The sequence below is a fragment of the Pseudomonas sp. C9D1 genome (assembly GCF_056491235.1).
The window spans coordinates 392,119-842,916 of record NZ_JBSZIE010000001.1 but is presented as its reverse complement, the minus strand read 5'-3'; the positions used below and the strand labels follow the sequence as shown (position 1 = coordinate 842,916).

Annotated in this window: 408 protein-coding genes, 5 tRNA genes, 1 other RNA gene and 8 pseudogenes (2 of these 422 cut by a window edge); 168 read left to right on the top strand and 254 right to left on the bottom strand. The window is 65.8% G+C overall.

The genetic code is table 11. From position 1 onward, the window contains the following. Positions 1–356: the final stretch of an IS110 family RNA-guided transposase gene (locus ACXI0U_RS03925; RefSeq protein WP_350446189.1), read on the top strand. It extends 616 nt beyond the left edge of the window; the window shows 356 of its 972 coding nt (coding positions 617–972); the start codon falls outside the window, past its left edge; it ends in the stop codon at positions 354–356. A 186-nt stretch (positions 357–542) separates the two neighbouring features. Here the strand turns inward: ACXI0U_RS03925 and ACXI0U_RS03920 are convergent, their stop codons facing one another. The 4 genes from ACXI0U_RS03920 to pcsA all read right to left on the bottom strand — a co-directional run bounded on the left by ACXI0U_RS03920 (position 543) and on the right by pcsA (position 5,308). Next, entirely contained in the window at positions 543–1,853 is a 1,311-nt protein-coding gene (locus ACXI0U_RS03920; RefSeq protein ID WP_265167848.1) for an NAD(P)/FAD-dependent oxidoreductase, read from the bottom strand. 110 nt (positions 1,854–1,963) lie between these two features. Next, complete coding sequence (locus ACXI0U_RS03915) at positions 1,964–3,328, bottom strand: glutamine synthetase family protein (protein ID WP_431483735.1); 1,365 nt, start codon at positions 3,326–3,328, stop codon at positions 1,964–1,966. A gap of 588 nt (positions 3,329–3,916) precedes the next feature. Then, complete coding sequence (locus tag ACXI0U_RS03910; RefSeq protein WP_043246146.1) at positions 3,917–4,453, bottom strand: hypothetical protein; 537 nt, start codon at positions 4,451–4,453, stop codon at positions 3,917–3,919. A gap of 132 nt (positions 4,454–4,585) precedes the next feature. Next, on the bottom strand, positions 4,586–5,308 hold the full coding sequence (pcsA, locus tag ACXI0U_RS03905; RefSeq protein WP_021216986.1) for a phosphatidylcholine synthase: 723 nt from the start codon (positions 5,306–5,308) through the stop codon (positions 4,586–4,588). Positions 5,309–5,625: 317 nt separating this feature from the next. On the opposite strand from pcsA, the gene ACXI0U_RS03900 reads away from it, so the two are divergent. The 4 genes from ACXI0U_RS03900 to ACXI0U_RS03885 all read left to right on the top strand — a co-directional run bounded on the left by ACXI0U_RS03900 (position 5,626) and on the right by ACXI0U_RS03885 (position 8,089). Then, a complete protein-coding gene (locus ACXI0U_RS03900) occupies positions 5,626–5,832 on the top strand; it encodes a cysteine-rich CWC family protein (protein ID WP_184491969.1) in 207 nt (68 codons plus the stop codon). Next, the gene (locus ACXI0U_RS03895) at positions 5,832–6,524 is read left to right on the top strand and encodes a pseudouridine synthase (RefSeq protein WP_431483734.1); all 693 of its coding nucleotides are present in this window, start codon (positions 5,832–5,834) and stop codon (positions 6,522–6,524) included. The genes ACXI0U_RS03900 and ACXI0U_RS03895 overlap by 1 nt, the downstream gene beginning before the upstream one ends. Before the next feature lie 483 nt (positions 6,525–7,007). Next, on the top strand, positions 7,008–7,892 hold the full coding sequence (locus ACXI0U_RS03890) for an alpha/beta fold hydrolase (RefSeq protein ID WP_431483733.1): 885 nt from the start codon (positions 7,008–7,010) through the stop codon (positions 7,890–7,892). A 123-nt stretch (positions 7,893–8,015) separates the two neighbouring features. Further along, a tRNA-Gly gene (locus ACXI0U_RS03885) sits at positions 8,016–8,089 on the top strand. 266 nt (positions 8,090–8,355) lie between these two features. Here ACXI0U_RS03885 and ACXI0U_RS03880 read toward each other — a convergent pair. The 4 genes from ACXI0U_RS03880 to ACXI0U_RS03865 form a co-directional block, all read right to left on the bottom strand. Beyond that, positions 8,356–10,548 (bottom strand): L-tyrosine/L-tryptophan isonitrile synthase family protein, encoded by a 2,193-nt coding sequence (locus ACXI0U_RS03880; protein ID WP_431483690.1) that lies wholly within the window; start codon positions 10,546–10,548, stop codon positions 8,356–8,358. A 137-nt stretch (positions 10,549–10,685) separates the two neighbouring features. Next, positions 10,686–11,681, bottom strand: coding sequence for an L-tyrosine/L-tryptophan isonitrile synthase family protein (locus tag ACXI0U_RS03875; RefSeq protein ID WP_431483689.1), 996 nt, complete (start codon positions 11,679–11,681; stop codon positions 10,686–10,688). A gap of 470 nt (positions 11,682–12,151) precedes the next feature. Continuing rightward, positions 12,152–15,229, bottom strand: coding sequence for an efflux RND transporter permease subunit (locus tag ACXI0U_RS03870; protein ID WP_431483688.1), 3,078 nt, complete (start codon positions 15,227–15,229; stop codon positions 12,152–12,154). Then, on the bottom strand, positions 15,226–16,275 hold the full coding sequence (locus ACXI0U_RS03865; RefSeq protein ID WP_431483687.1) for an efflux RND transporter periplasmic adaptor subunit: 1,050 nt from the start codon (positions 16,273–16,275) through the stop codon (positions 15,226–15,228). The genes ACXI0U_RS03870 and ACXI0U_RS03865 overlap by 4 nt, the downstream gene beginning before the upstream one ends. Positions 16,276–16,432: 157 nt before the next feature. Here ACXI0U_RS03865 and ACXI0U_RS03860 point away from each other — a divergent pair, with 157 nt between their 5' ends. Then, complete coding sequence (locus tag ACXI0U_RS03860) at positions 16,433–17,089, top strand: TetR/AcrR family transcriptional regulator (RefSeq protein WP_431483686.1); 657 nt, start codon at positions 16,433–16,435, stop codon at positions 17,087–17,089. A gap of 111 nt (positions 17,090–17,200) precedes the next feature. Here ACXI0U_RS03860 and ACXI0U_RS03855 read toward each other — a convergent pair whose 3' ends face one another. Together ACXI0U_RS03855 and ACXI0U_RS03850 are read right to left on the bottom strand one after the other, a co-directional pair. Beyond that, entirely contained in the window at positions 17,201–18,916 is a 1,716-nt protein-coding gene (locus ACXI0U_RS03855; RefSeq protein ID WP_431483685.1) for a diguanylate cyclase domain-containing protein, read from the bottom strand. 2 nt (positions 18,917–18,918) lie between these two features. Continuing rightward, a complete protein-coding gene (locus ACXI0U_RS03850) occupies positions 18,919–19,953 on the bottom strand; it encodes an ABC transporter substrate-binding protein (protein WP_031287473.1) in 1,035 nt (344 codons plus the stop codon). Between the two features lie 574 nt (positions 19,954–20,527). Between ACXI0U_RS03850 and ACXI0U_RS03845 the strand changes: the two genes are divergently transcribed. Both ACXI0U_RS03845 and ACXI0U_RS03840 read left to right on the top strand, forming a co-directional pair. Beyond that, complete coding sequence (locus ACXI0U_RS03845; RefSeq protein ID WP_431483683.1) at positions 20,528–22,237, top strand: amidase; 1,710 nt, start codon at positions 20,528–20,530, stop codon at positions 22,235–22,237. A gap of 111 nt (positions 22,238–22,348) precedes the next feature. Then, positions 22,349–23,257 carry an ADP-ribosylglycohydrolase family protein gene (locus ACXI0U_RS03840; protein WP_431483682.1) on the top strand — a complete coding sequence of 303 codons (909 nt, stop codon included), beginning with the start codon at positions 22,349–22,351 and terminating at the stop codon, positions 23,255–23,257. Here ACXI0U_RS03840 and ACXI0U_RS03835 read toward each other — a convergent pair. After that, positions 23,244–23,678, bottom strand: coding sequence for a hypothetical protein (locus ACXI0U_RS03835; protein WP_431483681.1), 435 nt, complete (start codon positions 23,676–23,678; stop codon positions 23,244–23,246). The genes ACXI0U_RS03840 and ACXI0U_RS03835 overlap by 14 nt on opposite strands. Before the next feature lie 35 nt (positions 23,679–23,713). Beyond that, positions 23,714–24,139, bottom strand: a complete 426-nt coding sequence (locus tag ACXI0U_RS03830; protein WP_431483680.1) for a hypothetical protein — start codon at positions 24,137–24,139, stop codon at positions 23,714–23,716. Between the two features lie 75 nt (positions 24,140–24,214). On the opposite strand from ACXI0U_RS03830, the gene ACXI0U_RS03825 reads away from it, so the two are divergent. Continuing rightward, positions 24,215–24,628, top strand: coding sequence for a hypothetical protein (locus ACXI0U_RS03825; protein WP_431483679.1), 414 nt, complete (start codon positions 24,215–24,217; stop codon positions 24,626–24,628). Between the two features lie 220 nt (positions 24,629–24,848). Here the strand turns inward: ACXI0U_RS03825 and ACXI0U_RS03820 are convergent, their stop codons facing one another. Further along, positions 24,849–25,286 (bottom strand): hypothetical protein, encoded by a 438-nt coding sequence (locus tag ACXI0U_RS03820; protein WP_431483678.1) that lies wholly within the window; start codon positions 25,284–25,286, stop codon positions 24,849–24,851. Positions 25,287–25,331: 45 nt separating this feature from the next. Continuing rightward, positions 25,332–25,712, bottom strand: a complete 381-nt coding sequence (locus ACXI0U_RS03815) for an MAPEG family protein (RefSeq protein WP_431483677.1) — start codon at positions 25,710–25,712, stop codon at positions 25,332–25,334. Between the two features lie 94 nt (positions 25,713–25,806). On the opposite strand from ACXI0U_RS03815, the gene ACXI0U_RS03810 reads away from it, so the two are divergent. After that, positions 25,807–26,466, top strand: a complete 660-nt coding sequence (locus ACXI0U_RS03810; protein ID WP_431483676.1) for a TetR/AcrR family transcriptional regulator — start codon at positions 25,807–25,809, stop codon at positions 26,464–26,466. Positions 26,467–26,511: 45 nt separating this feature from the next. Here ACXI0U_RS03810 and ACXI0U_RS03805 read toward each other — a convergent pair whose 3' ends face one another. Further along, complete coding sequence (locus ACXI0U_RS03805) at positions 26,512–26,880, bottom strand: hypothetical protein (RefSeq protein WP_431483675.1); 369 nt, start codon at positions 26,878–26,880, stop codon at positions 26,512–26,514. A 35-nt stretch (positions 26,881–26,915) separates the two neighbouring features. Next, positions 26,916–27,350, bottom strand: coding sequence for a MerR family transcriptional regulator (locus ACXI0U_RS03800; RefSeq protein ID WP_021218749.1), 435 nt, complete (start codon positions 27,348–27,350; stop codon positions 26,916–26,918). 121 nt (positions 27,351–27,471) lie between these two features. Here ACXI0U_RS03800 and ACXI0U_RS03795 point away from each other — a divergent pair, with 121 nt between their 5' ends. After that, positions 27,472–28,704 carry an NADH:flavin oxidoreductase/NADH oxidase family protein gene (locus tag ACXI0U_RS03795; protein ID WP_021218750.1) on the top strand — a complete coding sequence of 411 codons (1,233 nt, stop codon included), beginning with the start codon at positions 27,472–27,474 and terminating at the stop codon, positions 28,702–28,704. Between the two features lie 547 nt (positions 28,705–29,251). On the opposite strand, the gene ACXI0U_RS03790 is transcribed toward ACXI0U_RS03795, so the two are convergent. The 7 genes from ACXI0U_RS03790 to gstA all read right to left on the bottom strand — a co-directional run bounded on the left by ACXI0U_RS03790 (position 29,252) and on the right by gstA (position 37,556). Further along, on the bottom strand, positions 29,252–29,812 hold the full coding sequence (locus ACXI0U_RS03790) for a biliverdin-producing heme oxygenase (protein ID WP_431483674.1): 561 nt from the start codon (positions 29,810–29,812) through the stop codon (positions 29,252–29,254). After that, entirely contained in the window at positions 29,809–32,196 is a 2,388-nt protein-coding gene (locus tag ACXI0U_RS03785; RefSeq protein WP_479549787.1) for a response regulator, read from the bottom strand. The genes ACXI0U_RS03790 and ACXI0U_RS03785 overlap by 4 nt, the downstream gene beginning before the upstream one ends. A gap of 61 nt (positions 32,197–32,257) precedes the next feature. Continuing rightward, entirely contained in the window at positions 32,258–32,719 is a 462-nt protein-coding gene (locus ACXI0U_RS03780; RefSeq protein ID WP_021218753.1) for a response regulator, read from the bottom strand. Positions 32,720–32,728: 9 nt separating this feature from the next. Then, positions 32,729–34,993, bottom strand: coding sequence for an ATP-binding protein (locus ACXI0U_RS03775; protein WP_479549786.1), 2,265 nt, complete (start codon positions 34,991–34,993; stop codon positions 32,729–32,731). A gap of 236 nt (positions 34,994–35,229) precedes the next feature. Beyond that, on the bottom strand, positions 35,230–35,589 hold the full coding sequence (locus tag ACXI0U_RS03770; protein WP_021218755.1) for a DUF3509 domain-containing protein: 360 nt from the start codon (positions 35,587–35,589) through the stop codon (positions 35,230–35,232). A 264-nt stretch (positions 35,590–35,853) separates the two neighbouring features. Then, positions 35,854–36,882 (bottom strand): AraC family transcriptional regulator, encoded by a 1,029-nt coding sequence (locus ACXI0U_RS03765; protein ID WP_479549785.1) that lies wholly within the window; start codon positions 36,880–36,882, stop codon positions 35,854–35,856. A gap of 71 nt (positions 36,883–36,953) precedes the next feature. Then, positions 36,954–37,556 carry a glutathione transferase GstA gene (gstA, locus tag ACXI0U_RS03760; RefSeq protein ID WP_479549784.1) on the bottom strand — a complete coding sequence of 201 codons (603 nt, stop codon included), beginning with the start codon at positions 37,554–37,556 and terminating at the stop codon, positions 36,954–36,956. 123 nt (positions 37,557–37,679) lie between these two features. Between gstA and ACXI0U_RS03755 the strand changes: the two genes are divergently transcribed. Next, positions 37,680–38,042, top strand: coding sequence for a winged helix-turn-helix transcriptional regulator (locus ACXI0U_RS03755; protein ID WP_184491949.1), 363 nt, complete (start codon positions 37,680–37,682; stop codon positions 38,040–38,042). 332 nt (positions 38,043–38,374) lie between these two features. Here ACXI0U_RS03755 and ACXI0U_RS03750 read toward each other — a convergent pair whose 3' ends face one another. After that, positions 38,375–39,406 (bottom strand): ABC transporter substrate-binding protein, encoded by a 1,032-nt coding sequence (locus ACXI0U_RS03750; protein WP_479549783.1) that lies wholly within the window; start codon positions 39,404–39,406, stop codon positions 38,375–38,377. Between the two features lie 366 nt (positions 39,407–39,772). Between ACXI0U_RS03750 and ACXI0U_RS03745 the strand changes: the two genes are divergently transcribed. Then, positions 39,773–40,804 carry a pyridoxamine 5'-phosphate oxidase family protein gene (locus ACXI0U_RS03745; RefSeq protein ID WP_265167836.1) on the top strand — a complete coding sequence of 344 codons (1,032 nt, stop codon included), beginning with the start codon at positions 39,773–39,775 and terminating at the stop codon, positions 40,802–40,804. Between the two features lie 246 nt (positions 40,805–41,050). Then, a complete protein-coding gene (locus ACXI0U_RS03740; protein WP_479550023.1) occupies positions 41,051–41,923 on the top strand; it encodes a helix-turn-helix transcriptional regulator in 873 nt (290 codons plus the stop codon). Between the two features lie 55 nt (positions 41,924–41,978). Here the strand turns inward: ACXI0U_RS03740 and ACXI0U_RS03735 are convergent, their stop codons facing one another. The 3 genes from ACXI0U_RS03735 to ACXI0U_RS03725 all read right to left on the bottom strand — a co-directional run bounded on the left by ACXI0U_RS03735 (position 41,979) and on the right by ACXI0U_RS03725 (position 46,660). Then, positions 41,979–42,839 carry a nitrilase family protein gene (locus ACXI0U_RS03735; RefSeq protein WP_479549782.1) on the bottom strand — a complete coding sequence of 287 codons (861 nt, stop codon included), beginning with the start codon at positions 42,837–42,839 and terminating at the stop codon, positions 41,979–41,981. After that, on the bottom strand, positions 42,836–44,275 hold the full coding sequence (locus ACXI0U_RS03730) for a purine-cytosine permease family protein (RefSeq protein WP_479549781.1): 1,440 nt from the start codon (positions 44,273–44,275) through the stop codon (positions 42,836–42,838). Before ACXI0U_RS03730 ends, ACXI0U_RS03735 begins: the two co-directional genes overlap by 4 nt. A gap of 273 nt (positions 44,276–44,548) precedes the next feature. Then, a complete protein-coding gene (locus tag ACXI0U_RS03725; RefSeq protein ID WP_479549780.1) occupies positions 44,549–46,660 on the bottom strand; it encodes a hypothetical protein in 2,112 nt (703 codons plus the stop codon). A 269-nt stretch (positions 46,661–46,929) separates the two neighbouring features. Between ACXI0U_RS03725 and ACXI0U_RS03720 the strand changes: the two genes are divergently transcribed. Together ACXI0U_RS03720 and ACXI0U_RS03715 are read left to right on the top strand one after the other, a co-directional pair. Beyond that, the gene (locus tag ACXI0U_RS03720) at positions 46,930–47,520 is read left to right on the top strand and encodes a hypothetical protein (protein WP_374980068.1); all 591 of its coding nucleotides are present in this window, start codon (positions 46,930–46,932) and stop codon (positions 47,518–47,520) included. Positions 47,521–47,624: 104 nt separating this feature from the next. Next, complete coding sequence (locus tag ACXI0U_RS03715; RefSeq protein ID WP_021220703.1) at positions 47,625–47,927, top strand: DUF1883 domain-containing protein; 303 nt, start codon at positions 47,625–47,627, stop codon at positions 47,925–47,927. A gap of 480 nt (positions 47,928–48,407) precedes the next feature. Here the strand turns inward: ACXI0U_RS03715 and ACXI0U_RS03710 are convergent, their stop codons facing one another. Genes ACXI0U_RS03710 through ACXI0U_RS03695 form a run of 4 tightly spaced genes read right to left on the bottom strand, consistent with a single transcriptional unit; the run spans position 48,408 to position 52,638 of the window. Further along, positions 48,408–49,535 (bottom strand): agmatine deiminase family protein, encoded by a 1,128-nt coding sequence (locus tag ACXI0U_RS03710; protein ID WP_021220701.1) that lies wholly within the window; start codon positions 49,533–49,535, stop codon positions 48,408–48,410. 37 nt (positions 49,536–49,572) lie between these two features. Further along, entirely contained in the window at positions 49,573–50,667 is a 1,095-nt protein-coding gene (locus ACXI0U_RS03705; RefSeq protein WP_374980067.1) for an extracellular solute-binding protein, read from the bottom strand. A gap of 2 nt (positions 50,668–50,669) precedes the next feature. Next, a complete protein-coding gene (gene aguB, locus ACXI0U_RS03700) occupies positions 50,670–51,581 on the bottom strand; it encodes an N-carbamoylputrescine amidase (protein WP_374980066.1) in 912 nt (303 codons plus the stop codon). A 1-nt stretch (position 51,582) separates the two neighbouring features. Next, positions 51,583–52,638 carry an agmatine deiminase family protein gene (locus tag ACXI0U_RS03695; protein WP_479549779.1) on the bottom strand — a complete coding sequence of 352 codons (1,056 nt, stop codon included), beginning with the start codon at positions 52,636–52,638 and terminating at the stop codon, positions 51,583–51,585. A 134-nt stretch (positions 52,639–52,772) separates the two neighbouring features. Here ACXI0U_RS03695 and ACXI0U_RS03690 point away from each other — a divergent pair, with 134 nt between their 5' ends. From ACXI0U_RS03690 to ACXI0U_RS03675, 4 genes are all read left to right on the top strand, one after another. Further along, complete coding sequence (locus ACXI0U_RS03690) at positions 52,773–53,648, top strand: LysR substrate-binding domain-containing protein (protein WP_479549778.1); 876 nt, start codon at positions 52,773–52,775, stop codon at positions 53,646–53,648. A gap of 225 nt (positions 53,649–53,873) precedes the next feature. After that, on the top strand, positions 53,874–55,052 hold the full coding sequence (locus ACXI0U_RS03685; protein WP_479549777.1) for a PepSY-associated TM helix domain-containing protein: 1,179 nt from the start codon (positions 53,874–53,876) through the stop codon (positions 55,050–55,052). Beyond that, positions 55,049–55,588 carry a thiamine pyrophosphate-binding protein gene (locus ACXI0U_RS03680; RefSeq protein WP_265167827.1) on the top strand — a complete coding sequence of 180 codons (540 nt, stop codon included), beginning with the start codon at positions 55,049–55,051 and terminating at the stop codon, positions 55,586–55,588. The genes ACXI0U_RS03685 and ACXI0U_RS03680 overlap by 4 nt, the downstream gene beginning before the upstream one ends. Then, positions 55,585–55,905 (top strand): hypothetical protein, encoded by a 321-nt coding sequence (locus tag ACXI0U_RS03675; RefSeq protein WP_435634377.1) that lies wholly within the window; start codon positions 55,585–55,587, stop codon positions 55,903–55,905. The genes ACXI0U_RS03680 and ACXI0U_RS03675 overlap by 4 nt, the downstream gene beginning before the upstream one ends. Positions 55,906–56,293: 388 nt before the next feature. On the opposite strand, the gene ACXI0U_RS03670 is transcribed toward ACXI0U_RS03675, so the two are convergent. The 3 genes from ACXI0U_RS03670 to ACXI0U_RS03660 form a co-directional block, all read right to left on the bottom strand. Further along, entirely contained in the window at positions 56,294–58,738 is a 2,445-nt protein-coding gene (locus ACXI0U_RS03670) for a TonB-dependent siderophore receptor (protein WP_479549776.1), read from the bottom strand. A 300-nt stretch (positions 58,739–59,038) separates the two neighbouring features. Further along, positions 59,039–60,013, bottom strand: coding sequence for a FecR family protein (locus ACXI0U_RS03665; protein WP_265167825.1), 975 nt, complete (start codon positions 60,011–60,013; stop codon positions 59,039–59,041). After that, complete coding sequence (locus tag ACXI0U_RS03660) at positions 60,010–60,522, bottom strand: sigma-70 family RNA polymerase sigma factor (RefSeq protein WP_479549775.1); 513 nt, start codon at positions 60,520–60,522, stop codon at positions 60,010–60,012. Before ACXI0U_RS03660 ends, ACXI0U_RS03665 begins: the two co-directional genes overlap by 4 nt. 205 nt (positions 60,523–60,727) lie before the next feature. Between ACXI0U_RS03660 and ACXI0U_RS03655 the strand changes: the two genes are divergently transcribed. The 10 genes from ACXI0U_RS03655 to ACXI0U_RS03610 all read left to right on the top strand — a co-directional run bounded on the left by ACXI0U_RS03655 (position 60,728) and on the right by ACXI0U_RS03610 (position 70,186). Further along, complete coding sequence (locus ACXI0U_RS03655) at positions 60,728–61,477, top strand: tetratricopeptide repeat protein (protein ID WP_263401277.1); 750 nt, start codon at positions 60,728–60,730, stop codon at positions 61,475–61,477. 276 nt (positions 61,478–61,753) lie between these two features. Next, a complete protein-coding gene (locus tag ACXI0U_RS03650; protein WP_479549774.1) occupies positions 61,754–62,716 on the top strand; it encodes a LysR substrate-binding domain-containing protein in 963 nt (320 codons plus the stop codon). Between the two features lie 390 nt (positions 62,717–63,106). Then, a complete protein-coding gene (locus ACXI0U_RS03645; protein WP_479549773.1) occupies positions 63,107–64,573 on the top strand; it encodes a 2-hydroxymuconic semialdehyde dehydrogenase in 1,467 nt (488 codons plus the stop codon). A gap of 14 nt (positions 64,574–64,587) precedes the next feature. Continuing rightward, on the top strand, positions 64,588–65,400 hold the full coding sequence (locus ACXI0U_RS03640; protein WP_021218019.1) for a 2-keto-4-pentenoate hydratase: 813 nt from the start codon (positions 64,588–64,590) through the stop codon (positions 65,398–65,400). Positions 65,401–65,411: 11 nt separating this feature from the next. Further along, positions 65,412–66,353: an acetaldehyde dehydrogenase (acetylating) gene (locus ACXI0U_RS03635; RefSeq protein ID WP_021218020.1), complete on the top strand. Its 942-nt coding sequence runs from the start codon at positions 65,412–65,414 to the stop codon at positions 66,351–66,353. 10 nt (positions 66,354–66,363) lie between these two features. Then, positions 66,364–67,401, top strand: coding sequence for a 4-hydroxy-2-oxovalerate aldolase (gene dmpG, locus ACXI0U_RS03630; protein WP_431483661.1), 1,038 nt, complete (start codon positions 66,364–66,366; stop codon positions 67,399–67,401). Further along, a complete protein-coding gene (locus ACXI0U_RS03625; protein WP_021218022.1) occupies positions 67,398–68,198 on the top strand; it encodes a 2-keto-4-pentenoate hydratase in 801 nt (266 codons plus the stop codon). Before dmpG (ACXI0U_RS03630) ends, ACXI0U_RS03625 begins: the two co-directional genes overlap by 4 nt. Beyond that, complete coding sequence (locus ACXI0U_RS03620; protein ID WP_021218023.1) at positions 68,195–68,620, top strand: RidA family protein; 426 nt, start codon at positions 68,195–68,197, stop codon at positions 68,618–68,620. The genes ACXI0U_RS03625 and ACXI0U_RS03620 overlap by 4 nt, the downstream gene beginning before the upstream one ends. 10 nt (positions 68,621–68,630) lie before the next feature. Continuing rightward, complete coding sequence (locus tag ACXI0U_RS03615; RefSeq protein ID WP_265167817.1) at positions 68,631–69,203, top strand: 3-hydroxyanthranilate 3,4-dioxygenase; 573 nt, start codon at positions 68,631–68,633, stop codon at positions 69,201–69,203. After that, positions 69,200–70,186: an amidohydrolase family protein gene (locus ACXI0U_RS03610; protein WP_184491926.1), complete on the top strand. Its 987-nt coding sequence runs from the start codon at positions 69,200–69,202 to the stop codon at positions 70,184–70,186. Before ACXI0U_RS03615 ends, ACXI0U_RS03610 begins: the two co-directional genes overlap by 4 nt. 1,087 nt (positions 70,187–71,273) lie before the next feature. Here the strand turns inward: ACXI0U_RS03610 and ACXI0U_RS03605 are convergent. The 5 genes from ACXI0U_RS03605 to kynU all read right to left on the bottom strand — a co-directional run bounded on the left by ACXI0U_RS03605 (position 71,274) and on the right by kynU (position 78,388). After that, a complete protein-coding gene (locus ACXI0U_RS03605) occupies positions 71,274–72,299 on the bottom strand; it encodes a porin (RefSeq protein WP_236207560.1) in 1,026 nt (341 codons plus the stop codon). A 100-nt stretch (positions 72,300–72,399) separates the two neighbouring features. Further along, positions 72,400–74,160: an LVIVD repeat-containing protein gene (locus ACXI0U_RS03600; RefSeq protein ID WP_479549772.1), complete on the bottom strand. Its 1,761-nt coding sequence runs from the start codon at positions 74,158–74,160 to the stop codon at positions 72,400–72,402. 90 nt (positions 74,161–74,250) lie between these two features. Continuing rightward, positions 74,251–75,570, bottom strand: coding sequence for an OprD family porin (locus tag ACXI0U_RS03595; protein ID WP_479549771.1), 1,320 nt, complete (start codon positions 75,568–75,570; stop codon positions 74,251–74,253). Positions 75,571–75,697: 127 nt separating this feature from the next. Further along, a complete protein-coding gene (locus ACXI0U_RS03590) occupies positions 75,698–77,113 on the bottom strand; it encodes an amino acid permease (protein ID WP_031287232.1) in 1,416 nt (471 codons plus the stop codon). Positions 77,114–77,143: 30 nt separating this feature from the next. Next, positions 77,144–78,388: a kynureninase gene (gene kynU / locus ACXI0U_RS03585; protein ID WP_316926386.1), complete on the bottom strand. Its 1,245-nt coding sequence runs from the start codon at positions 78,386–78,388 to the stop codon at positions 77,144–77,146. A 259-nt stretch (positions 78,389–78,647) separates the two neighbouring features. On the opposite strand from kynU, the gene ACXI0U_RS03580 reads away from it, so the two are divergent. The 5 genes from ACXI0U_RS03580 to ACXI0U_RS03560 all read left to right on the top strand — a co-directional run bounded on the left by ACXI0U_RS03580 (position 78,648) and on the right by ACXI0U_RS03560 (position 80,570). After that, positions 78,648–78,782 (top strand): hypothetical protein, encoded by a 135-nt coding sequence (locus ACXI0U_RS03580; protein ID WP_021218031.1) that lies wholly within the window; start codon positions 78,648–78,650, stop codon positions 78,780–78,782. 106 nt (positions 78,783–78,888) lie between these two features. Continuing rightward, entirely contained in the window at positions 78,889–79,245 is a 357-nt protein-coding gene (locus tag ACXI0U_RS03575; protein WP_431484850.1) for a CidA/LrgA family protein, read from the top strand. Beyond that, entirely contained in the window at positions 79,242–79,940 is a 699-nt protein-coding gene (locus ACXI0U_RS03570) for an LrgB family protein (RefSeq protein WP_479549770.1), read from the top strand. Before ACXI0U_RS03575 ends, ACXI0U_RS03570 begins: the two co-directional genes overlap by 4 nt. 53 nt (positions 79,941–79,993) lie before the next feature. Then, positions 79,994–80,272, top strand: coding sequence for a type II toxin-antitoxin system RelE/ParE family toxin (locus tag ACXI0U_RS03565; RefSeq protein ID WP_043242561.1), 279 nt, complete (start codon positions 79,994–79,996; stop codon positions 80,270–80,272). Positions 80,273–80,282: 10 nt separating this feature from the next. After that, the gene (locus tag ACXI0U_RS03560) at positions 80,283–80,570 is read left to right on the top strand and encodes a HigA family addiction module antitoxin (protein WP_043242556.1); all 288 of its coding nucleotides are present in this window, start codon (positions 80,283–80,285) and stop codon (positions 80,568–80,570) included. A 69-nt stretch (positions 80,571–80,639) separates the two neighbouring features. Here the strand turns inward: ACXI0U_RS03560 and pbpG are convergent, their stop codons facing one another. From pbpG to ACXI0U_RS03530, 6 genes are all read right to left on the bottom strand, one after another. Further along, positions 80,640–81,572 carry a D-alanyl-D-alanine endopeptidase gene (gene pbpG, locus ACXI0U_RS03555; protein ID WP_263401281.1) on the bottom strand — a complete coding sequence of 311 codons (933 nt, stop codon included), beginning with the start codon at positions 81,570–81,572 and terminating at the stop codon, positions 80,640–80,642. A 409-nt stretch (positions 81,573–81,981) separates the two neighbouring features. After that, a complete protein-coding gene (locus ACXI0U_RS03550; RefSeq protein ID WP_479549769.1) occupies positions 81,982–82,326 on the bottom strand; it encodes a hypothetical protein in 345 nt (114 codons plus the stop codon). Between the two features lie 148 nt (positions 82,327–82,474). Beyond that, a complete protein-coding gene (gene dmpG / locus ACXI0U_RS03545; RefSeq protein WP_479549768.1) occupies positions 82,475–83,509 on the bottom strand; it encodes a 4-hydroxy-2-oxovalerate aldolase in 1,035 nt (344 codons plus the stop codon). 12 nt (positions 83,510–83,521) lie between these two features. Then, positions 83,522–84,430 carry an acetaldehyde dehydrogenase (acetylating) gene (locus tag ACXI0U_RS03540; protein ID WP_479549767.1) on the bottom strand — a complete coding sequence of 303 codons (909 nt, stop codon included), beginning with the start codon at positions 84,428–84,430 and terminating at the stop codon, positions 83,522–83,524. A 13-nt stretch (positions 84,431–84,443) separates the two neighbouring features. Beyond that, positions 84,444–85,235 carry a fumarylacetoacetate hydrolase family protein gene (locus tag ACXI0U_RS03535; protein ID WP_479549766.1) on the bottom strand — a complete coding sequence of 264 codons (792 nt, stop codon included), beginning with the start codon at positions 85,233–85,235 and terminating at the stop codon, positions 84,444–84,446. Then, positions 85,232–86,059 (bottom strand): alpha/beta fold hydrolase, encoded by an 828-nt coding sequence (locus tag ACXI0U_RS03530; protein ID WP_479549765.1) that lies wholly within the window; start codon positions 86,057–86,059, stop codon positions 85,232–85,234. The genes ACXI0U_RS03535 and ACXI0U_RS03530 overlap by 4 nt, the downstream gene beginning before the upstream one ends. Before the next feature lie 294 nt (positions 86,060–86,353). On the opposite strand from ACXI0U_RS03530, the gene ACXI0U_RS03525 reads away from it, so the two are divergent. Further along, positions 86,354–87,130 carry an SDR family oxidoreductase gene (locus ACXI0U_RS03525; RefSeq protein WP_479549764.1) on the top strand — a complete coding sequence of 259 codons (777 nt, stop codon included), beginning with the start codon at positions 86,354–86,356 and terminating at the stop codon, positions 87,128–87,130. Between the two features lie 138 nt (positions 87,131–87,268). Here the strand turns inward: ACXI0U_RS03525 and ACXI0U_RS03520 are convergent, their stop codons facing one another. The 6 genes from ACXI0U_RS03520 to ACXI0U_RS03495 all read right to left on the bottom strand — a co-directional run bounded on the left by ACXI0U_RS03520 (position 87,269) and on the right by ACXI0U_RS03495 (position 92,619). Then, on the bottom strand, positions 87,269–87,658 hold the full coding sequence (locus ACXI0U_RS03520) for a steroid Delta-isomerase (protein WP_479549763.1): 390 nt from the start codon (positions 87,656–87,658) through the stop codon (positions 87,269–87,271). A gap of 10 nt (positions 87,659–87,668) precedes the next feature. After that, the gene (locus tag ACXI0U_RS03515; RefSeq protein ID WP_479549762.1) at positions 87,669–88,871 is read right to left on the bottom strand and encodes an acetyl-CoA C-acyltransferase; all 1,203 of its coding nucleotides are present in this window, start codon (positions 88,869–88,871) and stop codon (positions 87,669–87,671) included. 151 nt (positions 88,872–89,022) lie between these two features. After that, on the bottom strand, positions 89,023–89,481 hold the full coding sequence (locus ACXI0U_RS03510) for a MaoC family dehydratase (protein ID WP_479549761.1): 459 nt from the start codon (positions 89,479–89,481) through the stop codon (positions 89,023–89,025). 2 nt (positions 89,482–89,483) lie between these two features. Further along, entirely contained in the window at positions 89,484–90,266 is a 783-nt protein-coding gene (locus tag ACXI0U_RS03505) for an SDR family oxidoreductase (protein WP_479549760.1), read from the bottom strand. Positions 90,267–90,277: 11 nt separating this feature from the next. After that, positions 90,278–91,465, bottom strand: coding sequence for an acyl-CoA dehydrogenase family protein (locus ACXI0U_RS03500; protein WP_479549759.1), 1,188 nt, complete (start codon positions 91,463–91,465; stop codon positions 90,278–90,280). Next, positions 91,462–92,619, bottom strand: coding sequence for an acyl-CoA dehydrogenase family protein (locus ACXI0U_RS03495; protein WP_479549758.1), 1,158 nt, complete (start codon positions 92,617–92,619; stop codon positions 91,462–91,464). Before ACXI0U_RS03495 ends, ACXI0U_RS03500 begins: the two co-directional genes overlap by 4 nt. Positions 92,620–92,970: 351 nt before the next feature. Here ACXI0U_RS03495 and ACXI0U_RS03490 point away from each other — a divergent pair, with 351 nt between their 5' ends. Further along, positions 92,971–94,581 carry an RNA-directed DNA polymerase gene (locus tag ACXI0U_RS03490; protein ID WP_479549757.1) on the top strand — a complete coding sequence of 537 codons (1,611 nt, stop codon included), beginning with the start codon at positions 92,971–92,973 and terminating at the stop codon, positions 94,579–94,581. Continuing rightward, on the top strand, positions 94,582–95,334 hold the full coding sequence (locus ACXI0U_RS03485; RefSeq protein ID WP_479549756.1) for a PDDEXK family nuclease: 753 nt from the start codon (positions 94,582–94,584) through the stop codon (positions 95,332–95,334). It begins immediately after the preceding gene. A gap of 97 nt (positions 95,335–95,431) precedes the next feature. Here ACXI0U_RS03485 and ACXI0U_RS03480 read toward each other — a convergent pair whose 3' ends face one another. Next, entirely contained in the window at positions 95,432–96,091 is a 660-nt protein-coding gene (locus tag ACXI0U_RS03480) for a DUF4145 domain-containing protein (RefSeq protein WP_479549755.1), read from the bottom strand. 615 nt (positions 96,092–96,706) lie between these two features. Here ACXI0U_RS03480 and ACXI0U_RS03475 point away from each other — a divergent pair. From ACXI0U_RS03475 to ACXI0U_RS03465, 3 genes are all read left to right on the top strand, one after another. Further along, on the top strand, positions 96,707–97,174 hold the full coding sequence (locus tag ACXI0U_RS03475; protein WP_479549754.1) for a BRO-N domain-containing protein: 468 nt from the start codon (positions 96,707–96,709) through the stop codon (positions 97,172–97,174). Beyond that, a complete protein-coding gene (locus ACXI0U_RS03470; protein WP_479549753.1) occupies positions 97,171–97,422 on the top strand; it encodes a hypothetical protein in 252 nt (83 codons plus the stop codon). The genes ACXI0U_RS03475 and ACXI0U_RS03470 overlap by 4 nt, the downstream gene beginning before the upstream one ends. A 517-nt stretch (positions 97,423–97,939) precedes the next feature. Further along, complete coding sequence (locus ACXI0U_RS03465; RefSeq protein ID WP_479549752.1) at positions 97,940–98,758, top strand: hypothetical protein; 819 nt, start codon at positions 97,940–97,942, stop codon at positions 98,756–98,758. Between the two features lie 322 nt (positions 98,759–99,080). Here the strand turns inward: ACXI0U_RS03465 and ACXI0U_RS03460 are convergent, their stop codons facing one another. The 17 genes from ACXI0U_RS03460 to ACXI0U_RS03380 form a co-directional block, all read right to left on the bottom strand. Then, entirely contained in the window at positions 99,081–99,572 is a 492-nt protein-coding gene (locus ACXI0U_RS03460; protein ID WP_479549751.1) for a thioesterase family protein, read from the bottom strand. 37 nt (positions 99,573–99,609) lie between these two features. Next, a complete protein-coding gene (locus tag ACXI0U_RS03455) occupies positions 99,610–100,485 on the bottom strand; it encodes an SDR family oxidoreductase (protein ID WP_479549750.1) in 876 nt (291 codons plus the stop codon). A 194-nt stretch (positions 100,486–100,679) separates the two neighbouring features. Beyond that, positions 100,680–101,828, bottom strand: coding sequence for an acetyl-CoA C-acetyltransferase (locus ACXI0U_RS03450; RefSeq protein ID WP_479549749.1), 1,149 nt, complete (start codon positions 101,826–101,828; stop codon positions 100,680–100,682). A 53-nt stretch (positions 101,829–101,881) separates the two neighbouring features. Beyond that, the gene (locus tag ACXI0U_RS03445; RefSeq protein ID WP_479549748.1) at positions 101,882–102,937 is read right to left on the bottom strand and encodes an acyl-CoA dehydrogenase family protein; all 1,056 of its coding nucleotides are present in this window, start codon (positions 102,935–102,937) and stop codon (positions 101,882–101,884) included. A 10-nt stretch (positions 102,938–102,947) separates the two neighbouring features. After that, the gene (locus ACXI0U_RS03440; protein WP_479549747.1) at positions 102,948–104,114 is read right to left on the bottom strand and encodes an acyl-CoA dehydrogenase family protein; all 1,167 of its coding nucleotides are present in this window, start codon (positions 104,112–104,114) and stop codon (positions 102,948–102,950) included. A 5-nt stretch (positions 104,115–104,119) separates the two neighbouring features. Beyond that, positions 104,120–104,878, bottom strand: coding sequence for an enoyl-CoA hydratase family protein (locus ACXI0U_RS03435; protein ID WP_479549746.1), 759 nt, complete (start codon positions 104,876–104,878; stop codon positions 104,120–104,122). A gap of 13 nt (positions 104,879–104,891) precedes the next feature. Then, positions 104,892–105,959 (bottom strand): NAD(P)H-dependent flavin oxidoreductase, encoded by a 1,068-nt coding sequence (locus ACXI0U_RS03430; RefSeq protein WP_479549745.1) that lies wholly within the window; start codon positions 105,957–105,959, stop codon positions 104,892–104,894. After that, positions 105,959–106,825, bottom strand: a complete 867-nt coding sequence (locus tag ACXI0U_RS03425; RefSeq protein WP_479549744.1) for an enoyl-CoA hydratase — start codon at positions 106,823–106,825, stop codon at positions 105,959–105,961. Before ACXI0U_RS03425 ends, ACXI0U_RS03430 begins: the two co-directional genes overlap by 1 nt. Positions 106,826–106,837: 12 nt before the next feature. Further along, on the bottom strand, positions 106,838–107,650 hold the full coding sequence (locus tag ACXI0U_RS03420) for a CoA-transferase subunit beta (protein ID WP_479549743.1): 813 nt from the start codon (positions 107,648–107,650) through the stop codon (positions 106,838–106,840). A 22-nt stretch (positions 107,651–107,672) separates the two neighbouring features. Continuing rightward, positions 107,673–108,554: a CoA transferase subunit A gene (locus ACXI0U_RS03415; protein ID WP_479549742.1), complete on the bottom strand. Its 882-nt coding sequence runs from the start codon at positions 108,552–108,554 to the stop codon at positions 107,673–107,675. Between the two features lie 10 nt (positions 108,555–108,564). Then, entirely contained in the window at positions 108,565–109,455 is an 891-nt protein-coding gene (locus tag ACXI0U_RS03410) for a VOC family protein (protein WP_479549741.1), read from the bottom strand. Positions 109,456–110,321: 866 nt separating this feature from the next. Next, positions 110,322–111,887 (bottom strand): FadD3 family acyl-CoA ligase, encoded by a 1,566-nt coding sequence (locus ACXI0U_RS03405; RefSeq protein ID WP_479549740.1) that lies wholly within the window; start codon positions 111,885–111,887, stop codon positions 110,322–110,324. A 68-nt stretch (positions 111,888–111,955) separates the two neighbouring features. Further along, positions 111,956–112,729, bottom strand: coding sequence for an SDR family NAD(P)-dependent oxidoreductase (locus ACXI0U_RS03400; RefSeq protein ID WP_479549739.1), 774 nt, complete (start codon positions 112,727–112,729; stop codon positions 111,956–111,958). A gap of 181 nt (positions 112,730–112,910) precedes the next feature. After that, a complete protein-coding gene (locus ACXI0U_RS03395) occupies positions 112,911–113,969 on the bottom strand; it encodes a 2Fe-2S iron-sulfur cluster-binding protein (protein ID WP_479549738.1) in 1,059 nt (352 codons plus the stop codon). A 12-nt stretch (positions 113,970–113,981) separates the two neighbouring features. Beyond that, positions 113,982–114,740, bottom strand: a complete 759-nt coding sequence (locus ACXI0U_RS03390; protein ID WP_479549737.1) for a glucose 1-dehydrogenase — start codon at positions 114,738–114,740, stop codon at positions 113,982–113,984. Continuing rightward, a complete protein-coding gene (locus ACXI0U_RS03385; protein ID WP_479549736.1) occupies positions 114,737–116,413 on the bottom strand; it encodes an FAD-binding protein in 1,677 nt (558 codons plus the stop codon). The genes ACXI0U_RS03390 and ACXI0U_RS03385 overlap by 4 nt, the downstream gene beginning before the upstream one ends. Before the next feature lie 7 nt (positions 116,414–116,420). Next, complete coding sequence (locus ACXI0U_RS03380) at positions 116,421–116,927, bottom strand: flavin reductase family protein (protein ID WP_271660189.1); 507 nt, start codon at positions 116,925–116,927, stop codon at positions 116,421–116,423. 357 nt (positions 116,928–117,284) lie between these two features. Between ACXI0U_RS03380 and ACXI0U_RS03375 the strand changes: the two genes are divergently transcribed. The 3 genes from ACXI0U_RS03375 (at position 117,285) to ACXI0U_RS03365 (ending at position 121,395) form a co-directional block, all read left to right on the top strand. Beyond that, entirely contained in the window at positions 117,285–118,469 is a 1,185-nt protein-coding gene (locus ACXI0U_RS03375; RefSeq protein WP_479549735.1) for an acyl-CoA dehydrogenase family protein, read from the top strand. Between the two features lie 307 nt (positions 118,470–118,776). Continuing rightward, entirely contained in the window at positions 118,777–119,910 is a 1,134-nt protein-coding gene (locus ACXI0U_RS03370) for an LLM class flavin-dependent oxidoreductase (protein WP_271660187.1), read from the top strand. 531 nt (positions 119,911–120,441) lie between these two features. Then, positions 120,442–121,395 (top strand): IS1595 family transposase, encoded by a 954-nt coding sequence (locus ACXI0U_RS03365; protein ID WP_271660814.1) that lies wholly within the window; start codon positions 120,442–120,444, stop codon positions 121,393–121,395. A 122-nt stretch (positions 121,396–121,517) separates the two neighbouring features. On the opposite strand, the gene ACXI0U_RS03360 is transcribed toward ACXI0U_RS03365, so the two are convergent. Together ACXI0U_RS03360 and ACXI0U_RS03355 are read right to left on the bottom strand one after the other, a co-directional pair. Beyond that, positions 121,518–122,396: an SDR family NAD(P)-dependent oxidoreductase gene (locus ACXI0U_RS03360; protein WP_479549734.1), complete on the bottom strand. Its 879-nt coding sequence runs from the start codon at positions 122,394–122,396 to the stop codon at positions 121,518–121,520. 67 nt (positions 122,397–122,463) lie between these two features. Continuing rightward, positions 122,464–124,221 (bottom strand): FAD-dependent oxidoreductase, encoded by a 1,758-nt coding sequence (locus ACXI0U_RS03355; RefSeq protein ID WP_479549733.1) that lies wholly within the window; start codon positions 124,219–124,221, stop codon positions 122,464–122,466. Positions 124,222–124,442: 221 nt separating this feature from the next. On the opposite strand from ACXI0U_RS03355, the gene ACXI0U_RS03350 reads away from it, so the two are divergent. From ACXI0U_RS03350 to surE, 4 genes are all read left to right on the top strand, one after another. Then, positions 124,443–126,080 carry a DUF1302 domain-containing protein gene (locus tag ACXI0U_RS03350; RefSeq protein WP_479549732.1) on the top strand — a complete coding sequence of 546 codons (1,638 nt, stop codon included), beginning with the start codon at positions 124,443–124,445 and terminating at the stop codon, positions 126,078–126,080. A 20-nt stretch (positions 126,081–126,100) separates the two neighbouring features. Next, positions 126,101–127,477, top strand: coding sequence for a DUF1329 domain-containing protein (locus ACXI0U_RS03345; RefSeq protein ID WP_479549731.1), 1,377 nt, complete (start codon positions 126,101–126,103; stop codon positions 127,475–127,477). A 63-nt stretch (positions 127,478–127,540) separates the two neighbouring features. Then, positions 127,541–128,917: a DUF1329 domain-containing protein gene (locus tag ACXI0U_RS03340; protein WP_479549730.1), complete on the top strand. Its 1,377-nt coding sequence runs from the start codon at positions 127,541–127,543 to the stop codon at positions 128,915–128,917. A 126-nt stretch (positions 128,918–129,043) separates the two neighbouring features. Next, entirely contained in the window at positions 129,044–130,033 is a 990-nt protein-coding gene (surE, locus tag ACXI0U_RS03335) for a 5'/3'-nucleotidase SurE (protein WP_184492143.1), read from the top strand. 757 nt (positions 130,034–130,790) lie between these two features. On the opposite strand, the gene ribB is transcribed toward surE, so the two are convergent. Genes ribB through ACXI0U_RS03320 form a run of 3 tightly spaced genes read right to left on the bottom strand, consistent with a single transcriptional unit; the run spans position 130,791 to position 133,635 of the window. Further along, positions 130,791–131,882 carry a 3,4-dihydroxy-2-butanone-4-phosphate synthase gene (gene ribB, locus ACXI0U_RS03330; protein ID WP_479549729.1) on the bottom strand — a complete coding sequence of 364 codons (1,092 nt, stop codon included), beginning with the start codon at positions 131,880–131,882 and terminating at the stop codon, positions 130,791–130,793. Continuing rightward, positions 131,882–132,808 carry an alpha/beta hydrolase gene (locus ACXI0U_RS03325; protein WP_479549728.1) on the bottom strand — a complete coding sequence of 309 codons (927 nt, stop codon included), beginning with the start codon at positions 132,806–132,808 and terminating at the stop codon, positions 131,882–131,884. Before ACXI0U_RS03325 ends, ribB begins: the two co-directional genes overlap by 1 nt. An 11-nt stretch (positions 132,809–132,819) precedes the next feature. Then, on the bottom strand, positions 132,820–133,635 hold the full coding sequence (locus ACXI0U_RS03320; RefSeq protein WP_479549727.1) for an SDR family NAD(P)-dependent oxidoreductase: 816 nt from the start codon (positions 133,633–133,635) through the stop codon (positions 132,820–132,822). A 183-nt stretch (positions 133,636–133,818) separates the two neighbouring features. Between ACXI0U_RS03320 and ACXI0U_RS03315 the strand changes: the two genes are divergently transcribed. The 8 genes from ACXI0U_RS03315 to ACXI0U_RS03280 all read left to right on the top strand — a co-directional run bounded on the left by ACXI0U_RS03315 (position 133,819) and on the right by ACXI0U_RS03280 (position 142,323). After that, positions 133,819–134,865, top strand: a complete 1,047-nt coding sequence (locus ACXI0U_RS03315) for a 3-ketosteroid-9-alpha-monooxygenase, oxygenase component (protein ID WP_479549726.1) — start codon at positions 133,819–133,821, stop codon at positions 134,863–134,865. 114 nt (positions 134,866–134,979) lie between these two features. Continuing rightward, a complete protein-coding gene (locus ACXI0U_RS03310) occupies positions 134,980–136,110 on the top strand; it encodes a helix-turn-helix transcriptional regulator (RefSeq protein WP_374980004.1) in 1,131 nt (376 codons plus the stop codon). A gap of 199 nt (positions 136,111–136,309) precedes the next feature. Continuing rightward, complete coding sequence (nudE, locus tag ACXI0U_RS03305) at positions 136,310–136,846, top strand: ADP compounds hydrolase NudE (RefSeq protein WP_479549725.1); 537 nt, start codon at positions 136,310–136,312, stop codon at positions 136,844–136,846. Between the two features lie 86 nt (positions 136,847–136,932). Continuing rightward, the gene (locus tag ACXI0U_RS03300) at positions 136,933–137,091 is read left to right on the top strand and encodes a hypothetical protein (protein ID WP_431483620.1); all 159 of its coding nucleotides are present in this window, start codon (positions 136,933–136,935) and stop codon (positions 137,089–137,091) included. A gap of 185 nt (positions 137,092–137,276) precedes the next feature. Next, on the top strand, positions 137,277–138,695 hold the full coding sequence (gene ccoG, locus ACXI0U_RS03295) for a cytochrome c oxidase accessory protein CcoG (protein WP_479549724.1): 1,419 nt from the start codon (positions 137,277–137,279) through the stop codon (positions 138,693–138,695). A 77-nt stretch (positions 138,696–138,772) separates the two neighbouring features. After that, positions 138,773–140,182: a GntR family transcriptional regulator MpaR gene (gene mapR / locus ACXI0U_RS03290; RefSeq protein WP_031287236.1), complete on the top strand. Its 1,410-nt coding sequence runs from the start codon at positions 138,773–138,775 to the stop codon at positions 140,180–140,182. 313 nt (positions 140,183–140,495) lie between these two features. After that, on the top strand, positions 140,496–140,693 hold the full coding sequence (locus ACXI0U_RS03285; RefSeq protein WP_021218042.1) for a hypothetical protein: 198 nt from the start codon (positions 140,496–140,498) through the stop codon (positions 140,691–140,693). A 154-nt stretch (positions 140,694–140,847) separates the two neighbouring features. Next, positions 140,848–142,323, top strand: a complete 1,476-nt coding sequence (locus ACXI0U_RS03280) for an inorganic phosphate transporter (RefSeq protein ID WP_263400446.1) — start codon at positions 140,848–140,850, stop codon at positions 142,321–142,323. 61 nt (positions 142,324–142,384) lie between these two features. On the opposite strand, the gene ACXI0U_RS03275 is transcribed toward ACXI0U_RS03280, so the two are convergent. Then, complete coding sequence (locus tag ACXI0U_RS03275) at positions 142,385–143,875, bottom strand: helicase HerA-like domain-containing protein (protein WP_479549723.1); 1,491 nt, start codon at positions 143,873–143,875, stop codon at positions 142,385–142,387. A gap of 117 nt (positions 143,876–143,992) precedes the next feature. Between ACXI0U_RS03275 and ACXI0U_RS03270 the strand changes: the two are divergent. Both ACXI0U_RS03270 and ACXI0U_RS03265 read left to right on the top strand, forming a co-directional pair. Continuing rightward, positions 143,993–145,015 (top strand): annotated as a pseudogene (locus ACXI0U_RS03270) (HAMP domain-containing protein); the annotation flags it as partial. A 90-nt stretch (positions 145,016–145,105) separates the two neighbouring features. Continuing rightward, positions 145,106–145,870 carry a methyl-accepting chemotaxis protein gene (locus ACXI0U_RS03265; RefSeq protein WP_371877133.1) on the top strand — a complete coding sequence of 255 codons (765 nt, stop codon included), beginning with the start codon at positions 145,106–145,108 and terminating at the stop codon, positions 145,868–145,870. Between the two features lie 25 nt (positions 145,871–145,895). Here the strand turns inward: ACXI0U_RS03265 and ACXI0U_RS03260 are convergent, their stop codons facing one another. Genes ACXI0U_RS03260 through purU form a run of 3 tightly spaced genes read right to left on the bottom strand, consistent with a single transcriptional unit; the run spans position 145,896 to position 147,382 of the window. Further along, the gene (locus ACXI0U_RS03260; RefSeq protein ID WP_021218046.1) at positions 145,896–146,072 is read right to left on the bottom strand and encodes a hypothetical protein; all 177 of its coding nucleotides are present in this window, start codon (positions 146,070–146,072) and stop codon (positions 145,896–145,898) included. A gap of 10 nt (positions 146,073–146,082) precedes the next feature. Further along, positions 146,083–146,502 (bottom strand): CBS domain-containing protein, encoded by a 420-nt coding sequence (locus tag ACXI0U_RS03255; protein ID WP_021218047.1) that lies wholly within the window; start codon positions 146,500–146,502, stop codon positions 146,083–146,085. A 28-nt stretch (positions 146,503–146,530) separates the two neighbouring features. After that, positions 146,531–147,382, bottom strand: coding sequence for a formyltetrahydrofolate deformylase (gene purU / locus ACXI0U_RS03250; RefSeq protein WP_021218048.1), 852 nt, complete (start codon positions 147,380–147,382; stop codon positions 146,531–146,533). Between the two features lie 309 nt (positions 147,383–147,691). On the opposite strand from purU, the gene mvaT reads away from it, so the two are divergent. Then, positions 147,692–148,069, top strand: a complete 378-nt coding sequence (gene mvaT / locus ACXI0U_RS03245; protein WP_184492153.1) for a histone-like nucleoid-structuring protein MvaT — start codon at positions 147,692–147,694, stop codon at positions 148,067–148,069. 58 nt (positions 148,070–148,127) lie between these two features. Here the strand turns inward: mvaT and sbcB are convergent, their stop codons facing one another. Continuing rightward, positions 148,128–149,558 (bottom strand): exodeoxyribonuclease I, encoded by a 1,431-nt coding sequence (sbcB, locus tag ACXI0U_RS03240; RefSeq protein WP_374979998.1) that lies wholly within the window; start codon positions 149,556–149,558, stop codon positions 148,128–148,130. 181 nt (positions 149,559–149,739) lie between these two features. Between sbcB and ACXI0U_RS03235 the strand changes: the two genes are divergently transcribed. The 7 genes from ACXI0U_RS03235 (at position 149,740) to ACXI0U_RS03205 (ending at position 157,629) form a co-directional block, all read left to right on the top strand. Beyond that, positions 149,740–150,492 (top strand): integral membrane protein, encoded by a 753-nt coding sequence (locus ACXI0U_RS03235; RefSeq protein WP_043242520.1) that lies wholly within the window; start codon positions 149,740–149,742, stop codon positions 150,490–150,492. Positions 150,493–150,582: 90 nt separating this feature from the next. Beyond that, positions 150,583–151,320 (top strand): RDD family protein, encoded by a 738-nt coding sequence (locus tag ACXI0U_RS03230; RefSeq protein WP_021218052.1) that lies wholly within the window; start codon positions 150,583–150,585, stop codon positions 151,318–151,320. Further along, positions 151,317–152,294 carry a stage II sporulation protein M gene (locus tag ACXI0U_RS03225; protein ID WP_479549722.1) on the top strand — a complete coding sequence of 326 codons (978 nt, stop codon included), beginning with the start codon at positions 151,317–151,319 and terminating at the stop codon, positions 152,292–152,294. The genes ACXI0U_RS03230 and ACXI0U_RS03225 overlap by 4 nt, the downstream gene beginning before the upstream one ends. Beyond that, positions 152,281–153,882, top strand: coding sequence for a DUF4129 domain-containing protein (locus ACXI0U_RS03220; protein WP_479549721.1), 1,602 nt, complete (start codon positions 152,281–152,283; stop codon positions 153,880–153,882). The genes ACXI0U_RS03225 and ACXI0U_RS03220 overlap by 14 nt, the downstream gene beginning before the upstream one ends. Continuing rightward, complete coding sequence (locus ACXI0U_RS03215) at positions 153,879–155,180, top strand: DUF4350 domain-containing protein (RefSeq protein ID WP_431483615.1); 1,302 nt, start codon at positions 153,879–153,881, stop codon at positions 155,178–155,180. The genes ACXI0U_RS03220 and ACXI0U_RS03215 overlap by 4 nt, the downstream gene beginning before the upstream one ends. Continuing rightward, positions 155,177–156,301 carry an AAA family ATPase gene (locus ACXI0U_RS03210; protein WP_021218056.1) on the top strand — a complete coding sequence of 375 codons (1,125 nt, stop codon included), beginning with the start codon at positions 155,177–155,179 and terminating at the stop codon, positions 156,299–156,301. Before ACXI0U_RS03215 ends, ACXI0U_RS03210 begins: the two co-directional genes overlap by 4 nt. Then, positions 156,298–157,629: a DUF58 domain-containing protein gene (locus ACXI0U_RS03205; RefSeq protein WP_479549720.1), complete on the top strand. Its 1,332-nt coding sequence runs from the start codon at positions 156,298–156,300 to the stop codon at positions 157,627–157,629. The genes ACXI0U_RS03210 and ACXI0U_RS03205 overlap by 4 nt, the downstream gene beginning before the upstream one ends. Positions 157,630–157,909: 280 nt before the next feature. On the opposite strand, the gene ACXI0U_RS03200 is transcribed toward ACXI0U_RS03205, so the two are convergent. From ACXI0U_RS03200 to ACXI0U_RS03190, 3 genes are all read right to left on the bottom strand, one after another. Then, positions 157,910–158,269: a PilZ domain-containing protein gene (locus tag ACXI0U_RS03200; RefSeq protein WP_021218058.1), complete on the bottom strand. Its 360-nt coding sequence runs from the start codon at positions 158,267–158,269 to the stop codon at positions 157,910–157,912. 62 nt (positions 158,270–158,331) lie between these two features. After that, positions 158,332–158,754 (bottom strand): DUF4124 domain-containing protein, encoded by a 423-nt coding sequence (locus tag ACXI0U_RS03195; protein WP_021218059.1) that lies wholly within the window; start codon positions 158,752–158,754, stop codon positions 158,332–158,334. Positions 158,755–158,838: 84 nt separating this feature from the next. Beyond that, entirely contained in the window at positions 158,839–159,213 is a 375-nt protein-coding gene (locus tag ACXI0U_RS03190; RefSeq protein ID WP_021218060.1) for a tetratricopeptide repeat protein, read from the bottom strand. Between the two features lie 160 nt (positions 159,214–159,373). On the opposite strand from ACXI0U_RS03190, the gene ACXI0U_RS03185 reads away from it, so the two are divergent. Then, a complete protein-coding gene (locus ACXI0U_RS03185) occupies positions 159,374–160,177 on the top strand; it encodes an outer membrane assembly lipoprotein YfiO (RefSeq protein ID WP_423498375.1) in 804 nt (267 codons plus the stop codon). A gap of 87 nt (positions 160,178–160,264) precedes the next feature. After that, positions 160,265–161,716: a pyruvate kinase gene (pyk, locus tag ACXI0U_RS03180; protein WP_043242507.1), complete on the top strand. Its 1,452-nt coding sequence runs from the start codon at positions 160,265–160,267 to the stop codon at positions 161,714–161,716. Positions 161,717–162,022: 306 nt separating this feature from the next. On the opposite strand, the gene ACXI0U_RS03175 is transcribed toward pyk, so the two are convergent. From ACXI0U_RS03175 to ACXI0U_RS03165, 3 genes are read right to left on the bottom strand one after another with little or no spacing between them, the layout of a single operon-like run. Continuing rightward, a complete protein-coding gene (locus tag ACXI0U_RS03175; protein WP_043242505.1) occupies positions 162,023–162,796 on the bottom strand; it encodes an enoyl-CoA hydratase in 774 nt (257 codons plus the stop codon). A gap of 24 nt (positions 162,797–162,820) precedes the next feature. After that, positions 162,821–163,759, bottom strand: a complete 939-nt coding sequence (locus tag ACXI0U_RS03170; RefSeq protein ID WP_374979992.1) for an iron-sulfur-binding ferredoxin reductase — start codon at positions 163,757–163,759, stop codon at positions 162,821–162,823. Further along, complete coding sequence (locus ACXI0U_RS03165) at positions 163,752–164,879, bottom strand: GGDEF domain-containing protein (protein ID WP_031287450.1); 1,128 nt, start codon at positions 164,877–164,879, stop codon at positions 163,752–163,754. Before ACXI0U_RS03165 ends, ACXI0U_RS03170 begins: the two co-directional genes overlap by 8 nt. A gap of 224 nt (positions 164,880–165,103) precedes the next feature. Between ACXI0U_RS03165 and ACXI0U_RS03160 the strand changes: the two genes are divergently transcribed. From ACXI0U_RS03160 to ACXI0U_RS03145, 4 genes are all read left to right on the top strand, one after another. Beyond that, complete coding sequence (locus ACXI0U_RS03160) at positions 165,104–166,627, top strand: fumarate hydratase (RefSeq protein WP_021218686.1); 1,524 nt, start codon at positions 165,104–165,106, stop codon at positions 166,625–166,627. Between the two features lie 330 nt (positions 166,628–166,957). Continuing rightward, entirely contained in the window at positions 166,958–169,327 is a 2,370-nt protein-coding gene (gene gspD / locus ACXI0U_RS03155; protein WP_479549719.1) for a type II secretion system secretin GspD, read from the top strand. Positions 169,328–169,378: 51 nt separating this feature from the next. After that, positions 169,379–172,186, top strand: coding sequence for a M66 family metalloprotease (locus ACXI0U_RS03150; protein WP_479549718.1), 2,808 nt, complete (start codon positions 169,379–169,381; stop codon positions 172,184–172,186). A 43-nt stretch (positions 172,187–172,229) separates the two neighbouring features. Continuing rightward, positions 172,230–172,694, top strand: a complete 465-nt coding sequence (locus ACXI0U_RS03145; RefSeq protein ID WP_479549717.1) for a hypothetical protein — start codon at positions 172,230–172,232, stop codon at positions 172,692–172,694. A gap of 13 nt (positions 172,695–172,707) precedes the next feature. Here ACXI0U_RS03145 and ACXI0U_RS03140 read toward each other — a convergent pair whose 3' ends face one another. The 16 genes from ACXI0U_RS03140 to ACXI0U_RS03065 form a co-directional block, all read right to left on the bottom strand. Next, positions 172,708–174,024 carry an Nramp family divalent metal transporter gene (locus ACXI0U_RS03140; protein WP_479549716.1) on the bottom strand — a complete coding sequence of 439 codons (1,317 nt, stop codon included), beginning with the start codon at positions 174,022–174,024 and terminating at the stop codon, positions 172,708–172,710. A 111-nt stretch (positions 174,025–174,135) separates the two neighbouring features. Beyond that, positions 174,136–174,636 carry a hypothetical protein gene (locus ACXI0U_RS03135; protein ID WP_479549715.1) on the bottom strand — a complete coding sequence of 167 codons (501 nt, stop codon included), beginning with the start codon at positions 174,634–174,636 and terminating at the stop codon, positions 174,136–174,138. A gap of 129 nt (positions 174,637–174,765) precedes the next feature. Next, positions 174,766–175,068, bottom strand: a complete 303-nt coding sequence (locus ACXI0U_RS03130) for a ribbon-helix-helix domain-containing protein (RefSeq protein ID WP_021218680.1) — start codon at positions 175,066–175,068, stop codon at positions 174,766–174,768. A 549-nt stretch (positions 175,069–175,617) separates the two neighbouring features. Beyond that, on the bottom strand, positions 175,618–176,046 hold the full coding sequence (locus ACXI0U_RS03125) for a DJ-1/PfpI family protein (RefSeq protein WP_479550022.1): 429 nt from the start codon (positions 176,044–176,046) through the stop codon (positions 175,618–175,620). A 242-nt stretch (positions 176,047–176,288) separates the two neighbouring features. Then, the gene (locus ACXI0U_RS03120; protein ID WP_263400467.1) at positions 176,289–176,852 is read right to left on the bottom strand and encodes a DUF2846 domain-containing protein; all 564 of its coding nucleotides are present in this window, start codon (positions 176,850–176,852) and stop codon (positions 176,289–176,291) included. Between the two features lie 77 nt (positions 176,853–176,929). Beyond that, a complete protein-coding gene (locus ACXI0U_RS03115) occupies positions 176,930–178,087 on the bottom strand; it encodes a phospholipase D-like domain-containing protein (RefSeq protein ID WP_479550021.1) in 1,158 nt (385 codons plus the stop codon). Beyond that, positions 178,084–178,665, bottom strand: coding sequence for a YceI family protein (locus ACXI0U_RS03110; RefSeq protein WP_184488749.1), 582 nt, complete (start codon positions 178,663–178,665; stop codon positions 178,084–178,086). The genes ACXI0U_RS03115 and ACXI0U_RS03110 overlap by 4 nt, the downstream gene beginning before the upstream one ends. Before the next feature lie 120 nt (positions 178,666–178,785). After that, the gene (locus ACXI0U_RS03105; protein WP_316926670.1) at positions 178,786–180,093 is read right to left on the bottom strand and encodes an OprD family outer membrane porin; all 1,308 of its coding nucleotides are present in this window, start codon (positions 180,091–180,093) and stop codon (positions 178,786–178,788) included. A gap of 137 nt (positions 180,094–180,230) precedes the next feature. Then, positions 180,231–181,001, bottom strand: a complete 771-nt coding sequence (locus ACXI0U_RS03100) for an IclR family transcriptional regulator (protein ID WP_021217695.1) — start codon at positions 180,999–181,001, stop codon at positions 180,231–180,233. 75 nt (positions 181,002–181,076) lie between these two features. Continuing rightward, positions 181,077–182,564 (bottom strand): amidase, encoded by a 1,488-nt coding sequence (locus ACXI0U_RS03095; protein WP_479549714.1) that lies wholly within the window; start codon positions 182,562–182,564, stop codon positions 181,077–181,079. Then, positions 182,561–183,895, bottom strand: a complete 1,335-nt coding sequence (locus tag ACXI0U_RS03090; protein ID WP_479549713.1) for a citrate-proton symporter — start codon at positions 183,893–183,895, stop codon at positions 182,561–182,563. The genes ACXI0U_RS03095 and ACXI0U_RS03090 overlap by 4 nt, the downstream gene beginning before the upstream one ends. A gap of 16 nt (positions 183,896–183,911) precedes the next feature. Continuing rightward, a complete protein-coding gene (locus ACXI0U_RS03085; RefSeq protein WP_479549712.1) occupies positions 183,912–185,120 on the bottom strand; it encodes a M20 aminoacylase family protein in 1,209 nt (402 codons plus the stop codon). Positions 185,121–185,265: 145 nt separating this feature from the next. After that, a complete protein-coding gene (locus ACXI0U_RS03080; RefSeq protein WP_479549711.1) occupies positions 185,266–185,598 on the bottom strand; it encodes an amidase in 333 nt (110 codons plus the stop codon). Then, the gene (locus tag ACXI0U_RS03075) at positions 185,595–186,707 is read right to left on the bottom strand and encodes a serine hydrolase domain-containing protein (protein WP_431483603.1); all 1,113 of its coding nucleotides are present in this window, start codon (positions 186,705–186,707) and stop codon (positions 185,595–185,597) included. Before ACXI0U_RS03075 ends, ACXI0U_RS03080 begins: the two co-directional genes overlap by 4 nt. Positions 186,708–186,816: 109 nt before the next feature. After that, the gene (locus ACXI0U_RS03070; protein WP_021217701.1) at positions 186,817–187,602 is read right to left on the bottom strand and encodes an oxygen-binding di-iron domain-containing protein; all 786 of its coding nucleotides are present in this window, start codon (positions 187,600–187,602) and stop codon (positions 186,817–186,819) included. A 475-nt stretch (positions 187,603–188,077) separates the two neighbouring features. Continuing rightward, on the bottom strand, positions 188,078–188,962 hold the full coding sequence (locus ACXI0U_RS03065; protein ID WP_374979980.1) for an acyl-CoA dehydrogenase family protein: 885 nt from the start codon (positions 188,960–188,962) through the stop codon (positions 188,078–188,080). A gap of 138 nt (positions 188,963–189,100) precedes the next feature. Between ACXI0U_RS03065 and olsB the strand changes: the two genes are divergently transcribed. Continuing rightward, entirely contained in the window at positions 189,101–189,871 is a 771-nt protein-coding gene (gene olsB, locus ACXI0U_RS03060; protein ID WP_021217564.1) for an L-ornithine N(alpha)-acyltransferase, read from the top strand. A gap of 14 nt (positions 189,872–189,885) precedes the next feature. After that, complete coding sequence (locus tag ACXI0U_RS03055) at positions 189,886–190,659, top strand: lysophospholipid acyltransferase family protein (protein ID WP_271660155.1); 774 nt, start codon at positions 189,886–189,888, stop codon at positions 190,657–190,659. Between the two features lie 3 nt (positions 190,660–190,662). Here ACXI0U_RS03055 and ACXI0U_RS03050 read toward each other — a convergent pair whose 3' ends face one another. Beyond that, entirely contained in the window at positions 190,663–191,523 is an 861-nt protein-coding gene (locus ACXI0U_RS03050; RefSeq protein ID WP_271660154.1) for a universal stress protein, read from the bottom strand. Between the two features lie 70 nt (positions 191,524–191,593). Next, on the bottom strand, positions 191,594–192,175 hold the full coding sequence (locus tag ACXI0U_RS03045) for an acyl carrier protein phosphodiesterase (protein ID WP_479549710.1): 582 nt from the start codon (positions 192,173–192,175) through the stop codon (positions 191,594–191,596). Positions 192,176–192,316: 141 nt separating this feature from the next. On the opposite strand from ACXI0U_RS03045, the gene ACXI0U_RS03040 reads away from it, so the two are divergent. From ACXI0U_RS03040 to ACXI0U_RS03030, 3 genes are read left to right on the top strand one after another with little or no spacing between them, the layout of a single operon-like run. Next, the gene (locus ACXI0U_RS03040; protein WP_021217560.1) at positions 192,317–192,625 is read left to right on the top strand and encodes an ArsR/SmtB family transcription factor; all 309 of its coding nucleotides are present in this window, start codon (positions 192,317–192,319) and stop codon (positions 192,623–192,625) included. 46 nt (positions 192,626–192,671) lie between these two features. Next, complete coding sequence (locus ACXI0U_RS03035) at positions 192,672–193,835, top strand: MFS transporter (RefSeq protein ID WP_184488740.1); 1,164 nt, start codon at positions 192,672–192,674, stop codon at positions 193,833–193,835. 15 nt (positions 193,836–193,850) lie between these two features. Further along, entirely contained in the window at positions 193,851–194,900 is a 1,050-nt protein-coding gene (locus ACXI0U_RS03030) for an alkene reductase (protein ID WP_431483600.1), read from the top strand. Positions 194,901–195,228: 328 nt separating this feature from the next. Here the strand turns inward: ACXI0U_RS03030 and ACXI0U_RS03025 are convergent, their stop codons facing one another. Then, complete coding sequence (locus ACXI0U_RS03025) at positions 195,229–196,071, bottom strand: ATPase (protein ID WP_479549709.1); 843 nt, start codon at positions 196,069–196,071, stop codon at positions 195,229–195,231. 314 nt (positions 196,072–196,385) lie between these two features. Here ACXI0U_RS03025 and ACXI0U_RS03020 point away from each other — a divergent pair, with 314 nt between their 5' ends. Continuing rightward, the gene (locus ACXI0U_RS03020) at positions 196,386–196,646 is read left to right on the top strand and encodes a hypothetical protein (protein ID WP_021217930.1); all 261 of its coding nucleotides are present in this window, start codon (positions 196,386–196,388) and stop codon (positions 196,644–196,646) included. A gap of 8 nt (positions 196,647–196,654) precedes the next feature. On the opposite strand, the gene ACXI0U_RS03015 is transcribed toward ACXI0U_RS03020, so the two are convergent. Then, positions 196,655–197,644 (bottom strand): NAD-dependent epimerase/dehydratase family protein, encoded by a 990-nt coding sequence (locus ACXI0U_RS03015; RefSeq protein ID WP_479549708.1) that lies wholly within the window; start codon positions 197,642–197,644, stop codon positions 196,655–196,657. Positions 197,645–197,818: 174 nt separating this feature from the next. On the opposite strand from ACXI0U_RS03015, the gene ACXI0U_RS03010 reads away from it, so the two are divergent. After that, entirely contained in the window at positions 197,819–198,877 is a 1,059-nt protein-coding gene (locus tag ACXI0U_RS03010) for a saccharopine dehydrogenase family protein (protein WP_479549707.1), read from the top strand. Between the two features lies 1 nt (position 198,878). On the opposite strand, the gene ACXI0U_RS03005 is transcribed toward ACXI0U_RS03010, so the two are convergent. Next, positions 198,879–199,775, bottom strand: coding sequence for a LysR family transcriptional regulator ArgP (locus ACXI0U_RS03005; protein ID WP_162164710.1), 897 nt, complete (start codon positions 199,773–199,775; stop codon positions 198,879–198,881). 91 nt (positions 199,776–199,866) lie between these two features. Between ACXI0U_RS03005 and ACXI0U_RS03000 the strand changes: the two genes are divergently transcribed. The 4 genes from ACXI0U_RS03000 (at position 199,867) to ACXI0U_RS02985 (ending at position 204,124) form a co-directional block, all read left to right on the top strand. Then, complete coding sequence (locus ACXI0U_RS03000) at positions 199,867–200,274, top strand: ACT domain-containing protein (protein WP_043241214.1); 408 nt, start codon at positions 199,867–199,869, stop codon at positions 200,272–200,274. 3 nt (positions 200,275–200,277) lie between these two features. After that, the gene (locus tag ACXI0U_RS02995) at positions 200,278–200,880 is read left to right on the top strand and encodes a LysE/ArgO family amino acid transporter (RefSeq protein ID WP_043241216.1); all 603 of its coding nucleotides are present in this window, start codon (positions 200,278–200,280) and stop codon (positions 200,878–200,880) included. A gap of 206 nt (positions 200,881–201,086) precedes the next feature. Beyond that, positions 201,087–201,668 carry a superoxide dismutase [Fe] gene (gene sodB, locus ACXI0U_RS02990; protein ID WP_111263062.1) on the top strand — a complete coding sequence of 194 codons (582 nt, stop codon included), beginning with the start codon at positions 201,087–201,089 and terminating at the stop codon, positions 201,666–201,668. A 389-nt stretch (positions 201,669–202,057) separates the two neighbouring features. Further along, positions 202,058–204,124, top strand: a complete 2,067-nt coding sequence (locus ACXI0U_RS02985; protein WP_043241223.1) for a putative bifunctional diguanylate cyclase/phosphodiesterase — start codon at positions 202,058–202,060, stop codon at positions 204,122–204,124. A 149-nt stretch (positions 204,125–204,273) separates the two neighbouring features. Here the strand turns inward: ACXI0U_RS02985 and ACXI0U_RS02980 are convergent, their stop codons facing one another. Together ACXI0U_RS02980 and ACXI0U_RS02975 are read right to left on the bottom strand one after the other, a co-directional pair. Beyond that, positions 204,274–205,185 carry an E3 ubiquitin ligase family protein gene (locus ACXI0U_RS02980; RefSeq protein ID WP_265167775.1) on the bottom strand — a complete coding sequence of 304 codons (912 nt, stop codon included), beginning with the start codon at positions 205,183–205,185 and terminating at the stop codon, positions 204,274–204,276. Continuing rightward, positions 205,185–205,757, bottom strand: coding sequence for a LemA family protein (locus tag ACXI0U_RS02975; protein ID WP_043241229.1), 573 nt, complete (start codon positions 205,755–205,757; stop codon positions 205,185–205,187). Before ACXI0U_RS02975 ends, ACXI0U_RS02980 begins: the two co-directional genes overlap by 1 nt. Positions 205,758–205,958: 201 nt before the next feature. On the opposite strand from ACXI0U_RS02975, the gene ACXI0U_RS02970 reads away from it, so the two are divergent. The 8 genes and pseudogenes from ACXI0U_RS02970 (at position 205,959) to ACXI0U_RS02935 (ending at position 217,458) form a co-directional block, all read left to right on the top strand. Continuing rightward, positions 205,959–207,296, top strand: coding sequence for an imelysin family protein (locus ACXI0U_RS02970; protein WP_265167774.1), 1,338 nt, complete (start codon positions 205,959–205,961; stop codon positions 207,294–207,296). Positions 207,297–207,542: 246 nt separating this feature from the next. Continuing rightward, a complete protein-coding gene (locus tag ACXI0U_RS02965; RefSeq protein WP_479549706.1) occupies positions 207,543–208,970 on the top strand; it encodes a di-heme oxidoreductase family protein in 1,428 nt (475 codons plus the stop codon). Between the two features lie 10 nt (positions 208,971–208,980). Further along, a complete protein-coding gene (locus ACXI0U_RS02960) occupies positions 208,981–210,045 on the top strand; it encodes an imelysin family protein (RefSeq protein WP_043241239.1) in 1,065 nt (354 codons plus the stop codon). Between the two features lies 1 nt (position 210,046). Then, the gene (locus tag ACXI0U_RS02955) at positions 210,047–211,141 is read left to right on the top strand and encodes a DUF1513 domain-containing protein (RefSeq protein ID WP_350447933.1); all 1,095 of its coding nucleotides are present in this window, start codon (positions 210,047–210,049) and stop codon (positions 211,139–211,141) included. A gap of 99 nt (positions 211,142–211,240) precedes the next feature. Beyond that, positions 211,241–211,939 (top strand): annotated as a pseudogene (locus ACXI0U_RS02950) (methyl-accepting chemotaxis protein); the annotation flags it as partial. A gap of 165 nt (positions 211,940–212,104) precedes the next feature. Then, positions 212,105–212,872, top strand: coding sequence for a methyl-accepting chemotaxis protein (locus ACXI0U_RS02945; protein ID WP_423498470.1), 768 nt, complete (start codon positions 212,105–212,107; stop codon positions 212,870–212,872). 342 nt (positions 212,873–213,214) lie between these two features. Next, positions 213,215–214,369: an efflux RND transporter periplasmic adaptor subunit gene (locus tag ACXI0U_RS02940; protein ID WP_431483593.1), complete on the top strand. Its 1,155-nt coding sequence runs from the start codon at positions 213,215–213,217 to the stop codon at positions 214,367–214,369. Positions 214,370–214,393: 24 nt separating this feature from the next. Further along, positions 214,394–217,458 (top strand): annotated as a pseudogene (locus ACXI0U_RS02935) (multidrug efflux RND transporter permease subunit). Positions 217,459–217,514: 56 nt separating this feature from the next. Here ACXI0U_RS02935 and ACXI0U_RS02930 read toward each other — a convergent pair. From ACXI0U_RS02930 to ACXI0U_RS02915, 4 genes are all read right to left on the bottom strand, one after another. After that, positions 217,515–218,219: a lipopolysaccharide kinase InaA family protein gene (locus ACXI0U_RS02930; protein WP_431484847.1), complete on the bottom strand. Its 705-nt coding sequence runs from the start codon at positions 218,217–218,219 to the stop codon at positions 217,515–217,517. Positions 218,220–218,607: 388 nt separating this feature from the next. Beyond that, positions 218,608–218,832 carry a hypothetical protein gene (locus ACXI0U_RS02925; protein WP_043241251.1) on the bottom strand — a complete coding sequence of 75 codons (225 nt, stop codon included), beginning with the start codon at positions 218,830–218,832 and terminating at the stop codon, positions 218,608–218,610. Between the two features lie 564 nt (positions 218,833–219,396). After that, positions 219,397–220,677 (bottom strand): sensor histidine kinase, encoded by a 1,281-nt coding sequence (locus ACXI0U_RS02920; protein WP_271660142.1) that lies wholly within the window; start codon positions 220,675–220,677, stop codon positions 219,397–219,399. Continuing rightward, positions 220,667–221,350 (bottom strand): response regulator transcription factor, encoded by a 684-nt coding sequence (locus ACXI0U_RS02915; protein WP_184488727.1) that lies wholly within the window; start codon positions 221,348–221,350, stop codon positions 220,667–220,669. The genes ACXI0U_RS02920 and ACXI0U_RS02915 overlap by 11 nt, the downstream gene beginning before the upstream one ends. A 161-nt stretch (positions 221,351–221,511) precedes the next feature. On the opposite strand from ACXI0U_RS02915, the gene ACXI0U_RS02910 reads away from it, so the two are divergent. Then, on the top strand, positions 221,512–222,240 hold the full coding sequence (locus tag ACXI0U_RS02910; RefSeq protein ID WP_479549705.1) for a phosphatase PAP2 family protein: 729 nt from the start codon (positions 221,512–221,514) through the stop codon (positions 222,238–222,240). Positions 222,241–222,344: 104 nt separating this feature from the next. On the opposite strand, the gene groL is transcribed toward ACXI0U_RS02910, so the two are convergent. The 4 genes from groL to ACXI0U_RS02890 all read right to left on the bottom strand — a co-directional run bounded on the left by groL (position 222,345) and on the right by ACXI0U_RS02890 (position 225,789). Continuing rightward, on the bottom strand, positions 222,345–223,985 hold the full coding sequence (groL, locus tag ACXI0U_RS02905; RefSeq protein WP_043241261.1) for a chaperonin GroEL: 1,641 nt from the start codon (positions 223,983–223,985) through the stop codon (positions 222,345–222,347). A gap of 39 nt (positions 223,986–224,024) precedes the next feature. Continuing rightward, complete coding sequence (locus tag ACXI0U_RS02900) at positions 224,025–224,318, bottom strand: co-chaperone GroES (RefSeq protein WP_111263046.1); 294 nt, start codon at positions 224,316–224,318, stop codon at positions 224,025–224,027. Between the two features lie 224 nt (positions 224,319–224,542). After that, positions 224,543–224,995, bottom strand: coding sequence for an FxsA family protein (locus ACXI0U_RS02895; RefSeq protein WP_271660140.1), 453 nt, complete (start codon positions 224,993–224,995; stop codon positions 224,543–224,545). A 65-nt stretch (positions 224,996–225,060) separates the two neighbouring features. Then, positions 225,061–225,789, bottom strand: coding sequence for a HugZ family pyridoxamine 5'-phosphate oxidase (locus tag ACXI0U_RS02890; RefSeq protein ID WP_271660139.1), 729 nt, complete (start codon positions 225,787–225,789; stop codon positions 225,061–225,063). 110 nt (positions 225,790–225,899) lie between these two features. Here ACXI0U_RS02890 and ACXI0U_RS02885 point away from each other — a divergent pair, with 110 nt between their 5' ends. Next, on the top strand, positions 225,900–226,658 hold the full coding sequence (locus tag ACXI0U_RS02885) for an SDR family oxidoreductase (protein ID WP_021217409.1): 759 nt from the start codon (positions 225,900–225,902) through the stop codon (positions 226,656–226,658). Positions 226,659–226,758: 100 nt separating this feature from the next. Here ACXI0U_RS02885 and ACXI0U_RS02880 read toward each other — a convergent pair whose 3' ends face one another. Then, positions 226,759–227,763, bottom strand: a complete 1,005-nt coding sequence (locus tag ACXI0U_RS02880; protein ID WP_265167771.1) for a DUF481 domain-containing protein — start codon at positions 227,761–227,763, stop codon at positions 226,759–226,761. Positions 227,764–227,959: 196 nt separating this feature from the next. Here ACXI0U_RS02880 and ACXI0U_RS02875 point away from each other — a divergent pair, with 196 nt between their 5' ends. Then, positions 227,960–228,340, top strand: a complete 381-nt coding sequence (locus tag ACXI0U_RS02875) for an MGMT family protein (RefSeq protein WP_479549704.1) — start codon at positions 227,960–227,962, stop codon at positions 228,338–228,340. Between the two features lie 75 nt (positions 228,341–228,415). Next, positions 228,416–230,185, top strand: coding sequence for an AmpG family muropeptide MFS transporter (locus tag ACXI0U_RS02870; protein ID WP_479549703.1), 1,770 nt, complete (start codon positions 228,416–228,418; stop codon positions 230,183–230,185). Positions 230,186–230,227: 42 nt separating this feature from the next. On the opposite strand, the gene ACXI0U_RS02865 is transcribed toward ACXI0U_RS02870, so the two are convergent. Together ACXI0U_RS02865 and ACXI0U_RS02860 are read right to left on the bottom strand one after the other, a co-directional pair. Continuing rightward, positions 230,228–231,064, bottom strand: a complete 837-nt coding sequence (locus tag ACXI0U_RS02865) for a mechanosensitive ion channel family protein (RefSeq protein WP_263400504.1) — start codon at positions 231,062–231,064, stop codon at positions 230,228–230,230. A gap of 114 nt (positions 231,065–231,178) precedes the next feature. After that, positions 231,179–231,658 (bottom strand): YajQ family cyclic di-GMP-binding protein, encoded by a 480-nt coding sequence (locus ACXI0U_RS02860; RefSeq protein ID WP_021217414.1) that lies wholly within the window; start codon positions 231,656–231,658, stop codon positions 231,179–231,181. Between the two features lie 218 nt (positions 231,659–231,876). Here ACXI0U_RS02860 and ACXI0U_RS02855 point away from each other — a divergent pair. From ACXI0U_RS02855 to ACXI0U_RS02840, 4 genes and pseudogenes are all read left to right on the top strand, one after another. Beyond that, positions 231,877–232,848: pseudogene (locus ACXI0U_RS02855) on the top strand (GGDEF domain-containing response regulator); the annotation flags it as partial. Further along, on the top strand, positions 232,845–233,756 hold the full coding sequence (locus ACXI0U_RS02850; RefSeq protein WP_479549702.1) for a putative 2-dehydropantoate 2-reductase: 912 nt from the start codon (positions 232,845–232,847) through the stop codon (positions 233,754–233,756). The pseudogene ACXI0U_RS02855 and the gene ACXI0U_RS02850, both read left to right, overlap by 4 nt. A gap of 45 nt (positions 233,757–233,801) precedes the next feature. Further along, positions 233,802–235,814 carry a sensor histidine kinase gene (locus ACXI0U_RS02845; protein WP_265167770.1) on the top strand — a complete coding sequence of 671 codons (2,013 nt, stop codon included), beginning with the start codon at positions 233,802–233,804 and terminating at the stop codon, positions 235,812–235,814. 1 nt (position 235,815) lies between these two features. Beyond that, positions 235,816–236,391, top strand: coding sequence for a cob(I)yrinic acid a,c-diamide adenosyltransferase (locus tag ACXI0U_RS02840; protein WP_479549701.1), 576 nt, complete (start codon positions 235,816–235,818; stop codon positions 236,389–236,391). 252 nt (positions 236,392–236,643) lie between these two features. On the opposite strand, the gene ACXI0U_RS02835 is transcribed toward ACXI0U_RS02840, so the two are convergent. The 5 genes from ACXI0U_RS02835 to ACXI0U_RS02815 all read right to left on the bottom strand — a co-directional run bounded on the left by ACXI0U_RS02835 (position 236,644) and on the right by ACXI0U_RS02815 (position 243,514). Beyond that, complete coding sequence (locus ACXI0U_RS02835; protein WP_479549700.1) at positions 236,644–237,591, bottom strand: Nudix family hydrolase; 948 nt, start codon at positions 237,589–237,591, stop codon at positions 236,644–236,646. Continuing rightward, on the bottom strand, positions 237,588–238,229 hold the full coding sequence (locus tag ACXI0U_RS02830; protein WP_263400510.1) for a glutathione S-transferase family protein: 642 nt from the start codon (positions 238,227–238,229) through the stop codon (positions 237,588–237,590). The genes ACXI0U_RS02835 and ACXI0U_RS02830 overlap by 4 nt, the downstream gene beginning before the upstream one ends. A gap of 161 nt (positions 238,230–238,390) precedes the next feature. Then, entirely contained in the window at positions 238,391–239,608 is a 1,218-nt protein-coding gene (argJ, locus tag ACXI0U_RS02825; protein WP_043241403.1) for a bifunctional glutamate N-acetyltransferase/amino-acid acetyltransferase ArgJ, read from the bottom strand. Positions 239,609–239,734: 126 nt separating this feature from the next. Continuing rightward, the gene (gene secA, locus ACXI0U_RS02820; RefSeq protein ID WP_316923930.1) at positions 239,735–242,470 is read right to left on the bottom strand and encodes a preprotein translocase subunit SecA; all 2,736 of its coding nucleotides are present in this window, start codon (positions 242,468–242,470) and stop codon (positions 239,735–239,737) included. A gap of 117 nt (positions 242,471–242,587) precedes the next feature. Continuing rightward, positions 242,588–243,514, bottom strand: a complete 927-nt coding sequence (locus ACXI0U_RS02815) for a M23 family metallopeptidase (protein WP_021218765.1) — start codon at positions 243,512–243,514, stop codon at positions 242,588–242,590. Positions 243,515–243,593: 79 nt separating this feature from the next. On the opposite strand from ACXI0U_RS02815, the gene ACXI0U_RS02810 reads away from it, so the two are divergent. After that, entirely contained in the window at positions 243,594–244,055 is a 462-nt protein-coding gene (locus tag ACXI0U_RS02810) for a DciA family protein (RefSeq protein ID WP_021218766.1), read from the top strand. A 98-nt stretch (positions 244,056–244,153) separates the two neighbouring features. On the opposite strand, the gene lpxC is transcribed toward ACXI0U_RS02810, so the two are convergent. From lpxC to rsmI, 18 genes are all read right to left on the bottom strand, one after another. Next, the gene (lpxC, locus tag ACXI0U_RS02805; RefSeq protein ID WP_021218767.1) at positions 244,154–245,065 is read right to left on the bottom strand and encodes a UDP-3-O-acyl-N-acetylglucosamine deacetylase; all 912 of its coding nucleotides are present in this window, start codon (positions 245,063–245,065) and stop codon (positions 244,154–244,156) included. A 112-nt stretch (positions 245,066–245,177) separates the two neighbouring features. Then, the gene (gene ftsZ, locus ACXI0U_RS02800; RefSeq protein WP_021218768.1) at positions 245,178–246,365 is read right to left on the bottom strand and encodes a cell division protein FtsZ; all 1,188 of its coding nucleotides are present in this window, start codon (positions 246,363–246,365) and stop codon (positions 245,178–245,180) included. Positions 246,366–246,412: 47 nt separating this feature from the next. Continuing rightward, entirely contained in the window at positions 246,413–247,663 is a 1,251-nt protein-coding gene (ftsA, locus tag ACXI0U_RS02795) for a cell division protein FtsA (protein ID WP_021218769.1), read from the bottom strand. Positions 247,664–247,679: 16 nt separating this feature from the next. Continuing rightward, a complete protein-coding gene (locus ACXI0U_RS02790) occupies positions 247,680–248,543 on the bottom strand; it encodes a cell division protein FtsQ/DivIB (RefSeq protein ID WP_021218770.1) in 864 nt (287 codons plus the stop codon). A gap of 4 nt (positions 248,544–248,547) precedes the next feature. Further along, positions 248,548–249,495, bottom strand: a complete 948-nt coding sequence (locus tag ACXI0U_RS02785) for a D-alanine--D-alanine ligase (protein WP_479549699.1) — start codon at positions 249,493–249,495, stop codon at positions 248,548–248,550. Continuing rightward, entirely contained in the window at positions 249,492–250,949 is a 1,458-nt protein-coding gene (gene murC / locus ACXI0U_RS02780; RefSeq protein WP_479549698.1) for a UDP-N-acetylmuramate--L-alanine ligase, read from the bottom strand. The genes ACXI0U_RS02785 and murC overlap by 4 nt, the downstream gene beginning before the upstream one ends. Then, positions 250,942–252,012, bottom strand: a complete 1,071-nt coding sequence (murG, locus tag ACXI0U_RS02775) for an undecaprenyldiphospho-muramoylpentapeptide beta-N-acetylglucosaminyltransferase (RefSeq protein ID WP_043241417.1) — start codon at positions 252,010–252,012, stop codon at positions 250,942–250,944. The genes murC and murG overlap by 8 nt, the downstream gene beginning before the upstream one ends. Then, a complete protein-coding gene (gene ftsW, locus ACXI0U_RS02770; RefSeq protein WP_021218774.1) occupies positions 252,009–253,217 on the bottom strand; it encodes a putative lipid II flippase FtsW in 1,209 nt (402 codons plus the stop codon). Before ftsW ends, murG begins: the two co-directional genes overlap by 4 nt. After that, positions 253,217–254,563: a UDP-N-acetylmuramoyl-L-alanine--D-glutamate ligase gene (murD, locus tag ACXI0U_RS02765; protein ID WP_479549697.1), complete on the bottom strand. Its 1,347-nt coding sequence runs from the start codon at positions 254,561–254,563 to the stop codon at positions 253,217–253,219. Before murD ends, ftsW begins: the two co-directional genes overlap by 1 nt. A 7-nt stretch (positions 254,564–254,570) precedes the next feature. Next, the gene (mraY, locus tag ACXI0U_RS02760) at positions 254,571–255,653 is read right to left on the bottom strand and encodes a phospho-N-acetylmuramoyl-pentapeptide-transferase (RefSeq protein ID WP_021218776.1); all 1,083 of its coding nucleotides are present in this window, start codon (positions 255,651–255,653) and stop codon (positions 254,571–254,573) included. Between the two features lie 2 nt (positions 255,654–255,655). Further along, the gene (locus tag ACXI0U_RS02755; protein WP_479549696.1) at positions 255,656–257,020 is read right to left on the bottom strand and encodes a UDP-N-acetylmuramoyl-tripeptide--D-alanyl-D-alanine ligase; all 1,365 of its coding nucleotides are present in this window, start codon (positions 257,018–257,020) and stop codon (positions 255,656–255,658) included. Continuing rightward, positions 257,013–258,476 (bottom strand): UDP-N-acetylmuramoyl-L-alanyl-D-glutamate--2,6-diaminopimelate ligase, encoded by a 1,464-nt coding sequence (locus ACXI0U_RS02750; RefSeq protein WP_374979958.1) that lies wholly within the window; start codon positions 258,474–258,476, stop codon positions 257,013–257,015. Before ACXI0U_RS02750 ends, ACXI0U_RS02755 begins: the two co-directional genes overlap by 8 nt. Further along, positions 258,476–260,209 carry a peptidoglycan D,D-transpeptidase FtsI family protein gene (locus ACXI0U_RS02745; protein ID WP_021218779.1) on the bottom strand — a complete coding sequence of 578 codons (1,734 nt, stop codon included), beginning with the start codon at positions 260,207–260,209 and terminating at the stop codon, positions 258,476–258,478. The genes ACXI0U_RS02750 and ACXI0U_RS02745 overlap by 1 nt, the downstream gene beginning before the upstream one ends. Continuing rightward, positions 260,206–260,499, bottom strand: a complete 294-nt coding sequence (gene ftsL / locus ACXI0U_RS02740; RefSeq protein WP_021218780.1) for a cell division protein FtsL — start codon at positions 260,497–260,499, stop codon at positions 260,206–260,208. The genes ACXI0U_RS02745 and ftsL overlap by 4 nt, the downstream gene beginning before the upstream one ends. Further along, the gene (gene rsmH / locus ACXI0U_RS02735) at positions 260,496–261,443 is read right to left on the bottom strand and encodes a 16S rRNA (cytosine(1402)-N(4))-methyltransferase RsmH (protein ID WP_431483575.1); all 948 of its coding nucleotides are present in this window, start codon (positions 261,441–261,443) and stop codon (positions 260,496–260,498) included. The genes ftsL and rsmH overlap by 4 nt, the downstream gene beginning before the upstream one ends. Then, positions 261,440–261,895 carry a division/cell wall cluster transcriptional repressor MraZ gene (mraZ, locus tag ACXI0U_RS02730; protein WP_031287485.1) on the bottom strand — a complete coding sequence of 152 codons (456 nt, stop codon included), beginning with the start codon at positions 261,893–261,895 and terminating at the stop codon, positions 261,440–261,442. The genes rsmH and mraZ overlap by 4 nt, the downstream gene beginning before the upstream one ends. A gap of 338 nt (positions 261,896–262,233) precedes the next feature. Then, an RNA gene (gene rnpB, locus ACXI0U_RS02725) (RNase P RNA component class A) lies at positions 262,234–262,591 on the bottom strand. Positions 262,592–262,631: 40 nt separating this feature from the next. Continuing rightward, a complete protein-coding gene (gene rsmI / locus ACXI0U_RS02720) occupies positions 262,632–263,537 on the bottom strand; it encodes a 16S rRNA (cytidine(1402)-2'-O)-methyltransferase (RefSeq protein ID WP_431483574.1) in 906 nt (301 codons plus the stop codon). A gap of 89 nt (positions 263,538–263,626) precedes the next feature. Here rsmI and ACXI0U_RS02715 point away from each other — a divergent pair, with 89 nt between their 5' ends. Genes ACXI0U_RS02715 through ACXI0U_RS02700 form a run of 4 tightly spaced genes read left to right on the top strand, consistent with a single transcriptional unit; the run spans position 263,627 to position 266,952 of the window. Continuing rightward, the gene (locus ACXI0U_RS02715; protein ID WP_479549695.1) at positions 263,627–265,438 is read left to right on the top strand and encodes a penicillin-binding protein activator; all 1,812 of its coding nucleotides are present in this window, start codon (positions 263,627–263,629) and stop codon (positions 265,436–265,438) included. Beyond that, a complete protein-coding gene (locus tag ACXI0U_RS02710) occupies positions 265,435–265,803 on the top strand; it encodes a YraN family protein (protein WP_263400524.1) in 369 nt (122 codons plus the stop codon). Before ACXI0U_RS02715 ends, ACXI0U_RS02710 begins: the two co-directional genes overlap by 4 nt. 28 nt (positions 265,804–265,831) lie before the next feature. Then, a complete protein-coding gene (locus ACXI0U_RS02705) occupies positions 265,832–266,425 on the top strand; it encodes a phosphoheptose isomerase (protein WP_021217872.1) in 594 nt (197 codons plus the stop codon). Next, entirely contained in the window at positions 266,422–266,952 is a 531-nt protein-coding gene (locus tag ACXI0U_RS02700) for a BON domain-containing protein (protein WP_021217871.1), read from the top strand. Before ACXI0U_RS02705 ends, ACXI0U_RS02700 begins: the two co-directional genes overlap by 4 nt. 49 nt (positions 266,953–267,001) lie before the next feature. Here the strand turns inward: ACXI0U_RS02700 and ACXI0U_RS02695 are convergent, their stop codons facing one another. The 7 genes from ACXI0U_RS02695 to rplM all read right to left on the bottom strand — a co-directional run bounded on the left by ACXI0U_RS02695 (position 267,002) and on the right by rplM (position 271,817). Beyond that, positions 267,002–267,424 (bottom strand): ClpXP protease specificity-enhancing factor, encoded by a 423-nt coding sequence (locus tag ACXI0U_RS02695; protein WP_479549694.1) that lies wholly within the window; start codon positions 267,422–267,424, stop codon positions 267,002–267,004. Positions 267,425–267,437: 13 nt separating this feature from the next. Next, on the bottom strand, positions 267,438–268,055 hold the full coding sequence (locus tag ACXI0U_RS02690) for a glutathione S-transferase N-terminal domain-containing protein (protein WP_263400526.1): 618 nt from the start codon (positions 268,053–268,055) through the stop codon (positions 267,438–267,440). Between the two features lie 88 nt (positions 268,056–268,143). Next, on the bottom strand, positions 268,144–268,926 hold the full coding sequence (locus ACXI0U_RS02685) for a cytochrome c1 (protein ID WP_021217868.1): 783 nt from the start codon (positions 268,924–268,926) through the stop codon (positions 268,144–268,146). Next, positions 268,926–270,137, bottom strand: a complete 1,212-nt coding sequence (locus ACXI0U_RS02680; RefSeq protein ID WP_021217867.1) for a cytochrome b — start codon at positions 270,135–270,137, stop codon at positions 268,926–268,928. The genes ACXI0U_RS02685 and ACXI0U_RS02680 overlap by 1 nt, the downstream gene beginning before the upstream one ends. Continuing rightward, entirely contained in the window at positions 270,137–270,730 is a 594-nt protein-coding gene (gene petA, locus ACXI0U_RS02675) for a ubiquinol-cytochrome c reductase iron-sulfur subunit (protein WP_031287170.1), read from the bottom strand. Before petA ends, ACXI0U_RS02680 begins: the two co-directional genes overlap by 1 nt. 251 nt (positions 270,731–270,981) lie before the next feature. Then, positions 270,982–271,374, bottom strand: coding sequence for a 30S ribosomal protein S9 (gene rpsI, locus ACXI0U_RS02670; RefSeq protein WP_021217865.1), 393 nt, complete (start codon positions 271,372–271,374; stop codon positions 270,982–270,984). A 14-nt stretch (positions 271,375–271,388) separates the two neighbouring features. Continuing rightward, positions 271,389–271,817, bottom strand: coding sequence for a 50S ribosomal protein L13 (gene rplM / locus ACXI0U_RS02665; protein ID WP_021217864.1), 429 nt, complete (start codon positions 271,815–271,817; stop codon positions 271,389–271,391). A 272-nt stretch (positions 271,818–272,089) separates the two neighbouring features. On the opposite strand from rplM, the gene ACXI0U_RS02660 reads away from it, so the two are divergent. Continuing rightward, positions 272,090–273,127 carry an NADP(H)-dependent aldo-keto reductase gene (locus ACXI0U_RS02660; protein WP_479549693.1) on the top strand — a complete coding sequence of 346 codons (1,038 nt, stop codon included), beginning with the start codon at positions 272,090–272,092 and terminating at the stop codon, positions 273,125–273,127. A 45-nt stretch (positions 273,128–273,172) separates the two neighbouring features. On the opposite strand, the gene ACXI0U_RS02655 is transcribed toward ACXI0U_RS02660, so the two are convergent. Beyond that, positions 273,173–274,309 carry an acyl-CoA dehydrogenase family protein gene (locus ACXI0U_RS02655; protein ID WP_021217862.1) on the bottom strand — a complete coding sequence of 379 codons (1,137 nt, stop codon included), beginning with the start codon at positions 274,307–274,309 and terminating at the stop codon, positions 273,173–273,175. A gap of 247 nt (positions 274,310–274,556) precedes the next feature. Between ACXI0U_RS02655 and ACXI0U_RS02650 the strand changes: the two genes are divergently transcribed. Together ACXI0U_RS02650 and ACXI0U_RS02645 are read left to right on the top strand one after the other, a co-directional pair. Further along, positions 274,557–275,456 carry a GlxA family transcriptional regulator gene (locus tag ACXI0U_RS02650; RefSeq protein ID WP_169708358.1) on the top strand — a complete coding sequence of 300 codons (900 nt, stop codon included), beginning with the start codon at positions 274,557–274,559 and terminating at the stop codon, positions 275,454–275,456. 133 nt (positions 275,457–275,589) lie between these two features. Then, entirely contained in the window at positions 275,590–276,552 is a 963-nt protein-coding gene (locus tag ACXI0U_RS02645; RefSeq protein WP_021217860.1) for a hypothetical protein, read from the top strand. A gap of 126 nt (positions 276,553–276,678) precedes the next feature. On the opposite strand, the gene zapE is transcribed toward ACXI0U_RS02645, so the two are convergent. From zapE to ACXI0U_RS02630, 3 genes are all read right to left on the bottom strand, one after another. Next, the gene (zapE, locus tag ACXI0U_RS02640) at positions 276,679–277,773 is read right to left on the bottom strand and encodes a cell division protein ZapE (protein ID WP_021217859.1); all 1,095 of its coding nucleotides are present in this window, start codon (positions 277,771–277,773) and stop codon (positions 276,679–276,681) included. Between the two features lie 95 nt (positions 277,774–277,868). After that, positions 277,869–279,215 (bottom strand): tryptophan--tRNA ligase, encoded by a 1,347-nt coding sequence (locus ACXI0U_RS02635; RefSeq protein ID WP_479549692.1) that lies wholly within the window; start codon positions 279,213–279,215, stop codon positions 277,869–277,871. 30 nt (positions 279,216–279,245) lie between these two features. Continuing rightward, positions 279,246–279,875: an alpha/beta hydrolase gene (locus ACXI0U_RS02630; protein WP_479550020.1), complete on the bottom strand. Its 630-nt coding sequence runs from the start codon at positions 279,873–279,875 to the stop codon at positions 279,246–279,248. 126 nt (positions 279,876–280,001) lie between these two features. Here ACXI0U_RS02630 and ACXI0U_RS02625 point away from each other — a divergent pair, with 126 nt between their 5' ends. Further along, the gene (locus ACXI0U_RS02625; RefSeq protein ID WP_021217856.1) at positions 280,002–280,442 is read left to right on the top strand and encodes a Z-ring associated ZapG family protein; all 441 of its coding nucleotides are present in this window, start codon (positions 280,002–280,004) and stop codon (positions 280,440–280,442) included. A 136-nt stretch (positions 280,443–280,578) separates the two neighbouring features. On the opposite strand, the gene cysN is transcribed toward ACXI0U_RS02625, so the two are convergent. The 4 genes from cysN to ACXI0U_RS02605 form a co-directional block, all read right to left on the bottom strand. Beyond that, complete coding sequence (cysN, locus tag ACXI0U_RS02620; protein WP_271660122.1) at positions 280,579–282,477, bottom strand: sulfate adenylyltransferase subunit CysN; 1,899 nt, start codon at positions 282,475–282,477, stop codon at positions 280,579–280,581. A gap of 59 nt (positions 282,478–282,536) precedes the next feature. After that, a complete protein-coding gene (locus ACXI0U_RS02615; protein WP_043241457.1) occupies positions 282,537–282,881 on the bottom strand; it encodes a four helix bundle protein in 345 nt (114 codons plus the stop codon). Positions 282,882–282,931: 50 nt separating this feature from the next. After that, a complete protein-coding gene (cysD, locus tag ACXI0U_RS02610) occupies positions 282,932–283,849 on the bottom strand; it encodes a sulfate adenylyltransferase subunit CysD (protein WP_271660121.1) in 918 nt (305 codons plus the stop codon). Positions 283,850–284,001: 152 nt separating this feature from the next. Beyond that, positions 284,002–284,760: a Nif3-like dinuclear metal center hexameric protein gene (locus ACXI0U_RS02605; protein WP_374979948.1), complete on the bottom strand. Its 759-nt coding sequence runs from the start codon at positions 284,758–284,760 to the stop codon at positions 284,002–284,004. Positions 284,761–284,872: 112 nt separating this feature from the next. Between ACXI0U_RS02605 and algW the strand changes: the two genes are divergently transcribed. From algW to ACXI0U_RS02590, 3 genes are all read left to right on the top strand, one after another. Next, positions 284,873–286,030, top strand: coding sequence for a Do family serine endopeptidase AlgW (gene algW / locus ACXI0U_RS02600; protein WP_021217851.1), 1,158 nt, complete (start codon positions 284,873–284,875; stop codon positions 286,028–286,030). A 128-nt stretch (positions 286,031–286,158) separates the two neighbouring features. After that, positions 286,159–288,246 carry a TonB-dependent siderophore receptor gene (locus tag ACXI0U_RS02595; RefSeq protein ID WP_479549691.1) on the top strand — a complete coding sequence of 696 codons (2,088 nt, stop codon included), beginning with the start codon at positions 286,159–286,161 and terminating at the stop codon, positions 288,244–288,246. 12 nt (positions 288,247–288,258) lie between these two features. Next, on the top strand, positions 288,259–288,987 hold the full coding sequence (locus tag ACXI0U_RS02590; protein WP_479549690.1) for a DUF4198 domain-containing protein: 729 nt from the start codon (positions 288,259–288,261) through the stop codon (positions 288,985–288,987). Positions 288,988–289,058: 71 nt separating this feature from the next. On the opposite strand, the gene hisC is transcribed toward ACXI0U_RS02590, so the two are convergent. The 10 genes from hisC to ACXI0U_RS02540 all read right to left on the bottom strand — a co-directional run bounded on the left by hisC (position 289,059) and on the right by ACXI0U_RS02540 (position 296,939). Continuing rightward, the gene (gene hisC, locus ACXI0U_RS02585) at positions 289,059–290,111 is read right to left on the bottom strand and encodes a histidinol-phosphate transaminase (protein ID WP_479549689.1); all 1,053 of its coding nucleotides are present in this window, start codon (positions 290,109–290,111) and stop codon (positions 289,059–289,061) included. A gap of 2 nt (positions 290,112–290,113) precedes the next feature. Continuing rightward, complete coding sequence (gene hisD / locus ACXI0U_RS02580; protein WP_479549688.1) at positions 290,114–291,427, bottom strand: histidinol dehydrogenase; 1,314 nt, start codon at positions 291,425–291,427, stop codon at positions 290,114–290,116. A 119-nt stretch (positions 291,428–291,546) separates the two neighbouring features. Further along, entirely contained in the window at positions 291,547–292,182 is a 636-nt protein-coding gene (hisG, locus tag ACXI0U_RS02575; protein ID WP_021217846.1) for an ATP phosphoribosyltransferase, read from the bottom strand. A gap of 85 nt (positions 292,183–292,267) precedes the next feature. Then, complete coding sequence (murA, locus tag ACXI0U_RS02570; protein ID WP_479549687.1) at positions 292,268–293,533, bottom strand: UDP-N-acetylglucosamine 1-carboxyvinyltransferase; 1,266 nt, start codon at positions 293,531–293,533, stop codon at positions 292,268–292,270. A 23-nt stretch (positions 293,534–293,556) separates the two neighbouring features. After that, the gene (locus tag ACXI0U_RS02565; RefSeq protein WP_021217844.1) at positions 293,557–293,796 is read right to left on the bottom strand and encodes a BolA family protein; all 240 of its coding nucleotides are present in this window, start codon (positions 293,794–293,796) and stop codon (positions 293,557–293,559) included. 109 nt (positions 293,797–293,905) lie between these two features. After that, complete coding sequence (locus ACXI0U_RS02560; protein ID WP_021217843.1) at positions 293,906–294,214, bottom strand: STAS domain-containing protein; 309 nt, start codon at positions 294,212–294,214, stop codon at positions 293,906–293,908. Continuing rightward, a complete protein-coding gene (locus ACXI0U_RS02555; protein WP_043241520.1) occupies positions 294,207–294,854 on the bottom strand; it encodes an MlaC/ttg2D family ABC transporter substrate-binding protein in 648 nt (215 codons plus the stop codon). The genes ACXI0U_RS02560 and ACXI0U_RS02555 overlap by 8 nt, the downstream gene beginning before the upstream one ends. An 11-nt stretch (positions 294,855–294,865) precedes the next feature. Further along, positions 294,866–295,333, bottom strand: coding sequence for an outer membrane lipid asymmetry maintenance protein MlaD (mlaD, locus tag ACXI0U_RS02550; protein ID WP_021217841.1), 468 nt, complete (start codon positions 295,331–295,333; stop codon positions 294,866–294,868). Further along, positions 295,333–296,130: a lipid asymmetry maintenance ABC transporter permease subunit MlaE gene (gene mlaE, locus ACXI0U_RS02545; protein WP_021217840.1), complete on the bottom strand. Its 798-nt coding sequence runs from the start codon at positions 296,128–296,130 to the stop codon at positions 295,333–295,335. Before mlaE ends, mlaD begins: the two co-directional genes overlap by 1 nt. After that, a complete protein-coding gene (locus tag ACXI0U_RS02540) occupies positions 296,130–296,939 on the bottom strand; it encodes an ATP-binding cassette domain-containing protein (protein ID WP_021217839.1) in 810 nt (269 codons plus the stop codon). The genes mlaE and ACXI0U_RS02540 overlap by 1 nt, the downstream gene beginning before the upstream one ends. 244 nt (positions 296,940–297,183) lie before the next feature. Between ACXI0U_RS02540 and ACXI0U_RS02535 the strand changes: the two genes are divergently transcribed. The 10 genes from ACXI0U_RS02535 to ACXI0U_RS02490 all read left to right on the top strand — a co-directional run bounded on the left by ACXI0U_RS02535 (position 297,184) and on the right by ACXI0U_RS02490 (position 304,188). Then, positions 297,184–298,158, top strand: coding sequence for a KpsF/GutQ family sugar-phosphate isomerase (locus ACXI0U_RS02535; protein WP_021217838.1), 975 nt, complete (start codon positions 297,184–297,186; stop codon positions 298,156–298,158). Further along, complete coding sequence (locus ACXI0U_RS02530; RefSeq protein WP_021217837.1) at positions 298,159–298,683, top strand: KdsC family phosphatase; 525 nt, start codon at positions 298,159–298,161, stop codon at positions 298,681–298,683. 8 nt (positions 298,684–298,691) lie between these two features. Further along, entirely contained in the window at positions 298,692–299,264 is a 573-nt protein-coding gene (lptC, locus tag ACXI0U_RS02525; protein ID WP_043241479.1) for an LPS export ABC transporter periplasmic protein LptC, read from the top strand. Further along, entirely contained in the window at positions 299,251–299,796 is a 546-nt protein-coding gene (gene lptA, locus ACXI0U_RS02520) for a lipopolysaccharide transport periplasmic protein LptA (RefSeq protein WP_021217835.1), read from the top strand. The genes lptC and lptA overlap by 14 nt, the downstream gene beginning before the upstream one ends. Next, on the top strand, positions 299,796–300,521 hold the full coding sequence (gene lptB / locus ACXI0U_RS02515) for an LPS export ABC transporter ATP-binding protein (RefSeq protein ID WP_021217834.1): 726 nt from the start codon (positions 299,796–299,798) through the stop codon (positions 300,519–300,521). The genes lptA and lptB overlap by 1 nt, the downstream gene beginning before the upstream one ends. A gap of 143 nt (positions 300,522–300,664) precedes the next feature. Next, entirely contained in the window at positions 300,665–302,164 is a 1,500-nt protein-coding gene (locus tag ACXI0U_RS02510) for an RNA polymerase factor sigma-54 (protein ID WP_031287164.1), read from the top strand. Between the two features lie 82 nt (positions 302,165–302,246). Then, positions 302,247–302,555 (top strand): ribosome hibernation-promoting factor, HPF/YfiA family, encoded by a 309-nt coding sequence (hpf, locus tag ACXI0U_RS02505; RefSeq protein WP_263400541.1) that lies wholly within the window; start codon positions 302,247–302,249, stop codon positions 302,553–302,555. 13 nt (positions 302,556–302,568) lie between these two features. Next, on the top strand, positions 302,569–303,033 hold the full coding sequence (gene ptsN / locus ACXI0U_RS02500) for a PTS IIA-like nitrogen regulatory protein PtsN (protein WP_021217831.1): 465 nt from the start codon (positions 302,569–302,571) through the stop codon (positions 303,031–303,033). A 9-nt stretch (positions 303,034–303,042) separates the two neighbouring features. After that, a complete protein-coding gene (gene rapZ, locus ACXI0U_RS02495) occupies positions 303,043–303,900 on the top strand; it encodes an RNase adapter RapZ (protein ID WP_021217830.1) in 858 nt (285 codons plus the stop codon). 15 nt (positions 303,901–303,915) lie between these two features. Next, a complete protein-coding gene (locus tag ACXI0U_RS02490; protein WP_263400543.1) occupies positions 303,916–304,188 on the top strand; it encodes an HPr family phosphocarrier protein in 273 nt (90 codons plus the stop codon). A 94-nt stretch (positions 304,189–304,282) separates the two neighbouring features. Here ACXI0U_RS02490 and ACXI0U_RS02485 read toward each other — a convergent pair whose 3' ends face one another. From ACXI0U_RS02485 to pmbA, 6 genes are all read right to left on the bottom strand, one after another. Next, positions 304,283–305,170 (bottom strand): ZIP family metal transporter, encoded by an 888-nt coding sequence (locus tag ACXI0U_RS02485; RefSeq protein WP_031287154.1) that lies wholly within the window; start codon positions 305,168–305,170, stop codon positions 304,283–304,285. Positions 305,171–305,235: 65 nt separating this feature from the next. Beyond that, on the bottom strand, positions 305,236–305,847 hold the full coding sequence (locus tag ACXI0U_RS02480; RefSeq protein ID WP_479549686.1) for a superoxide dismutase: 612 nt from the start codon (positions 305,845–305,847) through the stop codon (positions 305,236–305,238). A 14-nt stretch (positions 305,848–305,861) separates the two neighbouring features. Further along, positions 305,862–306,308 carry a tetratricopeptide repeat protein gene (locus tag ACXI0U_RS02475; protein ID WP_021217777.1) on the bottom strand — a complete coding sequence of 149 codons (447 nt, stop codon included), beginning with the start codon at positions 306,306–306,308 and terminating at the stop codon, positions 305,862–305,864. Positions 306,309–306,362: 54 nt separating this feature from the next. Continuing rightward, complete coding sequence (gene fumC / locus ACXI0U_RS02470) at positions 306,363–307,739, bottom strand: class II fumarate hydratase FumC (protein WP_479549685.1); 1,377 nt, start codon at positions 307,737–307,739, stop codon at positions 306,363–306,365. Next, a complete protein-coding gene (locus tag ACXI0U_RS02465; protein ID WP_479549684.1) occupies positions 307,736–308,128 on the bottom strand; it encodes a FagA protein in 393 nt (130 codons plus the stop codon). The genes fumC and ACXI0U_RS02465 overlap by 4 nt, the downstream gene beginning before the upstream one ends. A gap of 279 nt (positions 308,129–308,407) precedes the next feature. Then, positions 308,408–309,754 (bottom strand): metalloprotease PmbA, encoded by a 1,347-nt coding sequence (gene pmbA / locus ACXI0U_RS02460; RefSeq protein WP_479549683.1) that lies wholly within the window; start codon positions 309,752–309,754, stop codon positions 308,408–308,410. Between the two features lie 145 nt (positions 309,755–309,899). On the opposite strand from pmbA, the gene yjgA reads away from it, so the two are divergent. Further along, a complete protein-coding gene (gene yjgA / locus ACXI0U_RS02455) occupies positions 309,900–310,421 on the top strand; it encodes a ribosome biogenesis factor YjgA (RefSeq protein ID WP_043246893.1) in 522 nt (173 codons plus the stop codon). 58 nt (positions 310,422–310,479) lie between these two features. Here the strand turns inward: yjgA and tldD are convergent, their stop codons facing one another. From tldD to mreB, 8 genes are all read right to left on the bottom strand, one after another. Further along, positions 310,480–311,922 carry a metalloprotease TldD gene (gene tldD / locus ACXI0U_RS02450; RefSeq protein ID WP_021217772.1) on the bottom strand — a complete coding sequence of 481 codons (1,443 nt, stop codon included), beginning with the start codon at positions 311,920–311,922 and terminating at the stop codon, positions 310,480–310,482. Beyond that, entirely contained in the window at positions 311,919–312,773 is an 855-nt protein-coding gene (locus ACXI0U_RS02445) for a carbon-nitrogen hydrolase family protein (protein ID WP_043246891.1), read from the bottom strand. The genes tldD and ACXI0U_RS02445 overlap by 4 nt, the downstream gene beginning before the upstream one ends. Before the next feature lie 55 nt (positions 312,774–312,828). Beyond that, positions 312,829–316,659 (bottom strand): YhdP family protein, encoded by a 3,831-nt coding sequence (locus tag ACXI0U_RS02440; protein ID WP_479549682.1) that lies wholly within the window; start codon positions 316,657–316,659, stop codon positions 312,829–312,831. Between the two features lie 14 nt (positions 316,660–316,673). Further along, a complete protein-coding gene (gene rng / locus ACXI0U_RS02435; RefSeq protein WP_021217769.1) occupies positions 316,674–318,131 on the bottom strand; it encodes a ribonuclease G in 1,458 nt (485 codons plus the stop codon). A 9-nt stretch (positions 318,132–318,140) separates the two neighbouring features. Further along, complete coding sequence (locus ACXI0U_RS02430; protein ID WP_479549681.1) at positions 318,141–318,734, bottom strand: Maf family protein; 594 nt, start codon at positions 318,732–318,734, stop codon at positions 318,141–318,143. Between the two features lie 49 nt (positions 318,735–318,783). Next, on the bottom strand, positions 318,784–319,272 hold the full coding sequence (mreD, locus tag ACXI0U_RS02425; protein ID WP_021217767.1) for a rod shape-determining protein MreD: 489 nt from the start codon (positions 319,270–319,272) through the stop codon (positions 318,784–318,786). After that, a complete protein-coding gene (mreC, locus tag ACXI0U_RS02420; RefSeq protein WP_479550019.1) occupies positions 319,272–320,234 on the bottom strand; it encodes a rod shape-determining protein MreC in 963 nt (320 codons plus the stop codon). The genes mreD and mreC overlap by 1 nt, the downstream gene beginning before the upstream one ends. Before the next feature lie 78 nt (positions 320,235–320,312). Next, positions 320,313–321,350 (bottom strand): rod shape-determining protein MreB, encoded by a 1,038-nt coding sequence (mreB, locus tag ACXI0U_RS02415; protein WP_021217765.1) that lies wholly within the window; start codon positions 321,348–321,350, stop codon positions 320,313–320,315. Between the two features lie 218 nt (positions 321,351–321,568). Here mreB and gatC point away from each other — a divergent pair, with 218 nt between their 5' ends. The 5 genes from gatC (at position 321,569) to ACXI0U_RS02390 (ending at position 325,654) form a co-directional block, all read left to right on the top strand. After that, complete coding sequence (gatC, locus tag ACXI0U_RS02410) at positions 321,569–321,856, top strand: Asp-tRNA(Asn)/Glu-tRNA(Gln) amidotransferase subunit GatC (protein ID WP_021217764.1); 288 nt, start codon at positions 321,569–321,571, stop codon at positions 321,854–321,856. Positions 321,857–321,872: 16 nt separating this feature from the next. Beyond that, positions 321,873–323,324, top strand: coding sequence for an Asp-tRNA(Asn)/Glu-tRNA(Gln) amidotransferase subunit GatA (gene gatA, locus ACXI0U_RS02405; RefSeq protein ID WP_263400552.1), 1,452 nt, complete (start codon positions 321,873–321,875; stop codon positions 323,322–323,324). Positions 323,325–323,335: 11 nt separating this feature from the next. After that, complete coding sequence (gatB, locus tag ACXI0U_RS02400; protein ID WP_021217762.1) at positions 323,336–324,781, top strand: Asp-tRNA(Asn)/Glu-tRNA(Gln) amidotransferase subunit GatB; 1,446 nt, start codon at positions 323,336–323,338, stop codon at positions 324,779–324,781. A gap of 83 nt (positions 324,782–324,864) precedes the next feature. Further along, positions 324,865–325,248 carry a septal ring lytic transglycosylase RlpA family protein gene (locus ACXI0U_RS02395; RefSeq protein WP_021217761.1) on the top strand — a complete coding sequence of 128 codons (384 nt, stop codon included), beginning with the start codon at positions 324,865–324,867 and terminating at the stop codon, positions 325,246–325,248. A 19-nt stretch (positions 325,249–325,267) separates the two neighbouring features. Continuing rightward, positions 325,268–325,654 (top strand): carboxymuconolactone decarboxylase family protein, encoded by a 387-nt coding sequence (locus tag ACXI0U_RS02390; protein ID WP_479549680.1) that lies wholly within the window; start codon positions 325,268–325,270, stop codon positions 325,652–325,654. A gap of 549 nt (positions 325,655–326,203) precedes the next feature. Here ACXI0U_RS02390 and ACXI0U_RS02385 read toward each other — a convergent pair. From ACXI0U_RS02385 to ACXI0U_RS02345, 9 genes are all read right to left on the bottom strand, one after another. Beyond that, positions 326,204–327,004 (bottom strand): YfaP family protein, encoded by an 801-nt coding sequence (locus ACXI0U_RS02385; protein WP_021217758.1) that lies wholly within the window; start codon positions 327,002–327,004, stop codon positions 326,204–326,206. Between the two features lie 5 nt (positions 327,005–327,009). After that, a complete protein-coding gene (locus ACXI0U_RS02380; protein ID WP_021217757.1) occupies positions 327,010–328,629 on the bottom strand; it encodes a DUF2300 domain-containing protein in 1,620 nt (539 codons plus the stop codon). Between the two features lie 28 nt (positions 328,630–328,657). Continuing rightward, a complete protein-coding gene (locus ACXI0U_RS02375) occupies positions 328,658–333,226 on the bottom strand; it encodes an alpha-2-macroglobulin family protein (protein ID WP_479549679.1) in 4,569 nt (1,522 codons plus the stop codon). Beyond that, complete coding sequence (locus ACXI0U_RS02370; RefSeq protein WP_169708348.1) at positions 333,223–333,885, bottom strand: DUF1175 domain-containing protein; 663 nt, start codon at positions 333,883–333,885, stop codon at positions 333,223–333,225. The genes ACXI0U_RS02375 and ACXI0U_RS02370 overlap by 4 nt, the downstream gene beginning before the upstream one ends. Continuing rightward, the gene (locus ACXI0U_RS02365) at positions 333,870–335,561 is read right to left on the bottom strand and encodes a DUF2138 domain-containing protein (RefSeq protein ID WP_479549678.1); all 1,692 of its coding nucleotides are present in this window, start codon (positions 335,559–335,561) and stop codon (positions 333,870–333,872) included. The genes ACXI0U_RS02370 and ACXI0U_RS02365 overlap by 16 nt, the downstream gene beginning before the upstream one ends. A 35-nt stretch (positions 335,562–335,596) precedes the next feature. Then, on the bottom strand, positions 335,597–336,388 hold the full coding sequence (locus tag ACXI0U_RS02360; RefSeq protein WP_021217753.1) for a YfaP family protein: 792 nt from the start codon (positions 336,386–336,388) through the stop codon (positions 335,597–335,599). Between the two features lie 117 nt (positions 336,389–336,505). Continuing rightward, the gene (locus ACXI0U_RS02355; RefSeq protein ID WP_479549677.1) at positions 336,506–337,447 is read right to left on the bottom strand and encodes an AEC family transporter; all 942 of its coding nucleotides are present in this window, start codon (positions 337,445–337,447) and stop codon (positions 336,506–336,508) included. A gap of 382 nt (positions 337,448–337,829) precedes the next feature. Next, positions 337,830–338,390: a response regulator transcription factor gene (locus tag ACXI0U_RS02350; protein ID WP_021217751.1), complete on the bottom strand. Its 561-nt coding sequence runs from the start codon at positions 338,388–338,390 to the stop codon at positions 337,830–337,832. A gap of 22 nt (positions 338,391–338,412) precedes the next feature. After that, a complete protein-coding gene (locus tag ACXI0U_RS02345) occupies positions 338,413–339,669 on the bottom strand; it encodes an ATP-binding protein (RefSeq protein ID WP_263400557.1) in 1,257 nt (418 codons plus the stop codon). A 236-nt stretch (positions 339,670–339,905) separates the two neighbouring features. Here ACXI0U_RS02345 and ACXI0U_RS02340 point away from each other — a divergent pair, with 236 nt between their 5' ends. The 3 genes from ACXI0U_RS02340 (at position 339,906) to ACXI0U_RS02330 (ending at position 344,103) form a co-directional block, all read left to right on the top strand. After that, positions 339,906–340,619 (top strand): SIMPL domain-containing protein, encoded by a 714-nt coding sequence (locus ACXI0U_RS02340; protein WP_479549676.1) that lies wholly within the window; start codon positions 339,906–339,908, stop codon positions 340,617–340,619. 226 nt (positions 340,620–340,845) lie between these two features. Continuing rightward, a complete protein-coding gene (locus ACXI0U_RS02335; RefSeq protein ID WP_263400558.1) occupies positions 340,846–342,447 on the top strand; it encodes an ABC transporter substrate-binding protein in 1,602 nt (533 codons plus the stop codon). Between the two features lie 54 nt (positions 342,448–342,501). Continuing rightward, entirely contained in the window at positions 342,502–344,103 is a 1,602-nt protein-coding gene (locus ACXI0U_RS02330; RefSeq protein ID WP_479549675.1) for an ABC transporter substrate-binding protein, read from the top strand. A 171-nt stretch (positions 344,104–344,274) separates the two neighbouring features. Here the strand turns inward: ACXI0U_RS02330 and ACXI0U_RS02325 are convergent, their stop codons facing one another. After that, positions 344,275–345,489: a M24 family metallopeptidase gene (locus ACXI0U_RS02325; protein ID WP_479549674.1), complete on the bottom strand. Its 1,215-nt coding sequence runs from the start codon at positions 345,487–345,489 to the stop codon at positions 344,275–344,277. 163 nt (positions 345,490–345,652) lie between these two features. On the opposite strand from ACXI0U_RS02325, the gene ACXI0U_RS02320 reads away from it, so the two are divergent. The 8 genes from ACXI0U_RS02320 (at position 345,653) to ACXI0U_RS02285 (ending at position 355,401) form a co-directional block, all read left to right on the top strand. After that, complete coding sequence (locus ACXI0U_RS02320; RefSeq protein ID WP_479549673.1) at positions 345,653–346,216, top strand: helix-turn-helix domain-containing protein; 564 nt, start codon at positions 345,653–345,655, stop codon at positions 346,214–346,216. A gap of 277 nt (positions 346,217–346,493) precedes the next feature. After that, entirely contained in the window at positions 346,494–348,095 is a 1,602-nt protein-coding gene (locus ACXI0U_RS02315) for an ABC transporter substrate-binding protein (protein WP_316925343.1), read from the top strand. A 244-nt stretch (positions 348,096–348,339) separates the two neighbouring features. Next, the gene (locus tag ACXI0U_RS02310; RefSeq protein ID WP_479549672.1) at positions 348,340–349,785 is read left to right on the top strand and encodes an OprD family outer membrane porin; all 1,446 of its coding nucleotides are present in this window, start codon (positions 348,340–348,342) and stop codon (positions 349,783–349,785) included. Positions 349,786–349,830: 45 nt separating this feature from the next. Then, positions 349,831–351,411 carry an ABC transporter substrate-binding protein gene (locus ACXI0U_RS02305; RefSeq protein ID WP_479549671.1) on the top strand — a complete coding sequence of 527 codons (1,581 nt, stop codon included), beginning with the start codon at positions 349,831–349,833 and terminating at the stop codon, positions 351,409–351,411. A gap of 114 nt (positions 351,412–351,525) precedes the next feature. After that, positions 351,526–352,536 carry an ABC transporter permease subunit gene (locus ACXI0U_RS02300; protein ID WP_021217741.1) on the top strand — a complete coding sequence of 337 codons (1,011 nt, stop codon included), beginning with the start codon at positions 351,526–351,528 and terminating at the stop codon, positions 352,534–352,536. Positions 352,537–352,545: 9 nt separating this feature from the next. After that, positions 352,546–353,448 (top strand): ABC transporter permease subunit, encoded by a 903-nt coding sequence (locus ACXI0U_RS02295; RefSeq protein WP_184488642.1) that lies wholly within the window; start codon positions 352,546–352,548, stop codon positions 353,446–353,448. A gap of 10 nt (positions 353,449–353,458) precedes the next feature. Continuing rightward, entirely contained in the window at positions 353,459–354,430 is a 972-nt protein-coding gene (locus ACXI0U_RS02290; RefSeq protein ID WP_184488641.1) for an ABC transporter ATP-binding protein, read from the top strand. Continuing rightward, positions 354,430–355,401 carry a peptide ABC transporter ATP-binding protein gene (locus tag ACXI0U_RS02285; protein ID WP_479549670.1) on the top strand — a complete coding sequence of 324 codons (972 nt, stop codon included), beginning with the start codon at positions 354,430–354,432 and terminating at the stop codon, positions 355,399–355,401. Before ACXI0U_RS02290 ends, ACXI0U_RS02285 begins: the two co-directional genes overlap by 1 nt. Positions 355,402–355,502: 101 nt before the next feature. Here the strand turns inward: ACXI0U_RS02285 and ACXI0U_RS02280 are convergent, their stop codons facing one another. Continuing rightward, positions 355,503–356,138, bottom strand: a complete 636-nt coding sequence (locus ACXI0U_RS02280) for a LysE family translocator (RefSeq protein ID WP_374979925.1) — start codon at positions 356,136–356,138, stop codon at positions 355,503–355,505. A gap of 134 nt (positions 356,139–356,272) precedes the next feature. Here ACXI0U_RS02280 and ACXI0U_RS02275 point away from each other — a divergent pair, with 134 nt between their 5' ends. Continuing rightward, entirely contained in the window at positions 356,273–356,755 is a 483-nt protein-coding gene (locus ACXI0U_RS02275) for an Lrp/AsnC family transcriptional regulator (protein WP_263400565.1), read from the top strand. A gap of 49 nt (positions 356,756–356,804) precedes the next feature. Here the strand turns inward: ACXI0U_RS02275 and ACXI0U_RS02270 are convergent, their stop codons facing one another. From ACXI0U_RS02270 to ACXI0U_RS02245, 6 genes and pseudogenes are all read right to left on the bottom strand, one after another. Then, on the bottom strand, positions 356,805–357,731 hold the full coding sequence (locus ACXI0U_RS02270; RefSeq protein WP_479549669.1) for a 5-oxoprolinase subunit C family protein: 927 nt from the start codon (positions 357,729–357,731) through the stop codon (positions 356,805–356,807). After that, complete coding sequence (pxpB, locus tag ACXI0U_RS02265; RefSeq protein WP_479549668.1) at positions 357,728–358,405, bottom strand: 5-oxoprolinase subunit PxpB; 678 nt, start codon at positions 358,403–358,405, stop codon at positions 357,728–357,730. Before pxpB ends, ACXI0U_RS02270 begins: the two co-directional genes overlap by 4 nt. Then, positions 358,402–359,148: a 5-oxoprolinase subunit PxpA gene (locus ACXI0U_RS02260; protein WP_435634443.1), complete on the bottom strand. Its 747-nt coding sequence runs from the start codon at positions 359,146–359,148 to the stop codon at positions 358,402–358,404. Before ACXI0U_RS02260 ends, pxpB begins: the two co-directional genes overlap by 4 nt. A 104-nt stretch (positions 359,149–359,252) precedes the next feature. Further along, on the bottom strand, positions 359,253–361,847 hold the full coding sequence (locus ACXI0U_RS02255) for a PepSY domain-containing protein (RefSeq protein WP_479549667.1): 2,595 nt from the start codon (positions 361,845–361,847) through the stop codon (positions 359,253–359,255). A gap of 163 nt (positions 361,848–362,010) precedes the next feature. Continuing rightward, the gene (locus ACXI0U_RS02250; protein WP_479549666.1) at positions 362,011–363,129 is read right to left on the bottom strand and encodes an alpha-hydroxy acid oxidase; all 1,119 of its coding nucleotides are present in this window, start codon (positions 363,127–363,129) and stop codon (positions 362,011–362,013) included. Positions 363,130–363,265: 136 nt separating this feature from the next. After that, positions 363,266–364,430: pseudogene (locus tag ACXI0U_RS02245) on the bottom strand (type III PLP-dependent enzyme). A 563-nt stretch (positions 364,431–364,993) separates the two neighbouring features. Between ACXI0U_RS02245 and ACXI0U_RS02240 the strand changes: the two are divergent. Beyond that, complete coding sequence (locus tag ACXI0U_RS02240; RefSeq protein ID WP_431483481.1) at positions 364,994–366,577, top strand: peptide chain release factor 3; 1,584 nt, start codon at positions 364,994–364,996, stop codon at positions 366,575–366,577. A gap of 80 nt (positions 366,578–366,657) precedes the next feature. After that, positions 366,658–367,464: a TatD family hydrolase gene (locus tag ACXI0U_RS02235; RefSeq protein ID WP_316925352.1), complete on the top strand. Its 807-nt coding sequence runs from the start codon at positions 366,658–366,660 to the stop codon at positions 367,462–367,464. Between the two features lie 115 nt (positions 367,465–367,579). Here the strand turns inward: ACXI0U_RS02235 and ACXI0U_RS02230 are convergent, their stop codons facing one another. The 5 genes and pseudogenes from ACXI0U_RS02230 to ACXI0U_RS02210 form a co-directional block, all read right to left on the bottom strand. Continuing rightward, positions 367,580–368,284, bottom strand: a complete 705-nt coding sequence (locus tag ACXI0U_RS02230) for a methyl-accepting chemotaxis protein (protein WP_479550018.1) — start codon at positions 368,282–368,284, stop codon at positions 367,580–367,582. A 153-nt stretch (positions 368,285–368,437) separates the two neighbouring features. Continuing rightward, positions 368,438–368,728: pseudogene (locus ACXI0U_RS02225) on the bottom strand (HAMP domain-containing protein); the annotation flags it as partial. A 1,166-nt stretch (positions 368,729–369,894) separates the two neighbouring features. Next, positions 369,895–370,731 (bottom strand): regulatory signaling modulator protein AmpE, encoded by an 837-nt coding sequence (gene ampE / locus ACXI0U_RS02220; RefSeq protein WP_316925354.1) that lies wholly within the window; start codon positions 370,729–370,731, stop codon positions 369,895–369,897. Beyond that, positions 370,728–371,291 (bottom strand): 1,6-anhydro-N-acetylmuramyl-L-alanine amidase AmpD, encoded by a 564-nt coding sequence (gene ampD, locus ACXI0U_RS02215; protein WP_350447885.1) that lies wholly within the window; start codon positions 371,289–371,291, stop codon positions 370,728–370,730. The genes ampE and ampD overlap by 4 nt, the downstream gene beginning before the upstream one ends. Before the next feature lie 105 nt (positions 371,292–371,396). Further along, a complete protein-coding gene (locus ACXI0U_RS02210) occupies positions 371,397–373,736 on the bottom strand; it encodes a DUF1631 domain-containing protein (RefSeq protein WP_021221841.1) in 2,340 nt (779 codons plus the stop codon). A gap of 321 nt (positions 373,737–374,057) precedes the next feature. Between ACXI0U_RS02210 and nadC the strand changes: the two genes are divergently transcribed. Then, positions 374,058–374,906 (top strand): carboxylating nicotinate-nucleotide diphosphorylase, encoded by an 849-nt coding sequence (nadC, locus tag ACXI0U_RS02205; protein WP_374979917.1) that lies wholly within the window; start codon positions 374,058–374,060, stop codon positions 374,904–374,906. Between the two features lie 61 nt (positions 374,907–374,967). Here the strand turns inward: nadC and ACXI0U_RS02200 are convergent. Together ACXI0U_RS02200 and ACXI0U_RS02195 are read right to left on the bottom strand one after the other, a co-directional pair. Further along, positions 374,968–375,043: transfer RNA gene (locus ACXI0U_RS02200), tRNA-Thr, on the bottom strand. Positions 375,044–375,082: 39 nt separating this feature from the next. Beyond that, positions 375,083–376,684 (bottom strand): PglL family O-oligosaccharyltransferase, encoded by a 1,602-nt coding sequence (locus ACXI0U_RS02195; protein ID WP_431483478.1) that lies wholly within the window; start codon positions 376,682–376,684, stop codon positions 375,083–375,085. 261 nt (positions 376,685–376,945) lie between these two features. Here ACXI0U_RS02195 and ACXI0U_RS02190 point away from each other — a divergent pair, with 261 nt between their 5' ends. The 6 genes from ACXI0U_RS02190 (at position 376,946) to yacG (ending at position 382,060) form a co-directional block, all read left to right on the top strand. Continuing rightward, positions 376,946–377,359, top strand: coding sequence for a pilin (locus ACXI0U_RS02190; RefSeq protein ID WP_431483477.1), 414 nt, complete (start codon positions 376,946–376,948; stop codon positions 377,357–377,359). A gap of 95 nt (positions 377,360–377,454) precedes the next feature. After that, entirely contained in the window at positions 377,455–379,158 is a 1,704-nt protein-coding gene (pilB, locus tag ACXI0U_RS02185; RefSeq protein WP_431483476.1) for a type IV-A pilus assembly ATPase PilB, read from the top strand. A gap of 3 nt (positions 379,159–379,161) precedes the next feature. Continuing rightward, on the top strand, positions 379,162–380,382 hold the full coding sequence (locus tag ACXI0U_RS02180; RefSeq protein ID WP_431483475.1) for a type II secretion system F family protein: 1,221 nt from the start codon (positions 379,162–379,164) through the stop codon (positions 380,380–380,382). Further along, entirely contained in the window at positions 380,383–381,252 is an 870-nt protein-coding gene (locus ACXI0U_RS02175) for a prepilin peptidase (RefSeq protein ID WP_431483474.1), read from the top strand. It abuts the gene before it with no gap. Continuing rightward, positions 381,252–381,863, top strand: coding sequence for a dephospho-CoA kinase (gene coaE / locus ACXI0U_RS02170; RefSeq protein ID WP_265167707.1), 612 nt, complete (start codon positions 381,252–381,254; stop codon positions 381,861–381,863). Before ACXI0U_RS02175 ends, coaE begins: the two co-directional genes overlap by 1 nt. Next, positions 381,860–382,060: a DNA gyrase inhibitor YacG gene (gene yacG / locus ACXI0U_RS02165; protein WP_431483473.1), complete on the top strand. Its 201-nt coding sequence runs from the start codon at positions 381,860–381,862 to the stop codon at positions 382,058–382,060. The genes coaE and yacG overlap by 4 nt, the downstream gene beginning before the upstream one ends. A 3-nt stretch (positions 382,061–382,063) precedes the next feature. On the opposite strand, the gene ACXI0U_RS02160 is transcribed toward yacG, so the two are convergent. From ACXI0U_RS02160 to ACXI0U_RS02145, 4 genes are all read right to left on the bottom strand, one after another. Beyond that, a complete protein-coding gene (locus ACXI0U_RS02160; RefSeq protein ID WP_043244210.1) occupies positions 382,064–382,279 on the bottom strand; it encodes a hypothetical protein in 216 nt (71 codons plus the stop codon). 107 nt (positions 382,280–382,386) lie between these two features. Further along, positions 382,387–383,073 carry an energy-coupling factor ABC transporter permease gene (locus ACXI0U_RS02155; RefSeq protein ID WP_043244211.1) on the bottom strand — a complete coding sequence of 229 codons (687 nt, stop codon included), beginning with the start codon at positions 383,071–383,073 and terminating at the stop codon, positions 382,387–382,389. After that, positions 383,070–383,537 carry a hypothetical protein gene (locus ACXI0U_RS02150; RefSeq protein ID WP_021221829.1) on the bottom strand — a complete coding sequence of 156 codons (468 nt, stop codon included), beginning with the start codon at positions 383,535–383,537 and terminating at the stop codon, positions 383,070–383,072. Before ACXI0U_RS02150 ends, ACXI0U_RS02155 begins: the two co-directional genes overlap by 4 nt. After that, positions 383,534–383,959 (bottom strand): GNAT family N-acetyltransferase, encoded by a 426-nt coding sequence (locus ACXI0U_RS02145; protein WP_479549665.1) that lies wholly within the window; start codon positions 383,957–383,959, stop codon positions 383,534–383,536. Before ACXI0U_RS02145 ends, ACXI0U_RS02150 begins: the two co-directional genes overlap by 4 nt. Before the next feature lie 113 nt (positions 383,960–384,072). Here ACXI0U_RS02145 and ACXI0U_RS02140 point away from each other — a divergent pair, with 113 nt between their 5' ends. The 10 genes from ACXI0U_RS02140 (at position 384,073) to ACXI0U_RS02095 (ending at position 391,444) form a co-directional block, all read left to right on the top strand. Beyond that, the gene (locus ACXI0U_RS02140) at positions 384,073–384,699 is read left to right on the top strand and encodes a DUF1780 domain-containing protein (protein ID WP_021221827.1); all 627 of its coding nucleotides are present in this window, start codon (positions 384,073–384,075) and stop codon (positions 384,697–384,699) included. 86 nt (positions 384,700–384,785) lie between these two features. Continuing rightward, positions 384,786–384,959 (top strand): DUF3094 family protein, encoded by a 174-nt coding sequence (locus tag ACXI0U_RS02135; RefSeq protein WP_021221826.1) that lies wholly within the window; start codon positions 384,786–384,788, stop codon positions 384,957–384,959. A gap of 63 nt (positions 384,960–385,022) precedes the next feature. Beyond that, the gene (locus tag ACXI0U_RS02130) at positions 385,023–386,324 is read left to right on the top strand and encodes an NAD(P)/FAD-dependent oxidoreductase (RefSeq protein ID WP_043244214.1); all 1,302 of its coding nucleotides are present in this window, start codon (positions 385,023–385,025) and stop codon (positions 386,322–386,324) included. Positions 386,325–386,636: 312 nt separating this feature from the next. Beyond that, the gene (locus ACXI0U_RS02125) at positions 386,637–387,647 is read left to right on the top strand and encodes a LysR family transcriptional regulator (RefSeq protein ID WP_271660074.1); all 1,011 of its coding nucleotides are present in this window, start codon (positions 386,637–386,639) and stop codon (positions 387,645–387,647) included. A gap of 26 nt (positions 387,648–387,673) precedes the next feature. Continuing rightward, positions 387,674–388,387, top strand: coding sequence for a 2OG-Fe(II) oxygenase (locus tag ACXI0U_RS02120; RefSeq protein WP_031288648.1), 714 nt, complete (start codon positions 387,674–387,676; stop codon positions 388,385–388,387). A gap of 57 nt (positions 388,388–388,444) precedes the next feature. After that, complete coding sequence (locus ACXI0U_RS02115; protein ID WP_021221822.1) at positions 388,445–388,681, top strand: hypothetical protein; 237 nt, start codon at positions 388,445–388,447, stop codon at positions 388,679–388,681. Positions 388,682–388,691: 10 nt separating this feature from the next. Further along, entirely contained in the window at positions 388,692–389,237 is a 546-nt protein-coding gene (locus ACXI0U_RS02110) for a methylated-DNA--[protein]-cysteine S-methyltransferase (protein WP_184488617.1), read from the top strand. A 177-nt stretch (positions 389,238–389,414) separates the two neighbouring features. Then, complete coding sequence (gene ada / locus ACXI0U_RS02105) at positions 389,415–390,548, top strand: bifunctional DNA-binding transcriptional regulator/O6-methylguanine-DNA methyltransferase Ada (RefSeq protein WP_184488616.1); 1,134 nt, start codon at positions 389,415–389,417, stop codon at positions 390,546–390,548. After that, a complete protein-coding gene (locus ACXI0U_RS02100) occupies positions 390,545–391,159 on the top strand; it encodes a 2OG-Fe(II) oxygenase (protein ID WP_479549664.1) in 615 nt (204 codons plus the stop codon). The genes ada and ACXI0U_RS02100 overlap by 4 nt, the downstream gene beginning before the upstream one ends. A gap of 3 nt (positions 391,160–391,162) precedes the next feature. Next, a complete protein-coding gene (locus ACXI0U_RS02095; protein ID WP_479549663.1) occupies positions 391,163–391,444 on the top strand; it encodes an Ada metal-binding domain-containing protein in 282 nt (93 codons plus the stop codon). Between the two features lie 806 nt (positions 391,445–392,250). On the opposite strand, the gene ACXI0U_RS02090 is transcribed toward ACXI0U_RS02095, so the two are convergent. The 14 genes from ACXI0U_RS02090 to ACXI0U_RS02025 all read right to left on the bottom strand — a co-directional run bounded on the left by ACXI0U_RS02090 (position 392,251) and on the right by ACXI0U_RS02025 (position 406,440). Beyond that, on the bottom strand, positions 392,251–393,501 hold the full coding sequence (locus tag ACXI0U_RS02090) for an acyltransferase family protein (RefSeq protein WP_479549662.1): 1,251 nt from the start codon (positions 393,499–393,501) through the stop codon (positions 392,251–392,253). 25 nt (positions 393,502–393,526) lie between these two features. Further along, complete coding sequence (locus tag ACXI0U_RS02085; RefSeq protein ID WP_479549661.1) at positions 393,527–394,273, bottom strand: SDR family NAD(P)-dependent oxidoreductase; 747 nt, start codon at positions 394,271–394,273, stop codon at positions 393,527–393,529. A gap of 29 nt (positions 394,274–394,302) precedes the next feature. Next, positions 394,303–395,073, bottom strand: coding sequence for an aldolase (locus tag ACXI0U_RS02080; protein WP_263400596.1), 771 nt, complete (start codon positions 395,071–395,073; stop codon positions 394,303–394,305). A 58-nt stretch (positions 395,074–395,131) separates the two neighbouring features. Then, positions 395,132–396,850: a GMC family oxidoreductase gene (locus tag ACXI0U_RS02075; RefSeq protein WP_479549660.1), complete on the bottom strand. Its 1,719-nt coding sequence runs from the start codon at positions 396,848–396,850 to the stop codon at positions 395,132–395,134. 56 nt (positions 396,851–396,906) lie between these two features. Then, on the bottom strand, positions 396,907–397,671 hold the full coding sequence (locus ACXI0U_RS02070; RefSeq protein ID WP_479549659.1) for an SDR family oxidoreductase: 765 nt from the start codon (positions 397,669–397,671) through the stop codon (positions 396,907–396,909). Between the two features lie 35 nt (positions 397,672–397,706). Continuing rightward, on the bottom strand, positions 397,707–398,432 hold the full coding sequence (locus ACXI0U_RS02065; protein ID WP_021221812.1) for a cupin domain-containing protein: 726 nt from the start codon (positions 398,430–398,432) through the stop codon (positions 397,707–397,709). Between the two features lie 36 nt (positions 398,433–398,468). Continuing rightward, positions 398,469–400,199, bottom strand: a complete 1,731-nt coding sequence (locus tag ACXI0U_RS02060; protein ID WP_479549658.1) for an FAD-dependent monooxygenase — start codon at positions 400,197–400,199, stop codon at positions 398,469–398,471. A 22-nt stretch (positions 400,200–400,221) separates the two neighbouring features. Continuing rightward, positions 400,222–400,935, bottom strand: a complete 714-nt coding sequence (locus ACXI0U_RS02055; protein WP_479549657.1) for a methyltransferase — start codon at positions 400,933–400,935, stop codon at positions 400,222–400,224. Between the two features lie 35 nt (positions 400,936–400,970). Next, the gene (locus ACXI0U_RS02050) at positions 400,971–403,418 is read right to left on the bottom strand and encodes an AMP-binding protein (RefSeq protein ID WP_479549656.1); all 2,448 of its coding nucleotides are present in this window, start codon (positions 403,416–403,418) and stop codon (positions 400,971–400,973) included. 55 nt (positions 403,419–403,473) lie between these two features. Beyond that, entirely contained in the window at positions 403,474–404,271 is a 798-nt protein-coding gene (locus tag ACXI0U_RS02045; protein ID WP_037022255.1) for a class I fructose-bisphosphate aldolase, read from the bottom strand. Positions 404,272–404,280: 9 nt separating this feature from the next. Further along, a complete protein-coding gene (locus tag ACXI0U_RS02040) occupies positions 404,281–405,606 on the bottom strand; it encodes a 3-dehydroquinate synthase II domain-containing protein (RefSeq protein WP_479549655.1) in 1,326 nt (441 codons plus the stop codon). Positions 405,607–406,191: 585 nt separating this feature from the next. Continuing rightward, a tRNA-Lys gene (locus ACXI0U_RS02035) sits at positions 406,192–406,267 on the bottom strand. 11 nt (positions 406,268–406,278) lie between these two features. Further along, positions 406,279–406,355 (bottom strand) — tRNA-Pro (locus tag ACXI0U_RS02030). Positions 406,356–406,364: 9 nt separating this feature from the next. Beyond that, positions 406,365–406,440, bottom strand: a tRNA-Asn gene (locus tag ACXI0U_RS02025). A 204-nt stretch (positions 406,441–406,644) separates the two neighbouring features. On the opposite strand from ACXI0U_RS02025, the gene ACXI0U_RS02020 reads away from it, so the two are divergent. After that, complete coding sequence (locus tag ACXI0U_RS02020) at positions 406,645–408,957, top strand: DUF1631 domain-containing protein (RefSeq protein ID WP_479549654.1); 2,313 nt, start codon at positions 406,645–406,647, stop codon at positions 408,955–408,957. Between the two features lie 9 nt (positions 408,958–408,966). Continuing rightward, positions 408,967–409,296 (top strand): annotated as a pseudogene (locus ACXI0U_RS02015) (PilZ domain-containing protein); the annotation flags it as partial. An 87-nt stretch (positions 409,297–409,383) separates the two neighbouring features. Here the strand turns inward: ACXI0U_RS02015 and ACXI0U_RS02010 are convergent. From ACXI0U_RS02010 to ACXI0U_RS01975, 8 genes are all read right to left on the bottom strand, one after another. Further along, a complete protein-coding gene (locus ACXI0U_RS02010; RefSeq protein WP_431483467.1) occupies positions 409,384–409,836 on the bottom strand; it encodes a type IV pilin protein in 453 nt (150 codons plus the stop codon). Beyond that, entirely contained in the window at positions 409,836–414,104 is a 4,269-nt protein-coding gene (locus tag ACXI0U_RS02005) for a PilC/PilY family type IV pilus protein (RefSeq protein ID WP_431483466.1), read from the bottom strand. The genes ACXI0U_RS02010 and ACXI0U_RS02005 overlap by 1 nt, the downstream gene beginning before the upstream one ends. A 16-nt stretch (positions 414,105–414,120) precedes the next feature. Continuing rightward, complete coding sequence (locus ACXI0U_RS02000) at positions 414,121–414,462, bottom strand: hypothetical protein (protein WP_431483465.1); 342 nt, start codon at positions 414,460–414,462, stop codon at positions 414,121–414,123. A 12-nt stretch (positions 414,463–414,474) separates the two neighbouring features. Continuing rightward, positions 414,475–415,020, bottom strand: a complete 546-nt coding sequence (locus ACXI0U_RS01995; protein WP_431483464.1) for a pilus assembly PilX family protein — start codon at positions 415,018–415,020, stop codon at positions 414,475–414,477. 11 nt (positions 415,021–415,031) lie between these two features. Further along, a complete protein-coding gene (locus ACXI0U_RS01990) occupies positions 415,032–415,835 on the bottom strand; it encodes a PilW family protein (RefSeq protein WP_431483463.1) in 804 nt (267 codons plus the stop codon). Then, a complete protein-coding gene (gene pilV / locus ACXI0U_RS01985) occupies positions 415,832–416,407 on the bottom strand; it encodes a type IV pilus modification protein PilV (RefSeq protein WP_431483462.1) in 576 nt (191 codons plus the stop codon). The genes ACXI0U_RS01990 and pilV overlap by 4 nt, the downstream gene beginning before the upstream one ends. Next, complete coding sequence (locus tag ACXI0U_RS01980; RefSeq protein ID WP_431483461.1) at positions 416,394–416,909, bottom strand: GspH/FimT family pseudopilin; 516 nt, start codon at positions 416,907–416,909, stop codon at positions 416,394–416,396. Before ACXI0U_RS01980 ends, pilV begins: the two co-directional genes overlap by 14 nt. Before the next feature lie 113 nt (positions 416,910–417,022). Beyond that, on the bottom strand, positions 417,023–417,532 hold the full coding sequence (locus ACXI0U_RS01975) for a GspH/FimT family protein (RefSeq protein ID WP_431483460.1): 510 nt from the start codon (positions 417,530–417,532) through the stop codon (positions 417,023–417,025). 39 nt (positions 417,533–417,571) lie between these two features. Here ACXI0U_RS01975 and thiO point away from each other — a divergent pair, with 39 nt between their 5' ends. Beyond that, complete coding sequence (gene thiO / locus ACXI0U_RS01970; protein WP_431483459.1) at positions 417,572–418,672, top strand: glycine oxidase ThiO; 1,101 nt, start codon at positions 417,572–417,574, stop codon at positions 418,670–418,672. Positions 418,673–418,684: 12 nt separating this feature from the next. Here the strand turns inward: thiO and ACXI0U_RS01965 are convergent, their stop codons facing one another. The 4 genes and pseudogenes from ACXI0U_RS01965 to ACXI0U_RS01950 form a co-directional block, all read right to left on the bottom strand. Then, positions 418,685–420,019: a sigma-54-dependent transcriptional regulator gene (locus ACXI0U_RS01965; RefSeq protein ID WP_021219360.1), complete on the bottom strand. Its 1,335-nt coding sequence runs from the start codon at positions 420,017–420,019 to the stop codon at positions 418,685–418,687. 2 nt (positions 420,020–420,021) lie between these two features. Further along, positions 420,022–421,614, bottom strand: coding sequence for a sensor histidine kinase (locus ACXI0U_RS01960; protein ID WP_021219359.1), 1,593 nt, complete (start codon positions 421,612–421,614; stop codon positions 420,022–420,024). Next, positions 421,604–421,840, bottom strand: a complete 237-nt coding sequence (locus tag ACXI0U_RS01955; protein ID WP_021219358.1) for a PP0621 family protein — start codon at positions 421,838–421,840, stop codon at positions 421,604–421,606. Before ACXI0U_RS01955 ends, ACXI0U_RS01960 begins: the two co-directional genes overlap by 11 nt. Positions 421,841–422,004: 164 nt before the next feature. Continuing rightward, positions 422,005–423,041, bottom strand: a pseudogene (locus ACXI0U_RS01950) (outer membrane protein assembly factor BamD). Positions 423,042–423,189: 148 nt separating this feature from the next. On the opposite strand from ACXI0U_RS01950, the gene rluD reads away from it, so the two are divergent. The 3 genes from rluD to clpB all read left to right on the top strand — a co-directional run bounded on the left by rluD (position 423,190) and on the right by clpB (position 427,617). After that, the gene (rluD, locus tag ACXI0U_RS01945) at positions 423,190–424,161 is read left to right on the top strand and encodes a 23S rRNA pseudouridine(1911/1915/1917) synthase RluD (RefSeq protein WP_021219356.1); all 972 of its coding nucleotides are present in this window, start codon (positions 423,190–423,192) and stop codon (positions 424,159–424,161) included. Then, on the top strand, positions 424,161–424,886 hold the full coding sequence (pgeF, locus tag ACXI0U_RS01940; RefSeq protein WP_431483457.1) for a peptidoglycan editing factor PgeF: 726 nt from the start codon (positions 424,161–424,163) through the stop codon (positions 424,884–424,886). The genes rluD and pgeF overlap by 1 nt, the downstream gene beginning before the upstream one ends. 166 nt (positions 424,887–425,052) lie before the next feature. Then, complete coding sequence (gene clpB, locus ACXI0U_RS01935) at positions 425,053–427,617, top strand: ATP-dependent chaperone ClpB (protein WP_021219354.1); 2,565 nt, start codon at positions 425,053–425,055, stop codon at positions 427,615–427,617. 63 nt (positions 427,618–427,680) lie between these two features. Here clpB and ispH read toward each other — a convergent pair whose 3' ends face one another. The 6 genes from ispH to murJ all read right to left on the bottom strand — a co-directional run bounded on the left by ispH (position 427,681) and on the right by murJ (position 435,051). Continuing rightward, entirely contained in the window at positions 427,681–428,628 is a 948-nt protein-coding gene (gene ispH / locus ACXI0U_RS01930; RefSeq protein ID WP_431483456.1) for a 4-hydroxy-3-methylbut-2-enyl diphosphate reductase, read from the bottom strand. Positions 428,629–428,677: 49 nt separating this feature from the next. Further along, positions 428,678–429,130, bottom strand: coding sequence for an FKBP-type peptidyl-prolyl cis-trans isomerase (locus ACXI0U_RS01925; RefSeq protein WP_043243724.1), 453 nt, complete (start codon positions 429,128–429,130; stop codon positions 428,678–428,680). Beyond that, the gene (gene lspA, locus ACXI0U_RS01920) at positions 429,123–429,629 is read right to left on the bottom strand and encodes a signal peptidase II (RefSeq protein WP_263400619.1); all 507 of its coding nucleotides are present in this window, start codon (positions 429,627–429,629) and stop codon (positions 429,123–429,125) included. Before lspA ends, ACXI0U_RS01925 begins: the two co-directional genes overlap by 8 nt. Continuing rightward, entirely contained in the window at positions 429,622–432,453 is a 2,832-nt protein-coding gene (ileS, locus tag ACXI0U_RS01915; RefSeq protein WP_431483455.1) for an isoleucine--tRNA ligase, read from the bottom strand. Before ileS ends, lspA begins: the two co-directional genes overlap by 8 nt. A gap of 15 nt (positions 432,454–432,468) precedes the next feature. Next, on the bottom strand, positions 432,469–433,407 hold the full coding sequence (ribF, locus tag ACXI0U_RS01910; protein WP_021219373.1) for a bifunctional riboflavin kinase/FAD synthetase: 939 nt from the start codon (positions 433,405–433,407) through the stop codon (positions 432,469–432,471). Between the two features lie 108 nt (positions 433,408–433,515). Further along, positions 433,516–435,051 carry a murein biosynthesis integral membrane protein MurJ gene (murJ, locus tag ACXI0U_RS01905; protein ID WP_021219374.1) on the bottom strand — a complete coding sequence of 512 codons (1,536 nt, stop codon included), beginning with the start codon at positions 435,049–435,051 and terminating at the stop codon, positions 433,516–433,518. Between the two features lie 261 nt (positions 435,052–435,312). On the opposite strand from murJ, the gene rpsT reads away from it, so the two are divergent. Then, positions 435,313–435,588, top strand: coding sequence for a 30S ribosomal protein S20 (rpsT, locus tag ACXI0U_RS01900; protein WP_031287647.1), 276 nt, complete (start codon positions 435,313–435,315; stop codon positions 435,586–435,588). A gap of 108 nt (positions 435,589–435,696) precedes the next feature. On the opposite strand, the gene ACXI0U_RS01895 is transcribed toward rpsT, so the two are convergent. From ACXI0U_RS01895 to rplU, 5 genes are all read right to left on the bottom strand, one after another. Further along, the gene (locus ACXI0U_RS01895; RefSeq protein ID WP_431483454.1) at positions 435,697–436,161 is read right to left on the bottom strand and encodes a CreA family protein; all 465 of its coding nucleotides are present in this window, start codon (positions 436,159–436,161) and stop codon (positions 435,697–435,699) included. Positions 436,162–436,173: 12 nt separating this feature from the next. Next, positions 436,174–437,292: a glutamate 5-kinase gene (proB, locus tag ACXI0U_RS01890; protein WP_263400623.1), complete on the bottom strand. Its 1,119-nt coding sequence runs from the start codon at positions 437,290–437,292 to the stop codon at positions 436,174–436,176. An 80-nt stretch (positions 437,293–437,372) separates the two neighbouring features. Then, positions 437,373–438,593 carry an Obg family GTPase CgtA gene (gene cgtA, locus ACXI0U_RS01885; RefSeq protein WP_431483453.1) on the bottom strand — a complete coding sequence of 407 codons (1,221 nt, stop codon included), beginning with the start codon at positions 438,591–438,593 and terminating at the stop codon, positions 437,373–437,375. Between the two features lie 141 nt (positions 438,594–438,734). Further along, complete coding sequence (rpmA, locus tag ACXI0U_RS01880) at positions 438,735–438,992, bottom strand: 50S ribosomal protein L27 (RefSeq protein ID WP_031287649.1); 258 nt, start codon at positions 438,990–438,992, stop codon at positions 438,735–438,737. A 25-nt stretch (positions 438,993–439,017) separates the two neighbouring features. Continuing rightward, positions 439,018–439,329, bottom strand: a complete 312-nt coding sequence (gene rplU, locus ACXI0U_RS01875) for a 50S ribosomal protein L21 (protein ID WP_021219380.1) — start codon at positions 439,327–439,329, stop codon at positions 439,018–439,020. A 244-nt stretch (positions 439,330–439,573) separates the two neighbouring features. Here rplU and ACXI0U_RS01870 point away from each other — a divergent pair, with 244 nt between their 5' ends. Both ACXI0U_RS01870 and ACXI0U_RS01865 read left to right on the top strand, forming a co-directional pair. Next, entirely contained in the window at positions 439,574–440,542 is a 969-nt protein-coding gene (locus ACXI0U_RS01870; RefSeq protein WP_184488591.1) for a polyprenyl synthetase family protein, read from the top strand. Between the two features lie 227 nt (positions 440,543–440,769). Continuing rightward, positions 440,770–441,018: a PA4570 family protein gene (locus tag ACXI0U_RS01865; RefSeq protein WP_021219382.1), complete on the top strand. Its 249-nt coding sequence runs from the start codon at positions 440,770–440,772 to the stop codon at positions 441,016–441,018. A 139-nt stretch (positions 441,019–441,157) separates the two neighbouring features. On the opposite strand, the gene ACXI0U_RS01860 is transcribed toward ACXI0U_RS01865, so the two are convergent. From ACXI0U_RS01860 to ACXI0U_RS01840, 5 genes are all read right to left on the bottom strand, one after another. After that, complete coding sequence (locus ACXI0U_RS01860; RefSeq protein ID WP_021219383.1) at positions 441,158–441,775, bottom strand: BamJ family beta-barrel-assembly machinery protein; 618 nt, start codon at positions 441,773–441,775, stop codon at positions 441,158–441,160. 85 nt (positions 441,776–441,860) lie between these two features. Next, positions 441,861–442,166: a DUF6482 family protein gene (locus tag ACXI0U_RS01855; RefSeq protein ID WP_021219384.1), complete on the bottom strand. Its 306-nt coding sequence runs from the start codon at positions 442,164–442,166 to the stop codon at positions 441,861–441,863. Positions 442,167–442,296: 130 nt separating this feature from the next. Then, positions 442,297–442,791 carry a TIGR00645 family protein gene (locus tag ACXI0U_RS01850; RefSeq protein WP_031287650.1) on the bottom strand — a complete coding sequence of 165 codons (495 nt, stop codon included), beginning with the start codon at positions 442,789–442,791 and terminating at the stop codon, positions 442,297–442,299. Between the two features lie 195 nt (positions 442,792–442,986). Then, entirely contained in the window at positions 442,987–443,328 is a 342-nt protein-coding gene (locus tag ACXI0U_RS01845) for a PA4575 family protein (RefSeq protein ID WP_021219386.1), read from the bottom strand. Between the two features lie 210 nt (positions 443,329–443,538). Further along, complete coding sequence (locus ACXI0U_RS01840) at positions 443,539–446,052, bottom strand: Lon protease family protein (RefSeq protein WP_479549653.1); 2,514 nt, start codon at positions 446,050–446,052, stop codon at positions 443,539–443,541. A gap of 266 nt (positions 446,053–446,318) precedes the next feature. Between ACXI0U_RS01840 and ACXI0U_RS01835 the strand changes: the two genes are divergently transcribed. Then, complete coding sequence (locus ACXI0U_RS01835; protein WP_479550017.1) at positions 446,319–448,124, top strand: Lnb N-terminal periplasmic domain-containing protein; 1,806 nt, start codon at positions 446,319–446,321, stop codon at positions 448,122–448,124. On the opposite strand, the gene ACXI0U_RS01830 is transcribed toward ACXI0U_RS01835, so the two are convergent. The 3 genes from ACXI0U_RS01830 to rtcR all read right to left on the bottom strand — a co-directional run. Beyond that, on the bottom strand, positions 448,118–449,041 hold the full coding sequence (locus tag ACXI0U_RS01830; RefSeq protein ID WP_479549652.1) for an SMI1/KNR4 family protein: 924 nt from the start codon (positions 449,039–449,041) through the stop codon (positions 448,118–448,120). The two genes, ACXI0U_RS01835 and ACXI0U_RS01830, sit on opposite strands and share 7 nt — an antisense overlap. Beyond that, positions 449,041–449,601: an NADAR family protein gene (locus tag ACXI0U_RS01825; protein ID WP_479549651.1), complete on the bottom strand. Its 561-nt coding sequence runs from the start codon at positions 449,599–449,601 to the stop codon at positions 449,041–449,043. Before ACXI0U_RS01825 ends, ACXI0U_RS01830 begins: the two co-directional genes overlap by 1 nt. Positions 449,602–449,688: 87 nt before the next feature. Further along, on the bottom strand, positions 449,689–450,798 hold the 3' portion of the coding sequence (gene rtcR, locus ACXI0U_RS01820) for an RNA repair transcriptional activator RtcR (protein ID WP_263400632.1). It continues 495 nt past the right edge of the window; 1,110 of the gene's 1,605 nt are visible here — the last part of the coding sequence; its start codon lies beyond the right edge, outside the window — the gene reads right to left on this strand; its stop codon occupies positions 449,689–449,691.

Sequence of the window (450,798 nt, the reverse complement as noted above, 5' to 3'; positions counted from 1 at the left end):
ACAAGACAGCCGCCCTGATCCTGGCGGAGCTGGGCGACCCTCATCGCTTCACCAGCAGTCGCGCGATTACCGCCTTTGCCGGGCTCAACCCGCGTTTGCAGGAGTCTGGTAAGTACCGGGGGCAGACCCGCATTTCCAAGATGGGCTCATCGCGGCTGCGTGCTGGGCTGTACATGCCTGCCGTTTGCGCCCTGCAGCACAACGGGGCGATCAAAGCGATGAGAGAACGCCTCAGAGCCAAGGGCAAGACCGGCATGCAGATCATCTGCGCAGCGATGCGTAAGCTGCTGAACATCGCTTATGGCGTCTTGAAATCGGGCCAGCCGTACGACGTAAAACTGGCCCTTGCTCACTAGGGATCAAGACGGTATCTACTCGGCTACCGACATCGTGCCGTGTGAGAGTGAGTTCATTCGCGGAGCGCTTTGCGATTGGAGCCGCTCCCAAAGGGAGCGGGCAAGGCCCCCGTAGGATGGGATGAGCTCGGCGAATCCCATGCGGTTGGCACGGGCCACCCGGGCTGAAGCCCGGGCTACGGGCCTTTAGCGGAGTTTTTCCAGCATCTGGTAGTACCACATGCCCACGGCGAGCATGGGGTTGCCGAACACGTCGCCCATGGGAACCTTGATGTGCGAGCAGTCGGCGAAGGTGTCGTAGTGGCCGAGGCTGCCGGTCATGGCCTGGGCCATGATCTCGCCCATGATGTGGGTGGTGGCGATGCCGTGGCCGGAGTAGCCCTGGCAGTACCAGACGTTGGGCGAGAGCTTGCCCAGCTGCGGGATGCGGTTGATGACGATGCCCATGGCGCAGCTCCACTGGTAGTCGATCTCGATGCCCTTGAGCGCCGGGAAGGTGCGTTCGATGGCCGGGCGCAGCTCGCCGGCGATGTCCCGCGAGTCACGCCCCGAGTAGTTGGCGCCGCCGCCCAGCAGCAGGCGCTTGTCGGCGGTGAGGCGGTAGTAGTCGAGCACGAAGCGGCAGTCGTAGACGGCCAGGTCCTGGGGGTTGATGCGCTCCGCCAGCTCGCCCAGCGGGCGGGTGGTGACGATGCCGCCCATGGCCGGGAAGATCATGCCCTTGAGTTTCTTCGGCTCCAGCTTGTGGTACACGTCGCCGGCCAGCAGCACCTGGCGGGCGTTGATGCGGCCCTGGGCGGTGACCACCGCCGGGCGCTCGCCGTGGACGATCTCCAGCACCTCGGAATGCTCGAAGATCATCGCCCCCAGGCTCTCTGCCGCACGGGCTTCGCCGATGCACAGGTTGAGCGGGTGCAGGTGCATGTTGCGGGTGTTCTTCAGCGCGCCCAGGTACAGGTCGCTTTCCAGGTGCTGGCGCACGCCGGCGGCGTCGAGCAGGGTCACGTCGTCGCCCATGCCGCGGCGCTGGGCCTCCTCGAAGGATTCGCGCAGCTCGTCGATATGGGCCGGCTTCATCGCCGCGTGCAGGTGGCCGTGCTTGAGGTCGCAGGCGATGCCGTACTTCTCCACCCGGTTCTTGATGATCGCGTGGCCGCGCCAGCGCAGGTGCCAGATGAAGTCATCCACCTCCTCGCCCAGGCGCTTGCGCATCTGCTTGCGCATGGCGGCGTCGCCCGAGAGGCTGCCGGTGACCTGGCCGCCGTTGCGCCCGGTGGCGCCCCAGCCGATCTTCTTCGCTTCCACCAGGGCGACCTTGAGGCCGCGCTCGGCCAACTCGACGGCGGTGGCGACGCCGGTGAAGCCGCCGCCGATGATCACCACGTCAGCCTCCACCGTACCCTGCAGGGTGGGGTAGTCGGTCTCGGAATTGAGGGTGGCGGTGTAGTAGGAGGCGCAGCGCTCGGCGCTGGGCGTGGTCTTCAATGCGACATTCATTTCGGTTCCTGCGAGGCCCTCGGGGGCCTTCTCTGTACGAATTCGGTTTTCCTGCTCGAGGCAGCACAACAGCCATCGCCCCGCACACGCAGGGGCGGCTTGGCCGGGCATCAGGCCTGGTTGAGGTACCAGCGCCAGTCCTGCTCGCCCACTTCGGCCATGAACTGGCGGTACTCGGCGCGCTTCACCGCGAGGTAGACGCCGAGGAACTCCGGCCCTAGGGCCTCGCGCGCCCAGCTGGAGTTCTCCAGGGCCTGCAACGCGGTGAGCCAATCGGTGGGCAGCAACTCCTTGGCCTGTGCATAACCGTTGCCTTCCACCGGCTCGCCCGGGTCGATCTCGTCGCGGATGCCGCGGTGGATGGCGGCGAGGATGGCGGCCGCCGCCAGGTAGGGGTTGGCGTCGGCGCCGCAGATGCGGTGTTCGATGTGGCGGGTGTAGGCCGGGCCGCCGGGCACGCGCAGGCTGACGGTGCGGTTATCCACACCCCAGGTGGGCGCCAGGGGCGCGTAGCTGTTGGCCTGGAAGCGGCGGTAGGAGTTGGCGTTGGGGCAAAACAGCAGCAGCGAATCCAGCAGGGAGGCGAGCATGCCACCCACGGCCAGTCGCAGTTGCGGGGTGCCGGCCGGGTCTTCGCTGGCGAACAGGTTGCGGCCTTGCGCATCGGCCAGGCTGACGTGCATGTGCATGCCGGTGCCGGCCAGGTGATCGAAGGGCTTGGCCATGAAGCAGGCCTGCATGCCGTGGGCGTTGGCCACGCCCTTGACCAGGCGCTTGTAGCGCACGGCCTGGTCCATGGCCTCCAGCGCGTCGCCGTGTTCCAGGGTGATTTCAACCTGGCCCGGCGCGTATTCGGAAATGGCGGTACGGGCGGGAATGCCCTGGGCCTTGCAGGCCGCATAGAGGTCGGCGAGGAAGGGCTCGATCTGCTCCAGCTCGCGCAGGCCATAGACCTGGGTGGTGCGCGGGCGGCGGCCGTCACCATCCAGTGCCGGTTGCGGGCGGCCCTGGGCATCGGGCTTCTGGTCCAGCAGGTAGAACTCCAGCTCGCAGGCCATCACCGGGTGGAAGCCATCGGCCTTGAGCCGCTCGATCACCTCGATCAACACATGGCGCGGGTCGGCGATGGCGGCGGGAATGCCTTCGCTCGGGTGCATGCTGACCTGCACGGCGGCGGTGGGCATGCGGCGCCAGGGCATGCGCACCAGGCTGCCGGCCAGCGGGTAGGCGCGGCAGTCGATGTCGCCCACGTCCCAGACCAGGCCGGAGTTCTCCACATCGTCGCCATTGAGGGTGAGGCCGAGGATGGTGCTCGGCAGCGGCCGGCCGCTCTGGTACACGGCGAGCAACTCATCGCGGTGCAGCAGCTTGCCCCGTGGTACGCCGTTGGCGTCGAGGATGAACAGCTCGAAGGCGTCGATATCGGGGTTCTGGTCGAGAAAGTCTCGGGCTTCCTGCTCTGTGGCGAATTTCATCTGGCTCTCTTCAGCGCCGCGACGGGCGCAGGTGATGATCCCGGGCAAGGCCATGCAAACACTGTGCAGCCGTGCGTTCGGGAACGGATCGTCATCAAGGTAGGCCAGTTTCCGCAGCGGGAACCGGCCGGCGATCAGAAGGGAGCAGCGTCCGGCGGGCGCGCGTGGCGGCAGTGCCAGAGGGCCCAGAAGGCCAGTTCGAGGGGAAGGGAGACGCTGGGTTGCCCCGGCCACCGGCGCTCGCACCGCCGCCCGCGCCCCGCCGGTGCGGCGAGGGGCTCGGGTGGTGCAATCAGTGACGGGGGAAAACCCATTGTGGGGCGCCTGGATATGGAATGGCACGAGCCTCGCACGCCGCCAAGGGTGCTTAAAATCCAGTTTTTCCTATCTATTGTTCAGCCGGCGCTAAACAAAGAGCGAAGAGGGTGCGCACGACCTGTAGGGGCGAATTCATTCGCCCGGGGCCGCAGAGCGGCCCTTTCCACAGTCTGGGCTCGCTCTGCTCTTGTGGGAGCGGTTTCAACCGCGATGGCACTAGGCACAGGCCCGATCGCGAATGAATTCGCTCCTACAGACAAGCATCCAGCCTCAATCGTCGTCCTGCGCGCCCTTCATGGATTCATAGACTTCCACGGCATCGATCTGCAGCTCATCGGCCAGTTCCAGCACGCGGGCCACATCCTGCTTGTAGACCAGCACGGCCTGGAGGATGTCGTCTTCCATCGGGTCGCTGAAGCCCACCAGCACATAACCACCCTTCTCCGGGTAGAGGGCGCTGAGCTGCACCTGGATGCGGTGCATGGCGCGCAGCGGGTCGACCTTCTTCAGCTGCTTGGGCTGGATATTGAAGGTCACCTCCGGGCCGAAGGAATCGATGATCTGCTGCAGCAGGTCCGGGTAGTCGTCGGCGTGGAAGAGCACGGTTTCCGGCAGGCTGCCGACCACCACCCACTCGCCCAGGGGAATGGTGAAGCTGTCGTCGTAGTTGATGTCCGGGTTGGCGGCGAGGAAGGCTTCGGGATCGGCGAAGGCTTGGCTGGCTTCGTCGGCGATCGTGTCGATTTCTTCTGCCGACATGCAGCCCGAGCTGATTTTGGTGATGAGTTCGATCAGCTGCGTTTTCATCTGGAAAGGGTCCTGCGGGTGGGAAAGGCGTGAAGGATATAGGCAAGTCGCCCAGCCGGCCATGCGCCCCCGGCTCGTCGCGCCCACAAAAAAGCCCGTCGCGGGGACGGGCTCTTGTGCAACAGGCACGGATCAGGCGCGCAGCTTGCCGCTCCAGTCCATCAGGCTGCGCCACAGGCACACGCCGACGAAGTAGGCCGAGGACAGGCCCCAGAGCGCGACCATCATGGATTTCAGGTCGGGGTACTGGATGATCAGGAACATGCTGCTGAGCATCCACACGAAGGTCACGGTGATGTTCAGCGGCATCAGCTTGCGCACGCGGAAGGGGTGCAGGAACTTCAGCTTGGTCAGGGTCAGCGCAGCCAGCACGCAGATGATCGCGAAGCTCGCCACCGGCGGCAGGTCGATGAGGTAGAGGTACAGCGCTACCACGTTCCAGGCGGCGGGGAAGCCGACGAAGTAGTTGTCGCTGCTCTTCATGTTCAGGTTGCAGAAGCAGAACAGCGACGACACCAGGATCAGGCTCACGGTGGGCAGCACGGTGTAGTCCGGCAGCGGCACGTAGCGGTAGATGAAGAGCGCGGGGATGAACACGTAGGTCAGGTAGTCGATGACCAGGTCGAGGGTCGAGCCATCGAAGTTCGGCAGCATGGTGCTGGTCTGGACCTTGCGCGCGAAGCTGCCGTCCAGGCCGTCTACCAGCAGGGCCGCGCCGAGCCAAAGCAGGCAGTCGCGGGGCTGGTTGTCGAAGAGGGCGAGGATGGCCATCAGCGCCAGCACCACTCCGGTGGCGGTGACGCCATGTGCAGACCAGGCCTTGGCTTTGTTGACCGTATTGATTTGTGTGGACACGTGGGTCTCTGTTCCGCTGAGTAGGTGGCGATAGTCCGTAGACAACTGGAATTTCTTACGCGTTCATCGGGCGATGCCGACGAAGATGCGCACAATGCCGAAAATCTTACTCTCTGCGCTACTAATTCGCTGCTAGGTCATTCACAGGGACCCACAAATTCTTCCGACCGGCGCCCTGCTCCGCCCACTCGGGAGGCTCTGCGACGGGCGCTGCACCGGGCGCCGCCGCTTATCGGTCAACGGCCATCCTGCGCGGCTTGCATCGGCTGCCAGCACGCTGCACCCTAGCGACCTTTTCCACGGCTCCCGCTACCGGCATGAACCAGCCCCCCGATCCTTCGCGCTGCCCGCTCTGCGGCCAGGCCAACGACTGTGCCGAGGAAGCCGCCAGCGGCCAGCCCTGCTGGTGCTTCAGCACGCCGATCGCCCCCGAAGCCCTGCGTCGCATCCCGCTGGACGCCCAGGGCAAGGCCTGCCTCTGCCCCCGCTGCGCCCGCCTGCTGCCCCCCGAAGAACCCACCTGATGCGCCTCGACCGCCTGCTCGGCAACCTCCCCGACCTCAACCGCCAGGCCGCGCGCCTGCAACTGGCCACGGGGCGCGTGCGGGTCAACGGTGCCGTGGTCACCAACGGCAGCCTCGAAGTGCGGGTGTTCGACCGCGTTACCCTCGACGAGCGCGAAGTACAGCCCGGCAAGCCGGCGCGCTACTTCATGCTGCACAAGCCGGCCGGCTGGGTCAGCGCCACCGAGCACCCCGAACACCCCACGGTGCTCGACCTGCTGGACGAGCCCGACAAGCATGAGCTGCACCTGGCCGGGCGCCTCGACCTCACCACCACCGGCCTGTTGCTGATCACCAACGACGGCCTCTGGTCACGCCGCCTCACCCTGCCACAGACCAAGCAGCCCAAGGTCTACACCGTGGAAACCGAACAGGTGATCAACCCGGCCTGCATCGAGACCTTCGCCCGTGGTCTCTACTTCGCCTACGAGGACCTCACCACCCTCCCCGCGCAGTTGGAGATCCTCGCCCCTCGCACCGCCCGGCTGACCCTGCACGAAGGCCGCTACCACCAGGTCAAGCGCATGTTCGGCCACTTTCAGAACAAGGTGCTGCGCCTGCACCGCGAAAGCATGGGCGAGCTGCACCTCGACCCGGCCCTGCAGCCCGGCCAGTACCGCGCCCTGAGCGCGGACGAGATCGAGCTCTTCTAAGGGACCGACGGCCGGCGCCTAATCGACTGCAACTTCTCCCCTTCCCTCTCCTCTGAGGAACATCGGAGATGACCATCCGGTGGCAAGGCGCGAAACAGAGCGGCAGCCTTTTCTTCATCACCCGACGGGCTGCACGGAAAAAGTGCTGATTCGCGCTTGCGGGGGTAACTGACCTCTGCTTGAATCCAAACCGAAGGTCAGAGTGTGACCCATGAGTCACCACAACCTTCCAAGCGATCCGCAACACCCCGGCGCTCACCCGCCGACATAGGTTTCCTGCCTGGTCAAAGCGCAGCTCCGGCCCCTCCAAGGGCGCTGGATGCCCTGCTCTTTTTCGACCTAAGTTACTGAAAAATAAATAAATTCCAATAAAAACCGCCTGACATTCTCTTGTCATCTCCAGGCGTTTATCTGACTGCCCGAATGCTCCGCGAACGAGGCCTGCCTCGTCCGCACGACCCACTTGCGCCAGGAGGAAACGACATGAGGCCACAGACCCAGGTCGTCACGATCGACAGGAAGTACAAGGTACACACGGAGTTCTACGGCAACCCTCAAGCCAGCCGCACCATCATTCTGGTCAACGGCTCGCTGGCTACCACGGCCTCGTTCGCGCAGACGGTGAAATACCTGCAACCGCAGTTCAACGTGGTGCTCTACGACCAGCCCTACGCCGGCCGGTCCAAGCCCCACAACGACCACAGCCGGCCGATCACCAAGGAAACCGAGGCGGAAATCCTCCTCGAGCTCATCGAGCACTACCAGGCGGACTACCTTTCGTCCTTCTCCTGGGGGGGCGTCGCCGCCCTGCTCGCCCTCGGCCAGAGCCCGGCGCGCATCAGGAAGGCGGTGATCAACTCCTTCTCGCCGATCCTCAACGAGCCGATGCTCGATTACATGAAAAACGGCATGAACTACCTGCAGGCAGTGGACCGCGAGAACGTCGGCACGCTGGTCAACGACACCATCGGCCGCTACCTGCCGACGCTGTTCAAGCGCTTCAACCACAAGCACGTCGCCAACCTCGACGAGCACGAATACCGGCAGATGCACTTCCACATCCGCCAGGTGCTGTCCCTGGACGCCAACTGCTACGTGGACTGCCTCAAGGCCGTGGACATCCCGCTGCTGTTCGTCAACGGCGAGCACGACGTCTACACATCTCCCAAGGATGCCCAATTGTTCGCCGAGCACGTGCGCGACTGCCAGTTCGCCACCATCCGCAACGCAGGCCACTTCATCGACATCGAACACAAGGCCGGCTGGCTGCAGACCCAGCAAGTGATGCTCGGCTTCCTCGACACGCCCGCCAGCACCCAGCAACCGCGCCACCTGCAGCCACTGCCGACCCAGGCGATGGCCGTCTGACCACCCGACGCAGGCCCCCGCAACGGGGGCGTCCATACCACGCCGCCAGGTAGCAGGCGTGCATTAAGTGCATGATCGGGCTTCATTTTGGCCAAGGCTTCTGGTAAAAAGGCGGCCTTGAAAGCGGGCGTCGTATAATGGCATTACCTGAGCTTCCCAAGCTCATGACGAGGGTTCGATTCCCTTCGCCCGCTCCAGACATAGAAAGGCCCGCAGTCTCGTCGAGAAGCGGGCCTTTTCATTTGGTGACAGTTTTGGTGACAGCTACCACGTCGGTAAACCGCAGCATCAGGTTGCCCTTACCGGACAGGTGTTCCCCCAACTTCAGAAGGGAAGTGGGAGTTAACAGCTCGCGGCGTATTTAAACAGCCGAGAAATAGCCTAGCCACGGGGCCCCGATATGACATGCGAAACGAGGGCAAAAGCGCCGTTGGCTATTCCTTCCGCCCTCAAACCCGGCTAGTCAGTACACCTGCACACGCCACAGCTCCCGCGAACGTGATTGTTCGGACATGGGCAGCCGCCCATGCAAGGTTCTCCAGTTATCAATGATCAGCAGATCACCTGCCTGCCATTCGTGAGCCAGGATGCAGCGGGGGTCGTAGACGAGGCCGTTGAGCGAGGCGATGATTTTTTCACTGTCCTCTGTCGGCAATGTGCCGATGGAGGCGGTAAATCGCTGCAAAATCGACTCGCTGCCTTCTTGATACCGGAAGATGTCCTCTCCTGTATGCGGATGCGGCATCACCAACGGGTAAGTGCGTGGAGCCCCACCAAAGTAGGTCATGGGAGTGTTGTAGGTGACGTAGGTAGACCGCCAGCGCTTGACTGCCTGCGGGCCGGCGATCTCCATGACTGTCCGTCCATCAACAACTGTGGTGTGCCCTTCGCCAGGTTGTGGCGGTATTTTGCAATACAACATGAAATGCGAAGCCGCAAACCATTCGTTTTCCCTCACCTGCTCATGGTCCAATGGGAGCATGCTCAAATCCCAATGGAGCGGCGTCTTTTCCAACGAATGAACGAAGCCATCAGGCTTCTCGGCGGGCTTGACTATATGAACAGCCCCGAACTTCCAATAGTAGATCTGCCCAAAACCCGCGCAGTAGCTGGTAAGTTCGCTCTGCTGCGGAAAATCGACATCACGTATGCACACAAAACCGAACTGGCTCATCAGGATTTGCAGCAGCTGAGTTGGTAGGTACTCCAGCCCGTCTTTTCCCACCCCTGATATCTCCATGCCAAAACCAGGGTATTTCAGTACCCGGTACTGAAAGCCGAGGCACTGCTCATTCTCCACCTCCAAGTAGAGCCAGGGCTGCTCGTCCAAAGTGACAAGGGCATGGCGAGCCTTGTCCACGCTAGCGTGGCCGATAAGTTCGAGTTTCCCAACGAGAGACAGGACAGGGACGGCATGCCAAGGTTGCGTGACCCGGGTGGCACCCGGGACGAAGCCAAAGGTGAATTTCGGCCCGGCATTGTCGTACTGATGGACCGAAAGCCGGATGTGATCAGGGAAATGCCGATCGATAAGAGTGTTGAGTCCCATCCCCCGCCGCATCATCCGAGCAGCGCGCTCGGCGACATCCGATAGATAATCGTCTTCGCTCTGGTCTGGGCGGCGGCATAAGCGAATGTCGTTGTACAGGTAGCTGCATAGCTTGTCGTGTGTATTGGCCAAAACAGCAGAACGGTAGATCGGCTCGGTGGCACCGCCAGCCCGCTCCAGCGCTGCACGCACATCACCGTCGGATCGAGCATTGGGCAACAAGGCTTGCAGCTCCTGCCAGGCGATGGATGGCGAAGGGCACAGAGATCGCAGGCGCTTGTTATAACGCTGGCGGACATCGTCCGGCACCTCGACGATGTCGTTGAAGCTGATGCCATCACTGAGAATGGTAACCCTGCAACCCGGCGCATATTGGTCCGTTACGGCCTTGGCGAGAGAGTCGAGTTGCCGTAGAGCCATTACTTCACCGAAGTCGGGTTCCGTCCCAAAGCACTTGTCTATGTGGTTGGGAGACTTGCATGGAAAGCCCGGCAACAGGAATTGCAAGGGCTCCGAAGCAGCGATCAGTCGGGCGATTTGCCGCCTCAGATGATCACGGCCTTGAGTATCGAAAAGGTCCCCGTCGGCTTTAACCAAAAAGAGCTCTACTGCATCGATGATGGCATCGATGTCATAGGGGGAGTTAAGTGCCGTAAGTCCTCCCGCCAGTTGTGACAGTTCGCTAGCAAATTTCTCCCATACTGGAAAGTCCTCCAGTCTCCACACACTTGCGATCAAGGCATCGCTTTTCTCAGGAGCCCAGCACAACTCATCTACCCCGTAACGCCCCAAGAGTACGGTGACACGGTAGTTGGCTGCGCAGTGCACAAATACATGTTCATCGACATGAGCCCTCAATGCCGCACGCATCAATTGGTATTCGTCCACCATCGGCTTGTTGAAATCCATGGGATAGTGGTGATAGGTCATTCCCAGAGAGGAGACCAACCCCGGCTCGTCTTCGATGGAATAGCGCGGGTCGTAGGGCGCCATATTGATAATGACCTTCACGCCCGCCGAGTGCAGCCACTTGATCTGCTCAGCATTGGGCTGGCCGCCACTCCAAAGGCGCGAGTTTATTTTTCGGAAGTTCATGATATTGGACATGCTTCAATTCCCTGAAGATCGATTGTTATAGCGAGGGGTTTAATCAGACTGAGCTGTACCAGAAAGTAAGCCCTGCAAATCACATAGGCGTTAAATGCGCCGAATCAGTGTTTCTGATGTCATGAGCCCGAATGGGGTCAGTGGCTGATGTAATGCGATGGCCGTCCTGCGGAAAAAACCAATCGGTTGGTACGTTCGTCAACGTTACTGCGGCTTTCAAGAAAGTAGGCACCATCTCGATGTACCGCGACCGAGTGCCAAGGTGTCCTCCATATGTCGCGTCCAGGGATCAGTCGAATGCCGATCTTGCTGGAGCAACGGAATTGGGGATGGATGGATAACCGAACCGCATGGGGAAATTTGGCATTGAGCAGGTCACCCCAGGCTTCACTTCGCTGAATCACGCGATACGCCGCACTCCGGGCCATACGCTGAATCTGATTTTTGCTCAGATGCTCCATTGATGGCAGCCCGGAATAGTCTTCGGACAGGAATCGGGTTATGCCGCGGTACAGGGAGGCAAACTCGTCCTCCTCTTTGACGCGCTGTTTCAGCACGAAGAAGGATGCACCATATTGCATGATCAGCTCTTCACGCATGATGCTGAGACACTTCAGGTTTGGATAGGTATCGGTCAGATCGTACATTGAAAAGATGCTGGGATAACGTGACTGACAATACTCGTTGACGGCTTGGGTGTAGTCTTTAACGTGCTCATCTGGAATCTTGACCACATCGGAGAATACATAGCCGTCTGAGCAGATGTGCACTTTCGCGCCTTTTGGATGAATTGCGCGAATTTCTTCGCAGAGTTGATGTAGCTGGTCGATAAAATGCTGCTCTGCCAAATCAGGCAGATGGCTTAATGTCTTCTTGCGGTTCGGAGACTTGCCAGGAAAGGCCGGCAAGACCATTTCAACTGGAATATCCGACTGTAGCGAATGCAAGACTCTGGCGAGGTGAGGCTTCACCTCAGAGATTGATGTGCTGCTGTCGTCATTGACGATATCGGAACGATCAATCACGCAACGCCTCTCGAAAATTGTGCCGAGAACTGCCAATGCCATATCCCATTGTGCGGACGTAGCTTGATTGGCGATCTGTTCATTTGCCTGCTCCTGCATAGCACTCATGGTTTCCTCCAGTTACTGGCGTATTGCATCACCCCGGTATGGGAAATGGACAACCGTCCGCTTGTGCGGCCAGAGCCTCTATTGGGCTGCAGTGCTTATCGGGGTGAGGAACAACTGCAAGCCCCAAAAGGGAAAAAAGAGCCTTACCGTTCAATTGGCGTAGGCATGCACCAACTCCCGTAGCGCGGTATCCGAAGCGCGATAGGCAAGGGTCAAAGCACGAAAGTGCTGACTCAGCAGGCCGCTGTTCTGCTGCCAAACCGTCATTCGTAGCGGTCCCGCGCAGCTCCTGCATGCGATCCCAGGCCGGGCAATAGTGTCCTGGTTGGAGGCTAGGGCCTGGGCGAACAGTGCATTGGGGACTTCACCACCGACGGCGCTCCACCAATGCTGCGCGAGTGCCTCACGTGTCACATACACATCGCGAAAGGCGCGGGCCGACAAAAGAGGTGGCTGCCGGGTAACGTTCCTCATGCTTCTGTTCCTACGATAGGCCGCCCCTCTGGGATGGTCCGTTCGACACGGAACCAGGCAGCATAAAGTGCGGGAACAAAGAACAGCGTCAGGACCGTCGCCACAGTCAGCCCTCCCATGATGGCAATGGCCATCGGCCCCCACAGAGTAGAAAAGGTCAGCGGGATCATGGCGAGGATGGCGGCCAGTGCAGTCAGCACGACAGGCCGAGTACGACGCACCGTGGCATCGACAATTGCTTGAGCTGGCGCCTCCCCGGCGACGATGTCACGGTCGATCTGGTCAACCAGGATTACCGAGTTACGCATGATCATGCCAGCCAGGGCGATAACGCCTAGCGTGGCCACGAAACCAAACGGCGCACCGGTAAGCAGCAGCGCCAGAGTGACGCCAATCATGCCCAGTGGTGCGGTCAGAACGACCATGAACATGCGACTGAAGCTTTGCAGCTGCAGCATCAGAAGAATGGCCCAGAGCAGCAGCATCAATGGCATCACGGCCTGAATTGCGGTATCGGCCTTCCTACTCTCTTCGATGGCGCCACCAACCTCGATGCTATAGCCGGTTGGCAATGCCTGGCGGATTTTCGTCAGCATGGGCAAGAGTTGCTCGGATACATCAGGAGCCTGTGCACCGTCCTTCACGTCTGCGCGAACGCTCAACGTGGGCATGCGATTACGAATCCACAACCCGCCCTCCTCCAGTATTGGGGTGATAGTGGCGACCTGGCTCAACGGAATACTGCGCCCGCTTGAGGCGCGCACGGTGAAGTTGCCGACCTGAGAGGCGTCCAGACGTTCCTGATCAATGGCGCGTGCCACGACATCGATCAGTTCGGTTCCTTCACGCACCTGCGTCACGGTATAGCCGCTGAGCAGGGTTTGAAGAGTGCGGGCCAGATCCTGGCTGTTCAGTCCCAGCGCCCGAGCTCGGTCTTGATCGATCGAGAAATGAAGGGCTTTGGTTCGCTCACTCCATTGCAGATTTACGTCCCGCACCTGGGGATGTTCGCGCATCCGGTCGCGTACATGTTCCGCGATGTCTCGCACCCTGTCCGGATCGTCACCACGGACACGGAACTGAACCGGATATCCAACCGTAGGACCTAACTCCAAACGGTAGACCCGGGTCCGAATGTGCGCGAAAGCACCGGACAACTTGATGCGCAAGTCAGCGGCCAAGGCGGGCGCCTGCTTGATATCGTTGGGATACACGATCAGCTGTGCATAGTTCAGCTTCGGCGTCTCCGGATCGAGCGCCAGGTAAAAGCGTGGCGAGCCGGTACCGACATAGGCAGTTACGTTCTTGATCCGGTCATCCCGTTTCAGCAACTGTTCTACCTGCCGGGTCTGGGCCAGGGTCGCCGCATAGCTGGCCCCCTCCTCCAGATGAACGTCGATCAGGATTTCCTCGCGCGGGGAGTCGGGGAAGAACTGCTGAGGCACCAGTTGAAAAGCGACCAGGGAAACAATGAAGGCTGCCAGGGTGGCGAGGATGACGTACCCACGATGCGCTACACACCAGGCGATCCTGACGCTGAACCAACTATGGAAACGCTGATGGGCACTAGGGGTATGTCCCGAAGGATGAGCGACCTCGGGCAGAAGCTGGGCACCAAGAAAAGGAGTGAATATGACAGCAACCACCCAGGAGACTAGCAGGCTGATACCAACCACCCAGAATATTGATCCGGTGAACTCGCTGGTCGACGAGTGAGCGAAACCGACCGGGACGAATCCGGCCACTGTGATCAACGTTCCAGTCAGCATCGGAAAGGCAGTAGAGGTCCAGGCGAAAGATGCGGCCCGGAACCGATCCCAACCTTCCTCCAGCTTCACCTGCATCATCTCTACTGCAATGATGGCATCGTCCACCAGCAGACCTAAGGCAATGATAAGTGCGCCCAGAGAAATCCGCTGAAGGTTGATACCCAGGCACCACATGATGAAGAAGGAAATTCCCAGCACCAGAGGTACTGAGGCAGCCACCACGATACCTGTGCGCAAACCCAGCATTAGCAAGCTGACGGCCAGCACAATCACCAGCGCCAGCAGGAAATGACTTAGGAACTCGTTGACCGAGTTGCGCACCAAGGTTGGCTGATCCACGATTTTTTCAATGGTGACACCGGCGGGCAACTGGCTCTGCAGTTGAGCAATGCGGGCATCTAGTCGTCGCCCCAACTGAAGAATGTCGCCTTGCTCGACCATCGATATGGCCAACCCGGTCACACGCTCGCGATTGCGACGCATGGAAAGCGAGGGGGGGTCGATAAAGCCGCGACGGACTAGAGCAATATCACCAAGGCGAAAGATGCGCCCCCCAGCAGTGATGGCAACGCTTTCCAGATCGCCAACCGACTGTATGGCACCGGATATACGGGCATAAATCCGGCTTTGCCCCTCGACGGTCCCGGCCGGCTCTACCGCATTCTGCCGGTGCAAGGCATCGAACAATTCTTGAGGCGTGATATCCAGTTGAGCCAATCGAACATGGCTGAACTCGATATAGAAGCGTTCGTCTTGTAGGCCCAGCAACAGCACCTTTGAGATATCGGGTAGTTCCAGCAGGCGCTCACGTGCCGCCAGCAGTACTTGCTTCATCTCCCCATCATCGAAGCCATCAGCGTGAAAGGCATAGATCGACCCGAACGTATCGCCGAAGTCGTCATTGAAGAAAGGCCCTTGGACACCCTCCGGCAACGTATGGCGGATGTCGCCGATCCGCTTGCGGGCCTGATACCAGCTTTCCTCGATCTGTGCTTTACGTGTCCAATCCTTGAGTACCAGAAAAATAGTGGCCTGGCCGGGGCGCACGTAGCCATTCGAGTAATCGTAGTTGGGTACTTCTTGCAGCGTTCGCTGAATCCTCTCGACCACCTGCTGTTCTATCTCGCGGGTGGATGCTCCGGGCCACGCCACATCGATGGTCATCACCTTGATGGTCAGGCTGGGATCTTCGGCACGGCCCAACTGGATGTAGGCAACTCCGCCCATGATCAGGGATAACAGCATGCAAAAAACCACCAACGAGCCATGGCGCAGGCTCCATGCGGAGAGGTTGAAGCGGGTCATGGCAGCCTCTCATCCCAGACTTTCACCTTTTGTTTTTCGTCTAGCCGATGCACTCCGGCCACTACCACCCGCTCACCCGGAGACAGTCCAGCGGACACACGGATAGATACAGTGTCCAGGCTCGCTAGTTGCACCGGTCGCAACTGAAGTTGGCCGGCCTGCTGGGGCAGAACCCAAACCGCCGGTTGCGCGCCTTGCTGGAACAACGCAGTGATCGGTAGTTCATACACAGGCTGAGTCATCGCGGGCTGTATCCGAACCTGAGCGGTCATGCCCAGTCGGGCCTCACTGGGAAACTCAGCCAAGTCCACCCGGACGCGGAAGGTACGCGTTGCCGGATCGGCCATCGGGGACACTTCGCGCACAGTACCTTGCAGCACGTTCGCAGGCGAAACGAGTAAGGTCACACTCACCGGCATGCCGACAGTGATCGAGGAAACCTGCGCTTCGGGCACATTGATCTCCACCTCACGCTGGCCGGCATAGGCCACTGCCAGTACCGGTCGACCCGATTCGATCACTTGGCCAATCTCGGCACGTACAGCCACGACGACAGCCTCGGCTGGCGCCGAGAGGGAGCTGTAGGCGAGATGGTTGCGGGCCTGTTCCAACCTGCTGCGTGCAGCCTGCACGCGAGCTTGTGCTTGAGCTTGATCGGTCACCATGACATCAAAGTCAGCGCTGCTGATGGCACCGGATTTAGCCAGACTGCGGTTGCGCTTGACGTCCCGCTCCAGCAGAGCCGCGAAATGCTGCGCCTGCGTCAGCTGGGCCTGGGCCTCTGCTAGCGCGAGCTGAAACGGCGTTGGGTCCAAGCGCATCAACCCTTGCCGAGCCTTGACCTGTGCCCCTGCATCAACCGGGCGCTCGATGACTTTGCCACTGACCCGAAAGGCAAGCTCGCTTTCAAGGCGAGGCACGATGACCCCAGAAAGAACAGTGCCGAGCGAGTCGGAAGTGGCTTGCACCGTAGTAACTCGAACTGCCAACACCTCGTCCAGCCCACTTGGGCTTTTGTCGCAAGCTGCGCTCAGCAGAGCGAACACCAGCAGGGGACCGCGGTATCGGAGCGTACCGAGACGCTGCGTAGTCGTGCTTCTAGAGGTAGCATTCATTTTTTGTACTTGTTCGCATAAAAACCGAATTATGTACTGACTCGCACAAAATCAGTCAATTCGGAACATTCTGATTTGGAGTGGAGAAATGAGCCCCAAAACTCAACGACCGCGCGGCCGCCCGAGGACCTACGATCCAGATGCAGTGCTGGATCAGGTTCTCAACATATTCTGGACACAGGGCTATTCCGGAACGTCCCTGGATGACCTGTCCGCTGCCAGCGGCATGAACCGCCCGAGTCTGTACGCCGGGTTCGGTGACAAGCGCTCGCTGTACATAAAGGCAATGGGGCGATTCCGTGATCGAGCCCGTGTACATTTCGAGCAGGCCCTGCGCCCTCAGCCAGACGACAGCTCTTTCGCTGATGTCATCGAGCGCTATCTGCACGCGGCAATCGAGTTGGAAGGAGGCAATGCGGATACCGGGGTATGCGGTTGTGCGGTGATATCGACCGCATCAGCGGAAGCACTGGCAGATCCGGAAATCCGTAACGTGCTGGATGAAGTGTTGTGTGAAATGGACAACCAGCTGCAAGCCCGCTTGCGCGATGCACTGGCTGTTGGAGACCTGCCCGCGGGAACCGATATAGATACGATGGGGTTCTTGTTGACCTCAACGGCTCACAGCATCGGCATCCGCGCCCGCGCGGGCCATTTACGACGATCGGCCGAGCGCCTCGCCCGGCCGATCGCGATTGCCCTGTTCCAACAGGCCAAATGCCTGGACGAAAGAGGCATCGGCTGAAGCATCAGAGGCTATAAGCCAAGGTTGAGCGCCTCAAATTTCATGACTGATGAGGCGCCTCAAGTTGCTGCCATCGAGCTCGTTTGTCCACAGCCCCCCATAACTCCGCCGTCACTCCGGCGCCGCCCCCGCCCGGACCTTCCGCCCCTCCAGCTTGGTCCGGTACATCGCGTTGTCCGCATGCAGCATCAGCGCCTCGGCGGTGGTGCCGTCCTGGGGGTAGATGCTCAGGCCGATGCTGGCGCCGATGTCGAGGGGGTGGCCCTTCACTGTGATGGGGTCGGCCAGGGCCGTGAGGATCTTGTTCACGACGGCCTTGGCAGCGGCGGCAATGTCCTCGCCCTGGATCAGCACCACGAATTCGTCGCCGCCGAGCCGGGCCACCAGGTCGCCGCTGCGCACTGCGCCGCGCAGGCGCCGGGCGACGACGATGAGCACCTCGTCGCCCACCGAGTGGCCCATGTCGTCGTTGATCTTCTTGAAGTCGTCGAGGTCGAGGAACAGCACCGCCAGTTGCTCGCCGCTGTCGGCCACGCCGCTGATGGAGCGCTGCATCTGGCGGAAGAACTGCCGCCGGTTGGGCAGGTCGGTCAGCGAGTCGTGGTCGGCCAGGTGGCGCAATTCCTGCTGGTTGCGGCTCATCATTTCCATGTGCGACTTGAGTTCGCGGCGCATCAGGTCGAAGCCACGGGCCAGCACGCCGATCTCGTCCTTGCGGGCGATGGGCAGCGCGACGTCGTGCATGTGCTCGGTCTGGAAGCTGCGCGCGGCGTGGCTGAGCATCTGCAGCGGCCGGGTCAGGGCGCGGGAGAAGAGCACCGCCAGCACCACCGCCAGCACGCTGAACACCAGCACCATCTGGATGATGCTGCGCCCCAGGGAGCGGCCACTGCCGAGCACGTCTTCCAACGGTCGCGAGAGGCCGAGCACGACGAACTGGTCATCCCCCTTGAGGCCGAAGGGCTTGCGCACGAAGGCCATGATCTTGCCCTCGGCCCGGGTCGGTGCGTCCAGGCCGTTGATCAGGATGCTCGGCTCCTGGCGGCTGAGCAGGCGCTGGGTGTCGGCGAAGCTGTCCTGGATGAGGATGCGCCGCCCCTTGTCGAAGCCGAAGGCCATCGCCGGCTCCGGGTGCACCAGGAAGTCGCCCCACTGGTTGGCCAGGTACAACTGGTGCCCCTGCGGCAGGTCCGCCTCCAGTTGTTCGAGGAAGCGCTTGAGGTCGACGTTGATGACCACCACCCCCTGCACCACCCCGTCCTTTCCCGCCACGGGCGTAGCCACGCGCAGGGTCGGGGTGCCGTCGGCCGAGTGAGCGCCGCGCTCGTGGTTGACCGTGATGGGCGCGAGGTACACCTGCCCCGGCTTGAGCTGCAGCGTTTCGAACACGTAGGGGAAATGGCCTTTCTCCTGCAGCAGCAGGCCGTCCACCTCGACCATGCGCTGGCCGTCGCGATCGAAGCGGATCACCTCGATGCCGTGGTGCTGGCGGCTGATCAGGCGCACCTGGGAGTACTGCGGGTGCAGGCGCATCACCGTGGCGAAGACACCGGCCAGGTGCGGCTTGGCGCCCGGCAGCGAAGCGAGGCTGGAGACCTGCGCGCTGGAAGGCATCTCGGCCAGGGTCAGGGCGTCGGCGTCGATGTCGCTCAGCAACGACGACAGGCGCTGGCTCAGCAGCTCGGTGGAGGTGAGCAGGTTGCCTTCGGCCTCCTTCACCAGCAGCGCCTGGTTGGCCGAATAGGAGAAGTAGCCGGTGATCCCCGACGAGAGGATGCCGATGCAGGCGAGCAGGATCGACAGCTTGACGGTCAGGCCCATGCGCATGGCTAGAACCTCTCCTCCCGGTCACCGGAGACGATGCGGCTCCACAGCGTCTCGCGCCGGCCGACGTCCTCCACCGGTTGCAGCCAGATGAGCCGCGCATCCCCCGCCGGCTCCAGCGGGGCCTCCAGGGTATTGGCCAGGCCCTGGCGCTCGCTCAGCAGCTTGCCAATGCGGGGTTCGAGCATGTAGTCGATCCACGCGAGCGCCAGCTCGGGGTTGGACGCGGTGCGCGTCATGGCCCAGCAGTCCAGCCAGGCGATGGCCCCTTCATCGGGAATGACATAACCCACATCGGCGCCGGCCTGGCGTAGTTGCGTCACCTGCTGCATGCCGTAATTGGCGAACAGCAGCGCCGCCTTGTGCCGCAGGAACAGATCGGTCGCCTCCTCCGGCAGGCTGTAGTAGGCCAGCAGGTTGCGCCGCAGGGCCACCAGCTGCCGGGTCACCTGGCGCATCTCGGCGTCGCGCAGGTGGAAGGGATCGGGCAGTCCCAGGGTCAGCGCGGTGAAGGAGAAGTTGTGTTGCGCGCTGTTGAAGGCCAGCACCTTGCCTTGATAGGCCGGGTTCCACATCTCGGCCATGGAGCGCGGCGGCACCGGCACCTGCTGGCGGTCGTAGATGAGCCCCATGGCCGCGTAGGTGAAGGGAATGGCATACACCTGGCCGTCCCGCGTCAGCCCCTCGATCGACTCGCGATCCTGGAAGCGCGGCAACTGGAAGCGGGTGTTGGGCAGGCGCGAGACATCCAGCGGCTGCAGCATGCCGTTGTGGTAGTAGCGCTGGATCTCGGCGGTGTTGGCGGCGAGCACGTCGAACAGCTCGCCGTCCTGGGCGTGCAGCTTGTCCCAGAGGGACTCGTCGGAATCCACCAGGGTCACCACCACCTTGACCTGGTGCTGCTGCTCGAACGCCTTCACCACATCGGCGTCGGCGTAGCCGGGCCAGGCCAGTACATGCAGCACATCGCCGTCAGCCGCCAGGGCCGGCACGGAGATGCACCAGGCAACCAAAGCCCAGATCGAACACAGTCTGCGCATATCCCCGCCCTGGACGGAATTAGGCTGATTGAACGATTCCGAAGCATGAACCAACCGCCCCCGCCCAGGCCTCCAAGCACTGACCGGGAATGCACCTCGAACCTGAAATAACCGGGCGACCAGCCTGCTTGCCCTGGCCGGAATGGAGCGGTCGCGACGGATTCCCCACAGCATAGCGATGACGCAACCCGTTTTGCTCGTCGATATGGCCAAAAGCCGCCATCCGCGTGGAGGATCGGACAAACGGAGCGCCACGGCAGCCCATCGCCCCCTCGCCGGCGGCCCTTCACCCGGGCGCACAGCGGAATGGGCACGAGAATCGGGCAAGAGTGGGACGCCCGTACCGCCGCAGACGAGCGGGCGCACGGGCGATTCCTCTGCCTGGCACTTGGTGGCTAAATAGGCCCCCTGGGAACGCCAGCGGCCTGGCCGCGCGTCCGCGCCTCCGCCCCACCGCACACGCACAAGAAACGAGGACCGTCATGAACACCGGTTTTGCCAGCATCACCTCCCCCCACGTCCGGGTACCGCGCCCTGTCGCCGGCCAGCCCCAGCAACGCCAGGCGGTGAACCCATGATCGAAGTCACCGAAGCCTCCATCGCCGAGCTGCGCGCCGCGCTCGAATCCGGCCGCACCACCGCCGTCGAACTGGTCGAGGCCTACCTCGCCCGCATCGACGCCTATGACGGCAAGGACACCGCCACCGCCCTCAACGCCGTGGTCGTGCGCAACCCCGAGGCCCTCGAAGAAGCCCGCGCCGCCGATGCCCGCCGCGCCCGGGGCGAAACCCTCGGCCCGCTCGACGGCATCCCCTACACCGCCAAGGACAGCTACCTGGTCAAGGGCCTCACCGCCGCCTCCGGCAGCCCGGCCTTCGCCGAACTGGTGGCCCAGCGCGACGCCTTCACCATCGAGCGGCTGCGCGCCGCCGGCGCCATTTGCCTGGGCAAGACCAACATGCCGCCCATGGCCAACGGCGGCATGCAGCGTGGCGTCTACGGCCGTGCGGAAAGCCCCTACAACGCCGCGTACCTCACCGCGCCCTTCGCCTCCGGCTCCTCCAACGGTGCCGGCACCGCCACCGCGGCCAGCTTCTCGGCCTTCGGCCTGGCCGAGGAAACCTGGTCCAGCGGCCGTGGCCCCGCTTCCAACAACGGCCTGTGCGCCTACACGCCCTCGCGTGGGGTGATCTCGGTGCGCGGCAACTGGCCGCTCACGCCGACCATGGACGTGGTCGTGCCCTACGCCCGCACCATGGCGGACCTGCTCGAAGTGCTCGACGTGGTGGTCGCCGATGACCCGGACACCCGTGGCGACCTGTGGCGCCTGCAGCCCTGGGTGCCGATTCCGGCCGCCTCCAGCGTGCGCCCCGCCTCCTACCTGGAGCTGGCAGTGACGGCCGAGGCCCTGGCCGGCAAGCGCCTCGGCGTGCCGCGCATGTTCATCAACGCCGACCCGCAAGCCGGTACCAGCGAAGCCCCCGGCATCGGCGGCCCCACCGGCCAGCGCATCAACACCCGCGCCTCGGTGATCGACCTGTGGCAGGAGGCCCGCAAGGCCCTCGAAGCCGCCGGCGCCGAAGTGGTCGAGGTCGATTTCCCGCTGGTGTCCAACTGCGAGGGCGACCGCCCCGGCGCCCCCACCGTGTTCAACCGCGGGCTGGTGTCCAAGGAATTCCTCCACCACGAGCTCTGGGACCTCTCCGCCTGGGCCTTCGACGACTTCCTCCGCGCCAATGGCGACCCCAGGCTCAACCGCCTGGTGGACGTCGACGGGCCGAAGATCTTCCCCCACGACCCGGGCACCCTGCCCAACCGCGAGGGCGACCTGGCGGCGGGCATGGACGAGTACGTGCGGATGGCCGAGCGCGGCATCACGCCCTGGGACCAGATCCCCACCCTGCCCGACGGCCTGCGCGGCCTGGAGCAGACCCGCCGCATCGACCTCGAAGAATGGATGGACCGCCTGGGCCTCGACGCCGTGCTCTTCCCCACCGTCGCCGACGTGGGCCCGGCCGACGCCGACGTCAACCCCGAGTCCGCCGACATCGCCTGGAGCAATGGCATCTGGGTCGCCAACGGCAACCTCGCCATCCGCCACCTGGGCGTGCCCACGGTCACCGTGCCCATGGGCGTGATGGCCGATATCGGCATGCCCGTCGGCCTCACCTTCGCCGGCCGCGCCTACGACGACTCCACGCTGCTGCGCCTCGCCTCGGCCTACGAGGCCACCGGCAGCAAACGCCAGGTGCCGCCGCGCACCCCGCCGTTGGCACGCAGTTGATGGAACGGCAGGATCGGGGCTGCACGCACCGATCCTGCCCGCTCATCGCGCAGACACTTGCCCCAGGCCCGGCCCTGGAGTACCCATCAGGTCCACCCTGGGGATACGCACATGGAACTACTGGATCGCTACAAGGGATGCCTGCTCGGCCTGGCCAGCGGTGACGCCGTCGGCACCACCCTCGAATTCTTCCCGCCCGGCACCTTCAAGCCCATCGACGACATGAACGGCGGCGGCCCCTTCGCCCTCGCGCCGGGCCAATGGACCGACGACACCTCCATGGCCCTGTGCCTCGCCGAAAGCCTGCTGGAGAAACACGGCTTCGACGCCGCCGACCAGATGACGCGCTACCTCAACTGGTGGCAATGGGGCTACTGGAGCTCCACCGGGCAATGCTTCGACATCGGCACCACCATCCGCGAGGCGCTGACCCGCTACCAGGAATCCGGCCAGCCCTTCGCCGGCTCCAGCGAACCGGATACCGCCGGCAACGGCTCGCTGATGCGCCTCGCCCCGGTGGTCATGTACTACTTCCCCCACCAGGAAGACGTCACCCGCTTCGCCCAGCAGAGCTCGCGCACCACCCACGGCGCCGCCGAAGCGGTCGAGGCCTGCAAGCTGCTGGCCGAGGTCATCGCCAACGCCCTGGCCGGCAAATCCCGCGACCAGCTGCTCGACGCCTCCCCCGCCCTCTACCTGCAACCCGCCATCCGCGAACTGGCCGGCGGCAGCTTCATCGGCAAGCCCCGCGCGCAGATACGCGGCACGGGCTACTGCGTCGCCTCCCTCGAAGCCGCGCTCTGGTGCTTCTGGGCCACCGACTCCTTCGAAGCCGCCGTGCTCGAAGCCGCCAATCTGGGCGACGACGCCGACACCACCGCCGCCATCGTCGGCCAGGTCGCCGGCGCCTATTACGGCAAGCCCGGCATCCCGGCCAAATGGCTCGGCAAGCTGCACCAGGGGGATGAGATCGAGAAGATTGCAGAAGGGTTGTATCAGGCGGCGATCAGTCGGGCTTAGGCGCACGGAAAGCACCGGCGCTCGGAGACTCTTCGCGCAGAGCCCGGGAGCGCTCAGCGTCAAGCCGCCCCCTGCTGTGGTAATTGATGAAGTCATGCATGGTCGGATCGAGCTCCTCCTGCGCAACGACGCGCCAGAACCGCTTCTCTCCCAGTACCGGCTCGAGCCGCTTGATGAGCTCCTGGGCTCCGTTGTGGTTACCGTTGTGTAACCAGTGCACGAGCAGGCTTTCGCTTTCCTGCCTGGACAGCCTCGCCCCCTGAACGAGCAGGAGCGTAAAGCGGAAATTCAGCGGCCAAAGCTGTTTGAGGAATTCGAGTTTTTCCGTACTGGGCAGCTCCGCCAACCAGCGCCGGACATGCTTATCCGTCGCGGCATTTCTTTTCGCCACCTGTTCCGGTGTGTAAAGCGGCTCGTTCACATGCATCTCCTTGGGCACAACGGCGTGAAGCGGTCCTATTTCCTGGGCTCAGGGCAAGCCGAGGAAACCCCCGGCTTGAGCACGAACGTCGGATAGGCCTCGAAATCATCGCCATTGCTGAAGGTGGTGGTCTGGGTCGCGTAGCCCCGGCTCTTCACGCACCAGTTCCAGAAGAACTGCTGCGCCCCGTGGATCACGAAGAACTCGAGGCGCAGATCCTTCACCTTGTAGAAGGTCGCGAGGCCCGCCGGGTCGGTCATCGCCGTCGCCCTGAACTGCTCCCAGCCATAGGGATAGGCACTGCTGATCAACACCACCTCGGCCGACTCCAGCGGCTGGCCCTGCTCGTTGCGCACCTGTGCCTCGGCATAGGGCTGGAGGGTCTTGTAGACGGGGACGCAGGCGCAGAGGGTGGTGAAGGTGGCGAGTGTCAGCAGGCCATTTATCAACTTAAGATCCATTCGAAACCCTTCCTTTGCAGCTGACACGGCATTCTCGAGTAGCCCCACTCATCCGACGATAAAAATGAGCGAGCGATGTACCTAGTCGAAATCAACCAGAACCGCCCTGACTTCAGAGCCTTCATCGACCTGCTCTACGGCGCAGGCCGTAATGTCGATACGGATGGCGACGCCAACCCCGTCTACAGCCGAACCTGGACCTACCTCTACATCGCCGATCGCGAGAGCGACGACCCTGCAGTGGATATCTACGAGCTGGAAGAGCAGCCGGGCGTCTATGCGGTGGAGTCGGAGTCCGAGCGCCTTATACAGCTATCCGCGCTTTACCTGTTCATGACATGCGGGAGCTCGCTGATACACAACTCATGCGCGCTTACGGCGGATGCCATCGCGGTGCTCAAGGCCCGGTACAGCCTGGAGTTGTCCCGGGCGGAGGCCGCAGTGTGGCATGGCTCATCTGCTGATCTTCCATACCCGAACAGCAGATGACCGTGCGCGGGTTCAAGTCTCCAGCTTCGCTACTGGTTATCCACAAAGATGAGTCCTTCCACCGGGCGGCGGTGGGCTGAAGCCCACCCTACTCAGTTCCGCACCTTGAATCGGCAATACGGCTATCCCAGATAAGTCATCACGCGGTTGAGTTCAGGCGAACACTCTATGGCCAACCACGAGCTACGCAACAACCGACAATACCCCCGTAGCCTGGGCTTCAGCCCAGGGAGCCGTTGCCCACCGGCCGCTCACCCCGCTCACCATTACGCCGCCGCTCGATCAGCAGAGCCACCCCCGCCAGGAACAGCGCAAGCAGGTAGGCGAACAGCCCCAGATTGATGCCGAGGATCATTTTCTCCGAGCCATCGCTGAGCACCATCGAGCCACCGTAGGTATGGCGCAGCCAATAGCTGAGCAGGAAGCCGCCGGTGACGAACAGCGTCAGCAGGCTGGAGAGGCGCAGGTCGTTCCTGAACCACACCAACCACAGGCTGAAGAGCCCCAGCGCCGTGTTGGTGAAGAGTTGCCACACCTCGTGCAGCCGCGCGTGGGCCTCCCAGGCCTGGTTGAACACATGGGTGTCGTTGATCTCCAGCACCGGCACCACGGCGGCGTAGAAGACGATCCCGACGGTTACGAGCAGTTTCGACAGCATGAGCGACTCCTTGTTGATTGCAGTGACCCTGGCGGTACCTCCGCCTCACAACCCCGTCAGCAACACGACGACCAGCGCCACCTGGGCCAGCAACGTGAGGGCATGGCCGCCCTGCCGCAGCTTCAGGACCCCGGCCAGCATGCCGATGGCATGGGCCCCACGCGCCAGCAGGAAAGCACCTGCCACAGCGGCCAGCGGCGCAAACGAATGAGCCTGGGCCTCCGCGATCAGCAGCAAGAGAAAGAACAGGAGCGATTGCTCCAGGGCGTTGCCGTGGGCACGCACGGCCAGCTGCAGGGCTTTGTGGCCGCCACTGCCGAGGCTGACGCGGTGGCGCATGCGCAGCCTGGAAACATTCAGGGAAAGCCCCGTCAGCAAGACAGCGGCCAGCGCCGCCGAGCAGGAGGTTATCGGGAGTTCGAGCATGTTTTTCTCCAATACTTACACTGTAAGAAAACTTACAGCGTAAGCTGGCAGAAGCTGATTTACACTGCAAGCCTTTTCATTGGAGGGGCGCACCGTGCCACGCAAGAAATCACTGTCCGACGCCACCACCACGCAGCCATCGGTACGCGAGCCACTGACGCGGGAACGGATCGAAACCGAGGCCCTGCGGCTGATCGAGTTGGATGGGCTGGAGGCCTTCAGCACACGCCGCCTGGGCACCGCCCTGGGGTGCGAGGCGATGAGCATCTACAACTACTTCCCCAGCAAGGCCCATATCCTCGACGCCCTGGTGGACCGGGTGCTTGCGACCGTGGAATTCCCCCCGCGGGGGGAAGCACCGGCCCACCGCCTGCGAGCACTCGCGGTGCAATGGCGCCAGTTGGCCAGGCGGCATGCGCGCCTCTACGCCTGGCTGGCCCTGCACCGCTGGAACTCAAGGACGGGCGTCACCTTCCTGGGGGAGATACTGGATTGCTTCAAAGCCGCGGGGCTGGACGACGAGGCCGCCGCCCGGGGCTTCCGCGCGCTGGGCTACTACCTGCTCGGCGCAACCCTGGACGAGATCAGCGGCTACGCCGAAGGCACCTCGTCGCTACGCCCCATCGGTGACGAAGAGTTGGCACAGGACTTCCCCCTCGTTGCCCAGGCGGGCGAATACTTCAAGCCGGAACACTTCGACCGCACCTTCGAACTGGGCCTGGACGTGCTGCTGGTGGGGTTGGGGATCGAGTAGGCAGAGGGCTTGAGGGCATCGCCGTCCCTACTGCCTGGCAGTTTTTCAGAGACCAGAATCGTCCTCATCCCAGAACGCCCCTGGCTCCGCATACTCGCCATCCCTGATCACGGCGCACCAGCCAAAACGGGTGTAGAACATCTCCAGGTCGACGATCCGGTATGTTCTCTCCCCGATCATCTCCAGCGTGATCAGCCCTTGGCTGTAGTGGGTGTACTCGCCTCCCGCCCCTGCAACCGCTCTCAACTCCAGCTCACGGCGATCCCACCCGGAAACGAGCCCTTCCGAGGGAGGGACGGTTACCGCAAACGCAATGGCAAAGTCCGCTGCCACCTTGCACAGGCACGGAATCCGCACGTGCTGGAGCATCGCTTCGGTTCGCAGGTCCTGAGGAAAGTCGATAGTCAGAATCATGGTCAACGCCCTTCAGTGCCCGCGTCGCTCATCCATCACGACGCCACGTCCTTGGTGCCCTTCGCATTGCGCTCCCGCCATTGATCCATCACGCGCTTGGCATTTTCCGCGCAGTCCATGCCCTCGGGCTTGCCTTCGATGCTGGCGATGGTCTGCAGCAGGCGCTCGCGGCTTTGCGCCAGGCGCTGCTGGACGATCTCGATCTCGGCGACCTTGGCGTGCAGGCCAGCCAGCAGGCGATCGTGATCGCCGATGCGCAGGTCGGCACCGGGCATCAGGCTGCGCATTTCCTCCAGGCTGAAGCCGGCCTGTTGCCCGCAGCCGATGATTTCCAGCACATGCAGGGTTTCCTCGGGGTAGTCGCGGTAGCCGTTGCCCAGGCGCTGGGCGCGGATCAGGCCGCTGGCTTCGTAGAAACGGATGCGCGAGGCGGCCAGGCCGCTGCGCTTGGCGAGTTCGCCGATCTTCATTTATTTGCTGCTCCCCTATTGACCTTGAAGTTGACTTTAACCTTAGCCTTTGCGACGTCACAGCCCCGCCGCGTTGCGCTCTCCCTCGAGCCGACGACCGGCAACTACCCCGGAGAGCTCCATGTCGCCTTTCCAGCCCCTGTTACTGCCCAACGGCGCCGTCATCCCCAACCGCATCGCCAAGGCGGCGATGGAGGAGAACCTCGCCAACCCGGACCAGACCCCCTCCGACGAGCTGTTGCGCCTCTACCGCGCCTGGGCAGAGGGCGGCGCCGGCCTGCTGCTGACCGGCAACGTGATGGTGGACGCCCGCGCCATGACCGGCCCCGGCGGTGTGGTGCTGGAGGAAGGCCAGAAGCTGGAGCGCTTTCGCGAATGGGCGCGCATCGGCCGTGCCCAGGGCGCGCAGTTCTGGATGCAGATCAACCACCCCGGCCGGCAGATGCAGGCCAACCTCGGCCAGCCCACCGTGGCGCCGTCCGCCGTGGCCCTGGACCTGGGTGGCCTGTCGAAGATGTTCCCGGTGCCCAAGCCCCTGGACGAGGCCGAGATCACCGCGCTGATCCAGCGCTTCGCCCGCACCGCAGCCCTGGCCGAGCAGGCCGGCTTCACCGGGGTGCAGGTGCACGCTGCCCACGGCTACCTGCTGAGCCAGTTCCTCTCGCCCCTGAGCAACCGTCGCGACGACCGCTGGGGCGGCTCGCTGGAGAATCGTGCACGCTTCCTGCTGGAAGCGGTAAAGGCGGTGCGCGCCCAGGTCTCGCCCGGCTTCTGCGTGGCGGTGAAACTCAACTCGGCCGACTTCCAGCGCGGCGGCTTCGAAACCAGCGACGCGCGCCAGGTGGTGCTCTGGCTCAACGAACTGGACGTGGACCTGGTGGAGCTTTCCGGCGGCAGCTACGAAGCGCCGGCCATGCAGGGCGACGCCCGTGACGGCCGCACCCTGGCCCGCGAAGCCTACTTCCTGGAGTTCGCCCAGGAGATCGCCGCCATCGCACGCATGCCGGTGATGGTCACCGGTGGCATCCGCCGCCTGCCCGTGGTGGAGCAGGTACTCGCCGGCGGCGTGGCCATGGCCGGCATCGCCACCGCCCTGGCCGTGGACCCCGCCCTGCCACGCCGCTGGCGCAACGGCGAAGCGAAGGCCAGCGCCGAGCTGCCGCCGATCCGCTGGAAGCGCAAGGCCCTGGCCGCGCTGGCCTACATGGCCCTGGTGAAATTCCAGATGCGCCGCCTGGCCACCGGCAACCAGCCGGACCCCAGCGCCTCGCCGCTGAAAGCGCTGCTGAACGAACAGTGGAAGACCCTGGGCCGCACGCGGCAGTACAAGAAGCAGATGAGCAGCCGGGGCTGATTGCGACCAGCCTGCTTCCCGGGCTGAAGCCCAGGCTACGGGGTTGATCCGTGTGGGTGGAGGTCGCTTTTTACCTCCACCGGCGGTGCCACAGCGAGCCGCGAATGGTGGACCGATGGAGCGGGGTCCACCCTACATAAGCCTGCTACTGCGGTGTGGAGGCTCCCGGGCTGAAGCCCAGGCTACGGGGTTGATCCGTGTGGGTGGAGGTCGCTGTTTACCTCCACCGGCGGCGTCGCAGCGGGCCGCGAATGGTGGACCGATGGAGCGGGGTCCACCCTACATAAGCCTGCTACTGCGGTGTGGAGGCTCCCGGGCTGAAGCCCGGGCTACGGGGTTGGCTCGTGTGTAGGGTGGAGGTCGCTGTTTACCTCCACCAGCGTTGCCACAGCGGGCCGCGAATGGTGGACCGATGGAGCGGGGTCCACCCTACATAAGCCTGCTACTGCGGTGTGGAGGCTCCCGGGCTGAAGCCCAGGCTACGGATTGATCCGTGTGTAGGGTGGAGGTCGCTGTTTACCTCCACCGGCGGTGTCGCGATGGGCGGCTACGCGTGAGCCACTGTGCCGGCGTGCTCGGTGGCGGCAAGAAAGGTACGGAAGCCGAGCTCGACGCCTGCACGCAGGGCGGCGGGGTCGAGCCGCCCGTCTTGCTCTTCCAGGCGCTTCAGGAAGCCGGGCCAGAGCGGCTGGCCTTCGCCGTGGCCGAGGTAGCCGAGGGCGCTGTCGGCGCCGGGCCAGTTGGCCTGGCGTACGCGGCCGGCGAGCAGGCGGGAGCCGAGGCGCGAGCCTTCCAGCACATAGGCGAGGCCCCAGAGGGAGCCGGTGTCGATGGGGAGTGCCGTGGCGAGCGCATCGGGGATGGGCAGTTGCAGGGTTTGCAGGTCGCGGCACAGGGCTTCGCGGCGGCGGCGTTGCGGCCAGTCGTCCAGCAGCCGTTCGATGCCGGCGATTTCCAGGGCCGGCTCCAGCGCCAGCAGCGCGCGGGCGTGGGTCTGGAGGAAGGCACCGTAGCCGGCGCGGCTTTCCAGCGAATAGGTCGAGTAGGCCTGGTCAACCCGCGCGTGCCAGTGCTCCCCCGATTCGCGCAGGAACTGGCGCAGGCTCATGCCGCCGCCCCTTTCAGTGCGGCGCTGAGCTTGGTGGCCAGTTCTTCATCGCGGAAGGGCTTCTGCACGATCACGCTGTCGCCCACATCCAGCTCATCGAGCTCGGCATAGCCAGTGATGAACAGCACCGGCAACTGTGGGTAGCGTTGCCGCGCCGCGCGTGCGAACTCCGCGCCGTTCATGGCGGGCATGGCGAAATCGGTGAGCAACAGGTCGACGCCGTCATCGAGCTCTTCCAGGCCCCGTGCCGCACTCTCGGCCTCACGCACCCGGTAGCCCAGGGCGTGCAGCAGCGCCGCAGTCACCTCACGCACGTTGTCGTCGTCGTCCACCAGCAGGATGGTACGCTTCGGCCCATCCAGCGGGGGGTCGGCGGGCAGGTGCAATTCCGGTTGTTCTTCGCCGGCATCGGCCTGGATGCAGGGCAGGAAAACCTTCACCGTGGTGCCCCGCCCTTCCTGTGTCTCGATGCTGACGCCACCGCCGGACTGCTTGGCGAAACCGAACACCTGGGCCAGCCCCAGGCCGGAGCCCTTGCCCACCTCCTTGGTGGTGAAGAAGGGTTCGAAGGCCTTGGCCAGCACCTCGTCGCTCATGCCGCTGCCCGAGTCGGTGATCGCCAGCACCACGTAGGGGCCGGGCTCCGGGTCTTCGGGGCGCTGCGCGGGCTCGCTGATGACCTGGTTGGAGGTGCTCAGGCGCAGGGAGCCGCCGGTGGGCATGGCATCGCGGGCGTTGATGGCCAGGTTGAGGATGATCATCTCCGTCTGGGTCGGGTCCACCAGTGCGCCCCACAGGCCGGGAGCGGTGTCGGTCTCGATCCAGATGGCGCCGCCCAGGGTGCGCTGGAGCATGTCCAGCAGCCCCTGCACCGTGTCGTTGAGGTTGACCGCCACCGGCTCCAGGCGCTGGCGCCGGGCGAAGGCGAGCAACTGGCCGGTGAGCTTGGCACCACGCTCGCCGGCTTCCTTGATGTTCTGCAGGCGGCCCTGAGTGCGCTCGAAGGTGCCCCGGGCCAGGTCGCGCTCGATGAAGGTGGTGCTGGCGAGGATCACCGTCAGCAGGTTGTTGAAATCGTGCGCCACGCCCGCCGTGAGCTGGCCCACCGCCTCCAGGCGCTGCATCTGATGCAGGGCCGCTTCGGCGCGCTGGCGCTCGTGGATCTCTTCGCGCAGTTGCTGGTTGGTGGCAGCCAGTTCGTCCATCACCGCACGCTCGTAGCTGATGTCGCGCACGGCGGCATACATCAGCCCCTCGTCGGGGACCACCGTCCAGGACAGCCAGCGGTACTCGCCGTTCTTGTGGCGCATGCGGTTGACGAAGCGGGTGGAGACGTTGCCGTTGGCGATGTTCTCGGCCTCTTGCAAGGTGGCGTCGATGTCGTCCGGGTGGATCAGTTGCCAGAGCTGCACACGGGTCAGCTGCTGGCGGGTGAGGCCGAGGGTCTCTTCCCAGGCAGGGTTGAGGGCGATGGGCGTCATGTCGAAACGCAGCACCGCCAGCAGCTCGCGGGAGAGTTCCCAGGTGCGGTCGCGCTCGCGGGTGCGGCGCTCCACGCGCTCGCCCAGCATCTCGTTGAGGCGCTGCAGGGCCTCGGTGGCGTACTTCTGCTCGCTGATGTCCTGCAACACGCCGATGAAGCGCACGCAGCGGCCGTCTTCGAAAAAGGCCCGGCCACTGGTCTGCACCCAGCGCTCGCGGCCACCGGGCAGTTGCAGGCGGTACTCGACCTGGTATTCGTTGCCGCTGTCCTGGGACAGCGCCTCGTTCATCTTGCGCTCGAGGTAGGGGCGGTCCTTCGGGTGGCAGCGGTCGAGGAAGGTACGCAGGTTGATCTCGGCGTCCTGGGGCAGCTCGTAGAGCGCCTTGCAGCGCTCATCCCAGATGACCCGGTCGCCCTCGGGCTGGTAGTCCCACATGCCCATGCGCGCCGAGTCAATGGCCAGGCGTGCGCGCACCTCCACTTCCATCAGCGCTTCTTCGGCCATCCGCCGGCGACGACGCTCGTGCACCTCGGAGAGCGCGCGGGTCACCGCCTTGGGCAGCAGGCTGAGGTTCTGCTTGAGCACGTAGTCGATGGCGCCCTGGCGCATCATCTCCACCGCGTGCTCCTCGCCGAACACGCCGGAGAGGAAGATGAACGGGGTCTTGGGTGCGAGGCGTCGCGCCACTTCCAGGGCCTGGGCCCCGGAGGAGCCGGGCAGGATGAAGTCGCAGAGGATCAGGTCGTACTGCCCGCGCAGCAAGGCTTCTTCCACGGCCCGGTGGTGGTAGACCAGGGTGGACTCCACCGACAGGCCGCTGCGTTCGAGCGTCAGCAGGGCCAGCTCGGCATCACGGGAGCTGTCTTCGACTAACAGCAGGTTCAAAGGCTTCGGCGGCATGGACGGTCGTCGTGGCTTCCTGTTTCCCGGCGCGGGGCCGAGGTGTGGCGGGTGTCGCGGTTCAGGTGACCGGGCGGCGCTGGAGGCGCAGCGAGCCGGGCGGCGGCTCGTTGAGCACGGCCCAGAAGATGCCCAGGTCGGAGATGGCCGCGACGAATTCCTTGAATTCGACCGGTTTCACCACGTAGGCGTTCACCCCCAGCGCGTAGGCGCGCTCCAGGTCGGGCTCCTCCCGCGAGGAGGTGAGCATGACCACGGGGATGCTGCGCAGCTCGGCGCTTTCGCGCACGGTCTTGAGCACCTCGAGGCCGTCGATCTTGGGCAGCTTGAGGTCCAGCAGCATCACCGCCGGATTGCCGTCGTCGCGCCCGGCGTAGGCGTTGCGGCGGAACAGGTAGTCGAGCGCCTCGGCGCCATCACGCAGGACGATCACATCGTTGGCGAGCTGGCTGCGCTCCAGGGCCACGAGTGTCAGTTCGAGGTCGTGCGGGTTGTCTTCAATCAGAAGGATGGGTTTGAGCATCGTCGATCCTCATGGTTGCTGTTGCGGTGTTTCCTGCCCACGCAGGGGCAGTGCGAAATAGAAGGTCGCGCCTTCGTCCAACCGGCCTTCGGCCCAGACCCGGCCATCATGGCGTTCGATGATGCGGCGCACGCTGGCCAGACCGATGCCGGTGCCTTCGAACTCTTCCATGCGGTGCAGGCGCTGGAACACGCCGAACAGCTTGCCGGCGTACTCCATGTCGAACCCCACGCCGTTGTCGCTCACCGCCACCACCACCTCGTTGCCTTCGACACGGGCGCTGACCTCGATGATCGACGGGCTGCGATCGCGGCTGTACTTGATGGCGTTGGACAGCAGGTTGCGCATCGCCAGGTGGAGGAAGGCGGCATCGGCGATGACCACCGGCAGCCCCTCGATGCGCCATTCGACGCGACGCCCTTCGAAGTCCGGCGCCATCTCGGTGCGGATGGCCTCCACCTGCGCCTGCAGGTCGACATCGGAGAGGCGCAGGGCGGCACGGCCCATCTGCGAGAAACTCAGCAGGTTGTCCACCAGGGTGCCGGCGAAACGCGCCGACTCGCCGATATGGTCGAGGAAGCGCAGGCCCCGCTCGGACAGGCGCTCGCCCTCGAACTCACCCAGCAGCTCGGCGTAGCCGGCGATGTGCCGCAGGGGCGCGCGTAGGTCATGGGAAACGCTGTAGGAGAAGGCTTCCAGCTCCTTGTTGGATCGTTTCAGTTCGCCGGCCAGCTGGGCCAGCTCCTCGGCCTTGCGCAACACGATGCCGAGCACCGCCGTGCGCAATTCGGCAACCCCTTCCACCTCCAGCGGGTCCCAGGGTGTGCAGTAGCCCTTCACCGTCTCCTGCCAGCTCTCGAAGCTGCTGCGCGGGTTGAGCGCGCCACCTGGGCCGATGCTCTTCTCCGGCCTGCCGGCCCACTCGACGGTGCGCACTTGCTCCGGGCGGAACCACAGCAGGTAATGGGAGTGGATCTGCGAGATGGCCACCGCCAGCACGCCGCCAATGTGGCGGGCCAACTCGGGCAGCTCGGTGATGTCACGGCCGATGTTGTCGGTGTGGAAAACCTCGCCGTCGCGCCGCGCCAGCCAATGCACCAGGGCGTTGACCTGGGCTTCGGGCGGGGTCTGCCCCACCAGGTCGCAACGGGCGGCGGAAATGATCGCGGCGCCACTGGCGCGAGCGAACCCCAGGAAGGTGTCCGGCAAGGCCAGCAGGCCGGCGGCGACGCTGTCGCGGTCGGCCATGGACGAGAGCATGTGCACGATGTGCTGGCGCAGGCCGAGCAGGCGCTGGGTCTGGCCGTGGGCTTCGCGGCTTTCGATCTGCAGCGACAACACACTGCCCATCAGTTCGCAGGCGATGCGGGTCTGGAAGCCCACCGTGCGGGGCTGCTCGTCATGGCAGGAGATAAGCCCCCAGAGCCGGCCACGGACGACGATGGAAATGGACATCGAGGCCATCGTGCCCATGTTGCGCATGTACTGCAGGTGCACCGGGGAAACGCTGCGCAGGGCGGCGAAACTCAGGTCCAGCGGCTGCCCGGTGAGCGGGTTGTCCACCGGCTGCAGGGGCGAAGGCTGGTAGTTGGCGTCCTCGATCACGCGGATGCGGTTGGCGCAGTAGAGCGCGCGGGCCTGCTGGGGAATATCGGAGGCCGGGAAGCACAGGCCCAGGTAGCGCGGGTAGCCGGCGTCGGCCTCCTCGGCCAGCACCAGGCCGTTGCCTTCGGCGTCGAAGCTGTAGGCCTTGACCCGACCGAAGCCGGTGACGCGCTTGAGCTCGGCCACTGCAAAACGGCAGAGCGCCTCGATGCTCTCGGCCTCCTGCAGGCGGCCGATGAAACCGCGCAACAGGGGGTAGATACCGCCATCCGCAGCGCCCCCCTCGGCGGCAGGCTCGAACTCGGCGATCAGCACCTGGTCGTGGCGGTGCACCATCATCGCGGTCGGCTGCCCGGCGCGGGTGCCCCAGGTGAACAGCACATCGCCGATGTGGAAGGGCTTGTGCTCGCCGTCATCCAGCTGCGCCAGGTGCTTGTGCAGCACCTCGCTGTCCTGCAGGAGTTCGTCGAAACGGCGGCCGAGCAGTTCCTCGACGGGCAGGCCGAGCCAATCGATGACGTTGGCGCTGGCCTGCACCACGCGCCCATCGGCCTCGTCGAACACCAGCATGAAGCCGTGTGGCTGGATGCTGCCGGGTATGCGAATGGCTTCCCGCGCGCAGTTCTCGCTTGCGGTGGCCAGTGCCGCGACACTGTCGCTGGGTGTCAAAACGCGATCTCCTTCGATGCCCCACTGCCGTCCCGCCGGTTCACCGAAGGGGTCAGCGACCGTTGCCGGCCGTTCTGGAGCCGCGCATTCCATTGATTCAAGGGCGACAAACTAACAGAAAGCGGCGCCACAATCGTGACGAACGACCCGGTTTATCGCCGTGGATTTCATGATGGATTGAGCGCAAGGATCGCGAAAAATTCCCTAACGGTTGCTGCGCACGTTGCCCGAGGAACTCAGCTCACCAGTGCGCGGCGGTTGCTCTGGCGCTCCAGTTTGCGGCGCTCCACCAGGGTCTTGGCGGCGGTCATCTGGATCGGCCCGCCGGTGAAGGTGGGCAGCTCGCGGGTAAGCCAGATATTGCCCTCGCCTTTCCAGGTGACCTCGCCGGAGGCCAGCTTCATCTCGCGCATCACGTCACGGATCAGGCCACGCACACGTTCCTTGCAGAACACCGCATCGCTCTGGATGGCCTTGCTCATGGCGGCCTCGCCCTGCTTGCCCAGGGTAAGCAGCAGCATGCCGTCGGGACGGGGCTTGATGGACACCTCGAAGCCGGGGAATGCGTCGAAAAATTCTTTGATGGCGATCTGCATTGTCATTGCTCCCTTATTTTTTTCTTTGAGCTCAAACCATTGCACCCGCTGTGCCAGTTGAGCCGAATTAAAAAAACCAGAAAATTCAATGACCTATATATATTTGACATCAATGTGCCAGTTGCAATTTGCACGATCCCCCCGGGTGGGCCATGCAAACTGCACTGAACTTTCGGACGGGTCGTCACGCTGCGCTCGAACCCGATGGAGAAAAAACGGTCGTCCGATGCGCCAGCCGTTTCGCCACCGCGGATGAGCGCCTCGCTAGGGCGCCGACCCGCCCTGCCGTGCCGCCCCCGGCGAATGGCCGAACCAGCGACGGAACGCGCGGTGGAAGGTGCTCACATCCTTGAACCCCAGCGCCTCGCTGATCGCCTGCAGCGGGTCACCCTGGCGCACCCGCTGCAAGGCCAGCTGGCTGCGCTCCTGCTCCAGCAGCTCGGTGAAGCTGGTGCCCTGCTCACGCAGGCGGCGGTAGAGGGTCGGCCGGCTGAGGTGCAGGGCCTCGCAGAGGGACTCGATGCCCGGCCCGCCGGCGAGATCGGCGCGGATCATCAGGCGCACCCGCTCGGCCAGGTCCGTCTCGGCCTTCACCTGCTCCAGGGCCGTTCGCGCGCGCTCCGCGAGCAGGGTCTTGAGGTAGGGGTTGGAACTGCGGATGGGGCGGGCGAGCTGCCAATGGGCGAGGTACAGGCGGTTGGCGGCGCAGCCGAACTGCACCTCGGCGCCAAACGCCTCGGCAAAATATTCCGCATAGGCGGGGCGCGGGCCGGCGAACTCGACCCGCTCCGGCGCGAAGCCCTCCCCCGCCAGTTCCCGCCCCCAACGCACCAGCGCCACCAGGCTGCGCTCCACCGCCGCCTGTGGATAACCCCGTCCGGCGGCGAACGCCAACTCGAGGCACAGGCAGCCATCGGTGTCACGGGAGGTCCAGTGTTCGGAGGGGTTCATCAGCGCGCCGTGCTGCAGGAAGGTCGACAGCGCCTCCCCCACCGACGCGCACTGGAACAACAGGCTGGCCAGCAGGCCGCGCTTCTCCGGGTTGAACGCCTGGCCGATCAGCACGCCGATATGCGGCAACGCCGGGTTGCCCGACGCCAGTTGCCAGAGCCCCAGCAACTGGCGCTCGTCCAGGCGCTGCTCCTGCAACGGCAGCGCCGGGTCGCACGACGCCAGCAGCCGATCACGGGACAGCCCCGCCGCCTGCAACTGCGCCATCTCGACGGCACCCAGTTGCAGCAGCAGGTCATGCAGGTCGAGCACCGCGAGGGCGGAGACACGGGTAGGGCTCATGGCAGGCATTCCTTGTTCCTGCGCGGACAGTACCGCCTGGCGGGCATCGCCGCCAGCGGGTGCGGGCTCCTTCAGGCCGCCTCGGCGCGTATAGCCTGCTGCACCCGAGGCCGCGCCCCGATGCGTGCCCGGAACGCCGCCAACGCCGGCCAGGGCGCCAGCTCGATGGCGAAGAAATCCACCCAGCCGAGCACGGTGAACAGGTAGGCATCGGCCACGCCGAAGCGCCCGTCCAGCAGGTAGTCGGCCTGGCCCAGCACGCTTTCCAGGTAATCGAAGCGCTTGAACAGCCGCGCCCGGAAGATCGCCTTCACCTCCTCCGGGATCGCCGCGTTGAACTGCGGGCTCATGCCGGCGTGGATCTCCCCGGAGATGAAGTTCAGCCACTCCTGCAGGCGCACCCGCTGCAGGGTGCCGTTGGCCGGCGCGAGCCCGCTTTCCGGCCGCAGGTCGGCCAGGTACTGGACGATGGCCGTGCCCTCGGTGAGCACCTCGCCATTGTCCAGCTCCAGCGCGGCGACGTAGCCCTTGGGGTTGATGGCGAGGAAATCGTCGCCGTGTTCGGTGAGCTTGCTGCGGTTATCCACACGGACCGCCTCGAACGGCAGGCCCAGCTCCAGCAGCACGATATGCGGCGACAGCGAACAGGTACGGGGGGCGTAGTACAGCTTCATGGCGACTCCTTGCACGGGCCACCCCCGGAATGGGGGCGCGGCGGGAGTATCGACGCAGCGGTTCTCTTTTTGAAGAAGGGAGAAATCTGTAGCTTAGGTACAAAATATATACCTGGAACCCCCATGAAAAAGAACGTATCCGGCTGCTCGGTGGAGGAAGCCATGCACCTGCTCGGCGGCCGCTGGCGCCTGCTGCTGGTGTCCTACCTGCTCGACGGCACCAAGCGCTTCAACGACCTGCGCCGCGACATCCCGCACATCTCCCAGCGCATGCTCACCCTCGATCTGCGCGCCCTGGAAGAGGCCGGCATGGTGCAGCGCACCGTCTACCCGGAAGTGCCGGTGCGGGTGGAATACCAGCTCACCGAAGACGGCCAGCGCCTGCGCAAGGTGGTGGAAGTGGTCAAGGAATTCGGCCTCTGGCTCAAGGCAAGACCGCCGCGTGAGGACACCGAAGCCCCCACGCCGGAGCATGAGCAACCGTAGGGTGTACGACGCTTCCCCCGTCCACCATTCGTACCCACATGCAACACCGCTGGTGGATGGAAAGAGCGCCATCCACCCTACGCACCGACCAACTTCGTGCACGCCGACCGTAGGGTGGACGACGCCCCACCCGTCCACCATTTCGTGCTCACAGGCAGCACTGCTGGTGGATGAAAAAAGCGTCATCCACCCTACGCACAGGCCAACTTCATGCACGCCGGCCGTAGGGTGGACGACGCATCACCCGTCCACCATCCGTACCCACATGCAGCACCGCCGGTGGAGGTGAAGAGCGACCTCCACCCTCCACGCAGACCAGCTCCGTGCGGGGATCAGTTCTTCACCCAGTTCTCGAAGCGCTGCTCCAGCTCGCCGTGGGCGGTCCAGAACTTCACGCTCATCGGCAGGGCGCCGCTGATGTTCTGCGGGGCGGTAGGCAGGGTGGCGGCGATCGCGGGGTCGATCATGGCGATCGCCTTGTTGTTCACCGGGGCGTAGGAGATGCCTTCGGCGAAGGCCTTCTGGCGTTCCGGTTGGCTGGTGAAGGCGACGAAGGTCTTGGCCAGGTCGCCCTTCCACGAGCCCTTGGGCAGGGCCCAGTAGTCGAAGTCGTAGATGCTGCCGGTCCAGACCATGGCCAGGGAACGGGTTTCCTTCTGCGCGGTGGCGATGCGGCCGTTGTAGGCGGCGCTCATGGCCACCTTGCCCTCCTGCAGGGCGCGTACCGGTTCGGCGCCGGCCTTCCACCAGACGACGCTGGACTTGATCTCGTCGAGCTTGCGGAAGGCGCGCTCGACGCCGGCCGGGGTGTCCAGCACCTGGTAGACGTCCTTCGCCGCGACGCCGTCGGCCATCAGGGCGAACTCCAGGTTGTACTTGGCGCCATGGCGCAGGCCGCGCTTGCCGGGGTACTTGCGCAGGTCCCAGAAATCGCTCCAGCCGCTGGGGGCGTTCTTGATCTTCGCCGAGTCATAGGCGAGCACCGTGGACCAGACGAAGATGCCGATGCCGCAGGGCTGGATGGTGCCGGGCACGAAATCGCCGGGGTTGCCGAGCAGGGCCGGATCGAGCTTCTCGAACAGCCCCTCCTCGCAACCGCGCGCCAGTTCCGGCGCCTCCATCTCCACCACGTCCCAGGTCACGTGGCTGAGTTCGACCATGTGCTTGAGCTTGTCCAGGTCGCCGTTGTACGAGCCGTGCACCACGGCGTTGCCGGTGCTCGCCTTGAAGGGCTTGAAGAAGGCTTCCTTCTGCACGTCCTTGTTGGCGCCACCGAAGGTGATCACCGTGACGAACTCCGCCGAGGCGGGCAGGCTGGCGCAGGCCAGGAGGAAACCGAGGGCACGTCGTACAGCAACATCCATGGAGCATTCCTTATTGTCGATTGGCGGTGTGGCCACGGGTCGACCGCGGCGCTGCCCGGATTCTCACAGTGCCCCTTGGTTGCCAGGTGCGCGACAGCGACATGCCGCTGCCTCCCACCGCCCCTGGCGGGCACCGGGTCCGGATCTGCCGCACAGTCTGAACGCAACGCCCGTCACACATATTGCTTTCCGTCACAGTGGCGAGTGCTGCACAAGCTCTGGCACGGGCGTTTCAGGTTGCCATGTGCAGCTAGACAGCCCTGCGAGGCGATTGCAACCGAACGCCATGTGGATTGAAACCGCGCGCCATGCCGCTGCGGGCGGCGCGGCCCTAGCATCGGGGCATCCGCCATCAGGAGCCGCGCCATGCCCAACCACCGCATCCAATCCCTCAGCGCCCTGCGCCAGCTGATCAGCGAGCCACCCGCGCTGATGAAGAAACGCCTGCAACCGGTGATCGACGCCCATTGCCTGACCATCATCCGCAACGCCAGCGTCTGCACCGTCGGCCTGGCTGGCGCCGACAGCGACATCGCCTTCCTCGACCTGCACGCCACGCCGGTGATCCTCGCCGAAGGCAACCGCATCCGCCTTGCCTGGCCATCCGGCCTGCACCTGCCCAGGATCGACGGCCAAACGCCCAGGCCCTGCAGCCTGCTCTTCATCATGCCGGGCATCGGTTTCGCCCTGCGCGCCAATGGCCGCTGCCATCCACGGGGTGTGGAGGCAGGCGTGGTGCTGGAGTTCCAGGCCGACGCGCTGTTCCTGCACTGCTCGCGGGCCATGGTGCGGGCGGATTTCTGGACGCCACGCGAACACCTCGACGGGTGGCCGGCCGAACGGGGCGAAGGCGCGCTCTCCGACGCCGCGCAGGCTTTCATCGCCCGTTCGCCCTACCTGCTGATGCTGACGCGCAACGCCGAGGGCGCCACCGAGATTTCGCCACGCGGCGACCCGGAAGGCTTCATCGGCGTCATCGATGGACAACGGCTGCTGATCCCCGAGCGGCCGGGCAACAAGGTGGCGGTGTCGCTGAGCAATATCCTCGCCTGCGACGAACTGAAGCTGGCCTTCCTGCTGCCGGGCTCGGCGACCGTGCTCAGTGTCACCGGCCGCGCCCAGGTGAGCGCCGACCCGCAGCTGCTGGGCCCGCTCTCGGTGAACGGCAAGGCCCCGGTGCTGGGCACCCTGGTGGAAGTGGAGCGCTTCGCCTTCGTCGAGGCACCCGAGCTGGTCGAAGCAGGCCTGTGGCGCCCGGAAACCCACCTGGCACCGAGCGACATCCCCTCCTTCCCGAAAATGCTGGCCGAACACATGAACGGCACCGGCCTGCTGGGCAAGGCCACCACCCTGGTGGTGGACGCGGTGGTGCGGCACGACCTCAAGCATCTGTATTGAGGGGCAACGTCGATAAGCACTACACCCGCCCGCAGGGCACCTCTAAAAACGTAGGCGAGGCCGTCAGTGCAAGGCAAAAACAGGCGAAAAAGCGCAGTTTACGCAGTGTAAATGAGCATTTTTAGCCTGTTTTTAACGCAGCAATGGCAACGCAGGTAGTTTTTAGAGATGCCCGCAGCGACATGTCGCCTTCATGGACATATCCACAAACCTGGCCTATACCCAAGGCTCCGTCCCGCCAGGTGCATCGCCATGAAGCGCTCCATCGACCACGTCCGCTGGGACCTCGCCCAGCGCTACCGGCTCATCGAAACCGTGGCCTGGTGGGAAGGCCGGCTGACCACCAACCACCTGATGCAGAGCTTCGGCATCAGCCGTCAGCAAGCCTCCAAGGACATCAACGCCTACCTCAACGAGCACGCGCCGAAGAACCTCGTCTACGACAAGCACCTCAAGGGCTACAAACCCGGCAAGGGCTTCAAGCCGCTGTTCATCGACGGCAGCGCCAGCGCCTACCTGCACCTGCTGGACCAGAACCGCGAACGCTCGCCGCACATCGAGGGCCTGGCCCTGGCCTATGCCCACACCGAGGTGCTGCAGGTGCCGGACCGCAGCATCCGCCCCGAGGTGCTGCGCCCCCTCCTCCAGGCCTGCCGCGAAGGCCTGCGCCTGGAAACCGAGTACGTGTCCCTGGCCCACCCGGAATCGGAAACCCGCGTCATCGCCCCGCACACGCTGATCTTCACCGGCATGCGCTGGCACGTGCGCGCTTACTGCGAGAAGAACCGCGACTACCGCGACTTCGTGCTCAGCCGCTTCCGTGGCGAGCCGGACCTGATGGACGAATCCGAGCAGGGCCGCGACGGCGACGAAGGCTGGATGACGGCGGTGGAGGTGATCCTCAGCCCCGATGCGCGGCTCAAGCCGGCGCAGCAGGCGATCATCGAGGCGGACTACGGCATGCAGGGCGGCCAGCTGGTTATCCACAGCCGCGGCGCCCTGGTGCAGTACGTGCTGCAGCGCTACCAGATCGACCCGAACAAGGTGCAGGCCAAACCGGCGGCGCAACAGATCGTGGTCGCCAACCTGGAAGAGCTCGGGCGCTGGCTCTACAGCTGAGCAGCCGTTCCCGGGCTGAAGCCTGGGCTACGCCGGTCACCTTGTAGCCTGGGCTTCAGCCCAGGGCCTTCCCCTGCACAGCCAGCACCCCGGCATAAAGCTCCGGCCGCCGATCACCCTGCACATCGTTATGCCCACTGATGCGCTTGTCCCGCGCCGCACCCAGGTCCAGCGATGCCAGCAGCAACTGCTCGCCGCCCTCGTCCGCCGGCCCGGCCAGGGGATAACCGTCGGCGTCCACCAGCACCGAGCCCTCGACCCAATCCACGCCACGCTCGTGGCCGTGGCGGTCACAGGCGGCGATGGTCATCCGGTTCACCGCCGCATTGGCCTGTACCCGCACCACTTCGGCGGGGCGCTCGCCCGCCGGGCGCGGGCCACGGGGCCAGTTGACCGGGGCACAGAGCAGCTCGGCGCCGGCCAGGGCAGGCAAGCGCACCCACTCGGGGAACTCCAGGTCGTAGCAGATCATCACCGCGATGCGCCCGAAGGCCGTGTTCACCACCGGCGGCGCGGTGTCACCAGGAGTGAAGATCGCCTTCTCGCCATCCCACAGGTGCGCCTTGCGGTACAGGGCGCGCAAGCCGCCGGCATCCACCAGGGCCGCGCTGTTGGCCAGCGTGCCGTCGTCGCGCAGCTCACAGAAGCCCGCCACCAGCACGATATCCAGCTCAGCGGCCAGGCTTATCCACAGGCGCAGGCTGGGGCCGTCCGGCGTCTCGGCCAAGGCCTGCGCCTCAGCGCGGTCGCGGAACAGGTAGCCGCTCTGCACCAGCTCCGGCAGCACCACCACCCGGGCACCGCGCTGCGCCGCCTGGCGCACCACGCGCTCGACCAGGGCGCGGTTGTAGTCCAGCTCGCCGATGCGCGGGGCGACCTGGCAGCAGGCCACCGTGACTGTCTTCTGCGTGCTCATGGCTGTTCTCCCTGTGGCTCCAGGCGCTGTTTATCCGCCTCGGCCAGTTGGCGCTCGGCGGCGAGGTCGAGGCGCCGGCTCAGCAGCCAGTAGCTGACGCCGGCCACCGGCAGGCCCACGGCGAAGGCGATATCCGCGCCACCCAGGGCTGCCGTGAAGGGACCGGTCCAGAAGCTCAGCGCCATGAAGGGCACCATCGCCAGCAAGCCGAGCCCGTAGGCGGTGAGGCCGGCAACCGACCAGCCGCGATAGAGGCCATCGCGGTTGAAGATCTCGCCGATGGCATAGTGCCCGCGTCGCACCAGGTAGAAGTCCACCAGGTTGACCGCCGTCCAGGGCACCAGGAAATACAGCATCAGCAGCACGAAGGTGTTGAAGCTGCCCAGGTAGCTCTCGGGGATCAGCCGCGCCACGGCGAGGATGATCGCCGCGATCACCAGGATGCCGGTCACCCGCAGGCGCAGCGTCGGCTTCACCTTGGTGAAGGCATCGATGGCGCTGACGCTGGTGAGCATGGCGCCGTAGCAGTTCACCGCCATGATGCCCACCAGCGAGGGCACGGCGATCAGCACGACGAAGGTGCCGAAGCCGTCTAACAGGCGGTTGCCCACCTCGCGGATGCTGCCGATGGCGTCCGGCGCCGGCAGCGCCGAGGCGAGGAAGGCCCCGAGGGACATCAGCCACAGCGCCGAGCCGCCGGCGCCCAGGTAGGTCCAGAAGATCACCTTGCCGGGCGGCGTGTTCTCCGGCAGGTAGCGCGAGTAATCGGAGACATACACCGAGTAGCTGATCTGGTAACCCGCCGCCGCCGACAGCTGGACCAGGAAGGCGCTCCAGGAAAACGGCCCGGCGGCCAGCGCGGCATCGGCTCGCAGCTCGCGGATGGCGAGCAAGGTCAGCACGCCGAACACCGCGATCATCAGCCAGGTCAGCCAGCGCTGCACCCGGTGCAGCAGGTCGTGCCCGACGATCGCCAGCAGCACCGCCAGGCCCACCAGCAGCAGGTACCAGGGCGTACGCGCGCCGGGCAGCACGGTGTTGATGGCATCGGTGGCGAGGATGACGTTGAACACGTTGAAGCCGATGTACACCCCCACCACCGCGATGAAGGGCACCACCGCGCCCCGGAAGCCGAACTGCGCCCGCGACTGGATCATCTGCGGCAGGCCCATGCGCGGCCCCTGGTTGGCGTGGAAGGCCATGAAGAAGGTGCCGATGGCCACGCCAATCAGAATCGCCAGCATCGAGGGCAGCGCCCCCAACCCCAGGGCCGGCCCGGTGAAACCGGTGACCAGGGTGGTGAGCACGAAGTTGCCAGTGAACCAGAACGGCCCCTGGTGCCAGACCTTGCCGTGGCGCTCGCTGCGCGGCACGTAGTCGATGGAGCGCACCTCGATCTTCGGGCGCGGGGCTTGGGTAGTCGGGGTTTGATGCATGGAAATTCCTCATCCAGAACGTGAAGGCGCAGCCAGGGTTGGCGCGGGGTGACGGTCACGGGGCTGGATCAGGCAGGCGGGGTGTCGCAGCAGGCAGGCAGCAGGTCGTCCATAGGTGTCTCGGCTTGTTCTGGTCGTTATGCGGCCGACTCTAGCCAAGGGGGACGCGGGGAAACATCGGATAAATCAAATACTTGGTTCAGGGATATGGCAACTGATCCGGCAACGCCGGCAAGCCCCGGAGCGCCTGGCATCGGCGCCCCGGACCGCGGTTCAGCCCTGCTGGCTTTCCATGTAGCGGATCAGCAGCGCCTCCAGCGCCTCGTCCATCTGCTGCCTGTACGCGTCGAAGCCTTCACGGGCGAAGTCGTCCAGCTTGCGGTTCAGCCCGATGGCTTCCTCCTGGCTGGGGAACTGCGACTCCACGGCCCGGTAGATGGCGAAGGTGAAGTTGCCGGCGAGGTCTTCCAGGTCGCCGTTGGCGATGTTCATGCCCATGCGCCGGCAGTTGAGCTGGAAGTCCTTCATCAGCTCGGATTCGGCGATCTGCTCCATGGGTTTGGCCACGCTGCGCAGCGTCTTGCGGCCACCGTCCACGTTCTGCTGGGCGTAAGGGACGATCAGTGCGCTGAGCAGCGGGTAGAACAGCTCGGCGATCTGGTCCTCGTCGAAGCCGGCCTGCTCGCGCAGCATGTGGCCCATGGAGGCGATGGCGTAACCCAGCCCCAACAGGGTGGTTTCATCGCTGGCCAGGGCCGCCTGCTCGTTGGCGCTCAGCGGTGCCTGCTGGGCGCGGGCCACGAAGCGCGGCACCTGCATCGCACCGGTCAATACACCCATGCCGAACTGGATGGTGTGGAACTGCTCCAGCCCCTGCTGGAACTCCTCGGTATCGCGCTGCCGGGCGCTGGCGCCACGGGCATGGGCCTCGAACTGCTCAAGGTATTGCTGCCCCTCCTCCAGCTTGCGGCGGAACAGCGACGGGCGATGCGCCACGGCCGGCTCGGCGCGCTTGGCGAAGCTGGCCAGGCCCTTGCTCGGTGCAGGGCTCACCGGCTCCGGCGCCTCCAGCAGCTCGCCTTCCAGCTCCGGACCGATGACACGGTCGATGATCTTGTCGCGGTTGCTGATCATGAACTGCACGAACACCTGCTCCCTCAGCGCCAGGCGCACCACGCTCGGCAGGAAGGCATAGAGGTACACCGCGAACTTCTCGATGTTCTCGTCGTTGCGTAGGGCCGCGAGGGAGGCTTCGCCGGTCTTCTCCTTGAGCAGCGGGATGATCTTCGACTTGTTCTGCTCGATGGCGTTAGCGATGAAGCCGAACAGCTTCTCGCTGGCCTTGGAATCCTTGCCCTTGGCGTCCACCGCCACGACCTCCGGCTGCGCCTCGGCCAGGGCCTGCACTGCCGGCACCGACATGCTCTGCTCCACCTCGCTGGACAGCTGCACCTGCTGCTCGGCGACGGGCGCGGCCACGCTCACCGGTGCCGCAACCGCCTGGGCCACCGGCGCGGGCTGATCGGCAAGCTGGCCCTGCAGGTCCTGCAGGCAGTCGTTGATGGTGTCGAAGAAGTCCCCCAGTTCGGCCTCGCCGAGCTGGGTCAACTGGGCGATCTCGCGCTGGTTGACGAAGACCTTGCGCTTGCTGATGGCGATGCCGGTGAGGAACTTCCAGAAGAACAGGCGGGGCGAATCCATCATCATCTTCATGGCGATCCGCGTGTCGCCGATCAGCATCCCCTCCTTGGCGCCGCCGAACAGGGTGTCGTCGACCAGTACGATCACCTCGTCCGCCGTCATGCTGTTGCCATAGGACGCCAGGGCCGCCTGCAGCTTCTTCGGCGGAATGTTCGGCGCCACGAAGACCTTGTCGGACTCGATGCGCAAGGCGCACTCGCGCACGTAGCCGATCAGCACCGCCAACTGCTCGGCCGGCAGCTCCCCGGTGGCCTTCGGCGCGGCCTCCACCGGCGCGGCAACCGGCTTGCCAGGCGCATCGGCCTGGCCGCCCAGCCACTCGGCCAGCACCTCGAAGCAAGCGGTCAGGTCACGCTTGTCGGGCATGTTGAATTTCATCACGTCGCGGCCATTGATGAAGGCGCGCTGGTCATGGGACTGGATCTGCCTGATCTCGATGAACAGGTATTCGGTGGGCTCCGCGAAGGGCTCGCGGAAGAGAATGCGGTCGCTGCAGATCAGGCAGCCATCCTTGCCGCTGCCGAACATGGTGTTGTCGATCAGGGCCACGATCTCACGCGCATCCCCCTTGAACTTGAACGCCTCCATGGCGTTGCTCAGCAGCTTGGGGGGAATTCCCGGGGCCAGGTGGATGCGGCTGCAGCTGCTGAAATTCTTCTGCCGGTAAAACTCGACCAACGACATACAACGTCTCCTTCAGGTCCTTGAAGCCCACGTTTCCCGTGGGCATCGACAACGCCCGCCAGGCACTCGCCACCCCGTAAAGCCCGGAGATAGAGCGCCCACTGACGTCGCTCACGAATGCAAAGGAGCGTCAGACTGCCTGGAGAGCCATCATTGCGACATTATCCGTTAGTCCGGTTACCGGTAAAGTAACGCCGCCAGCAGTGATGCCCCGTCATAGCCCGGCACCACCTCCAGCGTCGCCATCACCAGGAACAAAGGGAATTGTCATGAGCGTGATCATCGAAAGCCTGCCGCTGCAGCCCCTGGAGCCGGTACTCCGTACCTGGACCGAATGCGTAAGGCAGTACGTCGGGGTCTGGGGCGGCGAGGACCTGCCCTACTGGTACAACGAGCAATCCAACGTCAGCGTGCTGTGCGGTGCGGCCTGGCGCGCGGGCTGGACCGCCCTGGAGGAATACCAGGTGGGCAGGATCGGTGACGAAGCCGAGTACGGCGCGGGGCGCAACGACCTCTACATCGCCAACGACGAGCACGGCTTCTGCATCGAAGCCAAGGTGGCCTACTTGGAGATCACCGACCTGGCCGCTGCGGGCACAGTGCTGGCGGACCGTTGCGCACGGGCGACAGCCGATGCGCGCTCGGCGGATATCGAGGGTCACAAGGTCGGTGCGGTTTTCGCCATCCCCTATCGCCAGGGCGCGCAGGCGTCGGCAGAAGAACAACTGGCCTTCATCGACTGGTTGCAGGGTAAGCACTTCGGTGCCCTGGCCTGGGTGGCGCCGGCCACCGCTCCGAACCTGCGCAGCCATGACGACAGGCACTACCCACTGGCGGCCCTGGTGCTGTTGAACGCCTGACGCAGCCCGTCGGCACGCACGCCACCCGGCCTTGCGGTCCGAGCGGGCCAGGGGGGTGGCGTGATATCGTTGCGCCTTTCGCTTTACCAGCTCCGGAGCGGTACATGAAGTTCATCCACCAGCGCGAACACCTCAACGAAGGCGACATCGTGGTCATCGAGTGTTCGCAGGTCTGCAACATCCGCCTGATGAACGATGCGAACTTTCGCAGCTTCAAGAACGGTGGCCGCCACACCTACCACGGTGGGGCCTTCGACAAGTTCCCGGCACGCATCACCGTGCCCAGCACCGGCTACTGGAACATCACCCTCGACGCGGTGACCCGCCGGGCCATCAGCGTGACGCGCAAGCCGACCTTCACCCACAAGATCAAGTTCGTCCGCCGCTCGCCTTCCGACCTGGCCTGACGCACGCCTCAGCCGCGCAAGCCTCGCTCAGCCGGGCCGTAGGCCAACCAGGCGAGGCCCAGCATGCAGCCCAGCACCAGGGCGCTGCTGGCGAGGTTTTCCACAATCAGTTCGATCGACAACATGTCCGGGCTCCCCAGAAGTTGATTCAGCATCTGGGGCGTCACGCTATGTCGTGTTTGTTTACATGTCCATGTGTCAACTTTTCGCACGTAAACAAATGGAGCGGGTGTGACGCGAACCGGGTGGAAAAGCGGGCGCATGCATTCGCCCCAACAGGCCCCGCATACGAACCGTAGGATGGCGTAGAGCGCAGCGAAACCCATCACCGGCCTTGCACCCGCCCCGTAGGGGCGACTTCAGTCGCCAAGCAGCCCGCAGGGCTGCCCCTGCCCGGTGCCACAAGTAGCACCGCTGGTGGATGAGAAGAGCGTCATCCACCCTACAAACCGGGCCCCCTTCAAGACCGGGACCGCCGATCTACACCTTCGGCTGATGGCAGGTGACGCAGTGGATGCCGCCACCGCCGGCGGCAACCGCGTCGATGTTGATCTGCACCACCTTGCGCCCGGGGTAGAGCCGGGTGAGCAGGTCGCGGCAGAAGGCGTCGGCGCTGGCGTCGCCGAACTGCGGGGCGATCACCGCGCCGTTGACCGGGAAGTAGTTGATGTAGCCGGGGGCGAAGTCCGGGTTGTTGCGGGTGAAGCGGTTGTTGCGCAGGGTGCGGGGCGGCGGCAGCGTGTGCACCTGCAGCTTGCGGCCGTCGGCGTCGGTGGCCTTGTTGAGGATTTCCAGGTGCTTGCGGGTCACCGCGTAGTCGTAGGACTGCGGATCGTTGTCGAGGTTGGCGACCACCACGCCGGGCTTGACGAAACGCGCATAGAAGTCGACGTGGGCATCGGTGATGTCCTTGTTCTTGATACCTGGCAGCCAGATGATCTTGCGCAGGCCGAGGTTGCTCATCAGTTCGGCTTCTACTTGGGCCTTGCTCATGCCGGGGTTGCGGTTGCTGTTGATCCAGCAGCTCTCGGTCATGATGCCGGTGCCGGCGCCGTCCACCTCGATGCCACCGCCTTCGCCGGTGAGCTGGCTGGCGATGTAGCTGGCGTCGGCGTCGTAGCTGACCTCCCCGGCCACCTCGCCATCCTTGCTGTGCTGCTGCTTGTTGCCCCAGCCGTTGAAGTTGAAGTCCACCAGGCCGAGGCCGCCCTGCCCGTCCACCACGAAGGTGCCGCCGATGTCGCGCATCCACACGTCGTCCAGGGGCATCTCGACGAAGCGGGTGTTGCGCGTGCCGCACTTCTGCTTGGCCAGGCTCAGCTGGCCGGGGCGATGCAGCACCACCACCGGCTCGTAGGTGGCGATGGTGCGGGCGATCAGGCCGATGCAGTCCTGCACGTCGGCGGTGAAGTCCTCCCAGATCGCCGCCTGGGCGCCGAAGCTGACGTAGCTGCAGGCGTGCACGCCGTTCTCGTCCGGCATGCGCCAGGCGCCGCCACGCAAGGCGGCCTGGGCCCGGGCGGGCGAGATGCCGAGCCCGAGGCTGGCGACCGCGCCGAGGCCGGCGACGGCGGTGAGGTGCTTGATGAAGTCACGACGCGAAGGCATGGCAGTTCTCCAGGGCGCAGGGGCGCCGGCGGTCATTTCAGTGGGTGGAGGTCTTGAACTTGGTCCAGGCACGCATGCGGGCACGCATGTCGCGCTGGGGGATGTCGCGCCCGGGGATCAGCCGGGCATAGGTGGCATCGTCGACGTAGATGTCCGGGTTGCCGCGCATGTCGGCGTCCACCATTGGCCGCGCCTTGGCGCTGGAAGTGGGGTAGCCGGTGAAGTTGCTGATGGCGGCCATGTTCTCCGGGCGCATCACGAAGTTGATGAAGGCATAGGCGTATTCCGGGTTCCGCGCATCGACGGGGATGGCCATGGTGTCCATCCACACCGTGGTGCCCTCACGGGGGATGCGGTACTGGAAGTCCACCGGTTTGCCCGCTGCCGCCGCCGCGCGTTGCGACTGGGTGACGTCGCCGCTGTAGCCCAGGGACAGGCAGAGGTTGCCGTTGACCAGGTCGGTGACCGGCTGCGACTGGAACTTGCGGATGTAGGGCTTGATCGCGCTGAGCAGCGCGGTGGCCGCCGCCAGGTCCTCGGCCTTGGCGCTACGCGGGTCGCGGCCCAGGTAGTTGAGCACCACCGCGAGCACCTCGTCGGGCGAGTCGATCACCGAGATGCCGCAGTCGGCGAAGCGCGCGGCCAGCTCCGGCTTGAACAGCAGGTCGAGGCTGTTCACCGGCGCGTCGGCCTGGCGCTGGGCGATCATCGCGGCGTTGTAGGTGATGCCGATGGTGCCCCAGGTGTAGGGCACCACGGCGTGGCGCGAGTAGGGGTAGCGGGTCTGCAGGCGCTTGAGGCCGGGCTCGATGTCATCCAGGCCGGTGAGCTTGCTCGCGTCGAGCTTCTGCAGGGCGCCGGCACGCATCAGCCGCTCGGCCACGGTGTCGCCGGGGAAGACCAGGTCGTAGCCGCTGTTGCCGGCCATCAGCTTGGCTTCCAGGGTTTCGCTGCCATCCATCACGTCATAGACGACCTGGATGCCGGTCTCGGCGGTGAAGCGGCTGAGGGTGTCCTCGGCGAAGTAATCCGCCCAGTTGTACAGGCGCAGGATCTTCTCCTCCGCCTGGGCGCTGCCGGCCAGGCAGGCCAGGGCGGCGACGGTGACCAACAGCGATCGGAAGGCACGCATGCTTAGGCTCCTCGGGTGTTCTGCCAGGTGACGTGAGTGCGCTGGCCGTCGAGGCCGAGCATCGGGCCGTACATCTCCGGGCGGCGGTCGCGGTAGATGCCCCAGGCCAGGCGTTCCTCGGCCATGGCGTCGAGGTCCAGCTCCTGCAGCAGCACCGTGGTGCCCTCGCGGTCGGCCTCGGCCAGCAACTTGCCCTTGTGGTCGCAGATGAAGGAGGAGCCGTAGAAGCTCATCTGCAGCTCCGGGTCGGTGGTCGCCACCTCGCGGCCGACGCGGTTGGCCGCCACCACCGGGAGGATGTTGGCGGCGGCGTGGCCGCGCATGGTCATCTGCCAGTGGTCGCGGGAATCCAGGCCCTGGGCGCCGGGCTCGGAGCCGATGGCAGTGGGGAACAACAGCACCTCGGCACCCTGCAAGGCCAGGCAGCGCGCGGTCTCGGGGAACCACTGATCCCAGCATATACCCACGCCGAGGCGGCCGCGGGCGGTGTCCCAGACGCGGAAGCCGGTGTCGCCCGGGCTGAAGTAGTCCTTCTCCTGGTAGCCGATGGCGTTGGGGATGTGGGTCTTGCGGTACACGCCCAGCAGGCGGCCATCGGCGTCGGCCATGGCCAGGGAGTTGAAGAAGGCGTTGCCGGCGCGCTCGAACCAGCTCAGCGGCAACACCACGCCCAGCTCCCCGGCGAGGTCGGCGAAGCGCGCCAGCACCTGGCTCTGGGCGTATTCCTCGGCCAGCGCCAGGTGGCGGTGGTTCTGCTCGATGCAGAAATAGGGGGTGGCGAACAGCTCCTGCAGCAGGATCACCTGGGCACCCCGGGCAGCCGCCTCACGGACCAGGCGCTCGGCCTGGTCGAGGTTGCGTGCGAGGTTCCAACTGCAGGCCATCTGGGTGGTGGCGACGGTCAGCTTGGCCATCTCACACCCCCTTCAGCGGCCAGGCCGGCTGCTGCTGGGTGATGCAGTGCACCCCGCCGCCGCCGTGGGCCAGCTGGTTGATGCGCACCGGCACCACTTCGCGGCCGGGGAAGGCCAGGCGCAGGGTGGCGGCGGCCTCGTCGTCGGCGTCGATGCCATAGGCCGGCATGATGATGGCGCCGTTGGCGATGTAGAAGTTGGTGTAGGAGGCGCAGAACACCTCGGCCTCGGTGTCCACCGCGTCGCTGGCCTCGAACAGTTCGAGCATCTCGAAATGGCGGCCACGGGCGTCGGTGGCCAGCTCCAGGGCACGGCGGTTCTCCCGCGCCACCTGGGCGTAGACCGAGGAGACGTCACGGGTCGCATCCACCAGCAGCGCACCGGGGCGGGCGAAGGCGCAGACGCCGTCGACGTGGCCGTCGGTCATGTCGCCGGTGACGTGGTCCGGGTCGCCCGGCAGCCAGATGGTCTTCTTCACCCCCAGCAGGCGGGCGAAGATCTCCTCCACCTCGGCCTTGCTGATGCCTGCGTTGCGGTTGGCATTGAGCAGCACCGACTCGGTGGTGATCAGGGTGCCGTCGCCGTCGACATGGATGGCGCCGCCCTCGTTGCTCAGTGCGGTGCCGAAGCAGTCCAGCCCCAGGCCATTGAGCACGCGGCGGGCCAGGCCCTCGTCGAGGTCATGGGCCGATTTTCCGCCCCAGGCATTGAAGCGCCAGCTGACGCCGGCCACGCCCAGTTGCGGGTGGCAGACGAAGCTGGGGCCGGAGTCACGGCACCAGCTGTCGTTGACCGCCAGGGGCAGCAGCTCGATGCCCGGGCCGCAGAGGGCGCGGGCACGCTCCACGGCGCTCGGGTCCACCACCATCTTCACCGGCTCGAAGCGGGCGATGGCATTGGCGACACGGGCGAAGTCCTCCTGCACCGCAGCCAGGGTCACGCCCCAGCCCGCTTCCCACAACGGCTGGTTGTGCGGCCAGACCATCCAGGTGGCGGCGTGGTGGGACCATTCGGCGGGCATGACCCAGCCGCTCTGCTGCGCGTGTTGCTGCTGCATGACGATTGCCTTCAGTTAAGTTTTAGTTATCACTGAAAACCGCGATTGCGGTAATAGATGCCATGCTAGGCCTGTGAATTCGGCGCAACAAACGATAGATTTTCCACATTTATGATCAGACAGGCTTATCAGAGATGCTCAAGCACTGGCCCCCGCTGAACGCCCTGCGCGGCTTCGAAGCCGCCGCCCGCCTCGGCAGCTTCCACAAGGCCGCCGAGGAGCTGCACCTCACCCAATCGGCCATCAGCCAGCAGATCCGCAGCCTCGAAGGCTTCCTCGAACAGCCGCTGTTCCACCGCAACGGCCGCAGCGTCGCCCTCACCGATGCCGGGCACGACCTGCTCGGCACCACCCAGGCGCTGCTGCAGCAACTGGCCGTGGGCATCCGCCGGCTGGAGCAGTACCGCAAGCCCAACCAGCTGGTGGTCAACACCAGCCCGGCCTTCGCCCGCCACTGGCTGGTGCCGCGCCTGGGCGGCTTCCGCCAGCAGCACCCGGAAGTGGACCTGTGGCTGTTCACCACCGACGAGCCGCCAGAGATGGCCACCCAGACCATCGACATCGCCGTGCGCGACGACATCACCGCCCAGGCCGAATGCAGCTTCCGCGTGCTCCACGCCGACCGCCTCTACCCCGCCTGCCACCCGTCCCTGCTGGCCACGCCGCCGGCGCAGCGCACCACCCTGCACGGCGAACGGGAAATGGACTGGAGCCACTGGGCGCTGGAAGCCGGTATCGATGTCGGCCAGCAGAGCAGCGGCCTCAACTTCTCCGACCCCGGCCTGCTGCTGGACGCCGCCTGCGACGGCCTCGGCATCGCCCTGGTCAGCCAGTTGCTGGCGCAGAAGGCCCGCGCCGAGAATCGCCTGCAACCGCTGGTGGAACAGACCATCCGTGGCCCCAAGTGGGCCTGGCTGATCCACCGCGACAGCGAGCTCAGCCCGCTGACGCGCAGCTTCAGCGCGTGGTTGCTGGAGCAACTGGAGGCAAGCGAGAGTTCGGCCGCCTAACCCACCGCCAGTCGGACGGAAACATTTTCTTGCATCTGCAGTTGCGGGTTTTGCCCCTCTCGTCCGTCCTGAATGTAACGCCCCCTCGACTTCGAGATGTCGTTCCTTTGGTTTTCACCCGCCAGCTCACTGGGGCCGGCGGGTGCTTTTCCATTGGTCGGGCGTAACCGAACCCGTGACCGGCCGAGGCCGGTGGCCCTGATTCCGCTACCAAGATCGTTGCCCATGTCGAAGAAGTCCCGTTCGAAAACCTGGTTCCTGGTCCACAGCTGGCTGGCATTGCCCATCTGGTTCTTCGTGTTCCTGGTGTGCATCACCGGCACCCTGGCAGTGCTCAGCGAGGAGATCATCTGGCTCGCCAACCCCGACGTGCGCGCCACCGCGCCCTCGGATGACGCCGAGCTGATGAGCTTCGACCAGATACTCGCCGCCATCGAGAAGCAGGACCCCACCGCCGATGTGGAGTGGCTGGCCAAGCCCGAGGAAAGCCACTTCGCCCTGACCGCATCGGTGACCTACCCCGACACGCGCTCCGCGACCCTGTACGTGAACCCCTACACCGGACAGATCCAGGGCAGCAGCCCGCTGTTCGACTTCCGTCAGTTCACCCGTGCCCTGCACGGCTGGTGGCTGGTGCCCTTCACCAACGGCTACAGCTGGGGCTGGTACCTGGTGTCGCTGCTGGGCCTGCCGATGCTGGCCTCGCTGATCACCGGGCTGGTGGTGTACAAGCGCTTCTGGCGCGGCTTCCTGCGGCCGACCCTGCGCTTCAACCAGGGCGCGCGCATCTTCTGGGGCGACTTCCACCGCCTCTCGGGCATCTGGTCGATCTGGTTCATCGCGGTGATTTCCATCACCGGCGTGTGGTTCCTGATCCGCGCCATCCTCGCCGACGCGCACATTTCCATCTCCAGCGAGGGCCTGCCGACCCTGATCCCGCGTGACCAGATCCCCCTGGTGCAACCCGGCCAGCCGGTGCCGCGCGTGACCATGGACCAGGCGGTCGCCACCGCCACCGAGACCATTCCCGGCTTCGACGTGAGCTTCGTGATGTTCGCCCCCGACGCCTACACGCCGATGGAAGTGGGCGGCCGTGGCTGGTACCCGCTGATGTTCCAGACTGCCGAGCTCAACCCCTACACGGGCGAGCTGGTGGGGTCGCGCCTGCTCGCCGACCGCACGCCCCTGGAGTTCGTCACCGAGTCCATGCGCCCGCTGCACACCGGCGACTTCGGCGGCATCTGGGTGAAGATGATCTGGTTCTTCTTCGGCCTGCTGCTGAGCATGATGGTGCTCAGCGGCCTGCTCATCTGGAGCAAGCGCACGGTGATCGCCACCGCCAAGGCGCTCAAGCGCAAGCCCCGCCCGACACCCGCCGCCACCGCCGTGGAGGCGACCGAATGAGCAACGCAGCCCTGATTCCCGAATCCCGCTTCAAACGCCTGTGGCTCAAGTGGCGCTTCCACCTCAGCGCGCTGCTGGTGCTGATCCCGCTGGGCTTCATGCCCGCCTACTTCCATGACGTCAGCCTCGACCGTGGCCTGCAGGGCCTGGGCGAGCGGGTGATCGGCGAATACCCGGTCGGCCCCTGGAGCGCACGCATCGCCGAATGGGAGCTGCACGAGCCGCAACGCGACGGCAAGGCCGGCTACATGAAAGAGATCACCCTGGCCTTCTGCGCCGAGTGCATCGGCCAGGTGAAGGCCGCCTACCTGCGCATCGGCAAGCCACGCAGCCTGCGCGCCGCCGGCTCGCTGCTGTCCGGCAGCCCCTACCGGCTGTTCGCCGAAGTGCGCATCCCGCCGGGCACCACCGCCGACGACGCCCTGTGGCTGACCGTGGAAGGCTGGGACGGCAGCGTGCACCAGGCGTCCATCCCCCTGAAGGAAGTCTCGCCGTCGATGATCGAATGGCTGGCCCGCAATGGAGACACGCTGTGAAGCCCCTTTTCCCCACCCTGCTGGCGAGCGCCCTGCTGCTCGCCACCCCCGCCGCCTTCGCCCACAACGCCTTCGTCGAGTGCGAAGCCATCGCCGAAGGGCAGATCCGCTGCACCGGCGGCCTCTCCAACGGCAGCGCCGCCCCGGACGTGACCCTGGACGTGATCGGCTACGACGAAAAGGTCCTGGTTGCCGGCAAGCTCGGCGCGGACTCGCGCTTCACCTTCCCCCGCCCGGATGGCGAGTTCTACGTGCTGCTCGACCTCGGCGCCGGCCACACGGCCGAGCTGGACTACAAGCAGATCAAGGGGCTCTGAGGACGCGCCATCGGCAATCGGTGGGCTGAAGCGGAGCGCCGCCCGGCCCACCCTACCGGTGCGCGCCGGCAGCACCGCTGGTGGATGAAAAAAGCGTCATCCACCCTACCCACCGACCAACTCCGCGCGCGCCAGCAGTAGGGTGAACGACGCTTCACCCGTCCACCATTTCGTGCTCGTAGGCAACACCGATGGTGGATGAAAAGAGCGTCATCCACCCTACACACCGACCAACTCCGCGCGCGCCAGCAGTAGGGTGGACGACGCTTCACCCGTCCACCAAGCGTACTCACAGGTAACACCGCTGGTGAAGGTAAGGAGCGACCTCCCCCTACACACAGCGTCACGCCGTAGCCCGGGCTTCAGCCCGGGACCCGGTCGGCTGCGATCAATATTCCCAGCGCAACGAAGCGGTCAGGCTGCGCGGCTCGCCGTAGAGGTCGCTGTAGACGCTGGTGCTGGCGTAGTACTCCTTGTCGAACAGGTTGTTGACGTTGAGCGTGCCGGTGAAATGCTCGTCGAAGCGGTAGCGCGCCAGCAGGTCCACCAGGGCGTAGCTGCCCTGCTTGGCTTGCAGGGTGGTGCCGGGGATCACCTGGGTATTGCCGTAGCGGGTCGCGCTTTCCCAACGCACGCCGCCGCCGAGGGTGAGACGGTTCAGGTCCCCCGTCAGGTCGTAGGTGGTGAAGAGCTTGACGTTGTTCCGTGGGAAACCGACGTTCACATCGACGCCTTGCGGGTAGTAGGTGTTCACGTGGCTGTAGGCCGCCTGCACTTGCCAGCCCGGCATGAGTTCACCGGCGACTTCGAGCTCCAGGCCTTTGATCTTGATGTTCGCGGGGCGCACCAGCTCGTTGTCGAAGGCGTCGTACAGCCCGGTGCCGACCGCGTAGTTGCTCAGCTTGGACTCGAACAGCGCAGCGGTGAGGTTGAGCCGGCCGTCGTAGTACTCGCCCTTCGCCCCCACTTCGTAGCTGTCGCCTTCGGTGGGATCCATGAATTTCCCTTCGACGGTCCTGCTCGACTGCGGTTTGTAGATGCTGGTGTAGCTGGCGTAGACCGAGTGGTTGTCGTCCAGGTCGTAGACGATACCGGCGTATGGCGTGAGCTCGCCGTTCTCGCGCTTCTTCAGGGAGGTCGGGTCGTAGCCGTAATAGGCGGACGTCTGGTCGACCTTGAAGTAGCTCAGGCGGCTGCCGAGGATCAGCGACAGGTCATCGGTGAGCTTGAAGCGGGCCGTGCTGTAGGCCGCGTACTGGCGCTGGCTGTACTCCAGGTCGCCGATGCGGTTGAACGGCGGCTTGGAGATGTCGCCGCGCCACTCGAAGACGTTGGGAATGGTCGGGTCCCAGCCGCTGCCGCTGCGATCCACCCACAGCGGGTAGGCACCGGTGTTGCTGCGGTAACGCATGGCGCTGGCGCCCACCACCAGCTCGTGCTCGCGGCCGAACAGGTTGAAGGGACCGGAGGCATAGGCATCCACCGAGTTCTGCTCGGGCTTGCTCGGCCACTTGGCGAAATACAGGCTGGTGCCCGCACCGGTCTGCTGATTGGGGTAGCCGTTGCTGCTGAACCAGCCGTACTCGACGTCGTTGTCGTCACGCACGTTGGTGACGGCGACCTTGGCCATCCACTCGTTATCGAAGCGGTGCTCGTAGGTACCGAAGATCGAGGTGCGCTGGCGATCCGCGTAGCTCCAGTCGGCAGCCGAGTTGAAGGAGCGCTTGAAGTCGGTGCGCTGGCCATTGCTGTAGAAGGCCGGGAAGCCGAAATAGCCGCAGGCGTCGCAGTTGCGCACCTGGTAGTCGATGCCGAAGCTGACGGTGTCGCGCTCGCTCAGGTCCGCCTCGATCACGCCATAGGCCACCTGGCGCTCGGTGCTGAGGCGGTCGGTGAAGGAGTTGGCGGTCTGGTAGGCGCCCACCAGGCGGCCGCGCAGGGTGCCTTGCTCGTTCATGGGGCCGGAGACATCCACCTCGGTGCGGTAGTTGTCCCAGGAGCCGGCGCTGCCCTGGACCGACGCGGCGAACTCGCGGGTCGGGCGCTTGCGCACCATGTTGATGGTGGCGGAAGGCTGGCCGATGCCACTGAGCAGGCCGGTGGCGCCGCGCACGATCTCGACCCGGTCATACACCGCCATGTCGTTGGACTGGCTGCTCATGGAGGGTTCGAAGACCGTGGGGATGCCGTCGACCTGGAAGTTCTCGATCTTCATGCCGCGGGAAAAGATGCCCACTTCCTCGTCCGAGGAGTTGCTCTTCTTCTTGTAGAGCACGCCGGGGGCCTGGGTCAGCACGTCTTCCAGGCTGACCATTTCCTGATCGCGGATGCGCTGGCTGGTGATCACGCTGACCGATTGCGGCGTCTCGCGGATGGACAGCGGCAACTTGGTGGCGGTGCGGGTCGAGCCGGTGGTGTAGGAACCGGTGCCCTCGGTGGTATCGCCCAGCAGCGAGCTGGTGATGGTCGTTGCACCCAGCTCCAGCCCCTCACCCTTTGCCATGGGCACCAGCGACAGCGTGCCGCCGCCCGTGACGATCAGTGCCAGCCCGCTGCCTGCCAACGCCTGCTGCATCGCCTGCTCGGCCGAGAACTGCCCGCGCACCGCCGGTGCCCGCTTGCCGTGGACCAGCGCCGGGTCGGCAGAGAGGGTGCGACCGCTCTCGCGGGAGATGCGTGCCAGGGTCTCGCCCAGCGGGCCGGCGGGGATGTCATAGCTGCGCACGGCAGCCTGGCTGGTGCTGGACTCGGCCAGGGCCACGAGCGGCTGGCCGGCGCTGGCGAAGGCGATCGCCAGGGCCAGCAGGCCAGGGCGCAGAAGGGGGGACGACATGAAGGGCTCCTTGTTCTGTATGTCGGGTTTGCCCTATCCATGTCCAACGAGGCGAATAAACCCCTCATCGTTTTTGCGAATTTTTTGCATTTGTTCGATGGCCGCGCCTTCGAGCCCGTCTTTGGCGCCCTTTGGTGGATGAAAAAAGCGCCATCCACCCTACACACCGACCAACTCCGCGCGCGCCGGCCGTAGGGTGGACGACGCTTCACCCGTCCACCATTTCGTGCTCGCAGGCAACACCGCTGGTGGATGAAAAGAGCGTCATCCACCCTACGCACGGAGCCACTCCATGGGCGATCAGGCGCGATCGACCAGGGTCAGCCAGGGGCCGTAGCGGCGCACGCGCACCGGCATGGTTTCGGCCAGGGATTGCAGGGCGGCGCCGCTGTCGTCCAGGGGGAACACGCCGAACACCCGCACCTGCGCGGCTTCCGGGCTGATGCGCAGCAGGCCGCGATGGTAGGGGCGCAGGGCCTCGACCAGGTAGCCCAGGGGCTCGTCGTTGACCTCCACGCGCCCATCCACCCAGGCCGCGCGGGTCAGCAGGCTGGCAGGGGCCGGCTGGATGCCCGAGGCGCCGAACCAGGCCGCCTGGCCTTCGCCCAGCTCGCCGTGCTGCCCGCCATGGCAGTCGATGCGCACGCGGTGTTCCTGCACGCAGACCAGGCTGCGCGATTCCTCCTGGCGCACCAGGAAGCGCGTGCCCAGCGCGCGGACTTCGCCCTGGGCGGTGGCGATGATGAAGGGCCGGGTAGCATCGGCCGCCACGCTGGCCAGCAGCTCGCCCTCGCGCAGGCGCACCAGGCGGCGCGCACCGTCGAAGCGGATATCCACAGAACTGCGGGCGTTGAGCACCAGCCGGCTGCCGTCCTCCAACTGCAGGGTGCGGCGCTCGCCGGTGGCGGTGTGCACATCGGCGGTGAGGCCCGCCAAGGGGGTCACACGGTTGACCAGCGCACCGCTGCCGGCGCCCAGCACCAGCAAGGCCAGGCCGCCGCGCAGCAGCTTGCGCCGCTGTGGCGAATCGGGGGCAGAGAGCGCCCGGCTGGCGGCACGCAGTTGCCCGGGGCTGCGCACTTCGGCGCCCTGCAGGTCGGCCAGGGGTTGTTGCAGCAGGCCGCTGACCCGTTGCCAGGCCACCAGGTGGGCCGGGTCGTCGGCCAGCCAGCGCTTGAAGTCCTGGCGGTCGTGGTTGGTCACCCGGCCCGGGTCCAAGCGCAGCATCCAGTCGATGGCGGTGCGGGTGTGCAGGTCGAGTTCGGCGTGGCTCATGGCAGCTCCGGGTGGGCGCAGAGGCAGTGCACGAAGGCACGGCGCAGGTCGCGCTCGACGGTGGCCAGGGAAACCCCCAGGTGATCGGCGATGGCCTGCTGCGGCATGCCATCGAGGCGGTTGAGCAGGAAGGCGCGGCGCACCCGTTGCGGCAGGCCGTCGAGCAGCCGGTCGATGGCGTCGATGGCCTCACTCACCAGGGCGATGTCCTCTTCGGAAGGCGCGAACTGCTCGGGCAGCTCGGTCAGCGCCTGCAGATAGGCCTGCTCCACCTTGCGGCGGCGCCAGAAGCTGCACAGCAGGCGCCGGGCCAGGGTATTGAGGAACGCCTTCGGCTCGTCCAGCTGCCCCAGCTGACGCGAGGTCAGGGCGCGCATGAAGGTGTCCTGGGTCAAGTCGGCGGCATCCTGCGGGCAGCGCAACTGGCGATAGAGCCAGGCGCGCAACCAGCGATGGTTCTCGTGATAGAGCGTCGCCAGGGCAGCATTGAGATCAGGAGAGGTGGCCACGTGGGGTAGACCCAGGAGTCAAATAAGAATAAGTCGCATTATTGTTGATTCCCGTTCCCGCTGGCAATGCCCGCGTTCGATGCTTTCGCCCTCTTTCGAGTGATGAGAATCAGGTCACCTGACAGGTATCGAGCACCGTGTTCTCATAGGCATCCCGCCCTTTCCGGGCGGCGCCCATCGACTCTCCAAGGGACTGGAAACCGCCATGCCACTGCTCGCCCTGCTCGTCATCGCCTGCCAGGTCACCTGCGGCCTTCACGTCGTCCGCAGCGGGCAGGAACGCTACTGGCTGTACCTGATCATCGCGCTGCCGGGCCTCGGCTGCCTGATCTACTTCCTCGGTATCATGCTCCCCGACCTGCTCGGCAGCCGCACTGGCCGGCGCACCGTCAACCGCCTGCACGACACCCTCGACCCCGAGCGCCATCTGCGTGCCCTGCGTGACGAGCTGGACCTGCGCGACACCCGCGAAACCCGTGTGCAGCTGGCCGAAGAGCTGCTGCGCCTGGGCCGGGCCGACGAAGCCGCCAGCCACTACCAGGCCGCCCTGCGCGGCATCCACGCACAAGCGCCGGACATCCTCCTCGGCCTCGCCCAGGCGCAGTTCGCCAAGGGCGACGCACAAGGCTGCCGCGACACCCTCGACCGGCTGATCCAGCACAACCCCGACTACCGCTCCGCCGACGGCCACCTGCTCTACGCCCGCGCCCTGGAAAGCCTCGGCGACACCACCAAAGCGGAAGAGGAATACCGCGCCCTCTCGGGCTACTACACCGGCCCCGAAGCCAACTACCGCTACGCCCTGATGCTCCGCCAGCTGGGCCGCCAGCGCGAAGCCCGCGAGCTGCTGGAACAGATCCAGCACTACGCCCGCCGCTCCCCCAAGCACTACCGCAACCTGCACGGCGAGTGGATCAGCCTCAGCCGCGACGCCCTGCGCGAGATGCAGCCCTGAGGCCATAGCCAAAGGGCGCAACCGGGCCTGTGGGCGTGCAGCCGCCGCTCACCTCGAACGTAGGGTGTGCTGCGCGCACCTGGAGCTCGCCGGAAGCACCGTGCGGCGGTGCGCACGGCACACCCTACGGCACAACCACCATCAAAACTCGGCAACCCGCTGGACTCAAAAACTCTCCAGCAGGCACCACCATCCACATCCCCCGCTCGTCCCCGCTTTTGATTACCATGCGGTGCTTTGCGCACCCCACCGCCCTTTGACCCGTCGAGGCACCGCATGAAATTCACCCCCATGTCCGTGGCGCGGAAGCTCAAGTTCTACCAACTGGTGGTGTTCGACCAGGTGCTGCAAAGCGGCTCGCTGCTGCGCGCGGCCCAGGCGCTGAACCTGACCCAGCCGGCGGTGACCAAGATCATCCACGAGCTGGAATCCTACTTCGACGCCCCGCTGCTGATCCGTGGCAACCGCGGGGTCACCGCCACCGAGCTGGGCGAGCTGGTGGTGCGCCGGGCCAAGTCGCTGCTGGCCGAACTGCGCTCGCTGACCGACGAGGTCAACGCCTTCCAGGAAGGCACCTCCGGCCACGTCATGGTCGGCACCCTGATCTCCGCCTCCAGCTCGCTGCTGCCGCGCGCCATGCAACTGCTCAAGCAACGCGCGCCCAGCGTGCTGGTGTCCCTGCGGGTGGGGCAGATGGACCAGCTGTTCCCGGCCCTGGCCGTGGGCGAGGTGGACCTGGTGGTGGGCCGCGTGCCGGACGACTGGGGCTGGCGCAACGAATCGCCGATGCTGGAAGTGGAAGTGCTCTATGGCGAGGCCCTGTGCGTGGTGGCCGGCGCCCAGCACCCGCTGCAGGGCCGCTCGCCGGTGAGCCTGGCGGAACTGCACGGCTACCCCTGGGTGCTGCCGACCCGCGACTCGCTGCTGCGCCGCACCGCCGACCGCCTGTTCGCCGAGGCCGACCTGGGCACCCCGGCCAACGTGGTCGAATCCCTGTCGATCCTCACCAATATCAGCCTCATGCAGGACCAGCAAACCGTGGCCCTGATGCCCTACGAAGCCACCCGCCAGTTCGCCGACGCCGGCATGCTGCACGCCCTCGACCTGGGCACCCCGCTGCAGTTCGGCAATATCGGCTACTTCCACGCCGCCAACCGCGACCTCGGCCCCGCCGCCCGGCTGTTCCGCGAATGCCTGGAACAGGCCAGCCAGGAGCATGACCAGGGCACGCCGGCCTGACCGATGCGGCGGCTTTCGTAGGATGGCGTAGAGCGAAGCGAAACCCATGCGGTAGGGCGCACCGGACTCCATTTATGGCACCGAGCCAGGGCAGCCCTGCGGGCTGCTGGGCCAATGAATTCGCCCCTACGGTCCTACCGCACCGGGCGTGTCGTGTGCTGGGTGGCCGGCCCGTAGGTCGGGTGCAACCCGACGGCTTCTGATGCCCGGGGCTCGCGGGTTTCACCCGCCCTACATCGATGATTGCGTTCCCAGAGGGCGCCGAGCCGGGGGTGGGGTGACCGAGCCATCCAGCTATTCCAAAGCAGAATAGTCAACCTCAAGGCTTTCATTATTCCCTTATAGGCGCCTTCCCTAGACTTCTCCGAAATCCAAGAATCGGAGGTTGTCGTGTCCACTCCCCTGCCCTTGCTGCGCCATTTCATCGCGGGCGAATTCGTCGCCAGTGACAAGACCTTCCCCAATGTTTCGCCCATCGACGGGCGCGTCCTGAGCCAGGTCTGCGAAGCCGACGCCAGCCAGGTGGAGCGCGCCGTCGCCGCCGCCAAGGCCGCGCAGGAAGGGCCCTGGGCCGACTTCAGCCCGAGCCAGCGCGCCGACATGCTGATGCGCATCGCCGATGGCATCGAGCGCCGCTTCGAGGAGTTCGTCGCCGCCGAGGTGGCCGACACCGGGCGCCCGGTGCAGCAGGCGCGCACCCTGGATATCGCTCGGGGCGTGCATAACTTCCGCACCTTCGCCGAGCTGGTACGCCAGGCCGGCAGCGAGTTCTTCGAGATGCGCGCCGCCGATGGCAGCGAGGTGTTCAGCTACACCGTGCGCAAGCCCCACGGCGTGGTGGCGATCATCTCGCCATGGAACCTGCCGATGCTGCTGCTCACCTGGAAGGTCGCCCCGGCCCTGGCCTGCGGCAACTCGGTGGTGGTCAAGCCGTCGGAGGATTCGCCCTCCAGCGCCACCCTGCTGGCCGAGGTGATGCAGGAAGCCGGGCTGCCCGCCGGCGTGTTCAACCTGGTGCACGGCTTCGGCCCCAACTCCGCCGGGGAATTCCTCACCCGCAACCCGGACGTCGACGCCATCACCTTCACCGGTGAATCGCGCACCGGCGCCACCATCATGAAGGCCGCCGCCGAGGGCGTGCGTGACGTCTCCTTCGAGCTGGGCGGCAAGAACGCGGCGGTGGTCTTCGCCGATTGCGACTTCGACGCGGCGGTGGCCGGCGTGCTGCGCTCCAGCTTCACCAACTCCGGCCAGGTGTGCCTGTGCTCGGAGCGCGTCTATGTCGAGCGGCCGATCTACGAGCGCTTCGTCGCCGCCATGAAGTCCGGCGCCGAGAAGCTGAAGATCGGCTACCCCGACGAAGACGGCGTGAACATGGGCTCGCTGATCTCCCACAAGCACCGCGACAAGGTGCTCGGCTACTTCGAACTGGCCCGTAGCGAAGGCGCCGTCGAAGTCACCGGTGGCGGCGTGCCGGTGTTCGGCGACGAGCGCGACAACGGCGCCTACGTGCAGCCGACCATCTGGACCGGCCTCGGCGACGACGCCCGCTGCGTGCGCGAAGAAGTGTTCGGCCCGGTCTGCCACATCGCCCCCTTCGACAGCGAGGACGAGGTGGTGCGCCGCGTCAACGACTCCGCCTACGGCCTGGCCACGGCCCTGTGGACCCGCGACCTGAAGCGCGCGCACAAGGTCTCGCGGCGCTTCCACGTGGGCATGGTCTGGGTCAACACCTGGTTCCTCCGTGACCTGCGCACGCCCTTCGGCGGCGCGCGCCTGTCCGGCCTCGGCCGCGAGGGCGGCCGCCATTCCCTGGATTTCTACTCCGAGATCACCACCATCTGCGTCAACGCCTGAGCGGGAGCCCCACCATGCATGCAGCACTCATCGAAGCGGCCAGCCGCCTGCGCCAGGCGGAACGCAGCGGCCAGCCCTGCGCCCCGGTGCGCGACCTGATCGCCACCGCCCTGGCCGAAGACCCGACCCAGGACCCGGTCGCCCTGGCCTATGCCGTCCAGCGCTACAACACCCTGGCCGCCATCGACGCCGGCCTGCGCCCGGTGGGCCACAAGATCGGCCTCACCTCCCGCGCCGTGCAGAAGCAGCTGGGCGTCGACCAGCCGGACTTCGGCCTGCTGTTCGCCGAGCGGGCCCGTGGCGACGGCCAGCCCATCGCCTGGGACGACACCCTGCAACCCAAGGTGGAAGCGGAGATCGCCCTGGTGCTGGAACACGACCTGTGCTTCGAGCGCCACACCGTGGCCGACCTGATCCGCGCCACCGCCTTCGCCCTGCCGGCCATCGAAGTGGTCGGCAGCCGCATCGCCAACTGGGACATCCGCCTGGTGGACACCATCGCCGACAACGCCTCCTCCGGCCTGTTCGTGCTCGGCAGCCGCCCGGTGACCCTGGACAAGCTGGACCTGGTGCGTTGCGGCATGAGCATGACCCTGCGCGGCGAGCCGGTGTCGGTCGGCGCCGGTGCCGCGTGCATGGACAACCCGCTGAACGCCGCGCTGTGGCTGGCCGACACCATGGTCCGCCACGGTGCGCCGCTGCGTGCCGGCGACATCCTCCTCACCGGTGCGCTGGGGCCGATGGTCGCCGTGCAACCGGGCGACAGCTTCACCGCGCACATCCAGGGCCTGGGCAGCGTCACCGCCGCCTTCGCCACCGCGCAATGACCGGAGCCCCCATGAACAGACAGAAACTCAAGGCCGCGATCATCGGCTCGGGCAACATCGGCACCGACCTGATGATCAAGATCCTGCGCAATGCCCAGCACCTGGAAATCGCCGCCATGGTCGGCATCGACCCGGCCTCAGACGGCCTGGCCCGCGCCGCCCGCCTGGGCGTGGCCACCACCCATGAAGGTGTGGAGGGGCTGACCCGCCTGCCCGAATTCGCCGAGATCGACTTCGTCTTCGACGCCACCAGCGCCGCCGCCCATGTGCAGAACGACGCCTACCTGCGCAGCGTGAAGCCCGGCATCCGCCTGATCGACCTGACCCCGGCAGCCATCGGCCCCTACTGCGTGCCGGTGGTGAACCTGGAGCAGAACCTGCAGCAGACCAACGTCAACATGGTCACCTGCGGCGGCCAGGCCACCATCCCCATGGTGGCGGCGGTGTCCCGCGTGGCCCGCGTGCACTACGCCGAGATCATCGCCTCCATCGCCAGCAAGTCCGCCGGCCCCGGCACCCGCGCCAATATCGACGAGTTCACCGAGACCACCTCCAAGGCCATCGAAGTAATCGGCGGGGCGGCCAAGGGCAAGGCGATCATCATCATGAACCCGGCCGAGCCGCCGCTGATCATGCGCGACACCGTCTATGTGCTGAGCGAAGCGGTGGACCAGGCGCAGGTCGCCGCCTCCATCGAGGAAATGGTCGCCGCCGTGCAGGCCTATGTGCCGGGCTACCGCCTCAAGCAGCAGGTGCAGTTCGAGGTGATCCCCGAATCGGCGCCGCTGACCCTCCCCGGCCACGGCCGCTTCAGCGGGTTGAAGACCTCGGTGTTCCTCGAAGTGGAAGGCGCCGCCCATTACCTGCCGAGCTACGCCGGCAACCTCGACATCATGACCTCCGCCGCGCTGGCCACCGCCGAACGCATGGCGCAGTCGCTGCTGAACCGCTGAGGAGCACGCCATGACCGCCACCCCCGGCAAGAAGCTGTACATCTCCGACGTGACCCTGCGCGACGGCATGCACGCCATCCGCCACCAGTACTCGCTGGAGCAGGTGCAGACCATCGCCCGCGCCCTGGACCAGGCCCGCGTGGACTCCATCGAAATCGCCCACGGCGACGGCCTGCAGGGCTCGAGCTTCAACTACGGCTTCGGCGCCCACACCGACCTGGAATGGATCGAGGCCGCCGCCGATGTGCTGCAGCACGCACGCATCGCCACCCTGCTGCTGCCCGGCATCGGCACGGTGCACGACCTCAAGGCGGCCCACGCCGCCGGCGCTCGGGTGGTCCGCGTGGCCACCCACTGCACCGAGGCGGACGTCTCCCGCCAGCACATCGAATACGCCCGCCACCTGGGCATGGACACCGTCGGCTTCCTGATGATGAGCCACATGCAGACCCCCGACGGCCTCGCCCGCCAGGCCAAGCTGATGGAAAGCTACGGCGCCACCTGCATCTACGTGGTCGACTCCGGCGGCGCCATGGGCATGCAGGACATCCGCGAGCGCTTCCGCGCGCTCAAGGCCGTGCTCGACCCGGCCACCGCCACCGGCATCCACGCCCACCACAACCTCTCCCTGGGCGTGGCCAACTCCATCGTCGCGGTGGAGGAAGGCTGCGACCGCATCGACGCCAGCCTCGCCGGCATGGGCGCCGGGGCCGGCAACGCGCCGCTGGAGGTGTTCATCGCCGCTGCCGAACGCCTGGGCTGGCACCACGGCACCGACCTGCTGGCACTGATGGACGCCGCCGACGACATCGTCCGCCCGCTGCAGGACCGCCCCGTGCGCGTCGACCGCGAAACCCTCGCCCTGGGCTATGCCGGCGTGTACTCCAGCTTCCTGCGCCATGCCGAGCTGGCCGCCGCTCGTTACGGCCTGAAGACCGTGGACATCCTCGTCGAGCTGGGCCAGCGCCGCATGGTCGGCGGCCAGGAAGACATGATCGTCGACGTCGCCCTCGACCTTCTCGCCCGCCGCCAGGAGCCGCGCCCATGAGCACCGATATCGCCCGCATCGCCACCGCCCTCGACCGCGCCGCCCGCCAGGCCGAGCCGCTGGCGCAGTTCAGCGCCAGCAGCCCCTTCAGCCTCGACGAGGCCTACCTGATCCAGCGGGCCTCCATGGCCCGCCGCTACGCCGACGGCGAGCGCATGGTCGGGGTCAAGCTGGGCTTCACCAGCCGCGCCAAGATGATCCAGATGGGCGTCGACAGCCTGATCTGGGGCTGGCTCACCGACGCCATGCTGGAAGAAGACGGCGGCGTGGTGGACCTGGGCCGCTTCATCCACCCGCGCGCCGAGCCGGAGGTGTGCTTCGTCACCCGCCGCGCCATCGAACGCCCGCTGACCCAGCTGGAAGCGGCCGACTACCTGGAGGCCGTGGCCCCGGCCATCGAGATCATCGATTCGCGCTACCAGGCCTTCAAGTTCAGCCTGGAAGACGTGGTCGCCGACAACTGCTCCTCGTCCGGCCTGGTGGTCGGCGCCTGGTCGCGGGACTTCGCCGGGCTGGCCAATGCCGGCGTGCTGATGCGCATCGACGGCCGCGTGGTCCAGGCCGGCTCCACCGCTGCCATCCTCGGCCACCCGCTGCGCAGCCTGGTGCAGGCCTCGCAGCTGCTGGCCCGCGCCGAAATCGCCCTGCCCGCCGGCAGCCTGATCATGGCCGGCGCCGCCACCGCCGCCGAAGCCCTGACTCCGGGCGCCCACGTCAGCGTGGAGATCGCCGGCTACGGCGAATGCGGCTTCACCTGCAGCGCCGCCCGCGCCCCCCAACAAGGAACCCGAGCATGAGTGACAACCGCTCCACAGTCGTGGCCGGCAAGGCCACCCCACGCGGGCGCTTCCCGCACATCAAGCGCGCCGGCGACTTCCTCTACGTCTCCGGCACCAGCTCGCGGCGCCCGGACAACAGCTTCGAGGGCGTGGAGGTGGACGCCATGGGCACCACCAACCTGGACATCCGCGCCCAGACCCGCGCGGTGATCGAAAACATCCGCGACATCCTCGCCAGTGAAAACGCAACCTTGCAGAACCTGGTGGAGATCAGCACCTTCCTGGTCGACATGAACGACTTCGGCCCTTACAACCAGGTCTACGCCGAGTACTTCGACGAGAGCGGCCCGACCCGCACCACCGTCGCCGTGCACCAGTTGCCGCACCCGCACCTGCGCATCGAAATCAAGGCCGTGGCCTACGCCCCGCTCAATCGCTGAGAACAACAAGATGGACAAACACCACTTCAGCCCGCCGCTCAACTTCAACCGCTGGATCGAGGAGCACGCGCACCTGCTCAAACCGCCCGTGGGCAACCAGCAGGTGTGGCAGAACGCCGACTTCATGGTCACCGTGGTCGGTGGCCCGAACCAGCGCACCGACTTCCACGACGACCCGGTGGAGGAGTTCTTCTACCAGTTCAAGGGCAACGCCTACCTGAACATCTGGGACCGTGGCCGCTACGAGCGCATCGACCTGCGCGAGGGCGATATCTACCTGATGGCACCCCATGTCATCCACTCCCCGCAACGCCCCGAGCCCGGCAGCCTGTGCCTGGTGATCGAGCGCCAGCGCCCCGCCGGCCTGTTCGACGCCCTGCAGTGGAGCTGCGCCCATTGCGGCACGGTGATCAAGCGCTACGAAATGCAGCTGCAGAGCATCGTCAACGACCTGCCCCCGGTGTACGAGCAGTTCTACGCCACCAGCGACGCCGAGCGCCGTTGCAGCGAATGCGGCGAGATCCACCCCGGCCGTGACTGGCAGACCTGGCACCGGACCCTGGAGGCGGCAGCCCAAGCATGAAAATCGATATCCACTCGCACTTCTTCCCCACCATCACCCGGGAGGAAGCCGCACGGCTCAACCCCGAGCGCGCGCCCTGGCTGCACAGCGACGGCCGCAGCGGCCAGATCATGGTCGGCGACAAGCCCTTCCGCCCGGTGCACGACGTGCTCTGGGACCCGGTCCGGCGCATCGAGCACCTCGACGAGCAGGGCCTGGACATCCAGATCATGTGCGCCACCCCGGTGATGTTCGCCTACGACGCGCCCATCGAACGCGCGCTGCCCTGGGCCCAGCTGATGAACGACCGCGCCCTGGAGATGACCGCCCGCGCCCCGGACCGCCTCAAGGTGCTGGCCCAGGTGCCCCTGCAAGACATAGACGCCGCCTGCCGCGAGGCCAGCCGCGCCAAGGCCGCCGGCCACGTCGGCGTGCAGATCGGCAACCACGTGGGCAACCACGACCTGGACCACGACAACCTGGTGACCTTCCTCAGCCACTGCGCCAACGACGGCATCCCGGTGCTGGTGCATCCCTGGGACATGATGGGCGGCGAGCGCATGCGCAAATGGATGCTGCCCTGGCTGGTGGCGATGCCGGCGGAAACCCAGCTGGGCATCCTCTCGCTGATCCTCTCCGGCGCCTTCGAGCGCATCCCCGAGTCGCTGCGCATCTGCTTCGCCCACGGCGGCGGCGGCTTCGCCTTCCTTCTCGGCCGCGTCGACAACGCCTGGCGCCACCGCGACATCGTCCGCGAGGACTGCCCGCAACTGCCCTCGAGCTACGTGAAGCGCTTCTTCGTCGACTCCGCCGTGTTCGACCCGCGCGCCCTGCAGCTGCTGGTGGACGTGATGGGCCCGGACCGGGTCATGCTCGGCTCCGACTCGCCCTTCCCCCTGGGCGAACAGCGCATCGGCTCCGGCGTGCTCGAACACCCGCGCCTGGACGACGCCGACAAGGCACGCATCTGCGCCGGCAACGCCCGGGAGTTCTTCGGCATCTGATACCCCCTTCATCACGCCTCCTTACTCAAGCCCTGGTCCGCGCCGTCGGACCGGGGCTTTTTTGTGAGCGTGGTTTCCGTAGGGCGGGTGAAACCCGCGAGGGCCTGCACCACAACGTCGGGTTGCACCCGACCTACAGGGCTGGGGCGAATTCATTCGCCAAGCAGGCCGCAGGGCTGCCATCACGGCGCTCCCGGCGACATCGTTTGGTGGATGAAAAGAGCGTCATCCACCCTACATCCCGGTCAACCCCGAGGCTGGGTTGAGCGCCGCGAAACCCATCACCGCCATGCCCCAACTCCGGCCCGTCGGCCAGGCCTCGCGTAGGGTGGATGACGCTTCACCCATCCACCAATCGGCATGACCGACGTGCACCGGACATGCCCCATGCACCGCCGCCGCAATGTGCTTTCCGGCGACTCCGTTGGTGGATGAAAAGAGCGTCATCCACCCTACATCCCGGTCAACCCCGAGGTTGGGTTGAGCGCCGCGAAACCCATCACCGCCAGGCCCCAACTCCGGCCCGTCGGCCAGGCCTCGCGTAGGGTGGATGACGCTTCACCCATCCACCAATCGGCGTGACCGACGTGCACCGGACATGCCCCATGCACCGCCGCCGCAATGTGCTTTCCGGCGACTCCGTTTGGTGGATGAAAAGAGCGTCATCCACCCTACATCCCGGTCAACCCCGAGGCTGAGTAGAGCGCCGCGAAACCCATCACCGCCAGGCCCCAACCCGGCTCATCGGCCCGGCCTCGCGTAGGGTGGATGACGCTTCACCCATCCACCAATCGGCATGACCGGCGTGCACCGGACATGCCCCATGCACCGCCCACGTCGGGTTGCACCCGACCTACAGACCACACGGTCCCTGTAGGGGCGAATTCATTCGCCAAGCAGGCCGCAGGGCTGCCATCACGGTGCTCCCGGCGGCACCGTTTGGTGGATGAAAAGAGCGTCATCCACCCTACATCCCGGTCAACCCCCGAGGCTGGGTTGAGCGCCGCGAAATCCATCACCGCCGATTCGCGGGCAATAAAAAACCCGCGGCAGCGTCCTGTCGCGGGTGGGGGGTGGCGGCGCGGGGCTAGAACTTGAAGCGCACGCCGAGTTGCATGCCTTCGGGGTTTTCGTCGGCGAGCGGGCTTTCCAGGTTCCAGCTGATGGGGTAGCGCACATCCGAATCACGTTTGTGGTGGATGTAGGCGTAGACGCCGTAGAGGTCGATGTTCTCGTCGTAGTTGTAGATGTAGCCGAGGTTGATACCGGCGGCGTCGCTGAGGGCTTCGTCCTTACGGTCGTCCTTGTAGATCAGGCTGACGGCGACGTTGTGCTTGTTGCCGAAGTTGTGCCGCAGGCCGAGCTGCAGGTCGCTGCCGTTGGATTCGAAATCCACCCAGGGCGCGTAGGCGTAGTAGCCGGTGTAGCGGTGGTAGACGGCGGTGAGGTCGGTCTTGCCCATGCTGTACACCGCCGTCAGGTAGAGGTCGGTGGCGTACTCCATGCTGTCCTTGTCCCAGAGGTTGCGCTGGTACTTGCGGTCCAGGGCGCCGGAGAAGTACCAGGGGCTGTCGGCCCAGTAGTCCAGCGCCACGCTGTAGACGCGGCCGTCGCGGCTGCCGTCCTTCTCGCCCTGGGTGGCCATGCCACGGAACTCGAAGCCCTCGATGCGCGGGCTGATGTACATCAGCGAGCGGTCTTCACGCCAGGGCGCATAGAACACGCTGACGTTGTTGATCAGGCTGTATTCGTTGCCGAACAGCGGGTCGGCGTAGCCGTAGGCGTTGGCCGAGGGCGTGTCCTGGCGCCCGGCACTGAGGGTTCCCCAGCGCTTGGAGATGATCTGGGCATAGGCTTCGCGCTTGCCCATGTCGTCATCGGAATGGGGGTTGTACATCGCCTCGTAGACGCCCTTCACCGAGAGGTCGTCGGTGAGCGCCTGGTCCGCCTTGAACTGGATGCGGTTGGCGCTGAGACCGGCACCGGTGACCCGCTCCACGGTGTCCCCCCCTGACGTGGCCACCTCGTAGGTGACGTCGATGATCCCGGATATCTCGATTCCCGCGAAGGCGTGCCCGCTCACAAGCGGAAGTGCGAGTAGAAGTTTGCGCATGGGTTGCTCCGATCGAACAGGGTGAGCACGCGGCGGCCATCTCCCCGCCGCCGCGCGCTCTATTTTTCTTATTGGGTTTTGTTGTTATGGAGCCGCAGGGTCAGTCCCGGGACGGCCAGGGCTTCTTCGGTGCGTCGAAGCTCGGCGTGCCCAGCAACGGCGTCGACAGTGCGTAGAAGCCGTGGTTGGTGAAGACCCAGATCAGGTTGCGGTCGTACTCGGTGTAGGCGCTGTGGGTCAGGTTGCCGATCGCGTAGCTGGCCACGTTCTTGGTGTCGAAGGGCGGCACGAAGTAGGCGCCGATGGTGGGCTTGGCCGGGTCACGCACGTCGAACACCTGCACGCCGGCGTTGTAGAAGGCGTACGGCAGGATGCCCTCGCGGGAGACGCCGGGCTGGGTGTAGTAGCCGGTGCGCTTGGGCCCGAAGCTGCCCTTGCGCTGGCAGAAGTCGGTGAAGGCGGCATCGGCCGGCGGCGTCGGGCGCGGCAGCACGTGCTGGATAGCGGGCTTGGCCGGGTTGCTCACGTCCACCGCGTAGATGTCCTTGTAGGCCTCGTAGCAGTCCTCGGACAGCGGGTAGCCGCTGAAGTACACCAGCCCGGTCTTCTCCACCTGGGAGACGTCGATGTTGTCGCCTTCGGTACCGGCCACGCTGACCGGGAAGTCCACGTGCCCCACCACCTTCATCGCCTTCGAATCGGTGATGTCGACCACGTACAGGCCCATGCCGCCCATGGCCGCGTAGCCGTACTTGCCGCCCTGCTCCACCGGTTTGGGGATGAACAGCGACATGCGCGCGCCCATCCAGGAAGCGCGGTTGCCGGCACGCGGGTTGGCCTTGAACACGGCCTCGTGCTCGGGGTCGCCGACGATCTGGCCTGGCACGGTGAGCACGTCCAGCAGCTTGGGATCGGCCGGGTTGGACATGTCCCAGGACTGGTAGCCGGCGTTGTACAGGTCGTTGGGGTATTCGGTGAGGGCGTATTTGTCGCTGGGCGCGGCGGCCACGTACATCACATCGCCGCCGAAGTAGGCCGGGATGTCACGCACGCCGGAGCCTTCCTGCTCGCCGATGGGCGCGTTGGGGTGCTCGATGTCGGTGGTGCGGGTGGCGATCAGCTTCCAGTCCGCCGGCAGCGGGCCGTTCATCTCGTAGACCTTGAAGCCCTTGAGGTGCTTGGACTTGCGGATGGCCTCGACCTTGTCCGGCTCGCGGTACTTGTCTTCCAGCACGCCGAAACGGCGCACCTCGAAGGACTGCACCATGATGTTCTTGCCCAGCTTCTTGTTCCACTGGATGGAAGCCGCGCCGAACATGTCGTCCGCCGGGTAGGGGTTCTGCTCTTCGCCCGGGCCGTTCGGGCCCCAGGTCTCGCCACGGGTAAGCAGCAGCTTCACGTCCTTGGGATGGGTGATGTCGAAGATCTTCAGGCTGCGGCGCACGTACTGGTACAGGTAGCGCTTGCCGTCGAAGTCGACGATGTTCTGCCAGGTGTGGAAGGGCTCGACCACGATGGGGTAGTAGGCCTCGACCTTCATGTTCTTGATGTAGGTCTTGCTGTCCCAGTAGTCGAGCTGGCCGGCGAAGGGCTGGCCGCCGTGGGAGAAGGGCGTGGCCGCCGGGTGGGTGAAGACGCCGGTCTTCTTGTCCAGGCCGTAGCTGCCCGGCGCCGGTTCAGGTGGGGTCCTGTCCGGCGAGAGCTCGGCCTGCCGCTTCACGAAGGGGTCGACGATGTTGATCGGGCCGTGGCCCTCGGCGCGGGCATAACCGCCCAGCAACATGCCGAGGATCACGGATGCCGCGACGCCGGTCTGGATGAACGGAACGCGAGCCTTGGAAGGGAGCAGCCTTGTTTTCATTATTCACTCCGTCAGTTGTGCCCGATTGGGCAGTGCTTGCCATTGCAGAAATCGATGTGGGTGAAGCCCCCGGCCAGGCGTGCTGGCCGGTCAGAACAGGTCGATGGGGTAGTCGGTGATCAGGCGGAAGTCGTCGAGGTCGCCCGAGCCCTGGTCGCGATCGGCGCGGTGCCAGGCCTGGCGGGCGCGCAGGCTCAGGCCCTTGGCCGGCCCGGCCTGCACCACGTAGCGCAGCTCCAGGTTGGTTTCGCGGTGCTCGCCATCGGCGCCGTAGCGCCCGGCGTAGGGGCTGCCGGCGGGAATCCGGCTGCCGTCGATGCCCCAGCCGCGCACGTGACGGGCCATCAGCGACAGGCCGGGCACGCCGTAGCGCTCCAGCGCCAGGTCGTAGCGCACCTGCCAGGAGCGCTCATTGGGGCCGTTGAAGTCGGCGAACTGGGCGGCGTTGGGCAGGTAGATGGAGGCGCCCTGGTCCCGGCCGTTGCGGCCATTGCGGTCGTTGTCGCCCACGCCCAGGTAGTCGAAGGGCGTATCGCCGCCCACCCGTTGCAGCCCCAGCAGCCAGCGGTGCGCGCCGCTGCGCAGCCAGGTGGCGGCGCCCAGGGTGGTGGTGTCGATATCGCCGGCCCGCGCCTGGCCACTGTCGGTGGTGCGGTAGAGGGTCATCGTCAGGCCCAGTTCGCGGTCGCCCTGCAGTGCGTGGCGGCCGTCGAGGCTGGCGTAGTACTGGTTCCAGATGTCCTTGAAGCGCGCGCCGTAGAGGCTCACGTCCAGGCCGGGGGCGACCCGGTAGCGGCCGCCCAGGTAGTCGGCGCGCGGGGTGGTGACGCCCGCCATCACCGCCCAGAGGTCGCCGTCGCCGTTGGTCGTCACCGGGCTGGTGGACGAGGTGAAGTGCCCGGCCTGCAGGTCGAGCCCGTCGATCTCCTGGCTGACCAGGGCAATGCCGGTGGCGGTCTGCGGCACGATGCGGAAGTGGCTGACGCCGAACACCGGGGTGTCGGGGCGCTGCTCGCCGAGCGTGAGCATACTGCGCGAGTAACGCAGCTTGAGGGCGGCGCCGGCCTTGGCGTACTCGTCGGCGGGCTGGCCGTCGTCGTGCACGGGCAGGTTGCCGGTGCCGGTCTTGTTGGCCGGGGCATCGAGCTTCAGCCCGAGGTAGGCGAAGCCGTCGAGGCCGACACCGACGGTGCCTGCGGTGAAGCCGGAGGCGTACTGGGCGACGAAGCCCTGGGTCCAGTCGCGGGCGTCGCGGCGGCCATTCTCCTTGCTGCGGTTGAAGTAGGAGTTGCGCAGCAACAGGGTCGCCTGGCTGCCGGCAACGAAGCCCGGCGCCGGCTCGTTCGCCGCAAGGGCGAGCGGGCAGGCACAGGCGGCCAGCAGGAATGCCGGGAGGGTTCTGCGCAACATGGTTCGAGCCTCGTGAATTCTTGTTGTTCTTCGCGGCGCGCCCTATCCCGGGGCGCGCGCAGGCACCGGCCCACGGCGGGTGGGCGCTGTTGCCATCAGGGGGTGCGGGCCGTCCCTGGCCCGGGGATCAACGCTGGATCGGCAGCGGCTTGGGCGCGTCGCCTTCGAGCGGCGCCCGTTGCCGGAAGCGCAGGGCGTAGATCAGCAGGATCACCGCGAGGAACGGCAGGCCGCACAGCAGGGTGGGCGCGAACTCCTCGGTGAACAGCGTGGTGACCATCAGCGCCAGCATCAGCAGCAGGCCGGCGAGGCTGGTCCAGGGGTAGCCCCAGAGCTTGAACGCCAGGGGCTGGCCGCCCTGGCGGCGACGGAAGAACAGGTGGGTGAGGAAGATGCCCGCCCAGGTGAACATCGCGCCGAACATGGCGATCGACATCATCAGGGTGAAGGCCTTTTCCGGGTACGCCAGGTACAGCAGGGTGGCCAGGGCGATGCCCACCGAAGACAGCAGCAGCGCCGGCAGCGGTACGCCCTTGCCGCTCAGGGTGCCGAACACCTTGGGCGCCTGGCCGGCCCGGGACAGGCTGAACATCAGGCGGGTGGTGATGTACAGCTGGCTGTTCATCGCCGACAGCGCCGCGATCAGGATCACCGCGTTGAACACCGCGCCCGCATAGGGCACGCCGGTGGCTTCCATCACCGTGACGAAGGGGCTCTGCCCGCCGTTGTTCTGGCCCCAGGGCACGATGGCCAGGACCAGGGCGATGGTCAGCAGGTAGAACACCACCAGGCGCACCACGGTGATGCGGAAGGCACGGGTCACCGCGCTTTGCGGGTCCTTCGCCTCACCGGCGGCGACAGCGATCATCTCGATGCTGAGGTAGCTGAAGAAGGCCACGATCACCGCCACCCAGGTGCCCCACAAGCCGTTGGGGAAGAAGCCGCGGTCGTTGCTGTAGTTGGCGAAGCCGATGGCGGAATCCGCCGGCGCGCCGTAGACCACCCAGGCGCCGAGCAGGATGAAGACCACGATGGCGCACAGCTTGAGCAGCGAGAACACGTACTCGATGGCGCCGAACACCTTGACGCTGAAGGCGTTGGCCAGGATCAGCGCCACCGAGAAGGCCACCATCCAGTAGCCGCCCGGCACCTCGGGGTACCAGTACTTCATGTACATGGCTGCGGCGGTGATCTCGGTGCCCACCGCAAACACGATGGACGACCAGTAGGCGTAGCGGATGGCGAAGCCGAAGCCGGGCGACACGTAGAACTCGGCGAAGGAACCGAACGAGCCCGAGGTGGGGTGGCGCACGGTCATTTCCGCCAGGCAGCCCATCAGCAGCAGGGCGATCAACGCGCCGATGCCGTAGCTGACCAGCACGCTGGGTCCGGCGAAGCCGATGGCGAAACCACTGCCGAGGAACAGGCCGGTGCCGATGGCGCCACCGATGGCGATCATCGACAGCTGCCCGCTGGTGAGGCTCTGCTTGAGGCCTTTTTCCCGGTCTACCAATTGTTCGAATGAGCTTGTTGTTTTTGTCATCGCATTCTTGCTCCAGGGTTTGGCGGGGGCTCAGGTCACCGATTTACGGGCCAGGAACTCCGGGCGGTCCCATTCTTTTCGTTCGAGGATTTCACGCAGTGCCGCCACGCACTCCCAGACGTCCTGGTAGCGCGTGTAGAGGGGGGTGAAGCCGAAGCGCAGGATGTCCGGCGCGCGGAAGTCGCCGACGATGCCGCGGGCGATCAGCGCCTGCATCACCGGGTAGGCGTCGGCGTGGGCCAGGGACACCTGGCTGCCACGCTGCTCGGCGTCGCGCGGGGTGCGCAGCTCGATGCCCAGGCCTTGCAGCTCCTGGTCGCAGAGCTGGATGAACAGGTCGCACAGGGCCACGCTCTTGGTGCGCAGGGCCTGCATGTCGACGTCTTCGAATACCTCCAGCGCCGCCTCCAGGGCCAGCACGCCGAGCTGCGGGGCGGTGCCCACCAGCATGCGGTCGATGGTGGCGTGGGGCGCGTAGTCGTGGCTGAAATCGAAGGGCTTGGCGTGGCCGTGCCAGCCGGTCAGCGGCTGGCGCACCTGGGCGATATGGCGCTCGGCGACGAAGACGAAGGCCGGCGCGCCGGGGCCGCCATTGAGGTACTTGTAGCCGCAGCCCACGGCGAAGTCGGCGTTGGCACCGTTCAGCTCGATGGGCATGGCGCCGGCCGAGTGGCACAGGTCCCACACCACCAGGGCGCCGACTTCATGGGCTCGGGCGGTGATGGCGGCCATGTCGTAGCGGCGGCCGGATTTGAAGTTCACGTGGGTCAGGGAGAGGATCGCCACGCTCTCGTCGAGGGCGTCGAGCACCGCGTCCGGCTCCACGCAGCGCAGCTCGCAGCCGGTCAGCTCGGCCACGCCATCGGCGATGTAGACGTCAGTGGGGAAGTTGCCGCGCTCGGCCAGGATCACCTTGCGCGAGGGCTGCATGCGGGTGGCGGCGACCAGCACCTTGAACAGGTTGATGGAGGTGGAGTCGGCCACTATCACTTCGTGGGCCTGGGCGCCGATCAGGCGGGCGATCTTGCCGCCGGTGCGCTGCGGGGCCGGGTACCAGTCGGCGTCGTTCCAGGAGCGGATCAGGCCATGGGCCCATTCCTTGCGCATCACCCTGTCGATGCGCGCCGGGACGTGGGCCGGCATCGCGCCGAGGGAGTTGCCGTCGAGGTAGATCTCGTTGGGCGGCAGGTCGAAACGGGCGCGGAATTGACCCATTCCGTCCTCGTTGTCGAGGCGCACGAAATCATCGCGGGTGAGAGGGGCGCTGCTGGACATGGCGATTCCTTGACTGCTTTGTTCTTATCGGTTGCACAGGCTCCCGGCTCGGGTCCGGGGCACCTGTTCGCATTAGGGTGAGCGGATGCTACCCCTCAGTCGCCATTACCTGAAAATAGAAATGCCCGAAGCAACTATTCCGAGCCGTTATAGCCAGCCACGACCACTGTGCTGGCGGTAAACAGCGCCCACTGCACCTGTTCAACGCCCGCCCGGGCAGATAGCGTTGCAGCAGTCGCCTCACTGCCCTGGGGAACTCATGGATTCGGAGTCGCTGCACATCCTGCTGGTGGTCACGGCCGCCGTCGGGGCCCACCTCGCCGTGCGCTGGTACCTCATCCACGGGCTCGCGCCCGACGAGGAACCCGACGACAAGGACGACTGGCTGGCCTGACGCCGCCGTCTGCACCGCCTTTTACCCCGGCAACTGGCGCTGTTTTCCAGGGCCGCGCACCTTTCATAGTGACGCTCCCTCGACTCGTCACTCGGAAAGCGTCGCCATGCTGCGCGGGATGTTCCTGCTGTTGTCGTTCCTGCTCCTGGGCTCGGCCCTCAACCACTTCGTCCTCCCGCTGCTGCCGGGGCCGGTACTCGGCCTGCTCCTGCTGCTGGCCTTTCTCGTGCTGCGCGGCGGGGTGCCGGCGACGCTGGGGGATGCCAGCGGCCAGCTGCTGAAATACCTGCCCCTGCTGCTGGTGCCGCCAGCGGTGGGGATCATGCTGCACGTGGAAACCATCGGCCGGGACTTCTGGGCCATCGCTGCGGCGCTGCTGGGCTCCCTGCTGGTGGGCATCCCGCTCACCGGCTGGCTGATGCAGGCGCTGATCCGCCGCGGCCGCCCGGAGCACCGCCCATGAGCGCCCCGCTGCTGCCCGGCGTCAGCGACCACCCGCTGTTCCACCTCGCCCTGACCCTGGGCGCCTACCAGCTGGCGCTGCTGCTGTTCGAAAAGACCCGCTCGGTGCTGGCGCAACCGGTGCTGGTGGGCACCCTGCTGGTGGTCGCCGCCCTGCTCGCCTGCGGCATCGACTACGCCACCTACCGCAGCGCGTCGAGCATGCTCTGGCTGCTGCTGGGCCCGGCCACCGTGGCCCTGGCGGTGCCGCTGTACCTGAACCTGCCACGCATCCGCCAGCTGTTCTGGCCGGTGCTCATCGCCCTGGCCGTGGGCGGCACGGTGACCCTGGCGCTCACCCTGCTGCTGGCCCACCTGCTGGGCGCCGGCCACGCCATGCTGATGACCCTGGCACCGAAATCGGTGACCTCGCCCATCGCCATACTGGTGGCCGAGCAACTGGGCGGCAGCGCCTCGCTGGCGGCGGTGTTCGTGATGATCACCGGCGTACTCGGCGCCGCCCTCGGCCCGGCCCTGCTGCGCCTCGCCCGGGTCACCCACCCCGCCGCGCGCGGCCTCGCCCTGGGCCTCACTGCCCACGCCGTCGGCACCGCCCAGGCACTGCAGGAAAACAGCGAGACAGGCGCCTTCGCCGCCCTGGCCATGAGCCTGGCGGGCGTGGCGACGGCGGTGCTGTTGCCGGTGTTGTTGGGGTGAGGTGCCGGGCGGCAGCTTGCAAAGCGTGACCCAATGGATCACGATTCTTCGCCATGATCAGGAGCTTCAGGCACAAGGGATTACGTCTCTTCTACGAGACGGGCTCGACGAAGGGCATCATCGCGGAGCACGCCAAGCGTCTGTCCCGCGCCCTGTTGATGCTGGAAAACGCCCACGGGCCGGCCGACTTGAATATCCCGGGCTGGCGTTTGCACCCGCTGAAAGGCGACCTGGAGTCCTGGTGGTCGATCAGCATCAGCGGCAACTGGCGCGTGATCTTCCGTTTCATCGACAACGACGTCGAACTGCTCGATTACCTGGACTACCACTGAGGAGGCCGACATGACCCAGCACAACCCTCCCCACCCGGGCGAAATCCTCCTCGAGGACGTGCTCCCCACGCTGGGCATCAGCATCGCGGAGATGGCCCGGCGCCTGAGCATCGCCCGCGAAACCCTGTCGCGGATCATGCACGGCCACGCGCCGATCAGCCCGGACCTGGCGGTACGGCTCGAACGCGCCGGCATCAGCACCGCGCGCATGTGGCTGGCCATGCAGGGCAGCTACGACCTCTGGCAAGCCGAACAACGCGAGCAGCCGCCCATCGAGCGCTTCGCCGAAATCGCCTGAGCACGACAAGGCCGGCAGGGTTGAACCCCGCCGGCCTGGATCACTGGACGTGAAGAACGACGCGCCGGATCAGTTCGGCGTGGCGATCATCTGCTGCTTGCGCGCCGAGTCCTTCTGCTGGCGGTAGGCCTTGGCGGCGACCGGGATGGGGCCGCTCTTGCCGGTTTCCACCCAGCGGCGCATGCGCGTGGCGTCGGCGAAGTGGGTGTACTTGCCGAAGGCGTCGAGCAGCACCATGGCCACCTGCTGGTTGCCCATGCGGGTGCGCATCACCAGGCAGTGGCCGGCCTCGTCGGTGAAGCCGGTCTTGGTCAGCTCGATGTTCCAGTCAGCCTTGCGGGTGAGGTGGTTGGTATTGCTGAAGCCCAGGCTGTAGCGCGGCTTGACGAAGGTGATGGTCTTTTCCTTGGTGGTGCTGAGCTCGCTGAGCAGCGGGTACTTGTTGCTCGCCACCAGCAGCTGCACCAGGTCGTGGGCGGTGGAGACATTGTTCAGCGACAGGCCGGTGGGCTCGACGAAGCGGGTGTGCTTCATGCCCAGGGCACGGGCCTTGGCGTTCATCGCGGCGATGAAGGCCGGGTAGCCGCCCGGGTAGTGGTGGGCCAGGGTTGCGGCGGCGCGGTTCTCGGACGACATCAGCGCCATCAGCAGCATGTCGTGGCGGGTGGCCTGGCTGCCCAGGCGCACGCGCGAGTACACGCCCTTCATTTCCTTGGTCTGGCTGATGTCGATGGCGATGACTTCGCTCATCGACTGCTTGGCTTCGAGCACCACCAGGGCGGTCATCAGCTTGGTGACCGAAGCGATGGGCACCACCAGGTCGGGGTTGTTGGAATAGATGATCTTGTTGGTCTTCAGGTCCAGCAGCATGGCGCTGCCGGAGGCGAGTTGCAGTTGCGCCGGGTCGCGCAGGGGCGCGGGGGTCTGGGCGTTGGCAGGGCTGGCCAGCGCGAGGCTGGTGCAGAGGAACAGGGCCTTGAAGAGCGAGGTTCGGATTTTCACGTGACGGGCTACCAGATGCAGATTGGGATGAAGATCGCCGTTGCGAACTGGTCGACATTATAGAGAACAAAAAGCCCGTGGATTCAGCCCCCACCGGTCGCCGGCAGGCTTTTTTTCGCAGCACGTTCGCAGCGGGAGGGCCAAGCGAAGCGGGAGATCGGCGCAGAGGTGCCATCGGGAAAAACCGATCGCGAATGAATTCGCCCCCACAGGAGAGGCGGCAATCCACAGGCAGGGACATGACCGCTGCGTAGGGTGGATGGCGCTTTTTTCATCCACCAGCGATGCCCGGCATGACCTCGATTGGTGGACCGATGAAGCGTGGTCCACCCTACGCTGCGGGTACATCCGCGATAGGCCGGCGGCCTGGCATCGCGAATGAATTCGCTCCCACAGAAACAACGACGGATCACTCGCGGCGGTAATACTGCGTGGTGCCCTGCCCCGGTACCCGCTCGATGATCAGGCCGTTGGGGTATTCGGTGGTCTGGCGGATGCCGCCGCGCTGCTGGATGTCCTGGGTGCTGTAGCCGGAGCTGCTGCGCGTGGAGTTGATGTCGCTGGGCACGCGCTGCCCGCCGTACACGTCGTAGCGCTGGCTGCTTTCGTAGGTGTCGACGCTGCCGCTGGCACCGGGGCTGACGTAGGTCTTGGGGATGACGCGAATGGTCTGCTGCCCGTTCGGTTCGGCGGCCAGGGCGGGAATCGCGCCGCTCGCCACCAGGGCCAGCAGCGCACAACGGAAGAGCTTCATGGCCGTACCTCGCTGAGGGTTGTGTGCCGATGATACGTCCGTTGGGCAACCGCCCCATGGCCGGGTTCGGGGCATGGGGCGGTTTTCTGATCAGTGGTGGGAAAAGGGCGGTGGTCGGAGCACCGCCCTTCCCGGGCTGAAGCCCGGGCTACGTGGGGAGTACGCCGCGCTGGCGGGAGAGGGTCAGGGCCAGGTCTTCGATCATGTCCTCCTGCCCGCCCACGGTGCCGCGCCGGCCCAGCTCCACCAGCAGCTCGCGGGCCTGGACGCCGTACTTCTGCTCGGCGCGCTTGGCGAACAGCAGGAACGAGCTGTACACGCCGGCATAGCCCAGGGTCAGCGCATCGCGGTCGACGCGGATAGGCTGGTCCATCATCGGCACCACCAGGTCCTCGGCCACGTCCATGATGCGGTAGAGGTCGATGCCGCTGTTCACGCCCATGCGCTCCAACACCGCGACGAACACCTCCAGCGGCGTGTTGCCCGCCCCGGCGCCGAGCCCGGCCACCGAGCCGTCAATGCGCGCCGCGCCAGCCTCGATGGCGGCCAGGGAGTTGGCGATGGCCATGCCCATGTTGTGGTGGCCGTGGAAGCCCACCTCGGTGCCCGCCTCCAGCCCCGCGCGCAGCACGCCGATCTTCTCGCTCACCTCGTCGGGCAGCATGTAGCCGGCCGAGTCGGTGCAGTAGATGCAGTTGGCGCCGTAGCTTTCCATCAACCGCGCCTGCTCCAGCAGTTTCTCGGCGCTGACCATGTGCGCCATCATCAGGAAGCCCACGGTGTCCAGGCCCATCTTCGCGGCCATGCCGATGTGCTGGCCGGAAACATCCGCCTCGGTGCAGTGGGTGGCCACGCGAATGGTGGAAACGCCGCAGCCGTGGGCCATCTTCAGGTGCTCCAGCGTGCCGATGCCCGGCAGCAGCAGGGCGGACACCTTCGCCTGCTTGAGCTTGGGAATCACCGCATCGAAGTACGCCTCGTCCGAATGGGCCGGGAAGCCGTAGTTCAGCGAGCTGCCGCCCAGGCCATCGCCGTGGGTGATCTCGATCAGCGGCACGCCGGCGGCGTCGAGCCCGGTGGCCACGGCGATCATCTCGTCCAGGCTGATCTGGTGGCGCTTGGCGTGCATGCCGTCGCGCAGGCTCATGTCGTGCAGGCGCACGTGCTTACCTTGCAGGTTCATGGGGTTCTCCAATCAGCGGGCGGGTAGTTTCAGAGCGCCCTTGTGGGCCTCTTCGGCGAACATCTCGGCGGTGCGCAGGCCGGCGGCGGTCATGATGTCCAGGTTGCCGGCGGACCTGGGCAGGAAGTCGCCCAGCCCCTCCACCTCGATGAACACCGAGACCTTGCGCCCATCGAATACCGGGCCGTTGATCAGCTTGTAGCCCGGCACGTAGCGCTGCACCTCGCGCACCATTTCCAGCACCGAGGCGCGGATCGCCGCCTGGTCCGGCTCGCCCTCGGTGAGGCAGTGGATGGTGTCGCGCATCATCAGCGGCGGCTCGGCCGGGTTGATGACGATGATCGCCTTGCCGCGCTTGGCGCCGCCGATCTTCTCCACCGCGCCGGCGGTGGTGCGGGTGAATTCATCGATGTTCTGCCGGGTGCCCGGCCCCACCGAACCGGACGACACGGTGGCGACGATCTCGCCGTACTCCACCGGCTGCACCCGCGACACCGCTGCCACCATGGGGATGGTGGCCTGGCCGCCGCAGGTGACCATGTTGACGTTCATCGCCAGCGTCGCCGCATGCTCGCGCAGGTTCACCGGCGGCACGCAGAAGGGGCCGATGGCCGCCGGAGTGAGGTCGACCATGATCACCCCCAGCTCATTGAGCTTGCGGCTGTTCTCGGCGTGCACATAGGCGGAGGTGGCGTCGAAGGCGATGCGGATGTCGTCGTCCAGCACATGCGGCAGCAGGCCGTCGACGCCATCGGCGGTGGTCTTCAGGCCGAATTCTGCGGCGCGCTTCAAGCCCTCGGAGGTCGGGTCGACGCCCACCATCCACACCGGCTCGATCCATTCCGAGCGACGCATCTTGATCAGCAGGTCGGTGCCGATATTGCCCGGCCCGATGATGGCCGCCTTGAGTTTCCTGTTCATGTTCGTGCCCCGGTCAGTCGCGGAAGGACACCCGGGCGCTGCCCAGGCCGTCGATGGTCAGTGAGAAGTCGTCGCCGGCGCGGGCCGGCTCCAGCGGCACCAGCGAGCCGGAGAGGATGATCTCGCCCGCCTTGAAGGGAATGCCCAGCGCGCCCAGGGTGTTGGCCAGCCAGGCCACCGCCGTCAGCGGGTTGCCCTGCACCGCCGAGCCCAGGCCCTCGCTGATGCGCGTGCCGTTCTTGAACACCTGCATGCGCAGGTTGGGCAGGTCCAGCTCACGCGGGTCCACCTGCTCGCGGCCAAGCACGAACACCCCACAGGAGGCGTTGTCGGCCACCGTGTCCTGGATGCGGATCTTCCAGTCGTGGATGCGCGAGTCGACGATCTCGAAGCAGGGCATCACGTACTCGGTGGCGTCCAGCACGTCCTGTTCGGTGACGCCCGGCCCCTGCAGGTCATGCTTGAGGCGGAAGGCGATCTCGCCCTCGGCGCGCGGCTGGATCAGGCGGTTGGCGGAGAGGGAAATCTCCGCACCATCCTCGAACGCCATGTCGCGGGTGATGAAGCCGAAGTCCGGCTGGTGCACATCGAGCATGCGCTGCACCGCCACCGAGGTGACGCCGATCTTCTTGCCCACCACCACATCCCCCGCCGCCACGCGCCGCTCCATGGCGTAGAGGGACACGCGGTAGGCGTCGTCGAGGGTGATCTCGGGCCAGCGGGTGGTCAGCGGTTCCAGGGTGCGACCACCGATCAGCGCCTGGTAGAGCGCCTCGCCGTGCAGGCGATGCAGCACCTCGTTCATGGCCGGCCCTCCGCGAGGAAGTCCAGGCAGGTGCGGTTGAACAGCTCGCGGTGCTCCACCATCACCCAGTGCCCGCATTCGCTGAGCAACACGAAGCGGATGCTGCGGCAGCGCTCCATCATCGTCTGCGCGCCGGATACCGGGCAGAACCGGTCGTTCATGCCCCAGAAGCCGAGGATCGGGCAGGCCAGCTCCGCCAGGCGCGCGGTGAGGTTGGGCACCTGCATGCTGGCGAGTACGCAGCGCGGTTGCTGCTGCACCACGGCCACGCGCTCGTGGACGGTTTCGTCGGTGATCAGCGCCGGGTCGAACAGCTGCAGGCCCAGCAGGCGGCGCATGCCGGCGGCGTCGTTGAGCTCGCCATTGGCGAAGGCCGCGCCCATCTTCTGGATGCCCTCCATCTGCAGGTAGTACTGTTCCTTCTCCATCAGCCCGCCGGGCGCCATCAGCACCAGGCGGCTCACGCGCTTGGGCTCGTTCAGCGCCAGCTGGAGGGCGATGGCCCCGCCCAGGGAGTTGCCCACCAGCACGCAGCGCTGGATATCCAGCGCATCCAGCAGGCCGCTCAGGGCGGCGACGAAGAAGTCCAGGCTGTAGACGGTTTCCGGCTTATCGGAGGCGCCATAGCCGGGCAGGTCCGGCACGATCACCCGGTAGCCGAAGCTGACGAACACCGGGTGGTTCTGCTTGAAGTTGCTGTGGCCGCTGGCCCCCGGGCCGCTGCCGTGGATGAACACCACCGGCTCACCCTCGCCGATGTCCAGGTAGTGCAGTCGCAGGCCATCCGGCAGCGTGGCGAATCGCCCTTGCGGTAGCGCGCCCATGGAGCTCTCCTCGGTTGGTTGTCGTAGCCGGATTATTCGGCCCACCCCGCTGGGCAACATCGTCCGAGAGGACTAGCAGCGCCCCGGCACTCCCCCTTCCCCGTGGGAGCGAATTCATTCGCGAAAGGGGCGCGAAGCGGCCCCGCTCTTCAGGGCAGCCCTGCGGGCTGCATCGCGAATGAATTCGCTCCCACAAAAAGCAGCCCCATCGCCCGCCTTCTAGTCCCCTCGGACGTGGGCGGCGACGCGGGCAGGCAATAGCCTCGCTTCATCAATAAACACGAGGAGGCAGCGATGGGCGATGCACTGGATTTCACCGGCAAGGTGGTGCTGGTAACGGGTGGCGGCAAGGGCGTGGGGCGGGGCATCAGCCTGCGCTTTCTGCAACAGGGCGCCGAGGTGGTGATCTGCGGGCGCCAGGCGCCGGATGAGCTGCCCTGCCACGCGGGGCGCAGCGCCCACTTCATCCCCTGCGATGTGCGCGACATCGAGCAGCTGCAGGCGCTGGTGCACGGCATCGAAACGCGCCTCGGCCGGCTGGACGTGCTGGTCAACAACGCCGGCGGCGCGCCCCACGCCGAGGCGGCCACGGCCTCGCCGCGCTTTTCCGAATCCATCCTGCGCCTCAACCTGCTGGCCCCGCTCAACCTCTGCCAGTTGGCCAACGGCATCATGCAGGGGCAGGCCGAAGGCGGCGCCATCATCAACATCTGCAGCGTCAGCGCCACCCGCCCCTCCCCCGGCACCGCCGCCTATGGCGCGGCCAAGGCCGGGCTGCTCAACCTCACCCGCTCGCTGGCGGTGGAATGGGCACCCAGGGTGCGGGTCAACGCCGTGACCGCTGGGCTCATCCTCACCGAGCAGGCCGAGCTGCATTACGGCGATGCCGAAGGCGTCGCGCGAGTCGCGGCGGGCATCCCCCTGCAACGCATGGCCACGCCGGAAGACATCGGCGACGCCTGCCTCTACCTCGCATCCAAGCTTTCCAGCTACGTGAGCGGCGCGGATATCTGCGTGCATGGCGGCGGGGAGAAACCGGCCTTTCTCGATGCCGCCGGCGTGAATCCGTAGGTACCCGGCTCCGGAAACACCGCCACGACTTGAAGCGCATTGATGGGTTTCGCTTCGCTCTACGCCATCCTACGGTGACTCCCTCGCAGGATGGGTAGAGTTAGGAAACCCATCAATCCCGAGCCGCAGGCTCCGGGCTCACGACGCGTCCCGGGGCACAACGTTGGCCTCGCCCCAATAGGCCTTCATCGAACGGATCAGGCCGTCGTCGTCGAACTCCATCACGTCGATCACCTGGATCGAGCAGGGCGCGCCGTTCCAGTCCAGGTCGACGCAGAAGGGCACCGCGCCGCTGCCGGCATGGCTGGCGGACACCGGGCCGGTCTGTCGGGCGCGGGCGTTGGCGCGGCCCAGGCCCTCGCGGTAGAACTGCGCGATGGCCTCGCGCCCACGGTGCAGCGGGCTGCCCACCGGGTCTTCCACCGTGGCATCAAGGGCATAGAGCGCGACGATGCCGTCGATATCGCAGGCGTCCACCAATTCGATGTAACGCGCCATGGTCTGCTGGATCTGTTGCGGGCTGATCATAGAAGGCTCCTTAAGCGACTTCGAAGAGAGCGGCGGCACCCATGCCGCCACCGATGCACATGCTCACCACCACGTAGCGCACGCCACGGCGCCTGCCCTCGATCAGCGCATGGCCGACCATGCGCGCGCCGGACATGCCGAACGGGTGGCCGATGGCGATGGCGCCGCCGTTGACGTTGAGGCGCTCGTCCGGGATGCCCAGTGCATCGCGGCAATGCAGCACCTGGCAGGCGAAGGCCTCGTTCAATTCCCACAGGCCGATGTGATCCACGCTCAGGCCGTGGCGCTTGAGCAGCTTGGGGATGGCGAATACCGGGCCGATGCCCATCTCGTCGGCATCGCAACCGGCCACCGCCAGGCCGCGATACAGGCCCAAAGGCTCAAGGCCACGGCGCGCCGCCTCCTGGGCGCTCATCAGCACCGAGGCCGAGGCGCCGTCGGACAGCTGCGACGCATTGCCGGCGGTGATGAAGCGCCCGGGCCCCGTCCACTGGCCGCCCGCCCACACCGGCGCCAGGGCGGCGAGGCTCTCGCGGCTGGTGTCGGCGCGGTTGCACTCGTCGCGGGTCAGGGTCACCGGCTCGTGGCGGCTCTCGCCGCTGGCCTTGTCCACCACCAGGCGCTGTGCGGCCAGGGGTGCCAGCTCGGCGTCGAACAGCCCGGCGGCCTGGGCCCGGGCGGTGCGCAGCTGGCTCTGGTAGGCGTATTCGTCCTGGTCTTCGCGGCTGATGCCGTAGCGCTCGGCGACGATCTCGGCGGTCTCGATCATCGGTATGTAGGCGCGCGGGTCGTGCAGCATCGCCGCCTCGGACTGGTTGCGGTAGCTGTTCTTGTGCTTGTTCTGCACCAGGGAGATGGACTCCAGGCCACCGGCGACGGCAATGTCCAGCTCGTCGCAGATGATGCTCTTAGCGGCCATCGCGATGCTCATCAGCCCCGAGGAACACTGGCGCTCCACCGCCATGCCGGCCACGCTCGACGGCAGCCCGGCGGCCATGGCGCAGAGGCGCCCGAGGTTATAGGCCTGGGTGCCCTGCTGGGCGGCGGCACCGATGATCACATCGTCCACCTCCCCCGGCTCCACGCCCGCGCGGCGCAGCGCTTCGCGCACCACATGCCCGCCCATCGCCGGCGCCTCGGTGTCATTGAACGCCCCACGGAAGGCCTTGCCGATGGGTGTGCGGGCGGTGGAAACGATTACGGCTTCTTTCATCCTGGTGTCCTCGAATTCATGGGGCTCATGGGGCTCTTTGTGGGAGCGAATTCATTCGCGAAAGGGGCGCGAAGCGGCCCCAACTCTTCAGGGCAGCCCTGCGGGCTGCATCGCGAATGAATTCGCTCCCACAGAAAACAGATGCATCGCACTAGGCCGCGTAATACCGGCTGATGGTGTCCACCACGCAGCCCGGGCGCTCTTCGCCTTCGATCTCCACGCTCACGCGTACGGTGGCCTGCACGCCGCCCTTCACTTCCTCGGCGGCCACCAGCTCGGCGCGGCCGCGCACGCGGCTGCCCACGCGCACCACGTTGGGGAAGCGCACCCGGTCGCAGCCGTAGTTCACGCCCATGGCCACGCCGCGCACTTCCAGCAGCTGCGGCAGGAACAGGTTCACCAGCGCCAGGGTCAGGTAGCCGTGGGCGATGCAGGCACCGAAGGGGCCGCTGGCCGCGCGCACCGGGTCGACGTGAATCCACTGGTGGTCGCCCGTGGCCTCGGCGAAGCCGTCGATGCGCGCCTGGTCGAGGGTGATCCACTCGCTTTCGCCCAGTGATTCGCCCACCCGCTGCAACAGCACAGTGGGGGTTTCGAAGATGCGGGTCATGCTCAAGCCCTCTGGCTGGAAACCGACAGCACTTCGCCGGTCAGGTAGGAGCTGTAGTCGCTGGCCAGGAACATCATCACGTTGGCCACTTCCCACACCTCGGCGGCGCGGCCGAAGGCCTCGCGGGAGGCGAGCTGGTCCAGCAGCTCTTTGGGGGCCGAGCGCTTGAGGAAGTCGTGCAGGGCGATGCTCGGGCTCACCGCGTTGATGCGGATGCCATGCTCCGCCGCCTCCACCGCCGCGCAGCGGGTCAGCGCCATCACCCCGGCCTTGGCGGCGGCGTAGTGGCTCTGCTCCTTCTGCGCGCGCCAGCCGAGCACCGAGGCGTTGTTGACGATCACCCCGCCCTGGCGCTCCATCATCTTCGGCAGCATGGCGCGGGTCATGCGCATGGTGCCGGTGAGGGTCACGTCCAGCACCCGCTGCCACTCCTCGTCGCTCATCTCCACCAGCAGGCGCGAGCCGCCGAGGCCTGCGTTGTTGATCAGCACATCCACCCCCGCCAGCTCGCGCTCGGCGGCCGCCACCAGGGCGCGCACCTGGGCTTCGTCGGTGACGTTGCACACCTGCGCGTGCACCCGCTCCAGGCCCGTCGCCGCGCGGATCTTCTCCCGCGCCTCCTGCAACCGGCCCTCGTGGATGTCGCTGATCATCAGCGCGCGGCAGCCTTCCTCGGCGGCGCGCAGGGCGGCGGAATAACCGATGCCGGCACCAGCGGCGGCGGTGATCAGCACCGAGCGGCCACGCAGCAAACCGTGGCCGGGGACGTAATGGGGAACGTTCATGCAGTGACCTCTCAGGCGCGCACGCGCGGCTCGCGGGGCATGCCCAGCGCGCGTTCGGCAATGATGTTGCGTTGGATTTCGTTGCTGCCGCCGTAGATGGAATCCGCGCGGCTGAAGAGGAACATCGATTGCAGGCGGCCCAGTTGGTAGGGCGCGCCGTCGAGCAGTTCGGCGTCGGGGCCGAGCACGTCCATCGCCAGCTTGCCCAGCGCCACGTGCCACTCGGCCCAGCACAGCTTGTAGATCATCGCCTCGCGGCGCAGCGAGCCGTCCTGGGCGCCGGAGAGCATGCGCAGCGAGTTGTAGCGCAGGATGCGCAGCCCGCCCCAGGCCTCGGCGATACGCTGGCGCAGCAGCGGGTCGCGCGCCGCCCCGTTGGCGCGGGCGATGCGGATGATCTCTTCCAGCTCGTTGTGGAACAGCATCTGCTGGCCGAGGGTGGAGACGCCGCGCTCGAAGCCCAGCAGCGCCATGGCGATCTTCCAGCCATCCCCCGGCGCACCGAGGAGGTTGGCGGCGTCGGTCGCCGCCTCGTCGAAGAACACCTCGTTGAACTCCGAGGTGCCGGTGAGCTGCTCGATGGGCCGCACCGTCACCCCCGCCTGGCGCATCGGCACCAGCAGGAACGACAGCCCCTGGTGGCCGACGCTGCCCGGCGTGGTGCGGGCGATCACGAAACACCAGTCGGATTCGTGGGCCAGCGAGGTCCAGACCTTCTGCCCGCTGATGCGCCACTGGCCGTCCTGCAGCACGGCGCGGGTCTTCACATTGGCCAGGTCCGAGCCCGCGCTGGGCTCCGAGTAGCCCTGGCACCAGAACTCGGTGCCGCTGACGATGCCCGGCAGCAGGCGGCGCTTCTGCTCCTCGCTGCCAAAGGCGGCGATGGTCGGCCCGGCCAGGCCTTCGCCGATATGGCCCATGCGCCCCGGCCCGCCGGCGCGGGCGTACTCCTCGTGGAAGATCACCTGCTGGCTGATGGAAAGCCCCCGGCCGCCGTGCTCCGGCGCCCAGCCGACGCAGGTCCAGCGCCCCTCGGCGAGCTTGCGCTCCCAGGCTTTGCGTTCCTCGGGGAAGCTGTGTTCGTCCCCCGGCCCACCACGGAAGCGCAGCGGCTCGAACTCACCGCGCAGGTTGTCGGCCAGCCAGGTGGCCACCTCCAGGCGGAAGGCTTCGTCCGCCTCGCTGAAACGGATCTTCATGCGATATCTCCCAGGAGGGCGGCGGCGATGCGCTCGCGGTGCCAGGCCGGCGCGCCGAACAGGGCCTCGCTGGCCCGGGCGCGCTTGAAGTAGAGGTGCGGGTCGTATTCCCAGGTGAAGCCGACGCCGCCATGCAGCTGGATCGACTCCGCCGCACAGTGGAAAAACGCCTCCGAGCAACGCGACTTGGCCAGGGCAGCGGCCAGCGGCAGCTCGGCGGCGACTATCGCATCACCATTGGCGGCCAGCGCCTCCTCGGCCACGCAGGCGGCGTAATAGGCGGCGGAGCGCGCGCACTCCACCTCCAGCATCATGTCGGCGGCGCGGTGCTTGATGGCCTGGAAGCTGGCGATGGCGCGACCGAACTGCTGGCGCTCGGCGGTGTAGGCCAGGGTCAGGTCCAGCGCCTGCTGGGCGCCGCCGGTCTGCTCCGCCGCCAGGGCCACGCAAGCCAGCTGCAGCACCTGCTCCAGCAACGCCCCGCCCTGCCCCGCCGCCCCCAGGCGCGCATCGCCCGGTACATACACATGCTCGAAATCCACCTGGGCCAGCTTGCGGGTCGGGTCCAGGGTCGGCACCAGGTGGCGGCGAATGCCGGGCGTATCGGCGGGCACGGCGAACAGCTCGATGCCCTCATCGCCCCGCGCGGCCACCACCAGCAGCCCCGCCTCGTGGCCATCCAGCACCTGGCGCAAACGCCCCTCGATCACAAAGCCCCGCCCCTCGGCGCGCACGCTCGCCTGCACCGCCTCCAGCCCCTCGCGGTTATTGCCCGCGTAGGCCAGGGTCGCGGTCAGGCTGCCGTCGGCCAGCTGCGGCAACCAGCGCGCCTTCTGCGCCTCACTGCCGCCCAGCAACAGTGCCGGCGTGGCCAGGCAGGCGGTGGCGAAAAAGGGTGAACAGAACAAGCGCCGGCCCATCTGCTCCAGCAGAATCGCCAGCTCGACGAACCCCAGCCCCAACCCGCCGTACTGCTCGGGAATATGAATGGCCGGCCACACCATCTCCGTGCACAGGCGCTGCCACAACTCGGGGTCATACCCCCGCTCGGACGCCATCGCCGCACGCACGGCGGCGGAGTCGGATACATCCGCGAGAAAGCTCTCGGCGGACGCGCGGATCATCTCCTGCTCATCGCTGAACGCGAATTCCATGGGACTGCCTTGTGATGATTACTGGGCTGGGCGGCAGTCTGGCGGGTTGTGGAGAGGGGGGAATCGTCCGAGTGGACGACGGACAGCAAGGCTGCTGGCTTCGTTAAAAGGTCATGCGTTGCGCTCAATCAAGTTGTACAGACTGAGGCGATTGATATTAGGAAAGCGCAGCAAAACCTAGCTAATATCACCAAGACAGCAGACCCGGAATGAACTCAACTAGGAATATTAAGCTTCACTTAAAAACCAATAAGACATGCAAGAAATTGCTAAGCAATCTTCTAGTGCTGGAAAAAGTGCCGCATGCTTTAGCCTGCCTAGTCAACGGTTAGCCCACTACGAGGCCAATTAATGTTAAAGGAAGAACACTTCGTACGCTCAATCAACGACATTGTAAAAAACGGTGATAACGATACATTACCCATAGATGTTGACGTGGCATTTTTACGAGAATCAAAAGACCAGTTGGTAAAGCAAGCACTAAAATTCTCAGCCTCCCTAGAGAAATTTGGTACTCACTATACGAAAAATGTCTTTAGCAAAATCCCCTTTTTCTCAGAGCGCCTCCTGACACCTGCTGGACCAACTGGCTTTCGAGTGACGACTAAGATCCATCCATTCTGGAATATGTACTTTAATGCTCTCGGTGTAGCTATTGCGGAGAGGCACGAACCAAACAGATGTGATCGGGCCCACTCGTATCGGTACATGGCCAATGGCACCGCAATATTTGACCCAGAATGGAGTTGGCGTAAATTTCGGGCAAGGACCTTAGAAGACTGCGCCGAATTACCGGACACAGCAGTAATTGTTCAAACTGACATATCAAGCTTCTACGAGCACATATATCACCATAGAATAGAGAACTTTATTGACGAACTATTTCCCGACTCACCAACTGTATCGCTGCAAGTAGACCGAATGTTGAGCAACTTTGCCTCTGGGCGTTCGTTTGGCCTACCAGTAGGAGGTCAATGCTCAAGGGTATTAGCTGAGCTATTAATGTCTAAAATAGATGGACGCCTTAATGCAAATGGAATTGTATGGCGCCGCTACGTAGACGACTTTGTCCTAATTTCTAAAGACCAAAATGAGGCATATAAAAATCTCGCAATCCTTTCTCATGCACTGGCAGACTACGGCCTTTCATTAAGCAAAACCAAGACAAGCCTCTTAAAATCAAAACATTACATTGACTATGTAAAAGCCCAGCTTGGCGGCGAGGATGAACAGTCAAAGAAGCTGAGAGATATCGACCTTAGATTCGACCCATACTCAGATACAAAAAATGAGGACTGGGAACAATTGAAAGGTGCAGTCCAACAACTAGACATTATGAAGCTTCTAGGAGATGAGTTAGGAAAGACACAGCCAGATAATTTTGTGGTCACCCAGATAAGTCGGACGCTTAAGCTACTAGAACCACAAGTGGCACTTAATATTTGCCACTCTCTGCTACTCGGCACAAACCTTCACGCCTTCAGGGCATCCTTCTCAAAAATAATGAGAGGTGTGAGCGCTCTAAGAAGCGATAGCGCTTACAATGCACTGCACAAAGCAATCGATGTGCTATTGGACGCAGTACCAACACACTCTTCCCACCTGCTCACGATCGACACGAACTGCCTGCATTATCTCAATGCACTGAGATCAGCCAAAACTGAAAAAAGAGCTAAGTACGTGCTTTCGGTATACGCATCTACCAAATCTGAAACAATCAAAAGAGCGTGCATTGACTGCTGGAGAACATGGAAAGATCGCGATCAGTTTATAGCCTTACGAGGCACTTGGAATAACATGGGAAGGGAAGAACAAAGAATGCTGTGGTTAGCTGCTGCAGATTTTACGGATGACGGACACCATATGAGGAAGCAAGTTAAAGGCACGACCGAATTCAGCTGGTCTATTGGCGCGGCCATTGATTTCGCCAACATATACATCCAATGGGCAGGAGTTGAATAATTGGGCATCAAGCTATATGGAAGAGACCCTAGGACGATAGCGCGTGAGATCTCTGGGATTTTCGATTCAATCTTCCCTTATCTGATCCCAGGAATTGTTGCAAACATAAACAAGCTTAGTGAGCCATTACCTGGACTGAGGCTTATCCCGCCACACTACTGGATAACAAGCCGACTTCAGAAAGCAATGCTATTTGAAATTGCCTTTTCACATGCAGAATCTAAACTGAAGGAAGAAACGTTTCCGGGCTGGGAAGAACTGCTTAATCGAGCCACTCAAAAACAGAAATTCTACTATGATGCAAAAATACCCCAAAATATCGAAGAAACTGACAAATCAATAATTAACATTGTGTCTGACAACCTTATCAAGGCCCTGCAACACTACACACACAAAAACAACACCGACATTAAAGATATAGTAGTCAACCCCAAAATCCCGGGGTTCAACTGGATAGCTTCGGGAGTGGGTGACTTTTCGCTAGGAACCAGCCTTATTGAAATAAAGTGCTCAGGGAAAAATTTTTCCTCCGCTGACTACAGGCAAGTACTTATGTACTGGATCCTAAGCTACTTACATTCAATTGATCGAGATGGCGAGGAGTGGAATATCTGCGTATTGATAAACCCGAGACTGAACAAATTCCTAGACATTACCTTTGACGAATTAATAGGACTTACATCCCCTTTAGGGTCTAAAGTCGAGCTTATTGAAAGCTTCAGAGCAGCTATAGATAGTGAGACAACGCCATGAAGCTTAGTTGATCCGCGCCATCAAAACTATCCCCTCAGGAGACAATCCACAGGCATCCAGCAAGGGCGAAAAAACTATTAAATGCGACTTAAACCTCTCACGCTAAAACTGATGCAACAAACCTTTCAACCTCATTAATCATTGAATTCACATCATCCTTGTTAAACTCTTCAGATTTACCATGCGCAGCACTATTGCGAACACCGGCCAAGGCAGTTATACGCTTTTGGGTAAGGCTGTTATATAAACCTTGTTTCGTGAGATCCGCATTCATCTTGTCAAGCTTTCCGAAAGCAATCCCATTATCCCTACACATATTCCTGAGCGTTGTTTCTAGAACTACCCCAGCAATAACTGCTGCCGCTGCCGCATATCCTGCTTTCAGCAGTTCTTTTGCTTGATCAAGCTCGTTATCAAATACTTCCGCCTGAACTAAATTTTTCACTGAGTTCAAGTAGCCTCCTTCGAAATCCTCTTTAGCGGCCATGAACACAGCCTTCATTTGCAGCAGCAAATCATAGCTACTAGTAAACGAACCAGGTCTACATGCAGCCATATAGGAGTTAAAATGCTGAGAATTTTCCCCACAAAGATTCGACAGAAGACTCTTGACTTTGACATCCCAATTCAAAAGCAGATTCTCATCGATATGATCATAGCTTCCAGAGTACTCACTATGCATGCGCTTTTTTGTTCCCTCAATTGCTATAACTTGCAACTCCAATTCGGAGAATCTTTTTTCAAAAGCTTTCATCATTCATTAACTCCACTTTACTTAAACCACTTCGAATAACACCCTAACTACTTCTATCGCAAACCGCCACGCCTGCAATTTAGCCAGAAAAATTAGTACTAGAAATCTCGACCAAACCTAGCAATGGTGTGCCCTGACACTACGAAACTGTTAACCGCATGCCTTTGGCTAACACCGAGAATAGCGCAGCACTCGTAAATAGCCCCTTGCGAAATCAACCTCTCTATATTTTTCGACTGCAACCTTAATTTCTCTATCTTGTTAAGCATAATTTTATAGCGCTTCGCCTTTCCATCCCTCGAATTAATACCCTCCCCTTGCCCTCCCACTCCCTCATCCCTATCCTCCCCCAGCCACGGTAAATCCCGTGGCCGGGTTTGACAGCCCGAAAGCAAGAGGCGCGATTGCGCCTCAACGGTGCATGCGGAAGCGGCGAATTGCTTCTGCAGGCCCTTGCTCGCATGCAGTTTTCAACTGCAACGCTCTATGGCGGATCGCGTGGGGAGACCCTCGTGGTCTGCCGGGTCCTCTTGCCTCGGTCTGTCAACCCCGCGCGATCTGCCACCCTCGATGACAGCGCGGGTGGTGGAGTCTTCCTATCGCAAGAGGAGATTCACCATGAAAAACACATTCACCCCTCTCGTTTTCTATCACCACCACCAACGCCTGCGCGCCGTGATGGTCGACAACCAGCCCTGGTTCGTCGCCCATGACTTCGCGCAGTTGATCGGCCTGGCCGATGCCCTCCCCTTGCTCCCGGCCCTGGAGCCTCACCAGCAGCAAACCCTCGCCCTCATCTACACCGACGGCTTCCATGAAGAGGTGGTGGTGATCAGCGATATCGGCGCCTACCGGGCGCTGTTCCAGTTCGGCACACCCAGGCACGGCACTGTGGGCCGCTGGGTGAACGAAGTGCTGGTGCCGACGCTGCATGACTACCACCGCACGCCCGATGCGGCCCCCACGCGTGAAACGCTGACCTACGAGGGCCGCCAGCTGGGCGTGGTGCGCTGGCAGGGTGAGTTGTGGGTGGCCTGGCGGGATTTGCCGCTGTTCATGGCCGGCGGCAAGGAGGTGTCGACATGAGCGCGGATTTGCAGCAGCAACGCCTGCACGACCTGCTGGAGCGCCTGGACTCTCGGCTGAACGCGGTGCATATGATCGCGGCGATCATCCAGGACAACGCGGGCCGGCGCGAAGGTACTCCCGGCCCCTTTCTCAACGACGTTCGCGAGGGTGCGCTGATGGATGTGATGGTGGACCTGAGCCGCAGCAACCAGCAGGACTTCTGGCAGCTGATGAAGATGGGCGCGCTGCCCCTCTGGACCAGCTGATCCGGGTCTGGCCCCTCTCGGAATCGGGAGGGGCCTTTGGGGCAACGGCGTTGCCCCTGGGCGATTGAAATCGCCCTTATGAGTCGATCGAGGACTGCTGAGCAAACGACGCGTAATTGCCCGCTATACCTTGTCCGATACAGGATTTGAGAGATAGCATCGAGCCATCACTTGCAAGGATGCTCAAAGTGCCCGGATCACTCCGCCTCCTTCCCCTTCTCGCCCTTGCGTTAGCTGCGCTTTCGCAGCCTACGTACGCTAGCAATACACCCTGCGACGGCAGCAAAGGCGGCATCGCTCGCTGCGACGGCGACCTATTTCTCTGCAATGACGGTTCGATCAGTGGATCGAGACGCAGTTGCCCCTCCTACATCGGCACCTCACGCACAGCGCCCAATCAGGCAATGCCCTCCCTGCGTCGATTTGCCGACTCGTCCAGTGGCCTCCGTTACTAGACAGTATTGCGATCACTCCACCACCCAGGCCCAAGTTAAACAGACTAAATGGAGACATATGGATGAACACCCCTACAAGCCTCGATCAATTACTTTCAATACTCAATAATCTTGCACTTATTGTAATTTACTCTTTACCGCTACTTATTTTCTGGCTTGGAAAATCTTACATCCCCAGTTATTTCAATGAAAAAGGAAAAAACTTAGCCACAAAGGATGATATCGGAGAAATAACCAAAAGAATCGAGCAAGTAAAAATTGAGTACACCAAAGAACTTGAACTACATAGAAGTGGAATATGGCTGCAGCAACAGAAGATAGTTTGGCTGCGAGAGGAATTTGCATTAAAGCTAGATACATATAAAAAATCAGTTTTTCTGATTAGTCAGCGCAACGATATAATTTCAGAAATCCAAGTTTCATACGCCTCAAGAGAAATCAATGGACTAGTCGCTAGAATCCCAATGCGCAGTGAGAAAAACAGCGAATACTTCAGGGATGAGTATGAAAAATCAAACAGAAAACTTGAATCATCAAACGAAAGACTTGAGCGCTTTAAAATTGACCTAAAAGAAATCACTTCGATACTAGCAATTTATTTTACTGAGGAAATATCAGAAAACTTAAAATCATTTCTCAATGAAATAGAAAAATCCAGCAATTACCATTGGACGCGAGAAAGATTCGATGAAGAAATTAAAAACCACATCTCGTCATCCACATCAGAAAATTTCGACAAAATAGTTGAAAAGTGCATCGCCCCGTATCTAGCAGAAGCCGCAAAATTCAGCACATCAGAAAAAGCATTAAAATTCTTAATCAGCTTGGAAGAACATATGAAAGAAAGCAGAGCCAAGATTATTGATCTCAGCTACAAATAAACCTTAAGAATATATTTTAATAGCATCGCATGCTTTCTAACGGCAGTATCCATTCGCGAACGATAAATCATTAAAGACAATCAAAACACTGAAGTCGGCATGATATTTTATAAGCATAGTTTCACGCATAGATGACAGCCAATTTCTAAGTCTAAGGTCTATCTGACGAACACCAACGGCCTCTTGCCCTCCGGTGTTCCCTCTGGGCGATTGAAATCGCCCCTACAGGTGCATGCCGGGGCGGTCGGGGCGGGTGGGAGGTCCTTCGCGAATGAATTCGCTCCCACGGGTTCGTTTGGCGATGTGCGGCCCGGTTGGCGATTCAGGTGTTCAGCCAGCGGTTGATGGGGGGCCGGATGGGGCTGCCGACGCCCAGCGGAGGGCCGGCGTCGAGGTTGGCGAGCACGCGTTGCTGCAGCGCGGCGAACAGCGCCTCCGGCAGCGCGGAGGATTGGCGCAGGGAGAGGTCGATGTGGATATCGACCTGCTCCGCCGTGGCCGCCCGGCAGCCTTTGCCGAGGTTGTGCAGTTCGTGGAAGAAGTGCAGGCGCTTGGCGTCCACGGCCAGTAGCCAGGAGCGCACTTCCAGTTCGTCCCCCAGGGCCACTTCCCGTTCGTAGACCATGTGGCTGGCGAGCACGGCCTTGCCACAGCCGGTGCGCTGCACGTAGTCCTCACACAGGCCGAGTTGCCGGGTGAAGGTGACGTGGGCCTCGTAGATGACGAGGCCGTAGTGGGTGGCGTTCATATGGCCGTTCACGTCGATCCACTCGGTAGGGACGGTGACCCGCAGCGTACTGACCGGCGCGTGCATGGCTCATTCGCTCCTTGTTGGGTGGGTGGCCGCCCGGCTAGCTGCCGTACACCTTCTGCGGCGGGGTGGCGTCGGCCAGCAGTCGGTCGATGACGCCGCCCAGTTCTTCGGGGGTGAAGCGGGCGCCCTTGTCGAACTCGGGGCCTTTGCGCCAGCCGTCGGCGATGGAGACTTTGCCGCCTTCCACTTCGAACATCCGCCCGGTGATGCCCTGGGAGGCTTCGGAGCCGAGCCACACCACCAGGGGCGCGACGTTCTCGGGGGCGAAGTGGTCGAAGCCGTCTTCGGGCTTTTTCATCACCTCGGCGAACACCTGCTCGGTCATGCCGGTGCGTGCGGCCGGGGCCAGGGCGTTGGCGGTGATGCCGTAGCGCGCCAGCTCGGCAGCCTGCACCAGGGTGAGGGAGGCGATGCCGCCCTTGGCGGCTGAGTAGTTGGATTGGCCGATGGAGCCCTGCAGCCCGGCGCCGGAGCTGGTGTTGATGATGCGCGCCTGCAGCCGGGCGCCGCCCTTGGCCTGTTCGCGCCAGTGCTTCACGGCGTGGCTGGCGAGGCAGAAGTGGCCCTTGAGGTGCACCGCCATCACCGCGTCCCAGTCGGCTTCGCCGAGGCTGGCGAACATGCGGTCGCGGCAGATGCCGGCGTTGTTCACCAGCACGTGCAGGTCGCCGTAGGTGTCCAGCACCTGGCGGAGGATGTCCCCGGCGGCGGCGTAGTCGGTGATGTCGCCGTTGTTGGCGATGGCCTGGCCGCCCTCGGCGCGTATCTGCGCCACCACGGCTTCGGCGGCAGGCAGGTTGATGTCGTTGACCACCACCTTGGCGCCCTCGGCGGCGAAGGCCAGGGCGTAGGCGCGGCCCAGCCCGCCGCCGGCGCCGGTGATGAGGACGATGCGGTCTTGGCAGATTGGCATTTCAATTCTCCGTCGCTTGGTTCATTGGATTTCAATCGAGGCCGGAGCCTTCCGGGGCGCGTTCAACACGTCGCGAGCGAAGGTCAGGCAAGGCGGCGGGGAGGTCGAAAAGCGGAGTTTACGAAGGTAAATGAGCATTTTCGGCCGCCCCGCCAACGCCGCATCACCGAGCGCAGCAGCGTTGACGCGTCCCGTCAGAGCCGTTCGATGATGGTCACGTTGGCTTGCCCGCCGCCTTCGCACATGGTCTGCAGGCCGTAGCGCCCGCCGCTGCGTTCCAGCTCGTGCAGCAGGGTGCACATCAGCCGGGTGCCGGTGGCGCCCAGGGGGTGGCCGAGGGCGATGGCGCCGCCGTTGACGTTGGTGCGTTCGTGGGGGTAGCCGGTTTCCTGCAGCCAGGCCAGGGCGACGGAGGCGAAGGCTTCGTTGATCTCCACCCGGTCGATGTCCTCCAGCTGCATGCCGGCGCGCTTGAGCGCGTGGGCGGTGGCGGGGATGGGGGCGGTGAGCATCCAGATGGGGTCGTCGGCGCGCACGCTGATGTGGTGGATGCGCGCGCGGGGGGTGAGGCCGTAGCGCTTGAGCGCGGCCTCGGAGACCACCAGCAGCGCGCTGGCGCCGTCGCAGGTCTGGCTGGCGACGCCGGCGGTGACGCGGTCGCAGCCGAACAGCGGGTCCAGCCCGGCCATCTGGTCGAGGCTGGTGTGGCGCGGGGTTTCGTCGTGCTCGACGCCGGCCAGGGGGACGATCTCGCGGGCGAAGCGGCCCTGCTCGATGGCGCGCAGGGCGCGGCGGTGGGATTCCAGGGCGTAGGCCTCCAGGGCCTGGCGCGAGAGGTCCCACTTCTCGGCGATCATCTGCGCGGCGCGGAACTGGGTCGGCGGTTGCGCGCCGTAGCGCTTCACCCAGCCCTCGGAGCCGGAGAAGGGGTCGCTGAAGCCCAGGGGCTCGGCGGCGGTCATGGCCGAGGAGATGGGGATCTGCGTCATGGTCTGCACGCCGCCGGCGATGACCACGTCCTGGGTGCCGCTCATCACCGCCTGGGCGGCGAAGTGCACGGCCTGCTGGGAGGAGCCGCACTGGCGGTCGATGGTGGTGCCGGGCACGGCCTGGTGGAGGCCGGCGGCCAGCCAGCAGGTGCGGGCGATATCGCCGGCCAGGGGGCCGATGGTGTCGACGCAGCCGAAGATCACGTCGTCGTAGTCGGCCTCGGGAATGGGGTTGCGTGCCACCAGCTCGCGCAGCACATGGGCGCCCAAATCGGCGGCGTGGATGTGGCTGAGGCCACCCTTGCGCCGCCCGGTGGGGGTGCGCAGGGCGTCGACTATGTAGGCGTTGGGCATGGCGGGTCTCGCTGCAATCTGTGGAGAAACGGCTGTTGTAGGGTCTTGAGTGGCTAGAACGTGTGGCCGGCGCCGGGGGTGATGGCGCCCGAGAACAGCGCCTCGCGCACCCGCGCCTTGTGCCAGCCACGGTCGCCCCAGACCTTGTCCAGGGCCCAGGCGCGCTTCATGAACAGCTGCAGGTCGACTTCCCAGGTGTAGCCCATGGCGCCGTGGGTCTGGATGGCGTTCCTGGCCGCCAGCAGCGCGGCCTCGGCGCAGGCCAGGCGGGCGTGGGAGACCTGCGCGCCCTGCCCCGGCAGGTGGTGGGCGACGGCGTAGGCGGCGCGGTAGAGCGGCGCCTTGGCGAATTCGATCTGCACTGCGGCGTTGGCCATCAGGTGCTTCACCGCCTGGAAGGCACCCACCGGCTTGCCGAACTGCTTGCGCTCGAAGCTGTAGTCCACGGCCAGGTCGACCATGCGCCGGGCCAGGCCCAGCAGCTGCGCGGCGGTGCCCAGGGCGCCCCGGTCGTGGGCGGCGGCCCAGAGCGCGCGGCCCAGCTCGCCCTCGGCCACGCAGGTGGCGGCGCCGGGCTGCCAGTGCACGCGGAACAGCTGGCGGCTGGGGTCGACGGACTCGTTACGGGTGAGGTCCACCTGCTCGCGGCGCACGGCGTGCACCTCGTCGCCGTGGGGCAGCAGCAGCAGGCCGGCGATGTGGGCGTCGGCCACCAGCGGGTTGCCCGGCTGGCCCACGGCGAGGCGCGCCTTGCCTTCGGCAATGCGAGTGAGCCATTCGCCTTGCAGGTCGAGCTGCTCGGCGCCCAGGCCGGCGAGCAGCGGCACGCCCACCAGCATGGTGTCCACCAGCGGTTCGGGCAGGGCCGCGTAGCCGCATTCCTGGGCCAGGAGGATGAAGTCCAGCTCGTTCATGTCCAGGCCGCCGAAGCCTTCCGGCACGGTGACGGCAGTGAGGCCCAGTTCGGTGAGCTGGGCCCAGAGTTCGTCGCTGCGGCCCCCTTCCACCTGCCAGAGTTCGCGGATGCGCTCCGGCGTCACTTCGTTGGTGAGGAAGGCGCGGACGTTTTCCTCGAACAGCTGTTGGTCGTCGCTGAATGTGAAGTCCATGGCGTCCCCGTTATGCGCGCGGCATGCCGAGCATCCGCTCGGCGATGATGTTGCGTTGGATCTCGTTGGTGCCGGCGTAGATGGGCCCGGCCTGGGCGAAGAGGAAGCCGTCCAGCCAGTGGCCGACGTCCCCCGCATCCGGTGCTTCGGGCAGCAGCTCGCCGCGCAGGCCGAGGATCGACAGCGCCGTCTCGTGCATGCGCTGGTCGAGCTCGGACCAGAAGATCTTGTTGGTGGAGGATTCCGGGCCGATCCTGCCGCCCTTCACCAGCCGCGAGGCGGTCATGTAGGTGTTGAGGGTGTAGGCCTCGGCGTCGAGCCAGGCGCGCATCACCGCTTCGCCTATGGCCGGGTCCTGGTCGGCGGCTTCCTGGTTGGCCAGGTACAGCTGCACCAGGCGCCGCGCGGTTTCCTGGAAGCGCGCCGGCGAGCGCAGCATCAGCCCGCGCTCGAACCCGGCGGTGGACATCGCCACGTGCCAGCCCATGCCCTCACCGCCCAGGACGTTATCCACAGGCACCTTCACGTCGTCGAAGAAGATCTCGGCGAAGCCCGGCAGGCCGTTGAGCTGGGCGATGGGGCGGATGGTGATGCCCGGGCTGTCCAGCGGCAGGAGGATGAAGGTGAGGCCGTGGTGGCGGCTGGACTGCGGGTCGCTGCGGAACAGGCCGAACAGCCAGTCGGCCCACACGGCGCGGGTGGACCAGGTCTTCTGGCCGTTGATCACGTAGTGCTCGCCCTGGCGCTCGGCGCGGCAGCGGATGGCGGCCATGTCGGAGCCGGCATTCGGCTCGGACCAGCCCTGGGCCCAGACCTCCTCGCCGGTGGCCATCTTCGGCAGGAAGCGCGCCTGCTGGGCGGCGGTGCCGAACTCCATCAGGGTCGGGCCGAGCAGGAAGATGCCGTTCTGGTTGACCCGCGCCGGGGCGCCGGCGCGGTAGTACTCCTCCTCGAAGATCAGCCACTCGATCAGGTCGCAGCCGCGCCCGCCCAGGGCCTTGGGCCAGGTGACCATGCCCCAGCGGCCTTCGTTGAGCTTCGCCTCCCAGGCGCGGTGCAGGCGGAAGCCCTCTTCGCAGTCGAAGGAGGGCAGCGGCTGGGCGGGCACGTTGGCCGCCAGCCAGGCGCGGGCTTCCTCGCGGAAGGCCTGTTGCGCCGGTGTGTAGGTCAGTTGCATAGGTGTCAGCCCTTGAAGTTGGCGGCGCGCTTGTCGACGAAGGCATCGCGGGATTCCTGGGAATCCAGCGAGCGGTAGGCCTGCAGGGTGAAGCCCTGCTCCCAGCGGTATTTGTCTTCGAGGTTGCCGTCCTCGATGCCGGTGAGGGCTTCCTTGGCCAGGGCGATCATGGCCGGGCTCTTGGCGGCGATCTTGGCGGCGATGGCCAGGGCCGCGTCGCGCAGCCGCTCGCGGGGCACCACGCGCTCCACGGCGCCCAGGCGGTGGGCCTCGGCGGCGTCGATCATCTCGCCGGTGAAGTACATGTGGCGCACCTTCTGCACCGGGAACAGGCGCTGCAGGTGGGCGCCGCCGCCCATGGCGCCACGGTCCACCTCGGGCACGCCGAAGCGCGCGCACTCGGCGGCGACGAGGATGTCCGCCGCGCCACAGAGGCCGATGCCGCCGCCGAGCACGAAGCCGTGCACGGCGATGACCACCGGCTTGGGGTTGCGGTGCACGGCGCGGAAGCTGTCGTAGTTGCCCTTGTTCACCGCGACTATGAGGCTGTCGTCGGCGGCCAGCTCCTTGATGTCGACCCCGGCGCAGAAGCCCCGCCCTTCGGCGCGGATGACGATGACGCGCACCTCGGGCGCCTGGCCCAGGCGCTCCAGCTCGGCGGCGATGGCGGCCCAGCCGCGGCTGTCGAAGGCGTTCACCGGCGGGTGGTCGAAGACCATCTCGGCGATGCCGTTGTCGAGACTGACGTGAAACGGTGTGGTCATGGCCTTATCCCCCTCAGGACGCACGGCGGCACAGCTCGGCGAGCCGTTGCTCGGCCTGCTGCACGATGGATTCGATGAGTTCGGCGCAGCCCGGCAGGCCGTCGATGGCGGCGGCGACCTGGCCGGCGGGCAGCACGCCCTCGGCCGGGCGGCCCTCGACCATGGCCTTCTGGATCACCATCGGCGCGTTGGCGGCCATCAGCGTCTGCGCGGCGCTGAGGCCGTCGTTGCCCCGCAGCTTCAGGGCGCTGGCCAGCAGGGCGGCGAGGCTGGCGCCGCTGTGGCGGCGGTAGGCCAGGGCACTGCGCAGGGCCAGCAGCAGGCGGCCGAGCCGGCCGGAGCGCTCCAGGGCGTCGAGCAGTTCGTTGCGGATCATTCGTTGCGGCAGGCCGTCGATGGCGCGGCTGACGATGATCGCCGCCGGGTCGCGCACCTTCAGGTAGCGCTCCAGGGTGGCGGCCGGTACCGGGCTGTCGGCGCTCATCAGGAAGCGCGTGCCCATGGCGATGCCTTCGGCGCCCAGGGCCAGGGCCGAGACCAGGCCGCGCCCGTCCTTGAAGCCACCGGCGGCGACCACCGGCACGTCCACGGCGTCCACCACCTGGCCGAGGAGGATGGCGGTGGGCACCGAGCCGGTGTGGCCGCCGCCCTCCCCGCCCTGCACGGTCACCGCGTCGGCGCCCATCTCCACGGCCTTCACCGCGTGCTTGAGCGCACCGACGGTGGGGATGCAGACCACGCCGGCCTCCTTGAGCCGGCCGATCATCGCCTTGCCCGGCGAGCGGCTGTAGCTCACCGCGCGCACGCCGTGCCGCAGCACCAGCTCGACGATCTGGCCGGCGTTGGCCTGGTACATGTGGAAGTTGACGCCGAAGGGCCGGTCGCTGAGGCGCCGGGTCTGCAGGATGGCCTCTTCCATGCGCGCCGGCTCGATGGTCGCCCCGGCGAGGAAGCCGAAGCCGCCGGCGTTGCCCGTGGCGGCCACCAGCCTGGGGTCGGCGACCCAGCCCATGGCGGTCTGGATGATCGGGTAGCGGCAGCCGAGCAGGCGCGTCAGGCGCGTTTCGAGGGAAATCGCCATCAGGCCTCCGACGGGTTGCGCTGGGACTGCGCCATGGCGCGGGCGTCGTAGCCGCCCAGCCTGTCGCCGCTGACCAGCTCGTTGTGGGCGTGGGCGAAGTGGTGCAGGCCGAACACCATGTCCATGGTGGCGCGCTTGCCCATCAGGTCTTCGGCGTTGTTCACCGCCTGCTTGGTCAGCTGCAGGCCCAGGCGCGGCATCTGCGCGATGCGCCGGGCCACGTCCAGGGTCACGTCCAGCAGCACGTCGCGGGGCACCACCTTGTTGACCATGCCCATCTGCCAGGCGCGCTCGGCGCCCATGCGCTCGCCGAGGAAGAGGAATTCCTTGGCGATGCGCGGGTTGAGTTCGTGCACGTGGGCGAAGTACTCGACGCCGGGGATGCCCATGCGCACCACCGGGTCGGAAAAGAAGGCGTCGTCCGAGGCGATGATCAGGTCGCAGACCCAGGCCAGCATCAGGCCGCCGGCGATGCAGGCGCCCTGGACCATGGCGACGGTGGGCTTGGGCATGTCGCGCCAGCGCCGGCACATGCCCAGGTACACCTCCTGCTCGCGGGCGTAGAGGAACTCGCCGCCCGGCTTGCCGACGTGGTCGTACCAGAGGCTGGCGCGCTCGAAGCTCTGGTCGACGTCGCGCCCCGGGGTGCCGATGTCGTGCCCGGCGGAGAAGTGCTTGCCGGCCCCGGCGAGGACGATGACCTTTACCGTGTCGTCGTCGCAGGCGCGGCGGAAGGCGGCGTCCAGCGCGTAGGTCATGCGCGAGTTCTGCGCGTTGTGGTACTCGGGGCGCTGCATGGTGACCAGGGCCAGCGGGCCCTGCACCTCGTAGCGCACCACCTGCTCTTCGGCCTGTTCGTGGTTCATGGGCTGCTCCGCCTAGTGGGCCGTGGCCAGGGCGCGCACGCCCGGCGGGTTGTCCTTGAGCTGGCTGGCGCGCAGGTTGTGCGGATCCAGCTGCTGGATGAGGATCAGTTGTTCGAGGGTCGGTGCCGCCGTGGTGGGGATCTTCTGCGGCACGTGCAGCGGGAAGGAGGTGGCATCGAGCACCTCATCGACGCTGACGCCGGGGTGCAGCGAGCGGATGCGCATCTGCCGCTCGGGGCCGTGGAAATCCAGCACGCAGAGGTCGGTGACGATCAGGCGGATGTCGATCTCGTCCAGTGACCAGCCCCGCGCCAGGCGCGCCGGGTTGTAGCCCACCGAGGCGACCACATCCACTTCACCGTCGACGAACACGCGGCGGTTGTGGCTGGCCACCAGGAAGGAGTTGGCGTGGCTGATGGAGTTGCCGGGGAAGCCGCGCACCCCGAGCATCTGCGACTTCGGCCGGGCGTGGTCGCCGATGCAGGAGATGTTGGCCTGGCCGTAGCGGTCGATCTGCACCGGGCCCACCAGGGCGTGGCGGTGGCCGCTCCAGACGTTGTCGAAGATGCGCGAGAAGCCCATCCAGCTGTCGTAGCGGGGCTGGTAGCCGTCACGCGGGCCGAGCGGCACGGGCTCGGCGACCATGAAGGCTTCGGAGTCGGTCATCATCAGCCGGGCGTTGCTGTTGAGCATGGCCAGGGACGCGGCCAGGCGCTGCAGCACGCCGATGCCGGTGGCGAGCACCTCGCCGTCGTCGGCGAAGGCCTCGGCGGCCGCGCAGATCATCAGCTCGGCGAGGCTGTAGGGTTGTTTGGTGGCGGTCATCTCGGCCTCCTCGATGTTCGATTCAAAAAACCGGGAGTGGCAGTTGGCGGATGGCATTGAGCCCGCCGACCCGTGCGAGGTATTCGTCCTCGCCGCAGTTCACGTAGCGCTCCACGTAGTCGAGCCAGCCGTCCGGCTCGCTGGCCGAGGCGTTGTAGGCCTTGAAGTGCGCGGTATCGAAGCCGTACAGCGGCGCGCAGGAAGACGGGTGCGCCCCGCCCGGCAGGTGCACCACGGCGCTGGTGAGGTTGCGCTCCCAGAACACCTGGCGGGCGCGTTGCGGGTCCTGGTGGAACCAGTCGCTGGCCACCAGCTCGTCGCAGCTGACATAGGCCTTGTCGGCGGCGCGCACGAAGAGGTCATCCATGTAGTGGTCGGGCCCGGCGATCTGGCACACGCCCCGGGCGTCGGCGCGGTCGACGTGGACCAGCGCGGCGTCCAGCTTCAGGGCCGGCATGGCGACCCAGTCGCGGCTGTCGTCGTAAGGCGAGGTCACCAGCTTGAGCTGCGGGTTGAGGCGCAGCACGTCGGTGCCCAGGCCCACGGCGGTGGGAATGAAGGGCGCGCCCATGGCCGCGGCCTTGAGGCCGAGCAGGAGCATGCCTTCGTCGATCTCGGTCACCTCCACGGCGCCGGCCTGGCGGGCCTTGCGGAAGTAGGGTTCGAGGGGGATGAAGTCCAGCGAGACGAAGGCGTACACCAGCCGCCGCACCTTGCCGGCGGCGCAGAGCATGCCCACGTCGGCGCCGCCATAGGCGACCACGGTGAGGTCCTTGAGGCCGGAGCGGAGAATCTCGCGCACCAGAGCCATGGGCTTGCGGCGCGGGCCCCAGCCACCGATGCCGATGGTCATGCCGTCGCGCAGCTGGCCGACCGCGTCGGCTGCCGTCATGCGTTTGTCCATGGGGTGCTCCTTAGTCGCGGCCGACGCTGAAGTCGTGGCCCCAGTGGCTGACCACGGTGCTTTCGAAGGGGGTGTGGGAGTCCCAGTCCATGACCTTGCCGCCGCAGCCGTACTCCAGGTCGAAGCCGCCGGGGGTCTGCATGTAGAAGCTGGTCATCTCGTCGTTGACGTGGCGGCCGAGGGTGGCGGAGAGCTTCACCTCGTGGGCGAGCATGCGGTCGTGGGCACGGCCGACGTCGTCCAGGCTGTTGACCTCCACCATCAGGTGCACGCAACCGGAAGGGATCGGGCATTCGAACAGCGCCAGCGAGTGGTGCCGGGCGTTGTTGCAGTGGAGGAAGTGGATGCGTTTCTCAGGCTCGGCCGGGTCGGGGGTGAAGCGCACCTTCATCAGGTCCGACAGGCCGAAGCCCATCACCCGCTCGTAGAAGTCCAGGCAGCGGTCGAAGCTCGGCGCCGGCAGCACCGCGTGGCCCATGCCCAGCGCGCTGGTGACGAAGCCGGAGACGCCGGCGGGCGATGCGAAGGGGGCGAAATCCTGCAGCGGGCCCCAGAACAGCTCGTGGCGGTTGCCGTCCGGGTCGGCGAAGCGCGCCAGCGCCTGCACCTTGCGGGCGGCGGCATCGGCGGCGCTGCCCCGTTGCACCTCCACGTTGGCGGCCTGCAGCTCGGCGATGGCCAGCTCGAACTGCGCCTTGCCGGCCACTTCCCAGCCGCAGGCGCCGTAGCCGTCACGGTCCGCGCGCTCCACCAGGATGCGGTAGGCGCGCTCGTCCATCTTCAGGAACAGCCGCTCGGCCGTGGCCTCCACCATCATGCCCAGCACGTCGGTGGCGTACCGCTGCCAGCGTTGCAGGTCTGTCGAGGCTACGGTGACGTACCCCAGGCCACGGATGTCCATGCGCTTCTCCTCATCGTCGTTGTCGCCGCACACGGGGCGCGGGCTCTATGGGACCGATTAAATCGGCTGCACCGGGAGGGGGCATCGTCCGATGGGACTAGCGCGAAAGGCGCATGGCGCGGGGGTTGCGGAGGCGTGCCTCGTAGGATGGGTAGAGCTCCGCGAAACCCATCATGGCGCGCGCAAGGAACGCTCGGAGCATCGGGCTTGGGAATTGCGGAACCCCGTAGGTCGGGTGCAACCCGACAAGTCCGCACAGGAGCCACGCGGGTTTCACCCGCCCTACGGTCGCGCACGGGCATGACCGCTGCGTAGGGTGGAGGTCGCTTTTTACCTCCACCAGGCGGAGTCGAGCGCGGCACAGGTGCATGCCTGGAGCTCCGCATTGATGGGTTTCGCGGAGCTCTACCCATCCTACGGTCCTACAAGCCCGCCTGGTGGAGTCGCGGAACCCCGTAGGTCGGGTGCAACCCGACAAGTCCGCACAGGAGCCACGCGGGTTTCACCCGCCCTAAAGCTGTGCGTGGGGCATGACCGCTGCGTAGGGTGGAGGTCGCTTTTTACCTCCACCAGGCGGAGTCGAGCGCGGCACAGGTGCATGCCTGAAGCTCCGCATTGATGGGTTTCGCGGAGCTCTACCCATCCTACGGCCCTACAAGCCCGCCTGGTGGAGTCGCGGAACCCCGTAGGTCGGGTGCAACCCGACAAGTCCGTGCACGGGAGCCACGCGGGTTTCACCCGCCCTACGGTCGTGCGTGGGGCATGACCGCTGTGTAGGGTGGAGGTCGCTTTTTACCTCCACCAGGCGGAGTCGAGCGTGGCACAGGAGTTACCGGCATCCCCGGGCTGAAGCCCGAGCTACAGGCTCAGACCATCGCCCGCAACGCGTCCTTGGTGACCTTGCCGGCGGCGTTGAGGGGCATGACGGAGAGCACCCGTGCGCGGCGCGGGACCTTGTAGTTGGCCATGTGCTCGCGGCACCAGGCGAGGAAGGCGTCGGCGTCGAGGCGCTGGCCGCCGGCGGGCAGGAGGAAGGCCATGGCCACCTCGCCCAGGCGCTCGTCGGGGATGCCGATCACCGCGGCCTGGGCCACGCCCGGGTAGGTGAGGATCACCTGCTCGATCTCCGCCGGGTACACGTTGAAGCCGCCGGTGATGAACATGTCCTTGATGCGGTCGGTGATGCGCAGGTAGCCCTGCTCGTCGAGCACGCCGATGTCGCCGGTGTGCAGCCAGCCCTCGGCGTCGATGGCCTCGCCCGTGGCCTCGGGGTTGTTGAAGTAGCCCTTCATCAGGTTGTAGCCGCGCACCAGCAGCTCGCCCGGCTGGCCCGGCGGCACCGGGTTGCCAGTGGCGTCGACACAGCGCACCTCCACGTCGGGGAAGGCGCGGCCGGAGGTGGTGGCAATCACCTCCGGTGCATCGCCGGGGCGGCAGATGGTGACGAAGCCGCAGGCCTCGGTGAGGCCGTAGGCGGTGACGATGGTTTCGAAGCCCAGCTCGCTGGCCATGCGCCGGACCATCTCCACCGGCACCGAGGCGGCACCGGTGACGGCCACCCGCAGGCTGGAAAGGTCGTAGCGCTCGCGGCCGGGGAAGCCGAGGATGCTCTGGTACAGGGTGGGCGGGCCGGGCAGCACGCTGACCTTTTCCCGGGCGATGCGCTCGAGCATCGCCGGCACGTCGAACACCTGCTGCGGCAGGATGCAGCAGCCGCCCATCAGCGCCGCCAGCCAGCCGGCCTTGTAGCCGAAGCTGTGGAAGAACGGGTTGACGATCAGGTAGCGATCCCCCGGGCGCAGGCCGACCATGGCGCTCCAGTCGCGGACGATGCGCAGGTTCTGCCCGTGGGCGCTCATCACCCCCTTGGGCTTGCCGGTGGTACCGGAAGTGAACAGCAGGTCGGAGAGGCTCTCCCCGTCCACCTGCGCCTCGCGCCGTTCCAGCTCCGCTGGCGCCACTTCATCCCCCAGGGCCAGGAAGGCCTCCCACTCCAGGCAGCCCTCCGCCGCGCCACGCAGGCACACGCGCCGGCGCAGCGCCGGCAGGTGTTCGCCCGCCAGCAGCGCCGGGTAGTCGGTGCCGAGGAATTCACCGATGACGAACAGCAGGCTTGCACCGCTCTCGCGCAGGATGTAGCCCGCCTCGGGGCCCTTCATCCGCGTGTTCAGCGGCACCAGCACCGCACCCACGCTCTGTAGGGCGATGGCGGCGATGACCCACTCGTGGATGTTCGGCGCCCAGATGGCCACGCGCTCGCCATGGCCCACCTCCAGCGCCAGCAGGGCACGGGCGGCGCGGCGGCGCAGCTGGTCGAGCTGCTGGTAGCTGAGGCGGGTGCCGTCGTCCTCGATGGCCGGGGCTTGGTCGTAACGAACCGCCGCAGCGGCCAGCAACTGGGGGATGGTCAAGGTGCTTTCCAGGTTGGGCATGGGCGTTTCTCGGGCGCGACGGGGCAGCGGCCGAGCACAGGGCCCGGCCGTGGTTGGGTGAAGGTAGATCAGGCCTGCGGCGGTGCGAAGCGGCGGCCGGCAGAGAAGCCGCCGTCCACGGCGATCATCTGCCCGCTGACGAAGGAGGCATCGTCCGAGGCGAGGAACAGCGCGACACCGGCCACTTCTTCCGGCTGCCCGGCGCGGCAGAGCATGTGCTGCGAGGCGAAGAAGGCATGGAAGGCTTCCTGCTCCTTGACCATCTGCGTCATGGGCGTGTCGATCAGCCCCGGGCACAGGCCGTTGACCCGCACGTTGGCGTGGCCGTAGTCGATGGCCATGGAGCGGGTGAGCTGGGTGATGCCGCCCTTGGCGGTGTTGTAGGCGGCGTTGCCGTCGCAACCCTGGAGCCCGAAGATCGAGCCGAAGTTGATGATCGAGCCGCTGCGCTGGGCCAGCATCGCCGGCAGCGCGTGCTTGCTGGTGAGCATGCTGCCGGTGAGGTGGATATCCAGCACCCGGCGCCATTCCTCGGTGCTGGTCTCGGTGATGCTGCCACGGCTGGCGATGCCGGCAGCGTTGACCAGGGCGTCGATGCGGCCGAAGCGGCTGACCACCTCCTGCATCACCTCCTCGACCCGCGCCTCGTCGCGCACATCCAGGCTCATGAACAGCGGCGCCGGGCTGACCCCTTCCAGGCTCGCGGCGATATCCGCGCGCGGCTCGCCGATATCCAGCCCGACCACCTGCGCGCCCTCGGCGGCGAAGCGGCGTACGCAGGCCAGGCCGATGCCCGATGCGGCACCGGTGATGACGGCGACCTTGTTCGACAGACGTGCCATGGGAAACCTCCTCGTTTGTTATTGGAATGGAGCTTTCGGCGGAGTCTACCCAAGGCGCGGGGCGGATTGATCGTCCATTGGGACTAGCTGGCACGCCAAGAAAAAACCCGGCCGAAGCCGGGCGAAATTGGCACAGAACTACAGACTCAACACCGCCCCGCAGGGCGGTAGCACCCGGCTGTCACCCCGGGAACTTCAGTTTCAGCCGCGCGCTGCCGGAGCGGCCCTGGCATGCCAGGGTCCAGCCTTCGGCGAGTTCGGCAGGGCTGAGGATATCGTTACGGGCGAGCAGCACCTCGCCCTCTTCCACCTGGCACATGCAGGCGCCGCAGAAGCCCTCCTCGCAGGAGAAGGGCACGTCCAGACCGGCGGCGCGGCAGCTTTGCAGCAGGGTGTGCCCCGGCTGCACCGGCACCTCGGTGAGCCGGCCGTCCAGCTCCACCAGCAGCTGTTCCACGGTGGCGCCATTGGGCACCGGCAGGGGCTCGCCGGCGTCCGGGTCGGGCGGCGAGACGAAGCGCTCCACATGGATGCGCGCGGCCTCCTCCCCCAGCCCCAGCAGCGCCCGCTCCACGGTGTCCATGAAGGGGCCCGGCCCGCAGATGTAGAACTCCGCGCCGGCATGGCCGCGCACCAGCTGGCGCACCTGGCCCTCGTCGAGGAAGCCCTGCACCGAGTCCAGCACATGCACCACCTCCAGCCGCTCGACCTGGGCGCGGGCGATGGCGCGCAGCTCGTCGCGGAAGATCACCGAGGCCTCGTCGCGGTTGGCGTACACCAGCTTGATGCGCCGCGCGCTGGTCTGCAGGGCCGACTTGAGGATGGAGAACACCGGGGTGATGCCCGAGCCGCCGCCGAACAGCACCAGGTCGTGCTCCCCCGGGCGCAGGTGGAAGTGCCCGGCGGGCGGCAGCACCTCCAGGCGGTCACCCGGGTGCACCTGGTCGTTGAACCAGTTGGACACCCTGCCGCCGTCCACCCGCTTGATGGTGACCTTGGGCAGGGCGTCGCAATCCGGCGAGCTGGACATGGAATAGCAGCGCGTCAGCCGCTTGCCGCCGAGCGCCACGCGAAAGCCGAGGTACTGCCCCGGCTTGTAGCGGAAGCGCTCCTGCAGCTCGGCCGGCACCCGCAACACCAGGGAACGGCTGTCGTGGGTCTCGGCGATCACCTCGGCCACCTCCAGGTGGAAGGCACCGGACTGCTGGGTTTCGATCACGAGTGGCTGCGCGCTGCCCATGGCCATCTCCGTTCAGAGCAGGCCGCTGATGGTCTGCGCGTTGTCGATGCGCAGCTCGCTGCCGCTGATGAAGCGCGACTCGTCGGAGGCGAGGAACAGCACCAGGGCGGCGATATCCTGCGGGGCGCACATGCGGTTCAGCGGGTTCTTGTCCAGCTCGCCCTGGGGGATCGCCTGGCCGCCGGTCAGCGCCTGGGTCATCGGCGTGTTGATGCCGTCCGGGTGCACGCTGTTGCAGCGGATGCGGTAGCCCTGGTGCTTGCAGTGCAGCGCCACGGAACGGGTCAGCGCCGCCACCGCGCCCTTGGAGGCGGAGTAGGCGCAGAAGGCCGGCATGCCGCCCAGGGCCGCCACCGAGGACATGTTGACGATGGAGCCGCCGCCGCTGTCCTTCATCGCGCCGATGGCGTACTTGCAGCCGAGGAAGTAGCCGTCGCTGTTGATGCGCTGCACCTTCTGCCACAGCTCCAGGCTGGTGTCCTCGACGCTGCCGACGGCAAGGATGGCGGCGTTGTTCACCAGCACGTCGAGGCGGCCGAACTTCTCCAGGGTGAGCTTGATGACGTTCTGCCAATCCGCCTCGCTGGCGATGTCCTGGCGGATGAACAGCGCCTCGCCCCCGATCTCGGCGGCCACCTGGCGGCCGGCCTCTTCGTTGAGGTCGGTGAGCACCACCCTGGCGCCTTCGCTGGCCAGCAGCAGTGCATCTTCGCGACCGACGCCACTGGCGGCGCCGGTGACGATGCAGACCTTGCCTTCGACTCGTTTCATCGTTGTTCTCCTTGATAAGCCAGAGCGGCACGAACCAGGCCCGCCACATGAGCGCCGACCCGCCGCCCGGAATGGACGCAGTCGGCCAGCGACAGGCCGGATACATAGAAATTGGAAGCGACGCCCACGGCGTTGCGGCCGGCGGCGAACAGGCCGGCGACCGGCTGGCCGTCGGCACCGAGCACCTGGCCGCTGCGCTCGCACACGGCGAGGCCGCCGAGGGTGATCACCGGGCAGGGGAAAAGCTTGCTGGCGAAGGACAGGTCCAGGGCGTACCAGGGCCCGGCGCCCAGCTCGGCGAGGAAGCCGCGCGACTTGCCCAGGGCGTCCTCGCGCTCGCCACGGGCTGCGGCGCTGTAATCGGCAAGGGTGCGCTGCAGGTTGCCCAGCGGCAGCCCGCTGCGCTCGCTCAGTTGCGCCAGGGTGTCGCCACGGCGGGCGTTGAACAGCATGTTGAGCACCGCCGGCAGGCGCTGGAAGCTCCACACCTTGCCGGGGCCGACCTGGGCGAAGGCTTCCTTCAGCAGCGCGCGGTTGAGGATGAGCACGGCGCGGCCACCCTGTTCCTCGACCATGGCGTGGCCGAGCTTGGCGCCATAGACCTCTTCATTGCAGTAGCGCAGGCCCTGGTCGTTGACGATCACCCCACGGGCCCAGGCCAGCGGCGGGTTGATGAAGCGCCAGGCGCTGGCCCGCTCCATGCGCGACAACTCGCCACCGACGCTGGCCCCCAGGCGGATGCCGCTGCCGTCGCAGCCGCTGGTGCCCAGGGGCAGGCCGTCGAGGTAACGCGGCGCATGCACGCCGAGCATGGCGCGGTTGAAGACGAAGCCGCCGGCGCTGAGCAGCACGCCGTGCTCGGCACGGATCAGCCGGCGCCGCGCATGCTCGCGCTCCAGGGTGCGCAGGCGGCGGCGCCAGCGTTCGGCCAGGGCCGGCGCGTAGGGATGGATGGCGTCGGTCCAGCGTGACAGCCGCGCATGCTGCTTCGCCGCACGGCTGCCCGTGGGCAATTCCCAGGCCTCGACGCCGATCACGGTGCCGGACGCATCCAGCACCAGGCGCTGCACTTCGCACTGGCTGCGCAGGCGCACGCCCAGGCGCAGCGCGCTGGTGGCCAGGGGGCGGAACAGGTTGATGCCGGACATGCCCGAACCCAGGGCGCGGTGGCCACGGGGCGCCGGGCGGGCCTTGGCGGCGTATTCGGGCACCGCCTCGTTGCCGGAGTAGTAGAGGAAGTACTGGTCGCTGGGGTAGGAGGTTTTCAGCGGCGGCACGCTGCCCTGGAAGGCGGCGCCCTGGCGCTCCAGCCAGGCGAGGTTGGCGCGGCTGGTTTCGCAGAACCCGCGCAGGGTTTCGGCGCTGACTGCCTCGCCCACCTCTTCGCGCAGGTAGGCGTACATGGCCTCGGGCGTGTCTTCGACGCCGGCCTCGGCCTGCTGCGGCGTGCCACCACCGGCATAGACCACCCCGCCGCTGCGGGCGGTGGCGCCGCCGCCGGCGAAACGGTCCAGCGCCAGCACCGACAGCCCCTGCTCGGCGGCTTCGATGGCGGCACAGACACCGGCGCCGCCGAAGCCGACCACCAGCAGGTCGGCGCTGTCGTCCCAGTCCAGCTGCGCGGCGTCATGCACGCGCAGCGGGGCGTGCGGGTCCTGCTCCATGGCCGTCATGGCGCCCTCAGCTCGCCGCGGCCAGCGAGGAGGCGGTGGTGGTGTAGGTGCCGTCGAGGTAGACCAGCGGGCTGATCTCAGCGCTGTTGTGGATCTCGACGATGCGCCCGATGAACACCGTGTGGGTGCCGTAGCTGAAGCGCCCGTCCTGCTGGCAGAGGATCGCCGACTGGGCGTCGCCCAGGTAGGGGATGCCGCCGGGGCTGGTGCGCCAGTCGCCGCGCTGGAACCGCGCCTCGCCCTTTATCGGGCCGCTGCACAGGTGCGACAGCTCCTCCTGCTCCAGGCCGAGGATGTTCACGCAGAAATCCGCCCCGGCCTCCAGCACGGCGTGCAGCGACGCGGTGCGGTTGACGCAGATGAGCAGGGACGGCGGCTCCGTGGAGAGCGAGTCCACCGCCGTGGCCGACATGGCGAACCGCTCGCGGCCATTGCTGGTGGTGATGATGGTCACGGACTTGGCCAGGCGACGCATCGCCTGGAGCATCTCGCCCTTCAGTTCGGCCTGGCTCATGGCACTGCCCTCTTGTGGTTCTCAGGTGCCGTCGATTCTTCGCCAGGGCCCGGGGCCGGTCATCGTCCGAGGGGACTAGTTGGGTGATAGGTGATTTCGGGGGAGGCCCGATCGCGAATGAATTCACTCCCACGGGAAAGCCAGCTGCGTAGCCTGGGCTTCAGCCCGGGAATGGCGTGACCGGCGTCCCCGGGCTGAAGCCCGGGCTACAGGGTGATGGAAAGCTTCGCGAGCAGAGCTCGCTCCTACGGTGCGTGCGTGCGCCGGCATATGGTCCGTTTGAGGGATGCCGGCTGTTTTTCCGGTTGCTTGAATGCCCGCGAGAGGTGGCAAGCCCTTAACCGGAGAACAACAAAAATGCTCGACCACGACCTGATCCGCCAACGCCTGAAACAACGTGCCCGTGAGCTGGTGCCGGTGCTGCGCGAGCGCGCGCCGCTGGCCGCGAAGAATGGCCAGCTGCCCGAGGAGACCCTGCGTGATTTCCACGAGGCGGGGTTCTTCCGCATCCTCCAGCCGGCGCGCTGGGAGGGCTACGAGCTGGAGCCCGGTGATTTCTTCGAGGTGCAGATGACCCTCGCCGAGGGCTGCATGTCGTCGGCCTGGGTGCTGGGGGTGATCGCCATCCACAACTGGCAGCTGGCGCTGTTCGACGACCGCGCGGCGCAGGATGTGTGGGGCGCGGATTCCAGCGTGCTGATCTCCTCGTCCTATATGCCGGTGGGCAAGGTCACCCGGGTGGACGGTGGCTTCCGCCTCAGCGGCCGCTGGGGCTTCTCCTCCGGCAGCACGCACTGCCAGTGGGCCTTCCTCGGCGCCATGGTGCCGCCGGAGAAGGAAGGCGACGGGCCGGACTATCGCACCTTCCTGGTGCCGCGCAGCGACTACCAGGTGCTCGACAACTGGGACGTGATGGGCCTGGAGGCCACCGGTTCCCACGACGTGCAGGTGCAGGACGCCTTCGTGCCCGAGTACCGCACCCACCGCTCCATCGACGGCTTCCTGCAGAACAGCCCCGGCAACGCGGTGAACGCCGCGCCGCTGTTCCGCCTGCCGTTCGGGCAGATCTTCGTGCGTGCGGTGTCGTCCGCCACCATCGGCGCGCTGCAGGGCGCCATCGACCTGTTCATCGAGGCCAACAAGAACCGCATCGGCGTCAACGACGGCCGCAAGATCGTCCAGGACCCCGGCGCCCAGAGCGCCCTGGCCAACGCCATGGTCACGGTGGATGAATGCCGCAGCGTGCTGCTGCGCAACTTCGAGCTGATGATGCAGCGCGCCCGCGCCGGCGAGCCGCTGACCATGGCCGAGCGGGTGAAGATGCGCTACGACTCGGCCATCGTTCCGGACAAGTGCGCCCAGGCGGTGGAGACGCTGATGTACAACAGCGGCGCCTCGACCATTTTCCGCCAGCACGGCATCAACCGCGCCTTCCGCGACATCCACACCGGCCGCGCCCACGTCGCCAACTGCCCCGGCAAATACGCCCTCAACCTCGGCGCGGTGGGCATGGGCCTGGAGAGCAGCGACTTCTTCCTCTGATGCATCGCCGTGCCCCGGCTCGGCACCGCTTGGTGGACATGAAAAGCGATGTCCACCCTACACACGGGTCACGCCCGGCATGGGTGGATGCGCCTTTTTCATCCACCCTCGGCGTGCCCGGCGATAACCCGCGCCCGCTCCCATAAAACCTGCCACGACGCCCGCCCCGCGCGGGCGTCGTGCCGTTCGGGAGGCCTGCGGGGATTAGTCTGTTTGGGGGATTCCACGTCATTTCGCTTGCCACACCATGCGCCCAAGGCCCGGTGTTCCGGGCCGACCAGACCAAGAACAACAAGGGCCAAAGCGCATGAAATTTTCCCTGATCTACGAGGCACAGACGATCGACTCCAGCCGCGAGGGCGACCGTCGCATCTTCGACGAAACCGTCGAGCAGGCGGTACTCGCCGACAAGCTCGGTTTCGACACCTTCTGGTGCGTGGAGCACACCGCGCTGACCAACTACTCGCACATGTCCGCACCGGAAACCATGCTCGCCTTCGTCGCCGGCAAGACCGAGCGCATCGGCATCGGCCACGGCGTGGTGTGCCTGCCTCCGGCGATGAACCACCCGGTGAAGGTGGCCGAACGCATCGCCACCCTCGACCTGCTGTCCAAGGGCCGCGTGCACTTCGGCGTGGGCAAGGGCGGCACCCAGCAGGAGGCCGGCACCTTCGGCTACGACCTGGCGACCCTGCAGCCGCAGATCGACGAAGCCATGTACCTGATCCCGAAGATGTTCGTGCAGGACGAGATCGAACATAACGGCGACTTCGTGAAGATCCCCCGCCGCCCCATCCACCCCAAGCCCTACCAGGACCCGCACCCGCCGATGTACCTGGCCTGCACCAACACCGAGTCGCTGAAGAACGCCGGCGGCCGTGGCATGGGCGCCCTGGTGCTGGGCTTCGGCGGCCCCGAGGAGATCGCCAAGAAGGTGGCCGTGTACCACGAGGCCTGGGACAACCGCGACGAGAAGCAGCAGGTGGGCTTCCGCCCCAACCGCCATATCGCCGCGCTGTGCCCGGCCATCGTCCTGGATGACAACGAGAAGGCCCGCGCCATCGGCATCCGTGGCCAGCGCTACTTCATGGAATCCCTGGCCTACTGGTACGCCGGTGGCGAGCGCCCGGACCCGGAGAAGTGGAAGGACGACACCTTCGTCGACGGCAGCGGCCAGGCGGTGATCAAGTCGCGCTTCGCCTCCGAGGAAGTCACCGTGGACTTCTCCGACCCGACCATGGCGATGATGAACCCCAACCACGCCTACGGCACCGTGCAGGACTGCATCGGCTACGTGCAGCGCCTGATCGACGCCGGCGCCGACGAGATCCTCTTCATCTGCCAGATGGGCACCGTGCCGCAATGGGCGCAGATCGAAACGCTGAAGAACATCGGCGAGCATGTGATCCCGTACTTCCGCAAGCAGGCCAACAAGGGCTGAGTCCTGGCGGTGTGAGCGGACGGGCCTCCATGAGGCCCGTTTTTTATTGGGCGATGATTCGCGAGATGGCGGCGACGTGCTTGGGATCTGGTGGGCTGAAGCCCACCCTACAAACGCCGGATAGTGCGTGCACAACAGCGCTACAGAGTTTCAGGCTCGACTCCGCCTGGTGGAGGTAAAGAGCGACCTCCACCCTACACAGCGGTCATGTCCGTGGGCTGGATCGGCAACGGCGCAGGGTGGGCTTCAGCCCACCGCTCTTCGGTCGGCTCGGTGCCTGGCGGGTTCTCGAGCTCTGCTGATAGTCCGAATCCACAGTCTGCCCCTGCCCTTTTGCGACCTACCTGGGTTCGTCGTGTGCATGGCCTTTGGTGGGCTGAAACGGAGCGCCGCCCGGCCCACCCTACGTAGCGGTCATGTTCGCGCGTTGGATCGGCAAGGTGTGTAGGGGCGAATTCATTGGCTCTGTCTGCGTTAAGTGTTGCTAGCTTCTAGACTTGTCGTTACGGCATCTCTTTCAGGAGGTCTGCCATGCGTGCGACAGAGTTTCGGAGCTGGCTATCTCGCCTGACTCAGCTCAACCAAACCCAGCGGGATCAGCTTCAAACACAGCTGTCCTGCCCCCAGGGCATGCTGGCGGAGGCGCTGGAGCCTCCCGAGCATTGCCCCCACTGCCAAGCCACGGCCTTACGCCCATGGGGTTCCAGTCACGGCTTGGCCCGCTACCGATGCCGAACCTGCAGGCGCACGTGCAATGCGCTGACGGGCACGCCATTGGCTCGACTGCGTCATCGGGAGTGTTGGGGGCGCTATGCCGAAGCCATGGTGAAAAGCCTGACGGTGCGCAAAGCCGCTGAACATTGCGAGGTTCACAAGAACACCGCATTCCGCTGGAGGCACCGTTTCTTGCGCTTGATCGCCGAGCATCGAGCGCAGCACGAATCAGGGATCGTCGAGGCCGACGAGACCTTCTTCCTGGAGTCATTCAAAGGTCAGCGCAACCTGTCACGCGAGGCCCGCAAGCGCGGGGGCAGAGCACGGCGCAAAGGATTCACGGCCGAGCAGATCCCGGTCCTGGTGGTACGTGATCGGAGTGGGCAGCACGCCGACTTCCAGTTGAAACAACTCAATGCCGCGCACGTAGGTGAAGTGCTACGGCCGTTGCTCGATCCCGACGCGGTGCTGTGCACGGACAGCGCCGCGATCTACCAGAGCTTCGCCAAGGCAGAGGGCATTACCCACCATCGCGTGAATCTGCGCCAGAAGCGCCGCACCGATGGCGCCTTTCACATCCAGAACGTCAACGCCTATCACGGCCGTTTGAAGCTCTGGATGAAGCGCTTCAACGGTGTTGCGACCAAGTACCTGGAGAACTACCTGGGCTGGCGACGGCTGCTTGAGCGTTATGGAAATGATCTCAACCCTTTGATTTGTATGAAGGAATCGCTCGGCGACTATCCAGTGCAACAGCTAACGCAGACATAGCCAATTCATTCGCCAGGCGGTGCGCAGCGCCGCCGCTCTCGTGGGAGCGAATTCATTCGCGAAGGGGGTTCACATGGAAGCGAAAGAACCGCCCGGACGGCGCCGGGCGGTTGTGGATAACCTCAGATCACCCGCGCCGGGTGCTGCATGCGCGGCTCGCCGAGCATCTCGCGGTAGGACGGTGGCTGGCGGCCTTCGGCTTCGCTGATGCCGTAGCCCTGGGCCAGCTCGGCGGTGACCAGGGTCTGGCCGGAGAGCGTTTGCAGTTGCGGGTCCTGCAGCAGCGCGTGGATGACCCGGCCGTTGAACTCCGGGGTTTCCGCCACAGCGAGGAAGGCTTCGTACTGGTCGGCACGGGCGGCGCCGGCGATGGCGGTGCGCTCGGTGCGCTGGGGGCCGAGCCACAGGGAAACGGCGGCGACGCCGGTGCCTTCGAAGTCCACCGCCATGTCGGCGGCGAACTTGTCCACACCGGCCTTCTGCGCGCCATAGGCCGGGCCGTGCATGTAGCAGCCGGCGCCGTAGGATGAGACGAAGGCGATCAGGCCCCGGCCGTTCTTCAGCAGCAGCGGCGCCGCGTGGTAGCTGGCGACATAGGCCGAGCGCAGGCCGACGTCGAGGATGTCCAGCAGCGCCAGGGGCTTCTCCCAGAAGGGGCCGGGGTCGATGAGGTTTTCGTGGAGCAACGCAGCGTTGTTCACCAGCAGATCGAGCCGGCCCTGCTCGCGCTCGATGCGGGCGAAGAGTGCGCGCACCTGCGCGTCGTCGCGGTGGTCGCAGGGCACGGCGATGCCCTGCCCGCCCGCGCGGTTCACCGCCTCGGCGGTTTCGGCGAGGCTGCCGGGCAGCAGCTGGCCGCGCAGGTGGCTGGCGCTTTCGGTGGCGGAGCGGCCGCTGAGGTAGACGGTCATGCCCGCCGCGCCAAGGGCGATGGCGATGCCCTTGCCGACGCCACGGCTGGCGCCGGTGACCAAGGCGATTTGGGGGGTGTTTGCAGTCATCGGGATTGATCCTCTTCGTGGAGCGAATTCATTCGCGAAAAGGGCCGCGCAGCGGCCCCATGGAGGTTCAGGAGGGCAGGCTTGCAGCCTGCTTCGCGAATGAATTCGCTCCTACCGATCGTTCGTCCTCACCGTGGATATGCGTTGCGGCGAGGAACCCGAAGACCATGGCCGGGCCGATGGTGGAGCCGGCGCCGGGGTAGGTGCGGCCCATCATCGAGGCGGCGCTGTTGCCGATGGCGTAGAGCCCGGCGATGGGCGTGCGGTCTTCACGCAGCACCCGGGCGTGCGGGTCGGTGAGCAAGCCGCCCTTGGTGCCGATGTCGCCGGCATTCACCTGCACCGCGTAGAACGGCGGCTTCAGCAGCGGCGCCAGGCAGGGGTTGGGCTGCACGCTGGGGTCGCCGTAGTAGCGGTCGAACAGCGACTCGCCCTTGTGGAAGTCCTCGTCCTTGCCCGCCACCGCCATGGGGTTGAAGCGCTCGACGGTGCGCAGCAGGCCGCCGGCGTCGACGCCGATCTGCCGGGCCAGTTCGCCGAAGCTGTCGGCCTTGTGGAAGTAGCCCAGCAGGTGCTTGGGCAGGCGCTGGTCGGGCATGGCGTAGCCCGGCAGCAAGGCACCGCAGGGGTATTTGCGGCGGAACTCGGCGTCGAAGATCAGCCAGCAGGGCACGCTGGTGGCGGCCTCGCTGTCGTGCTCGTACATGGCGTAGACGATGTCGGTGTAGGGCGCGGCTTCGTTGACGAAACGCTGGCCCGCCGAGTCCACCAGGATGCAGCCCGGCAGGGTGCGCTCGACGAACAGCGCGCGCTGTTTTTCCTCGCCCTGCACCTGGGTGGTCGGCGCCCACCAGCTGTGCCCCATCAGCGCGGTGGCGGCGCCCAGGGCCTGGCCGGCGCGGATGGCATCGCCAGTGTTGTAGGGCGGCGTGGCGCTCCAGGTGCTTTGCGACGGCTGCGGGTGGTACTGGCTGCGCATGGCCTGGTTGCGTTCGAAGCCACCGGCGCCGAGCACCACGCCACGGCGGGCCTCGATCAGCAGGCGCTGGCCATTGCGGATGACCTCGGCACCGGTGATCCGGCCGCCCTCCTCCACCAGCCGCTCCAGGCGGCACTCCAGCCAGACCGGCACCTGGCGCTCCAGCAGCGAGCAGCGCAGGGCGGCAACCAGGGCGTTGCCCAGGGTGAGGAAGCGGTCGCGTTTGGAACGCAGGCGCCCGGGCAGGTCGCGCCAGTAGCGCCAGAGGATGCGCAGGGTCAGACCCAGCCAGCCGGGGCCACGGCAGAGCAGCACCTGGGCCTCCTTCATGGTCATGGCCACGCGGCCCATCATCAGGGTGCCGGGGGACGGCTCGCGCATGCGGGCGAATTCGTCGCCCAGCAGGCGCGCATCGAAGGGCAGCGGGTCCATGGAGCGGTAGCCCGGCTTGCCGCCGGGCACCTCCGGGTAATAGTCGGCGTAGTGCGGCTGGGCCTCGAAGCGCACGTGGGAATTCTCTTCGAGGTAGCGCACCACCTGGTGGCCCTGCTCGACATAGGCCTCGATGCGCCCGTCGTCGATCTCGCCGTGGGTCACGGCGCGGATGTAGGCGATGGCCTCGGCGGCCGAATCCTCGCCACCGAGGGCGGCGATGCGGTGGTTGCAGGGCACCCAGATGCCGCCGCCGGAGACCGCCGAAGTGCCGCCGTAGCGGTCGCTCTTCTCGATCAACAGAACCCTGGAACCGAGGTCGTGGGCACGCAGGGCGGCGGTCATGGCGCCTGCTCCCGAGCCCACCACCAGTACGTCGCAGCTTTCATCCCATTGCCGTCGGTTCGCGTTCATCGGGTCGCTCCCTTGTTGTTATGGATACGCGGTCCCGAAGGATTCTCGGCAGCGCTCCAGCGCCCAACATCGTCCGTTGGGACTAAGCCGCCACACCCGCATCGCGTAGTCCCTTCGGACGATGTTGGGCGCCAACGGTGACCACATAGTCAGCCCGCCACACCCACTCAACCTTGGGCCTGGCGGACCGAGCCGTGCCCAGACACGCCGAGAGCGACGACATGATAAGAACAAGAAAATGCCGACCCCTTGCACCGCTTCACCTGGCCATCCGCGCGGCAGGCCTGGGCCTTGCGCTGGGCCATGCCGGGCAGAGCCAGGCGCTGGCCTTCCAGCCCAGCGATGACCTGAAGATTTCCTGGGACACCACCCTGACCTACGCCATGGCCTGGCGCACCGAGTCCCGCGACCATGCGTTGTCCAACGGCTTTCCCAATGCCGGCATCGCCAACATCGACGACGGCAACAACGCCTTCGACCGGGGCAGCCTGATCGCCAACCGCGCCAGCTTCCTCACCGAAGCCAACTTCAACTGGCGCGACGACTTCGGCCTGTTCATCCGCGCCAGCGGCTTCTACGACGACGTCTATAACCGCAGCAACGACAACGGCACCGGCACCTCCAACTGCTTCGCCGGCGGCCAGTGCTCCAAGCCCAACCGTTTCTCCGACGACACAGTCGACCAGCACGGCCGCGACATCCGCCTGCTGGACAACTACCTCTACGGCGCCTGGGACATGGGCGGCCACGACCTCAACCTGCGCGTGGGCGACCAGGTGGTGAGCTGGGGCGAGAGCCTGTTCATCAGCAACGGCATTTCCTCGGCCATGGCCCCGGCCGACGGCACCAAGGCCAACACCCCGGGGGTGGAGATCAAGGAGATCTTCCTGCCGGTGGGCCAGGTGTTCGGCCAGATCAGCCTCACCGACAACCTCGGCCTGCAGGCCTATTACCAGTACGAGTGGGCCAAGACCGAGATCGATGGCGTGGGCAGCTTCTTCTCGGTCACCGACCAGATGGACGAAGGCGGCTTCACCGATGCCTTCGGCCTGACCCGCCGCCTGCACGACGACAAGCCCGGCGACAGCGGCCAGTACGGCGTGGCCATGACCTACGTGGCCGAGTCGCTGAACAACACCGAGTTCGGCCTGTACTACATCCGCTTCCACGACAAGGCGCCGACCCTGGACTTCCTCAGCCACTGGAACAGCGGCGAGTACCAGGTGCGCTACTTCGACGACATCGACCTATACGGCGCGAGCTTCTCCACGGTGGTGGGCGAAACCAACGTCAGCGGCGAGGTGAGCTACCGCGACGGCCAGCCGGTGCTGGTGGACACCGGGCTGACCCCACACGCGGTACGGGCCAAGACCATGCAGGCGCAGGTGTCCTTCATCCATGCCTTCGGCAACCTGCCCATCGCCGACAACACCACCCTGACCGGCGAGCTGGGCTACAACGAGGTGCTCGACAACGACAAGGCGCCGAGCTTCAACGTCTTCGTCCCGGACGGCCTCGGCGGTGCCTTCCCGCTGACCACCAACAACACCGACAAGCTTTACAACGACAAGAGCGCCTGGGGCTACACCCTCAACCTGTCGCTGGAGTACCTGAACCTCTTCGAGGGTTGGGACCTGACCATCCCGCTGATCTACAGCCAGTCCCTGGGCGGCGATTCGTCGCTGGCCGGCAGCTTCGGCATGGGCGAAGGCGATGACCGCCTGGGCATCGGCACCACCTGGCGTTACCTCAACAACTTCACCATCGAGGCCCGCTACAACGCCTTCCTGGGCGACGCCGGCGACACCCCGCTGGCCGACCGCGACAACTTCGGCCTCAGCGCCAAGTACAGCTTCTGAGCCGCAGCAGGAGAGTCGAGATGCACGCTTACAACAACGCACCGCTGCTCGCCGCCCTCGCCCTTGCCAGCCTCGCCAGCACATCGGTGCTGGCCGGGGTCGGCCCCGAGGAAGCCGCGCGCCTGGGCCAGGACCTGACGCCCATGGGCGCCGAGAAGGCCGGCAACGCGGATGGCAGCATTCCCGAATGGAGCGGCAAGTGGCTCGGCGCGCCGCCCCATGTGAAGTTCGACGGCACCGGCCACAAGCGCCCCGATCCCTACGCCGGCGAGCAGCCGCTGTTCACCATCACCGCGGCCAACCTGGAGCAGTACAAGGACAAGCTCTCGGACGGCCAGGTGGCGCTGCTCAAGCGCTACCCGGCGACCTACCGGATTCACGTCTACCCCAGCCACCGCGACTTCCGCTACTCGCCCGTGGTGGAAGCCAATATCAAGCAGAATGCCCTCGACGCCGAGCTGGTGCACGACGGCTACGGCGTGATCAATGCCTTCGGTGGCTCACCCTTCCCGATCCCGAAGAACGGCTTCGAGCTGATGTGGAACCAGAACCTGCCGGCCCGCGCCTGGAAGGAGGAAGCCACCTACAAGATGGCCCTGGTGCTGGGCAACGGGAACCGGGTGGAGGAGAAGGTCGGCTACCAGATCCTTTCCCAGTGGGACGAGCCCACGGGTTCGGCGGCGACCTTCGAGGGCACCCAGGCCTGCGCCATGATCAGCACCCAGGAGCCGGCCCGAAAGAAGGGCGAGATCATCCTCAGTTGCGACTTCAGCGACCCGGTGGCCAAGCCGCGCCAGGCCTGGCAGTACCTGCCCGGCAACCGCCGGGTGCGCCGCGCGCCCACCATCGGCTACGACACGCCCTACGGTGCCGGTGGCTTCCGCGTGATGGACGAGGACCGCCTGTTCAACGGCGCGCCCGACCGCTACGACTGGACGCTGGTGGGCAAGCAGGAGATGGTCATCCCCTACAACAACTACGCCCTGGATGACCCGGACCTGCCCGCCAGCGAACTGACCGCCGGCAGCGGCCACCTCAACCCCGACCACGTGCGCTTCGAGCTGCACCGCGTGTGGGTGCTGGAGGCCAACCTCAAGGCAGGCAAGCGCCACATCTACGGCAAGCGCCGCTTCTACCTCGACGAGGACAGCTGGAGCGCCGCCCTCGGCGACAACTACGACGGCAAGGGCCAGCTCTGGCGGACCAACACCCAGACCTCGGTCTACGCCTACGAGGTGGAAGCCTTCCACGCCCGCGTCGCCATCTACCACGACCTGCTCGCCGGCTCCTACATGGCCGACCGCCTGGTCAATGGCCTGGCCCCGGCCCGGCTCAACGACGCCAGCTTCGACGCCAGCTACTTCACCGCCGCCAGCCTGCGCAAGCTGGGCAAATAGCCCCGTCGCCACCCCGCCCCAACCGGGGCGGGGATTTCCCGCAACACCCATGGAGGCCACGAGATGACCCTGAGATTCCTTTCGCCCGTACTGGGCGCCCTGCTCGCCACCAGCCTCGCCAGCGCTCCGGCACTGGCCGGGCTCAGCCCCGAGGAAGCGGCCCGCCTGGGCCAGGACCTGACCCCCACCGGCGCCGAGAAGGCCGGCAACGCCGACGGCAGCATCCCCGCCTGGAGCGGCAAGTGGCGCGGCGCCCCGCCCCAGGTGCAGTTCGCCGGCAGCGGCACCAAGCACCCCGACCCTTACGGCGGTGAACAGCCGCTGTTCACCATCACCGCCGAGAACATGGCGCAGTACGCCGACCAGCTTTCCGATGGCCAGAAGGCGCTGTTCAAGCGTTATCCACAGAGCTTCCGCATGCCGGTCTACCCCAGCCACCGGGACTTCCGCTACGCCCAGTGGGTGGAGGACGCGATCAGGCAGAACGCCCTCGATGCCGAGCTGGTGAATGACGGCAACGGCGTGACCAAGGCCTATGGCGGCCCGCCCTTCCCGATCCCGAAGAACGGCTACGAGCTGATGTGGAACCACAACCTGCACACCGTGGCCTGGAAGGAAGACGCCAACTACAAGATGGCCCTGACCCTGGCCAACGGCAGCCGCCAGTTCGAGCTGGTGAACTACAAGATCCTCTCGCCCTGGACCGACCCCAGCGGCAACGCCGCGAGCTTCGACGGCACCCAGGCGCACTTCATGATCACCACCCTGGAACCGAGCCGGAAGAAGGGCGAGATCTTCCTCGGCAACGAGTACAGCGACCCCCTGGCCCAGCCCCGGCAGAGCTGGCAGTACCTGCCCGGCAACCGCCGCGTACGCCGCGCGCCTACCGTGGCCTATGACACGCCCTACGGCGCCGGCGGCTTCCGCGTGATGGACGAGGACCGCCTGTTCAACGGCGCGCCAGATCGCTACGACTGGAAGCTGGTGGGCAAGAAGGAGCTGTACATCCCCTACAACAACTACCGCCTCGACGACCCGGCGGTGAAGCTCGACCAACTGCTGGCCACCAGCGGCCACATCAACCCCGAGTACATGCGCTACGAGAAGCACCGCGTGTGGGTGCTGGAGGCCACCCTCAAGCCGGGCAAGCGCCATATCTACGGCAAGCGCGTGATGTACCTGGACGAGGACACCTGGGCCGCCGCCCTGGCCGACAACTACGACGGCAAGGGGCAGCTGTGGCGCACCAACATGCAGGCCTCGATCTACGCCTATGAACTGCAGGCCTTCCATGCCCGCGTGGCGGTCTACCACGACCTGATCGCCGGCTCCTACCTGGCCGACCGCCTGATCAACGACCAGAACGCGCCGAAGCTCAACGACAGCGATTTCGACGCCAGCAATTTCACCGTGGCCAGCCTGCGCAAGCAGGGCCGCTGAACCCGGGCATGACGTCAGCGGGCGCCGCACAAGCGCCCTCTGCCGCCGCAGTCGCACCTCGAAGACCTGTAACAAATGGACTTTAAGGTCAGCTTTTTACCGAGCCCATCCAACGAGGAAATAACAATGACAACATTGCTCCGCGCCAGCATCGGCCTGGCCGTTCTCGGCCTGTCCCTGCAGGCCAATGCCTTGAATATTCTCCTGACCAACGACGACGGCTGCCGCGCCCCCGGCATCGAGGCCGTGTACCAGGCGCTGATCGCCGCCGGCCACCAGGTGACCCTGGTCGGCCCGCAGAACGACAGCAGCGGCATCGGCGCCGCCAGCATCGTGGTGCCCGGCCAGGCCGTGGCCATCACCCAGCTGGCCCAGGGCAAGTACTGCGTCGGCGCCCCTGCCGGCTACGTGCCGCCGGCCGGCAAGACCTCGGCCATCGGCACCCCGGTGGACGCGGTGAACGTCGGCCTCGACCTGCTGCTCAAGGACAACCGCCCGGACCTGGTGGTCTCCGGCACCAACTTCGGCGACAACGTCGGCCCGCTGACGCAGATGTCCGGCACCGTCAACGCCGCCGTACGCGCCATGTACAAGGGCGTACCGGCGGTGGCCGTGTCCACCGCCATCGACCTCAAGCTGATCGCACAGGACCCGCAGGCCGGCTACAAGAAGACCCTCGATGCGATGGACGACACCGCGCGCTTCGCCACCCGGGTGATCGGCCGCGCCGCCGCCATCGGCGCCGAAGCCCGCCGCGTGTGCGAGAAGAGCCACGGCAAGGCCAAGGCCTATTGCGACACCAACGTCATCGGCCTGCCGGGCAACACCGGGTTGAACATCAACTACCCGGCCCTGGAAGCCGGCCAGGTGACGGGCGTGGCCTTCGCCCCCATCAGCGACTGGGGCAACGTGGTGTTCGCCCCGCAGCAAGGGCCGGACGGCGTGGTGCGGGTCAACCTGGTCGCCCCGCCCGCCCCCACCGCCAAACAGAAGCAGGGCGACGCCTGGCAGCTGTCCCTCGGCAAGGCGGTGATCACCCCCATCGACGGCAACTACACCGCCGCACCCTTGGTGCAGGTGCAGACCAAGCTGATGCTGCTGGGCGTGAAGCCCTGATCGCTGCGATGAACGCGTGACAGGAAGCCCCCGCATGGGGGCTTTTTTGTTGGGCAGACGAATTCACGGCGGGCTGTGTAGGTCGGGTGAAACCCGGCGCGACATGGCACACCGCTGGTGGACCGGTGAAGCGGGGTCCACCCTGCGCGCGGTTTGATTTTTGTAGGGTGGGTTGAGGAACGAAGCCCAACGGTGCCAGGCCGAGCGAGGGCACGTTGGGCCCCATCCTCGAGCCAATGCAATGTGCTTTCCGGCGACATCGCTTGGTGGATGAAAGGAGCGTCATCCACCCTACATCCCGGTCAACTCCGCGGCTGGGTAGAGATTCGCGAAACCCATCACCGCCAGGCCCCAGTCACGCCCTGTCGGCCCGGCCTCGCGTAGGGTGGATGACGCTTCACCCATCCACCAATCGGCGTTACCGACGTGCATCGCGCCTGTTCCCGCGCACGGTGCGTAGGCCGGGTGAAACCCGGCGCGACATGGCACTCCGCTGGTGGACCGGTGGAGCGGGGTCCGCCCTACATCCCGATCAACCCCGGAGCTGGACCAAACGCAACTGCCACCTGCAAGCACGAACCGTAGGATGGCGTAGAGCGCAGCGAAACCCATCACCGCCAGCACGGTGCTTCCGGCGAGTCCGAGGTGCGCGCAGCACACCCTACGTCCGAAGTGAGCGGCGGCTGCATGCTCCGAGGTCTGATTGCGCCCCCTTCTAGGGGGCAAAAGCAAAACCACGTTCTAAGAACGTGGATTTTTACTCCGGCTCCGCTGCTCTGAAGGGAATGAACTCGGCGACCTCCAGCTCGAAGCCGGAAACCGCCTTGTAGCTGACCGGGAAGCTCAGCAGGCGCATGCGGCGCACGCCGACGTCGCGGAGGATCTGCGCGCCGATGCCCAGGGTGCGCTGGGGAAAACTCGGCGGCCGGGGCTTTTGCGTGCCTTGCTGCAACTGCTCGATCACCGCCTCCGGGGCTTCCTGCTGGGCCAGCAGCACCACCACGCCGGCGCCCTCCTCGGCCACCCGCGCCAGGGAGCGGTCGAGGTTCCACTGGCCAGGATGGCTGTCCAGCAGGTCGCGCAGGGTTTCCGCCGCCTGCACCCGCACCAGGGTGGGCGTGTCGCGCTTCACCTCGCCGCGCACCAGCGCCAGGTGCAATTGCCCCTGGTAGCCGTCGAGGTAGGTGAGCACGCGGAACGCACCGTGGCGGGTCTGCAGCGGGTACTCGCCCGAGCGGCGGATGGTGCCCTCGTGGAGGATGCGGTGGTGGATGAGGTCGGCCACGCTGCCCAGGGGCAGGCCGTGGCGCTGGACGAAGTCGCGCAGCGCCTGGCCACGGGCCGGTTCGCCCTGCTCGTCGAGGATGCCCACCAGCACGGCGGCGGGCATCAGCCCGGCCAGGCGCGCCAGGTCGCAGGCCGCCTCGACATGGCCGGCACGCTGCATCACCCCGCCCGGCTGGGCGCGCAAGGGGAAGATGTGCCCGGGCTGCACCAGGTCGGCGGCGACGCTGGCCGGGTCCACCGCCACGGCGACGGTGCGCGCGCGGTCGGCGGCGGAGATGCCGGTGGTGACCCCGCTGCGCGCCTCGATCGACAGGGTGAAGCCCATGCCGTGGCGGGCCCGCGAGTGCGGCACCATGAGCTCCAGCCCGAGGGCCTGGCAGCGCTCTTCGGTGAGCGCCAGGCAGATGAGCCCGCGTGCATCCCGGGCCATGAAGTTGATGGCCTCGGCATCGGCGTGGCCGGCGGCGATCACCAGCGAGCCCTCGCTGTCGTCGGCGTCGTCGGTGATCACCAGCATGCGACCGCTGGCCATGGCTTCGATGAGGCGCTGCGGGCTGTCCATCAGCTCAGCGCCTGGCGCAGGTCGGCGGCGGCGGACTCCAGCGCCGCCTGGGCGGCGGTGACGAAGGCGGCCATGCTGATGAAGCCGTGGATCATGCCTTCGCAGCGCTGCAGGCGGGTCTGCACACCGGCCTCCTGCAGGCGCCGGGCGAAGGCTTCGCCCTCGTCGCGCAGCGGGTCGAACCCGGCGCTGAAGACGGAGGTGGGCGGCAGGCCGGCGAGGCTGTCGGCACGCAGGGGCGAGGCCAGGGGCTCGGTGCCCTGCTCGGGGGCTTGCAGGTATTGGCTCCAGAACCAGCGCATCTGCTCGCGGGTGAGGAAGTAGCCTTCGGCGAATTCGCTGTAGGAGGCGCTGTCGCAGGCGGCATCCGTGACCGGGTAGAACAGGCACTGGTAGGCGATGCGCGGCCCGTCCCGCAGTTGCGCCAGGCGGGCGACGGCGATGGCCAGGTTAGCGCCGGCGCTGTCGCCGGCCAGGGCCAGGCGGCTGGCGTCGAAGCCCAGCTCCAGGGCGCGGGCCACCAGGTCGCGGGTAGCGCTGTAGCAGTCCTCCGGCGCCGCCGGGAAGCGGGCTTCCGGCGCCAGGCGGTAGGCCACCGAGACCACCACCGCGCCGCACAGGCGGGCGAGGCTGCGGCAGAGGTTGTCGTGGGTGTCGAGGTTGCCGATGACGAAACCGCCGCCGTGGAAGTAGACCAGCAGCGGCAGTTCGGCGCTGTCTTCGGGGCGGTACAGGCGGGCATCCAGCGGGCCATCGGCGCCGGCGAGCTTGAGGTTGCGCACCTCGAACAGGCGCTCGCCGGGCACCGGCGGCATCAGGTTGTCGCAGAACTGGCGGTACTGCTGCGGGTCGAGCTGGCTGTAGTCCGGCTGCGGCATGCCGGCGAACTGCTGGAGCACGGCGGCGATCTGGGGATCGAGGGACATGAAGAGGTTCCTTAGATATCGGCCATCTGGAAGACCGGGTTGGTCTCCTCGAGGATGCTGGCGAGGCGCTGCTCCAGCGCCGGCTTGAAGTTCTTGTGCGGGAGCAGCCAGAAGCGCCCGACGGCGATGCCGGCGAACACCTCGCGGGCCAGCTCACGCGGCGCCATGCCCTGGCGGATGCTGCTGTCGAGCAGCGCGTCGAGCTGCTGGGTGGCCGCGCCGAGGGGGCTGTTGGACCCCATGATGTCGCTGGCCACCGGGCCCGGGCAGAGCACCGAGACGGCCACCTGCGACTGCTGCAGGGCGAGTTCGTAGTGGAGGGTTTCCGAGAGCGCGACCACCGCCTGCTTGCTGACGGTGTAGGGCCCGAGCAGGGGGCTGCAGACCAGGCCGGCAAGGGAGGCGGTGTTGACCACCTGGGCCGGGCGGCCCTGGGTCAGCAGCAGCGGCACGAAGGCGTGGATGCCGTTGATCACGCCGCCGAGGTTGATGTCCAGCAGGCGCTGCCACTGGCTGCGGTCGATCTCCCAGCTGAAGCCGGTCTGCATGACCCCGGCGTTGTTGAACAGCAGGTCGACGCCGCCGAAGCGCTGCACCGCCAGCTCGCGGAGCTGCTCCACCTGCTGGGTGTCGCTGATGTCGGCGGCGAGGGTGGCGACCTCCGCGCCCTGCCCTTGCAGCTCGGCGGCCAGGGCCGCCAGGCGTGCGCCGTCAATGTCGCTGAGCACCAGGCGCAAGCCGCGCGCGGCGGCCTCCTGCGCCAGGCCTCGGCCGATGCCGCTGGCGGCTCCGGTGATCACCGCCACCTGGCCGGGTTCGACGTTCATGGCTGACTCCCCTTGTGTGTGTCGTTGTGCCCCGCAGTAGAACCGGGGCCGCCACCGGGGCCATCGTCCGATCAGACGATGCCGGGAAATCCAGGCGCAGCAGAATCCGTTGCAGTGCATTCGCTGCGCCGGTCTGCCTGAGCCGTGTGCAGCTCTCGATAACCCTGATGGGAGAACAAGAAGATGAGCACCCTGCACCGGATCGAAACCAAGCAACTGGAAGAGCGTTACGCACGTGGCTGGCACTGCCTGGGGCTGGCGGCCCAGTACCGTGATGGCAAGGCCCACCGCCTGGATGTGTTCGGCACCCGCCTGGTGGCCTTCGCCGGGGAGGACGGGCAGATCCGCATCCTCGACGGCTATTGCCCGCACATGGGCGCGGACCTGAGCCAGGGCTGCGTGGAGGGCGACGCTATCCGCTGCCCCTTCCATGAGTGGCGCTGGCGCGCCGATGGCGTGTGCGACGACATCCCCTATGCAAAGCGCATTCCGCCCCGCGCGAAGATCAAGGCCTGGCCGGTATCCGAGCAGAACAACCTGCTGTTCGTGTGGAACGACCCGGAAGGCAACCCGCCCATCGCCGAGCAGGCCATCCCGCGTATCGACGCCTGCTTCAACGGGGAGTGGGCGGAGTGGGAAGTCGCCGAGCTGCAGATCGACACCAACTGCCGCGAGCTGATCGACAACGTGTCGGACATGGCGCACTTCGATGCGGTGCATGGCACCGACCTCGACCATTTCAGCAACACCTTCGAGCGCCATATGGCGGTGCAGACAATGCGCGGCAGCAGCGCGCGCCTCTCCGGTGACAGCGAGCTGAAGACGGTGGCCACCTACTACGGCCCGGCGTACCAGATCACCGAGATGACCGGGGCCATGGACGGCGTGCCAATCGCCTCGGTGCTGCTCAACAGCCATGTGCCCATTGACCTCAACAGCTTCACCCTGCGCTACGGCGTGCTGGTGAAGAAGATCCCCGGGCTCACCGATGAGCAGAACCGCGAGATGGCCAAGGCCTACGTGAAGCAGGCACAGGATGCCTTCTACGAGGACGTGGCCATCTGGCACAGCAAGACCCGTGTCGACAACCCGCTGCTGTGCGACGGCGATGGCCCGGTCTACCAGTTGCGCAAGTGGTACGAGCAGTTCTACACCAACGTCGCCGACCTGCCCGGCAACCTCGCCGAACCCCGCTCCTTCGTCGTACTGGACATCACCGAAACCGCATAAGCGCGTTACCGGCTGGATCGTCGCCTCCCTACAGAAGGTGACGATCTGCCTTGCTGAAATATCCCGTCAGCCGGTAAGAAGCACACTACAAAAATAAAAAAAGATGGTTCAGTCATGGCACACACACTCACGCTCGATGAATTCAGCGGGATGCTCGGCGATCTCTATCAGGGGCCGCTCGAAGACACTCCCTGGGCCACCTTCCTCAATCACCTGAACCAGTACCTGCAGAGCAAGTACGTGACCTTCATCCTGCGGCCGCCGAGCGAGCACGCCGAGGGCCTGATGGTGAACACCACCGGCAGTTCGACCGAGGTCACCGCGTCCTACAACAAGCACTTCTTCGCCCTCGACCCCTTCGTCGGCCTGCCCAACCGCCAGGTGGTGACCAACAGCGAGTTCCTGTCGCGGCAGGAGTGGGTGGAGTCGGAGTTCTTCAAGAGCTTCCTGGAGCCGGTGGGGGTGTTCCACATCCTCGGCGCCGACATCCGCACCTGCGATGGCGCCCAGTGCCGCATCCGCGTGAGCCGGGGGCGCGAGGACCCGGAGTTCACCGAGAGCGACAAGCAGCTGCTGACCCAGTTCGTGCCGCACCTGGAGCGCTCCATCAAGCTGCACATGCAGCTCAACCGCATCGAGACCGAGCGCAACCTGTACGCCGGCGCGGTGGACCAGCTGGCGGTGGGCACCATCATCCTCGACGAGGACGGCAAGGTGCTGCAGACCAACCGCGTGGCCGAACGCCTGCTGCAGGACAAGGACGGCCTGAAGCTGGTGAACGATGGTTTGCAGGTGGGCAACCCGCGCGATACCCAGGAATTCCGCCGCCTGGTCAAACAGGCCCTGCAGTCGCAGAAGAACAACCTGCCTTCGGTGGTCGAGGCCCTGCGCGTGCAGCGCCCATCGGGCAAGGCAGACCTGGGCATCATCGTGCGCTCGGTGCCGTTGTCGGCCTGGAACGAGGGCAAGCAGTGCCCCTCGGTGGTGATCTTCATCAGCGACCCGGAGCAGGAATCCAGCGCGCCCCAGGAGATCGTCAAGGCGTTGTTCGACCTGACCCCGGCGGAGGCCCAGTTGGCGATGCTGCTGGCCAACGGCCTGACCCTGGACGAGGCCTCCGATGTGCTGGGCATCAGCCGCAACACCTCGCGGGCGCACCTGCGTTCGACCTTCTCCAAGACCGGGGTGACCCGCCAGACCATGCTGGTGCGGCTGATCCTCAGGAGCGTGGCGACCCTGGGGTGAAGGGGCGGCGCGCACTGGACGAAGGGTGTATGCCGGTCAGGAGCAGGCCCGTTTGTGGTACCGCGTGATGGGTTTCGCTTCGCTCTACGCCATCCTACGAAACCGCCAGTGCACAGGGGCTGGGCGCTAGTCCGTCCGGACGATGCCCTTGTGCCCCTGCGGGGCGAGGCTGTGGTCGGTCCTTTATGGGAAACCTGCCATGCGTCGCCCACCCACCATCCTCAAGACCGAATTGCTGGCCCGCAGCGCGTGGTTCCAGATTGAGGCGCTGCACCTGGAATTCAGCAACGGCCAGCGGCGGGTCTACGAGCGCTTGCGCGGTTCCGGCTACCAGTCGGTGTTGGTGGTGGCCCTGCCCGACCCGCAGCACGTGCTGCTGGTACGCGAGTACGCGGTGGGGGTGGAGGCGCGGGTGCTGGGCCTGCCCAAGGGCGGCGTGGAGCCGGGCGAGACCTGCCTGCAGGCGGCCAACCGCGAGCTGATGGAGGAAGTCGGCCTGCGCGCCGGGCGCCTGCGTGAGCTGGGCACCCTGAGCCTGGCCCCCGGGCACCTGTGCCACAGCTGCACCGTGGTGCTGGCCGAGGACCTGCAACCCGGTACCGCCGAAGGCGATGAACCGGAACCCCTGGAACAGCTGCGGGTGCCGCTGGCGGGCGTCGCCGGGCTGGTGGCCAGCGGCGAGCTGCACGAGGCGCGGGCGATCGCGGCGCTGTTCATGGCCCTGGCGAACCTCTAGTCCAACCGGACGAGGCGGCATGCGGCGAGGCGACCTAGGGTGGGCAGCACAACAAAAGCGGCGTCCAACCTCACCGGGGAACGACCATGACAATAAGAACGAAGCTGTGCCTGACCCTGCTCACCTGCGCCCTGGGCGCTGCCTACGTCAGCCTGTTGCAGAGCCCGCTGCTGACGCCCCTGGCCGGGGTCAACCCGTGCCAGGCGCAGATCCACGCCTGTTACCGCCCGCTGGTGCGCTTCTAGCCCGCGACCGATTGCCGCGCTTTGCGCAGGGCGCATCCGTGCCCCGCCAGAAACCACGCGCCTTGCGGGCCAGACGGCCATCGCGGCCCATCTGATATGGTTTTTGCCCCATCACCTGAATCTGTTTCCAGTATCAGCCTCTCCCTATAGTCCGCCTCGCCGTCATAGCCCAAAAGGCCAGCATCATGAGCGAGATGATTCCCGTCAGGCAGGTAGAGGTCGTCCAACCGAGTCGCCCCGCCGCCGCCAGCAAGTCCCTTTATGCCTCCAGTGCCCCGATCCACACCCGCAGCTTCACCGGGCGGTTCCGCAATTTCCGCCTGCTCGGCGCCGGGCTGTTGTGCCTGCTGTTCTTCGGCACCCTCTGGTTCGACTGGGATGGCCGCCAGGCCGTGCTCTGGAGCCTGGAGGACAGCAAGTTCTATATCTTCGGCGCGACCTTCTGGCCGCAGGATTTCATCCTGCTTTCGGGGCTGCTGATCATCTGCGCCTTCGGGCTGTTCTTCATCACGGTGTTCGCCGGGCGCGTGTGGTGCGGCTACAGCTGCCCGCAGAGCGTGTGGACCTGGATGTTCATGTGGGTCGAGCAGCGTACCCAGGGCGACCGCAACCAGCGCATCAAGCTGGCCGCCGCACCCTGGGGCGTGGAGAAGGTGCTGCGCAACCTGGCCAAGCATGGCCTGTGGCTGGCCATCAGCCTGGCCACGGCTGTGACCTTCGTCGGCTACTTCACCCCGGTGCGCGAACTGGCCACCGAGATCGTGACCCTGCAGGCCGGCGGCATTTCGCTGTTCTGGGTGCTGTTCTTCACCGCCGCCACCTACGTGAACGCCGGCTGGATGCGCGAGCAGGTGTGTATCCACATGTGCCCCTATGCGCGCTTCCAGAGCGTGATGTTCGACAAGGACACGCTGATCGTTTCCTACGATGCCGCCCGGGGCGAGTCCCGCGGGGCGCGCAAGAAAGGGGTCGACCCGAAGGCCCAGGGCCTGGGCGATTGCATCGATTGCACGGTGTGCGTGCAGGTGTGCCCCACCGGCATCGACATCCGCGATGGCCTGCAGATCGCCTGTATCGGCTGCGCGGCCTGCGTGGACGCCTGTGATTCGGTGATGGACAAGATGGGCTACGCCCGTGGCCTGGTGGGCTACAGCTCGGAACGCGCCCTGGAAGGCGGCCACACCCACCTGCTGCGCCCCCGCCTGGTCGGCTACGCCACCGCCCTGGTGCTGATGATCGGCGCGTTCGGCTGGTTGCTGGCGGCGCGCTCGGAAATCTCCATGGACGTGATCAAGGACAGGGGCATGTTCCGCGAGAACGCCGCCGGCGAGATCGAGAACATCTACAACCTCAAGCTGATCAACAAGACCCAGCTCGCCCACCGCTACCGCCTGGAGCTGGCCGAAGGCGAGGGCCTGCGCCTGCAGGCACCGGCCGAGGTGAAGATCGAGGCGGGCGAGATCCTCGAGCTGCCGGTTTCGGTGGCCCAGGAAGACGACGCGCTGGGCGGCGGCTCCCGCGAGCTGGTGTTCCGCCTCACCAGCCTGGACGGCGATGCGGCCAGCGCCAGCGCCGACAGCACCTTCGTCAGCCCCCACCGTTGAGCATGGACGGCACCTGTGGCGGCGGCCCGACGCAGCGCTTAGAGTGGGCGGCCCAGGCCGCCCACCCGCAGGACAAGATGAAGCGCTACGAGAAATTCGCCGACGAGATCGCCGAGCTGATCCGCACCGGCGTGCTCGCACCGGGGGAGAAGGTACCCTCGGTGCGCCACGCCAGCCGCACCTACGGGGTCAGCGCCTCCACCGTGTTCCAGGCTTATTACCTGCTGGAGAGCCGTGGGCTGATCATCGCCCGTGCGCGCTCCGGTTACTTCGTCTGCCAGCACGTGCAGCGCCCGCTGCAGGAGCCGGAGGTGCCCGTCCGTGAGGCGGCCACCACCGAGGTGGACGTGAGCGAGCTGGTGTTCTCGGTGCTCAGCTCCATCAAGGACCCGGACACCGTGCCCTTCGGCTCGGCCTTCCCCAGCCCGGAACTGTTCCCCCTGCAACGTCTGGCGCGCTCCATGTCCCATGCGGTGCGCGAGATGGATCCGCGCTCCACCGTCGCCGACATGACCCCGGGCAACCATGGCCTGCGCCGGCAGATCGCCCTGCGCTACATGGTCGGCGGCCTGCCGCTGCCCATCGAGGAGCTGGTGATCACCAACGGCGCGCTTGAAGCGCTGAACCTGTGCCTGCAGGTGGTGACCCGCCCGGGCGACCTGGTGGCCATCGAGTCGCCGGCCTTCTACGCCAGCCTGCAGGTGCTGGAGCGGCTGAAGCTGAAGGCGGTGGAAATCCCCGTGCACCCGCGCGAGGGCATCGACCTGGAGGTGCTGGAACGCAGCCTCGAGCAGTTGCCGATCAAGGCCTGCTGGTTCATGAGCAACTTCCACAACCCCCTGGGTGCGAGCCTTACCGAAGCGCGCAAGCGGCGCCTGGCCGAGCTGCTGAAGCAGTACCAGGTGCCGATGATCGAAGACGACGTGTACGCCGAGCTGTATTTCGGCCAGCAGGCGCCCAAGCCGGTGAAGGCCTTCGACAGCGAGGGCCTGGTGATGCATTGCAGTTCGTTCTCCAAGAGCCTGGCACCGGGTTACCGGGTGGGCTGGGTGGCGGGCGGGCGCTACGCCGGGGAGATCGAGCGGTTGAAGCTGATGACCAGCATCTCCGCCTCGGTGCCGGCCCAGGCCGCCATCGCCGACTACCTGCAACACGGCGGCTACGACCGCCACCTGCGACGCCTGCGCTACGCCCTGGAGAGCCAGCAGAACGCGATGCTGGCCGCCGTGGCACGCCACCTGCCGGAGCAGACCCGGGTCAGCCGGCCCGATGGCGGCTACTTCCTGTGGCTGGAGTTCCCCGCGCAAGTGGACTCGCTGCGCCTGTTCCAGCTGGCCCTGGCCCAGGGCATCAGCATCGCGCCGGGGCCGATCTTCTCGGCGACCCGGAGCTTCAGCAATTGCGCACGCCTGAACTACGGCCACCCCTGGACGACACGCAGCGAACAGGCCATGGAAACACTCGGGCGAATCATCCGCAGCCTTTGAGTGTGCACCAGGGAAGTGCACGGCGAGTGCAACGAAAGTTGAACTCGTCGTGCGTTCGGCTTTCTATTCGATAGAGCTTCTGGTGAATTTCCCTATATACTTCGGCGCCCCTCCCCAAGTTCTCCGGTAATTCGCGCAAGGCGCGGCATACCTGGCTTGCGACGGTGCGGCGAACGCGACCGGGATAGTCGTGAAGACAATGGAAGACGGCCATTCGGCCCAACTCCATGACAGGCGAAAGTTGCAGAAGGCCCCGCGCCTTCCATCGCCGGAAACTCATTCAAGACCTCTATCAGACGAAGCGGATCACTACGTGACGAAAGACGAACTGCGCGCCGAACTCGAGCGCCAGGAAAAACGATTCAAGGATGTTTACGGCGGCGAAGTAACCACCTATGCCGCGCAACCGGACCCCGAGCGCAAGCCCTGGCGCAAACGCTCGAACTACCTGGACCAGGCCTTCGAGCGCGAGATCCAGAAGATCGAGAAAGAGCTCGGCCAGAACAGCTGAAACGATTTCGAACAATGCGTCGCGCAGCCCGGTTTTACTGGGCTGCGCTGCCATGCCGCAGTGCCATCAGGTACCGATCGGCAGTCGGGCGCTGGGCGCGGGCCGGATTTCTGGCATAATTCGCGCCCCCTAACCAGCCTGTCACTAAACCTTCATGTTCGATCTCTTCAGCGGGCTTGATGCCTGGCTGGTCGTGAGCCTGTTGCTCGCCCTGGCATTCGTCCTGACCTTCGAGTTCATCAACGGTTTCCATGACACCGCCAACGCGGTCGCCACGGTTATCTACACCAAGGCCATGTCGCCCTACCGCGCTGTGGTCCTCTCCGGCATCTTCAACTTCCTCGGCGTATTGCTGGGCGGCGTCGGCGTGGCGTATGCCATCGTCCACCTGCTGCCGGTGGAGCTGCTGATCAACGTCAACACCGGCCACGGTCTGGCCATGGTGTTCTCGTTGCTGGCGGCGGCCATCACCTGGAACCTCGGTACCTGGTACCTGGGCATCCCGGCGTCCAGCTCCCACACCCTGATCGGCTCGATCCTCGGCGTCGGCCTGGCCAACGCGATGATCACCGATCTGCCCCTGGGCGAAGGCGTGAACTGGGGCAAGGCCATCGATATCGGCCTGTCGCTGATCTTCTCCCCGGCCGCCGGCTTCATGGTCGCGGCGCTGCTGCTGCTGTCGCTGAAGTGGTTCTACCCGGCGTCGAAGATGCACAAGACCCCGGAGACCCGCAAGGAAGTCGACGACAAGAAGCACCCACCCTTCTGGAACCGCCTGGTGCTGGTGCTTTCGGCCATGGCCGTGAGCTTCGTGCACGGTTCCAACGACGGCCAGAAAGGCATCGGCCTGATCATGCTGGTGCTGATCGGCATCGTCCCGGCGAAGTTCGTGCTCGACCTGAACAGCACCACCTACCAGATCGAACGCACCCGTGATGCCGCCACTCACCTGAGCCAGTTCTACCAGCGCCACACCGATACCCTCGGCGAGATGCTGGCCCTGGGCAAAGGCGGCAACATCAGCGAGATGCCCCAGGCGTTCCGCTGCGATCCGAAACAGACCGAAGCGACCATCGACGGACTGCTGACCAACCTCAAGGGCGTGGCCAGCTACAGCGACATGAGCGAGGAAACCCGCGTCGAGACCCGTCGCTACCTGCTCTGCCTGGACGACACCGCGAAGAAGGTGGGCAAGCTCTCCGACCTGCCGGCCCGCGAGAAGGCGGACCTGGAGAAGCTGCGCAAGGACCTGACCGCCACCACCGAGTACGCGCCCTTCTGGGTGATCCTCGCGGTGGCCCTGGCCCTGGGCATCGGCACCATGGTCGGCTGGAAGCGCGTGGTACTCACCGTCGGCGAGAAGATCGGCAAGCAGGGCATGAGCTACGCCCAGGGCATGAGCGCGCAGATCACCGCCGCCGCCGCCATCGGCCTGGCCAACATCTACAGCCTGCCGGTGTCCACCACCCACGTGCTGTCCTCCGGCGTCGCCGGCACCATGGTCGCCAACAAGAGCGGCCTGCAGGGCGGTACGGTGCGCAACATCCTGCTGGCCTGGGTGCTGACCCTGCCCACCTCCATGGCCCTGGCCGCCGCGCTGTTCTGGCTCTCGACCAAGTTCATCGTCTGAGTCATGCAGCCATGAAAAAGGGCGCCTTCGGGCGCCCTTTTTCGTTGCGGCGAATCCGCAGTCAACGGCGCTTGCCACCTAGCAGCGACCCCATGAGCCCGCGCACCAGTTGCCGGCCCAGCTGGTTGGCGGCCTGGCGCACGGCGGTTTTCATCGCCTGGCTGGCGAGGCTGCCCAGCAGTTCGCCGGCGGCACCGGCGAAACCGGACTCGGCCTCGGCGGGCGCGGCCTTGCCCTTGGTGGCCGGGGCGGCGGGCGCATCGGCGGCACGGGCGGTGAGGATTTCGTAGGCGGACTCGCGGTCGATGGGCTTGTCATAGCGCCCGGCCTGGGGCGAGCTGCGCACCCGCTCGGCACGCTCGGCCTCGCTCAGCGGCCCGATGCGCGATTGCGGCGGGGCGATGGCCACGCGCTGCACCATGGCCGGCGTGCCCTTCTCTTCCAGCGTGCCCACCAGGGCTTCGCCGATGCCCAGCTCGGTGAGCACGGCCAGGCTGTCGAACGCCGGGTTGGGGCGGAAGCCATCGGCGACCGCACGCAGGGACTTCTGCTCCTTGGCGGTGAAGGCGCGCAGCCCATGCTGGATGCGCAGGCCGAGCTGGGCGAGGACGGTATCCGGCAGGTCACCGGGGGATTGGGTGACGAAGTAGACGCCGACACCCTTGGAGCGGATCAGCCGCACCACCTGCTCCAGGCGTTCCTGCAACGCACGCGGGGTGTCGGCGAACAGCAGGTGCGCCTCGTCGAAGAACAGCGCCAGCACCGGTTTGTCGGCATCGCCGCGCTCGGGCAGTTGCTCGAACAGCTCGGCCAGCAGCCAGAGCAGGAAGGTGGCGTAGACCTTGGGCGCCTCGTGCACCAGGCGGCTGGCGTCCAGCAGGTGGATGCGGCCACGGCCGTCCCGGTCGGGGTGGAGGATGTCTTCCAGTTGCAGGGCCGGCTCGCCGAACAGGGCGTCGGCGCCCTGCTGTTCCAGGGTGGCCAGGCGCCGCAGCAAGGCCTGGGCGGAGGCGCCGGCGAACAGGGCGCGGTCCTCGCCAAGCAGCTCGGGGTGGTCACGCAGGTGGTTGAGCAGGGCCTTGAGGTCCTTCAGGTCGAGCAGCAGCAGGCCTTCGCGGTCGGCCACCTGGAAGGCGGCATAGAGGGCCGCCTGCTGGCTGTCGGTGAGTTCCAGCAGGTTGCCCAGCAGCAGGGGGCCCATTTCGCTGAGTGTCGTACGAAGCGGGTGGCCGCTCTTGCCGGCCACGTCCCACAGCGTCACCGGATAGGCCTTGGGCTGGTGTCCGAGCCAGGGCATGGAGGCGATGCGTTCGGCGACCTTGCCCTGGGGCACGCCGGCGGCGCCTAGGCCGCAGAGATCACCCTTTATGTCGGCGGCGAACACAGCCACCCCCGCGTCGCTGAAGGCTTCGGCGAGGCGTTGCAGGGTCACCGTCTTGCCGGTGCCGGTGGCACCCGCCACCAGGCCGTGACGGTTGGCCAGGCGCAGTGCCTGGGCGATCGGCTGGCCGGAAGGGTCAGCGCCAAGAATTATCGAACTGGATGCAGGCATCTCGCCATCCTCAAGCTTTACTGGTTCTGTACCGACACAGTGTTCAACGCCGGATCCGTTAAGAAAAACCGGCGACCCGCCAAGACTGGTACCTGCATCAATCGGACGCAAGAAAACATGACCAAGAACCTGAAGTTCAGCCACAAGATCCTGTTGGCCGCCTCTCTGGTAGTGATAGCGGCGTTCTCGCTATTCACGCTCTACAACGATTACCTGCAACGGAATGCGATCCGAGACGACCTGGAGAGTTACCTGAAGGAAATGGGGGACGTGACCGCCAGCAACATCCAGAACTGGCTTTCGGGCCGGATCCTGCTGGTGGAGAACGTGGCGCAGAACATCGCCCGCCACGCCGAAGCCGAATCCGTGACCTCGCTGCTGGAACAGAAGGTGCTGGCCTCGACCTTCTCCTTCACCTACCTGGGCAGCGCCGACGGCACCTTCACCATGCGCCCGAACGATGCCATGCCCGAAGGCTACGACCCGCGCACCCGTCCCTGGTACAAGGACGCCATGGCCGCCGGCACCACCACCCTGACCGAACCCTATATCGACGCCGCCACCAGCACGCTGATCATGACCATCGCCACCCCCGCCGGAGACAAGGGCGTGGTGGGCGGCGACCTGAGCCTGCAGACGCTGCAGCAGATCGTCAATTCGCTGGACTTCCAGGGCATGGGCTACGCCTTCCTGGTCAGCGAGGACGGCACCATCCTGGTTCATCCGAACAAGGATTTCGTGATGAAGAAGCTGGCGGACATCTACCCCAGGAACACGCCGCGCATCAGCCCCGAGTTCTCAGAGTCCGAGCTGGATGGCCAGGCGCGCATCCTCACCTTCGCCCCGATCAAGGGCCTGCCGACGGTGAAGTGGTACATCGGCCTGTCCATCGACAAGGCCGAGGCGTTCTCGATGCTGCGTGAGTTCCGCACCTCGGCGATCATCGTCACCGTCATCGCGGTGGTGATCATCATCGCCCTGCTGGGCATGCTGATCCGCGTGCTGATGCAGCCGCTGCTGCTGATGGGCCGCGCCATGCAGGACATCGCCCAGGGCGAGGGCGACCTGACCCGCCGCCTGGAGGTGCACTCCCAGGACGAATTCGGTGAGCTGGCGCAGTCCTTCAACCAGTTCGTCGAGCGCATCCACGCCTCCATCCGCGAGGTTTCCGCCACCACCCGCCAGGTCAACGAGGTGGCCAAGCTGGTGCTGTCGGCTTCCAACTCGTCGATGAGCAACTCCGATGAGCAGGCCCAGCGCACCAACAGCGTGGCCGCGGCGATCAACGAACTGGGCGCCGCCGCCCAGGAGATCGCCCGCAACGCCGCCGATGCCTCGCACCAGGCCTCCGATGCACGCAACCAGTCCGAGGACGGCCGCCAGGTGGTGGAGAAGACCATAGTCGCCATGAGCGACCTGTCCGGGAAGATCCGCGCCTCGTGCGGCAACATCGAGACGCTGAACAGCAAGACGGTGAACATCGGGCAGATCCTCGAGGTCATCAAGGGCATCTCCGAGCAGACCAACCTGCTGGCGCTCAACGCCGCCATCGAAGCCGCCCGTGCCGGTGAGGCCGGCCGTGGCTTCGCCGTGGTCGCGGACGAGGTGCGCAACCTCGCCCACCGCACCCAGGAGTCGGCGCAGGAAATCCAGAAGATGATCGAGGAGCTGCAGGTGGGCGCCCGCGAGGCGGTCAACACCATGACCGAGAGCCAGCGCTACAGCGAGGAAAGCGTGACCATCGCCAACCTGGCGGGCGAGCGCCTTTCCAGCGTCACCCAGCGCATCGGCGAGATCGACGGGATGAACCAGTCCGTGGCCACCGCGACCGAGGAACAGACCTCGGTGGTGGAATCGCTGAACGTGGACATCAACGAGATCAACATGCTCAACCAGGAAGGCGTGGAAAACCTCCAGGCCACCCTGCGCGCCTGCGCCGACCTGGAACAGCAGGCCGCGCGCCTGAAGCACCTGGTGGACAGCTTCCGCATCTGAACCGTGCGGGAATGAAAAAGGCGCCTCAAGGCGCCTTTTTCGTTTCGTCGGCTTCGTCCTGGATCTGCTTCCAGAGGGCTTCGGCATCCGGGAAGTCGGTGCCGTCCTCCTCGTCCAGCGCCTCGGGGTCATAGCGCCGCACGCATCCCTCGCCGAGGGTGGGCGGGGCTTTCGAGGTCGCGCGGTCGAGAGGGTCGGACATGCTCAAGCTCCTAGGTCGGGCGGCCGGCGTCGTGCTGGGCGAAGGCCTTGATCGCGCGCAAGGCGTCACGACGACTGAGCACGCCCACCAGCACACCGCCTTCCACGACCGGCAAGGCCTCATGCTGCTCGCGCAGCAAGCGCTGGCAGACATCGACCACGTCCTCGCCCGGGGAAACGCTCCCCGGCTGCGCCCGCATGCACGCGCCCACCACTCCCCCTACAGCATCGTAGTAGGCACCGGAAAGAATGCCGCGCAGGCAGTCGGACTCGGACAGCATGCCTAGCAGGTGGCCTTGGGCGTCGACCACCGGGGCACTGCTCAGGCGGTGCTCCAGCAAGCGCTCGATGGCCAGGAACAGGTCGGTGTCCGGCCGGAAGCTCACCTGGTGATGGGTCATGTAGTCACGAACCTGGACGGACTTGAGCATGGGATCGTTCCTTGTTCCTGTTACGCGATCAGTCGAAGACGACGGTCTTGTTGTCGTGCACCAGCACGCGGTCTTCCAGGTGATAGCGCAGGCCGCGCGCCAGCACCAGTTTCTCCACGTCCTTGCCCAGGCGCACCAGGTCTTCGATGTTGTCGCGGTGGCTGATGCGCACCACGTCCTGCTCGATGATCGGGCCGGCGTCCAGTTCCTCGGTGACGTAGTGGCAGGTGGCGCCGATCAGCTTCACGCCGCGCAGCGAGGCCTGGTGGTACGGCTTGGCGCCGATGAACGAGGGCAGGAAGCTGTGGTGGATGTTGATCACCTGGTGGCGGTACTTCTGGCACAGGTCCGGCGGGATGATCTGCATGTAGCGCGCCAGCACCACGTTGTCGGCCTTGTGCTCGTCGATCAGGCGCGAGACCTGCTCGAACGCCGGCTGCTTGTTCTTCGGGTCGACCGGGACGTGGAAGTAGGGGATGCCGTGCCACTCGACCATGCTGCGCAGGTCGTCGTGGTTGGCGATCACGCAGGGGATCTCGCAATCCAGCTCGCCGCTGTGCCAGCGGTGCAGCAGGTCGGCCAGGCAGTGGGACTCACGGCTGGCCATCAGCACGACACGCTTCTTCACCGAGGAATCGGTGATGCGCCATTCCATGGAGAACTCACGCGCGATGGGCGCGAACGCCTGGCGGAAGCCATCCAGGTCGAACGGCAGCGAATCGGCGCGAATCTCGTGACGCATGAAGAACCAACCACTCTGATTGTCGGAGTGATGGCTCGCCTCGGTGATCCAGCCGTTGTAAGTCGCCAGGAAATTACTGACCTTGGCTACGATGCCAACGCCGTCCGGGCAGGCGATCACCAGACGAAATGTGCGCATGGGGGAAACTCCAGAGACTTCGCAAAAGGCGGTCATTCTATCCACACGCCGTGAAAAGTTCAGCAGCTCCATTGAACTTCCCGTCGCCTCCGCGCCAGCCCGCAACTCCGGCGCCGTCACCGATGACGCACGCAAGTTCCAATCCTTGGTTAGGTCCGATTGTGAACAGGGATTAATTCAAACATCGGCTTATTCTAAAAATAATCCCGACAAAACTTTTCCTGCATGTTTACTTGTATTAACGCGCTGACTATTATCCCTGACACTCAGCCATCGCCAGCCATCACCATTTTCACAAGGGACTCAGACATGTCGCTGATCAACGAATACCGCGCTACCGAAGAAGCCATCAAAGAACTGCAAGAACGCCTGAAGAACCTGTCGCAAGACGACAAGCTGAAAAAAGAGCTGGAGTTCGAAGGCAAACTGCGCGCCCTGATGGGTGAATACCAGAAGTCCCTGCGCGATATCATCGCCCTGCTCGATCCGGACTCCAAAACTTCCAAGGCCCCGCGTGCTGCCGCCAAGACTACTGGCAGCAAGCGTGCTCGCAAGGTCAAGCAATACAAGAACCCGCACACCGGTGAAGTTATCGAAACCAAAGGTGGCAACCACAAGACGCTGAAAGAGTGGAAAGCCAAGTGGGGCGCCGACACCGTTGAAGGTTGGGCCACCCTGCTGGGCTAATTGCCACGGGTTAAAAAAACGCCAGCATCAGCTGGCGTTTTTTATTGCCCGGCAAAACTCAAAGGCCATAGCGTTGACGCAATTGCGCGGCATGTTCGGACCAGGCCTGGAGGATCGCCAGCTGCGCTGGCGTCGCCGTGGCGCGGAGCTCTGCCATCGCTTGCTCGAAGCCCGCCAGTGTATTGGGCGCGCCCAAGGCCGGGTCACTCAGGCGGCCGCGGCAGAAAGCGCTCCATTTATCCCGCTCGGCGGGGGATAACGTGTCCGGGAAGTTTCTCGCGCGGTAACGGAACAGCAATTCCGGCAACCGCACATCATCGAACGGCCAGGGTTCCTGGGCCAAACGAAGCGGCTCGGCATTCCGTACTTGTTCGCACAGCCGCCGATCACGGTCACCGATAAAACCATCATAGAGTTGCTGCTCCGGATCTTCGGTTCCGGGGAAGGCTTCCTCTGCATAGATGGCGGGCAACTTGTCCTGCCATTGCCCACGCAACTCGGCAAGTTGCCGGGCGCTTTTCTGGACGGCGGCCAAGTCCACGTGCAGGCGTTGCTGGTCCGCCGGCCGCAATACACTCAAGGGCGCCACTACCGGGCAGCGATTGATATGCAGGAGTTTCAACGGGACCGGTATTTCACCTTCGGCCAGCTCATCACGCCGTGTATAGAGGCGGCGGCGCAGAGTTTCAGCATCCTGATCCAACAGCGGCGATACATCGGATAACAGGTCGCAGACGATCAATGCATTGCGGTTCTTCGGGTGCCAGGCCAGTGGCACTACCACGGAGAAATAATGCCGCGCCGCCGAAAAGCGACCCGATATATGTACCAGCGGCTGCAACAGGCGAATCTGTTCCTGCACCTTGTGCTTGCTGCGCAACTGGAAGAGGAAGTCATACAACCGTGGCTGGCGATCACGCACCAGCCGCGCCAGGGCAATGGTCGCGCGCACGTCGGCCAGCGCCTCGTGGGCCTGGCCATGGTCGATGCCGTTGGCGGCGGTCAGGCGCTCCAGGCGCAGCGACACCCGCCCCTCCTCGGTGGGCCACTCGAGGCCCTCCGGGCGCAGCGCGTAGGCGGTGCGCAGGGTGTCGATGAGGTCCCAGCGGCTGTTGCCGCCCTGCCACTCCCGCGCATAGGGGTCGTGGAAGTTGCGGTAGAAGCTGTAGCGGGTCACTTCGTCGTCGAAGCGCAGGGTGTTGTAGCCGGCGCCGCAGGTGCCCGGGCGGGACAGCTCGGCGTGCACGCGGGTGATGAACTCGCCTTCGTCCAGCCCCTTCTCGCGCAGGGTCTGCGGCAGGATGCCGGTGACCAGGCAGGCCGCCGGGTGGGGAAGGATGTCGTCGCTGGGCCGGCAATAGATGTTCAACGGCTGCTCGATTTCGTTGAGCGCCTCGTCCGTGCGGATGCCCGCCACCTGGATGGCGCGGTCGCTGCGGGGGTTGATGCCGGTGGTTTCGTAGTCGTACCAGAAGATGCTGGAAGTCACGTTGCCTCCTATGGCCAAGGGGCCGGAGTCTATCACCCGACGGCGCGCGACCACCGACCACCAATACGCGAAACAGTGACGCAGCCGATTGAATTCGTCGCGCCGACACCCGAAAATATCGCGCTCGCGCCATGCCCGACCCGGGCCTGCGCCTCCTGCACCGACTCACAAGGAAGCGACCATGCAAGGCATACCCGAAAACCCCTATTCCGCGCCCCAGAGCGCCCTGGTCGAAACCGTCGACAACGGCGCCCTGAGCATCGAAGCCGCCCTGGCCCGTGGCTACGACTTCAACATCGGCGACGTGATCAACGAATCCTGGCAGCGGGTCAAAGGCTCCAAGGGCATGATTGTCTGCGGCATGATCATCTACGGTGTCGCCAGCCAGATTCTGGCCACACTGCTCGGCCTGGTCCTGGGCTTCATCGGCGGCATGGCCGGTGAACTCGCCGCCACGGTGCTGTCCTTCATCGGCGGCGTCATCGGCTCCGGCCTCTGCGCCACGGTTCTCGGCGGCATCTACCTGCTGGGCATCCGCCAGGCTGCTGGCCAGCCACTGAACTTCAACGAGCTGTTCAGCAACTTCAACCTGTTCGTGCCGCTGTTCATCCTCAATATCCTGATGGCGGTGCTGATCTACATCGGCTTCCTGCTGCTGCTCATCCCCGGCTTCTACCTGGCCATCGCCTATATGCTCGCCCTGCCCCTGGCGATGGAGCGCAAGCTGTCGCCCTGGGAAGCCCTGGAAGCCTCGCGCAAGGCCATCACCCAGCGCTGGTTCAAGGTCTTCGGCCTGATGCTGGTGCTGTCGCTGATCATGATGGTCAGTGCGATTCCGCTGGGCATCGGCCTGATCTGGACCTTCCCGATGTTCATCATCGCCGTGGGCATCCTCTATCGCACCATCTTCGGCGTGCTGCCCCCGCCGCAGTGAGCCCGCCGTGCCGACCCGCCCAGCGGCGGGTCGGTTGCCTCGCCAAGTGATGCTCCGCTAGCATCGTGGTTTCCCCAACGCAGTCGACCCATGACATCGACGTCCCGCAGCACCAGCCCATACGGAAATGAGCAGGGTCAGTCCGCCCCCCTGGACACCCGCTACCAGGTGGAAACGCCCGAGGGCATCGACCTCGTGCTGCGCCCCGCCAGCCTCCTGCCCCGCGCCCTGGCCTATACCGTGGACCTGCTGATCCGCGGCATCCTGCTACTGGTGCTCTACTCGGTGTTCCTCCTGCTCGGGCAGTTCGGCATGGGCCTGGGCCTGATCGTCACCTTCCTCGTCACCTGGTGGTACATGGTGCTGTTCGAGGTGCTCAACCAGGGCCGCTCCCCCGGCAAGCAGCTGATGGGGCTGCGCGTAGTCCACGACGACGGCACGCCGGTGGGCTGGTCCTCGTCCCTGGTGCGCAACCTGCTGCGCTTCGTCGACATCCTGCCCTTCGGCTACGCCCTGGGCATCATCAGCACCCTGACGCACCCCGCCTTCAAGCGCCTCGGCGACCTCGCCGCCGGCACCCTGGTGGTCTACCGCGAAGACAAACCCTCGCGCCCGCAACTGCCGGACGCCGAGCCCCAGCGTGCGCCCTTCATCCTGAGCCTCGCCGAGCAGCGCGCCATCCTCGGTTATGCCGAGCGCCAGGGCGGCCTCTCCAGCGGGCGCCGCGCCGAGCTGGCGGGCATCCTCGCCGAGCCGCTGGAGGTCCCGGCCGAGCAGGCCGAGGCCCGCCTCAACGGCATCGCCAGGAGCCTACTGGGAAGCCCATGAAACAAAGCCTTTTCGAACGTCGCCACCAGGCCGACTGGGAACGCTTCGGCGCCCAGCTCGACGCCCTGGAGCGTGGCAAGGCCGAAGCCAAGTCCTGCGAGGGCTTCGCCGCCGACTACCGCCACCTCTGCCAGCAGCTGGCCCTCGCCCAGGAGCGCGGCTACAGCAGCCATCTGATCGACCAGCTGCAGCAACTGGCCATGCGTGGCCACCAGCAGTTCTACCGCCACCGCAGCCACCTCGGCGCGCAGATCGTCGGCTTCGTGCTCGGCGGCTTCCCGCGCCTGGTGCGCGAGCAGTGGCGCAGCATCCTCATCGCCAGCCTGCTGTTCTACGTGAGCCTGGCGGTAATGGGCGTGCTGGTGCACCAGTTCCCCGACCTGGTCTACAGCGTGGTGCCGCCGGACCAGGTGGCCGAGATGGAATCCATGTACGAGCCCGACGCCCACCGCATCGGCGCCAGCGAGCGCGACTCCGGCGACGACTGGATGATGTTCGGCCACTACATCATGAACAACATCGGCATCGCCTTTCAGACCTACGCCAGCGGCCTGCTCTTCGGCCTCGGCAGCCTGTTCTTCCTGTTCTTCAACGGCCTGATGATCGGCGCCGTGGCCGGGCACCTGACCCAGGTCGGCTACGGCGAGACCTTCTGGTCCTTTGTCATCGGCCACGGCTCCTTCGAGCTCACCGCCATCACCTTCGCCGGTGCCGCCGGCCTGCAGCTGGGCTGGGCGCTGCTCGCCCCCGGGCGGATGACCCGCGCCGAATCCCTGCGCCTGGCCGCCACCCACAGCGTCAAACTCATTGCCGGCGCCATGCTGATGCTCCTGATCGCCGCGTTCATCGAGGCCTACTGGTCGTCCATGACCTTCACCACGCCCAAGGTGAAGTACATCGTGGGTGCCTGCCTGTGGCTGCTGCTCGGCAGCTATTTCTGCTTCGCCGGTCGGAGTCGCCATGCGCCTGACTGATGCCAGCGTCGCCATCCGCCCGCGCAGCGCCTGGGAAGCCATGGACCTCGGCGTGCTGCTCGCCCGACGCCACATGGGCCTGCTCATGGCCAGCTGGGCGCTGGTCACCCTGCCGGTGTTCCTGCTGCTGTGCCTGGTGCTGTGGAATTACTCCGGCTGGGCGATCTTCATCTTCTGGCTGCTCAAGCCCGCCTTCGAGCGCCTGCCGCTATACATCCTTTCCCGCGCGCTGTTCGGCGACACGCCAACGCTCAAGGAAGCGCTCAAGGCCTTCCCGCGCCTGCTCAAGCCGCAGCTGATCGCCAGCCTCACCTGGCGCCGCTTCAGCCCCACGCGCAGCTTCGACATGCCGGTGATGCAGCTCGAAGGCCTCTCCGGCGCGGCGCGCAGCCAGCGCCTGGTGGTGCTCGGCCAGCGCGATGCCGGTGGCGCCACCTGGCTCACCATCATCGGCATGCACCTGGAAACGGCGCTGTGGATGGGCCTGATCACCCTGCTCTACCTGATGCTGCCGCAGCAGGTGGTGGCCGACTGGGACTGGCAGAAACTGCTGCAACAGGCCGAAGGCGACTGGGTATGGCTGGAGCACCTGTCCAACAGCCTGTACTTCTTCGTGCTGATGATCTGGGAACCGGTCTACGTCGCCTGCGGCTTCACCCTCTACCTGAACCGCCGCACCGCCCTGGAAGCCTGGGACATCGAACTGGTGTTCCGCCGCCTGCGCCAGCGCCTCACCGGCCTCGCCTACGCCCTGGTGCTGGGCATGGGCGTGCTCCTGGTCACCGCCCTGCCCGCCCAACCGGTGCTGGCCGACGAAACCGCCAGCAGCTGCCCGATCCCGGTGGAAGACCCCGACGGCCCCGACGCCCCGCGTCTTCTCCACCAGGAGCTGACCAGCCAGGCCTCCAGCGAAAGCATCGCCAAGCTGCTGGATGAGCCGCCCTTCGAGAACCGCGAGACGGTGACCCGCTGGCGCTTCCCGGATGCCGAGGCCAAGGACAAGAAGAAAGAAGAACTCTCCAAGGAAGACGCGGAAAGCCTCACCGACTTCATCAAGGGCCTGTTCAAGCTGGCCGAGCTGTGGAACAGCACCAGCTGGCTGGCGCTGGTGATCAAGGTGCTGCTGTGGGGTCTGCTGTTCAGCCTCATCGCCCTGATCATCTGGCGCTACCGTGAATGGCTCGCCACCTTCGCCGGCAATATCGGCCTGCCGAAACGCCGGCGCCGCGAGGCACCGCTGCAGCTGTTCGGCCTGGAAGTGGCCCCCGAGACCCTGCCCGACGACGTCGCCAGCGAAGCCGAGCGGCTCTGGGCCGAGCACCCGCGCGAGGCCCTCGGCCTGCTCTACCGCGCCCTGCTCAGCCACCTGCTCCATGATTTCCGCCTGCCGCTCAAGGGCTCCCACACCGAAGGCGAAGTGCTGCGCATGGTGCAGAACCTGCAGCGTGAGGAGCTGGGACGCTTCGCTCAGGTCCTCACCCGCCACTGGCAGAACCTCGCCTACGGCCACCAGCTGCCACCGGAGAGCCTCAAGCGTGGCCTCTGTGAAGGCTGGCGCCGCCTGGTCGCCACGGGAGCCAGCGCATGAGCCGTCGTGGAGGTTTCATCTTCGGTGCCCTGCTCTTCCTGCTGCTGGGCCTGTTCCTCATCTGGCTGCTGAACAAGATCGAGCCCTATCAGGAAACCATCGCCCACGGGGCTTCGCCCGAGGCGCGCAGCAACATCTACCTCGCTGCCGAGAGCTACCTGCGCAAGCAGGGCCTGACGGTGGCGCACGCCGATGGCCTGGAAGTGCTCAACGACCTGCCCGCCGCCGGCCACACCCTGTTGCTGCTGGCCGACCGCAGCCGCATGACCCCACGCCAGGCCGACCGCGTGCTGGACTGGGCAGCCAAGGGCGGCCACCTGCTGTTCGTCGCCGAAGCCCTCTACGACGAGGACGACGGCAAGAGCGGTGACCTGCTGCTGGACCGCCTCGGCGTGCAGCAATACGAAAGCGAGGACCTCGACGAAGAGGACAGCGAGGACGCCGAGCAGAGCGAAGCGACCGAGAGCGAGGAAGACGCCGCCACCGAGGAGGACGTCGAAAGCGACGCGGCCGAGGATGACCAGCAACAGGCCCAGGGCGAGGAAGAAGCCCCGGCCGAGGCCGACGCAGAGCCCGAGGACGAAGACCGCTACCCCGAGCTGACCAAGCTCTACCTGGAAAACGAGGACGCGCCGGCCTACATCGACTTCGACACCGGCTTCCACCTCTACGACAGCGAAGACCGCGCCCACGCCTGGGCCAACAGCGGCAACGCCACCCACATGCTGCAGATGAACCATGGCGACGGCCTGGTCACCGTGCTCACCGACAGCTGGATCTGGCAGAACAACAACATCGCCAGCCACGACAATGCCTGGCTGCTCTGGTATCTGACCCAGGACACCAGCGTGACCCTGCTCTACCGCGCCGAGCGCGATGACCTGCCCGCCCTGCTGCTGCGCAACTTCCCCGAAGCGCTGGCGGCCCTGGCCCTGCTCATCGCCCTGGTGCTGTGGCACGTCGGCCGTCGCCAGGGGCCGCAACTGGCACCGGCCAGCCGCTCGCGCCGCCAGCTGGAAGAACACCTGCGCGCCAGCGCCGACTTCCTCATGCGGCGCAGCGGCAAGCAGGTGCTGCTGCAAGGCCTGCAGCGCGACATCCTGCGTCGCGCGCGGCGCCGTCACCCCGGTTTCGAACGACTCGCCGTGGCCGAGCAATGGCAGGTGCTCAGCCGCCTGACCCGCATGCCCACCGCCGCCATCAGCCAGGCCATGCGGCCGCTGCCCAAGCAGCGCCTCAGCGCCTCCGAATTCACCCGCCAGGTCGCCCACCTGCAAAGCCTCAGGAATGCCCTATGAGCGAACAGACGCCCGATCAGCCGATCAACGATGAAGCCGAAGGCCTGAACCTGGACCTTTCCGACGTCACCCCCGAAGCCCCGGCCCCCGTAGCCGCTGCCGTGCAGCCCAGCGAGCCCGCCCAGGCGCCGGCCGCCCCTGCCGCGCCCTCGGCAGCCAGCAGCCAGCGCCAGCGCGCCAGCCAGCTGGCCCAGGCCCTGCGCCAGGAACTGCAGAAGGCCGTGGTCGGCCAGACCGCCGTCATCGACGACGTGCTCACCGCCCTGATCGGCGCCGGCCACGTGCTGGTGGAAGGCGTGCCGGGCCTGGGCAAGACCCTGCTGGTCCGCGCCCTGGCGCGCTGCTTCGGCGGCGAGTTCTCGCGCATCCAGTTCACCCCGGACCTGATGCCCAGCGACGTCACCGGCCACGCCGTGTACGACATGCAGAGCGAGCAGTTCAAGCTGCGCAAGGGCCCGGTGTTCACCAACCTGCTGCTGGCGGACGAAATCAACCGCGCCCCGGCCAAGACCCAGGCCGCGCTGCTGGAAGTGATGCAGGAGCGCCAGGTCACCCTCGAAGGCCGCGCCCTGCCGGTGCCGCTGCCCTTCCTGGTCATGGCCACCCAGAACCCCATCGAGCAGGAAGGCACCTACCCGCTGCCGGAAGCCGAGCTCGACCGCTTCATGCTCAAGCTGCGCATGGACTACCCCGAGGCCAACGAAGAGCTCGCCCTGGTGCGCCAGGTGACCCGCTCCGCCCGTGCCGACATGCTGGAGGTGGCGCCCCTGCGCACCCTGCTGCAGGCCAAGGACGTGCAAGCCCTGCAACGCATCGCCAGCGAACTGCCCATGGACGACCAGGTGCTCGACTACGCCGTGCGCCTGGCCCGTGCCACCCGTACCTGGCCGGGCTTGGCCCTGGGTGCCGGCCCGCGCGCCTCCATCGCCCTGGTCCGTGGCGGTCGCGCCCGCGCCCTGCTGCGCGGCGGCGACTTCGTGCTGCCCGATGACGTGAAGAGCTGCGCCCTGGCGGTGCTGCGCCACCGCGTACGGCTGTCGCCGGAGCTGGATATCGAAGGCCAGTCCGTGGACCAGGTCCTGCAACAACTGCTGGAACAGGTGCCGGCGCCGCGCCTATGAAACCATCGCGCATCCTGCTCGGCCTGATCGCCGGCCTGCTGGCCATGGCGCTAGTCCTGGGCACCCTGCACGCCCTTGGCACCAAGCTGCCGGAACAGCTGCGCCTGCTCTGGTGGGGGCTGCTCTGCGCCCTCGCCCTGCTCGCCGTGCTCGATGCGCTGTGGCTGCGCCGCCTGCCTTCACCCGCGCTGGAACGCCAGCTGCCGGGCAACCTGTCCCTGGGCCGCTGGGGCGAGGTGCGCCTGCGCGTGCACCATGCCTTCACCCGCGCCCTGCAGCTCAAGGTCTTCGACCATGTGCCGGCGGGGATGGACACCGAGTTCCTGCCGCAATCCGTGGCCCTGCACCCGGGCGAGGTCACCGAGTTTGGCTACCGCGTGCGCCCGCTGCAGCGCGGCCGCTTCGCCTTCCCCCTGTGCGAGGTGGAGCTGCCCAGCCCCCTGGGCCTGTGGGGCCAGCGCCGCTACCTCGACCTGCCGGGCGAGACCCGCGTCTACCCGGACTTCGCCCGCCTCTACGGCGCCCAGCTGATGGCGGTGGACGACTGGCTCAGCCAGCTCGGCGTGCGCCAGCGTCCGCGTCGCGGCCTGGGCCTGGAGTTCCACCAGCTGCGTGAATTCCGCGATGGCGACACCCTGCGCCAGATCGACTGGAAGGCCACCGCGCGCAAGCGCACGCCCATCGCCCGTGAATACCAGGACGAGCGCGACCAGCAGATCGTCTTCATGCTCGACTGCGGCCGCCGCATGCGCAGCCAGGACGGCGACCTCTCGCACTTCGACCACGCCCTCAACGCCAGCCTGCTGCTCAGCTACGTGGCCCTGCGCCAGGGCGACGCGGTGGGCCTCAGCACCTTCGCCGGCGACCAGCAGCGCTACCTCGCGCCGGTCAAGGGCCCGGCCCAGTTGAGCGTATTGCTCAACGCCGTCTACGACCTCGAGAGCACCCAGCGCCCGGCCGACTTCGGCGCCGCGATCGACGCCCTGCTGGCACGCCAGCGCCGCCGCGCCCTGGTGGTGCTGGTGACCAACCTGCGCGATGAAGACGACGATGAGCTGATGGCCGCGGTCAAGCGCCTCGGTCGCCATCACCGGGTGCTGATCGCCAGCCTGCGGGAAGAAGTGCTGGACGCCCTGCGCCAGGAGCCGGTGCAAGGCTTCGAGCAGGCGCTGTCCTACTGCGGCACGGTGGACTACCTAAACGCCCGCGCCAGCCTGCACGAGCGCCTGGCTGCCCACGACGTCCCGGTGCTCGACTGCCGCCCCGGCGAACTCGGCCCCGAACTGGTCGGCCGCTACCTGGCCTGGAAAAAGGCCGGCGTGCTCTAACCCCCATCAGGGCACAACCGCACCCGTATGCTTGATTCCGGGGCTACGGACTGCTTGAGCGCAACCGTAGGATGGGTAGAGCGAAGCGAAAACCATGCGGCTCAATCCCCGGGCTGAAGCCCAGGCTACGGCTCTGGTGGAGGTAAAAAGCGACCTCCACCCTACGCAATGGTCAGCTCCGCACGCACAACCGCAGGGCGGGTGAACCCCACGTGGCACCGTGCGTGGATCCCATAAGCTGCCGCCGCGCCTGAAGCGCAGCGGCTAACGCCGGGCACGGCTACGCCGACGCGGCGAGGGGACGAAAGCTGAAGTAGTGGCGCAGCGCCTCGACCATCTCCACGTATTCCGGCGGCGGTGCCACCAGGGCGAAGCCCGAGTCGAAGTTGCCGGGGTTGACGTCTTCCCGGCTCCATTGGCAGGTCGCGTAGAAATCGATGAAGTGCTGCTGGCCGTCATGCCCCGGAATCTTCAGGCGCATGTCGAAACGGGCCCCCACCAGCATCGGTAGCTGGCTGATCAGCATCAGGCCTTCGAGGGAAACGTTTCCCAGATAGCCCATGGGCTTGTCGGTGATGCGATTGAAGACCTTCAGGTAATAGGGCAGCTGGTGGCGTTCTATTCGGCGTTGGCTACGCATGATGGCGAATCGCTATTGATGGCCGTTCAGTATGGCCTCACTACTGCACTCGAACCAAGTAATTAACCGCAGTGCTCACTGATTTCCGCAGTCAATTTACGACGGGCGGCGTCGATCTCGCCGTCGCTGTAATACTGGCGCTCACCCTTTCCATCGACACGATAGAACTTAGCGCCGTCGCGAAGCTGGGCAAGGTTACCGCGTAACGTGTTGCATTGCTTCTGGCGCTCGCCGCGAGCATCCGCCGCCTTGCGCTCGGCCTGCGCCTGTTCCTGGCGGCGGGCATCGAAGAACTGCTCGGCACGTTGCTCACGCTCGCGGGTGGCCTCGTCACGCTCCACCACCTGCGGCTTGACCTCCACCTGCTGCGCGCCGGCCTGGGGTCGCTCGCTGAAATGCACCTGGCCGCTGGCGTCCGTCCAGCGGTAGATCTCCGCGCTCGCCAGCCCTGGCAGCAGGATGACCGCGAAAAGCAGGTGACGCATGGAGCCCCTCCCGGAAACAAAGGCCAAGCTTAGCGCTGGCCGGTCGCCACTCAAGCGAGCCACGACCGACGGTCGAAACGCCGGTCAGAGCGACGCCGGGGTGGCCTTGGCCGGTGAGCCGGTGTTGATCTGGCCGAGCTTCTCCAGGGTCTCCAGGCGCGCACGGGCGCGGTAGGCATACTCGCTGGTGGGGTAGCGGCCGATGATGAAGTTGTAGGTCTGCTGGGCATCCACGAACAGGCTCTGGCGCTCCAGGCACTGGCCGCGCAGCAGGGAGATCTCCGGCTGCATATAGGCCCGCGAGCGGCTCTTGCGCTCGGCCTGGGACAGCTCGAGCATGGCCGTTTCGCAGTCGCCCTCGTCGTAGGCGTGGTAGGCATTGTTCAGGTGATGGTCCAGCGACCAGCGGGTGCAACCGGCAAGGCCGGCGAGCAGGGCCAGGATGATCAGCGTGCGCATGGGTAAGTCCTCCGTTGGCGAGTATATCGGCGCTCACGGAAATTTCTGCAGCGCCATCCGGCGGAGTGCGGGCACAACCTCCGATGGGACTTGCAGCCCGTCGCCCCGGCCCAGGCGAAGCGGCTGCTAGACTCGCCCAAACCCCGCCCCCGGAGCCTCCATGCAGCCCATCCGCCCTGCCCTGCTGTGCACCCTCCTGCTGCTTGGCGCCTGCGCCCCCACCACCCCGCTGTTCATCGCCCAGATCACCACCAACGAAGCGGTGGAATACAAGGTGCTGAAGAACAACCGCATGGCCGCGGCGGTGGAAGAGGATGGCGACCTGCTCACCTACAGCGCCATGGCCATCCGCGATGGCACCAGCGCCGAGGCCGAGAAGCTCTACCTCACCGGTTACCAGGATCGCCAGTTCAGCGACGAGGTGCGTGCCATCTCGCTCTACCAGATCGGCCTGATCTACATGAGCCGCTACAACGACCAGCGCGATGACACCAAGGCGCTCAACCGCTTCTACCAGATCACCAACGAGTTCCCCGGCACCCGCGCCGCCGAACGCGCCGAGGCGCGCATCCTGGTGATCCGCCAGCGTGCCGACGAGCCGGTGCACAAGACCGCCCGCGAGCTGCTGGCCGACTGGAAGCCCAGCCAGAACCTCGACCTCTACCGCAGCGACCTCGACCCGGACATGACCCTGCTGTCGCGCCGCGCCGTGCTCAAGGACCGCGTCGACGAAGCCGAGCAGCTGTATTCCCTCGCCCTGGGCGACGCCCATGTGCAGCCCGACATCAAGGCCCGCTCGCTGTACCAGATGGCGCTGATGAACCTGGCCCCGGCCAACCCCCGCGCCGACCGTGGCCGCGCCATCGGCTACCTGCGCCGCCTGCTCGCCGAGTTCCCCGATGCCGAGCAGGCCGAGAATGCCGCCCGGCACCTGGACCAGGCGCTGAATCCCGGCGTGAAATAACCCCGGCAAAGGGTAGTGAAGAGGAACAATGACTACAGGTTGCGAGCGGTGTAGCCTCGGGCTCTGCTTGAAAAATGGAGCCTTCGCATGTCCCTTCGCCGCACCAAGATAGTCGCCACCCTCGGCCCAGCCAGCAACTCGCCCGAGGTGCTGGAACAACTGATCCTCGCCGGTATCGACGTTGCCCGCCTGAACTTCTCCCACGGCACCCCCGACGAGCACAAGGCGCGCGCCCGCCTGGTCCGCGAGCTGGCAGCCAAGCACGGCCGTTTCGTGGCGCTGCTGGGCGACCTGCAAGGCCCGAAGATCCGCATCGCCAAGTTCGAAGGCAAGCGCATCGAACTGGAAGCCGGCGACAAATTCCGCTTCTCCGTCACCCACCCGCGTGAAGCCGGCAACCAGGACGTGGTCGGCATTGACTACCCGGACCTGATCAAGGACTGCGGTATCGGCGACGAACTGCTGCTGGACGACGGCCGCGTGGTCATGCGCGTCGACGCCACCACCGCCGACGAACTGCACTGCACCGTGCTCATCGGTGGCCCGCTGTCGGACCACAAGGGCATCAACCGTCGTGGCGGCGGCCTCACCGCACCGGCCCTGACCGCCAAGGACAAGGCCGACATCAAGCTGGCCGCCGAGATGGAGCTGGACTACCTGGCCGTCTCCTTCCCCCGTGACGCCGCCGACATGGAACTGGCCCGCCGCCTGCGCGACGAAGCCGGTGGCAGCGCCTGGCTGGTGGCCAAGATCGAACGCGCCGAAGCCGTGGCCGACGACGAAGCCCTGGACGGCCTGATCCGCGCCAGCGACGCCGTGATGGTGGCCCGTGGCGACCTGGGCGTGGAGATCGGCGACGCCGAGCTGGTGGGCATCCAGAAGAAGATCATTCTGCACGCCCGTCGCTACAACAAGGCCGTGATCACCGCGACCCAGATGATGGAGTCGATGATCCACAGCCCCATGCCGACCCGCGCCGAAGTCTCCGACGTAGCCAACGCCGCGCTGGACTACACGGACGCCGTGATGCTCTCCGCCGAGAGCGCCGCCGGTGAATACCCGGTGGAAGCGGTGCAGGCCATGGCCCGCGTCTGCGTCGGTGCCGAGAAACACCCCACCAGCCAGAAATCCAGCCACCGCCTGGGGCACACCTTCAGCCGCTGCGACGAGAGCGTGGCCCTGGCGGCCATGTACACCGCCAACCACTTCCCGGGCGTGAAGGCGATCATCTGCCTCACCGAGAGCGGCTACAGCCCGCTGATCATGTCGCGCATCCGTTCCTCGGTGCCGATCTTCGCCTTCTCCCCCCACCGTGCCACCCAGGCCCGCGTCGCCCTGTTCCGTGGCGTGCAGACCGTGCCCTTCGACCCGGCCGCGCTGCCGGCCGACAAGGTCAGCCAGGCCGCGGTGGACGAACTGCTCAAGCGCGGCATCGTGCAGCAGGGCGACTGGGTCATCCTCACCAAGGGTGACAGCTACCACACCGTCGGCGGCACCAACACCATGAAGATCCTCCACGTCGGCGACCCGCTGGTGTGAGGCATCCGCAGTGAATGAAAAAGGCCGCTCGATGAGCGGTCTTTTTCGTTCAAGGGCTTGGAGGCGGCGGCGCTGCGCACCGCTTGGCGAATGAATTGCCCCTACAACATTTCCCATCAGCCGTGCGGGCATGACCGGTGTGTAGGGTGGAGGTCGCTTTTTACCTCCACCAGGCGGAGTCGATCGTGGCACCTGTGCGTGCCTGACACATCGCGTGGATGGGTTTCGCGGAGCTCGCGGAACGCCGCCCGCCCCATCCTCCGGTTGCCGGAGCGCTGTGGGGCGGGTGAAACCCGCCTGCGAGCCTCAGGCGAACTTGGAGAAGTCCGGCTTGCGGCGCTGCATGAAGGCCGAGAGCGCTTCGATGGCCTCGGGGGTGCGTAGGCGCTGACCGAACAGCTCGCCCTCTTCCATGATCACCTGGCGCAGTTCCTCGCGGCCCGGTTCGCGCATCAGGCGCTTGCTCACCGCCACGGCAGAAGGTGCCAGCTGCTCGAAACGCTGGGCCATTTCGCGGGCGCGGGCCAGGGTCTCGGCGCCGCTGTCCAGCGCCTCGTTGGCGATGCCCCAGGCCGCCGCCTGCTCGCCGGTGAAGGCTTCGCCGAGCAGCAGCAGCTGGGCGGCACGGGCGTGGCCGAGCATGCGCGGGAGGATCAGGCTGGAGCCGAACTCCGGGCACAGCCCGAGGTTGACGAAGGGCATCTTCAGCTTGGCGTCACGGGCCACGTAGACCAGGTCGCAATGCAGCAGCAGCGTGGTGCCGATGCCCACCGCCGGGCCGCTCACTGCCGCCACCACCGGCTTGGCGAAATCGAACAGCGACTTCATGAAGCGGAACACTTCACTGTCCAGCCCGGAAGGCGGCGCCTGGATGAAGTCGGCGACGTCGTTGCCGCTGGTGAAGCAGGTCTCGCTGCCGGTGATCAGCACCGCGCGTACGCTGCGGTCTTCGCCGGCCGCGTCCAGGGCATCGGCCATGGCGCCGTACATGGCGCGGGTCAGGGCGTTCATCTTGTCCGCGCGTTGCATGCGGATGGTCAGCAGGCCCTGGTCACGTTCCAGGTGGATGTGCTCGCTCATGGTGGCTCCTAGGCGGTGGCCGCCTTAGAAGGAGCGGCTCAGGAATACGTCGGCCAGCAGTTGGTTGCGTGGCACGCCGGCCAGATAGAGGCGGCGCGCGAAGTCTTCGACGCTGGCGGGGCTGCCGCAGAGTAAGGCGACGGTCTGGCGCGAAACAAGCCGGAGATCGGCCAAAACACCTTGCAGCTGCGCCGGGGTCGTCAGTTCGACGCGCAGGCTGTCGTGGCGCGCGGCCAGGGCCTGCAGGGGCTCGGCGAGGTAATGCGCGGCCGGGTCATGGGCCAGGTGAATGAGGCGTATCGCGCCCTGGTGATGCTGGCGCAAGGCCTCGCGGAGAATGCCCCAGAGCGGCGCCAGGCCGGTGCCCGAGGCGAGGATCAGCAGCGGGCGGCCGGCCCAGTCCGGGTCGTAGTGCAACGCGCCGCCGCGCAGTTCGCCCAGGCGCAGCGTGCCGCCGACACCCAACTGGCGCAGCGCATCGGCGAAGGCGCCGGGTTGGCGGCAGTCGATATGGAATTCCAGCCAGGGTTCCTCCCCCGGCACGCTGGCCAGGGAATAGGGCCGGGCGATGCCCTCGGCGCTCCACAGCAGCAGGTGCTGGCCGGCGCTGTAGCGCAACGGCCGTTGGGGACGCAGGCGCAGCCGCGCGACATCGCCCAGCCAGTCCAGCGCCACCACCTCGGCGGGGATGCCATCGCGTTGCGGGTCGAAGGCTTCCACCACCAGGTCGCCCACCACCTGGCACTGGCAAGCCAGGCGCCAGCCTTCGGCACGGCGCTCGGGGTCCAGCGCTTCGGGGCGGGCATCGAGCGGCTCGCCGGCCAGGCAGCGCACCAGGCAGGCATGGCAACTGCCGGCCCGGCAACTGAAGGGCACCTTGCATCCGGCGGCGTTGAGCTGGTCCAGCAGGTTGCTGGACGGTGGTACGGTCCAGCGTCTACCCGCGACCTCTATTTCAGGCACCCTGCTCCTCCCACGCAGCAGCGCAGCGGTTACGTCCGCCACGTTTGGCCCGATAGAGTGCCTGATCGGCCCGCTGCAGCGCATCATCCAGATCGTCCTGGATGCCCAGCAGCGTCATGCCGGCGGAGAGGCTCAGCCCGTCCACCTCGACGCCCACCGGCTCGGCACTGGCGAAGGCTTCGCGCAGGCGCTCGCAGCAGGCGGTGAGGCGGTCGGCATCGCAGTTGGGCAGCAGCAGGACGAACTCCTCGCCACCGTAGCGCGCCAGGGTGTCGCCATCGCGCAGGCAGGCCCGCGCCACGGCGGCGAAGGTCTGCAGCACACGGTCGCCGGCGGCGTGGCCATGAACGTCGTTGATGCGCTTGAAGTGGTCGAGATCGATCAGCGCCAGACCGTGCTGGCGACCGGGGGCCAGGCCGTCCAGCTCGCGGGTGGCCAGGCGCAGGAAATGCCGGCGGTTGAACAGCCCGGTCAGCTCGTCGGTGGCCACCAGGTCTTCCAGCTGGCGCATCATGCCGCGCAGGGTGTCCTGGTGCGCCTGCAGGGCGAAGCGGCGTTGGCGCATGCGCTGGCGCAGGGCCTGCACATAACTGGCGAACAGGGTCAGCCAGGACAGCACCACGAACAGCGCGCACACCTGCAGCACCGCCAGGGCCGGATCGGCGAGGCGCATCTGGTACGCCTCCCACAGGTTGAGCCCGGTGAAGGCGAAGAAGCCGATGGCCGCACAGCGTACGAAAACCCTGGGCTGCAGCTGGAACACGCCGAACAGCATGATCAGCACATAGACCACCAACAGTGCGCCCCGGGCGCCCTCCAGGTCGGACAGCAGCAGGGTGTGCCAGGCGAGGGCCACCAGCACCTGCGCTTCGGTCAGGCTGGGATCACGGAATTCCAGGTTGCGACCGCTAAGGAAGATGAACAGGAAGCACGCCTGCGACAGCACGATCAGCCCGCAGGCGGCCAGGGCACTGGTCATCGAGGCCTGGTACAGGTCACCCAGCACGGCGATCCAGAACAGCGCCAGGGCAAGCGCATAGGTAGCCGCCGCCATGCCGAAGCGTTTCAGCAGCAGGCTTTGCAGCGCTCTATGGGTGACCCGTTGACTCGCTGTGCTCATGGGCTCCGTCCCGTGCTGGCACGATGCCGCCACTGTACGCGCGTGATCACAAAAAACCTAGGGGACGCGCACGGGCGATCAGCGACCAAGGTCGACTGTCGGCGGGTGTGCCCGCGCTTGAGCACGCGGTATACTTCCGCGCCATTTTCACCCCCAATCAGAATGCGCGCCGGGTCGTGGTCCGGCGCTTCCCGATGTTCCCGAATTCAAGAGGAGCGCGCCCCATGACCGTGATCAAACAGGACGACCTGATACAGAGCGTCGCCGACGCCCTGCAGTTCATCTCCTATTACCACCCCGTCGACTTCATCCAGGCCATGCACGAGGCCTACCTGCGCGAGGAGTCGCCCGCCGCGCGCGACTCCATGGCGCAGATCCTGATCAACTCGCGCATGTGCGCCACCGGCCACCGCCCGATCTGCCAGGACACCGGCATCGTCACCGTGTTCGTGCGCGTGGGCATGGACGTGCGCTGGGATGGCGCCACCCTGAGCGTCGACGACATGATCAACGAGGGCGTACGCCGCGCCTACAACCTGCCGGAGAACGTCCTGCGCGCCTCCATCCTGGCCGACCCGGCCGGTGCGCGTAAGAACACCAAGGACAACACCCCGGCGGTCATCCACTACTCCATCGTTCCCGGCAACACCGTGGAAGTGGACGTGGCGGCCAAGGGCGGCGGTTCCGAGAACAAGTCGAAGATGGCCATGCTCAACCCCTCCGACTCCATCGTCGACTGGGTGCTGAAGACCGTCCCCACCATGGGCGCCGGCTGGTGCCCGCCGGGCATGCTCGGCATCGGCATCGGCGGTACCGCCGAGAAGGCCGCGGTGATGGCCAAGGAAGTGCTGATGGAGTCCATCGACATCCATGAGCTGAAAGCCCGCGGCCCGCAGAACAAGCTCGAAGAGATGCGCCTGGAGCTGTTCGAGAAGGTCAACCAGCTGGGCATCGGCGCCCAGGGCCTGGGCGGCCTGACCACCGTGCTCGACGTGAAGATCATGGACTACCCGACCCATGCCGCCTCCCTGCCGGTGTGCATGATCCCCAACTGCGCCGCCACCCGTCACGCCCACTTCGTGCTCGACGGCTCCGGCCCCGCCGAACTGCAAGCGCCGCCGCTGGACGCCTACCCGGAGATCGTCTGGGAAGCCGGCCCGTCCGCGCGCCGCGTCGACCTCGACACCCTGACCCCGGAAGACGTGCAGAGCTGGAAGCCGGGCGAGACCGTCCTGCTCAACGGCAAGATGCTCACCGGCCGCGACGCCGCCCACAAGCGCATGGTCGACATGCTCAACAAGGGTGAACAGCTGCCGGTGGACCTCAAGGGCCGCTTCATCTATTACGTCGGCCCGGTCGACCCGGTGGGTGACGAAGTGGTCGGCCCCGCCGGCCCCACCACCGCCACGCGCATGGACAAGTTCACCCGCCAGATCCTCGAACAGACCGGCCTGCTGGGCATGATCGGCAAATCCGAGCGCGGCCCCATCGCCATCGAGGCGATCAAGGACAACAAGGCCGTGTACCTGATGGCCGTCGGCGGCGCCGCCTACCTGGTGGCCCAGGCGATCCGCAAGTCCAAGGTCCTGGCCTTCGCCGAACTGGGCATGGAAGCGATCTACGAGTTCGAAGTGAAGGACATGCCGGTCACCGTCGCCGTCGACACCAACGGCGAGTCGGTGCACATCACCGGCCCGGCGATCTGGAACAAGAAGATCGTCGAAAGCCTGGCGGTGGAGGTGAAGTAAGCCTCCCCCCGCTGCACCAGAAGCCCGGCCCCGTGCCGGGCTTTTTCATGGGCGCAGGAAATCTACCGGCGCTCGGTGGGCAGCACAACGACCGAAGGGAAAAGCCGCCAACGACGGGAAAGATGCAGGGATTTTCTGAAATATGCGGACCAGTCGCACATGCCCGACTGGTCAGGATTAATACTGTGAAACTGTACACAGTTGCTCACTGATTTTTAGTACAGGCGTGCAACTTTACATATCCTCGCCAGTCGCTCGGCCCAGGGTAGGGCCCTCCATAGAAAAACCAGCAAGGCGCACGGATGCGCGGATGTCTGTCGAGCTTTCCACATGCTTCGGATCACCCCCATATCCCCGCCCCGGCGCCTGGCGGCCTGCGGCCCGCTGCTGGCGATATGCGCCTGCCTCGCCCTCCCATCGCTGCACTGCGAGGCGGCACCGACGGCCGCTGCAGCGCCATCGGCCGAGAGCGCCAGCGAAGCGCGCTGGACCATCAACCTGCGCGATGCCGACATCGCCGACTTCACCGAGCAGGTCGCCAGCATCAGCGGCCAGACGCTGGTGCTCGACCCGCGCGTCAAGGGCCGGGTCACCGTCCTCTCCGAATCGCCGCTGACCCTCAGCGAGGTCTACCAGTTGTTCCTGTCGGTGATGAGCACCCACGGCTACACGGTGGTGGCCCAGGGTAACCAGGCCCGCGTCGTGCCCGACATCGAAGGCCGCAGCGTTGCCAACAGCCCCGCCGGCAGTGGGCCGGAAACCTTCGAGACCCGCCTGATCCAGGTGCAGCAGACCCCGGTCAACGAGCTGCTGCCGATGATCCGCCCGCTGGTGCCGCAGAACGGCCACCTGGCGGCCATCCCCTCCAGCAACGCGCTGATCGTCAGCGACAAGCACGCCAACATCGAACGGCTGATGGCCCTGATCGGCCAGCTCGACCGTGCCGGCGCCGAAGACAGCGCGTTCTACGACCTCCAGCACGCCTGGGCCAAGGACGTGGCCGCGATGCTCCAGGAAAGCCTGCGCCGGGGCCAGGCCGCCGGCAACGGCAACGCCCAGGTGATCGCCGACCCGCGCACCAACCGCCTGTTGCTGCTCGGCCCGCCCGAAGCCCGCGAACGCCTGCTGCGCATGGCCAAACAACTGGACACCGCGCCCATCCGCGCGGCCAATACCCGGGTGGTGCGCCTGCGCCACGGCGATGCCAAGGACCTGGCCAAGACCCTCGGCGAACTCTCCGAACAGCTGCGCGGCGCCACCTCGCCCACCACCACCCAGGCGCCGGTGCTGATCCGCGCCGACGAGGGGCTCAACGCCCTCATCCTGATGGCCGAGCCGGACATGGTCGGCCAGCTGGAAGAGCTCGTGCAGCAACTCGACGTGCCCCGGGCCCAGGTGCTGGTGGAAGCGGCCATCGTCGAGATGTCCGGCGATGTCAGCGAAGCGCTCGGCGTGCAATGGGCCATCGATGGCCGCTCCGACGGCAGCCCCATCGGCGGCACCAACTTCAGCAACACCGGGCTGTCGGTGGGCACCCTGCTCGGCGCCATCGAAGCCAAGACGCCGATCAGCCTGCCCGACGGCGCCATCGTCGGCATCGGCAACGACAACTTCGGTGCCCTGATCACCGCCCTCTCGGCCAGCGGCCACAGCAACCTGCTGTCCACGCCGAGCCTGCTCACCCTCGACAACCAGCAGGCGGAAATCCTCGTCGGCCAGAACGTGCCCTTCCAGACCGGCTCCTACACCACCGACGCCACCGGCTCCAACAACCCCTTCACCACCATCGAGCGCAAGGATGTCGGCGTCACCCTCAAGGTCACCCCGCACATCAACGAAGGCGGCACCCTGCGCCTGGTGATCGAGCAGGAAATCTCCTCCATCGCCCCCAGCACCGGCGCCGCCTCCCGGGCGGTGGACCTGGTCACCAACAAACGCATGATCAAGAGCACGGTGCTGGCCGACAACGGCCAGGTGATCGTGCTCGGCGGGCTGATCCAGGACGACGTCACCCGCAGCGAAAGCAAGGTGCCGCTGCTGGGCGACATACCGCTGCTCGGCGGGCTGTTCCGCTCCAGCAAGGACGTCAACGTCAAGCGCAACCTGATGGTCTTCCTGCGCCCCCGGGTGGTGCGCGACGGCCCGCGCCTGGCCGACCTGAGCCAGGAGAAGTACCAGGACCTGCGGCAACTGGCGGGCCAGGACAGCCAGCGCGCCCTGCCCCAGCAGCCGCTGCAGCTGTTCCAGCCGGCCGCGCAGCAGGGCCCGGCGGCCACTCCGCCGCCCCGCCCGGCTCCCGCTCCAGCGCCAGCTCCCACGCCAGCAGCCGCCCCCGAGGCCGCGGCCGTGCGCGCCTATGCCGCGCCCACCGAGAGCCCCATCCAACCCGTCGCAGCGAGCGTCGCGCCACCGGCCCCGGCCCCGGCCGCTGCTGCTCCCGCGCCAAAGCCCGCCCCCGCACCAGCGGTGGCGCAGCGTTTCAGCATCAACCTGATCGAGGGCAGCAGCGAGCAGTACATGCGCGCGCTGATGGCCCGTCACCCCGGAGAGCCCCTGCGCATCCAGCGCACGCAGCGCGATGGCCGGGACTGGTACCGCATGTTCTATGGCGACTACCCCCAGGCGGAGCTGGCCGAACGCGCCCTGCACAACCTGCCGGCCAGCCTGCCCAGCCACCGTGGCCAGGTGACCGCCCTGTAGTCCGACGACCGAATAACCACAACAACGCCGAACCGGAACAAGCGAGGGAACATGTTGCGCAAGATCGTTCTTATCTACGGATTGCTGAGCCTGGCCGGCTGCCTGGACCTGGGCGGCGGCGGAGGTGGCGGGGGCAGCAGCCCCGGCTCGGGCGGCTCCAACACCGTCACCACCCCGCCCACCCAGCCGGGCACCCCGCCCGATACCGGCAGCCCCGAAGAACCGGTCACGCCCCCCGTCACCCCGCCTGTGACTCCACCGGTGACGCCGCCGGTCACGCCACCGGGCGACCGCTTCCCCGAGCCGAGCGCGGCCGTGGTCGACGAGGTGAACGCCCTGGGCTTCTACGACCAGACCGCCGATGGCCAGACCCGCCCCGTGCGCAACGACCTGAGCGGCACCCTCGCCGCCATGCTGCAGTTCGTGCAGAGCCACTCGGTGGACCCGCAAGGCAACGAAGCGAAGAACATGCCGCGCCTGACCAGCGAGCGCGAAGCCCTGCTGCTGGTCACCCCGGCCCCGGAGCAAGCGCTGCCCAGGTCCATGCGCGTGCAGGTGCTGGTGGACGGCGCCCTCAAGGGTGAGCTCGCCCTGCGCCACCCCGACGAGCTCTACCGTGCCGACCGCACCGGCAGCGACGCCCGTCCCGATGTGGTCTATTCGCGCCGCGCCTGGTCCGCCGTGCTGCCCTGGAGCTGGGTGGTGCCCGGCATGAGCCTGCAGGTCAGCGACGACCAGGGCCGCAGCGGCCAGCGCAGCGCCGAAGCCTTCGATTTCGCCCCGCCCGCCGAACTGCTGGTCCAGGCCATCCGCATCGGCATGCTGAGCAACGAGGTTCCGGGCGGCCAGCACTGGTTCAACAGCCAGCCGGCACAAGCCGCCACCGACTACTTCCAGACCGTGCCCATCGCCCGCCTGGTGGCCAGCCAGTACGAGGACGTGCTGCTGCGCAAAGTGATGGTGGCCAACGGCACGATCTACGACGCCGACCTCGGCCAGGTCAGCGCCACCACCGGTGACGTCTACAGCGGCGACATGCGCGAGAACACCGCCAAGTCCACCTTCAGCACCGGCATCAACCTGGCCAACTGGGGCATCACCAGCGCCGGAATGGCCAGCCAGGAGCAACCGCAGCTGACCAACTCGGCGGTCATCCACCATGCCCGCGGCCAGTACGCCAACGGCCCCGTCAACCACGGCCTCAGCGGCGGCAACGGCATCCTCACGCTGATCGACTCGGTGGGTAACGAATTCAGCCACGAGATCGGCCACCACTACGGCCTGGGCCACTACCCGGGGCAGAGCGGCGACAACTACTTCTGGTCCGGTCACCACCACGACAGCGGCTGGGGCTACATCGCCTACCGCAAGCGCATGCGCGCCAACCTGCACTGGACCCGCGCCAAGACCGGCGGCCTCAACGGCATGCCCATCTACGCCGATGCCTACAGCTTCGCCACCGACGCCATGGCCGGCGGCAACTACGCCAGCGGCCTGTCGCACTACACCCACTACACCGGCTACAGCACCCGGCAGAAGATCCAGCCGGCGCTGAACCGTGCGGTCTGGGCGGTGGACTCCGCCACCGGCTACCGCAAGTGGGACGCCAGCACCCGCAAGATGGAGGTGTTCCAGCCGAAAACGCCGACCTCCAGCAACGTCTGGTACAACAGCGCCGACGGCAACTACCGCAAGCCGCGCCTGTTCGGCGTCCCGGTCATCACCCTGCTCGGCGGCTACGACCCGGTCACCCACGACGCCGTGCTCTACCCGGCACTGCGCGGCAACTGGGGCCAGGTCTACGACCTGCCCGCACCGAACGCCGCCGCCACCAGCCAGCAATGCTGGCTGGAGGTCAGCTTCGCCAGCGGCGCGACCCAGCGCATCGCCGTCGCCCCGACCCGCCTGGGCAGCAACGCCAACAAGCTGCACATCAACCTGGCGCAGGCCGAGCAGCCCACCGCAGCGGCCCTGCAGTGCCGCGACACGGCCGGAGCCGCCACCACCGAGCTGGCCAGCCTGATCATTCCCCAGGGGCTGCCGGCCATGGCGCCGGCCGTCATCGTCGGCCGTGACGCGCGCTTCGACGCCCTGCGCAACGAAGAGCTGCCCAAGCTCGACAACGCCCTGGCCGCCCTCGCCGGGCAGGCGGTGCCGGCCCTCAAGGGCGAGGCCCGGGTGCTCTATGACAGCTACAGCGACAGCCCCGACGGCCTCTCCGGCACAGCCCAGCAGGTGCTGCAGCGCCTCAACGAACAGCAGGCCAAGGCCTTGCGCCTGAACCGCTGGCTGGATGCCTACGGCAGCCGCCTGGCCAGTGACGCCGAGGCCGCCAAGGCCCTCGACACCCTGCTGGCCACCCTGCAGCTCGACCCCACCCCGCTGCTGCCAGCGGCCCAGCTGATGACGATGAACAATGGCAACTGCGTGCGCATCGAGCAGGCCGACGGCGCCTGGAAGCCCTACGTCGCCGCCAAGGCCCAGTGCACCGGGGGTCTCGAGGAGAAATGGCGGGTCGATGCCAGCGGCCGCATCCACAGCGCCGCCCAGCCGGCGCAGTGCCTGACCGCCAGCGGCGACATCGGCCTCAGCCCCTGCGACAGCCAGGTGGACGCCCAGGCCTGGGACCTCTCCGCCCTACCGCAGCTCAAGTACGGCAACCGCTGCATGGACCTCTCCGGGGGCTACCTCACCGACGGCCGCGGCAAGCTGATCACCTACGGCTGCACCGGCGGCGCCAACCAGAAGTGGTACGGGCTGACGCTCAACGACAACGGGCTGTTCCCGCTGCTGCAGAGCCGCAACCTCAACCTGTTCAGCGCCTATGCCGAGCAACGTGCCAGCAGCACCGCGCCCTAGCCCGCACCCGGGTCGCCGCAGCCTGGCGCTGCTGGCGGCCCTGTTGGCGAGCGCCCCCGCCCTGGCGGTGCAACTGCCGGGGGCACTGCTCGCCGAACCCGCCCCGCTGTCGCTGCACCCCCCTCCCCCGCTGCGCCCCCTGGTCGGCCTCGACGGCTGGCGCCTGTACAGCGTCTTCAGCCGGGGCGACGGCCAGGGCACGGCCTCCCTCAGCCTCGACGACACCACCCTGTTGACCGTGCAGGCCGGCGTCCGGCTGCCCGGTGGCATCGAAGTGCTTGAAGTGCAGCGGGATCGCTTGCTGCTGCGGCGAGGCACCGAGGTGGGCGAGCTGGTGATCCAGGGGCGCGCGTCCCGGGTTGCGGAGCTGTCCCCAGGCCCCGTCGTCGCCGAACGGGCGCCGGTCCTGCCCACGCTGCCGGCCGGCTGCGAATCCTTCGCCCAGGCGGGTGTACCCCTGGATGAGCTGCAGGCCCTGGGAGGCTGCCCCCAGGTGAACGCCCCCTAGTTGCTGGTGCTTTTCAGGCCATCCAGAAATACAGCAGCGTCAGGTTGGCCAGGGAAATCAGCCCGAACAGGCTCCAGGCGACAGTGGCCACCAGGCGGCTGTTGGCGAAGGGGCCCATCAGCGCCGGGTCGCTGGTGAAGCGGATCAGCGGCCACAGGGCGAAGGGCAGCTGCAGGCTCAACACCACCTGGCTCAGCACCAGCAGCTTGCCCACCGCGCTGTCCCCCAGCCAGACCACGCCGATCAGCGCCGGCACCAGCGCCAGGGCACGGGTGATCAGGCGGCGCTGCCAGCAGGGGATTTTCGCCTGCAGGAAGCCCTCCATCACCACCTGGCCGGCGATGGTGCCGGTGAAGGTGGAGCTCTGCCCCGCCGCCAGCAGGGCGAAGCCGAACAGGAAGCTGGCCAGCGCACCGCCCACCAGCGGGTCGAGCAGGTGGTAGGCGTCCTGGATTTCCACCACCTCGGTGTGGCCGCTGCCGTGGAAGGCCGCCGCCGCGAGGATCATGATCGCCGCGTTCACCAGCAGCGCCAGGGACAGCGAGCCGATGGTGTCGAAACGGGCGAAGCGGATGGCGCTGCGCTTGCTCGCCTCGTCGTCGCCGTTGACCCGGGTCTGCACCACCGACGAGTGCAGGTAGAGGTTATGCGGCATCACCGTGGCCCCGAGGATGCCGATCGCCAGGTACAGCGGCTCCTGGCTGGAGAGCACGTCCCAGGACGGCCGCAGCCCGGCGGCGACGTCCGGCCAGTAGGGTTTGATCAGCATCAGCTCGAAGAAGAAGCACGCGCCTATGGTGGTGATCAGCCCCAGTACGATGGCTTCCAGGCGGCGGAAGTTGGCGCCCTGCAGGGCCAGCACGATCAGCGTGTCGAAGGCGGTCAGCACCACGCCGGTGGTGATGGAGACGCCCAGCAGCAGGTGGAAGGCCAGCGCCGCACCCAGCACCTCGGCCAGGTCGGTGGCGATGATCGACAACTCGGCGAGCACCCACTGCCCACGTGCCACGCCGGGGCGGTAGCGCTCCCGCGAGAGCTGCGCCAGGTCACGCCCGGTGGCGATGCCCAGGCGCGAGCAGAGGCTTTGCAGCAGCATGCCCGAGAGGCTCGCCAGCACCACCACGAACAGCAGCGCATAGCCGAAGCGCGAGCCCGCCTCGATGGCCGTCGCCCAGTTGCCCGGGTCCATGTAGCCCACCGACACCAGCAGGCCGGGGCCGACGAAGAGCATGAGCTTGCGCCCCAGGGACGCGTTGGCCGGCACCGCCACGCTGTGGCTGACGGCGGAGGGGCAGAACGGCGCGGTGGCCGTGGTGGGCAGCTTGTACATCGGGGGCGCGCCGAGCGGAGGGGATGACGCAGCTTAAACGCCGCGACGCTCTGCGCAAAAGCCCACTCGCGTGGGAGTGGGTCGGCCCTCGCAGGGGCCGACCCGGCGGGATCAGAGCTTGGCTTCCAGCGCCTTCTGGATGGCTTCGGCGCGGGCATCGACGTCGTCGACGTTGGTGTAGGGCTTGAAGTTCAGGCTCAGCACACCGCCGTCGAAGGCCACGCCTTCGGGGTAGTTGCTGGAGGGCGCGGTGGCCTCGTCATAACGCACCACCACCTTGCTCAGCTTGGCCTTGAGCGCTTGCTTGCCCATGTCGTCCACGGCCACGGAGGCGAAGGCCTTCTCCAGCGGGGTGAAGTAGACCTGCTTCCAGAAGCCGTCCTGGGTGTAGTTCTGCGACTGGTCGGGCAGCGCGATGCTGTTCCACTGCACGTCCACCGGCACCTCGAAACCAGCGGCAGTCTGGATGGCCTTCAGTTGCTCGACGTAGGGGCCTTCCTGGTAGGCGGTGATGGCGCGGCGCTCGGCCAGGGACGGGTCAGCGAAAGCGCTGGTGCCGGCCAGCAGGCTGACGGCGAGAAGGGAAGCGGAGATGAGGCGTTTGGCAGCCATGAAGAAAACTCCTGGGATCTGGGCTCCAGCCACGACGGCGACTGGTAGACGCGCGGCCAAGGCATCCCTGCCACGCGCGCGAACAGCCTAGACCGACCAGTCAGGGAATTCCGCCGACCGCCGCAAGTTTCAGCCAGCCCGTCGCGGCAAGACCGCCAGGTTGACCGGCGCGCTGCGCTGGGCCAGGTAGCGGGTGCAGCTCACCCGCAGGAAGGAGGCGAAGTTCACCACCTCGCCGCGGTAGTCCATGACTTCCTCGTAGAGCTTGGCGATCAGCTGGTTGGTGGTCATGCCGTCCACCTCGGCGATCTCCCGCAGGATGTCCCAGAACTGGTTCTCCAGGCGTAGCGTGGTCACCACGCCGCGGATGCGCAGCGAGCGCGAGCGGGACTCGTAGAGGATCGGGTCGGCCTTTACATAGAGTTCGCACATGGAGCGGGTTCCTTTCTCGGGTGTGCCCTGAAAACAAGCGGTGCGCAGCAGCGCCATTCTGCATCGAACACCCCTTATGGGGTGATATCTACGGTAAGTGTTGCTGGAGGATCTTAGAGCCCAGCTGATTATCGAGCTTTGCTGATACTTTTGGTTTCGCCCACCCGGGCGAGTCCCTTTTCCAATCGTTGAAAAGGAACCAAAAAACTCGCCCCCGACATACGGGTCTGGCTGTCGCCAGACTTCCCTCACTCCATCGCTGCTCCGGGGGCCGGCGCGAAGGGCCATCCATGGCCAGTCGCGCCTCTCGTGGCATCCATGCCACTCGTCCCCCTGCGCAACGACTGCGTTCGGCCTCCTGAAAGGGGGCATTTGGCCGCTGCTCCAACTCTTTGCCCGCCCCTCACATTGATGTGCGCATCAGCGCTCTGTGCGCGGCACACCATACGGGGTGGCCTTCGTAGGATGGTGTAGAGCGAAGCGAAACCCATCAAGCGAAGCCACAGGCGGCCCCGGGAATCCAATGATCCCCGGAACGCAGGCTCGCCCTTACAGGGTGATGCGGGTGCCCAGCACTTCGAGGAATTTCGCCAGCCAGCTCGGGTGCGCCGGCCAGGCGGGGGCGGTGACTAGGTGGCCGTCGACGTGGGCCTGGTCCACGGGGATGTCCACGTATTCGCCACCGGCCAGGGTCACTTCCGGGCCGCAGGCCGGGTAGGCGCTGCAGGCGCGGCCCTTGAGCACGCCGGCGGCGGCCAGCAGCTGGGCGCCGTGGCAGACGGCGGCGATGGGCTTCTTGGCGGCGTCGAAGGCTTTCACCAGCTCGATCACCCGGGCGTTCAGGCGCAGGTATTCGGGGGAGCGGCCACCGGGTACCACCAGGGCGTCGATAGTCCTCGGCGCGGACCTTGTCGAAGTCGAAGTTGAGGGCGAAGTTGTGCCCCGGCTTCTCGCTGTAGGTCTGGTCGCCCTCGAAATCGTGGATGGCCGTGCGCACGCTCTGGCCGGCGCGCTTGTCCGGGCACACCGCGTGCACGGTGTGGCCGACCATGGACAGGGCCTGGAAGGGCACCATGGTTTCGTAGTCTTCGACGTAGTCGCCAACCAGCATCAGGATCTTCTTCGCCGCCATGGCGGGTTCCTCCGTGTAGGGCCTTCGAGGATTCAAAGGGTAGACGAAGTATCCGCCCGCCCTCCCCGCACCGGGTAACAGGCGGCTACTACAGATCGTCCAGCGGCTCGCCGGCGGAACCGAAGCGCTGCAACGGCTGCACCTCGTGGGTGGCGGCGATCTCGCTGGCACCCAGCTCCGTGCCCACCAGCTGCAGCGGGCCGTCGCCTTGGGGCGGCAGTTCGGCGTTGCGCGGCGGCGGGTTGAGTTCGTCGTAGCGCAGGTAGTAGGTGGCGCCGGCCTCGGCGTCGAGGGCGAAGCTGGTGATTTCGGTGAAGTCCAGCGGGCCGCCGGCGAAGAAGGTCCAGTAGCTGCCCAGCAGCGGCCGGCGCATCTCCAGGCGGTAGCTGGCGGTCTCGAACTCCAGGGGCAGGTAGGCGTTGCTGGGCAGCGCACCGATCAGCTCGCCGTTGAGGAACAGGCCCGGCGCTTCCAGTTCCTGGTCGGCCCAATCGCTTTGCGGCCGGTAGAGGTAGACCAGCGCATGGTCGGCGTCGCTGGGCGTGCGCGCGGCGAAGGCCGGTCCATCGCTGGCACCGAAGAAGGCCCCGGGGGTGGAGCAGCCGGACAGCAGCAAGGCGAGGAGTGACAGGGCGGGCAGCGGACGGCGCATGGGCGCATCTCTTGTTGTGGTTATGCACAGCAGAGTAGCCGGCGCGCGGGGCACGCCGACACCCGACAAAGGTTCGGCTAGCGGCGGCGGTCCAGCAGGTTGACGGCGAGGCGGTCGAGCCAGCCCCAGAGCCGCTGGTAGAAGCGCTTGATCAAGGGCCGCGCGTGCCAGGCGTCGAGGGTGATCTCGCGGCTGTCGTCGAAGTCGCGGCTCAGGCTGGCGACCACCTGGGCGGTGAAGTGGCGGTCCAGCGCTTCCAGGTTGGCTTCCAGGTTGAAGCGCAGGTTCCAGTGGTCGAAGTTGCAGGAGCCAACGCTGACCCAATCGTCCACCAGCACCATCTTCAGGTGCAGGAAGCGCGGCTGGTATTCGAAGATGCGCAGCCCGGCACGCAGCAGGCGCGGGTAGTAGCGCTGGCCGGCGAAGCGCACCGGCGGGTGGTCGGTGTTGCGGCTGGTGAGCAGCAGGCGCACGTCGACGCCCCGCCGCGCGGCCTTGAGCAGCGCCCGGCGGACCTTCCAGCTGGGCAGGAAATAGGGCGTGGCCAGCCAGACGCGCGTCTTGGCGTTGCGGATGCTGCGCACCAGCGATTGCACGATATCCAGGTGCTGGCGGGCGTCGGCGTAGGCCACCCGGCCCATGCCGATACCGGCCGAGGGTTGCGGTGGCAGGCGCGCCAGGCCCGGTGCCTCGTCGGGCCGCCAGGGCCGCCGGTGCAGGTTGGCCAGCCACTGGTAGTCGAAGATCAGCTTCCAGTGCACCACCAGCGGCCCCTCGATGGCGACCATCGCTTCGTGCCAGCGGCTTTCGGGCTCCTGGGGCTGCCAGAACTCGTCGGTGGAACCGGTGCCGCCCACATAGGCGACACGGTCGTCCACCACCAGGATCTTGCGGTGGTCGCGGTAGAAGTTGCGCACCCCGCGCCGCCAGCGCAGCGGGTTGTAGAACTGCAGCTGCACGCCGGCCAGCACCATGCGCTCGCGCAGGGCCGAACCGAGCTTCTTGCTGCCGAAACCGTCGAACAGGCAACGCACCTTCACCCCGCGCTGCGCCGCCAGGCACAGCGCCTCGGCCAGCGCCTCGCTGCAGCCCCCGTCTTCCACCAGGTAGAGCTCCAGGGACACATGGTGCTCGGCGCGGGCGATGTCGGTGAGCATCGCCGGGAAGAACTGCGGCCCGTCGATCAGCAACTCGAAGCGGTTGCCGGCCTTCCAGGGGAAGATGTGGCCCATCAGCGCGCGGTGAAGATCAGCACGGCCCCTACCGGCACCGAGAGGCTGATGGAAGGCAGGCCGGCCATTTCACGCAGCATGCCGAGGGAGTCGGTGAGGCCGAAGTCCTCCACCTGCAGCACCAGCGGCGCCAGGGTCACCACCTGGAAGCGGCGGTCATCCAGGCGCGTGGCCAGCAGCTCGGTGCTGTAGTCGTGCTCGCGGCCATGCAGCTTCACCTTCAACGGCAGGCGCAATTCCAGCTGGGCGCCGGGGGCCAGGTCGGTGATGGGGCGCAGGTCGAGCTGGGCGAAGACTTCCGCCTCGGGGTTGCGCTCGATCTCGAAGAACAGGTCGCGCAGGCGCTGGTCCCGCAGCGGGATACCGGTGCTCACCGACTCCAGCTCCACGCGCAGGTGCGCCTTGCCACTGTCGGCGATGGTGCCGTGCAGGGTGAGGAAGCGGTGCACCTCGGAAAGGTTGCCGCCCTTGGTGGAGATGAAGGACAGGCGCGAGGACTCGTTGTCCAGGTACCAGTCGGCCTGCACCGGCAGCGCAAGGGCGCCGAGCAGGGCGGGAATCAGGGGAATTAGCTTGGACATGCAGGCTCCTGTCGCACAATCGCGCCACCTTAACCGGCAGCCGTTGCGCCTGCAAACCGCGAGCGCCGGGGCGGCTGGCGCTCAGGGTGGGAGGCGGCCGGGAAGACCCCGGCCAACCGATCAGAAGCTATAGACGTAGTTCAGATACAGGCGTTCCGCATTGTGGGTGATGATCCCGGCGGGCCCCCGCGAGGGGGTGAAGCGGGTCACCCCGTCGGCACGCCCCTTGGTGTGGAACTCGTTGTGCAGCCAGATCAGGCTCAGGCCATCCAGCAACCCGGCGAAGCGGTATTGCAGCACGCTCTGGAATTCCCGCCGGGAGAAGCCGTCGTAGCCAGCGGCGTGGTCGGAGAAGGCGTAGTGGCTGTCCAGGCGCAGGCGTGGCAGGCCAAGGGCGGAGAAGTCGGTGCCGGCCACCAGCTTGAACATCTCCTCGTCTTCGACACCGAACAGGTAGAACAGCTTGGCGCTGCTGTTCCAGGTGCCGTGGTCCTGGCTGAAGAAGAAGCGGTCGAAGTCGTCGCCACGCACCTTGTTCCAGGTCATGCCCAGGTAGTGGTGCGGCCAGCGCATGCGCGCGGAGAGGTCGAGGTAGCGTGCCCGGTGCGAGGCGTCCGCGTCGTAGAGCCCGCGCACGCCCTCGCGCTCGAACAGGCGCCCGGCGTCCTGCTGGGCACCGAGGGTGGCGTAGAGATCGAGGAAGCGCTCGCCGCCCAGGCCGAAGCTGCGCTCGACCTTCGCCGAGCCCACCCGCAGGTAGTCCTCCGACTCGCTGTACTCCAGCTTCAACGCGCCGAGCCCGGGCAGTTCCATACCCAGGGCGAACAGGTGCAGGGCGTCGATCTTCTGCCCGCGGAAGTTGCTCAGGTCGTCCGCCCAGCCCGACTCGTTGCGCGCGCTGAAGCCGTTGATGCGGCTGTAGCGCAGCTCCAGGCCGGGGCGACGGAACTCCACATCCGCGCCCAGGGTGGAGGGCGGCAGGATGCGGCTGAAGAGTTCGTCCTGGTACTGGCCGTAGCGCCGGCTCTTCTTGCCGACGCCCAGTTGCAGCTCGCCCGGCTCGCCCTCCAGGCGGGCGCGCAGGTAGGCCTCGATCGGCTTGGCGATGCCGTGGGGCGACTGCACCGAATGGCCCGCCTCCAGGTTGCTGATACTGGTGGCATCGCTGCCCACGTGCAGGTCGTTGGCCAGGCCGTAGGCGTAGTCGAAGCCGAGCACCTCGCGGTACCAGCCGGAGTTGAAGCTGAGCAGCGTGGCCTGCACCCATTCGTCCCGCACGGGGCCGACTTCGCCGCCGTTGCTCTCCTTCCAGTAGTACTGGCTGTAGCGCACGGCGAGCTTGCTGTCTTCGAGGAAGGTGCCGCCCTGGCACAGGCCGGCGAGCGTGAGGCAGGCGAGACCCGCCAGGCCCTTTTCGAGCATGTTCATCTCATGTCCTTCTTGTTGTTCTGGATGAGGTGGATGCCGTCCGGACGGGCAGGCTCCATTGTCGACCCGGGACCGGGAAGGGCAATCGAATTGGGTTCCGCCCCATGGAACGGGGCGACGGAGGGACGCCCGGGGCTTCAGCCGAGGCTGCGTTGCAGGTCGTCGACGGCGTCGGCGAGGTCGTCCAGGTGGCGCCGGCTGACGCACTCGACGCTGTCCTGGTCCCGTGGCCAGTGCAGGGCCACGCTGCCCACCAGGCGCCCCTGGCGGTGCACCGGCAGGGCCATGGCGCGGATCAGGAAGGGCAGGCGCACCGAGTACTCCCAGGAGCCCTCGATGCGCTCGCCGAAGCCCTGGTCGTGGGTCTGCCGATGGGCGAGCAGCAGCGCTTCGCCCGGCAGCGCATGGCGTTCGGCGAGGCGTTGCAGCTGTTCATCGTCCAGGGCGGCCAGGCAGGCGCGGCCCATGGCCGAATCGGCCAGGCTGGCCTTCAGCCCCACCACCAGGCGGTTGGCCGGGTAGCGCCGGCGCAGCACCTCGGGCACCGCGCTTTCCACCACGTGCAGGTCGTCGCCATCGAAGAACGACAGGTCGGCCACCAGCCCGGTGCGCTCGGCCAGCTCGCTGAGCAGGGGCGATGCCAGCTCCACCAGCTGGCGGGCGAAGCGCTGGTCCGGGTCACCGAACAGGCGCTGCGCACTGAGCCGGTAACGCCGGTCGCACAGGCCCCGGTAGAGCCAGCCCCGGTCCAGCAAGGTGTGCAGCAGGCGCGAGACCGTGGCCTTGGGCAGCCCGGTCAGGTAGTGCAGCTCCTCCAGCCCGAGCGAATCGTGCTCCCCCAGCAGCTCGACAATGGCCAGGGCGCGCTCCACCGACCGTACGGTGCCGCCTGCTTCTCTGCTTTGCATACCCGCCTCCATCACCCCGCCAACCGAGGCACCGGCCGACAACAGCAAGATACGGACCCACCCGCTGCACGCCCCTCAAGCGCCACCGAGCAACGCCGGTGGGCGCCGCTGCACCCACTGCGTGTGCAGCTCGTGGGCGTGGGCCAGTTGCAACACGGCCAGGTCGCCACGGGGCGGTCCCACCAGCTGCAGCCCGGTGGGCAGCCCATTGGCGCCGAACCCCGCCGGTACGCTCATGGCCGGCAGGCCCGCCAGGGTCACGCCCACCACCACTTCCATCCAGCGGTGGTAGCTGTCCATGGCCCGGCCATCGATGGCCTGCGGCCAGTGCTGCGTAGCATCGAATGGAAACACCTGGGTGCACGGCAGCAGCAGGTAGTCGTAACGCTCGTACAGCGCCAGCAAGGCGCGGTACCAGTCGCTGCGGTCCAGCGAGGCCTGGAAGACATCCCGGGCTGACAGGCGCAGCCCGCCCTCCACTTCCCAGATGGCTTCCGGCTTGAGCTGCGCGCGGCTGGCCGGGTCGGCATGGGCCTGGCCCAGGCTGCCGGCGATCAGCCAGTGGCGATGCACCAGCCAGCAGCGCCAGAGCCGCTCCGGGTCGAACGCCACGCTGCACGGCTCCACCTCGCAGCCGAGGGCACGGAAATCATCCAGCGCCGTTTCACACAGGCCGAGCAGCCCCGGCTCCATGGGCAGGTGGCCGCCGAGGTCGCCCAGCCAACCGATGCGCAGGCCGCGCACGTCGCGCTCCAGCGAGCCGGCCAGGTCGTCCCCGGTGTTCAGCGACAGCGGCGCCCCCGCCGCATAGCCCGCCTGGGTGCGCAGCAAGGCGGCGACATCGGCCACGCTGCGCCCCATGGGCCCTTCGGTGGCCAGTTGCTGGGCGAACAGTTCCGGCGTCGGCCCCACCGGCACCCGCCCCTGGGACGGGCGCAGGCCATAGACGTTGTTGAAGGCGGCAGGGTTGCGCAGCGAGCCCATCATGTCGCTGCCATCGACCACCGGCAGCATGCGCAACGCCAGGGCCACCGCCGCCCCGCCGCTGCTGCCCCCGGCGCTTAGCCCCGGGTCGTAGGCATTGCCGGTGGTGCCGTGGACGCGGTTGTAGGTGTGCGAGCCGAGGCCGAACTCCGGGGTGTTGCTGCGACCGATGAAGATCGCCCCGGCGGCGCGGGCGCGGGCCACCACGTGGGCGTCGTGCTCGGTCACCTGCCCGGCGAACAGCGGCGAGCCGAAGCTGGTGACCATGCCGGCGACGGCGGCCAGGTCCTTGGGCGCCTGGGGCATGCCGTGCATCCAGCCAAGCCACTGCCCCTGCGCCAGCAGGCGGTCGCGCTGCTCGGCCTCGGCCAGCAGGTGTTCGTCCGGCCGCACGCCCACCAGGGCGTTGACCCGTGGGTTGAGGCGGTGGATCTGTTCCAGGTAGGCCTGCATCACCTCCCGGCAGGACAGCTGCCGGGTACGGATGGCCTCGGACAGCGCCAGCGCGCCGAGGGCGACGATCTCGCTGCTCGCCGCCTGCACAGCCAGCTCGGCGAGGGGGGATTCGAAACGGCTCATTCGACGAGGCTCCGGGTGGATTGAGCGAGCAGCCGGCGGCGCTCGCGGCGCTCCAGTGCAGCGGGTGCACCTTCGCGCAGGTACCAGGCCGAGATCAGCCCGATGCTGGCGGCGAACAGCACGTAGTAGGCCGGCGCGACGGGGTCGGCGGTGACCTTGGTCAGCCAGGTAACGATGAAGGGCGCGAAGCCGCCGAAGAGCATCACTCCCAGGTTGTTGGACAGCGCCAGCCCGGTGGAACGCACCCCGGTGGGGAACTGCTCGGCCCCGGCGGTGGGGCCCGGCCCGTAGAGGGTGCCGATGGAGGCGCACAGCAGCAGCTGCATCACCAGCAGGCGCTCCAGGCCCGGCGCCGCCGCGACCCAGTTGAATAGCGGGTAGACCAGCACGAGGAAGGCGAAGGTGCCCACCAGCAGCACCGGCCGTCGGCCGTAGAGATCGGAGAGTGCACCGGCGATGGGGATCACCAGGGTCATCAGCGCCACCGCCGCCATCTGCACCATGAACACCTGGTCCAGGGGCAGGCCGAGCTGCTTGTGGGCGAAGGTGGGCATGTTCACCAGCACCACATAGAAGGCCACGGTGCCGCTGATGGTGTTGCCCAGGGTCACCAGCACGGCGCGCCGGTTGTCCCGCAGCATCCGCCCCAGGCTGAGGTTCTCCCCACCCTGGCTGGCGCGGCTTTCGAGGAAGGCTTCGGTCTCTTCCATGTGCCGGCGCATCCACAGCCCCACCGGGCCGATCAGCAGGCCGATGACGAAGGGCAGGCGCCAGCCCCAGCTGTCCAGCGCCTCCGGCGAGAGGGTGTGGGTGACCAGCGCGCCCATGCCGGAGCCGGCGAACACCGCCAGGCATTGGCCGAACAGCTGCCAGGAGCCATAGAGGCCGCGACGGTTGGCCGGCGCGCACTCCACCAGGAAGGCCGTGGCGCTGGCGTACTCGCCGCCGGTGGCGAAGCCCTGGATCATCCGCGCGACCACGATCAGCAGCGGTGCGCCCAGGCCGATGGCGGCGTAATCCGGGGCGAAGGCGATCAGGGCGATGGAAAGCGTCATCAGCAGGATGATCAGTTGCATGGCGGCCTTGCGTCCCTTGCGGTCGGCATACAGCCCCAGCAGCACGCCCCCCACCGGCCGCATGAAGAAGCCGACACCGAAGGTGGCCAGGGCCATCAGCAACGAGGTGTATTCGTTGTCGGACGGGAAGAACAACCTGGCGATGATGCTGGCCAGGAAGCCATAGACGATGAAGTCGTACCACTCGAGGGCGTTGCCGATGACGGCAGCGGTCACCTGGCGGCCGCGCGAGGCGCCGCGGGTTGGCGTGTGCATGGTGAGCCTCCGGGGCTTAGGCGTGGGCGCGGGTCGCGCGGCTGGGCTGTTGGCTGCGGGCGGCCTGGAGCCAGGCTTCCGCCAGGGCGGCCCAGTAGGCGGCGCCACGGCCGAGGATGTCGTCGTTGAAGTCGTAGCCGGGGTTGTGGACCATCGGCCCCTCGCCGTTGCCGATCACCAGGTAGCTGCCGGGGCAGCGCTGCAGCATCCAGCCGAAGTCCTCGCTGCCCATCAGGGTTTGCGCCTCCTGCACGGCGCCCTCCCCCAGCAGGGCGCTGGCGACATCACGGGCGAAGGCGGTTTCGGCCGCGTGGTTGACCGTGACCGGATAGGCCGGGCGGTGCTCGATGGCCACCTGGCAACCGTGGCTCGCGGCATGCCCGCGGATGATGGCGGTGACCCGCTGCAGCTGCAGCTCGCGCACGTCCGGGTCCAGCGCCCGCAGGCTCAGGCGCAGCAGTGCGCTCTGCGGCACCACGTTGGCCGCCTCCCCCGCCTGCAGCGCGCCCACCGTGACCACGGCGGCGCGTTGCGCATCGATGTTGCGCGCCACCACCGTCTGCAGGGCCATGACGATATCGGCGGCGGCCACCAGCGGGTCGACGCACAGGTGCGGCATGGAGCCGTGGCCGCCGACGCCGGTGACGACCACTTCCAGCAGGTCCTGGGAGGCCATCACCGGCCCGGCGCGGAAGGCCATGCGCCCCGCCTCCAGCCCCGGCATGTTGTGCATGGCGAACAGCGCATCGCAGGGGAAGCGTTCCAGCAGGCCGTCGGCGAGCATCGCCTCGGCGCCGCCCTGGCCCTCTTCGGCCGGCTGGAAGATCAGGTTGAGGGTGCCCTCGAAGCGCCCGGCCTCGGCCAGGTAGCGCGCGGCCCCCAGCAGCATCGCGGTGTGGCCGTCATGGCCGCAGGCGTGCATGCAGCCGGCGTGGCGGCTGCTGTGGGCGACCCCGGTGGCTTCGGTGATGGGCAGCGCATCCATGTCGGCGCGCAGCCCCAGGCGCCGCGTGCCATCGCCCCGGCGCAGCACGCCGACCACGCCAGTGCGGCCGATGCCCCGGTGCACCTCGTAGCCCCAGCCCTCCAGGGCACGGGCCACCAGCTCGGCGGTGCGGGTTTCCTCGAAGCCCAGCTCGGGGTGGGCGTGGATGTCCTGGCGCAGGCGACGCAGCTCGTCGTCGATGCCATGCAGCCAGGCAGGGATGTGCGCGTAACGGGTCATTGTTGTTGTTCTCCTCGTCGTGGCCACCCGGGAAGGCGGCCCGGCCCCAGTCAAGCGCCACGAGGCGAGGAGAACAATCGAAGACGGTTCCACAGGGTGGAACACCGGGCGCGGGCGCATGGCCCGCCCCGGTGGGGCGCTGCGGTCAGGGCAGGCGGTCGGCCTCGGGCAGCAGCTGGCAGCCCTGGCGCGGGCCGAGCCAGGCGGCAGTGGAGGTGGCGCCGAGGCCACGGGAGGTCACGCGCTTGGCGGCGGCGTCATCGAGGAAGGCGCTGGTGGGCACGTACTGCTTCACGTAGCTCACGCAGTAGTCCGCCGGGTTGTCCATGACGTAGCGGCAGGAGCAGTACTCCTTGGCGGTGTAGGCACTGATGATGCCGGGGAAGGCCTGGATATGGACGCGGTTCTGCCAGGCCAGGCCGGCCAGCACCAGGAGCAGCAGCACCAGGATGGCGAGGATCGGGTGGCGGCGGATCATGGCTGCACCTCCTGGGCGAAGGCCGCCTGGGCCAGCTTGAGGAACTGGTTGTGCTGGTAGCTCTTGTCGCGATCATCGGCGTAGCGAACGATCACCAGCTTCTGCGCCGGCAGCACGTAGAGCGCCTGGCCCCAGTGGCCGAGGGCGGCGAAGGCGTCTTCGGGCGCGTCCGGCCAGGGCTTGGCGCTGCCCTCCACCACCGCGTTGAGCCACCAGTGCCCGCCGGGCACGGCATCGTCGGGGTGCTTGGGGTCGGTGCGGAATTCGGCGAAGGGCTTGCGGTTGAACGCCACCCATTCCTTGGGCAGCAGCTGGCGCTCGCCCCAGCGCCCGTCACGCTGCATCAGCAGGCCGACGCGGGCGAGGTCACGGGCGCTCATGTAGGCATAGGACGAACCGACGAAGGTGCCGGCGGCGTCGGTTTCCCACACCGCCGAACGGATGCCCAGGGGGTCGAACAACGCGGTCCAGGGGTAGTCCTTGTAGGCGGCGCCGACCATGCCCTTGAGCGCGGCGGAGAGCACGTTGCTGTCGCCGCTGGAGTAGCGGAAGCGCTTGCCCGGCACGGCGTCCAGCGGGTGTTCCGCCGCGAAGGCGGCCATGTCGCCACGGCCCCGGGTGTAGAGCATGGCCACCACCGAGGATTTCAGCGGCGCGTATTCGTAGTCTTCCTGCCAGGCCAGGCCCGAGGCCCAGTGCAGCAGGTGGTTCATCTGCACCGCGCCATGGCCGGCGAAGGCCGGGTAGTGGCGGGCGACCGGGTCGTCGAGCTTGAAGCGGCCTTCGCCGTAGGCCACGCCCAGGGTGGCGGCGAGCAGGCTCTTGCTCACCGACCAGGTGAGGTGCGGCGTCTCGGCGCGGGTGGGGCCGGCGTAGCGTTCGTAGATGAGCTGGCCATCGCGGATCACCACCACGGCGTCGGTGCGCACGCCCTTGCGCTGGGCATCGTCACGGGTGGGGAAGGCATAGGCTTCGAAGGCGTCGAGGGCGGCGCCGGACGGTTTGGCGCCCTGGGCCCATTCGGCGCCGGGCCAGGTTTCGCCGTGGGCGAGCGTGGCGGCGCAGAGGCCTAGCGTAAGGCTCAGGGTTCGCAGCAGCGGGACGGGCATTGGTCAGCCTCTTGTTGTCAGCGGAGGCGGAACCCTAGCACGGGGAAGATGACGCTAAAAAGCGCCGAACGTGCCGCTTCAAGGGACATTCGGCGCGAAAGGTCAGTGCTCAGCGCGGCAGGCGGTAGTCGTCCGGGCCCATCAGGTCGAGGCCGCATTGCAGGTTCTCGATCCAGTAGAGGAAGGCGCTGATCATTTCCTTGCCCATGAAGGGCCGGCCGTGTTGCGGCACGATCATTTCCACATCCATCTCGCGGACCATGGCGGCCCACAGGCGACAGGCCTTGTTGCCGGCCATGTAGCGGCGGTGGAAGCCCTCCATCTCGGGCACGTGGTTGACGAAGTCGCGCACCGGGTTGGCGTCATCGACCATGGACGCGCCCATGTCGCCGGAGAAGAGGATCTTGCTGATCGGGTCGTAGATCTGGAAGTTGCCCACCGAGTGCAGGAAGTGCGCCGGCACCGCCTTGAGGTTGCAACGCCCCAGCGGGATCGACTGGCCACGGTCCGGCAGCGCGATGATGCGGTCGTAGGTGGAGATGCCGTGGCTGATGGCCAGGTAGTTGGCCGTCAGGTGCGGCAGGAAGCGCGCCCAGAGCTTGGAGCAGATGACCTTGGCGCGGGTGTGCAGCAGCCACTTGTCCAGCGACGCGATGATGTCCGGGTCCTGGTGGGAGGCGAAGATGTAGGTCAGTTCCTGCAGCGGGATGTGCTTGGACAGCTCCAGCGACAGGGGGGTGTAGGTCAGGTCGCCGCCCGGGTCGAGCAGCAGGTATTGCTCGTGGTCGGTGATCAGGAACTGGTTGGACTGCACGCCATCGCCACTGACCAGGTCATCGAACATCAGGCATTGGTGGGTGCCGTTATCGAACAGCACTATGGGTTCACGCCGCATGGAAACCTCGAATTGGTTGCTGCGGCCAGCATCGTGGTTGTGGATTTTTCCCGTACTGACCTGAATCAAGCGAACCCGGCGTCAAGGGCGAAAACGTCGCAGGGGCGGGCGCTGCGTCGCGATTGGCGTGGAGCGATGTGCGGCGGGCGATGAGCCGCCCTGCACGGAGATGGGGCCGGCGTAGGGTGGAGGACGCTTTTTTCCTCCACCAGGCGAGGGCCGGCGGGGCTCCGACGGCGTCGGGTTGCACCCGACCTACCGGTGCGTGCCGTAGGTTGGCGCCGAGCGCAGCGAGGCCCAACGGTGCAATGGTCGGCCGCGCGGTGTTGGGCTTCGTGCCTCAGCCCAACCTACGGGGTCCCGTGCCCCGGCCAGCCTCGATTTCCTTCCAGAGGTCCGGCCGGGCCCCCGATGATGGGTTTCGCGTAGCTCTACCCATCCTACGAACCCAGCCCAACCTACGGAGTTCTGCGGTTCAGCCCAGGCCGAGGCTGGCGCGGGCTTTTTCCAGGCGTTTGGCGCGGGGGCCGACGGCGAGGCTGAGCACGCCCTGGTCCCGTTGCCACAGCGAGGCCCATGCCTGCGGGCCGTTGGCGAGGGCGCTTTCCAGCTCGGGGCGCAGGCCGTCGAACTGGGCGAACAGGCCGGCCAGCATCAGGTGCATCGTCGGGCTGGTGGCGCACAGCCGGGAGACCTCGGCGGCGCTGCCGAGCAGCCCCAGCAGGCGCAGTTGCAGGGGCTCCGGCCAGCCGCTGTCACGGCCGACGCCGAGCAGCCAGCCGCCCATGGCGGCGAGCACGTGCAGGTCTTCGATGCTGCGGAAAGGCTTCACGTAGGCGTCCCAGCCATCGCCGGCCAGGCGCTCGCAGTGGGCGGCATCCAGGTGCAGGCGGGCGTGGGGGATGTCCGGCATCAGCGGCAGCGACGGCAGGGTCTCGATGCGCACGCCCGGGGCGCCATTGCGCACCACCACCAGGGCCAGGCGCGGCGGCTGGCCCTCGGCCTCCTCGCGGGCGGCCACCAGCAGCCAGTCGGCGGCATCGGCGGCGGTGACGAAATCCTTGCGCCCGGACAGGCTCAGGCCGGCCAGGCGGGTGTGCATGTCAGCCGGGCGGGTGCTGCGACTTTCGGTCACGCACAAGGCGCCGAGGCTTTGCGGCGCAGAAGGCCAAAGCAGGCGCAGGGCCCCCTGGTAGCCGGCGAGGAAAGCCAGCCCCGGGGTCGCCGCGAGCCGGCCGCCGAGCACCGCCAGTTCGAAGGGCGAGGCCTCGCCCAGGCGCTCCAGCAGTGCGCCGTACCAGTCCTCCAGGGGGGCTGCGGGCAGGCGGTCGTTGATCTCCAGCAGGCGTTGCCAGGTCATTTCAGGCTCCTTTGGTCGCTGTCATTCAAGCATCACGGAAACGTCATGGTGGTGACACCGGGTCTCCCTAGCCTGACTTTGCACAACAAGATCGACCGGCTGCAACCGGGATCTAGCCGGCTAACGGAGGCTTTATTCATGACCCAGATCGCAATGACCCGCGACAACGCCGCCCGCGGCGAAAAAAGCCCACGTCGCCTGCAGGCCGAGCGCCTGACCGGCGTCGCCGCCCTGCGTGAAGCCCAGGCCCTGCGCTACCGCGTGTTCAGCGCGGAGTTCGATGCCAAGCTCAAGGGCGCCGAGTTCGGCCTAGACATGGACGACTACGACCCGCACTGCATGCACATCGGCGTGCGCGACCTGGACAGCGATTGCCTGGTGGCCACCACCCGGCTGCTGGACCACCGCGCCGCCAACGATATCGGCCGCTTCTACAGCGAAGAAGAATTCCAGCTGGTGGGCCTCGGCGAGCTGCAGGGCCCGGTGCTGGAGATCGGCCGCACCTGCGTCGACCCGGCCTACCGCAATGGCGGCACCATCGCCGTGCTCTGGAGCGAGCTGGCCGAAGTGCTTAACGAAGGTGGCTACCGCTACCTGATGGGCTGCGCCAGCATCCCCATGCAGGACGGCGGCATCCAGGCCCAGGCCATCATGCAGCGCCTGCGCGAGCGCTACCTGTGCACCGAACACCTGCGCGCCGAGCCGCGCACCCCGCTGCCGGCGCTGGAGCTGCCCGGCAACGTCATCGCCGAGATGCCGCCGCTGCTCAAGGCCTACATGCGCCTGGGCGCGAAGATCTGCGGCGAACCCTGCTGGGACCAGGACTTCCAGGTCGCCGACGTGTTCATCCTGCTCAAGCGCGACGAGCTGTGCCCGCGCTACGCCCGTCACTTCAAGGCGGCGGTCTGAGCGGAGGCGACGGCATGAGCAAAGTACGCCTGTACCTGCGCATCGCCCGTCTGCTGGCGGTGGTCGGCTTCGGCCTGCTGCTGGCGTGCTGGGTGGTGATGCTGGAACGCCTGTTCCGTGGCCGCGACATCATGATGCGGCGCCAGCGCCTGACCCGCTGGTTCCTCGCCCGCCTGGCCGGTGCCCTGCCCTTCCGCGTGAAGGTGACGGGCGACGTACCGCGCCAGCCGATGCTGTGGGTGTCCAACCATGTGTCCTGGACCGATATCCCGCTGCTGGGCATGCTCGCGCCGCTGTCGTTCCTGTCCAAGGCCGAAGTGCGCGCCTGGCCCATCGCCGGCTGGCTGGCGCACAAGGCCGGCACGCTGTTCATCCGCCGGGGCGCGGGCGACAGCAACCTGGTGGGCCAGCAACTCGCCCGCCACCTGGGGCTGGGCCGGCAACTGGCGATCTTCCCCGAAGGCACCACCACCGACGGCAGCCTGCTGCGCACCTTCCACAGCCGCCTGCTGACCAGCGCCTGCGAGACCGGCGTGGCGGTGCAGCCGGTGGCGATCCGTTACCTGCGCAACGGCCAGCGTGACGAGATCGCGCCCTTCATCGGCGACGACGACCTGCTTTCGCACCTGCTGCGCCTGTTGGGCAGCGAGGTGGCCGAGGTGGAGATCAACCTGCTGCAGCCCATCCCCAGTGCCGACCTGAGCCGCACGCTGTTGAGCCGCCAGGCCCACGGCGCGATCCAGACGGTGCTGTTCGGTGAAGAGGCCGCCGAGGAGCTGGCGGCCTGAGCCTCAGTCCCGCATCGGCGGGACGGCGAGGATGTCGCACTCGAATTCGCGCAGCGCCGCATCGGCGACGCTGCCGATCAGCACCCGCTTGATCCCGCCCATGCCCCGAGTGCCCAGCACCAGCAGGTCCGGTGGCGAGTCGGCCATGACCCGCCGCAGGATGGTCATCGGCAGCCCCTCTTCCACCCGTTGCTCCCCCACCACGCCCTGCAGGCCCTGCTCTTCGAGGAAGCCGGCCAGGTTGAGCCGCGCATTGCGCTCTTCGCTGGAGAGGTGATCGTCGAGCATCGGGGTGGTGATGCCGGCGTTCATCAGCATCACCCTGGCGAAGGGTTCGTAGGCGTGCACCGCCCGGCAACGCGCGCCATCCATTAGCCCCAGCGCCTTGGCCGCGCGTACGGCGCGGGCCGAGGTGGGCGAGAGGTCAAGGGCCAGCACCAGGTCGCGGTAGGAGGACTCGGGCTCGCGGTTGACCACCAGCACCGGTTTCTCGCAGGTGCGCACCACGCGCTCCAGGGTGGTGCCGACGAAGACGTCGCGCAGGGCGTTGCGTCGGTGAACCCCCATCACCAACAGGTCGATATCGCCCCAGCGCGCGCATTCGGCGATGCGCGGCGCCGGGTCACCGGTCTCCACCCAGATTTCCGGGGCACGGCCGGCCAGCTCGGTGAACTCATCGCGGCGCGCCTCGAGGTACCGGCAGATCTGCTCCACCTCCAGCTCGACGCGCAGCTGCGGCTGGTCGCTGTCCACCACATGGAGGATGAACCAGGGGCAGTCGAACTGCCGCACCAGGCTTGCGGCGCGCAGCAGGGCACGCTCGGATCGCGAGGACAGGTCGGTCGCCAGCAGCAGGGACTTCATGGGGGCACCTCCGTAGGCAGATAGCTACGGATATTGCACGCCGGTACGGGGTTGCAGCGCTTGATGCAGGTCAAGCCGGGCGGGATGCCTCGCGGGCGAAGCCCTGCAGCTCGGGATAGAAACGACGGAAGGTCTCGCTGAGTGGCTGGTACAGCTGTTCGATCTCCTCATAGGCGCCATCCAGCAGGCCGGGCCGGGAAAAGCGTCGCGACATGCCGACCAGCACCTGCTCGATGATCTCGAAGTCTTGGTAGCTGCCGAGCCAGTCCTGGGCGGCCATGCGCGGGGCGATGAAGGCCAGCCGCTCGGGCAGCGCCGGCTCCTCGGCCAGCACCCGGTAGACCTGGCCGGTGAAGGCCGGTAGCGGCACCTCGGCATAGCGCCGCCAGTCCCGCGCCAGGCAGTGGTCGAAGAACAGGTCGAGGAGGATGCTGGCCACGCGGCGGCGCGAGGCCGGGAACAGCGCCTTGGCCTCGGCGGTGAGCGGGTGGGCGTCGGTGAACACGTCGATGCGCCGGTGCAGGCGGATGCCGGCCTCGATGTCCGCCGGCCAGCGCCCGTCCAGCGGCCCCTTGACGAAATCGCCGTAAAGGCTGCCGAGCAGTTGGGCGGGCTGGTCACCGCCGAGGTGCAGGTGGGCGAGGTAATTCATTGGCCAAGCTTACGCCTCTAGCCGAGGGCGCTTCCATCAGCCGGCGTGATGAAGACTATCGGCACAAACGATCCTGTATCGTTTTTAGCCGATATATAGTTCGTCCATTCCCGATATGGCTTCACCCGGAACCACGAAGCAATGACCACGCCCATCGACATCGACGAAATCATCAAGGCCCTCGCCCACCCGGTGCGGCGCGAGATGCTGCAGTGGCTGAAAGACCCGCACAAGCATTTCGTCGAGCAGGACCACCCGTTCGAGATCGGCGTCTGCGCCGGCAAGTTCGACCAGCGCACGGGGCTTTCGCAGTCCACCGTTTCGGTGCACCTGGCGACCCTGCAACGCGCCGGACTGGTCACCAGCCGCAAGGTCGGGCAGTGGAACTTCTTCAAACGTAATGAAGCCGTAATCAGTGAATTCCTTCGCCAGATGAGCGACCAGCTCTAGGCCTTCGACTACCTGCCACCACCCACAATCTTCCAGGAGCAGGCCAATGCCGACTTCGCTTCTCGTCCTCGCTTTGTCCGCGTTTGCCATCGGCACCACGGAATTCGTGATCATGGGCCTGCTGCCCGACGTCGCCGCCGACCTCGGCGTGTCGATTCCCGGCGCCGGCTGGCTGGTCACCGGCTACGCCCTGGGCGTGGCCGTGGGCGCCCCGTTCATGGCCATGGCCACCGCCCGCTTCCCCCGCAAGGCCGCGCTGCTGGCACTGATGGGCATCTTCATCCTCGGCAACCTGCTGTGCGCGGTGGCCGCCAACTACGAGCTGCTGATGCTGGCACGGGTGGTCACCGCCCTCTGCCACGGTGCCTTCTTCGGCATCGGTTCGGTGGTCGCCGCCAGCCTGGTGCCGGAGAACCGCAAGGCCTCGGCCGTGGCGCTGATGTTCACCGGGCTGACCCTGGCCAACGTGCTCGGCGTGCCCCTGGGCACCGCGCTGGGCCAGGCCGCCGGCTGGCGCTCGACCTTCTGGGCGGTGACCCTGATCGGCGTCGCCGCGCTGATCGGCCTGTGGCGCGTGCTGCCCAACCGCCATGACGAAGAGAAGGCCGACATGCGCCGCGAACTGGCCGCGCTCAATGGCGCGGGGCTGTGGCTGGCGCTGTCCACCACCGTGCTGTTCTCCGCCGCGGTCTTCTGCATCTTCACCTACGTGGCGCCGCTGCTGGGCGAAGTCACCGGCGTCTCGCCCCGTGGCGTGACCCTGAGCCTGCTGCTGATCGGCCTGGGCCTGACCCTGGGCAACGTCATCGGCGGCCGCCTGGCGGACTGGAAGCTGGCGCAGACGCTGATGGGTGTGTTCGTCGCCCTGGCCATCGCCTCCACCGTCCTGAGCTGGACCAGCGCTGCGCTGATCCCCACCGAGATCACCTTGTTCCTCTGGGCCACGGCCGCCTTCGCCGCCGTGCCCGCCCTGCAAGTCAACGTGGTGGCCTTCGGTGCCGGTGCGCCGAACCTGGTCTCCACCCTCAACATCGGCGCCTTCAACGTGGGCAACGCCCTCGGCGCCTGGGTCGGCGGCCTGGTCATCGACCAGGGCCTGGGCCTGACCCGCGTCCCCCTGGCCGCAGCCGTGCTGGCGATTCTCGCCCTGGTCGCGACCGTCCTTACCTTCAGTCAACGCAAACCCGAGCTGGAAACCGCTCTCGACTAATCCGAGGTGTATCCCATGGCAACGCTTTTCGATCCCATCAAGATCGGCGAACTGGAACTCGCCAACCGCATCATCATGGCCCCGCTGACCCGCTGCCGCGCCGACGAAGGCCGCGTGCCCAACGCGCTGATGGCCGAGTACTACACCCAGCGCGCCTCCGCCGGCCTGATCATCAGCGAGGCCACCTCCGTGACCCCGCTGGGCGTCGGCTACCCGGACACCCCCGGCATCTGGAGCGACGAACAGGTCAAGGGCTGGAGCAACATCACCAAGGCCGTGCACGCCAACGGCGGCAAGATCGTCCTGCAGCTGTGGCACGTGGGCCGCATCTCCGACCCCAGCTACCTGGACGGCGAAACCCCGGTGGCGCCGAGCGCCATCGCCGCCAAGGGCCATGTCAGCCTGCTGCGCCCGCTGCGTGACTACCCGGTGCCCCGTGCCCTGGAAACCGAAGAGATCGGCGACATCATCGAGGCCTACCGAGTGGGCGCCGAGAACGCCCAAGCCGCCGGTTTCGACGGCGTGGAACTGCACGCCGCCAACGGCTACCTGATCGACCAGTTCCTGCAGGACAGCACCAACAAGCGCAGCGATATCTATGGCGGCTCCCTGGAGAACCGCGCACGCCTGCTGCTGCAGGTGACCGATGAGCTGATCAAGGTCTGGGGCGCCGGCCGCGTGGGCGTGCACCTGGCACCGCGCGCCGACTCCCATGACATGGGCGACTCCAACCGCGCCGAGACCTTCGGCTACGTGGCCCGCGAACTGGGCAAGCGTGGCGTGGCCTTCATCTGCGCCCGCGAGAAGGTCGCCGACGACAGCCTGACCCCGAGCCTGAAGGAAGCCTTCGGCGGCGTGTTCATCGCCAACGAGCGCTTCACCAAGGAGCAGGCCAACGCCTGGCTGGCGGAAGGCAAGGCCGATGCCGTGGCCTTCGGCATCCCCTTCATCGCCAACCCCGACCTGCCGGCCCGCCTGGAGCAGGACGCCCCGTTGAACGAGCCGCACCCGGAAACCTTCTACGGCAAGGGCCCGGTCGGCTACATCGACTACCCGCGCCTGTAAGCGGCACGCTGGCGATAAAGCAAAGCCCCGGCCCACAAAGCCGGGGCTTTTTCATGGCTGTGGATACGTGCGGGCAACGGAAGAGCCGCCGGCCAACACGAACCGTAGGATGGCGTAGAGCGCAGCGAAACCCATGTGGTGGAGGTGGCACGAACCCTTGGGCGCCCGGAAAGGGTCGTGCTTGAGCGCTTGCATTAAAACCACAACAGCTAACGCAAACAGAGCCAATGAATTCGCCCCAACAGGGTGCCCCCGGCGGCATTGCGATCCGTCGGGGCACAAAAAAGCCCCGGTCCTGGCGGAGCGGGGCTTTTCGCTACAGCACGGATCAGCGGGCGTTGATCTGCTGCTGCAGGTTCTGCACCTGGCTTTGCAGGGTGCTGATGTTGCGGGTCATCTGCGCGCGGAAGGCGTCGAACTCGGCGGTGTTGCCGCCCACGTTCTGCGCCGGGGCCGGGCGGTTGTCGAGTTCACTGCGCAGCACCAGCAGGTCCTGCTCCAGGCTCTTGATCGCCTGGTTGGGGTTGCCCTGCTTCTTCAGCGCGTCGATTTCAGCGGAGAGGGCCTTGAGGCGCTCGTCGACCTTGGAGGAATCACCCTGGGCGGCCTTGAGCTTGCCCTGTTCGTCGGCCAGGCCCTTGAGGCGACCATCGAGCTGGCCGGCGGCGCCTTCCTGGGACTTGATGTCGGCGGCGAGCTGGTCGACGCGCTTGCCCTGCCCGCCGATCTGGGTATTGAGGCTCTGCTGCTGCTTGCCCATCTCGGCGACCTTGGCCTGCAGCTGCTTGAGTTCGAGCTTGAGGGATTCGCTGCCGGTGGTGACGTTGGATTCGGTGGCGACCACCTTGCCGCTGATGTCCTGGATGCGACCGGCGGCTTCCTCGCTGATGCGGGCGAAGCTTTCCTGGGTGGCGACCAGTTGCTGCTCCATCAGGGAGATCTGCTGGAAGCTCCACCAGCCGAGACCGCAGAAGGCGATCAGCAGCGCGCCGATCAGGGCCCACAGCGGGCCGGTGCTGGGCACCTTGACCGCCGCTGCATGGCCGTGGCTGGCCCCACGGGCCGGTTGAGCATGGTGGGCATGGCCCTGCTGGCCGTACTCGTCGCGATCCCGGGCATCGGTAGTCAGGCTGGGAACATCGTCCAGTTCATCGAGAGCATCGTTACGCATGGTAGACCTTCGGAAGAGAGCGCTAAGGGCCGTGGCTGGCCACAAGTGCGCGAGTATACCGCTTCGTTGGGGCGGCATCAGCGTCGCGCCAAGCTGGTGCGAATCCGCACTGCCGCGGGGCGACGCACGGTCGATCGACCCGCTGCAGGCCCCAGGGTTCCTGGGGGCGTGAACTGGTACGCACTTTGCTATCACTGCAGTGAGGTGTCTTGGGGGCACCTCAACCAGGCGGGCCCATGCAGTAGGGGCCCGACGCTCCGCCGGTCGGGGAAGACAGGGACGGGGCTCTCTTCTGATTCATGGGGGGATTACGCGTGGAACTGACCAAAGCCGTACTGGACTGCATGCAAACCCTGCGTCGGCAGATTCGCGACGAGCAGGCCCTAGATATCCGTCTCAGCCAGCCCGACGCCATCCAGTCGATGCTCAAGGCCTGCGCCGATTCCCGGCAGGCGAACATCATCAGCCTGGGCGAACGCCTCAGCGAACTCACCGGCATCCGCGTGCAGAAGGTGCTGAGCGAGGAAGAGCTGATCCGCAAGTACACTCAATACGCCGGCCCGCTGCGCGGCTGAGCCGCGCCTCAGGGCTGCTGGGCCTTCCACCAGGTGCAGAACTCGTCCAGTGCCGACCAGACGCTGGCCGTGGGCTCGTATTCCAGGTAGTGCCGCGCACGGCTGATGTCGAGGGAGAAGTCCCGCGCCATCACCGCCACGCCGAGGCGGAACAGCGAAGGCTCCGGGCGCCCGGGCAGCACCTTGCAGACGGTCTCGTTGAGGGTGGCCGCGCCATAGGCCAGGCCGAAGGGCAGGTGCCGGGTCACTGGCGGCAGGTCGAGGCGGCGCAGCACGTAGTTGACCACGTCCCACAGCGGCACCGGTTGGCCGTTGCTGATGTTGTACACCTTGCCCAGCGCCGGGCCCGCCGCCAGCAGGCCGCTGAGCAGGACCTCGTTGAGGTTGTGCACGCTGGTGAAGTCCACCTTGTTCAGGCCGTTGCCGATGATCGCCAGGCGGCCCTTGCGCTGCATGGCGATGAGCCGCGGGAAGATGCTGGTGTCGCCGGCACCGGTGACGAAGCGCGGGCGGAAGGCGATCACTTCCAGGCCGAATTCCTCGGCGGCGAAGACCTTCTGCTCGGCCAGGTACTTGGTGGCGCCGTAGTGATCGGAGAAGCGCTTGGGCACCTGCTCCTCGCGGATGCCCACGTGGGAACGCCCATCGAAGTAGATGGAGGGTGAGGACAGGTGCACCAGGCGGCGCACCTTCTGCTTGAGGCAGGCTTCGACGATGTTCTCGGTGACCTCGACGTTGGCCTGGTAGAAGTGCGGGTAGCTGCCCCAGACGCCCACCGCGCCGGCGCAATGCACCACGGCCTCGACGTCGCGGCAGAGTTCGCGGGCCAGGTCGGGGTCGGCCAGGTCGCCCTGGACGAACTCGGCGCCACGCTTGACCAGGTGCTCCACGGCTTCCGGGCGCCGGCCGTTGATGCGCACCGACATGCCCTGCTCCAGCGCGAAGCGGGCAAAGCGCCCCCCGATGAAGCCGCTCGCCCCGGTTACCAGAATCTTCATTGCCTATCCCCTGTTCTCGTTATGCCTGCGACTCTAGCAGCGCGCGCCGGATGGCGCCGTGGCGTCGCGAGCCAGCCGCCCGACCTTGAAAGCCAAGACGCCCAACCTTGGTCCGGCATCACGTGGCGCGGACCCGGCTAGTCTTGTCGGCCACGACAACGAGGGAGACGCGGCATGGGTGAAACAACCTGGATGATCTACGGCGCCAATGGCTACACCGGCCAGTTGGTGGCCGCCGAAGCGGTGCGCCAGGGCCTGACGCCCATCCTGGCCGGGCGCAACGCGAAAGAGGTGCAGCGTATCGCCGACGAGCTGTCGCTGCCCGCCCGCCCCTTCGACCTGGCCGATCCGGCGGCCAGCCGCGCGGCACTGGCCGGGGTCAGCGTGGTGGCCCATTGCGCCGGCCCCTTCTCCGCCACCAGCGCGCCGATGATCGAGGCCTGCCTGGCCAGCGGCTGTCACTACGTGGACATCACCGGCGAGATCGCCGTGTTCGAACAGGCCCGCGCCTATGACCTGCTGGCCCGCAAGGCCGGCCGGGTGGTCTGCCCCGGCGTGGGCTTCGACGTGATTCCCACCGATTGCGTGGCCGCCTGCCTGAAGCAGGTGCTGCCGGATGCCAGCCACCTGGCCCTGGGCTTCGACACCGGCAGCGGCCTGTCGCCGGGCACCGCCAAGACCTCGGTGGAGGGCCTGCGCCTGGGCGGCCAGGTGCGCCGCGATGGCGAACGGGTGGGCGTGCCCCTGGGCTACCGCCAGCGCCGCATCGATTTCGGCCGTGGCGCGAAGAACGCCGTGACCATCCCCTGGGGCGATGTCGCCACCGCCTACTACTCCACCGGCATCCCCAACATCGAGGTGTACCTGCCGGCGCCACCGGCGGCGGCCCTGGGCATGCGCCTGATCCACCCCCTGCGCGGCCTGCTGGGCGGGGCGGCGGCGCAGACGTGGCTCAAGGCCCAGGTGGACAAGCGCGTGCGCGGCCCCGATCAGGCGACCCGCGAGCGGCTGCGCACCTGGGTCTGGGGCGAAGCGCGCAACGCCGCCGGCGAGGTGCGCACCGCCCACCTGGAAACCGCCAACGGCTATGAAGTGACCGTCCACGGTGTGCTGCTCGCGGTGAATCACTTGCTGGCCCATGACGGCCCCGGTGGCTACGGCACGCCGTCGCGGCTGTTCGGCGAGCGCTGCGTGGAGCGGCTGCCGGGCAGCGGAGCGATCCGTATCGCCTGATTCAGTCCTGCACCAGCCAGCGGTCAGCGGCACGGGCCAGGTGCTCGGTGAGCTGGCCGAGCAGTTCGCCGCCATGGCGCCAGTGGTGCCAGTAGAGCGGTACGTCGATGGGGCGGTCGGGGATCAGCTCCAGCAACTCGCCTCGCGCCAGTTGGCCCTGGACCTGGTGCTCGGGCACCAGGCCCCAGCCGAGGCCGCCTTCGGTGAGGCGCACGAAGCCCTCGGACGAGGGGCAGAGGTGGTGGGGGAAGCTGCCAGCGATCCCCAAGGATTCCATATAGCGGTGCTGCAGCAAGTCGTCCGGGCCGTAGACGATGGAGGGCGAGCGGGCCAGCGCCGCCGGGGTCACGCCACCGGCGAAATGCCGGGCGATGAAGGCCGGGCTGGCCAGGGCGCGGTAGCGCATGGCGCCCAGGGGGATGCTGCGGGCGCCGGCCACCGGGCGTTCGGCGCCGCATACGCAGCCCGCCACCTCGCCGGCACGCATGCGCTTGAGGCCCACGTCCTGGTCTTCCACCACCAAATCCATCAACACGTCGTGGCGTGAGCAGAAGTCGCCCACCGCCCGCGCCCACCAGGTGGCCAGGGTGTCGGCATTGAGGGCGATGCGTAGGCGCTCGCGGGGGCCGCCTTCGTCCAGGGCCGGCACCTGGGACTGCAGGTCGCGCTCCAGCAGGCGCACCTGTTGCACATGGTTGAGCAGGCGGGTGCCGACATCCGTGGGCGTGGGCGGCGCGGCGCGCACCAGCACCGGCTGGCCGACCCGCGCCTCCAGCAGCTTGATGCGCTGGGACACCGCCGATTGCGACAGGCCGAGCACCTGCGCCGCACGCTCGAAGCCGCCCTGCTCCACCACCGCCGCGAGGGCGGCCAGCAACTTGTAGTCGAACAAATCGATTTTCCTAATAGGGGATCAGCATGATTTGTTTTTCTTATACACGCCCGCCCCCCAGACTCGCCACATCTCCCCTCCGCACAGGACCGCCCCCATGGCTGGCGAAACCTCCCTCGCGCTGCTGATCCGCAGCATGTCCCCCGAACTGAACCCGGGCGACTACGTGTTCTGCACCCTGGCCGACGCCACCGCGCTGCAGGGGTGCGAAACCCTGGGCAGCTTCCGCGAGCGCGAGGGGCTGACCGTCATCCTGCGCCGCGAGGACGCCGACCGCCTGGCCCTGGCTTACGACTACGTAGCCGCCTGGATCACCCTGGAGGTGCATTCCTCCCTGGCGGCCGTGGGCCTTACCGCAGCCTTCGCCGGCGCCCTGGCCCAGGCGAACATCAGTTGCAACGTCATCGCCGGCTACTACCACGATCACCTGTTCGTCGCCCGCGACGACGCCGAACGCGCCCTCTCCACCCTGCGCGCGCTGGCCGCCAGCGCCGGGGAGGCCTGAGCCATGTGGCAGAGCTACCTCAACGGGATGCTGGTGGCGGCGGGGCTGATCATCGCCATCGGCGCACAGAACGCCTTCGTCCTGGCCCAGAGCCTGCGCCGCGAGCACCACCTGCCGGTGGCCGCGCTCTGCGTGCTGTGCGACGCGGTGCTGGTGTGCGCCGGGGTCTTCGGCCTGGCGACGCTGCTGGCGCAGAACCCGACGCTGCTGGCCATCGCCCGCTGGGGCGGCATCGTCTTCCTCAGCTGGTACGGGGCCAAGGCCCTGCACCGCGCGCTGCGTCCACAGACCCTGGACCAGGCCGCCAACACCGGCCCGCGCTCACGCAAGGCGGTGCTGCTGGCGGCCCTGGCGGTGACCTTGCTCAACCCCCACGTGTACCTGGACACGGTGCTGCTGATCGGCTCCCTCGGCGCTCAGCAACCGGTGCCCGGGGCTTACGCCCTGGGCGCTGCGAGCGCGTCGCTGATCTGGTTCTTCGCCCTGGCGATCGGCGCCGCCTGGTTGGCGCCCTGGCTGGCGCGCCCGGCCACCTGGCGCCTTCTGGACCTGGCCGTGGCGGTGATGATGTTCGCCATGGCGGCACAATTGCTGAACGGTCTCTGAGCAACCCTTGTCGAACCCTTCGCGCACAGTTCAAAGGCCCTGGCGCCGGGATTTCCACACGTTTGCTGCGTGGTTATGCCGCAGGGCCGATGCTATGATCCGGGCTTCGCGGCGAAAAAAGAGTACAAACTCGCAGCCGCCCACCGGCCGCCCGTGAACGGCCTCGCGCCCCGCGCACAAATCCAGACCTGATGAAGGAGATAGACATGGCTTTTGAATTGCCGCCGCTGCCGTACGAGAAGAACGCCCTCGAGCCGCACATTTCCGCCGAGACCCTGGAATTCCACCACGACAAGCACCACAACACCTACGTCGTGAACCTGAACAACCTGGTTCCGGGCACCGAATTCGAAGGCAAGAGCCTGGAAGAGATCGTCAAGACCTCCTCGGGCGGCATCTTCAACAACGCAGCCCAGGTGTGGAACCACACCTTCTACTGGAACTGCCTGAGCCCCAACGGCGGTGGCCAGCCCACCGGCGCCCTGGCTGACGCCATCAACGCGGCCTTCGGTTCCTTCGACAAGTTCAAGGAAGAGTTCAGCAAGACCTCCATCGGCACCTTCGGCTCCGGCTGGGGCTGGCTGGTGAAGAAGGCCGACGGCTCCCTGGCCCTGGCCAGCACCATCGGTGCCGGCTGCCCGCTGACCAGCGGCGACACCCCGCTGCTGACCTGCGACGTCTGGGAACACGCCTACTACATCGACTACCGCAACCTGCGTCCGAAGTACGTCGAGGCGTTCTGGAACCTGGTCAACTGGGACTTCGTAGCCAAGAACTACGCTGCCTGAGACCCGCTCCAGCTCCACGGAAAGACCCGGCCCTAGCGCCGGGTCTTTTCATTTGCGCAGCCGAAATCAACGCGCGCCGGAGCGAAGCTTGCAGTGCATCTGCCGGCAGACGACGAACGGCTGGAGACGCCGGGAGGCGCCGTCCGCCGGATCGCCGGGGCATTCGCCCAGGCTGTGCCAGAATGAAATCCGTCGAACGGCATTAAAGCGGGGAGCCAGCGCACCGACACAGTGCAGGCTGGGACAAGGTTCGTCCGAAGAATGTGCCGGCTGAGAACCGGACAAGGTGAAAATCCGCGCATTTGCGTAATGGCCCTTTGACGGCTATCTCGTGTTTGCCAATACTCAAGCGGTCTGACGCCTACCGGCATCGAACAAGGAATCCCTACTTGAAGCTGGATCTCAAACACAGCTTGTCACTGAAGTTGCTCCGCGTGGTGCTCCTGTCCGCGCTGGTGGTCGGTGTAGTGCTGAGCTGCGCGCAGATTGTGTTCGACGTCTACAAGACTCGGCAGGCGGTGGCCAACGATGCCCACCGCATCCTCGGCATGTTCCGCGATCCCTCGACCCAGGCCGTCTACAGCCTCGATCGGGAGATGGGCATGCAGGTGATCGAGGGCCTGTTCCAGCACGAGTCGGTCCGCTTCGCCGCCATCGGCCACCCCAACGAGCCCATGCTCGCCGAGAAGTCGCGCCCGCTGATGGAGCTGCCGACCCGCTGGCTCACCGATGCCATCCTCGGCAAGGAACAGAACTTCACCACCCAGCTGGTGGGCCGCGGCCCGTACAGCGAGTACTACGGCGACCTCAACATCACCCTGGACACCGCGCCCTACGGCGAGGACTTCGTCGTCAGCTCGGTGATCATCTTCGTCTCCGGGGTGCTGCGCGCCCTGGCCATGGGCCTGGTGCTCTACTCGGTCTACCACTGGCTGCTGACCAAGCCGCTGTCGAAGATCATCGAGCACCTCACCAACATCAATCCCGACCGCCCCAGCGAGCACAAGCTGCCCATGCTCAAGGGCAACGAGAAGAACGAACTGGGGTTGTGGATAAACACCGCCAACGAGCTGCTGGCCTCCATCGAGCGCAATACCCACCTGCGCCGGGAGGCGGAGAACAGCCTGCTGCGCATGGCCCAGTACGACTTCCTCACCGGGCTGCCCAACCGCCAGCAACTGCAGCAGCAGTTGGACCAGATCCTCGATGACGCCGGCCGCCTGCAGCGCCGCGTCGCCGTGCTCTGCGTCGGCCTGGACGACTTCAAGGGCGTCAACGAACAATTCAGCTACCAGACCGGCGACCAGTTGCTGATCGCCCTCGCCGACCGCCTGCGTGGCCACAGCGGCCGCCTCGGCGCCCTGGCCCGCCTGGGTGGCGACCAGTTCGCCCTGGTCCAGGCCGATATCGAACAACCCTACGAAGCGGCCGAACTGGCCCAGAGCGTGCTCGACGACCTCGAGGCGCCCTTCGCCCTGGAACAGCAGGAAGTGCGCCTGCGCGCCACCATCGGCATCACCCTGTTCCCGGAAGACGGCGACAGCACCGAGAAGCTGCTGCAGAAAGCCGAACAGACCATGACCCTGGCCAAGAGCCGCTCGCGCAACCGCTACCAGTTCTACATCGCCAGCGTCGACAGCGAGATGCGTCGTCGGCGCGAGCTGGAGAAAGACCTGCGCGAAGCACTCAACCGCAACGAACTGCACCTGGTCTACCAGCCCCAGGTCGACTACCGCGACCACCGCGTGGTGGGCGTCGAGGCGCTGCTGCGCTGGCAGCACCCGCAGCACGGCTTCGTGCCGCCGGACCTGTTCATCCCCCTGGCCGAACAGAACGGCATGATCATCCCCATCGGCGAATGGGTGCTGGACCAGGCCTGCCGCCAGCTGCGCGAATGGCACGACCAGGGCTTCAGCGAACTGCGCATGGCCATCAACCTGTCCACCGTGCAGCTGCACCACGCCGAGCTGCCACGGGTGGTGAACAACCTGCTGCAGGTCTACCGCCTGCCGCCGCGCAGCCTGGAAGTGGAAGTCACCGAGACCGGCCTGATGGAGGACATCTCCACCGCCGCCCAGCACCTGCTGAGCCTGCGCCGCTCCGGCGCGCTGATCGCGATCGACGACTTCGGGACCGGCTACTCGTCCCTGAGCTACCTGAAGAGCCTGCCGCTGGACAAGATCAAGATCGACAAGAGCTTCGTCCAGGACGTGCTCGAGGACGAGGACGACGCCACCATCGTGCGCGCCATCATCCAGCTCGCCCGCAGCCTGGGCATGCAGGTGATCGCCGAGGGCGTGGAGACCCAGGAGCAGGAGGCATACATCATTTCCCAGGGCTGCAACGAGGGGCAGGGCTACCTCTACAGCAAACCCCTCCCCGCCCGCGAACTCACCGGCTACCTCAAGCAGGCCCGCCGCCTGACCAACGCCGCCTCCAACCCCGCGACGCTCTGAATCCCGGCCATGAAAAAGCCCGCCTCGATGGCGGGCTTTTTCATGGTTGCCGTTCGGCTTCGTGCGTGCCCTTCCCGGGCTGAAGCCGGGCTACGGAGCTCGTAGGTTGGCGCCGAGCGCAGCGAGGCCCAACGCAGAGGCGCCAGGCATCACACCAGCCCCGTCACCTGCAGCAGGTACACGGTGGCCACCGCGCCGATGATGCACACGGCAGCCCCGCCCAGGGCCTGCCAGTAGAAGGAGCGTGCGAGCACGTCCTCGCCATGGCTGGAGAGCAGGAAAGGCCGCGACTCGCCCGGCTTGCGCAGGTGGTTGACCGCGGGCGCGGCGCTGGTGGAGCGGTGGCGGTCCTCGGCCTCCAGTTGGGCGGCGAGGCGCACGCGGTTCCACTCGGCCTCGTCCAGCTGGCCATCGCCGTTGCTGTCGAAGCGCCGCAGCAGGCCGCTGAAGTCGCTCTTCCATTCACGGATCACCGCACCCTGGGCTGCCGTGCCGTCGAAGCCCTGGTGGCCGGCACCGGCGGTGTGGAAATCACCGATGGCATAGAGCGGGCCGCCGAGGTGCAGGCGCTCCTCGGTGTAACGGTATTCGCCGCCCCCCAGCAGCATGCCGAGGAAACCGGGCTGCGCCGCGACATTGCGCGGGTGGCGCTGGTTGCCCTTCCACACCTCGCGGGTGGAGGGGCGCACTTCGGCGCCGCGCGGGTCGATCAGGCAATCGCCGGTGCCATCGCCCAGTTGCAGCCACTGGTCGCTGGTGCCGCTCTCGATCACCCGCCAGCTCTTGTTCTTGCCGCTCTCCTGGTACTCCTCGATACGGAAGCGCCACCACAGGCAGGGCTTGCCGGTGAGCGGCGCCTGCAGCTGGCCGAGGGTGGATTCCTGGAGGACGCCATAGAGCTCGACATAGCCCTGGGCGGCGGAGCGGATCTTCGAGGTCGGCGTATCCAGCAGGAAGCGCGCCTCGGACAGGCGCTTGAGGCACCACCAGCCGCCGCCGAAGAAGGCGCCGAGGCTGAAGGCCAGGCTCATCGCGAGCCCGGCGGCATCGCCACTGACCATCAGTTGAACAGCGACTTGAGGTCGACGTCGGCCTTCTCGGCCTCGCTGAACACCAGCAGCTCGGCGGGCTTGAAGCCGAACAGGCGGGCCAGCAGCACATCGGGGAACTGCTCGATGCGCACGTTGTTGAGGTTGACCGCTTCGTTGTACAGCTCGCGCCGGTCGGCGATGCCGTTCTCCAGGCCGCTGATGCGCTGCTGGAGGAACTGGAAGCTTTCGTTGGCCTTGAGCTGGGGGTAGTTCTCCGCCAGGGCAAAAAGCTGGCCCAGGCCGGCACGCAGGCCGCTCTCGGCCTGGCCCAGGGCGCCGACGTCGCCACGCTCACGGGCGCTGGCCACGGCATTGCGCGCGGCGATGACGTTTTCCAGGGTGGTGCGCTCGTGCTGCATGTACTGCTTGCAGGTCTCCACCAGCTTGGGCAGCTCGTCATGGCGCTGCTTGAGCAGCACCTCGATGTTCGACCAGGCCTTGGTCACGCCGTGCTTGAGGCGCACCAAGGCGTTATAGAGGGTCACCGCGTAGGCGGCGACCAGCAGGGCAGCAACGATCAGGGCGACACTGGTCAGGGACATGCGAGCAACTCCTTGGCTTCGGTGGAACAAGACTGCTGGCATTCTAACGTCAGCCCGGCTGGCGCATAGAGACCACGGGCACATCCCGCATCCAGGGGACGCTGCATCGGGCCTTTTCAAAAATGCAAATCTTTCGCATTATGTCGCGGTTTCTCGGGCGCAATTGCGCCACGTCCCCCACAACACGCAAAGGAATTCGCCATGAGTCGTATGCCCCTGGCTACTGCCAGCCTGCTTGCCATTGCCATCACTCTCGCCGGTTGCGGCGACGACAAGGACAAGGCCGCCGCACCGCAAGCCGCCGCTCCAGCAGCCGCCAGCAGCACGCCTGCCGCGACCGTAGCGAAAGTCGACGAAGCCGCCGCCAAAGCCGTGGTCAACCACTACGCCGACCTGGCCCTGGCCGTGTTCAGCGATGCCCACAGCACCGCCGTGAACCTGCAGAAAGCCGTCGACGCCTTCATCGCCAAGCCTGGCGACGACACCCTGAAAGCCGCCCGCGAAGCCTGGCTGGCCGCGCGCACCCCGTACATGCAGAGCGAAGTCTTCCGCTTCGGCAACGCCGTTGTCGACGATTGGGAAGGCGGCCTCAACGCCTGGCCGCTGGACGAAGGCCTGATCGACTACGTCGCCAAGGACTACCAGCATGCGCTGGGCAACCCGGGCGCCACCGCCAACATCATCGCCAACAAGGAAATCCAGGTCGGCGAAGACAAGATCGACGTCACCGAGATCACCGGTGAGAAGCTCTCCAGCCTGAACGAGCTGGGCGGTTCCGAAGCCAACGTCGCCACCGGCTACCACGCCATCGAATTCCTCCTCTGGGGCCAGGACCTGAACGGCACCGGCCCGGGCGCCGGCAACCGCCCGGCTACCGACTACGCCCAGGGCAAGGACTGCACCGGCGGCAACTGCGACCGCCGCGCCGCCTACCTGAAGGCCGCCACCGACCTGCTGGTCAGCGACCTGGACTACATGGTCGGCCAGTGGAAAGCCGGCGTTGCCGACAACTACCGCGCCAAGCTGGAAGCCGAACCGGCCGAATCCGGCCTGCGCAAGATGCTCTTCGGCATGGGCAGCCTGTCCCTGGGCGAACTGGCCGGCGAGCGCATGAAGGTCGCGCTGGAAGCCAACTCCCCTGAAGACGAGCACGACTGCTTCAGCGACAACACCCACAATTCGCACTTCTACAACGGCAAGGGCATCCGCAACGTCTACCTGGGCGAGTACAAGAAGGTCGACGGCACCACCCTGACCGGCCCGAGCCTGTCGTCCCTGGTCGCCAAGACCGACGCCGCGACCGACACCACCCTGAAGGCCGACCTGGAAGCCACCGAAGCCAAGCTGCAGGTCCTGGTGGACAGCGCCAACAAGGGCGTGCACTTCGACCAGCTGATTGCCCCGGACAACGCCGAAGGCAACCAGATCGTCCGTGACGCCATCGCCGCCCTGGTCAAGCAGACCGGTGCCATCGAGCAAGCCGCTGGCAAGCTGGGCATCAGCGACCTGAAACCGGACAACGCCGATCACGAATTCTGATCGACCCGGTAACAAGCGAAGCGGATGCGGCGCAACGCCGCATCCGCTTTTTTGTGGGCGCTCGTCAGCCCGCGCAAGAGCAGCGCAGGGCCGCTCCCCATGCGGGCCCCAGTTTCTTCCCCGGGCCTTTTGACGCACCCGCCCGAGCAGCGGATCGCCCTCATGGGCAAACGCAAATCCCTCTTATTTAATAATCCTTCGCCTGCTAACATTGCCCGCCTGTTTTCAGCCGACCGGACCCCGCCAATGCCCGCTTCATCGGCCTTGCGCCGCGCACTTCCCCTGCTGCTAGTACTTGGCCTGGGCGCTTGCGACGACGCGCCACGCTTCACCCAGGCAGAGCCGGGTGAGCACCTTTCCGGCGGCGCCACCACGGTCGACCAGAGTGACCGCAACGCCTTCTCGCTGCCCTCGGCCAACCTGCCGCCGAGCCGGCGCCTGGACTTCAGCGTCGGCAACAGCTTCTTCCGCAATCCCTGGGTGATCGCGCCCTCCTCCACCACCGCCCGTGATGGCCTGGGCCCGCTGTTCAACACCAACGCCTGCCAGAACTGCCACATCAAGGACGGCCGCGGCCATCCGCCCGAGCCGGGCGCGATCAATGCCGTGTCCATGCTGGTGCGCCTGTCCATCCCGGCCGAAGCCAAGGCCGAGCACCAGCGCACCCTGGAGCGCCTGGGCGTGGTGCCCGAACCGGTGTACGGCGGCCAGCTGCAGGACGTGGCCATCCCCGGCGTCGCCCCGGAAGGCAAGGTGCGCATGCGCTATGAGACGGTGCCGGTGACCCTCGCCGACGGCACCCGTGTGGAGCTGCAGAAGCCGACCCTTGAAATCACCCAGCTCGGCTACGGCCCCATGCACCCGCAGACCATGTTCTCCGCCCGCGTCGCCCCGCCGATGATCGGCCTGGGCCTGCTGGAGGCCATTCCCGAAGCCGCCATCCTCGCCAACGTGGGCGTCTCGAAGGACAAGCCCGCCGGCATCGTCGGCCGCGCCAACCAGGTCTGGGATGACGCCGCCGGCAAGACCGTGCTCGGCCGCTTCGGCTGGAAGGCCGGCCAGCCCAGCCTCAACCAGCAGAACGCCCACGCCTTCTCCGGCGACATGGGCCTGACCACCAGCCTGCTGCCCCGCGACGACTGCATGCCCGCCCAGGTCGACTGCCTGGCCGCGGTCAACGGCGGTGTGCCCGAGGTCAGCGACAACATCCTGCGCCTGGTGCTGTTCTATGCCCGCAACCTGGCCGTGCCCGCGCGGCGCCAGGTGAACGACCCGCAGGTGCTCGACGGCAAAGGGCTGTTCCACCAGGCCGGCTGCCAGGGCTGCCACGTACCAAGCTTCACCACCGGCAGCGATGCCGCCGAGCCGGAGCTGGCCAACCAGGTGATCCGCCCCTACAGCGACCTGCTGCTGCACGACATGGGCGAGGGGCTGGCCGACGGCCGTCCCGAGTTCCAGGCCAGCGGCCGCGACTGGCGCACCGCGCCCCTCTGGGGCATCGGCCTGACCGAAGCGGTCAATGGCCACACCCGTTTCCTTCACGATGGGCGCGCCCGCAACCTGCTCGAGGCCATCCTCTGGCACGGCGGCGAGGCCGAGACGGCGAAACAGACCGTCATGCGCTATGACGCTGGACAGCGAGCCGCGCTGCTGGCATTCCTGAATTCCCTTTAAGGAGCCCTGCATGTTCAGACCCAAACTGCTCTTCACCAGCCTCGCCGCCCTGGCTCTCGGCGCCTGCGCCCCACAGGACCCGCAAGCCCAGGCCACCGCTGCGCTGGCCAAGCAGGTGATCCTGCCCACCTACAGCCGCTGGGTGGAAGCCGACCGCGCCCTGGCCGCCAGCGCCCTGGCGTTCTGCTCCGGCAAGGAAGAGCTGGACAAGGCCCGCGCCGATTTCCTCGTGGCACAGAAGGCCTGGGCCGAGCTGCAGCCGCTGATGGTCGGTCCGCTGGCCGAAGGCAACCGCGCCTGGCAGGTGCAGTTCTGGCCGGACAAGAAGAACCTGGTGGGTCGCCAGGTCGAGCAGTTGGTCAAGGCCAAGCCCGACATCGACGCCGCAGGCCTGGCCAAGTCCAGCGTCGTAGTGCAGGGCCTCTCGGCCTACGAATACATCCTCTTCGACAGCAACCTGGACCTGGCCGACCAGGAACAGAAGGCCCGCTACTGCCCGCTGCTGGAAGCCATCGGCCAGCGCCAGCAGAGCCTCGCCGAGGAAATCCTCGCCTCCTGGAACAGCAAGGACGGCATGCTCGAGCAACTGAGCAAGTTCCCCAACCAGCGCTATGCGGACTCCCACGAGGCCGTCTCCGAGCTGCTGCGGGTCCAGGTCACCGCCCTGGACACCCTGAAGAAGAAGCTCGGCACGCCCATGGGCCGCCAGACCAAGAGCCAGCCGCAGCCCTACCAGGCCGATGGCTGGCGCAGCGACACCTCCCTGGCCAGCCTGGGCGCCAGCCTGCTCAGCGCCGAGCAGCTGTGGCAGGGCGCCGACGGCAAGGGCATCCGCAGCCTGCTGGGCGATGACCAGAAGGCCCTGGCGGAGAAGATCGACGCCGCCTATGCCGACGCCCGCGCCAAGCTCGAAGCCCTGGACCCGCCGCTGAGCAAACTGCTGCAGAGCGAGGAAGGCCTCAAGCAACTGAACGTCTTCTACGACAGCCTCGACGTGGTGCACCGCCTGCACTCCAACGAGCTGGCCCGCGTCCTCAACGTGCAACTCGGCTTCAACGCCAACGATGGTGACTGATATGTTCCGCCGCCAGGTACTCGCCCTCGGCAGCCTGCTGCTCGGCGCCGTGACGCTCGGCGGCTGGACCCTGAGCCGCAAAGGCCGCGACCCGCTGCTGCTCTCCGCCCGTGACGATGCCGACGGCGGCCACTACGCCGTCGGCTACCGCCTCGACGGCACCCAGGTGTTCGCCACCCGCGTGGCCCAGCGCTGCCACGACATCGTCGAGCACCCCAGCGAAGCGGTGGCCCTGTTCGTCGCCCGCCGCCCGGGCACCGAGAGCTACCTGATCGACCTCACCGACGGCAGCCTGCTGCAGACGGTGAAGTCCCTGCCCAACCGCCACTTCTATGGCCACGGCGTGTTCCACAAGAGCGGCGAGTGGCTCTACACCACCGACAATGACACCAGCGACCCGGGCCGCGGCCTGCTCGGCGTCTATGCCTACGCCGACCGCCGGCTGGTCCACCAGGGCGAGCTGTCCACCCACGGCCTGGGCCCGCACCAGGTGTCCTGGATGCCCGACGGCGAGACCTTCGTGGTCGCCAACGGCGGCATCCGCACCGAGGCCGAGAGCCGCGTGGAAATGAACCTCCACGCCATGGAGCCGAGCCTGGTGCTGATGCGCCGCGACGGCAGCCTGATCTCCCGCGAGACCCTGCCCCAGCAGATGAACAGCGTGCGCCACCTGGCCATCGCCGCCGACGGCACCCTAGTCGCCGGCCAGCAGTACATGGGCGACGCCAGCGACCACGCCGATCTGCTGGCGATCAAGCGCCCGGGCCAGCCCTTCCAGCCCTTCCCCCTGGCGGACGAGCAGCGTCTGTCGATGGCCCAGTACACCGCCAGCGTCGCCATCCACGACGAGCTGCGCCTGGTGGCCCTGACCGCCCCGCGCGGCAACCGCTTCTTCATCTGGGACCTGGACAGCGGCGCCGTGCGCCTGGACGCGCCCCTGCCCGACTGCGCCGGCGTCGGCGCGGTGAAGGACGGCTTCGTGGTCACCTCCGGCCAAGGCCGCTGCCGCCTCTACGACTGCCGCAAGGCCGAGATCGCCGCCGCTCCACTGCAACTCCCCGCCGGACTCTGGGACAACCACCTGCACCTGGCCTGACCCCTGCATTTCGTCGCCGCGGCCTAAACGAACGGTCGCGGCGGCCGACCTATACTCCATCTGCAACCCATCCCTCCCACGTCCCCGAGGCGTAATCCCATGTCCCTGCAAACTTCCCTGCGAGGCCAGCTACTCGCGTTGTTGGGCGGCAGCCTGCTGCTGATCCTGGTCATAGCCTTGACCTGCTTCAACTTTCTATCTGGAGGGATCCAGTCCTACCGCAACCTGGTAGGCGGCACGCTGGAGGCGTCGAGCCTCGTCGACAGCGCCAACGTCGAATTCAAGGGCCAGGTGCAGGAATGGAAGAACGTCCTCCTGCGGGGCAAGGATTCGGCTGCCCTGTCCAAGTACTGGGGCCAGTTCGAGGACCAGGAGCGCAAGGTGCAGGACATCCTCGGCAAGCTGGTCAGCGAGGCCCGCGAGCAGGGCGACTCCAGCCTGCAGAGCCAGGTGGAGCGCCTGCGCAACGAGCACCAGAGCCTGGGCGCTGCCTACCGCAAGGGCCGCGAAGCCTTCCTCGCCGCCGGCGCCGACCCGAGTGCAGGCGACAAGGCCGTGCAGGGCATCGACCGCGCCGCCAGCGAGCAGATGACGGCCCTGGTCACCCAGCTGCATGACCGCGGCACCCAGCAGTCCGCCGAAATCAGTGCCAGCGCCACCAGCACCGTGACCACCGGCCTGGTGGTGATGCTGGTGTCCAGCGTGCTGATCGGCCTGCTGGCGATCTGGCTGATCAACCGCCGCCTGATCGACCCGATCCGCAACCTGATCGACCACATCGCCCGCCTCAGCCAAGGCAACTTCGGCGAGCGCGTCGACACCAGCCGCCGCGATGAGCTGGGGCGCCTGGCCAATTCGGCCAACGTTCTCCGCGACTTCCTCGCCGACACCTTCAACCGCCTGAAGCACAGCACCGCCGAACTGGACAGCGCCAGCGGCGAGCTCAACGCCATCGCCACGCTGATGGCCGGCGGTACCCGCGAGCAGTTCTCGCGCACCGATCAGGTGGCCACGGCGATGCACGAGATGTCCGCCACCGCCCAGGAAGTGGCGCGCCACGCCGCCGACGCCGCCCGCGCCGCCGACGATGCCGACAGTTCCGCCCAGCAGGGCGAGCGGGTGATGCAGGCGACCATCCAGAGCATCACCGGCATGCGCGGCGAGATCGACTCCACGGCCGAGGTGATCCGCCGCCTGGAGAACGACAGCGGCCGCATCAGCAAGGTGCTAGAAGTGATCCGTGGCATCGCCGAGCAGACCAACCTGCTGGCGCTCAACGCCGCCATCGAAGCGGCCCGCGCCGGCGAGCAGGGCCGTGGTTTCGCCGTGGTCGCCGACGAGGTACGTACCCTCGCCCAGCGCACCGCCGAATCCACCGCCGAGATCCACCAGATCATCGACACGGTGCAGACCGGCGCGGTGAACGCGGTGCGCGCCATCGAGAACGGCCAGAACCGCAGCGAGCAGAGCGTCACCCAGGTCACCGAGGCCGGCGCCATGCTGCAGCGCATCACCGGTGCGGTGGAAGCCATCCGCGACATGAACCGGCAGATCGCCACGGCGGCCGAGGAGCAGACCTCGGTGGCCGAGGACATCTCGCGCAACCTCACCGAAATCACCGCCATCGCCGTCACCAACAACGAAAATGTGCAACGCACCGAGGCGGCCAGTACCCGACTGCACGAGCTCTCCGGCGAGCTCAACGGGGTCACCCGCCGCTTCAGCGCCTGACGCGTTTCCCGGCACAGGGATGTGCCTTGCCCCGCCCCGGCCGGTAGCACCTGCCGCGCCAGCGCCCTGACCGGGTTGCACCCTGCGCCCACCGCCCAGCCGCCCCTGGCGTCCAGCGTGCTTTTCCACAGCAAACCGCACGGGCTCCCGGCGGCCGTTTCCAGCTGGCTGAAATGAGGCGATCCGTGGCGATCTCCGGCGATCTGCAAGTGCCCAAATGGGCATCGTGCCAGCATGTAAACTTTTGCAATTCCGCGCCTTTGACTTGCCCCCGCCAGTGGTACTAAGGTGCACCCCTCGCCTATTCCCAGGCCTCAATCTGCCTTGCCAAGGAACCGGAATATGTTGCTCCGCCGCATGCTCATCATGCTCGGCGTGGTCATCCTCGTGGTGGCTGCGCTCGCCGCTTATAAAGTCTTCTCCATCAAACAGCAGATCGCCATGTTCACGGCGCCGAAACCGGCCATCAGCGTCTCGGCGGCCAAGGCCGTGGAGCAACCCTGGCAGGAACGCCTTCCGGCCATCGGCTCGCTCAAGGCGTTCCAGGGCGTCGACCTGACCGTAGAAGTCGGTGGCACCGTGCAGGACGTGCTGTTCCGCTCCGGCGAGAAGGTCACCCTGGGCCAGCCGCTGATCCAGATGGACAGCGACGTGGAGAAGGCCAGCCTGGCCACCGCCGAGGCGACCCTGGCCCTGGCCCGCGTGGAGTTCGAGCGCGGCCGCAGCCTGGTGAACCGGCAGAACATCTCCAAGAGCGAGTTCGACCGCCTGTCCTCGGAGCTGCAGAAATCCACCGCCAGCGTTGCCCAGCTGAAAGCCATGCTGGCGAAGAAGCGCATCGTCGCGCCCTTCTCCGGCACCATCGGCATCCGCCAGGTGGACGTGGGTGACTTCCTTTCCTCCGGCACCACCATCGCCACCCTGCAGGATCTCGGCACCCTGTTCGTCGACTTCTACCTGCCCGAGCAGGCGGTGCCCAAGCTCGCCATCGACCAGCGCGTGCGCATCAACGTGGCCGCCTACCCGGGCGAGTTCTTCGAAGGCACGGTCGCGGCGATCAACCCCAAGGTCGAGGACAGCACCCGCAACCTGCAGGTCCGCGCCATGCTGCAGAACCCCGACAACAAGCTGCTGCCGGGCATGTTCGCCAACCTCGAAGTGCTGCTGCCGGGCGACACCGCGCGCATCGTCGTGCCGGAAACCGCCATCACCTACACCCTCTACGGCAACTCGGTCTACGTGATCGACGCCAAGAAGGGCGAGGACGGCCAGGTGCAGAAGGACGACAAGGGCGAGCCGATGCTGGTGGTCGAACGCCGCTTCGTCGAGACCGGAGCGCGCCGCGACGGCAAGGTCGTGGTGCTCAAGGGCCTCAAGCCCGAGGAGCAGGTGGTGACCGCCGGCCAGCTGAAGCTGGACAACGGTTCCCATGTCGCCATCGCCGATGACCAGGCCCTGCAGCCGCAAACGGACAAACAAGCCAGCGCCGGGCAATAAGGCCCGACGCCAAGGAATACCGATATGGCTTTTACAGATCCCTTCATCCGTCGCCCGGTACTGGCGACCGTGGTCAGCCTGCTGATCGTGCTGCTGGGCTTCCAGGCCTTCAGCAAGCTGGTGATCCGCCAGTACCCGCAGATGGAAAACGCCCTGATCACGGTGACCACCGCCTACCCCGGTGCCAACGCCGAGACCATCCAGGGCTACATCACCCAGCCCCTGCAGCAGAGCCTGGCCAGTGCCGAAGGCATCGACTACATGACGTCGTCGAGCCAGCAGAACCTGTCGATCATCTCGATCTACGCGCGCATCGGCTCGAACTCCGATCGTCTCTTCACCGAACTGCTGGCCAAGGCCAACGAGGTGAAGAACCAGCTGCCGCAGGATGCCGAGGACCCGGTGCTGTCCAAGGAGTCGGCCGACGCTTCGGCGCTGATGTACATCAGCTTCTACAGCGACGAGCTGTCCAACCCGCAGATCACCGACTACCTGTCGCGGGTGATCCAGCCCAAGCTGGCCACCCTGCCGGGCATGGCGGAAGCGGAGATCCTCGGCAACCAGGTCTTCGCCATGCGTCTGTGGCTGGACCCGGTGCGGATGGCCGCCTACGGCGTCACCGCCGGCGACGTCAGCGATGCCGTGCGCAAGTACAACTTCCTCTCGGCCGCCGGCCAGGTGAAGGGCGAGTACGTGGTGACCAGCATCAACGCCACCACCGACCTCAAGTCCCCCGAAGCCTTCTCCGCCATTCCGGTGAAGACCCAGGGCGACAGCCGCGTGCTGGTGCGTGATATCGCCCGGGTCGAGATGGGCGCCGAGAACTACGACTCCATCAGTTCCTTCGATGGCATCCCCTCGGTCTATATCGGCATCAAGGGCACCCCCAGCGCCAACCCGCTGGATGTGATCAAGCATGTGCGCGAGATCATGCCGGAGCTGGAAGCCCAGCTGCCGCCGAACCTCAAGGTCTCCATCGCCTACGACGCCACGCGCTTCATCCAGGCCTCCATCGACGAGGTGGTGAAGACCCTGGGCGAGGCAGTGCTGATCGTCATCGTGGTCGTGTTCCTGTTCCTCGGCGCCTTCCGCTCGGTGCTGATCCCGGTGATCACCATCCCGCTGTCGATGATCGGCGTGCTGTTCTTCATGCAGCTGATGGGCTATTCGATCAACCTGCTGACGCTGCTGGCGATGGTGCTCGCCATCGGCCTGGTGGTGGACGACGCCATCGTGGTGGTGGAGAACATCCACCGGCATATCGAAGAGGGCAAGACCCCCTTCGATGCCGCCATCGAGGGCGCCCGCGAGATCGCCGTGCCGGTCATTTCCATGACCATCACCCTGGCGGCGGTGTATGCCCCCATCGGCTTCCTCGACGGCCTTACCGGTGCGCTGTTCCGCGAGTTCGCCCTGACCCTGGCGGGCGCGGTGATCATCTCCGGCGTGGTCGCCCTGACCCTGTCGCCGATGATGTGCTCCAAGCTGCTGCGCCACGAGGAGAACCCGAGCGGCCTGGCCCACAAGCTGGACATGATCTTCGAGCGTCTCAAGCGTCGCTACCAGAGCGCCCTGCACGGCACCCTCAACACCCGCCCGGTGGTGGTGGTGTTCGCGGTCATCGTCATGGCGCTGATCCCGATCCTGCTGATGATGACCAAGAGCGAACTGGCCCCCGACGAGGACCAGGGCATCGTGTTCCTCATGGCCAAGGCACCGCAGCCGACCAACCTGAGCTACCTGAACGCCTACACCGACGAGTTCGTGGACATCTTCAAGTCCTTCCCCGAGTACTACTCGTCGTTCCAGATCAACGGCTTCGACGGTGTTCAGGCGGGTATCGGCGGCTTCCTGCTCAAGCCCTGGGATGAGCGCGAGCGCACCCAGATGGAGCTGCTGCACGAGGTCCAGGGCAAGCTGGACCGCATCCCGGGCCTGCAGATCTTCGGCTTCAACCTGCCGTCGCTGCCGGGCACCGGTGAAGGCCTGCCCTTCCAGTTCGTGATCAACACGCCCAACGACTACGAGTCGCTGCTGCAGGTGACCGAGCGCATCAAGCAGCGCGCGGAAGCCTCGGGCAAGTTCGCCTTCCTCAACGTCGACCTGGCCTTCGACAAGCCGGAAGTGGTGGTGGATATCGACCGGGAGAAGGCCGCGCAGATGGGCGTCTCCATGGAAGACCTGGCTCCACCCTCGCGCTGCTGCTGGGTGAAGGCGAGATCAACCGCTTCACCATCGACGGTCGCAGCTACAAGGTGATCGCCCAGGTGGAACGCGCCTACCGCGACAACCCGGACTGGCTGAACAACTACTACGTGAAGAGTGAAAGCGGCGCCATGGTGCCCCTGTCCACGCTGATCTCGGTCCACGACACCGCCCGCCCGACCAAGCTCAAGCAGTTCCAGCAGCTGAACTCGGCGATCATCGAGGGCTTCCCGGTGGTGAGCATGGGTGATGCGGTGGAGACGGTGACGCAGATCGCCCGTGAGGAAGCCCCGCGCGGCTTCGCCTTCGACTACGCCGGCGCCTCGCGCCAGTACGTGCAGGAAGGCAGTGCGCTCTACGTGACCTTCGGCCTGGCCCTGGCGATCATCTTCCTGGTGCTGGCGGCGCAGTTCGAGAGCTTCCGCGATCCGCTGGTGATCCTGGTGACGGTGCCGCTGTCGATCTGCGGCGCGCTGATCCCGCTGTTCCTGGGCATCTCCAGCATGAACATCTACACCCAGGTGGGCCTGGTGACGCTGATCGGCCTGATCAGCAAGCACGGCATCCTGATCGTGGAGTTCGCCAACCAGCTGCGCCGCGACAAGGGCCTGAGCGCCAGGGAGGCCGTGGAAGAAGCCGCGTCCATCCGCCTGCGCCCGGTGCTGATGACCACCGCGGCGATGGTGTTCGGCATGGTGCCGCTGATTCTCGCCAGCGGCGCGGGCGCGGTGAGCCGCTTCGACATCGGCATGGTGATCGCCACCGGCATGTCCATCGGCACGCTGTTCACCCTGTTCGTGCTGCCCTGCGTCTACACCCTGCTGGCCAAGCCGGACCCACGGCCCGCCACCCAGCCGGAGGCAGAGCCCGCCACCAGCCATTGAGCCACGCTGAACGAAAAAGGCCCCGCAGATGCGGGGCCTTTTTCATTCAAGGGCCGTCAAAGGCGGTGCAACGCCTCCACGCGGCTGCCGAAGGCGCGCTCGTAGGCGGCCAGCAGGCAGGCCCAATCATCCTCGCGAATGGCCGAATGACGCTTGATCTGGCCGACGTCGTTGAAGGCCGCCCGGGCGTGGGCGAAGCGACGGCGGCTCTTCTCCAGGTCGAGCAGGGCGATCTCCACCGATGCAGGGCCCTCCTCGTCTCCGAGCCGGATGAACACATGCTTGGGATAGAGGCAGCCGTGCTGCCAGCCACCCCGGTGCAGCCGCGCCAGCACCTCGGCCACCTGTCCGAGGACCCGCTCGCGCTCCGCCAGGGTCTCGGGCCGCCCTTCCACCGAGGCGTACCAGCGCTCGAAGTCGATGAAGCCGTCCAGCGCCTCGGTCACCAGCAGTGCTTGCCAGCCGGCCTCGCCGCCACGCCGGGCGCCACAGAAGACCAGCCGTGGCACCCTCACGCCGAGGCGCTCGAACGCACGGATGGCGTCCCGTTCACGGAGCACCGTCGGGCGTCCGAAGGGGTGCAGCACGCTGCGATAGAGGTGGCCACACTGGCGCTTGCTATACAGCACGGCGCCGTCCTCGCGGCGCACCCGCTCCACCCCGCTCTCACCGCCCCGTCGCAGGTTCGGTGCTTCGACCCATTCCCCACGCCAGTTCCAGAAGCGCTCGAACGGGTCGTCCACATCGCTCGCCAACGCAATCACAGCTGTCTCCATCAGACCATCCCCTCCGTTTATCGCCTGGTCGGTCGCAGTCTCCGTCGAGATCCAGACCACCCAGGGGGGCAAATGACTCACGCCCTTTTTGATGTCGCTTGCGGTAACAGGAACGTGCACTCGGTAACCCTGTGCACGGCGGCAAGCCCGGACTCAAGTCACCCCATGGAGCAACGATGCCTCTATTCCGGGCGGTAAACCGCAGCAACCCTACTATCGCCAGTGGGTGAACAGTAGGTCTGCAAGGTCCATACCGTTGCAGGAAATCGGCGCTGGAGGAACGAGAAAAGGTGCGTGGCGATCACGGAATGACGGCGGCGGCGCAAATGAAAAGCCCCGCATGCGCGGGGCTTGGATGTCTACGGGACGCTTCTCAGCCTTGCGGCCCCATGCCCTGGGACAGGCCGAACATCAGCAGCAGCAACTGCTTGTCCGGCATGACATCAGCCTTGTGGCGGGCGTTCGGTGGCAGGGGACAGTAGCCCAGGCCATTGACGCTGATGACCGACGGCGATGGCTCATGCCAGGCCGCCGCGGCGATGGAAGCGACGCCCAGAGCTCCGACGAGGAACAAAGCTCGCGTTATTTCTAACTTCATGATCGCAACCCCTTGATAGCGCTGCCAAACGCTGTGTCTTCACACTAGTTCAATAGTTCACAGTCCGCTTTTTCGAAGTGACGAATGGCATACCTGCGGTAATTCCCACCCGTCGCGGCTCTTGTCCTTAAGCAGCAGCGCACCTCTCAACCCACCTGTTCGCCGCCGTGTGCGGCATCGCCGGCTTTCACAACCGTCAGTTGGCAGACGGGCGAGGCTAGCAGCGATTTATTGCAAATAAGTGTCATTTCATCGCTGGCGCCGGCATTCCCGCCCAGCGGTCAGCACCCTGCGCCTGCCCCTTGAGGTAACAGAACAGGCACGAGGTAACCCTTATGCCCACTTGTGGGGCCCGGCTAGGACCACGGATAGGTCGCCAGGTTTCATGACACCCCCGGTGCAGACGCCTGCGTGCCCTCCCCCCGGACATCGCCGGTGCTACCCCGGTGCAATGGGAGCCGGACACTGCAAGGTCCGTACCTTCGCCGCGCCTCACGACTGCACAGGGCCACCAGCTTCTGCCGGCAGGCGTCATGCTGCCGTGATGCCGATGTGAAAAAAACGTCAGCCCACAGAGGCGACCAGGTCGACGCGGAAGTGGCAACCACCGGAGGCGGACGGCGTCAGGCTGACCACCCAGCCCTGGCTCTCGCAGATGCGCTTGACCAGCGACAGGCCCAGCCCGAGACCGTCGCCACGTTGCTCCAGGCCACGGACGAAGGGCAGGAACATCGCCTCGCGCTGCTCCTCGGGGATACCGACACCGCTGTCCTCGACGCTGAAGCCGCGCGCGTCCAGGCGCAGCTCGATGTGACCCGATTCGGTGTAATGCAGGGCATTGCGCAACAGGTTGCCCAGCACCGAACGCAGGAAAGCGGCATTGAAGCGGGTTTCCAGAGGGTTACCGGGCTGGTAGTCGAAGCGCAGCCCCTTGGATTCGATGGGGCTCCGCCAGAGGGCGACAAGCTCGTCCGCCAGGCCGCCGAGGCTGGCTCGCGGCACCCCCTCGCCGCCCTCGCGCTGGGCGCGGGCGAGCATGAGGAAGGTCTGCACCAGGTCGCGCATCTCCTCGCTGGCGCGGCCGATACGGCGCACCTGCTGGCGCGAGCGCTCGTCGAGGCCGGTGTTTTCCATCAGCAGCTCGCAGGAGGTGGCGATCACCATCAGAGGCGTGCGCAATTCATGGCTCACATCGCTGGTGAACAGGCGCTCGCGGGTCAGGGCATCGCGCAGGCGGCCCAGGGTGTCGTCGAAGGCCTGGGCCAACTGACCCACTTCATCCGAGGCGTAGTCAGGCGCCAGGGGCGGGGCCAGCCCCAGCAACTGGTCACGGTGACGGACCTGCCCGGCCAGGCGCACCACCGGTGCGATGACCTTGCGCGCCAGCAACCAGCCCAGCAGCGCCGAGAGCAGCACGCTGAGGATGAAGCCCACCAGCACCACGCCGTAGAGTGCCTGCTCACGGTCCTCGAAATCACTCTGGTCCTGCAGCAGGACGTAGCGGTGGCCGTCGATGTCCCGCACCAGCGCGTGGAACGAGAGCTGGCCTTCGAAGAGTTCGTGGAAGCCCGGCGCCAGCTTGGCGTATTCGGCGGGCAAGGCGTAGGGGCCGGTGCCCTCGCCGAAGTAGAAACGGGTGTCGCTGTCCAGGCTCGGCGCCCGGCCCTTGGCGAGGTTCTCGTAGAGGATGCGCTCCAGCTCGTTGTTCAGGTCGCGGGAGATCAGCTGTTCCTCGATCAGGTGCACCACTTCGATGATGCCCAGCGAGAAGGTTCCCCCCACCAGCGCCGTCATCAGGGTGAAGGCGATGACGATGCGCCGCGCGAGGCTCTGCCTAAACTCCATCGGCCGACTCCGCCAGGCGGTAGCCGAGGCCGTGCAGGGTGTGCAGCAGGGGTTTGCCGAAGGGCTTGTCGATCACCTGGCGCAGTTGGTGGATGTGGCTGCGCAGGCTGTCGCTGTCCGGGCAGTCGTCCCCCCAGAGCGCCTCTTCCAGGGCTTCGCGGCGGACCAGGTGGGGGCTTTTCTGCATCAGCACGGCGAGCAGCTTGAGGCCGATGGGGTTGAGCTTGAGCGGCTTGCCGGCACGGCTGACTTCCAGGGTGTCAAGGTCGTAGCTCAGCTCGCCCACCTGCAGGGCACGCTTGCCGCCGCCCTGGGAACGCCGCAGCACCGCTTCGATGCGCGCCGCCAGCTCGGACAGGGCGAAGGGCTTGACCAGGTAATCATCGGCGCCGGACTTGAAGCCTTGCAGGCGGTCGTCCAGCTCGTCCCGCGCGGTGAGCATGATCACCGGCGTATCGCGCCGCGCCTCGTCGCGCAGCCGCCGGCACAGGGCGTAGCCGTCCAGCCCGGGCAGCATGATGTCGAGAACGATCAGGTCGAAGTGTTCGGTGGCGGCCAGGTGCAACCCGGAAAGGCCATCCTGGGCGCAGTCGACGCTGTAGCCCTTGAGCTCCAGATAGTCGGCCATGTTGGCCAGGATGTCGCGATTGTCTTCCACCAGCAAAATCCGCATCTGCAGCTCTCCCGCCTCATCGATTTCCCGGCCCGCTCGGGGCCCCAGGCGCCTTTGACAGTTTTTTCACCCGCGGTTCACGGAGCCACCACGGCGGCCACGGCAGATTACGCCCATTCCCTGGCCTGGCAATCCCCCGCCCCGCACTCCGGAGACACCGCATGCCCCCTTCCCTCCCCTCCCGCCCGCTCGCCTATGGCTGGGCCCTGGGCCTGCCCCTGGCGATCATCCTCGCGCTGCTGGTGATCGAACCGACGCGACTCGACTTCGCCCTGGCGGACCTGTTCTACCAGCCGAGAACGGGCTTCATCGGCGCCCACAGCTTCTTCCTCGAGGACGTGATGCATGACCGCGCCAAACAGGCGGTGATCGCGGTGGCGCTGCTGGCCCTGGCCGGGTTCGTCGCCAGTTGCCTGTATCGCCCCTGGTACGGCCTGCGCAGGCGCCTCGGCTACCTGGTCCTGGCGATGGGCCTGTCCACCGCGATCGTGACGCCGCTGAAGGCGCTGACCGCCGTGCACTGCCCCTGGGACCTGACCCGCTATGGCGGTGTGGAGACCTACACCCCGCTGCTGGCCGAACGCGCTCCCACCGCCAAACCCGGCCGTTGCTGGCCGGGCGGCCACGCCAGCAGCGGCTTCACCTTCTTCGCCCTGTACTTCCTCCTGCGCGACCGCAATCGTCGTCTCGCTCGCCTGGCCCTGGTGGGTGCCCTGGCCCTGGGCGGGCTGTTTTCCATTGGGCGGATGATGCAGGGCGCGCACTTTCTCTCCCACAACCTGTGGACGGCACTGCTGGATTGGCTGATCTGCCTGGGCTGCTACCGCTTCATGCTCTATGCGCCCCGGGTCGACGAGGCGCCACAGACGGCCACGGAATTGGCGCCCTGATAGCCGCCAGCAGCGTGGAGCGAGCCCCGCCGACGACTTTTCCACAGGCATAAAAAAGCCCCGCACAAGGCGGGGCTTCTTTCAGACCGGATGGACTGGGTGGCTTACATCATGCCGCCCATACCGCCCATGCCGCCCATGTCCGGCATGGCCGGAGCAGCTTTGTCTTCCGGCAGCTCGGCAACGATCGCCTCGGTGGTGATCATCAGGCCTGCGATGGAAGCAGCGGCTTGCAGCGCGGTACGGGTGACTTTGGCCGGGTCGATGATGCCGAACTCGATCATGTCGCCGTACTGGCCGGTGGCAGCGTCGTAGCCGTAGTTGCCCGAACCCTGCTTGACCTTGTCCAGAACCACGGAGGCTTCGTCACCGGCGTTGGTAACGATCTGGCGCAGCGGAGCTTCGACAGCGCGACGCAGGATGTTGATACCAGCGGTCTGCTCTTCGTTGGCACCGGTCAGGTCCTTGATGGCAGCCAGGGCACGAACCAGGGCCACACCACCGCCAGGAACCACGCCTTCTTCCACCGCAGCGCGGGTCGCGTGCAGGGCGTCTTCAACGCGGGCTTTCTTCTCTTTCATCTCGACTTCGGTGGCAGCGCCAACCTTGATCACGGCAACACCGCCAGCCAGCTTGGCCAGACGCTCTTGCAGTTTTTCCTTGTCGTAGTCGGAAGAGGTTTCTTCAACCTGCTTGCGGATCTGGGCAACACGCGCCTCGATGTCGGCCTGCTGACCGGCGCCATCGATGATGGTGGTGTTTTCTTTGCTCAGGACCACGCGCTTGGCGTTACCCAGGTGCTCCAAGGTGGCGCTTTCCAGGCTCAGGCCGACTTCTTCGGAGATGACGGTACCGCCGGTGAGGATGGCGATGTCCTGCAGCATGGCCTTGCGACGGTCGCCGAAGCCCGGAGCCTTGACGGCTGCGACCTTGACGATGCCACGCATGTTGTTGACGACCAGGGTAGCCAGGGCTTCGCCTTCGACGTCTTCAGCCACGATCAGCAGCGGACGGCCGGACTTGGCAACGGCTTCCAGAACCGGCAGCAGTTCGCGGATGTTGGAGATCTTCTTGTCGACCAGCAGCAGCAGCGGGCCGTCGAGCTCGGCCACCATGGTGTCCGGCTTATTGATGAAGTAGGGGGACAGGTAGCCGCGGTCGAACTGCATGCCTTCTACGACGGACAGTTCGTTTTCCAGGCCCGAGCCTTCTTCAACGGTGATCACGCCTTCTTTACCGACCTTCTCCATGGCTTCGGCAATGATGTTGCCGATGGAGTCGTCGGAGTTGGCGGAGATGGTGCCGACCTGGGCGATGGCCTTGGTGTCGGTGCACGGCTTGGACAGGTTCTTCAGCTCGGCGACGATGGCGACGGTGGCCTTGTCGATGCCGCGCTTCAGGTCCATCGGGTTGAGGCCGGCAGCAACCGACTTCAGACCTTCGGTGACGATGGCCTGGGCCAGAACGGTAGCGGTGGTGGTGCCGTCACCGGCAGCATCGTTGGCCTTGGAGGCAACGTCTTTCACCAGTTGGGCGCCGATGTTTTCGATGCGGTCCTTGAGCTCGATTTCCTTGGCGACGGAAACGCCGTCCTTGGTGATCAGCGGGGCGCCGAAGCTGCGCTCCAGAACCACGTTACGGCCTTTCGGGCCGAGGGTGGCTTTAACGGCGTCAGCCAGGGTGTTCACGCCAACGAGCAGTTTTTTACGAGCGGCATCGCCGAATTTTACGTCTTTAGCAGCCATGTTCTTCTTCCTCGAATTCTAGATGGGAAAGGGGGCGGTTCAGGCTTCGATGACAGCGAGGATTTCGTTCTCGCTCATGACCAGCAGTTCTTCACCGTCGACCTTGATGGCGTTGCTGCCGGAGTACGGGCCGAATACCACTTGGTCGCCCACTTTTACTGCCAGGGCACGGACTTCGCCGTTGTCCAGAACGCGACCGGTGCCGACGGCAACCACTTCACCGCGGTTCGGCTTCTCAGCGGCCGAGCCCGGCAGCACGATGCCACCAGCGGTCTTGGTTTCTTCTTCGCTGCGGCGGATTACGACGCGATCATTCAGGGGACGAAGCTTCATTGTGTAACTCTCCCAATTAGTGTTTTCCGGCGCCGGTACGGTTGACCGGCGGGTTAGCGAAATCCGGCGGGGCCGGCTGCGGGGTGCGAAGCACTCCGCTGAAGTCTGACCTTGCCCTTGAGGGCAAGGAACCTTGCGGTGACCGATACATAGGGGCGCCCAGGGGTATTTCAAGGGCGACCATTGAAATATTTGCAGGAAGTTCCAACGAGCCGACCGGAGGCTCAGCGGTCGCGGCGCTCGTATTCGCCCTCGATCACATTGGGGCGGGTCTGCCCGCTGCGGGCGGCAAGGTCATCGGCGAAGGCACGCTGGCGCAGGGCCTGCTCCTGGGCACGCTTGAGCAGGCGCCCGATCAGCAGGCGGCGGGTGAAGGGGATCAGGCAAAGCACGCCGAAGATATCGCTGATGAAGCCCGGCAGCAGCAGCAGGCCGCCACCGACGGCGATCAGCAGGCCTTCGAGCATTTCCTGCTCGGGCATCTCACCACGGGCGAGCTTCTCGCGGGCACGCCAGGCGGTGGCGACGCCGGCGACGCGCAACAGCACGCTGCCGAGCACGCCGGTGCCGATGACCAGCAGCAGGGTCGGCAACACGCCGATGACACTGCCGACCTGGATCAGCACGGCCAGTTCGATGATCGGGAACAGCAGGAGGAGGAACAGAAAGACACGCATCGAGGGATCCTTGACGGAAGAACGGCTTCCGATGGGAATCTAGATGAAGCCGCCCTCCCCCGAATTCAAGCCTCGGGTTCGGCGACGGACGGCCAGCTCTCCGCGCGTGCCAGCGCTACCAGGGCCTGACGGACCGAACCTGGGTTGTTACAGGATGTTGGGAAGGGCAGCCAGTGCACGTTCTGACCGATGCGTAGGTGGAACCCTTCCGAGTCGATGCTGACCAACTCCGCCGCCTCTCCCGGCAGCCCGCGCAGCGCCAGGTAATGGGCGATGGCCGACTGATGGTCGCTGTTCATGTGCTCGATCATGCTGCGCTCGGTCTCGCCGGCGAAGGGGTTGGCCAGCACCACCTGGTCGATCCAGTGGATGGCGCCGAAGCCGCCGATGAAACGCGCGCGCACTGGCTCCAGCACCCAGAAGTCGAAGTCGTGGGTCTGGTGGTAGTCCCGGGACTGCGGGAAGAAGCGGTAGTAGCGCTCGCTGGCCGCCGCGATCTCGGCCGCGTCGGTGATCTGGCGGGCTTCGGCGAGCAGGGTCAGGCGACCGACGGCCTGGATGTCATCGGCGCCGCGCTCCCCCACCAGCAAGGAGCATTTGGGGTCTTTCTGCAGGTTGTGGGTGTGCTGGGCAATACGGCTGATGAGGATCAGGGGGCGGCCGGCGGCGTCCAGGCAATAGGGTGCCACTGATCCGAAAGGGAAGCCCGGCATGGCCTTGGACTGGGTGGAGAGAACGCCGCGGTATTCCTTGAGCAGCAATTCTCGGGCATTCTTTGCGGCTTTCACGCTCACCTTTTGACTCCTTGCACAGAATCCGTCGAAAACGGACGGGCAGCCAGAATAGCGGTTCCAGGCTGCCAGCGGGGATACCGCCACTCATTTCGAATTCTTGGGGAAAAAGCATGCAGCTCAAAGACAAGGTCATCATCATCACCGGCGGTTGCCAGGGCCTCGGCCGTGCCATGGGCGAGTACCTCGCCGGCAAGGGCGCCAAGCTGGCGCTGGTGGACCTGAACCAGGAAAAACTGGACGACGCCGTGGCCGCCTGCAAGGCCGCCGGCGGTGACGCCCGCGCCTACCTGTGCAACGTGGCCAACGAAGAGCAGGTGACCCACATGGTCGCCCAGGTGGCCGAGGATTTCGGCGCCATCAACGGCCTGGTTAACAACGCCGGTATCCTCCGCGACGGCCTGACCATCAAGGTCAAGGACGGCGAGATGACCAAGATGAGCCTGGCCCAGTGGCAGGCGGTGATCGACGTCAACCTGACCGGCGTATTCCTCTGCACCCGCGAAGTGGCGGCGAAGATGATCGAGCTGAAGAACGAAGGCGCGATCATCAACATCTCCTCCATCTCCCGCGCCGGCAACATGGGCCAGGCCAACTACTCCGCCGCCAAGGCCGGCGTGGCTGCCGACACCGTGGTGTGGGCCAAGGAACTGGCGCGCTACGGCATCCGCGTGGCGGGCGTGGCCCCCGGCTTCATCGAGACCGACATGGTCGCCAGCATGAAGCCCGAAGCCCTGGAGAAGATGACCTCCGGCATTCCGCTGAAGCGCCTGGGCAAGCCCCAGGAGATCGCTCACTCGGTGGCCTACATCCTGGAAAACGACTACTACACCGGTCGCGTTCTGGAGCTGGACGGCGGCCTGCGCCTGTAAGGGCTCCGCTGCAATGAAAAAGCCCCGCTGATGCGGGGCTTTTTCTTGTCGGTTCGCAGCCTGTAGCCCGGGCCTCAGCCCGGGACAGCCGGTGGGGTGCTTACCAGCCCACACCGAAGCCGACGGTGTAGCGGGTCTCGTCGATCTCGCCTTCGGCGCCCTGGACCATGTCCTTCTCCGCCTTGAGGTTGAGCGAGGCCCAGTCGGTGACCTTGTAGCGCAGGCCCACTTCGGCATCCAGGGAGTAGTCGGCAGCGTTGCCCAGGGGGCGGCCCACTTCGCCGACGGTGAAGAACTCGACGGTCTTGCCCACCAGGTAGCGGTTGTAGTCCCACTTCATGCTGAGCGCGTAGAAGTTGTCCTTCTCGCCATTGGAGTATTCGTAGTCGGTGCGGTTGACCAGGGATGCCAGGGAGAAGGCGCCCAGCTCGTCGTCCCAGAACTGGTAACCGGGGCCGGTACCGAGGGTGCGCTGGCGCTCCAGCTCTTCGATCTTGTCGCGCTTGTATTCGGCGCGGCCCTGCCAGAAGAATTTGTCGGTGATGAAGCGGTCCAGGGCGTATTCCAGCTCCCAGTTCTCGGTGGTTTTCACGTCGTCCTGGAATTCACGGTTGTATTCGCCGGTGGCGTTGTGGCGCCAGCGGCCGTGACGGGCCTTGGTCTTGAAGTCGACATCGTAGTCGTCGGTGTCCTTCTCGGCGCGCTTGTAGTCCAGGGCCAGGTCGACGTTGCCGGACCAGGTCAGGTCCTCGACGAAGGGCTTGGGCTTCATGATCTGCTCGATGCTGGCCAGCTCGACGGTCTTCGGTGCCTCGCCGTTGGCCAGGATCACCTTGCCGGGCTCGGCCGGGCGCAGGGTCTTGGCGCGCTCGCCAGTGACGTCGTCCTGCTTGATCATCAGCTCCTGGTCACTTTCCAGGGTGGCGATCTTTTTCCAGTCCAGCGGGATGGAGCCGCCGTATTCGGTTTCCAGCATCAGTTTGCCGCCGTCGAAGACCTTGATCTTGCCGGACAGGCGATCGCCGTTCTTCATCCACACGGTATCGGCGAGCGAGGGGGTCGAAGCAGCCGCAATGGCTAGGCACAGCAGGGTTCTGGACAACATAGGCGGATACACGGGCTCAAGTTCGCGAAAAACCGGGCATTATCCGCAAGCCCGGCGACTGAGCAAGGACTGACCGACGGACAAGCCTCAAGTTCCGCAAAAACGGACCAGCGTGCCCCTTGCCGTAGAGCGGTTGTCGCCCCGGGGCCGCCATCCTATTCTGGCAACCACCCCTGCAATCGGACCCCGTTCCGCCATGGCGACCCGCAAGCCCCGCGCCACAGCGAATCCCCTGGATGACCTGCCGACGGCCAGCCCCGAGATGCGCCGCGAGGCGCTGTACCTGACCCTCGCCCAGGTGCCGCCAGGCAAGGTGGTGAGCTACGGCCAGCTCGGCGAAATGGCCGGCCTGGGCCGTGCCGCACGCTGGGTGGGGCGCACCCTGAGCCAGTTGCCTGACGACACGCGCCTGCCCTGGCACCGGGTGATCGCCGCCGGCGGCCGCCTCAGCCTGCTCGCCGGCAGCCCTTCCGGCGATGAGCAACGGGCACGTTTACAGGCGGAGGGTGTCTTCATCCACAACGAACGGGTGGATATGCGTCGGCACGGCTGGCTTCCCATGCCACCCAAGGGTTAGAGTGCGCGCTTTGTCGCGGTTCCATCGCGTGCTCGTCGTCATGGACCGCCCCGTGATTTCTGGATTACACGCCTGATGTCCCACCGTACCTGGCGCGCCGCCCTGGCCGCCTACGCCAGCCCGGCCACCCTTGCGCTACTGCTGCTGGGCTTTGCTGCCGGCCTGCCGTACATGCTGGTGTTCTCCACCCTTTCCGTCTGGTTGCGCGAGGCCGGGGTGTCTCGCGAGGCCATCGGTTTCGCCAGCCTCATCGGCCTGGCCTATGCCTTCAAGTGGATCTGGTCACCGCTGCTCGACCAGTGGCGCCTGCCGCTGCTCGGCCGCCTGGGCCGTCGCCGCTCCTGGCTGGTGCTGTCCCAGGGCCTGGTCGCCCTCGGCCTGGTGGGCATGGCGCTGTGCGACCCGCAGCAACACCTGACCTGGCTGATCGCCGTGGCCGTCATCGTGGCCTTCGCCTCCGCCACGCAAGATATCGCCGTCGACGCCTACCGCTTGGAAATCGCCGACGACAGCCGCCAGGCCGCCCTCGCGGCGAGCTACATGCTCGGCTACCGGGTTTCTGCGCTACTGGCCACTGCCGGCGCGCTGTATTTCGCCGAGTGGTTCGGTTCCACCACCCTGACCTACGAATACGGCGCCTGGGCCGGCACCTACCTGCTGTTCGCCCTGCTGATGCTGCCCGGGCTGATCACCAGTCTGTGGATGCGCGAGCCGCACATCGATGTGCAGGTGCAGACCCACACCTCGCGCTTCAAGCTCAAGGACCAGCTGGCCTCGGTGCTGATCCTGCTGGTGATGCTGATTTCCCTGCCGGCGATGATCACCGGCATGCTCGACCGCGCCTGGCCGCGCGCGCTGCTCTACTTCCTGTTCCTGGTGGCCTGCCTGTCGCCCTGGGGCCGCCGCCAGATCGCCCCGGTGCGCGAGCTGCTCAGTCAGCAGCGCCGCCAGTTGCTGGTGGCCGCGCGGGGCCGGGTGATCCCCAACTTCGACTTCGTCCACCAGGCCGTCTCGATGATCGTGCTGATCGTGATCCTGGTGACCACGGCCGCCGCCATCAAGGCCTATGCCTCCGGCGCCTGGCCCCGGGGCACGCTGTTCGTGCTGATCGCCATGGCCTGCTTCTCGGCACCCGGGCGCCTGCTGATGGCGCCGGTGGTGACCCCCATCAGCGAGTTCGTCCAGCGCTACCGCTGGCAGGCCCTGCTGCTGCTCGGGCTGATCGCCACCTATCGCATGTCCGACACGGTGATGGGGGTGATGGCCAACGTCTTCTACATCGACCAGGGCTTCACCAAGGAACAGATCGCCAGCGTCAGCAAGCTCTTCGGCCTGGTCATGACCCTGCTCGGCGCCGGCGCCGGTGGCTTGCTCATCGTGCGCTTCGGCATCCTGCCGATCCTGTTCATCGGCGGCGCGGCCTCGGCGGCGACCAACCTGATGTTCGTGGTGCTCAGCGACATGGGCCCGCACCTGGATATGCTGATCCTCACCATCTCCTGCGATAACTTCAGCGCGGGCCTGGCCACCTCGGCCTTCGTGGCGTACCTGTCGAGCCTGACCAACCTGAAGTTCTCGGCGACCCAGTACGCCCTGCTCAGCTCCATCATGCTGCTGCTGCCACGCCTGATCGGCGGCTACTCGGGCGTGATGGTCGACAGCCTCGGCTACCACCAGTTCTTCCAGCTCACCGCGCTGCTCGGCGTGCCGACCCTGGTGCTGATCCTGGTGCAATGGAGCCGCGAGCGCAGGCAGCGCAATGGCGCCAGCGCAGCCCCGCAAGAACCCTCCCCTCCCTCCGCCGCGCAGCCGCCCCAGGCGCAGGGCAGTTCGGAACACCCATGAAAAAGGCCGGCGATCGCCGGCCTTTTCCGTTGCAGCAGGACCTCAGGCGGTCGTGGGCACCACCTGCACCATGCGCGGGGGCTGGGCGAGCTGTACGCCGGCCTCCTGCAGCTTGTCGCGCACCGACTCGTTGAGCATGAAGATCACGCCCCAGTAGTCGGCGTTGGACGTCCACATGCGCAGCGACAGGTTGATCGAGGTATCCCCCAGTGCGGAGACCACCACCACCGGTGCCGGGTCCTTTTGTACTCGCGGGTCCTCGGCCAGCTTGAGCAGCACCTCGCGGGCCTTGGCCAGGTCGCTGGCGTAGTCGACCTTGACGTCGTAGAGCACCTGCCGGGTGGGCTGGTTCGAGTAGTTGGTGATGATGCCGTTGGACAGCGCGCCGTTGGGCACGATGACCGTCTTGTTGTCCCCGGTGCGCAGCACGGTGTGGAAGATCTGGATGTGGTCCACCGAGCCCATCACGCCCTGGGCCTCGATGAAATCACCGGCCTTGAACGGGCGGAACAGGAGGATCAGCACGCCGCCGGCGAAGTTCGCCAGGCTGCCCTGGAGCGCCAGGCCGATGGCCAGGCCGGCCGCACCGATGGCGGCGATGAAGGAAGTGGTTTCGATGCCGATCATCGAGGCCACGCTGACCAGCAGCAGCACCTTGAGGATCATGTTGGCGAGGCTGCCGATGAAGCTGTGCAGGGTCCGGTCCACCCGGCGCAGCGCCAGCAGGTTGCTGACGCGATCGGTCACGCGGTTGATCAGCCACCAGCCGATCAGCAGGGTGAACAGCGCCAGGGTGAGCTTGCCGCTGTATTCGAGGATGATCGGCAGCCACCCCTCCGATCGGCGGATCAATTCGTCGACGGTTATATCCACACGCACTCTCCTTTCTTGCCTTCACTGAAACGAAACCGCCATGGACGAAGCCATGGCGGTAAAGTCGCTGACCTTGCATTTTGCGACGCAGGTCAGCGGCGAAGGTTCAAAAAAGCAGTGTCAGTCGCGGAAGTTGGTGTACTGCAGCGGGAAGTCCAGGGGCTCGGCACGCAGCACCGCAATGGCTTCCTGCAGGTCGTCGCGCTTCTTGCCGGTGACACGCACCTGCTCGCCCTGGATCGCGGCCTGGACCTTGAGCTTGCGCTCCTTGATCAGCGCGACGATCTTCTTCGCCAGCTCCTTCTCGATGCCTTCGCGGAAGGTCACTTCCTGCTTGACCACCTTGCCGGAGGCGAAGTGATCCTTGATCTCCATGCAGTGGATATCGATCTTGCGCTTGATCAGGTTGCTGCGCAGGATGTCGAGCATCTGCTCGAGCATGAAGTCGGCTTCGGCGGTCAGGGTGACGGCTTTGTCCTTGCTCTCGAAGCTGCACTTGCCGCGCAGGTCGAAGCGGCGATCCAGTTCCTTGATCGCGTTGTCCACCGCGTTGGTGAGCTCGTGTTTGTCCAGCTCGGACACCACGTCGAACGATGGCATGGGATTCCTCCAGATAGACGGCGCGACCCACATCACGTAAGGAAGGCGCCTGGCTTGACGGTAAAAAAAGCGGGCCCATTATAACTGAGCAATGGGTACCTATTTTTGCAGGATTGCATGGCAGCGACGCATTCAGCTCTAACAGGCGGACGCAAAACCTGCTGAAATAGGCACTGATAGCACCAAGCCAGTATCGCCAACCTTCGCCACTTCCTTGTGAGCCTGCCATGCCCAACCCTCATCTCAGCATCCTGGTGGTGGACGACGCCAAGTTCTCCAGCGCCATGATCGGTCGTGCCCTGACCCAGGCCGGTTATCAGGATGTCCGCTTCGCCAGCAGCGCAACAGAAGCCTTGCGCCTGCTCGAGGAGCGCCCCGCCAATGTATTGCTGGCGGACTGGCTGATGCCCGAGATCGACGGCCTCGAACTGACCGCACGGGTGCGCCAGCTGGACGAGATGATCGACCACTACACCTACATCATCCTGCTCACCGGCAAGGAAGGTGAAAACGTGCTGGGCGAAGCCTTCGACCGCGGTGTCGACGACTTCATCAGCAAGGCGGCCATGAACGAACAGCTGGTGCCTCGCGTCTACGCGGCGGACCGCCTGTGCAACACCCTGCAGCGCCTGCTCCACGAAAACCGGCTGATGACCCAGAACATCGCCAGCCTGGAACAACGCAACCTGGTGGACTCGCTGACCGGCCTCGGCAACCCGCGCTACCTGCGCCAGAAGCTTTCCGACAGCCTGCGCCAGGTCGAGTCCCGCGGCGGCGCCCTGTGCTACCTGCTGATCGGTCTGCATGACGCACCTGCCCTGCGCGTGCAGTACGGCAGCGAGTTCTACAACGAGCTGCTCCACGGTGTCGCCCGCCGCCTGCAGCAACTGGTGCGCCCGCTGGACGTGCTGACCCGCCTGGACGACAACCACTTCGGCCTGATCACCCTGCTCGAAGACCTTCACGAATGCTCCCCCAGCAGCTTCAAGCGCCTGCATGAAGGCCTCAACCTCAAGGCCTTCAAGACCAGCGAAGGCTTCATCACCCTCAAGGCCGGCATCAGCCTGGTGGGGATGGATGGCAAGGCCCTGCCGGTGGACGTCGAGATCCTGATCGACCAGGCCGCCAAGCTGCTGCCCGAGTCCTACGCCAGCGGCCGCGTGAGCGCGATACGCCTGCCCCTGCCATGACCTGGCACGTCCTCGGCATCGGCAGCCTCGGCAGCCTGTGGGCCATGCGTCTGGCCCGTGCCGGCCTGCCGGTGCACCTGTTGCTGCGTGACCCGCAACGCCTGGCGGCCTACCACCAGGCTGGCGGCCTGACCCTGGTGGAACAGGGCCAGGCGCAACGCCTCGAACTGCCCGCCGAAACCCTCGATGCCCCGACGCCCATCCAGCGCCTGCTGGTGGCCTGCAAGGCCTACGACGCCGAAGCGGCGGTCGCAGCGCTCCTGCCACGCCTGGCGCCCGGTGCCGAACTGGTGCTGCGGCAGAACGGCCTCGGCAGCCAGGACGCCGTCGCTGCCCGCGCGCCTCAGGCCCGCTGCATTCTGGCCTCTAGCACCGAGGGCGCTTTCCGTGATGGCGACTTCCGCGTGGTCTTCGCCGGCCACGGCTTCACCTGGCTGGGCGACCCGCACGCCACCGCAGCCCCCTCCTGGCTCGATGAGCTGGAACGCGCCGGCATCCCCCACGGCTGGACGCCGGACATTCTGTCGCGGCTATGGCGCAAGCTCGCGCTCAATTGCGCGATCAACCCGCTGACCGTGCTCAACGACTGCCGCAATGGTGGCCTCGTCGAGCACCCGGCCCAGGTGCAGCAACTGTGCGCCGAACTGGCCGAGCTGCTGCAGCTGTGTGGCCAGCCGGCCGCCGCCGAAGGCCTTCATGACGAAGTGGGTCGGGTGATCCAGGCCACTGCCGCCAACTACTCCTCCATGTACCAGGACGTGGCGGCCAAACGCCGCACCGAGATCGGCTACCTGCTCGGCTACGCCTGCGCCGCGGCCGAGCGCCATCGCCTGGTACTGCCCCACCTGCAGGCCCTGCTCAGGCGCTTGCAGGGGCACCTGGCCGAGCGCGGATTGCCGCTGGACTGACCCCGCGCTACCCTGCCGACAGCCCAACCGCCTGGATTCCGCCCCTTGAACAGCCTGCGCCAGCGCCTCGAAAACCTGTCCGTCGGCCGAAAGCTGCTGGCCGCCCTGCTGGTCCTGGTGACCACCGTTCTGCTGATCGCCAACCTGGCCTTCATCAGCGCCGCCTACTGGATCTCCCAGGAGAGCATGGCGCCCCAGGCCCTGCAGACCCTGGGGCGGCTCTTCGCCACCGCGCCCCTTTCCCGCGAGGCCCTGTCCTCTCCCGAGGCCGCTCGCGACCTGCTCAACCAACTGGACAGCTACGCCCCGCTGCGCGCCGCCGCGCTCTACGACGGCCAGGGCGAGCTGCTGGCACAGCTGATCAGCGGCAGCACCCTCAAGCTGCCGCAGCACGCCGAGAAGCTGCAACGCTGGCGCCTGCACGAATTCCGCACCAGCCAGGTGGTCGAGCTGCCCCAGGACAACGGCCCACCTGGCCACCTGCTGCTGGTGGCTTCCAGTGAGCTGCCCGGCGCCTTCTACACCGGCACCCTTACCGCCAGCCTGGCGATCCTCGCCAGCAGCGTGCTGCTCTGGCTGCTGGTGGCGCGGCAGATCCGGCGCATGGTCACCGGGCCAATCCGGCGCCTGGAAGAACTGTCGCGCCAGGTCACCCGCGAGGAGAACTACGCCCTGCGCGCCCAGCGCGGGCACCGCGACGAACTGGGCAGCCTGGCCGACGCCTTCAACACCATGCTCAGCCGCATCGAGGCCCGCGAGCAGCAGCTCAAGCGCGCCCGCGACGACTCCCAGGCCGCCGTCGACCAGGCCCAGGCACTGGCGGAGGAGACCCGCCACTCCAACCGCAAGCTGGAGCTGGAGGTGCAGGTGCGCAGCAAGATCGAGAAGAAGCTCACCGGCTTCCAGAACTACCTCAACAGCATCATCGACTCGATGCCCTCGGCGCTCATCGCCCTGGACGAACAGCTCTACGTCACCCAGTGGAACCAGGAAGCCACCGCGCTTTCCGGCACCACCCTGGACGACGCCCTGAACCAGCCGGTATTTCTTGCCTTCCCCTCGCTCAAGCCCTTCCTGCCGCAGATCAAGCTCACCGCCGAACGCCACAAGGTGGAGAAGGTCGAGCGGGTCAGTTGGCTGCTGGGCGACGAGGTGCGCCACTACGCCCTGACCTTCTACCCGCTGATGGGCGGCACCGGGCGCGGTGTGGTTATCCGTATCGACGACATCACCCAGCGCCTGTCCATGGAAGAGCTGATGGTGCAGTCGGAAAAGATGCTCAGCGTCGGCGGCCTGGCTGCCGGCATGGCCCACGAGATCAACAACCCCCTGGGGGCCATCCTGCACAACGTGCAGAACATCCGTCGACGCCTGTCACCGGAGCTGGAGAAGAACCTGGAGCAGGCCCGAGCCGACGGCATCTGCCTGGATTCGGTGAACCATTACCTGGAGGCCCGCGAGGTGCCCAAGCTGCTGGACGGCATCTACCAGGCCGGCTCGCGGGCGGCGAAGATCGTCACTCACATGCTGTCCTTCAGCCGCCGCAGCAACCGCCAACTGGCGCCCTGCCTGCTGCCGGTGCTGCTGGACCAGGCCGTGGAGATCGCCAGCAACGACTTCGACCTGACCGAGGGTTTCGACTTCAAGGGCATGACCATCACCCGCCTCTTCGACCCCGAACTGGGACCGGTGCCGGGCACCGCCAACGAACTGGAACAGGTGCTGCTCAACCTGCTGAAGAACGCCGCCCAGGCGATCCACCAGCGCGAGGACGACCTGGAAGGCCATATCACCCTGCGCACCCGCCTGGCGCCGCCCTGGGCGGAAATCCAGGTGGAAGACAACGGCGTCGGCATCCCCGAGAACGTGCGCAAGCGCATCTTCGAGCCGTTCTTCACCACCAAGGAAGTGGGCCAGGGCACCGGGCTGGGCCTGTCGGTTTCCTATTTCATCATCACCAACAACCACAAGGGCCAGATGGAGGTGCAGTCCAAGCCCGGCCAGGGCACCTGCTTTACCCTGCGCCTGCCGCTGGCCTCCAGCCCCACGGGAACCTGATATGGGCAACCGCCTTTCGAAGATCTACACCCGCACCGGTGACAAGGGTGAAACCGGCCTTTCCGGCAACCGCCGCGTGTCCAAGGACCACCCGCGCATCGAGGCCATAGGCGAGGTGGACTCGCTCAACAGCCAGCTCGGCCTGCTGCTGGCGCAACTGACCGAGCAGCACGGCGCCTGCCCGGGGCTGGGTGAGGTGAGCGAGGTGCTCGCGCCCTGCCAGCACCGCCTGTTCGACCTCGGCGGCGAACTGTCGATGCCTGAATACCAGGTGCTGGAGGAAGGCGAGGTGCAACGCCTGGAGGCGGCCATCGACCTGTGGAACGAAGAGCTGGGGCCGCTGAAGAACTTCATCCTCCCCGGCGGCTCGGCCCTGGTGGCCCAGGCCCATGTCTGCCGCTCCGCTGCCCGCAGCGCCGAACGCCGCGCCCAGACCCTCAACGCCGAGGAAGCCCTGCGCGGTGAACTGCTGGCCTACCTCAACCGCCTCTCCGACCTGCTCTTCGTCGCCGCACGGTTGATCGCACGGCGGCAGGGCGTCGATGAGGTGTTGTGGCAGGCGGCGACCCGGGGCTGAGCTGGAAGCTGGAAGCTGGAAGCTGGAAGCTGGAAAAGCCTGGGGGATCGACGGAAACCGTCAACCCTCGGGTTTATTTATTTCCTCACCCCTGACATACCCGGGAAAGCCCGAACGTAGGGTGGACCACGCTTCACCGGTCCACCGCAGCGGAGCCCGGATCGGCACCGCCGGTGGATGCAAAAAGCAGCACCCACCCTACACGCAAACCCCCGCTTCAGGCTTCAGGCTTCAGGCTTCAGGCTTCAGGCTTCAATCTTTAGTGGGCCAAAACGCCCTGATCCCCGCCACGCCCTGGGCGCCGGTCTGCCAGGCGCGCTGGAGGTCGTCCGGGCCGACGCCACCGAGCAGGAATACCGGCTTGTTGAAGCGACGGATCATCTCCTGGGCGGCGTCCCAGCCCAGCGGCTGGGCGTCGGGATGGGTCTGGGTGGCCTGCAGCGGCGACAGGGTGACGAAATCCACGCCCATCTCGGTGGCCAGCTCCAGTTCTTCCGCGCTGTGGCAGGAGGCGGCCAGCCAGCGTTCCTTGGGGAACGGACGGCCGCGGGGCGCATAGCGGCGCAACTGATCGGCGGTGAGGTGCCAGCCGGCGGCAGGGAAGTCCCCCAGCCATTCCAGCGGGCCCTTGAGCATCAACTGGGCGCGACGGGCGCAAAGGCCCTGGATGTCTACCGCCAGGTCGCGGTACTGGGCATCGAACATGTTCGGCGCACGCAGCTGGATCAGGCGGACGCCCTTGGCCAATGCGGCGCGAACGCCTTGCAGCAGCTCCTGGGGCTCCAGTTCGTCCGGCGTGATGAGGTAGCGATCGGGCAGGCGCGCCGCCGCCAGGATCGGCTGGTTGGCGGCAGGGAATTCGTAGTCGGCCAGCTCCTGCTCGGTGGCCCAGGCCAGGGGCTGGCCTTCGGCGCCATGGGGCTCGCCCGTGAAGGCAGAGACTTCCCAGACATCCAGCAGCACCTGCTTGTCGGGGTAGTCGTGGTGCACCTGGATCAGCGGCCGCGCCGAGCTGACGCGAATGCCCAGTTCCTCCTCGAGCTCCCGCGACAGGGCGACCTGAACGGCTTCGCCCTCCTCCACCTTGCCGCCCGGGAACTCCCACAGGCCGCCCTGGTGCTTGTCGTCCGGCCGGCGTGCGATCAGCACCCGGCCGTCGGCGCCACGGATGACCGCAGCCGCCACGTGCACTCGCTTCATTCGATGATCTCCGTTTCCTGCAGGGCGGCCTGGTACCAACGCTGGAACGCGGGCCACCGGTAGATGGTGTCGACATAGGCCGCGGCTTCGGCGGGAAGCTCCACGGCGTAGCTGCGCAAGCGGCTGGCCACCGGCGCGTAGAAGGCATCGGCGATGCTGGCATGGCCGAACAGGTAGGGGCCGTCCTGGCCGAAGCGGCGGCGGCAGTCGGACCAGATGGCGCAGACGCGGCGGATGTCCTCAGCGGCCTCTTCCGGAATGCCATCGAGCGCCTGGTTGCGCTTCAGGTCCATGGGCATGTGGCTGCGCAGGGCGACGAAGCCGCTGTGCATCTCGGCACAGATGGAGCGGGCATGGGCACGGGCCGCCTGGCCGAAGGGCCAGAGGTGGGCTTCGGGGAAACGCTCGGCGAGGTATTCGGCGATGGCCAGGGAATCCCAGATGACGCCGTCGGCTTCGGTTTCCAGTACCGGCACCTTGGCGGTGGGCGAACGCGCCAGCAGGCGTTTGTGGCTATCGGCGGCGTAGAGCGGGATACGCAGTTCCTCGTAGGGGGCGCCGGTCAGCTCCATGGCCAGCCAGCCGCGCAACGACCAGGAGGAGTAGTTCTTGTTGCCGATAACCAGGGTGAGTGCCATGCGTTTCTCCTTGAGCCCGATGGTTTGTCCAGGCGGGTCGATGGACCTTAAAAGGCGCATGCGGGGATGGCAAATTCCCATTGCTCATGGGGCCATGAACGCCGGGAATGCCAGGGACGAGTATCAGCGCAGCCGCAGGCGAACCTGCGGCTGCGTCGGGCTCAGGTGCGGTATTCCGCGTTGATCTTGACGTACTCGTGGGACAGGTCGGTGGTCCAGATGGTTTCGCTGCAACCGCCACGACCCAGCTCGATACGGATGCCGATCTCTTCGCGGGCCATCACGGCGGCGCCCTGGTCCTCGGTGTAGGTGGCCGCGCGGCCGCCCTTGCTGGCGATGCAGACATCACCGAGGAACACGTCGATCTTGCTCACATCCAGCTGCGGTACGCCGGCACGGCCGACGGCGGCGAGGATGCGCCCCCAGTTCGGGTCGGAGGCGAACAGCGCGGTCTTGATCAGCGGCGAGTGGGCCACGGCGTAGGCGACGTCCAGGCACTCCTGGTAGGTACCGCCGCCGTTCACCTGCACGGTGACGAACTTGGTGGCGCCTTCACCGTCACGGACGATGGCCTGAGCCACTTCCATGGAGACTTCCAGCACGGCCTGCTTGAGCGCGGCGAACAGCTCGCCGCTGGCCTGGGTCACTTCCGGCAGTGCGGCCTGGCCGGTGGCGACCAGCATGCAGCAGTCGTTGGTGGAGGTATCGCCATCGATGGTGATGCGGTTGAAGGACTTGTTGGCGGCATCGCGCAGCAGGTCCTGCAGCACACCCTGGGCGACCTTGGCGTCGGTGGCGATGTAGCCGAGCATGGTGGCCATGTTGGGCTTGATCATGCCGGCCCCCTTGCTGATGCCGGTGACGGTGACGGTGACGCCGTCATGCACGAACTGGCGGCTGGCACCCTTGGGCAGGGTGTCGGTGGTCATGATGCCGGTGGCGGCAGCAGCCCAGTTGCCTTCGGCGAGGTCGGCCAGGGCATCGCCCAGGGCGGCTTCGATCTTCTCGACCGGCAGCGGCTCGCCGATCACACCGGTGGAGAACGGCAGCACGGCGGTGGCATCGACGCCCGCCAGCTCCGCCAGGCGCGCGCAGGTGCGCTCGGCGGCAGCCAGGCCCGGCTCGCCGGTGCCGGCGTTGGCATTGCCGGTGTTGGTCAGGAAGTAGCGCACGGGACCGAGGACGCGCTTCTTGGAGAGGATCACCGGGGCTGCGCAGAAGGCGTTGAGGGTGAACACGCCGGCGACGGTGGAGCCTTCGGCGCAGCGCATGACCACTACGTCCTTGCGGCCTGGGCGCTTGATGCCGGCAGAGGCGATGCCGAGTTCGAAACCGGGAACCGGGTGCAGGGTGGGCAGGGGGCCGAGACCAACAGCCATGGAAGCGCTCCTTGTCGTGTCGTCAGGTGAAGCGGCGGTGCCGGAGCGCCACCGTTCTGGGGATGTCGAGTTGAAAACGCCGCGAGCGGCTGAGCCGGTCGCGGCGTGGGGAACTACAGCTTAGCCTCAGCTGATCTGGCCGTGGCAGTGCTTGTATTTCTTGCCGGAGCCGCAGGGGCAGGGCTCGTTGCGGCCGACCTTGGGCTCGGTGCGGACCGGCGCAGCGGCAACGGCTACGTCGCCCTCTTCGCCCAGCTCCTGGGGTTCTTCGAGACCCGGGGCTTCGGCGTGCTGGAACTGCATGCGCTTGGCCAGTTCCTCGGCCTCGCGGCGCAGGCGGGCCTCTTCCTCGGCCGGGTCTTCACGACGGACCTGGACATGGGACAGCACGCGGATGGTGTCGCGACGGATGGAATCCAGCAGCTCCTGGAACAGGGTGAAGGATTCGCGCTTGTATTCCTGCTTGGGGTTCTTCTGTGCGTAACCGCGCAGGTGGATACCGTGGCGCAGGTGATCCATGGTGGACAGGTGGTCCTTCCACAGGTCGTCCAGCACGCGCAGCAGCATCTGCTTCTCGAAGGAGCGCAGGGCTTCGGCGCCGGCGAGCTCTTCCTTCTCGTTGTAGGCGATGGTCAGCTGCTCGAGGATCTTCTCGCGCAGGGTGTCTTCGAACAGCTTGTCGTCTTCGTCCAGCCACTGCTGGATCGGCAGCTTGATGCCGAAGTCGCTGTAGAGCGCCATTTCCAGGCCGGTGATGTCCCACTGCTCGGGCAGGGACTGCGGCGGGATGTGGCTGTCGATGGTGCGACCCAGCACGTCTTCGCGGAACTCGGCGATGGTCTCGCCAATGTCGTCGGCGGCCAGCAGGCTGTTGCGCATGTGGTAGATCACCTTGCGCTGCTCGTTGGCCACGTCGTCGAATTCGAGGAGCTGTTTGCGGATGTCGAAGTTGCGGCCTTCGACCTTGCGCTGGGCCTTCTCGATGGCGTTGGTGACCATGCGATGTTCGATGGCTTCGCCGGACTGCATGCCCAGGGCCTTCATGAAGTTCTTCACCCGGTCGGAGGCGAAGATGCGCATCAGGCTGTCTTCCAGCGACAGGTAGAAACGGCTGGAGCCCGGGTCACCCTGGCGACCGGCACGGCCACGCAGCTGGTTGTCGATACGGCGGGACTCGTGACGCTCGGAGGCGACCACATGCAGGCCGCCGGCTTCGATCACCTGCTGGTGGCGCTTCTGCCAGTCGGCCTTGATCTGCGCGATCTGCTCTTCGGTGGCGTTCTCCAGGGCGGCGACTTCGACCTCCCAGTTGCCTCCGAGGAGGATGTCGGTACCACGACCGGCCATGTTGGTGGCGATGGTCACGGCGCCCGGACGACCGGCCTGGGCAATGATCTCGGCTTCCTTCTCGTGGTACTTGGCGTTCAGTACCTTGTGCTCGATGCCGCCCTTGACCAGCAGCTGCGAGACGTACTCGGAGCTTTCGATCGAGGCGGTACCCACCAGCACCGGACGACCATTGGCCTGGCAGTCCTTGATGTCGGTGATGATGGCGGCGTACTTCTCTTCCTGGGTCAGATAGACCAGGTCGTTGAAGTCCTTCCGAGCGATCGGGCGGTGGGTCGGGATCACCATCACTTCGAGGCCGTAGATCGAATGGAATTCGAAGGCTTCGGTGTCGGCGGTACCGGTCATGCCGGACAGCTTGGAGTAAAGGCGGAAGTAGTTCTGGAAGGTGGTGGAGGCCAGGGTCTGGCTCTCGGCCTGAATGTTCAGGCCTTCCTTCGCTTCGATAGCCTGGTGCAGGCCTTCAGAGAGGCGGCGGCCGGGCATGGTACGGCCGGTGTGCTCGTCGATCAGCAGGACCTGATCATTCTGCACGATGTATTCGACGTTGCGGTGGAACAGGGTGTGCGCGCGCAGGCCAGCGTAGACGTGGGTCAGCAGGCCCAGGTTATGCGCGGAGTACAGGCTCTCGCCTTCGGCCAGCAGGCCGGCCTGGGTGAGCATGTCTTCGATGAACTGGTGGCCCTGTTCGTTAAGCTCGACCTGGCGAGTCTTCTCGTCGACCGAGTAGTGGCCTTCCTGGACGACGTTGCCCTCTTCCGGCTCGACGTGCTTCTTGAGCCGCGGGATCAGCGCGTTGATCTGCATGTACAGCTTGGAGCTGTCTTCGGCCTGGCCGGAGATGATCAGCGGGGTCCGCGCTTCGTCGATGAGGATGGAGTCCACTTCGTCGATCACGGCGAAGTTCAGCTCACGCTGGAATTTGTCTTCCAGGCTGAAGGCCATGTTGTCGCGCAGGTAGTCGAAACCGAATTCGTTGTTGGTGCCGTAGGTGATGTCGGCGGCGTAGGCGGCGCGCTTTTCTTCCGGCGGCTGGAACGGGGTGACGATGCCGAGGCTGAGGCCGAGGAATTCGTACAGCGGACGCATCCAGTTGGCGTCGCGGCGGGCCAGGTAGTCGTTCACCGTGACCACGTGCACTCCCTTGCAGGACAGCGCGTTGAGGTAGACCGGCAGGGTACCCACGAGGGTCTTGCCCTCACCGGTACGCATCTCGGCGATCTTGCCTTCGTGGAGGGTCATGCCGCCGATCAGCTGCACGTCAAAGTGGCGCATGCCCATCACGCGCTTGCCGGCCTCGCGGGCCACGGCAAAGGCTTCAGGCAGGATCTGGTCGAGGGTTTCACCTTTGGCCACTCGCGCCTTGAACTCTTCGGTCTTGGCCCTGAGCTGCTCGTCGGACAGCGCGACCATCTGCTCTTCCAGGGCGTTGATCGCCTGGACAGCCTTGGCCATGCGCTTCACTTCGCGCTCGTTCTTGCTTCCAAAGAGTTTCTTCAACAAAGGCGCAAACATATCGACAGGATCTTCCACATATATGGATGGGGGGCGGCCCCGGAGTCGCCCACGCAGCCTTCATGGCTGCTTGCGAAGGGGGCATTCTACCCGGATTCGTTGTAGAGAAAAGTAGCGTTACTCCGCTGCTGCGGAACGAGCTATATAGAGGGCCGGGTTGACCACCTCACCGCCCCGGGTGACCTCGAAATGCACGTGGGCACCGGTGGATCGGCCACTGCTGCCGACTTCGGCGATGGCCTGGCCACGCTGCACCAGATCACCGACCTGCACCAGGTTCTTCTTGTTGTGTGCATAGAGGGTGCGATAGCCATCGGCATGGCTGATCTCGACCATGTTGCCGTAGCCGGTCTTGCGCCCGGACCAGGTGACGACACCCGCCCCGACGGCCAATACATCGCTGCCAGCCTTGGCGGCGAAGTCCACGCCCTTGTGCCGGCTCAAACGCCCCGTGAGGGGATCGGTGCGCACGCCGAAAGGCGAGGAGATGTAGCCCTGCAACACCGGGCGCCCGGCCAGGTGCTCAGCCGCACTGATGCGCCGTTCGCCCAGCAGTTGCTCGAGGACTTCCAGCTGCTGCTCGCGGCTTTCGAGGCGTTCGGTGAGGCTGTCCAGCACATCCATGAAGGGCGGGGCCTGGTAGGCGGGCGCGTCGAGGGGGTCTTCCGGGCCACCCTGGCCGACATTGAGGGAGAAGTCGAACTCGCTGGAGTCCAGCTCAGCCAGTTCGGCGACACGCTCGCCCAGCGCATCGAGCCGGGTGAGGCGGGCCTGGAGATCAGCGATATGCGCACCAAAAGCGTCCAGCTGGCGCTGGGCATCGGCCCGCGCCTGGCTCACCTGGCTGCGCTGCTCGTCGAGCGCGAGGGTCATCTGCTGGCTGTCTTCGGCGCTGGGCGCGGCCGGTTTGATCCAGGCGCCCAGAGCGATCCCCGATGCGAGAACCAGCGCCAGCAGCACGCCACCGAGCGCCAGGAGAACGCGCAGGTCGAGGCTCAGCGAACGCGCTGCCCCATGCCTGCGGCTCAGAAGAATGATGTGCATGACTTCCCCAATTGATCGAGCATTACCCGGTGCAGCCTTCTGCTACCATGGCCACTCTGTATTCTTCAGGCGTCCTGCCATGTCTTTTCGTCCCTTGCCGGCCCGGTCCCCCGCCGCACTGCTGCGTGAGGAAAAACCGCTCAAGGCCCTGTTCAACCAGGCCCAGCGCATCGACCATCTACAGCATCTGCTGGAAAGCCAACTGCAACCTGCAGCGCGCGAGCATTGCCGTGTCGCCTCGTGGCGAGAGGGCTGCCTGATGCTGATCATCAGCGACGGCCATTGGGCTACGCGCCTGCGCTACCAGCAACGTCGACTGCAGCGCCAGCTCCAGGCACTCGGAGAGTTCGCGACCTTAACGAAAATCATCTTCAAGGTGCAACCTCCCCAAGGCTCGGCACGTGCGCCAGGCCGCACCATCGAACTGTCGGCCTTCGCCGCGGAAAGCATCCAGGCAACCGCCGAAGGCATCGAAGACCCGAAGCTGCGCGCCGCCCTGGAGCGCCTTGCCGAACGCGGCCGCAAAAACCGCGACGACTGATCCTCCGCGACAATCCGCCGCTCTGCCCTCCCCTTCTTCCAGCACAAAAAAAGAGGCCACCCAATGGGTGGCCTCCAAAGAAAGGAAAGAGGTATTGCTTACACGGCCGCTACCGGGCGCATGTAGGAGATGGGTGCGGTCTTGGCGTCTTCGAAGGTGACCACTTCCCAGGCATCCTTGTCGGCGATCAGTGCACGCAGCAGGCGATTGTTGAGTGCATGACCGGACTTGTAGCCACGGAACTCGCCGATGAGGCTGTTGCCGAGCAGGTAGAGGTCGCCGATGGCATCGAGGATCTTGTGCTTGACGAATTCGTCCTCGTAACGGAGGCCGTCTTCGTTCAATACGCTGTCCTCGTCAACCACGATGGCGTTCTCGACACTGCCGCCCAGGGCCAGATTGTGCGAGCGAAGGAATTCCAGATCACGCACGAAACCGAAGGTACGGGCGCGGCTGACTTCCTTGACGAAGGTGGTGCTGGAGAAATCGACAGACGCTTTCTGAGTGCGACCGTTGACCACCGGGTGGTCGAAGTCGATCTCGAAAGTGACCTTGAAACCATCGAACGGTACGAAGGTGGCGCGCTTGTCGCCATCCTGCACGCTCACTTCACGTTTGATGCGAATGAAGCGCTTGGCTGCGTCCTGTTCCTCGAGGCCAGCGGACTGGATGAGGAATACGAACGGACCGGCGCTGCCATCCATGATCGGTACTTCGGCTGCGGACAGCTCGACATAGGCGTTGTCGATGCCCAGGCCAGCCATGGCCGAGAGCAGGTGCTCGACCGTGCCGACCTTGACGTCGCCATTGAAAAGGTTGGTGGACATGGTGGTCTCACCGACGTTTTCGGCATAGGCGGCGATCTGGACGACGGGGTCCAGGTCGGTACGGCAGAACACGATGCCGGTATCCACAGGGGCGGGCTTGAGGGTCAGGTAGACCTTTTCCCCGGAGTGCAGCCCTACGCCTGTGGCTCGGATGACGTTCTTTAAAGTGCGTTGTTTGATCATGGCAGTGGCCGCTTTCGCGCTAGTTGCGAACAGTTTTCAACAATGGCCGGGGATGATAGCAGAACCGGCCTTTGCTGAACACCAATCACAGACATAGCGTCGATAAACTTCATCAATCGGCCTGACGGCGCAGGAAGGCCGGAATGTCCAGGTAATCCAGGTCATCCTGGGGGTTCATCTTGGCGGCGGTTGCGGCGCTGCCATGAGCCTGGTTGCGCATGACGGTCGGACGGTCCAGGTCACGGTAGTTGACCGACGGCTGTTCAGCGCGCTGCTGTGCCGGGGCGGCCACGGCGGCGGTGGACTGAACGGTGTTGTCGACGACCTTGACCGGTTTTTCCAGGCGCGCGCCCAGACCGGTGGCGACCACGGTGACGTGCAGCTCGTCGCGCATGTCCGGATCGATCACGGTGCCCACCTTGACGGTGGCGTGCTCGGAAGCGAACTGCTCGATGATGTTGCCGACATCGGAGTACTCACCCAGGGACAGGTCAGGACCGGCGGTGATGTTGACCAGGATGCCGCGGGCGCCTTGCAGGTTGACGTCATCCAGCAACGGGTTGCGGATGGCTTCCTCGGTGGCCTCACGGGCGCGATTCGGACCGCTGGCGCAGCCGGTACCCATCATCGCCATGCCCATTTCGCTCATCACGGTCTTCACGTCGGCGAAGTCGACGTTGATCATGCCGGGACGCTTGATGATGTCGGAGATACCGCGAACGGCACCGGCCAGCACGTCATCCGCCTTGGAGAACGCGGACAGCAGGCTTGCGTCCTTGCCGAGGATGGTCAGCAGCTTCTCGTTGGGGATGGTGATCAGCGAGTCGACGCTTTCCGACAGCGCGCGGATGCCCTCATCGGCGATCTGCATGCGCTTGCGGCCTTCGAACGGGAACGGACGGGTCACCACCGCAACGGTGAGGATGCCCATGTCCTTGGCCACTTCAGCGATGATCGGCGCCGCACCGGTACCGGTACCGCCACCCATGCCGGTGGTGATGAAGACCATGTCGGTGCCTTGCAGCACTTCGGCGATGCGCTCGCGGTCTTCCAGGGCGGCCTGGCGGCCGATTTCCGGATTGGCACCTGCGCCCAGACCCTTGGTAACGCCTGGGCCGAGTTGCAGGACGGTGCGCGCACCGACGTTCTTCAGAGCCTGGGCATCGGTGTTGGCGCAGATGAACTCGACGCCTTCGATGTTGCTCTTGGCCATGTGATTGACCGCGTTACCGCCGCCACCACCTACGCCGATTACCTTGATCACCGCGGTTTGCGGGACGTTATCTACGAGTTCGAACATTTCCCCTCTCCTTCCTTTTCTAGTTGTATCGCCTACTGCAAAACTCTTTAGAAGTTGCCCTGGACCCAGCGCTTGAGCCGTTCCAGAACAGGTGTCTTGGGTTCGTCACTGAAGCTGCCCAGACCGCCGGACATCGAAATGCCGTCGGACTGCTTCTGCAGGCCGTACATGAGCAGGCCAACGCCGGTCGAGTAGATCGGGTTGCGCACCACGTCGCTCAGCCCCTTGACGCTATGCGGCACGCCCAGGCGCACCGGCATGTGGAAAATCTCTTCGGCGAGCTCGACCGCGCCCTCCATCTTCGCGGTGCCGCCGGTCAGGACGATGCCCGCCGGGATCAGGTCCTCGTAGCCGCTGCGGCGCAGCTCGGCCTGGATCAGGGTGAAGAGCTCGTCGTAACGTGGCTCGACCACTTCGGCCAGTGCCTGGCGCGAGAGTTCCCGCGGCGGGCGGTCACCGACGCTCGGCACCTTGATGGTTTCGCCGGCACCGGCCAGTTTGGCCAGGGCACAGGCGTAGCGGATCTTGATCTCTTCGGCGTACTGGGTGGGCGTACGCAGGGCCATGGCGATGTCGTTGGTCACCTGGTCGCCGGCGATCGGGATCACCGCGGTATGACGGATCGCGCCCTCGGTGAAGATGGCGATGTCGGTGGTGCCGCCGCCGATGTCCACCAGGCACACGCCCAGCTCCTTCTCGTCGTCGGTGAGCACCGAGTAGGCCGAGGCCAGCTGCTCGAGGATGATGTCGTCCACCTCCAGGCCGCAGCGGCGCACGCACTTCTCGATGTTCTGCGCCGCGTTCACCGCGCAGGTCACCACGTGGACCTTGGCTTCCAGACGCACGCCGGACATGCCCAGGGGTTCGCGCACCCCTTCCTGGTTATCGATCACGTAGTCCTGGGCCAGGGTGTGCAGCACCCGCTGGTCAGCCGGGATGGCGACGGCCTGAGCGGCGTCGAGCACGCGCTCGATGTCCGCCGGGCTCACCTCGCGATCACGGATCGCCACGATGCCATGGGAGTTCAGGCTACGGATGTGATTGCCGGCCACGCCGACGAAGGCCGAGTGGATGCGGCAGCCCGCCATCATCTGCGCCTCTTCCACCGCGCGCTGGATGGACTGCACGGTGGACTCGATGTTCACCACCACGCCCTTCTTCAGGCCGCGGGAGGGATGGGTGCCGATCCCGACGATCTCCAGCTGGCCGTCGGCCGCGATCTCGCCCACCAGCGCCACCACCTTGGAGGTGCCGATATCCAGGCCGACGATCATCTTGCCGCTCTGCACGCTTGCCATGGTTCTAACCTTCTCCTCAATTCGCACGGCTGGCTACGGCCGCCGCGGGTGCCTCTACCGGGGTTCGCCACGCTACCGCCAAGCCGTTGGGGTAACGCAGGTCGACGCGCTCGATGTTGGCGATCTGTTCTTTGAGCGTCTTCTCGTAGATCGAGATGAAGCGACGCATCTTTTCCACCAGATGATCCCTACCCAGGAGGATCTCCACGCCCTGTCCGGTGGACAGGAACCAGCTGCCGCGCTCGCGCAGCTCCAGTCGGGTGATGGAGAACCCGAGCGGGCGCAACATCTGGCTGAGCATCTGGTACTGCTGCATCACCTGTTCCTGGGCGCGCTGGGGCCCCCACAGCTGCGGCAGTTGTTCGTAATGGGCCAGTTCACGCGGGGTGAAGGCCTGGCCCTGGTTGTTCAGCAGTGCCTCGTCGCCCCAGCGGGCGATCGGCAATTGTTCTTCCAGGCGGATCATCACCTGGTCCGGCCATACCCGGCGCACCTCGGCGTGGGCGATCCAGGGCATCTGCTCCAGCTCGCTGCGCATGCCGGCCAGGTCGATGCTGAAGAAGCTCGCCGCGATGTACGGGGCGATGCGCTGCTGCACCGCCTGCTGGCTGATGTAGCTCAGGTCGCCCTGCACGTTGATCTTGGCGATGGGGCGATCCGCATAGGGCAGCAACCGCTGCGCCGCTTCATAGGCACCGAACCCCAGCACCACCAGCACCACCGGCCAGACCAGGCGTTTGAACACGCTGAAGTTCGGCTTGGGCAGGCGGGTACTGAGCGGCTCCTTGGCCACCATCCGGCTGGCACCACGCGGCACCGGCTTGCGCTGGGGAGCGCGGCCGATGGCGGGTTGCGGATGACGGATCGCGGCGCCACGCATGTGCTTAACCTCGTGCCTCGACGCTGTCGGCCAGGATCGCCAGCACCAGTTGCTGGTAATCCAAGCCCGCAGCGCGAGCGGCCATCGGGACCAGGCTGTGGTCGGTCATGCCTGGAACGGTATTCACTTCCAACAGCCAGAAGCGGCCATCGGCGTCCTGCATCACGTCGGCACGTGCCCAACCCTGGGTGCCCACCGCCTCGCAAGCACGCGCAGTCAGGTCCTTGAGCTCCTGTTCCTTGGTCGCATCCAGCCCACAGGGAATCTGGTACTGGGTATCGCTGGCCAGGTACTTGGCGTCGTAGTCGTAGAAGGTGTGCGGCGTACCCAGGCGAATGGGCGGCAGCACCTGCCCGCGAAGCATCGCGATGGTGTACTCCGGACCGTGGATCCACTGCTCCACCAGCACCTGGGAGTCGTAACGGCTGGCGCCTTTCCAGGCCTCCACCAGCGCTTCGACGTCCGCCACCTTGGCCATGCCGATGCTCGACCCTTCGTGGGCCGGCTTGACGATCAGCGGGAAGCCCAGGGACTCGGCCGCCGCGCGGCAATCCACCTCGCTGGCCAGCACCGCGTGACGCGGCGTGGACAGGCCGAGGCTCTGCCACACCTGCTTGGTACGCAGCTTGTCCATCGCCAGGGCGGACGCCAGTACACCGCTGCCGGTGTAGGGGATGCCCAGGCACTCCAGCAGGCCCTGCATGCTGCCGTCTTCGCCGCCACGGCCGTGGAGGACGATGAAGGCGCGGTCGATCTTCTCGGCGGCCAGGCGCTGCAGCAGGTCATCGCCAACGTCGATACCGAAGGCGTCGACGCCTGCGCCCTGGAGCGCTTCCAGAACCATGCTGCCGGACTTCAGCGACACTTCACGCTCGGCACTGCGACCGCCGTAGAGCACGGCGACACGACCGAACGCCTTGGGATCGAGCGTGGACTTCAGGTTCGCACTCATGACTCTTTCCTCGCGGCGGCATCACCGGCGCCACCGAACATCGGGTTCTGGATCAGTTGCGGGGCCAGGCCACCGATATCGCCGGCGCCCTGGCAAAGCAGGATGTCGCCAGCGCGCAGCAGCGGCTTGACCAGCGGCGCCAGGTCGACGCCGCGCTCGATGTAGATCGGGTCCAGCTGGCCGCGCTGGCGGATGCTGTGGCACAGCTGGCGGCTGTCCGCACCGGGGATGGGCTCTTCGCCCGCCGGGTAGACCTCCATCAGCAGCAGCACGTTGGACTCGCCCAGCACCTGCACGAAGTCGTCGTACAGATCACGGGTGCGGCTGTAGCGGTGCGGCTGGTAGACCATCACCAGGCGGCGCTCCGGCCAGCCGCCCCGTACGGCCTTGATCACCGCCGCGACTTCGCGCGGGTGGTGGCCATAGTCGTCGACCAGCATCACGCTGCCGCCTTCGACCTGCAGCTCGCCGTAGACCTGGAAGCGGCGGCCCACGCCCTGGAAGCCCGACAGGCCACGGACGATGGCCTCGTCATCGATGCCTTCATCGGTGGCGATGGCGATAGTCGCCAGCGCGTTCAATACGTTGTGGTTGCCCGGCATGTTCACCGAGACGTCCAGCGGCGCACGGTCCTTGCGCAGCACGGTGAAGAAGGTCTGCATGCCCTGCTGGCGCACGTTGATGGCGCGCAGGTCGGCGTCCTCGGCGAAGCCGTAGGTCACGGTCGGGCGCGCCACCTGCGGGAGGATCTCGCGCACCACCGGGTCGTCCACGCAGAGCACTGCCAGGCCATAGAACGGCAGGTTGTGGAGGAACTCGACGAAGGTCTTCTTCAGCTTGTTGAAGTCGCCGCCATAGGTGCTCATGTGGTCGGCGTCGATGTTGGTGACCACGGCGACCATCGGCTGCAGGTGCAGGAAGCTGGCATCGCTTTCATCGGCTTCGGCCACCAGGTAGCGGCTGGTGCCCAGTTGCGCGTTGGTGCCGGCGGCGTTCAGGCGGCCGCCGATGACGAAGGTCGGGTCCAGGCCACCGGCGGCGAATACCGAGGCGATCAGGCTGGTGGTGGTGGTCTTGCCATGGGTACCGGCAACGGCGATGCCGTGGCGGTAGCGCATCAGTTCGGCCAGCATCTCGGCGCGCGGCACCACGGGGATGCGACGCTCCAGGGCGACGGCGACTTCCGGGTTGGCCTTGTTCACTGCACTGGAAACCACCAGCACATCGGCGTTCTCGGCGTTCTCGGCGCGGTGGCCGATGAAGATCTGCGCGCCGAAGGTCTCCAGGCGAGCGGTCACGGCCGAGGCCTTGAGGTCGGAGCCGGAGACGTTGTAACCGAGGTTCAGCAACACCTCGGCGATCCCGCACATGCCCACGCCGCCGATGCCGACGAAGTGGATGCGGCGGATACGGCGCATTTCCGGTTGCGGCATGGCTTTTTGGCTCTCAACCATGGGCCACCTCCAGGCAGATATCGACCACGCTGCGGGTGGCATCGGGCTTGGCCAGACTGCGGGCGATAGCGCCCATGGCCTTGAGTCGTTCGGGTTGCATCAGTACCTCGGTCAACCGCGCGGCGAGTGTGGCCGCGTCGGTGGCATGTTGCGGGAGAAGGAAGGCCGCGCCCTCCTTCGCCAGGTAATCGGCATTGCGCGACTGGTGATCGTCGATCGCATGGGGCAGCGGCACCAGGAAGGACGGCAACCCGGCGGCGGCGAGCTCGCTGACGGTCAGCGCGCCGGAGCGGCAGATGACCAGATCGGCCCAGGCATAGGCCCGCGCCATATCCTTGATGAAGGGTGCGACCTCCGCTTCGACACCGGCCTCGCGATAACGCTCCGCGGTGACCCCATCGTGATTCTTGCCGGCCTGGTGGAACACCTGCGGGCGCAGCTCGGCGGGCAGCAAGGCAACGGCTGCCGGCAGCAATTTGTTCAACGGCTCGGCGCCCAGGCTGCCGCCCAGCACCAGCAGGCGCGGCGTGCGGCCGGCCAGGGCATCGCGCGGAGTTTCCAGGAACAGCTCTTCGCGCACCGGGTTGCCGGTGGTACGGCGCTTGTCGCTGGTGCCGAAGGTGTCGGGGAAGGCTTCGCACACGCGGCTGGCGAAGGGCGCCAGGCTGCGGTTGGCGGTGCCGGCGACGGCGTTCTGCTCGTGGATCACCAGCGGTACGCCGGCCAGGCGCGCGGCCAGGCCGCCGGGGCCGGTCACGTAACCGCCCATGCCCAGTACGCAGACGGGCTTCAGCTCGCTCACCACACGGCGCGCCTGGAACAGCGAGCGCACCAGGGCGAACGGAGCCTTGAGCAGGGATTTCACACCCTTGCCACGCAGGCCGGTGACCTGGATCAGGTGCAGCGGCAGGCCGGCCTGGGGCACCAGGTCGTTCTCGATGCCGCGCGGGGTGCCCAGCCAGTGCACGCTGTAGCCACGGGACTGGAACTCACGGGCGCAGGCCAGGGCGGGGAACACATGCCCACCGGTGCCGCCGGCCATGATCAATACGTTGCCACTCATGGGCGCACCTCTTCTTCGAGGAAGTCGCTCTCGACGAACTCGATGTCTTCATTGCCCAGATGGGTCCGGCTCTCCCATTCGATCCGCAGCAGCAGCGCGAGGCAGACGCAGCAGATCACCAGGGAGCTGCCGCCGTAGCTGAGGAACGGCAGGGTCAGGCCCTTGGTCGGCAGCAGGCCGACGTTCACGCCGATGTTGATCAGCACCTGGCCGATCCACTGGAAGGCCAGGCCATAGGCCACATAGGCCGAGAAATACTGGCGCGCGCGCTCGGCGCACAGGCCGATGTGCAGCGCGCGCACGCTGACGAACACGAACAGGCCGACCGTCGCCAGTGCGCCGACCATGCCCAGCTCCTCCGCCAACACGGCGAAGACGAAGTCGGTATGCGCCTCGGGCAGGTAGAACTGCTTCTGGATGCTGTTGCCCAGGCCGACGCCGAACCATTCGCCACGGCCGAAGGCGATCAGCGCCTGGCTCAACTGGTAGCCGGCGCCGTATTGGTCGGCCCAGGGGTCGATGAAGTTGGTCAGACGCTGCATCCGGTAGCTCTGGCTGGTCATCACCAGTATCCCGGCCCCCAGTACCGCACCGACCAGCGGTACGAAGCGCACCAGGTTGATGCCGCCGAGGAACAGCATGGCGATGCACGAGCCCACCAGCACGACGGTGGCGCCGAAGTCCGGCTCCGCCAGCAGCAGCACGGCGATGGGGCCGAGCACCAGCATGGGCTTGATGAAACCGGTGAGCTTCTCGCGCACTTCATCCTGGCGACGCACCAGGTAGCCGGCGATGAACATCACGGTGAACAGCTTGGCCAGTTCGGACGGCTGCAGGTTGAACAGGCCGAAGCCGATCCAGCGCTTGGCACCGTTGACCTCGCGACCGATGCCCGGCAGCAGCACCAGGATCAGCAGCACGAAGGCGAGCAGCATCAGGCGCGCGCCATGGCGCTGCCAGAAGCTCATGGGCACCTGCAGGGTAATGATGCAGGCGACCCCGCCGATGGCCAGGTAGATCAGATGGCGGATGGAGTGATAAAGCGGATTGCCGGACAGCGCTGCCGCCACCTCGGACGACGCCGAGGTGATCATCACCAGGCCCAGGCCGAGCAGCGCCAGGCAACCCGCGAGCAGCGGGAAGTCCAGGTCGATGCCACGGCGACTGCGCAGTGGCGACTGCAGGGCGAACAGGCGGGCCAGCATCAGGCAAGACCCTCCGCAGCCTGGGCGAACAGGCGCCCGCGTTCTTCGAAGTTCTTGAACATGTCGAGACTGGCACAGGCGGGCGACAGCAGCACGGCGTCCCCTTCCTGGGCGAGTTCGGCGCAACGGCTCACGGCCTCATCCAGGGTGCGCACCCGTACCAGCGGCAATGCATCGCCCAGGACAGAGGCGATCTGCTCGGCATCACGCCCCAGCAGCACCACGGCACGGCAGAAGCGCGCAACGGGCTCGCGCATGCTGGAGAAGTCGGCGCCCTTGCCATCGCCGCCGGCGATCAGCACCAGCTTGCCATCGATGTCGGCGCCCAGCCCTTCGATCGCCGCCAAAGCGGCGCCGACGTTGGTGGCCTTGGAGTCGTCGTAATACGCCACGCCGTTGCGCTCGCGTACCCACTGGCAGCGATGGGCCAGGCCGGCGAAGGTCTTCAGGGTGTCCAGCATCGGTTCCATGGGCAGCCCCACTGCATGGCCGAGGGCCAGGGCCGCCAGGGCATTGGCCTGGTTATGGGCACCACGGATCTTCAGCTCGCGCACGGGCAGCAGCTTGTCGAACTGGAAGGCCAGGTACTTCTCGCCATCCTCCTCGACCAGGCCGAAGCCCTTGAAGTCGGGTTTGTTCAGGCCGAAGGTCCAGCACGGCAACTGATCGGCCACCAGCGGACGGGATAACGCATCGCCACGATTGACCACCACCTGCCGGGCGCCGCGGAAGATGCGGTGCTTGGCCAGGTGATAGGCCTGCATGTCGGCGTAGCGATCCATATGGTCTTCGCTGACGTTGAGCACCGTGGCCACCTCGGCATTGAGCCGATCGGTGGTTTCCAGCTGGAAGCTGGACAGTTCCATGACATACAGGTCGATGTCGTCGGCCAGCAGATCCAGCGCCGGAGTGCCCAGGTTGCCGCCAACGGCGACCTTGCGCCCGGCCGCCAGCGCCATCTCGCCCACCAGGGTGGTGACGGTGCTCTTGGCATTGGAACCGCTGATGGCGACGATCGGCGCCTTGGCGTAGCGGGCGAACAGTTCGATATCACCAGACAGCTTGACGCCGCGCTTGGCCGCTTCCTGCAGCGCCGGGGTGGCCAGGGCCAGGCCGGGGCTCACGTAAAGCTCGCTGGCACGGCTGAGGAAGTCCACGTCCAGTTCGCCGCAACGCACTTCCACGCCCGGGTACTGGGCACGCAGGGTGGCCAGCTCGGGCGGATTCTCGCGCGTGTCGGCCACGGCGAAACGCACGCCCTGGCGCGCCAGGAAGCGCACCAGGGACATGCCGCTCTTGCCGAGGCCGACAACGATGCGGAACTGGTCGGAAGCGATCAGGCTCATGGTCTCCTCAACGCAGCTTCAAGGTGGCGAGGCCGATCAGCACGAGGATCACGGTAATGATCCAGAAGCGCACGATCACGCGGGGCTCGGGCCAGCCTTTCAGTTCGAAGTGGTGGTGGATAGGGGCCATGCGGAATACACGACGGCCGGTCAGCTTGAACGAGGCGACCTGGATCATCACGGACAGGGTCTCCATGACGAACACGCCGCCCATGATGAACAGCACCACTTCCTGGCGCACGATCACGGCGATGGTGCCCAGGGCGGCGCCCAGCGCCAGGGCGCCGACGTCACCCATGAAGACCTGGGCCGGATAGGTGTTGAACCAGAGGAAGCCGAGGCCGGCACCGACCAGGGCGGCGCAGAACACGATCAGCTCGCCCGCACCCGGCACGTAGGGGATGAACAGGTATTCGGCGAACTTGATGTTGCCCGACAGGTAGCAGAAGATCCCCAGCGCGCCGCCGACCATCACGGTCGGCATGATCGCCAGGCCGTCCAGGCCGTCGGTCAGGTTCACCGCGTTGCTCGAGCCGACGATCACGAAGTAGGTCAGCACGATGAAGCCCGCGCCCAGCGGGATGCCCACATCCTTGATCAGCGGCAGGATCAGGGTGGTCTCCACCGGGCTGGTGGCGGTCATATAAAGGAAGACCGCCGCGCCGATACCGAACACCGATTGCCAGAAGTACTTCCAGCGGCTCGGCAGGCCACGGGAGTTCTTCTCGATCACCTTGCGGTAGTCGTCCACCCAGCCGATGGCGCCGAACAGCAGGGTCACACCGAGGACCACCCAGACGTAGCGGTTGGACAAGTCGGCCCAGAGCAGCGTGCTGATGCCGATGGCGGTGAGGATCAACGCACCGCCCATGGTTGGGGTGCCGGACTTGGAGAGGTGCGATTGCGGCCCGTCGTTGCGTACGGACTGGCCGATCTGGCGCACCTGCAGGGTGCGGATCATCCAGGGTCCGAGGCACAGCGACAGCGACAGCGCCGTGAGGACGCCGAGAATCCCGCGCAGGGTCAGGTACTGGAACACCCCGAACCCCTTGTAGAACTGTTGCAGGTACTCAGCGAGCAGCAGCAGCATGATTAGTGAGCCTCCCCCGTTCCGCAGATGGCCGCGACGATCTTCTCCATCGCCGCGCTGCGAGAACCTTTGATCAGAATTGTTGTGTTGGCGTCCTGCTCGTCGACCAGGGCCTGGATAAGGCTGGACTGATCAGCGAAATGGCGCCCATCGTCGCCGAACGCGGCGACGGCGTGCGCCATCTGAGGACCGACTGCATAGAGCGCGCTGACCTTGCCCCGCGCGTGGAGACCCACGTCGCGATGACCCTGTTCGGCCCATTCCCCCAGCTCGCCCATGTCCCCGAGCACCAGAACGGTACGCCCAGGAAAACCGGCGAGTATATCAACGGCCGCGATCATCGAAGCCGGGTTGGCGTTGTAGCTGTCATCGATCACGCGCATACCGCTGGGCGCCAACTGCGCTACGGTGCGGCCCTTGACCGGTTGCAGGTTCTGCAGCCCCTCGCTGATACCGACCAGCGGTACGCCCAGGGCATGGGCAGCGGCAGCAGCGGCCAGGGCATTGGCGACGTTGTGCAGGCCCAGCAGGTTGAGCTGGATGTTCGCTTCCCCAGCCACACCCTTGAGCGTGAAGGCCATGCAGCCACGGGCATCGCGGACGATGGATTCGGCACGCAGGTCGGCATCCTCAGCCTTGAGGCCAAAGCTCAGCACCTGGCGAGCGCCATTGCGCTGGCGCCAGGTTTCGAAGGCCTTGTCATCGCGGTTGAGCACGGCAACGCCATCGGCAGCCAGGCCTTCGAGGATCTCGCCCTTGGCCAGGACGATCTTCTCCGGCCCACCGAACTCGCCGACATGGGCGGTACCGGCATTGTTGATGATGGCCACCTGGGGCCGGGTCAGGCCGACGGTGTAGGCGATTTCGCCGACTCGCGAGGCACCCAGCTCGATCACGGCACTGCGGTGTTCCGGCGCCAGTTCGAGCAGGGTGAGCGGGGCGCCCAGGTCGTTGTTCAGGTTGCCACGGGTCGCCAGGACCGGACCCTGGGTACGCAGGATGCTGGCGAGCATCTCCTTGACCGTGGTCTTGCCACTGGAACCGGTCACCGCCGCTACCTTGCCGGTAAACGCGTCACGATTGAGCGCGCCGAGCTGGCCGAGCGCCACTCGGGTATCGCCGACCAGCAGTTGCGGCAGGGGCGCGCCCGGAATCTCTCGCTGAACGAGCGCCGCGACAGCGCCCTTGCTGGCCACGTCCGCCAGGTAGTCGTGCCCATCGAAATTCGGACCGACCAGCGCGATGAACAACTGGCCGGGCTCGACGCGCCGGCTGTCGGTGGTCACTGCCGAGAATGCAGCATCAGCACCGATCAGCCGGGCGTGCAAAGGCGTCTGCAGAGCGGAGAGGCGCATGGGCTCAAGCATGGCTCGCCCCCCAGGCGCCCAGGGCGGCCTCGGCTTCCTGCAGATCGGAGAACGGCAGGCGTTCGCCGTTGATTTCCTGGTAATCCTCATGGCCTTTGCCCGCCAGCAGCACGACGTCGTCGCGCCCCGCATTGGCGATCAAACGGGCAATGGCGGCACCGCGTCCGTGCACGAACTCGGCCTTGGCGGCGTCAGCGAAACCAGGGCGGATGTCGTCGAAGATCTGCGCGGGGTCTTCGCTGCGCGGGTTGTCGTCGGTGACCAGCACATGGTCAGCCAGGCGTTCGGCCAGGCCCGCCATCAGCGGGCGCTTGCCGCGATCGCGATCACCACCGCAGCCGAACAGGCACAGCAGGCGACCACGGGCATGGGGGCGCAAGGCTTCGAGGACTTTTTCCAACGCATCGGGCGTGTGTGCGTAATCCACCACAACCAGCGGCTTGTCGCCGCCACCCAGGCGCTGCATGCGGCCGACGGGCCCTTGCAGGCCAGGCAGCGCACGGAGGATTTCATCCAGCGGGTAGCCCATGCCCAACAGGGCACCGACAACCGCCAGCAGGTTGCTCAGGTTGAAGCGGCCCAGCAACGGACTGCGCAGCAAGCCTTCCCCCTGGGGCGTCACAAGGCTGGCACGCACACCATCATCATCGAAGTGGGCTTCACGGCAATAGATGAAGGCCGACGCATCTTCCTGGCTGTAGCCGATGAGACGCGACTCATGCTCGTGCGACGCCAGTTCGCGGCCGAACGCATCGTCGAGGTTGATCACCCGGCAGCGCAGTTGCGGCCAGTCGAACAGCCGGGCCTTGGCGGCGCCATAGGCTTCCATCGAGCCGTGGTAGTCGAGATGGTCACGGGACAGGTTGGTGAACACGGCGATATCGAAGGCGAGCGCGGCGACACGGCCCTGCTCCAGCCCATGGGACGATACTTCCATTGCCACCGCGCGGGCACCGGCCTGCTTGAGGTTGGCCAGGGTCGCCTGCACCGCCAGGGGATCGGGTGTGGTGTGGCGGCCGCTTTCCAGTTCGCCATGGAAGCCGGTACCCAGGGTGCCGACGATGCCGCAGCGCTCGCCGAGCAGGTCGAGGGCCTGGGCGATCAGCTGGCTGACGCTGGTCTTACCGTTGGTACCGGTAACACCGACCAGGTTCAGACCACGGCTGGGCTCGCCATAGAAGCGCCCGGCAATGGCCGAGAGCTGGCCGGCCAGGCCTTTGATGGCAACCAGCTCGGCGCCGCTGGCGTCGATGGCTGCCGTCCCTTCAGACTCATAGGCGACAGCAGTGGCACCACGCGCGATGGCGTCGGCGATGTGGGCACGGCCGTCTTGCTGAATACCCGGTACCGCCAGGAACAGATCGCCCGGACGCACCTTGCGGCTGTCCAGGGTCAGTTCACGGATGAGGGTGGCGCTTTCGGCCTGGGGCAACAATTGATTCAGTGGCATGGGCATCAGATACGCCCTCCTTTGCCGGTAGCCGCTGCTGCGGTCTGTTGTTCCTCGGTGGGCAGGTTGTCCGGGGCGATGTTCATCAGGCGCAGTGCGCCCGCCATGACCCTGCCGAATACGGGTGCGGAGACCAGGCCACCGAAGTAGCCGGCCTTGCTGGGCTCGTCGATCACCACCACCATCGCCAGACGCGGGTTGGTGGACGGAGCGAAGCCCGCGAACAGCGAGCGATAGGCGTTCTGGGTATAGCCCTTGGCGCCGACCGTAGCCTTGCGCGCCGTGCCGCTCTTGCCTGAAACGTGGTAGCCGGGCACCTGGGCCCGGAATACGCCGCGCGGCGCCTCGACCACTTGCTGGAGCATGCCCTGCATGGTCTTGGCGACCTCGTCGGGAATGACCTGGGCGCCGACCGGGACGGTATCGACCCGGGTCATGGACAGCGGAACCGCCTGCCCATGATTGGCCAGGGTGGCGTAGGCATGGACCATCTGGATCGCCGTGACCGACAGGCCATAGCCATAGGACAGGGTCGCGGTCTCGGCCTTGCGCCACTCGCGGTGGTTGGGCAGGTTGCCGACGCGCTCGCCGGGGAAGCCGAGACCTGTGTCCTGCCCGAGGCCAAGCTGGCGCATGGTCTCGTAGATGGTCTCGCCACCGATGTCGAAGGCGATCTTGCTCATGCCGACGTTGCTGGAGTTGATCAGGATGCCCGTCAGATCGAGGATCGGGCCCTCGGTCTTGGAAACGTCCTTGATGGTGTAGCGACCGATCTGCAACGAGCCGGGGTAGACCTCGACCTTGTCTTCCGGTTTCCAGCGGCCACTCTGCAATGCTGCGGACATGGAGAACGGCTTCACGGTGGAGCCGGGCTCGAACACATCAATCATGGCGCGGTTGCGCATGGCAGCCGGCTGCAGGTTGCGGCGGTTGTTCGGGTTGTAGGTGGGCTGGTTGGCCATCGCCAGCACTTCACCGGTCTTGACGTCGACGATCACCAGGCTGCCCGCCTTGGCGCCGTTTTCCACCAGGGCGTTACGCAGCTCGCGGTGGGCGAGGTATTGCAGGCGCAGGTCGATGGACAGGGCCAGGGTCTTGCCCGGCTTTGCATTCTTGCTGACCTGCACGTCCTTGATCAGTCGGCCACGACGGTCCTTGAGCACCTGGCGCTTGCCGGGCACGCCCGCCAGCCACTGGTCGAAGGACAGCTCGACGCCCTCACGGCCACGGTCATCCACGTCGGTGAAGCCAACCACATGGGCGGTGACCTCGCCGGCCGGGTAGAAGCGGCGGAACTCTTCGATGGCATACACACCCGGCAGCTTGCGGGCGAGGATGGCCTGCCCCTGCTCCGGAGTCAGGCCGCGAGCGAGGTAAAGGAATTCACGATTGGCGTTCTGATCGATGCGCTCGGCGAAGATCTTCGGATCCTGCCCCAGGGTCGCGGCGATCACCGGCCACTGGTCGCGCACGGGCATCAGGTCCTTGGGGTTGGTCCATAGGGTGGTGACCGGGGTGCTGACGGCCAGGGGCTCGCCGTTGCGATCGGTGATCAGGCCACGATGCGCAGGGATCGGGATGTGCCGCACGCTGCGCGCATCACCCTGCCCCTTGAGGAAGTCGCGGTCGATGACATGCAGGTCGACGATGCGCCAGGAAATGGCCGCCACCATCAACGCGAGCAATGCCAGGACGACCCGGAAGCGCCAGGGATAGAGCGCCCCCTCGAGTTTGATCATGGCGCCACCATGCGGATTTCCGCAGGCTCGGGGATGCGCATCTTCAGCTGCTCGCTGGCCAGCGATTCGATGCGGTTGTGCGCCGTCCAGGTGCTCTGCTCGAGCACCAGGCGCCCCCACTCGGCCTGCGCCTTGTCGCGCACGCTGAGCTCGGTATAAAGCTTGTTCAGCAACTGCCTGTTCCAATGCGCGCTATAGGACACGCCAATCGCGGAAACCAGTACCGCGATGAACAACAGCAGCATCAGGAAACTGCCGCCTGGCAGAGGCTTGGCATAGAGGCGGCTCATCTGAGCTTCTCCGCCACGCGCATGACCGCGCTGCGCGAGCGCGGGTTGGCCTTCAATTCTGCATCGGAAGCGAACTGCGGCTTGCCCAGCAACCTCAAGCGCGGGTCGAAGGCCGGGGGACGGATCGGCAGGTTGCGCGGCAGCTTGTCCGCTTCGCCCTTGGCATGCTTGCGCATGAACAGCTTGACGATGCGGTCTTCCAGGGAGTGGAAGCTGATTACCACCAGGCGCCCGCCAATGGCGAGGTTCTCCAGGGCAGCGTCAAGGCCGCGCTCCAGATCGCCCAGTTCGTTGTTCACATGGATGCGGATACCCTGGAAAGCACGGGTAGCCGGGTTCTTGCCCTTCTCCCAGGCGGGGTTGGCGGCGGTCAGGACCGCAGCCAGATCAGAGGTGCGCTCGAAGGGCTTCTCGACGCGACGCTGTACGACGGCACGCGCCATGCGCTTGGCAAAACGCTCTTCGCCGTACTCCTTGAGTACACGGGCGATCTCGTCCTCGGGCGCGGTGGCGATCCACTGCGCCGCACTGACACCGCGCGTGGGGTCCATGCGCATGTCGAGGGGGCCGTCGTTGAGGAAGCTGAAACCGCGCTCGGCATCATCCAGCTGCGGGGAGGACACCCCGAGGTCGAGCAGCACGCCGTCCACCTTGCCCGACAGGCTGCGCTCGGCCAGCTCGCCAGCCATCTCGGCAAAACTGCGTTGCACAATGACAAAGCGGCCGTCTTCGGCCGCCAGCGCTTGCCCTGTAGCTATGGCTTGGGGGTCTTTATCGAAACCGAGTAGCCGCCCCTCCTCGCCAAGATGCTGGAGGATGAGCCGGCTGTGCCCTCCGCGACCGAAGGTGCCGTCCAGGTAACAGCCGTCCGCACGCACGGCGAGACTCTCTACGGCCTCGTCGAGCAGGACGGTGATATGGCGGAAGCTGCTTTCGGTACTCACAGGATAAGGTCACGCAGTTCGTCCGGCAGGCCGCCGGGTTGTTTGATTGCCATGAGGTCCGCGTCGGAAATCGCGTTCCAGGCGTCTTCGTCCCAGATCTGGAACTTGTTCAACTGGCCGACCAGCATTGCCTTCTTGTCCAGGCCCGCGTACTCGCGCAAGCGCGGCGGGACCAGGAAACGACCGTTACCGTCCAACTCGAGGTCGACGGCGTTACCGATCAGGAGACGTTGCAACCGGCGGGTTTCTTCACGCAGGGACGGCAGCTCACGAAGCTTGGCTTCGATGAGCTCCCACTCGGGCAGCGGATAAAGGGTCAAGCAGCGGTCCACGGCGTCGATCGTGACGATCAACTGCCCATCACAACGCGAAAAAAGCTCATCCCGATACCGACTCGGCATCGCGATGCGCCCTTTGGCGTCGAGACTGATGGCATTTGCTCCGCGAAACACGGCTGCGTTTCCCCTTTTTTAGGCTTCCCGTACCAATTGATCCCACTTCGTCCCACTTTGCACCACTTCCGCACACTATAGAAATGCGCGCGCCCCACCGTCAAGGCAGGCAAAGACGGAAAATTCCTTACAGGACGGAGATTTAGCGAGCTTTTGGGAGGGGCAAGAAGAGATATTGCAGAGGATTTCAGGCACAAAAATGAAGCACACCAGAACGCTGGAGCGCGAACTTAAAGTAATTTCTCAAGAGTAAGATTTTTTCGGTATTTCAGACGTGGTGCAAATTCGGTATTTCGGACGCAGGGCAAAGAAGGGGAATGAAGCGGAAGTGGGAAAAAGTGGAGAGTCGATCTGTAAGCCGGGTTCTGTCGTGGACAGTCATTCATCTACGGCTGCCATCACTGACAGCCTTTAGCAACCTACCCGAATCCGACGCGGGCCGCGCCAAGGATTCCTATTTGGTCTTGCTCCGAGTGGGGTTTACCTAGCCACGAACTGTTGCCAGTCGTGCGGTGCGCTCTTACCGCACCTTTTCACCCTTACCGGCGCTTGCGCGCTTAGGCGGTTATTTTCTGTGGCACTTTCCGTAGGCTTTCGCCTCCCAGGCGTTACCTGGCACTCTGCCCTATGGAGCCCGGACTTTCCTCCCTCTCAAAATCGCGAACGAAATGAGACAGCGACTGTCCGATCGACTCTCCGCCGCCAAGGGTAGCGGCAGGCCAGCATAAGAACAAGCTCAAGAATCGCTTTGACGCTCCAGGGCGGCCTGGTAAAGCAGGTTCTTGCGCACCCCGGTGATCTCCGCAGCCAGCGACGCAGCTCGTTTCAAGGGGAGTTCGCCCAGCAGCAGATCGAGCACACGCAGCGCCTCGCCACTGATCGCATCCTCGCCCTCCGGCTCCTGCCAGCCGGCCACCAGCAGCACACATTCACCCCGCTGCTGGTTGGAATCGGCAGCCACCCAGTCACGCAACGCCGAGAGCGGGGAGCCCTTGAGCGTTTCGAAGGTCTTGGTCAGCTCCCTCGCCAAAACCGCCGAGCGCTCCTCACCGAAGACCGTGACCATATCCTCCAGGCACTCGAGCAGACGATGGGGCGCTTCGTAGAAGATCAAGGTACGCGGCTCTTCCTTCACCCGCTCCAGACGGGAGCGACGCCCCACCGCCTTGGCAGGCAGAAAGCCTTCGAAGATGAAGCGATCAGATGGCAGCCCCGCCGCCGAAAGCGCAGCAATGAGCGCACTGGGGCCAGGCACCGGGACAACCGTGACACCGGCGGCCCGCACCTGGCGCACCAGGTGATAGCCGGGGTCGGAAATCAACGGGGTGCCCGCATCGGAGATCAGCGCCACATCTTCGCCAGCCTGCAGGCGCGCCAGGAAACGCCCGCCCTCTTCTCGCTCATTGTGATCGTGGCAAGCCGCCAGAGGCGTATTGATACCGAAATGCTGCAGCAGACGAACGGAATGACGGGTGTCTTCGGCAGCGATAAGCGCCACATCGCGCAGCACCCGCAGGGCACGGGCACTGATGTCGTCGAGGTTGCCGATCGGCGTGGCCACCACATAGAGCTTGCCCAAGGTGACAGCAGAGCCTGGGGAAACGGTCACAAGACACCTCGGAATTGACTTAAAGGCGCGCATTGTAGCCCGTTTCTGACCTCCAACATCGCACCCCGGGCGGGCCTTGGGTACAATCCCCCGCTTCTTTGATCGAGTACCGGGATCGTTAAATGATCGCTTGCCTGCGCCCGCTTTCCGCACTCTGCCTCGCCGGCCTGCTGGCCGCCTGCGGCAGTTCGCCCACCTCCAACCTCGGCGAACTGCCCCGCACGCCTCAGGCCAGCATCGAGCAGATGCTTCAGCAAGCGAACGACAGCAAGCCCGAGCAAGCGGCCTCGCTGCGCCTCTCCGCTGCCGACCTGGCATACAAGCAGCAGGATATCGGCCGCTCGGCACGCATTCTCGAGCAGGTCCAGCTCGACGGCCTCAAGCCCGCCCAGCAGGTATTCGCCAGCACGCTTGCCGCCGAACTGGCCATGGCACGCAACCAGCCGAAAAGCGCACTCAAGGCCCTGAGCCACCCCAGCCTCGAGCGCCTGGGTGAACTGCCGGTCGAACAGCAGACCCGCACCCAGCTGGTTCGCGCCCGCGCCCTGGAGGCCGATGGCCAGAACCTCGCGGCAGCCCGTGAGCGCGTGTTCATCGCCCCGCTGCTCAACGGCGAAGCCGAGAAAGCCAACCATGAAGCCATCTGGACGCTGGTCTCCAACCTGCCAGCCGACCAGCTCCAGGCAGGCGGCGACGCCGACCTCGCGGGCTGGATGGAACTGGCCCGTGTAACCAAAGGCGCCGGCACCCTGGAACAGCAGCAGGCCGCCATCGAATCCTGGCGCACCCAGCACCCCCAGCACCCGGCCGCCGAAACGCTGCCCGCCCCGCTGGTGAAACTGAAGGAGCTGGCCAATCAGCCCCTGACCAAGATCGCCCTGCTCCTGCCCCAGGAAGGCCCTCTCGCCTCCGTGGCCCGCGCCCTGCGCGACGGTTTCCTCGCCGCCCACTACCAGGCCCAGCAAGCCGGCCAGAACCCTCCGGCCATCCAGCTCTATGACAGCTCGCACCTCAGCTCCCTGGACGACTTCTATCGCCAGGCCCAGGCCGACGGCGTGCAACTGGTGGTTGGCCCGTTGGAGAAGCCCCTGGTCAAGCAGATGAGCGACCGCGAGCAGCTGCCCATTACCACCCTGGCCCTGAACTACAGCGACGCCGGCCAGGAAGGCCCCGCTCAATTGTTCCAGTTCGGTCTCGCCGCCGAGGATGAAGCCCGCGAAGTGGCACGCCGCGCCTGGGGTGACGGCATGCGCCGCGCCGTGGCACTGGTGCCTCGCGGCGAATGGGGCGATCGCGTACTCAACGCCTTCCGCCAGAGCTGGGAGCAGTCCGGTGGCAGCCTGATCGCCGCCGAACATGTCGACCAACCGGTCGAACTCGCCCAGCAGATCGCCGACCTGTTCCAGCTGCGCCAGAGCGAATCGCGTGCCAAGCGCCTGCAAGGCACGCTGGGCACACAGGTTGCCGCCCAGCCCTCTCGCCGCCAGGACGTCGACTTCATCTTCCTCGCCGCCACCCCGCAGCAGGCCCAGCAGATCAAGCCGACCCTGGCCTTCCAGTACGCGGGTGACGTGCCGGTGTACGCGACCTCCCACCTGTTCACCGGCAGCAACAACCAGGCGCAGTACCTGGACCTGAACGGCATCCGTTTCTGCGAAACCCCCTGGCTGCTGAACAGCAACGACCCGCTGCGCCAGGAAGTCGACCGCCAATGGCCGCAAGCAGGCGGCAGCCTGGGCCGCCTCTACGCAATGGGCGTGGACGCCTATCGACTGGCCCCCCGCCTGAACCAGCTCAAGGCGCTTCCGGAAAGCCGCGTTGATGGCCTCTCCGGCAGCCTTAGCCTCAACCCCGCGCAACGTGTCGAGCGTCAACTGCCCTGGGCCGAATTCCGTGACGGCCAGGTCCAGCGACTTCCCGACAGCGATTCTTGAACCAGCGGCAATCCAGCGGGCAAGCGGCGGAAGCACTTGCTCGCTCCCACCTCGAAAAGCACGGCCTGCGCCTGCTCGCCAGCAACTGGCGATGCCCACGGGGCGAGCTCGATCTGGTCATGCTGGACGGCGATACAGTAGTATTCGTCGAAGTGCGCTACCGGCGGCATGCCGCCTGGGGCGGAGCGCTGGAAAGCGTCGATGCGCGCAAGCGCGCCAAGCTGATTACCGCGGCCCAGCACTTCCTCCTCAAGGAGTCCCGCTGGGCCAGATACCCGTGCCGATTTGACGTGGTCGCCATCAACTCGATGGATGGCGACTCACCCCCGCGACTGACATGGCTGCAAAACGCCTTTGATACCTGAGCAGTCGCTCCCACTTAAGGTCAACCCGATGGACATGCAACCCCGAATCCGCCAGCTCTTCCAGGCCAGCATCGACACCAAGCTGCTGGCCATGGAAATGCTCGCCCCGCACATCGAGCACGCGAGCATGGTGATGGTCAACGCGCTACTCAACGAGGGCAAGATCCTCGCCTGTGGCAACGGCGGCTCCGCTGGCGATGCCCAGCACTTCTCCTCCGAGCTGCTCAATCGCTTCGAGCGCGAACGCCCAAGCCTGCCAGCACTGGCACTGACTACCGACAGCTCGACCATCACCTCGATCGCCAACGACTACAGCTACAACGAGATTTTCTCCAAGCAGATCCGCGCGCTGGGCCAGCCGGGCGACATCCTGCTGGCGATCTCCACCAGCGGCAATTCGGCGAACATCATTCAGGCCATCCAGGCCGCACATGATCGCGAAATGATTGTCGTAGCTCTGACCGGCCGTGATGGTGGTGGCATGGCCTCCCTGCTGCTGCCGGAAGATGTCGAGATCCGCGTGCCCGCCAAGTCCACGGCGCGCATCCAGGAAGTCCACCTGCTAGCCATCCATTGCCTCTGTGACCTGATCGATCGTCAATTGTTTGGGAGTGAAGAATGACGCGTTCCCCCCTGATCCTCGCCTGTCTCGCCATCACCCTCGCTCTGGGTGGCTGTGGCGGCCGCACCATCGGCAAGACCATCGACGACCAGTCCACGCCGTCCAAGGTGCGGGCCAAGATCGACGCTGCGAATCCCGACCTCAAGACCAACTCGCACATCGTGGTCACCAGCTACAACGGCGTCGTGCTGCTGGCTGGCCAGACCCCCAACGACAACCTCAAGTCCCAAGCCGAACAGGCCGCGCGCAGCGCGCAGGGCGTCAAGAAGGTGCACAACGAGCTGCACGTTGGCCAGAACTCCTCCACCCTGGCGCGGATGAACGACAGCACCATCACCACCAAGATCACCACACAGCTGCTGGCCGACAGCCAGATCCCCAGCTCGCAGATCAAGGTCGTGACCGAGAACGGCATCGTCTATCTGCTTGGCCTGGTGACCCGCCAGGAAGCCGCCAAAGCCACCAGCGTCGTGCAGGGCGTCTCTGGCGTGCAACGCATCGTGAAGCTATTCGAATACACCAACTGACCGAACAGCGCGCACAAAAAAGGCGATCCAACCGGATCGCCTTTTTTTATTACTTCACAACCTTGAGGCTGGGACGCCCACTGGGTCGCGAAGAGCCGCTCGACGGGTCGCCGCCGGACGGGCCGTCATCTTCTGGTCCCTGGTCGTCCTCATCCACCACCGGAGGCTCCAGGTCGAAGACCATGCCCTGGCCGTTCTCCCGGGCATAGATGGCCATGATCGCCGCTGCCGGAATGTAGAGGTTGTGGGCAACGCCACCGAAACGCCCCTCGAAGCTCACCGCGTCATTATCCATGTGCAGGTGACGCACCGCACTAGGAGAGACATTGAGCACGATCTGGCCATCGTTGGCGTAGCCGGCCGGCACCTGGACACCGGCGAACTCGGCATTCACCAGCAGATGGGGCGTGCAGTTGTTGTCGACGATCCACTCATAGAGTGCACGGACCAGATAGGGACGACTGGAGTTCATCAAGGGCTCCTTATCAGCGCATGTCGCGCTCGACTGCCGACAGGCTGGCCTGGAAGCCATCGCGTGCGAATAGGCGCTCCATGTAATCCAGCAATGGCTTGGCAGGGCGAGGCAATTCGATTCCCAGAACCGGCAGGCGCCAGAGAATCGGCAACAGGCAGCAGTCTACAAGACTGAGGTCTTCGCTGAGGAAAAAGGGTTTGTCGGCGAACAGCGGCGATACACCGGTGAGACTCTCACGCAGCTCCTTGCGAGCGACCGCCTTGACGGCCTCCTTCACCCGCGGATCGAGAATCTGGTCCACCAGGCTGCACCAATCACGCTGCACACGATGCATCAGCAGCCGCGTATTACCCCTTGCTACCGGGTAGACCGGCATCAGCGGCGGGTGGGGGTAGCGCTCTTCGAGGTACTCCATCACCACAGTCGGCTCATAGAGTGCGAGGTCACGATCGACCAGGGTCGGCACGCTGCCGTATGGATTGACCTCGGCGAGCTTGGGCGGGCAACGGCCCGGCTCAACATCGATTATGTCCGCAGCGACACCCTTCTCGGCGAGCACGATGCGTACACGATGGGAATAGTGGTCTGCGGGGTCGGAGTAACAGGCCAACCTGTTGGTTACGGCCATGGTGCCCTCCTCGCTTGAAGTTATGCAGTAGTAGAAAAACGCGCGCGCCCATTAAGGGCGCGCGAGTATACAACGGTGACGCGGGGTATCAGTGCACGTCTTTCCAGTATTCACGCTTCAGCAGATAGGCGAATACGAAGAAGAAGGCCAGATACAGCAGAACGTAGGTGCCGATACGCTGCATGTGCAGCTTGTTCGGGTCCGCAGAGTAAGCCAGGAAGGTCACCAGGTTCTGAACCTTCACATCGAACTCGGCTTCGCTCAGCTTGCCGGTCTTCGGCACGATGGTCAGCTGATCACAGGCTTCGTGGGTGATGGGGGCCCCAGTCAGCGGGTCATACTGCTTCTTGCCGCCTTCGACAGCCTGGACCTGCTTGCAACCTACGACCTGGCGACCTTGCAGGCCGACCAGCACGTTAGGCATGCCGACGTTCGGGAAGATCTTGTTGTTCACGCCCCAGGGACGCGCCGGATCTTCATAGAAGTTGCGCAGGTAGCTGTACAGCCAATCGGTACCACGAACACGAGCGACCAGGGTCAGGTCCGGCGGCGCGGCGCCGAACCAGGTCTTGGCATCGCTCGGCTTCATGCCGATCTGCATGTGGTCGCCAATCTTGGCGCCAGTCAGAACCAGGTTCTGCATCATCAACTCTTCAGGAATGCCCAGGTCCTTGGCCACGCGCTCATAGCGCTGGAACTTGGCACTGTGGCAGCCCATGCAGTAGTTGGCGAAGGTACGAGCACCGTCTTGCAGTGCAGCCTTGTCGGTCAGGTCGATATCGACATGATCCAGCTCTACATCATGGCCACCGGCGGCGAAGGTCAAGGCCGGCAGCGCAGCGATAACAAATGCAGCAAATAGCTTTTTCATCAGCCTGTCACCCTTTCCGGAACCGGTTTGGTTTTTTCCATCCTGGTGTAGAAGGGCATCAGGATGAAGTACGCGAAGTACAGGATGGTGCACACCTGCGACAGCAGCGTACGGCCCGGGGTCGGCGCGAGAACACCCAGCACGCCGAGGATGACGAAGGACACGCAGAAGATCAGCAGCCAGACCTTGCTCAGCCAGCCTTTGTAGCGCATCGATTTGACGGGGCTGCGATCCAGCCACGGCAGGACGAAGAGCACGGCGATGGCGGCGCCCATGGCGATAACGCCCATCAGCTTGTCCGGAACCGCACGGAGAATCGCGTAGAACGGGGTGAAGTACCACACCGGCGCGATGTGCTCAGGCGTCTTGAACGGGTTGGCCTGTTCGAAGTTCGGCTTCTCGAGGAAGTAACCGCCCATCTCCGGGAAGAAGAACACCACGAAGCAGAACACGAAGAGGAAGACCACTACACCGACGATGTCTTTCACGCTGTAGTAGGGGTGGAAGGCGATGCCGTCGAGCGGAATGCCGTTCTCATCCTTCAGCTTCTTGATGTCCACGCCGTCGGGGTTGTTCGAACCCACTTCGTGCAGGGCCAGGATGTGCAGCACGACAAGACCGAGGATCACGATCGGCAGCGCAATCACATGCAGCGCGAAGAAGCGGTTCAGGGTGATGCCGGAGATCAGGTAGTCACCACGGATCCACTGGGTCAGGTCGCCGCCGATCACCGGAATGGCGCCGAACAGCGAGATGATCACCTGGGCACCCCAGTAGGACATCTGGCCCCAGGGCAGCAGGTAGCCCATGAAGGCCTCGGCCATCAGGGCGAGGTAGATCAGCATGCCGAAGATCCACACCAGCTCGCGCGGCTTCTGGTAGGAGCCGTAGAGCAGACCGCGGAACATGTGCATGTAGACCACGATGAAGAACGCCGAGGCGCCGGTGGAGTGCAGGTAGCGAATGATCGCCCCGTACTCGACGTCGCGCATGATGTACTCGACGGACGCGAAGGCCTCTTCAGCGGACGGGGTGAAGCTCATGGTCAGCCAGATACCGGTGAGGATCTGGTTCACCAGGACCAGCAGGGCCAGGGAGCCGAAGAAATAGAAGAAGTTGAAGTTCTTCGGAGCGTAGTACTTGCTCAGATGGTCTTCCCACATCTTGGTCGCGGGGAAGCGCGCATCGATCCATTCCATGAATTTGCTCATTAGGCCTTCTCCTGGTCCACACCGATGACGATGACATCATCCGACTCGTAGGAGTGGGGCGGCACCGGCAGGTTCAAGGGAGCAGGCTGCGCCTTGTAGACGCGGCCGGCGAGGTCATAGCGAGAACCGTGGCAGGGGCAGAAGTAACCGCCCACCCACTCGGCGCCCAGGTCGGCCGGCGCGACTTCCGGACGGAAGGAGGGCGAGCAGCCGAGGTGGGTGCAGAGACCGACCAGCACCAGGATTTCCGGCTTGATCGCGCGGTTGTGCGGATCGACGTAAGTCGGCTGCACGGACGCTTCGGACTTGGGATCAGCCATGCGCTCATCGATCTTGCCCAGGTTGCCGAGAATCTCCTCGGTACGGCGAACGATGAACACCGGCTGGCCGCGCCACTCAGCAATCATCTGCTGACCCGCTTCGACCTTGCTGATATTCACCTTCACCGGTGCCCCTGCGGCCTTGGCCTTCGCACTGGGCTGCCATGACCCCACAAACGGGATCGCAGCGCCCACCGCTCCTGCAGCACCCACCACGGATGTGGCTGCTACGAGGAAGCGACGCCGGCCTGCATTCACGCCGTCATTGCTCATTCAGTCGTCTCCCATCAGCTTTTGTGGCCTGTTGTTCAGGCCTCTACTAAGTAAAAATCGAGCCGCGCAAAAAATTCGCCAAATGGTAAAGAAAACCCCCTCTCCTGACAAGGTAATAGCCAGATACAAAACGGCTGAAAGCCTTGAGAGATAAGGGTTACGCGCATGCGACAAGCTGTCGCAGGGCATTTTCGGGGGCATAAAAAAACGCCCAGATCCACAAGGGCCTGGGCGTTTTTCGAAGCGTTGTATTAACGCTTGGAGTACTGCGGACGCTTACGCGCTTTACGCAGACCGACCTTCTTACGCTCGACTTCGCGGGCATCGCGAGTCACGTAGCCGGCTTTACGCAGCGGGCTGCGCAGGGCTTCGTCGTAGTTGATCAGGGCACGGGTGATACCGTGACGGATCGCACCAGCCTGACCGCTGACACCACCACCGAGAACGGTGACGTAGATGTCGAACTTCTCGACGGTCTCGGTCAGCTCCAGCGGCTGACGCACAACCATGCGAGCGGTCTCACGGCCAAAGAACTGATCCAGGCTGCGGTTGTTGATGGAAATCTTGCCAGTACCCGGACGCAGGAAAACGCGTGCGGTTGCAGTCTTACGACGGCCAGTGCCGTAGTTTTGAGTCGCCGACATAATGAACTATCCCGTTAAATCTTCAGTTCTTGGGGCTGCTGAGCGGTGTGCGGGTGAGCAGAACCCTTGTACACCTTCAGCTTGCGATACATGTCGCGACCCAGCGGGTTCTTCGGCAGCATGCCTTTGACCGCGGTCTCGATCACGCGCTCAGGGGCCTTGGCAATCAGCTTCTCGAAGTTGATTTCCTTGATGCCGCCCGGGAAGCCGGAGTGCGAGTAGTACATCTTGTCGGTAGTCTTGGCACCGGTCACACGTACCTGCTCGGCGTTGATGACGACGATGTAGTCGCCGGTATCAACGTGCGGGGTGTATTCCGGCTTGTGCTTGCCGCGCAGACGGCTAGCAATTTCGGTGGCCAGACGACCCAGGGTCTGACCGGCAGCGTCGACGACATACCAGTCGCGCTTAACAGTTTCCGGTTTTGCAGTAAAAGTCTTCATTCGCTATAGCCTCAGGGGCCGCCCTGAAAATAAGACGGCGGATCTTACTGAATAGTGCTCGCCCTGGCAACACAGGGCAGCCGGAAACAGACGCTATCGGGGGCTCGGGTCAGCGCGTCCGCACACGGCAAGGGGTTTCGGCGGGCTAGGCATCCCCACCTTCCTTCTTCGCGAGCTAGGCATCCCCGCAAAGAAAGCCGCGGAATTATGCCGATTGCACAGAAAATTTCAACCTGATTTGATAGCAATCTTTGCCAATAGAGGAACGTTGCATGGAATTCCGCCAGCTCGGCAACACCGATATCAAGGTCAGCAGCCTGTGCCTGGGCACCATGACCTGGGGCGAACAGAACAGCGAAGCAGAAGCGTTCGCCCAGATCGAACGGGCCAAAGCATTCGGCATCAACTTCATGGATACCGCCGAGATGTACCCGGTCCCGCCCCGTGCCGAGACCTATGCCGCAACCGAAACCATCATCGGCAACTGGTTCGCCAAGCACGGTGATCGTGCCGACTGGGTGCTCGCCAGCAAGGTGGCGGGCCCCGGCAACGGCATCACCCACATCCGCGGCGGCAATCTCAAGCACAACCGCCAGCACATCACCGCCGCCCTGGATGCCAGCCTCAAGCGCCTGCAGACCGACTGGATCGACCTGTACCAGCTGCATTGGCCCGAACGCAGTACCAACTTCTTCGGCCAGCTGGGCTATCAGCACCGTGAGGAGGACTCCACCCCGCTGCAGGAAACCCTGGAAGTGCTCGGCGAGCAGGTGAAGGCCGGCAAGATCCGCCAGATCGGCCTGTCCAACGAAACCCCATGGGGCACGATGAAATTCCTGCAGTTGGCCGATCAATTGGGGCTCCCTCGCGCCGCTTCCATCCAGAACCCCTACAACCTGCTCAACCGCAGCTTCGAGGTGGGCCTGGCCGAGGTGGCGATCCGTGAGCGCTGCGGCCTCCTGGCCTATTCACCCCTGGCATTCGGCATGCTGTCCGGCAAGTACGAGAACGGTGCGCGCCCGGCCAACGCCCGCATCAGCCTGTTCAGCCGCTTCGCCCGCTACACCAACCCCCAGGCCCAGGCGGCCTGCTCGCGCTATGTAGCGCTGGCCCGCGAGCACGGCCTGGAGCCGGCACAAATGGCCCTGGCCTTCGTCACCGCCCAGCCCTTCGTCACCAGCAACATCATCGGCGCGACCAACCTGGATCAGTTGGAGAGCAACCTGGCCAGCAGCGCCCTGATCCTTTCCGACGCCGTCCTGGAAGGCATCGCCGAAATCCATCGGGCCCAGCCGAACCCCGCCCCGTAAATGGAAAAGCCCGGCACTCGCCGGGCTTCCCTTCACCGCATCCGCTTACAGCGAGCGGGCAATGATCTCTTTCATGATTTCGTTGGTGCCAGCGTAGATGCGCTGCACGCGGGCGTCAGCCCAGGCGCGCGCCACCGGGTATTCCCACATGAAGCCGTAGCCGCCATGCAACTGCACGCACTCGTCGAGCACCTTGCACTGCAGGTCGGTGCCCCAGTACTTGAGCATCGCCGCGGTGGGTACATCCAGCTTGCGCTGCAGGTGCAACTCCAGGCAGCGGTCGACGAAGACCCGGCCGATCTGGATCTCGGTGGCCATCTCAGCCAGCTTGAAGCGGGTGTTCTGGAACTCGGCGATGGCTTTGCCGAAGGCCTTGCGATCGCGGGTGTAGTCGAGGGTCCACTTCAGCGCCGCCTCGGCCGACGCCAGCGCGCCGATCCCGACGGTCAGGCGCTCCTGGGGCAGCTCCTGCATCAGGTAGGCGAAGCCCATGCCGGCCTGGCCCAGCAGGTTTTCCTTGGGCACCCGCACATCCTGGAAGAACAGCTCGGAGGTGTCCTGGGCCTTCATGCCCACCTTCTCCAGGCGCTTGCCCTTGGAGAAGCCCGGCGTGCCGGCTTCCACCAGGAACAGGCTGGTGCCCTTGGCGCCGGCCTTGGGGTCGGTCTTGGCGACCACGATCACCAGGTCAGCCAGATAACCGTTGGTGATGAAGGTCTTCGAGCCATTGATGATGTATTCATCACCATCCAGCACCGCGGTGGTCTTCACGCCCTGCAGATCGGAGCCGGCGCCCGGCTCGGTCATGGCGATGGCGGTCACCAGCTCGCCGGTCACCATGCGCGGCAGGTATTTCTGCTTCAGCTCTTCGGAGCCGTAATGGAGCACGTAGGGCGCGACGATGTCCGAATGCAGCGAGAAGCCGATACCGGTCAGCCCCAGGCGACCGATCTCCTCGATCACCACGGTGCTGTAGAGGAAGTCGGCACCCATGCCGCCGTACTCCTCGGGAATGTGCGAGCAGAGCATGCCGGCCTCCCCTGCCTTGCTCCACAGGGCGCGATCGATGTAGCCGTCCTTCTCCCATTGATGATGGAAAGGCACCGCCTCCTGTTCGAGGAACTTGCGCACGCTGTCGCGGAAGAGTTCGTGATCGGAGCTGAACAGGGTTCTGGGGATCATGCGGTCACCTTGATGGATGCGTCTGGGGTCGGGGTTCGAAGGCCACAGACTGTAGGACAGTCGTACCAGACGCACACTGGACAGTTGCGACAAAAAATAAGACGATCCAGCCGGCTAATGACCGCTTTCCCCTAATAAGAACAAGACCATGACCAACCAGCAGTCCCCCACCCTAAGACGGGTGAGTATCCTCGCCACCGAAGGTGTCTTCGCTTCCACCCTGATGCAGGCCAAGGATTTCTTCCATATGGCCAGCCTCCGTTACAGCAAGCTTCAGGGCCTCGGCCTCAAGCCCGCATTCGAAATCCACCTGGTCAGCCCGGATGGCCTGCCGGTACGCAGCTTCAGCGATGTGATCATGCCGGTCGACGGCGCGCTGGACGAAGCCGACATCATCATCCTTCCGGCCTTCTGGGATGACTTCGACGCCCTCTGCGAGCGCCACCCCCAGGTCCTGCAATGGCTGCGCGAGCGTCACGCCGCCGGCAGCTCCATCTGCGGCGAGGCCACCGGGGTGTTCTGGATGGCCCAGGCCGGGCTTCTGGATGGCAAGGAAGCAACCACCTACTGGCGCTTCTTCCGCGAGTTCGGCGAGCGCTTCCCCAAGGTGCTACTGAACCAGGAAAAACACCTCTCGGACGCCGACAATCTCTACTGCGCCGGCGGCGTCACCTCCGCCTGCGACCTGTACATCTACCTGATCGAACGCTTCTGCGGCGCCAGCATCGCCCAGGCAGTCTCCCGGGACATCCTCTATGAAGTGCAACGCAGCTACGCCCCGGGGCGCATCGGGTTCGGCGGGCAGAAGCTGCACCAGGACGTAACCATCCTGCAGATCCAGCACTGGCTCGAAGAGCACTTCGCCGACAAGTTCCGCTTCGAGGACGTCGCCCGCGACCACGGCATGAGCATCCGCAACTTCATGCGCCGCTTCCAGGCCGCCACCGGCGACAAGCCGCTGCACTACCTGCAACGGTTACGCATCGAAACAGCCAAGGGCCTCCTGTCGGCTACCCGCAAGAGCATCAAGACCATCAGCTACGAAGTGGGTTACGACGACGCCAGCTTCTTCGCCCGACTGTTTCGCCAGCACACCAATCTTTCCCCCAACCAGTACCGCAGGCAGTTCCAGCACAAAGGCGAGTAAAGCCGCCATCCCAAGGATGGGTTGGCCGACAGCGGCAGCGACTTATGATCCGGGCATGGTCCCCATTGGGGTGTCCGAACCTTTTCCGTCAGCGGTACGGCGGATGAAGAACAACAATAAAAGGTACTCAACCATGCGCCGTTACCTGCTTGCCCTGCTGGCTGCCGCCAGCTTCACAGCCGTCGCAGACGACTGGAAACCCTTCCCCTACGACCAGGCCGCCTACGACTACTCCGGTGACAAGCTGCGCCAGGCCTGGCCCCAGCTGACCCGCGGCTTCGGCCCCGACTATCCCTTCCCCGATGCCGACTGGGTGGTGACCATGGCCACCCAGAACCCCAAGGCACTGGAGATGACCGTTACCGGCAACACCGGCTTCACCGGCAAGCCCGAGGAAGCCGAAGCCTATGCGGCCCGGCTGCAGGACGTGTGGCGCCTGATGTTCAAGGGGGATTTCGCCGAGGCCAAGAAGCAGGGCCTGGCCCTGGGCGTCGGCGGCCAGGTGCCGGCGATGTTCGCCCAGGTGATCTACGCGATGTTCCTCGCCCCCAACCAGGAGGAGAAACACCGCCTGCTGGAGGAAGTGATCAAGTACACCGACGAGGCCGGCGAACTGGTCCAGGCCGACACCGTAGCCCAGTTCGGCCGCGTGTACGCCAAGGCGCGCCTCGGCGAGGAGCTGTCGGTACCGGTGGTACTCAAGCGCGGCTACACCAGCCAGATTCCCGAGGAACTGGACGCCCTGCTGCAGAAGCAACCGCGCCAGCCTTTCGCCCTCGCCCTCTACGGCGGCTACGAAGCCGGCGTGATCCGCAAGGTCGGCAAACTGGTGGGCAAAATGACCTACGGGGTCAGCTCGGACAAGATGGAGCAGTACTTCACCCGCTCCTTCAGCGCCAAGGACGACCTGCCCATCGGCCACTACGAGTACGCCAACGCCCTGGTCTACGTCTACGGCGAGGATGAAGAGCAGAAGGTCCTGGACCACCTGAAAAAGGCCGTGGCGATCAAGCCGATCAACGCCATGGAAGCACTGGAAGTCGCCCACGCCCAGGCGTTGCTGAAGCAGTATGAGAAGGAAGTGGCGCAGCGCTAAAACTGCAAACTGCAAGCTGCAAGCTGCAAGCTGCAAGCTGCAAGCTGCAATACAGGGTGCGGACCGGTTGACCCGGTCCGCACTTTTTTCTTGAGGCTTGAAACTTGCGGCTTGCCGCTTATGCCCTTAGGGCTTATGCGGCCGCGAGAGGAATTCGTGGGACTGCATCTCCAGCAGGCGGCTGAGGGTGCGCTGGAACTCGAAGGTCAGGCGACCGCCGGTGTACAGGTCCTTCAGCTCCACCTCGGCGGAGATGATGAGCTTGACGTTGCGGTCGTAGAACTCGTCCACCAGGTTGATGAAGCGTCGCGCCATGTCGTCCTTCGCCACGCCCATCTGCTCGACGTTGGCCAGGATCACCGCGTGGAAGATCTTGCCCAGCTCGATGTAGTCGTTCTGGCTGCGCGGGCCGTCGCAGAGTTCGCGGAACTCGAACCAGGCAACGTCCTCGCATACGCGGACCGCGCGGATCTCGCGATTCTCGATCATCAGCGCTTCGTTTTCCTGGGCCTGGGTGCAATCCGGCAGCAGGCTCTTGAAGCTGGTCTTCAGGCTGGCCTCGGCCTCGTCGCCCAGGGGCCAGTGGAACAGTTCGGCCTGCTCCAGGGCGCGTAGACGGTAGTCCACGCCACTGTCGACGTTGACCACATCGGTGTACTGCTTGACCAGGGCGATGGCTGGCAGGAAGCGCGCACGCTGCAAGCCGTCCTTATAGAGGCCGTCCGGCACGATGTTGGACGTCGCCACCAGGCTCACACCGTTCTTGAACAGCTCGTCCAGCAGGGTGGCGAGGATCATCGCGTCGGTGATGTCGGAGACGAAGAACTCGTCGAAGCAGATCACCCGCGCTTCGTCGGCGAAACGCTTGCCGATGATGGTCAGCGGGTTCTTCTCACCCTTGAGGGTTTTCATCTCCTCATGCACGCGCTTCATGAAGCGGTGGAAGTGGGTGCGCATCTTCTCCTTGAACGGCAAGGCGTCGAAGAAGGTGTCGACCAAGTAGGTCTTGCCACGACCGACGCCGCCCCAGAAATACAGGCCCTTGACCGGCCCCTGGCGCTTCTTGGCGAACAGGCCGCCGAACAAGCCGGTTTTGCTCTGGCCATCGGCGATCAGATCGTCGTACAGGCGCTGCAGATGGCGGACGGCAGTTTCCTGCGCGGCGTCGTGGAAGAAGTCCGGCCGCTTGAGATCGGCCTGGTAACGCTCGAGGGGGGTCATGATCGGTAGCAAGGCAACGAAAAACGGGGTCGTCACTTTAGCGACGCCCCCGTTTCTTGGCAATCGGCCAGCAGCGCCGGCCGTAAGAAAGCGCCTCATTCCTGGGGCGCAAGTGCCTCACGCAGACGCTGAACGGCAGCATCACGGGCATCGGCATCGGTGAACTCACCGCCCTGCCCCACGGCCTCGCCATCGAGCCACAGGCCATAGCTGGAGCCGTCGTTGCGGATATCCAAGGCGCTGCCATCCTGCAGGCGCTTGGTCACCAGGCCCGAGGACTTGCCATCCGCGAACGAACGGGACAGCAGCAGTTGCTCGCCATCAGCCGCCAGCAGGCGGAAGCGGAAGCTGCCGTCATCTTCGCGGAAGCTGACGAAGCGCGCACTCTTGGCCGCCTTCTTCTTGCCGGCATCGGCGCTCTGCACATTGCTGCGGAAGGACCGCAGGCCGACCGCCTCACGCAGCTCGTTGAGGAAAGGCGTCGCGGTCTTGCGTGCCTTGGCGGCACCGGCGAGGAGGATGTCTTCCAGATCGGCCGGGCGCTCGATCAGCGCGTGATAACGCTCGCGGGCTTCGCCCAGCTCGTTGTCCAGCAGTTGGAACAGGCGCTGCTTGGCTTCGCCCCAGGCCAGGCCGTCGAGCAGCTCGGCCCGGAAGGCCGCCAGCTGCGCCGGCGTGGAGAAGGCCTGGTAGAGGGTGTAGAGGTGGGAATTGTCCGGGTCCTTCGGCTCGCCGGGCGCGCGCGAGTCGGTGACGATACGGGCGATGGCGTCCTTCAGCTGCTTGGCGCTGCCGAACAGCGGAATGGTGTTGTCGTAGCTCTTGGACATCTTGCGACCGTCCAGGCCGGGAAGCGTCGCCACTTCCTCTTCGATCACCGCCTCCGGCAGGGTGAACAGCTCGCGACCGGCACCGAACAGGTGGTTGAAGCGCTGGCCGATGTCACGGGCCATCTCCACGTGCTGGATCTGGTCACGGCCCACCGGGACCTTGTGGGCGTTGAACATCAGGATGTCCGCGGCCATCAGCACCGGGTAACTGAACAGCCCCATGGTGACGCCGGCATCCGGGTCTTCACCGTTCTCGACGTTCTTGTCCACCGAAGCCTTGTAGGCATGGGCGCGGTTGAGCAGGCCCTTGCCGGCGATACAGGTCAGCAGCCAGGTCAGTTCGGGGATCTCGGGGATATCCGACTGGCGATAGAAGGTCGCCTTGTCCACATCCAGGCCGCAGGCCAGCCAGGTGGCGGCGATCTCGAGGCGCGAGCGCTGGATGCGTGCCGGGTCGTCGCACTTGATCAGCGCGTGATAGTCCGCGAGGAAGTAGAAGGAATCGACGTCGGCGTCACGGCTGGCAACGATGGCGGGACGGATGGCGCCAGCGTAGTTGCCGAGGTGCGGAGTGCCGGTGGTGGTGATGCCGGTGAGAATGCGAGTGGTCATGGATGATCGCTTGTCGGACTGCAGTCGGGGTCAGAGGCGCGGCAGAACCAGATCCTTGAGATCGGTCAGCTTGCCGTGAAAGAAGTGCCCGCATTCTGCCACTTTCAGCAGCTCATGGGGGCGTTGCAGGGAGGCGGACCAGCCATACACGGCCTGAGGCTCGACCACCTCGTCGGTGTCGGGCTGGATCACCGTCATCTCGCCGCGCTCAGGCAGCGGAGTGGCGTCGGTCAGGCGCATGACCGCCGGCGCCACCATGAACAGGCGAGGCACTTCGATGCCCTGGCGCTCCAGACGGCCCGCCAGGCTTGCCGCAACGAAACCACCGAAGGAGAAACCAAACAGGGTCAGCGTCAGCTCCGGACGCTGGGAGCGGAACCAGTGGGCAGCGGCTTCGGCATCATCCACCTCGCCGGTGTTCATATCATGGCTGCCGGCACTGGCGCCAACACCGCGGTAATTGAAGCGCAGGGTGCTGTATCCGGCATCGCGAGCGGTGCGCTGCAGGGTAGAGACCACCTTGTTGAGCATGGTGCCGCCCTGGATCGGGTTCGGATGGCAGATCAGCGCCAGCCCCTTGGCATCGGGCAGGTCGAGGTGAAGTGCTTCCAGCTGGCCACTTGGCCCCTGGAGCAGAATGGGATTTTCACGATTGGACAACGGGAACTCCGTGACCCCGGACCGGGTCGACTCGTCTTGGTTAAGCACCACAGGGCTTGCGTCGCGGTATACAGCGCGGATTCGAGCCGTTAACGTAATGCAAAGCTGCTTATAGAGGAAGGACTCGTGGAACAGTCGCTCACGGCCTGGTTGTTGCCAGCACTCGCCCTGCTCGCCGGTATCGGCATCGGTTTTCTGGTCGCCCGACTGCTGCCCGGCACCGCGCCGAATCGCACGCAGCGTCAACTGGATGACCTGCAGGCACGCTTCGATACCTATCAAAGTGAAGTGGTCACCCATTTCAACACCACTGCCAACCTGGTGAAGAAGCTCACCCAGAGCTACCAGGACGTGCAGGAACACCTGTCCGACGGCGCCAGCCGGCTAGCCCTGGACGAACTGACCCGCCAGCGCCTGCTCGCCGCCCTGCACACGGACGACGCCCCCGGCCCGCGCGAGCGCCTGACCCCGCCGCGCAGCCACGAGGCGCCGAAGGACTATGCACCCAAGTCCACCGACGGCCCGGGCACCCTGGACGAAAACTTCGGGCTCAAGGGCAAGTACTGAGCACTGGATGAGTCAACGAAAAGCCCCGCCTAGGCGGGGCTTTTTCATGCCGGGAAACGTCCCGGGTTCCACGTCAGGCCCAACGCCGGGCCAAAAAAAACCCCGCATCAGCGGGGCTTTTTCATCAGCGATGCGATCAGATCGCGCCGCGGCTGCGCAGCAGGTCGAGCACGGCCTTGACGCCCTCTTCCACCGACTGGCTCTGGGTGTCGATCACCAGATCGGCATTCAGCGGCACGTCGTAGGGGAAGGATTCACCGGGGATGTTGTCCTGGTCGGCAGCGTACAGCCCTTGCGGGTCACGCTCGCGGCAGATCTGCGGGGAGGCCTGGACGTATACGGTGATCAGGCGATCGTTGCCGATGAGCACCTTGGCCTGCTCGCGGCCCTCCGCATCCGGCGCCACGAAGGCCGCCAGGGTCAGCAGGCCGGCTTCGTTGAACTGACGCGCCACATGGGCGGCACGGCGCCAGTTCTCGGTGCGCCCGGCGCGGTCCTGCGGCAGGCCCTTGTTCAGATCATGACGCAGGTTCTGGCCATCGAGGACGTAGACCGCACGGCCCATGTCGAACAGCTTGCGCTCCACGGCATAGGCCAGGGTGCTCTTGCCGGCACCGGAGAGGCCGCTGAACAGCACGGTGGCCGGCTTCTGGCCAAAGCGTGCAGCACGCTCCTCGGTGGAAACGTGGGCGGACTCACCATGCACGCCCTGGCCGCCAGCGGCAACCGGTGCGGCGATGATCATGCCGGCGCCGACGGTGCCGTTAGTGAGGCGGTCGATAACGATGAAGGCACCGGTGGTGCGGTTGCTTTCATAGCCGTCGAGGGCGATGGGTGCGTCCAGGCTGATCTTGACCTTGGCGATCTCGTTCAATTGCAGGTCGCTGCCGGCCCCCTCTTCGAGGGTGTTCACGTCCACCTTGTGGGCGATGCTGGCGATGGAGCCCGGCACGTAGCTGGTGGCGCGCTTGATGTCGTATTTCTTGCCCGGCAGCATCGGTTCCTCGGACATCCACACCAGCATGGCGTCGAAGCCGTCGGTGACCTGCGGGCGGTTGTCGGCATGCACCAGCATGTCGCCGCGGGAAACGTCGATCTCGTCTTCCAGGGTCAGGGTGATGGCCTGGCCGGGGCCGGCCTGCTCCAGCTCGCCCTCGAAGGTGACGATGGACTTGACCTTGCTGCCCTTGCCCGACGGCAGCACGACGACTTCATCGCCCTTGTGCACGACGCCGCTGGCGAGGGTGCCGGCGAAGCCACGGAAGTTCAGGTTGGGGCGGTTGACGTACTGCACCGGGAAGCGCATGTCGGCGAAATTGCGGTCGCCGGCGACCTCGACGGTCTCGAGGATCTCCATCAGCGACTGGCCGGTGTACCAGGGCGAACGCTCGCTCTTGTTCACCACGTTGTCGCCCTTCAGCGCCGACATCGGCACGAAGTGGATGGACGTCGGGTTGAGCTTGATGCGCTCGGCGAACTGCAGGTAGTCGGCCTTGATCGACTCGAACACGCCCTGGTCGAAGTCCTTCAGGTCCATCTTGTTGATGGCGACGACGATGTGCTTGATGCCCAGCAGGGAAGCGATGTAGCTGTGGCGGCGGGTCTGGGTCTGCACGCCGTAGCGGGCGTCGACCAGGATGATCGCCAGGTCGCAGGTGGAGGCGCCAGTGGCCATGTTGCGCGTGTACTGCTCATGGCCGGGGGTGTCGGCGATGATGAACTTGCGCTTGGCGGTGGAGAAGTAACGGTAGGCGACATCGATGGTGATGCCCTGCTCGCGCTCGGCCTGCAGGCCATCCACCAGCAGCGCCAGGTCCACTTCGTCACCGGTGGTGCCGACCTTCTTGGAATCGCGGGTGATGGCTTCCAGATGGTCTTCGTAGATCATCTTGGAGTCGTGCAGCAGGCGCCCGATCAGGGTGCTCTTGCCGTCGTCGACGTTGCCACAGGTGAGGAAGCGCAGGAGTTCCTTGCGCTCATGCTGGGCCAGGTAAGCGAGGATGTCCTCGCTGATCAGATCGGATTGATGGCTCATTGCGTTCTCCGAGCTGGAAGCTTGAAGCCAGAAGCTTGAAGCCTACAGCGAGCGAATAATCAGTCTTGGCGTATAACGCGAATCAGGCTGGACAACATGGCTGCGATCTCCTGGGTTTCCCGTATAGAGGCTCTTGCGAACATCTTCGGCACGAAGCCGACTTCCTGGCCTATATACAACTGAGTCCTCAGCTCCGCGCAGGAGCCTTTGGCAATCAGCAGGAACCTGACTCTCTCGCGACTACCTTCCCGGCTCATGCCCTCGGCAATATTGCTCGGTATCGAAAGCCCCGCACGAGTGATCTGGTCCCGGAACCCCCAGTCCTCCAGATTGCGCAACTGTCGGTAGAGCTCTACCGAGAGTCGCGCAGCCCTTTTCCATACATCCAGCTTCTCGAAATTCATGCAGCACTCCCTGCTGCTACAGCTTCAAGCTTCCGGCTCTCAGCTTTCGGCTAGAAGTACCCCTGCCGCTTTTTCTCTTCCATCGAACCGGCGCCGTCATGGTCGATGACGCGGCCCTGGCGTTCGGACGTTCGGGTCAGGAGCATTTCCTGGATGATGTCGGTGAGGCTGGTGGCCTCCGACTCGACCGCGCCGGTCAGCGGGTAGCAACCGAGGGTGCGGAAACGCACCATGCGCTTCTCGATGCGGGCCTTCTCTTCGTCCGAGAGGTGCTCGAGGATGCGGTCGTCGTCGATCATGATCAGCGTGCCGTTTTTCTCGATGACTTCGCGCTCGGCGGCGAAGTACAGCGGGACGATCGGGATCTGTTCCAGGTAGATGTATTGCCAGATGTCCAGCTCGGTCCAGTTGGACAGCGGGAAGACGCGGATCGACTCGCCCTTCTTCACCTTGCCGTTGTAGACACTCCACAGTTCGGGGCGCTGGTTTTTCGGGTCCCAGCGGTGCTTGCTGTCGCGGAAGGAGTAGACGCGCTCCTTGGCGCGGGACTTCTCCTCGTCACGGCGGGCACCGCCGAAAGCAGCATCGAAGCCGTACTTGTCCAGAGCCTGCTTGAGGCCCTCGGTCTTCATGATGTCGGTGTGCTTGGCACTGCCGTGGGTGAAGGGGTTGATGCCCTGGGCCTTGCCCTCGGGGTTCACGTGGGTGATCAGCTCGAGGCCCAGATCGGCGACCATCTTGTCGCGGAACCGGTACATCTCCTGGAACTTCCACTGAGTGTCGACATGCATCACCGGGAACGGCAGCTTGCCCGGGAAGAAGGCCTTGCGCGCCAGGTGCAGCATGACGGCGGAGTCTTTGCCGATGGAATACAGCATCACCGGGTTATCGAATTCGGCGGCCACCTCACGAATGATGTGGATACTTTCCGCCTCCAGCTGTTTCAGGTGCGTCAGTTTGTCGAGCATGGCTACTCACGGATTTCTTATCTGATACAACGGCCTTCGGGCCGTGGACGAGCGCGCACTCTAGCACAGCGCATTCTTCTATTCAGGGGCGCACTTAGAACGAAACGATCTAGCTTTATACCTGCTGGAACGGGCCTTCCAGCGCCCCTTTCCTAGATGGGATTGGGGCAGTCGATGAACAGGTGTTCGATGGCGAAACGCCGCGCCAGGTAATCACCCAGGGCCTGCACGCCGTAGCGTTCGGTGGCGTGGTGGCCGGCAGCGATGAAGCTGATGCCGTTCTCGCGAGCGCTGTGGAAGGTCTGCTCGGACGCCTCGCCGGTGAGATAGAGATCGACGCCGGCGGCGATGGCCGTGTCGATGTAGCCCTGGCCGCCGCCGGTGCACCAGCCGATGCGACGGATCATCCCGGAGCCTTCCACCAGCAAGGGCTCGCGGCCCAGTACGTCCTGTACGCGGCGAGCGAAATCGCGCGGCGTGAGCGGTTCGGCGAGGGAGCCGATCAGGCCGACGGTGCGCGGGTTGTCCGGCTCCAGCGGGCCTTCGACGGTGATGTCCAGTTGGCGGGCGAGCTGCACGTTGTTGCCCACTTCCGGGTGCACGTCCAGGGGCAGGTGATAGGCCAGCAGGCTGATGTCATTGGTCAACAGAGTCTTCAGGCGGCGCTGCTTGATACCGACCACGCAGGGATTCTCGCCCTTCCAGAAATAGCCGTGGTGGACCAGCACCACATCGGCCTCGGCTTCCACCGCGGCATCGAGCAATGCCTGGCTGGCGGTGACCCCGCTGACGATGCGCCGAACCTGTGGCCGCCCCTCGACCTGGAGGCCGTTCGGGCAGTAATCCGAGATACGCGAAGCCCCGAGAAAGCGCTCCGCCTCCTCCACCAGGGTGGTCAGTGCAATGGCCATCTGCCTCTCCTCATAAGCTGCTGAGAGCGGCTATTTTATTGGCGGCCGCCCCGTATAATGGCGCCACCTTAAGGGGCACCCTCGCCCCTCGCAACCCTCAGGATTCCCCTCGATGCTCAAGGCCCTGCGTTTCTTCGGCTGGCCCCTGCTTGTCGGCGTACTCGTAGCACTGCTGATCATCCAGCAATACCCCGAACTGGTCGGCCTGCCCCGCCAGGAAGTGCACCTCCAGGAAGCCCCCCGTTACAGCCTCTCGCGCCCGGGCCCGGAGTCCTATGCGGAAGCGGTGAACAGCGCCTCCCCCGCCGTGGTCAACCTCTACACCACCAAGGTGGTGAGCAAGCCGGCGCATCCGTTGTTCGAAGACCCGCAGTTCCGCCGCTTCTTCGGTGACAACCTGCCGCGCCAGCGGCGCATGGAGTCCAGCCTTGGCTCGGCGGTGATCATGAGCCCCGAGGGCTACCTGCTGACCAACAACCACGTCACGGCGGGCGCCGACCAGATAGTCGTGGCCCTCAAGGATGGCCGCGAGACCCTGGCACGCCTGGTGGGCGGTGACCCGGAGACCGACCTTGCGGTGCTCAAGATCGACCTGGACAACCTGCCCGCCATCACCCTCGGCCGCTCCGACAACATCCGTATCGGCGACGTCGCCCTGGCCATCGGCAACCCCTTCGGTTTCGGCCAGACCGTGACCATGGGCATCATCAGCGCCACCGGCCGCAACCAGCTGGGTCTCAATACCTACGAAGACTTCATCCAGACCGACGCAGCGATCAACCCGGGCAACTCCGGTGGCGCCCTGGTGGATGCCAACGGCAACCTGATCGGTATCAACACCGCGATCTTCTCCAAGTCCGGCGGCTCCCAGGGCATCGGCTTCGCCATCCCCACCAAACTGGCCCTGGAAGTCATGAAGGCGATCATCGAGCACGGCCAGGTCATCCGTGGCTGGCTGGGCATCGAGGTGCAGCCGCTCACCCCCGAGCTGGCCGAGTCCTTCGGCCTCGAAGGGCGCCCGGGCATCGTCGTCGCCGGCATCTACCGCGACAGCCCGGCGCAACGCGCCAACCTGCAGCCCGGCGACATCATCCTCAGCATCGACGGCGAACCCGCCGGCGACGGCCGCCGCTCGATGAACCAGGTGGCCCGTACCAAGCCCGGCGAGAAAGTCAGCGTCAAAGTCATGCGCAACGGCAAGGAGATCGACCTCTCCGCCGAAGTCGGCCTCAGGCCGCCACAGCAAACCGCTCCCGCGGACAACAACTGACCCGAACGGCGCCTGATGGCGCCGTTCTTCATTTCGCCCCCCGCTCCATGAAATCGAACCTGGCAGGTGAAAGATGAAAAAATAAAATGTTATGTTATTACATCTTTAAGCCCTGAGACCCACCGACAATGAAGTCCCGCACCCTCGCCTCGGCCGCCGGCCTGGCGCTCGGCCTGGCCAGCAGCAATCCCCTCGCCGCACCACTGGAACTCGAAGAGATCACCATCGAATCCCGCCACGAGCGCGCCGACGGCCCCGTCACCGGCTACCGCGCCACCCGCTCGGCGAGCGCCACCCGCACCGACTCCGACCTGCGCGACATCCCCCAATCCGTGGCCGTGGTGCCCGCCCGGGTACTGGAAGACCTCAACACCACCCGCATCGACCGCGCCCTGGACTTCGCCGGCGGTGTATCCCGGCAGAACAACTTCGGTGGCCTGACCTTCCTCAACTACAGCGTGCGCGGCTTCACCACCGGCGAGTTGTACAAGAACGGCTTCGCCATCAACCGTGGCAGCTACAGCTCGCCGGACGCCTCCACCATCGAGCGCATCGAGGTGCTCAAGGGCCCGGCGGCCAGCCTCTACGGACGCGGGGACCCAGGCGGCCTGGTCAATATCGTCACCAAGAAGCCCGAGGAGGAAGCCTTCGCCCGCTTCAGCGCCAGCGCGGGCAGCTGGGACCGCTACCGCAGCAGCCTCGACGTCAATACGCCGCTGGACGACGCCGGCACCCTGCTGTCGCGCATCAACCTGGCGGTGGAGGACAACCAGAGCTTCCGCGATCACGTCGGCAGCGAGCGCGTGGTGGTCAGCCCCTCCCTCAGTTGGCAGCTCAGCCCGGATACGCGCCTGCTGATCGAGAGCGAGTTCGTGCGCCACGAGTCGGTGTTCGATCGCGGCATCCCCGCCCCAGGCAACCAGCTCGGCTCGGTCAAGCGCTCCACCTTCCTCGGCGAACCCAACGACGGCGAGATCCGCAATCGCAACCAGATGCTGCAGGTCAGCCTTGAGCATTACCTGAACGAGGACTGGAAGCTGCGCCTGGCCAACCACTATGCCCAGGGCCACCTGGCCGGCGACTCTTCGGAAACCTCGCGCCTGTCCGGCGACATCGTCAGCCGCTTCTATCGCCAGCGCGATTTCGAATGGAACAACAGCATCACCCAGGCCGAACTGCACGGCACCTTCGCCACCGGCACCTGGCAGCACCAGACGCTGATCGGCCTGGAGTACGAGAACTACCGCAACAGCCAGAAGTACCCCCAGAGCGACACCCTGTTCAGCTACGGCCTGAATATCCACAACCCCGTATACGGCCAGCCCAAACCCGCGCTCACCCGCAAGAACGATTTCTTCGAGCGGGTGGAAAGCCATTCGCTGAACCTGCAGGACCAGATCGCCCTCACCGACCGGTTGCGCGGGCTGGTGGGCGTGCGCATCGAGCGCTTCGAGCAGGCAGCCCTGGACCGATCCACGCGCATCCGCAACGCCCAGCACAAGGACGTCGTCACGCCGCGCCTGGGCCTGCTCTACCAGCTCACCCCGGAAGTCGGGGTGTTCGCCAATGCCTCCACCTCGGTGAAGCCCAACGCCATCAGCAGCCGCGGCACCGTGTTCAAGCCGGAGAAGGGCGTCGGCTATGAGAGCGGGGTCAAGCTCGACCTGTTCGAGGGCCGGCTGGGCGCCACCGCCGCGCTCTTCCATATCGAGAAGGAGAACGTGCTCACCGCCGACCCGAACGACCCCAGCCAGAGCATCGCCGCCGGCAAGGCCCGCAGCCAGGGCCTGGACGTGCATGTCGCCGGCCAGCTCAGCGACGCCTTCCGCCTGATCGGCGCCTACGCCTATATCGACGCCGAGGTGACCGAGGACAACACCCTGCCCGAAGGCAGCCGCCTGCTCGGCATCGCCAAACACAGCGGCAGCCTGATGGGCGTCTACGAGTTCCAGGACGGCTGGCTGCGCGGTTCGGACGTGGGCGCCGCGGCCAACTACGTAGACGACCGCTCCGGCCAGGCCGGCAGCCAATTCGAACTGCCCGCCTACAGCACGCTCGACCTGCTCGCCCACTACAAGGCCAGCGATGACCTGAGCATCGGCCTGAACCTCAACAACCTCTTCGACCGCAAATACTACGAGCGCTCCTACAACAACGTCTGGGTGCTGCCGGGCGACCCGCGCAACCTCACCCTCAGCCTGACCCTCAACCTCTGACAAGGACTCCCCATGCGACTCCACAGCAAACTGCTGCTCACCGCCGCCCTCGGCGCCCTCCTCGCCGGCCAGGCCCAGGCCCACGGCCTCTGGACCGAACAGCGTCGCGGCAACATCGAAGTCATCTACGGGCACGGCGCCGAGGACGACGCCTTCAAGGCCGAGAAGGTCAGCGGCGCCTGGGCCTACGACAAGGCCGCCCGGATGATCCCGGTCACCGTCCAGCGCCTCGAGGACCACGCCCGCCTGCAGCCGATGAAGCCACCGGCCAGCCTGGCCGTGGCGCTGGACAACGGCGCCTGGTCACAGACCGCCGACAAGCAGTGGATCAACAAGGGCCGCGATCAGGTGAAGGGCGCTGTCGCCTCCATCCACACCTGGAAGTACAGCCTCGCGGTCTACCAGGAAGGCGCCAAGCTGCCGGCACTGGAGCGCGTGCGCCTGGTCATCGTGCCGCAGGTCGACCCGCTCGCCGTCGGCCCCGGCAAGCCGCTGCCGGTGCAGGTGCTGCTGGACGGCAAGCCCGCAGCCGGCATTCAGCTGTACGCCGACTACCGCAGCGACCCGCATACCGTCAGCGCCACCACCGACGCCCAGGGCAAGGCCAAGGTGCTGGTACGCAACGCCGGCCTCAACGTGATCGCCGCACAGACGACGCTGAAGACCGACAAGGACCCGGAAGCCGAGGAGCACGGCTTCTTCACCTCGCTGACCTTCGTTGGCGAGGCCCATCACGAGTGATCGGCCACCCTTGAGCCATGAAAAAGCCGAGGCGGTTTCCCGTCTCGGCTTTTTGGTTCACGCCTCAGGAATCAGGCGGCGTCGAGCGCATCCAGCAACGCCTGGTTCTGCTCCGGCGTGCCGATGGTAATGCGCAGGAACTGGGCGATGCGTTCCTGCTTGAAGTGACGCACGATCACGCCCTTCTCGCGCAGGCCGGCAGCGATGCCCGCCGCATCCTTGCCCGGGTGACGGGCGAAGATGAAGTTGGCCGCCGAAGGCAGCACCTCGAAGCCGCGCTTTTCCAGTTCGCTCACCACCCGTTCGCGGCTGACGATAACCTTGGCGCAGGTTTGCTCGAACCACTCGCGGTCCTCGAACGCCGCAGCGGCGCCGACTATGGCCATGCGGTCCAGCGGGTAGGAGTTGAAGCTGTTCTTGATGCGCTCCAGGGCCTCGATCAGGCCCGGGTGCCCCACCGCCAGGCCGACGCGCAGGCCGGCCAGGGAGCGGGACTTGGACAGGGTCTGGGTGACCAGCAGGTTCGGATAGCGGTTCACCAGGGCGATGGCGCTCTGGCCGCCGAAATCGATATAGGCCTCGTCGACCACCACCACCGAATCCGGGCTGCCCTGCAGCAGCTTCTCCACCGCCTCTAGCGCCAGCAGGCAACCGGTGGGAGCGTTGGGGTTGGGGAAGATGATGCCGGCGTTGGGGCGCGCGTAGTCTTCGACGCGGATCTGGAACTGCTCGTCCAGCGGCAGCGCCTCGAAGGGGATGCCGTAGAGGCCGCAATAGACCGGGTAGAAGCTGTAGGTCACGTCCGGGAACAGCAGCGGGCGGCCGTGCTGGAACAGGCCGTGGAAGATGTGCGCCAGCACCTCGTCCGAGCCGTTGCCGACGAACACCTGGGCGGTCGTTACGCCGTAGTGCTCGGCGACCGCCTGCTTGAGGCGGTCGCTGTTCGGGTCCGGGTACAAGCGCAGGCTGTCACCCAGTTCCGCCTGCATGGCGGCGATGGCCTTCGGCGACGGCCCGTAGGGGTTCTCGTTGGTGTTCAGCTTCACCAGGTTGGCGATCTTCGGCTGCTCGCCCGGAACGTAGGGCACCAGGTCCTTGACGAAGGGGCTCCAGAATTTGCTCATCGTCATTCTCCCTTGATCCGGTATTCGGCGCTGCGGGCGTGGGCGGTCAGCGACTCGCCACGGGCCAGCACGGACGCGGTCTTGCCCAGCTCGGAGGCACCCTCTGCAGAGCAGAAGATGATCGACGAGCGCTTCTGGAAGTCATACACACCCAGCGGCGAGGAGAAACGCGCGGTGCCGGAGGTGGGCAGCACGTGGTTCGGGCCGGCGCAGTAGTCGCCCAGCGCCTCGGCGGTGTAACGGCCCATGAAGATGGCGCCGGCGTGGCGGATCTGCGGCAGCCAGGCTTGCGGGTCGGCGACCGACAGCTCCAGGTGCTCGGGGGCGATGCGGTTGGCGACGGTGATCGCCTGTTGCATGTCGGCGACCTGGATCAGCGCGCCACGACCGGAGAGGGAGGTGCGGATGATTTCGGCACGCTCCATGGTCGGCAGCAGCTTCTCGATGCTGGCGGCCACCTTGTCGAGGAACTCGGCATCGGGGCTGACCAGGATGGATTGGGCGTCTTCGTCGTGCTCGGCCTGGGAGAACAGGTCCATGGCGATCCAGTCCGGGTCGGTCTGGCCATCGCAAACGACGAGGATCTCGGAGGGGCCGGCGATCATGTCGATGCCGACCTGGCCGAAGACGTGGCGCTTGGCCGTGGCGACATAGATGTTGCCCGGGCCGACGATCTTGTCCACCTGGGGCACGCTCTCGGTGCCATAGGCCAGCGCGGCGACCGCCTGGGCCCCGCCGATGGTGAAGACACGGTCGACGCCGGCCACGCAGGCGGCGGCGAGGACGATCTCGTTGATCTCGCCACGGGGGGTCGGTACCACCATCACCACTTCGGCGACGCCGGCGACCTTGGCCGGGATGGCGTTCATCAGCACGGACGACGGGTAGGACGCCTTGCCGCCGGGCACGTACAGGCCGGCGCGGTCCAGCGGGGTGACCTGCTGGCCCAGCACGGTGCCGTCGGCCTCGGTGTAGGTCCAAGAATCCTGCTTCTGCTTCTCGTGGTAGAGGCGCACACGCTCGGCGGCGGTCTCCAGGGCCTTGCGCTGCTCGGCGGTGATGCGGGTCAGCGCCAGCTCCAGGCGCTCGCGCGGCAGGATCAGGTCGGCCATGGCGTCCACGGTCAAACCGTCGAAACGCTGGGTGAACTCGACCACGGCGGCATCGCCACGCTCACGCACGGCCTTGATGATGTCGAGTACGCGCTGGTTGACCGATTCGTCGGATACGCTTTCCCAGCTCAGCAGATGATCCAGATGACGGGCGAAGTCCGGATCAGCGGCATTGAGTCGGCGAACAGCGGTTTGAACGGTCATAGCGGGCCTCATTATTGGCAAATGCTCGGGCGCCGCTAGAGTAGCAAGCCCACCGTGCGGGCACCCGAGATTATTGGCTATGACACGGATAGGCGGGTGCGGCCGGAGCCGCACGGGTGTCAGTCGTGGTGTCGCGACTCGACGGCCTGGCGCAGGGTGTCGATCAGCGCCTGGATACGGGCGTGCTGCATCTTCATCGAGGCCTTGTTGACCACCAGGCGGGAGCTGATGGTGGCGATCATTTCCTGGGGCTCCAGGCCATTGGCACGGAGGGTATTGCCGGTGTCGACCACGTCGATGATCTTGTCGGCCAGGCCGACCAGCGGTGCCAGCTCCATGGAGCCGTAAAGCTTGATCACTTCGACCTGGCGGCCCTGCTCGGCGTAATAGCGCTTGGCGACGTTGACGAACTTGGTGGCCACGCGCAGACGGCCCTTGGGCTCGGGCACACCGATCGCGCCAGCGGTCATCAGCTTGCAGCGGGCAATGCGCAGGTCCAGGGGCTCGTACAGGCCCTGGCCACCGTACTCCATCAGCACATCCTTGCCGGCCACGCCGAGGTCTGCCGCGCCATGCTCGACATAGGTCGGCACGTCGGTGGCACGGACGATCAGCAGGCGCACGTCATCCTGGGTGGTGGGGATGATCAGCTTGCGGCTCTTGTCCGGATTCTCGGTGGGGACGATGCCCGCTTCCGCCAGCAGCGGCAGGGTGTCGTCGAGGATGCGGCCCTTGGATAACGCGATGGTGAGCATGGAACTGGATGTCCTTGGCTTCGGCCCTCTGCGGGCCCTTGAGGGAGCGTGCGGGCCGACCGCTGACGGTCGGCCCGAGCTTCACCTAACCCGGCACGCGGCGGATCTTGGCGCCGAGCAGCTGCAGTTTTTCCTCGATGCACTCGTAACCACGGTCGATGTGGTAGATGCGGTCGATCAGGGTGTCGCCCTCGGCAACCAGGCCGGCGATGACCAGGCTGGCCGAAGCCCGCAGGTCGGTGGCCATGACCGGAGCGCCCTTGAGCTGCGGAACGCCGGTGACGATGGCGGTGTTGCCCTCGACCAGGATCTGCGCGCCCATGCGGTTCATTTCGTAGACGTGCATGAAGCGGTTCTCGAACACCGTCTCAATGACCGCACCGGTGCCTTCGGCCACGGCGTTCATGGAAATGAACTGGGCCTGCATGTCGGTGGGGAACGCCGGGTACGGTGCAGTGCGCACGTTGACCGCTTTCGGGCGGTTGCCCTTCATGTCCAGCTCGATCCAGTTGTTGCCGGTGCTGATGTTGGCACCCGCCTCTTCCAGCTTCAGCAGCACGGATTCGAGGATGGTCGGATCGGTGTCCTTGAGCTTGACGCGGCCGCCGGTGGAGGCTGCGGCAACCAGGTAGGTGCCGGTCTCGATGCGGTCGGGCATCACGCTGTAACGCGCACCACCGAGGCGCTTCACGCCGTCGATGATGATGGTGTCGGTACCGGCACCCTGGATCTGCGCGCCCATGGCGATCAGGCAGTTGGCCAGGTCGACCACTTCCGGTTCACGTGCGGCGTTTTCCAGCACGGTACGGCCGTTGGCCAGGGTAGCGGCCATCATGATGTTCTCGGTACCGGTCACGCTGACGGTATCGAAGAAGAAGTGCGCGCCACGCAGGCCGCCGGCCGGAGCGCGAGCCTTGATGTAGCCGCCGTCGACGTCGATCAGCGCGCCCATGGCTTCGAGGCCACGGATGTGCAGGTCGACCGGGCGGGAACCGATGGCGCAGCCGCCGGGCAGGGCCACTTCGGCTTCACCGAAGCGCGCGACCATGGGGCCGAGCACCAGGATCGAGGCGCGCATGGTCTTCACCAGCTCATAGGGCGCGACCAGGGTCTTGATGGTGCTGGCGTCGACTTCGACGCTGAGCTTCTCGTCGATCACCGGCTGCACGCCCATGCGACCGAAGAGCTCGATCATGGTGGTGATGTCGTGCAGGTGCGGCAGGTTGCACACGGTGACCGGGGTATCGGCCAGCAGGGTGGCAGCGAGGATCGGCAGGGCCGAGTTCTTGGCGCCCGAAATGCGGATTTCGCCATCGAGGCGTTGGCCGCCGGTAATAATCAGTTTATCCATTTGGAATCTCGTCGCCCGTAGGCTCAGGAACGCTCGGCCCAGCCAGCGAGGCTGAAGAATTTCATGGTGACCGCGTGGATGCTGCCATTGGCGATCCAGGCGTTCAGATGGGCATAAACCTGCTGCTGGCGCTTGACCGGGCTCATGCCAGCCAGCTCGTCGCTGATCAGGTTCAACTGGAAATTGCAGCCTTCGCCTTCAACTTCCACCTGGGCTCCGGGCAGCTTAGCCTCCAGGAGGTTCTTCACTTCTACGGCCTGCATGCTCAACCTCAATCGGCGCCCTACGCGCGCGGGTCGGCCATGATACAAAAAAGCCCCCCGCCTGCGAACCCCGCGCGCGCAAGGTCAGACGGAGGGCTTTCGACTGTCTTCACACTTCCAGCGGCAGCAACTCGTCGAGCCCGGAGACGCCGGCGATCTGCCGCATGTCCTCGGGCAGCGCGCGGATGGTCAGCGTCTTGCCGGCCTTTCGCGCGTCGCGCATGAAGGCCAGCAACAGGGAAAGACCGACGCTGCTGGACTTCAACACGCCCGAACAATCGAGCACCAGGTCTGCCATGCCGTGTTCGCGAATCATCTTCGCGCCCGTCTCACGCAGCTCCGGCCCGCTACGGAAATCCAGCACGCCGGAGAGTTTCAGCTCCCCGGCGGTACCGGCTGTCAGTGCAGCTTCACTCATGACCGGCGGCCTTCTGGCCTTCCTCGGTCTGCTTGGCCTTGGCCACCACTTCGGCCCAGCCGTTGATGGTCTTGTCCAGGTCGTTGCCGTTCTTCTGCATGGTGTCGGCGAACTGGTCGCGGAACAGCTTGCCGATGTTGATGCCGTTGATGATGACGTTCCGCAGCATCCACTGGCCATCGATGTTGACCATGGTGTACGACACCGGATAGACGGTGCCCTTGCTGTCCTTCACTTCCATGCCGACGCTGGTGCGCTCCGGGTCTTCCTGCTTGCCGGGCAGCACGCGGATGTCCTGGTTGTCGTATTCCAGCAGGGCATTGCCATAGAACTGCATCAGGCTGCGCTTGAAGTTCTCCTGGAAGCGGGTCATCTGCTCCGGGGTGGCCTTGCGCGAGTACTTGACCGTCATGATGCTGCGGGAAATGCCGTCGGCATCCACCACCGGGCCGAGGATGTTGTTCAGCGAATCGTAGAAGGCACCGGGGTTGCTGCGGTACTGCTGCTTGTTGGCCTTGAGGTCGCTGAGCAGCTTGTCGGTGGTCTGCTGCACCACGTCGCGCGCGCTGGGCGCCGCGTTGGCCAGCAGGGGCAGCGCGGCGAGCAGAACCAGCAGGCCGTTACGCATTGCTTTGATCATGTCGAAGGTCCTCACTTGCTTTCCTTATTGACCGTATTGAGCAGGAACTTGCCGATCAGGTCTTCGAGCACCAGCGCGGACTGGGTGTCGCGGATGGTGCCGCCGTCCTTCAACAGCTGGTCGTCGCCGCCAACGCTGATACCGATGTACTTCTCGCCCAGCAGGCCGGCAGTGAGGATGGAAGCCGTGGAATCGGTCGGCAGGTTGTCGACGCGCTTTTCCAGCTCCATGGTGACCCTGCCGGTGTAGCTTTCGCGATCCAGGTCGATGGCGGTGACCTTGCCAATGGTCACACCGGCCATGGTCACTTTTGCTCTGACAGTCAAACCGGCGATATTGTCGAAGTGGGCATAAACTTTATAGGTTTCGCTGGCGCCGCCGACCGACAGGCCGCTCACCCGCAAAGCCAGCAGCAGCAGGGCGAGCAACCCGGCCAGCAGGAACAGGCCGACACCAATTTCCAGGGTGCGGATTTGCATCAGAAATCTCCAAACATCAAGGCGGTCAGGATGAAGTCGAGCCCCAGCACGGCCAGCGAGGCATAGACCACGGTTTTAGTCGTTGCGCGGCTGATCCCTTCGGAGGTCGGCTCGCAGTCGTAACCCTGGAACACGGCGATCCAGGTCACCACGAAGGCGAAGACCATGCTTTTCAGCACGCCGTTCAGCACGTCTTCGGTGAATTCGACACTGTTCTGCATATTGGCCCAGAAAGAGCCATCGTAAACACCCAGCCAATCGACGGCGACCATCGCGCCGCCCCAGATGCCCACCACGCTGAAGATCATCGCCAGCAACGGCATGGAAATGAACCCGGCCCAGAGACGCGGGGCGATGATGTACTTGAGCGGGTCGACACCGATCATCTCCAGGCTGGAGAGTTGCTCGGTGGACTTCATGTTGCCGATCTCGGCCGCCAGGGCGGAGCCTGCACGACCGGCGAACAGCAGCGCGGTGACCACCGGGCCGAGCTCACGCAGCAAGGTCAGGGCAACCATCTGCCCGACCGCCTGCTCGGAGCCGTATTCCACCAGGATGTTGTAGCCCTGCAGGGCCAGCACCATGCCGATGAAGACACCGGATACGACGATGATCGGCAGCGACAGCACGCCGACGAAATACAGTTGTTTGATCAGCAGCTGGAATCCAGCCCCGGTGCCGGTGCGCCCGAACATGGCACGCAACAGGAACAGGGTGGAGCGGCCCAGCGCTTCGACCACGTCCAGGCCGGCGCGCCCGAGCAGGCGGATGCGCTCGAGCGGAGACTTCTTGCGCATCAACGCTCTCCCAGCAAATCGTTGCGGTAATCGGGTGCCGGGAAGTGGAAGGGGACCGGCCCGTCGGGAATGCCTTTCATGAACTGGCGGATCCTCGGGTTATCCGACTCCATCAACTCTTTGGGGGTGCCCTGCCCCAGCACCTGGGCATCGCCGACCACGTAAAGATAGTCAGCGATGCTGGCGGTCTCCGCCAGGTCGTGGGAGACCACGATGCTGGTGATGCCCAGGGCATCGTTGAGCAGGCGAATCAAACGCACCAGCACGCCCATGGCAATGGGGTCCTGGCCGACGAAAGGCTCGTCGTACATGAGGATTTGCGGGTCGAGGGCAATGGCCCGGGCCAAAGCCACGCGACGCTTCATACCGCCGGAGAGTTCATCCGGCATCAGCTCGATGGCGCCACGCAGGCCAACCGCCTGCAGCTTCATCAGGACAATGTCTCGAATCATTTCCTCGGGCAGCTTGGTGTGCACCCGCAGGGGAAAGGCGACGTTCTCGAACACATCGAGGTCAGTGAACAGCGCGCCGCTCTGGAACAGCACACCGAACTGCTTGCGCATGTCGAAGAGGTCGGCCCGGGAAAGCTTCGGCAGGTTCTGGCCATTGACCCAGACTTCGCCGGCCGCAGGCTTGAGCTGAGCGGCGATGAGGCGCAACAGGGTGGTCTTGCCGCAGCCGGACGGCCCCATGATCCCGGTGACCTTGCCGCGCGGGATGCGGATATCGACATTCTGAAAAATACTGCGTGTGCCGCGCTTGAAGGTGACGCCCTTCAACTCCACGGCGTAAGCGTTATCAGCGCTCATCTGTACTCCTTGCGATGCGGCCATCCCTGCAGAAGACGTCGTCTCCAGCGGCCGGGACACGATGCCTGAGGGGGGGCCGAACAGGCGGCGAACTATAGCATCGCAGCACTATGCCACCCAAGGCCGCGCCAGCCATTGTTCAGGGCTGCGACAGGTTTCTCCTCGGCGGGATGCGATGGAGGGTGAGCGAACGACTCTTTGCCGGTATAATCCCCGCCTTTTCCTCGGCAACTGCACTCTCCACATGAGCCAGTCCAGCGATCTGATCCAATCCGCACACCGCACCATCCGCCTGGAACGTGAAGCCATCGACACCCTGCTCGGCAGGATCGACGACGACTTCGTCCGCGCCTGCGAGCTGATCCTCGCCTGCAAGGGCCGCGTCGTGGTGGTGGGCATGGGCAAGTCCGGCCATATCGGCAAGAAAGTCGCCGCCACCCTGGCCAGTACCGGTACGCCTGCGTTCTTCGTCCACCCGGCCGAAGCCAGCCATGGCGACATGGGCATGATCACGCCCGACGACGTCGTGCTGGCCCTGTCGAACTCCGGCTCCACCGCCGAGATCGTCACCCTGCTGCCGCTGATCAAGCGCCTGGGCATCACCCTGATCAGCATGACCGGCAACCCGCAGTCGCCGCTGGCCAAGGCTGCCGAAGCCAACCTCGACGCCCGCGTCGAGCACGAGGCCTGCCCGCTGAACCTGGCACCGACCTCCTCCACCACTGCATCGCTGGTCCTGGGCGACGCCCTGGCCATCGCCCTGCTGGAGGCCCGCGGCTTCACCGCCGAGGACTTCGCCTTCTCCCATCCCGGTGGTGCATTGGGCCGTCGACTGCTGCTGAAGGTGGAAAACATCATGCACGGCGGCGACCGGCTGCCTCGCGTCGAACGCGGCACCTCCCTGCGCGACGCCCTGCTGGAGATGACCCGCAAGGGCCTCGGCATGACCGCAGTACTGGAGAGCGACGGCAAGCTGGCCGGGATCTTCACCGACGGCGACCTGCGCCGCACCCTGGACAAGGGCGTGGACGTCCGCCAGGCCAGCATCGACGAAGTCATGACGGTCCACGGCAAGACCGTGCGCCCCGACATGCTCGCCGCCGAGGCGCTGAAGATCATGGACGACCACAAGATCAACGTGCTGGTGGTGGTGGACGACAGCGACACCCCCATCGGTGCCCTGCACATCCACGACCTGACCCGCGCCGGAGTGATCTGAATGAGCGACGATCTGCTACAGCGCGCCAAGGCCATCCGCCTGGCGGTCTTCGACGTCGATGGCGTACTCACCGACGGCAAGCTCTACTTCCTGGTCGACGGCAGCGAGTTCAAGACCTTCAATACCCTGGACGGCCACGGTATCAAGATGCTGATCAATTCCGGGGTACGCACCGCGATCATCTCCGGCCGCAGCACTCCCGTGGTCGAGCGACGTGCCCGCAACCTGGGTATCCAGCACCTCTATCAGGGCCGCGAGGACAAGATGGTGGTACTCGATGAACTGCTGGCGGAGCTGGGCCTCGAATACGCACAGGTGGCCTACCTCGGCGACGACCTGCCCGACCTGCCGGTGATACGCCGGGTCGGCCTGGGCATGGCGGTGGCGAGCGCTGACGGCTTCGTCCGCCAGCACGCCCACGGCACCACCCAGGCACGTGGCGGCGAAGGTGCCGCCCGCGAGTTCTGCGAACTGATCATGCGAGCCCAGGGCAGCCTCGACGCTGCACAGGCCGCCTACCTCTAGGTCCGCCCATGTCGAAGAACTTTCGCCTCGCCCTGATCCTGATTCCGGTCGCCGCCCTGCTGATCGCCCTGGGCTACTGGAACATTCGCCCGGAAAGCTTCATGGAGCGCCAGACAACTGCCCCCGCAGACGAGAACGCCATCGACTTCTATGTGGTCAATGCCACCAGCGTGCAATATCAGGAAGACGGCAAGCGTCACTACGAGATGACCGCTGCCAAGCTCGAACACGTCAAATCGAGCGACACCACCCTGCTGACCAATCCCGACCTGCAGCTCTACCGCGGCACCGAGTTCCCGTGGCACGTACAGAGCGAGCGCGGCGAAGTCGGCCCAGAAGGTGAACAGGTGGAGCTGATCGACAAGGTCCGCGTGGAGCGCACCGACGCCAAGGGCCGACCAACCATTCTCACCACCAGCCGCCTGACCGTGTTCCCGGACAGGGAATATGCGGAAACCCAGCAAGCCGTTAGAATCGACGCCGCCAACGGGGTTACCACGGCACAAGGAATGAAAGCGTACTTGAATGACAGCAGGATGATCCTGCAGTCCAACGTAAGAGGCCAGCATGAGGTTCGTTAAAACCCTCCCCCTACTGCTCAGCCTGGGTGCCGCACTCGGAAGTGCCAGCGCCTGGGCGCTGCCCAGCGACCGCGATCAGCCGATCCGCGTCCAGGCGGACAGCGCCGAACTCGATGACAAGCAGGGCGTGGCGGTCTATCGCGGCGACGTGGTCATCACTCAGGGCACCCTGAAGATCACCGGCGACACCGTGACCATCACCCAGAACGCCCAGGGCGAGCTGGAAGTCTTCACCTCGGTGGGCAAGCCTGCCTACTACGAGCAGAAGCCTGCGGTGGACAAGCAGATCGTCAAGGCCTACGGCATGACCATCCAGTACTTCGCTGCCAACGAGCGCATCGTGCTGATCGACCAGGCCAAGGTGATCCAGGAAGGCAACACCTTCGAAGGCGAGAAGATCGTCTACGACACCCAGCGCCAGATCGTCAACGCAGGCCGCGCCACGGGCACCAACGTCGGCACTCCGCGTCCGCGCATCGACATGGTCATCCAGCCGAAGAAGAAAGAGCAGCAAGCGGGACAAGCAGAGTAATGGCGACCCTCAAAGCCCAGCACCTGGCGAAGAGCTACAAGAGCCGCCAGGTCGTCCGTGACGTCAGCCTGTCCATCGACAGCGGCCAGATCGTCGGCCTGCTCGGCCCCAACGGTGCCGGCAAGACCACCTGCTTCTACATGATCGTGGGCCTGGTGAAGGCCGATCAGGGGCGCGTGCTCATCGACCAGCAGGACGTCACCCACCAGCCCATGCACGGTCGCGCCCGCGCCGGTATCGGCTACCTGCCCCAGGAAGCCTCGATCTTCCGCAAGCTCAGCGTGGCCGACAACATCATGGCCATCCTCGAGACCCGCAAGGAGCTCGACCGCGCCGGTCGTCATCGCGAACTGGAGAGCCTGCTGCAGGAGTTCCACATCAGCCACATCCGCGACAGCATCGGCATGAGCCTGTCCGGTGGTGAGCGTCGTCGCGTGGAAATCGCCCGCGCCCTGGCCACCGCCCCCAAGTTCATCCTGCTCGACGAACCCTTTGCCGGTGTCGACCCGATTTCCGTGGGCGACATCAAACAGATCATCCATCACCTCAAGGCCAAGGGGATCGGCGTGCTGATCACCGACCACAACGTCCGCGAGACACTGGATATCTGCGAAACCGCCTACATCGTGAATGATGGCCAGCTCATCGCCGAAGGCAGTGCAGAAGAGATCCTGGCCAACCAACTGGTCAAGGAAGTCTACCTGGGGCACGAATTCCGCCTCTGACGGACCAGCCCTGCGCGCAAAATGTTGCGGGCAGTAGAAAAATCATTCAAGGTCAGGCATATAATTTGCTTCCTGGTGGCGCTTCGGCGCCCTGTAGTGGATGGCGCATGTGCGCCGGCGAATAAGGTGCTAAGCCCTCTGCCATGAAACCATCGCTAGTCCTGAAGATGGGCCAGCAGCTGACGATGACCCCGCAGCTGCAACAGGCCATTCGCCTACTCCAACTGTCCACCCTGGATCTGCAGCAGGAAATCCAGGAGGCCCTGGAGTCCAATCCCATGCTCGAACGCCAGGAGGAAGGAGAAGACTTCGACAACTCCGACCCCATGGCAGAAAGCGAGCAACTGCCCAACTCCGCCAGCCAGGAATCCAGCTTCCAGGAATCCAGCGTCCCCACTTCGGAGAGCGAAAGCCTCGAAGACGGCGAATGGCACGAACGCATCCCCAGCGAACTGCCCGTCGACACCGCCTGGGAAGACGTCTACCAGACCAGCGCCAGCAGCCTCCCCAGCTCCGATGACGACGAGTGGGACTTCACGTCCCGCACCTCGGTGGGCGAGAGCCTGCAAAGCCACCTGCTGTGGCAGCTGAACCTGGCCCCCATGTCCGATACCGATCGCCTGATCGGCGTCACCCTGATCGACTGCATCAACAATGACGGCTACCTGGAGGAAACCCTCGAGGAAGTCGTGGAAGCCTTCGACCCCGAGCTCGAGATCGAACTCGACGAGGTGGAAGTCGTCCTGCACCGCATCCAGCAATTCGAGCCCGCCGGCGTCGGCGCCCGCGACCTGCGCGAGTGCCTGCTCCTGCAACTGCGCCAACTGCCCGCCAAGACCCCATGGCTGAGCGAGGCGCAACGCCTGGCTGGCGACTATCTCGATGTTCTCGGCAGCCGCGACTACAGCCAGCTCATGCGCCGCATGAAGCTCAAGGAAGACGAGCTGCGCCAGGTGATCGAGCTGATCCAGGGCCTCAACCCCCGCCCCGGCTCGCAGATCGAAGCCAGCGAACCCGAGTACGTCGTGCCGGACGTCATCGTGCGCAAGCACAATGAACGCTGGCTGGTGGAACTGAACCAGGAAGCCGTCCCGCGCCTGCGCGTCAATCCGCACTACGCCGGCTTCGTCCGCCGTGCCGACTCCAGCGCCGACAACACCTTCATGCGCAATCAGCTGCAGGAAGCCCGCTGGTTCATCAAGAGCCTGCAAAGCCGCAACGAAACGCTGATGAAGGTCGCCACCCAGATCGTCGAGCACCAGCGCGGTTTCCTCGAGTACGGCGACGAGGCGATGAAGCCCCTCGTCCTGCACGACATCGCCGAGGCAGTGGGCATGCACGAGTCGACCATCTCACGCGTCACCACCCAGAAATTCATGCACACCCCGCGTGGCATATACGAACTGAAATACTTCTTCTCCAGCCACGTCAGCACCTCCGAAGGCGGTGAATGCTCGTCTACCGCCATCCGCGCGATCATCAAAAAACTGGTCGCTGCGGAAAATGCCAAAAAGCCGTTGAGCGACAGCAAGATCGCTGGTTTACTGGAAGCACAGGGTATCCAAGTGGCCCGCCGCACAGTCGCCAAGTACCGGGAATCCCTCGGGATAGCGCCTTCGAGCGAACGCAAGCGGCTGATGTGACGCGGATTGATCCACGCCAAAGTGTTCCGGTGGCAGGCCCGTTAGCCTGTCTCTTACACACGGGCAATAAGGAGAAAGCGGTATGCAAGTCAACATCAGTGGACATCAACTGGATGTGACCGACGCCCTGCGCGACTACGTTGTCGAGAAGTTCGACAAACTGGAGCGCCACTTCGACAAAATCACCAATGTGCAGGTGATCATGCAGGTGGAGAAACTGAAGCAGAAGATCGAAGCCACCCTGCACATCGCCGGTGGTGAGGTCGTAGCCAATGCGGAGCATGAAGACATGTACGCGGCCATCGACCTGCTCACCGACAAACTCGACCGTCAACTGATCAAACACAAGGAAAAGCAGCTGAACCGCCAGCAGGGCGCCACCGCCCGCTGACATTCCCCTTCCTATGATCCGACTTGAGCAAATCCTGACCCCCGGCCGTTCCCTCGTGAACGTGCCGGGCGGCAGCAAAAAACGTGTCTTGGAACAGATCGCCAACCTGGTTGCTCGCGAACTTCCCGACCTCGACTCGCAAGATATCTTCGAAAGCCTGGTCGCCCGGGAGAAACTCGGCTCGACAGGATTCGGCAACGGTATCGCCATCCCCCATTGCCGGCTTCCCGGCTGCACCGCGCCCATCAGCGCCGTGCTGCGCCTGGACGCCCCCGTGGACTTCGACGCCATCGACGGCGCCCCGGTGGACCTGCTCTTCGTGCTTCTGGTCCCCGAAGCCGCCACCGATGAACACCTGGAACTGCTCCGCCAGATCGCCAGCATGCTGGACCGCACCGAGGTGCGTGACCGCCTGCGTCAGACGCAGAGCAGCGACAGCCTGTACCAGGTGGTAGTGGACGTCCAGAACGGACGCTAGGACCTTGCCATGCGCCTGATCATCGTCAGCGGCCGTTCAGGCTCAGGCAAGAGCACCGCCCTCGACGTTCTCGAGGACAATGGCTTCTACTGCATCGACAACCTGCCCGCCGGCCTGCTCCCCGAACTGGCCGAGCGCGCGCTGCTGCAGACCGAGTTGCTGCACCCCCAGGTCGCCGTCTCCATCGACGCGCGCAACCTGCCCAGCCAGCTCAAGCGTTTTCCCGAACTCCTCGAAGAGGCCCGCGCCCGCCACATCCACTGCGATGTGCTGTACCTGGACGCGGATGACGAAACGCTACTCAAGCGCTTCTCGGAAACCCGCCGGCGCCACCCGCTGACCAACGAAGACCGCTCCCTCGCCGAGGCCATCCTCGACGAAGCCTCGTTGCTCGCCCCCATCGCCGACCTGGCTGACCTGAAGATCGACACCACCCACCTCAACCTGTACCAGCTGCGCGACAGCATCAAGCTGCGCCTGCTGAACAAGCCCGAGCCGGGAACCGCCTTCCTCGTCGAATCCTTCGGCTTCAAGCGCGGCATGCCGGTGGATGCGGACCTGGTGTTCGACGTGCGCTGCCTGCCCAACCCCTACTGGAAGCCCGAGCTGCGCGATAACTCAGGCCTGGACGCCAATGTCGCCGAATACCTGGCCGCGCAGCCGGATGTCGAGGAGATGTACCAGGACATCCTCGGCTACCTGAACAAATGGCTGCCGCGCTTCGCCGCCAGCAACCGCGCCTATGTCACTGTCGCCATCGGCTGCACCGGCGGTCACCACCGTTCCGTGTACCTCGCCGAACGCCTCGGCCAGGCACTCAAACCCAACCTGAAGAACGTCCAGGTTCGCCACCGCGACCTCAGTTAAAGGATCCCCGCCGCGATGCCAGCCTGTGAAATCACCATCATCAACAAACTGGGGCTGCATGCCCGCGCCGCGGCCAAGTTCGTTGGCGTCGCCGGGCGCTACCCCTGCCAGATTCGCGTAGGCCGCACCCCGGAAAGCCTGGTGGACGGCAAAAGCATCATGGCCGTGATGATGCTCGCCGCCGGCAAGGGCACCAACATTCACCTGCACACCGAAGGCGAGCAGGACGACGATGCGCTCAACGCACTGATCGAGTTGATCAACAATAGGTTTGACGAAGGCGAGTGACGGAAAGCCCGGTACAGATACCGGGCCCGAAAGAGCTGAAACGCTGAACCACCCCGCGACGCCTTCCCTGCGTCGCGACATGAGCACCGGCCGATCAGGCCAGCGCCGTATCCAGCACCATCATCAGGCAGAAGCCCGCGGCCAACCCCAGGCTCGCAGCAGTCTCATGCCCCTTGCGATGGCACTCCGGGATGATTTCGTGGGTCACCGCGAAGAGCATCGCCCCCGCTGCCAGGGCCAGGCCCCAGGGCAACAGCAACGCCGACACCTGCACCAGCCACGCACAAAGCAACGCGAACACCGGCTCCACCAGCCCGGACGCCGCGCCGATCAGCATCGCCTTGCCCCGGGACATCCCCGCCCCTGCCAACACCAGGGAAATGATCAGCCCTTCCGGCAGGTCCTGCAGCGCGATACCCAATGCCAGGCTGTCCGCGCCCGCCAACCCGGCGCCCGCCGCCACCCCCACCGCCATGCCTTCCGGGATGTTGTGCAGGACGATGGCAATGACGAACAGCAGGATGCGCGGTGCCAGCACCAGGCGGTCGGTACGGGTATCGACCTCGAGCTGCCGCTCCGGCAGCAGCCTGCCAAGGCCGAACAGTGCACTGGCCCCCAGCAGCAGGCCGAGGCTCATGAGGAAGCCTGCCGACCATTTGGAAAAGCCCAACTGGCCGGCTGCATCCAGCCCGGGGATCAACAGCGAGAACACCGTCGCCGCCAGCATCACACCGGCACCGAAGCCCAGCAGGGTGTCGGAGGTGCGTGCCGAGATGCTGCGCATGAACAGCACCGGCAAGGTGCCGACGGCCGTGCCCAACGCACACAGCGTGCCCGACTTCAGCGCATGCCAGAGATGAGGCTCCAGCGCACGCTCGGCAGCCAGTACCGCCTGCCAGGACAACAGCAGGCAGCCGACGAGCATCACGCAGAGGCCAAGAACCTGGCGCAGGGAAAGCCCGCTGGGTAATAGAGAAGACATGGGACCCCGGCTGGGCGGGTGCAGGCGCCCGTCGGCGCCCAGGCTGTGCAGGTCGGGCTCAGGCATCAGGCCATCGCCTCTCGGTATCGACGGTCCACTTCGGCCCAGTCGATGACATTGTAGAAAGCGCCGATGTATTCGGGACGACGGTTCTGGTAGCGCAGGTAATAGGCGTGCTCCCACACATCCAGCCCGAGGATCGGCACGTTGCCATTCATCAGCGGGCTGTCCTGGTTACCGCTGCTCTCCACCACCAGGCGCTTGTCCGGCGTCACGCTGAGCCAGGCCCAGCCGCTGCCGAAGCGGGTCAGCGCCGCCTTGGTGAAGGCCTCCTTGAAGGCCGCGAAGCCGCCCAGCTCCGCCTCGATGGCCGCACGCACGGTGCCATGGGGCTCCCCACCGCCAGTGGGCGACATCACCGTCCAGAACAGCGAATGGTTGGCGTGCCCGCCGCCGTTGTTGATCACCGCGCCGCGCAGTTGCTCGGGCACCTCCGCCAGGCGCTGCAGCAACGACTCCACCGGCAGCTGGCCGAGGGGGTTGCCCTCCAGGGCTGCATTGAGGTTGTTGATGTAGGTCTGGTGGTGCTTGCTGTGGTGGATTTCCATGGTCTGCGCATCGATGTGCGGTTCCAGGGCGTCGTAGTCATAGGTGAGGACGGGCAGGCTGTAGGTCATGGTCGGTTCCTTGTTCAATGGTAGTAGCGGCTGCCGGAGGTGCTCGGCAGGGCTCGCGAAGAATGGCCAGGCACGATGCCGAGCAGGCGATCGGTACGGGGATAGGCGCCGTGCTCCTGGATGAACTGCAACAGGCTGCTGTAGGTGCAGCGGCTATGGCGCAGGGCAACGTCGCGCAGCGCCTCGGGCAGGCTAGTGTCACGCAGCACCTGCAGCAGGCGCTCGTGGCAGGTGCAGAGATTCTCCGCCGTCTCCTCCGGCTGGCCGAGCATCAGGTGCAGGTCGGCCAGGTTGTGGTGGGAGACCACGAACGCGGCCACCGCCTGGTCCGCATCCGGCCACCGCTCCAGCAGCATCTGCGCCTGGGCCAGGGCCTGCAGGTAAAGCTCCCGCGCCTCGATCCAGTCACCGCTGTGGAAGCTGCGGTTGCCAGCCTCGATGGTTCGTTTCCAGTACTCCATCGGCCACCTCCAGGTGGGCGAAGGGTGCCGCCGTGGCAGCACCCGGTGTCGCGGCTAGAGGCCGCCCTCGGTGAGTTTTTCCGGGTCGAGCAGCTTCTCCAGCTCCGCGCGGCTCAGCTCGGTGTTCTCCTGCGCCACATCGATCACCGGGCGCCCCTCGCGGTACGCCTGCTTGGCGATCTCGGCGGCCTTGAGGTAGCCGATGATGGGGTTCAGCGCGGTGACCAGAATCGGGTTGCGCGACAGCGCTTCGTTCAGCTTCGGCTGGTTGACCTTGAAGCTCGCCACCGCACGGTCGGCCAGCAGCAGGCTGCTGCTCGACAGCAGCTGGACGCTGTTCAACAGGTTGTGGGCGATCACCGGCAGCATCACGTTCAGCTCGAAGTTGCCCGACTGGCCGGCAACGGTGATGGCCGCGTCATTGCCGATCACCTGGGCGGCGACCATCGCCGTGGCCTCGGGGATCACCGGGTTGACCTTGCCCGGCATGATCGAGGAGCCCGGCTGCAGGGCCTCCAGCTCGATCTCGGCCAGGCCGGCCAGCGGGCCGGAGTTCATCCAGCGCAGGTCGTTGGCGATCTTAATCAGGGTCACTGCCACCGTTTTCAGCTGGCCGGACAGGGCCACGGCGGTGTCCTGGGAGCCGATCAGGGCGAAGAAGTTGTTGCCCGGGGTGAACTGCAAGCCGGTGAGCAGGTTCAGCTCCACGCAGAAACGCTCGGCGAAGCGCGGATGGGCGTTGATCCCGGTGCCGACCGCGGTGCCGCCCTGGGCCAGTTGCTGCAGGCTCGGCATCAGCGCACGCAGGTGCTCGATATTGCTCTGCACCTGCTGGGCCCAGCCGTCCAGCACCTGGCTCATGCGCACCGGCATGGCGTCCATCAGGTGGGTGCGGCCGGTCTTTACATAGGGGCGTACTTCCAGGGACTTCTCGCAGAGCACCTTGAGCAGGTGGCCGAGGGCGGGCAGCAGTTGCTCGCTCACCTCGATGGCCGCGCTGGCATGGATGCTCGACGGGATGATGTCGTTGCTGCTCTGCCCGCAGTTGACGTGGTCGTTGGGGCTGACCTTCTCCGCCAGCAGGCGGCTGGCCAGGGTGGCGATCACCTCGTTGGCGTTCATGTTCGAGCTGGTGCCGGAGCCGGTCTGGAACACGTCCACCGGGAAGTGGGTCATGAAGTCGCCCGCCAGCAATTCCTGGCAGGCGCTGACGATGGCGTCGCCCATGGCCGGGCTGATCTGCTCCAGGTCGACGTTGGCCCGTGCGGCAGCAGCCTTGGCGAGGATCAGTGCACGAATGAAAGCTGCCGGCATGCGCTGGCCGGAGACCGGGAAGTTGTTCACCGCCCGCTGGGTCTGCGCGCCGTACAGCGCCTTGGCCGGGACTGCCAGTTCGCCCATGCTGTCGCGTTCGATTCGGGTATCAGTCACGCTGTATTTCCTTCTTCCGGTTCGATGTAGCTCAGGGATGGCGCCAGGCGCAGGGTCGCCAGGCGCCACTGCAGGCCGAGCAGGCGCTGGCGTCGCAACGGATCGCGAGCTAGCTGGCGCAAGGACTGCAGGGGTAGATAGGCGTGGTCGAGGCACAAGCAGCGCCAGTGCCAGGGCAAGGCGCGGTCGGTGGCGCTGTCCAGCAGCAGTTGGAAGCTGCCTTCGAAAATGCGCCAGGGCGGCAGGTCGTGGTGCACGACCAACTCGTGGCCATCGTTGAGGAAGCGCGTCAGCAAGCGCGGGTCGTCCGGCGCCAGGGCGCAGCGGATGCGCTGGCCAAGCCAGCGCCAATCGGAGCATGCCTGGGGTTCGTCGAGACGGGGCCGCACTGCGAATCCTCAAATAGTAAGCATTCGCGTTTGAGAATAATAAACATTACTCGCACTTGCAAAGTGAAAGTACGTCAGAGGCGGCCCCGCCTCACGTCAGCGGACGCAATCCATGCGGTAACGGCTGGCAGATAGGTTGCAAAAACATCCAACAGCGCCGATCTCCGGAGCGCATGAAAGTCGCGTCGTCGAGCGTGGCGGGCCATCGGTGCGGGAAAAACACCCATAAAAAAACGCGCCACCCGGGCGCGTTCTTCATGACGACGGCTGGGCGGGCGATCAGCTGCCCGCCACCGTCATGCGCTCGATCAGCACCGAGCCGGTGCGGATGTTGCCGCGCACTTCCAGGTCGCTGCCAACGGCGAGGATCTGGCGGAACATGTCCTTCATGTTGCCGGCGATGGTGACTTCCTGGACCGGGAACTGGATTTCGCCGTTCTCCACCCAGTAACCGGCCGCACCACGGGAGTAGTCGCCGGTGACCATGTTCAGGCCGTGACCCATCAACTCGGTCACCAACAGCCCGCGGTCCATGCGGCGCAACAGCGCCTTCTGGTCTTCCTGGCCATGGGTGACGAAGAGGTTGTGCACGCCCCCGGCGTTGGCGGTGCTGGGCAGGCCCAGCTTGCGCCCGGAGTAGGTGCCGAGGATGTAGGAGACCAGTTCGCCCTTCTCCACGAACGGCTTGGCGTAGGTCGCCAGACCATCGTTGTCGAAGGAGGCACTGGCCATGGCGCGGGGGATCAGCGGGCGCTCGTCGATGCTCAGCCACTCGGGGAACAGGCGCTCTCCCAGTGCCCCTTCGAGGAAGGACGATTTGCGGTAGAGGTTGCCACCGGAGATGGCCGACAGGAAGCTGCTGAACAGCCCGGTGGCCAGTTCCGCGGCGAACAGCACCGGCACCTCGCAGGTGGGTACCGGGCGCGCACCCAGGCGGCTGACCGTGCGCTCAGCAGCGCGGCGGCCGATGACCTGAGCATCGGTCAGCTGGGTGCCGATGCGGTTCACGTCGTACCAGTAGTCGCGCTGCATCTGCCCTTCGCCACCGGCGATCATCACGCAGCTCAGGCTGTGCCGGCTGCTGGCGTAGCCGCCGATGAAGCCGTGGCTGTTGCCATAGACGCGGCAACCCTGGTGGGTGCTGAGGGTGGTGCCATCGGCGTTGCTGATGCGCGGGTCGGCATCGAAGGCTGCTGCCTCGCACACCAGCGCCTGCTCCACCGCCTGTTCGGGGGCGATGGCCCAGGGGTGGTAGAGATCGAGGTCCGGCAGGTCACGGGCCATCAGGCCACGATCGGCCAGGCCGGCGCACTCGTCCTCGGAGGCGTGCTTGGCGATGGCCAGCGCGGCGGCTACCGTCTCGCGGATGGCTTCATCGCCGGTGGCCGAGGTGCTGGCCGAACCCTTGCGCTGCCCCACGTACAGGGTGATGCCGAAGCCCTGGTCGCGATTGAACTCGACGGTTTCCACTTCGCGCTGGCGCACCGTGGTCGACAACCCCTGCTCCACCGAAACCGCGACCTCACAGGCCGTCGCACCCTGGCGACCGGCTTCGGCGAGGATGCGTTCGACCCGTGCCTGCAACTCGGGCAAGGCCTGCGGGCCGACCACTTCTACTTCACTCATAGCCACTCCAGTTCACAAAACCTTTTCGACGGGGCGGGCGCACCCGGCGCACCACCCCACGGACCGCACCATTGCGGCGCCAGCCGGGCCGGACAATCCCCGTCCGACTGGTTATCATGGCGGCGTTTCCCACTGGATCGCCCCCATGTCTGAATACCTCGACGACGACTTCTCCGGAGAGAAGAGCAAAACCCAGGTCAAGAAAGAGCTTCACGCCCTGCAGGACCTCGGTGAACGTCTGACCACGCTCAAACCCGATGTCCTCGCCAAGCTGCCGCTGACCGACGCGCTGCAGAAGGCCCTGCTCGAAGCGCCTAGGCACAAAGCCCACATCGCCCGCAAACGCCACCTGCAGTACATCGGCAAGCTCATGCGCGAGCAGGACATCGAGGCCATCGTCACCCTGGTCGACCAGCTCGACGCCTCCACCCGCCAGTACAACGAGCGCTTCCACAACCTGGAGCGCTGGCGCGACCGCCTCATCGGCGGGGACGACAGCACCCTGGAATCCTTCGTCGCCGAATACCCGGAAACCGACCGCCAGCACCTGCGCAGCCTGATCCGTCATGCCCAGCACGAGGCGGCCCGTAACAAACCGCCGGCCGCGGCGCGCAAGGTCTTCAAATACATCCGCGACCTGGACGAAACCCAGCGCGGTCTGCGTTAAAGGCCGCTGGAAGCTCGAAGCCGGAAAGCACACGGCTTCGAGCACCCAACGCCCCTCCTCAAGCTCCCGTACCGCCCACCGTGATCGCATCGATCTTCAGTGTCGGCTGGCCCACGCCGACGGGCACCGATTGCCCATCCTTGCCGCAGGTGCCCACGCCGCTGTCCAGCGCCAGGTCGTTGCCGACCATGGAAACCCGGCTCATCGCCTCGGGGCCGTTGCCGATCAGGGTCGCGCCCTTGACCGGCGCAGTGATCTTGCCGTTCTCGATCAGGTAGGCCTCGCTGGTGGAGAACACGAACTTGCCGCTGGTGATGTCCACCTGGCCGCCGCCGAGGTTGGCGCAATAGATGCCGCGCTCCACCGAGGCGATGATCTCTTCCGGGTCGCTCTCCCCCGCCAGCATGTAGGTGTTGGTCATGCGCGGCATCGGCAGGTGCGCGTAGGACTCGCGACGACCGTTGCCGGTGGGCGCCACGCCCATCAGGCGGGCGTTGAGCTTGTCCTGCATGTAGCCCTTGAGCACGCCGTTCTCGATCAGCGTGGTGCACTGGGTCGGGGTGCCTTCGTCGTCCAGGCTCAGCGAGCCACGGCGGCCCGCCAGGGTGCCGTCGTCGACGATGGTGCAGAGGCTGGAGGCGACCTTCTCGCCGATCCGCCCGCTGTAGGCCGAGCTGCCCTTGCGGTTGAAGTCGCCTTCCAGGCCGTGGCCTACCGCCTCGTGCAGCAGCACGCCGGACCAGCCCGCGCCCATCACCACCGGCAAGGTACCCGCCGGCGCCGGAATGGCTTCCAGGTTCACCAGCGCCTGGCGCAGCGCCTCGCGGGCATAGCCCATGGCGCGGTCTTCCTGGAGGAAATAACGGTAGTCGGTACGCCCGCCACCGCCGTGGCCACCGCGCTCGCGGCGACCGTTCTGTTCGACGATGACGCTGACGTTGAAACGCACCAGCGGGCGCACGTCGGCACCCAGGCTGCCATCGCTGGCGGCGACCAGAATGTGTTCCCAGACACCCGCCAGGCTTACGGTGACCTGCTTGATGCGTGGGTCCAGCGCACGGGTGGCGACGTCGATGCGCTTGAGCAGCTCGACCTTCTCGGCGCGGTCGATCACGTCCAGCGGGCTGTCCGGCGCGTAGAGCCGGGCGACGTCCGGGCTGGCGAAGGCCTGCACGCGGCCCTGCTGCCCGGCACGGGCGATGGAGCGTGCGGCGCGGGCCGCCTGGCCCAGTGCATCGGCGGTGATGGCATTGCTGTAGGCGAAACCGGTCTTCTCGCCGGACTGCGCGCGCACGCCCACGCCCTGGTCGAGGTGGAAACTGCCGTCCTTGACGATGCCGTCCTCCAGCACCCAGGACTCGGAAACCTGGCCGTGGAAGTACAGGTCGGCGGCATCGATGCCCGGGCCGGCGACTTCGCCCAGCACGCCCGGCAACTGCTCGATGGTAAGGCCGCCGGGTGCCAGCAGCTGGTCACTGACGGATAACAACAATTGGCTCATAACTTCTCCGTTCTCGCCGGCCCGGGTGCGGCCGGCGTCAAGAATCTTCTGTGTGCCGTCACCGGCATGCGCTGGCGCACCGCCAGCTGTTCGTCCGTATCGCGGCGGGCGATCAACACCGCCTCGCCGCTGGCCTGTTCGGCAATCACCCGACCCCATGGATCGACGATAGCCGAATGGCCGAAAGTCTCGCGCGGCCCCGGATGAACGCCACCCTGCCCCGCCGCCAGCACATAGCACTGGGTCTCGATGGCCCGCGCCCGCACCAGCACCTGCCAATGCGCCGCACCGGTCACCGCGGTGAAGGCCGAGGGCGCGGTGATCAGCTCGGCACCGGCCTCGCGCAACGCCCCATACAGTTCGGGGAAGCGCAGGTCATAGCAAACCGTCAGGCCCAACCGGCCCACCGGCGTATCGGCGAGCACCACACGCTCGCCGAAGGCGTAGTCGTCCGATTCGCGGTAGCGGCCCCGGGCATCGGCCACGTCCACATCGAACAGGTGGATCTTGTCGTAGCGCGCCACCCGCTCGCCCCGCTCGTCCACCAGCAGCGAACAGGCGTTGGGCTTGGCATCCGGCGCATCGTCCGGCGGCAACGGCACGGTGCCGGCCACCACCCATAACCTGAGGTCACGAGCCACCTGTTTCAACCAGGGCAGGATTGGGCCTTCACCAAGCGCCTCGGCACGGCCGATGGCGGCATAGTCGCGGCGCCCCATGGCGGCGAAGTTCTCGGGCAGTACGGCGAGGCGCGCGCCGCCCTCGGCAGCGGACTCGAGCAAGCGACGGGCGGTCGCGAGATTGGCCAGGACATCGTCCTGGCTGACCATCTGGATCACCGCGAAGGTCATGGCATTCTCCACAGCGGGTATCGCCGCATGCTACTCCAGCGCGTGGCCGATGGAATCAATTGGGCTTCTCGAACGGCTTGTCGAAACTGATCTTCGGCTCCGTCAGCGGCCCTTTCACCTCGTACTGCACGCTGGCGAAGCGCGCCACCTTGTCACCCAGCAGCTTGTCCACCACGAACAGCGCGCCACCAATGGCCGGCGCGCCGACGATCAAGGCGGCCAGCGGCAGGTTGTTGGTCACCGGCAGGGTCACCAGCAGCTTGGCATCGATGGCGTCGTGGGCCATGTCCAGGGTGCCTTTCAGCTCCAGGCCGCTGGAAGGGCCTTCGAGAACAATGGGCTCACGGGTGACGAAGACCCCCTCGCTGCCCACCAGCAGGCCCTTGACCCGGTCGTAGGCTAGGCCCTTGCCGAGCAGGTCGGAGAAGTCCAGGCGCAGGCGGCGGCCGATGGAGTTGAAGTTGAGCAGGCCGAATACGCGCAGGGCCTGGGCGCTGCCCTCCACCTCGACGAACTGCCCCTTGCGCAGGCTGGCATCGAGGGTACCGGAGAAGCGCTTGAGACTCACCCAGGCCGGCGAGCCCGGCCAGCGGCCGTCGGCATCCAGGCGGAAGCGCTCGCTGGTGGCGGTGGGCGCGAACTTCCAGGCCAGCAATACATCGGCGAGGTTTTTGCCTTCGAGGCGGCCTTTGTACCAGCTGGAGCTGGCACCGGCGGCGCCTTCCCACCCGGTGGAGCCGGTGATCTTCAGCCCCTTGAGGTTGAGGTCCAGATCACTGAACAGGGTGCCCTGGGCCGTCGGTCGGGCCTTGAACGCCCAAGCGCCCAGGGGCTCGTCGCCAAGCTGCACCTGGGCGATGCGCACATCCAGCGCCGGGACGGCATGGGGGTCGACATCCTTCAGCGGGTCGGGGCTGGCTTCCGCCGCCTCGTCGTTCTCCGGCGGCTTGGGCAGGCGCACCCGCGCCAGGTCAAGCACGATGGGCGCCCCCTTGGCATCGGGCAGGCTGACGCTGCCCTGCAACAGGTCACTGTCGAGGTCGACCTTCCACAGGGCGTCACCACGGGCCAGGCCGACCCGGAAGTCCTCGAGGCTCATGCCCATGCCATCGAAGTGGCCGATGCGCAGGTCGGCGCCTTGCAACAGGCCCACGGCGTCACCGGCATCCTTGGCGGCGTAGCGATCACGCACCGCCTGCCAGGCAGCCAGGTCCAGCGTGTCCAGGGTGCCGCGTACGCGAATGCCACGGTTCGACGGCATGCTCGCGCTGCCCGAGCCCAGCAGCAGTTCGCCGCGTGCCTGGGAAAAGTCCGTGGCCGGTGCCGCGACCGCCAGGTTGGCCAGGCAGCCGTAGTCGAACCAGTAGCGCCGCTCGGGGCCGTCCAGGGTCATGCGCCATTGGCTGTCACGCACCTCGCCCGCCGCCTTGCCGAAGGGTGCCGGCAGGTCGATGGCCGCCCCCTTGAGGCTGGAATCGATGCGCAGCTGGCTGTCCTTGCCGTCCAGCGCCAGGTCGAGCTTGTAGGGGATGTCACCGGAAATCGGCAGCGGCCGGGTCACCCCCAGCCAGGCGGCAACGTCCTTTACCGCCGCCTGACCGCTGGCCTGGATGCGCGTGCGCCCCTTGCCATTGCGCCCCTCGGCGATGGCCTTGGCGGTGACCTCGCGACCGAAGGCCTTGCCCCGGATCTGCTGGGCGCTGAGGCCGCTGGCGGTGTCGAAGCGGAAGGTGCCGGCCAGGGCGCTGAGCTCCAGGCTTGGCTTGGCGAATTTCAACCGGGCATCACGGGTAGTGAGTTCGACGATGACCCGGGGTTCGCCACCGGCTTTCTCCAGGGGGATGTCCAGGTCCAGGTTGCCATCCAGGCTGCCGTCACCCTGCCAGCCGGCCATTACTTCAGCGGCGGGTGTGGGCGCCTCCTGCATGATCTTCAGGCCATCGGTGAAGCTGCTGTCCAGCTGTGCCTTGACCCGCAGGTGCGGCACCTGGCCGTGCTCCACATGGGGCACATCGGCGCGGGCATCGCTGACGCGGCTGTCGAGGATGCGCCCGCTGGGTACGCGCACGCGCACGCCGCTGTCTTCGACGAACACGTCGCCACGGGCCTCGCGCAGGGCCGGCCAGCCAGGCTGATAGGCCAGCTCGGCATCGTGGACCTTGAAGAACAGGCTGATGGAGCGGGATTCCGGCGGCGAGTCGTGCTGCAGCGAACCCTGGTACTGGAAGAAGCCCTCGTCCACCACACCCCCCTTGATCGCGGTCTTCAGCCATTCGGCCAGGGCCGGGCTGAGGCCGCTGGACAGGGTCGGCAGGTACTTCTCGGTGTAGCGCGCATCGCCCTCGTGCAGGCCGACGCGCAGGTCCATGTAATCCTCCTGCGCCGGGTCGTGCAGCAGGCGGATGAGGAAGTCGCCGGCGACCTTGCCTTCATCGCCGGTCACCTGCAGGTAGGGGCTGATCAGGGTGAAGCCCTGGTCATCCAGCTTCCAGGTCAGCCGCGCATGGGCCTCGTGGTAGCGCCAGGGCGTGGGGAACAGGTGGTCGAGGTGCAGGGCGAAGTCGTCGGAGTCCATCCGCAGCTCACCGCCGGCCAAGTCGCCGGTGATGCTGCCGCTGACGTTCTCGGCTGCCGGGGCGCCGTGCACGGCGTTGAAGGAGATGCGCTCCAGGTTGCTACTGAAGCCGATATGCCGGGCGCCCTCCACCTGGGGCCGGTAGACCATCTGCAGGTTGCGCAGGGCACCCCGGGGCTTGAGGCCGCTGACCAGCTCGGCAGCCAGGTCCGGCAGCGGCACCAGGCCTTCCACCAGCGGCACCAGGGGCTGCAGGTCGAGGCGGTCGGCGGCGAGCTTCCACTCGGCTTCGCCCTGGCCGTTGTCCAGCACCTGTTCGAGCTTGATGTGGGCATTGCTGTAGCGCTGCTCGCCGACGCTCACCGCCAGGGAGTCCAGCAACAGGCTCATGCCCTTGTCGTTGCGGTTGAAGTAGGCGTCCACCGCCAGGTCCTGCAGGGCCACCGGCTTGCGCTGGGCATAGCGGCCGCGCAGTTCGCCGACGTGCACACGGGCCACGGCGCCTTGCAGGGCACCGCGCTTCCAGTCGACCCAGAGTTCGCCACCGCCCTTGAACTGCTCGATGCGCCAGTCACGGGTCAGGCTCCTCGGCAGCCAGCGCGCCCAGTCACTCTGAGGCAGGCTGAGGTAGAGCTCGGCGTCGCTGTCCAGCACCACGTCGGGGTTGAGCCGGGTACGCAGGCGCAGGCTCAACGGCTGGCCGTCCGGCAGGGTCAGCTGGCCGTCCAGGCGTTGCCGCGAGGCACTGCCGCCCAGGGATGTCTGGACGTAGGTGAAGGTGACCGGCTTCTGCTTCCAGGGCTCCAGGGTGACCTGGCTGTTGAGCAGGGAGATGCGTTTGACCACCCCGAGGCCGTCGATCAGCTTGCGCGGGTTGAACGGCTGCTGGTCGTCACGGGCGGGCATGCCGGCCAGGGTCCACTTGCCGGCTTCGTCCTGCTGCACCTGCAACTGCAAGCCCTCGACTTCCAGGCTGGCGATGCGCGGTGCACGGGCCAGCAGGCTACCAAGCAGGTCGGGCACCACGCGCACCTGGTCCAGGCGCAGGACCGCGTCACCCTCCCCCAGCATCACATCGTGGGCCACCAGCACCGGGCTCATGCCTTGCCAGCGGCCTTCGAGGCTGCCGATCAGCAAGGGTTCGCCCAGGGCCTCACGGGCCTTTTCCTGGACTTCAGCTCGGTACTCGGCCACCAGCGGCACCAGTTGCCGCCCGAGGCTCACATAGAGCGCAGCCAGCACCAGGCCCAGTGCGCAGAGCGCCAGCAGGGTACGCAGGAAGGTGACCAACGTCAGGCCCGGACGCGCCATATCAGTTCAGGCCCTCAGAGCAGCACGACATCGTACTGCTCCTGGGAATACATGCCCTCGACCTGGAACTTGATGGTGCGCCCGATGAAGGCTTCGAGATCGGCGACGTTGCCCGATTCCTCGTCCAGCAGGCGGTCCACCACCTTCTGGTTGGCCAGCACCAGGTAGCCTTCGGCCTGGTAGGCGCGGGCTTCCCGGAGGATTTCGCGGAAGATCTCGTAGCAGATGGTTTCGGCGGTCTTCAGCATGCCGCGGCCCTGGCAGCTCGGGCACGGCTCGCAGAGGTTCTGCATCAGGCTTTCGCGGGTGCGCTTGCGGGTCATCTGCACCAGGCCGAGTTCGGTGATGCCGATGATGTTGGTCTTGGCGTGGTCCCGTTCCAGCTGCTTCTCCAGCGTCCGCAGGACCTGGCGCTGATGCTCCTCGTCCTCCATGTCGATGAAGTCGATGATGATGATGCCGCCCAGGTTGCGCAGGCGCAGCTGGCGGGCGATGGCGGTGGCCGCTTCGAGGTTGGTCTTGAAGATGGTCTCTTCGAGCGTGCGGTGGCCGACGAAGGCGCCGGTGTTCACGTCGATGGTGGTCATCGCCTCGGTGGGGTCGATGATCAGGTAGCCGCCGGACTTCAGCAGCACCTTGCGCTCCAGGGCCTTCTGGATCTCGTCCTCGACGCCGTAGAGGTCGAAGATCGGGCGCTCGCCGGGGTAGTGCTCCAGGCGGTCGGCGATCTCGGGCATCAGCTCGTCGACGAACTGGGTGACCTTCTGGAAGGTCTCGCGGGAGTCGATGCGGATCTTCTCGATACGCGGGTGGACCAGGTCACGCAGGGTGCGCAGGGCCAGGCTCAGGTCTTCGTAGATCACCGAAGGCGCAGGAGCGCTCTGCATCTGCGAGGAAATCTGCTCCCACAGCCGGCGCAGGTAACGGATGTCGACGAGGATCTCCTCGGCCCGCGCACCATCGGCGGCGGTACGCAGGATGAAGCCGCCGGTCTCCACGATGCCTTCGGCGGCGACGCAATCGGCCACCACCTGCTTGAGGCGTTCGCGCTCGGCTTCGTCTTCGATCTTCAGCGAGATGCCCACATGGGCGGTACGCGGCATGTACACCAGGTAGCGCGAGGGGATCGACAGCTGCGTGGTCAGGCGCGCGCCCTTGCTGCCGATGGGGTCCTTGGTCACCTGCACCACCAGGGCCTGACCCTCGTGGACCAGGGCGGTGATGTTCTCCACCGCACTGCCCTCGCGGTTGGAAATCTCCGAGGCATGGATGAATGCGGCGCGATCCAGGCCGATGTCGACGAAGGCCGCCTGCATGCCCGGCAGCACCCGCACCACCTTGCCCTTGTAGATGTTGCCGACGATGCCACGACGCTGGGTGCGCTCTACATGCACCTCCTGCAGCACGCCGTTTTCCACCACCGCCACGCGCGATTCCATCGGCGTGATATTGATCAGAATCTCTTCGCTCATGCTGAGAACCTACCCGACGCGCTGCCAACAAGAAATGCCGAATTCGCCCAGCACGTCTGCCGTTTCCAGCAACGGTAGACCCACCACGGCGGAATAACTCCCCTGAATGTTCTCGACGAACACCGCACCCAGTCCCTGAATCGCGTAGCCACCTGCCTTGTCCGTCGGCTCGCCGCTGGCCCAATAGGCCTCGCGCTCGGCCTGGGGGATGACGCGGAAGCGCACCCGACTGGTCACAAGGCGCGAGATGCAACGCCCGGGCTGGGCCACAGCCAATGCGGTCAACACCTCGTGCTCGCGGCCGGAAAGGCCCGCCAGCATCGCCAGGAAGTCGTCGCGGTCCTGGGGCTTGCCGAGGATGCGGCCATCGAGCACCACCGACGTATCGGCACCCAGCACGCAGGCATCCCCGACGGCATCGCCCAGGGCGGCCAGGCCGGCGGCGGCCTTTTCCCGGGCCAGGCGCTCGACGTAGGCCGGGGCAGGTTCGCCGGGGCGCACGGATTCATCGATGGAAGCGGAAAGAAGCCGGAAGGGAACGCCGATCTGGGCGAGCAATTCGCGACGGCGGGGCGAGCCGGATGCCAGGTGGAGCGTGGCCATGCTGGGACTTCTCCATGTCGAGAAGGCGCGCGGCATGGCCGCGGCCTGGTCATTTGACGTTGAGGCGGCGGCTCAGGCCGCGCAAGGCGGCGAAAATCCAGGGCCAGAGCAAGGCGCTGACCAGGGCGGGCAAGAGGAACAACAAGGTCGGCGGGCGGTTGCCGGTCAGGGCGTTGAGCCACAGCTGCACCAGTTGGGCGAGGCCGAAGACCACCATCAGCACCAGACTCTGCTGCCACATGGGGAACATGCGCAAGCGCTGATGCAGGGTCAGCACGAGGAATGTGATCAGGGACAGGATCAGCGCGTTCTGCCCCAGCAGGGTGCCGTAGAGCACGTCTTCGGCAACGCCGACCAGCCAGGCGGTGGTCATGCCTACGCGGTGCGGCAGGGCCAGCGTCCAGTAGGTGAGCAGCAGGGCGGGCCACAGCGGGCGCCCCACTTCCATGAAGGTGGGCATGGGCGCAACGCTGAGCAGCAGGGCCAGCAACAGGCTGAACCAGATCACCCAGCCATTGTTCGAACGGGCGCTGACCATCAGCGGTTCTCCCGGTGGGCGGGCGGCGTAGCCGGCGTCGAGGAGGCCGCGCCAGCAGGAGTCGGGGCGGCGGCGCCCGGGGCGGCCGCACCCGCGGGCGCGGGCGTCGCAGCGGGCTTGCCAGCGGCTTCGCGATCGGCCGCTTCCTGGGCTTCGGCCGAATCGTTGGCGCGTTGTTCGGGGCTGCGGGTATCGGTGAACACCAGCAGCAGGTAGCGGCTGCGGTTCAGCGCAGCGGTGGGCACGGCACGGACGATGGCGAAAGGCTGGCCGGAGTCGTGGATGACTTCCTTGACCGTCGCCACCGGGTAGCCGGCGGGGAAGCGCTGGCCAAGGCCGGAACTCACCAGCAGGTCGCCTTCCTTGATGTCCGCGGTATCGGCCACATGGCGCAGCTCCAGGCGTTCCGGGTTACCGGTGCCGCTGGCGATGGCGCGCAGGCCGTTGCGGTTCACCTGAACCGGAATGCTGTGGGTGGTATCGGTGAGCAGCAGGACGCGGGCGGTGTAGGGCATCACCTCCACCACCTGGCCCATCAGGCCACGGGCGTCGAGCACCGGCTGGCCGAGGAACACGCCGTCCTTCTCGCCCTTGTCCACCAGAATGCGGTGGGTGAAGGGGTTGGGATCGACGCCGATCAGCTCGCCCACCAGAACCTTGTCGTCCACCAGGGCGGAGGAGTTGAGCAGCTCGCGCAGGCGCACGTTCTGCTCGGTCAGGGCCGCCAGCTTCTGCAGGCGACGCTGCATCAGCAGGCCTTCGGCCTTGAGCTTCTCGTTCTCGGCGATCAGGGTGCTGCGGCTGGTGAACTGGTCGCTGACGCCATCCCAGAGGCGCACCGGCAAATCCGCCAGCCAATAGAAGGGCGTCAGCACGAGGCCCATCTGGCTGCGTGCTGGTTTCAACGTGTCGAAGCGGGCATCGACCACCATCAAGGCGGCAGAAAGCACGGCGAACGCCAACAGGCGCACGCCGAGCGAAGGTCCCTTGGCGAATAGCGGTTTTATGACCCGCTCCTCAGGTGCAATGGCTCTCCAACCTTACTCGGTGGAGAGCAGGTCCATTGCGTGACGATCCATCATTTCCAGGGCGCGACCACCACCACGGGCCACGCAGGTCAGCGGGTCCTCGGCGACGATCACCGGCAGGCCGGTTTCCTGGGACAGGAGCTTGTCGAGATCGCGCAGCAGCGCGCCACCACCGGTCAGCACCAGGCCGCGCTCGGCGATGTCGGAAGCCAGCTCCGGCGGGGATTGTTCCAGGGCGCTCTTGACCGCCTGGACGATGGTCGCCAGGGATTCCTGCAGCGCTTCCAGAACCTCGTTGGAGTTCAGGGTGAAACTACGCGGTACGCCTTCGGCCAGGTTGCGGCCACGGACGTCGATCTCGCGGACTTCGCCACCCGGGAAGGCGGTGCCGATTTCCTGCTTGATGCGCTCGGCGGTGGATTCACCGATCAGGCTGCCGTAGTTGCGGCGCACGTAGGTGACGATGGACTCGTCGAAACGGTCGCCGCCAACCCGTACGGATTCGGCGTAGACCACGCCGTTGAGGGAGATCAGGGCGATCTCGGTGGTGCCACCGCCGATGTCGACGACCATGGAGCCACGGGCCTCTTCGACCGGCAGGCCGGCACCGATGGCCGCGGCCATGGGTTCTTCGATCAGGAAGACTTCACGGGCGCCGGCGCCCAGGGCGGATTCGCGGATGGCGCGACGCTCGACCTGAGTGGACTTGCAGGGAACGCAGATCAGCACACGGGGGCTGGGCTGCAGGAAGCTGTTCTCGTGCACCTTGTTGATGAAGTACTGCAGCATCTTCTCGCAGACGCTGAAGTCGGCGATCACGCCGTCTTTCATCGGGCGGATGGCGGAAATGTTGCCGGGGGTACGACCGAGCATGCGCTTGGCCTCGGTACCGACGGCCACGACGCTCTTCTGGTTGCCGTGGTTACGAATGGCGACCACGGACGGCTCGTTCAGGACGATGCCGCGCTCGCGCACATAAATCAGGGTATTGGCAGTGCCCAGGTCGATCGAAAGATCGCTGGAAAACATGCCACGCAGTTTCTTGAACATGGGAGAGGGACCCTAGGCAACGCGTGGGTAAAAAAGTGCGGCAAACTCTAACAACGACAGGGATTTTGGGCAAGGCGCCGATATGTTAAATTGCCGGTTTTTCCGGGCCTCTGGGCCCATCATCGCGGCCTTTGACCGCCCGTTCGCGGTGCCGTTCCCGGCGCCCTTCCCGCACGGTCCCATGCACTGCGCTGACCGCACCTCAGTTGGAGAACCCGATGGCGCTTGAACGCTCCGACGTGGAAAAGATCGCCCATCTCGCCCGCCTGGGCCTGAACGACGGCGATATCCCGCGTACCACCGAGACCCTCAACAACATCCTCGGCCTGATCGACGCGATGCAGGCCGTGGACACCGACGGCATCGAGCCGTTGGCCCACCCCCTCGAAGCCACCCAGCGCCTGCGCGCGGACGAAGTGACCGAGGAGAACCACCGCGACGCCTACCAGGCCATCGCGCCGGCCGTCGAGAACGGCCTCTACCTCGTGCCTAAAGTCATCGACTAAGGAAAAGGGTTACAGCATGCATCAATTGACCCTGGCCGAGATCGCCCGTGCGCTGGCCGCCAAGGAATTCTCCTCCGAGGAACTGAGCGGCGCCCTGCTGGCACGCATCCAGGCCCTCGACCCGCAACTCAACAGCTTCGTCACCGTCACCGCCGACCAGGCGCTGGAGCAGGCTCGTGCCGCCGACGCCCGTCGCGCCGCCGGCGAGAACGGCGCCCTGCTCGGCGCGCCCATCGCCCACAAGGACCTGTTCTGCACCCAGGGCGTACGCACCAGCTGCGGTTCGAAGATGCTCGACAACTTCACCGCGCCCTATGACGCCACCGTGGTCGAGAAGCTCAAGGCCGCCGGCACCGTCAGCCTCGGCAAGCTGAACATGGACGAGTTCGCCATGGGCTCCGCCAGCGAATCCAGTTACTACGGCGCAGTGAAGAACCCCTGGGCGCTCGACCGCGTGCCCGGCGGCTCCTCCGGCGGTTCCGCCGCGGCCGTCGCCGCGCGCCTGGTGCCCGGCACCACCGGTACCGATACCGGCGGCTCGATCCGCCAACCCGCTGCCTTCACCAACCTCACCGGCATCAAGCCCACCTACGGCCGCGTGTCGCGCTGGGGCATGATCGCCTACGCCTCCAGCCTCGATCAGGCCGGCCCGCTGGCCCGCACCGCCGAGGACTGCGCCCTGCTCCTGGGCGCCATGGCCGGCTTCGATCCCAAGGACAGCACCAGCGTCGACGCCCCGGTGGACGATTACCTCGCTGCCCTCGCCCAGCCCCTGGCCGGCCTGCGCATCGGCCTGCCCAAGGAATACTTCGGCAGCGGCCTCGACGCGCGCATCGGCGCCGCCGTGATGGCCGTGGTCGACGAGCTGAAAAAACTCGGCGCCACAGTCAAGGACGTCTCGCTGCCCAACATGCAGCACGCCATCCCCGCCTACTACGTGATCGCCCCGGCCGAGGCCAGCTCCAACCTCTCGCGCTTCGACGGCGTGCGCTTCGGCTACCGCTGCGATGCGCCCAAGGACCTCACCGACCTGTACAAGCGCTCCCGTGAGGAAGGCTTCGGCAGCGAAGTGAAGCGCCGCATCATGGTCGGCACCTACGCGCTCTCTGCCGGCTACTACGACGCCTACTACCTGAAGGCGCAGAAGATCCGTCGCCTGATCAAGAACGACTTCGTCAAAGCCTTCGAGGGCGTCGACCTGATCCTCGGCCCGACCACGCCCAACCCGGCCTGGAAACTCGGCGAGAAGAACAACGACCCGGTCGCCCAGTACCTCGAAGACATCTACACCATCACCGCCAACCTCGCCGGCCTGCCCGGCCTGTCCATGCCCGCCGGCTTCGTCGACGGCCTGCCGGTGGGCGTGCAGCTGCTCGCACCCTACTTCCAGGAAGGACGCCTGCTCAACGTGGCCCACCAGTACCAGCAGGTCACCGACTGGCACAAACAGGCCCCGGCCGGATTCTGAGGACGACACACATGCAATGGGAAACCGTGATCGGGCTGGAAATCCACGCACAGCTCAGCACCCAATCGAAGATCTTCTCCGCCAGCGCCACCACCTTCGGCGCCGAGCCCAACACCCAGGCCAGCCTGGTTGACCTCGGCATGCCCGGCGTGCTGCCGGTGCTCAACGCCGAAGCCGTGCGCATGGCCGTGAAATTCGGCCTGGCCATCGACGCTGAGATCGGCGAGCGCAACGTCTTCGCCCGCAAGAACTACTTCTACCCGGACCTGCCCAAGGGCTACCAGACCAGCCAGATGGACCTGCCCATCGTCGGCAAGGGCCACCTGGACATCACCCTGGACGACGGCACCACCCGCCGCATCGGCATCACCCGCGCGCACCTCGAAGAGGACGCCGGCAAGAGCCTGCACGAAGACTTCCACGGCATGACCGGCATCGACCTCAACCGTGCCGGCACCCCGCTGCTGGAAATCGTCTCCGAGCCGGAGATGCGCAGTGCCAAGGAAGCCGTGGCCTACGCCAAGGCCATCCACGCCCTGGTCCGCTACCTCGGCATCTGCGACGGCAACATGGCCGAAGGCTCGCTGCGCTGCGACTGCAACGTCTCGGTCCGCCCCAAGGGCCAGGTCGAGTTCGGCACCCGCCGCGAGATCAAGAACGTCAACTCGTTCAAGTTCATCGAGCGCGCCATCAACACCGAGATCGCCTGGCAGATCGACGAGCTGGAATCCGGCCGCAAGATCGTCCAGGAAACCGTGCTCTACGACGTGGCGGCCAACGAAACCCGCTCCATGCGCAGCAAGGAAGAAGCCAACGACTACCGTTACTTCCCCTGCCCGGACCTGCTGCCGGTGGTGATCGAGAAGAGCTTCCTCGACGAAGTGCGCGCCCAGCTGCCGGAACTGCCGGTGCAGAAGCGCGAGCGTTTCGAGAGCCAGTTCGGCCTCTCCGCCTACGACGCCAGCGTGCTCTCAGCCAGCCGCGAGATGGCCGACTACTTCGAAGCCGTGCAACGCACCTGTGGCGACGCCAAGCTGGCCGCCAACTGGGTGATGGGCGAGCTCTCCAGCCTGCTCAACAAGGACGGCCTGGAGATCGAGCAATCGCCGGTGTCCGCCGAGTACCTGGGCACCATGATCCTGCGCCTGAAGGACGGCACCATCAACGGCAAGGCCGCGAAGACCGTGTTCGCCGCCATGGCCGAAGGTGAAGGCTCCCCCGACGCCATCATCAAGGCCCGCGACCTGGTGCAGAACACCGACAGCGGCGCCGTGGAGACGCTGCTCGACGAGGTGCTCGCCGCCAACGCCGAACAGGTCGAGCAGTACCGCGCCAGCGACGAAGCCAAGCGCGGCAAGATGTTCGGCTTCTTCGTCGGCCAGGCCATGAAAGCAGCCAAGGGCAAGGCCAACCCGGCCCAAGTGAACGAACTGCTGAAGAAGAAACTCGAAGGCTGAGCCTGCTGAACCGGTGGGCCCCGCACGGGGCCCACCGGACAGTGACAGGGCACAAGAACGTTTCGCCTCCATCAGGTGACGCCATGCAGCGACTGCTCTGCCTTCTCGCTTTCTCCGGCCTGTTGACCGGCTGCTCCTACATCCCCTTCGAACGCGACAGCGAAACCCCGGGCGACTACCGCGCCGAGGGCCGCGCCTCCTTCTATGGCGCCCGCCACCACGGCCAGAAAACCGCCAGCGGCGAACGCTTCGACCAGAACGCCCTGACCGCCGCCCACCGCACCCTGCCCTTCGGCACCCGGGTCAAGGTCACCAACCTCGACAACGACCGCAGCGTGGTACTGCGCATCAACGATCGCGGCCCCTATGCCCGCACGCGGATCATCGACGTCTCGAAAAAGGCCGCCGAGGAGCTGGGCATGATCCGCTCGGGCGTGGTGCCGGTGCGCGTCGAAAGCCTCAGATGAACCCAAGCAGGAAACCGCTATGAGCGAAACACGCAAACCCGGCGTCCAGGTCCGCCGCGAAGTCATGGGCGACGCCTTCGTCGACCGCGCCCTGGGCAATGCCACCGAATTCACCCAGCCGCTGCAGGAGTTCGTCAACGAACACGCCTGGGGCGGCGTCTGGAACCGTGAAGGCCTGGACCGCAAGACCCGCAGCCTGATCACCCTCGCCGCCCTCACCGCCCTGAAATGCCCCCAGGAGCTAAAGGGCCACGTGCGCGGCGCGCTGAACAACGGCTGCACCGTGGAAGAAATCCGCGAAGCGCTGCTGCACTGCGCCGTCTACGCCGGCGTCCCCGCCGCCATCGAGGCCTTCCGCGCCGCCCAGGAAATCATCGACACCTGGCAGGCCGACCAGAAGGCCTGAGCCCTTCCAAGGGACGCCCCGTGGGAGCGAATTCATTCGCGATGCTCTTCGTAGGGTGGGCCGGGCGGCGCACCGCTTCAGCCCACCGCTGAAGCGGCGCCTGGCTGATCATCGAAACCTGCCGAGGCCTTCTGGAAAGAGCGCTGCTCACTCCCCCAACTTTTTCGCCTGGCTTGATGAGGGTACTCGTTGGGGTTCGGCGGGCGTTGCAGGTTGGCGCCGAGCGCAGCGAGGCCCAACGATGCGTGGCTCGACGTCTCTGCGTTGGGCTTCGTACCTCAGCCCAACCTACGGGCTGCACGGGCCTGTGGGAGCGAATTCATTCGCGATGCTTTTCGCAGAATGGGTGGGGCGGCGTTCCGCGAGCCCAGCGAACCCCATCAATATGGAGGCCAGGCAAAACCACGTGCCATGCCCGCCTCCGCCTGGTGGAGGTAAAAAGCGACCTCCACCCTACACAGCGGTCATGTTCCAGCGATGGCACGACCGCTTTTTGTAGGGGCGACTTCAGTCGCCCAGCGGCGCACTGCGCCGCCAAACACCTAACGGTCAGGGATAACTGAAGCTCTTCACCAGGGTCAGCTCCCCCGGCTGGCGCATGGGCACGAGGAAGCTCTGCTGCTTCTCGTTGGCCGTGCCCTCTTCGCTGATCACGGTGATCTGGCCGATGGTCAGCGCCTGGCCCGGCGAGCTGCTTCCGTCCTCTTCGCTGCGGTAACCACCGCCGTAGTAGTTCACGTAGACCAGGTACTGGCCCTTGAGCGGGGTCGGCGTGGCGATCATTTCCGGGCCGTAGCCGGTGGTCACGTCCACGTCTAGGGCCGCGCCGTTGGCCAGGGAGCGCTCGCCGTACCACACATGGCCACCATCCGGGGTCACCAGGTGCAGGTCGAGGTCGGTGTTGTCGCTGTCCCAGGACAGCACCACCCGCAGGCGCGCCGAAGCCCCGCCGCGACCGAGGCTGTAGAACTGCACGCGACGCTTCTGCTGGCCGTCGGGGCTGCGCACCTCAACGCTGTTACTGCCCCCCGGGAACACGAAGGGACGGTCGAAGCCGCCGTCCTCGTTGATCTTCAGCGGCATGTCGATGCCGTTGACCACCAGCCGGCCAGGGCCCTGCGGAGCCTTGGCCAGGCCCGTGATCGCGCCCTTGATGCGCGCGGTGTCGGCCTGGTCCTCGGCGACGTTCACCGAGGATGCCGGGTAGTTCACCTGCTGCATGAAGTGCTCGCCGTCGCCGCTGCCTTGGCGCCAGCCGCCACGGGGCGTGTCGAGGCGCACCTCGGCACTGGCGGCCAGGGGGATCAGGCTGAGAAGCAAGGGGGCGAGGTATCCGGGGCGCAGGCGCATGGGGGTCATTCCAGTAACAGGTGGCGGGCGAGGCGTTCGACGTAGTCTTCGTCCTGGCCGTTGGGGTGGGCTTCGAAGGCCAGGTGCAGGTATTCGTGGGTCAGGTCGAGGCGGTCCTGCAGGGAGAACAGGCCACGCACGAAGATGCGCCGCCGCTCACGGTCGACATGGGGCTTGCCGGAGGCCAGGCGGCACACGGCGAATTGCTGGATCTCGTCATAACCGGGCTCGGCGTCCAGGGTGGCGCGCCAGCCGCGGCGCTGCGTGCGCAGCCACTCCTCGGCATTGGGCAGCGCCTGGCAGGCGGCCACGGGCTTGTCCCAGCGGCTGAGACTGGCACGGGGAAAGGCGCGGGCGAGGATGGCGTCGTAGCGCAAGCCATCGCCGGCCTGCTGCACCGCCTGTTGCCATGCCAGGCGATCGGGCCCCGGTTTGTCGCTGTGGTAGGTCACCGGGCTGCCGGCCAGCACCAGGTCGGCGGTCCAGGCGGCGATGGCGCGGGCCTCGGCAGTGGCCGGGCGCGGTGCCACGCGCTGGTTGGCGCTGCTGTCGTCGATGGTCAGGCACTCGCCACGGCGGCCGGCGTTCTGTTGCAGGTAGCTGCGGATGGCTACGGCCAGGGCCTTGGCCGCCTCCGCCGGCTGCGCCGAGGCCTCGCGTTGCAGCACGCGGGCCACGTAGTCCTCGCGTTGCAGGTGGGCGGTGAGCGTCTGGGCATCGCCCTGGCCTTCGAGGAACAGCTCGCCGTCGCTTTCGATACCCAGGCGGTTGCCATTGGCGAACTCCACCTCATAGCGCCCGCGTAGCATGCCCGGCGCCACGGCGGCGGCCTGCCCCTCGCGGCGTACCTGGCGCACCGGGTAGCGGGTGAACAGATCGACTTCGACGCAGGCGCCGGTTTCCGCTGGCCAGGTCGTGGGCAGTGTCTGCCCGAGTATCTCGGCGTAATCCTTGAGCACCCGCTGACTGGTACCCGGGCCACCGGCCCAGATCGGCGTGCCGTCGGCCAGCCAGCCGGCGAAACCGCCCTGGCGTGCCTGGGCATCACCATCGGCCAGCCAGCTCCAGGTCTTGGCCCGCAGGCGCCCACCCAGGGCGCCCAGGGCGGCGGAATCGGGGGCCGACAGGGGCACGTCGAGCAGCACCTGGCGCGCCTGGGCCTGGGCCGGCAGGTGGGCCAGCTCGTCCAGCAGCTCGCCCACCGGCACCCGGGCCTGGGGCTGCAACTGGTCGAGGCGCTGCAGCCAGCCGGCGCCCTGGCGCTCATGCCAGTAGCGCGACCAGTCGGCGGGGTCGAGGTGCAGTTCGGGGGATGAGAAGTACAGGCCGCAGGACTTCACCAGCGCCTGGTCCCGGTCGATGCGCTCGCCGGGGTTGCAGCAATAGACCTCGTCGCGGTCCTGGCCCTTGCATTGGTAGCCGGGGTCGGGGCGCGCGTTATCCACGAGGTAGGCGTAGACGAACAGTTTCCACAGGCTGCCCAGGGGCGTCTGGTGCTCGGCGGGCAGCGGCCCGCGCGTGAGCACCCGGCTGCGGTCCAGCTGCAGCAGCTCATTGCCCTGGGGCCCACGCCAGGCGAGGTTCAAAGGCGCCTCGCCCGCGTGAAGCAACGGGGCCGCCAGCATCAGCAGGGCCCCGGCCAGGTGTCGCGTCCTAGTCAACCTTGATCCGTCCGAGCGCAGGTTCGCTCTCCAGCGCCTGCTCCTGGGGAGCGTAGAGGCGCTGGTAGCGGGCCGGCGGCAGTTCGAAGGAACCTTTCTGCGAGAAGCGCACCAGGTGTTGCAGCACCACGCTGCCTTGCAGGCTGTCCACCGGCACCGCGTAGAGCAGTTGGCCCGGCTCGTTGCGCGCGCGCTCCAGGGTTTCGGCTTCTTCGCCACCCAGGCCGGAGATCTTGATGCCCCAGGTGGTGCGCTCGACATCGGCGCCCGGCGGCAGCGGCACTTCCAGCATGCCGTAGCGCAGCGCGCGTTCGCCCTTGCTGGTGAGCACGATGGTGTCCAGGTAGAGGTCGTCGCTGGAGATGTCTTCCGGCTTCACCTCCTCGGCGGTGAAGTTGAAGGCCTCATCGCTGGGAACCAGGCGCAGCAGGCGGCGGGAAATCTCCACGTCCAGCTTCACCGGGGTGGCCTGGGCGCTATTGAAGTCCAGGCGCACGTCCACCGGGTGCGGCAGGTCGGCCGGCAGTTCCAGCTCGCTCGGCACGCCCTGGCCTTGCCACAGCCAGTAGCCTTCGCCACTGGTGCCTTCGGCCGCGTGCCAGTCGCCCTGGGGCTTGAGGACGATGTCTTCGCTGTCCTGGCCGAGGGAGCGCTGCAGCCAGGTCAGCGCCAGGGCGCGTTCCAGGGTGGCCTGGCCGGGTGCCAGGCGCTTGAGCAGCGAGGCGGCGCGTTCGCGGTCGGCACCGTTGACGTACAGGCCGATGGCCTCGCCAAAGGGCTGCTGGCTGGCGGCCAGGCGTTCGCGGGCGGCACCGACCTGGGCGGCCAGCGCATCCGGCACCTGGACCTGCACCTGGCGCGCCAGGCCGACGGTGAGCACCCGTGCGGCGGCAAGGCCCAGGGCCGAATCCGGCGCGGTCATCACCAGGCTCTGGCTGCCGTCGTCCGACAGGGCCTGGTCGCTGCCCTCCCCGGCGGCGGCCAGGTCGGCCATCAGGCCTTCCATCAGGGTGTTGACCGGCAGCTGCATCTCGCGGGCGAAGCCGAGGATCAGCGCACGTTGCAGCAACGGCGTGGTCGGCGCCTGGGCGGCGTAGACGTCCAGCACGCGCTGCCAGTGTTCCGCCGGCAGTTGCACCTCCAGGGCGCGGCTGGCGTACCAGTCGGCGTAGTAGGCATAGGCGGTGAGGAAGGCATCGGCATCCGCCTCGTCGCCCCACCAGGTGAAGGACGCTTCGGGGCCGGCCATCTGCACCAGGCGCAGGCGGCTGTTCTGCATGATCAGGCGCAGGCGGTCGCGCACGCGCGGCTCGCCCTGGGCCAGGGTCGGGTAGGCCAGGGCCAGCGGCAGCAGGCGGCTGGCGGTCTGCTCGACGCCGCCGTAGGGGTAGCCGAGCAGGTCATCGAGCGCGCCTTTGAACAGGGAGCGGCCACTGTCGTCGAGACGCAGGCGGATGGCGCTGGCGTCAGCCGGCAGGCCCAGTTCGGTCTTGCCGGCGTAGGCGACGACGGTCTTCGCCTGGGCGCTCTGCCAGCCGCTGGCGGCCAGGTGCAGGGCGACGTCCAGGGCGTCGACGGCCTGGCCGTCCTGCACCAGCTCGGCGTGGAAGTCGCCATTCACCAGGGCGGTCTCGGCCAGGGGCAGGTAGTTGATGCCTTTGGCCAGTTCCACCGGGGTGCGCTGTTCCTGGCCGTTGTAGCGGGTCACCAGCTCGGCCTTGGTCGCGGCCTCGCCCTGGTTGAAGGCGAACAGGCCGAGGGCCGGCTTGTCGCCGCCACGGTAGGTGGCCGGGCCGCTCCACTTCAGGTACAGCGGCTTCTCGGAACGCACGAACTGGCGCTTCTGGCCGACCTGGCCATCGGCGTTGACGGCGCGGGCGGTGATGCGCCAGCGGGTCAGCGAGTCGGGCATGCGGAAGCTGAAGCGGGCCTTGCCGTCGGCGTCGGTGACCAGGTCCGGCTGCCAGGAGGCGGTGTCCACTTCCTCGCGGCGCGGACGCTCCAGCACCTTCACGCCACGGTCGCTGCGGTTGGCGCGGCCCGGGGCGCTGGGCGTGCCGGGCAAGGCCAGGTCATAGGCGATGAACGAGAGGCTGGCGTTGGTGCGCACGTTGTTGCGGCGCGGGTGGTAGAAGAACTGGTCGATGCCCGGGGCGATCTCCGGCTGCAGCGCGTAGATCATCTCGTCCACCACGCTGACGGTGAGGCGCGAGGCGGTCGGCTTGCCGGCGTAGCGGGTGGTCAGCTCGACGGTGACCATGTCGCCGGGGCGCGCGGTTTCCTTGTCGGCGACGATCTGGATGTCGATCTGCGGCGTCGCCACCATGATGCCGGCGTTCTGGAAGCTGTAGTCACCGCCACGGGTGTAGAGCGCGGAGAAGGTGATGTTCGGCGAGAAGGTCTCGCCCACCGGGATGCGCGCGCGGTACTGGGTGTCGGACAGGCGCTCCAGCTTCAGCCAGCTGGCGCCCTTGGACAGCAGCGCGGTGGCCTCGACCTTGTCGCGCTCCAGGGTCAGCAGCGCATCGCTCACCGGCTCGGGGAAGGTGATCAGGGCCAGGGCCTCGTCACCGGCCTGGTACTCGGCCTTGTCCAGCACGATCTCGATGGTGCCGGCCACGGACTTGACGCCCTCGCCGCTCACCGAGTGGCCGGTGGCGCCGAGGATCAGGTCGTGCTCGTCCTTGAGGGTGATGCTGTAGGTGCCGGGGCGCTCGAACTTGAGGTCGAAGCCCTCGTCACCGGCGTACAGGCTGCCGCTGTGGCTGCTCTGGTCTTCCAGGCGCACCCAGTCGTAACGCGCCGGCTTCAGCTCGGTGGGGCGTTCGCTGCGGTAGGTGAAGCGCACCGACTCGCCGGTGCTGCTGAAGCGCTGCGGGGCGCTCAGGACGTAGCGGGCGGCGCCGCGCTCGATGAGGATTTCCTTGCTGGTCTTGACCCGGTACGCGGCGCCATCGCTGGCGAACACGGTGAGCAGGTAGCGGCTGGGCTTCTCCGCGGCCGGCAGGTCGAACTCGGCACGGCCCTTGGCGTCGGTGGACAGCTCGCTGCTGGTCAGCTCAACGGGGAACTGGCCGAGGTACTGCAGTTCGTTGTCGATCATCGACAGTTGCTGGGCGCGCAGGCTCAGTTGCACATTGGCGTTGACCACCGGCTTGCCGTCCGGGTAGAGCAGCACCAGGGCGCCCTTGATCGGCTCGCCGGTGCGGAAGTCGGGCTTGGCCAGGTCCAGCGACACCTCGAAGTGCGGCTTGATGTAGTCGGCGACGCGGAAGGCGCTGCTGTAGACCTGGTCGCGGTAGGTGAAGCGCAGCTCGTAGCCACCGGCCACGGCGTTCTGCGGCAGCTGGAAGCGGCCGGCGGTGCCGGAGCTGGACTCCAGCTTCAGGTCCAGGGTCTGCAACTGGGTGCCGTTGGCGTCCAACACGGCCAGCTTGACCGGTGCGGCGCCGGGCGCCACCGAGTCACGGGCGTTCTTGAACTCGCGGCCGACGATCTTCACTTCCACCCAATCACCCGGGCGGTACAGCGGGCGGTCGGTGAAGGCGTAGAGCTTGGTGTCGTAGATCTCGCTGTCGTAATAGAAGTTCTCGGAGACGAACACGCCGCCTTCGGCGTCCTCGCCCAGCACGTAGGAGCGCTCCGGGCTGGCATGGCCGAGGCGCAGCAGGCCTTCGGCGTCGGTGCTGCCGCTGGTCATCACGCCCAGGCCATCGGTCCACAGCACCTTGGCCCCGGCGACCGGGGTGCCTTCATGCTTGCGCGCGGTCCATACCAGCAGCTCGCCACCGGTGATCTTGCTCACGGCGACGGTGTTGGAGACGAACACCACTGTGGTGGCGCGGTACTTGCCGACGATGGCCTCGACCAGGTACAGGCCCGGCTTGAGCTTGCCCAGGGGGATGTAGACGTTGCCCGGCTGGGTGCTGGTGAACTGGCTGGAGGAGCCGGCCAGCTCGACGCCCTTCGGCGGCTCGATGGGCTTGGCTTCCCACAGCGGGTAGCGGAACTGCGCGACCAGGGGCAGGCCCTTCATGGGGGCGTACTGCACCTGCGGGGTGAACTCGGTGGGCTGGCGGATGGCATCGCCCATCTTCAGCTCGGGGGCTTCCTCGGTGACCTGCTTGCGCGACTCGTAGGAGAAGGCGCGCTGCATCACCCGCCGCGACTTGCGGTACCAGTTGTCCCACAGGTAGCCGAGGGTGTTGGACAGGCCCTCGCCCTTGAAGTCGCCCTCGGCGACCACGCGGTGCAGGTTCTTCTGGCGCTTGAGGAAGTCCAGCGGGTTGTCGATGCGGTACACCCGCACGTCGACGCCGCCGTAGCCTTCCATGCGGTAGCGGCGGTAGTCGCGGCCCGGCGCTTCGAGGCGCACCTTGGCCACCTCGTCGGCGGCGAAGCTGCTGTCGGAGAGCAGGAAGAAGGATTCACCCGCGAGCGGCGTGTAGCCGCTGGACGGCACCTCGTCCTCGGCCTGGGCGCTGCCGAAGGGCAAGGCCAGGGCGAGCAGGGCCGCCGCCGACAGTGAGGCGGCGCGGCGCAGCAGGCGGGCGGCAGTCATCGGGAGAGGAAGTGCAGCCGATAGATGCCGATAAAGTTGGGGTTGGATTCGTCGGGGATCCATCGGGTGTCCTTCCATGTCATGAGTTGTTGCAGGCTCACGGAGCGCATGCCGTTATCGGTCGGCGTGGTGGTTCCGGTGTGGTACGCGATGTCGCGGCCCATCCAGATCATCAGGTGCTGCTCGTCGCCCTGGTCGAAGAAGATCAGGTCGCCGGGCCGCGCCTGGTTGAGGTCACGGCCGGCGAACCGGCTGTTGTACTGGATCAGCTTGATGGCATTCACATAGGGTCCGACCTTGCCGCCGCCCTGCTGCCAGGTCTGCGCCAGGCGGCGCTGGCCTTCGCTGAGGTCCAGCTCCGGCGGCAGGTAGCGGTTGGACAGGCCATTGGCGCGCAGCCACTTGCCGTCATGGGGCTTGAGCGCCTCGTTGGCGGCGAAGCGCACCAGGCCGGCGCAGTCCTGCTGGTGCCAGCGCGGACTCGGCCCCTGGCGCAGCTGCTCCTGGGCGATGCGCACGAACCAGGCGCGGAACACCTGGGACTGCTCGGCGTCCAGGGCGGGAACGTCCTCGGCGCGCAGGGCCAGGCTCCACGCCATCAACAGCGCGGCGAAGCCCAGCGGCAGGCGGGCCAGGGTGCGGGTCACAGCGGGCGCCATTCCAGCGGCAGCCATTGCCAGTCGGAACCGGCCTTGGTGCCCTCAGGCAGCGCCAGGGCGTACTTGCCGTGGCCACCGAGGGCCCGCAGCTTGGGCAGCAGGTGGGTTTCGGCGGCGTTGCGGAACACCGGCTCGTAGTTGCTCGGCAGGCTGTCGAGGGTTTCGCGCTCGAGCAGCTTGGACAGGCCATCCGGGGCCATGAAGGCCGGCACCAGGGCGTCCTTGGGCAGGGTCTCGGCCAACGGCGGGAAGCGCTTGTCGAGGGTATCCAGGCCCTTGGTCACCAGCTTGTCGTCGAGGGAGAACAGCAGGGTGTCGCCATGGCGCGCCAGGCTCACGCGGAAGAAGCCGGTGGAGCCCAGGGCGTCCGGGTTGGCGTTGTCGCTGGCCGGGTACTGGCCGAAGTTGGAGCCGACGTCGCGGGTCCAGCGGCGGGTCTGGCCATTGGTCTGGTCGTCCACCGGGAAACGACCGCCTTCGGCATAGGGCTCGTAGGCGCCGATCACCGAGCCGAACAGGCCCTCGATGGCGGTATCCAGTTCAGGGGTAGCCGCCTCGCCCAGCTGGGTGACCAGCAGTGGCGAGTGCAGGCGCGACTCGGCGTACCAGCACAGGCCGGCCGCGCCGTTCAGGCGTTTCTCCAGCTCGGCGGCAACGTCCTTGCCGGCGCCGACGCGGTCCAGCAGCTTGCCGGGCACACCGGGGGCCACCGGCAGGGCCACGCAGGCACTGGCGCCCATGGGCATGGCCTTCCAGATGGGGGTGAAGTCGAAGGCCGGCTGGTCGTCGATCTCGTTGAGGGCGACGTAGCTGTGCCAGCCCTTGTCGTCCATCTCGAAACGCAGCCCGGCGAAGGACGGGAAGAAGCGCTGGTAGCCGAAGGCGACGTACTCGCCGGACAGGGCGATGCGCTGCTGCTCGGTGCCACGGGCATCCAGGCCGAAGCGCTCGGGGAAGGGGTTCTCGCCGTCGAGCAGGGATTCCACCGACTCGGTGGCGTCCTTGGCCAGCTGGCCGGCCTCGTCCATCAGCATGCCGGGGCTGGACAGCACCAGCAGCTTGTCGCCGTGGCTGGCCAGCAGCACGGAGCGGTCGCCCAGGTAGCTCAGGCGGTAGAGCGGCACGGAGTCGCCGTCCACGCGCAGTTCGCCGGCCTGGCTCAATTGGCTGTCGTCGAGGGCGATGTGGGCCAGGGGCTCCAGCACCCGCGCCAGGCCGCCACGCTCGATGGTCAACAGCACGTGCTTGAGCTTGCCGTCGGCGCCGCGCCACAGGGCGACTTCGGCGGGCTGGTCGAGCAGCTCGTCCAGCAGCGTGTCCTGCAGCTTGAGGTCACGCTCGTAGATGATCCGGCGCAGGCTGCCGGACAGCCCGAGGCGGTCGGCGTTGTCCTGGTAGTAGAAGACGAAGTCCTCGGTCAGGGTGTCGCGCAGCAGCGGCACGGCGAGGATGTCCTTGGGCAGGCGGCTCAGCGAGACGCTCTCGATCAGCGCGTCGGGGCGCTTGAGGTCGAGGCCCAGGGCGCTCTTCTCGGCCAGCTCGCGCGGCGGTTCCTTGGAGCACCCGCCCAGCAGGCCGAAGGCGGCCAGCGGCAGCAGCAGGCCGGCGGCGAGCACGCGCGGATGGCGTGCCAGGGCCGGGCGGCGGGCCGGTTCGGGTGTGGTGGTCTGGCTCATGTCGAATAACCCCAGTTCATCCAAGCGTCGGGACATCAGAAATTGAAGGATTTGACGAGCAGCAGCTCGCCGATGGCGCGCAGCGGGACGATGAAGGTCTCGCGCTTCTCGTTCACGGTGTTCTCGTTGAACACCAGGCTGATCTGCGAGGTGATCACCTCGTTCTGGTTGCTGCCTGCATCGAAGTTGTAGCCGCCGGCGCCCAGGTTGCCCCAGTAGTTCACGTACACCAGATAGGTGCCGTGCAGCGGCGCGGTCATGGTGAACATCTCGGGGCCCGGGCCATCGACGCTGTCGGTGTCCAGGCCGCCGCCGTTGCTCATCACCGGGTCCGCCCAGAAGGCGTGCTGACCATCGGGGGTGACGATGTGCAGGTCGAGCTCGGCCTTGGGGTCGTCCCAGCCGAGCACCACGCGCAGGCGCGCGGGAGTGCGATGGGTGTTGGCTTCGTAGAACTGCACGCGGCGGAGGGACTTGCCGTCGCCGGACACCACTTCCACGCCGTTGGAGCCGGCGCCGAAGGCATAGGGGCGGACGAAGCGGCCCTGGTCGTCGGTGTAGAGAGGCAGCGGATTGCCGTTGACCACCAGGCGGTGCGGCTGGCGCACCTGGCCGATGTTGGCCAGGCGGCCCTCGATCAGGGTGCGGTTGCGCTGGCCGCCACGGTCGATGGGCGGCGTGGGGTAGGCGACGGCGGGGTTCTCGCTGCGGTCCAGCAGCCCGGCGTAGCGCCAGCCGGCAGTCGGCCCCTCCAGCGTCGCAGACGGTTCGGCAGCCTGGGCCAGGGAGGCCAGGAGCGTCAGGCAGAGCAGGAGGGGGGCGCGCATGTTTAATCCTTTAACGGCGCAAAGGCGGTGATGCTAGAGCCTGACGAGGAGCCGCGCAATCCGGGGCGATGAGGAGTCGGAAGTTCCTCACAATTTGAAACATCTAACCTCGGAAAGCTAGATCATCCCCATCAGCTGCAAGGTCAGCAGGCCGATGTTGGTGGTGACCACCGCCGCCAGGGTGGTGACCACGATGATCGCCGCCGCCAGCTCGTGGTTGCCGTTCACCGCACGTGCCATGACGAAGCTGGCCGCCGCCGTGGGGCTGGCGAAATACAGGAAGAGGATCGCCAGCTCGGCATTGCGGAAGCCGCAGGCCCAGGCGCCGAGCGTGGCCACCAGGGGCAGCCAGACCATCTTCATCAGGCTGGCGCTCAGCGCCATCGGTCCGCTCGCGCGCAGGGAAGCCAAAGACAGGGTGCCGCCGATGCAGATCAGCGCCAGGGGCAGGGTCATCTGGGCGAAGTACTCGCCGGAGGTGACCACCCAGGCCGGCAGCGGCAGTTGCAGGTAGGCCACCGGGATGGCCGCCAGCACGCCGATGATCAGCGGGTTGCAGAGGATGCTCTTGAACAGGCTCCAGGGGTCGGTCTTGGCGTTGGGCGCGTAGATGGCCAGCACCACCGAAGACAGGGTGTTGTAGCAGAGGATCACTACGCCCCCGAGCACCCCACCCACCGAGAGCCCGTAGTCGCCGTACATGCTGGTGGCCAGGGCCAGACCGATGATGCCGTTGTTGCCGCGGAAGGCACCCTGGGTGTAGACGCCGCGGTCCGCCTTCGGCACCCGCCAGGTCGCCCAGAGCCAGGCCAGGCCGAAGCACACCAGCGTCGCCAGGACGAAATAGCCGATCAGCCGCGGCTGCAACGCCGTGCGCAGGTCGGCCTGGACGATGGCGAGAAACAGCATGGTCGGCATGGTGCCGCGGAACACCAGCGAGGAGGCGGTATCGATGAAGGGCGCGTCGATCCAGCGCAGGCGACGCAGCAGCACACCAAGGAAAAGCATGGAAAAGACCGGCGCGGTGATGCCGATGATTTGCTGGACGACGGCGAACATGGGAAGGCCTGGCGCGCGGGGATAGTTAGGCGGCTAAGGATAACCAAGTCGGGGCGGCAAGTGGCTTTCGTGAAGCTTTCAGGGCAGAGAAAAGCCAGCCCATGGCGTTAGGGGAAAGCCCGATCGCGAATGAATTCGCTCCTACAAAGACCAACCGGGCCAGCACATGGGCATGATCGCTGCGTAGGGTGGAGGTCGCTCTTCACCTCCACCAAGCGGGGCCAGGGTCGGCACAAGGTCGTGCCTGGGGCTCCGTATCGTTGGGCTTCGTCCCTCAGTCGCCCCTACGGAAGCAGTGACGTAGCCCGGACTTCAGTCCGGACATGTCGGCGGCCGCATTCCCGGGCTGAAGCCCGGGCTACGGGGGAGCCAGGCTTCGGCGTCAGCGACGGACCGGGCGCTTCTGCAGCTTGCGCTGCAAGGTGCGGCGGTGCATGCCCAGGGCACGGGCGGTGGCGGAGATGTTGCCATCGTGCTCGGCCAGCACCCGCTGGATGTGCTCCCACTGCAGGCGGTCCACCGACATCGGGTTTTCCGGCACCAGGGTGTCCAGGTCGGCATGCTGGGACAGCAGCGCGGTGAGCACGTCATCGGCGTCGGCCGGCTTGCACAGGTAGTTGGTGGCGCCACGCTTGATGGCTTCCACGGCGGTGGCGATGCTCGAATAACCAGTGAGGATCACCACGCGCATCTCCGGGTCCAGCTCCAGCAGCTTGGGCAGCAGCACCAGGCCGGAGTCGCCGTCCATCTTCAGGTCGAGCACCGCGTAATCGGGCAGGTCGTCCTTGGCCACGACCAGGCCCTCTTCGGCCGAGCCGGCGACCGAGACCCGCAGGCCGCGGCGGCTCATGGCACGAGCCATGACGCGGGTGAAGGTGGTGTCGTCGTCCACCAGCAGGAGGTGGGGCTGCTCTTCGCCTTCGATCAGGGGTTCATCGCTCATTTCAACTCCTCGCGGGTTCAGCTCAGGCAACGCCGTAGCCTCGTGGCAGGCGCAACTCGGTGAGCGTACCGCCATCTTCATGGTTGTACAGTTTCACGGTTCCGCCGGCGCGGGTAACGCTGGCCTGGCTGAGGAACAGGCCGAGGCCGAAGCCCTTGCCCTTGGTGGTGAAGAAGGGCCGGCCGAGCTGCTCGGCGATGGCCAGGGGCACGCCGGCGCCCTGGTCGCGGATGCTCAGCACCACCCACTGGGGATCCCAGTTGAGGCGGATGTCGAGCTTGTCCGGGCAGGCATCGGCGGCGTTGTTCAACAGGTTGAGCAGGGCCTGGGTCAGGTCGGCCGGCGGCATCAGCCGCGGTGGCAGGCCGATGCCCAGGCACTGGTAGCGATAGGTGGCTTCAGGGCGCATCAGGTGCCAGCGGTTGAGGGTGACCTCCAGCCACTCCACGGCCGATTGCTCCACCACCGCCTGGCGTCGATCCGCCTCGGCGGCGCGCACCAGCTGTTGCAGGGTGTCCTTGCACAGGCGCACCTGCTCCTGCAGCAGGGCCAGGTCCTCCTGCAGGGAGGGCTTGTCGCCATACTCCCGACGCAGTTCCTTGAGCAGCACGCTCATGGTCGCCAGCGGCGTGCCCAGTTCATGGGCGGCACCGGCGGCCTGGGTGGCCACGGCCAGCAGTTGCTGGTCACGCATGCCCTCTTCGCGGCGCACCGACTGCAGCTGGTCCTGGCGGCGCAGCTCCTCGGTCATCCGCGCGGCGAAGAAGGTGATCATCGCGGCGGCCAGGGCGAAGCTCAGCCACATGCCGTAGATCAGCAGCGCCTCACGCTGGGCCACCGGCATCTCCAGCGGGTGGAACCACACCAGCAGCAGGGTGTAGGCAGCCAGCGCCATGCCCGCCAGCACCAGGGTGTAGAGCCAGGGCAGGGTCGCCGCGGCGATGGTCAGCGGCACCAGGTAATAGGAGACGAAGGGGTTGGTCGAACCGCCCGAGTAATAGAGCAGCACGCTGTGGATAACCAGGTCGCAGGCCAGCTGCACCGAGTATTCCAGCTCGGTGACCGGCCAGGGGCCGCGCAGGCGCAGGGCGGTGCTCAGGCACAGGACCAGGGAAACACCGAGGGTCACCGACAGCTCCAGCCAGGGCAGTTGCAGCAGCTGGGCCTTGTAGGCGAGCCCCACCGAACCGGCCTGGGCGGCCAGCACGAGGATGCGGATGAAGGTCAGGCGCAGCAGGTTCTGCCGGCTGGCGGATAACAATTGCAAGGGTGCGAGCATGGGTACTCCAGGGCGTCGGCGGAGTATAACCAAGGCGCCACGCGCTCCGCTGATATGCGTCAACTCGCCGCATCGTCGTGCGCCTTTCGTCGGCCGACGACGGGTCGCCCACTGGGTGGGCCCAACCGGAACGCAAAAAAATCTTCCGGGTCTTAACCCCGTTCGCAGCGGACCTGCGTCTAACCTCGGGACTGCTGCACAATCCGTGCACCCACTGCCTCTCACAAGGAGCCGTTATGCAAGCCATCACCCGCCTCGCCGCCGCCATCACCCTGTGCGCGGCGACCTTCGGCAGCCTCTCCGCCCAGGCCGAAGACGCCCGCTACAACCAGGTGGCGCTGCGCGCCGAGGTCAGCCAGGAAGTGGCCCACGACCTGATGCACGTGACCCTCTACAGCGAATCCCAGAGCGCCGACCCGGCCAAGCTCGCCGCCGAAATCACCCGCACTATCAACGCGGCGGTGGAAAAGGCCCGCGCCACCAATGGCGTGTCGGTGAGCCTGGGCAGCCGCAACAGCTACCCGGTCTATGACGACAAGGGCCAGAAGATCACCGGCTGGCGCGAGCGCGCCGAACTGCGCCTGGAAAGCCCGGACTTCGCCACCCTCTCCCAGCTCAGCGCCGACCTGATGGGCAGCCTGAAGATGGGCGGCATGGACTTCAGCATCGCCGACCCGACCCGCAAGAAGAACGAAGACGCCCTGATCAAGCAGGCCGTGGACGCCTTCAAGGCCCGCGCCCAACTGGCCACCGAGGCTCTCGGCGGCAACGGCTACAAGCTGGTCAGCCTCAACCTGAACAGCGCCGGCTTCCAGCCGCAACCGGTGATGATGCGCGCCATGGCCGCCAAGTCGTCGATGTACGACAGCGCCCCGGCACCGGAAGTCGAAGCCGGCACCAGCCGCGTGACCGTCAACGCCGACGGCGTCATCGAGGTGCAGATGCCCTGATAACGGGCGGGAGCCGCGCTGCAACGGCGCGGCTCCCTTTCATATACGCGTCATACACGCGCCACTTCTTTTGCATATTTGCGACACCGCCTTACACCTTCGTCACAGCTTCTACACTCTCCCCTGCCCTCGGCTTGCCTCAGGCATGTGCCGTGCATAGGTTCTTGCAAGGTCCCTCACGAAGGGGCCCCTCACGATGACAACCACAACAAGACATGAGGTCAAAATGCGTAAAAACGCCGTCATCCAAGCGCTGCTCGCCGCCGGCCTGATCGCCGCCGCACCGTTCGCCAGCGCCGCCAGCAACCTGGTTTTCTGTTCCGAAGGCAGCCCGGCGGGCTTCGACCCCGGCCAGTACACCACCGGTACCGACTTCGACGCGGGCGCCGAAGCCGTGTTCAACCGCCTTACCCAGTTCGAGCGCGGCGGCACGGCGGTCGAACCCGGCCTGGCGGAGAAGTGGGACATCTCCGATGACGGCCTGACCTACACCTTCCACCTGCGCGCCGGCGTGAAGTTCCACAGCACCGACTACTTCAAGCCGACCCGCGAATTCAACGCCGACGACGTGCTCTTCACCTTCCAGCGCATGCTCGACAAGGACCACCCCTTCCGCAAGGCGTACCCCACCGAGTTCCCCTACTTCACCGACATGGGCATGGACGCCAACATCGCCAAGCTGGAGAAGCTCGACGCACACACCGTGCGTTTCACCCTCAACACCGTGGACGCGGCCTTCATCCAGAACATGGCCATGAGCTTCGCCTCCATCCACTCGGCCGAATACGCCGACCAGTTGCTCAAGGCCGGCAAGGCCGCCGACCTCAACCAGAAGCCCATCGGCACCGGCCCCTTCGTCTTCAGCCGCTACCAGAAGGACGCGCAGATCCGCTACAAGGGCAACAAGGACTACTGGAAGCCCGAGGACGTGAAGATCGACAACCTGATCTTCGCCATCAACTCCGACGCTTCGGTGCGCTACCAGAAGCTCAAGGCCGGCGAATGCCAGATCACCGCCTACCCGCGCCCGGCCGACCTCGACGCCATGCGCAAGGACCCCAAGCTCGACGTGCCCCAGCAGGCCGGTTTCAACGTCGGCTACATCGCCTACAACATGGAGCACAAACCCTTCGACAAGCTCGAAGTGCGCCAGGCGCTGGACATGGCGGTGAACAAGCCGGCCATCATCAAGGCCGTCTACCAGGGCTCCGGCCAGCTCGCCACCAACGGCATGCCGCCGACCCAGTGGTCCTATGACGACAGCATCAAGGACCCGGCCTACGACCCCGAGAAGGCCAAGGCCCTGCTCAAGGCCGCCGGCGTCGCCGAAGGCACCGAGATCACCCTCTGGGCCATGCCCGTGCAGCGCCCCTACAACCCCAACGCCAAGCTGATGGCAGAGATGCTCCAGGCCGATTGGGCCAAGATCGGCATCAAGGCCAAGATCGTTTCCTACGAGTGGGGCGAGTACAACAAGCGCGCCAAGGCCGGCGAGCACGACGCCCTGCTGATCGGCTGGACCGGCGACAACGGTGACCCGGACAACTGGCTCGGCGTGCTCTACGGCTGCGACGCCATCGGCGGCAACAACTACTCGCGCTGGTGCGACAAGGGCTACGACAAGCTGATCAAGGAAGGCAAGGCGGTCACCGACAAGGACAAGCGCACCGCCCTCTACAAGGAAGCCCAGCAGATCCTCAAGCGCGAAGTGCCGATCACCCCGATCGCCCACTCCACCGTCAACCAACCCATGAGCAAGACGGTGAAGGACTTCCGCATCAGCCCCTTCGGCCTCAACTCCTTCTATGGCGTCAGCGTCGAGAAGTAGGCCCTGTCGGCGGGGCCGCCCGGCCCCGCCCCTCCACCCCCGAAGGGAAGCACCATGCGCCGATGCCTGTCGTCCCTCGCCCTGCTCCTGCCCCTCGCCTGCAACGCCGCCAGCTCCCTGGTGGTGTGCACGGAAGCCAGCCCCGAAGGCTTCGACATCGTCCAGTACACCGCCGCCACCACGGGTGATGCCGCTGCCGAAACGCTGTTCGACCGCCTGGTGCAGTTCGCCCCCGGCAGCACCCGCCTGCAGCCCGGCCTCGCCGAGCGCTGGGACATCAGCGCGGACGGCCTCACCTACGACTTCCAGCTGCGCCGCGGGGTGAAGTTCCACACCACGCCCTGGTTCACCCCCAGCCGCGAATTCAACGCCGACGACGTGCTCTGGAGCTTCCAGCGCCAGCTCGACCCCAAGCACCCCTGGCACGGCCTCTCGCCACGGGGCTTCCCCTACGCCGAATCCATGGCCTTCGCCCAGCTGATCGAGCGCATCGAGAAGCTCGACGACCACCGCGTGCGCTTCGTCCTGCGCCACCCCGAGGCGCCCTTCCTCGCCGACCTGGCCATGGGCTTCACCTCCATCTACTCCGCCGAATACGCCGCCAAGCTGCTGGCCGCCGGCACCCCCGACGCCCTCAACAGCCAGCCGGTGGGCACCGGGCCCTTCGTCTTCCAGCGCTACGCCAAGGACGCCCAGGTGCGTTTCTTCGCCAACCCCGACTACTGGAACGGCAAGCCGCCCAGCGACCGCCTGCTGCTGGCCATCACCCCCGACCCGAACGTGCGCATCCAGCAGCTGCGCGCCGGCGCCTGCCAGGTGGCCCTCTACCCCAAGCCCACCGACGTGCCCGCCCTGCGCGGCGCCCCCGGCGTGAAGCTGGTGGAGCAGGACGCGCTGATGGTCGCCTACGTCGCCCTCAACACCCGCCACCCGCCGCTGGACGACATGCGCGTGCGCCAGGCGATCAACCTCGCCTTCGACAAGAAATCCTACATCCGCGCCCAGTACGGCGAAGGCGCCGCCAGCGCCGCGGTCAACCCCTACCCCGCCACCCTGCTGGGCTACAACAGCGACCTCGACCCTTGGCCCCACGACCCCGAGCGCGCCCGCCAGCTGCTGGCCGAAGCCGGCCACGGCAAGGGCCTCAAGCTGTCCATCTGGACCCGCCCCGGCGGCGGTCCCACCAACCCCAACCCCGGCATCGGCGCGCAGATGCTCCAGGCCGACCTCGCTGCCGTCGGCATCCAGGCGGACATCCGCGTCTTCGAATGGGGTGAGCTGATCAAGCGCGCCAAGAACGGCGAGCACGACCTGGTGTTCATGGGCTGGGTGGGCGACAACGGCGACCCGGACAACTTCCTCACCCCCAACCTCTCCTGCGCCGCCGCCAAATCAGGCGAGAACCAGGCCGGCTGGTGCGACACGAAGTTCGACGAACTGATCCGCCAGGCCCGCGCAGAGAACGACCGGGAAACACGCGCCCAGCTCTACCGCCAGGCCCTGGCGATCTTCCACGAGCAAGCCCCCTGGATCCCCCTCGCCCACCCCAAGCTGTTCAACGTCCTTACCCCCGAGGTGGAAGGCTTCCGCATGAGCCCGCTGGGGTCGAACAACTTCGCGACCACGCGGCTGAAGGCGAGGCCGGGCACCCCGTAGGAGCGAGCTCTGCTCGCGAAGCCCGTAGGTCGAGTGCAACCCGACAGCACATACGTGGAGGTCGCGGGTTTCACCCGCCCTACGAATGCAGGCACTCCCGGGCTGAAGCCCGGGCTACGACTCGGCGCGACCAGAAAGAAAGAGCCCGCCTTGTCGGCGGGCTCTTCTGGATCATTCCAACCCGAACGGGTCGTCGATCGAATGGCTGGGCTGGGTGAACCAGCGCGGGCCGTCGTCGGCCATGTAGAAGTGGTCTTCCAGGCGGATGCCGAATTCGCCGGGCACGCAGATCATCGGCTCGTTGGAGAAGCACATCCCCGGCTCCAGGGGCGTGGCGTCGCCGCGCACCAGGTAGGGACCTTCGTGGATGTCCAGGCCGATGCCGTGGCCGGTGCGGTGCGGCAGGCCAGGGAGTTGGTAGTCCGGGCCGAGGCCGCTGGCTTCCAGGGAGCGGCGCGCGGCGGCGTCCACCGACTCGCAGGGGGCGCCGAGGCGGGCGGCTTCGAAGGCGTGCAGTTGCGCGGCCCTTTCGAAGTTCCAGAAGGTGCGCTGGCGTTCGCTGGGAGTGCCGAAGACGTAGCTGCGGGTGATGTCGGAGATGTAGCCGTGGAGCTTGCAGCCGGTGTCGACCAGCACCATGTCGCCGTCCTTGAGCACCTGCGGCTCGCGCACGCCGTGGGGGAAGGCGCTGGCGGGGCCGAACAGCACGATGCAGAAGTAGGAGCCGGGGGCGCCGACCTTGCGGTGGGCCTGGTGGATGAACTCCTCGACTTCGGTGGTGCTGATGCCGGCGCGCAGGATGCTGGCGGCGGCCTTGTGCACTTCCAGGGTCATGTCCTTGGCCCGTTGCATCAGGGCGATCTCGGCGGCGGACTTGCGCTGGCGGCAGTGGCCGGTCACCCGGGCGCCGTCGATGAAGTCGTAGGCGCTGCCTTCACGGCGGATGCCGTCGAACATGAAGAAGGGCAGGCTCGGGCACAGCGCCACCCGGGCATCGGCGGCCAGGTTCAGGCCGGCGAGCATGTCCAGCAGCAGGCGATAGGGGTTTTCGTGTTCCTGCCAGGTGCGGATCGAACCCGGGACCACCTGGAAGTCGCGCACCGTGCCTTCCTCGAAGGCCGGCGCGATGTATTCCAGCTCGCCGCTGGCGGGCAGCAACGCGCCCACCAGGCGTTCGCTCGGGTGCCATTGCACGCCGGTGAAATAGCGCAGGTTGCTGCCCGCGTTGAGGTACAGGGCAGCGATGCCCTGCGCCTGCATCAAAGCCTGGGCGCGCTCGATCCGGGCCTGGTATTCGGCCAGCCCGATGGGGCTGCTCCCGGCGGTCATGTCACGCAATCCGGCGAGCGCCTGCTCCGGCGTACCTCCGCCTACACCCCTGGTCATCGCTGAAACCTCTTTGTCCGACAATTGCCGCGAAATTTAAGTGAGACTTAAATAGAGGTCAAAACAAATTTTCAGTCCCACTTAAAAATCATCCGCCCCCTGCGGCGCTTTCACGCAGGCCCCGTGCCGTTATACTGGCCGCCTTCCAACAAGAGCCCTCGCCATGTCCGTAGATCGCATCGGAGAACGCTTGCGCCGTTACAGACGCGCCGCCAAGAAGACCCTGAACGAGGTCGCGAGCGAGTCCGGCCTCACCGCCAGTTTCCTCTCCCAGGCGGAGCGCAATCTCACCGGCGTGTCGATCTCGTCCCTGGCGAGCATCGCCAAATCCCTCAACGTTCCGCTCAACGTCCTGTTCGACCAGCCGCCCCAGCCGCAGCCCGATTCCCACCAGGGCGAGCGCGTGCGCTACACCATCGAGGGCCAGCCGCTGGCCTACGAGCGCCTGTCCACCTCGTTTCCCGGCAACCTGCTCAACGCGGTAAAGATGAACATGCCGGTGGGTTACCAGTCGGAGCTCATCGCCCACGAAGGCTCGGAGTTCGCCTATGTGCTCTCGGGTCAGATCATCTACACCATCGAGGGTCGGCAATATCCTCTTGGCGCCGGCGATTCGGTGCACTTCGATGCGGGCAAGGCCCATTGCCTGGCCAATGCCGGCAGCGAAATGGCCGAGGTCCTGACCATCACCACCATGCCGCTGTTCGACGACCACAGCGCTTCCTGAGCCCTTTCCACGGGGCTCCCGCAACGCCCATGCACAGGACTGTGACGCGCCAATGTTAGTCGCGCTTAATTTCTATTGACCGGAATTTCAGCATGACTTAATTTCGGCCTCGGCTGTTTGCCGGGGATGGACCCATGGCAACGCCGCTTACCGCTGCAAAGGGCCGGCTCACCCGACCAGGGACCCGGAATGCAGCGGGGTGTACCGATGCATGTGCTCGGTCCAAAAGGCCGCCACGCACATGACGCCCTCAGAAAAAGAACAAATTGAGGTTTGCATGCGCAAGAACACCCCCATCCAGGCCCTGCTCGCCGCAGGCCTGCTTCTCGGTTCCCCATTCGTTTCCGCCGCCAGCAACCTGGTGTTCTGCTCCGAGGGCAGCCCAGCGGGCTTCGACCCCGGCCAGTACACCACCGGCACCGATTTCGACGCGGCTTCCGAAACCCTGTTCAACCGCCTGGTGCAGTTCGAACGAGGCAGCACCCAGGCCGTCCCCGCCCTCGCAGAGAAGTGGGACATCTCCCCGGACAACCTCAGCTACACCTTCCACCTGCGCCCCGGCGTGAAGTTCCACAGCACCGACTACTTCAAGCCCAGCCGCGAATTCAACGCCGACGACGTGCTCTTCACCTTCCAGCGCATGATCGACAAGGAACACCCGTTCCGTAAGGCGTACCCCAGCGAGTTCCCCTACTTCACCGACATGGGCCTGGACAAGAACATCGCCAAGGTCGAGAAGGTCGACGAGCACACCGTGCGCTTCACCCTCAACACCGTGGACGCGGCCTTCATCCAGAACCTGGCGATGCCCTTCGCCGTGGTGCATTCGGCCGAATACGCCGACCAGCTGCTCAAGGCCGGCAAGGCCGCCGAGCTGAACCAAAAGCCCATCGGTACTGGCCCCTTCGTGTTCAAGCGCTACCAGAAAGACGCGCAGATCCGCTTCGCCGGCAACAAGGACTACTGGCAACCGGGCGAGGTGAAGATCGACAACCTGATCTTCTCCATCAACACCGACGCCTCGGTCCGCGCGCAGAAGCTCAAGGCCGGCGAGTGCCAGATCACCCTCAACCCGCGCCCCGCCGACCTCGAGTCGCTGAAGCAGAACGCCAAGCTGCAGGTGCCGTCGAACCCCGGCTTCAACCTCGGCTACATCGCCTACAACGTCACCCACGCGCCCTTCGACAAGGTCGAGGTGCGTCGCGCCCTGGACATCGCGGTGAACAAGCCGGCGATCATCCAGGCCGTGTACCAGGGCGCCGGCCAACTGGCGGTCAACGCCATGCCGCCGACCCAGTGGTCCTATGACGAGACCATCAAGGGCAGCGAGTACAACCCCGAGAAGGCCCGCGAGCTGCTCAAGGCCGCCGGCGTCAAGGAAGGCACCGAGATCACCCTCTGGGCCATGCCCGTGCAGCGTCCCTACAACCCCAACGCACGGCTGATGGCCGAGATGCTCCAGGCCGACTGGGCCAAGGTCGGCATCAAGGCACGCATCGTCAGCTACGAGTGGGGCGAGTACATCAAGCGTGCCCACGCGGGCGAGCACGACGCCATGCTGATCGGCTGGACCGGCGACAACGGTGACCCGGACAACTGGCTCGGCACCCTCTATGGCTGCGACTCGATCAACGGCAACAACTTCTCCAAGTGGTGCGACAAGGACTACGACAAGCTGGTCAAGCAGGCCAAGAACGTCACCGACCAGGCCCAGCGCACCGAGCTCTACAAGCAGGCCCAGCAGCTGCTGCAACGTGAAGTGCCGATCACCCCGATCGCCCACTCCACCGTCTACCAGCCCATGAGCAAGAGCGTGCAGGGCTTCAAGATCAGCCCCTTCTCCACCAACTCCTTCTACGGCGTCTCCAATGCGCCCTGACCGCACCTGACGAACCCGGCGGGCCCCACGCCCGCCGGCTTTCGCGGCCCGTTCCGGGCCACTCCGTGAACCCCATCTCCATCCGACGCCAGATCGGAGGAGGACCCTTTCATACCTGCCCCAACGAGTTCGCAAGGATGCTGCGCTTGCGCGCGTCGGCACCGGCTTGCCCGGCGTCGGCGGCAGTCCGCATGAGCGTTCCTTGTTTCGATGAAGAAGCGATAACAAAAAAGGAGCACACGTGATGAAATCCACCCCCTTCCAACGAGCAACCCTGGGACTGGCACTGATGGCTGCCAGCGCACACCTCTTCGCCGCCGAAGAGGAAAAGGTCCCGCCGGTGCCCGAGAACCCCAGCTACGCCGCCCAGGTGCAGAACATCCCCGCCGTGGAAAAACCGGTGAAGGGCCAGGCTGGCGCCACCGGCTTCATCGAAGGCCAGAGCCTGAGCCTGAGCACCCGCAACTTCGCCGCCCGCGAGCAGATGAAGGACAGCTTCGGCTTCACAATCCCCAAGGATGACGGCCCGCAGCGCACCCACAGCCGCCGCGCCTGGGTACAGGGCACCCAGCTGAAATACAGCTCCGGCTACACCGAAGGCACCATCGGCTTCGGCCTGGACGTGGCCGCCTTCAACGCCATCAACCTCGAGCGCGGCAAGGGCCGCATCGGCGGTGGCGGCAACCGCACCCTGGCCGACAGCAACGGCCACGGCCAGGAGGAATGGTCCAAGCTCGGTGTCGCCAACGTGCGCCTGCGCGCCTCCAACACCGAGTTCAAGGCCGGCCGCTTCCTGGTGGACACCCCGGTGCTCAGCTACATCGACAACCGCGCCCTGCCCTCCAGCTTCACCGGCTACGCGGTGACCAGCGAAGAGTTCGACGGCCTCGCCCTGCAGGCCGGCAGCTTCCGCCGCGCCAGCCCGCGTACCGGCGCCGGCGACGAAGCCTTCACCACCGAATACGGCACCCGCGAGGTCACGGGCGAGCACATGCATTACCTCGGCGGCAACTACAAGCCGCTGGATAACCTCGAGGTCGCCGTCTACGCCGGCCGCTTCGAAGACGTCTGGGACCAGTACTACCTGAGCGTGGCCCACGACCTGGGCGACCGCGAGACCCTGTCCCTGCGCACCGCCTTCAACGGCTACCGCACCCGCGACACCGGCGACCGCAAGGCCGGCTACATCGACAACGACACCTTCAGCCTGGCCTTCACCCTGGCCCACCAGGCCCACGCGCTGACGCTCGCCTGGCAGCAGGTCGACGGCAACGAGTACTTCGACTACATCCACGAAACCGCCGCCATCTACCTGGCCAACTCTCTGCTCTCGGACTACAACAGCCCCAACGAGAAGTCCGCGCAGATCCGCTACGAAACCGACTGGAGCTACTTCGGCATCCCCGGCTTCTCCACCACCGCCTGGTACGCCAAGGGCTGGGACATCGACGGCACCCACTACGACGGTGACCGCAACGGCGCCTACGGCAACTACGCGGAAGTGCGCGCCATGGACGACGAGCGCCACCGTGAATACGGCCTGATGGCGGCCTACAAGGTGCAGAGCGGGACCATCAAGGACAGCACCTTCAAGGTCACCTACATGTCCCACAAGGCGAGCAAGCAGCAGATCGACGGCAGCGTGAACGAGCTGCGTATCGTCAGCACCTTCCCCTTCGACCTGCTCTGACATGGATGCGGCGCCGGCCCCGCGCCGGCGCCTGGAGGACCCGACATGAAGATGCGTTACCTGCCCCTGCTGGCTGCCCTCGCCGCCGCCAGCGCCCAGGCCCAGAACCTGGTGGTCTGCACCGAAGCCGCGCCCGAGGGCTTCGACATCGTGCAATACACCGGCGCGGTGACCGCCGACGCCACCGCCGAGACCGTGTTCAGCCGCCTGCTCGGCTTCAAGCCCGGCACCACCGAGCTGATCCCCGGCCTGGCCACCAGCTGGGAAATCAGCGACGACGGCCTGGTCTACACCTTCCGCCTGCGCCCGGACGTGAAGTTCCACGCCACCGACTGGTTCACCCCCAGCCGGCCGTTCAACGCCGACGACGTGGTCTGGACCTTCCAGCGCGCCCTCGACCCCAAGCACCCCTGGCATGAATCGGCGCAGCGCGGCTACGCCTACTTCGACGCCATGGGCATGCGCGAGCTGATCAAGTCCGTGGAGAAGGTCGACGCGCTCACCGTGCGCTTCACCCTTACCCACCCGGAAGCGCCCTTCCTCGCCGACATGGCCATGCCCTTCGCCTCCATCTACTCGGCCGAGTACGGCGACCAGTTGCTGGCGGCGGGCAAGACCAACCAGCTCAACCAGTTGCCCATCGGCACCGGCCCCTTCGTCTTCAACCGCTACGCCAAGGACGCCCAGGTGCGCTACAAGGCCAACGCGGACTACTTCCGCGGCAAGCCCGAGATCGACAACCTGATCTTCGCCATCACCCTCGACTCCAACGTGCGCCTGCAGAAGGTGCGCGCCGGCGAGTGCCAGCTGGCGCTCTACCCGAAACCCGAGGACGTGGCCGGCATCCGCAACGACCCGCGCCTGGCGGTGGACGAGATCGACGCGCTGCTGACCACCTACGTGGCCATCAACACCGAGCACAAGCCGCTGGACGACGCCCGCGTGCGCCAGGCCATCAACCTCTCCATCGACAAGCAGGCCCTGCTCGGTGCGGTGTTCGGCCCGGGCGCCGCCAGCGCCGCGGTCAACCCCTACCCGCCGACGCTGCTGGGCTACAACCACCATATACAGGATTGGCCCCACGACCCGGAGAAGGCCCGCGCGCTGCTCGCCGAAGCCGGAGTGAAGGACCTGAAGATCACCCTCTTCATCCGCAACGGCACCTCGCCTACCATCCCCAACCCCGCGCTGGCGGCACAGATGATGCAAGCGGATCTGGCCAAGGCCGGCATCCAGATGACCATCCGTTCGCTGGAGTGGGGCGAGCTGCTCAAACGCTCCAAGGGCGGCGAGCACGACATGGTGCTGCTGGGCTGGGCCGGCGATAACGGCGACCCGGACAACTTCCTCAGCCCCAACCTGTCGTGCGCGGCGGCCAAGTCGGGGGAAAACCAGGCGCGCTGGTGCGACCAGGCGTTCGAAACGCTGATGCAGAAGGCCCGCACCGTGAGCGAGCCGGCCGAACGGGCGAAGCTCTATGAACAGGCCCTGGAGGTATTTCACAACCAGGCCCCATGGATTCCCCTGGCACACCCTAAGCTGTTCAATGTGCGCCGCAGCAATATCGACGGCTACGTGATCAGCCCCTTGAGCAACAACAACTTCGCCACCACCCGGGTGAAGTAACGGCAGCGTCGCGGCGGTCCAATCCACAGCCGCGACGCTCCCAACAACAAGAACAGCGCCCGCCCACCGTCACAAGCGGAAGCGGGCGTGATACCTGAGGAGTCAACCACCGAGATGCTAAGTTTCATCGCCCGCCGACTGGGGCTTCTGATCCCCACCTTCTTCGGCATCACCCTGCTCACCTTCGCGCTGATCCGCCTGATCCCAGGCGACCCGGTCGAAGTGATGATGGGCGAACGCCGGGTCGACCCCGAAATGCATGCCCAGGCGATGACCCGCCTCGGCCTCGACAAACCCCTGCGCGAGCAGTACTTCGATTACATCGGCAAGCTCGCCAAGGGTGATCTGGGCGAGTCCCTGCGCACCCGCGAAAGCGTCTGGCACGAATTCCTCACCCTGTTCCCCGCGACCCTGGAACTGGCCCTGGCGGCCTTGCTGTTCGCCGGCACCCTGGGCCTGCTGGCCGGGGTGATCGCAGCGCTCAAGCGCGGCTCGCTGTTCGACCACGGGGTGATGGGCATCTCGCTGGCGGGCTATTCCATGCCGATCTTCTGGTGGGGCCTGCTGCTGATCATGTTCTTCTCGGTGTGGCTGGGCTGGACGCCGGTCTCCGGGCGTATCGACCTGCTCTACGACATCGAGCCGGTCACCGGCTTCATGCTCATCGACACGCTGCTCTCAGACGAAGAAGGCGCCTTCCTCGACGCCCTGCGCCACCTGATCCTGCCGGCCATCGTGCTCGGCACCATCCCCCTGGCGGTGATCGCCCGCATGACCCGCTCGGCCATGCTCGAGGTGCTGCGCGAGGACTACGTGCGCACCGCCCGCGCCAAGGGCCTGTCGCCGGCCCGCGTGGTCTTCGTCCACGGCCTGCGCAATGCGCTGATCCCGGTGCTCACGGTGTTCGGCCTGCAGGTCGGCACGCTGCTGGCCGGTGCCGTGCTCACCGAAACCATCTTCTCCTGGCCGGGCATCGGCAAATGGCTGATCGAATCGATCGGCGCCCGCGACTACCCCGTGGTGCAGAACGGCATCCTGCTGATCGCCTGCCTGGTGATCCTGGTGAACTTCGTCGTGGATGTGCTCTACGGCTTCGCCAACCCACGCATTCGCCACCAGCGCTGAGGACCCGTCATGACCATCGCTCAGAACACGGTCGAACCGGCCATCCTCTACCCCTCGCCGATGAAGGAATTCTGGCGGGCCTTCTCCCACAACAAGGGCGCCGTCGGCGGCCTCGCCTTCATGGTGATCATCGTGATCTGCGCGCTGTTCGCGCCCTGGATCGCGCCCTATGACCCCAGCGAGCAGTTCCGCGACGCCCTGCTCACCCCGCCGGCCTGGCTCGAAGGCGGCCAGTGGCAGTTCGTGCTCGGCACCGACGAGCTGGGCCGCGACCTGCTCTCGCGGCTGATCCACGGCGCGCGCCTGTCGCTGCTCATCGGCCTCGCCTCGGTGGTGATGTCGCTGCTGCCCGGCATCCTCCTGGGCCTGATCGCCGGCTTCGCCCCGCTGCTGGGCATGCTGATCATGCGCCTGATGGACATCATGCTGGCGCTGCCCTCGCTGCTGCTGGCAGTGGCCATCGTCGCCATCCTCGGCCCAGGGCTGATCAACACCGTGATCGCCATCGCCATCGTCTCGTTGCCCTCCTACGTGCGCCTGACCCGCGCCGCGGTGATGGTCGAGCGCAACCGCGACTACGTCACCGCCTCGCGCCTCGCCGGTGCCGGCATCTTCCGCCTGATGTTCATCACCGTGCTGCCCAACTGCATGGCGCCGCTGATCGTCCAGGCGACCCTGAGCTTCTCCTCCGCCATCCTCGATGCCGCGGCCCTCGGCTTCCTCGGCCTCGGCGTGCAACCGCCGACCCCGGAATGGGGAACCATGCTGGCCTCCGCCCGCGACTACATCGAGCGCGCCTGGTGGGTGGTCTCGCTGCCCGGCCTGACCATCCTGCTCAGCGTGCTGGCGATCAACCTGATGGGCGACGGCCTGCGCGACGCGCTGGACCCGAAACTCAAGAATGCCGTCTGAGGAGCCCACCATGAGCCTTCTGGATATCAAGAACCTCGGCGTGCGCTTCGGCGACGCCAATGCGGTACCGGTGGTCGACGGCCTCGACCTCTCCGTGAACAAGGGCGAGGTGCTGGCCATCGTCGGCGAGTCCGGCTCCGGCAAGTCGGTGACCATGATGGCGCTGATGGGCCTGATCGACGCCCCCGGCAAGGTCACCGCCGACAGCATGCAGTTCGACGGCACCGACATGCTGCGCCTCAAGGGCAAGCAGCGCCGCCACATCGTCGGCAAGGACCTGGCCATGGTCTTCCAGGACCCGATGACCGCCCTCAACCCCAGCTACACCGTGGGCTTCCAGATCGAGGAAGTGCTGCAGCAGCACCTCGGCCTCAAGGGCCGCGCCGCCCGTCAGCGCGCCCTGGAACTGCTGGAGCGCGTGGAAATACCCGGCGCCGCCAGCCGCCTCGACGCCTACCCGCACCAGCTGTCGGGGGGCATGAGCCAGCGCGTGGCCATCGCCATGGCCATCGCCGCCGAACCCAAGCTGCTGATCGCCGACGAACCCACCACCGCCCTCGACGTGACCATCCAGGCGCAGATCATGGACCTGCTGCTGGACCTGCAGCGCGACCACGACATGGCCCTGGTGCTGATCACCCACGACCTGGCGGTGGTCGCCGAGACCGCCGACCGCGTCTGCGTGATGTACGCCGGCCAGGCGGTGGAAATCGGCGAGGTACCGCGCCTGTTCGACGAGCCCACCCACCCCTATACCGAAGCACTGCTCAAGGCGATTCCCGAGCACAGCCAGGGCCAGCGCCGCCTGGCCACCCTGCCCGGCATCGTCCCCGGCCGCTACGACCGGCCCCACGGCTGCCTGCTGTCGCCGCGCTGCCCCTACGCCCAGGCCAGCTGCCGCGAGCGCCGCCCCGGCCTGGACCCACACGAACATGGCGCGGTGCGCTGCTTCTTCCCCCTGAATCTCGGCGAGGTGGCCTGATGACTGCCGTACTGACCGCCCGTGACCTGACCCGTCACTACGACATCTCCCGTGGCCTGTTCAAAGGCACGGCCACGGTGCGCGCCCTCAATGGCGTGTCCTTCGAACTGCAGGCCGGCAAGACCCTCGCCGTGGTCGGCGAATCCGGCTGCGGCAAGTCCACCCTGGCCCGCGCCCTGACCCTGATCGAGATCCCCAGCTCCGGCTCCCTGCAAATCGCCGGGCAGGAAGTCACCCGTGCCAACGGCCTGCAGCGCAAGCAGATGCGCCGCGACGTGCAGATGGTGTTCCAGAACCCCTATGCATCCCTCAACCCGCGGCAGAAGATCGGTGACCAGCTGGCCGAGCCGCTGCTGATCAACACCTCGCTGTCCCGCGCCGAGCGCCGCGAGCAGGTGCAGGCGATGATGCAGCAGGTGGGCCTGCGCCCCGAGCACTACCAGCGCTACCCGCACATGTTCTCCGGCGGCCAGCGCCAGCGCATCGCCCTGGCCCGCGCCATGATGCTCAACCCCAAGGTGCTGGTGGCGGACGAACCCACCTCGGCGCTGGACGTTTCCATCCAGGCCCAGGTGCTCAACCTGTTCATGGACCTGCAGGAACGCTTCAACACCGGCTACGTGTTCATCTCCCACAACCTCTCGGTGGTGCAGCACGTGGCGGACGACGTGCTGGTGATGTACCTCGGCCGCCCAGCGGAGATCGGCCCGGCGGAGCTCATCTACGAGCGCCCGCTGCATCCCTACACCCGCGCGCTGCTCTCGGCCACGCCGACCATCCACCCGGACCCGGCCAAGCCGAAGATCAAGATCGTCGGCGAACTGCCCAACCCCCTCGACCCGCCCAGCGGCTGCGCCTTCCACAAGCGCTGCCCCTACGCCACCGAGCGCTGCCAGGTGGAAGTCCCCGAACTGCGCCCGCTGGACGCCCGCCAGGTGGCCTGCCACCACGCCGAAACCATCGCCCCGTAACCCGCCCCACGAACCCCATCGCCCGATGGGGTTCGTTTCCTCCTGTAGGGGCGACTTCAGTCGCCAAGCAGCCCGCAGGGCTGCCCTTCTCGCCCTCTGCCCTACATCTCCCGCAACATTGCCAACCTCACCCCGAAGCCCACCAGCACGCCGCCGAACAGCCATTGCTGGATGCGCTGGGCCAGCGGCCGTTGCCCCAGCCAACGCCCGATGCCGGCACCGGCCAGCGCATAGCAGGCATCGAAGGCCAGGCCCACGCCCACCAGCACCGCGCCCAGCAGGGCGAACTGGGCGAACAGCGGCCCCGCCGCCGGGTCGACGAATTGCGGCAACAGCACCGAACAGAACAGCAGCGCCTTGGGGTTGAGCAGGTTGGTCAACAGCCCACGGCGGATCGCCGGCCACCAGGCGCCGCCCAGGGCAACGCCCTCCCCGCCGCTGCCGGCCACCAGTTGCGAGGCCGGCGTCTGCAGGATGCGCACGCCGATCCACAGCAGGTAGGCCGCGCCAGCCAGGCGCACCAGGTCGAAGGTCCAGGGCGCGGTGCGGAACAGCACCGCCAAACCCAGCCCCGCCAGCGCCACATGGCAGCCACGCGCCACCGCCAGCCCCAGGGTGGTGGCCAGCGCCAGGGCGCGCCCCTGCCGGGCGCCGGTCTGCAGCAGCAGGATCATGTCCGGCCCCGGCAGCAGGTAGGCCACTGCCAGGGCCATCAGGAATACGCCTATATCCGCCATCGCCCGCTCCTCCACAGGTCTTCCGGAGGAAAAATTCTATGCCCGGAGGCCGGGGCAGGTGCTTGCGTATTACGTCAACAAGAGGATCCTGTTTGGCACGAACAAGGAGATATCTCCGACAGGACCATCCATTTATGCCAAATCTCAAACTGGACGCCTTCGACCACAAGATACTCGCCGCCCTCCAGCGCGACGGCCGCCTGAGCAACGTGCAGCTGGCCGAGGAGATCGGCCTGTCGCCCTCGCCCTGCCTGCGCCGGGTGCGCCTGCTGGAGGAAGCCGGGGTGATACGCGGGTACCAGGCCGACCTGGATCGCTACGAAGTGGGGCTGGGCCTGACGGTGTTCGTCGGCATCAAGGTCGAGCGCCACAGCCCCGACCGCGCCGACGCCTTCCGCGAGGCGGTGGTACTGCTGCCCGAGGTGATCTCGGTGCACCTGGTGTCCGGCGAGGCGGATTTCCTGCTGCAAGTGGTGGTGCCGGATCTGCGCGCCTACGAGCTCTTCCTCACCAACCACCTGATCAAGCTGCCCGGCGTCAGCGACATCCGCAGCAACTTCGCCATCCAGACGGTCAAGGCACCGGGCCCGCTGCCCCTCAACCACCTGCCGAAATGACGCACGCGCACCTGGTACGTCACCCGTAGGTCGGGTGAAACCCGACGCCCTACGAACGGGCGCTGAAGAAGCGACGGAATTCGCGCATCTCGGCCTGCACGATCGGGATATCCACAGCCTGGAAACGCAGCCTCTGGTGCGCCGCGCACTGGGCCAGGCGGTCGCAGTCCCGGGGGTGCAGCCAACCGAGGATGGGGTAGCCGCCCATGGTCTGCTGGTCGGCCTGGAGGATGATCGGCTGGCCGTCCGGCGGGACCTGCACGGTGCCGCGCACCACGCCCAGGGACCATTGCCGCTGCGGCGCACGGATCGCCTCGCCCTGCAGGCGCGCACCCATGCGATCCGATTGCGGGCTGAGCTGCCAGGGTCGCTCGAAGAAAGCCTGTAGTTGGTCATCGGCGAACTGCGCGGCATCGCCGCCGAGCATCACCCGCAGCGGGCGCTCGGCGCGATAGTCCGGCTGCCAGGGCCAAGGCACGCTGGCGCCTAGCTCGAAACGCCCTTTCCCACCCGGCAACAGGTCGCCGTCGGCCAGCTTCGCCCCTTGGCCTTTCAGCCCGCCGAGGCCTTCACGCACCTGGCAGGCGACGCTGCCCAGCACCGGCTCGACGCCAAAGCCACCGGTGATGGCGAGATAGGCCCGCTGGCCGTTGCGGGCGAAACCCAGCTTGAGGCGCTGCCCGTCGCGCAGCGGGAAGCGTGACCAGTTGGGCCGCGCCTCGCCATCCAGGGTGATGGGCAGGTCCGCGCCACAGAGCGCCACCCAGCCATCGCCCAGGCTTTCCAGCTCGACACCGCCCAGGGCGATCTCGACCAGCGGGGCGCCCGGCGCATTGCCCAGCAGGCGATTGGCCCAGTAGGCGGCGTGACGGTCCATGGGCCCGCACGGGGACACCCCCAGGTGCTGCCAGCCGCTGCGCCCGCCGTCCTGCAGCAGGCTCAGGGGCCCGGCCTTGATCAACCGCAGGCCGTTCATGGCTCGCCCCGTTCGCGGCGGTAGGTCCGTTCATCGATGGGCACGAAGCGCACACGGTCCCCCAACGCCAGCGGGCACGGCGGCTCACGCGTCGGGTCGAACAGCGCCGTCGGGCAGAGGCCCAGCAGGTGCCAGCCGCCCGGCGAGGCCTGTGGATAAATCGCCGTCTGCCGCTCGGCGATGGCCAGGCTGCCCGCCGGCACCCGCGTGCGCGGCGTGCCGCGCCGTGGCAGGGCGAGGCGTGTATCCAGCTCACCCAGGTAGGCGAACCCCGGCGCGAAGCCGATGGCGCCGACGCGGTATTCCACCCCGGCGTGCAGCTCGATCACCTGCCCGGTACTGAGCCCACAGGCATCGGCCACCGTGGCCAGGTCCTCGCCGCCGTACCAGACGGGCAGCTCGTGCAGGCGCCCGGCCTGCTCGCCCGTAGCCGCCCGCTGCCACTGCTCCAGCAACGGCGCCAGCTCGGCGGCCAGCCGGAGGTGATCGGTGTGCAACAGGTCGTAGTGCAGCAGGAGGGTGGTCCAGCCTGGCACCAGCTCGCGGAGCCGGTGGCCAAAGTGCTGGCGCAGAACAGCGGCGAGCTGGGCGATGCGTTGCGGCAGGCGGCTGTCCGGCTCATCCGCCAGCACCAGCAGCAACGCCTCGGCGCCGACCGGTTCGATACGGATCACGAGGCGTCCAGGTAGGCTCGCAGCCGGCGCAGCACCGCCAGGGATTGCGGGTTGTCGCCGTGCACGCAGAGGCTGTCGGCCACCAGTTGCAGCGGCTTGCCGTCGATATCGGCGAAGGGCTCGCCCCGGGCGATGGCCACGGCCTGCCCGATGATGCGCTCCGGCTCGTGGTGCACCGCGCCTTCGAGCCGGCGCGGCGCCAGCTGGCCGTCGGCCAGGTAGGCACGGTCGGCGAAGGCCTCGAACATCAGCGGCACATCCGCCTCGTCCGCCAGGCGTATTTCACGGCGGTTGTCGGTCAGGGCCAGGACCATCAGCGGCAGGCCCTGGCGGTAGCTGGCGCAGGCGTCCAGCACCGCCTCCAGCAACGCATCGTTGCGCACCAACTCGTTGTACAGCGCGCCATGGGGTTTGACGTAGGCCACCTGGGTGCCGGCGGCCCGGCAGAAGGCGTCCAGTGCACCGATCTGGTAGAGCACCAGGGCGCGGACCTCTTCCACCGACAGGGCCATCTGCCGGCGGCCGAAACCGATCAGGTCCGGGTAGGCCGGGTGCGCGCCGATGCTCACGCCGTGCTGCACCGCCAGGTCGACGGTGCGTTGCATGGTCGTGGGATCGGAGGCGTGGAAACCGCAGGCCAGGTTGGCCTGGTCCACCAGCGGCATGGCGTGTTCGTCATCGCCCATGGTCCAGACGCCGAAGCTCTCGCCCATGTCGCAGTTCAGCAGGATTCGATTTTTCATCGCCTGATTATGGCGACAGCGGGCGGGCTGTGCGAGATGGGGTTATCCACAGGTGGATCAGCCCGGGAAGAACACCCGGGTCTGAAGCACAGCCCATGAACCGATCAATACACGTCGCGGCGGTAGCGGCCTTCGGCGGCGAGGGCATCCAGGGCCTCGTCGCCCAGCAGTTCGCGGAGCACACGGTCGACGCCGTCGGCCATGCCCTGCAGGCTGCCGCAGATGTAGAACACCGCGCCCGCCTCGACCCAGGCACGGACTTCCGCCCCGGCTTCGCGCAGGCGGTCCTGCACGTAGACCTTGTGCGCCTGGTCGCGGGAGAAGGCCAGGTCCAGCCGCTCCAGCTCACCACTGGCCAGCCAACCTTCGATCTCGTCGCGGCAGTAGTAGTCGTGGGCCTGGTTGCGCTCGCCGAACAGCAGCCAGTTGCGGCCGTTGCCGGCGGCGACGTTGGCCTTGAGCAGCGCACGCAGGCCGGCGAGGCCGGTGCCGTTGCCAATGAAGATGGCCGGGCGCTCGCCTTCCAGGCGGTGGAAGCGGGCATTGCGGCGCAGGCGCAGCGGCAGGCTGGCGCCCACCGGCAACGCGTGGGTGAGCCAGCCGGAGGCGATGCCCAGGGTGCCATCGGCGTGCTGTTCCTGGCGCACGATCAGTTCCAGGGCGCCGTCGCTTTCCAGGGAGGCGATGGAGTACTGGCGCACCGAAAGCACGATCAGCGCATCCAGCAGCGCCTGCGGGTGCAGGCCTACAAGGTGCTCGAAGGAGTCCGGCAGCAGGCGTGCGCCCAGGGCCTGGCGCAGGGGTTGGGCGATGCCATCCACCGTCACCTGGGCCTCGCCGTCGAGGCCATGGCGGTCGAGCCAGCCCTGGATGCGCGGGTCGGCCTGGCGCGGGAGGATTTCCACCAGGTCGCCGGCCTGCCAGCTGATCTGGCTGCCCGCCGGGGCGCCCAGGCGCAGCAGCCAGGTGGACTCGCCCTGGCTGCCGGGGTTGAGGTGTTCGCGGCCGGCCAGGGTCCAGGTTTCGAAAGGCTGCTCGGTCCATGCCGGCACCAGGCTGGAGCCGGACAGGCTGGCCAGTTGCTGCTGCCAGCTCTGCAGTGCGCCGGCGTCGCCGTTGTCCACCTCCACCGTGTCGAACAGGGTGTTGGCGCCCTGGCCCTGGAGCCAGGCCTGCAAGCGGTGGGCGAAGCCACAGAAGTGCTGGTACTGGCGGTCGCCCAGGGCGAGCACGGCGAAACGCAGGTCGGCCAGTTGCGAGGCCTGGCCCAGCACCTTGCGCTCGAAGCCGCGGGCGGCGTCCGGGGCCTCGCCATCGCCGAAGGTGCTGACCACGAACAGGGCGTTGCGCGCCTCGGCCAGTTGCCCGGCATCCAGTTCGCCCAGCTGCTGCACGCGCACCGGGTAGCCGGCGGCCTGGAGCTGGCCGGCGCTCTGCCAGGCGAGCTGCTCGGCGAAGCCACTCTGGCTGGCGAAGCCGATCAGCCAGGGCTCGCCGTCACCACCGTGGCCGAGACCACCGCGAGCGGCCTTGATCGCGCGCTTCTTGCGCCGGCGGTCGAGGTAGAGCAGCCAGCCGGTGATGAAGAACAGCGGCATGGCGAGGCTCGCCAGCATCATCAGGATGCGCCCGGTCAGGCCGAAGTACTCGCCCACGTGCAGGGCATAGATGCTGGTGAGCAGCTGCGCCTTGAAGCTCTTCTCGGCGTAGCGCTCGACGCGGGCGACCTTGCCGGTGGCCGGGTCGAGGGTGATCTGGTTGGTGGCACGGGGATGGCTGGAATCCCCCAGGAGGTAGAACACCGTGGCCGGCTGCCCACCCACCGGGGGCAGGCGCAGGTTGTAGGCGGTCATGCCGGGGCCGGCGGCCTCGCGGATGCTGGCCCAGACGGCGTCATAGTCCACCACCAGCGGCGGGCCCGACGGCGCTTGCTGCATGCCCGGGCGGCCCCCTTCGCGGCGCTCGCCACGCCCCTCACCACGTCCTTCGCCCCGACGTTCGCCAGGCTTGGCCTGCTGCTCGACGGGGGCATCGGCCAGCAGGCGCTGCAGGCCGGCGCGGTACCACTCGTAGGACCAGAACAGGCCGGTCAGCGCGGCCAGTAGGTAGAGCGCCAGGCACCAGGTGCCGGCCACCGCGTGCAGGTCCCAGTTGAAGCTGCGGCCCTTGCGCGCCCAGTCCAGGGTCAGCCAGGCACGCCAGCTGCCGGCCTGGCGCGGCCAGCGCAGATAGAGGCCGGAGAGGCAGAAGAAGATCAGTGCCAGGGTGCTGGCGGCGGTGATCTGCTTGCCGGTCTCGCCCATGGCGAGGAAGCGGTGCAGTTGCAGCATCAGGCCGAAGAACGGCTGGCCGACCGGGTCACCGAGCAGCTCACCGGTGTAGGGGTCGAACCAGCGCATGGGGCCTCGGCGCTCGCCGGGCGGCGGCATGAAGAACACCCGCGCCGGCCCGCCGGACTGGGTTTCCACCCAGAGCCCGGTAACCTGCTTGCCTTCGGCGGCTTCGATCTTGCGCACCAGTTCGGCGGGCGGCAGCACACCGCTGTCACTCACCTCGATACGCAGGGTGTCGGCGTTCAGCCAGTCGAGGATTTCGTCCTGGAAGCTGTAGGCGGCACCGGTGACGCCCATGAGGGACAACACCAGGCCGGCACTGATGCCGAGGAACCAGTGCAGCTGGAAAAGGACTTTCTTGAACACGGTGACCCCTTGTTGGAAGCAGGCAGCGCCCCGACAGCCGGAGTGACGGGGGCCATGGATACTCAGATGGGACGCGATTCTATTTGAGAATAAATTTCACCAACAGTGCGAGCTGCGCCTTTTACTTTCTATTTACTTTGTGGCCGCAGCCCGCCCCCCGTCCTCAGCGTCCTGCGCGGGGCAGCACGAGAAGCTCGCGGTGGATATCCGCCAGGGTGCGGCACCCCGTCAGCGCCATGGTCACTTCCAGTTCGGTGCGCAGCAGGTGCAGCACATGGGCGACACCCGCCGCCCCGGCGGCCGCCAGGCCATGGATGTAGGGCCGGCCGATCATCACCGCGCTGGCACCCAGCGCCAGCGCCTTGAACACGTCTGTGCCGCGCCGGATGCCGCCATCCAGCAGCACCGGCACCCGCCCCTGCACCGCCTGGACCACGTCCGGGAGCATGTCCAGCGTCGCCGGCATGCCGTCCAGGGTACGGCCGCCGTGGTTGGAGACGACAATGCCGGCCACGCCCTGCTCCACGGCCCGCGCCGCGTCCCGGGGGTTCATCACGCCCTTGAGCAGCACCGGCAGGCGCGTATGGGCCTGCAGCCAGGTGAGGTCGCTCCAGGTCACCGCGTGTTCCAGCAGCGGGCTGCCGAACAGGGGGCTCTCGCCGGGGTGGGCGACGGCAGGCGGCAATGCCCGCATGCCCTTGAGGTTGACCGCCTCGATGCCCTCGGGGAGCACGAAGCCGGCGCGCTGCTCGCGGTTGCGCAGGCCGCTGACCGGCGCGTCCACCGTGACCACCAGCGCCCGGTAGCCGGCCGCCTCGGCACGGCGTACCAGGGCCAAAGTGAAGTCGCGGTCCGGCTGGATGTAGAGCTGGAACCACAGTGGCGTCTGCGCCGCCTCGGCGATCGATTCCAGGCTGATGCCGGCCTGGGTGCTGACCACCATGGCGGCCTTCATCGCGGACGCGCCGAGCACGCTGGCCAGCTCGCCATCCGGGTGCGCCAGCTGCTGGAAGGCCACCGGCGCCAGGAGGATCGGGTAGTCCAGCTCCAGCCCGCACAGCTGCTGGCGCGTGTGGCCGCCGCTCAGGTCCTCCAGCACCCGGTTGAGCAGGCGCACGCGCTGGAAGGCCGCGCGGTTCTCGCCCAGGGTGAGCTCGTCCGCCACGCCACCGGCCATGTAGGCCCAGGCCTGGGGCGTCATGCGTTCGCGGGCGAAGGGTTCGTAATCGGAAACGGCGGCGATGCTGGCGGGTATCTGTTGCAGCGGGGGCAGAAGCGTCATGGGTCACCTGGGGAAGCGCGGCTGCACATGGTAAGGGCGGGGTGCAGCGAGGCAACCGCGACAAGACGCCGCCCCGGATTATCTCGCGGGCATAAAAAAGCCTGCCGCGAGGCAGGCTTCTTCGGTTGCGTGGTGCTTACAGGTAGAAGGCCTTCAGCGGCGGGAAGCCGTTGAATTCCACCGCGCTGTAGCTGGTGGTGTACGCACCGGTGGAGAGCCAGTAGAGGCGGTCGCCGCTGGCCAGGTTCAGGGGCAGGCCGTACTTGTAGTTCTCGTACATGATGTCGGCGCTGTCGCAGGTCGGGCCGGCGATGACCACTTCTTCCATCTCGCCTTTCTTCTCGGTCCAGATGGGGAACTTGATGGACTCGTCCATGGTTTCGATCAGGCCGGAGAACTTGCCCACGTCGGTGTAGACCCAACGCTCCACCGCGGTGCGGGACTTGCGCGCGACCAGCACCACTTCGCTGACCAGGATGCCGGCGTTGGCGATCAGCGAACGGCCCGGCTCGAGGATGATTTCCGGCAGCTCGTCGCCGAAGTCTTCCTTGAGGAAGCGGGTGATTTCCTCGGCGTAGGTTTCCAGGGCGTTGGTGCGCTGGATGTAGTTGGCCGGGAAGCCGCCGCCCATGTTGATCATCTTCAGGGTGATGCCGTCTTCTTCCTTGAGGCGCTCGAAGATCACCTTGACCTTGGCGATGGCAGCGTCCCGAGACGTTGATGTCGCGCTGCTGGCTGCCCACGTGGAAGGACAGGCCATAGGGCTCCAGGCCCAGCTGCTTGGCAAGGATCAGCAGGTCCAGCGCCATGTCGGGGTTGCAGCCGAACTTGCGCGACAGCGGCCAGTCGGCGGAGGTGGAACCCTCGGTGAGGATGCGCACGTAGATCTTCGAGCCCGGGGCGGCCTTGGCGATGTTGCGCAGGTCGGCTTCGGAGTCGGTGGCGAACAGGCGCACGCCCTTCTCGTAGAAGTAGCGGATGTCCCGGGCTTTCTTGATGGTGTTGCCGTAGCTGATGCGCTCCGGGCCGACGCCGGTCTTCATCACCTTGTCCAGCTCGTAGATGGAGGCGATGTCGAAGTTGGAGCCCTTGTCACGCAGCAGTTCGGTGATTTCGGTCGCCGGGTTGGCCTTCACCGCGTAGTAGATCTTGGCGAAGGGGAAGCAGCCGACCAGTTGGTCGTAGGCATCGGCGATGGTCTGCTTGTCGATCACCACGAAAGGGGTCTCGTGTTGATCAGCGAACGCTTTCATGCGCTGGAAAGTGGCGGGTGCGAAATAGTCTTCGACCTTGATCGACATACTGGGGCTCCATTGGGCAAAAAACACAAAAGTTGCAAGGGATGGGCTTGGTGCGAAAAGCCTGAACGTCTAATCCGTTTCCCCACTTTGGTTCGCCTACTTCCCAAGGCATGTCGCCGAGGATTTGCAGCCTTGCGGCCGCCAACCTCTCGTCGTCAGTACTTGAGCCGGATGGATCGTTTCCAGCATGGACGTTCGGGCGCGAACTTTAGGACCATGGGGGGCGCAGATCAATCAAAAAATGCCGCTTTTTCACATCCCTTTGTCGCGTTACCTGTTGACTGTTCTGTATTCAAAACAAAACGTTATGAAATGCTGCACAAAACCGCTGGCGACGGCCCTTGCAGCGCATCGGTACGCGCCCGGACCTGGCGATCATGGCCCTCTTTTCTGACAGACCGATGATCCCCTCGAGGGTTCATCCCCATCGCCCGACTGGGTGCCGGCAACACCATCACCGCCGCCTGCGACATGCGGACTGATCCCCCGGTCGTTTCCCGCTATAATTCCGCGCTTTTCGGGCCGCACATGGCCCGCAACCGTTTCCAGCCAGGCACATATCCATGACCATCCAGGCCGCCGAAGTCGCCAAACGCCGCACCTTCGCCATCATTTCCCACCCTGACGCCGGTAAGACCACCATCACCGAGAAGCTGCTGCTGATGGGCAAGGCGATCGAGGTCGCCGGTACGGTGAAGTCGCGCAAGTCCGACCGCCACGCCACCTCCGACTGGATGGAAATGGAGAAGCAGCGCGGCATCTCCATCACCACCTCGGTGATGCAGTTCCCCTACCGCGAGCACATCATCAACCTGCTCGACACCCCCGGCCACGAAGACTTCTCCGAAGACACCTACCGCACCCTCACCGCGGTGGACTCGGCGCTGATGGTCCTCGACGGCGGTAAAGGCGTAGAGCCGCGCACCATTGCGCTGATGGACGTGTGCCGCCTGCGCGATACGCCCATCGTCAGCTTCATCAACAAGCTCGACCGCGATATCCGCGATCCCATCGAGTTGCTCGACGAGATCGAGGCGGTGCTGAAGATCAAGGCCGCGCCCATCACCTGGCCCATCGGCTGCTACAAGGACTTCAAGGGCGTGTACCACCTGGCCGACGACTACATCATCGTCTACACCCCGGGCCACGGCCACGAGCGCACCGCGATGAAGATCATCGAGAAGCTGGACTCCGACGAGGCCCGTGCCCACCTGGGCGACGAGTACGACCGTTTCGTCGATCAGCTGGAGCTGGTCCAGGGTGCCTGCCATCCCTTCGACCAGGACGAGTTCATCAGCGGCCAGCTGACCCCGGTGTTCTTCGGCACCGCGCTGGGCAACTTCGGTGTCGATCACGTGCTCGACGCCGTGGTCGACTGGGCGCCCAAGCCACTGCCGCGCGCAGCCAATGAGCGCAGCGTGGAACCGCAGGAAGAGAAGTTCAGCGGCTTCGTGTTCAAGATCCAGGCAAACATGGACCCCAAGCACCGCGACCGTATCGCCTTCATGCGCATCTGCTCGGGCAAGTACAGCCAAGGCATGAAGATGCGCCATGTACGCCTGGGCAAGGACGTGCGCGTCGGCGACGCCCTGACCTTCTTCTCCAGCGAGCGCGAGCAGCTCGAGGAAGCCTTCGCCGGCGACATCATCGGCCTGCATAACCACGGCACCATCCAGATCGGCGACACCTTCACCGAAGGCGAGGCCCTGGGCTTCACCGGCATCCCCCACTTCGCACCCGAGCTGTTCCGCCGCGTGCGCCTGAAGGACCCGCTGAAATCCAAACAGCTGCGCCAGGGCCTGCAGGAACTGGCCGAGGAAGGCGCCACCCAGGTGTTCTTCCCCGAGCGCAACAACGACATCATCCTCGGCGCGGTCGGCGTGCTGCAGTTCGACGTCGTCGCCAGCCGCCTGAAGGAGGAATACAAGGTCGAGTGCGCCTATGAGCAGATCAACGTCTGGTCGGCACGCTGGATCGAATGCAAGGACGAGAAGAAGCTCAAGGAGTTCAAGGACAAGGCCTTCGAGAACCTCTCCGTGGACGGCGGTGGCCACCTCACCTACCTGGCCCCGACCCGCGTCAACCTGGCGCTGATGGAAGAGCGCTGGCCGGACATCAAGTTCCGCGCCACCCGCGAACACCACTGATCGCGCTTTATCGATCGGATGCACGACAGGGGCGCCGCTTCCCGGCGGCGCCCCTGGGCTAGGCTGACACCCATCCCCTGATGCGACCGCCGCCCACCATGCTGATCGACACCCACACCCACCTGGATTTCCCCGAGTTCGACGCCGACCGCGCCGAAGTGCTGGCCCGTGCCCGCGCGCTGGGGGTGCAGCGCCAGGTGCTGATGGGCGTGACCCGTGGCAACTGGCAGCGCATCTGGGAACTGGCCACCACCGAGGGCGACCTCTACGCCGCCTTCGGCCTGCATCCCATCTATCTGGACGAGCACCAACCAACCCATCTGGACGAGCTGCGCGATACGCTGCTGACCCATGCCGGGCACCCCAAGCTTTGCGCGGTGGGCGAGATCGGCCTGGACTATTACCTCGAAGCGCTCGACCGCGACGCGCAGCAGGCGCTGTTCGAGGCCCAGCTCGCCATTGCCGCCGATGCGCAGTTGCCGGTGCTGTTGCATGTGCGCAAGAGCCACGCAGCGGTGATCGCCACCCTCAAGCGCTTCCGCCTGCAGCGCGCCGGCATCGTCCATGCCTTCGCCGGCAGCGTCGAGGAAGCCCGCGAGTACCTGAAGCTGGGCTTCCGCCTCGGCCTGGGCGGTGCGCCTACCTGGCCCCAGGCCAACCGCCTGCGCAAGGTGGTGCCGCAACTGCCGCTGGACGCCATCGTGCTGGAGACCGACTCCCCGGACATGGCCCCCTCCATGCACCCGCACCAGCGCAACAGCCCCGAGTACCTGCCGGACATCTGCGCCAATCTGGCCGAGCTGCTGGGCCTCACCCCGAGCGAGCTTGCCGCCACCAGCAGCCGCAATGCCTGCGAGCTGTTCGGCTGGCCGCCCCTCCCGGGCTGAAGCCCGGGCTACGAAGCTCCACAGGCCAGATGTAGGGTGGGCTTCAGCCCACCGGCGGCGCCTCCAATAAACGAAAAAGCCCGCCAATCGGCGGGCTTTTGCGTGGCGCACTGGATCAGACGCGGAACGCGCCGATCAGCTGCTTGAGCTGCGCCACCTGGTCGGAGAGCTGGCGGCTGGCCTGCTCGGTCTGGCTGGCGCCCTGGGCGGTGCGCTCGCCGGCGCTGTTGATCTCGACGATGTTCTGGTCGATGTCGTGGGCCACGGCGGTCTGCTGCTCGGCGGCGGCGGCGATCTGCTGGTTCTGGTCGACGATCATGCCCACCGCACCGAGGATGTTTTCCAGCGCCTGCTGCACGCGGCCGGACTGGTTGACGGTGCCATCGGCCATCTGGTGGCTGGTGTTCATCGCCTTGACCGCCGCACCGACGCCGCCCTGGAGGCGGACGATCATCTGCTCGATCTCTTCGGTGGACTGCTGCGTACGCTTGGCCAGGGTGCGCACCTCATCGGCCACCACCGCGAAGCCGCGGCCCTGCTCACCGGCGCGGGCAGCCTCGATGGCAGCGTTGAGGGCCAGCAGGTTGGTCTGTTCGGCGATGCCCTTGATCACCTCCAGCACACGGCTGATGGAAGCGCTGTCGGAGGCGAGCTGGTTGATCACGTTGACCGACTGCTCGATCTCCTGGGCCAGGCGCTCGATGCTGCCCAGCTGGGACTCCACCAGGGCACGGCCGCTGACGGTTTCCTCGTTCACGCTATGGGCGCTGTTCACCGCAGCGGCGGCGCTGCGGGCGACCTCCTGGGCGGTGGCGGACATTTCGTTCATCGCCGTCGCCACCTGCTCGATCTGGCTGCGCTGGCCGGCGACGGCCTGGTTGCTCTCTTCGGACACGCTCTGCACGCGGCTGGCCTGGCGCTCGACCTCGGTGACGGTCTGGCCGACCAGTTCGATCAGGTCGTGGATCTTCGCCACGGTGCCGTTGAACACCTGGCCTAGTTCGCCGAGCTCGTCCTTGCTCTGGGCGCGGAAATTGACGGTCATGTCGCCGGCGGCAACCTGGTCCATCACCCTGCCCAGGCTCTTGAGGGTGGTGCGGGTGGAAACGTAGAAACCGCTGTAGAGGTAGACGATGGCGAGGAACACCACCACCAGCGCGACCACCAGCAGCACGGTCTGCGCGCGCTTCTCGCCGAGGCGCTTCTCCAGCTCGCTCTTGAGCAGGCCGAGGGCGGCGTCATTGAGCTGGTAGGTCTTGTCCATCTGCGCAGTGACCTGGTCATAGAACTGCGGCCAGGGCGTGTCGAGGGTGTCGGCCATGATCACCTGGTCCTCGAACAGCGTGGCGCTCTGCTTGAGGGTTTCACGGCTGGCGTTGGCCAGGTCGCCCAGGGCGGCCTGGGCACGGGGGTTGCCGTTGAGCGCGTCCTGGACCTTGAGGCCGTACTCGGAGCCGATCTTCTCCAGCTCCAGCAGCAGGTCATCCAGCTTGGTGCTGGCGGCGGAGTTGAGGAAGCCCTGGCCCAGGGAATAGGCGCCGATGGCGCGGCCCTTGCTGATGGCGGCGGTAACGGTCGGCGTAACGCCGGTGACCAGCTCGGCCACCTGGCGCACGTCGCGCTGGCTGTCCTGGCTGAGGCCTGCCTGGCTGGCGACCAGCTTGATGAACACCTGGGCATTGCCCAGCTGCTTCTCGATCATCGCGCTCTTGCTCTGCAGGGAGGTTTCCGTCTCGGCGGCCTGCAGGCCCTTGAGCATCTCTTCGCGCTTGTTGTTGAACTCGGTGACCTGCTCCGGCTCGGAGGTGACGGGGGCGAGGTTCTCCAGCGCACCCGTCAGGTCCTTTTCCAGCTTGCCGATGCGCGTGTCGAGGTCGCCGGACTGGCCGGACTGGCCGATCAGCGAGTTGATCAGCACCAGGTCGTTGAGGTTTTCCAGGTTGCGACGGATGCCCTGGCTGGTACCCAGCAGGTCGAGGCTTTCCAGCTCGGAGCGGGTACTGACGAACTGCTCGTAGGACTCGCGCACCAGGTAGAAGTTGGTGACCAGCATCGGCAGGAAGAACAGCACGCTGATCAGACTGAATTTCATGCCGAAGCTGAGGCGATTCATCAGCGCGATGGCCGGATACAACACGGTCTTCACAAGACGTCTCCTGTTTCCTAATTATTCTTATGGGTCGCCTCGGGGGCGGCCAAGGATCGCATCTGGCAGTGCGGCCGTCCCAGATCGTCCGACCTGTGGATGACAGATAAGGACTACCAATGCCGAACAATAATCGTGACGCATGTCACGAAAAAGCCGGCGAGGTTCAAGAACTGTGTACCTGATATCGGCGGAAGTTTCTGTAACTTAAGGTTAAGAAAGCCCCCTGAGCAGGAGCAGAAACGGTAGCGGCGGACCGGCGGTATTGCACCGCCGGCCATCCGTCAGAACAGCAGGGTCCAGACCGCGAAGCCCGCGTACCAGAGCACGGCGGCACGCACCAGCAAATGCCAGAGCGCGTCCAGGCTGGCCACGCCCGCCTCGCCGGCGGTGTCGTCCGGCAACTCACCGGCAGCACGCCCGGCGATGACCACGAAGCGCTCGGCGGCGATATCCCAGTTCAACAGCTCGTGCAGCAGCACCCGACTGACCGCGACGAAATTACCCACCAGCGAGAAGCTCGCGGCCAGTACCCGCACCGGCAGCCAGTCGAAGGCGTGGCGCATTTGCGCGGCGCGCTCGCGGAGGGCGGGCTCTTCGGCATGGTCGGCGGCCAGCGCCAGGAGGCGATAGGCCAGGGCCGCGACCGGGCCGAGCAGGAAGTACCAGAAGATCACCGCGAAGAAGCTTTGATAGGCCTGCCACACGAGGTGGCCCTGGACCCGCAGCAGCAGGTCGTCGCCCTCCTCCACTTCCAGGCCGAGGTCACGCTCGGCAACGTGGTAGGCGCCCTGTACGTCACCCCGGCGCCAGGCATCACGGAAGGAACCGAGGTCCGCCTGCACATCGCCACGCCCCAGGGCGTAGATCACCACCAACAGGTGCAGCGGCAAGGCCAGCCAGCCATAGGCCAGGGGTTGCAGCGCCATCAGCACCAGGGCCAGGAGCACCAGCGGCAACACCACCAGCAGGCCGAGCACCGCCCAGGGGCGGCCAGCCAGGCGCGGGTTGGCGGAAAGACGGGCCAGTTGGCGGAGCCAGGGCCCGTCCTGCTGGATGCGCTGGCGCAGGCTGGAGAACTTCTCCACCCACAGCACCAGCAGGAGAACCAGGAAACTCATGGGTGTACCTCCTTGTCGAGCAGGCTGGCGCGGAATCGCGCCCAATCGAATGCGGGGCCGGGATCGGTCTTGCGCCCGGGGGCGATGTCGCTGTGCCCCTGGATACGTGCCGGGGTGATGCCGGGGTAGGCGCGCAGCAGGCCCCGCGCGAGCTGGCCGAGCACGGCGTACTGGGCCTCGGAATAGGCCTGGTCATCAGTGCCTTCCAGCTCGATGCCGAGGGAGAAGTCATTGCAGTTCTCACGGCCGTCGAAGAAGGACTTGCCAGCGTGCCAGGCGCGCTCCAGGCAGGAGACGAACTGGGTGACGGCACCGTCGCGCTCGATGAGGAAATGCGCCGAGACCTGCATGGCGGCGATATCGGCGAAATAGGGATGCTCGTCGGCGTCCAGGCGGTTCTGGAAGAACTGCTGGACCTTGCCGGTGCCGAACTGCCCGGGCGGCAGGCTGATGTTGTGGATCACCAGCAGGGAGATTTCCCCCTCCGGGCGGGCATTGAAATTCGGCGAGGGGCAGTGGCGGGCGCCTTGGCACCAACCTGTCGCGGGGTCCGGCTGCATGAAGGGCTCCTTGGTTGGCGGACACTCTAGAGCAGGCCGCGCCCAGGGCCAAGGCCCGGAAACGACGACGCCCGGCAAGCCGGGCGTCGTGGGGGGAGCGATGACTCAGGCGCCCTTGAGGCGGCGCAGGTTACCGATGACCGATTCCAGCGCGCGGTCGAACAGCAGGGCATCGTCCAGCAGGCGGATGGCTTGGCGACGGAACTCCACGGCCAGGCCCATACGGGTCTTCTCCAGCACCTTCATGCCGGTGCGGTTGACGAAGATGTACTTGCCGGTGGGCTTGATGATCGCCGCCAGCTTGCAACGCACCTTGTGCTCTTCGTCTTCCTGGAACTCGACCCAGCTGCCGACGCGCAGGTTGTCGACGTGACCAAGCGCCTCGTCGTCATCCGGCAGGGCAGCATCGGGCTCGGGCGCACGGGTTTCGCCGGGGGCGAGCAGGACGATCTCCTCGACCACTTCGACCATCGTCGGCGCTTCGGCGGGCATGCCCACTTCCAGGTCGGCAGGCAGGTCGAGCAGAGGCATTTCGACTTCTGCGGTCAGGCTCTCGCCCTCCCCCTCGGTCGCCGCCGGCACGCTGACCGGCTCCGGCTCGACGCGCTTGAAGCGCTGGAAGGCCTGCACGTGCAGGGTTTCCAGTTGGCTGAAGAACTCACTGGTGGAGAAGGGATCGAAAGCGGCGCTGGTCAGCCCCTCGCGCAGGGCCTTGAGCAGCCCCGGCACCAGCTCCAGCAGGCGCATGCGTGCCTCGGGCGCTTCGTGGGACTCCACGCTCCAGATCAGGTCGTCCATGGTCGACAGGGTGGCCTGCCATTCCTCGGAATCGACGCCGTGCTTGAGGCAGGTCAGCAGCATGACCTTGCTCCAGGCTTCCTGCAGCAGGCGCACCACCACTTCGGGCAGGGTGCGGCCCAGCAGGCGCTCGTTCAGGGCCTGCTCGACCTGCTGGCGGGCCAGCTCGGCCTTGGCACGGCCTTCCTCGGCATCGCGGGTGCGCTGTTCCAGCAGGTCGCTGCGGCGGCGCTCGTCGCCGGTGTAGGCGAGGAAGTCGGACAGCAGGTCGGAGAAGATGGTCGGGTCGTCGACGAAGTCATTCAGCAGACGCAGCACGACCTGTTCGATGCGCTGGTAGAGGGCATCACGCTGGACATCGTCCTGCTCGTTCCAGCCCATGGCCGCCGAGGCGATTTCGTTGAGCAGGCGGCGCGCCGGGTGGCTGCCGCGGCTGAAGAAGGTCTTGTCCAGCACCGCGACCTTGAGCATCGGGATCTGCAGGCGGCCGATCAGGGCCTTGAGCGAATCCGGCAGGGAGCGGTCGTCGAGGATGAACTCGAAAAGCATCGACACCAGGTTGATGACGTCATCGTCCACCTGGCCCACGACACGGGACTTGCCACTCTTGGCGCTGGCACGGGTGAGCAGGTTGTCGAGCTGGAAGCGCAGGTCGACATCGCCGGCGTTCTGCACGGGCAGATGCTGTTGCAGGTGCGAGAGCAGGCGCATCAGGTCGTTGCTGGTGATGGGCACCGCATCGGCGGGCATCTCGCGACGCTGGCCGCCCATGCCCATTCCCACACCGCCGCCGGAGCCACGGACCTGGGAGAGCAATTCCTGCAGTGCGCCGAAAACTTCCTGCACGCCCTCGTCGGCGTAGGCGCCATCGCCCATCGCCTCACCGCCTGCGGCGGCCTGTGCGGAGCGGGCAGCACCTGGGGTGCGCCCCTGGGGACGACGGGCCGGTGGCGCGGACTTGAGTTCGGGAAGCACACCGGCGGTGATCAGCGCCAGGTTGGATTCGGCATAGAGCTGGTCGAGGTCGCTGAGGACGTATTTCTCGAACAGCTTGAAGATGATCAGCTTGACCTTGATCTCCACGCCCAGGCTGCGGCAGGCGTCGAGGAAGGCTTCGCACAGGGCGCGCGGGCCGAGCGGGTTGCTCTTGTCCTCGATCTTCTTGGTGACCAGGGTATTGAGGCGGGTGGTCAGGTGGCCGAGGGCGACGCCGTCACGGCTCATCACCTTGGCGACCATGGCATCCAGGGCGACGGACTCTTCCAGCTCGTCGTTCTGCACCAGGCTCAGGCTCTCGAACGACACCGCATCCAGCACCGGCGCCTTGCCGATCTCGTACTGGTTGAGGTTGGCGAAGGTCTCGAACACTTTTTGCAGGAAGCCGCGCTCGATGCTCTTGCGCTTGAGGCGCAAGTCGCGCATTGCCTCGAAGAAGGCGTTCTGCTCGGCGTTGCTGGTCGCACGGTCGGCCATCTGGAAGAGGGTGTCGTCCGCGTTGTCGAACAGCGCCTGCAGCGCTTGCTTCAGCTGTTGTGCAGCCTTGTCGCGCACCTGGATAAGTGCCACGGGCAGCCTTCCTACCGGCGAAGTTGGCGATTGCTCGGAGGCGCCCTTGTTCAGGGGCACCACGTTCGCGTCGGTCTGCATAGTGAATCTCCCGCAACCAGCGTCCGATCTAGTGGGCTTCGCTGGTTGCACAGCTATAAACGGGGAGTTATCCCTAACGTCAAGCTTCTGGCGTCAAATAGAGAAAGTCAGAATCATTATAGGGATACTCTCGTCGCAACCAAGGGGAGATTTCCTCCAGACATGAAATACGTCACAGATGTCCCAACCCTTTGTGGGACGACCTCTGACAGACCGTCCCATCCCCTGAATATCTAGCAGAAAGCCCAAGACAGTTGCCACCAGCGCTGTACCAGCGGTCGCCTGCCTCTATAATCGCGCCATTCTGCAGCGGAGCCTCCCATGCCCAATTTGAAACTCGCCGACCTGAGCGCGGAGATCGAAGCCAACGTCCGCCGGGCACTGACCGAAGACATCGGCAGCGGCGACATCACCGCCCAACTCATCCCCGAAGAGCGCCTCGCGCACGCCACCATCATCACCCGCGAGGCTGCCGTGATTGCTGGGACAGCGTGGGTCGACGCGGTGTTCCGTCAGCTCGACCCACGGGTGGCCGTGCACTGGCAGGTGGCCGATGGCGACAAGGTGCAGCCGAACCAGCCGCTGTTCCACCTCGAAGGCCCCGCCCGCGCCCTGCTCAGCGGCGAGCGCAGCGCACTGAACTTCCTCCAGTGCCTCTCCGGCGTCGCCACCCGCGTCGCCCACTACGTGGAGCTGGTGCAAGGCACCCAGGTGAAGCTGCTGGACACCCGCAAGACCCTGCCCGGCCTGCGCCTGGCGCAGAAGTACGCCGTCACCTGCGGCGGCGGCCATAACCACCGCATCGGCCTGTACGACGCCTTCCTCATCAAGGAAAACCACATCGCCGCCTGCGGCGGTATCGCCGAAGCCATCACCACCGCCCACCGCATTGCCCCCGGCAAGCCGGTGGAGATCGAAGTAGAAAGCCTCGACGAACTGAACCAGGCCCTGGCCGCCGGCGCCGACATCGTCATGCTCGACGAACTCAGCCTCGACGACATGCGCACCGCCGTCACCCTCACCGCCGGCCGCGCCAAGCTCGAAGCCTCCGGCGGCATCAACGACACCACCCTGCGCACCATCGCCGAGACCGGCGTCGACTACATCTCCATCGGCACCCTGACCAAAGACGTCAGGGCCGTCGACCTGTCGATGCGTCTGAGCATCTGACCCTTTCCTTTATATAGCGCCCAACAAAAAGCCCCGCCGAAGCGGGGCTTTTTGTTTGACCTGGTGCCGGAGACAGGAATCGAACCTGCGACCTTCGCGTTACGAGTGCGCTGCTCTACCTACTGAGCTACACCGGCGGCGGGGCGGAATTTAGCATTGAGGAGCGGGGCAGGCAATCAGCCTTGCGGTACGGAAAGAACAGAAAAATCAATTTCAGGGAATACCCGCTCAGCATCTGCTTTCGCTGCTAACAGCTGTTGCTCAGCAAGCACGCCGTAGTACAAGCGAGCATCCTGAGCGGTCTTCTGACCTTCCTCGACATCACCCATAGCGACCTGAACACACGCCAAGCGAGCCATCAACGGTGCGTAAGGCAGAAAGCGCTGGAAACGCTCAAGAACATCCCGCTCCTGTTGCAGCGTCTTTGGTGACAACTGGAAGTTGGCGAAGTAGATCAAATAGCCCGCCGGCTCCATCAAGGGATCCCGGATCATGGCATTCATGAAGGTGTATTCATTGGCATCAACAGGCGCTCTGACTATGTACTGTTTAAAGGACCAGTAAAAACGCTCGACCAGAGGAACGTATATAACCATCACCATCAGCAAAGCTGCACCGATGACAGATGCGAAAATTTTCCCCAACTTCAACGGTACTAAAACAACAGGCCTTGAGAGGCATCCCACCAAAATCAGATTCAGCACCAAAAAATGCATGGTCCAAAGGGGGAACTCGAAGAGGCTGTAGATACAAAAGACAGCCAATATGGATACCGGCAACTGTTTACTCTCAGACTGAAGCGCCTTCCAGCCAGAGAAACACAATGCAGCGACAACAAGCACACACCACAGCAACCCCATAACACCCAACTCTGTCGCAAGCTGAAGGATTGAGTTGTGTGAGTGAACAAAAAGCCCCTGAGGCGAGGCAATTCCTTGACGAATATGCTCTGAATAGGCCTCAGCTGCATAATTGCCTATACCAACACCAAACCAGGGATGATCAGCCAGAACGGCAAGGGCAACTTTCCACTCAAGTATGCGCCCAGAACTGTCAAGCCCTCTCGATCCAATGACGGACAAGCGGCCATCTTCCAGAGCCGGCGATCCGAATTGCGACAGCCAGGCCGCGATGCTGCCGCCGAAAGGCGCTATGCACAGCGCTACAACCAAACCTATTGACAAGGCAAAACGATAGCGATTGGCCTGCCGATCGCGCAGCCACAACACTACGACCAAGGCCAGCCAAGCCACCAGAGCAGAGCGCGCACCGGAAAGAACAAGCCCCGAGAGCATCAGCAACACAACGATCACAAACCAAGGGGTTGCGACCTTTCTGCGATGCCAGCACCAAGCACCACAGAAAAAACCAAGGAGACAAAGATAGGCAAAGTAGTTGGCGTGACCTATCAGCCCAACCATCCGACTCGATACCACATGGGGTATGAAAGCCGCCCACGCCCCCAGAAGATCCAGATGGCGGGCCCAGCCTACAACCACTCCCACCAATGCGCACCAGCAGAATATCCGGGCAATCAAGTCAACAACGTCGCAGCCCTCCCAATCAACCTGCTCGCCGACCAGGATCGCCATCCATCCCATAAGCCAGTAGACAAGATAAGCGGCCTTGCCCGCCTGAAAGGAAGCAGGGTGAAAGAACACGGAGAACAGGAAAAGAACGCCAAGCCCCAGCCAGATAAACGAACCTACCGAAAGCCTTAACGCTTGAACCCGCCAGAGCATGGCGACGGTAGCCCCCGTCACTGCGAAGGAACTCATAAGCTCCTCTATGTAATTAGGCAGGGGGTAAAGGTGCATTGGGTTGCTGAAAGAAACCGCAAGCAGTAGCAGTAGGAAGGCGACTGCAGGCCTTACATTCGCATCAGACATTCTTGGCACTCATTGACGTTTTTTGTCAGCCCAACCTGTATCTCCGGCCCCAGCACTAAGCACTGCAAGGTCAAAGAAGTTGGCAAGGGTCTTGCTTAGAGAATGGCAGCTGCCTGTGCAGTCGTAAACATCTACCTTGGAGAAACACGAATGAAAGCCCAAAAAGGTTTTACCCTGATTGAACTGATGATCGTCGTTGCGATCATCGGCATTCTGGCCGCCATCGCAATTCCGGCCTACCAGAACTACATTGCGCGTGCCGAGGCCAACACTGGCCTGCAGGCAATCGCCCCCCTGAAGACTGCTGTTGAGGATCAGTTCTCCCGTGGCGCTGGTGGCGCCTCTACTACAGTTGCAAACCTTGGCAGCGGCGCTACCGCCAGCCCGCTGGGCACCATCTCTGCGACCTTCACCTCCAGCGGTACCGGCACGCTCAAGTTCGTTTTCGATCAACAAGCCAGCCCACGCGTAAAAGGCTCGCAAATTACCCTGACTCGTGCTAACGACGGCACCTGGAACTGCACTTCTGACGTAGACCCGGCTTACAAACCGCGCGGTTGCTGAGTTAAAGCTTCAGAACAAGGCACCTTCGGGTGCCTTGTTTATTTGTGCTTCCCTATATGCTGTCTCCATACTCCAGCCATACGGACGATGCTTGAATGAGCGACTCAATTACTCTCACCGGTCTGGCTCGCCAGATTGTGATTGCTGACCTGCTTGATGAGAAAAATGCCCAACTGGCTCAGCAGCAGGCCCTGCGCAACAAGATGTCGCTGGTGACGTATATCGTTCAGAACAAGCTGGTGAAGAGCCGCCCACTCGCGGAAATCGCAGCTGAACAGTTCGGCGTTGCGTTCTTTGATCTGAGCGCCATTGACAAGGAGTCCCAACCCAGGGAACTGATCAGCGAGAAACTGGTTCGTCAGCATCGCGTGCTCCCACTGTGGCGCAGAGGCAACAAGCTCTTTATCGGTGTCTCAGATCCGACCAATCATCAAGCTGTCACCGATGTGCAATTCAGCACCGGCCTGACGACCGAAGCCATCCTGGTGGAAGACGACAAGCTCGGCGAAGCAATCGAGCGCTTCTTCGACTCAGCAAACAGCGGCATGGAAGACCTTGGAGATGTCGACCTCGATGGCGTGGACATCGAAAGTGTCGACGAGGACAGGGACGACAAGGGCACAGGTGCAGACGCTGACGATGCACCCGTGGTTCGTTTCGTCAACAAGATGCTGCTGGACGCTATCAAAGGTGGTTCGTCTGACTTGCATTTTGAGCCTTACGAGAAGAGTTACCGCGTCCGCCTCCGTACCGACGGCGTGCTGCATGAGGTCGCCCGCCCACCGATTCAACTGGCCAGCCGCATATCGGCACGCCTCAAAGTAATGGCCTCCCTGGATATCTCCGAGCGGCGCAAGCCGCAGGACGGTCGTATCAAAATGAAGATATCCAAAACCAAGGCCATCGATTTTCGCGTCAACACCTTGCCCACGCTGTGGGGCGAGAAGATAGTGATGCGAATCCTTGACCCCTCAAGCGCGCAGATGGGCATCGATGCGCTGGGATATGAGGAGTCGCAGAAAGAGCTTTATCTCAATGCATTGAAACAGCCCCAGGGCATGATTCTGGTAACCGGCCCTACTGGGTCAGGCAAAACGGTGTCCCTCTACACCGGCTTGAATATCCTCAACACCGTCGACATCAACATCTCGACAGCCGAAGATCCCGTTGAAATCAACTTGGAAGGCATCAACCAGGTCAACGTGAACCCTCGACAGGGTATGGACTTTTCCCAGGCCCTTCGAGCCTTCCTCCGCCAGGACCCCGACGTCATCATGGTTGGTGAGATCCGAGATCTGGAGACAGCAGAGATCGCGATCAAGGCCGCCCAAACAGGACACATGGTGATGTCCACGCTTCACACCAACAGCGCCGCTGAGACGCTGACGCGCTTGCGTAACATGGGGGTGCCAGCGTTCAACATCGCCACATCGGTCAACCTGATCATTGCCCAACGACTTGCACGAAAGCTTTGCGCCGCCTGCAAGAAGGAAGTGGAGATCCCTCGCGATACGCTGCTCAAGGAAGGCTTCCCGGAAGAGAAGATCGGAACCTTCAAGCTTTTTGGGCCCGTAGGTTGCGATAGCTGTAAAGGCGGCTACAAGGGAAGGGTGGGTATTTATGAAGTGGTTAAAAACACGCCTGCCCTGCAACGCATTATCATGGAGGAAGGCAACTCCATCGATATCGCGGCTCAGATGCGTAAAGATGGCTTCAACGATCTCCGCACTTCGGGACTCTTGAAAGCCATACATGGCGTGACGAGCCTCGAAGAAGTCAACCGCGTGACCAAGGACTAATCCATGGCGGAAAAAGCTTTCAAAACCACCCTGTTCAGCTGGGAAGGTACAGATAAAAAAGGCGCCAGGGTCAAAGGGGACATGAGCGGCACCAACCCCGCTCTTGTTAAAGCCCAGCTTCGTAAGCAGGGCATCAACCCCACCAAAGTCAGGAAAAAAAGCGCATCCCTTTTTGGCAAGGGAAAGAAAATCAAGCCTCTTGATATAGCCCTGTTCACTCGCCAGATGGCTACCATGATGAAGGCAGGCGTTCCCTTGCTTCAGAGCTTTGACATCATTGGAGAGGGCGTCGAAAACCAAAACATGCGAAAGCTGGTTGACGAGGTCAAACAAGAGGTAGCCGCAGGGAACAGCTTTGCAAACTCTCTAAGAAAAAAACCTCTGTATTTTGACGAACTCTACTGCAACTTGGTGGACGCTGGCGAGCAGTCCGGTGCTTTGGAAAACCTGCTGGATCGAGTAGCTACCTACAAGGAGAAAACCGAATCGCTCAAGGCAAAAATCAAGAAGGCAATGACCTACCCAATCGCCGTAATCTTGGTTGCCCTGATAGTTTCTGCAATCCTGCTTATTAAAGTTGTGCCGCAATTTCAGTCCGTTTTTTCAGGTTTCGGCGCTGAATTACCCGCTTTCACAATGATGGTTATTCATCTTTCCGAATTTCTTCAGACATGGTGGTTCGTCGTGTTGCTCGGCATGTTCGGAACCACTTTCGGCATCCGAGAGCTTCATCGCCGCTCAAAGAAATTCAGAGATAATGTCGACCGAGGCGTACTCAAACTACCCATCGTCGGCGACATACTCTACAAATCTGCCGTCGCACGTTACGCCCGTACGCTGTCCACAACCTTTGCAGCAGGGGTGCCTCTTGTAGACGCCCTCGACTCCGTTTCCGGCGCAACCGGTAACGTCGTATTCAAAGATGCGGTTACGAAGATCAAGCAGGACGTCTCTACCGGTATGCAACTGAACTTCTCCATGCGTACTACCGGTGTTTTCCCCTCCATGGCCATTCAAATGACTGCCATTGGCGAGGAGTCCGGCGCACTGGACACAATGCTTGATAAAGTTGCCGCCTTCTATGAAGAAGAAGTCGACAACGCCGTGGACAACCTGACCACGCTGATGGAACCCATGATCATGGCCGTTCTCGGCGTGCTGGTCGGCGGCCTGATCATCGCGATGTACCTGCCTATCTTCCAGCTCGGTTCGGTAGTGGGATAAGTGACAGTCATCGACTTCCTGGCCGGCAATTTGCCGGCCTTTGTTTTCTGCATCTTCCTCCTCGGCCTTCTCGTCGGCAGCTTCCTCAACGTCGTCATCTACCGCCTGCCGGTGATGATGTTCCGTGACTGGAAGGCGCAGGCGCGGGAGGCGTTGGAGCTTCCGGCGGAGCCCAAGGGCGATACCTTCAACCTGATCCTGCCGAACTCGCGCTGCCCCCATTGCAGTCACGAGATCCAAGCCTGGGAGAACATTCCCGTGGTCAGTTGGCTGGCCTTGGGTGGCAAGTGCTCGTCGTGCAAGGCGCCGATCAAGAAGCGCTACCCGCTGGTTGAGCTGGCGTGCGGCCTGTTGTCGGCCTATGTCGCCTGGCATTTCGGTTTCACCTGGCAGGCCGGGGCGTTCCTGGTGCTGACCTGGGGCCTGCTGGCGATGAGCATGATCGACGTCGACCACCAGTTGTTGCCGGATTCCCTGGTACTGCCGCTGCTGTGGCTTGGCCTGATCCTCAACAACCAGGGCATGTTCGCCACGCCCAGCGATGCGCTCTGGGGCGCGGTGGGCGGCTATCTCAGCCTCTGGTCGGTGTATTGGGTGTTCAAGCTGGTGACCGGCAAGGAAGGCATGGGCTACGGCGACTTCAAGCTGCTGGCGATGCTCGGTGCCTGGGGTGGCTGGCAGGTGTTGCCGCTGACCATCCTGCTGTCGTCCCTGGTGGGCGCGGTGCTGGGGATCATCATCCTCAAGCTGCGTGATGCCGACAGCGGCACGCCCATCCCCTTCGGCCCCTACCTGGCGATTGCCGGCTGGATTGCATTGCTCTGGGGTGATCAAATAACCGGGACCTATCTCCACTTCGCCGGTTTCTGATGAACAAACCCTGGATCCTTGGCCTTACGGGCGGCATCGGCAGCGGCAAGAGCGCTGCCGCCACCCACTTCGGCAACCTCGGCGTGCACCTGGTGGACGCCGATCACGCGGCGCGCTGGGTGGTCGAGCCCGGCCGCCCTGCCCTCGCGCAGATCACCGAGCACTTCGGCCGCGATGTATTGCAGGCCGACGGCCAACTCGATCGTGCCACCTTGCGCCAACGCATCTTCGAGCACCCGGAAGAGCGCCGCTGGCTGGAAAACCTGCTGCACCCGCTGATAGGCGAGGAAATCGTCCGCGACCTGGCCAGCGCCCAGTCGCCCTACGCCATCCTCGTCTCGCCGCTGCTGATCGAGTCCGGTCAGCACCGCATGACCCAGCGCGTGCTGGTGGTCGATGCACCGGAAGCGGTGCAGATCCAGCGCACCATGGCCCGGGACAAGGTGTCCGAAGAGCAGGTCGGCGCCATCCTCAAGGCCCAGGCCAGCCGTGAAAAGCGCCTGGAGGCGGCGGATGACGTGCTGGTCAATGACCGTGACCTCGAATGGCTGCAGCGCGAAGTCGAACGCCTGCACGCTTTCTACCTGACCCTGCGCGGAGGCCAAGCATGAGCCAGCCCATGACCGTCGAATGCCCAACCTGTGGCGCCCCCGTCGAATGGGGCCCGCAAAGCCCCAGCCGGCCCTTCTGCAGCGAGCGCTGCAAGCTGATCGACCTGGGGGCCTGGGCCGCCGAGGAACATGCGATCCCCGGCGACGTCCAGGAAGACGAACTCTTCACCAGCGACCTGACGGAACGGGGCCACTGAGCCTCAGGGGCGCATGAAGGCGTAATCGCGGTCGTCATCGAGGTTGTCGGCCAGGAAGCACAGCTCCTGGGCCAGATCATCGATGGGCCGCACCGCCTTGCTGCGCTCCACCACCTCGCTGAGCAGCGCCCGCAACGCCAGCGCCTCGCTCATCCCCGCACCACTGGCCACGGCCAGCTCCCGATCCAGCATCTCGCGCGCCCATTTGTGCATGGTCATCTCCCGCTCATCGTCTGTGAAGGCGCCATGATCGGTGCGCGGAGGGCTGTGGATAATTGACCGGGATCAAGCCGCCAGGCGTCATGCCCGCGGTGAATTCCCGACCATCACTTCGGCTCGTCGTCCTTCCAGGGCGCCTGCAGGTAGCGCGAGCGGTTGAAGGTCTCCAGCCAGTCCGGGTAGAACACCACCAGCGCCGTCACCGCGGTGCCGTTGATAAAGGCCTCGGGGAACATCACCAGCCAGAGGTAGCCGACGAAATCCTCCAGCCAGGGCGGCATCGGGAAGATTCCATCCAGCCAGAGCACGCCCAACCCCAGCAGCGTGCACAGCAGCGCCGCCAGTGCGGCGGGGAAGAAGCCGCAGCAGAAGATGTAGACGAAGAGGTTGCGCGGTTGATAGCGCTCCACCCAGAGGGCGCAGCACTCGGTCACCAGCACCGGCAGCAGCACCAACAGCGCGCCGTTGAGCCCCAGCGCGGCGAAGTCCTGGCGCCCCAGCGCCAGCAGGCCAAGCTGCGCCACCAGGCCGCCGAGCACCGCCAGCGGCCAATCCAGCAGCAGCGTCACCGCCGTCATGCCGATGAAGTGGTAGGAGACGCCCGAATCGAAATCTCGCCGCACCAGCCACAGCAGGAACAGCGCCAGCACGGTGCCGAACAGCAGGTGCTGGCGTCGCGTATCGCTGAACAGCTCGACCCAGGGCGCACGCCAGATCGCCCAAGCGATGACCGGCAGGTAGATCGCCCAGCCCAGGCACAGGCTGGTGGTGGAGAGCAACTGGGACGCGATCACTCTGCGGAGGACTCGAGAACGGCACGCAGCGCCGCGGCATCGGTGAAGGTCAGGGTTTCACGCACTACGCCACCTTCCAGGCGCAACAGCAGCACGCTGCCCGCCTCGGCCGGATAACGGGGCGCCACGCGGGACTCACGGTCCAGCATCACCCGGTAGTTGTAATCCCGCATCGCCGGCACCGCGAAGAGCTTGGCGATGACCGCCGGCATGCGGCTCACATCGGCGAGGAACACGGCCTTGCGCGCCTCCAGGTAGCCCTTGGGTTGCCCCTCCAACGCCGCCTTGACCAGCTTCGCGCCGTCCATGTCGCGGGCCACCAGCAACAGCCGCAGCCCGTCATCGAGGGTGTAAGGCTGGTCGTACTGGTCCAGCAGCGTCCAGGGCGCGAGCCGTGAACCCTCCTCCTGCGCCTGGGCAAACCCCATCCACGCCATCAGCAACACCACGAAAACCGCTTTCATTCACTCGCTCCCCTTGTGGAAAAAACCTGGATGTCCCCACGCTCGCCCCAGCCTTCCTGCGCTCGCCAGAAGGTCAGCGCCTGGGGTGCATCACGCAGGACGAAGACATGGGATTTGCCGATGCCCTGCTCTGCCAGCCGCGCCAGCACCTCATCGAGCATCCGCCGGGCCAGCCCGCGCCCGCGAAAGGCTTCGTCGACCACCAGGTGCTGCAGGTAGCCGCGCCGGCCGTCGTGCCCGGCCATCAGGCACGCAACCACCTCGCCCCCGGCTTCGACCAGCAGGCTCAGCCCGGGGTTTCGTGCGAGATAGGCGCAGAAGGGGGCGTACTCGTCCTCCGGGCGCAGGCGGATACCCGGCGTCCGGCTCCAGAGGGCCAGCAATCGGGAGTGGTCGGCAGGCGTGGCGGCGCGCAATGGCATGGGCAGGTTCCAGGGCAAGGTCCGGAGTTTATACCAAGGCCCGCCACAGGACGCCGTGCCCGTATGCCGCGTCGGGCTACCACAGCGAGGCGCGGCGAGGCTAAGCTCCGCTCATGGACGAATCCGACTACCTGCGCCTGCTCACCCGTCAGGCGGAACAGGCCAACGACTTCCTCTCCAACGCACGCAAATGGGAGCGCGAGCGCTGGGTCTGCCAGCGCCTGCTGCAGGCTCTTAACGTGCCCCATCGGCTGGAAGACTTCAGCACCGGCGGCGAGCCCCCGGATGTGCAGTTCCGCGATGCCGCCTTCGAGGTGTTCTTCGTCCTCGACGAGGGCCGGCGGCTCAATGATGAATGGCGCGCCGAGCTGGAACGCCGCCGCAGCGCCTTCTCCCTCGCTCAACTGGTGCGCCGCGAAGCCCGGCCCAAGCGCATCGCCACCGCCGAGCTGCAGGCCCGCCTCGCGCCAACGCTGCGCAAGAAGGCCCACAACTACACCGAGCGCGGCCTCGAGCTGAACGAGCTGGACCTGGTCGCCTTCGTCAACCTCAAGCGCTCGGTGCCCGATTTCAACAGCCCCTTCCCGCCGCCCACCGAATTCCTCCGCCAGGGCTGGCGCTCGCTGTCCATCGTCGGCTCCACCTACGCCCGCGTGCTCTTCGCCCACCCGGACGCCCCGGAATTTTTACGCGCCAACCTGGGTCGAACGGTGATCTTCGACGCCGGCATCGGACTGTGACGCGACAGTCGAATTATTCGCGCCGTCGATTGAGCCTTCTCGAAACACGCAGCTAGAATGAGCCCATTCCCCCGTCGAGGCTTACCATGAGCAGCCGCCTGACACCCGAAGACCAGCAGAAGGTCGACCAGTACCTGAATCTCCCCCAGCACCAGGTGGAACGCGAGCCGTTCAAGCCCTGGCGCCTGCTGATGATTCTGCTGGTGATGGTGGTCGGGCTCGGCATCCTCAGCCGCCTCCTCGCGCGCCTCGTGCTATGAGCAGCCTCCCCCGCTCGCCCGGCGCCAACCATAAGAATTCTTATAGCCTTGTGAGATGTTCCCATGACCCATCGTATCGTTATCGTCGGCGGCGGCGCCGGCGGGCTGGAGCTCGCCACCCGTCTGGGTAGAACCCTGGGCAAGAAAGGCCAGGCCAAGGTCATCCTGGCCGACGCCAACCTGACGCACATCTGGAAACCCCTGCTGCACGAAGTGGCCGCCGGCTCCTTGAACTCCACGGAGAACGAGCTGAACTACGTCGCCCAGGGCAAATGGAACCACTTCGAGTTCCAGCTCGGCCGCATGAGCGGTCTGGACCGCACGCGCAAGGCCATCCAGCTCGCCGCCACCCTCGACGAGGACGGCCGCGAACTGGTGCCCGCCCGTGAAGTGCCCTACGACAGCCTGGTGATCGCCGTCGGCAGCACCACCAACGACTTCGGCACCGAAGGCGCGTCCCGTCACTGCATCTTCCTCGACACCCGCGAGCAGGCCGAACGCTTCCACCGCCAGCTGCTCAGCCACTACCTGCGTGCCCACGCCCGGGAAGGCAACAGCGACCAGATCAGCGTCGCCATCGTCGGCGCCGGTGCTACCGGTGTGGAACTGGCCGCCGAGCTGCACCACGCCGCCCACGAACTGGCCGCCTACGGCCTGGACAGCATCCAGCCGGAGAACATGCGCATCACCTTGATCGAAGCCGGCCCGCGCGTCCTGCCGGCGCTGCCCGAGCGCATCAGCGCGCCGGTGCACAAGACCCTGGAACAGCTCGGCGTCACCGTGATGACCGGCGCCGCGGTCAGCGAGGTCACCGCCGAAGGCCTGCGCACCGCCCAAGGCGAGGTGATCCCCGCCAGCCTCAAGGTCTGGGCCGCCGGCATCCGCGCGCCCGCCTTCCTCAAGGACCTGGACGGCCTGGAAAGCAACCGCATCAACCAGCTGGTGGTCAAACCCACCCTGCAGACCACCCGTGACGACGCCATCTTCGCCTTCGGCGACTGTGCCGCCTGCCCCCTGGGCGACGGCAGCGACCGCAGCGTGCCTCCGCGCGCCCAGGCCGCCCACCAGCAGGCCTCGCTGCTGGTGAAGTCGCTGAAGCTGCGCATCGCCGGCCAGCAGGAGCTGCCCGAGTACCGCTACAAGGACTACGGTTCGCTGATCTCCCTCTCCAGCTTCAGCGCCGTCGGCAACCTCATGGGCAACCTCATGGGCAGCGTCAAGCTCGAAGGCTGGCTGGCGCGGATGTTCTACATCTCGCTCTACCGCATGCACCAGATGGCACTCTACGGCGGCTTCCGCACCCTGCTGCTGATGCTCAGCGACCGCATCGGCCGTAGCACCGACCCACGCCTGAAGCTCCACTGATCCACCCGGCCGGCATCCCCGCGATGCCGGCCTTCCCTCGCCTCTCCCCGCCGCTCCAAGCCCCTTTCCGCCCCACCGTCCGTCGCCCTTTCCCGCCCTGCAGATTCGACCGCAAGAAACGGAGTGCGGGACGGTCTCTTCACGCCGATATTGAGCCCCGCAACGCGTCTGGCCAGGGCGTTTGCGCCATCGGATAGGCGCCACCCGGGCCACTCGCGCACCAGGACCACTACGCAGTAAGGGCTGGAGGAACGCAGCACACCGGGCACGGCCCGGAACCCAGGGTCGATGACAGACAGGAGAGACTCATACATGGAACTACGTCATCTTCGCTATTTCCTCGCCGTGGCCGAGGAGTTGAACTTCACCCGCGCAGCCGCGCGCCTGCACATCGAGCAATCGCCCCTGTCGCGGGCCATCAAGGAGCTGGAGTCGGACCTCAACACCCTGCTCTTCGAACGCAACCCGCGGGGCGTTCAACTGACCTGGGCCGGCACCGTCTTTCTAGAGAACACCAAACGCATCTTCGCCGCCCTGGAGCAGGCACGGATGGACATGCGCGGCGTCGCCATGGGCTTTCGCGGCACGCTGCGGGTCGCGGTTTCCGATGGTATCGCCCCGCAAAAACTCGCTGACCTGCTGGCGCGCTGCCGCCAGGAGGAACCGGAAATGGAGATACGCCTGTTCGAGGTGAGCCACGCCCAGCAGGTCAAGGGCATGCTCGATCACAGCTACGACGTCGGCTTCGCACGCACCGACAACGCCATCGATGGCCTGTGCGTACGGCCGATCTGGAGCGACCCCCTGGTCGCCGCCCTGCCCGCCCGCCACCCGCTGCTGTCGCACCGCAAGATCCCGCTCAAGGAGCTGGCGCGCCACCCGCTGATCCTCAGCCACCCCGAAGTCCACGAAGGCCAGCACCAGCAGATCAGCCGCATGCTCAAGGCCAACCTCAGCGAAGCCGAGGAGGCCTCGCTGAACATCGTCGAGCAATACATCTCCCGCGAAACCATGCAGGCACTGGTCTCGGCCGGCTACGGGGTCGCCCTGATCTGTGGCACCGAGCAGAGCTACCTGCCCGGCAGCGAGATCGTCACCCGCGCGCTGTCGGTGCCCGACTCGGTGCTCACCACCTACCTGCTGCGCCCGGACAGCGAGCCCTCGCCGCACCTGGCGCGCTTCCTCGAACGCATCGAGCAGGTGTGCAACCAGCAGGAAGAACCGGAAACCTGCCTGTTCTCCGAACTCCACCCCCTCGCCCCCGTCTCGCGGCTGGCGCGGGTGGGCCTGTCCTTCAGCGCCGGGGACTTCTCCACGCCATGACCGCGCTCGCCACCCTCGAACACCCCATGCCCGATGCCGCGCTGGAGCGCATCGAGCGCCTCGACTGGCAGGCCCTCGAAACCGAGCTGGAGGCCCATGGCTGTGCGCTGATCCCGCGCCTACTGGACGACGCCGCCTGCGCCCAGCTCGCTTCGATCTACAGCCGCGACGAAGGCTTCCGCTCGCGCATCGTCATGGAGCGCCAGGGCTTTGGCCGGGGTGAGTACAAGTACTTCGCCTACCCGCTGCCCACCCTGCTCGGGCGCCTGCGCCACCGCCTCTACCCGCCGCTGGCGGCCATCGCCAACCGCTGGAACCAGCGCCTGGGCATCGACACTCGCTACCCCGCGCGGCTCGACACCTTTCTCGCCCGTTGCCACCGCGCCGGGCAGCGCCGCCCCACGCCCCTGCTGCTGCAGTACGGGCCAGGCTGCTACAACCGCCTGCACCAGGACCTGTACGGCGAACACGTGTTCCCGTTGCAGCTGGCGATCCTGCTGTCGGCGCCGGATGCGGACTTCAGCGGCGGCGAATTCGTCCTCACCGAGAACATCGCCGGCCAGCAACGGGCGGAAGTGGTGCCCCTGGGCAAGGGCGACGCGGTGCTGTTCCCGGTGGACCTGCGCCCCGTGCCCGGCAAACGCGGTGGCTTCCGCCGCGCCGCCATGCGCCACGGCGTCAGCCTCGTCAGAAGCGGCCAGCGCCGCACCCTGGGGCTGATCTTCCACGACGCCAGCTAAGGGGGCCACGACGATGAACACACCCTTCACGCACAGCCCCCACAGGGTGGGCTGACCATGCCACTTCACCCCTGGGAGAGCGGCACGCTGCCGTCGTTCGAAGCCGGCACGCTGGCGGTTGGAACGACGAGCGGTGACCCGGCCGCGCGCCTGCGGGTGATCAGTGCCTTCCAGGCACTGGTGGATGCCAGGCAGGCCCGCTGGCACACGGACGATTCGGGCCGGACCGAGCTGCACCTGGACAGCGGGGAAGTCTTCCTGCTGCGCCCCCACAGCGTCACTCGACTGCGATAAGGAGATTGCCATGACATTGATGATGAGCCGCCTGAGCTCGCCCCTGCGCGAGCTGCTGCTGGTGACCGATGAACAACGCCGCATCTGCGCCCTCGGCTTCGCCGACTACAAGCGCCAGCTCACCCGCTCGCTGAAGGACCGCCCCAGCCCCCGGGACCTACCGGAAATCCCCGCCCCCAAGGAGATAGCTACAGCCCTGCGCCGCTACTTCGAAGGCGACGGTGATGCCCTCGACGACCTCGTCATCGAGCCCACCGGCACGCCCTTCCAGCTTCAGGTCTGGGCGGCCTTGCGGCGCATTCCGGCCGGCACCACCCGCAGCTATGGCCAGCTGGCCCGCGAGCTGGGTCTGGAAGACCCGCGCGCCGCCATCGACGTCGGCGCCGCCAATGCCGCCAACCCCATTGCCCTGGTCATACCCTGCCACCGGGTGATCGCCGCCAATGGCGAACTGCGCGGCTACGCCTGGGGCCTGGAGCGCAAGCGCTGGCTGCTGGAGCACGAGAAGGCCCTGCGCCCCCTCGCCGCCGAGCCGCAGACCGCCGCGCTGTTCTGACCGAACGCGCAGCGCTGGACGCTGGAGAGGCTCATCATCTATACCCTCCAGCGCCCCCTCCGCCCGCATCGGAACGCCTCGGCGGAGCCACGGTGGATTCGAACGCAAGAACCGGAGTTCTTGCGTTTGAATTCGGTTTTAACCTGCAATAGTCAACGGTACTTCTGGATAGCCACCATGAGCAGGAACCCGCACGAAACCGCTCTCTACCTCACGGACGATCAACGCTGGGCAGCCGTCATCGCCCGCGACAGCGCCGCCGACGACCAGTTCGTCTACGCGGTGAAGACCACCGGCGTCTACTGCCGCCCCAGCTCCTCGACCCGTCTGCCCAACCGCAAGAACGTCGAGTTCTTCGATAACCCGGCCGCCGCCGAAGCCGCCGGCTATCGCGCCAGCCGCAGCCTGGCCGGCGACCGCACCAGCACCGCTGCCCGGCGCACCTCATTGATCGCCGAGGCCTGCCGTGCCATCGAGGCCGCCGACACGCCGCTGAACCTCAACCAGTTGGCGCAGCGCTCGGGCATGAGCCCCTCGCACTTCCACCGGGTGTTCAAGACCGAAACCGGGCTGACCCCCAAGGCCTATGTCTCGGCCTACCGCGCGCGCCGCCTGCGCCAGGAGCTCAGCGATGTCGGCACCTCGGTGACCGACGCCATCTACGGCGCCGGCTTCAACTCCAACAGCCGCTTCTACGAAACCTCGGACCAGCTGCTCGGCATGCGCGCCAGCGAATACCGCGATGGCGGTGCCGGCGCCTCCATCCACTTCGCCGTGGCCCAGTGCTCGCTGGGGGCCATCCTCGTCGCCCAAAGCCAGCGCGGGGTCTGCGCCATCCTTCTGGGCGACGACCCGGACGAACTGGTGCGTGACCTGCAGGACCAGTTCCCCAAGGCCCAGCTGGTGGGGGGCGATGCCGACTTCGAGCGCCTGGTGGCCCAGGTGGTCGGTTTCATCGAGGCGCCCTCCCTGGGCCTCAACCTGCCCCTGGACGTGCGCGGTACGGCGTTCCAGGAGCGGGTGTGGAAAGCCCTGCGGGACATCCCGCCAGGCACCACCGTCAGCTACACCGACATCGCCGAACGCATCGGCGCGCCCAAGGCGGTGCGTGCGGTGGCCCAGGCCTGCGGTGCCAACCACATCGCGGTGGCCATCCCCTGCCACCGCGTGGTGCGGCGCAATGGTGATCTCTCCGGCTACCGCTGGGGCATCGACCGCAAACGCGAGCTGCTGTTGCGCGAAGCCAAGCCGGCCAAGGCCGCCAGTGCCAGCGCAGCCCCTCGCAGCAAGCAGGCCGTGGCCCAGCCATGACGCTGGACTGGTCGGCGCTCACCCGCAGCCTGGAAGACGACGGCTACGCCCTGCTGCCCGGCCTGCTGGATGCAGGCGCGGTGCAGCACTGGCGCAGGCTGGCGGAAACCCAAGGCGCCGGCCTCGCGCCCCCGGAGCCTGGCCGTGGCGAGTGGATCGCCACGGCCGGCACGTCGTTCGCGGACGCGTACCCTCCCGAGCTCGCCAGCCTGGCCAATCGCTGGAACGAAGCCCTGGGTGAAGCGCACCGCTACCCACTCCAGGGCATTACAGTCGATGCACAGCTGTGCCGACTGGAAGCCGGCGACTACCTGAACCTGCGCCAGGGCGACGGCACGGCCCTGCCGCTGCGCATCGCCATCCTGCTGTCCTGTCCCGGGCAGGACTTCAGCGGTGGCGAATTCGTCGTCACCGAACAGCGCCCACGCATGCAGTCGCGCGCCACGGTGCTGCCCCTGCGCCAGGGCGACGCGGTGCTCCTCAGCATCGGCCGCCGCCCGGTGCGCAACAGCCTTGGCCAGCTCTACGGTGCCGGCCTCAAGCACGGCACCAGCCGGGTGCGCAGCGGTCAGCGCCTGAGCCTGGAGCTGGACTTCCCCGCCAGGCACTGAGCCATGCCGGACAGAACCTGGACCCTGATCGGCGCCGACGGCCGCCCCTTTGCCAGCAACCGCCCCGGCACCCTCGGCGGCCACCGCCGCAACAAGCTCTACGGCCGCCTCGACTGCCGCAGCGCCCTGCAGGCCCTGGCCCGGGGTGGCTACCAGGCACAGCGGGTGTTCTTTCTCGACGAAGCCACGGCGCTCAGCGCCGGCTACCGGCCCTGCGCGGTGTGCATGCCGGAGCGGTACAGGATGTGGAAGGCGGGAGAGCTGGGTGCCCAGGATGACGCCTGATCGCGAATGAATTCGCGCCTACGGGCGGACGACGCTACGCGCCGCTGGGCGACTGAAGTGGCTCTGTCTGCGTTAGCTGTTGTGGTTTTAATGCAGGCGCTCAAGCACGGTGCTTTCCGGGCGCTTGAGGGTTTGTGCCACCTCCACCGCATGGGTTTCGCTTCGCTCTACACCATCCTACGAAAGCCTGTGCGCACCACGTGGTGATGCGCTGGACGAAGAAAGTTGGAGCAGCCGCCAACGCCCCTCCAGGAGGCCGAACGCAGTCGTTGCGCCGGGGGACGAGCGGCATGGATGCCGCGAGAGGCGCGCCAGGCCATGGATGGCCCATCGCGCCGGCCCCCAGACGACGCTTGCGGCGAACGCACTTCAGTGCGGCCCGAAGGGCGAGCGTAGCGAGTAACGGCGATGGAGTGAGGGAACCCGACGCAGTCGGGCCGGATGATGGGGCAAGCCCTTTTGGTTCCTTTTCTGTGGTTCGGCATCCCGACGACTGAGAAAAGGGACTCGCCCGGGTGGGCGAAACCAGAAACATCACCAGAGCTCGGCAATCAGCTGGACTCAAATCCTCTAGCAACACTTAACGCAGACAGAGCCACTGAAGTCGCCCCTACAAAAAACCTGCAAGACAACACCGCCGAATGGACGTGACCGCTGTGTAGGGTGGAGGTCGCTCTTTACCTCCACCAGGCGGGGTCGAACAGGGCACGCCGTTATGCCCGAAGCGTTGCATTGAAACCCGCCCCCGCCCGGTGGATGGGTGAAGCGTCATCCACCCTACCCAACCTCAGCACCGCGCCGGCGACCTACGGGGCCGGCGTGGGGACCAGGGCTTGCGCGGCCGGCTCGGCGGGCAGGCGGGAGCGTTCGGTGATGCGCTTGCCGAGGGCGATCATGGGTTTCTCCACGGTGCGGTGGATCAGTTCGGTGGCGCCGAACACCAGCACCAGCATCAGCGCCGTGTACTGCGGCCAGAGCGCGTCGGTGATGGCGATGCCTTCGCTGCGGGTGTAGCGGAACATCAGCTCCAGGGTCAGGTAGAACATCGGGATGTGCACCAGGTAGAAGGTGTAGGAGCGCTTGCCGAGGTAGTCCAGCACCCACTGCAGCGGTTGCGGGAAGACGATCAGGTTGCCCTCGCAGGCGGCCATGAACACCAGCGCCAGGGACAGCGCGCAGACCACCGGCACCGCCAGGGTGTTGCCGAAGCCGATGGCGGTGACGCTGCCCAGCACCAGCGCCAGCAGCGTCACCACCAGCGCCCCGGCGTAACGATGGCGGCCGGCACGCACGCGGATCGCCTCGAACCAGCTCTGGGTGGTGGCCAGGTACAGCAGGCAGCCATAGATCAGGCCGTCGCAGCGGGTCTGGGTGAAGAAGAACACCTTCATCGGGTCGGAGAGGCTGAAGGGCCGCAGCACCAGGCTGACCAGCAGCAAGCCGCCCACCAGAGCCATCACCCGCGCGCGGGTGCTTTTCAGCAGCAGCAGGAACAGCGGGTAGAACAGGTAGAACTGCTCCTCCACCGACAGGCTCCAGTAGGGCGCCAGCGGCACGCCGCCGGCGATCTTGTTGTCGGGCAGCCAGAAGTTGAAGGTGTAGGTGAAAATGCCCAGCGCCGCCTGGGCGTTGTACACCGGCGGGGCGAAGTACTGGCCCTGGTTGAGGAACAGGCTGAACAGCATCACCAGCGCCACCACCAGCCAGGCCACCGGCAGGATGCGGAACACCCGGCGCACGTAGAAGGCGCGGATGCAGGCCGCCCGCTGCACGCCACTGCGCAACCCGTCCAGCTGTTCCAGCAGGGTGCGCGAGATGATGTAGCCGGAGATCACGAAGAACAGGTCGACCCCGGCCCAGGCGTTGCCGAACAGGTCGAGCACCGACTCGGGCTTGGGGTAGTGCATGGTGAAGGTCCAGGGGTAGAACACCTGGTACAGGTGGACGTAGAAGGTCAGCAGCACGGCGATGGCGCGCAGCCGGTCGAGTTCGAGGTTCCTCGACGTGCCGCCGTGGCCGGCGAGCCCGGTGGCGGGCAGTTCGGTCTTCATGTTCATGGTGTCTACCCCTGGCGGCCCGTGGTTACAGCTTGGTGCCGCCGTCGACGCTGAGGATGTCCCCGGTGATCCAGCGCGAGGCGTCGGAGGCCAGGAACAACGCCGCGTCGGCGATATCCTCCGGCTGCGCGATGCGCTGCAGGGCCTGGATGCCGAGCACGAAGTCGCGCCCCTCATCGCTGCGCACGAAGCTGGACATCTCGGTGTCCACCACCCCCGGGGCCAGGCCGTTGACGCGGATGCCGCGCCCGCCCAGCGCCTGGGCGAAATGCAGCACCAGGGTGTCCAGCGCGCCCTTGGTGGCGGCGTAGGCGGGAATGTCCCCCACCGCCGAGCGCGCACCCAGGGAGGAGATCAGCACCAGGCTGCTGCCCTCGCCCAGCAGCGGCAGCAACTGCTGGACCAGGAAGAACGGCGCGCGCACGTTGACCGCGAACAGGCGATCGAAGTCCTCGATGCGGGTCTCCTCCAGCGTCGCGGTCTGGGCGATGCCGGCGCTGGCCACCAGCACGTCCAGGCGGCGCACGCGCTCACCCATCTCGGCGGCGAGGATGCGCGGCCCTTCGGCGCTGGCGAGATCGGCCACCAGCACGTCGGCGCGGCCACCCCGGTCGCGGATCTCGGTGACCACGCCGTGGGCCTCGTTGACCCCACGGTTGCAGTGCACCAGCACATAGGCGCCGGCGGCGCCTAGGGCCAGGGCGGTGGCCTTGCCGATGCCACGGGAGGCCCCGGTGACCAGGGCGTTCTTGGAAAGCAGGGATGGCTGCATGGCGGAAACCTCGTGAAGAAAGTGAAAGGTCAGAAGGGCAGCTCGCGCAGGGCGCGGCGGGCGAAGTAGTCGAAGGTGGCGCGGCTGCGCGTGGGCTGGAGGATCCAGTCGTGGGCCTCGCGGGCCAGGGCCGGGTCGATGTCGCGGATCTCCCCCGCCGCCTCGGCCAGCAGCTGCATGCGCGCGGTGCGTTCCACCTGCACGGCGAGTACGCAGGCTTCCTCGACGCTGCGCGCGGCGATCACCAGGCCGTGGTGGGCCAGCAGAGCGGCGCGGCGGTGCTGCAACACCGAGGCGATCAGCTCGCCCTCCTCGTTGCCCACCGGCACGCCCGGCCAACGCGCGAGGAAGGACACCTCGTCGTAGAGCATGCAGCTGTCCATGTGCGCCACCTTCAGCGGGCGCTCCAGCAGCGACAACGCGCTGGCGTGCATGGGGTGGGTGTGGACGATGCAGTTCACATCCGGGCGCGCACGGTAGATCCAGGAATGGAAGCGGTTGGCCGGGTTCGCCATGCCGTCGCCGGCCATCACCACCAGGTCCTCGTCCACCTCCAGCAGGTTGGCCGGGGTGATCTCGTCGAAGCCCAGCCCCAGGCGCTGGGTCAGGTAGCGCCCCGGAGCCCCGGTGCGTGCGGTGATCTGCCCGGCGAGGCCGGAGTCGTGCCCATGGGTGAAGAGCACACGGCAGGTCAGCGCGACCTTCTCGCGCAGCGGCCGCTCCGTGGCCACCAGGTGGGTGTTCATGGCGTCGACGCTCTTGTCGATCAGCTCGGCCTTCTCGGCCAACAGGGTCTTCATGGCGTTGCCTCGGGTTCGGGTTGGGAAGGCCCGCGCCACCAGGGGCGCGGGCGTCGGTTCAGGCCGTGGCGTGGTGGGGGTGCGAGCGGCGCTCCTCCACCAGTACCTTCGCGGCGAGCTGGGCGACCGAGAGCACCGAGGCGTGGATGTTCACCGCCGGCATCTCGGGGATCACCGAGGCGTCCACCACCCGTAACCCGTCCACGCCCCAGACCCGGAAGCGCGAGTCCACCACGCTGCTGGCCGGGTCACGGCCGGCGGAGCAGGTGCCGGTGTAGTGCAGGCCGGGGCCGGCGTTGCGGGCGATGAAGGCCAGCTTCTCGGCGTAGGTGCGCAGCGGGTCGGCCGGGTAGAGGCCGCCGTTGAACCCGGCCAGCGCGCGGCTCGCGCCCAGGGCCAGGCCGCGCTCGAGGGCGAAGACCATGTTGTCGCGGTCGACGCGCTCGGTGAGGTAGCCCGGGTCCAGCAGCATGTTCTGGCGCGGGTCCGTGCCGGCCAGGCGCGCGCGGCCGCGGCTGCGCGGCTTGGCGAGGAAGGGGATCAGCGTGTAGGAACCGCCGGCCGGCGCCTGCAGCGGGCCGAAGGGGTACTGCATGCCGGCCACCTGCACGTCCGGGGCGAGGTGCGCCGGGCCGTTGCTGTAGTACGACATGGTCGACACACCGTTGGAGAGCTGCGGCGGCACGAACACCCGGGAGCGGTACTGCAGGCTCAGCAGCAGGTGGTCCTGCAGGTTGCGGCCCACCGCCGGCAGGTGCTGGCGCACCGGGATGCCCTGGGCGCGCAGCTCGTCCAGCGGGCCGATGCCGGAAAGCATCAGCAGCTTGGGCGACTCGCAGGTGCCGGCGCAGAGGATGGTTTCGCGGTTGGCGCGGATCTGCACCAGGGCGTTGTCCACCAGCGCGCGCACGCCCCGGCAGCGGTTGCCCTGGATGATCAGGTTGGTGATCAGCGCATCGGCCAGCACGCTGAGGTTGGCGCGGGCCAAGGCCGGCACCAGGAAGGCCTGGGCCGGGCCGACCCGGTAGCCGTCGGCGGTGGCGTTGACCTCGGTGACCCCGGCGCCATTGAGCGGGCGGCCGGCATTCAGTTCGATGGTGCGCAGCCCGGTGTCGCCGCTGGCGGCCAGGTAGGCGGCGGTGAGCGGGTGCGGGTCGGCGTAGCGGCCGACGCGGATGCGCGAGGGGCCGCTGCCGGGGCTGCCCACCGGGCGTGCCATGTCGTCATAGGCGCGGAGCAGCGCCTCGGCAGTCCAGGGGCCGCCGACATGGCGTTGCCACTGGGCCAGGTCGCGGGGGTCGCCGCGCAGCCAGATCATCGCGTTGATGCTGCCGGAGCCACCCACCACCTTGCCGGCCGCCAGGGCCTGCTGGCGGTTGTCCAGCTGCGCCTGGGCGGTGCTCTGGCGGGCCCAGTCGGTGTCGCTGCCGATGTTCTGCAGCCACAGGGCCACTTCGCGGACCTTAGGTTGGTCGATGCGATGGCTGCCGGCTTCGATCAGCAGCACCGAGGCGCCGGTGGCGGACAGGCGGTCGGCCAGCAGGCAGCCAGAAGAACCGGCGCCGACTATCACGTAGTCGTAGTCCAGGCGCTGGGCCGGGCGGCCATCGCGCTCGCCGGCCAGGGCGGCGGCGGGCAGCAGGCCCATGCCGGCGGCACCGGCGCCCGCGCCGAGGGCCAGCAGGCGGGTGAGGAAATCGCGACGGCCGGAGGCGCCGAAGCCGGCTGCGCCCTCCCGGATGGCGTCGAGCGACGGGGAGTCGTTGTGCTTCTTCATGTTCGTTCCTGAACGGGGTCGGCTTCCTGGGGCGGGGGCGCGAGGCCCCCGCCGGTTCACGTGCGGGTGATGGTCACGCCGCCTTCCACGAACAGGGTCGTGCCGGTGACGAAGCTGGAGGCATCGGACGCCAGGTACAGCGCCGACTGGGCGATCTCTTCCGGGCGCGCCATGCGCTTGAGCGCGTGGATGCTCTCGACGAAGGCCTTCTGCTCCGGGGTGGAGGCGGCGGCGCGGCCCATCTCGGTGTCGGTGCCACCGGGCAGCAGCACGTTGACGCGCAGGCCCTGGCCGCCGTACTCGGCCGCCAGGGTGCGGGTCAGGCCCACCAGCCCGGCCTTGCTCGCCGCGTAGGCGGCCATGCCCGGGAAGCCGACGCTGTGACCGACGAAGGACGAGGTGAAGATCAGCGAGGCGCCGGGGCGCTTGAGCAGCTCGGGGATCTGGTGGCGCGCGCAGAGGAAGGCGCTGGTCAGGTTGGTGTCGATCGTGTCGTGCCAGCCTTCGAGGGAGATATCGGTCACCGCGCCCAGGGCGCCCATGGAGCCGGCGTTGTTGAAGGCGATGTCGAGGCCGCCGAAGCTGCTCACCGCCAGGGCCACCGACTCACGCACGCACTGCTCGTCCTTGATGTCACCGGCCAGGGCGACAGCCACGCCGCCAGCAGCGGTGATCTCGTCCACCAGCCGCTCCAGGGCCTCGCCCCGACGAGCCACGGCCACCACCTTGGCGCCCTCTTTCGCGAAGAGCTTCGCGGCCTCGAAGCCGATGCCGGAGCTGGCCCCGGTCACGATCGCGGTCTTGTTCGCCAGAATACTCATGTGTCACCTCGTTCCTTGTTGGGTTGTCCCGTGTTTCACGCCTGCTTGGCGGATTCGAACAGCCTGATCAGGCCGTCCAGGTTCTTGCCGAAGGGCGCCTCGCCCTCCTCCACCTTCTCGGCGTACTGCCAGAAGTCGGTGCTGAACATCATTCCGTAGTCGCGCGCCTCGCTGACCGCCTTGAGCTGCACGATGGGGTTGTTGCGTGCGCCACGGACGCCCGGGAGGATCGGCCGGGCGATGGATTCGAAGTAATCCTTGAGGGTCACTTCGGGGGTGTCGGGGGTCCACACCAGCCACATCATCACGGTCTTGTCGGAGATGTTGAGGAAGCCGTGGATGTGGTTGCGCCGGCCGAAGACCATGGCGCCCTTCTTCATGGGGATCATGCGGATGGTGTCGCGCCCGGAGACGTCCGGCGGGTTGTCCATGTCGGTGTAGGTGCGGGTGCCCATGAGCATCACCACGCCACCGTCAGGGGCGTAGAACCACTCGTCCGTGCGGGTGTGCACGTGCAGCGGCGGGCCCGAGCCCGGGGGGATTTCCACCTTGGCCATCAGGTAGCGGCCACGGGTGGTCTCGCCGGTCTTCACGAAGCGGATCGAGGCGCCTTCCGGCTCGCCGTTGACCACTTGCGGGTTGGGGTCGTCCTCGATCAGGGCGAAGGCCGCCGCGTTCTCCTCGGCATCCTCGGCGTAATCCGACTGCAGGTCCTGTTCCAGCATCTCGCCGGTGTCGAAGCCGGCTTCCAGTGAGCTCATACATCCTCCTTGCGGGTCAGTGACCCGGTCGTTGATCTAGCCAACCGCACCCAGGACGCTACCCAGCGCCTGGCCATCCTTCGGGCTCACGACACAACCGTGGCCCACGAGTTTTTCCAGTACCGCGCCAGCGTCTTCTGGCACCGCATCGCCGCGCCAGCCGATGTGCTGGTCGGGGCGCACCAGCAGCAATCCGCAGCGGTAGCAGTCGCGGGCGCTGGCCGGCAGTTCCACCACCGTCAGCGGAATGCCACGGGCGGCGGCGGCATCGCGCAGGCGCTCCACCGACGGCGCATCAGGGCCGTTGCGCAGCAGGGTGAAGCCGCTGCCGAGCAGGTCGAATACCGAGCGTCGCGAGCCCTCACCCGCCGGCAGCCACAGGTGCGGCAAGCGCCCGCCGGGCACGGTGCTGGGTCGGTAGTGCAGGGGGTCGTCCTCGGGCGGCTGACCTTGCTGCCAGACGATGGGCGAGCCGTCGTAGCGCGCGCCCAGCTCCACACCGATGGAAGTGAACTGGCCACGGAAACCACGCAACGAAACACCGAGTCGGGCACGGGCGCGCTCGCCCTCGGTGCCCCGCGCCTCGACGGCGGCGGGCACTTCCACCTTGCCCACCCGTTGGGTGAGCTGGCGCGCGGCCTCGGTGTTGCGCAGGGTGACCGGGCGCCGCTCCGCCTCGTAGGAAGCCAGCAACCCTTCACCGGCCCAGCCCTGCACCGCGGCGGCCAGCTTCCAGGCGAGGTTGGCGGCGCCGTCGATGCCGGTGTTCATGCCGAAGCCGCCGGTGGGCGAGAACAGGTGGGTGGCATCGCCGGCGAGGAACACCCGGCGATCGGAGAAGCGCTCGGCCACCAGAGCCAGGCCGCCGTGCCAGACGGCGTGGGCCAGCACCTCGACGCCGACCTCGGCGCCGATGCCCTGGCGGATGGCGGCGACGACCCGGTCGTCCTGGGGCATCTCGTCATGGGAGCGCGCCTGGGTCATGAGCAGGAACTCGTCCGCGCCGTCCAGGCTGATCAGCAGCATGCGCGCATCGGGCGCCACCACGTTGTACATCCAGGCCTTGCGCCCGGCGAGGATGTCGCGGTGCAGCGCAGGGATGCGCACATGGCTGGAGAACATGCGCCCGCTGAGGAAGCCGCCACTGGAGCCGTCTGGCCCCAGGTAGCCGATGCCGAGGGTGCGACGGACGAAGCTCTGACCACCGTCGCAGCCCACCAGGTAGTCGGCGGTCCAGTGCTCGATGGCCTCGCCGCTGGCGCTTTCCACGGCGATCAGGCGCACGCCGTCGGCATCCTGCTCGAAGCCGCTGACCCGCCAGCCGAAGCGCAGCTGGATGTTGGGGCGGGTGCGGATGTGTTCGAGCAGGAAGCGCTCGACGTACATCTGGTTGGCCCGCAGCAGCGGCTCGGGCACCTGGTCGGTGTCCTCGGCGCTGCGTGCGGCCGCCATGCGTTCGCGCTCGGACGGCATGTCCAGGCGCGCCAGTTCCCAGGCATTGAGGCGGGTGAAGTAGGCGACGTCGCGCGGGTGGTCCAGGGGCAGGCCGAGGCGGCGGATGGCCTCCGCCAGGCCCAGGCGCCGGTAGTGCTCCATGGTGCGCGAGTTGTGGGTGTTGCCCTTGGGGTGCCAGCGGGTGTTGCGCTCGCTGTTGAACAGCACCACGGGCACGCCGTGGTGGTCCAGGAACAGCGCGAGCATCATCCCCACGGGGCCACCGCCGACGATGGCCACGGCGGCGTGCTGGGTCTTCTGGCCTGTGCTCACGATGAGCCTCCGTCGCTGCCGGTCAGGCGCCTGCGGATGCGTGCGCACCCGGCAGGAGCTGGAGGATGTCGTAGCGCGGCGCGCCTGTGCCCTGGCCGGTCACCGAGGACAGCAGCCGCGCGCCGTAACCGTGCTCGGCGAGCATCGCCTCCAGCGCGCTGCCGTCGCCCTGGCTGCTGAAGCCCATCAGCAGCAGGCCGCCTTCGGCGAGGTAGTCCGGCGCCTCGTCGAGGAAGCGCTTGTGGGCGGCGTAACCCGGGTCGCAGAAGGCCAGCATGATGGCCTTGTCGAACACGTGTTCCGCCTCGACGAAGACGAAGTTGGAATTCCAGAAGATGACGTCGAAACGCTCGCCCGCCTCCAGCACCTTGAACAGGTCGCCCTGGCGGACCGACATCACTCCGGTGACGCCATGCCGCGCCGCATTGGCGCGGGTGTTGCGCACGGCGGCCTCGCTGATGTCGCTGGCCACCACCTCGCGGCAGCCCTCCAGGGCGGCGGTGACCGCAGTGACGCCGGCGCCGCAGCCGATCTCGAGGAAGCGCCCGCCCCGTGGGTAGGGCACGTGGCGGGTGAAGATGCCGGTGGACTGGAAGTGGGTCGGCGGGAACACCCCCTCATGCACCACGAAATCGCGGCCCATGCATTCGTATTCGGTCTGCCCATCGGCCTCGGCAGCCGCGAGGCGCTGGCGGACCGACGCCAGTGCGCCGGCCTCCTGGATTGCTTGAGTCATGCTGAGATTCCTTCTGTGGATAACCGGCGCGGGGCTCAGAGCCCGTGCCCGGCAGCGGCGAGTTGGCGATCGGCGAGGGCCGGGCGCAGCAGGTGCAGCACCTGGTGCCCGCCCTCCCCGGCCAGCAGCGCCTGGGCCACGCCACGCAGGTGACGCTTGAGCACCTTGCCGGTGGCGCCGACCGGCAGGAACGCCAGGTCACTGACCACGGCGACGGCGATGAAGCCCTCGGCGACGATCACGCCGCGCTGGGCGCAGGCCTCGTGCAGGGTGCGCAGCACACGGGAGGCGATGGTGGCCGGGTCGCCCGCATAGCGGTCGGGCAGCACCAGGGCGACCAGGCCGACACCGCCGCTGCGGGCCGGGTCGACGCCGACCACGGTGACGTCGCAGACGCTTTCCACCTGCTGCGCCGCTTCCTCCAACTGGAGGGTGTGCAGGGCGCCGGCGGGCGACTCGATGACGTCGACCGCGCGGTCGATCTGGAAGAACTCGCCGTCCTTGCAGAAGGCGATGTCACCGGTGAGGAAGTAGCCGCCGCGCCAGGCGTCGACGGTCTTCTGCGGCTGCTTCCAGTAGCCGGAGGTGACGGTGGGCGAGCGCACGGCGAGCAGGCCGACTTCGCCGGGCTTCACCTCGTCACCGCTGTGCGGGTCGAGCACCTTGGCCACGGCGATGTCCACCGGGCGGCCGATGCAGCGCTGGGCGGCGACGGCATCGAGGGTCGATTCGCTGCGGAACAGCGCCATGCCCAGTTCGGAGCTGCCGAAGGCGTCGATGAAGCGCGATTGCGGCGCGCCTTCGAGTACCTGGCGGATATGGCTCTGGTGCGAGGCATCGCCCATGGCGAACCAGCGGCGCACGGTGGGGAACTCGTCATGGCCGATGCCGCCTTCGACCAGCAGCACGTAGCTGCGCGGGAAGGCCGCCACCGTGGTCGGCGCAAAGCGCTGGATGGCTTCGCGCAGCGCCTCGCCCTGCTGAGTGCCGAGGACGAAGGTGGGAATGCCGTGGAGGATGGCGGTTTCCAGGTGGCTGATGGCCGCCGAGTGGGACTGCGGCAGGGCGCTGAGGAAGCGCTCGTCCGGGCCTTCGGCGAAGCGCCCGATGCGGGCACGCTTGCCCATGAAGAACTGCCGGTGTTCGAAGCGCACCGCCTTGGGCAGGCCGGTGGTGCCGGAGGTGTGGCTGAGCATCACCAGGGTGGAATCCTGCGGCTCCAGCGGCCACCAGGCGGGCATGCGCGGCGCCGGGTCGAGGGCGGCGCGGGTGACATCGAGTACCGGGCGGCCGGCATCGCGCCACTGCCGGGCGAAGTCGCTGGTGATCAGGGTGACGGCGTCGGTCACCAGGCGCTCGAAGCCGTTCTCGTCCATGTAGGCAATGCCGAACTCGGCCGGCATGGCTGGGTTCATCAGCGAGATGGCCGCACCCAGGCTGGTCAGCGCCAGGTAGTGCAGCAGTGGGGAGAGGCCGTCCTCGACCGTGACCGCGACCACGTCGCCGGGCTTCACGCCTTGCTCCAGGTACCAGGCGGCCAGGGCCATGCGGTGGTGCTGCAGGTCATTGAGCGACAGAGCGCCAACCGGCGTGCCGCGCAGCAGGGTCAGGGGCTTGTCGAGGAACAGGAACGGCTCGTCGGGCGTGGTGCTCAGCGCCAGGCAGCGATCGAGGAAGTTGCCACTGCCGAGCGAGGCATCGCCGCGCAGCGTCTGCAGGGCCTCCGCACTCATCAGGGTGCTGGCGGCACCGAGGGGCTGGGCGCTGGGGCCCTGGGCCAGCTCGGTGAGCATGGCCATGCGCAGGTGCACCATCTCCTCGCCGATGGCGATGACGCGGGCGCGCAGGTAGGGACGCTCGACGAGCATGCGGTCGATGATCTCGCGCATGACGATGGCGTGGTCCTCGTCTTCCTCGATGTGCAGGACGAAGAAGTGCTCGGCCTCGCGCGGGGCGTTGTGGCTGCGCAGGGCGTCGAGCACCGGGCCGTAGATCAGCGGGACTATGGCTTCGGCGCCGAGGCACAGGGCTGCCAGGCCGTCGATCGGGTCGCTGCTGCGGCAGTGGCGGAACATGCCGTCGATCAGCTGGCGCGTGCCGGGCAGCAGGGGGCGGCTGCGCGGCGGGGCCGACATCAGGTCCATGGAGCGGCGGTACAGCTCGGCGTGGGAGATGTCGACGCTGTCGCCGCCGGACAGTTCCTCGGTGAGGTTGCAGGACAGCGACTTGAACTCGCCCTGGTCGGCGATGCTGCCCATCAGCGCGCAGAGGTAGCGGGTGAAGTACTGGGAGTAGTAGTGGTGCTGGATGAGGAAGTGGCGCACCTGGTCGAGGCTGACCGCGCCGTTGCGGCAGGCCACGAGGAAGGGGTTGGCGTTGAGCCGGCTCAGCAGCCCCTCGGGGAAGAGGTCCTTCCACAGCGGCGAGAGCACGTATTCGTTGCGGGCACCGGTGGGCGCCGCGTTGTCGTCGAGGTAATCCATTGACCTGTCACCCTGGGTTGACCGCTTGTGGCGGTCGCGTGGAGTTGAGTTCCGTTCACACGGCGCGACTGAGGTATTCCGTCTCGCCCTTGATGCAGTCCGCCAGGCGCCTCAGCAGTTCGAGGGGGCGCGGGTGCTGGAAGACGTTGCGCCCGACGCACAGGCCGGCGGCGCCGCTGGCGAGGATGGAGCGGGTGAGGCCGAGCAGGCGTTCGTCTTCCGTGCGTTCGCCGCCGGCGAAGAAGATGCGGATGTCGCGGCAGTGGGTTTCCACCAGTTCGGTGCAATCACTGGCGGACTCGGGCATGGCCAGCTTCACCGCGTCGGAGCCGAGTTCGGCCACCACCCGTACCAGGTGGCTGAGGCGCTTCTGCCGATCACTGGCGGAGAGCCCGCGGACCTTGTCGTAGAGCATGGTGAGGATGGGGAAGCCGGCGCTGTGGGCGGCGTCGGTCATGGCGCCGAGCAGGGCGACGTTGTGCTGGAAGTTGTCCTCGGTGAAGTTGATCTGTATCGACACCGCGTCGGCGCCCAGCTCCAGCGCCGTGTCGATGCTCGACACCATGATCTTGGTGTCGGGCTCGGGGGCGATGCTGGCCATGCCGTTGAGGTGGAGGATGACCCCGGTGGAGGGGTGCAGCATGTCCCGCAGGATCAGCCGCTCGATCAGGCCCTTGTGGCCGATGACCGCGCTGATGTGGTCGCTGGCGATCCATTTCTCGAAATCGGCGGTGTGGGTCATGCCGGCGATGGGCCCGAGGGTCAGGCCGTGGTCGATGGGCACGATCAATCCGCGCCGCGAGGCCGGGAACAGCAAGCGCCGCTCCCTCAGTACTCTGCTGACGTAGCTCATGGCGCGCCCCTATTTCTCGATGATCGATTCGTTGATCTTGATGCCCACGTGGCGGCCGGGCTCGGTGACGTAGCCGAGGACCTTGTCGCCGGGCTTGAGCTCGGAGATGTTCAGCGGCTTGGCGGCGTCGGAGAAGATGCGTACGTGCCAGTCGTCCTGCATGAGGATGTTGACCCGCTCCTTGCCGGGGAACTCGACCTCGATCAGGCGCAGCGGGCGCTGCTCGATCTTCATGCGGCCCACGGCGGCGCGGCGAACACGGCCCTTGGAGTTGACGATCATGATCGGCGAGCCGGCCTTCAGCTCGCTCATGTAGTCGGTGCGGTTCTCGGTGTTGAACACGTAGCAGTGCACGGCGCCGGCGTTGACGCGGAACGGCCGCAGCTCCATGTAGGGCAGGAAGTAGACCTCGGGGCAGCACAGCAGCCCACCCTGGGAGGTGCTGCCGACCAGCATGCCCTCGTCGGGCTCGAACAGGGTGGAGGCGTCGATGCAGGCGCGGTAGCCCATGCCCACCGGGCGGCTTTCGATCACGGTGCCGACCTGGATATTGAGGTTGGCGGCGCTCTGCGCCTGGGACATGCGGGCGAGGAATTCGCTCATCACGCCGTGGTCGCGGGGCGAGAAGATCACCCCTTCGGCGCCGTATTCCATCACCCCGTAGGAGACAATGGCGTCATCCACGTCGGTGGGCGCCTTGATTTCCTTCATCAGCACGGTGGAGGTGGATTGCAGCGAGGCGATCACCAGCTCCAGCGGGATGTTGGTGGGGTCGCGGAAGAGGATCCACAGGTAGTTGCTGCGCAGCCCCAGGTCGATGGCGGCCAGCAGGCTTTCGCGATCATCAACGTAGCTGGTGTAGCAGGTGAGCAGGCCGTCGCGAGCCAGATCGGCCAGGACGTCGGCGTCGTTGTAGGCGACGGAGCGGTTGCGGGCGGCGACGCCCTTCTTGAAGTCCTCGAACTGCGGGCCTTCGCGGAAGGCCTTGAGCTCGGCCGCGTTGCGCAGGCGGAGCACCACGTGCATCCGCGAGGGGACGGCGGGGAGCAGTTCGGCGAGGTTGTCCATATAAAGGACGATGCCGGTGTAGAGCGAGTTGATGACGCGGACGAAGATGCCATCGTCGGGGCGGCGGGTCGCCAGCTGGGCGCTGTCGAACCAGACCAGCTGGCTGTCATTGGCGGTGCGTTTGCTTTCGCCGTTGCTGCGGATGTTGGTGAGCCGCACCGACGTTCGCTTGGATACCGTTTCGGGGGTCTCGAAGGCCTGGTCGGCGGCGTCTTCACGGATCACCGGGACCTCCTTGCCTTTCACCCCTGCGCTTGCGTTGCTCATGTTCCCTCCAGGCTGCGAGCCATTCCATTCAACTTGGTCATGTAGAGGCATCCAGAATCAGCTGCGTACAGCATCTGCATCGCGCAACCACAATCGGGAGTTCCTCTCCCGCTGGAACCGTTCTCGTGCACCCGGCGCGGTAGTGCGTCTGGGCAAGCGTGCAAAGAGCCGAAGGGGACGAACGGTTCGTCTCCGCCTGCTTTTGCGTGGAGCGGAGTCTTTCCCAGGGGCAGGTACGAGGAAAGACCATGTGAGCGATGGGGTATTCACTGAGGGGGATGGAGCACAGGCAGACGCGACAGGTCCGCAGGCAGACCGGCCGCAGGCAGGCGAAAAACAACGAAGCGGCACGGGCAGCCGGGAGAGAACCAGTCCCGTGAGGTCGGGTGTCAGACCCAAAAAGAATGTACGGACCTGCGGCAACTCGCCGCAGCAACCGATCGACCGCCCGAACACGGGACTCTGGAGGTCTGGCGCCAGTGCGTAGATGCAGGAATGAAAGGCCGGAAACGAAAAAGCCCACCTCGAGAGGTGGGCTTCTTGAGGAAGCCTGGCAACCTGATGGCTACCTGACATTCCTGAATATGGTGGGTCGTGTAGGATTCGAACCTACGACCAATTGGTTAAAAGCCAACTGCTCTACCGACTGAGCTAACGACCCATAAAAAGGAGTGGTCGGGGTAGAGAGATTCGAACTCCCGACATCCTGCTCCCAAAGCAGGCGCGCTACCGGACTGCGCTATACCCCGTTTGGAAGTTGGCTCCGCGACCTGGACTCGAACCAGGGACCCAATGATTAACAGTCATTTGCTCTACCGACTGAGCTATCGCGGAACTTCTAACTTTCCAATCTCATCCGCTTTGAACCGTGGTTCGCTGCATCTGAGGCGCGCCATTTTACGTTTCCAGAACGAGCTGTCAACCCCTGAAAAGCGAATTTATACAATGCTTTGCAGTTGTCTGGCCGACTGCTATATCTGTGCCTATTCAAGATCACCTACAGGACGCGCCGGCCAAACGGCCCCGGCAGGACAGTCCATGAGCACCCAGGACACCCCTCCCCCTTCCTCCCGCCCGCAAACCATCCTTGCTAGCCGTGGTATCCAGCCACGCTTCGGCGAGTTGGTGCAGAGCTGCCGCAAGCTGGTGATGAACCGGCTGGCGGAACACCTGACCGGCGTTTTCGCCCAGGTCGACGACACCTTGTTCGAATGCGCCGAAAAGGCCGAGAACAACCAGGTGCAGACGCTGTTCTTCGACAGCATGCGCGACGTGCGCAAGCAGCGGCCGCAGATCGAACGCGCCTATCACCAGCGCATCGCCCAGCAGTTCGCCGATTTCCTCGATGGCACCCTCAAACCGGAACAGACGGCAGCCGAGATGGATGCCGACCGCCTGGAGCTGGTGCAGAACGAGGAATATGAAGAGAGCCTGCTGGTCACCAATATGGTCAGCCGGGTCAAGGCACGCTGCGCACAGTCGCTGTTCGCCCTCGACCAGCGCCTGGCGCTGCTCAACAACGGCAAGAAGATAGGCGAGGACAGCAACCCCTTCGGTCCCCAGGCCATCGCCCAGGCCTTCCGCGAAGCCCTGGAGCCGACGCCCTTCCCGCTGCGCATCAAGACCATCCTCTACATGCTCTTCGACCAGCATGTGATGCAAAGCCTGGAGACGCTCTATGACGCGCTCAACAAGCGCCTTATAGAAGCCGGCGTGCTGCCCAACCTCAAATACACCGCGCAACGGGCCCCCAGCCCGGCGCGCAGCGCAGCGGTGAACGGCCAGCCCGCACCGGCCGCCCGCAACGAGCAACCCACGCCGGCCACCACGCTGCCACCTCCCCCTGCCGACCTCGGCGCGCCGCCGCCCCTGGACCCGGGTGCCCTGTTCAGCGGCCTGGCCGCGCTGCTGGAGGAACACCGCCAGCGCAACCTCGATACACCGCTGCTCGGCGGTACCCCGAGCATCGCCAGCTACGCCCCGCGAGGTGCCACGCGCACCTACAGCGCAGCGGAACTGCTGGAAGCGCTCAATCGCCTGCAGCAGCAGTCGGCCCATGAACTCGCCGCGCGCCTGCAACAGCCTCAACGTGTAGACGGGCTCAAGGCTGACCTGCAACAGCAACTGGAAACCCACAGCAGCCTGCCGGGGCAGCAGAAGCTTTCCGACCAGGAAGCCGACGTCATCGACCTGGTGGGCATGCTCTTCGACTTCATCCTCGACGACGACAACCTGCCGGACAGCTGCAAGACCGCCCTCTCCCACCTGCACACGCCTTATCTGAAGGTGGCGCTGCAGGACAAGGCGCTGTTCACCCAGCATCACCACCCCGCCCGGCGCCTGCTCAACACCATGGCCCAGGCCGGCGTGCTCTATGGCGGCGAAGGCGAGGAGCGCGGGCTGCTGTCGAAGATGCAATGGGTGGTGGAGCGGATCATCCACGGCTTCATCGGCGACCTGCAGCTGTTCGACAGCCTGCTGGACGAGTTCAACGAGTACGTCGCCACCCTGCGCCACAAGGTCGAGCTGCGCGAACGCCGCGCGGTCGAGGCGGCCAAGGGCCGCGACAAACTGCTCAGCGCACGCCAGCAGGCGGTGGACGCCATCGCCAAGGTGCTGGCCGGGCGCGAACCGCCGAGCATCATCCGCAACTTCCTCGAACAGACCTGGAGCGACGTGCTGGTCTTCGTGCTGCTGCGCCACGGCGACCGTGGCGAGGAATGGCGACGCTCGCGGGAAGTGGCCGAGCAGCTGGCCTGGAGTGGCACACCGCTGGATGCCAACGGCCGCGAGCGCCTGCAAGGCCTGCGCGTGGCCCTGCTGGAAGACCTGCGCAAGGGCCTGGAACTGCTCGGTGGCTACCACGAGGACGGTATCCGCCGCCTGCTGCAGGATCTGGTGGCGTGCCAGCACGCCGTGCAGGGCAAGCAGCCGCAGCTGGCAGCGCAGATCAACCCCGACCTGCCCAAGAGCCCGCTCAGCGAAATGCTCGGCGAAGACGCCGGGCTGCTGGCGCCGGCACCCCCGTCGGGCCTGTCGCCGCGCGCCCAGTTGCTGGTCAAGGAGCTGGAGAGCCTGGAGTTCAACACCTGGTTCGAGTTCGTCGAGGAGGGCCAGGGGCGCAAGCTCAAGCTGTCCTGGTACAGCCCGACCACGCGCAACTACATGTTCGTCGACCACAGCGGCCAGCGCGTCGCCATCAAGCCCATCACGCTGCTGGCCAGCGAGATGGAACAGGGGCTGGCACGCATCATCGCCCCGGAACACAACGCACCGCTGGTGGACCGCGCCCTGGGCGCCATCTACCGCGTCCTGCAACGTTTCACCGGCCGCAATGCCGAGCCGAGCTAAGGAGCCCCCATGGAAGACCGTCGACATAGCAGCCGCCACGCCACGGAACTCCAGTTGGAGGTTTACGACCTGCATACTGGCAACCGCTTGGGCCGCGTGGTCGATCTATCCCTAGACGGCTTCATGCTGTTCAGCGAAAAACCGCTGGCGACCGACTCCGTCTGGGAATGCCGCCTTGTCCCCGCCGCCCCTGTGGACGGCATTAGCGAAGTCCGCCTTGGCGCCGACTGCCTCTGGAGCCGCCCTGGGGCGGACGGCCAACACGCCTGGACGGGATTTCACATCATCGACTTGGCGGAGGATCAGGCCAGGGCGTTGGAGGTGGTGTTGGGGCGGATTGACTTCCCCCAACAGCATCAAAGCAGCAGAAAGCCCCGTTTCATGAACAGTCGAGGACTGCACACGAAACGAGGCTTTTTACAGGTCTCACCAGCAGTTGGCTACGGTCGCGCCTGCACCCGAAACGCCTTTGACACCCCGGCTATCCAGGGTAAGGTTGCCGCAACTGTCGGCCGTCTGCCCTCCCTGCGTCTGAGCAGTCAGGATGACGCACCGGGCAATAGTCGTACCCGTACAAGCGTTGGCGGTAACGCTGTAGCGCCTGCTTTCGGAAATCACTGCTGCCCCCTGCGCCACTGCATCTCCGGTAGAGTCGCGGAAGGCGAGGCCATTGGCGCCCAAGTTGTTGGTGTATGTCTGGTTCTGTGAATAGAAGCGCTCCTGGGCCTGCATGATCTGCATCATCGTGGCCTGGCCGTCACTGCGGCCGGTGCGCAGCACATAGCGCTGGTAGTTGGGGTAGGCAATCGCGGCGATGATGCCGATGATCGCCACCACGATCAGCAACTCGACCAGGGTGAATCCCTTGGCTCTGGTCATCAGTTCTCTCTCCAGTAGAGGCCTTGGATGGCTTTGTTGGTCTCGCAGATCTCAGCCCCATCCACGCACCCCTTGTTGCTTGTATCACCCAGGCAGGGCTCCGCGCCACACAACAACCCGACCGACTTGTCCTCTCGCAGGATAGTTGCTGGCTTCGACGGAATACCGCCATGTGCCAGGTCGAAGCCGCGCTTGGCGGTCTTGGTACCGTTGACGGTTTCGGTGAAGACCGCGCTTGCATCAATCAGGTTGAGAGCATAGAAACGCCCACGACCAACGTCCGGACCGCAGGTGGTAACTTGCTGCCCGCTGGGGCGGAAGGTGGTGAACAGCAAGGAGCCCGCGAAACTCACGGAGCTGGACAGCACTTTCTCGCCGCTGGGGAAACGAATGAACCAGCCGCTGCTCTGGGCCAGAAGCGTCGGATTCGGGGTGTAGCTATCACCCGGAGTGAGCTGCGCGTACAGAGCATTGATCTCGGCGCGCTTGGTCGGGATACCGGAGGCCGCAGCCGCCCGAGCCTGTTCGATGAGGTAGTTGTAGGCCTCGAACTGAGTCAAGGGTGGAGTGGTATCCGCCGCTGTAGCGGCAGCAAGCTGGGTTGCATTCAGCACGTTGGAAGCCGTGTCGTAGGCACGGTTCGCCAGTGCTTGCAGATCCGCCTGCAGGCTGGAGGCCTGACCGGCCAAGGTGACCCGCTCACTCTCTAATGAGGTGACAAGGTTGGACTGGGTCACCAGAGGCGAGCTTACAGCTTCCAGGGTGGCCTGGGTCTGCGCTTCGTTGGCAGCCAACAAGGCACTGCTGGTGGTTCCAGCAGGCGCAGCGGGCAAACCGCTCGGCAACAAAGCGTTGAGTGCACTCTTGGCCGAAGACAGATCCGCCAGCTTGCTAGCAGCCTCGGCACTATTGCCCTGGTTGTAGGCGGCGACAATCGCAGCCTGCAGTTCAGCAATCTGGCTGATCTTTTCATTGATCGCGGAGAGATTCTGAATCAGCCCATTGCGCACGCCGTAGGCCGCCGAGTTTTCATAATTGGTATTCAGCGTTGCCAGCTCCGACTCCAGCGTGGTGGTGTCTGAATCAACAGCCTTCGCAGCAGTAATCTGGTTCTGCTTTGCAAGGATTGCGTTGTATTGGCTGCTTAGAGACACATCACTCAACCCAGCTGTGATCCTGGCTTGCAGAGTGCCGATATTCCCCGCCATGGTGCTGTCCAGCTCCGAAGCCTTGAACGAACTGGCATCAGCGCTCGTCGTGTTAAGGCCGTTCAACTGCGCGAGCGCAGACTGCGCCGCCACGACCAGGCTGTGGGACTGGGTCTGGCTGCTGGACTCCGTCGCATGTGCAGCTACGTAGGGGTCGTTACGCAGGATGGTGTCGATGGCAGCCTGCTTCTGGTTGATGGAGTTGTTGACACCGACCAAGGTGTTCAGCTTATCCGTGTAGCCAATGCTGGCCTGATAGCTCGCCAAGTTGGCCCGTGCAGTAGCCTCATTGGCATTGAGCGTATCGATCTCACCCCGTTTGGTGTTGATCTGGCTCTGGATGCTCTGAGCCTCGGCACTCGTCAGGTTGACGCTGCTGACGTCGACCAGGTTGCTCTCGGTAATGGAAGTGTAAGTAGCCGGTGCTGCATAGACGTTCTTGTCGCGAATGACGTAGAAGCGATCCAGCGCCGACTCACTGAGTGGGTGACCGCGATAGCCCGAGCCGATAGATAGGGTGAAATAGGTGTCCCCGCCACGCTCCTTGATCAAGGCAACATCAGGCTGATTGTAGAAACGACGGTTGTTGCTGGCGTCGGTTCCGCCCAGGGCAGCTACACGGCCTCCTGTAGCGAAGTCACTTGCGCCAGCGTTCCCCGCCTTGATATCGAAACGGAAGATCTGGCCACGGGTGTCCGCGGTGAAGATTGTGTCGATCAAACCATCACCACCGATGTCGATCAGAGCCGGATCACCTGGCAGGCTATTGGTCATGGTGGACAGTGTCAGGTTGGCATCGCTATCCCCCGTAGGACCGGCCATCCACAGCTTTTGGCCCGTGTCCGCGTCCACGACATACAGCGCGTTGCCATAGCTGTCGCTTTTCGGGTTGTCCGGGATCGCATCGTTGTCTTGGGTGATGTCATAGCCACCGGTGAAGATCAAAACCTCCTTGGGCTGTCCGTTCCACTTGACCTTGGCGTATTTGGGCGTAGACCAGGTCTGGCCCAGACGGGTGAAACCGGTACTGCCACCCGTGCCCCCCCGGATGACCCATTTTAGCTTGGGTTGGATAGTGGAGGTATTACCCAAGGTACCGGGGGTCATGTCCAGCGCGTAGTAGTTACGTCCACCTCGCCCCATGCCGGCATACAGGACGACTGTGGAGGCATTGCGAATCTTAGTGGTGGAGTTCACGGTTCCATAAGTCACCTTCAGGTCGAACTGACCATCGATGCCGTACTTCTTATTGGCGCTGCCCTTGGGATCGTCGTAATAAGCCTTCAGATTGGGTAGCAGTTCCTTCGGAACAAAGGAGAAAAGTTCAGCACCGGTGCTGGGATCGATAGCGCCGATGAAGCCCTCGTTGGTGCCGTAGAACAGCACAAGGCTGTCCTGCGCGGTACCGTTGGCGATACGCTCGATGCTCTCATCGCTGCTGTAGGCCACCACTTTCGGAGCGTTGTGCAGCACGTCGCCAATCTGCGCTCTCGCGGAGTTGTCCGCCGGGTCAGTTCCACGGGCCCAGGTCAGGAGGTTAGTTTTGTAGGCATCTGCCATGTTGGCGTCGCCTAGCATCGCCTTGGTCAGCGCGGTGTTGCTGGTAGACAACAGGTGGGCGCTGCCCGTCAGGTTGATCGATCCGGTGCTTCCCGGATCGCGGTTGCTACCGGTGTAAGTATACAGATTGCGGGTATCGGGGCTCCCCAGGCGACTTGCCGCCCCCCCGAGCGCGGCGCTCTTGCCATCCACCACGTTGGAAGGTGTCCAGTAGCTTTGTGCACTGTCGAGGAAGAAGCCGGTGGACGAATCCACTGCATTGCGTCCGTTGGCATCAGTTACCACGAGGTTTCCGCTGGCATCGGAGGTCGCCTTGTATTTCTTCACATTGCCCAGCCAGCGCGCACCTTCTGCCGGACGGAACAAGGCGTAGTAAAGATCGTTGCGATAGCCGAAGTTGCTGTACGCACTGACGGAGACGGTGGGCGTGGTGAAGGTGGTGTTCTCCGCAAGGATATCCACAAGGATGGAGCGCAGAGAGGCCACCAGGCCCGAAGTATCGCTGGTGGTGTAGAATTTACCTTGGCCCAAGGTGGCCGTATCACTCAGCAAGCGAGTATCACTGATATTGCCGAAGCCCACCGTATAGGTAGAGATCGTCTGTTTACCGCTGATCGAAGCGGGACCGTTGTCGTTGTTAGCCAGCCATTCTGCAAGTCCGGGCATCCAGCAACCTGCGTTGGACTCACCATCGGTCGGATAGCCACGGTTGCAAGAAGTATAGATGCTGTTGGGCGTGCCGGTACGCACCAGGGATTGAATAGAAGAGTTACTGCTGCTGTCGCCATTGGGCAAGCCGTCAGTCAGAACGATGATGCTCGACTTCTGGCATGAGTTCTGGATAGGCGATTTATAGGTAGAGCCGGTATAGGAAGCGGTGGCACTGTACCAAGGGTCTCTGACCGAATAGGTCTTCGCGTCTTCAATCACGCCGCGAGACTTCCGACCATAAATGATCGAGCCACCCCGCATGTACTGCGCGGCTTCATGGTATGCCTCAAGCAGGGGCGTGGCACCGCTGGCGTAATAGCTGCCGAGTTCCGTCTTGAAAGTACCAGCCACTGTTCCAGCCTGCTGAACCGGCACGTTAACAAATCCACCCTCATCATTAGAGCTAAACCGAACGAGACCAATATTGGAGTCATTGGACAGCGCCAGTTCATCGACCAGTTGGTTAACGACCTGTTTGACAACTTCAATACGTGTCAATTGGCCATTGTTCTTGCTCAAGTTGCCCTGTGTACTGGTACACCAGTTTCGTGGAACCCCAGTGTTACTCGAATCCAGAGGCACCAGAGACTTGCAGTTGGTCCCCGGCACGCCACCGTTCATGGAGCCCGAGGTATCGATGACGAACATAATGTTGGGGCGAACCCGCTGGTCCGCCGGAAGATCTCGAGTTGTATAGATCTCGGTGTCATCGGCCAGCGCAGTGCTAAGGGATAGCGCCAGGTAAGTAAACGCAGAGGCGCCAAGGGCAAGCTTTCTGGTAACGCTCATGTGTCGATCCTCGGCGTCAGTTCAGGAACAATTCGATAACGGTGGGCAGGCCGTCCGGGGAGTAATAAACCGAACCTTGCCAATCGATCTTCAAGCCAAGATGAGCGAAATCGGTAAGCTCGCCGCGCAGGTACACCTTGGTCTGGTCATTCACTTCGAAGCGTTGCGATGCGCAGGTCTGGCAAGCGGTAGCGAGTACATAACCCTTGACGGGATCGCCAGTCTTGTTGGTGAGGCTGAGAATAAGCGTGGCGCTTTCGATGTACTTCGGTGGAGCTTCATCGGTCTCCTCTGCAACTCCATGCAATGCGAAACCGGAAACGAAAAGCACCAGGAAGAAATGGATCAAACGGTTCATATCCGGCCTCGATCATTTGAGGTTAAAGAAGACCAGACCTTGGGCCTGATCGGAAAGAGCACCACCAATCCGGGTGGTCGCCTTGATCTCGTACTGCTGGCAGGTGTAGTTGCCGAAGGAATACCCCTTTCCAAAACTCGCACAGTCCAGTTGACCGACGCTCCTGATGGTATTGGTCTGGGCGTTCTCGCTGTTGCCCGATGTTGGCAAGGCAACGATCGATGCCAGGGAAATAGGCCTCAGCAGGGATGGGAAACGAGATAGCGAACTGACCCAGTTGGGGTCGTCTTCATTTGACGCTGTGGCAAGGGTGCCGCTCGTTGCAGACATCAGCGGTTGGCGATTCGCCACAACATTCAGCCGAAGCAGTTGAGAGCGAATCTCGGTCTGCCCTTGCTGGTAAGCGGTATTGCGGAACTGGTTGCTGCTGGCCATACGCTCGTCGTTGGTCGCGAAACGAACAGCAGTGATGCCGGCAGCGGTCAGCACGACAAGGAAAATAAGCGCAACGATCAAGGTGGCGCCTGCCTGGTGTTGCAGCGGTCGGAGGGACTGCATATGAGCGCTTCCTAGAGATTCTTGAACTGGACGGTGGTAGTAAACACCTGGCGCGCACGACCATCGCTGGAGGAAAACGGAGCGGCATCCAGCAGGTAGTAGTTCCGCAGGACAGGAGCCGGATTCAGGACATCAACCGAGTTGGCCAGCACGGCGATACGAACAGCAACAACCTTGCTCCAGTTGCTAACGCGATCAGCCGATACGAACTGGTTGACGCTCTGGGAATTCCCCCCGGTATCGATGCCGTAGAGCACCTGAAGGGAGTCAATACCGTCGATAAGGCGCTGACCTGCACTCAAGGCTGCGTTGGTGGTCCGGTTGAAGGACTTGCAACCCAGCGCATTAGTTGAGTTATTTGCGTCCGCCGGAATGATGTAGAAGGTATTAACCACCAAATTGTTGTCAGGCACCACCGCACCGGCGCAATCGCGTTTGGCTCCATCGATGATGGGAGGCTCAAAGGTGAACCCCACCACATCGGCGCCACTAGCGCTGCCGTTGACAGCGCAAGGATTGTTGCCGGTGTTACCGACTCCGCAGACCGTCCTTTCCACCGGGAAAGGGCGGTCCAGTGTAGAGCCAGGTGAGGTGTAGCCGGCCTGGCGAGCACTCTGGGTGATGAACTCAAGGGCAAACCGCCCATTCTCCTGCAGCTTCGCCATGGCGTCGTTGGTGGCAAACGTCTGCTTGCTTGAAATGAAGACCTGAATGATGCCCAGCAGCAGGATCAAGCCCAGGGTCAGGCCGATCATCAACTCGACCAGGCTCAGGCCACGTTGGCGCTGAACGATAATGACGGAATGCTTGCTCATCGTTGCACCTGCGCACTGCTGGTCAGGTTTTCCCCGGACGGACTCTTGCTAGCCTTGCTCTGCCAGGTCGCAGTGATACTCAGTTGAGTTCCGGACGCGACAACAGCGAGGGGCTGGGTACCGCTTGCTGCCAGCCCAAGGAAGTCGCGACTCGTGTATCGCCCTGAAGCTGCAGTTGCATTGGCACCGTATGCGGTTGTTCCGCTGTACGAGCACTGGGCCTCCCAACGGTCATAAGCAGCCATCTGAGCAGCTGAGCAGTTGGTTCCGTTCACCTTGGCACCCGTGATGGGATCGTAGTAATCACTGCAACGCTGGGCCGGCAGGTTGGAGCAGTTCGGAGCCGTGGTGTAGTCACTGGTACCAGCCTCCTGATTCGCGCGAATGCGCTCCGCCAGGTCCTGTACGACCCAGGTCGCCTGGGTTCGCTGGTTGCTGTCCCCAGAGCTCTGCAGTGCGCTGAGCTGGAGCGCCGCGAAACCCAGCAGGCCGACAGCGAAGATGAGGAGAGCGATCAGCACCTCGATCAACGAGATCCCTGCCTGCTTGGAAGCCTTATCAACAGGACGCATCGCGGTTCACCTTCTTGATCAAAGCCTTGCCCATAGCATTGAGAGACACACAGCGTGCACTGCTGTCATTATCCTGAAGGCGCTCCGAGGTCACTTTGAAGGACTGGGCACTGATGCCTGACAACAGCGTGCCATCGCGTCGGAACGTCAGTTTGTTGGTAGCCTGCAGGTACGGCGCGTTGACGGTGACATCCGAAGCTCCCTGGAAGGTACGAATGACATCGGCGCTTGTGCAGTTGCTGATACTGGCAGGTCCAACGCACCAGCCGTCCGTCCAGCCATCCTCGCTGTTGGTCATGGGCAACACCACAACGTTGGCATTGAGTTTGGTGGCCTCGATGCGGGCCACAGCCAGGGCATTCATAAGTTCACTGGCCTGCCCGGACACCCGCTGCCTGACGATGAACCCGCCCATGGCGGGCAGGGCGATTGAAGCAACGATCCCCATGATGACAATCGTCACCAGAAGCTCGATCAAACTGAACCCGCGTGTACGTTCCATGAAAGCTCCTCTGCTCAGCCTGTAAGCTAGCGAGCCGGAGAGGCAACCTCAAACACCCGGGGATGGTCGGCATTGAGTGGGGCACGAGCGGTATTCCTGGCCGGTCATTCAGACTATTCTTCTCCCTCTTTGACAAGTGCGCGGCCCTGGCGGTTAACGACGACTCGTTTGCTCGTACCGGAACTCCTTGATTTCACGAGGAATGTGCCGTTGCTCACGAACGTATGTCCCTGAGCGTTGAAGTGAAGGGCATGGCCGCCTCCCATTCCTCGCCAGGCGAGCTCCAGTCCGTCGGGCAATTCAAGAATCGCTATGAGGTTGTGCTCGCTGCGGAGCAATCGCTCGCCTTCCAAGTCTTCGAAAATGCTCAAGATACCGCTCCAGTCTTTGGAGCAGCGATTGTCGTCGTCCAGCGGGCACAGCGTGGTCCGCGCGTTGTGTGCCAACGCCTGATGCCGAGCAAGTTGGATGGAGTGGGAGAGTTCGCTGCTGAAGGATGAAAGCTTGTGCTGATCATGCATGTGCGTGATGGCGGGTGTTCCCAGGCCTAGCAGTATTGCTAGGCAGGCCAGGCCTATCAGCAGTTCGAGCAGGGTCAGGCCCTGATGCTTGTGTACGTCCATGTGTTGTTCTCCATTTCCCTGGAGTTCTAAGAGGAGGTTGTGGTGTCTGTCCTGATTGTTGGTGGGGGGGCGATAGGGTTACTGACTGCCCTTGAGCTTGCTGAAACAGAGCATGTCGTGCTTGTGGAGCGCCAGCGCGCTGGTCGAGAGTCCTCGTGGGCGGGCGGTGGAATTGTATCGCCGCTCTATCCATGGCGTTACAGCGATGCCGTGACGGCCCTGGCTCATTGGTCGCAGGACTTTTACCCGCCCCTCGGTCAGGAGTTGCTGCAGAAAACCGGAACCGATCCCGAGGTTCACGTAACGGGTCTGTATTGGCTCGATCTGGACGATGAGGCGCAGGCTCTGGCGTGGGCCGCAGAGCGCAGTCGCCCGGTTTCTCGCGTGGCGATCAGCTCGGTCAAGGTTGCTGTTCCTACATTGGCCGAGGGCTACTCCACCGCCATCCACATGGCCGACGTCGCCAACGTCCGCAACCCGCGCCTGACTCGCGCCCTGCGCGAAGCCCTGCTTCAACTGCCTAATGTCACGCTTCGGGAAGATTGCGCCGTCGATGGCTTCATTCGCGAGGAAGGGCAGGTCGTTGGTGTTCGCACGGCGCAGGGCGATATCCGTGCCGATCGCGTTGTGCTCTGCGCGGGGGCCTGGAGCGGGGAGTTGCTGGCGACGCTGGGGCTTGATCTGCCGGTGGAACCGGTGAAGGGCCAGATGATCCTGTTCAAGTGCGCAGAGGACTTCCTGCCGAGCATGGTGCTGGCCAAGGGGCGTTATGCGATTCCGCGGCGTGATGGCCACATCCTGGTGGGCAGCACCCTGGAACACGAAGGCTTCGACAAGACGCCGACCGAGTCGGCGCTGGAGAGCCTGAGGGCATCGGCGATAGAGATGCTGCCAGCCCTGGCGGATGCCGAGGTGGTGGGGCACTGGGCGGGGCTACGTCCGGGCTCGCCGGATGGTATTCCCTTTATCGGGCCGGTCCCGGGATTCGAAGGGCTCTGGTTGAACTGCGGCCATTACCGCAACGGCCTGGTGTTGGCGCCTGCGTCATGTCGGCTGCTGACCGATCTGATGCTCGGGCGTGAGCCCATCGTCGACCCGGCGCCCTACGCGCCATCGGCGCGCTTGAGGCCGCTGGCCTGATCGGCCTGGGGATCAGTCGATCCCCAGTTTCTTCAGGCGGTAGCGCATCGAGCGGAAGGTCAGGCCCAGGCGTTGGGCTGCGGCGGTGCGGTTCCAGCGGGTTTCCTCGAGCGCCTGCATGATCAGCTTGCGCTCCACCTCTTCCAGGTAGTCCTCGAGATTGTCGATTTGCGCGAGGTCGGCTTCGCCGTTTTCGGAAGCCGCCGGTGCATCCGTCAGGCGCAGGTCCTCGGGCTGGATCTGGTCGTTCTCACACAGCGTGTAGGCCCGTTCCAGCATGTTCTCCAGTTCGCGGACGTTGCCGGGGAAGCGGTAGCTCTTGAGCTTCTCCATCGCATCGCGGGTGATGCTGGCCGCGGCGCTGCTGTCCGCCGCCAGGCGCTTGAGCATGACGTCGGCCAGTTGCGGGATGTCCTCGCGGCGCTCGCGCAGCGGAGGGACGCTGAGTTCGATGACGTTCAGGCGGTAATACAGGTCCTGGCGGAAGCGTCCTGCAGCCACTTCTGCGGCCAGGTCCTTGTGGGTGGCGCTGAGGATGCGCACGTCCACCACCACTTCCTGCTGGCCGCCGATGGTGCGGACGGCTTTTTCCTGGATGGCGCGCAGCAGTTTCACCTGCATGGGCAGGGGCAGGTCGGCCACTTCATCGAGGAACAGGGTGCCGCCGTGGGCGGCCTGGAACAGGCCGATCTTGTCTTCGATGGCGCCGGTGAAGCTGCCTTTCTTGTGGCCGAAGAACTCGCTTTCCATCAGCTCCGACGGGATGGCGCCGCAGTTGACCGGTACGAAGGGGTCTTCATGGCGCGGGCCCTGCTCGTGGATCATGCGGGCCACCAGCTCCTTGCCGCTGCCGGATTCGCCGCTGATGTACACGGGGGCCTGGCTGCGGGCGAGCTTCTGGATCTGGTTACGCAGAGACTTCATCGGCGGGGAGTCGCCGAGCAGGCGATTGTCCATCGGCGTGTCGCCGTTGCTGCTGGTGCGCAGGCGCAAGGCCGCAGCCACCAGCTCGCGAAGCCGGCCGAGGTCCACCGGTTTGGTAAGAAAGTCGAAGGCGCCGGCTTTCAGGGCGTTGACGGCCGTGTCCAGGCTGCCGTAGGCGGTAATCATGGCAACGGGCACTTGGGGGTGGCGTTGCTGGATGTGCTGAACGAGGTCGAGGCCGGTGCCGTCGGGCAGGCGCATGTCGGTGAGGCACAGGTCGAAGGGTTCGGCGGCCAGGAGCTCGCGGGCCTCTTTCACGTTGCGGGCGCTGCGGGTGTCCAGCTTCATCCGGCCGAGGGTGATCTCCAGCAGTTCGCGGATATCGGGCTCGTCATCGACGATGAGTGCTTTCTGTCTGGTCATGGTCAGCTCAATTTGCGCGGGTGGGCAAAGGTTATGCGAAAGCAGCTGCCTCCGGTTTCGCGGGGCCTGTAGTCGAGACGGGCCTGGTTGCTCTCGCACAGCTCCCGTGAGATGTACAGGCCAAGCCCGGTGCCCTTGTTTTCGGTGGTGTAGAAGGGCTCGAAGATGTGCTGCACCTGCTCGGCGGGTACGCCGGCGCCGTCATCCATCACTTCCAGAACGGGCAGGTCGCTTTCCGGGTCGCGGAACAGCTTCAGCCAGACCTGTCCTACCTTGTTCTTCTGTGAACTGTAGCGCAGGCCGTTCTGTACCAGGTTGGTCAGTACCTGGGTGAGTTGATGCGGGTCCATGCGGGTCTGGATGGTGCCGCTGTTGGTCTCGATGTGCAGCGTCTGGCCCGGGCCGGATGCGTTGCGGAATTCGCTGGCGAAGCGGTGCAGCCAGTACTTCAGGTCGAGCAATTGCGGCTCCGCTTGGCGGCGGCGGGAGAGCTGCAGGACGTTCTCGATCACCAGGTTCATACGCCGCGACTGGTCCTGGATGATCTGCGCCAGGCGCTGGTCGGGACCGGACAGCTCCTCGGACTCCTGCAGCAACTGCGCCGCGTGGCTGATGGCGCCCAGTGGGTTGCGTATCTCGTGGGCGATGCCGGCGGTCAGGCGACCCAGGGAGGCGAGCTTGAGTTGCTGGGCCTGTTGGGCGATCTGCGAGATGTCGTCGAGGAAGATCAGGGTGTCCCGCTGCTCGCCCCGCTGCAGGGAGACGAAGCTCGGTTGCAGCACCGGGCCTTCGGCCACCGCCTGCAGGCTCTGGGGACGCAGCGTGGGGTTGTCCAGCCACTGCTGAAGGCGTTTCACCAGCTCCGGGCTTTGCGGGTCGAGGACCTTGCCGGCCAGGTCCTCGCGGCCCAGCAGCGTCAGCGCACCCTGGTTGGCCAGGATTACGCGGTGCTGGGGGTCGAGCACCAGGATGCCGGTGCGCATGCGCTGCAGGATAAGGGCGTTGAGCGCTTCCAGGTTGGCGACGTCGGCGGCACGTTTCTCGGCCAGGGTCTCGCTCAGTTGCAGGCGCTTGCTGATGCCCTGGACGAAGAGGGCAGCGGCGAAGCACAAGGCACCCAGGGCGCCGGCCTGCACATACTGGCTGGCAGCTTCCGGGCGGCTGAGGCTGAGGTAGAAGGTCAGGTAGATCATGCCGATGGCGGCGACGGCGGCGATCAGCAAGCCGACCCGGCCGCGCAGCAGGATGTTGGCGATCGCCACCGCAACTATCACCAGGTTGCCGATACCGCTCGGCGTGCCGCCCGCCGCATAGAACAGGCAGGACAGCAGGATCACGTCCACCAGCGCCAGGCTGAAGACCTGCAGCATGTGTTTCGGATGGCGGACCATCAGCGCGATGAGGATGTTCAGCAGCAGGTAGAACCAGCAGGCATTGCGGAACAGCTGGGCGCGGGCCAGGTCGAGCAGTTCGCTGTCCAGCTCGCTGGAGATCAGGCCCACCAGTGCCAGGCCGATGAGCAGGCGGTAGATGTTGTAGAGGCGGAAGATGCGGCGTGCCGGCTGGCTGCCCAGCGCGGGGGCTTCAGCGCTCACCGCTGGAGGTGTCCTGTTCCAGGTGCGCGCGGCTGCAGTACCAGCGCTCGCCGTTGGCCAGCGCGTTGGCCTGGGGCACGTGCACGCCGCACTGGGTGCAGCGCACCATCGGGCTGGCGGTTTCGTCCACGGGCTTCTGCGGGCGCGGCGCCGGTGGCGTCTTCATGCGGCGCCAGACCCAGACGGCGGCGAAGATCACAACAATCCAGAACAGCAGGCGGACCATCCCAGTCGAGCTCACTTGTCGTTGAAAGGAGCGCAGTTTAGCCAAGCCGATGGTCGGCGCCCAGCGGGGAGGGCGCGAGCTGTGCATCAGGTCCCCTGGCCAGGCGCAAAAACAGGGACGAGCACGTTTCGTGCGGACAAAAAAGAGGCCCGCAGGCCTCTTCTTTACATCGCGGTCGTTCTCGAGTCGAAAACGCCAAAGGTCATGTAGCTGAACCAGGAGCGGTCGCCGCTGCTGTTGGCTTCGGCTTCGTGCTGTTCTTCCTGCACTTCCTGCTGGTTCTCGGGCTTGAGCTCGTCCGGGATTTCTTCCTGGGCGTCTTCGTACTGTTTGATCACGTCCTGGTTGGCGCGGGTTTCGCCCGGCGGCAGCGGCGGCTCGCTCTCAATCAGGCCGAGGGTGGCCTTGGCCAGCCAGGAGCGGTTGTCTGCTTCTTCTTCGCGGGGTACGAACTGGCCATCGACCAGGTTCGGGTGGTCCGGGTAGTTGAGCTTCAGGGTTTCCAGGCTGGTGGCTGCGAGGTCGTTCAGGCTCAGGCGCTGGTAAGCCTCGACCATCACGGCCAGACCATCGCCAACGGCAGGGGTTTCCTGGAAGTTTTCCACCACGTAGCGGCCACGGTTGGCGGCGGCGACATAGGCCTGGCGGGTCAGATAGTAGTGGGCGACGTGGATCTCGTACGCGGCCAGCAGGTTGCGCAGGTAGATCATGCGCTGCTTGGCGTCCGGTGCGTAGCGGCTGTGCGGGTAGCGGGTGGTCAGCTGGGCGAACTCGTTATAGGAGTCGCGGGCAGCACCCGGGTCGCGCTTGGTCATGTCCAGCGGTAGGAAGCGAGCGAGCAGGCCACGGTCCTGGTCGAGGAGGCCAGGCCCTTCAGGTAGTAGGCGTAGTCGACGTTGGCGTGCTGTGGGTGCAGGCGGATGAAGCGCTCGGCGGCGGACTTGGAGGCTTCGGGCTCGACGTTCTTGTAGTAGGCGTAGATCAGTTCCAGCTGGGCTTGCTCGGCATAACGACCGAACGGATAGCGGGACTCGAGGGCCTTGAGCTTGGATACGGCGCTGGTATAGCTCTTGTTGTCCAGATCGGCCTGAGCCTGCTGGTACAGCTCGGACTCGCTCAGGTTCTCGTCTACCACCTCTTTGGAGGAGCAGGCGGCGGTTAGGGCGAGAATAGCGATCAGCAGCAGGTGTTTCACTTGCATAGCGGCTTGCGTCCCTGTGACGGCTGGCTGTCTTGGGCGGAGCCGTCCTGTTATGATGGGCGCCCTGGGCTCCCCCAGGACAAAGACGCCGTATTTAACCACAAGCGCGTGGCCGAAACCAAAGGCTGCGCCCCCGCCGTTTCCGAGCATGTCCCCAATTATCAAGCAGGTCATCCAACTCAGCGCCGAGGTGCCGTCCGAACTGGGCGGGCAACGCCTCGATCAGGTCGCTGCACAGCTCTTCGACGAGCATTCGCGTTCGCGCCTGGCCGCCTGGATCAAGGACGGCCTGCTCACGGTCGACGGCCAGGTGCTGCGCCCGCGTGACACTGTTTACAGCGGTGCCGTGCTGGAGCTCAACGCCGAGCAGGAATCCCAGGGTGAGTGGGTCGCCCAAGACATCGCGCTGAACATCGTCTACGAGGACGACCAGTTGCTGGTGCTGGACAAGCCCGCCGGGCTGGTGGTCCACCCCGCTGCCGGGCATGCCGATGGCACCCTGCTCAATGCCCTGCTGCACCATGTGCCGGACCTGGCCAATGTGCCCCGTGCCGGCATCGTGCATCGCCTGGACAAGGACACCACCGGCCTGATGGTGGTAGCCAAGACCCTGGAAGCCCACACCAAGCTGGTGGCGCAGCTCCAGGCCCGCACCGTCAGTCGCATCTACGAGGCCGTGGTGGTCGGCGTGATCACCGCCGGCGGCAAGGTCGATGCCCCCATCGGTCGTAGCTCCCAGCAGCGCCAGCGCATGGGCGTGGTGGCTGGCGGCAAACCGGCGGTCAGTCATTACCGTGTGCTGGAGCGCTTCCGCTCGCACACCCATGCCCGGGTCAAGCTGGAAACCGGGCGCACGCACCAGATCCGCGTGCACATGTCCTATGTGAATTTCCCGCTTGTGGGTGACCCCGTCTACGGCGGCCGCTTCCGTATTCCTCCGGCAGCCAGCCAGACGCTGGTCCAGACCCTCAAGGACTTCCCCCGCCAGGCCTTGCATGCCCGCTTCCTCGAGCTGGACCACCCGGTGACCGGCGCGCGCATGAAGTGGGAGTCGCCGCTGCCCGACGATATGGTCTGGCTGCTCACCCTGCTGCGCCAGGACCACGAGTCCTTCAACTGATGAATGACTGGCTGACGCCCGACTGGCCTGCACCCGAGCGGGTTCGTGCCTGCGTCACCACCCGTGCTGGGGGCTTCAGCGAGGCCCCCTTCGACAGCTTCAATCTGGGCGATCACGTCGATGACGCTCCCGCTGCCGTTACCCGCAATCGCCAGCGCCTGATCGAGACGCTCGGCTGCCAGCCCGCGTGGCTCAGCCAGGTGCACGGCGTGCGCGTGGTCGAGGCCGATCCGACCTGTGTCGAGACGGCCGATGCCAGCTGGAGCTCGACGCCCGGCATCGCCAGCCTGGTGATGACCGCCGATTGCCTGCCTGCCCTGTTCTGCGATCGCGCCGGCACCCGTGTCGCGGCGGCCCACGCCGGTTGGCGCGGGCTGGCCAATGGCGTGCTCGAAGCGACCCTGGATGCCCTGGACCGCCCGGCGGACCAGGTGCTGGTCTGGCTCGGCCCGGCCATTGGCGTCGATGCCTTCGAGGTCGGGCCGGAAGTGCGCGACGCCTTCGTCGCCCAGCACCCGCAAACCGAGTCGGCCTTCCGCCCGAGCCACAACGAAGGCCGGTTGATCGCCGATATCTACGCCCTGGCGCGCATCCGTCTCGCTGCACGGGGCGTCACCGCTGTCTTTGGCGGCGGCTTCTGTACCGTCACCGATCCGCGTTTCTTCTCCTACCGCCGCGCCTCGCGCACCGGGCGATTCGCCAGTCTCGTCTGGCTCGTCGACTGACTTTTCCTCCTGCGGATCGCCGCGCCGACCGTCGTCGACTGACCTCCGTCAAGTCGCGATGGCTTGAATCGCCCAGAATCGTCCTTATCTAGACTTCATCTCGGCGGGCTTCTCGTCTCCGGAGCCTTCATCGCTCCAGCCCGCTCTTTAAAGGAAGGACTGCCCTATGCGAATCGACCGTTTGACCAGCAAGCTGCAACTGGCGCTCTCCGATGCCCAGTCCCAGGCCGTGGGCCACGATCACCCGGCCATCGAACCCTTTCACCTGATCCTCGCCCTGCTCGACCAGCAGGGCGGCTCCATCAAGCCCCTGCTCATGCAGGTGGGCTTCGACATCGCCGCCCTGCGCAGCGCCCTGACCAAGGAGCTGGACGGGCTGCCGAAGATCCAGAACCCCACCGGCGACGTGAACCTGTCCCAGGACCTGGCGCGCCTGCTCAACCAGGCCGACCGCCTGTCCCAGCAGAAGGGTGACCAGTTCATCTCCAGCGAGCTGGTGCTGCTCGCCGCCATGGACGAGAACACCAAGCTCGGCAAATTGCTGCTCGGCCAGGGCGTCACCCGCAAGGCGCTGGAGAACGCCATCGCCAACCTGCGTGGCGGCCAGGCGGTCAACGACCCCAACGTCGAGGAATCCCGCCAGGCGCTGGACAAGTACACCGTCGATCTGACCAAGCGCGCCGAAGACGGCAAGCTCGACCCGGTGATCGGCCGTGACGACGAAATCCGTCGCACCATCCAGGTCCTGCAGCGCCGCACCAAGAACAACCCGGTGCTGATCGGCGAGCCCGGCGTCGGCAAGACCGCCATCGCCGAAGGCCTGGCCCAGCGCATCGTCAACGGCGAAGTACCGGATGGCCTCAAGGACAAACGCCTGCTGTCCCTGGACATGGGCGCGCTGATCGCCGGCGCCAAGTTCCGCGGCGAGTTCGAGGAGCGCCTCAAGGCGGTGCTCAACGAGCTGTCCAAGCAGGAAGGCCGGATCATCCTGTTCATCGACGAGCTGCACACCATGGTCGGTGCCGGCAAGGCCGAAGGCGCGATGGATGCCGGCAACATGCTCAAGCCCGCGCTGTCACGCGGCGAGCTGCATTGCGTCGGCGCCACCACCCTGGACGAATACCGCCAGTACATCGAGAAGGACGCCGCCCTCGAGCGCCGCTTCCAGAAGGTGCTGGTGGACGAGCCCAGCGAGGAAGACACCATCGCCATCCTCCGTGGCCTCAAGGAGCGCTACGAGGTGCACCACGGTGTGACCATCACCGACGGCGCCATCGTCGCCGCCGCCAAGCTGTCGCACCGCTACATCACCGACCGCCAGCTGCCGGACAAGGCCATCGACCTGATCGACGAAGCCGCCAGCCGCATCCGCATGGAGATCGACTCCAAGCCGGAGGCGCTGGACCGCCTCGAGCGCCGCCTGATCCAGCTGAAGATCGAGCAGGAGGCCCTGAAGAAAGAGGACGACGACGCCGCCCTCAAGCGCCTCGAAAAGCTCAAGGACGACATCGCCCGCCTGGAGCGCGAATACGCCGACCTGGAAGAGATCTGGAAGTCCGAGAAAGCCGAAGTGCAGGGCTCGGCGCAGATCCAGCAGCGCATCGAGCAAGCCCGCCTGGACATGGAGGCCGCCCGTCGCAAGGGCGACCTGCAGCGCATGGCCGAATTGCAGTACGGCATCATCCCCGACCTCGAGCGCAGCCTGCAGATGGTCGACCAGCACGGCAAGACCGAGAACCAGCTGCTGCGCAACAAGGTCACCGACGAGGAAATCGCCGAGGTCGTCTCCAAGTGGACCGGCATCCCTGTCTCGAAGATGCTCGAAGGCGAGCGCGAGAAGCTGCTGAACATGGAGGCCATGCTGCACAAGCGCCTGATCGGCCAGGACGAAGCGGTGGTCGCCGTGGCCAACGCCGTGCGCCGCTCCCGTGCGGGGCTCTCCGATCCGAACCGGCCCAGTGGCTCCTTCCTGTTCCTCGGCCCGACCGGTGTCGGCAAGACCGAGCTGTGCAAGTCCCTGGCCGAGTTCCTCTTCGACACCGAGGAAGCGCTGGTGCGCATCGACATGTCCGAGTTCATGGAGAAGCACTCCGTGGCACGGCTGATCGGCGCGCCGCCGGGCTATGTCGGCTATGAAGAGGGCGGCTACCTGACCGAGGCCGTGCGTCGCAAGCCGTACTCGGTGGTGTTGCTGGACGAAGTCGAGAAGGCCCACCCGGACGTCTTCAACGTCCTCCTGCAGGTGCTGGAGGACGGTCGCCTCACCGACAGCCACGGCCGGACCGTGGACTTCCGCAACACGGTGGTGGTGATGACCTCCAACCTCGGTTCCGCGCAGATCCAGGAACTGGTAGGGGATCGCGAAGCCCAGCGCGCGGCGGTGATGGATGCGGTGAGCAACCACTTCCGCCCCGAGTTCATCAACCGTATCGACGAGGTGGTGGTGTTCGAACCGCTGGCTCGCGAGCAGATCGCCGGCATCGCCGAGATCCAGCTGCAGCGCCTGCGCAAGCGCCTGGCCGAGCGGGAGCTGAACCTGGAGCTGTCCAGCGAGGCGATGGACAAGCTGATCGCCGTCGGCTACGACCCGGTCTATGGTGCGCGCCCGCTGAAGCGCGCCATCCAGCGCTGGATCGAGAACCCCCTGGCGCAACTGATCCTGGCTGGCAAGTTCGCCCCGGGCATCGCCATCAGCGGCAAGGTGGAAGGCGAGGACATCGTCTTCGTCTGACCCAGGAGACACCTGTAAAGAAAACGCCCGGCATCAGCCGGGCTTTTTCTTGAGCATCAGAATTTACTTCACCTCAACAACGCGCAACTCCTTCGGCATCGAGAACGTCACATTCTCCGGCCGACCATCCAGCTCGACCGCAACCTCGGCGCCCCAGGCGCGCAGCTGTTCGATCACACCCTGCACCAGCACTTCCGGCGCAGAGGCACCGGCAGTGATACCGACGCGGGTGATGCCTTCGAACCACTCCTGCTTCATGTCCTCGGCCCCGTCGATCAGGTAGGCCGGGGTGCCGATGCGTTCGGCGAGTTCGCGCAGGCGGTTGGAGTTGGAGCTGTTGGGACTGCCGACCACCAGGACCACATCGCTCTCGTCGGCGAGTTGCTTGACCGCGTCCTGGCGGTTCTGGGTGGCGTAGCAGATGTCGTCCTTGCGCGGGCCGCCGATGCTGGGGAACTTGCTGCGCAGGGCGTCGATGACGCGGCTGGTGTCGTCCATGGACAGCGTGGTCTGGGTGACGAAGGACAGCGCCTCGGGGTTGCGCACCACCAGGTTTTCGACGTCAGCTTCGTTTTCTACAAGGTAGATGGCGCCGCCGTTGCTGCCGTCATACTGGCCCATGGTGCCTTCGACTTCCGGGTGCCCGGCATGGCCGATGAGCACGCATTCGCGGCCGTCACGGCTGTAGCGCGCGACCTCCATGTGCACCTTGGTCACCAGCGGGCAGGTGGCGTCGAAGACCTTCAGGCCACGGCGGTCGGCTTCCTGGCGTACGGCCTGGGAGACGCCGTGGGCGCTGAAGATGACGATGACATTGTCCGGCACCTGGTCCAGTTCCTCGACGAACACCGCACCGCGGGCGCGCAGGTCCTCGACCACGAACTTGTTGTGCACCACTTCGTGACGCACGTAGATCGGCGGGCCGAAGACTTCCAGCGCGCGGTTGACGATCTCGATGGCGCGATCGACGCCGGCGCAGAAGCCGCGGGGGTTGGCGAGTTTGATTTGCATGCTGTCTACCTCTTGGCCTTGCGGCCGCCCTCCCCTGCGGGAGCTGAAATCACGCCGGCTCGACTGCCAGAATCTCCACCTCGAAGCGCAGCGATTTGCCGGACAGCGGGTGGTTGAAGTCGATGGTCACATGGCTGTCGTCGAAGCGCTTCACCACGCCAGGCAACTCGGTGTTGGCGGCGTCATTGAAGATGATCAGCAGGCCTTCGGAGAGTTCCATGTCCTGGAACTGGCTGCGCGGCATGACCTGCACGTTCTGCGAGTTCGGCTGGCCGAAACCCTGCTCCGGCTCGATCGGCAGCACCCGCTTGTCACCGGCCTTGAGGCCGAACAGCGCGCCCTCGAAACCCGGCAACAGGTTGCCATCGCCGACCTTGAAGGTGGCCGGCTGGCGGTCGAAGGTGCTGTCGACGACATCACCGTTCTCCAGCTTGATGGCGAAATGCAGGGTGACCCGAGCATCCGGACCGATGCGCGACTCAGTGGCGAGAGACTCAGTCATGAGCGGGTTCTCCGGACTTCTTCGACTTGAACATATCCAGCGCCAACATGATGGCGCCCAGGGTGATGGCGGTATCGGCCAGGTTGAACGCGGGGAAGTACCAGCGATCCTGCCAATGCACCAGGATGAAATCGACCACATGGCCAAGCACCACGCGGTCATAGAGGTTGCCCAGTGCGCCACCGAGGACCATGGCCAGCGCAATGGCCAGCCAGGTTTCGTCGGCCTTCAGGCGCTTGAGCCAGACCACCAGCACGCCGCTGACCACCAGAGCGATCAGGGCGAAGAACCAGCGCTGCCAGCCGGAGCTGTCGGCGAGGAAACTGAAGGCGGCACCGGTGTTGTAGACGTGAATCCAATCGAACCAACCGGGGATGACGGTGATCCGTTCGCGGAACGGAATCACATCCAGCACCACCCACTTGGAACCCTGGTCCAGCACGAACACCAGCACGCTCAGCAGCAGCCAGCCGAGACGGCCAAAACGGGCCTCAGGCATAGTGGCGAACCTCGCCAGCACCTTCGATGTTCTCGACGCAACGGCCGCACAGCTCAGGGTGCGCAGCGTTCACGCCGACATCCGCGCGGTGGTGCCAGCAACGACCGCACTTGGCGTGGACGGACTTGAGGATCTTCAGTTTCAGGCCCGGCACCTCGGTTTCCACTGCATCGGCCGGTGCGGCGGCCAGGGGCTGCACGTCGGCGGTGGAAGTGATCAGAACGAAGCGCAGTTCGTTGCCCAGCTTGGCCAGCTTGGTAGCCAGGGATTCCTCGGCGAAGACCGTGACCTCGGCCTGCAGGCTGCCGCCGATGGCCTTGGCGGTACGCAGGTTCTCCAGCTCCTTGTTCACCGAAGCCTTGACCGCGACCACGTCCTCCCAGAAGGCGTTGCTCATCTCGAAGCCTTCCGGCAGCTCGCTCAGGCCCTGGTACCAGGTGTTGAGCATCACCGACTCACCACGCTCGCCCGGCATGAACTGCCAGACTTCCTCGGCGGTGAAGGCCAGGATCGGCGCGACCCAACGCACCAGCGCCTCGACGATGTGGAACAGCGCGGACTGGCAGGAGCGACGCGCCAGGCTGTCGGCCTGGGTGGTGTACTGGCGGTCCTTGATGATGTCGAGGTAGAAGCCGCCCAGCTCCTGCACGCAGAAGTTGTGCACGCGGGAGTAGACGTTCCAGAAGCGGTACTCGCCGTAGGCTTCTTCCAGCTCGCGCTGCAGCTGCAGGGTACGGTCCACGGCCCAGCGGTCCAGGGCCAGCATGTCTTCCACCGGCACCAGGTGCTGCGCCGGGTCGAAGCCCGAGAGGTTGGAGAGCATGAAGCGCGTGGTGTTGCGGATGCGGCGATAGGCATCGGCGCTGCGCTGCAGGATCTGCTGGGAAACGGCGATCTCGCCGGAGTAGTCGGTGGACGCAACCCACAGGCGCAGGATGTCGGCACCCAGGGTGTCGATCACCGTCTGCGGCACCACGGTGTTGCCCAGGGACTTGGACATCTTGCGGCCGGACTCGTCGACGGTGAAGCCGTGGGTCAGCAGCGCGCGGTACGGCGGGTGGTTGTCGATGGCGCAACCGGTCAGCAGGGACGAATGGAACCAGCCGCGGTGCTGGTCCGAGCCTTCCAGGTACAGGTCGGCGCGCGGGCCGCTGGCATGGCCCAGCGGGTGCGAGCCGCGCAGCACGTGCCAGTGGGTGGTGCCGGAGTCGAACCACACGTCCAGGGTGTCGCTGATCTTGTCGTATTGCGGGGCTTCGTCACCCAGCAGCTCGGCGGCGTCCAGCTTGAACCAGGCTTCGATGCCTTCCTGTTCGACGCGCTTGGCCACTTCCTCCATCAGCTCGACGGTGCGCGGGTGCAGCTCACCGGTGGCCTTGTGCAGGAAGAACGGGATCGGCACGCCCCAGTTGCGCTGGCGCGAGATGCACCAGTCCGGGCGGCCGGCGATCATGTTGTGCAGGCGCGCCTGGCCCCAGGCGGGTACGAACTCGGTCTGCTCGATGCCGGCCAGCGCGCGCTCGCGCAGGGTGGCGCCTTCGTTGGGCTGCTTGTCCATGCCGACGAACCACTGCGCGGTGGCGCGGTAGATCAGCGGGGTCTTGTGGCGCCAGCAGTGCATGTAGCTGTGGTTGATGCTCTCGTGCTTGAGCAGCGCACCAACCTCTTCCAGCTTGGCGACGATGGCCGGGTTGGCCTTCCAGATGAACTGGCCGCCGAAGAAGGGCAGGTCCTGTACATAGACGCCATTGCTCTGCACCGGGCTGAGGATGTCGTCGTTGCTCATGCCGTAGTGTTTGCAGGAACGGAAGTCGTCCTCGCCATAGGCCGGCGCGGAGTGAACCACACCGGTACCGGCACCCAGCTCGACGTACTCGGCCAGGTAGACCGGCGACAGGCGCTCGTAGAACGGGTGGCGGAAGCGGATGTTCTCCAGCGCTTCACCCTTGGCGGTGGCGATCACCTGACCTTCGAGGCCGAAGCGCGCCAGGCAGGACTCCACCAGCTCTTCGGCCAGCAACAGCAGGCGCGCGCCGGTATCGACCAGGGCGTAGTTGAATTCGGGGTGGACGTTCAGCGCCTGGTTGGCCGGGATGGTCCAGGGAGTGGTGGTCCAGATGACGATGGCGGCCGGCTTGGCCAGGCTCGACAGGCCGAATGCCGCGGCCAGCTTGTCGGCGTCTTCGACCAGGAAGGCGACATCGATGGCGTCGGACTTCTTGTCCTGGTACTCCACCTCGGCCTCGGCCAGGGCGGAACCGCAATCGAAGCACCAGTTGACCGGCTTCAGCCCCTTGAACACGAAGCCCTGCTTGACCATCTCGGCCAGGGCGCGGATCTCACCGGCCTCGTTGGCGAAGGCCATGGTCTTGTAGGGGTTGTCCCATTCGCCCAATACACCCAGGCGGATGAAATCGGCCTTCTGCCCTTCGATCTGCTCGGCGGCATAGGCACGGCAGAGTTCACGGGTCTTGTCGGCAGGGAGGTTCTTGCCGTGGGTGGTCTCGACCTTGTGCTCGATCGGCAGGCCGTGGCAGTCCCAGCCCGGTACATAGGGGGCATCGAAGCCCGCCAGGGTCTTGGAACGGAGAATGATGTCCTTGAGGATCTTGTTGACCGCGTGACCGATGTGGATGCTGCCGTTGGCATAGGGCGGGCCATCGTGCAGGACGAACTTCGGGCGGCCCTCACCGATCTGGCGCAGCTTCTGATAGAGCCCAATGGAGTCCCAGCGCTGCAGGGTCTCCGGCTCACGCTGGGGAAGACCGGCCTTCATCGGAAATGCCGTTTCCGGCAGGTTGAGGGTCGCTTTGTAATCGGTCATGTCAGTCCAGGCTCATCATTGAATTGGGATGCCTTGCCAGTAGGCACGGGCTGCGGCGACGTCCGCGTCGATCGCCGACTTCAACGCCTCGAGGGAGGCGAAACGCTGCTCTTCACGCAGCTTGTGGTGGAAGGTCACACTGATGCGCCGGTCATACAGATCGGCGGAGTAATCCAGCAGATGCACTTCCAGGTGGGCCTTGCCATCCCCCTTCACGGTGGGACGCACGCCGATGTTGGCAACGCCGGGGCGGCGCTGGCCGTCCAGTTCGACGCTGACCAGAAAGACCCCGGAAAGGGGAACGCGCCGACGCTTGAGCTGCACGTTGGCCGTGGGCGTACCCAGTTGGCGCGCCAGCTTCTGCCCGTGCAGCACCCGCCCCGTGATGGAAAAAGGCCGGCCCAGCAGGCGCTCGGCCAGGGCGAAATCGGCAGCGGCCAGGGCCTGGCGCACGCGCGTACTGCTCACCCGTACGTCATCCAGCTCGACGGTGGCGGCAGCTTCCACGCTGAAGCCTTCGGCCGCACCGGCCATCTGCAGGAATGCGAAGTCGCCGGCGCGATCACAGCCGAAGCGGAAGTCATCGCCCACTTCCAGATGCTTGACCCCAAGCCCCTCGACCAGCACCGCATGCACGAACTCGGCGGCGCTGAGTTCGCGCAGCCGGCGGTTGAAGGCCAGGCACAGCACGCGGTCCACACCTTCGGCAGCCAGCAACTCCAGCTTGTCGCGCAGGCGGGTCAGCCGCACGGGGGCGGTATCGGGGCCGAAGAACTCGCGGGGTTGCGGCTCGAAAATCACCACGCAGCTGGGCACGCCCAACTCGGCTGCGCGCTCGCGCAAGCGTTTGAGAATGGCTTGATGACCACGGTGTACGCCGTCGAAATTGCCGATGGTGGCAACGCAACCCCCAAGTTGGGGCCGCAGGTTATGGAGGCCTCGGACCAGCTGCATAGCACACGTCTTGTTCACAAAGTGGCCGAATTATACGCACACCCGCCGCCAGACAACAGGCGCCGCTGACGGGCCGCGCCGATGCCTGATCAGGCGGCCCCGGGAAGCTCAGATCGCACGTCGGGCGAAGTGTCGCAGGCGGAAGCCGAGTAACGCCAAGGTAGCGAAATAGCTCAGCGCCCCTGCCGTGACCAACCCACCCAGGCGCAACAGGCGCACCAGCATGTCGCCCTGATCCCAAGCCGGTAGCAGCCACATGCCGCCCACCAGCACCGCCGCCATCAAGGCCACCGCAACCAGCAGCTTGGTCAGGAACATCGGCCAACCGGGCTGCGGCTCGAACAGCTTCTGCCGGCGCAATTGCCAGAACAGCAGCGCGGCATTGAGGCAAGCGGCCAGGCCAATGGCCAATGCCAGCCCCGCGTGCTGTAGCGGGCCGATGAAGACGAGGTTCATCAGTTGCGTCGCAACCAGGGTGAACAGGGCGATACGCACCGGCGTGCGCAGGTTCTGCCGGGCGTAGAAGCCAGGCGCCAGCACCTTGACCAGAATGATCCCCAGCAGCCCCGCCGAGTAGGCGATCAGTGCGCGCTGGGTCATCTCGGCGTCATGGGCGCTGAACTTACCGTACTGGAACAGCGACACCGTCAGCGGCTCGGCGATCAGCGCCAACGCCAGTGCGCAAGGCAGCACCAGCAGGAAGCACAGGCGCAGCCCCCAATCCAGCAGCTGCGAATAGGCCTGGCGATCATCGCTGGCATAGGTCTTGGCCAGCGACGGCAGGAGAATGGTGCCCAGGGCCACGCCCAGCACACCGGACGGCAGCTCCATCAGGCGGTCGGCGTAATACATCCACGACACCGAGCCGGCCGCCAGGAAGGACGCGAAAATGGTGTTGATGATCAGCGAGATCTGGCTCACCGAAACACCGAAGATCGCCGGCCCCATCTGCTTCATCACCCGCCATACGCCGCTGTCCCGCAGGTTCAGGCGCGGCAGCACGAGCATGCCGATGCGTTTCAGGTGCGGCAGCTGGTACAGCAACTGCGCCAGGCCGCCGGCCAGGGTCGCCCAGCCCAGGGCCATCACCGGCGGGTCGAAATAGGGCGTCAGGAACAGCGCGAAGATGATCATCGCCACGTTCAACAGGGTCGGCACGAAGGCCGGCACGGCGAAACGGTTCCAGGTATTGAGCACAGCCCCGGCCAGGGACGAGAGAGAGATAAGGAAGATGTAGGGGAAAGTCACCCGCAGCAGCGAGGTGGTCAGCTCGAATTTTTCCGGCGTATCGGTGAAGCCCGGCGCCGTGGCCCAGATCACCCAGGGCGCGGCGAGTATGCCGATGGCCGTGACAATCGCCAGCACCAGCGTCAGCAAACCGGATACATACGCCAGGAAGGTGCGGGTGGCCTCCTCTCCCTGCTGGCTCTTGTACTCCGCCAGGATCGGCACGAAGGCCTGGGAGAACGCGCCCTCCGCGAAGATCCGCCGCAACAGGTTGGGCAGCTTGAAGGCAACGAAGAAGGCGTCGGTCGCCACGCCGGCACCGAAGATGCGCGCCACGATGGTGTCGCGAACGAAGCCGAGGACCCGAGAAAGCATGGTGATGGAACTGACGGCCGCCAGCGATTTGAGCAGGTTCATAAGGTCAGGCTGCTTGCATTCCGGGGTGAGCATGAAGGGTTTGCGCCCGGCGGGCGGGGCCGCAACCAGGCCAACGCGCTGGTTTTCGGAGGCCGCGAGTGTAGAGCCGGTGCAGAAATAAATCACGCTGCCCGCCGATCTGAGGTACGCTCGTCGCCCCTTTGTAGGGAAGCCGTACCTGCCCTTGACATTGCCTCATCGCATCGGCATGATTCGCGGCCTTATTTGTTTGTATCCCCCCAGTTTTCGAGGAGCTTGACGGTGGCCAATACACCTTCTGCCAAAAAACGCGCAAAACAGGCTGAGAAGCGTCGTAGCCATAACGCCAGCCTGCGCTCCATGGTCCGTACCTACATCAAGAACGTCGTCAAGGCGATCGATGCCAAGGACCTGCCCAAGGCCCAGAACGCCTACACCCTGGCCGTTCCGGTAATCGACCGCATGGCCGACAAGGGCATCATCCACAAGAACAAAGCTGCTCGTCACAAGAGCCGCCTGAACGCCCACATCAAGGCGCTCGGCCAGGCTGCTGCCTAAGCTTTGCTTCTGATGAAAGACCGGCCCCAGGGCCGGTTTTTTATTGCCCGCGAAAAGCATCGCCAAAGCGCGACCACAAAAAAGCCCGGCGAACCGGGCTTTTGATCTTCAGCGCGACTCAACCCAGGGCAGGATCGGAATCGCCGTAACTGCATTCTGCGGGCTGCCCTCGATTATCCGATCGCTGTACACCAGGTACACCAGCGTATTGCGCTTCTGGTCGAAGAAACGCACCACCTGCATGGTCTTGAACACCAGCGAGGTGCGCTCCTTGAAGACCTCCTCGCCATCCTTCAATTCGCCCTTGAAGTGAATCGCCCCCACCTGGCGGCACGCGATGGAAGCCTCGGCACGATCCTCGGCCAGGCCGAGCCCACCCTTCACTCCGCCGGTCTTGGCGCGCGACAGGTAGCAAGTCACGCCATCCACCTTGGGGTCATCGAAAGCCTCGACGACGATCTTGTCGTTCGGCCCCACCCACTTGAACACGGTTGAGACCGAACCGATCTCCTCCGCAGCGGCCAGCAAAGGCATGCACAACACCAATGCCGACAATCCCTTGATCACGCGCATCCGAACGCTCCTTCAGACCAGAACCAGATTATCCCGATGCACCAGCTCGGGCTCATCGACATAACCCAGCAGCTTCTCCACCTGCTCGGAGGACTGCCCGATGATCTTCTGCGCCTCCAGGGCACTGTAGTTGACCAGGCCGCGCGCCACCTCGCGCCCATCCGGCCCGACACAGACCACCATCTCGCCACGACGGAAGCTGCCCTGCACGGCCTTCACGCCCACCGGCAGCAAGCTCTTGCGATCGTCACGTAGGGCCTTCACGGCACCAGCGTCCAGCACCAGGGTGCCGCGAGTCTGCAGATGGCCAGCCAGCCACTGCTTGCGTGCCGCCAGCATGCCGCGCTCGGGCGCCAGCAGGGTGCCCAGGCGCTCGCCCGCCTTGAGGCGATCCAGCACCCGCTCGATACGCCCACCGACGATCACCGTATGCGCACCGGAACGAGCCGCCAGGCGCGCCGCACGCAGCTTGGTCTGCATGCCGCCACGACCCAGCGCACCACCGGTGCCGCCCGCCACGGCGTCCAGCGCCGGATCATCGGCACGGGCCTCGAAAATCAGCTGGGCATCGGGATTGTGGCGCGGATCGGCATCGAACATGCCGTCGCGATCGGTGAGGATCACCAGCAGATCAGCTTCGACCAGGTTGGCCACCAGGGCCGCGAGGGTATCGTTGTCGCCGAAGCGGATTTCATCGGTGACCACCGTATCGTTCTCGTTGATCACCGGAATGGTGCCGAGCTCGACCAGGGTACGCAGGGTGCTGCGCGCATTGAGGTAGCGCTTACGATCGGAGAGATCGTCATGGGTCAGGAGAATCTGCGCGGTGTGCCGGCCATGCTCGCCGAAACTCGACTCCCAGGCCTGCACCAATCCCATCTGCCCCACCGCAGCCGCAGCCTGCAGCTCATGCATGGCTTTCGGCCGGGCGCTCCAGCCCAGGCGACTCATGCCCGCTGCCACAGCGCCAGAGGAAACCAGCACCAGCTCGACCCCGGCATTGCGCAGGGCCACCATCTGCTCGACCCAGACCGCCATGGCATCACGGTCGAGACCACGACCATCCGCCGTCAGCAGCGCGCTGCCGATCTTGACCACCCAGCGCTGCGCGCCCGTCACCTTGTCCCGCATATCTTCCAACCTTAGCTAGAAAGCCGTGCGGCCCATGGCGCACAGCCTATGGCGATCATTTGCGCCGAGCGGCGCACTCATCAGGGAACGTAGAAGATTTCCGGACCGTCGCCGTCGTCTTCGTCATCATCGAAGTCATCGTCGTCATCTTCCGCACCAGCGCTCTTCAGGCCGGCACGGCGCAGGGCGCGCTGATCGTCCAACGCCTGCAGGCGGGCACGCGCCTCGTCCTCGATGCGCTGATCCAGCTCCGCGAGCTCCTCGGCGTACTCGGGCTCCTCACTCATGCGCAGGGTGCGCTCGTCGAGGTAGCGCATGATTTCCTGGGACAGGGCTTCGGTGCCTTCGCGCTCCAGGGCGGAGATCACATAGACCGGACCCTCCCACTCCAGGCGCTCAATCACCGCCCTCAGGCGAGCCTCGCGATCCTCGTCGAGAAGCTGGTCGGCCTTGTTCAGCACCAGCCAGCGGTCACGCTCGGTGAGCGCCGGACTGAAGCGGGCCAGCTCCTCGATGATGGTGGCAGCGGCCTCAGCCGGATCGCTATCGTCCAGCGGCGCCATATCGACGATATGCAGCAGCAGGCGAGTACGCGCCAGGTGCTTGAGGAAGCGGATACCCAGGCCCGCACCTTCGGCGGCGCCTTCGATCAGGCCAGGAATGTCGGCCACGACGAAGCTCTTGTAGCGCCCCACACTGACCACGCCCAGGTTCGGCACCAGGGTGGTGAAGGGGTAATCGGCAACCTTCGGCTTGGCCGCGGAAACGGCACGGATGAAGGTGCTCTTGCCCGCGTTCGGCAGGCCCAGCAGGCCGACGTCGGCCAGCACCTTCAGCTCCAGCTTGAGGTCACGGGAATCGCCCGGCTTGCCGTTGGTGGTCTGGCGCGGAGCACGGTTGGTGCTCGACTTGAAACGGGCATTGCCCAGGCCATGCCAGCCGCCCTGGGCGACCATCAGCCGCTGACCGGGCTTGGTCAGGTCGCCGATGATTTCCTGGGTGCCGGCATCGATAATGGTGGTCCCGACCGGAACGGGCAGGACCAGATCCTCACCCTTGCGCCCGGTGCAATCCTTACTGCCGCCGTTCTCGCCGCGCTGGGCGTCGAAACGACGGGTGTAGCGATAGTCGACCAGGGTGTTCAGGTTCGGGTCGGCCTCCATGAACACGGAGCCGCCGTCACCGCCATCGCCGCCGTTGGGGCCGCCCTTCTCAATGAATTTTTCGCGACGGAAACTCATCAGGCCGTTGCCGCCGTCACCCGCTTTTACAAAGATCGATACTTCATCGACGAATTTCATCAGGACGCCTCCCGCCACGCGGGACGGGTTGAAAGAAAAAAGAACACAAGGATACAGGGAAGCCCGCGCAAATCGGAGTTTCCATCTATCAGAAACAAAAAAGCCCCGTCGCGAGACAGGGCTTTTGCAGCGGAGTCGCGATTAGGCCGCGACGACGCTCACGTACTTGCGACCGAAAGCGCCTTTGACCTCGAACTTGACCACGCCGTCCACTTTCGCGAACAGGGTGTGGTCTTTGCCCAGGCCAACGCCGTAACCGGCGTGGAACTTGGTGCCGCGCTGACGCACGATGATGTTGCCGGCCTTGATGACCTGGCCGCCGTACAGTTTCACGCCAAGGCGTTTACTTTCTGAGTCGCGGCCGTTGCGGGTAGAACCGCCAGCTTTTTTGTGTGCCATGAGTCAAATCCTCCAAAAAAGGAAATTAGGCCTGGATGCCGGTGATTTTGATTTCAGTGAACCACTGGCGGTGGCCCTGGCGCTTCATGTGGTGCTTACGACGGCGGAACTTGATGATGCGCACTTTGTCGTGACGGCCTTGAGCGACCACTTCAGCGACTACTTTGGCGCCATCAACGACCGGAGCGCCGATTTTCACGTCGTCGCCATTGCCGATCAGCAGAACGCGATCGAAGGTCACGGATTCGCCGGTAGCGATCTCGAGCTTCTCGATCTTGAGGAATTCACCTTCAGCGACTTTGTATTGCTTGCCGCCGGTAACGATAACTGCGTACATGGATTTTCTCCGTTAAACCTGCTCACCCGACGCTTTATAGAAATAAGTAGGGGTCGGCATGGCTGCATGGGGCCGGAACTGGAACCCGTGCAATTGCGTAAGGCAGGAAAATGCCCAAGGAAGTTCAGGGGCCGCGATTGTACGCAAGCCATGATTGCCGCGCAAGCACCGCTGGTACTCGCCTTGACAGCCCCCACCCTGCCCCCTAGCATGCCGCGCAACCTCAAAGGAGCACCCCTCGCTGATGCAACCCCAGGCCTTCTACCGCGTGGTGGCGGACGATTTTACCGCAGTCGACGACATCATCCGTCGGCAACTCACCTCCCGCGTTCCCCTGGTGGAGAAGATCGGCGACTACATCGTGTCCGCCGGCGGCAAGCGCCTGCGTCCGCTCCTGGTCCTGCTCAGCGGCAACGCCCTGGGCTTTGGCGGTGAGCAACTGCGCCTGCTCGCCGCCACCATCGAATTCCTGCACACCTCCACCCTGCTGCACGACGACGTGGTCGATGCCTCCGGCCTGCGCCGCGGCCGCTCCACCGCCAACGCGCTGTGGGGCAACGCGCCGAGCGTACTGGTGGGCGACTTCCTCTATGCACGCTCCTTCGAAATGATGGTGGAGCTGGGCTCGATGCCGGTGATGCGCATAATCTCCCAGGCCACCCGCGTGATCGCCGAAGGCGAAGTGCTGCAGCTGTCGAAGATCCGCGACGCCAGCACCACCGAAGAAACCTATATGGAAGTCATCCGCGGCAAGACCGCGATGCTCTTCGAAGCCTCCACCCACAGTGCCGCCGCACTGGCCCAGGCCCCGGCCGAACAGGTCGAAGCCCTGCGCACCTTCGGTGACTACCTGGGCATCGCCTTCCAGCTGGTGGACGACCTGCTCGACTACCGCGGCGACGCTGCCACCCTGGGCAAGAACGTCGGCGACGACCTGGCCGAGGGCAAGCCCACCCTGCCGCTGATCGCCACCATGCGTGACGGCACCGCCGAGCAGGCCGCCGTGGTCCGCCAGGCCATCCAGCAGGGCGGCAGCCAGGACCTGGAAGGCGTCCGCGCAGCCGTCGAAGCCGCCGGCGCCCTGGACTACACCGCCCGCCTCGCCCGCGACTACGCCGAACGCGCCATCGCCTGCCTGGAGGTGCTGCCGGACAACGAATACCGCGACGCCCTGATCGAGCTCACCCGCTTCGCCGTGGCCCGCACGCACTGATCCAACCCCGCATCACCAGAAGCCCGTCCTCGTGACGGGCTTTTTATTGCACGCTGATCCGGCACCCGGGGGGCCTTCAAGCCCAGTGAAGACGGGTATCGGCGCACGCCTACTGCCCATCGCACAGCGTGACCTGGATCAAGCAGACGACGAAAGGCTGCAAATCGCGCTTGCCATTTTGATAATAGGAATTATTCTCATCTCACTGCTTTTCAAGGAGATGAGCCATGACCTACCTGATCGATGCCTGGCTGGATCGCCCGCACCCCTACCTGCGCATCCTCCACCGTGAAACCGGCGAAGTGTGCGCCATCCTCGAAGAGGAAGCCCTCGACGAACTACGGGACCAAGGGGATCTCGACCTTGCCGGCCTGACCTCCAGCGAGCCCCTGATACTCAAGGAGCTGGTGCGCAGCCTGTTCCTCTTCTGCTATGCGCGGGCACTGCGTCCGCACAACGAGATCCAGCTGCACTGAAAGAGGTTCGGATGACGCAGGACGCGTCATCTGCATGGCCGGCGCCCCGGGGCGCCAGCCGTGCGAGCGGAGGCAAAGGCGCCTCCGCCGGTTCCCGGGCCGTCAGGGACGACGCGCCCGGCAATCACCCTGAGAAGGCTCAGAGGATTTCCAGCAGCTCCACGTCGAACACCAGCACGCTGTGCGGCGGGATGCTGCCAACGCCCTGGGCGCCATAGGCCAGCTCGCTGGGCACGTGCAGGCGCCACTTGCTGCCGGCGTTCATCAGTTGCAGGGCCTCGACCCAACCGGCGATCACGCCACCCACCGGGAACTCAGCCGGCTCGCCACGGTTGTAGGAGCTGTCGAACACGGTGCCGTCGATCAGGGTGCCGTGGTAGTGAGTGCGCACGGTGTCTTCGGCGGAAGGCTTGGCGCCCTCGCCCGCGACCAGCACTTCGTACTGCAGGCCGGACGGCAGCTGGGTCACGCCTTCACGCTTGGCGTTCTCCACCAGGTAGGCACGACCTTCGCCAGCGGCGGCATCGGCTTTCTCCTGGGCTTCAGCCTGCATACGCTCGCGGATCACCTTGAAGGCGGCGGACAGGGCATTGCCATCCACACGGCTCTCGATGCCGGCGAAGGCGTCGCGCAGGCCGGCGACAACGGCGTCGATGCTCACACCGGGCGGGGGATTGTCACGGATCTGGTCGCCCAGCTGGCGGCCGATGCCATAGCTGACACGGGTTTCATCGGTGGAAAATTCGAGTTCGGACATGGCCGGGGCTCCGCTCTGGAAAAAAGGTCGGCCAGACTAGCACAGCCCCCTTCCGCGCCCTATCCCCGCATCGCACCCCGCCCGTTCAGCGGCTGGAACCCATCGACAGCGGCACCCGCAACGCGCTGCGCCCATCGGGGGCGATGCCGCACATCTCGTCGTGCACCGACGCATGCACCAGATAGAAAGGCAGGCGCGGCAGCTCGTGCAACAGCCCCCGCGCATGCTCCACCGAGCGCAGTTGCATCGCGTGGCCACGGCCATCGTCCAGGGTGTGGCAGCGCCCATCGATATGCGCCTGCAACAGGTAGATGCCCCCTTCCATGGAGATGAGGTCGAGCCCCTCGATATGCCCGGCACGGGCTTCGCTGGAAAGGGTCTGCAGGTTCATGGCGTCACCTCGCGGTCTGTACAGGAAAAAGTTAAATACAGTTTCTGTACAGGATCAAAACCGCCGGGCAGAAACACGACCGCCCGCGAGCAGGACGCTGACGGGCGGTCATGGTGGCGCAGGAAGGCGATCAGTGATCGTGCTTGGTCATCTTGTCCAGGTAACCCATGGCGAACGCCGAGATCACGAAGGTCATGTGCAGGATCACGTACCACATGATCTTGGCGTTATCGATGTTCTGCGCATCCATGAACACTCGCAGCAGGTGGATCGACGAGATCGCCACGATGGACGCGGCCACCTTCATCTTCAGCGAGCCGGAATCCATCTTGCCCAGCCAGCTGAGCTTCTCCTTGCCTTCATCGATATCCAGCTGGGAGACGAAATTCTCGTAGCCCGAGATCATCACCATCACCAGCAGGCCGCCCACCAGCGACATGTCGATCAGCGACAGGAGCACCAGTATCAGCTCGGCTTCGGTCTTTTCGAAAACATGAGGGAGGACGTGATAGACCTCCTGGAAGAACTTCAGCGACAGCGCCAACAGCGCCAGGGACAGGCCGAAGTAGATGGGCGCCAGCAGCCAGCGCGCCGCGTACATCGTGTTTTCCAATAAGCGTTCCATGAAGCCTCGCATCCAGAATCAAAACTGGCGGCGAGTATAACGAGCACATTCCTACAGAAAAACAGGCAAGTAATGCCTCGAAATATCCCCAACAGCTGTGGATAACCCTGTGAACAGTCTTGGGAACGATGGCCCGGAGCAGGTGTGACCGGGGCTCGGCGGGCGCTGCGCAAAAGCTGCTCAACGCGACGGCCGTCAGGTCTCCGGGCTGAACAGGAAGCTGCCCAGGCTGTGACGCCGCTCGCCGTTCAGCCGGCGCAACTCACCCTGCACATGGATACGCCAGATCATCGGGTCCGCGCATTCGCAGTAGCCCAGCTCGGCCAGGCAAGAGGCAATCGCAGACAGTACCGATTCAGCGACGAAAGGCCCGTGGAATGGGCCCTGTGCCTTTAGCGCGGAGGGCTGCGCCCCGGAGATGCCGGCCGCGCAGATAAGCGTCCAGAGTCCCTTCTCTCCAGCCAGTGGCAGGATCACGCACTCGATGCGCGTAACCAACCCCAGGCATTGACGGGTAAGGCAGAGGTTGCGGGACATAACGGCGTTCCTCGCGTAGACCTGCGGCCAGCCTACACCCGCATGCAACCGTGAGGAAGTGAGGAAACCTTATCCACGCAAGCTGTGGATAAGCCTGTGGATGGAGTGGTGAAAAGTCTGTCGGACCGGCAGCCGCGCTGGGCCGGCCCTTATCGCTCAATGACTGACCAGCCACGACGCACGCAAGCGCCGTGACCGGTCATCGCCTGGTCAGGCCGGCCCCTGGATCTTGTCCTCGGGCGGGGTCTTCTTGCCGGGCTCCTTCTTCGGTCCCTTGCGCGGAGGCTTGGCCGGCGCCGGCGCTTTCTCCAGCGCGGCGACGGCTTCCTTGGCCGCATCGGGTTTCTCTTCCTCCTCCATGCCCATCTCGGCGATCTCGCGCAGGCGCTCCACCACCCGGGCGTTGACGCTGCCCTTGGGGAAACGGCCCTTGTCGTCCGGGCTGCCCGCCGCCTCGCCCACCAGCAGGCTCAGCGCCTCGTCGGCCTGGCGCACCGCGTAGACATGGAAGCGTCCGGCACGCACCGCCTGCAACACGCGCTCGTCGAGCATCAGGGTGGCGACGTTGGCCTGGGGGATGATCACGCCTTGTTCGCCCGTCAGGCCACGCGCCTCGCAGAGGCGGAAGAAGCCCTCGATCTTCTCGTTGACCCCGCCGACTGCCTGCACCTCGCCGAACTGGTTGATCGAGCCGGTGATGGCGAAGCACTGTTTCAGCGGCGTGCGCGACAGGGCCGAGATCAGGGTGCAGACCTCGCCCAGGGACGCGCTGTCGCCGTCGACATAGCCATAGGACTGCTCCAGGGCGATGCTCGCGGAAATCTCCAGCGGGAACTCCTGTGCATAACGGCTGCCCAGGTAACCGGTGAGGATCATCACGCCCTTGGAGTGGATGGGCTGCCCGAGGTTGACCTCGCGCTCGATGTCGACGATACCCGAGCCGCCCGGGTACACCGTGGCGGAAATCCGCGCAGGCACACCGAAGGCCGAGTCGCCCACCTCCAGCACGGTGAGGCCGTTGCACTTGCCCACCGCCGCGCCATCGGTGTCGATCAGGATGATGCCCGCCAGCATGTCATCGAGGATGCGCGCCGAAACGCGCCCGGTGCGGGTCGCCTTGGATTTCAGCGCACGCTCGATGTGCTCGGCATCGGTCACCTTTTCGCCGGCCAGCTGGCGCACGAAGTCCGCCTCGCTGAGCAGCTGGAACAGGTCGCCAATCTTCGCCGAGAGGCGCTTCTGGTTCTCCGCCAGGCGCGCGCTGTAGGTGGCCAGGCGCGCCACCGCGGCAGCGCTCAACGGCGCCATGCCCTCCTCCGAGGTACGGGTCTTGAGCAGTTGGGCGAACTGTTCGAGGGTCTCTTCCGACAGCGGGATCTCCTCGTCGAAGTCCACCAGCACGCGGAACATCTCCTGGAAGTCCGGATCCAGGTCCTGCAGCGTGTAATACAGCTGGCGCGAACCGATGATCAACACCTTCAGCTGCAGCGGGATCACCTGGGGCGTCAGAGTGACAGTGGCCAGCCGACCCAACTCGGCCAGGGGCGATTCCATCTTCAGCTGGCGCGAATGCAGGGCGCGCTTGAGCGCGTCCCAGACGAAGGGCTCGCTCAGCAGCTTCTCCGCCTCCAGCACCAGGAAGCCGCCGTTGGCGCGGTGCAGGGCACCCGGGCGCAACTGCCGGTAGCTGGTATAGAGGGCGCCCTGGTCGGTGCCGTACTCGATACGGCCGAACAGGTTGTCGTAGGTCGGGTGCGACTCGAACACCACCGGCGCGCCGCCGCTGGCCGGATGGCCCACCACCAGGCTCGGGCAGTACTGCTCCTCGAGCATCTCGCGGCGCTGCAGGTCCGGCTTGTCGTCGAGCATCTGGTCGACCACGGTCTTCAGCAGGTTCACCTGCATGGCCTGCAGGTAGGCGACCACGCCAGCGTTCTCCGCGTACTTCTCGGAGAGCACGCACAGCAGCGGCTGCAGGGCCTGGGTGATGGTCTCGTCGTTGAGCTGGCGCAGTTGGTTGCTGGACTCGCGCTTCCACTGCGGCAGGCTGGCCAACTCCTCGTTGAGGCGCTCCTCCAGGCTGGAGATATCCTCGTGGAAGCGTTCGCGCTCGGCTTCGGGCAGTTGGGCGAATTCGGCCTCGTCCAGCGCCTTGCCATCCTTCATCGGGGTGAAGGCGATATTGGCGCTGTCGCGGTAGAGCGCCACGTCCCTCTCCAGCGCCAGGCGCTCGATCACATCCAGGGCACGGTCGTAACGCTGGTTGAAGGCGCGGTCGATCGCGCTCTTCTTCTGCTGGAACGTGGGCGTCTCGAACACCGCCGGGAAGGTCGCCAGCAGGTTATCCACAAGCTGGCCGATGTCGGTGATGAAGGCGTTCGCCTCACCCGGTGGCAACTGCACGGCGCGGGGCTCGCGGGGCTCCTCGAAGTTGTTGACGTAGACCCAGTCCATCGGCGTTTCCAGGCGCTTGCCCTCGGCCTTGAGGTAGCGCTGCACGAAGGAGAAACGACCGGTACCCGGCTCGCCCATCACATAAACGTTGTAGCCCGGGCGCGGCATGGCGACGCCGAACTGCAGGGCTTCCACTGCGCGCTCCTGGCCGAGCACGCCGCGGAAAGGTTCGAGGTCGTCGGTGGTGGCGAAGGCGAACTGCTTGGGATCGAAGGGGCGGGTGAGCGCATCGGGCGCCAGGCGCAGGGAAGCGGCGAGGGGATCGGGCATCGGAAATCCTTATGGGTGACGCGGAAGCAATGGCCGCATTCTGGCGCCGCCTTCGTCCGCGTTGCAAGGCGTTCCGACCTCAGCGGAGCGCGGCGCGAGGCGCTTCGCAAATGCATCGGAAGGCTTGCGCAATCGTGCATTCTGGCCTTGCTTGACACCCACCCCGGGCATCGCCAAAGCTCGCCCATCCCCTCCCCAGGCGAAAGCGAGCAGTGCAGTTGAAACGGATCTTCTCCCTCCTGGCGCTCTGCACCTGTACACACCTGATGGCGGCCCCCGCCATTCCCCAGCAAACCCTGCAGCGCCTGGCGCAAGACCCCTACTGGATCGCCCTCGGCCATTACGAAACCGGCAAGCTCGGCGGCTGGCGCAGCTACGTCGACGACGAACGCTTCTTCCTCGCCGAAAACGGCGACAACGACCCGACAGCCGAACTCGCCGCCACGGTGGACGCCCTCTACCAGGACGCCAGCCTTGGCGACCGTCACCCGCAATGCCTCTACCCGGCGCGCACCCGCTGGCTGCGCGAGCGCCTGCAGTTGACCGGGCTGCCGGCGCCGGCCTGCAGCGAATTCGCCACCTGGTACCGCGATATCAACCCCCACAGCACGGTGCTGATCTTCCCCGCGGCCTACCTCAACAGCCCCTCGTCCATGTTCGGCCACACCCTGCTGCGCATCGACCAGCCCGACGTGCAGGAGAACAACTCCGCCCTGCTCAGCTACGCGCTCAACTTCGGCGCCTTCATCGAAGGCGCGGACAACAGCATCCTCTACGCCTGGAAGGGCCTGATGGGCGGCTACCCCGGCCTCTTCGCCCTGGTGCCGTACCGCGACAAACTCAAGGAATACAGCCGCCTGGAAAACCGCGACCTGTGGGAGTACCGCCTCAACCTCACGCCCGAGGAAACCGGGCGCATGGTCGAGCACGTGTGGGAGCTGCGCCAGGTGCGCTTCGACTACTTCTTCTTCGACGAGAACTGCTCCTACCGCCTGCTGGAGCTGCTGGAGATCGCCCGCCCCGGCATAGAGCTCACCGAGCAGTTCCCGCTCACCGCCATCCCCACCGACACCGTGCGCGCCATCAAGGACGCCGGGCTGGTGGAGCAGATCGACTACCGCCCCTCGCGGGAAAAGGAACTGATGGCCCGCGCCGCGCCGCTGGATGGCGACGAGCAGGACTGGGTCCTGCGCCTGGCGGAGGATGAAGGCCTGCTAGGCGACCCGGCCTTCCGCGCCCTGCCCGCCCCGCGCCGCGCGCTGATCCAGGACGCCGCCTTCCGCCTCGAGCGCTACCGCTCCACCGGCGAGGAGCGCAGCGGCGCCCGTGCGCAGCGCAGCTTCCAGCTGCTGCGGGCGATCAACCAGAATCCGCCGCCCCCGCTGCAGGCCGAACGTCCGGCACTGCCCGAGGAAGGTCACGAGTCACGCACCTGGCAACTGGGCCTCGGCAGCCGTGAGGACCGCGCCTACGCCGAATACGGCCTGCGCATGGCCTACCACGACCTCAACGACAACCTCGCCGGCTTCCCCCTCGGTGCGCAGATCGAAATCCTCCAGCTCAAGCTGCGCCAGTACGAGCAGAACCACTGGCAGCTGCAACAACTGGACTTCGCCACCATCCGCTCGCTGACCCCGCGCACCCAGTTGCTGCAGCCCTGGTCCTGGCAAGTGGCCGGCGGCCTGGAACGGGTGCCCGGCAAGGACGGTGACGAAACCCTGGTGAGCCACCTCAACGGCGGCGTGGGCGGCAGCTGGCAACTGGGGGACGACGCCCTCTACTACGCCCTGGCCACCGCCCGGGTGGAGCACAACCCGGATTTCGGCGCCTTCGTCGCCGGGGCCGGCGGCTTCGATACCGGCCTGCTCTGGCGCAACCCCCTGGGCACCCTCAGCCTGGAAGCGGCCGGCGACTACTTCCACAACGGCGAGGTGCGCCGGCGCCTGTCACTCAACCAGCAATGGGAGCTGAGCCCGGACCTGGGCCTGCGCCTCTCCGCCGAGCGCTCCTTCAGCCAGCTCGGCGGCAATGACAACGAAGTGATGCTGCAGCTGCGCTGGTACCACTACTGATCGAGATAGCGCTCGGCAACACCGCGTCCAGCGAACCAGGCCACCACGGCCTCGCGCTTGAGCAGGCGGGCGTATACCGGCGCATTCGCCCCACCGCGGATCAGCTGCCCGAGGTCCACACCCGCATCGGCCAGACGCGTCAGCAGTGCTTCGTCACCGGCCTCCACGGCGTGTTCCAGAGCGAGGCGCTGCAAGGCCGGCGCGGCCAGTAGCCGGCCGTCCTCCAGCGCACCGCGCCAGTCCTGCACCTGGGCGCTCATCCCCGCCCGCAACCGCTGCGCCAACCCGGCATCCTCGGCGGCCAGCGGGTCCAACGCCTCGTCCAGCTCCAGGCCGGTACCGTCGGCGCCCTCGGCAAAGGGGTCGCTGTAATACACCAGTTGGGCGAACAGCCCTTCCAGATCGTCCGCCACCCGGGCGAAGGAATCCTCGTGCAGGCGCATGGGCCAGGCCGGCGGCAGCCCCTTGCTCCAGGCATAGACAGCGCCGAAATTGTCACCCGGCTCGATGCGGACATAGATGCGTTCCAGGTATTCGAAGCCGCCCACGGGCAGGAACGCCAGGCGCCCATCCCACTCACGGCCCTCGTCCTCTGCGAACTCCCGAGCGCCCTCCTCCTCGTGCTCGACCCAGCCCCACAGGTCGTGGTAGCCGTCACTGCCGGGGAAGAACAGCTCGCTCAGGGAGAAGGGATGCAAGTGGCCCTGGTAGTCCACCTGGACGTCGTAATCGAGGCGGCCGCCAAAGGCGACACGCCATAGCCGCACCAGGGTCGGCGGCAGCGGGTGACCCAGGCGCTGCTCCACCTCGGCCAGCTCGGCATCGGTGATCGGCGGCCGGGCCTCGTGAATGATGCGCCCGGCGAAAGGCACCAATCCGTGCCGGCGCAGGCGTTGCAGTTCGTCGTCGGTGAACATCAGGCCTGCCCTCCCAGTCGCTCGCGCACCTGCATCAGGGCGAAACCCAGCAAGTTGAGGCCGCGCCAGGTAGCGGGCTCACGCGCCGCCGCGTCCGCCTCGGCCAGGCCGATGCCCCAGACCGGGTCCACCGGGCTGGCCTCCACCAGCACCTTGGTGCCGGTGCCCAGCAGCACCCGTTGCATGTCGGGGTTCTGCTCAAACTTGCCGAGATTGCCCTCTACCACCAGTTCGAAGCTGTGGGTCCGCCAGCGGGCGTCATCGAAACCACGGACCTCGCGGCCGAGCGCCTTGGCATCGGCCGGCGTACGGGCGGCGAGGATGCGCTCCAGCGCCTGCTCATCCCCGAACAGGCGCGCCTTGCCGGCCATCATCCAGTGCTCGGCGGTGGCATAGCGCACGCCATCCTGGGTGAAGGGCGACTTGAACCACTGGCTGAAACAGGCCTTGCCCAGCGGCGCGCCGGGGGCGCTGCTGTGGCCCCAGAAGTACAGGTAATCGAAGGATTCTCCCGCCGCGCAGCGCTCGCGCAGGTGCTCGACGGAGTGAGGGAGGTTCATGGGCGGTCCTTGCTCGGCATGTTCGAAAGGCGCACAGGATAGCCGAGCGCGGCGGCCTGGGCTGCCACCCAGCTCACGCCACGGCCTCTACCCGGCGGCCAGGTCCTTCCACTCCAGGCCGAACCGCGCCAGGTACTTGCGCAGCCGGTCGGCATCATTGGGCTGCGCCTTGGCCTGACGCGAGACGTCATAGAGCAGCCGCCCCGCCTCGGACAGGCTGCTCGCCTCGCGGCACACCGCGACCACCGCCGCCAGTTGCAGGCGGTCGAAGCGATCCAGCTCCACCACCCGCTCGCCGAGCAGCGCCGCCAGGCCGTCATCCGCCTGCCCCTGGGCGCCCCAGGCGTAGCGCAGGCGGTCGATCTCCTCCTGCACCAGCGCCTCGTCGATGCGGCCGCTGTCGGCCAGGGTCGCCATGCGCGTGATCGAGGCCGACAGCTCGCGGAAGTTGCCCGCCCAGCGCGCCTCCCCCGAGCAGGCGAAGGCCAGGTAGCGGCGCCGCGCCTCGACGTTGAAGCGCACCATGCGCCCCTGCTCGCGGGCGTGGCGTTCCAGTTCGAAATCGATGTTCGGCTCGATGTCCTCGCGGCGCCCGGCCAGGCCCGGCAGTTCGAAGGTCCAGAGGTTGATACGGGCATAGAGGTCTTCGCGGAACAGCCCCTCGGTCACCCGCGTGCGCAGGTCGCGGTGGGTGCCGGCGATCAGCAGGAAATCGCTTTCCACCTCGCGGTCCGAGCCCATGGGGAAGAAGCGCTTCTCCTCGATGGCCTTGAGCAACATGGCCTGCTCGTCGAGGCCCAGCTCGCCGATCTCGTCGAGGAACAGCATGCCGCCGTCCGCCGCGCGCAGCAGGCCATCGCGGGCGTTCTGCGCGCCGGTGAAGGCGCCCTTGATATGGCCGAACAGCGCCGACATCGCGCCGTCGCCGCGCAGGGTCGCGCAGTTCACCTCGACGAAGCGGCCCTTGATCTGGTGGCGCGCATCCTTCAGCTCGAAGATGCGCCGCGCTAGGAACGACTTGCCCGCCCCGGTCGGCCCCACCAGCAGCATGGGCGCGCGGGAACGCAGTGCCACCCGCTCGATCTGCTCGATGCTGCGGTTGAACGCCGCGTTGCGCGTGGCGATGCCGGATTTCAGCAGCGCCAGGCTCTCCAGCATCTCGCGCTGGAAGCGCGAGGCGATATGGTCGTAGCGCGA

Bases quoted from the DNA above. Each gene is read 5' to 3' on its own strand.
- ACXI0U_RS03920 (WP_265167848.1), bottom strand. From the start codon at position 1,853: ATGAATGTCGCATTGAAGACCACGCCCAGCGCCGAGCGCTGCGCCTCC.
- ACXI0U_RS03915 (WP_431483735.1), bottom strand. From the start codon at position 3,328: ATGAAATTCGCCACAGAGCAGGAAGCCCGAGACTTTCTCGACCAGAAC.
- ACXI0U_RS03910 (WP_043246146.1), bottom strand. From the start codon at position 4,453: ATGAAAACGCAGCTGATCGAACTCATCACCAAAATCAGCTCGGGCTGC.
- ACXI0U_RS03900 (WP_184491969.1), top strand. From the start codon at position 5,626: ATGAACCAGCCCCCCGATCCTTCGCGCTGCCCGCTCTGCGGCCAGGCC.
- ACXI0U_RS03895 (WP_431483734.1), top strand. From the start codon at position 5,832: ATGCGCCTCGACCGCCTGCTCGGCAACCTCCCCGACCTCAACCGCCAG.
- ACXI0U_RS03890 (WP_431483733.1), top strand. From the start codon at position 7,008: ATGAGGCCACAGACCCAGGTCGTCACGATCGACAGGAAGTACAAGGTA.
- ACXI0U_RS03880 (WP_431483690.1), bottom strand. From the start codon at position 10,548: ATGTCCAATATCATGAACTTCCGAAAAATAAACTCGCGCCTTTGGAGT.
- ACXI0U_RS03875 (WP_431483689.1), bottom strand. From the start codon at position 11,681: ATGAGTGCTATGCAGGAGCAGGCAAATGAACAGATCGCCAATCAAGCT.
- ACXI0U_RS03870 (WP_431483688.1), bottom strand. From the start codon at position 15,229: ATGACCCGCTTCAACCTCTCCGCATGGAGCCTGCGCCATGGCTCGTTG.
- ACXI0U_RS03860 (WP_431483686.1), top strand. From the start codon at position 16,433: ATGAGCCCCAAAACTCAACGACCGCGCGGCCGCCCGAGGACCTACGAT.
- ACXI0U_RS03855 (WP_431483685.1), bottom strand. From the start codon at position 18,916: ATGCGCATGGGCCTGACCGTCAAGCTGTCGATCCTGCTCGCCTGCATC.
- ACXI0U_RS03850 (WP_031287473.1), bottom strand. From the start codon at position 19,953: ATGCGCAGACTGTGTTCGATCTGGGCTTTGGTTGCCTGGTGCATCTCC.
- ACXI0U_RS03845 (WP_431483683.1), top strand. From the start codon at position 20,528: ATGATCGAAGTCACCGAAGCCTCCATCGCCGAGCTGCGCGCCGCGCTC.
- ACXI0U_RS03840 (WP_431483682.1), top strand. From the start codon at position 22,349: ATGGAACTACTGGATCGCTACAAGGGATGCCTGCTCGGCCTGGCCAGC.
- ACXI0U_RS03830 (WP_431483680.1), bottom strand. From the start codon at position 24,139: ATGGATCTTAAGTTGATAAATGGCCTGCTGACACTCGCCACCTTCACC.
- ACXI0U_RS03825 (WP_431483679.1), top strand. From the start codon at position 24,215: ATGTACCTAGTCGAAATCAACCAGAACCGCCCTGACTTCAGAGCCTTC.
- ACXI0U_RS03820 (WP_431483678.1), bottom strand. From the start codon at position 25,286: ATGCTGTCGAAACTGCTCGTAACCGTCGGGATCGTCTTCTACGCCGCC.
- ACXI0U_RS03815 (WP_431483677.1), bottom strand. From the start codon at position 25,712: ATGCTCGAACTCCCGATAACCTCCTGCTCGGCGGCGCTGGCCGCTGTC.
- ACXI0U_RS03805 (WP_431483675.1), bottom strand. From the start codon at position 26,880: ATGATTCTGACTATCGACTTTCCTCAGGACCTGCGAACCGAAGCGATG.
- ACXI0U_RS03800 (WP_021218749.1), bottom strand. From the start codon at position 27,350: ATGAAGATCGGCGAACTCGCCAAGCGCAGCGGCCTGGCCGCCTCGCGC.
- ACXI0U_RS03795 (WP_021218750.1), top strand. From the start codon at position 27,472: ATGTCGCCTTTCCAGCCCCTGTTACTGCCCAACGGCGCCGTCATCCCC.
- ACXI0U_RS03790 (WP_431483674.1), bottom strand. From the start codon at position 29,812: ATGAGCCTGCGCCAGTTCCTGCGCGAATCGGGGGAGCACTGGCACGCG.
- ACXI0U_RS03785 (WP_479549787.1), bottom strand. From the start codon at position 32,196: ATGCCGCCGAAGCCTTTGAACCTGCTGTTAGTCGAAGACAGCTCCCGT.
- ACXI0U_RS03780 (WP_021218753.1), bottom strand. From the start codon at position 32,719: ATGCTCAAACCCATCCTTCTGATTGAAGACAACCCGCACGACCTCGAA.
- ACXI0U_RS03770 (WP_021218755.1), bottom strand. From the start codon at position 35,589: ATGCAGATCGCCATCAAAGAATTTTTCGACGCATTCCCCGGCTTCGAG.
- ACXI0U_RS03765 (WP_479549785.1), bottom strand. From the start codon at position 36,882: ATGAGCCCTACCCGTGTCTCCGCCCTCGCGGTGCTCGACCTGCATGAC.
- gstA (WP_479549784.1), bottom strand. From the start codon at position 37,556: ATGAAGCTGTACTACGCCCCCCGTACCTGTTCGCTGTCGCCGCATATC.
- ACXI0U_RS03755 (WP_184491949.1), top strand. From the start codon at position 37,680: ATGAAAAAGAACGTATCCGGCTGCTCGGTGGAGGAAGCCATGCACCTG.
- ACXI0U_RS03750 (WP_479549783.1), bottom strand. From the start codon at position 39,406: ATGGATGTTGCTGTACGACGTGCCCTCGGTTTCCTCCTGGCCTGCGCC.
- ACXI0U_RS03745 (WP_265167836.1), top strand. From the start codon at position 39,773: ATGCCCAACCACCGCATCCAATCCCTCAGCGCCCTGCGCCAGCTGATC.
- ACXI0U_RS03735 (WP_479549782.1), bottom strand. From the start codon at position 42,839: ATGAGCACGCAGAAGACAGTCACGGTGGCCTGCTGCCAGGTCGCCCCG.
- ACXI0U_RS03730 (WP_479549781.1), bottom strand. From the start codon at position 44,275: ATGCATCAAACCCCGACTACCCAAGCCCCGCGCCCGAAGATCGAGGTG.
- ACXI0U_RS03725 (WP_479549780.1), bottom strand. From the start codon at position 46,660: ATGTCGTTGGTCGAGTTTTACCGGCAGAAGAATTTCAGCAGCTGCAGC.
- ACXI0U_RS03720 (WP_374980068.1), top strand. From the start codon at position 46,930: ATGAGCGTGATCATCGAAAGCCTGCCGCTGCAGCCCCTGGAGCCGGTA.
- ACXI0U_RS03715 (WP_021220703.1), top strand. From the start codon at position 47,625: ATGAAGTTCATCCACCAGCGCGAACACCTCAACGAAGGCGACATCGTG.
- ACXI0U_RS03710 (WP_021220701.1), bottom strand. From the start codon at position 49,535: ATGCCTTCGCGTCGTGACTTCATCAAGCACCTCACCGCCGTCGCCGGC.
- ACXI0U_RS03705 (WP_374980067.1), bottom strand. From the start codon at position 50,667: ATGCGTGCCTTCCGATCGCTGTTGGTCACCGTCGCCGCCCTGGCCTGC.
- aguB (WP_374980066.1), bottom strand. From the start codon at position 51,581: ATGGCCAAGCTGACCGTCGCCACCACCCAGATGGCCTGCAGTTGGAAC.
- ACXI0U_RS03695 (WP_479549779.1), bottom strand. From the start codon at position 52,638: ATGCAGCAGCAACACGCGCAGCAGAGCGGCTGGGTCATGCCCGCCGAA.
- ACXI0U_RS03690 (WP_479549778.1), top strand. From the start codon at position 52,773: ATGCTCAAGCACTGGCCCCCGCTGAACGCCCTGCGCGGCTTCGAAGCC.
- ACXI0U_RS03685 (WP_479549777.1), top strand. From the start codon at position 53,874: ATGTCGAAGAAGTCCCGTTCGAAAACCTGGTTCCTGGTCCACAGCTGG.
- ACXI0U_RS03680 (WP_265167827.1), top strand. From the start codon at position 55,049: ATGAGCAACGCAGCCCTGATTCCCGAATCCCGCTTCAAACGCCTGTGG.
- ACXI0U_RS03670 (WP_479549776.1), bottom strand. From the start codon at position 58,738: ATGTCGTCCCCCCTTCTGCGCCCTGGCCTGCTGGCCCTGGCGATCGCC.
- ACXI0U_RS03665 (WP_265167825.1), bottom strand. From the start codon at position 60,013: ATGAGCCACGCCGAACTCGACCTGCACACCCGCACCGCCATCGACTGG.
- ACXI0U_RS03655 (WP_263401277.1), top strand. From the start codon at position 60,728: ATGCCACTGCTCGCCCTGCTCGTCATCGCCTGCCAGGTCACCTGCGGC.
- ACXI0U_RS03650 (WP_479549774.1), top strand. From the start codon at position 61,754: ATGAAATTCACCCCCATGTCCGTGGCGCGGAAGCTCAAGTTCTACCAA.
- ACXI0U_RS03640 (WP_021218019.1), top strand. From the start codon at position 64,588: ATGCATGCAGCACTCATCGAAGCGGCCAGCCGCCTGCGCCAGGCGGAA.
- ACXI0U_RS03635 (WP_021218020.1), top strand. From the start codon at position 65,412: ATGAACAGACAGAAACTCAAGGCCGCGATCATCGGCTCGGGCAACATC.
- dmpG (WP_431483661.1), top strand. From the start codon at position 66,364: ATGACCGCCACCCCCGGCAAGAAGCTGTACATCTCCGACGTGACCCTG.
- ACXI0U_RS03625 (WP_021218022.1), top strand. From the start codon at position 67,398: ATGAGCACCGATATCGCCCGCATCGCCACCGCCCTCGACCGCGCCGCC.
- ACXI0U_RS03620 (WP_021218023.1), top strand. From the start codon at position 68,195: ATGAGTGACAACCGCTCCACAGTCGTGGCCGGCAAGGCCACCCCACGC.
- ACXI0U_RS03615 (WP_265167817.1), top strand. From the start codon at position 68,631: ATGGACAAACACCACTTCAGCCCGCCGCTCAACTTCAACCGCTGGATC.
- ACXI0U_RS03610 (WP_184491926.1), top strand. From the start codon at position 69,200: ATGAAAATCGATATCCACTCGCACTTCTTCCCCACCATCACCCGGGAG.
- ACXI0U_RS03605 (WP_236207560.1), bottom strand. From the start codon at position 72,299: ATGCGCAAACTTCTACTCGCACTTCCGCTTGTGAGCGGGCACGCCTTC.
- ACXI0U_RS03600 (WP_479549772.1), bottom strand. From the start codon at position 74,160: ATGAAAACAAGGCTGCTCCCTTCCAAGGCTCGCGTTCCGTTCATCCAG.
- ACXI0U_RS03595 (WP_479549771.1), bottom strand. From the start codon at position 75,570: ATGTTGCGCAGAACCCTCCCGGCATTCCTGCTGGCCGCCTGTGCCTGC.
- ACXI0U_RS03590 (WP_031287232.1), bottom strand. From the start codon at position 77,113: ATGACAAAAACAACAAGCTCATTCGAACAATTGGTAGACCGGGAAAAA.
- kynU (WP_316926386.1), bottom strand. From the start codon at position 78,388: ATGTCCAGCAGCGCCCCTCTCACCCGCGATGATTTCGTGCGCCTCGAC.
- ACXI0U_RS03580 (WP_021218031.1), top strand. From the start codon at position 78,648: ATGGATTCGGAGTCGCTGCACATCCTGCTGGTGGTCACGGCCGCCGTC.
- ACXI0U_RS03575 (WP_431484850.1), top strand. From the start codon at position 78,889: ATGCTGCGCGGGATGTTCCTGCTGTTGTCGTTCCTGCTCCTGGGCTCG.
- ACXI0U_RS03570 (WP_479549770.1), top strand. From the start codon at position 79,242: ATGAGCGCCCCGCTGCTGCCCGGCGTCAGCGACCACCCGCTGTTCCAC.
- ACXI0U_RS03565 (WP_043242561.1), top strand. From the start codon at position 79,994: ATGATCAGGAGCTTCAGGCACAAGGGATTACGTCTCTTCTACGAGACG.
- ACXI0U_RS03560 (WP_043242556.1), top strand. From the start codon at position 80,283: ATGACCCAGCACAACCCTCCCCACCCGGGCGAAATCCTCCTCGAGGAC.
- ACXI0U_RS03550 (WP_479549769.1), bottom strand. From the start codon at position 82,326: ATGAAGCTCTTCCGTTGTGCGCTGCTGGCCCTGGTGGCGAGCGGCGCG.
- dmpG (WP_479549768.1), bottom strand. From the start codon at position 83,509: ATGAACCTGCAAGGTAAGCACGTGCGCCTGCACGACATGAGCCTGCGC.
- ACXI0U_RS03540 (WP_479549767.1), bottom strand. From the start codon at position 84,430: ATGAACAGGAAACTCAAGGCGGCCATCATCGGGCCGGGCAATATCGGC.
- ACXI0U_RS03535 (WP_479549766.1), bottom strand. From the start codon at position 85,235: ATGAACGAGGTGCTGCATCGCCTGCACGGCGAGGCGCTCTACCAGGCG.
- ACXI0U_RS03530 (WP_479549765.1), bottom strand. From the start codon at position 86,059: ATGGGCGCGCTACCGCAAGGGCGATTCGCCACGCTGCCGGATGGCCTG.
- ACXI0U_RS03525 (WP_479549764.1), top strand. From the start codon at position 86,354: ATGGGCGATGCACTGGATTTCACCGGCAAGGTGGTGCTGGTAACGGGT.
- ACXI0U_RS03520 (WP_479549763.1), bottom strand. From the start codon at position 87,658: ATGATCAGCCCGCAACAGATCCAGCAGACCATGGCGCGTTACATCGAA.
- ACXI0U_RS03515 (WP_479549762.1), bottom strand. From the start codon at position 88,871: ATGAAAGAAGCCGTAATCGTTTCCACCGCCCGCACACCCATCGGCAAG.
- ACXI0U_RS03510 (WP_479549761.1), bottom strand. From the start codon at position 89,481: ATGACCCGCATCTTCGAAACCCCCACTGTGCTGTTGCAGCGGGTGGGC.
- ACXI0U_RS03505 (WP_479549760.1), bottom strand. From the start codon at position 90,266: ATGAACGTTCCCCATTACGTCCCCGGCCACGGTTTGCTGCGTGGCCGC.
- ACXI0U_RS03500 (WP_479549759.1), bottom strand. From the start codon at position 91,465: ATGAAGATCCGTTTCAGCGAGGCGGACGAAGCCTTCCGCCTGGAGGTG.
- ACXI0U_RS03495 (WP_479549758.1), bottom strand. From the start codon at position 92,619: ATGGAATTCGCGTTCAGCGATGAGCAGGAGATGATCCGCGCGTCCGCC.
- ACXI0U_RS03490 (WP_479549757.1), top strand. From the start codon at position 92,971: ATGTTAAAGGAAGAACACTTCGTACGCTCAATCAACGACATTGTAAAA.
- ACXI0U_RS03480 (WP_479549755.1), bottom strand. From the start codon at position 96,091: ATGATGAAAGCTTTTGAAAAAAGATTCTCCGAATTGGAGTTGCAAGTT.
- ACXI0U_RS03475 (WP_479549754.1), top strand. From the start codon at position 96,707: ATGAAAAACACATTCACCCCTCTCGTTTTCTATCACCACCACCAACGC.
- ACXI0U_RS03470 (WP_479549753.1), top strand. From the start codon at position 97,171: ATGAGCGCGGATTTGCAGCAGCAACGCCTGCACGACCTGCTGGAGCGC.
- ACXI0U_RS03465 (WP_479549752.1), top strand. From the start codon at position 97,940: ATGAACACCCCTACAAGCCTCGATCAATTACTTTCAATACTCAATAAT.
- ACXI0U_RS03460 (WP_479549751.1), bottom strand. From the start codon at position 99,572: ATGCACGCGCCGGTCAGTACGCTGCGGGTCACCGTCCCTACCGAGTGG.
- ACXI0U_RS03455 (WP_479549750.1), bottom strand. From the start codon at position 100,485: ATGCCAATCTGCCAAGACCGCATCGTCCTCATCACCGGCGCCGGCGGC.
- ACXI0U_RS03450 (WP_479549749.1), bottom strand. From the start codon at position 101,828: ATGCCCAACGCCTACATAGTCGACGCCCTGCGCACCCCCACCGGGCGG.
- ACXI0U_RS03445 (WP_479549748.1), bottom strand. From the start codon at position 102,937: ATGGACTTCACATTCAGCGACGACCAACAGCTGTTCGAGGAAAACGTC.
- ACXI0U_RS03440 (WP_479549747.1), bottom strand. From the start codon at position 104,114: ATGCAACTGACCTACACACCGGCGCAACAGGCCTTCCGCGAGGAAGCC.
- ACXI0U_RS03435 (WP_479549746.1), bottom strand. From the start codon at position 104,878: ATGACCACACCGTTTCACGTCAGTCTCGACAACGGCATCGCCGAGATG.
- ACXI0U_RS03430 (WP_479549745.1), bottom strand. From the start codon at position 105,959: ATGGCGATTTCCCTCGAAACGCGCCTGACGCGCCTGCTCGGCTGCCGC.
- ACXI0U_RS03425 (WP_479549744.1), bottom strand. From the start codon at position 106,825: ATGAACCACGAACAGGCCGAAGAGCAGGTGGTGCGCTACGAGGTGCAG.
- ACXI0U_RS03420 (WP_479549743.1), bottom strand. From the start codon at position 107,650: ATGACCGCCACCAAACAACCCTACAGCCTCGCCGAGCTGATGATCTGC.
- ACXI0U_RS03415 (WP_479549742.1), bottom strand. From the start codon at position 108,554: ATGGACAAACGCATGACGGCAGCCGACGCGGTCGGCCAGCTGCGCGAC.
- ACXI0U_RS03410 (WP_479549741.1), bottom strand. From the start codon at position 109,455: ATGGACATCCGTGGCCTGGGGTACGTCACCGTAGCCTCGACAGACCTG.
- ACXI0U_RS03405 (WP_479549740.1), bottom strand. From the start codon at position 111,887: ATGCCCAACCTGGAAAGCACCTTGACCATCCCCCAGTTGCTGGCCGCT.
- ACXI0U_RS03400 (WP_479549739.1), bottom strand. From the start codon at position 112,729: ATGGCACGTCTGTCGAACAAGGTCGCCGTCATCACCGGTGCCGCATCG.
- ACXI0U_RS03395 (WP_479549738.1), bottom strand. From the start codon at position 113,969: ATGGGCAGCGCGCAGCCACTCGTGATCGAAACCCAGCAGTCCGGTGCC.
- ACXI0U_RS03390 (WP_479549737.1), bottom strand. From the start codon at position 114,740: ATGAAACGAGTCGAAGGCAAGGTCTGCATCGTCACCGGCGCCGCCAGT.
- ACXI0U_RS03385 (WP_479549736.1), bottom strand. From the start codon at position 116,413: ATGACGGCCATGGAGCAGGACCCGCACGCCCCGCTGCGCGTGCATGAC.
- ACXI0U_RS03380 (WP_271660189.1), bottom strand. From the start codon at position 116,927: ATGAGCCAGGCCGAACTGAAGGGCGAGATGCTCCAGGCGATGCGTCGC.
- ACXI0U_RS03375 (WP_479549735.1), top strand. From the start codon at position 117,285: ATGCTCGACCACGACCTGATCCGCCAACGCCTGAAACAACGTGCCCGT.
- ACXI0U_RS03370 (WP_271660187.1), top strand. From the start codon at position 118,777: ATGAAATTTTCCCTGATCTACGAGGCACAGACGATCGACTCCAGCCGC.
- ACXI0U_RS03365 (WP_271660814.1), top strand. From the start codon at position 120,442: ATGCGTGCGACAGAGTTTCGGAGCTGGCTATCTCGCCTGACTCAGCTC.
- ACXI0U_RS03360 (WP_479549734.1), bottom strand. From the start codon at position 122,396: ATGACTGCAAACACCCCCCAAATCGCCTTGGTCACCGGCGCCAGCCGT.
- ACXI0U_RS03355 (WP_479549733.1), bottom strand. From the start codon at position 124,221: ATGAACGCGAACCGACGGCAATGGGATGAAAGCTGCGACGTACTGGTG.
- ACXI0U_RS03350 (WP_479549732.1), top strand. From the start codon at position 124,443: ATGATAAGAACAAGAAAATGCCGACCCCTTGCACCGCTTCACCTGGCC.
- ACXI0U_RS03345 (WP_479549731.1), top strand. From the start codon at position 126,101: ATGCACGCTTACAACAACGCACCGCTGCTCGCCGCCCTCGCCCTTGCC.
- ACXI0U_RS03340 (WP_479549730.1), top strand. From the start codon at position 127,541: ATGACCCTGAGATTCCTTTCGCCCGTACTGGGCGCCCTGCTCGCCACC.
- surE (WP_184492143.1), top strand. From the start codon at position 129,044: ATGACAACATTGCTCCGCGCCAGCATCGGCCTGGCCGTTCTCGGCCTG.
- ribB (WP_479549729.1), bottom strand. From the start codon at position 131,882: ATGGACAGCCCGCAGCGCCTCATCGAAGCCATGGCCAGCGGTCGCATG.
- ACXI0U_RS03325 (WP_479549728.1), bottom strand. From the start codon at position 132,808: ATGTCCCTCGATCCCCAGATCGCCGCCGTGCTCCAGCAGTTCGCCGGC.
- ACXI0U_RS03320 (WP_479549727.1), bottom strand. From the start codon at position 133,635: ATGAACGTCGAACCCGGCCAGGTGGCGGTGATCACCGGAGCCGCCAGC.
- ACXI0U_RS03315 (WP_479549726.1), top strand. From the start codon at position 133,819: ATGAGCACCCTGCACCGGATCGAAACCAAGCAACTGGAAGAGCGTTAC.
- ACXI0U_RS03310 (WP_374980004.1), top strand. From the start codon at position 134,980: ATGGCACACACACTCACGCTCGATGAATTCAGCGGGATGCTCGGCGAT.
- nudE (WP_479549725.1), top strand. From the start codon at position 136,310: ATGCGTCGCCCACCCACCATCCTCAAGACCGAATTGCTGGCCCGCAGC.
- ACXI0U_RS03300 (WP_431483620.1), top strand. From the start codon at position 136,933: ATGACAATAAGAACGAAGCTGTGCCTGACCCTGCTCACCTGCGCCCTG.
- ccoG (WP_479549724.1), top strand. From the start codon at position 137,277: ATGAGCGAGATGATTCCCGTCAGGCAGGTAGAGGTCGTCCAACCGAGT.
- mapR (WP_031287236.1), top strand. From the start codon at position 138,773: ATGAAGCGCTACGAGAAATTCGCCGACGAGATCGCCGAGCTGATCCGC.
- ACXI0U_RS03280 (WP_263400446.1), top strand. From the start codon at position 140,848: ATGTTCGATCTCTTCAGCGGGCTTGATGCCTGGCTGGTCGTGAGCCTG.
- ACXI0U_RS03275 (WP_479549723.1), bottom strand. From the start codon at position 143,875: ATGCCTGCATCCAGTTCGATAATTCTTGGCGCTGACCCTTCCGGCCAG.
- ACXI0U_RS03265 (WP_371877133.1), top strand. From the start codon at position 145,106: ATGAGCAACTCCGATGAGCAGGCCCAGCGCACCAACAGCGTGGCCGCG.
- ACXI0U_RS03260 (WP_021218046.1), bottom strand. From the start codon at position 146,072: ATGTCCGACCCTCTCGACCGCGCGACCTCGAAAGCCCCGCCCACCCTC.
- ACXI0U_RS03255 (WP_021218047.1), bottom strand. From the start codon at position 146,502: ATGCTCAAGTCCGTCCAGGTTCGTGACTACATGACCCATCACCAGGTG.
- purU (WP_021218048.1), bottom strand. From the start codon at position 147,382: ATGCGCACATTTCGTCTGGTGATCGCCTGCCCGGACGGCGTTGGCATC.
- mvaT (WP_184492153.1), top strand. From the start codon at position 147,692: ATGTCGCTGATCAACGAATACCGCGCTACCGAAGAAGCCATCAAAGAA.
- ACXI0U_RS03235 (WP_043242520.1), top strand. From the start codon at position 149,740: ATGCAAGGCATACCCGAAAACCCCTATTCCGCGCCCCAGAGCGCCCTG.
- ACXI0U_RS03230 (WP_021218052.1), top strand. From the start codon at position 150,583: ATGACATCGACGTCCCGCAGCACCAGCCCATACGGAAATGAGCAGGGT.
- ACXI0U_RS03225 (WP_479549722.1), top strand. From the start codon at position 151,317: ATGAAACAAAGCCTTTTCGAACGTCGCCACCAGGCCGACTGGGAACGC.
- ACXI0U_RS03220 (WP_479549721.1), top strand. From the start codon at position 152,281: ATGCGCCTGACTGATGCCAGCGTCGCCATCCGCCCGCGCAGCGCCTGG.
- ACXI0U_RS03215 (WP_431483615.1), top strand. From the start codon at position 153,879: ATGAGCCGTCGTGGAGGTTTCATCTTCGGTGCCCTGCTCTTCCTGCTG.
- ACXI0U_RS03210 (WP_021218056.1), top strand. From the start codon at position 155,177: ATGAGCGAACAGACGCCCGATCAGCCGATCAACGATGAAGCCGAAGGC.
- ACXI0U_RS03205 (WP_479549720.1), top strand. From the start codon at position 156,298: ATGAAACCATCGCGCATCCTGCTCGGCCTGATCGCCGGCCTGCTGGCC.
- ACXI0U_RS03200 (WP_021218058.1), bottom strand. From the start codon at position 158,269: ATGCGTAGCCAACGCCGAATAGAACGCCACCAGCTGCCCTATTACCTG.
- ACXI0U_RS03195 (WP_021218059.1), bottom strand. From the start codon at position 158,754: ATGCGTCACCTGCTTTTCGCGGTCATCCTGCTGCCAGGGCTGGCGAGC.
- ACXI0U_RS03190 (WP_021218060.1), bottom strand. From the start codon at position 159,213: ATGCGCACGCTGATCATCCTGGCCCTGCTCGCCGGCCTTGCCGGTTGC.
- ACXI0U_RS03185 (WP_423498375.1), top strand. From the start codon at position 159,374: ATGCAGCCCATCCGCCCTGCCCTGCTGTGCACCCTCCTGCTGCTTGGC.
- pyk (WP_043242507.1), top strand. From the start codon at position 160,265: ATGTCCCTTCGCCGCACCAAGATAGTCGCCACCCTCGGCCCAGCCAGC.
- ACXI0U_RS03175 (WP_043242505.1), bottom strand. From the start codon at position 162,796: ATGAGCGAGCACATCCACCTGGAACGTGACCAGGGCCTGCTGACCATC.
- ACXI0U_RS03165 (WP_031287450.1), bottom strand. From the start codon at position 164,879: ATGAGCACAGCGAGTCAACGGGTCACCCATAGAGCGCTGCAAAGCCTG.
- ACXI0U_RS03160 (WP_021218686.1), top strand. From the start codon at position 165,104: ATGACCGTGATCAAACAGGACGACCTGATACAGAGCGTCGCCGACGCC.
- gspD (WP_479549719.1), top strand. From the start codon at position 166,958: ATGCTTCGGATCACCCCCATATCCCCGCCCCGGCGCCTGGCGGCCTGC.
- ACXI0U_RS03150 (WP_479549718.1), top strand. From the start codon at position 169,379: ATGTTGCGCAAGATCGTTCTTATCTACGGATTGCTGAGCCTGGCCGGC.
- ACXI0U_RS03140 (WP_479549716.1), bottom strand. From the start codon at position 174,024: ATGTACAAGCTGCCCACCACGGCCACCGCGCCGTTCTGCCCCTCCGCC.
- ACXI0U_RS03135 (WP_479549715.1), bottom strand. From the start codon at position 174,636: ATGGCTGCCAAACGCCTCATCTCCGCTTCCCTTCTCGCCGTCAGCCTG.
- ACXI0U_RS03130 (WP_021218680.1), bottom strand. From the start codon at position 175,068: ATGTGCGAACTCTATGTAAAGGCCGACCCGATCCTCTACGAGTCCCGC.
- ACXI0U_RS03120 (WP_263400467.1), bottom strand. From the start codon at position 176,852: ATGCGCCGTCCGCTGCCCGCCCTGTCACTCCTCGCCTTGCTGCTGTCC.
- ACXI0U_RS03110 (WP_184488749.1), bottom strand. From the start codon at position 178,665: ATGTCCAAGCTAATTCCCCTGATTCCCGCCCTGCTCGGCGCCCTTGCG.
- ACXI0U_RS03105 (WP_316926670.1), bottom strand. From the start codon at position 180,093: ATGAACATGCTCGAAAAGGGCCTGGCGGGTCTCGCCTGCCTCACGCTC.
- ACXI0U_RS03100 (WP_021217695.1), bottom strand. From the start codon at position 181,001: ATGCAAAGCAGAGAAGCAGGCGGCACCGTACGGTCGGTGGAGCGCGCC.
- ACXI0U_RS03095 (WP_479549714.1), bottom strand. From the start codon at position 182,564: ATGAGCCGTTTCGAATCCCCCCTCGCCGAGCTGGCTGTGCAGGCGGCG.
- ACXI0U_RS03090 (WP_479549713.1), bottom strand. From the start codon at position 183,895: ATGCACACGCCAACCCGCGGCGCCTCGCGCGGCCGCCAGGTGACCGCT.
- ACXI0U_RS03085 (WP_479549712.1), bottom strand. From the start codon at position 185,120: ATGACCCGTTACGCGCACATCCCTGCCTGGCTGCATGGCATCGACGAC.
- ACXI0U_RS03080 (WP_479549711.1), bottom strand. From the start codon at position 185,598: ATGATCCGCCGCCACCCGATCCTCGCCATCCTGGTGCTGCTGCTCCTG.
- ACXI0U_RS03075 (WP_431483603.1), bottom strand. From the start codon at position 186,707: ATGCCCGTCCCGCTGCTGCGAACCCTGAGCCTTACGCTAGGCCTCTGC.
- ACXI0U_RS03070 (WP_021217701.1), bottom strand. From the start codon at position 187,602: ATGCGGCGTGAACCCATAGTGCTGTTCGATAACGGCACCCACCAATGC.
- ACXI0U_RS03065 (WP_374979980.1), bottom strand. From the start codon at position 188,962: ATGACCTGGCAACGCCTGCTGGAGATCAACGACCGCCTGCCCGCAGCC.
- olsB (WP_021217564.1), top strand. From the start codon at position 189,101: ATGACCCAGATCGCAATGACCCGCGACAACGCCGCCCGCGGCGAAAAA.
- ACXI0U_RS03055 (WP_271660155.1), top strand. From the start codon at position 189,886: ATGAGCAAAGTACGCCTGTACCTGCGCATCGCCCGTCTGCTGGCGGTG.
- ACXI0U_RS03050 (WP_271660154.1), bottom strand. From the start codon at position 191,523: ATGAAGTCCCTGCTGCTGGCGACCGACCTGTCCTCGCGATCCGAGCGT.
- ACXI0U_RS03045 (WP_479549710.1), bottom strand. From the start codon at position 192,175: ATGAATTACCTCGCCCACCTGCACCTCGGCGGTGACCAGCCCGCCCAA.
- ACXI0U_RS03040 (WP_021217560.1), top strand. From the start codon at position 192,317: ATGACCACGCCCATCGACATCGACGAAATCATCAAGGCCCTCGCCCAC.
- ACXI0U_RS03035 (WP_184488740.1), top strand. From the start codon at position 192,672: ATGCCGACTTCGCTTCTCGTCCTCGCTTTGTCCGCGTTTGCCATCGGC.
- ACXI0U_RS03030 (WP_431483600.1), top strand. From the start codon at position 193,851: ATGGCAACGCTTTTCGATCCCATCAAGATCGGCGAACTGGAACTCGCC.
- ACXI0U_RS03025 (WP_479549709.1), bottom strand. From the start codon at position 196,071: ATGCGTAACGATGCTCTCGATGAACTGGACGATGTTCCCAGCCTGACT.
- ACXI0U_RS03015 (WP_479549708.1), bottom strand. From the start codon at position 197,644: ATGAAGATTCTGGTAACCGGGGCGAGCGGCTTCATCGGGGGGCGCTTT.
- ACXI0U_RS03010 (WP_479549707.1), top strand. From the start codon at position 197,819: ATGGGTGAAACAACCTGGATGATCTACGGCGCCAATGGCTACACCGGC.
- ACXI0U_RS03000 (WP_043241214.1), top strand. From the start codon at position 199,867: ATGGCTGGCGAAACCTCCCTCGCGCTGCTGATCCGCAGCATGTCCCCC.
- ACXI0U_RS02995 (WP_043241216.1), top strand. From the start codon at position 200,278: ATGTGGCAGAGCTACCTCAACGGGATGCTGGTGGCGGCGGGGCTGATC.
- sodB (WP_111263062.1), top strand. From the start codon at position 201,087: ATGGCTTTTGAATTGCCGCCGCTGCCGTACGAGAAGAACGCCCTCGAG.
- ACXI0U_RS02980 (WP_265167775.1), bottom strand. From the start codon at position 205,185: ATGGTCAGTGGCGATGCCGCCGGGCTCGCGATGAGCCTGGCCTTCAGC.
- ACXI0U_RS02975 (WP_043241229.1), bottom strand. From the start codon at position 205,757: ATGTCCCTGACCAGTGTCGCCCTGATCGTTGCTGCCCTGCTGGTCGCC.
- ACXI0U_RS02970 (WP_265167774.1), top strand. From the start codon at position 205,959: ATGAGTCGTATGCCCCTGGCTACTGCCAGCCTGCTTGCCATTGCCATC.
- ACXI0U_RS02965 (WP_479549706.1), top strand. From the start codon at position 207,543: ATGCCCGCTTCATCGGCCTTGCGCCGCGCACTTCCCCTGCTGCTAGTA.
- ACXI0U_RS02960 (WP_043241239.1), top strand. From the start codon at position 208,981: ATGTTCAGACCCAAACTGCTCTTCACCAGCCTCGCCGCCCTGGCTCTC.
- ACXI0U_RS02955 (WP_350447933.1), top strand. From the start codon at position 210,047: ATGTTCCGCCGCCAGGTACTCGCCCTCGGCAGCCTGCTGCTCGGCGCC.
- ACXI0U_RS02945 (WP_423498470.1), top strand. From the start codon at position 212,105: ATGGCCGGCGGTACCCGCGAGCAGTTCTCGCGCACCGATCAGGTGGCC.
- ACXI0U_RS02940 (WP_431483593.1), top strand. From the start codon at position 213,215: ATGTTGCTCCGCCGCATGCTCATCATGCTCGGCGTGGTCATCCTCGTG.
- ACXI0U_RS02925 (WP_043241251.1), bottom strand. From the start codon at position 218,832: ATGAAGTTAGAAATAACGCGAGCTTTGTTCCTCGTCGGAGCTCTGGGC.
- ACXI0U_RS02920 (WP_271660142.1), bottom strand. From the start codon at position 220,677: ATGGAGTTTAGGCAGAGCCTCGCGCGGCGCATCGTCATCGCCTTCACC.
- ACXI0U_RS02915 (WP_184488727.1), bottom strand. From the start codon at position 221,350: ATGCGGATTTTGCTGGTGGAAGACAATCGCGACATCCTGGCCAACATG.
- ACXI0U_RS02910 (WP_479549705.1), top strand. From the start codon at position 221,512: ATGCCCCCTTCCCTCCCCTCCCGCCCGCTCGCCTATGGCTGGGCCCTG.
- groL (WP_043241261.1), bottom strand. From the start codon at position 223,985: ATGGCTGCTAAAGACGTAAAATTCGGCGATGCCGCTCGTAAAAAACTG.
- ACXI0U_RS02900 (WP_111263046.1), bottom strand. From the start codon at position 224,318: ATGAAGCTTCGTCCCCTGAATGATCGCGTCGTAATCCGCCGCAGCGAA.
- ACXI0U_RS02895 (WP_271660140.1), bottom strand. From the start codon at position 224,995: ATGCGTGTCTTTCTGTTCCTCCTCCTGCTGTTCCCGATCATCGAACTG.
- ACXI0U_RS02885 (WP_021217409.1), top strand. From the start codon at position 225,900: ATGCAGCTCAAAGACAAGGTCATCATCATCACCGGCGGTTGCCAGGGC.
- ACXI0U_RS02880 (WP_265167771.1), bottom strand. From the start codon at position 227,763: ATGTTGTCCAGAACCCTGCTGTGCCTAGCCATTGCGGCTGCTTCGACC.
- ACXI0U_RS02875 (WP_479549704.1), top strand. From the start codon at position 227,960: ATGGCGACCCGCAAGCCCCGCGCCACAGCGAATCCCCTGGATGACCTG.
- ACXI0U_RS02870 (WP_479549703.1), top strand. From the start codon at position 228,416: ATGTCCCACCGTACCTGGCGCGCCGCCCTGGCCGCCTACGCCAGCCCG.
- ACXI0U_RS02860 (WP_021217414.1), bottom strand. From the start codon at position 231,658: ATGCCATCGTTCGACGTGGTGTCCGAGCTGGACAAACACGAGCTCACC.
- ACXI0U_RS02850 (WP_479549702.1), top strand. From the start codon at position 232,845: ATGACCTGGCACGTCCTCGGCATCGGCAGCCTCGGCAGCCTGTGGGCC.
- ACXI0U_RS02840 (WP_479549701.1), top strand. From the start codon at position 235,816: ATGGGCAACCGCCTTTCGAAGATCTACACCCGCACCGGTGACAAGGGT.
- ACXI0U_RS02835 (WP_479549700.1), bottom strand. From the start codon at position 237,591: ATGAAGCGAGTGCACGTGGCGGCTGCGGTCATCCGTGGCGCCGACGGC.
- ACXI0U_RS02830 (WP_263400510.1), bottom strand. From the start codon at position 238,229: ATGGCACTCACCCTGGTTATCGGCAACAAGAACTACTCCTCCTGGTCG.
- argJ (WP_043241403.1), bottom strand. From the start codon at position 239,608: ATGGCTGTTGGTCTCGGCCCCCTGCCCACCCTGCACCCGGTTCCCGGT.
- secA (WP_316923930.1), bottom strand. From the start codon at position 242,470: ATGTTTGCGCCTTTGTTGAAGAAACTCTTTGGAAGCAAGAACGAGCGC.
- ACXI0U_RS02815 (WP_021218765.1), bottom strand. From the start codon at position 243,514: ATGCACATCATTCTTCTGAGCCGCAGGCATGGGGCAGCGCGTTCGCTG.
- ACXI0U_RS02810 (WP_021218766.1), top strand. From the start codon at position 243,594: ATGTCTTTTCGTCCCTTGCCGGCCCGGTCCCCCGCCGCACTGCTGCGT.
- lpxC (WP_021218767.1), bottom strand. From the start codon at position 245,065: ATGATCAAACAACGCACTTTAAAGAACGTCATCCGAGCCACAGGCGTA.
- ftsZ (WP_021218768.1), bottom strand. From the start codon at position 246,365: ATGTTCGAACTCGTAGATAACGTCCCGCAAACCGCGGTGATCAAGGTA.
- ftsA (WP_021218769.1), bottom strand. From the start codon at position 247,663: ATGGCAAGCGTGCAGAGCGGCAAGATGATCGTCGGCCTGGATATCGGC.
- ACXI0U_RS02790 (WP_021218770.1), bottom strand. From the start codon at position 248,543: ATGCGTGGCGCCGCGATCCGTCATCCGCAACCCGCCATCGGCCGCGCT.
- ACXI0U_RS02785 (WP_479549699.1), bottom strand. From the start codon at position 249,495: ATGAGTGCGAACCTGAAGTCCACGCTCGATCCCAAGGCGTTCGGTCGT.
- murC (WP_479549698.1), bottom strand. From the start codon at position 250,949: ATGGTTGAGAGCCAAAAAGCCATGCCGCAACCGGAAATGCGCCGTATC.
- murG (WP_043241417.1), bottom strand. From the start codon at position 252,012: ATGAGTGGCAACGTATTGATCATGGCCGGCGGCACCGGTGGGCATGTG.
- ftsW (WP_021218774.1), bottom strand. From the start codon at position 253,217: ATGCTGGCCCGCCTGTTCGCCCTGCAGTCGCCACTGCGCAGTCGCCGT.
- murD (WP_479549697.1), bottom strand. From the start codon at position 254,563: ATGAGCCTGATCGCTTCCGACCAGTTCCGCATCGTTGTCGGCCTCGGC.
- mraY (WP_021218776.1), bottom strand. From the start codon at position 255,653: ATGCTGCTGCTGCTCGCTGAGTACCTGCAACAGTTCTACAAGGGGTTC.
- ACXI0U_RS02755 (WP_479549696.1), bottom strand. From the start codon at position 257,020: ATGCTTGAGCCCATGCGCCTCTCCGCTCTGCAGACGCCTTTGCACGCC.
- ACXI0U_RS02750 (WP_374979958.1), bottom strand. From the start codon at position 258,476: ATGCCCATGCCACTGAATCAATTGTTGCCCCAGGCCGAAAGCGCCACC.
- ACXI0U_RS02745 (WP_021218779.1), bottom strand. From the start codon at position 260,209: ATGATCAAACTCGAGGGGGCGCTCTATCCCTGGCGCTTCCGGGTCGTC.
- ftsL (WP_021218780.1), bottom strand. From the start codon at position 260,499: ATGAGCCGCCTCTATGCCAAGCCTCTGCCAGGCGGCAGTTTCCTGATG.
- rsmI (WP_431483574.1), bottom strand. From the start codon at position 263,537: ATGCGCGCCTTTAAGTCAATTCCGAGGTGTCTTGTGACCGTTTCCCCA.
- ACXI0U_RS02715 (WP_479549695.1), top strand. From the start codon at position 263,627: ATGATCGCTTGCCTGCGCCCGCTTTCCGCACTCTGCCTCGCCGGCCTG.
- ACXI0U_RS02705 (WP_021217872.1), top strand. From the start codon at position 265,832: ATGGACATGCAACCCCGAATCCGCCAGCTCTTCCAGGCCAGCATCGAC.
- ACXI0U_RS02700 (WP_021217871.1), top strand. From the start codon at position 266,422: ATGACGCGTTCCCCCCTGATCCTCGCCTGTCTCGCCATCACCCTCGCT.
- ACXI0U_RS02695 (WP_479549694.1), bottom strand. From the start codon at position 267,424: ATGAACTCCAGTCGTCCCTATCTGGTCCGTGCACTCTATGAGTGGATC.
- ACXI0U_RS02690 (WP_263400526.1), bottom strand. From the start codon at position 268,055: ATGGCCGTAACCAACAGGTTGGCCTGTTACTCCGACCCCGCAGACCAC.
- ACXI0U_RS02685 (WP_021217868.1), bottom strand. From the start codon at position 268,926: ATGAAAAAGCTATTTGCTGCATTTGTTATCGCTGCGCTGCCGGCCTTG.
- ACXI0U_RS02680 (WP_021217867.1), bottom strand. From the start codon at position 270,137: ATGAGCAAATTCATGGAATGGATCGATGCGCGCTTCCCCGCGACCAAG.
- petA (WP_031287170.1), bottom strand. From the start codon at position 270,730: ATGAGCAATGACGGCGTGAATGCAGGCCGGCGTCGCTTCCTCGTAGCA.
- rpsI (WP_021217865.1), bottom strand. From the start codon at position 271,374: ATGTCGGCGACTCAAAACTACGGCACTGGCCGTCGTAAGACTGCAACC.
- rplM (WP_021217864.1), bottom strand. From the start codon at position 271,817: ATGAAGACTTTTACTGCAAAACCGGAAACTGTTAAGCGCGACTGGTAT.
- ACXI0U_RS02660 (WP_479549693.1), top strand. From the start codon at position 272,090: ATGGAATTCCGCCAGCTCGGCAACACCGATATCAAGGTCAGCAGCCTG.
- ACXI0U_RS02655 (WP_021217862.1), bottom strand. From the start codon at position 274,309: ATGATCCCCAGAACCCTGTTCAGCTCCGATCACGAACTCTTCCGCGAC.
- ACXI0U_RS02650 (WP_169708358.1), top strand. From the start codon at position 274,557: ATGGCCAGCCTCCGTTACAGCAAGCTTCAGGGCCTCGGCCTCAAGCCC.
- ACXI0U_RS02645 (WP_021217860.1), top strand. From the start codon at position 275,590: ATGCGCCGTTACCTGCTTGCCCTGCTGGCTGCCGCCAGCTTCACAGCC.
- zapE (WP_021217859.1), bottom strand. From the start codon at position 277,773: ATGACCCCCCTCGAGCGTTACCAGGCCGATCTCAAGCGGCCGGACTTC.
- ACXI0U_RS02635 (WP_479549692.1), bottom strand. From the start codon at position 279,215: ATGACCACTCGCATTCTCACCGGCATCACCACCACCGGCACTCCGCAC.
- cysN (WP_271660122.1), bottom strand. From the start codon at position 282,477: ATGAGCCATCAATCCGATCTGATCAGCGAGGACATCCTCGCTTACCTG.
- ACXI0U_RS02615 (WP_043241457.1), bottom strand. From the start codon at position 282,881: ATGAATTTCGAGAAGCTGGATGTATGGAAAAGGGCTGCGCGACTCTCG.
- cysD (WP_271660121.1), bottom strand. From the start codon at position 283,849: ATGCTCGACAAACTGACGCACCTGAAACAGCTGGAGGCGGAAAGTATC.
- ACXI0U_RS02605 (WP_374979948.1), bottom strand. From the start codon at position 284,760: ATGGCCATTGCACTGACCACCCTGGTGGAGGAGGCGGAGCGCTTTCTC.
- algW (WP_021217851.1), top strand. From the start codon at position 284,873: ATGCTCAAGGCCCTGCGTTTCTTCGGCTGGCCCCTGCTTGTCGGCGTA.
- ACXI0U_RS02595 (WP_479549691.1), top strand. From the start codon at position 286,159: ATGAAGTCCCGCACCCTCGCCTCGGCCGCCGGCCTGGCGCTCGGCCTG.
- ACXI0U_RS02590 (WP_479549690.1), top strand. From the start codon at position 288,259: ATGCGACTCCACAGCAAACTGCTGCTCACCGCCGCCCTCGGCGCCCTC.
- hisC (WP_479549689.1), bottom strand. From the start codon at position 290,111: ATGAGCAAATTCTGGAGCCCCTTCGTCAAGGACCTGGTGCCCTACGTT.
- hisD (WP_479549688.1), bottom strand. From the start codon at position 291,427: ATGACCGTTCAAACCGCTGTTCGCCGACTCAATGCCGCTGATCCGGAC.
- hisG (WP_021217846.1), bottom strand. From the start codon at position 292,182: ATGCTCACCATCGCGTTATCCAAGGGCCGCATCCTCGACGACACCCTG.
- murA (WP_479549687.1), bottom strand. From the start codon at position 293,533: ATGGATAAACTGATTATTACCGGCGGCCAACGCCTCGATGGCGAAATC.
- ACXI0U_RS02565 (WP_021217844.1), bottom strand. From the start codon at position 293,796: ATGCAGGCCGTAGAAGTGAAGAACCTCCTGGAGGCTAAGCTGCCCGGA.
- ACXI0U_RS02560 (WP_021217843.1), bottom strand. From the start codon at position 294,214: ATGAGTGAAGCTGCACTGACAGCCGGTACCGCCGGGGAGCTGAAACTC.
- ACXI0U_RS02555 (WP_043241520.1), bottom strand. From the start codon at position 294,854: ATGATCAAAGCAATGCGTAACGGCCTGCTGGTTCTGCTCGCCGCGCTG.
- mlaD (WP_021217841.1), bottom strand. From the start codon at position 295,333: ATGCAAATCCGCACCCTGGAAATTGGTGTCGGCCTGTTCCTGCTGGCC.
- mlaE (WP_021217840.1), bottom strand. From the start codon at position 296,130: ATGCGCAAGAAGTCTCCGCTCGAGCGCATCCGCCTGCTCGGGCGCGCC.
- ACXI0U_RS02540 (WP_021217839.1), bottom strand. From the start codon at position 296,939: ATGAGCGCTGATAACGCTTACGCCGTGGAGTTGAAGGGCGTCACCTTC.
- ACXI0U_RS02535 (WP_021217838.1), top strand. From the start codon at position 297,184: ATGAGCCAGTCCAGCGATCTGATCCAATCCGCACACCGCACCATCCGC.
- ACXI0U_RS02530 (WP_021217837.1), top strand. From the start codon at position 298,159: ATGAGCGACGATCTGCTACAGCGCGCCAAGGCCATCCGCCTGGCGGTC.
- lptC (WP_043241479.1), top strand. From the start codon at position 298,692: ATGTCGAAGAACTTTCGCCTCGCCCTGATCCTGATTCCGGTCGCCGCC.
- lptA (WP_021217835.1), top strand. From the start codon at position 299,251: ATGAGGTTCGTTAAAACCCTCCCCCTACTGCTCAGCCTGGGTGCCGCA.
- lptB (WP_021217834.1), top strand. From the start codon at position 299,796: ATGGCGACCCTCAAAGCCCAGCACCTGGCGAAGAGCTACAAGAGCCGC.
- ACXI0U_RS02510 (WP_031287164.1), top strand. From the start codon at position 300,665: ATGAAACCATCGCTAGTCCTGAAGATGGGCCAGCAGCTGACGATGACC.
- hpf (WP_263400541.1), top strand. From the start codon at position 302,247: ATGCAAGTCAACATCAGTGGACATCAACTGGATGTGACCGACGCCCTG.
- ptsN (WP_021217831.1), top strand. From the start codon at position 302,569: ATGATCCGACTTGAGCAAATCCTGACCCCCGGCCGTTCCCTCGTGAAC.
- rapZ (WP_021217830.1), top strand. From the start codon at position 303,043: ATGCGCCTGATCATCGTCAGCGGCCGTTCAGGCTCAGGCAAGAGCACC.
- ACXI0U_RS02490 (WP_263400543.1), top strand. From the start codon at position 303,916: ATGCCAGCCTGTGAAATCACCATCATCAACAAACTGGGGCTGCATGCC.
- ACXI0U_RS02485 (WP_031287154.1), bottom strand. From the start codon at position 305,170: ATGTCTTCTCTATTACCCAGCGGGCTTTCCCTGCGCCAGGTTCTTGGC.
- ACXI0U_RS02480 (WP_479549686.1), bottom strand. From the start codon at position 305,847: ATGACCTACAGCCTGCCCGTCCTCACCTATGACTACGACGCCCTGGAA.
- ACXI0U_RS02475 (WP_021217777.1), bottom strand. From the start codon at position 306,308: ATGGAGTACTGGAAACGAACCATCGAGGCTGGCAACCGCAGCTTCCAC.
- pmbA (WP_479549683.1), bottom strand. From the start codon at position 309,754: ATGAGTGAAGTAGAAGTGGTCGGCCCGCAGGCCTTGCCCGAGTTGCAG.
- yjgA (WP_043246893.1), top strand. From the start codon at position 309,900: ATGTCTGAATACCTCGACGACGACTTCTCCGGAGAGAAGAGCAAAACC.
- tldD (WP_021217772.1), bottom strand. From the start codon at position 311,922: ATGAGCCAATTGTTGTTATCCGTCAGTGACCAGCTGCTGGCACCCGGC.
- ACXI0U_RS02445 (WP_043246891.1), bottom strand. From the start codon at position 312,773: ATGACCTTCGCGGTGATCCAGATGGTCAGCCAGGACGATGTCCTGGCC.
- ACXI0U_RS02440 (WP_479549682.1), bottom strand. From the start codon at position 316,659: ATGGCGCGTCCGGGCCTGACGTTGGTCACCTTCCTGCGTACCCTGCTG.
- rng (WP_021217769.1), bottom strand. From the start codon at position 318,131: ATGAGCGAAGAGATTCTGATCAATATCACGCCGATGGAATCGCGCGTG.
- ACXI0U_RS02430 (WP_479549681.1), bottom strand. From the start codon at position 318,734: ATGGCCACGCTCCACCTGGCATCCGGCTCGCCCCGCCGTCGCGAATTG.
- mreD (WP_021217767.1), bottom strand. From the start codon at position 319,272: ATGGTCAGCGCCCGTTCGAACAATGGCTGGGTGATCTGGTTCAGCCTG.
- mreB (WP_021217765.1), bottom strand. From the start codon at position 321,350: ATGTTCAAGAAACTGCGTGGCATGTTTTCCAGCGATCTTTCGATCGAC.
- gatC (WP_021217764.1), top strand. From the start codon at position 321,569: ATGGCGCTTGAACGCTCCGACGTGGAAAAGATCGCCCATCTCGCCCGC.
- gatA (WP_263400552.1), top strand. From the start codon at position 321,873: ATGCATCAATTGACCCTGGCCGAGATCGCCCGTGCGCTGGCCGCCAAG.
- gatB (WP_021217762.1), top strand. From the start codon at position 323,336: ATGCAATGGGAAACCGTGATCGGGCTGGAAATCCACGCACAGCTCAGC.
- ACXI0U_RS02395 (WP_021217761.1), top strand. From the start codon at position 324,865: ATGCAGCGACTGCTCTGCCTTCTCGCTTTCTCCGGCCTGTTGACCGGC.
- ACXI0U_RS02390 (WP_479549680.1), top strand. From the start codon at position 325,268: ATGAGCGAAACACGCAAACCCGGCGTCCAGGTCCGCCGCGAAGTCATG.
- ACXI0U_RS02385 (WP_021217758.1), bottom strand. From the start codon at position 327,004: ATGCGCCTGCGCCCCGGATACCTCGCCCCCTTGCTTCTCAGCCTGATC.
- ACXI0U_RS02380 (WP_021217757.1), bottom strand. From the start codon at position 328,629: ATGCTGGCGGCCCCGTTGCTTCACGCGGGCGAGGCGCCTTTGAACCTC.
- ACXI0U_RS02375 (WP_479549679.1), bottom strand. From the start codon at position 333,226: ATGACTGCCGCCCGCCTGCTGCGCCGCGCCGCCTCACTGTCGGCGGCG.
- ACXI0U_RS02370 (WP_169708348.1), bottom strand. From the start codon at position 333,885: ATGGCGCCCGCTGTGACCCGCACCCTGGCCCGCCTGCCGCTGGGCTTC.
- ACXI0U_RS02365 (WP_479549678.1), bottom strand. From the start codon at position 335,561: ATGAGCCAGACCACCACACCCGAACCGGCCCGCCGCCCGGCCCTGGCA.
- ACXI0U_RS02360 (WP_021217753.1), bottom strand. From the start codon at position 336,388: ATGCGCGCCCCCCTCCTGCTCTGCCTGACGCTCCTGGCCTCCCTGGCC.
- ACXI0U_RS02355 (WP_479549677.1), bottom strand. From the start codon at position 337,447: ATGTTCGCCGTCGTCCAGCAAATCATCGGCATCACCGCGCCGGTCTTT.
- ACXI0U_RS02350 (WP_021217751.1), bottom strand. From the start codon at position 338,390: ATGAGCGATGAACCCCTGATCGAAGGCGAAGAGCAGCCCCACCTCCTG.
- ACXI0U_RS02345 (WP_263400557.1), bottom strand. From the start codon at position 339,669: ATGCTCGCACCCTTGCAATTGTTATCCGCCAGCCGGCAGAACCTGCTG.
- ACXI0U_RS02340 (WP_479549676.1), top strand. From the start codon at position 339,906: ATGCAAGCCATCACCCGCCTCGCCGCCGCCATCACCCTGTGCGCGGCG.
- ACXI0U_RS02335 (WP_263400558.1), top strand. From the start codon at position 340,846: ATGCGTAAAAACGCCGTCATCCAAGCGCTGCTCGCCGCCGGCCTGATC.
- ACXI0U_RS02330 (WP_479549675.1), top strand. From the start codon at position 342,502: ATGCGCCGATGCCTGTCGTCCCTCGCCCTGCTCCTGCCCCTCGCCTGC.
- ACXI0U_RS02325 (WP_479549674.1), bottom strand. From the start codon at position 345,489: ATGACCAGGGGTGTAGGCGGAGGTACGCCGGAGCAGGCGCTCGCCGGA.
- ACXI0U_RS02320 (WP_479549673.1), top strand. From the start codon at position 345,653: ATGTCCGTAGATCGCATCGGAGAACGCTTGCGCCGTTACAGACGCGCC.
- ACXI0U_RS02315 (WP_316925343.1), top strand. From the start codon at position 346,494: ATGCGCAAGAACACCCCCATCCAGGCCCTGCTCGCCGCAGGCCTGCTT.
- ACXI0U_RS02310 (WP_479549672.1), top strand. From the start codon at position 348,340: ATGAAATCCACCCCCTTCCAACGAGCAACCCTGGGACTGGCACTGATG.
- ACXI0U_RS02305 (WP_479549671.1), top strand. From the start codon at position 349,831: ATGAAGATGCGTTACCTGCCCCTGCTGGCTGCCCTCGCCGCCGCCAGC.
- ACXI0U_RS02300 (WP_021217741.1), top strand. From the start codon at position 351,526: ATGCTAAGTTTCATCGCCCGCCGACTGGGGCTTCTGATCCCCACCTTC.
- ACXI0U_RS02295 (WP_184488642.1), top strand. From the start codon at position 352,546: ATGACCATCGCTCAGAACACGGTCGAACCGGCCATCCTCTACCCCTCG.
- ACXI0U_RS02290 (WP_184488641.1), top strand. From the start codon at position 353,459: ATGAGCCTTCTGGATATCAAGAACCTCGGCGTGCGCTTCGGCGACGCC.
- ACXI0U_RS02285 (WP_479549670.1), top strand. From the start codon at position 354,430: ATGACTGCCGTACTGACCGCCCGTGACCTGACCCGTCACTACGACATC.
- ACXI0U_RS02280 (WP_374979925.1), bottom strand. From the start codon at position 356,138: ATGGCGGATATAGGCGTATTCCTGATGGCCCTGGCAGTGGCCTACCTG.
- ACXI0U_RS02275 (WP_263400565.1), top strand. From the start codon at position 356,273: ATGCCAAATCTCAAACTGGACGCCTTCGACCACAAGATACTCGCCGCC.
- ACXI0U_RS02270 (WP_479549669.1), bottom strand. From the start codon at position 357,731: ATGAACGGCCTGCGGTTGATCAAGGCCGGGCCCCTGAGCCTGCTGCAG.
- ACXI0U_RS02260 (WP_435634443.1), bottom strand. From the start codon at position 359,148: ATGAAAAATCGAATCCTGCTGAACTGCGACATGGGCGAGAGCTTCGGC.
- ACXI0U_RS02250 (WP_479549666.1), bottom strand. From the start codon at position 363,129: ATGACGCTTCTGCCCCCGCTGCAACAGATACCCGCCAGCATCGCCGCC.
- ACXI0U_RS02240 (WP_431483481.1), top strand. From the start codon at position 364,994: ATGACCATCCAGGCCGCCGAAGTCGCCAAACGCCGCACCTTCGCCATC.
- ACXI0U_RS02235 (WP_316925352.1), top strand. From the start codon at position 366,658: ATGCGACCGCCGCCCACCATGCTGATCGACACCCACACCCACCTGGAT.
- ACXI0U_RS02230 (WP_479550018.1), bottom strand. From the start codon at position 368,284: ATGTCCGCCACCGCCCAGGAGGTCGCCCGCAGCGCCGCCGCTGCGGTG.
- ampE (WP_316925354.1), bottom strand. From the start codon at position 370,731: ATGAGTTTCCTGGTTCTCCTGCTGGTGCTGTGGGTGGAGAAGTTCTCC.
- ampD (WP_350447885.1), bottom strand. From the start codon at position 371,291: ATGCAGCCGGACCCCGCGACAGGTTGGTGCCAAGGCGCCCGCCACTGC.
- ACXI0U_RS02210 (WP_021221841.1), bottom strand. From the start codon at position 373,736: ATGCAGACCGACGCGAACGTGGTGCCCCTGAACAAGGGCGCCTCCGAG.
- nadC (WP_374979917.1), top strand. From the start codon at position 374,058: ATGCCCAATTTGAAACTCGCCGACCTGAGCGCGGAGATCGAAGCCAAC.
- ACXI0U_RS02195 (WP_431483478.1), bottom strand. From the start codon at position 376,684: ATGAGTTCCTTCGCAGTGACGGGGGCTACCGTCGCCATGCTCTGGCGG.
- ACXI0U_RS02190 (WP_431483477.1), top strand. From the start codon at position 376,946: ATGAAAGCCCAAAAAGGTTTTACCCTGATTGAACTGATGATCGTCGTT.
- pilB (WP_431483476.1), top strand. From the start codon at position 377,455: ATGAGCGACTCAATTACTCTCACCGGTCTGGCTCGCCAGATTGTGATT.
- ACXI0U_RS02180 (WP_431483475.1), top strand. From the start codon at position 379,162: ATGGCGGAAAAAGCTTTCAAAACCACCCTGTTCAGCTGGGAAGGTACA.
- coaE (WP_265167707.1), top strand. From the start codon at position 381,252: ATGAACAAACCCTGGATCCTTGGCCTTACGGGCGGCATCGGCAGCGGC.
- yacG (WP_431483473.1), top strand. From the start codon at position 381,860: ATGAGCCAGCCCATGACCGTCGAATGCCCAACCTGTGGCGCCCCCGTC.
- ACXI0U_RS02160 (WP_043244210.1), bottom strand. From the start codon at position 382,279: ATGACCATGCACAAATGGGCGCGCGAGATGCTGGATCGGGAGCTGGCC.
- ACXI0U_RS02150 (WP_021221829.1), bottom strand. From the start codon at position 383,537: ATGAAAGCGGTTTTCGTGGTGTTGCTGATGGCGTGGATGGGGTTTGCC.
- ACXI0U_RS02145 (WP_479549665.1), bottom strand. From the start codon at position 383,959: ATGCCATTGCGCGCCGCCACGCCTGCCGACCACTCCCGATTGCTGGCC.
- ACXI0U_RS02140 (WP_021221827.1), top strand. From the start codon at position 384,073: ATGGACGAATCCGACTACCTGCGCCTGCTCACCCGTCAGGCGGAACAG.
- ACXI0U_RS02135 (WP_021221826.1), top strand. From the start codon at position 384,786: ATGAGCAGCCGCCTGACACCCGAAGACCAGCAGAAGGTCGACCAGTAC.
- ACXI0U_RS02130 (WP_043244214.1), top strand. From the start codon at position 385,023: ATGACCCATCGTATCGTTATCGTCGGCGGCGGCGCCGGCGGGCTGGAG.
- ACXI0U_RS02125 (WP_271660074.1), top strand. From the start codon at position 386,637: ATGGAACTACGTCATCTTCGCTATTTCCTCGCCGTGGCCGAGGAGTTG.
- ACXI0U_RS02120 (WP_031288648.1), top strand. From the start codon at position 387,674: ATGCCCGATGCCGCGCTGGAGCGCATCGAGCGCCTCGACTGGCAGGCC.
- ACXI0U_RS02115 (WP_021221822.1), top strand. From the start codon at position 388,445: ATGCCACTTCACCCCTGGGAGAGCGGCACGCTGCCGTCGTTCGAAGCC.
- ACXI0U_RS02110 (WP_184488617.1), top strand. From the start codon at position 388,692: ATGACATTGATGATGAGCCGCCTGAGCTCGCCCCTGCGCGAGCTGCTG.
- ada (WP_184488616.1), top strand. From the start codon at position 389,415: ATGAGCAGGAACCCGCACGAAACCGCTCTCTACCTCACGGACGATCAA.
- ACXI0U_RS02100 (WP_479549664.1), top strand. From the start codon at position 390,545: ATGACGCTGGACTGGTCGGCGCTCACCCGCAGCCTGGAAGACGACGGC.
- ACXI0U_RS02095 (WP_479549663.1), top strand. From the start codon at position 391,163: ATGCCGGACAGAACCTGGACCCTGATCGGCGCCGACGGCCGCCCCTTT.
- ACXI0U_RS02090 (WP_479549662.1), bottom strand. From the start codon at position 393,501: ATGAACATGAAGACCGAACTGCCCGCCACCGGGCTCGCCGGCCACGGC.
- ACXI0U_RS02085 (WP_479549661.1), bottom strand. From the start codon at position 394,273: ATGCAGCCATCCCTGCTTTCCAAGAACGCCCTGGTCACCGGGGCCTCC.
- ACXI0U_RS02080 (WP_263400596.1), bottom strand. From the start codon at position 395,073: ATGAAGACCCTGTTGGCCGAGAAGGCCGAGCTGATCGACAAGAGCGTC.
- ACXI0U_RS02075 (WP_479549660.1), bottom strand. From the start codon at position 396,850: ATGAAGAAGCACAACGACTCCCCGTCGCTCGACGCCATCCGGGAGGGC.
- ACXI0U_RS02070 (WP_479549659.1), bottom strand. From the start codon at position 397,671: ATGAGTATTCTGGCGAACAAGACCGCGATCGTGACCGGGGCCAGCTCC.
- ACXI0U_RS02065 (WP_021221812.1), bottom strand. From the start codon at position 398,432: ATGAGCTCACTGGAAGCCGGCTTCGACACCGGCGAGATGCTGGAACAG.
- ACXI0U_RS02055 (WP_479549657.1), bottom strand. From the start codon at position 400,935: ATGACTCAAGCAATCCAGGAGGCCGGCGCACTGGCGTCGGTCCGCCAG.
- ACXI0U_RS02050 (WP_479549656.1), bottom strand. From the start codon at position 403,418: ATGGATTACCTCGACGACAACGCGGCGCCCACCGGTGCCCGCAACGAA.
- ACXI0U_RS02045 (WP_037022255.1), bottom strand. From the start codon at position 404,271: ATGAGCTACGTCAGCAGAGTACTGAGGGAGCGGCGCTTGCTGTTCCCG.
- ACXI0U_RS02040 (WP_479549655.1), bottom strand. From the start codon at position 405,606: ATGAGCAACGCAAGCGCAGGGGTGAAAGGCAAGGAGGTCCCGGTGATC.
- ACXI0U_RS02020 (WP_479549654.1), top strand. From the start codon at position 406,645: ATGAGCACCCAGGACACCCCTCCCCCTTCCTCCCGCCCGCAAACCATC.
- ACXI0U_RS02010 (WP_431483467.1), bottom strand. From the start codon at position 409,836: ATGACCAGAGCCAAGGGATTCACCCTGGTCGAGTTGCTGATCGTGGTG.
- ACXI0U_RS02005 (WP_431483466.1), bottom strand. From the start codon at position 414,104: ATGAGCGTTACCAGAAAGCTTGCCCTTGGCGCCTCTGCGTTTACTTAC.
- ACXI0U_RS02000 (WP_431483465.1), bottom strand. From the start codon at position 414,462: ATGAACCGTTTGATCCATTTCTTCCTGGTGCTTTTCGTTTCCGGTTTC.
- ACXI0U_RS01995 (WP_431483464.1), bottom strand. From the start codon at position 415,020: ATGCAGTCCCTCCGACCGCTGCAACACCAGGCAGGCGCCACCTTGATC.
- ACXI0U_RS01990 (WP_431483463.1), bottom strand. From the start codon at position 415,835: ATGAGCAAGCATTCCGTCATTATCGTTCAGCGCCAACGTGGCCTGAGC.
- pilV (WP_431483462.1), bottom strand. From the start codon at position 416,407: ATGCGTCCTGTTGATAAGGCTTCCAAGCAGGCAGGGATCTCGTTGATC.
- ACXI0U_RS01980 (WP_431483461.1), bottom strand. From the start codon at position 416,909: ATGGAACGTACACGCGGGTTCAGTTTGATCGAGCTTCTGGTGACGATT.
- ACXI0U_RS01975 (WP_431483460.1), bottom strand. From the start codon at position 417,532: ATGGACGTACACAAGCATCAGGGCCTGACCCTGCTCGAACTGCTGATA.
- ACXI0U_RS01965 (WP_021219360.1), bottom strand. From the start codon at position 420,019: ATGACCAGACAGAAAGCACTCATCGTCGATGACGAGCCCGATATCCGC.
- ACXI0U_RS01955 (WP_021219358.1), bottom strand. From the start codon at position 421,840: ATGGTCCGCCTGCTGTTCTGGATTGTTGTGATCTTCGCCGCCGTCTGG.
- rluD (WP_021219356.1), top strand. From the start codon at position 423,190: ATGTCCCCAATTATCAAGCAGGTCATCCAACTCAGCGCCGAGGTGCCG.
- pgeF (WP_431483457.1), top strand. From the start codon at position 424,161: ATGAATGACTGGCTGACGCCCGACTGGCCTGCACCCGAGCGGGTTCGT.
- clpB (WP_021219354.1), top strand. From the start codon at position 425,053: ATGCGAATCGACCGTTTGACCAGCAAGCTGCAACTGGCGCTCTCCGAT.
- ispH (WP_431483456.1), bottom strand. From the start codon at position 428,628: ATGCAAATCAAACTCGCCAACCCCCGCGGCTTCTGCGCCGGCGTCGAT.
- ACXI0U_RS01925 (WP_043243724.1), bottom strand. From the start codon at position 429,130: ATGACTGAGTCTCTCGCCACTGAGTCGCGCATCGGTCCGGATGCTCGG.
- lspA (WP_263400619.1), bottom strand. From the start codon at position 429,629: ATGCCTGAGGCCCGTTTTGGCCGTCTCGGCTGGCTGCTGCTGAGCGTG.
- ileS (WP_431483455.1), bottom strand. From the start codon at position 432,453: ATGACCGATTACAAAGCGACCCTCAACCTGCCGGAAACGGCATTTCCG.
- ribF (WP_021219373.1), bottom strand. From the start codon at position 433,407: ATGCAGCTGGTCCGAGGCCTCCATAACCTGCGGCCCCAACTTGGGGGT.
- murJ (WP_021219374.1), bottom strand. From the start codon at position 435,051: ATGAACCTGCTCAAATCGCTGGCGGCCGTCAGTTCCATCACCATGCTT.
- ACXI0U_RS01895 (WP_431483454.1), bottom strand. From the start codon at position 436,161: ATGCGCGTGATCAAGGGATTGTCGGCATTGGTGTTGTGCATGCCTTTG.
- proB (WP_263400623.1), bottom strand. From the start codon at position 437,292: ATGCGGGACAAGGTGACGGGCGCGCAGCGCTGGGTGGTCAAGATCGGC.
- cgtA (WP_431483453.1), bottom strand. From the start codon at position 438,593: ATGAAATTCGTCGATGAAGTATCGATCTTTGTAAAAGCGGGTGACGGC.
- rpmA (WP_031287649.1), bottom strand. From the start codon at position 438,992: ATGGCACACAAAAAAGCTGGCGGTTCTACCCGCAACGGCCGCGACTCA.
- rplU (WP_021219380.1), bottom strand. From the start codon at position 439,329: ATGTACGCAGTTATCGTTACCGGCGGCAAGCAATACAAAGTCGCTGAA.
- ACXI0U_RS01870 (WP_184488591.1), top strand. From the start codon at position 439,574: ATGCAACCCCAGGCCTTCTACCGCGTGGTGGCGGACGATTTTACCGCA.
- ACXI0U_RS01865 (WP_021219382.1), top strand. From the start codon at position 440,770: ATGACCTACCTGATCGATGCCTGGCTGGATCGCCCGCACCCCTACCTG.
- ACXI0U_RS01860 (WP_021219383.1), bottom strand. From the start codon at position 441,775: ATGTCCGAACTCGAATTTTCCACCGATGAAACCCGTGTCAGCTATGGC.
- ACXI0U_RS01855 (WP_021219384.1), bottom strand. From the start codon at position 442,166: ATGAACCTGCAGACCCTTTCCAGCGAAGCCCGTGCCGGGCATATCGAG.
- ACXI0U_RS01850 (WP_031287650.1), bottom strand. From the start codon at position 442,791: ATGGAACGCTTATTGGAAAACACGATGTACGCGGCGCGCTGGCTGCTG.
- ACXI0U_RS01845 (WP_021219386.1), bottom strand. From the start codon at position 443,328: ATGTCCCGCAACCTCTGCCTTACCCGTCAATGCCTGGGGTTGGTTACG.
- ACXI0U_RS01840 (WP_479549653.1), bottom strand. From the start codon at position 446,052: ATGCCCGATCCCCTCGCCGCTTCCCTGCGCCTGGCGCCCGATGCGCTC.
- ACXI0U_RS01835 (WP_479550017.1), top strand. From the start codon at position 446,319: ATGGCGGCCCCCGCCATTCCCCAGCAAACCCTGCAGCGCCTGGCGCAA.
- ACXI0U_RS01830 (WP_479549652.1), bottom strand. From the start codon at position 449,041: ATGTTCACCGACGACGAACTGCAACGCCTGCGCCGGCACGGATTGGTG.
- ACXI0U_RS01825 (WP_479549651.1), bottom strand. From the start codon at position 449,601: ATGAACCTCCCTCACTCCGTCGAGCACCTGCGCGAGCGCTGCGCGGCG.